This window comes from Agarivorans sp. QJM3NY_25 (assembly GCF_050870875.2).
Taxonomy (GTDB): domain Bacteria; phylum Pseudomonadota; class Gammaproteobacteria; order Enterobacterales; family Celerinatantimonadaceae; genus Agarivorans.
This window is the reverse complement of the sequence record NZ_CP194041.2, coordinates 3,284,022-3,745,394: the sequence shown is the minus strand read 5'-3', so window position 1 is coordinate 3,745,394 and position 461,373 is coordinate 3,284,022. Positions and strand designations below refer to the sequence as shown.

405 protein-coding genes, 14 tRNA genes, 1 other RNA gene, 11 pseudogenes and 2 riboswitches (2 of these 433 running past the window's edge) are annotated in these 461,373 nt (G+C 45.0%); of the genes and pseudogenes, 250 read left to right on the top strand and 181 right to left on the bottom strand.

Annotation, left to right across the window (positions count from 1 at the left end; all coding sequences use genetic code 11):
* Both ACRRSW_RS17175 and ACRRSW_RS17170 read left to right on the top strand, forming a co-directional pair.
* Window positions 1-2,989 carry the 3' portion of a DUF748 domain-containing protein gene (locus ACRRSW_RS17175; protein ID WP_432459949.1) on the top strand. The gene continues 719 nt to the left of window position 1, outside the view, so 2,989 of the gene's 3,708 nt are visible here — the last part of the coding sequence; its start codon lies off the left edge, out of view; it ends in the stop codon at window positions 2,987-2,989.
* A 68-nt stretch (window positions 2,990-3,057) separates the two neighbouring features.
* Window positions 3,058-3,744 (top strand): TIGR01621 family pseudouridine synthase, encoded by a 687-nt coding sequence (locus ACRRSW_RS17170; protein WP_432459948.1) that lies wholly within the window; start codon window positions 3,058-3,060, stop codon window positions 3,742-3,744.
* A gap of 244 nt (window positions 3,745-3,988) precedes the next feature.
* Here ACRRSW_RS17170 and ACRRSW_RS17165 read toward each other — a convergent pair whose 3' ends face one another.
* On the bottom strand, window positions 3,989-5,473 hold the full coding sequence (locus tag ACRRSW_RS17165; RefSeq protein ID WP_432452038.1) for a carbon starvation CstA family protein: 1,485 nt from the start codon (window positions 5,471-5,473) through the stop codon (window positions 3,989-3,991).
* Window positions 5,474-5,938: 465 nt separating this feature from the next.
* Between ACRRSW_RS17165 and ACRRSW_RS17160 the strand changes: the two genes are divergently transcribed.
* The gene (locus ACRRSW_RS17160; protein ID WP_432452039.1) at window positions 5,939-6,535 is read left to right on the top strand and encodes a DJ-1/PfpI family protein; all 597 of its coding nucleotides are present in this window, start codon (window positions 5,939-5,941) and stop codon (window positions 6,533-6,535) included.
* Between the two features lie 109 nt (window positions 6,536-6,644).
* Here ACRRSW_RS17160 and btsR read toward each other — a convergent pair whose 3' ends face one another.
* Together btsR and ACRRSW_RS17150 are read right to left on the bottom strand one after the other, a co-directional pair.
* Window positions 6,645-7,391: a two-component system response regulator BtsR gene (btsR, locus tag ACRRSW_RS17155; protein WP_432459946.1), complete on the bottom strand. Its 747-nt coding sequence runs from the start codon at window positions 7,389-7,391 to the stop codon at window positions 6,645-6,647.
* Window positions 7,388-9,043, bottom strand: a complete 1,656-nt coding sequence (locus ACRRSW_RS17150; protein ID WP_432452041.1) for a LytS/YhcK type 5TM receptor domain-containing protein — start codon at window positions 9,041-9,043, stop codon at window positions 7,388-7,390. The genes btsR and ACRRSW_RS17150 overlap by 4 nt, the downstream gene beginning before the upstream one ends.
* A gap of 293 nt (window positions 9,044-9,336) precedes the next feature.
* On the opposite strand from ACRRSW_RS17150, the gene ACRRSW_RS17145 reads away from it, so the two are divergent.
* Entirely contained in the window at window positions 9,337-10,410 is a 1,074-nt protein-coding gene (locus ACRRSW_RS17145; RefSeq protein WP_432452042.1) for a 3-deoxy-7-phosphoheptulonate synthase, read from the top strand.
* Window positions 10,411-10,424: 14 nt separating this feature from the next.
* Window positions 10,425-11,549: a bifunctional chorismate mutase/prephenate dehydrogenase gene (gene tyrA / locus ACRRSW_RS17140; protein WP_432452043.1), complete on the top strand. Its 1,125-nt coding sequence runs from the start codon at window positions 10,425-10,427 to the stop codon at window positions 11,547-11,549.
* 102 nt (window positions 11,550-11,651) lie between these two features.
* On the opposite strand, the gene ACRRSW_RS17135 is transcribed toward tyrA, so the two are convergent.
* The 3 genes from ACRRSW_RS17135 to ACRRSW_RS17125 form a co-directional block, all read right to left on the bottom strand.
* Window positions 11,652-11,978 carry a hypothetical protein gene (locus ACRRSW_RS17135; RefSeq protein WP_432459944.1) on the bottom strand — a complete coding sequence of 109 codons (327 nt, stop codon included), beginning with the start codon at window positions 11,976-11,978 and terminating at the stop codon, window positions 11,652-11,654.
* A 283-nt stretch (window positions 11,979-12,261) separates the two neighbouring features.
* Complete coding sequence (locus ACRRSW_RS17130; RefSeq protein ID WP_432452045.1) at window positions 12,262-13,179, bottom strand: LysR family transcriptional regulator; 918 nt, start codon at window positions 13,177-13,179, stop codon at window positions 12,262-12,264.
* A 114-nt stretch (window positions 13,180-13,293) separates the two neighbouring features.
* Window positions 13,294-13,635: a DUF3316 domain-containing protein gene (locus ACRRSW_RS17125; protein ID WP_432459943.1), complete on the bottom strand. Its 342-nt coding sequence runs from the start codon at window positions 13,633-13,635 to the stop codon at window positions 13,294-13,296.
* 275 nt (window positions 13,636-13,910) lie between these two features.
* Between ACRRSW_RS17125 and ACRRSW_RS17120 the strand changes: the two genes are divergently transcribed.
* The 7 genes from ACRRSW_RS17120 (at window position 13,911) to ACRRSW_RS17090 (ending at window position 22,173) form a co-directional block, all read left to right on the top strand.
* The gene (locus tag ACRRSW_RS17120; protein WP_432459942.1) at window positions 13,911-15,023 is read left to right on the top strand and encodes an adenosylhomocysteinase; all 1,113 of its coding nucleotides are present in this window, start codon (window positions 13,911-13,913) and stop codon (window positions 15,021-15,023) included.
* Window positions 15,024-15,353: 330 nt separating this feature from the next.
* Window positions 15,354-16,452 (top strand): peptide chain release factor 2 gene (prfB, locus tag ACRRSW_RS17115; RefSeq protein WP_432459941.1). Its coding sequence is split into 2 segments (ribosomal slippage): window positions 15,354-15,428 and window positions 15,430-16,452, totalling 1,098 coding nucleotides; the frame shifts between segments, so codons are not numbered across the junction.
* 40 nt (window positions 16,453-16,492) lie between these two features.
* Entirely contained in the window at window positions 16,493-17,974 is a 1,482-nt protein-coding gene (gene lysS / locus ACRRSW_RS17110; RefSeq protein WP_432456151.1) for a lysine--tRNA ligase, read from the top strand.
* Window positions 17,975-18,087: 113 nt separating this feature from the next.
* Window positions 18,088-18,543: a DUF1499 domain-containing protein gene (locus tag ACRRSW_RS17105; protein WP_432452049.1), complete on the top strand. Its 456-nt coding sequence runs from the start codon at window positions 18,088-18,090 to the stop codon at window positions 18,541-18,543.
* Window positions 18,544-18,756: 213 nt separating this feature from the next.
* Entirely contained in the window at window positions 18,757-19,740 is a 984-nt protein-coding gene (locus ACRRSW_RS17100; RefSeq protein WP_432452050.1) for a substrate-binding domain-containing protein, read from the top strand.
* 454 nt (window positions 19,741-20,194) lie between these two features.
* On the top strand, window positions 20,195-21,178 hold the full coding sequence (locus ACRRSW_RS17095) for a substrate-binding domain-containing protein (RefSeq protein ID WP_432452051.1): 984 nt from the start codon (window positions 20,195-20,197) through the stop codon (window positions 21,176-21,178).
* Window positions 21,179-21,426: 248 nt separating this feature from the next.
* Window positions 21,427-22,173, top strand: a complete 747-nt coding sequence (locus ACRRSW_RS17090; RefSeq protein WP_432459940.1) for a carbonic anhydrase — start codon at window positions 21,427-21,429, stop codon at window positions 22,171-22,173.
* A gap of 378 nt (window positions 22,174-22,551) precedes the next feature.
* On the opposite strand, the gene ACRRSW_RS17085 is transcribed toward ACRRSW_RS17090, so the two are convergent.
* Genes ACRRSW_RS17085 through ACRRSW_RS17075 form a run of 3 tightly spaced genes read right to left on the bottom strand, consistent with a single transcriptional unit; the run spans window position 22,552 to window position 24,354 of the window.
* A complete protein-coding gene (locus ACRRSW_RS17085) occupies window positions 22,552-23,115 on the bottom strand; it encodes a DJ-1 family glyoxalase III (RefSeq protein WP_432459939.1) in 564 nt (187 codons plus the stop codon).
* On the bottom strand, window positions 23,108-24,046 hold the full coding sequence (locus ACRRSW_RS17080) for a ketopantoate reductase family protein (protein WP_432459937.1): 939 nt from the start codon (window positions 24,044-24,046) through the stop codon (window positions 23,108-23,110). Before ACRRSW_RS17080 ends, ACRRSW_RS17085 begins: the two co-directional genes overlap by 8 nt.
* The gene (locus ACRRSW_RS17075) at window positions 23,989-24,354 is read right to left on the bottom strand and encodes a VanZ family protein (protein WP_432452055.1); all 366 of its coding nucleotides are present in this window, start codon (window positions 24,352-24,354) and stop codon (window positions 23,989-23,991) included. The genes ACRRSW_RS17080 and ACRRSW_RS17075 overlap by 58 nt, the downstream gene beginning before the upstream one ends.
* Before the next feature lie 74 nt (window positions 24,355-24,428).
* Here ACRRSW_RS17075 and ACRRSW_RS17070 point away from each other — a divergent pair, with 74 nt between their 5' ends.
* A complete protein-coding gene (locus ACRRSW_RS17070) occupies window positions 24,429-24,911 on the top strand; it encodes a YajQ family cyclic di-GMP-binding protein (RefSeq protein WP_432452056.1) in 483 nt (160 codons plus the stop codon).
* A 165-nt stretch (window positions 24,912-25,076) separates the two neighbouring features.
* Here the strand turns inward: ACRRSW_RS17070 and ACRRSW_RS17065 are convergent, their stop codons facing one another.
* Window positions 25,077-26,075, bottom strand: coding sequence for a substrate-binding domain-containing protein (locus tag ACRRSW_RS17065; RefSeq protein ID WP_432452057.1), 999 nt, complete (start codon window positions 26,073-26,075; stop codon window positions 25,077-25,079).
* A 344-nt stretch (window positions 26,076-26,419) separates the two neighbouring features.
* A complete protein-coding gene (locus ACRRSW_RS17060; protein ID WP_432452058.1) occupies window positions 26,420-27,538 on the bottom strand; it encodes an ABC transporter ATP-binding protein in 1,119 nt (372 codons plus the stop codon).
* A gap of 282 nt (window positions 27,539-27,820) precedes the next feature.
* On the opposite strand from ACRRSW_RS17060, the gene ACRRSW_RS17055 reads away from it, so the two are divergent.
* The 7 genes from ACRRSW_RS17055 to ACRRSW_RS17025 all read left to right on the top strand — a co-directional run bounded on the left by ACRRSW_RS17055 (window position 27,821) and on the right by ACRRSW_RS17025 (window position 37,990).
* Entirely contained in the window at window positions 27,821-29,059 is a 1,239-nt protein-coding gene (locus tag ACRRSW_RS17055) for an extracellular solute-binding protein (protein WP_432452059.1), read from the top strand.
* A 55-nt stretch (window positions 29,060-29,114) separates the two neighbouring features.
* The gene (locus ACRRSW_RS17050) at window positions 29,115-30,419 is read left to right on the top strand and encodes an ABC transporter permease subunit (RefSeq protein WP_432452060.1); all 1,305 of its coding nucleotides are present in this window, start codon (window positions 29,115-29,117) and stop codon (window positions 30,417-30,419) included.
* 10 nt (window positions 30,420-30,429) lie between these two features.
* Window positions 30,430-31,272: a sugar ABC transporter permease gene (locus tag ACRRSW_RS17045; RefSeq protein ID WP_432452061.1), complete on the top strand. Its 843-nt coding sequence runs from the start codon at window positions 30,430-30,432 to the stop codon at window positions 31,270-31,272.
* Between the two features lie 2 nt (window positions 31,273-31,274).
* Window positions 31,275-32,510 carry a glycoside hydrolase family 53 protein gene (locus tag ACRRSW_RS17040; protein WP_432452062.1) on the top strand — a complete coding sequence of 412 codons (1,236 nt, stop codon included), beginning with the start codon at window positions 31,275-31,277 and terminating at the stop codon, window positions 32,508-32,510.
* Window positions 32,511-32,531: 21 nt separating this feature from the next.
* Window positions 32,532-34,604, top strand: a complete 2,073-nt coding sequence (locus ACRRSW_RS17035; RefSeq protein ID WP_432459936.1) for a beta-galactosidase — start codon at window positions 32,532-32,534, stop codon at window positions 34,602-34,604.
* 246 nt (window positions 34,605-34,850) lie between these two features.
* Window positions 34,851-36,104, top strand: coding sequence for a maltoporin LamB (lamB, locus tag ACRRSW_RS17030; protein WP_432452064.1), 1,254 nt, complete (start codon window positions 34,851-34,853; stop codon window positions 36,102-36,104).
* A gap of 149 nt (window positions 36,105-36,253) precedes the next feature.
* Window positions 36,254-37,990 (top strand): methyl-accepting chemotaxis protein, encoded by a 1,737-nt coding sequence (locus ACRRSW_RS17025; protein WP_432459935.1) that lies wholly within the window; start codon window positions 36,254-36,256, stop codon window positions 37,988-37,990.
* Window positions 37,991-38,046: 56 nt separating this feature from the next.
* On the opposite strand, the gene ACRRSW_RS17020 is transcribed toward ACRRSW_RS17025, so the two are convergent.
* Complete coding sequence (locus tag ACRRSW_RS17020) at window positions 38,047-39,501, bottom strand: SLC13 family permease (protein WP_432456152.1); 1,455 nt, start codon at window positions 39,499-39,501, stop codon at window positions 38,047-38,049.
* Between the two features lie 578 nt (window positions 39,502-40,079).
* On the opposite strand from ACRRSW_RS17020, the gene ACRRSW_RS17015 reads away from it, so the two are divergent.
* From ACRRSW_RS17015 to ACRRSW_RS16995, 5 genes are all read left to right on the top strand, one after another.
* Entirely contained in the window at window positions 40,080-40,712 is a 633-nt protein-coding gene (locus ACRRSW_RS17015) for a YiiX/YebB-like N1pC/P60 family cysteine hydrolase (protein ID WP_432459934.1), read from the top strand.
* Window positions 40,713-41,300: 588 nt separating this feature from the next.
* Window positions 41,301-42,548: a serine/threonine transporter SstT gene (gene sstT, locus ACRRSW_RS17010; RefSeq protein WP_432452067.1), complete on the top strand. Its 1,248-nt coding sequence runs from the start codon at window positions 41,301-41,303 to the stop codon at window positions 42,546-42,548.
* 363 nt (window positions 42,549-42,911) lie between these two features.
* The gene (locus ACRRSW_RS17005) at window positions 42,912-44,399 is read left to right on the top strand and encodes a sodium-dependent transporter (RefSeq protein WP_432459932.1); all 1,488 of its coding nucleotides are present in this window, start codon (window positions 42,912-42,914) and stop codon (window positions 44,397-44,399) included.
* A 1-nt stretch (window position 44,400) separates the two neighbouring features.
* A complete protein-coding gene (locus tag ACRRSW_RS17000; RefSeq protein WP_432452069.1) occupies window positions 44,401-44,502 on the top strand; it encodes a MetS family NSS transporter small subunit in 102 nt (33 codons plus the stop codon).
* A gap of 355 nt (window positions 44,503-44,857) precedes the next feature.
* Window positions 44,858-45,268: a hypothetical protein gene (locus ACRRSW_RS16995; protein ID WP_432459931.1), complete on the top strand. Its 411-nt coding sequence runs from the start codon at window positions 44,858-44,860 to the stop codon at window positions 45,266-45,268.
* A 130-nt stretch (window positions 45,269-45,398) separates the two neighbouring features.
* Here the strand turns inward: ACRRSW_RS16995 and ACRRSW_RS16990 are convergent, their stop codons facing one another.
* Window positions 45,399-46,298: an HAD-IIA family hydrolase gene (locus ACRRSW_RS16990; protein WP_432459930.1), complete on the bottom strand. Its 900-nt coding sequence runs from the start codon at window positions 46,296-46,298 to the stop codon at window positions 45,399-45,401.
* A 313-nt stretch (window positions 46,299-46,611) separates the two neighbouring features.
* On the opposite strand from ACRRSW_RS16990, the gene ACRRSW_RS16985 reads away from it, so the two are divergent.
* Window positions 46,612-47,466 carry a carboxylate/amino acid/amine transporter gene (locus ACRRSW_RS16985; RefSeq protein WP_432459929.1) on the top strand — a complete coding sequence of 285 codons (855 nt, stop codon included), beginning with the start codon at window positions 46,612-46,614 and terminating at the stop codon, window positions 47,464-47,466.
* An 81-nt stretch (window positions 47,467-47,547) separates the two neighbouring features.
* Here ACRRSW_RS16985 and ACRRSW_RS16980 read toward each other — a convergent pair whose 3' ends face one another.
* Complete coding sequence (locus tag ACRRSW_RS16980; RefSeq protein WP_432459928.1) at window positions 47,548-48,033, bottom strand: DUF2937 family protein; 486 nt, start codon at window positions 48,031-48,033, stop codon at window positions 47,548-47,550.
* A gap of 436 nt (window positions 48,034-48,469) precedes the next feature.
* Here ACRRSW_RS16980 and ACRRSW_RS16975 point away from each other — a divergent pair, with 436 nt between their 5' ends.
* The 3 genes from ACRRSW_RS16975 to ACRRSW_RS16965 all read left to right on the top strand — a co-directional run bounded on the left by ACRRSW_RS16975 (window position 48,470) and on the right by ACRRSW_RS16965 (window position 51,374).
* Window positions 48,470-49,459, top strand: coding sequence for a Gfo/Idh/MocA family protein (locus tag ACRRSW_RS16975; RefSeq protein ID WP_432459927.1), 990 nt, complete (start codon window positions 48,470-48,472; stop codon window positions 49,457-49,459).
* An 815-nt stretch (window positions 49,460-50,274) separates the two neighbouring features.
* Window positions 50,275-50,742 (top strand): VF530 family DNA-binding protein, encoded by a 468-nt coding sequence (locus ACRRSW_RS16970; RefSeq protein WP_432459926.1) that lies wholly within the window; start codon window positions 50,275-50,277, stop codon window positions 50,740-50,742.
* A gap of 119 nt (window positions 50,743-50,861) precedes the next feature.
* Entirely contained in the window at window positions 50,862-51,374 is a 513-nt protein-coding gene (locus ACRRSW_RS16965) for an RNA methyltransferase (RefSeq protein ID WP_432452076.1), read from the top strand.
* 13 nt (window positions 51,375-51,387) lie between these two features.
* On the opposite strand, the gene trhO is transcribed toward ACRRSW_RS16965, so the two are convergent.
* Entirely contained in the window at window positions 51,388-52,374 is a 987-nt protein-coding gene (trhO, locus tag ACRRSW_RS16960; protein ID WP_432452077.1) for an oxygen-dependent tRNA uridine(34) hydroxylase TrhO, read from the bottom strand.
* Window positions 52,375-52,627: 253 nt separating this feature from the next.
* Here trhO and ACRRSW_RS16955 point away from each other — a divergent pair, with 253 nt between their 5' ends.
* Together ACRRSW_RS16955 and ACRRSW_RS16950 are read left to right on the top strand one after the other, a co-directional pair.
* On the top strand, window positions 52,628-53,566 hold the full coding sequence (locus ACRRSW_RS16955; protein ID WP_432459924.1) for a chemotaxis protein CheV: 939 nt from the start codon (window positions 52,628-52,630) through the stop codon (window positions 53,564-53,566).
* A gap of 297 nt (window positions 53,567-53,863) precedes the next feature.
* Entirely contained in the window at window positions 53,864-55,138 is a 1,275-nt protein-coding gene (locus ACRRSW_RS16950) for a hypothetical protein (protein WP_432452079.1), read from the top strand.
* Between the two features lie 66 nt (window positions 55,139-55,204).
* Here the strand turns inward: ACRRSW_RS16950 and ACRRSW_RS16945 are convergent, their stop codons facing one another.
* Genes ACRRSW_RS16945 through ACRRSW_RS16935 form a run of 3 tightly spaced genes read right to left on the bottom strand, consistent with a single transcriptional unit; the run spans window position 55,205 to window position 57,145 of the window.
* Window positions 55,205-55,879 (bottom strand): ChrR family anti-sigma-E factor, encoded by a 675-nt coding sequence (locus ACRRSW_RS16945; protein ID WP_432452080.1) that lies wholly within the window; start codon window positions 55,877-55,879, stop codon window positions 55,205-55,207.
* A complete protein-coding gene (locus ACRRSW_RS16940; protein ID WP_432452081.1) occupies window positions 55,872-56,498 on the bottom strand; it encodes a sigma-70 family RNA polymerase sigma factor in 627 nt (208 codons plus the stop codon). Before ACRRSW_RS16940 ends, ACRRSW_RS16945 begins: the two co-directional genes overlap by 8 nt.
* 32 nt (window positions 56,499-56,530) lie before the next feature.
* The gene (locus ACRRSW_RS16935) at window positions 56,531-57,145 is read right to left on the bottom strand and encodes a hypothetical protein (protein ID WP_432459923.1); all 615 of its coding nucleotides are present in this window, start codon (window positions 57,143-57,145) and stop codon (window positions 56,531-56,533) included.
* A gap of 143 nt (window positions 57,146-57,288) precedes the next feature.
* On the opposite strand from ACRRSW_RS16935, the gene ACRRSW_RS16930 reads away from it, so the two are divergent.
* Genes ACRRSW_RS16930 through ACRRSW_RS16900 form a run of 7 tightly spaced genes read left to right on the top strand, consistent with a single transcriptional unit; the run spans window position 57,289 to window position 62,632 of the window.
* Window positions 57,289-57,717, top strand: a complete 429-nt coding sequence (locus tag ACRRSW_RS16930; protein ID WP_432459922.1) for a nuclear transport factor 2 family protein — start codon at window positions 57,289-57,291, stop codon at window positions 57,715-57,717.
* Window positions 57,714-58,439, top strand: a complete 726-nt coding sequence (locus ACRRSW_RS16925) for an SDR family NAD(P)-dependent oxidoreductase (protein ID WP_432459921.1) — start codon at window positions 57,714-57,716, stop codon at window positions 58,437-58,439. Before ACRRSW_RS16930 ends, ACRRSW_RS16925 begins: the two co-directional genes overlap by 4 nt.
* A gap of 1 nt (window position 58,440) precedes the next feature.
* Window positions 58,441-59,694, top strand: a complete 1,254-nt coding sequence (locus tag ACRRSW_RS16920) for an NAD(P)/FAD-dependent oxidoreductase (RefSeq protein WP_432452085.1) — start codon at window positions 58,441-58,443, stop codon at window positions 59,692-59,694.
* Window positions 59,691-60,425: a DUF1365 domain-containing protein gene (locus tag ACRRSW_RS16915; protein WP_432452086.1), complete on the top strand. Its 735-nt coding sequence runs from the start codon at window positions 59,691-59,693 to the stop codon at window positions 60,423-60,425. The genes ACRRSW_RS16920 and ACRRSW_RS16915 overlap by 4 nt, the downstream gene beginning before the upstream one ends.
* A gap of 22 nt (window positions 60,426-60,447) precedes the next feature.
* Window positions 60,448-61,671 (top strand): class I SAM-dependent methyltransferase, encoded by a 1,224-nt coding sequence (locus ACRRSW_RS16910; protein WP_432452087.1) that lies wholly within the window; start codon window positions 60,448-60,450, stop codon window positions 61,669-61,671.
* A gap of 3 nt (window positions 61,672-61,674) precedes the next feature.
* Window positions 61,675-62,148 (top strand): DUF2878 family protein, encoded by a 474-nt coding sequence (locus tag ACRRSW_RS16905; RefSeq protein WP_432452088.1) that lies wholly within the window; start codon window positions 61,675-61,677, stop codon window positions 62,146-62,148.
* Window positions 62,149-62,182: 34 nt separating this feature from the next.
* Window positions 62,183-62,632: a chalcone isomerase family protein gene (locus ACRRSW_RS16900; RefSeq protein ID WP_432452089.1), complete on the top strand. Its 450-nt coding sequence runs from the start codon at window positions 62,183-62,185 to the stop codon at window positions 62,630-62,632.
* On the opposite strand, the gene ACRRSW_RS16895 is transcribed toward ACRRSW_RS16900, so the two are convergent.
* The 4 genes and pseudogenes from ACRRSW_RS16895 to ACRRSW_RS16880 all read right to left on the bottom strand — a co-directional run.
* The gene (locus ACRRSW_RS16895; protein ID WP_432452090.1) at window positions 62,629-63,279 is read right to left on the bottom strand and encodes a DsbA family oxidoreductase; all 651 of its coding nucleotides are present in this window, start codon (window positions 63,277-63,279) and stop codon (window positions 62,629-62,631) included. The genes ACRRSW_RS16900 and ACRRSW_RS16895 overlap by 4 nt on opposite strands.
* A 75-nt stretch (window positions 63,280-63,354) precedes the next feature.
* Entirely contained in the window at window positions 63,355-65,268 is a 1,914-nt protein-coding gene (locus tag ACRRSW_RS16890; RefSeq protein ID WP_432452091.1) for a monovalent cation:proton antiporter-2 (CPA2) family protein, read from the bottom strand.
* Window positions 65,265-65,888, bottom strand: coding sequence for an NAD(P)H-dependent oxidoreductase (locus ACRRSW_RS16885; RefSeq protein WP_432459920.1), 624 nt, complete (start codon window positions 65,886-65,888; stop codon window positions 65,265-65,267). The genes ACRRSW_RS16890 and ACRRSW_RS16885 overlap by 4 nt, the downstream gene beginning before the upstream one ends.
* A gap of 206 nt (window positions 65,889-66,094) precedes the next feature.
* Window positions 66,095-66,307, bottom strand: a pseudogene (locus ACRRSW_RS16880) (VF530 family DNA-binding protein); the annotation flags it as partial.
* A gap of 220 nt (window positions 66,308-66,527) precedes the next feature.
* On the opposite strand from ACRRSW_RS16880, the gene ACRRSW_RS16875 reads away from it, so the two are divergent.
* The gene (locus ACRRSW_RS16875; RefSeq protein ID WP_432452093.1) at window positions 66,528-66,707 is read left to right on the top strand and encodes a hypothetical protein; all 180 of its coding nucleotides are present in this window, start codon (window positions 66,528-66,530) and stop codon (window positions 66,705-66,707) included.
* A 121-nt stretch (window positions 66,708-66,828) separates the two neighbouring features.
* Here ACRRSW_RS16875 and ACRRSW_RS16870 read toward each other — a convergent pair whose 3' ends face one another.
* From ACRRSW_RS16870 to ACRRSW_RS16850, 5 genes are all read right to left on the bottom strand, one after another.
* A complete protein-coding gene (locus ACRRSW_RS16870; protein WP_432452094.1) occupies window positions 66,829-67,230 on the bottom strand; it encodes a thiol-disulfide oxidoreductase DCC family protein in 402 nt (133 codons plus the stop codon).
* Between the two features lie 557 nt (window positions 67,231-67,787).
* Window positions 67,788-68,117, bottom strand: a complete 330-nt coding sequence (locus ACRRSW_RS16865) for an RNA recognition motif domain-containing protein (RefSeq protein WP_432452095.1) — start codon at window positions 68,115-68,117, stop codon at window positions 67,788-67,790.
* 97 nt (window positions 68,118-68,214) lie between these two features.
* Window positions 68,215-68,850: a 3'-5' exonuclease gene (locus ACRRSW_RS16860; RefSeq protein WP_432452096.1), complete on the bottom strand. Its 636-nt coding sequence runs from the start codon at window positions 68,848-68,850 to the stop codon at window positions 68,215-68,217.
* 180 nt (window positions 68,851-69,030) lie between these two features.
* Entirely contained in the window at window positions 69,031-70,383 is a 1,353-nt protein-coding gene (locus ACRRSW_RS16855; RefSeq protein ID WP_432459919.1) for a sensor histidine kinase, read from the bottom strand.
* A 24-nt stretch (window positions 70,384-70,407) separates the two neighbouring features.
* On the bottom strand, window positions 70,408-71,130 hold the full coding sequence (locus ACRRSW_RS16850) for a response regulator (protein WP_432452098.1): 723 nt from the start codon (window positions 71,128-71,130) through the stop codon (window positions 70,408-70,410).
* A 379-nt stretch (window positions 71,131-71,509) separates the two neighbouring features.
* Between ACRRSW_RS16850 and ACRRSW_RS16845 the strand changes: the two genes are divergently transcribed.
* Genes ACRRSW_RS16845 through ACRRSW_RS16835 form a run of 3 tightly spaced genes read left to right on the top strand, consistent with a single transcriptional unit; the run spans window position 71,510 to window position 74,457 of the window.
* Window positions 71,510-72,709 carry a YjgN family protein gene (locus ACRRSW_RS16845; RefSeq protein WP_432459918.1) on the top strand — a complete coding sequence of 400 codons (1,200 nt, stop codon included), beginning with the start codon at window positions 71,510-71,512 and terminating at the stop codon, window positions 72,707-72,709.
* A gap of 7 nt (window positions 72,710-72,716) precedes the next feature.
* On the top strand, window positions 72,717-73,727 hold the full coding sequence (locus tag ACRRSW_RS16840; protein ID WP_432459917.1) for a M48 family metallopeptidase: 1,011 nt from the start codon (window positions 72,717-72,719) through the stop codon (window positions 73,725-73,727).
* A gap of 43 nt (window positions 73,728-73,770) precedes the next feature.
* Window positions 73,771-74,457 carry a VOC family protein gene (locus tag ACRRSW_RS16835; protein ID WP_432459915.1) on the top strand — a complete coding sequence of 229 codons (687 nt, stop codon included), beginning with the start codon at window positions 73,771-73,773 and terminating at the stop codon, window positions 74,455-74,457.
* Between the two features lie 956 nt (window positions 74,458-75,413).
* Here ACRRSW_RS16835 and ACRRSW_RS16830 read toward each other — a convergent pair.
* Together ACRRSW_RS16830 and ACRRSW_RS16825 are read right to left on the bottom strand one after the other, a co-directional pair.
* Window positions 75,414-76,394: an integron integrase gene (locus tag ACRRSW_RS16830; RefSeq protein WP_432459914.1), complete on the bottom strand. Its 981-nt coding sequence runs from the start codon at window positions 76,392-76,394 to the stop codon at window positions 75,414-75,416.
* 34 nt (window positions 76,395-76,428) lie between these two features.
* Complete coding sequence (locus tag ACRRSW_RS16825; RefSeq protein WP_432459913.1) at window positions 76,429-77,658, bottom strand: ISL3 family transposase; 1,230 nt, start codon at window positions 77,656-77,658, stop codon at window positions 76,429-76,431.
* 334 nt (window positions 77,659-77,992) lie between these two features.
* Between ACRRSW_RS16825 and ACRRSW_RS16820 the strand changes: the two genes are divergently transcribed.
* From ACRRSW_RS16820 to ACRRSW_RS16810, 3 genes are all read left to right on the top strand, one after another.
* Window positions 77,993-79,288 (top strand): hypothetical protein, encoded by a 1,296-nt coding sequence (locus tag ACRRSW_RS16820; RefSeq protein ID WP_432459912.1) that lies wholly within the window; start codon window positions 77,993-77,995, stop codon window positions 79,286-79,288.
* A 101-nt stretch (window positions 79,289-79,389) separates the two neighbouring features.
* Window positions 79,390-79,953, top strand: coding sequence for a mobilome CxxCx(11)CxxC protein (locus ACRRSW_RS16815; protein ID WP_432459911.1), 564 nt, complete (start codon window positions 79,390-79,392; stop codon window positions 79,951-79,953).
* Window positions 79,954-79,962: 9 nt separating this feature from the next.
* Window positions 79,963-80,190, top strand: coding sequence for a hypothetical protein (locus tag ACRRSW_RS16810; RefSeq protein ID WP_432459910.1), 228 nt, complete (start codon window positions 79,963-79,965; stop codon window positions 80,188-80,190).
* Window positions 80,191-80,264: 74 nt separating this feature from the next.
* Here the strand turns inward: ACRRSW_RS16810 and ltrA are convergent.
* From ltrA to ACRRSW_RS16780, 6 genes and pseudogenes are all read right to left on the bottom strand, one after another.
* Window positions 80,265-81,598, bottom strand: a pseudogene (gene ltrA / locus ACRRSW_RS16805) (group II intron reverse transcriptase/maturase).
* 1,232 nt (window positions 81,599-82,830) lie between these two features.
* Window positions 82,831-84,813: a Fe(3+)-hydroxamate ABC transporter permease FhuB gene (gene fhuB / locus ACRRSW_RS16800; RefSeq protein WP_432452104.1), complete on the bottom strand. Its 1,983-nt coding sequence runs from the start codon at window positions 84,811-84,813 to the stop codon at window positions 82,831-82,833.
* 11 nt (window positions 84,814-84,824) lie between these two features.
* Window positions 84,825-85,760 (bottom strand): iron-siderophore ABC transporter substrate-binding protein, encoded by a 936-nt coding sequence (locus ACRRSW_RS16795; RefSeq protein WP_432452105.1) that lies wholly within the window; start codon window positions 85,758-85,760, stop codon window positions 84,825-84,827.
* On the bottom strand, window positions 85,757-86,545 hold the full coding sequence (locus ACRRSW_RS16790; protein ID WP_432452106.1) for an ABC transporter ATP-binding protein: 789 nt from the start codon (window positions 86,543-86,545) through the stop codon (window positions 85,757-85,759). The genes ACRRSW_RS16795 and ACRRSW_RS16790 overlap by 4 nt, the downstream gene beginning before the upstream one ends.
* Before the next feature lie 46 nt (window positions 86,546-86,591).
* Window positions 86,592-87,461 (bottom strand): siderophore ferric iron reductase, encoded by an 870-nt coding sequence (locus ACRRSW_RS16785; RefSeq protein ID WP_432452107.1) that lies wholly within the window; start codon window positions 87,459-87,461, stop codon window positions 86,592-86,594.
* Between the two features lie 9 nt (window positions 87,462-87,470).
* Complete coding sequence (locus ACRRSW_RS16780; RefSeq protein WP_432459908.1) at window positions 87,471-89,558, bottom strand: TonB-dependent siderophore receptor; 2,088 nt, start codon at window positions 89,556-89,558, stop codon at window positions 87,471-87,473.
* Window positions 89,559-89,854: 296 nt separating this feature from the next.
* Between ACRRSW_RS16780 and ACRRSW_RS16775 the strand changes: the two genes are divergently transcribed.
* The 7 genes from ACRRSW_RS16775 to ACRRSW_RS16745 all read left to right on the top strand — a co-directional run bounded on the left by ACRRSW_RS16775 (window position 89,855) and on the right by ACRRSW_RS16745 (window position 96,252).
* On the top strand, window positions 89,855-90,664 hold the full coding sequence (locus ACRRSW_RS16775; RefSeq protein WP_432459907.1) for a DUF3450 domain-containing protein: 810 nt from the start codon (window positions 89,855-89,857) through the stop codon (window positions 90,662-90,664).
* Window positions 90,664-92,016, top strand: coding sequence for a MotA/TolQ/ExbB proton channel family protein (locus ACRRSW_RS16770; protein WP_432459906.1), 1,353 nt, complete (start codon window positions 90,664-90,666; stop codon window positions 92,014-92,016). The genes ACRRSW_RS16775 and ACRRSW_RS16770 overlap by 1 nt, the downstream gene beginning before the upstream one ends.
* Complete coding sequence (locus ACRRSW_RS16765) at window positions 92,006-92,530, top strand: MotA/TolQ/ExbB proton channel family protein (protein ID WP_432459905.1); 525 nt, start codon at window positions 92,006-92,008, stop codon at window positions 92,528-92,530. Before ACRRSW_RS16770 ends, ACRRSW_RS16765 begins: the two co-directional genes overlap by 11 nt.
* A gap of 26 nt (window positions 92,531-92,556) precedes the next feature.
* Window positions 92,557-92,964: an ExbD/TolR family protein gene (locus ACRRSW_RS16760; RefSeq protein WP_432459904.1), complete on the top strand. Its 408-nt coding sequence runs from the start codon at window positions 92,557-92,559 to the stop codon at window positions 92,962-92,964.
* 2 nt (window positions 92,965-92,966) lie between these two features.
* Entirely contained in the window at window positions 92,967-93,614 is a 648-nt protein-coding gene (locus ACRRSW_RS16755; protein ID WP_432459902.1) for a TonB family protein, read from the top strand.
* 9 nt (window positions 93,615-93,623) lie between these two features.
* Window positions 93,624-94,835 carry a hypothetical protein gene (locus ACRRSW_RS16750; protein ID WP_432459901.1) on the top strand — a complete coding sequence of 404 codons (1,212 nt, stop codon included), beginning with the start codon at window positions 93,624-93,626 and terminating at the stop codon, window positions 94,833-94,835.
* A 238-nt stretch (window positions 94,836-95,073) separates the two neighbouring features.
* Window positions 95,074-96,252 (top strand): dienelactone hydrolase family protein, encoded by a 1,179-nt coding sequence (locus tag ACRRSW_RS16745; protein ID WP_432459899.1) that lies wholly within the window; start codon window positions 95,074-95,076, stop codon window positions 96,250-96,252.
* Between the two features lie 566 nt (window positions 96,253-96,818).
* On the opposite strand, the gene ACRRSW_RS16740 is transcribed toward ACRRSW_RS16745, so the two are convergent.
* Window positions 96,819-97,094 carry a nitrogen fixation protein NifW gene (locus tag ACRRSW_RS16740; protein WP_432459898.1) on the bottom strand — a complete coding sequence of 92 codons (276 nt, stop codon included), beginning with the start codon at window positions 97,092-97,094 and terminating at the stop codon, window positions 96,819-96,821.
* A 203-nt stretch (window positions 97,095-97,297) separates the two neighbouring features.
* Here ACRRSW_RS16740 and ACRRSW_RS16735 point away from each other — a divergent pair, with 203 nt between their 5' ends.
* Window positions 97,298-99,025: a DEAD/DEAH box helicase family protein gene (locus ACRRSW_RS16735; protein WP_432459897.1), complete on the top strand. Its 1,728-nt coding sequence runs from the start codon at window positions 97,298-97,300 to the stop codon at window positions 99,023-99,025.
* 164 nt (window positions 99,026-99,189) lie between these two features.
* Here ACRRSW_RS16735 and ACRRSW_RS16730 read toward each other — a convergent pair whose 3' ends face one another.
* Window positions 99,190-99,795 carry a phosphoribosyltransferase gene (locus ACRRSW_RS16730; protein WP_432452118.1) on the bottom strand — a complete coding sequence of 202 codons (606 nt, stop codon included), beginning with the start codon at window positions 99,793-99,795 and terminating at the stop codon, window positions 99,190-99,192.
* A gap of 90 nt (window positions 99,796-99,885) precedes the next feature.
* Here ACRRSW_RS16730 and ACRRSW_RS16725 point away from each other — a divergent pair, with 90 nt between their 5' ends.
* From ACRRSW_RS16725 to cynS, 4 genes are all read left to right on the top strand, one after another.
* Window positions 99,886-100,458: a phosphoribosyltransferase gene (locus ACRRSW_RS16725; protein WP_432452119.1), complete on the top strand. Its 573-nt coding sequence runs from the start codon at window positions 99,886-99,888 to the stop codon at window positions 100,456-100,458.
* A 537-nt stretch (window positions 100,459-100,995) separates the two neighbouring features.
* Window positions 100,996-101,856, top strand: a complete 861-nt coding sequence (locus ACRRSW_RS16720; protein ID WP_432459896.1) for a formate/nitrite transporter family protein — start codon at window positions 100,996-100,998, stop codon at window positions 101,854-101,856.
* Window positions 101,857-101,873: 17 nt separating this feature from the next.
* On the top strand, window positions 101,874-103,607 hold the full coding sequence (locus tag ACRRSW_RS16715) for a protein kinase domain-containing protein (RefSeq protein ID WP_432459895.1): 1,734 nt from the start codon (window positions 101,874-101,876) through the stop codon (window positions 103,605-103,607).
* Between the two features lie 214 nt (window positions 103,608-103,821).
* Entirely contained in the window at window positions 103,822-104,271 is a 450-nt protein-coding gene (gene cynS, locus ACRRSW_RS16710) for a cyanase (RefSeq protein WP_432459894.1), read from the top strand.
* Between the two features lie 75 nt (window positions 104,272-104,346).
* Here cynS and ACRRSW_RS16705 read toward each other — a convergent pair whose 3' ends face one another.
* Window positions 104,347-105,066, bottom strand: a complete 720-nt coding sequence (locus tag ACRRSW_RS16705; RefSeq protein WP_432459893.1) for a DUF5020 family protein — start codon at window positions 105,064-105,066, stop codon at window positions 104,347-104,349.
* A 1,021-nt stretch (window positions 105,067-106,087) separates the two neighbouring features.
* Here ACRRSW_RS16705 and ACRRSW_RS16700 point away from each other — a divergent pair.
* Window positions 106,088-107,455 (top strand): Do family serine endopeptidase, encoded by a 1,368-nt coding sequence (locus tag ACRRSW_RS16700; RefSeq protein ID WP_432459892.1) that lies wholly within the window; start codon window positions 106,088-106,090, stop codon window positions 107,453-107,455.
* An 85-nt stretch (window positions 107,456-107,540) separates the two neighbouring features.
* Here the strand turns inward: ACRRSW_RS16700 and ACRRSW_RS16695 are convergent, their stop codons facing one another.
* Window positions 107,541-108,452, bottom strand: coding sequence for a LysR family transcriptional regulator (locus tag ACRRSW_RS16695; RefSeq protein WP_432459891.1), 912 nt, complete (start codon window positions 108,450-108,452; stop codon window positions 107,541-107,543).
* A 195-nt stretch (window positions 108,453-108,647) separates the two neighbouring features.
* Between ACRRSW_RS16695 and ACRRSW_RS16690 the strand changes: the two genes are divergently transcribed.
* Complete coding sequence (locus ACRRSW_RS16690; RefSeq protein WP_432459890.1) at window positions 108,648-109,343, top strand: pirin family protein; 696 nt, start codon at window positions 108,648-108,650, stop codon at window positions 109,341-109,343.
* Between the two features lie 141 nt (window positions 109,344-109,484).
* Here ACRRSW_RS16690 and ACRRSW_RS16685 read toward each other — a convergent pair whose 3' ends face one another.
* Window positions 109,485-110,033 (bottom strand): hypothetical protein, encoded by a 549-nt coding sequence (locus ACRRSW_RS16685; protein ID WP_432459889.1) that lies wholly within the window; start codon window positions 110,031-110,033, stop codon window positions 109,485-109,487.
* A 1,016-nt stretch (window positions 110,034-111,049) separates the two neighbouring features.
* Window positions 111,050-111,265 (bottom strand): annotated as a pseudogene (locus tag ACRRSW_RS16680) (acetyl-CoA C-acyltransferase); the annotation flags it as partial.
* Between the two features lie 189 nt (window positions 111,266-111,454).
* On the opposite strand from ACRRSW_RS16680, the gene ACRRSW_RS16675 reads away from it, so the two are divergent.
* The 5 genes from ACRRSW_RS16675 to ACRRSW_RS16655 all read left to right on the top strand — a co-directional run bounded on the left by ACRRSW_RS16675 (window position 111,455) and on the right by ACRRSW_RS16655 (window position 114,031).
* Window positions 111,455-111,688 (top strand): hypothetical protein, encoded by a 234-nt coding sequence (locus ACRRSW_RS16675; protein ID WP_432459888.1) that lies wholly within the window; start codon window positions 111,455-111,457, stop codon window positions 111,686-111,688.
* 101 nt (window positions 111,689-111,789) lie between these two features.
* Window positions 111,790-112,212 (top strand): MaoC family dehydratase, encoded by a 423-nt coding sequence (locus ACRRSW_RS16670; protein WP_432459887.1) that lies wholly within the window; start codon window positions 111,790-111,792, stop codon window positions 112,210-112,212.
* A gap of 14 nt (window positions 112,213-112,226) precedes the next feature.
* A complete protein-coding gene (fabV, locus tag ACRRSW_RS16665; RefSeq protein WP_432459886.1) occupies window positions 112,227-113,429 on the top strand; it encodes an enoyl-ACP reductase FabV in 1,203 nt (400 codons plus the stop codon).
* 206 nt (window positions 113,430-113,635) lie between these two features.
* Window positions 113,636-113,773, top strand: coding sequence for a hypothetical protein (locus ACRRSW_RS16660; protein ID WP_432459885.1), 138 nt, complete (start codon window positions 113,636-113,638; stop codon window positions 113,771-113,773).
* On the top strand, window positions 113,774-114,031 hold the full coding sequence (locus ACRRSW_RS16655; RefSeq protein ID WP_432459884.1) for a hypothetical protein: 258 nt from the start codon (window positions 113,774-113,776) through the stop codon (window positions 114,029-114,031).
* On the opposite strand, the pseudogene ACRRSW_RS16650 reads toward ACRRSW_RS16655, so the two are convergent.
* Window positions 113,994-115,144 (bottom strand): annotated as a pseudogene (locus ACRRSW_RS16650) (IS3 family transposase). The gene ACRRSW_RS16655 and the pseudogene ACRRSW_RS16650 overlap by 38 nt on opposite strands.
* A 582-nt stretch (window positions 115,145-115,726) precedes the next feature.
* Here ACRRSW_RS16650 and ACRRSW_RS16645 point away from each other — a divergent pair.
* From ACRRSW_RS16645 to ACRRSW_RS16605, 9 genes and pseudogenes are all read left to right on the top strand, one after another.
* A pseudogene (locus ACRRSW_RS16645) lies at window positions 115,727-116,050 on the top strand (ISAs1 family transposase); the annotation flags it as partial.
* Between the two features lie 185 nt (window positions 116,051-116,235).
* Window positions 116,236-117,228 (top strand): transposase, encoded by a 993-nt coding sequence (locus tag ACRRSW_RS16640; protein ID WP_432459883.1) that lies wholly within the window; start codon window positions 116,236-116,238, stop codon window positions 117,226-117,228.
* 318 nt (window positions 117,229-117,546) lie between these two features.
* A complete protein-coding gene (locus tag ACRRSW_RS16635) occupies window positions 117,547-120,060 on the top strand; it encodes an RHS repeat domain-containing protein (RefSeq protein WP_432459882.1) in 2,514 nt (837 codons plus the stop codon).
* Between the two features lie 8 nt (window positions 120,061-120,068).
* On the top strand, window positions 120,069-120,545 hold the full coding sequence (locus ACRRSW_RS16630) for a hypothetical protein (protein WP_432459881.1): 477 nt from the start codon (window positions 120,069-120,071) through the stop codon (window positions 120,543-120,545).
* A 60-nt stretch (window positions 120,546-120,605) separates the two neighbouring features.
* A complete protein-coding gene (locus tag ACRRSW_RS16625; RefSeq protein WP_432459880.1) occupies window positions 120,606-120,902 on the top strand; it encodes an EndoU domain-containing protein in 297 nt (98 codons plus the stop codon).
* Window positions 120,903-120,916: 14 nt separating this feature from the next.
* Window positions 120,917-121,171 carry a MafI family immunity protein gene (locus tag ACRRSW_RS16620; RefSeq protein WP_432459879.1) on the top strand — a complete coding sequence of 85 codons (255 nt, stop codon included), beginning with the start codon at window positions 120,917-120,919 and terminating at the stop codon, window positions 121,169-121,171.
* Complete coding sequence (locus ACRRSW_RS16615; protein ID WP_432459878.1) at window positions 121,161-121,343, top strand: hypothetical protein; 183 nt, start codon at window positions 121,161-121,163, stop codon at window positions 121,341-121,343. Before ACRRSW_RS16620 ends, ACRRSW_RS16615 begins: the two co-directional genes overlap by 11 nt.
* A 380-nt stretch (window positions 121,344-121,723) precedes the next feature.
* Window positions 121,724-122,716, top strand: a complete 993-nt coding sequence (locus ACRRSW_RS16610) for a transposase (RefSeq protein ID WP_432459877.1) — start codon at window positions 121,724-121,726, stop codon at window positions 122,714-122,716.
* Window positions 122,717-123,218: 502 nt separating this feature from the next.
* Complete coding sequence (locus ACRRSW_RS16605; protein WP_432459876.1) at window positions 123,219-124,211, top strand: transposase; 993 nt, start codon at window positions 123,219-123,221, stop codon at window positions 124,209-124,211.
* 405 nt (window positions 124,212-124,616) lie between these two features.
* Here ACRRSW_RS16605 and ssrA read toward each other — a convergent pair.
* Window positions 124,617-124,983: a transfer-messenger RNA gene (gene ssrA / locus ACRRSW_RS16600) on the bottom strand.
* 86 nt (window positions 124,984-125,069) lie between these two features.
* Complete coding sequence (gene smpB, locus ACRRSW_RS16595; protein WP_432452145.1) at window positions 125,070-125,555, bottom strand: SsrA-binding protein SmpB; 486 nt, start codon at window positions 125,553-125,555, stop codon at window positions 125,070-125,072.
* Between the two features lie 101 nt (window positions 125,556-125,656).
* On the opposite strand from smpB, the gene ACRRSW_RS16590 reads away from it, so the two are divergent.
* Window positions 125,657-126,085: an SRPBCC family protein gene (locus ACRRSW_RS16590; RefSeq protein WP_432452146.1), complete on the top strand. Its 429-nt coding sequence runs from the start codon at window positions 125,657-125,659 to the stop codon at window positions 126,083-126,085.
* 2 nt (window positions 126,086-126,087) lie between these two features.
* Window positions 126,088-126,429, top strand: a complete 342-nt coding sequence (locus tag ACRRSW_RS16585; RefSeq protein WP_432459874.1) for an RnfH family protein — start codon at window positions 126,088-126,090, stop codon at window positions 126,427-126,429.
* Between the two features lie 49 nt (window positions 126,430-126,478).
* On the opposite strand, the gene ACRRSW_RS16580 is transcribed toward ACRRSW_RS16585, so the two are convergent.
* Window positions 126,479-126,844 (bottom strand): outer membrane protein assembly factor BamE, encoded by a 366-nt coding sequence (locus ACRRSW_RS16580; protein ID WP_432452148.1) that lies wholly within the window; start codon window positions 126,842-126,844, stop codon window positions 126,479-126,481.
* Between the two features lie 77 nt (window positions 126,845-126,921).
* Complete coding sequence (recN, locus tag ACRRSW_RS16575; RefSeq protein WP_432459873.1) at window positions 126,922-128,589, bottom strand: DNA repair protein RecN; 1,668 nt, start codon at window positions 128,587-128,589, stop codon at window positions 126,922-126,924.
* Window positions 128,590-129,149: 560 nt separating this feature from the next.
* On the opposite strand from recN, the gene ACRRSW_RS16570 reads away from it, so the two are divergent.
* From ACRRSW_RS16570 to ACRRSW_RS16550, 5 genes are all read left to right on the top strand, one after another.
* A complete protein-coding gene (locus ACRRSW_RS16570) occupies window positions 129,150-130,220 on the top strand; it encodes an extracellular solute-binding protein (protein ID WP_432459872.1) in 1,071 nt (356 codons plus the stop codon).
* A gap of 57 nt (window positions 130,221-130,277) precedes the next feature.
* Window positions 130,278-131,393 (top strand): ABC transporter ATP-binding protein, encoded by a 1,116-nt coding sequence (locus ACRRSW_RS16565; RefSeq protein ID WP_432452151.1) that lies wholly within the window; start codon window positions 130,278-130,280, stop codon window positions 131,391-131,393.
* Window positions 131,383-132,240, top strand: a complete 858-nt coding sequence (locus tag ACRRSW_RS16560) for an ABC transporter permease (RefSeq protein WP_432452152.1) — start codon at window positions 131,383-131,385, stop codon at window positions 132,238-132,240. Before ACRRSW_RS16565 ends, ACRRSW_RS16560 begins: the two co-directional genes overlap by 11 nt.
* Before the next feature lie 11 nt (window positions 132,241-132,251).
* On the top strand, window positions 132,252-133,106 hold the full coding sequence (locus tag ACRRSW_RS16555) for an ABC transporter permease (RefSeq protein ID WP_432452153.1): 855 nt from the start codon (window positions 132,252-132,254) through the stop codon (window positions 133,104-133,106).
* A gap of 299 nt (window positions 133,107-133,405) precedes the next feature.
* The gene (locus ACRRSW_RS16550) at window positions 133,406-134,614 is read left to right on the top strand and encodes a multidrug effflux MFS transporter (protein ID WP_432452154.1); all 1,209 of its coding nucleotides are present in this window, start codon (window positions 133,406-133,408) and stop codon (window positions 134,612-134,614) included.
* A 57-nt stretch (window positions 134,615-134,671) separates the two neighbouring features.
* Here ACRRSW_RS16550 and ACRRSW_RS16545 read toward each other — a convergent pair whose 3' ends face one another.
* The gene (locus ACRRSW_RS16545) at window positions 134,672-135,376 is read right to left on the bottom strand and encodes a flagellar brake domain-containing protein (protein ID WP_432452155.1); all 705 of its coding nucleotides are present in this window, start codon (window positions 135,374-135,376) and stop codon (window positions 134,672-134,674) included.
* 34 nt (window positions 135,377-135,410) lie between these two features.
* Window positions 135,411-136,292 (bottom strand): NAD(+) kinase, encoded by an 882-nt coding sequence (nadK, locus tag ACRRSW_RS16540; RefSeq protein ID WP_432452156.1) that lies wholly within the window; start codon window positions 136,290-136,292, stop codon window positions 135,411-135,413.
* 153 nt (window positions 136,293-136,445) lie between these two features.
* On the opposite strand from nadK, the gene grpE reads away from it, so the two are divergent.
* The 3 genes from grpE (at window position 136,446) to can (ending at window position 138,405) form a co-directional block, all read left to right on the top strand.
* The gene (grpE, locus tag ACRRSW_RS16535; RefSeq protein WP_432459871.1) at window positions 136,446-137,075 is read left to right on the top strand and encodes a nucleotide exchange factor GrpE; all 630 of its coding nucleotides are present in this window, start codon (window positions 136,446-136,448) and stop codon (window positions 137,073-137,075) included.
* A 380-nt stretch (window positions 137,076-137,455) separates the two neighbouring features.
* A complete protein-coding gene (locus ACRRSW_RS16530; protein WP_432452158.1) occupies window positions 137,456-137,713 on the top strand; it encodes a DUF1289 domain-containing protein in 258 nt (85 codons plus the stop codon).
* An 83-nt stretch (window positions 137,714-137,796) separates the two neighbouring features.
* Window positions 137,797-138,405, top strand: coding sequence for a carbonate dehydratase (can, locus tag ACRRSW_RS16525; RefSeq protein ID WP_432452159.1), 609 nt, complete (start codon window positions 137,797-137,799; stop codon window positions 138,403-138,405).
* A gap of 54 nt (window positions 138,406-138,459) precedes the next feature.
* Here the strand turns inward: can and ACRRSW_RS16520 are convergent, their stop codons facing one another.
* Window positions 138,460-139,794 (bottom strand): dicarboxylate/amino acid:cation symporter, encoded by a 1,335-nt coding sequence (locus ACRRSW_RS16520; RefSeq protein ID WP_432452160.1) that lies wholly within the window; start codon window positions 139,792-139,794, stop codon window positions 138,460-138,462.
* 290 nt (window positions 139,795-140,084) lie between these two features.
* On the opposite strand from ACRRSW_RS16520, the gene dnaK reads away from it, so the two are divergent.
* From dnaK to ACRRSW_RS16465, 11 genes are all read left to right on the top strand, one after another.
* The gene (dnaK, locus tag ACRRSW_RS16515) at window positions 140,085-142,001 is read left to right on the top strand and encodes a molecular chaperone DnaK (protein ID WP_432452161.1); all 1,917 of its coding nucleotides are present in this window, start codon (window positions 140,085-140,087) and stop codon (window positions 141,999-142,001) included.
* A 114-nt stretch (window positions 142,002-142,115) separates the two neighbouring features.
* Window positions 142,116-143,258, top strand: a complete 1,143-nt coding sequence (gene dnaJ, locus ACRRSW_RS16510; protein WP_432452162.1) for a molecular chaperone DnaJ — start codon at window positions 142,116-142,118, stop codon at window positions 143,256-143,258.
* A 327-nt stretch (window positions 143,259-143,585) separates the two neighbouring features.
* Window positions 143,586-144,410 (top strand): M48 family metallopeptidase, encoded by an 825-nt coding sequence (locus ACRRSW_RS16505; RefSeq protein ID WP_432452163.1) that lies wholly within the window; start codon window positions 143,586-143,588, stop codon window positions 144,408-144,410.
* A gap of 4 nt (window positions 144,411-144,414) precedes the next feature.
* Complete coding sequence (locus ACRRSW_RS16500) at window positions 144,415-144,888, top strand: GNAT family N-acetyltransferase (protein WP_432452164.1); 474 nt, start codon at window positions 144,415-144,417, stop codon at window positions 144,886-144,888.
* Window positions 144,889-144,954: 66 nt separating this feature from the next.
* Window positions 144,955-145,575 (top strand): FKBP-type peptidyl-prolyl cis-trans isomerase, encoded by a 621-nt coding sequence (locus ACRRSW_RS16495; protein ID WP_432452165.1) that lies wholly within the window; start codon window positions 144,955-144,957, stop codon window positions 145,573-145,575.
* Window positions 145,576-146,019: 444 nt separating this feature from the next.
* The gene (dapB, locus tag ACRRSW_RS16490; protein WP_432459870.1) at window positions 146,020-146,832 is read left to right on the top strand and encodes a 4-hydroxy-tetrahydrodipicolinate reductase; all 813 of its coding nucleotides are present in this window, start codon (window positions 146,020-146,022) and stop codon (window positions 146,830-146,832) included.
* A gap of 333 nt (window positions 146,833-147,165) precedes the next feature.
* On the top strand, window positions 147,166-151,134 hold the full coding sequence (pulA, locus tag ACRRSW_RS16485) for a pullulanase-type alpha-1,6-glucosidase (protein ID WP_432459869.1): 3,969 nt from the start codon (window positions 147,166-147,168) through the stop codon (window positions 151,132-151,134).
* A gap of 460 nt (window positions 151,135-151,594) precedes the next feature.
* Window positions 151,595-152,737 carry a glutamine-hydrolyzing carbamoyl-phosphate synthase small subunit gene (carA, locus tag ACRRSW_RS16480; RefSeq protein WP_432459867.1) on the top strand — a complete coding sequence of 381 codons (1,143 nt, stop codon included), beginning with the start codon at window positions 151,595-151,597 and terminating at the stop codon, window positions 152,735-152,737.
* 19 nt (window positions 152,738-152,756) lie between these two features.
* Complete coding sequence (gene carB, locus ACRRSW_RS16475) at window positions 152,757-155,975, top strand: carbamoyl-phosphate synthase large subunit (protein ID WP_432459866.1); 3,219 nt, start codon at window positions 152,757-152,759, stop codon at window positions 155,973-155,975.
* 145 nt (window positions 155,976-156,120) lie between these two features.
* Window positions 156,121-156,597, top strand: a complete 477-nt coding sequence (gene greA, locus ACRRSW_RS16470; RefSeq protein ID WP_432452170.1) for a transcription elongation factor GreA — start codon at window positions 156,121-156,123, stop codon at window positions 156,595-156,597.
* A 60-nt stretch (window positions 156,598-156,657) separates the two neighbouring features.
* A complete protein-coding gene (locus ACRRSW_RS16465; RefSeq protein WP_432452171.1) occupies window positions 156,658-157,263 on the top strand; it encodes an HAD family hydrolase in 606 nt (201 codons plus the stop codon).
* A gap of 384 nt (window positions 157,264-157,647) precedes the next feature.
* On the opposite strand, the gene yhbY is transcribed toward ACRRSW_RS16465, so the two are convergent.
* Window positions 157,648-157,944 carry a ribosome assembly RNA-binding protein YhbY gene (yhbY, locus tag ACRRSW_RS16460; RefSeq protein ID WP_432452172.1) on the bottom strand — a complete coding sequence of 99 codons (297 nt, stop codon included), beginning with the start codon at window positions 157,942-157,944 and terminating at the stop codon, window positions 157,648-157,650.
* A 114-nt stretch (window positions 157,945-158,058) separates the two neighbouring features.
* Here yhbY and rlmE point away from each other — a divergent pair, with 114 nt between their 5' ends.
* From rlmE to tadA, 15 genes are all read left to right on the top strand, one after another.
* The gene (gene rlmE, locus ACRRSW_RS16455) at window positions 158,059-158,688 is read left to right on the top strand and encodes a 23S rRNA (uridine(2552)-2'-O)-methyltransferase RlmE (RefSeq protein ID WP_432452173.1); all 630 of its coding nucleotides are present in this window, start codon (window positions 158,059-158,061) and stop codon (window positions 158,686-158,688) included.
* A gap of 47 nt (window positions 158,689-158,735) precedes the next feature.
* Entirely contained in the window at window positions 158,736-160,658 is a 1,923-nt protein-coding gene (ftsH, locus tag ACRRSW_RS16450) for an ATP-dependent zinc metalloprotease FtsH (RefSeq protein WP_432452174.1), read from the top strand.
* Between the two features lie 61 nt (window positions 160,659-160,719).
* A complete protein-coding gene (gene folP, locus ACRRSW_RS16445; protein WP_432452175.1) occupies window positions 160,720-161,550 on the top strand; it encodes a dihydropteroate synthase in 831 nt (276 codons plus the stop codon).
* Complete coding sequence (gene glmM, locus ACRRSW_RS16440) at window positions 161,550-162,887, top strand: phosphoglucosamine mutase (RefSeq protein WP_432459865.1); 1,338 nt, start codon at window positions 161,550-161,552, stop codon at window positions 162,885-162,887. Before folP ends, glmM begins: the two co-directional genes overlap by 1 nt.
* A 171-nt stretch (window positions 162,888-163,058) precedes the next feature.
* Window positions 163,059-163,403: a preprotein translocase subunit SecG gene (gene secG, locus ACRRSW_RS16435; protein ID WP_432459864.1), complete on the top strand. Its 345-nt coding sequence runs from the start codon at window positions 163,059-163,061 to the stop codon at window positions 163,401-163,403.
* A gap of 8 nt (window positions 163,404-163,411) precedes the next feature.
* Window positions 163,412-163,497 (top strand) — tRNA-Leu (locus ACRRSW_RS16430).
* Between the two features lie 54 nt (window positions 163,498-163,551).
* A tRNA-Met gene (locus tag ACRRSW_RS16425) sits at window positions 163,552-163,628 on the top strand.
* Window positions 163,629-163,773: 145 nt separating this feature from the next.
* The gene (gene rimP / locus ACRRSW_RS16420) at window positions 163,774-164,232 is read left to right on the top strand and encodes a ribosome maturation factor RimP (protein ID WP_432452178.1); all 459 of its coding nucleotides are present in this window, start codon (window positions 163,774-163,776) and stop codon (window positions 164,230-164,232) included.
* 12 nt (window positions 164,233-164,244) lie between these two features.
* A complete protein-coding gene (nusA, locus tag ACRRSW_RS16415; protein ID WP_432452179.1) occupies window positions 164,245-165,741 on the top strand; it encodes a transcription termination factor NusA in 1,497 nt (498 codons plus the stop codon).
* Between the two features lie 23 nt (window positions 165,742-165,764).
* The gene (gene infB / locus ACRRSW_RS16410; RefSeq protein WP_432452180.1) at window positions 165,765-168,416 is read left to right on the top strand and encodes a translation initiation factor IF-2; all 2,652 of its coding nucleotides are present in this window, start codon (window positions 165,765-165,767) and stop codon (window positions 168,414-168,416) included.
* A 91-nt stretch (window positions 168,417-168,507) separates the two neighbouring features.
* Window positions 168,508-168,936: a 30S ribosome-binding factor RbfA gene (rbfA, locus tag ACRRSW_RS16405; RefSeq protein ID WP_432456153.1), complete on the top strand. Its 429-nt coding sequence runs from the start codon at window positions 168,508-168,510 to the stop codon at window positions 168,934-168,936.
* Window positions 168,936-169,883: a tRNA pseudouridine(55) synthase TruB gene (gene truB, locus ACRRSW_RS16400; RefSeq protein ID WP_432452181.1), complete on the top strand. Its 948-nt coding sequence runs from the start codon at window positions 168,936-168,938 to the stop codon at window positions 169,881-169,883. Before rbfA ends, truB begins: the two co-directional genes overlap by 1 nt.
* 101 nt (window positions 169,884-169,984) lie before the next feature.
* Window positions 169,985-170,254, top strand: a complete 270-nt coding sequence (rpsO, locus tag ACRRSW_RS16395) for a 30S ribosomal protein S15 (protein ID WP_432452182.1) — start codon at window positions 169,985-169,987, stop codon at window positions 170,252-170,254.
* Between the two features lie 186 nt (window positions 170,255-170,440).
* On the top strand, window positions 170,441-172,555 hold the full coding sequence (pnp, locus tag ACRRSW_RS16390; RefSeq protein ID WP_432452183.1) for a polyribonucleotide nucleotidyltransferase: 2,115 nt from the start codon (window positions 170,441-170,443) through the stop codon (window positions 172,553-172,555).
* Between the two features lie 380 nt (window positions 172,556-172,935).
* Complete coding sequence (gene tadA, locus ACRRSW_RS16385) at window positions 172,936-173,424, top strand: tRNA adenosine(34) deaminase TadA (RefSeq protein WP_432452184.1); 489 nt, start codon at window positions 172,936-172,938, stop codon at window positions 173,422-173,424.
* Between the two features lies 1 nt (window position 173,425).
* Here the strand turns inward: tadA and ACRRSW_RS16380 are convergent, their stop codons facing one another.
* Window positions 173,426-173,560, bottom strand: a complete 135-nt coding sequence (locus ACRRSW_RS16380; RefSeq protein WP_432452185.1) for a hypothetical protein — start codon at window positions 173,558-173,560, stop codon at window positions 173,426-173,428.
* A gap of 92 nt (window positions 173,561-173,652) precedes the next feature.
* A complete protein-coding gene (gene mltF / locus ACRRSW_RS16375; RefSeq protein ID WP_432459863.1) occupies window positions 173,653-175,122 on the bottom strand; it encodes a membrane-bound lytic murein transglycosylase MltF in 1,470 nt (489 codons plus the stop codon).
* Between the two features lie 180 nt (window positions 175,123-175,302).
* Here mltF and purL point away from each other — a divergent pair, with 180 nt between their 5' ends.
* The gene (gene purL, locus ACRRSW_RS16370; RefSeq protein ID WP_432459862.1) at window positions 175,303-179,196 is read left to right on the top strand and encodes a phosphoribosylformylglycinamidine synthase; all 3,894 of its coding nucleotides are present in this window, start codon (window positions 175,303-175,305) and stop codon (window positions 179,194-179,196) included.
* Window positions 179,197-179,269: 73 nt separating this feature from the next.
* On the opposite strand, the gene ACRRSW_RS16365 is transcribed toward purL, so the two are convergent.
* The 3 genes from ACRRSW_RS16365 to ACRRSW_RS16355 all read right to left on the bottom strand — a co-directional run bounded on the left by ACRRSW_RS16365 (window position 179,270) and on the right by ACRRSW_RS16355 (window position 183,939).
* Window positions 179,270-180,931 (bottom strand): methyl-accepting chemotaxis protein, encoded by a 1,662-nt coding sequence (locus ACRRSW_RS16365; RefSeq protein WP_432452188.1) that lies wholly within the window; start codon window positions 180,929-180,931, stop codon window positions 179,270-179,272.
* Between the two features lie 369 nt (window positions 180,932-181,300).
* On the bottom strand, window positions 181,301-182,962 hold the full coding sequence (locus ACRRSW_RS16360; protein ID WP_432452189.1) for a methyl-accepting chemotaxis protein: 1,662 nt from the start codon (window positions 182,960-182,962) through the stop codon (window positions 181,301-181,303).
* 107 nt (window positions 182,963-183,069) lie between these two features.
* On the bottom strand, window positions 183,070-183,939 hold the full coding sequence (locus tag ACRRSW_RS16355) for a patatin-like phospholipase family protein (RefSeq protein ID WP_432452190.1): 870 nt from the start codon (window positions 183,937-183,939) through the stop codon (window positions 183,070-183,072).
* A gap of 111 nt (window positions 183,940-184,050) precedes the next feature.
* On the opposite strand from ACRRSW_RS16355, the gene ACRRSW_RS16350 reads away from it, so the two are divergent.
* On the top strand, window positions 184,051-184,944 hold the full coding sequence (locus ACRRSW_RS16350; protein ID WP_432459861.1) for an endonuclease/exonuclease/phosphatase family protein: 894 nt from the start codon (window positions 184,051-184,053) through the stop codon (window positions 184,942-184,944).
* Here the strand turns inward: ACRRSW_RS16350 and ACRRSW_RS16345 are convergent.
* Both ACRRSW_RS16345 and gloB read right to left on the bottom strand, forming a co-directional pair.
* Window positions 184,919-186,517 (bottom strand): LysM peptidoglycan-binding domain-containing protein, encoded by a 1,599-nt coding sequence (locus ACRRSW_RS16345; RefSeq protein ID WP_432459860.1) that lies wholly within the window; start codon window positions 186,515-186,517, stop codon window positions 184,919-184,921. The genes ACRRSW_RS16350 and ACRRSW_RS16345 overlap by 26 nt on opposite strands.
* Window positions 186,518-186,577: 60 nt before the next feature.
* On the bottom strand, window positions 186,578-187,348 hold the full coding sequence (gene gloB, locus ACRRSW_RS16340) for a hydroxyacylglutathione hydrolase (protein WP_432459859.1): 771 nt from the start codon (window positions 187,346-187,348) through the stop codon (window positions 186,578-186,580).
* A 71-nt stretch (window positions 187,349-187,419) separates the two neighbouring features.
* Between gloB and ACRRSW_RS16335 the strand changes: the two genes are divergently transcribed.
* Window positions 187,420-188,136, top strand: coding sequence for a class I SAM-dependent methyltransferase (locus ACRRSW_RS16335; RefSeq protein WP_432459858.1), 717 nt, complete (start codon window positions 187,420-187,422; stop codon window positions 188,134-188,136).
* Here the strand turns inward: ACRRSW_RS16335 and rnhA are convergent.
* Window positions 188,096-188,605, bottom strand: coding sequence for a ribonuclease HI (gene rnhA, locus ACRRSW_RS16330; protein ID WP_432459857.1), 510 nt, complete (start codon window positions 188,603-188,605; stop codon window positions 188,096-188,098). The two genes, ACRRSW_RS16335 and rnhA, sit on opposite strands and share 41 nt — an antisense overlap.
* Window positions 188,606-188,710: 105 nt before the next feature.
* Here rnhA and dnaQ point away from each other — a divergent pair, with 105 nt between their 5' ends.
* The 6 genes from dnaQ to ACRRSW_RS16300 all read left to right on the top strand — a co-directional run bounded on the left by dnaQ (window position 188,711) and on the right by ACRRSW_RS16300 (window position 191,216).
* Window positions 188,711-189,442, top strand: coding sequence for a DNA polymerase III subunit epsilon (gene dnaQ / locus ACRRSW_RS16325; protein WP_432456154.1), 732 nt, complete (start codon window positions 188,711-188,713; stop codon window positions 189,440-189,442).
* Window positions 189,439-190,689 (top strand): TIGR03503 family protein, encoded by a 1,251-nt coding sequence (locus ACRRSW_RS16320; protein ID WP_432452196.1) that lies wholly within the window; start codon window positions 189,439-189,441, stop codon window positions 190,687-190,689. Before dnaQ ends, ACRRSW_RS16320 begins: the two co-directional genes overlap by 4 nt.
* Window positions 190,690-190,814: 125 nt before the next feature.
* Window positions 190,815-190,891, top strand: a tRNA-Asp gene (locus ACRRSW_RS16315).
* Between the two features lie 32 nt (window positions 190,892-190,923).
* Window positions 190,924-191,000 (top strand) — tRNA-Asp (locus ACRRSW_RS16310).
* 23 nt (window positions 191,001-191,023) lie between these two features.
* Window positions 191,024-191,100: transfer RNA gene (locus ACRRSW_RS16305), tRNA-Asp, on the top strand.
* Between the two features lie 39 nt (window positions 191,101-191,139).
* Window positions 191,140-191,216 (top strand) — tRNA-Asp (locus ACRRSW_RS16300).
* Window positions 191,217-191,400: 184 nt separating this feature from the next.
* On the opposite strand, the gene ACRRSW_RS16295 is transcribed toward ACRRSW_RS16300, so the two are convergent.
* Window positions 191,401-192,927, bottom strand: a complete 1,527-nt coding sequence (locus ACRRSW_RS16295; protein WP_432452197.1) for a DUF3369 domain-containing protein — start codon at window positions 192,925-192,927, stop codon at window positions 191,401-191,403.
* Window positions 192,928-193,048: 121 nt separating this feature from the next.
* Window positions 193,049-195,520 (bottom strand): acyl-CoA dehydrogenase FadE, encoded by a 2,472-nt coding sequence (gene fadE, locus ACRRSW_RS16290; protein ID WP_432452198.1) that lies wholly within the window; start codon window positions 195,518-195,520, stop codon window positions 193,049-193,051.
* Between the two features lie 212 nt (window positions 195,521-195,732).
* Between fadE and lpcA the strand changes: the two genes are divergently transcribed.
* Both lpcA and ACRRSW_RS16280 read left to right on the top strand, forming a co-directional pair.
* The gene (lpcA, locus tag ACRRSW_RS16285) at window positions 195,733-196,308 is read left to right on the top strand and encodes a D-sedoheptulose 7-phosphate isomerase (protein WP_432452199.1); all 576 of its coding nucleotides are present in this window, start codon (window positions 195,733-195,735) and stop codon (window positions 196,306-196,308) included.
* Between the two features lie 33 nt (window positions 196,309-196,341).
* On the top strand, window positions 196,342-197,106 hold the full coding sequence (locus ACRRSW_RS16280) for a class II glutamine amidotransferase (RefSeq protein ID WP_432459855.1): 765 nt from the start codon (window positions 196,342-196,344) through the stop codon (window positions 197,104-197,106).
* Between the two features lie 23 nt (window positions 197,107-197,129).
* Here ACRRSW_RS16280 and purN read toward each other — a convergent pair whose 3' ends face one another.
* A complete protein-coding gene (purN, locus tag ACRRSW_RS16275) occupies window positions 197,130-197,771 on the bottom strand; it encodes a phosphoribosylglycinamide formyltransferase (protein WP_432459854.1) in 642 nt (213 codons plus the stop codon).
* A gap of 8 nt (window positions 197,772-197,779) precedes the next feature.
* Window positions 197,780-198,820: a phosphoribosylformylglycinamidine cyclo-ligase gene (gene purM / locus ACRRSW_RS16270; protein ID WP_432459853.1), complete on the bottom strand. Its 1,041-nt coding sequence runs from the start codon at window positions 198,818-198,820 to the stop codon at window positions 197,780-197,782.
* A 171-nt stretch (window positions 198,821-198,991) separates the two neighbouring features.
* Between purM and upp the strand changes: the two genes are divergently transcribed.
* The 4 genes from upp to ACRRSW_RS16250 all read left to right on the top strand — a co-directional run bounded on the left by upp (window position 198,992) and on the right by ACRRSW_RS16250 (window position 202,106).
* A complete protein-coding gene (gene upp, locus ACRRSW_RS16265) occupies window positions 198,992-199,618 on the top strand; it encodes a uracil phosphoribosyltransferase (RefSeq protein WP_432459852.1) in 627 nt (208 codons plus the stop codon).
* Between the two features lie 46 nt (window positions 199,619-199,664).
* Window positions 199,665-200,660: a DUF2066 domain-containing protein gene (locus tag ACRRSW_RS16260; RefSeq protein ID WP_432459851.1), complete on the top strand. Its 996-nt coding sequence runs from the start codon at window positions 199,665-199,667 to the stop codon at window positions 200,658-200,660.
* Window positions 200,661-200,730: 70 nt separating this feature from the next.
* Window positions 200,731-201,435 carry a DnaA inactivator Hda gene (hda, locus tag ACRRSW_RS16255; protein ID WP_432452205.1) on the top strand — a complete coding sequence of 235 codons (705 nt, stop codon included), beginning with the start codon at window positions 200,731-200,733 and terminating at the stop codon, window positions 201,433-201,435.
* A 398-nt stretch (window positions 201,436-201,833) separates the two neighbouring features.
* Entirely contained in the window at window positions 201,834-202,106 is a 273-nt protein-coding gene (locus ACRRSW_RS16250) for a hypothetical protein (protein WP_432452206.1), read from the top strand.
* Window positions 202,107-202,381: 275 nt separating this feature from the next.
* Here the strand turns inward: ACRRSW_RS16250 and ACRRSW_RS16245 are convergent, their stop codons facing one another.
* Genes ACRRSW_RS16245 through ACRRSW_RS16235 form a run of 3 tightly spaced genes read right to left on the bottom strand, consistent with a single transcriptional unit; the run spans window position 202,382 to window position 204,581 of the window.
* The gene (locus ACRRSW_RS16245; RefSeq protein WP_432459850.1) at window positions 202,382-202,777 is read right to left on the bottom strand and encodes a DUF2069 domain-containing protein; all 396 of its coding nucleotides are present in this window, start codon (window positions 202,775-202,777) and stop codon (window positions 202,382-202,384) included.
* Complete coding sequence (gene arsC / locus ACRRSW_RS16240; protein WP_432459849.1) at window positions 202,770-203,120, bottom strand: arsenate reductase (glutaredoxin); 351 nt, start codon at window positions 203,118-203,120, stop codon at window positions 202,770-202,772. Before arsC ends, ACRRSW_RS16245 begins: the two co-directional genes overlap by 8 nt.
* Window positions 203,121-203,141: 21 nt before the next feature.
* Window positions 203,142-204,581, bottom strand: a complete 1,440-nt coding sequence (locus tag ACRRSW_RS16235; protein ID WP_432459848.1) for a M48 family metalloprotease — start codon at window positions 204,579-204,581, stop codon at window positions 203,142-203,144.
* 124 nt (window positions 204,582-204,705) lie between these two features.
* Between ACRRSW_RS16235 and ACRRSW_RS16230 the strand changes: the two genes are divergently transcribed.
* Together ACRRSW_RS16230 and ACRRSW_RS16225 are read left to right on the top strand one after the other, a co-directional pair.
* Entirely contained in the window at window positions 204,706-204,933 is a 228-nt protein-coding gene (locus ACRRSW_RS16230; protein WP_432452210.1) for a sulfurtransferase TusA family protein, read from the top strand.
* A gap of 10 nt (window positions 204,934-204,943) precedes the next feature.
* Complete coding sequence (locus ACRRSW_RS16225; protein ID WP_432459847.1) at window positions 204,944-206,020, top strand: AI-2E family transporter; 1,077 nt, start codon at window positions 204,944-204,946, stop codon at window positions 206,018-206,020.
* A 273-nt stretch (window positions 206,021-206,293) separates the two neighbouring features.
* Here ACRRSW_RS16225 and bcp read toward each other — a convergent pair whose 3' ends face one another.
* Window positions 206,294-206,758: a thioredoxin-dependent thiol peroxidase gene (bcp, locus tag ACRRSW_RS16220; protein WP_432456155.1), complete on the bottom strand. Its 465-nt coding sequence runs from the start codon at window positions 206,756-206,758 to the stop codon at window positions 206,294-206,296.
* Between the two features lie 387 nt (window positions 206,759-207,145).
* Window positions 207,146-207,307 (bottom strand): annotated as a pseudogene (locus ACRRSW_RS16215) (glycine cleavage system protein R); the annotation flags it as partial.
* Between the two features lie 234 nt (window positions 207,308-207,541).
* Here ACRRSW_RS16215 and bamC point away from each other — a divergent pair.
* Window positions 207,542-208,726 carry an outer membrane protein assembly factor BamC gene (bamC, locus tag ACRRSW_RS16210; RefSeq protein ID WP_432452212.1) on the top strand — a complete coding sequence of 395 codons (1,185 nt, stop codon included), beginning with the start codon at window positions 207,542-207,544 and terminating at the stop codon, window positions 208,724-208,726.
* Between the two features lie 281 nt (window positions 208,727-209,007).
* Here bamC and ACRRSW_RS16205 read toward each other — a convergent pair whose 3' ends face one another.
* The 9 genes and pseudogenes from ACRRSW_RS16205 to cysK all read right to left on the bottom strand — a co-directional run bounded on the left by ACRRSW_RS16205 (window position 209,008) and on the right by cysK (window position 216,258).
* Complete coding sequence (locus ACRRSW_RS16205; RefSeq protein ID WP_432459846.1) at window positions 209,008-209,178, bottom strand: DUF2897 family protein; 171 nt, start codon at window positions 209,176-209,178, stop codon at window positions 209,008-209,010.
* Between the two features lie 16 nt (window positions 209,179-209,194).
* On the bottom strand, window positions 209,195-209,896 hold the full coding sequence (locus ACRRSW_RS16200) for a hypothetical protein (RefSeq protein ID WP_432452214.1): 702 nt from the start codon (window positions 209,894-209,896) through the stop codon (window positions 209,195-209,197).
* The gene (locus tag ACRRSW_RS16195) at window positions 209,896-210,585 is read right to left on the bottom strand and encodes a M15 family metallopeptidase (RefSeq protein ID WP_432459845.1); all 690 of its coding nucleotides are present in this window, start codon (window positions 210,583-210,585) and stop codon (window positions 209,896-209,898) included. Before ACRRSW_RS16195 ends, ACRRSW_RS16200 begins: the two co-directional genes overlap by 1 nt.
* A complete protein-coding gene (gene dapE, locus ACRRSW_RS16190; RefSeq protein ID WP_432452216.1) occupies window positions 210,582-211,721 on the bottom strand; it encodes a succinyl-diaminopimelate desuccinylase in 1,140 nt (379 codons plus the stop codon). The genes ACRRSW_RS16195 and dapE overlap by 4 nt, the downstream gene beginning before the upstream one ends.
* A 5-nt stretch (window positions 211,722-211,726) precedes the next feature.
* A complete protein-coding gene (locus ACRRSW_RS16185; protein WP_432452217.1) occupies window positions 211,727-212,092 on the bottom strand; it encodes an ArsC family reductase in 366 nt (121 codons plus the stop codon).
* A gap of 187 nt (window positions 212,093-212,279) precedes the next feature.
* Entirely contained in the window at window positions 212,280-212,789 is a 510-nt protein-coding gene (gene crr, locus ACRRSW_RS16180) for a PTS glucose transporter subunit IIA (RefSeq protein ID WP_432452218.1), read from the bottom strand.
* A 38-nt stretch (window positions 212,790-212,827) separates the two neighbouring features.
* On the bottom strand, window positions 212,828-214,555 hold the full coding sequence (ptsI, locus tag ACRRSW_RS16175) for a phosphoenolpyruvate-protein phosphotransferase PtsI (RefSeq protein ID WP_432452219.1): 1,728 nt from the start codon (window positions 214,553-214,555) through the stop codon (window positions 212,828-212,830).
* A gap of 50 nt (window positions 214,556-214,605) precedes the next feature.
* A complete protein-coding gene (locus ACRRSW_RS16170; protein ID WP_432452220.1) occupies window positions 214,606-214,863 on the bottom strand; it encodes an HPr family phosphocarrier protein in 258 nt (85 codons plus the stop codon).
* Between the two features lie 427 nt (window positions 214,864-215,290).
* Window positions 215,291-216,258: pseudogene (gene cysK, locus ACRRSW_RS16165) on the bottom strand (cysteine synthase A).
* Between the two features lie 390 nt (window positions 216,259-216,648).
* Here cysK and ACRRSW_RS16160 point away from each other — a divergent pair.
* Window positions 216,649-218,127 carry an HD domain-containing phosphohydrolase gene (locus ACRRSW_RS16160; RefSeq protein WP_432452222.1) on the top strand — a complete coding sequence of 493 codons (1,479 nt, stop codon included), beginning with the start codon at window positions 216,649-216,651 and terminating at the stop codon, window positions 218,125-218,127.
* Window positions 218,128-218,142: 15 nt separating this feature from the next.
* Here the strand turns inward: ACRRSW_RS16160 and cysZ are convergent, their stop codons facing one another.
* Window positions 218,143-218,910, bottom strand: coding sequence for a sulfate transporter CysZ (gene cysZ, locus ACRRSW_RS16155; protein WP_432452223.1), 768 nt, complete (start codon window positions 218,908-218,910; stop codon window positions 218,143-218,145).
* A 101-nt stretch (window positions 218,911-219,011) separates the two neighbouring features.
* Here cysZ and smc point away from each other — a divergent pair, with 101 nt between their 5' ends.
* The 6 genes from smc (at window position 219,012) to ACRRSW_RS16125 (ending at window position 228,798) form a co-directional block, all read left to right on the top strand.
* Window positions 219,012-222,437: a chromosome segregation protein SMC gene (gene smc / locus ACRRSW_RS16150; protein WP_432459844.1), complete on the top strand. Its 3,426-nt coding sequence runs from the start codon at window positions 219,012-219,014 to the stop codon at window positions 222,435-222,437.
* Between the two features lie 18 nt (window positions 222,438-222,455).
* Window positions 222,456-223,421, top strand: coding sequence for a cell division protein ZipA (gene zipA, locus ACRRSW_RS16145; protein WP_432459843.1), 966 nt, complete (start codon window positions 222,456-222,458; stop codon window positions 223,419-223,421).
* A 71-nt stretch (window positions 223,422-223,492) separates the two neighbouring features.
* A complete protein-coding gene (gene ligA / locus ACRRSW_RS16140; protein ID WP_432459842.1) occupies window positions 223,493-225,502 on the top strand; it encodes an NAD-dependent DNA ligase LigA in 2,010 nt (669 codons plus the stop codon).
* Window positions 225,503-225,626: 124 nt separating this feature from the next.
* Window positions 225,627-226,466, top strand: coding sequence for a formate transporter FocA (focA, locus tag ACRRSW_RS16135; protein ID WP_432452227.1), 840 nt, complete (start codon window positions 225,627-225,629; stop codon window positions 226,464-226,466).
* A 261-nt stretch (window positions 226,467-226,727) separates the two neighbouring features.
* Entirely contained in the window at window positions 226,728-228,038 is a 1,311-nt protein-coding gene (locus ACRRSW_RS16130; RefSeq protein WP_432452228.1) for a hypothetical protein, read from the top strand.
* 268 nt (window positions 228,039-228,306) lie between these two features.
* Window positions 228,307-228,798 carry a DUF523 domain-containing protein gene (locus ACRRSW_RS16125; protein ID WP_432452229.1) on the top strand — a complete coding sequence of 164 codons (492 nt, stop codon included), beginning with the start codon at window positions 228,307-228,309 and terminating at the stop codon, window positions 228,796-228,798.
* A gap of 376 nt (window positions 228,799-229,174) precedes the next feature.
* Here the strand turns inward: ACRRSW_RS16125 and ACRRSW_RS16120 are convergent.
* The 5 genes from ACRRSW_RS16120 to ACRRSW_RS16100 all read right to left on the bottom strand — a co-directional run bounded on the left by ACRRSW_RS16120 (window position 229,175) and on the right by ACRRSW_RS16100 (window position 229,746).
* Window positions 229,175-229,250: transfer RNA gene (locus tag ACRRSW_RS16120), tRNA-Val, on the bottom strand.
* A gap of 48 nt (window positions 229,251-229,298) precedes the next feature.
* A tRNA-Val gene (locus ACRRSW_RS16115) sits at window positions 229,299-229,374 on the bottom strand.
* A gap of 48 nt (window positions 229,375-229,422) precedes the next feature.
* Window positions 229,423-229,498 (bottom strand) — tRNA-Val (locus tag ACRRSW_RS16110).
* A 48-nt stretch (window positions 229,499-229,546) separates the two neighbouring features.
* Window positions 229,547-229,622 (bottom strand) — tRNA-Val (locus ACRRSW_RS16105).
* Between the two features lie 48 nt (window positions 229,623-229,670).
* A tRNA-Val gene (locus ACRRSW_RS16100) sits at window positions 229,671-229,746 on the bottom strand.
* A gap of 228 nt (window positions 229,747-229,974) precedes the next feature.
* On the opposite strand from ACRRSW_RS16100, the gene gltX reads away from it, so the two are divergent.
* The 6 genes from gltX to ACRRSW_RS16070 all read left to right on the top strand — a co-directional run bounded on the left by gltX (window position 229,975) and on the right by ACRRSW_RS16070 (window position 236,107).
* Window positions 229,975-231,462, top strand: a complete 1,488-nt coding sequence (gltX, locus tag ACRRSW_RS16095) for a glutamate--tRNA ligase (RefSeq protein WP_432459840.1) — start codon at window positions 229,975-229,977, stop codon at window positions 231,460-231,462.
* A gap of 622 nt (window positions 231,463-232,084) precedes the next feature.
* A complete protein-coding gene (locus ACRRSW_RS16090) occupies window positions 232,085-232,396 on the top strand; it encodes an STAS domain-containing protein (protein ID WP_432452231.1) in 312 nt (103 codons plus the stop codon).
* Window positions 232,396-234,093, top strand: coding sequence for an ATP-binding SpoIIE family protein phosphatase (locus tag ACRRSW_RS16085; RefSeq protein WP_432452232.1), 1,698 nt, complete (start codon window positions 232,396-232,398; stop codon window positions 234,091-234,093). Before ACRRSW_RS16090 ends, ACRRSW_RS16085 begins: the two co-directional genes overlap by 1 nt.
* Before the next feature lie 145 nt (window positions 234,094-234,238).
* A tRNA-Ala gene (locus ACRRSW_RS16080) sits at window positions 234,239-234,314 on the top strand.
* A gap of 21 nt (window positions 234,315-234,335) precedes the next feature.
* Window positions 234,336-234,411, top strand: a tRNA-Ala gene (locus tag ACRRSW_RS16075).
* Window positions 234,412-234,652: 241 nt separating this feature from the next.
* A complete protein-coding gene (locus ACRRSW_RS16070) occupies window positions 234,653-236,107 on the top strand; it encodes an HDOD domain-containing protein (RefSeq protein WP_432452233.1) in 1,455 nt (484 codons plus the stop codon).
* Between the two features lie 95 nt (window positions 236,108-236,202).
* On the opposite strand, the gene ACRRSW_RS16065 is transcribed toward ACRRSW_RS16070, so the two are convergent.
* The 4 genes from ACRRSW_RS16065 to ACRRSW_RS16050 form a co-directional block, all read right to left on the bottom strand.
* The gene (locus tag ACRRSW_RS16065) at window positions 236,203-236,997 is read right to left on the bottom strand and encodes a transporter substrate-binding domain-containing protein (protein ID WP_432459839.1); all 795 of its coding nucleotides are present in this window, start codon (window positions 236,995-236,997) and stop codon (window positions 236,203-236,205) included.
* Window positions 236,998-237,372: 375 nt separating this feature from the next.
* Entirely contained in the window at window positions 237,373-238,098 is a 726-nt protein-coding gene (locus ACRRSW_RS16060) for an amino acid ABC transporter ATP-binding protein (RefSeq protein ID WP_432456156.1), read from the bottom strand.
* A gap of 19 nt (window positions 238,099-238,117) precedes the next feature.
* Window positions 238,118-239,065: an amino acid ABC transporter permease gene (locus ACRRSW_RS16055; RefSeq protein ID WP_432459837.1), complete on the bottom strand. Its 948-nt coding sequence runs from the start codon at window positions 239,063-239,065 to the stop codon at window positions 238,118-238,120.
* 108 nt (window positions 239,066-239,173) lie between these two features.
* Window positions 239,174-239,968 carry a transporter substrate-binding domain-containing protein gene (locus tag ACRRSW_RS16050; protein ID WP_432452236.1) on the bottom strand — a complete coding sequence of 265 codons (795 nt, stop codon included), beginning with the start codon at window positions 239,966-239,968 and terminating at the stop codon, window positions 239,174-239,176.
* A gap of 577 nt (window positions 239,969-240,545) precedes the next feature.
* Here ACRRSW_RS16050 and ACRRSW_RS16045 point away from each other — a divergent pair.
* The gene (locus ACRRSW_RS16045) at window positions 240,546-242,405 is read left to right on the top strand and encodes a TIGR00341 family protein (RefSeq protein ID WP_432459836.1); all 1,860 of its coding nucleotides are present in this window, start codon (window positions 240,546-240,548) and stop codon (window positions 242,403-242,405) included.
* 3 nt (window positions 242,406-242,408) lie between these two features.
* Here the strand turns inward: ACRRSW_RS16045 and ACRRSW_RS16040 are convergent, their stop codons facing one another.
* From ACRRSW_RS16040 to ACRRSW_RS16020, 5 genes are all read right to left on the bottom strand, one after another.
* Window positions 242,409-243,137, bottom strand: a complete 729-nt coding sequence (locus ACRRSW_RS16040) for an esterase family protein (RefSeq protein WP_432452238.1) — start codon at window positions 243,135-243,137, stop codon at window positions 242,409-242,411.
* On the bottom strand, window positions 243,127-244,107 hold the full coding sequence (locus tag ACRRSW_RS16035) for an acetylxylan esterase (RefSeq protein WP_432452239.1): 981 nt from the start codon (window positions 244,105-244,107) through the stop codon (window positions 243,127-243,129). Before ACRRSW_RS16035 ends, ACRRSW_RS16040 begins: the two co-directional genes overlap by 11 nt.
* Before the next feature lie 577 nt (window positions 244,108-244,684).
* Window positions 244,685-244,774, bottom strand: a complete 90-nt coding sequence (locus tag ACRRSW_RS16030; RefSeq protein ID WP_439022902.1) for a hypothetical protein — start codon at window positions 244,772-244,774, stop codon at window positions 244,685-244,687.
* 327 nt (window positions 244,775-245,101) lie between these two features.
* Window positions 245,102-246,190, bottom strand: a complete 1,089-nt coding sequence (locus tag ACRRSW_RS16025) for a DUF4405 domain-containing protein (protein ID WP_432459835.1) — start codon at window positions 246,188-246,190, stop codon at window positions 245,102-245,104.
* Between the two features lie 15 nt (window positions 246,191-246,205).
* On the bottom strand, window positions 246,206-246,649 hold the full coding sequence (locus ACRRSW_RS16020) for a MarR family winged helix-turn-helix transcriptional regulator (RefSeq protein ID WP_432452241.1): 444 nt from the start codon (window positions 246,647-246,649) through the stop codon (window positions 246,206-246,208).
* Window positions 246,650-247,256: 607 nt separating this feature from the next.
* Here ACRRSW_RS16020 and ACRRSW_RS16015 point away from each other — a divergent pair.
* Window positions 247,257-247,943: a DNA-3-methyladenine glycosylase I gene (locus tag ACRRSW_RS16015; RefSeq protein ID WP_432452242.1), complete on the top strand. Its 687-nt coding sequence runs from the start codon at window positions 247,257-247,259 to the stop codon at window positions 247,941-247,943.
* 58 nt (window positions 247,944-248,001) lie between these two features.
* Here ACRRSW_RS16015 and ACRRSW_RS16010 read toward each other — a convergent pair whose 3' ends face one another.
* Window positions 248,002-248,904: a TIGR01777 family oxidoreductase gene (locus ACRRSW_RS16010; RefSeq protein WP_432452243.1), complete on the bottom strand. Its 903-nt coding sequence runs from the start codon at window positions 248,902-248,904 to the stop codon at window positions 248,002-248,004.
* An 86-nt stretch (window positions 248,905-248,990) separates the two neighbouring features.
* Here ACRRSW_RS16010 and ACRRSW_RS16005 point away from each other — a divergent pair, with 86 nt between their 5' ends.
* Window positions 248,991-249,704, top strand: a complete 714-nt coding sequence (locus tag ACRRSW_RS16005) for an SDR family oxidoreductase (protein WP_432452244.1) — start codon at window positions 248,991-248,993, stop codon at window positions 249,702-249,704.
* Here ACRRSW_RS16005 and ACRRSW_RS16000 read toward each other — a convergent pair.
* Window positions 249,630-250,139 (bottom strand): 2-amino-4-hydroxy-6-hydroxymethyldihydropteridine diphosphokinase, encoded by a 510-nt coding sequence (locus ACRRSW_RS16000; protein WP_432452245.1) that lies wholly within the window; start codon window positions 250,137-250,139, stop codon window positions 249,630-249,632. The genes ACRRSW_RS16005 and ACRRSW_RS16000 overlap by 75 nt on opposite strands.
* Window positions 250,140-250,238: 99 nt before the next feature.
* Between ACRRSW_RS16000 and ACRRSW_RS15995 the strand changes: the two genes are divergently transcribed.
* The 5 genes from ACRRSW_RS15995 (at window position 250,239) to ACRRSW_RS15975 (ending at window position 254,141) form a co-directional block, all read left to right on the top strand.
* The gene (locus ACRRSW_RS15995; protein WP_432452246.1) at window positions 250,239-251,273 is read left to right on the top strand and encodes an AI-2E family transporter; all 1,035 of its coding nucleotides are present in this window, start codon (window positions 250,239-250,241) and stop codon (window positions 251,271-251,273) included.
* 7 nt (window positions 251,274-251,280) lie between these two features.
* Window positions 251,281-252,165 (top strand): class I SAM-dependent methyltransferase, encoded by an 885-nt coding sequence (locus ACRRSW_RS15990; RefSeq protein WP_432452247.1) that lies wholly within the window; start codon window positions 251,281-251,283, stop codon window positions 252,163-252,165.
* A 107-nt stretch (window positions 252,166-252,272) separates the two neighbouring features.
* Window positions 252,273-253,007: a DUF1538 family protein gene (locus tag ACRRSW_RS15985; RefSeq protein WP_432459834.1), complete on the top strand. Its 735-nt coding sequence runs from the start codon at window positions 252,273-252,275 to the stop codon at window positions 253,005-253,007.
* On the top strand, window positions 253,007-253,777 hold the full coding sequence (locus ACRRSW_RS15980; RefSeq protein WP_432459833.1) for a DUF1538 domain-containing protein: 771 nt from the start codon (window positions 253,007-253,009) through the stop codon (window positions 253,775-253,777). Before ACRRSW_RS15985 ends, ACRRSW_RS15980 begins: the two co-directional genes overlap by 1 nt.
* 1 nt (window position 253,778) lies before the next feature.
* Entirely contained in the window at window positions 253,779-254,141 is a 363-nt protein-coding gene (locus ACRRSW_RS15975) for a P-II family nitrogen regulator (RefSeq protein ID WP_432452250.1), read from the top strand.
* Between the two features lie 483 nt (window positions 254,142-254,624).
* Here the strand turns inward: ACRRSW_RS15975 and pta are convergent, their stop codons facing one another.
* A complete protein-coding gene (gene pta / locus ACRRSW_RS15970) occupies window positions 254,625-256,760 on the bottom strand; it encodes a phosphate acetyltransferase (RefSeq protein WP_432452251.1) in 2,136 nt (711 codons plus the stop codon).
* Window positions 256,761-256,833: 73 nt separating this feature from the next.
* Window positions 256,834-258,033 carry an acetate kinase gene (locus ACRRSW_RS15965; protein ID WP_432452252.1) on the bottom strand — a complete coding sequence of 400 codons (1,200 nt, stop codon included), beginning with the start codon at window positions 258,031-258,033 and terminating at the stop codon, window positions 256,834-256,836.
* A 304-nt stretch (window positions 258,034-258,337) separates the two neighbouring features.
* On the opposite strand from ACRRSW_RS15965, the gene yfbV reads away from it, so the two are divergent.
* Complete coding sequence (yfbV, locus tag ACRRSW_RS15960; RefSeq protein ID WP_432452253.1) at window positions 258,338-258,799, top strand: terminus macrodomain insulation protein YfbV; 462 nt, start codon at window positions 258,338-258,340, stop codon at window positions 258,797-258,799.
* Here yfbV and rlmA read toward each other — a convergent pair.
* The 4 genes from rlmA to ACRRSW_RS15940 form a co-directional block, all read right to left on the bottom strand.
* A complete protein-coding gene (rlmA, locus tag ACRRSW_RS15955) occupies window positions 258,787-259,584 on the bottom strand; it encodes a 23S rRNA (guanine(745)-N(1))-methyltransferase (RefSeq protein WP_432452254.1) in 798 nt (265 codons plus the stop codon). The two genes, yfbV and rlmA, sit on opposite strands and share 13 nt — an antisense overlap.
* A 27-nt stretch (window positions 259,585-259,611) precedes the next feature.
* On the bottom strand, window positions 259,612-260,352 hold the full coding sequence (gene pflA, locus ACRRSW_RS15950; RefSeq protein ID WP_432452255.1) for a pyruvate formate lyase 1-activating protein: 741 nt from the start codon (window positions 260,350-260,352) through the stop codon (window positions 259,612-259,614).
* A 92-nt stretch (window positions 260,353-260,444) separates the two neighbouring features.
* The gene (gene pflB, locus ACRRSW_RS15945) at window positions 260,445-262,727 is read right to left on the bottom strand and encodes a formate C-acetyltransferase (protein WP_432452256.1); all 2,283 of its coding nucleotides are present in this window, start codon (window positions 262,725-262,727) and stop codon (window positions 260,445-260,447) included.
* A 127-nt stretch (window positions 262,728-262,854) separates the two neighbouring features.
* The gene (locus tag ACRRSW_RS15940; RefSeq protein WP_432452257.1) at window positions 262,855-264,396 is read right to left on the bottom strand and encodes a DUF3360 family protein; all 1,542 of its coding nucleotides are present in this window, start codon (window positions 264,394-264,396) and stop codon (window positions 262,855-262,857) included.
* Window positions 264,397-265,247: 851 nt separating this feature from the next.
* Between ACRRSW_RS15940 and ACRRSW_RS15935 the strand changes: the two genes are divergently transcribed.
* The 5 genes from ACRRSW_RS15935 to ACRRSW_RS15915 all read left to right on the top strand — a co-directional run bounded on the left by ACRRSW_RS15935 (window position 265,248) and on the right by ACRRSW_RS15915 (window position 270,491).
* The gene (locus tag ACRRSW_RS15935; protein WP_432456158.1) at window positions 265,248-266,018 is read left to right on the top strand and encodes an ABC transporter ATP-binding protein; all 771 of its coding nucleotides are present in this window, start codon (window positions 265,248-265,250) and stop codon (window positions 266,016-266,018) included.
* A gap of 55 nt (window positions 266,019-266,073) precedes the next feature.
* Complete coding sequence (locus ACRRSW_RS15930) at window positions 266,074-266,838, top strand: transporter substrate-binding domain-containing protein (RefSeq protein ID WP_432452258.1); 765 nt, start codon at window positions 266,074-266,076, stop codon at window positions 266,836-266,838.
* A gap of 55 nt (window positions 266,839-266,893) precedes the next feature.
* Window positions 266,894-267,592 carry an ABC transporter permease gene (locus ACRRSW_RS15925; protein ID WP_432452259.1) on the top strand — a complete coding sequence of 233 codons (699 nt, stop codon included), beginning with the start codon at window positions 266,894-266,896 and terminating at the stop codon, window positions 267,590-267,592.
* Between the two features lie 10 nt (window positions 267,593-267,602).
* On the top strand, window positions 267,603-268,322 hold the full coding sequence (locus ACRRSW_RS15920; RefSeq protein ID WP_432452260.1) for an ABC transporter permease: 720 nt from the start codon (window positions 267,603-267,605) through the stop codon (window positions 268,320-268,322).
* Window positions 268,323-269,255: 933 nt separating this feature from the next.
* Window positions 269,256-270,491 (top strand): cystathionine gamma-synthase family protein, encoded by a 1,236-nt coding sequence (locus ACRRSW_RS15915; RefSeq protein ID WP_432452261.1) that lies wholly within the window; start codon window positions 269,256-269,258, stop codon window positions 270,489-270,491.
* A gap of 95 nt (window positions 270,492-270,586) precedes the next feature.
* Here the strand turns inward: ACRRSW_RS15915 and ACRRSW_RS15910 are convergent, their stop codons facing one another.
* From ACRRSW_RS15910 to ACRRSW_RS15895, 4 genes are all read right to left on the bottom strand, one after another.
* Window positions 270,587-271,063, bottom strand: coding sequence for an FKBP-type peptidyl-prolyl cis-trans isomerase (locus ACRRSW_RS15910; RefSeq protein WP_432452262.1), 477 nt, complete (start codon window positions 271,061-271,063; stop codon window positions 270,587-270,589).
* 156 nt (window positions 271,064-271,219) lie between these two features.
* Window positions 271,220-272,200 carry an ion channel gene (locus tag ACRRSW_RS15905; protein WP_432452263.1) on the bottom strand — a complete coding sequence of 327 codons (981 nt, stop codon included), beginning with the start codon at window positions 272,198-272,200 and terminating at the stop codon, window positions 271,220-271,222.
* 141 nt (window positions 272,201-272,341) lie between these two features.
* On the bottom strand, window positions 272,342-273,997 hold the full coding sequence (locus tag ACRRSW_RS15900) for a response regulator (protein WP_432452264.1): 1,656 nt from the start codon (window positions 273,995-273,997) through the stop codon (window positions 272,342-272,344).
* 168 nt (window positions 273,998-274,165) lie between these two features.
* Window positions 274,166-274,252, top strand: a riboswitch (cyclic di-GMP riboswitch).
* 409 nt (window positions 274,253-274,661) lie between these two features.
* A tRNA-Tyr gene (locus ACRRSW_RS15895) sits at window positions 274,662-274,745 on the bottom strand.
* Window positions 274,746-274,909: 164 nt separating this feature from the next.
* Between ACRRSW_RS15895 and ACRRSW_RS15890 the strand changes: the two genes are divergently transcribed.
* On the top strand, window positions 274,910-275,440 hold the full coding sequence (locus ACRRSW_RS15890) for a VC2046/SO_2500 family protein (RefSeq protein WP_432452265.1): 531 nt from the start codon (window positions 274,910-274,912) through the stop codon (window positions 275,438-275,440).
* Here ACRRSW_RS15890 and purU read toward each other — a convergent pair.
* Together purU and ACRRSW_RS15880 are read right to left on the bottom strand one after the other, a co-directional pair.
* A complete protein-coding gene (gene purU, locus ACRRSW_RS15885; protein WP_432452266.1) occupies window positions 275,437-276,273 on the bottom strand; it encodes a formyltetrahydrofolate deformylase in 837 nt (278 codons plus the stop codon). The genes ACRRSW_RS15890 and purU overlap by 4 nt on opposite strands.
* 28 nt (window positions 276,274-276,301) lie before the next feature.
* Window positions 276,302-276,763 (bottom strand): YchJ family protein, encoded by a 462-nt coding sequence (locus tag ACRRSW_RS15880; RefSeq protein ID WP_432452267.1) that lies wholly within the window; start codon window positions 276,761-276,763, stop codon window positions 276,302-276,304.
* Window positions 276,764-277,055: 292 nt separating this feature from the next.
* On the opposite strand from ACRRSW_RS15880, the gene cobT reads away from it, so the two are divergent.
* Window positions 277,056-278,096: a nicotinate-nucleotide--dimethylbenzimidazole phosphoribosyltransferase gene (gene cobT / locus ACRRSW_RS15875; protein WP_432452268.1), complete on the top strand. Its 1,041-nt coding sequence runs from the start codon at window positions 277,056-277,058 to the stop codon at window positions 278,094-278,096.
* Window positions 278,097-278,253: 157 nt separating this feature from the next.
* On the opposite strand, the gene ACRRSW_RS15870 is transcribed toward cobT, so the two are convergent.
* Window positions 278,254-279,351, bottom strand: a complete 1,098-nt coding sequence (locus tag ACRRSW_RS15870; RefSeq protein ID WP_432459832.1) for a ketoacyl-ACP synthase III — start codon at window positions 279,349-279,351, stop codon at window positions 278,254-278,256.
* Between the two features lie 223 nt (window positions 279,352-279,574).
* Between ACRRSW_RS15870 and ACRRSW_RS15865 the strand changes: the two genes are divergently transcribed.
* A complete protein-coding gene (locus tag ACRRSW_RS15865; protein ID WP_432452270.1) occupies window positions 279,575-279,904 on the top strand; it encodes a hypothetical protein in 330 nt (109 codons plus the stop codon).
* 188 nt (window positions 279,905-280,092) lie between these two features.
* On the opposite strand, the gene ACRRSW_RS15860 is transcribed toward ACRRSW_RS15865, so the two are convergent.
* The 6 genes from ACRRSW_RS15860 to ACRRSW_RS15835 form a co-directional block, all read right to left on the bottom strand.
* Window positions 280,093-281,580, bottom strand: a complete 1,488-nt coding sequence (locus tag ACRRSW_RS15860) for a carboxypeptidase M32 (protein ID WP_432452271.1) — start codon at window positions 281,578-281,580, stop codon at window positions 280,093-280,095.
* Between the two features lie 24 nt (window positions 281,581-281,604).
* Window positions 281,605-282,180: a DNA endonuclease SmrA gene (gene smrA / locus ACRRSW_RS15855; protein WP_432452272.1), complete on the bottom strand. Its 576-nt coding sequence runs from the start codon at window positions 282,178-282,180 to the stop codon at window positions 281,605-281,607.
* A 72-nt stretch (window positions 282,181-282,252) separates the two neighbouring features.
* Window positions 282,253-282,396: a DUF3149 domain-containing protein gene (locus tag ACRRSW_RS15850; protein WP_432452273.1), complete on the bottom strand. Its 144-nt coding sequence runs from the start codon at window positions 282,394-282,396 to the stop codon at window positions 282,253-282,255.
* 68 nt (window positions 282,397-282,464) lie between these two features.
* Complete coding sequence (locus ACRRSW_RS15845; protein ID WP_432452274.1) at window positions 282,465-283,340, bottom strand: TraB/GumN family protein; 876 nt, start codon at window positions 283,338-283,340, stop codon at window positions 282,465-282,467.
* A gap of 44 nt (window positions 283,341-283,384) precedes the next feature.
* Window positions 283,385-284,197: an SDR family oxidoreductase gene (locus ACRRSW_RS15840; RefSeq protein ID WP_432461128.1), complete on the bottom strand. Its 813-nt coding sequence runs from the start codon at window positions 284,195-284,197 to the stop codon at window positions 283,385-283,387.
* Between the two features lie 479 nt (window positions 284,198-284,676).
* On the bottom strand, window positions 284,677-284,916 hold the full coding sequence (locus ACRRSW_RS15835) for a DUF1127 domain-containing protein (RefSeq protein ID WP_432452276.1): 240 nt from the start codon (window positions 284,914-284,916) through the stop codon (window positions 284,677-284,679).
* Between the two features lie 96 nt (window positions 284,917-285,012).
* Between ACRRSW_RS15835 and ACRRSW_RS15830 the strand changes: the two genes are divergently transcribed.
* Entirely contained in the window at window positions 285,013-285,960 is a 948-nt protein-coding gene (locus tag ACRRSW_RS15830; RefSeq protein WP_432459831.1) for a LysR substrate-binding domain-containing protein, read from the top strand.
* A gap of 24 nt (window positions 285,961-285,984) precedes the next feature.
* Here the strand turns inward: ACRRSW_RS15830 and ACRRSW_RS15825 are convergent, their stop codons facing one another.
* Both ACRRSW_RS15825 and adhE read right to left on the bottom strand, forming a co-directional pair.
* Window positions 285,985-286,716 carry a DUF3108 domain-containing protein gene (locus ACRRSW_RS15825; protein ID WP_432459830.1) on the bottom strand — a complete coding sequence of 244 codons (732 nt, stop codon included), beginning with the start codon at window positions 286,714-286,716 and terminating at the stop codon, window positions 285,985-285,987.
* A gap of 293 nt (window positions 286,717-287,009) precedes the next feature.
* Window positions 287,010-289,670 carry a bifunctional acetaldehyde-CoA/alcohol dehydrogenase gene (gene adhE / locus ACRRSW_RS15820; protein WP_432459829.1) on the bottom strand — a complete coding sequence of 887 codons (2,661 nt, stop codon included), beginning with the start codon at window positions 289,668-289,670 and terminating at the stop codon, window positions 287,010-287,012.
* A 551-nt stretch (window positions 289,671-290,221) separates the two neighbouring features.
* On the opposite strand from adhE, the gene ACRRSW_RS15815 reads away from it, so the two are divergent.
* The 6 genes from ACRRSW_RS15815 (at window position 290,222) to ACRRSW_RS15790 (ending at window position 297,402) form a co-directional block, all read left to right on the top strand.
* Window positions 290,222-291,850 (top strand): ABC transporter substrate-binding protein, encoded by a 1,629-nt coding sequence (locus ACRRSW_RS15815; protein ID WP_432452280.1) that lies wholly within the window; start codon window positions 290,222-290,224, stop codon window positions 291,848-291,850.
* Between the two features lie 96 nt (window positions 291,851-291,946).
* Window positions 291,947-292,867, top strand: coding sequence for an oligopeptide ABC transporter permease OppB (gene oppB, locus ACRRSW_RS15810; RefSeq protein WP_432452281.1), 921 nt, complete (start codon window positions 291,947-291,949; stop codon window positions 292,865-292,867).
* A 9-nt stretch (window positions 292,868-292,876) separates the two neighbouring features.
* Window positions 292,877-293,785, top strand: a complete 909-nt coding sequence (gene oppC / locus ACRRSW_RS15805) for an oligopeptide ABC transporter permease OppC (RefSeq protein WP_432452282.1) — start codon at window positions 292,877-292,879, stop codon at window positions 293,783-293,785.
* Between the two features lie 15 nt (window positions 293,786-293,800).
* Window positions 293,801-294,784 carry an oligopeptide ABC transporter ATP-binding protein OppD gene (gene oppD / locus ACRRSW_RS15800; protein ID WP_432452283.1) on the top strand — a complete coding sequence of 328 codons (984 nt, stop codon included), beginning with the start codon at window positions 293,801-293,803 and terminating at the stop codon, window positions 294,782-294,784.
* On the top strand, window positions 294,777-295,766 hold the full coding sequence (oppF, locus tag ACRRSW_RS15795; protein WP_432452284.1) for a murein tripeptide/oligopeptide ABC transporter ATP binding protein OppF: 990 nt from the start codon (window positions 294,777-294,779) through the stop codon (window positions 295,764-295,766). Before oppD ends, oppF begins: the two co-directional genes overlap by 8 nt.
* Before the next feature lie 307 nt (window positions 295,767-296,073).
* Window positions 296,074-297,402 (top strand): anaerobic C4-dicarboxylate transporter, encoded by a 1,329-nt coding sequence (locus ACRRSW_RS15790; protein ID WP_432452285.1) that lies wholly within the window; start codon window positions 296,074-296,076, stop codon window positions 297,400-297,402.
* 119 nt (window positions 297,403-297,521) lie between these two features.
* Here ACRRSW_RS15790 and ACRRSW_RS15785 read toward each other — a convergent pair whose 3' ends face one another.
* Window positions 297,522-299,141 carry an alpha/beta hydrolase gene (locus ACRRSW_RS15785; protein WP_432459828.1) on the bottom strand — a complete coding sequence of 540 codons (1,620 nt, stop codon included), beginning with the start codon at window positions 299,139-299,141 and terminating at the stop codon, window positions 297,522-297,524.
* Window positions 299,142-299,230: 89 nt separating this feature from the next.
* A complete protein-coding gene (locus ACRRSW_RS15780; protein ID WP_432459827.1) occupies window positions 299,231-301,171 on the bottom strand; it encodes a TonB-dependent receptor domain-containing protein in 1,941 nt (646 codons plus the stop codon).
* A gap of 535 nt (window positions 301,172-301,706) precedes the next feature.
* Between ACRRSW_RS15780 and ACRRSW_RS15775 the strand changes: the two genes are divergently transcribed.
* The 3 genes from ACRRSW_RS15775 to ACRRSW_RS15765 all read left to right on the top strand — a co-directional run bounded on the left by ACRRSW_RS15775 (window position 301,707) and on the right by ACRRSW_RS15765 (window position 306,627).
* Window positions 301,707-304,886, top strand: coding sequence for a diguanylate cyclase (locus tag ACRRSW_RS15775; protein WP_432459826.1), 3,180 nt, complete (start codon window positions 301,707-301,709; stop codon window positions 304,884-304,886).
* Between the two features lie 348 nt (window positions 304,887-305,234).
* Window positions 305,235-306,191, top strand: coding sequence for an MBL fold metallo-hydrolase (locus ACRRSW_RS15770; protein ID WP_432452289.1), 957 nt, complete (start codon window positions 305,235-305,237; stop codon window positions 306,189-306,191).
* Between the two features lie 130 nt (window positions 306,192-306,321).
* Window positions 306,322-306,627, top strand: coding sequence for a YkgJ family cysteine cluster protein (locus tag ACRRSW_RS15765; protein ID WP_432459825.1), 306 nt, complete (start codon window positions 306,322-306,324; stop codon window positions 306,625-306,627).
* Between the two features lie 440 nt (window positions 306,628-307,067).
* Here the strand turns inward: ACRRSW_RS15765 and ACRRSW_RS15760 are convergent, their stop codons facing one another.
* Window positions 307,068-308,108, bottom strand: a complete 1,041-nt coding sequence (locus tag ACRRSW_RS15760; protein WP_432459037.1) for an IS481 family transposase — start codon at window positions 308,106-308,108, stop codon at window positions 307,068-307,070.
* A gap of 943 nt (window positions 308,109-309,051) precedes the next feature.
* Between ACRRSW_RS15760 and pelA the strand changes: the two genes are divergently transcribed.
* A complete protein-coding gene (gene pelA / locus ACRRSW_RS15755) occupies window positions 309,052-310,590 on the top strand; it encodes a pectate lyase (protein WP_432459824.1) in 1,539 nt (512 codons plus the stop codon).
* Between the two features lie 116 nt (window positions 310,591-310,706).
* On the opposite strand, the gene ACRRSW_RS15750 is transcribed toward pelA, so the two are convergent.
* From ACRRSW_RS15750 to lhgO, 5 genes are all read right to left on the bottom strand, one after another.
* A complete protein-coding gene (locus tag ACRRSW_RS15750; protein WP_432459823.1) occupies window positions 310,707-311,666 on the bottom strand; it encodes a YbgA family protein in 960 nt (319 codons plus the stop codon).
* Window positions 311,667-311,761: 95 nt separating this feature from the next.
* On the bottom strand, window positions 311,762-312,517 hold the full coding sequence (locus tag ACRRSW_RS15745) for a S1/P1 nuclease (protein ID WP_432459822.1): 756 nt from the start codon (window positions 312,515-312,517) through the stop codon (window positions 311,762-311,764).
* A gap of 60 nt (window positions 312,518-312,577) precedes the next feature.
* Window positions 312,578-313,051, bottom strand: a complete 474-nt coding sequence (locus ACRRSW_RS15740) for a peroxiredoxin (protein WP_432459821.1) — start codon at window positions 313,049-313,051, stop codon at window positions 312,578-312,580.
* Between the two features lie 47 nt (window positions 313,052-313,098).
* On the bottom strand, window positions 313,099-314,160 hold the full coding sequence (locus ACRRSW_RS15735; RefSeq protein ID WP_432459820.1) for a CobW family GTP-binding protein: 1,062 nt from the start codon (window positions 314,158-314,160) through the stop codon (window positions 313,099-313,101).
* Between the two features lie 65 nt (window positions 314,161-314,225).
* Window positions 314,226-315,422, bottom strand: a complete 1,197-nt coding sequence (lhgO, locus tag ACRRSW_RS15730) for an L-2-hydroxyglutarate oxidase (protein WP_432459819.1) — start codon at window positions 315,420-315,422, stop codon at window positions 314,226-314,228.
* A 156-nt stretch (window positions 315,423-315,578) separates the two neighbouring features.
* Here lhgO and ACRRSW_RS15725 point away from each other — a divergent pair, with 156 nt between their 5' ends.
* From ACRRSW_RS15725 to prsT, 5 genes are all read left to right on the top strand, one after another.
* Window positions 315,579-316,340: a sulfite exporter TauE/SafE family protein gene (locus ACRRSW_RS15725; RefSeq protein ID WP_432459818.1), complete on the top strand. Its 762-nt coding sequence runs from the start codon at window positions 315,579-315,581 to the stop codon at window positions 316,338-316,340.
* Between the two features lie 15 nt (window positions 316,341-316,355).
* Window positions 316,356-316,880 (top strand): lipocalin family protein, encoded by a 525-nt coding sequence (locus ACRRSW_RS15720; RefSeq protein ID WP_432459817.1) that lies wholly within the window; start codon window positions 316,356-316,358, stop codon window positions 316,878-316,880.
* 105 nt (window positions 316,881-316,985) lie between these two features.
* Window positions 316,986-317,723, top strand: a complete 738-nt coding sequence (locus ACRRSW_RS15715) for a ferredoxin--NADP reductase (RefSeq protein ID WP_432461127.1) — start codon at window positions 316,986-316,988, stop codon at window positions 317,721-317,723.
* A 245-nt stretch (window positions 317,724-317,968) separates the two neighbouring features.
* Window positions 317,969-318,724, top strand: a complete 756-nt coding sequence (xdp1, locus tag ACRRSW_RS15710) for an exosortase-dependent surface protein XDP1 (RefSeq protein WP_432459816.1) — start codon at window positions 317,969-317,971, stop codon at window positions 318,722-318,724.
* A 135-nt stretch (window positions 318,725-318,859) separates the two neighbouring features.
* Window positions 318,860-321,673: an XrtA/PEP-CTERM system TPR-repeat protein PrsT gene (prsT, locus tag ACRRSW_RS15705; RefSeq protein ID WP_439037761.1), complete on the top strand. Its 2,814-nt coding sequence runs from the start codon at window positions 318,860-318,862 to the stop codon at window positions 321,671-321,673.
* Between the two features lie 449 nt (window positions 321,674-322,122).
* Here prsT and ettA read toward each other — a convergent pair whose 3' ends face one another.
* The gene (ettA, locus tag ACRRSW_RS15700; RefSeq protein WP_432452302.1) at window positions 322,123-323,787 is read right to left on the bottom strand and encodes an energy-dependent translational throttle protein EttA; all 1,665 of its coding nucleotides are present in this window, start codon (window positions 323,785-323,787) and stop codon (window positions 322,123-322,125) included.
* 262 nt (window positions 323,788-324,049) lie between these two features.
* Here ettA and ACRRSW_RS15695 point away from each other — a divergent pair, with 262 nt between their 5' ends.
* Window positions 324,050-324,961: a L,D-transpeptidase family protein gene (locus tag ACRRSW_RS15695; protein WP_432459814.1), complete on the top strand. Its 912-nt coding sequence runs from the start codon at window positions 324,050-324,052 to the stop codon at window positions 324,959-324,961.
* A gap of 45 nt (window positions 324,962-325,006) precedes the next feature.
* Here the strand turns inward: ACRRSW_RS15695 and ACRRSW_RS15690 are convergent, their stop codons facing one another.
* Window positions 325,007-325,270 (bottom strand): Lpp/OprI family alanine-zipper lipoprotein, encoded by a 264-nt coding sequence (locus ACRRSW_RS15690; RefSeq protein WP_432452304.1) that lies wholly within the window; start codon window positions 325,268-325,270, stop codon window positions 325,007-325,009.
* 928 nt (window positions 325,271-326,198) lie between these two features.
* On the opposite strand from ACRRSW_RS15690, the gene glyA reads away from it, so the two are divergent.
* The 15 genes from glyA to ACRRSW_RS15615 all read left to right on the top strand — a co-directional run bounded on the left by glyA (window position 326,199) and on the right by ACRRSW_RS15615 (window position 342,267).
* Complete coding sequence (gene glyA / locus ACRRSW_RS15685; protein WP_432459813.1) at window positions 326,199-327,452, top strand: serine hydroxymethyltransferase; 1,254 nt, start codon at window positions 326,199-326,201, stop codon at window positions 327,450-327,452.
* Window positions 327,453-328,587: 1,135 nt separating this feature from the next.
* On the top strand, window positions 328,588-329,037 hold the full coding sequence (gene nrdR / locus ACRRSW_RS15680; RefSeq protein WP_432452306.1) for a transcriptional regulator NrdR: 450 nt from the start codon (window positions 328,588-328,590) through the stop codon (window positions 329,035-329,037).
* A 3-nt stretch (window positions 329,038-329,040) separates the two neighbouring features.
* The gene (gene ribD / locus ACRRSW_RS15675; RefSeq protein WP_432452307.1) at window positions 329,041-330,168 is read left to right on the top strand and encodes a bifunctional diaminohydroxyphosphoribosylaminopyrimidine deaminase/5-amino-6-(5-phosphoribosylamino)uracil reductase RibD; all 1,128 of its coding nucleotides are present in this window, start codon (window positions 329,041-329,043) and stop codon (window positions 330,166-330,168) included.
* Between the two features lie 5 nt (window positions 330,169-330,173).
* On the top strand, window positions 330,174-330,830 hold the full coding sequence (locus ACRRSW_RS15670; protein ID WP_432452308.1) for a riboflavin synthase: 657 nt from the start codon (window positions 330,174-330,176) through the stop codon (window positions 330,828-330,830).
* A gap of 68 nt (window positions 330,831-330,898) precedes the next feature.
* Window positions 330,899-332,011, top strand: coding sequence for a bifunctional 3,4-dihydroxy-2-butanone-4-phosphate synthase/GTP cyclohydrolase II (ribBA, locus tag ACRRSW_RS15665; protein ID WP_432452309.1), 1,113 nt, complete (start codon window positions 330,899-330,901; stop codon window positions 332,009-332,011).
* Between the two features lie 104 nt (window positions 332,012-332,115).
* Window positions 332,116-332,586: a 6,7-dimethyl-8-ribityllumazine synthase gene (gene ribH / locus ACRRSW_RS15660; protein ID WP_432452310.1), complete on the top strand. Its 471-nt coding sequence runs from the start codon at window positions 332,116-332,118 to the stop codon at window positions 332,584-332,586.
* A gap of 15 nt (window positions 332,587-332,601) precedes the next feature.
* Window positions 332,602-333,018, top strand: a complete 417-nt coding sequence (gene nusB, locus ACRRSW_RS15655; RefSeq protein WP_432452311.1) for a transcription antitermination factor NusB — start codon at window positions 332,602-332,604, stop codon at window positions 333,016-333,018.
* A 4-nt stretch (window positions 333,019-333,022) separates the two neighbouring features.
* On the top strand, window positions 333,023-334,012 hold the full coding sequence (gene thiL / locus ACRRSW_RS15650; protein WP_432452312.1) for a thiamine-phosphate kinase: 990 nt from the start codon (window positions 333,023-333,025) through the stop codon (window positions 334,010-334,012).
* Window positions 334,013-334,021: 9 nt separating this feature from the next.
* Entirely contained in the window at window positions 334,022-334,501 is a 480-nt protein-coding gene (locus ACRRSW_RS15645; protein ID WP_432459812.1) for a phosphatidylglycerophosphatase A family protein, read from the top strand.
* A gap of 532 nt (window positions 334,502-335,033) precedes the next feature.
* Entirely contained in the window at window positions 335,034-336,623 is a 1,590-nt protein-coding gene (locus ACRRSW_RS15640; RefSeq protein ID WP_432452314.1) for an ABC transporter substrate-binding protein, read from the top strand.
* A gap of 58 nt (window positions 336,624-336,681) precedes the next feature.
* Window positions 336,682-337,692 carry an ABC transporter permease subunit gene (locus ACRRSW_RS15635; protein WP_432452315.1) on the top strand — a complete coding sequence of 337 codons (1,011 nt, stop codon included), beginning with the start codon at window positions 336,682-336,684 and terminating at the stop codon, window positions 337,690-337,692.
* A gap of 13 nt (window positions 337,693-337,705) precedes the next feature.
* Window positions 337,706-338,608, top strand: coding sequence for a dipeptide ABC transporter permease DppC (dppC, locus tag ACRRSW_RS15630; protein ID WP_432459811.1), 903 nt, complete (start codon window positions 337,706-337,708; stop codon window positions 338,606-338,608).
* An 11-nt stretch (window positions 338,609-338,619) separates the two neighbouring features.
* Entirely contained in the window at window positions 338,620-339,600 is a 981-nt protein-coding gene (gene dppD, locus ACRRSW_RS15625; protein ID WP_432459810.1) for a dipeptide ABC transporter ATP-binding protein, read from the top strand.
* Complete coding sequence (locus ACRRSW_RS15620; RefSeq protein WP_432452318.1) at window positions 339,597-340,631, top strand: peptide ABC transporter ATP-binding protein; 1,035 nt, start codon at window positions 339,597-339,599, stop codon at window positions 340,629-340,631. Before dppD ends, ACRRSW_RS15620 begins: the two co-directional genes overlap by 4 nt.
* Before the next feature lie 100 nt (window positions 340,632-340,731).
* Entirely contained in the window at window positions 340,732-342,267 is a 1,536-nt protein-coding gene (locus tag ACRRSW_RS15615) for an ABC transporter substrate-binding protein (RefSeq protein ID WP_432459809.1), read from the top strand.
* 76 nt (window positions 342,268-342,343) lie between these two features.
* On the opposite strand, the gene dxs is transcribed toward ACRRSW_RS15615, so the two are convergent.
* From dxs to ACRRSW_RS15600, 3 genes are read right to left on the bottom strand one after another with little or no spacing between them, the layout of a single operon-like run.
* A complete protein-coding gene (dxs, locus tag ACRRSW_RS15610; protein WP_432459808.1) occupies window positions 342,344-344,227 on the bottom strand; it encodes a 1-deoxy-D-xylulose-5-phosphate synthase in 1,884 nt (627 codons plus the stop codon).
* A gap of 30 nt (window positions 344,228-344,257) precedes the next feature.
* Window positions 344,258-345,142 carry a (2E,6E)-farnesyl diphosphate synthase gene (ispA, locus tag ACRRSW_RS15605; RefSeq protein WP_432459807.1) on the bottom strand — a complete coding sequence of 295 codons (885 nt, stop codon included), beginning with the start codon at window positions 345,140-345,142 and terminating at the stop codon, window positions 344,258-344,260.
* Window positions 345,139-345,384 (bottom strand): exodeoxyribonuclease VII small subunit, encoded by a 246-nt coding sequence (locus tag ACRRSW_RS15600; RefSeq protein ID WP_432452322.1) that lies wholly within the window; start codon window positions 345,382-345,384, stop codon window positions 345,139-345,141. Before ACRRSW_RS15600 ends, ispA begins: the two co-directional genes overlap by 4 nt.
* Window positions 345,385-345,608: 224 nt before the next feature.
* On the opposite strand from ACRRSW_RS15600, the gene pomA reads away from it, so the two are divergent.
* The 4 genes from pomA to ACRRSW_RS15580 all read left to right on the top strand — a co-directional run bounded on the left by pomA (window position 345,609) and on the right by ACRRSW_RS15580 (window position 349,748).
* Window positions 345,609-346,373 (top strand): flagellar motor protein PomA, encoded by a 765-nt coding sequence (pomA, locus tag ACRRSW_RS15595; RefSeq protein WP_432452323.1) that lies wholly within the window; start codon window positions 345,609-345,611, stop codon window positions 346,371-346,373.
* 10 nt (window positions 346,374-346,383) lie between these two features.
* Window positions 346,384-347,295, top strand: a complete 912-nt coding sequence (locus ACRRSW_RS15590) for a flagellar motor protein MotB (RefSeq protein WP_432452324.1) — start codon at window positions 346,384-346,386, stop codon at window positions 347,293-347,295.
* 296 nt (window positions 347,296-347,591) lie between these two features.
* Window positions 347,592-349,049, top strand: a complete 1,458-nt coding sequence (gene thiI, locus ACRRSW_RS15585) for a tRNA uracil 4-sulfurtransferase ThiI (RefSeq protein WP_432459806.1) — start codon at window positions 347,592-347,594, stop codon at window positions 349,047-349,049.
* A 195-nt stretch (window positions 349,050-349,244) separates the two neighbouring features.
* Entirely contained in the window at window positions 349,245-349,748 is a 504-nt protein-coding gene (locus tag ACRRSW_RS15580; RefSeq protein WP_432459805.1) for a glycine cleavage system protein R, read from the top strand.
* Between the two features lie 70 nt (window positions 349,749-349,818).
* Here ACRRSW_RS15580 and ACRRSW_RS15575 read toward each other — a convergent pair whose 3' ends face one another.
* Complete coding sequence (locus ACRRSW_RS15575; protein WP_432452327.1) at window positions 349,819-350,223, bottom strand: CBS domain-containing protein; 405 nt, start codon at window positions 350,221-350,223, stop codon at window positions 349,819-349,821.
* Window positions 350,224-350,731: 508 nt separating this feature from the next.
* On the opposite strand from ACRRSW_RS15575, the gene ACRRSW_RS15570 reads away from it, so the two are divergent.
* Window positions 350,732-353,446 carry a bifunctional acetate--CoA ligase family protein/GNAT family N-acetyltransferase gene (locus ACRRSW_RS15570; protein WP_432459804.1) on the top strand — a complete coding sequence of 905 codons (2,715 nt, stop codon included), beginning with the start codon at window positions 350,732-350,734 and terminating at the stop codon, window positions 353,444-353,446.
* 225 nt (window positions 353,447-353,671) lie between these two features.
* On the opposite strand, the gene ACRRSW_RS15565 is transcribed toward ACRRSW_RS15570, so the two are convergent.
* The 4 genes from ACRRSW_RS15565 to ACRRSW_RS15550 all read right to left on the bottom strand — a co-directional run bounded on the left by ACRRSW_RS15565 (window position 353,672) and on the right by ACRRSW_RS15550 (window position 358,926).
* Window positions 353,672-354,505: an N-acetyl-ornithine deacetylase gene (locus ACRRSW_RS15565; RefSeq protein WP_432459803.1), complete on the bottom strand. Its 834-nt coding sequence runs from the start codon at window positions 354,503-354,505 to the stop codon at window positions 353,672-353,674.
* A 187-nt stretch (window positions 354,506-354,692) separates the two neighbouring features.
* Complete coding sequence (locus ACRRSW_RS15560; RefSeq protein ID WP_432459802.1) at window positions 354,693-355,394, bottom strand: hypothetical protein; 702 nt, start codon at window positions 355,392-355,394, stop codon at window positions 354,693-354,695.
* A gap of 230 nt (window positions 355,395-355,624) precedes the next feature.
* The gene (locus ACRRSW_RS15555) at window positions 355,625-358,078 is read right to left on the bottom strand and encodes an EAL domain-containing protein (RefSeq protein WP_432459801.1); all 2,454 of its coding nucleotides are present in this window, start codon (window positions 358,076-358,078) and stop codon (window positions 355,625-355,627) included.
* A gap of 263 nt (window positions 358,079-358,341) precedes the next feature.
* Window positions 358,342-358,926, bottom strand: coding sequence for a TetR/AcrR family transcriptional regulator (locus ACRRSW_RS15550; RefSeq protein ID WP_432459800.1), 585 nt, complete (start codon window positions 358,924-358,926; stop codon window positions 358,342-358,344).
* Between the two features lie 362 nt (window positions 358,927-359,288).
* Between ACRRSW_RS15550 and ACRRSW_RS15545 the strand changes: the two genes are divergently transcribed.
* On the top strand, window positions 359,289-359,762 hold the full coding sequence (locus ACRRSW_RS15545; protein ID WP_432459799.1) for a DUF1348 family protein: 474 nt from the start codon (window positions 359,289-359,291) through the stop codon (window positions 359,760-359,762).
* Between the two features lie 211 nt (window positions 359,763-359,973).
* Here ACRRSW_RS15545 and ACRRSW_RS15540 read toward each other — a convergent pair whose 3' ends face one another.
* Both ACRRSW_RS15540 and ACRRSW_RS15535 read right to left on the bottom strand, forming a co-directional pair.
* Window positions 359,974-360,519: a nidogen-like domain-containing protein gene (locus tag ACRRSW_RS15540; protein ID WP_439037760.1), complete on the bottom strand. Its 546-nt coding sequence runs from the start codon at window positions 360,517-360,519 to the stop codon at window positions 359,974-359,976.
* Window positions 360,506-360,640, bottom strand: a pseudogene (locus tag ACRRSW_RS15535) (hypothetical protein); the annotation flags it as partial. The gene ACRRSW_RS15540 and the pseudogene ACRRSW_RS15535, both read right to left, overlap by 14 nt.
* 827 nt (window positions 360,641-361,467) lie before the next feature.
* On the opposite strand from ACRRSW_RS15535, the gene ACRRSW_RS15530 reads away from it, so the two are divergent.
* From ACRRSW_RS15530 to ACRRSW_RS15520, 3 genes are all read left to right on the top strand, one after another.
* A complete protein-coding gene (locus ACRRSW_RS15530) occupies window positions 361,468-362,331 on the top strand; it encodes a hypothetical protein (RefSeq protein WP_432452335.1) in 864 nt (287 codons plus the stop codon).
* Between the two features lie 114 nt (window positions 362,332-362,445).
* Complete coding sequence (locus ACRRSW_RS15525; protein ID WP_432459797.1) at window positions 362,446-363,309, top strand: hypothetical protein; 864 nt, start codon at window positions 362,446-362,448, stop codon at window positions 363,307-363,309.
* A gap of 103 nt (window positions 363,310-363,412) precedes the next feature.
* Entirely contained in the window at window positions 363,413-363,949 is a 537-nt protein-coding gene (locus tag ACRRSW_RS15520) for an NUDIX hydrolase (protein ID WP_432461126.1), read from the top strand.
* Between the two features lie 57 nt (window positions 363,950-364,006).
* On the opposite strand, the gene ACRRSW_RS15515 is transcribed toward ACRRSW_RS15520, so the two are convergent.
* The 7 genes from ACRRSW_RS15515 to ACRRSW_RS15485 all read right to left on the bottom strand — a co-directional run bounded on the left by ACRRSW_RS15515 (window position 364,007) and on the right by ACRRSW_RS15485 (window position 369,411).
* Window positions 364,007-364,510 carry an ureidoglycolate lyase gene (locus ACRRSW_RS15515; protein ID WP_432452337.1) on the bottom strand — a complete coding sequence of 168 codons (504 nt, stop codon included), beginning with the start codon at window positions 364,508-364,510 and terminating at the stop codon, window positions 364,007-364,009.
* 8 nt (window positions 364,511-364,518) lie between these two features.
* Entirely contained in the window at window positions 364,519-365,523 is a 1,005-nt protein-coding gene (gene alc, locus ACRRSW_RS15510) for an allantoicase (RefSeq protein WP_432452338.1), read from the bottom strand.
* 176 nt (window positions 365,524-365,699) lie between these two features.
* Window positions 365,700-366,527 carry a MurR/RpiR family transcriptional regulator gene (locus ACRRSW_RS15505; RefSeq protein WP_432459796.1) on the bottom strand — a complete coding sequence of 276 codons (828 nt, stop codon included), beginning with the start codon at window positions 366,525-366,527 and terminating at the stop codon, window positions 365,700-365,702.
* A gap of 39 nt (window positions 366,528-366,566) precedes the next feature.
* A complete protein-coding gene (locus ACRRSW_RS15500) occupies window positions 366,567-367,289 on the bottom strand; it encodes an amino acid ABC transporter ATP-binding protein (protein ID WP_432461125.1) in 723 nt (240 codons plus the stop codon).
* Window positions 367,282-367,932 (bottom strand): amino acid ABC transporter permease, encoded by a 651-nt coding sequence (locus ACRRSW_RS15495; RefSeq protein ID WP_432452340.1) that lies wholly within the window; start codon window positions 367,930-367,932, stop codon window positions 367,282-367,284. The genes ACRRSW_RS15500 and ACRRSW_RS15495 overlap by 8 nt, the downstream gene beginning before the upstream one ends.
* An 11-nt stretch (window positions 367,933-367,943) precedes the next feature.
* Complete coding sequence (locus tag ACRRSW_RS15490; RefSeq protein ID WP_432452341.1) at window positions 367,944-368,612, bottom strand: amino acid ABC transporter permease; 669 nt, start codon at window positions 368,610-368,612, stop codon at window positions 367,944-367,946.
* Window positions 368,613-368,625: 13 nt separating this feature from the next.
* Window positions 368,626-369,411, bottom strand: a complete 786-nt coding sequence (locus tag ACRRSW_RS15485; protein WP_432452342.1) for a transporter substrate-binding domain-containing protein — start codon at window positions 369,409-369,411, stop codon at window positions 368,626-368,628.
* A gap of 469 nt (window positions 369,412-369,880) precedes the next feature.
* On the opposite strand from ACRRSW_RS15485, the gene ACRRSW_RS15480 reads away from it, so the two are divergent.
* The 4 genes from ACRRSW_RS15480 (at window position 369,881) to ACRRSW_RS15465 (ending at window position 373,533) form a co-directional block, all read left to right on the top strand.
* Window positions 369,881-370,579: a spondin domain-containing protein gene (locus ACRRSW_RS15480; protein ID WP_432459795.1), complete on the top strand. Its 699-nt coding sequence runs from the start codon at window positions 369,881-369,883 to the stop codon at window positions 370,577-370,579.
* A gap of 6 nt (window positions 370,580-370,585) precedes the next feature.
* Window positions 370,586-371,287: a spondin domain-containing protein gene (locus tag ACRRSW_RS15475; RefSeq protein ID WP_432459794.1), complete on the top strand. Its 702-nt coding sequence runs from the start codon at window positions 370,586-370,588 to the stop codon at window positions 371,285-371,287.
* Between the two features lie 61 nt (window positions 371,288-371,348).
* Complete coding sequence (locus tag ACRRSW_RS15470; RefSeq protein WP_432459792.1) at window positions 371,349-372,050, top strand: response regulator transcription factor; 702 nt, start codon at window positions 371,349-371,351, stop codon at window positions 372,048-372,050.
* Window positions 372,040-373,533 carry a sensor histidine kinase gene (locus ACRRSW_RS15465; RefSeq protein ID WP_432459791.1) on the top strand — a complete coding sequence of 498 codons (1,494 nt, stop codon included), beginning with the start codon at window positions 372,040-372,042 and terminating at the stop codon, window positions 373,531-373,533. Before ACRRSW_RS15470 ends, ACRRSW_RS15465 begins: the two co-directional genes overlap by 11 nt.
* Window positions 373,534-373,614: 81 nt before the next feature.
* On the opposite strand, the gene ACRRSW_RS15460 is transcribed toward ACRRSW_RS15465, so the two are convergent.
* Window positions 373,615-374,670, bottom strand: coding sequence for a helix-turn-helix domain-containing protein (locus ACRRSW_RS15460; protein ID WP_432459790.1), 1,056 nt, complete (start codon window positions 374,668-374,670; stop codon window positions 373,615-373,617).
* Window positions 374,671-374,888: 218 nt separating this feature from the next.
* Here ACRRSW_RS15460 and ACRRSW_RS15455 point away from each other — a divergent pair, with 218 nt between their 5' ends.
* Together ACRRSW_RS15455 and ACRRSW_RS15450 are read left to right on the top strand one after the other, a co-directional pair.
* Complete coding sequence (locus ACRRSW_RS15455; RefSeq protein ID WP_432459789.1) at window positions 374,889-375,245, top strand: DUF805 domain-containing protein; 357 nt, start codon at window positions 374,889-374,891, stop codon at window positions 375,243-375,245.
* Window positions 375,242-375,805: a hypothetical protein gene (locus tag ACRRSW_RS15450; protein WP_432459788.1), complete on the top strand. Its 564-nt coding sequence runs from the start codon at window positions 375,242-375,244 to the stop codon at window positions 375,803-375,805. Before ACRRSW_RS15455 ends, ACRRSW_RS15450 begins: the two co-directional genes overlap by 4 nt.
* 6 nt (window positions 375,806-375,811) lie before the next feature.
* Here the strand turns inward: ACRRSW_RS15450 and ACRRSW_RS15445 are convergent, their stop codons facing one another.
* The 4 genes and pseudogenes from ACRRSW_RS15445 to ACRRSW_RS15430 all read right to left on the bottom strand — a co-directional run bounded on the left by ACRRSW_RS15445 (window position 375,812) and on the right by ACRRSW_RS15430 (window position 379,127).
* On the bottom strand, window positions 375,812-376,069 hold the full coding sequence (locus tag ACRRSW_RS15445; RefSeq protein WP_432459787.1) for a tyrosine-type recombinase/integrase: 258 nt from the start codon (window positions 376,067-376,069) through the stop codon (window positions 375,812-375,814).
* A 14-nt stretch (window positions 376,070-376,083) separates the two neighbouring features.
* Complete coding sequence (locus ACRRSW_RS15440) at window positions 376,084-376,170, bottom strand: hypothetical protein (RefSeq protein ID WP_432461124.1); 87 nt, start codon at window positions 376,168-376,170, stop codon at window positions 376,084-376,086.
* A 166-nt stretch (window positions 376,171-376,336) separates the two neighbouring features.
* A pseudogene (locus tag ACRRSW_RS15435) lies at window positions 376,337-377,566 on the bottom strand (ISL3 family transposase).
* Window positions 377,567-378,002: 436 nt separating this feature from the next.
* Window positions 378,003-379,127: an ISAs1 family transposase gene (locus ACRRSW_RS15430; RefSeq protein ID WP_432459228.1), complete on the bottom strand. Its 1,125-nt coding sequence runs from the start codon at window positions 379,125-379,127 to the stop codon at window positions 378,003-378,005.
* 424 nt (window positions 379,128-379,551) lie between these two features.
* Here ACRRSW_RS15430 and ACRRSW_RS15425 point away from each other — a divergent pair, with 424 nt between their 5' ends.
* Together ACRRSW_RS15425 and ACRRSW_RS15420 are read left to right on the top strand one after the other, a co-directional pair.
* Window positions 379,552-379,872 (top strand): DUF6434 domain-containing protein, encoded by a 321-nt coding sequence (locus tag ACRRSW_RS15425; protein WP_432459786.1) that lies wholly within the window; start codon window positions 379,552-379,554, stop codon window positions 379,870-379,872.
* Between the two features lie 106 nt (window positions 379,873-379,978).
* Window positions 379,979-380,281: a hypothetical protein gene (locus tag ACRRSW_RS15420; RefSeq protein ID WP_432459785.1), complete on the top strand. Its 303-nt coding sequence runs from the start codon at window positions 379,979-379,981 to the stop codon at window positions 380,279-380,281.
* A gap of 5 nt (window positions 380,282-380,286) precedes the next feature.
* Here the strand turns inward: ACRRSW_RS15420 and ACRRSW_RS15415 are convergent.
* A pseudogene (locus ACRRSW_RS15415) lies at window positions 380,287-380,556 on the bottom strand (transposase); the annotation flags it as partial.
* Window positions 380,557-381,348: 792 nt separating this feature from the next.
* Between ACRRSW_RS15415 and ACRRSW_RS15410 the strand changes: the two are divergent.
* A pseudogene (locus ACRRSW_RS15410) lies at window positions 381,349-381,501 on the top strand (helix-turn-helix domain-containing protein); the annotation flags it as partial.
* A 404-nt stretch (window positions 381,502-381,905) separates the two neighbouring features.
* On the top strand, window positions 381,906-382,640 hold the full coding sequence (locus tag ACRRSW_RS15405) for a hypothetical protein (RefSeq protein WP_432459784.1): 735 nt from the start codon (window positions 381,906-381,908) through the stop codon (window positions 382,638-382,640).
* Between the two features lie 702 nt (window positions 382,641-383,342).
* Here ACRRSW_RS15405 and ACRRSW_RS15400 read toward each other — a convergent pair.
* A complete protein-coding gene (locus tag ACRRSW_RS15400; RefSeq protein WP_432459783.1) occupies window positions 383,343-384,602 on the bottom strand; it encodes an adenylosuccinate synthase in 1,260 nt (419 codons plus the stop codon).
* 141 nt (window positions 384,603-384,743) lie between these two features.
* Between ACRRSW_RS15400 and ACRRSW_RS15395 the strand changes: the two genes are divergently transcribed.
* From ACRRSW_RS15395 to ACRRSW_RS15370, 6 genes are all read left to right on the top strand, one after another.
* Window positions 384,744-385,625, top strand: a complete 882-nt coding sequence (locus ACRRSW_RS15395) for a LysR family transcriptional regulator (protein WP_432452357.1) — start codon at window positions 384,744-384,746, stop codon at window positions 385,623-385,625.
* Between the two features lie 93 nt (window positions 385,626-385,718).
* Window positions 385,719-386,711 carry a transposase gene (locus ACRRSW_RS15390; RefSeq protein ID WP_432452358.1) on the top strand — a complete coding sequence of 331 codons (993 nt, stop codon included), beginning with the start codon at window positions 385,719-385,721 and terminating at the stop codon, window positions 386,709-386,711.
* A gap of 1,038 nt (window positions 386,712-387,749) precedes the next feature.
* Window positions 387,750-388,724: an alpha/beta hydrolase family protein gene (locus ACRRSW_RS15385; protein ID WP_432459782.1), complete on the top strand. Its 975-nt coding sequence runs from the start codon at window positions 387,750-387,752 to the stop codon at window positions 388,722-388,724.
* A gap of 345 nt (window positions 388,725-389,069) precedes the next feature.
* The gene (locus ACRRSW_RS15380; protein ID WP_432452360.1) at window positions 389,070-389,696 is read left to right on the top strand and encodes a DJ-1/PfpI family protein; all 627 of its coding nucleotides are present in this window, start codon (window positions 389,070-389,072) and stop codon (window positions 389,694-389,696) included.
* A 281-nt stretch (window positions 389,697-389,977) separates the two neighbouring features.
* Window positions 389,978-390,385: a GFA family protein gene (locus tag ACRRSW_RS15375; protein ID WP_432459781.1), complete on the top strand. Its 408-nt coding sequence runs from the start codon at window positions 389,978-389,980 to the stop codon at window positions 390,383-390,385.
* A gap of 714 nt (window positions 390,386-391,099) precedes the next feature.
* A complete protein-coding gene (locus ACRRSW_RS15370) occupies window positions 391,100-391,624 on the top strand; it encodes a phosphoribosyltransferase (RefSeq protein ID WP_432459780.1) in 525 nt (174 codons plus the stop codon).
* 291 nt (window positions 391,625-391,915) lie between these two features.
* Here the strand turns inward: ACRRSW_RS15370 and ACRRSW_RS15365 are convergent, their stop codons facing one another.
* The 19 genes from ACRRSW_RS15365 to pduA are packed head-to-tail and all read right to left on the bottom strand — an operon-like array spanning window position 391,916 to window position 407,794.
* Window positions 391,916-393,097 (bottom strand): acetate/propionate family kinase, encoded by a 1,182-nt coding sequence (locus ACRRSW_RS15365; RefSeq protein ID WP_432459779.1) that lies wholly within the window; start codon window positions 393,095-393,097, stop codon window positions 391,916-391,918.
* An 11-nt stretch (window positions 393,098-393,108) separates the two neighbouring features.
* Entirely contained in the window at window positions 393,109-393,546 is a 438-nt protein-coding gene (locus ACRRSW_RS15360; protein WP_432452364.1) for a EutP/PduV family microcompartment system protein, read from the bottom strand.
* Between the two features lies 1 nt (window position 393,547).
* Complete coding sequence (gene eutS, locus ACRRSW_RS15355) at window positions 393,548-393,895, bottom strand: ethanolamine utilization microcompartment protein EutS (protein ID WP_432452365.1); 348 nt, start codon at window positions 393,893-393,895, stop codon at window positions 393,548-393,550.
* A gap of 19 nt (window positions 393,896-393,914) precedes the next feature.
* Entirely contained in the window at window positions 393,915-394,463 is a 549-nt protein-coding gene (locus ACRRSW_RS15350) for a BMC domain-containing protein (RefSeq protein WP_432459778.1), read from the bottom strand.
* Between the two features lie 3 nt (window positions 394,464-394,466).
* The gene (locus ACRRSW_RS15345) at window positions 394,467-395,864 is read right to left on the bottom strand and encodes a 4Fe-4S dicluster domain-containing protein (protein ID WP_432459777.1); all 1,398 of its coding nucleotides are present in this window, start codon (window positions 395,862-395,864) and stop codon (window positions 394,467-394,469) included.
* Window positions 395,861-396,976: a 1-propanol dehydrogenase PduQ gene (locus ACRRSW_RS15340; RefSeq protein WP_432459775.1), complete on the bottom strand. Its 1,116-nt coding sequence runs from the start codon at window positions 396,974-396,976 to the stop codon at window positions 395,861-395,863. The genes ACRRSW_RS15345 and ACRRSW_RS15340 overlap by 4 nt, the downstream gene beginning before the upstream one ends.
* A 21-nt stretch (window positions 396,977-396,997) precedes the next feature.
* Complete coding sequence (locus ACRRSW_RS15335; protein ID WP_432452369.1) at window positions 396,998-398,398, bottom strand: aldehyde dehydrogenase family protein; 1,401 nt, start codon at window positions 398,396-398,398, stop codon at window positions 396,998-397,000.
* Window positions 398,399-398,400: 2 nt separating this feature from the next.
* Window positions 398,401-399,438: a cob(I)yrinic acid a,c-diamide adenosyltransferase gene (locus tag ACRRSW_RS15330; RefSeq protein ID WP_432459774.1), complete on the bottom strand. Its 1,038-nt coding sequence runs from the start codon at window positions 399,436-399,438 to the stop codon at window positions 398,401-398,403.
* 6 nt (window positions 399,439-399,444) lie between these two features.
* On the bottom strand, window positions 399,445-399,732 hold the full coding sequence (locus tag ACRRSW_RS15325) for a EutN/CcmL family microcompartment protein (protein WP_432452371.1): 288 nt from the start codon (window positions 399,730-399,732) through the stop codon (window positions 399,445-399,447).
* Between the two features lie 3 nt (window positions 399,733-399,735).
* Window positions 399,736-400,242: a PduM family microcompartment protein gene (gene pduM / locus ACRRSW_RS15320; RefSeq protein WP_432452372.1), complete on the bottom strand. Its 507-nt coding sequence runs from the start codon at window positions 400,240-400,242 to the stop codon at window positions 399,736-399,738.
* Between the two features lie 14 nt (window positions 400,243-400,256).
* The gene (locus tag ACRRSW_RS15315; RefSeq protein WP_432452373.1) at window positions 400,257-400,886 is read right to left on the bottom strand and encodes a phosphate propanoyltransferase; all 630 of its coding nucleotides are present in this window, start codon (window positions 400,884-400,886) and stop codon (window positions 400,257-400,259) included.
* Window positions 400,883-401,581 carry a BMC domain-containing protein gene (locus tag ACRRSW_RS15310; RefSeq protein WP_432452374.1) on the bottom strand — a complete coding sequence of 233 codons (699 nt, stop codon included), beginning with the start codon at window positions 401,579-401,581 and terminating at the stop codon, window positions 400,883-400,885. Before ACRRSW_RS15310 ends, ACRRSW_RS15315 begins: the two co-directional genes overlap by 4 nt.
* A 3-nt stretch (window positions 401,582-401,584) precedes the next feature.
* Entirely contained in the window at window positions 401,585-401,953 is a 369-nt protein-coding gene (locus ACRRSW_RS15305; RefSeq protein WP_432459773.1) for a glycerol dehydratase reactivase beta/small subunit family protein, read from the bottom strand.
* Window positions 401,940-403,778, bottom strand: coding sequence for a diol dehydratase reactivase subunit alpha (locus ACRRSW_RS15300; RefSeq protein ID WP_432459772.1), 1,839 nt, complete (start codon window positions 403,776-403,778; stop codon window positions 401,940-401,942). Before ACRRSW_RS15300 ends, ACRRSW_RS15305 begins: the two co-directional genes overlap by 14 nt.
* A 47-nt stretch (window positions 403,779-403,825) precedes the next feature.
* Window positions 403,826-404,344, bottom strand: coding sequence for a propanediol dehydratase small subunit PduE (gene pduE, locus ACRRSW_RS15295; RefSeq protein WP_432452377.1), 519 nt, complete (start codon window positions 404,342-404,344; stop codon window positions 403,826-403,828).
* Window positions 404,345-404,357: 13 nt separating this feature from the next.
* Window positions 404,358-405,011, bottom strand: coding sequence for a propanediol/glycerol family dehydratase medium subunit (locus ACRRSW_RS15290; RefSeq protein WP_432452378.1), 654 nt, complete (start codon window positions 405,009-405,011; stop codon window positions 404,358-404,360).
* Window positions 405,012-405,022: 11 nt separating this feature from the next.
* Window positions 405,023-406,687: a propanediol dehydratase large subunit PduC gene (gene pduC / locus ACRRSW_RS15285; RefSeq protein ID WP_432452379.1), complete on the bottom strand. Its 1,665-nt coding sequence runs from the start codon at window positions 406,685-406,687 to the stop codon at window positions 405,023-405,025.
* A 19-nt stretch (window positions 406,688-406,706) separates the two neighbouring features.
* Window positions 406,707-407,513 (bottom strand): propanediol utilization microcompartment protein PduB, encoded by an 807-nt coding sequence (gene pduB / locus ACRRSW_RS15280; protein ID WP_432459771.1) that lies wholly within the window; start codon window positions 407,511-407,513, stop codon window positions 406,707-406,709.
* A complete protein-coding gene (gene pduA, locus ACRRSW_RS15275) occupies window positions 407,513-407,794 on the bottom strand; it encodes a propanediol utilization microcompartment protein PduA (protein WP_432452381.1) in 282 nt (93 codons plus the stop codon). Before pduA ends, pduB begins: the two co-directional genes overlap by 1 nt.
* Before the next feature lie 583 nt (window positions 407,795-408,377).
* Here pduA and ACRRSW_RS15270 point away from each other — a divergent pair.
* From ACRRSW_RS15270 to ACRRSW_RS15180, 19 genes are all read left to right on the top strand, one after another.
* Window positions 408,378-409,196 carry an MIP/aquaporin family protein gene (locus ACRRSW_RS15270; protein ID WP_432452382.1) on the top strand — a complete coding sequence of 273 codons (819 nt, stop codon included), beginning with the start codon at window positions 408,378-408,380 and terminating at the stop codon, window positions 409,194-409,196.
* Window positions 409,197-409,324: 128 nt separating this feature from the next.
* On the top strand, window positions 409,325-410,239 hold the full coding sequence (locus ACRRSW_RS15265) for a PocR ligand-binding domain-containing protein (protein WP_432452383.1): 915 nt from the start codon (window positions 409,325-409,327) through the stop codon (window positions 410,237-410,239).
* 27 nt (window positions 410,240-410,266) lie between these two features.
* Window positions 410,267-410,400, top strand: a riboswitch (cobalamin riboswitch).
* A 148-nt stretch (window positions 410,401-410,548) separates the two neighbouring features.
* Window positions 410,549-410,695 carry a hypothetical protein gene (locus ACRRSW_RS15260; protein ID WP_432459770.1) on the top strand — a complete coding sequence of 49 codons (147 nt, stop codon included), beginning with the start codon at window positions 410,549-410,551 and terminating at the stop codon, window positions 410,693-410,695.
* Entirely contained in the window at window positions 410,688-412,499 is a 1,812-nt protein-coding gene (locus tag ACRRSW_RS15255) for a cobalt-precorrin-5B (C(1))-methyltransferase (RefSeq protein WP_432459769.1), read from the top strand. Before ACRRSW_RS15260 ends, ACRRSW_RS15255 begins: the two co-directional genes overlap by 8 nt.
* Window positions 412,499-413,749: a precorrin-6y C5,15-methyltransferase (decarboxylating) subunit CbiE gene (gene cbiE / locus ACRRSW_RS15250; RefSeq protein WP_432459768.1), complete on the top strand. Its 1,251-nt coding sequence runs from the start codon at window positions 412,499-412,501 to the stop codon at window positions 413,747-413,749. The genes ACRRSW_RS15255 and cbiE overlap by 1 nt, the downstream gene beginning before the upstream one ends.
* Window positions 413,746-414,537: a precorrin-2 C(20)-methyltransferase gene (cobI, locus tag ACRRSW_RS15245; RefSeq protein ID WP_432452387.1), complete on the top strand. Its 792-nt coding sequence runs from the start codon at window positions 413,746-413,748 to the stop codon at window positions 414,535-414,537. The genes cbiE and cobI overlap by 4 nt, the downstream gene beginning before the upstream one ends.
* 6 nt (window positions 414,538-414,543) lie before the next feature.
* Window positions 414,544-416,169, top strand: coding sequence for a cobalamin biosynthesis protein (locus ACRRSW_RS15240; protein ID WP_432452388.1), 1,626 nt, complete (start codon window positions 414,544-414,546; stop codon window positions 416,167-416,169).
* Window positions 416,170-416,226: 57 nt separating this feature from the next.
* Window positions 416,227-417,036 (top strand): precorrin-3B C(17)-methyltransferase, encoded by an 810-nt coding sequence (cobJ, locus tag ACRRSW_RS15235; protein ID WP_432452389.1) that lies wholly within the window; start codon window positions 416,227-416,229, stop codon window positions 417,034-417,036.
* The gene (gene cobM, locus ACRRSW_RS15230; protein WP_432459767.1) at window positions 417,036-417,824 is read left to right on the top strand and encodes a precorrin-4 C(11)-methyltransferase; all 789 of its coding nucleotides are present in this window, start codon (window positions 417,036-417,038) and stop codon (window positions 417,822-417,824) included. Before cobJ ends, cobM begins: the two co-directional genes overlap by 1 nt.
* Window positions 417,817-419,184: a uroporphyrinogen-III C-methyltransferase gene (gene cobA / locus ACRRSW_RS15225; protein ID WP_432459766.1), complete on the top strand. Its 1,368-nt coding sequence runs from the start codon at window positions 417,817-417,819 to the stop codon at window positions 419,182-419,184. The genes cobM and cobA overlap by 8 nt, the downstream gene beginning before the upstream one ends.
* Entirely contained in the window at window positions 419,174-420,130 is a 957-nt protein-coding gene (gene cbiB, locus ACRRSW_RS15220; RefSeq protein WP_432452392.1) for an adenosylcobinamide-phosphate synthase CbiB, read from the top strand. The genes cobA and cbiB overlap by 11 nt, the downstream gene beginning before the upstream one ends.
* 89 nt (window positions 420,131-420,219) lie before the next feature.
* The gene (cobD, locus tag ACRRSW_RS15215) at window positions 420,220-421,275 is read left to right on the top strand and encodes a threonine-phosphate decarboxylase CobD (RefSeq protein ID WP_432452393.1); all 1,056 of its coding nucleotides are present in this window, start codon (window positions 420,220-420,222) and stop codon (window positions 421,273-421,275) included.
* A complete protein-coding gene (gene cobU / locus ACRRSW_RS15210; RefSeq protein WP_432452394.1) occupies window positions 421,259-421,780 on the top strand; it encodes a bifunctional adenosylcobinamide kinase/adenosylcobinamide-phosphate guanylyltransferase in 522 nt (173 codons plus the stop codon). The genes cobD and cobU overlap by 17 nt, the downstream gene beginning before the upstream one ends.
* 5 nt (window positions 421,781-421,785) lie before the next feature.
* Window positions 421,786-422,847, top strand: a complete 1,062-nt coding sequence (locus ACRRSW_RS15205) for a hypothetical protein (RefSeq protein ID WP_432459765.1) — start codon at window positions 421,786-421,788, stop codon at window positions 422,845-422,847.
* Window positions 422,831-424,348: a cobyric acid synthase gene (locus ACRRSW_RS15200; RefSeq protein WP_432459764.1), complete on the top strand. Its 1,518-nt coding sequence runs from the start codon at window positions 422,831-422,833 to the stop codon at window positions 424,346-424,348. The genes ACRRSW_RS15205 and ACRRSW_RS15200 overlap by 17 nt, the downstream gene beginning before the upstream one ends.
* Window positions 424,341-425,639, top strand: a complete 1,299-nt coding sequence (locus tag ACRRSW_RS15195; RefSeq protein ID WP_432459763.1) for a cobyrinate a,c-diamide synthase — start codon at window positions 424,341-424,343, stop codon at window positions 425,637-425,639. Before ACRRSW_RS15200 ends, ACRRSW_RS15195 begins: the two co-directional genes overlap by 8 nt.
* Window positions 425,636-426,217, top strand: coding sequence for a histidine phosphatase family protein (locus ACRRSW_RS15190; RefSeq protein WP_432459762.1), 582 nt, complete (start codon window positions 425,636-425,638; stop codon window positions 426,215-426,217). The genes ACRRSW_RS15195 and ACRRSW_RS15190 overlap by 4 nt, the downstream gene beginning before the upstream one ends.
* A 44-nt stretch (window positions 426,218-426,261) precedes the next feature.
* Window positions 426,262-426,861, top strand: coding sequence for a histidine phosphatase family protein (locus tag ACRRSW_RS15185; RefSeq protein WP_432459761.1), 600 nt, complete (start codon window positions 426,262-426,264; stop codon window positions 426,859-426,861).
* Window positions 426,858-427,628, top strand: coding sequence for an adenosylcobinamide-GDP ribazoletransferase (locus ACRRSW_RS15180; protein ID WP_432459759.1), 771 nt, complete (start codon window positions 426,858-426,860; stop codon window positions 427,626-427,628). The genes ACRRSW_RS15185 and ACRRSW_RS15180 overlap by 4 nt, the downstream gene beginning before the upstream one ends.
* Before the next feature lie 215 nt (window positions 427,629-427,843).
* Here the strand turns inward: ACRRSW_RS15180 and yqfB are convergent, their stop codons facing one another.
* From yqfB to ACRRSW_RS15160, 4 genes are all read right to left on the bottom strand, one after another.
* Window positions 427,844-428,173, bottom strand: coding sequence for a N(4)-acetylcytidine aminohydrolase (gene yqfB / locus ACRRSW_RS15175; RefSeq protein ID WP_432459758.1), 330 nt, complete (start codon window positions 428,171-428,173; stop codon window positions 427,844-427,846).
* A gap of 161 nt (window positions 428,174-428,334) precedes the next feature.
* Window positions 428,335-428,514, bottom strand: coding sequence for a hypothetical protein (locus ACRRSW_RS15170; RefSeq protein ID WP_432459757.1), 180 nt, complete (start codon window positions 428,512-428,514; stop codon window positions 428,335-428,337).
* A complete protein-coding gene (locus tag ACRRSW_RS15165; protein ID WP_432461123.1) occupies window positions 428,499-428,705 on the bottom strand; it encodes an NUDIX domain-containing protein in 207 nt (68 codons plus the stop codon). Before ACRRSW_RS15165 ends, ACRRSW_RS15170 begins: the two co-directional genes overlap by 16 nt.
* A gap of 202 nt (window positions 428,706-428,907) precedes the next feature.
* Window positions 428,908-429,393: a GNAT family N-acetyltransferase gene (locus tag ACRRSW_RS15160; RefSeq protein WP_432452403.1), complete on the bottom strand. Its 486-nt coding sequence runs from the start codon at window positions 429,391-429,393 to the stop codon at window positions 428,908-428,910.
* A gap of 495 nt (window positions 429,394-429,888) precedes the next feature.
* Between ACRRSW_RS15160 and ACRRSW_RS15155 the strand changes: the two genes are divergently transcribed.
* Window positions 429,889-430,662, top strand: coding sequence for a PEP-CTERM sorting domain-containing protein (locus tag ACRRSW_RS15155; protein WP_432452404.1), 774 nt, complete (start codon window positions 429,889-429,891; stop codon window positions 430,660-430,662).
* Between the two features lie 255 nt (window positions 430,663-430,917).
* On the opposite strand, the gene ACRRSW_RS15150 is transcribed toward ACRRSW_RS15155, so the two are convergent.
* Window positions 430,918-432,834, bottom strand: coding sequence for a methyl-accepting chemotaxis protein (locus tag ACRRSW_RS15150; protein ID WP_432452405.1), 1,917 nt, complete (start codon window positions 432,832-432,834; stop codon window positions 430,918-430,920).
* A gap of 842 nt (window positions 432,835-433,676) precedes the next feature.
* On the opposite strand from ACRRSW_RS15150, the gene ACRRSW_RS15145 reads away from it, so the two are divergent.
* Entirely contained in the window at window positions 433,677-434,723 is a 1,047-nt protein-coding gene (locus ACRRSW_RS15145) for an NAD(P)H-dependent flavin oxidoreductase (protein WP_432459756.1), read from the top strand.
* Between the two features lie 66 nt (window positions 434,724-434,789).
* Here ACRRSW_RS15145 and ACRRSW_RS15140 read toward each other — a convergent pair whose 3' ends face one another.
* The gene (locus ACRRSW_RS15140) at window positions 434,790-435,593 is read right to left on the bottom strand and encodes a substrate-binding periplasmic protein (RefSeq protein WP_432459755.1); all 804 of its coding nucleotides are present in this window, start codon (window positions 435,591-435,593) and stop codon (window positions 434,790-434,792) included.
* Window positions 435,594-435,987: 394 nt separating this feature from the next.
* A complete protein-coding gene (locus ACRRSW_RS15135; RefSeq protein ID WP_432459754.1) occupies window positions 435,988-438,471 on the bottom strand; it encodes a cation:proton antiporter domain-containing protein in 2,484 nt (827 codons plus the stop codon).
* Between the two features lie 328 nt (window positions 438,472-438,799).
* On the opposite strand from ACRRSW_RS15135, the gene fucO reads away from it, so the two are divergent.
* From fucO to ACRRSW_RS15100, 7 genes are all read left to right on the top strand, one after another.
* Entirely contained in the window at window positions 438,800-439,948 is a 1,149-nt protein-coding gene (gene fucO / locus ACRRSW_RS15130) for a lactaldehyde reductase (protein WP_432452409.1), read from the top strand.
* A 66-nt stretch (window positions 439,949-440,014) separates the two neighbouring features.
* Window positions 440,015-440,191, top strand: a complete 177-nt coding sequence (locus tag ACRRSW_RS15125) for a hypothetical protein (protein WP_432459753.1) — start codon at window positions 440,015-440,017, stop codon at window positions 440,189-440,191.
* Between the two features lie 15 nt (window positions 440,192-440,206).
* Window positions 440,207-440,368, top strand: coding sequence for a hypothetical protein (locus tag ACRRSW_RS15120; protein ID WP_432452410.1), 162 nt, complete (start codon window positions 440,207-440,209; stop codon window positions 440,366-440,368).
* Between the two features lie 107 nt (window positions 440,369-440,475).
* Window positions 440,476-442,296: a vWA domain-containing protein gene (locus ACRRSW_RS15115; RefSeq protein ID WP_432459752.1), complete on the top strand. Its 1,821-nt coding sequence runs from the start codon at window positions 440,476-440,478 to the stop codon at window positions 442,294-442,296.
* Window positions 442,280-442,864, top strand: a complete 585-nt coding sequence (locus ACRRSW_RS15110) for a sigma-70 family RNA polymerase sigma factor (RefSeq protein ID WP_432452412.1) — start codon at window positions 442,280-442,282, stop codon at window positions 442,862-442,864. The genes ACRRSW_RS15115 and ACRRSW_RS15110 overlap by 17 nt, the downstream gene beginning before the upstream one ends.
* Window positions 442,857-443,660 carry a hypothetical protein gene (locus ACRRSW_RS15105; RefSeq protein ID WP_432459751.1) on the top strand — a complete coding sequence of 268 codons (804 nt, stop codon included), beginning with the start codon at window positions 442,857-442,859 and terminating at the stop codon, window positions 443,658-443,660. Before ACRRSW_RS15110 ends, ACRRSW_RS15105 begins: the two co-directional genes overlap by 8 nt.
* Before the next feature lie 549 nt (window positions 443,661-444,209).
* On the top strand, window positions 444,210-446,261 hold the full coding sequence (locus ACRRSW_RS15100) for a methyl-accepting chemotaxis protein (protein ID WP_432459750.1): 2,052 nt from the start codon (window positions 444,210-444,212) through the stop codon (window positions 446,259-446,261).
* A 93-nt stretch (window positions 446,262-446,354) separates the two neighbouring features.
* Here the strand turns inward: ACRRSW_RS15100 and mmsB are convergent, their stop codons facing one another.
* The 3 genes from mmsB to chvE all read right to left on the bottom strand — a co-directional run bounded on the left by mmsB (window position 446,355) and on the right by chvE (window position 450,227).
* Window positions 446,355-447,560, bottom strand: a complete 1,206-nt coding sequence (gene mmsB / locus ACRRSW_RS15095) for a multiple monosaccharide ABC transporter permease (protein ID WP_432459749.1) — start codon at window positions 447,558-447,560, stop codon at window positions 446,355-446,357.
* 1 nt (window position 447,561) lies between these two features.
* Window positions 447,562-449,094: a multiple monosaccharide ABC transporter ATP-binding protein gene (mmsA, locus tag ACRRSW_RS15090; RefSeq protein WP_432452416.1), complete on the bottom strand. Its 1,533-nt coding sequence runs from the start codon at window positions 449,092-449,094 to the stop codon at window positions 447,562-447,564.
* Window positions 449,095-449,168: 74 nt separating this feature from the next.
* Window positions 449,169-450,227 carry a multiple monosaccharide ABC transporter substrate-binding protein gene (gene chvE, locus ACRRSW_RS15085; protein ID WP_432452417.1) on the bottom strand — a complete coding sequence of 353 codons (1,059 nt, stop codon included), beginning with the start codon at window positions 450,225-450,227 and terminating at the stop codon, window positions 449,169-449,171.
* 397 nt (window positions 450,228-450,624) lie between these two features.
* Between chvE and ACRRSW_RS15080 the strand changes: the two genes are divergently transcribed.
* From ACRRSW_RS15080 to ACRRSW_RS15045, 8 genes are all read left to right on the top strand, one after another.
* Window positions 450,625-452,298, top strand: coding sequence for a ribulokinase (locus tag ACRRSW_RS15080; protein ID WP_432459748.1), 1,674 nt, complete (start codon window positions 450,625-450,627; stop codon window positions 452,296-452,298).
* Window positions 452,298-453,023 (top strand): L-ribulose-5-phosphate 4-epimerase, encoded by a 726-nt coding sequence (locus ACRRSW_RS15075; RefSeq protein WP_432452419.1) that lies wholly within the window; start codon window positions 452,298-452,300, stop codon window positions 453,021-453,023. The genes ACRRSW_RS15080 and ACRRSW_RS15075 overlap by 1 nt, the downstream gene beginning before the upstream one ends.
* 16 nt (window positions 453,024-453,039) lie before the next feature.
* Window positions 453,040-454,539, top strand: coding sequence for an L-arabinose isomerase (araA, locus tag ACRRSW_RS15070; RefSeq protein WP_432459747.1), 1,500 nt, complete (start codon window positions 453,040-453,042; stop codon window positions 454,537-454,539).
* 81 nt (window positions 454,540-454,620) lie between these two features.
* The gene (gene araC, locus ACRRSW_RS15065) at window positions 454,621-455,508 is read left to right on the top strand and encodes an arabinose operon transcriptional regulator AraC (RefSeq protein WP_432452421.1); all 888 of its coding nucleotides are present in this window, start codon (window positions 454,621-454,623) and stop codon (window positions 455,506-455,508) included.
* Between the two features lie 350 nt (window positions 455,509-455,858).
* Entirely contained in the window at window positions 455,859-456,275 is a 417-nt protein-coding gene (locus ACRRSW_RS15060; RefSeq protein ID WP_432452422.1) for a lysozyme inhibitor LprI family protein, read from the top strand.
* A gap of 132 nt (window positions 456,276-456,407) precedes the next feature.
* Window positions 456,408-456,773 carry a cupin domain-containing protein gene (locus ACRRSW_RS15055; protein WP_432452423.1) on the top strand — a complete coding sequence of 122 codons (366 nt, stop codon included), beginning with the start codon at window positions 456,408-456,410 and terminating at the stop codon, window positions 456,771-456,773.
* 83 nt (window positions 456,774-456,856) lie between these two features.
* A complete protein-coding gene (locus tag ACRRSW_RS15050; RefSeq protein ID WP_432459746.1) occupies window positions 456,857-457,360 on the top strand; it encodes a YgjV family protein in 504 nt (167 codons plus the stop codon).
* 86 nt (window positions 457,361-457,446) lie between these two features.
* Window positions 457,447-457,905: an N-acetyltransferase gene (locus ACRRSW_RS15045; protein WP_432459745.1), complete on the top strand. Its 459-nt coding sequence runs from the start codon at window positions 457,447-457,449 to the stop codon at window positions 457,903-457,905.
* Window positions 457,906-457,989: 84 nt separating this feature from the next.
* Here ACRRSW_RS15045 and ACRRSW_RS15040 read toward each other — a convergent pair whose 3' ends face one another.
* The 4 genes from ACRRSW_RS15040 to ACRRSW_RS15025 form a co-directional block, all read right to left on the bottom strand.
* Window positions 457,990-458,238: a phage integrase N-terminal SAM-like domain-containing protein gene (locus ACRRSW_RS15040; protein WP_432452426.1), complete on the bottom strand. Its 249-nt coding sequence runs from the start codon at window positions 458,236-458,238 to the stop codon at window positions 457,990-457,992.
* 88 nt (window positions 458,239-458,326) lie between these two features.
* Complete coding sequence (locus tag ACRRSW_RS15035; protein ID WP_432459744.1) at window positions 458,327-458,830, bottom strand: hypothetical protein; 504 nt, start codon at window positions 458,828-458,830, stop codon at window positions 458,327-458,329.
* A gap of 109 nt (window positions 458,831-458,939) precedes the next feature.
* Window positions 458,940-459,890 carry an IS110 family transposase gene (locus ACRRSW_RS15030; protein ID WP_432459743.1) on the bottom strand — a complete coding sequence of 317 codons (951 nt, stop codon included), beginning with the start codon at window positions 459,888-459,890 and terminating at the stop codon, window positions 458,940-458,942.
* Between the two features lie 457 nt (window positions 459,891-460,347).
* Window positions 460,348-461,373, bottom strand: the 3' portion of a protein-coding gene (locus tag ACRRSW_RS15025; RefSeq protein ID WP_432459742.1) for an IS91 family transposase. It continues 15 nt past the right edge of the window; the window shows 1,026 of its 1,041 coding nt (coding positions 16-1,041); its start codon lies beyond the right edge, outside the window — the gene reads right to left on this strand; its stop codon occupies window positions 460,348-460,350.

Here is a 461,373-nt window from a genome sequence, read left to right as displayed (position 1 = left end):
TGTGAGTTTAGAGAACTTTCAGTTAGCCAATGCGTTCGCCTTTGCTCGTCCTTATACTGATTTGCGCATCACTCAGGGCAATTTACAACTTAGCACTCAGTATTTAATTGATTACCAAGATGATTTTCAATTGACTACGGAGCAGGGCCAGTTGCTTATTGATACGCTGAGTTTACAGGCGCTGCAGCAAACCCGTAGTCATTTAGCGCAGCTTAAATTAAAAGGTATCGCGCTCGATCTGCGTCAACGGCAGCTTGGCCTCGGTGACATCCAAATTAGTGATGGCATGTTTAAGGGGATGCTTGATCAACAAGCGCATTTAGACTGGTTGTCGTGGTTTCATTTCGATAGGTTATTGGCGGAAATGAGCGGGGCGGCTGAGGTCGAGCCAGCGAGGTCTATCAGTAATGCGCCAGAGGCAGCTGTTAAGCCTTGGGAAGTGAGCTTTTCCAGTGTGTCGTTGCAGCAGTTTGCCTTGAATATTGATGAACAGTGGCAGGCCGAAAGTAAAAATCATTTACTGTTGTTACAGCAATTACAGCTCGGTGCTTTTTCCAGTGCAATGAATCAAACCACAGATGTGCGTTTGGCGGCCCAACTTTATGGTGAGAGTCCAATTCGAGCCGAACTACAGTTTCAGGGGCCTAAACAGAAACTAAATGGCCAACTGAGCATCGCTAATTTGTCGATAGCCGAGCTGCAAAAGTGGTATTCCCCTTGGCTTCACTTACCTTCGGCCAAGGGCAAGCTGGCTTTTAGTAGCCGGTTATCCATTGATCTGAATGACTTCATGAGTTTTACCTCTCAGCAAGGTCGGTTGGAGCTCTCTGAGTTGAGGGTGCTAAATTCGCCGCATGATGGCGCTAAAGCTTGGATCATTTGGCCAACATTGCAGGTCGAAGATATAGGGGTCGACCTTGCCACACGCCAAGTTCAAATTGACAGGGTCAATAGCGAAGGTCTTAATTTGTCGATGAATGTCGATCAAGACGGCCATTTCGATGTGCTTGAGCAGTTGCTGGTGACTCAGACATCATCGCAGAGCTCTCCTCATTTAGAGCCTGCTGCGATTTTAAGGGATAAGGCCAGCGATGATGGCTCTCAACCTGACTGGCAAGTACGGATTAAACAGGTTCATGCGCAGAACTCCCAGTTGGCTTTGAGCGAAGTTTTTTCGGGGCAAGCATTGAGCCATCACTGGCAGATCAAAAGTCTTAATGTAGGCCCTCTGGATTCGAGTTTGGCACAGCCGGTGAATGTTTCGGCAGCGCTGAGTGCACAACAAGGTGGGAAAGTGCAGCTGCAAGGGCTGGTACAATTAGCTGAGCAACAGGCTCAACTTGACGTCACGCTTGATGCACTCGCGCTAAATCATTACCAACCCTATATCGCGCAATACTCCGAATTGGAACTTATTTCGGCCAAGCTAAGTTCACATTTACAGTTAAGTTTAAACTGGCAACAGGCTTTTGCGTTGGCGATGCAAGGTGAGCTTGGTGTAGATGACTTGCAGTTACAAGATGCGCGGACTCAATCTGAGCTGTTAAAATGGAATCAATTGAAGCTGAGTCACCTCGAGTTTAATAGCGCCGAGCGGCGCTTGGCCTTGGGTGAACTGAGTTTTATCAAGCCGTATTTCCTGGTGGATATCGATGAAGATTTTTCGACCAACCTGAATGGCCTTATTAAGCCGATTGAAGCGGCGGAGCCTGCTAAAGTGGCTCGTCATAGGTCAACGGAATCGAGTGTTTCCGAAGAACCAGACGATTGGCGGGTGAGTATCGAAAAAACCGAATTTAGCGACGGTTTGGTCAATTTCACTGACCGCTCATTAAAGCCTAATTTTTCAGCCGATATCGAACAGGTTTCTGGTCATATTGGTCAGTTAAGCCAAGCGCCTGGTATGGCTGCCGAAGTGGCGTTGAGCGGGCAGGTTGATGGTTATGCACCGGTAAATTTTGTGGGTAAAGTCGCCCCGTTAGCTACCGAGCCAACTTTTGATGCGGAGCTCGATTTTAAACATCTAGAATTAACCCGCCTAAGTGCTTACTCCGGGACTTATGCTGGCTATGTGATTGAGCGTGGGCAATTGTCTTTATCTCTCGCTTATCAGATGGAGAAGAATCGGCTACAGGGCAATAATCAGATTTATATCGAACAGTTACAGTTAGGTAAGCGCACTGACAGTGAGAAGGCCACTTCATTGCCGGTTTCTTTGGCTATTGCTTTACTGGAAGATGATCAAGGGGTGATCGATCTCGGATTAAAAGTTAGTGGCGATGTGAATGATCCTGAGTTTAATGTTGCTGGTTTAGTGTTTAAAGCCTTGGGGGGCGCGCTGACTAAAATTGTCACGTCACCCTTTGCCATCATCGGCTCTTTAGTTGGCTCTGACGAAACCTTAAATCATTTTAGCTTTGCGGCTGGTAGTAGCCAATTAAGTGAGAGCCAAACTCAGCAATTAGCGCAATTAGTGAAAGGTTTAAATAAACGACCGCACCTAAAAATTGCGTTAACAGGAACGGTTGAAAAAGCACAAGATGTGCCAGCCTTAAAACGTCAGCAACTTGCATCTTTGTTGATCGAAGCATCGGGTTTAACGCTGCCTATCGAGCAAGTTAATTTAAGCTCGGTATTAGAGGATACGCGCTTGCGCAGCGCATTAGTGAATTTGGCTCAGCAAAATATAGAAGAAAGTCGTCGAGAGCTCGATCGACAAACCTTGAGTCAGAGTTTAAAAGAACAGCAACAGTTAAGCCCTGAACATCTCAATCAACAGTTACATAGCCTTTGGTATCAGTATCTGGTGCAAAAGATGACGGTGAGCGAAGCGCAGTTAGAAACTTTGGCCGAACATCGAGCTATCACCGTGAAGGATGCCTTAACCAAACAATATCAGTTGCCCAATGAGCGCGCCTTTGTACAGCGCCAAACCTTAGATAAACAGCCTTCAGCGATGATAGTGACGCTGAGTGTGATTGCGGATTAACAGGGTCTTGGGCTTGCGTTAATTAAGGGGGGGCGGATAATAGCGCTCCGTTGTTAAGGAAGCCTGTCATGCAGACTCTAGTTTTAGTCGCCGAACATCCCGATTTTTTAGTGCTTAATAAACCTTGTGGACTGAATTTTCATACTGAAGATGGTGCGCTGGGCTTGGTTGAACTTGCCAAGCTGCAGTTTGCAATGCCGCTGTGGCCAGTGCATCGTTTAGATAAACTTACATCGGGCCTGTTATTGTTAGCGAAAACCAAGCAGGCTGCGAGTGAGTTTCAAGAATTGTTTAGCCAAGGTCAGGTCGATAAATATTATTTAGCGATTGCCAGTGCTAAGCCAAAAAAGAAACAAGGTCTGATTAAAGGCGACATGCTGAAGGCGCGTAACGGCAGCTGGAAGCTGGCAAAAACCACCAATAAACCCGCTATCACTCAGTTTTTTAGTTACGCGGTGCAGGCTAAGCGGCGTTTGTTTTTGCTTAAACCTCGCACCGGACGAACTCACCAATTGCGAGTCGCTCTAAAAAGCTTAGGTTCACCAATCTTAGGCGATCAGCGTTATGCTGGAGAGGCGGCAGCACGAGGTTATTTACACGCCTATGCTTTACATTTTATGTGGCATGGTGAACCACAAAGTTTTATTGCTGAAGAAAATCTCGATGGTGAATTTGCTGCTACGGCGATGGCAGAGCAAATTAGACTGTTGGCTAAACCTTGGGATATTCCATTTCCACGCCTTGGAGCGAATTGACGGTGATCCGTCAAGCTTAAGTTTTCATCAAAAGCGAAGACTTTAAATCTGGTTGTGGCTCAGCGATTCGCTGGGTCGATGTTGTTTCGTTGATCGATGGGGTCCTATCTAAACCGTTATTGGTTCGCGGCATGGGCAAAGCTTGATAGGGAAACGAGTGAGCATTGCTTGCTGTAGTTGAATGGTTGATGCCTAAGTGCAGAGCCTTTCATGTGGCTCTGCACCTAGCTTTAATACTTAAACTTTAAGCTTTCTCTCCTGAGCCGATTGAGGTCTCATCCTCGTCGATGTCACTTTCACCAATGCCTTTCATACGAGCAATCAGTAAACCGGTAATCACCAGCGTGGTCACACAGCCAGCAATGGTTGAGATGGTCATCGGTAAACCAAAGCCTAGCGTGCTTGAGTTTAAGATGAACGTGAGAACCACGGTGGTCATAAACATTGCGGGAACAGTGCTTACCCAATGGAATTTGTTATGGCGCAGTAAGTAAGCACTGGCGGTCCATAACATCATCACTGCGGTGGTTTGGTTAGCGAAACCGAAGTAGCGCCAAATAATCCCGAAGTCGACTTGGGTGAGAATGCCACCAATCACGAAAATCGGAAGGGCGATCAACAGACGATTTCTAATTGGTTTTTGCGATAAGTTGAAATATTCGGCCAGAATCAGACGGCTGGAACGGAATGCTGTGTCGCCAGAAGTAATCGGCAAGATCACCACGCCAAGGAAGGCTAAGATCCCACCAAACACGCCTAATAAGCCAAATGATGCATCATATACCACCTTACCTGGACCACCGCTAGATACTGCGGCTTGTAGCGCGTCAACTGAGTCGAAGAAAGACAGAGCAATGGCACACCAAATCAAGGCAATCACCCCTTCACCAATCATGGCACCATAAAACACAAAGCGGCCATTGGTTTCATTTTCAACACAACGCGCCATCAGCGGAGATTGAGTGGCATGAAAACCTGAAATTGCGCCACAGGCGATGGTAATAAATAGTGCGGGCCAAAGCGGCAAATCTCTAGGGTTCATGTTACTGAACATTTGCGATACTTTGTAGTCACTCATCAGCGTGTGTTCGCTGGAGAACGCTAAGGCAGTTACCAGACCAACCGACATAAAGATCAGTAGTGCGCCAAATAAGGGATAAAAGCGGCCGATGATTTTGTCGATGGGAACAATGGTTGCAACGATGTAGTAAATAAAAATTAACGAAACCATGGTACCAAGGCCGAGATTAAGGTCCGCTTGGTCGTTAATCAGATTGGTTAACATGCCAGCGGGGGCGGAAACAAACACTACGCCCACCAGTAGCAGCAATACAATGGCAAAGATATTCATGAAATGGCGAGCGGTTGATCCGAGGTAGCGACCCGATAACGCGGGGACAGAAGCCCCACCGTTGCGTACCGATAACATCCCTGAGAAATAGTCATGTACTGCGCCAGCAAAGATACAGCCAATGACGATCCACAGCATCGCTGCCGGGCCGTACAATGCGCCCATAATAGGACCGAAGATTGGGCCGACACCAGCGATGTTGAGCAGTTGAATTAAATACACTTTCTTCTGCGACATTGGCACGTAGTCAACGCCGTCTTGTTTGGTATAAGCGGGGGTTTTCCGTTGTTGTTTAACACCGAACACCTTCTCGATGAAAGCGCCATAAATGAAGTAACCGCCGAGCAGTGCAGCGACGCAGAATAAAAACCAAAGCATGTCATCCTCTCAATACTTAGTTGTAATTACGCCTAGTGTAAGCAAGTCATTAGATGGATGCCGTCGTGCTTTGAGTGAGTGGTCATATATAAGAGTGAGTGGTCGAGAGAAGCTCTGAGTGGCGGCAATAGTTATTCTTTGGACGTCGTCGCGATACTTCGTTTGAGAGCACTCAAGTGGGTTTATCCGATACGGTTTTCTATCAAATCATGGGGCTAGGATGGCGGTTTAAGTCGTCATTCTCTCGCATTCATGTCCTTGCCATTGGCTCGTTATTAGATTCTAATTATCAATCGCTTATGATCAATTGTGTTTTTTCTATAAAAGACTCCCCTTGATTAATATACGGCTACGCTATATGAACTTAGTTAGGTTAATCTAAGCTCATCTGCACATTTTACTTCCATTAAAATGGAATTCTGCCTCGGCAGGTTGCTCATGGGTTATATACATAGGAATGAAAATATGAATATTGCAGTACTCACTTTTGATGGATTTAATGAATTAGACTCATTCATTGTCGCGGGAATTTTGAATCGGATGAAAGAATCTGGTTGGAACGTACAAATCACCAGCCCTAGTGAATCCGTCACGTCGATGAATGGTGTCAGTATATGTTCTCAGCAGCCTTTAGAGTTTGCAAATACCGCAGACGCAGTGTTATTTGGTAGTGGGCTGCTGACTCGAGATATTGCGAAAGATAGCGGTTTGTTATCAAGGTTAAAGCTTAAGCCACAAAGTCAGCTAATTGCTGGCCAGTGTTCGGGAACATTGCTGATGTCGGTTCTCGGTTTGTTAGATAAAGTCCCAGCGTGTACCGATTTGACGACCAAGCCTTGGGTTATTGAGTCGGGTGTGGCTGTTTTAGATCAGCCGTTTTATGCACAAGGCAATCTGGCTACCGCTGGTGGTTGCTTATCATCGAAGTACCTCGCAACATGGGTTTTATGTAAGCTGGCAGGGCTGTCCCAAGCTGAATCCGCAATTCATTATGTTGCTCCGGTTGGTGAAAAAGAAAGCACCGTGAAACATTGTATGTCACTGGTTAGTGCGTATCTGTAGTCGGACGACAAAACTCACATTCAACTATGTGTTGTTGGGTATGAACGTTCAAATAACTCGCTGATTAGCGTTGTGCATCGCAATTTTAATTCAATTGCCGCTACATTGCTTATAAGCCGAAGTGTTCTTTAATGGCTTTAAAATAGCGACGGCTCACTGGTAGTTGATTGCCGCTCTTGGTGGTTAACAGGGCACCACCATGTTCTTCCAAGCTAAGTTCTGAAATTGCATCAAGGTTCACCAAGTGCTGGCGATGGCAGCGTAGTAACGGAGATTTTTCTTCCAGGACTTTGAGCGTGAGTTGGGTATGATTTAAGCCTTTAGCGGTTGCGACATGCACACCACTTAAGTCACAGGAAGCGTACTCGACATCTTCTAAACGGATCAATTTGACGCGCTGGTTGAAATAACAAGGGATCAGGCGTAGCGCCTGATCTTTGAGCAGCTTTTGATAAGCGTGAGGTTCTTTAGCGAGTGGCGGGGTATCATTGCCCTGTGTATTGAAGCGTTGTGTTAAGCGATCAATCGATTTTGCTAAGCGCTTGCTATCGATTGGCTTGAGCAGGTAGTCGACCGCATTTTGTTCGAAGGCATCAACGGCAAACTGATCGTAGGCGGTAACAAAAACAATTGCTGGCGGCTCCTTGTTATCGAGCATGTTGGCCAGTTCAAGACCACTAATTTGAGGCATCTCAATGTCCAAAAATAGCACTTCCGGTTTGAGTTTTTTAAGATTTTTTAAGCATTCAATGGCATTGCCAAATTGGCCAAGCAGTTCGATTTGTGGATGAGCTTGCAGCATTTCGGCAAGCTCTTCACGGGCCAAGGGCTCGTCATCAACAATAAGGGCTCTCATGAGCTTGGCTCCTGGGGCAGCGAAATAATGACTCGTGTATACTGATTCAGTTGGCATTCTACTTGTAAAGCGTAAGCGCTACCAAAGGCGTTACGTAAGCGGGTATCCACGATGTGCATACCTAAGCCATCACTGCTGGCCTGTTCCTGCTTTTGGTACAAGCCTGCATTATCTTCGATAACCAATTGTTTTAAGCCTGCCTTCACTCGACTGTAGATGGTGATTTTCCCTCTATCTAAGAGGTGAGCCGTACCGTGTTTAATTGCATTCTCGACTAAGGGTTGCAGGGTAAATGTGGGCAGCTCTAGTCTTAGAAAATCATCAGCGATGTGTTGTTCCACCACTAAGCGGTCGGCAAAGCGAACCTGTTCAATATGCAGGTAAGCATTCACATGTTCAAGTTCGACACTCACAATACTGGTCTGAGAATTACGCTTTAGGTTGATCCGTAAAAATAGCGCTAGATCGGCAATCAATTCGCGCGCGGCGCTAGCATCACGTTTCACCACCGCACTGATGGTATTTAATGCATTAAACAAGAAGTGTGGATTAATTTGGGCGCGTGCTAGTTTGAGTTCGGCTTCGGTGAGTAGCTGTTGTTGCTGTTGCACATGGCTATCACGTAGTTGTTCGGCAATCACTTTCGCAATTCCTTCCCCCAGCGTTCGGTTGATATGTAGGAATAGCCGCCGTTTGGATTCATACAGTTTTACGGTACCTATTACCTCGTTGTCACTCCCTCGGATTGGCACCACTAAGGCTGAACCTAATGGACATTTATCGTGACGACTGCAGCGGTAGGGCTCTTCTACGCCATCGGCAAATACCACTCTATTTTCACTAATGGCTCGATGAGTTTGCTCAGAGGAAATTGGACGCCCAGCTTGATGATGGTCTGAGGCTAAGCCAATGAAAGCTAATACTTTTTGAGTATCAGTTATTGCCACCGCCGATACGCCCGTTTCTTCGTGAATAATATTGGCAATACGCACCGCATCATCTTGTTTAAAACCGTGATGGAATATCCCGACCATGCGTTGTGCAATGATCAGTGCCTTGGCCGAAGAATGACTACTAAATTTATCATATAGGTGGCGACGGTCACGGATCATCATCATAAACAGCGCGGCGCCAACGGAGTTTGCTAAAACCATTGGAATGGCAATTTTTTCAACTAAGTCTAGTGCTTGATCAAACGGCTTAGCAATGGCTAGGATCAGCAGCATTTGCATCGTTTCGGCTAAAAATGTGGCAATAAAAGCAATGCTGGGGGAAAAAATATGCTCGTTGTGGTGACTTCTACGGCGGATCCATAGATGGAATAGTCCGCCAACCAGGCCTTCGAAGGTTGTTGATACGGCGCAAGCTAGGTCGGTGAATCCACCCATGGAATAACGATGGATACCGCCAGTTAAGCCCACCAGTAAACCTAAAATAGGCCCACCAAATAAACCGCCCAGTACGGCTCCAACTGCTCGAGTATTGGCAATTGCGTCATCAATACCTAAACCGAAGTAAGAGCCGAGGATGCAAAAAACCGAAAACAAACAGTAAATGGTAAAGGCATTGGGTAAGCGTGGCGACAGATTCGAAAGCGGTAAAAATGCGGGTGTTTTACTGAGTAAGTAGGCGATTACTAAAAAGACGCTCATTTGTTGAGCTAACGATAATAGGAGAGAAAAATCGCTGATTATCATTGATGATGAGCGCCTCGGTTGTTGGCGGAAGGATATATGTTTTTTTTCTAAGATTACAGGATATTAGCATACTGTTTGCAGCAAGCTATAGGACTAAGCACATTCTTGGTGAAAGCTTGTGGCAACAGAGTCATGTTTGTCTGCTTGCAAATGGTGTAAGCACTGGTATGGTGATGGGTTTTCATAATAATTAATCCCCTTAAGGGGAAGGAATGTGTGGACGCAACGCCACCGGAGTATAAGAGCAAATGCAAAACGATCCGATCAACGATATTAATATTTCGTCAGAACAAATCCTAATTACCCCAGAACAGCTTAGAACAAAGCTCCCTGCCTCGCCAGAAGCGCTCAAGTTTGTGCTCGAATCACGTAAAACCATTGCGGAGATCTGCCATCACCGCGATCCTCGGTTATTGGTGATTACTGGCCCTTGTTCTATTCATGATCTAGACCAAGCAAAAGAATACGCGACTCGCTTAAAAAAATTACATGATCAGTATCGGGATCGTTTGTTTATTGTGATGCGGGTGTATTTTGAAAAACCACGTACCACCGTGGGCTGGAAAGGATTTATTAATGACCCACATATGGATAATACTTTCGACGTGGAAACTGGCTTACATAACGCCCGTGAGTTGTTGACCTGGACAGCGGAGTTAGGCTTACCAGTCGCAACCGAAGCCTTAGACCCTATTAGTCCTCAGTATTTATCTGAGTTATTCTCTTGGGCTGCAATTGGTGCGCGTACCACGGAGTCACAAACTCACCGTGAAATGGCGAGTGGCTTATCGATGCCTGTTGGCTTCAAAAACGGCACCGATGGCAATCTTGGAACAGCGATTAACGCGATGCAATCGGCGGCACATTCACATCGCTTTATGGGGATAAACCAGCAGGGGCAAGTGGCTTTGTTGCAAACCCAGGGTAACCCTGATGGACACGTGATTTTACGCGGTGGTAAACAGCCAAATTATGATTCTGTGAACGTTGCCTTAGCCGAACAGGCGATGGTTAAAGCGGGTTTAAGTCCGAGCTTAGTGGTGGACTGTAGTCATGCAAACTCGAGTAAGAATCACGAACTACAGCCTTTAGTGGCAGAAAATGTGATTAATCAAATTGAAGAAGGCAACAAATCAATTATTGGTTTAATGTTAGAAAGCAACTTGGCTGCAGGTAACCAGCCAAGTGAAGCACCTAAATCAGATTTAAAATACGGTGTATCAGTAACCGATGCTTGTATTGATTGGGACTCTACCGCCACATTATTGGAAAAAATGTTTAATGAACTTGGCGATAGCTTAGCCAAGCGTTTGGCATCTTAGAAGACGGAAACGACATGGTTCAAGCTCTAAATCTGTTGCGTGACCAAATTGATGCGGTTGATCAGCAACTGCTTGATTTACTGCAGCAACGAATTCAATTGGTGCATAAGGTTGGTGAAGTTAAAACCCAACATGGTTTACCCATTTATGCCCCCGATCGTGAGGCTGCAATGTTGGCCAAGCGCCGTGAAGAAGCGGCGAATAAAGGCGTTCCTCCAGCCTTAATTGAAGATGTTTTACGCCGGGTCATGCGTGAATCTTATACCAGCGAAAAGGACAGCGGTTTTAAAACTGTGAAACCAGCGCTGGGCGGGATCGTGGTCATTGGTGGTCGAGGTCAATTAGGTAGCCTGTTTGTGCAGATGTTTCGCTTATCGGGTTATCAAGTGGATGTGATTGGTAAAGATGATTGGGAGCAAGCGCCCGCGCTGTTTGCCAACGCTGGCCTAGTGCTCGTGTCGGTACCAATTAATCTGACTGAGCAAGTGATTTCCCAGTTAAGTGAGTTGCCTGCCGATTGTGTATTAGCGGATATCACGAGTATTAAGGCGGCACCCTTAAATCAAATGCTCGCGGTGCATCGAGGGCCGGTGGTGGGTTTACATCCAATGTTTGGCCCGGATGTGCCGAGTTTGGCCAAACAGGTGGTTGTCTATGCCGATGGTCGTGGAAGTGACAGCTATCAATGGTTGTTGCAGCAGATGCAAATTTGGGGGGCTCGCTTACATGCGGTGGCTGCCGAAAGTCATGATAAAGCGATGACTTTGATCCAATCGTTGCGTCACTTTACCTCGTTTGCCTATGGTCAGCATTTGGCTGAAGAAAATGCCGATTTGCCGCTATTGCTGGACTTAAGCTCGCCTATCTATCGTTTAGAATTGGCGATGGTGGGACGTTTGTTTGCACAATCACCAGATCTTTACGCCGATATTATTATGGCCTCAGAGCAGAGTATCTCGATGATTAAACGTTATCATCAACATCTGGGACAGCTGGTGGATTTGGTTGAACGTAAAGATCGAGATGGTTTCATCGCGTCTTTTGAGCGTGTTAGTCAATGGTTTGGTGATTACTCTCAAGAATTCTTGCAAGAAAGTCGCAGCCTGCTACAACAAGCCAACGATAGTCGCCGTTTATAAGTTCGATTTATCTAGGTTTTATCCGAAGCCAGTCTATATGACTGGCTTTTTATTCGGTTTTATCCCAACCTGAATTTGCTTGTGATTGCGATTGCGACAGGCTTAAGCGGTTTGCGGTTTGGCAATTTTTTGCTCCAACCATTTTAATGCATCTGTTCTACGAGTGAAGAATTGCACTGTTTCATGGCCTTCTCGGTAGGTTTTTTTTAAATGCCAAACTGCCACATCACAAATGTCTATATCAGAAAGCACGAAGGCGGTGGCAATTCGGCCACGTTGTTTATCATCTTTTAACCATTCGATCAGCACATTGGCTGCCTCTTCCGTATAAAAAGTATCGCCATGAAAGGTCGCAAGTACCGCCCAAGGCGCACCGAGTAATTGTTGATGTATCGGTTTGGCTTTCATCGCGCCTTGTTGCAAGAGCATGAGGTTCCAGGGTCCGGTCCCTTCAATCTCCATAATTTTCCCATGAACGGAGAACGTCATGGAACCATGTGGTTTAAGCAAAGTGACTGACTCCAGCAAAATTATCCGTTGGAAATGGCGATAACTCTGTATGAACTTGAACTGGGGATAAAAGCATTGTGAACAATGCGGTTTATGCCATGTTCAAGTTAACTTATCTTGAGTTACTCGTTTCAGCAATAGCCGCGTGAAAAATCAACCCTGGGATGTGCATTCAATCTCAATATGATGGTTTGCTTAACGGTTATTGAACCAAATGAGTATTTATTTCGCAGTGTTTTAGTTGAGCACTCAATGACTTTTTAAGTTGATTAATACACCAGGATTTGGCCTGTCCCATGGGATCTCTTTTCCAAGCCATAACCACATCAATGGTTTTATTCGGACCAATCATGACCAGCTCTTTAGAATGCAGATAGGGCTCTATCATAAAGTAAGGCAGAGTTCCGATCCCCAAGCCTCGGATAATGGCTTTCACTTTACTATGGAAGTCTGAAACGCTAAGAAACTGTTGGCCATCTAAAATGTTGTGGTTCAGTGGTGGGAGTTCTCTAGCACTATCGGCCACACTAATGATGCGAAAGCTTTGGCGGGTTTCAGGCGTTAAAGGATCGAAGGCCTGGTGAATCGGATGTTGGGGAGCTGCAACCCACACCATGTCTATTTTACCCACCTGAGCGACTTTCGTTTCAACGGGCGCGCTTAACGAGGGTGTTGCGATAAGAATATCCGCATGCTCATAGCGAAGCGCTTCCCAACAGCCTGCGAGTACTTCTTCACGTAGAATTAATTGGGTATTGGCAATTGATGCGAGAGACTCAACTAATGGGAACAATGCTTCACAGCCAATAATGCCATCGTAAGCAATGGTTAACTTCGATTCCCAACCATTGTTTAAGGCATTGGCTTCTAACACCAAATCATCCGCTGCTAATAACAACTGACGGCCGCGTTCTAACAAGAGTTGTCCTGCCGCGGTAAACTTTGCTTTATGGCCAGAGCGATCAAAGATCATCAGGTCGAGTTCTTGTTCTAGTTTTTGAATTTGATAACTTAAACTGGATACAGAACGATTCAGTTGCTCTGCTGCAAGAGAGAAACTGCCATAGCGCTCGATAAGATCAAGCATCATAATGCTGCTTAATGAGAGGGGCTTTTTCACGACGGATCCTTTAAGTTTTTGTTCTTTTCTGCGTAAGCATGGCAAATGGCAGAGTCAATCCTCTTACTGGGATTGATTCTGCCATCATAATATAAGCTGTAATGATGTGCTCGCTTAACGATCGCTTCCCCATTGTTGATAGCTAACCGGAGTGGTCACGATGGCTTTATAGGAGACCGTACCCTGTTGAGTCGATAATTCTTCTACTTTTACGGTGCTTTTGCCTAACTCTACTTTGCTGTTGAATTGTTGTTGGCTCAAGTTTAGTTTTTGATTTAAATCTCTTGAGCTTAAGTCGTTGAGTTGTGCGACCAGTTGCCAACCTTGGTCAAAAGCTTCTGCTTTGCTGGAAAGGCTTTGAGTTTCTAGTGTGGCACTGCTGTGTTGTATATTGTTAACTGAAGCTTGCGTAAAAAAGCTGGCGAATAACATTGATAGTACGATAATTTTTTTCATAATTTAATCCTTAAGTGTTTGATTTATATTCCTGAAACTGTTTGTTCAGGCATGTATAAATAGTAAGACTAAGGCTGTGGAGATGATATCGGGAAAAACAAGACAAGTTGTTCGGAATATTCGAACAAGATTGAGCGCGACTATTGAAGCATGTTTGAGTTAGCTGAATTGGTCTGCGACCTTGCAGTTGCCTTACTATGAAACTTTGGCCTGCCCTTGTTCTAAAAATAGATAATCATACAATGGCAATACCTAAATGAAACGGATGAATATAGATGTCTCAACTATCGGATAAGTTTTTGCAGCAGCTCAACTGGGTTTGCGGTCAGATGCCTCGTACGGAACGGGTTTTAAATGAATTTTCTAGCCTACCACCAGTCAAAATCGCCATTTGCACCCACCTTGATATTAAGATGGTCCCGGTATTTGAAGGTTTGCTAAATGCGGGTTGCCAACTCTTTATCACCACCTGTGATCCGAATACAGTGCGTGATGAAGTGGTTGCTTACTTAGTGAGTAAAGGCGCAGAGGCCGAAGCTTGGAAGGGGATGTCACAGCAAGCGTGGTTGGCTTCCTTAGACAAAGCTGTGGCTTGGCAGCCACAATATATCTGTGAATTTGGTGGCGAGCTGACCGCCCTCTATCATCATCAGCAGGCTTCTGGTCTGGTGGCTGCGATGGAAGGCACAGGCTCTGGTGTTGCCAAATTAAGGCCCTTAGCTTTGTCGGTCCCTGTATTGAATTGGGATGATTTGGATGCCAAAGAGGGCTTACATAATCGTCATATGGTGGGACTCACCGCCTGGCAAGCGTTCTGTGAGCGTACTCATTTAACCCTGCATGAAAAACGAGTGACCTTATTAGGTTATGGTTTGGTCGGGCAGGGCGTTGCGGCGGCGGCGCGGGCCTATGGCGGTCAGGTCACAGTGATCGAACGAGATCCGGCACGCCAGCTTATGGCGGCTTACGATGGCTGGGCAACCGCAGCGCTTGACGATGTACTCGCCAGTACCGATGTATTGGTGACGGCCACTGGCGCTAAAGCGGTGGTTGGGCGTTCGCAATTAAGTCGACTCAAATCCGGTGCTTTTGTTATGAATGTGGGCCATGGCAGTGGTGAAATTAAAATGGCTGAGTTAAGTGATGACCCCGTCAGCGAAGTGATGCCACATATTCACCAATACCATATCGATGGTAGATCGGTGTATGTACTAGCGAATGGTGCGATGTTTAATTTAACCGCTGGGTTTGGCGATAGTATTAATGCCTTTGATGTGACGCTGGCGATTATGGCGGGAGGATTGAAATACATGTTACTTCAAGGGAAGGATTTACCCGTGAGCTTACATCTCTTGCCCGAACAGGCTTGGAAGTCGGCACTCTCATGAGTTTCATCTTAGTTTCAGTCGTGTGAGCAGTTTTGATGAACCGTCAGCGTTGACTCGATCTCTTGGCTTGAAAGGGCTCAGCATCGCCTTTTTATGCTTTTCCTGATGAAGTATGCAACACCCTCGAGAGAGACTGCGGTGCAAACCAACCTTGATTGTGGTGTAAACAGCGGATAAATTTTGATTGCTATCGTGCTCACAAGGCGCATTATTCCCAGTTCCACTTAAATAACTACTTTTTTAAGTGGATCCTGATTTCAGCTATGTTTATTCCCTGCATAATTGGTTAAAATTGCGCGTTTTTGGTACTCAGACGTAGGTCATTACAAGATGTTTGAAATTAATTCGGTGAATAATTCTCTGGCAGATATTAAAGAGCGTACAGAAGTACTCCGGGGGTATCTTTGACTACGATGCCAAGGCAGAGCAGTTAGAAGAAGTTAGTCGCGAATTAGAGCAACCTGAAATTTGGAATGATCCCGATCGCGCCCAAGCTTTAGGTAAAGAGCGCTCGGCTTTAGAGTTAGTGGTAAAAACCATTGATAATCTGACGCAAGGTATTGAAGACGTTGCTGGTTTGGTTGAACTAGCGGTGGAAGCGGAAGATGAGGAAACCTTTGAAGAAGCACAAGTAGAAGCGGCGGACTTGGTGACTCAGTTAGAAAAACTCGAGTTTCGCCGAATGTTTTCTGGTGAAATGGATGAAAGCGATTGTTATATCGATATTCAGTCCGGCTCCGGTGGCACCGAAGCACAAGATTGGGCCAACATGATGTTGCGCATGTACTTGCGTTGGTGTGAGGCCCATCAGTTTAAAACTGAAATTGTCGAAGTCTCTGATGGCGACGTCGCGGGGATTAAAGGTGCCACCATTAAAGTGAGTGGTGAATATGCCTATGGCTGGTTACGGACTGAAACTGGGGTACATCGTTTGGTTCGTAAGTCGCCTTTTGATTCGGGTGGTCGCCGCCATACTTCATTTGCATCGGCATTTATTTACCCTGAAATCGACGATAGTATCGAAGTTGATATTGATCCCGGCGATTTACGGATTGATGTTTATCGTGCCTCTGGCGCAGGTGGTCAGCACGTGAACCGAACTGAATCTGCAGTACGGATCACCCACTTGCCTACCAATACTGTGGTGCAGTGCCAAAATGACCGTTCTCAGCACAAGAATAAAGATCAAGCGATGAAGCAGTTAAAAGCCAAGTTGTTTGAACTGGAACTGCAAAAGCAAAACGCTGAAAAGCAAGCAGCAGAAGACACTAAATCGGATATTGGCTGGGGCAGTCAAATTCGTTCCTATGTCTTAGATGATTCACGTATTAAAGATCTACGTACTGGTATTGAGAACCGAAATACTCAAGCAGTATTAGATGGTGATTTAGATAAATTTATTGAAGCTAGCCTTAAATCAGGGCTGTAACGAGCAAGGTTTTCACATGTCGGAACAAACAGAACAAAGTCTGGAACAAGTAACACAAGAAGAAAATAAACTAATTGCAGAGCGTCGCGCTAAGTTAGACAAGATCCGCGAAAACTGTGCAGCCAATGGCCATCCAAATCATTTCAAACGTGAGCATTTAGCAGACAGTTTACTGCAAAGTTTTGGTGAACTGTCTAAAGATGAGCTTGAACAAGCCGGTAATGTGGTGAGCATTGCAGGTCGTATTATGGCGAAACGTGGTCCATTTTTGGTGTTACAAGATGTTTCTGGTCGTATTCAAGCTTATGCGCCAAAGCCGGTACAACAAGCGCTTAAAGAAATCGGTGGCTTAGACATCGGTGACATTATTGGTGTTAAAGGAGCGCTACACAAGTCGGGTAAGGGCGATCTCTATGTGAATATGGATGACTACGCTTTATTGACCAAAGCCCTACGTCCCTTGCCTGAGAAGTTCCACGGTTTAACCGACCAAGAGCAACGTTATCGCCAACGTTATGTTGATTTGATCATGAATGAAGATTCACGTACGACCTTCATGATCCGCTCTAAAATTATCTCAGCCATCCGTCAATTCATGATTAAACATCAGTTTATGGAAGTGGAAACACCGATGATGCAAGTGATTCCTGGTGGCGCGACTGCGCGTCCATTTGTGACTCACCATAACTCCCTCGACCAAGAGATGTTCCTGCGGATTGCGCCAGAGCTATATTTGAAGCGTTTAGTGGTGGGTGGCTTTGAGCGAGTGTTTGAGATTAACCGTAACTTCCGTAACGAAGGTTTATCACCTCGCCATAATCCAGAATTCACCATGATGGAATTCTATATGGCTTATGCAACCTTCGAAGATTTAATGGATCTCACCGAATCGATGTTGCGCAGCATTACCCAAGAAGTATTGGGTTCAAGCGTAGTGCGTTATGGTGACGAAGAATTTGATTTTGGGAGTACCTATCAGCGTATTCCAATGAAGCAATCGATTCTGGATTTCAACCCTGAACTGGGTGTTGAACAGTTGCAAAGTCTCGAGGCTGCCAGCGCAGTGGCGAAGCAACTTGGTATTGAAGTGCAAGCCAATTGGGGTCTTGGTAAAGTGATTACCGAAATCTTTGAAGAGACCGTTGAGCACCGTTTGATTCAACCGACTTTCATTACCGAATATCCAGCGGAGGTGTCTCCTTTAGCTCGTCGTAATGATAACGATCCGATGATTACCGATCGTTTTGAATTCTTTGTGGGTGGGCGTGAAATTGCCAACGGTTTCTCTGAGTTAAATGACGCACAAGATCAAGATCAACGCTTCAAAGACCAGGTTTCACAAAAAGATGCCGGTGATGATGAAGCGATGTTTTACGATGCAGATTATATTACTGCGCTAGAACATGGTTTAGCACCGACTGCTGGGCAGGGGATTGGCATTGATCGCTTGGTGATGTTGTTCACCAACAGCCATACTATTCGTGATGTTATCTTATTCCCAGCGATGCGCCCGCAAGCTTAACTATTTAAAAAGACTGAACAAGCCAAGCACTTTTAGCGAAGTGCTTGGCTTTTTTTTGCTTTACAGTGAGCTATAGTCGTGAATACAGGTTTGAGTGGTGAATAGGCGAGATAATGAAGATGGTGTTGCTTGGGACGGTTTTGGTACTACTGGTATTGCTTGGGGGGATGAGTTATCAAAACCTCAAAATGCCAAGCAACCTCGGCCTCAAGGATGGTCATTTAGCTGCGCTGGCGAGCACGCCTAATGGCGTGTCAACAGAAGCTCAAAACGAGAGTAAAAAAGTTGCGGCGTTACCCTTTAAAGGGGATTTAAAACAAACTCAATTGGCTGCTTTAGGCGCGTTGGCGAAAATGGGGAACAACCAAGTGATGCTCCGTAATGAAGTTTATGTTCACACGGTGTTTATTACCGCTAAGCTGCGCTTTCGCGACGATGTTGAGCTGTACTTTGACCCGCGACAACAGCAAGTTCATTTTCGTTCGCAGTCTCGAGTCGGTTACTCTGATCGAGGAGTAAATTTGGCGCGTTATCGGCAGTTTGCCAAGCTCTATACGGAGCAAGAGTGAGCAAATCATAGCGCCTCGCTTTTAACTTGAGACTTAGCGGTGTTGTCTAGGCATGCTTGTTTTACATTTACCGATAGGAAAAATTCAGCGCTTACTGGGTACTTTCTTTTTCAATAAAGCGTGACCGAGTGTCCAAATGCTAGATGTTCTCTTTACCAAGATCGATTTGTTGTCTTAGCTTATTAAAGGATTATCACTAGACGCGGTATCAGCATGAAGTCTTTACTGACTATTTTAACGGTTTTTATTCTGAGTCTTGGGACTATGGCGCAGGCGCAAAAACTCCGTTATTTGGTGATCCCCAAAAGTGTCGACTCTCCTTTTTTTGATGCCGTGGAAAAAGGCTGCAAGCAAGCTGCGATCGAGTTAAATGTTGAGTGTCTCTATCTCGGGCCCGAAGAAGCGGATGCTCGCTTTCAAGATACCATCATTCGTCAGCAAATAGACGCCGGGATTGATGGGATTGCGGTTTCGGTGATTAACTCTCGGGTGTTGGTTAACCGTAGTATGTTGTTGGCAGCCCAAAAAAACATCCCGGTCATTAGCTTTGATTCGGATTTTTCGGAGCAAGCCCTGCAAGATAATCCTCAATTACGTTATAGCTACATTGGCAGTGATAACTTTCAGTTTGGCTATCAATTAGGCCTACTAACCAAGCGCTTAAAACCGAAAGGAGGGGTCTTTTGTATTTTGTCTGGACATCGAGCTGCGGCGAATATGGAAGAGCGCATGGCTGGCGTGTATGCGGCTTTAAAACTCAATGATGAGCATAAGAATGAGCTTTGGGAAGAACATACTCGCTGCCCAATTTACTCTGATGATGATGCACATAGAGCACTCTCTAATTTAGAAAAAATGCTGCGCTTACATGCCTATGCTCCTGAGTTATTAGATGTGTTAATTAATCTAGGTACCGGCGCTCAAACATTAACATTAAAATACACCGACGTTGTTAGCCCCTACCTCAAGGAACTTAACTCACGACAATTGATCTTGCTGTTTGGCGATACCTTACCTAAGCAAAAACAGTTGTTAATCGAAGGCTTAGCTCATGGAAATGTAGGCCAAAGGCCCTATGATATGGGGTATCAGGCGATTTACGCACTCCATAGCATTAGGCAGGGCAAAACACTTGCGCCAATCATTTATACTGATTTAGAAGTTTGTGTGCAGGGGCAACAGCCACTTTGCCATTGATGTAGTGCGTGGCTTTCGCCGAGCCTCGGGCGTTTTAGCATTCCTTAATAACCGTTTTGTCGACTGGTTAATGCTTTTGGCTTTAGCCCTCAACAATGATTATAAGGTTTACAATCAGCATCGCAGAATACTGAACGCCCTCTACTAAGAGCCGAGAATCCACTACGGTTGATATTCATAGCGCTTACCTCTTATCTGTTTGTTTGTCTTTACCATACAAAAAACCAAGCCATCGGCTCTCCCTTTTCAATTTCCGAGCGATGCGTTCCGTTAATCAACAGACTCGTTGAACCTCAAATAGTTATTTTTAGCTGCGGATAGATTGTATTTAGTGCTTATTTTACGCCTCCCCTTCACAAAGCGTGATCAGGTATTCAAATGCTGGATATTCTCTTTACCAAGGCTGATTTATTGACTTAGCTTATAACAGTGCTTAATCAGACGCGGTGTCACCATGAAATCTCTATTGATCATTTTAGCGGTTTTTTTTCTGAGCTTTGAGGCGATGGCGCAGCAGCATAAACTCCGCTATTTAGTGATCCCAAAAAGTATCGATTCTCCCTTTTTTGATGCTGTGGAAAAAGGCTGCATGCAAGCAGCGGCAGAGCTAAATGTTGAGTGTCTCTATCTAGGCCCCGAAGAAGCCGATGCTCGCTTTCAAGATAAGATTATTAGTCAGCAAATAGAATCGGGAATTGATGGGATTGCGGTTTCGGTGATTAACTCTCGGGTGTTGACCAAGCGAAGTATGCTGTTAGCTGCCGAAAAAAATATCCCGGTGATTACCTTTGATTCGGATTTTTCTGAAGTCGCTTTGCTGAAAAATCCTCAGTTACGTTATAGTTATATCGGTAGCGATAACTTTCAGTTTGGCTATCAACTGGGCCTACTTGCTCAGCGTCTTAGGCCACAAGGCGGGGTATTTTGCGTGCTTTCCGGTCACCGTGCCGCGACCAATATGCAGGAACGCATCAGTGGCCTATATGCCGCGTTAGGGAATAATAATCAAGATGAAGCGCCGCTCTGGGAAGAGCATACCCGCTGTCCTATTTTTGCCGATGACGATGCCGATAGAGGGCTGACGACTTTAGATAAAATGATCCGTTTACATATGTATTCTCCAGACTTGCTAAATGTATTGATTACCTTGGGTATGGGGGCCCAAGCAACGCCCTTAAAATATACTGACTCGGTCAGTCCTTACCTTGACCGACTTAACTCACGCCAATTGATCTTGCTGTTTGGGGATACATTACCGAAGCAAAAGCAGTTGTTAGCGGAAGGTTTCGCCCATGGCAATGTCGGCCAAAGGCCCTTTGATATGGGGTATCAGGCCATCTATGCACTCCATTCAATTGGTCAGGGTAAAACACTTGCGCCGATCATCTATACCGCTTTGGAAATCTGCGAACAGGGGCAACAACCGCTTTGTCAGTGATAAGCTGAGCTTGCCTTGCCTTACTTGCCTCAGATGATACCGACCGGTACGTCGCGCTTGCAGCTGTTGTTAAAACTGATGATTTGTTCCAGATATTTTGAAGAGGCATTTGTGGGCGTAAATTTTACTTTGCTTAGCTGAACAAGTTTATCTCGACTTAATGGTTGGTGTTTTGCTTAGCAGGCCGTATAAAAGTCATCAGCATAATTTTATGACATATCGTGTAATCAATAAAAAGGAAATAATGAATGAATAAGGCTTCGATTAAACTGAGTGTATTGGCTTCAGCGCTGCTTATATCTAGTACCGTCATTGCTCAAGAAGGTAATCATTGGGGCTATACCGGACATCAAGGCCCGGAGCATTGGGCTGAATTGTCACCCGCTTTTGCGACTTGCGCGAGTGGTGTCAATCAGTCACCTATCGATATCAGTGACAGCGTCGAAGGCGAATTAGCGCCCTTGTCTTTTGACTATCAAGTGGCGGGTCAGCAAATTTTGAACAATGGCCATGCGGTGCAAGTCAATTATGCAGCTGGTAGCAAACTGAGTGTTGACGGTCACAGTTTTGAGCTGAAGCAATTTCATTTTCATGCTCCGAGTGAAAATACCATTGAAGGCCAGTCTTTCCCAATGGAAGCTCATTTTGTACATGCCGATGCTGAAGGCCATTTAGCGGTTGTGGCGGTGATGTTTGAAGAAGGTAAAACAAATCCAGAGCTTGCCAAAGCGTGGGCACAATTGCCGCATAAAACGGGTGAGAAATTCAAGCTTGAGCAGCAAGTGAGTGCCCTTAGTCTGCTTCCGGAAGATCATGATTACTATCGTTTTAATGGCTCGTTAACAACGCCGCCTTGTAGCGAAGGTGTGGTTTGGTTAGTGATGAAACAGCCGGTGAGTGCATCGAAACAGCAAATCGAGCAATTTGTTGAAGTATTACATCACCCTAATAATCGCCCAGTACAGGCGCGTAATGCCCGCGTTGTGATTAAATAATCCTCGCTTGTTAGTCAAACTTAGTGCCCATGGCGTTAAGTTTGACTCCCTTATAGAATCTTCTTTTTCATTTTTTTCCAAGTTTGATTTGATCATTGTTGCTTGAAAATACATGAGGTTAAACTAAGAAGGCTTTATTGTTCTTTGTTTGATTGCGTTGGCGCTCATAGACTTTTCGAATCAAGATGTTGTCGCTGAATTAGCCAAAAATCTGGGTCATTCACACTTGCAAGTGGCCGGAGACTATTGGCATATTTAAAATTTATTGAGTCTACAGTGGTTGCTATTAGAACATGTCGGCTCGTCATCGACATTGTTACTTGCAATCACGAGGCGAAGCATAAATTTTTGTTGGCTGGACTAAGAAAATTGTTGAGGCTATTTGGCCATGATCATCGGTATTGCAATCGAGTTAGCGAGTGCTTGCCCTTTAATTTGTGCCACTAGCGCCAGGCTAAATTCGATGGCTGTTCCCGGTCCTTGACTAGTAATGAGTTTATGGGGGTGATCCACCACCACTCGTTGCTTGGTTCGTTGCGTTTTGGGCAGTCTTTGTTGAAAAACCGGATGACCCGTTACCTGAGCTCGACCCAGCAGCTGATGGTGTGCCAGTACGATAGCGGGGGCTGCACAAATAGCCGCTAACCACTGCTGAGCATGGCGTTGTTGCAGCATGGTGATTAAGCCTTCACTATCTCGAAAACGTTCGCTTCCGGGGACCCCTCCCGGTAGTACAAACATACAATAGTCGTTAGCGGAAATCTGCGAGAGCAACTTGTCTGCGACCAGCTTCACACCCCGAGACGCTGTGATTTGTAGTTGTTCATCGGCATCGACGCTGACTACATCGACCTCTATTTCAGCGCGTCGTAATACGTCGATTATGGTCACCGCTTCTATTTCTTCACTGCCAGAAGCAAGTGCTACCATCACTTTATCCATGGTGACTCTCCAATAATTTAATTTGTTCCAACAATGCTTTATGGTGCTGACAAGGCAGCTGGTGGATTTCGGCTAAGCGAACTACATAACCATTAATGTAGTCGATTTCGCTGGGTCGGTGATGTTTTATGTCTTGCTGCATTGAGGAATAGTTGTGGGCGGTATTGCTAGCCACCATCAATACCGTGTCAGTTAAGGTTTGCGAAGATAAGTTTATCCCCTCGGCTTGGGCCACTTGGCTAAGTTCTTGGTTCAACGCGCCGATTTGTTGGCGGTAGCGCGTTTGTAGGAGCTCGCCATTGGTGCAATTGTGGATGGCTGTGAGCGGGTTGATGCAGCAGTTTACTGCCAATTTTAACCACAAGGCTTGATAGATATTGTCTTGCCACAGTAAAGGGGCGATGGCGTTTTGAATCGAGTTGAAATGCTCAGGTGCAGCCTGACTGCGGATCACCGAGCCGATGTCTATTCTACCTAAACCGGTATGTTTCACGCTTAATTGCCCGGCTGTTTTTTGTTGTAGCAAAACGCCATGGGTATTACTGGCCAAACAAAGATGACCCGTGTCAACGCGGCTTAATAGTGGCGTGTGGGCGCCTAAACCATTCACCATTAGTAATACTTGGCAATCTTTGGGGAACTTGAGGTGTTGGATGGCTGGGCGCACTTGATGGGCTTTCACGCAGATAATAAGCCAATGACAGCCGGGTATTTGAGTGAGTACCGGTACATCCAGCTGGATTGTACCTTTGATTAAACTGGTGACGCTCAGCGCTAACTGGCTGGGAACTGTTTGTCGACTATCGACAAAACAGACCGAATTTTGCAGCCCTATATGTCCGGCCAACCAGCCCCCAATGGCACCAGCGCCGATTATTGCGCAGTGATACATCGATTCACCTTTTTCAATAATGCCCAACGACTCAACCATAGATAACTACCAATGCCCAGCAAATCGGCCAGTAGATCTGCCACCGATGCTTGGCGATAGCTGGTAAAACTTTGGCATAACTCGATCAGCGCACCAAATGCTAGCAAGCAGAGTAGGTTTATTTTATTTGAAAATAGGGCTAATTGAGCTAACCAAGCCAAATAGAAGAAGCAGCCGTAGTGTAAAATTTTATCGGTGTTTTGTAATGGGCCTTGCAGTGCCATGGGGCGTAGCGCTAATACAAATACTGTAATTAGACTAATGAAAAATAGGCTACGGAAGATTAATCTGCGTTGGTTCGCCACCACACCATACTCTTTTGCTGACAAAGGGATATAATGCAATATTTTCGCATAAGGCCAGATCTAAAGGGAGAGAAAACATGCCTTCTTTTGACATCGTTTCAGAAATAGAAAGCGCAGAAGTTCGTAATGCGTGTGAGAATGCCGCTCGTGAATTAGAGATCCGTTTTGATTTTCGCGGGGTGGAAGCCAGCTTTGAATATAAAGACGACAGCGTCAAAATGACCGCCGAAGCTGAATTTCAGCTTAATCAAATGCTTGATATATTGCGGGGAACTTTAGTGAAACGCTCGGTTGATACCAAGGCTATCGATCTTGCGGATATTGTTCATACTGGCAAGACTTATTCGCAGATGGTTAATTTTAAAAATGGTATCGATCAAGCTATTGCTAAAAAGGTCGTCAAGCAAATTAAAGATGCAAAATTGAAAGTGCAGGCCTCTATTCAAGGTGACCAAGTTCGAGTAACGGGTAAGAAACGCGACGATCTTCAAGCGGTGATGAGCTTGATGCGCGCTGCTGATTTTGAACAGCCCTTTCAGTTTAATAACTTTCGCGATTAAAAGGTGTATTTAACTTTTTATTACACCCTTCGTTAGTTTTTTGATGATGCGGCTTGGCATTCACTGATCGTGGGTGATGGATCCGTGGCTTGTTGTGCTCGCTCGGGTCGAATCGCTTGCGTGGCTAGTGCGGGCCGTATTACAAGTACGATTCGTACCAGTGAATTATTTATTTGCGACCGATAAACGCTGTACTAAAGTGGGCACAAAAATCTGTATGTCATTATAACATGGCTCTTTGTTTGCCAGTTTTAAAGCTAAATTAGCCGCTTTTTCTGCCATCATTTGGATCGGATAGCGGATCGTGGTTAATTTGGGATGTAAGTACTTCGCAATCAGGCCATCATCGAAACCAATTAATGACATCTCTTCAGGGGCCTTGATGCCATTTTCCTCAATGATTGATAGTGCCCCTGCTGCCATATAATCGTTATAGGCTGCCACTGCCGTAATGGGTAAGTTTTTGGTCAGTAGATTGGTCATGGCTTGCTCTCCACCTTTTTCATCGGGAGAACCGTATTCGATATGGCTTGCACTGTGCTCAAGCTGGTAAGCCTTGAGGGCATCGATGTAGCCATTCTTCCGCTGTTCTACATCTTCAATATTGTGATTCGAACAAATATAGCCGATGGATGTGTGGCCTTTTTTTATCAGAAATTCGGTCGCGAGATAGGAGCCTTTGTGGTTATCCAAGGCAATACAGCGCTCAGCTATTTCGGGGATAAAGCGGTTGATCAGTACCATCGAAGGTATTTCATGGGCAAATTCTATCAGCTCTTCATTACTCAAGGCTTTACTATGAACAATCAGTGACTCGCAGCGACTATTAATTAACAGTTCAATGGCTTTGCGTTCGATCTCGGCATTGTGGTAGCCGTTACCGATGAGCAAGTGTTTTCCATGTTGTAGCGCGATGATATCGATTGCTTTGACGATGCCGCCAAAAAACGGATCGGAAACATCGCCAATTAATACCCCGATGGTATTGGTTGATTGGTTGACTAATGCTCTGGCGTTGGCGTTGGGTCGATAGCCAATGTCTTTCATTGCCGCTTTCACCGCAACCTTGGTTGCCTGGCTAGATTTCCCGGAGTTATTAATGACTCGAGATACAGTCGCAACGGAGACTCCCGCTTGCTTGGCGACATCCTTGATGGTTGCCATTATTACCTCTTTGTATTAATGGGCTGTTGTGACGCATTCCATGCGTACAATCATTGAAAATTAGTTTCTCATTAAACATGAAAATGAGCATATTTAACACTAGGGGCTTAGCAAAAATGATAAAAGCACAGCTATTTTGGGGCTCTTATCGATCGGTCGATATTTCGCGCTAAGAACCATGAAACAGAGTGAACAGCGCAAATATCGTTCAATCACCACTTAAACTGCCAGGCAGCATTTGTCGAGGGAAATATTGCCTGCTTTACAACTAAATAGCACAGGTTTCTCCTTATCGAAACAGTCGACAAACCGCTGCAGCAATCATCTTGAATACTCCGCTGACCTTAGGCGTTGGCTGCGTTTTCAAGGACTGGTTTAAATTGTTTAATATTTTGCCCTTGCGGATTAAATACATGAATAGAATCAGTATCGGTGTAAAGCGTCATTGATGTATAAGGCTTGAGTGGGCAATCTCCAGAATTAAGAAATTTAAAGTTTTCGATGCCATAGCTTTGACCAAATACATAGGTGCTGCTGCCTAAACGCTCGACCACTTCAGATTGAAATTCGATAGCAAACTCACCTGCATCTAGGTTGAGGTGTTCTGGTCGGATCCCTAAAGTTAACTCGTCACCTAGTGCGCATTTCTCGGTGCTAATATTTAAGCTGGTTTCTTGGGTTTGCCCTGCAATTTTTACTCGAAGCGTTTCTTCTGACCAATGGCAGACGGTTGCGGGTATAAAGTTCATTTTGGGTGAACCGATGAAACCAGCTACAAATTTATTCGCTGGATGGTAATAAAGATCCATTGGACTCCCAAATTGCTCAATGGCTCCTTCTTTAAGCACCACTATTTTATCTGCCAAAGTCATGGCTTCGACTTGGTCATGGGTAACATAGACCATGGTTGATTTTAGTTCTTGGTGCAGTTTGGCAATGTGTAGCCGCATATCGACTCGTAGTTCGGCATCTAAGTTGGATAAGGGTTCATCAAATAAGAATACATCTGGGTTACGAATAATTGCTCGACCAATGGCGACGCGTTGACGTTGACCGCCAGATAGTTGCGCTGGTTTTCGGTCTAACAAGGCTTCAAGTTGCAGGGCTTGCGCCACTTGGTGAACTTTCTTTGCAATTTGTTCTTTGGGGGTTTTACTCACTTTTAGGGCATAGCCCATGTTTTCGGCGACGGTCATATGTGGGTATAAGGCATAGGATTGGAAGACCATTGCCACGCCTCGTTGGGACGGTTGAACATCGTTAACGACCCGATCTTTAATTGATATAGTACCTTCGCTGATATCTTCTAGACCCGCAATCATACGTAGCAGGGTTGATTTACCACAACCTGATGGTCCAACAAAAACCACAAATTCCCCATTATTAATGGACAGATTTACATGATGGATTGTCTGTGTCGCGCCAAAACGCTTTACAACATTCTCTAGTTTAATTGAAGCCATAGGGGATTTCCTCGAGTTAGTTTTCGCTTTGCCATATGTTTCATCAGAGGACAAAGGCGTTTTCCCAAATTAGATAGATAAGGTTTTCATTGGATTATACGTAGAGAGTGTAAACGTTACCCCTTTTTTTCTTTTTTTTTGCGTATGTGCTCACGAATATAGTTATTTAGTGTGGAATTTGCGCATTGTGTAGGCGTATCTTTGCGGTGTAATCGTTTTCTCTGGAGCAGGGCTGACGACAATATAAGCGATAAATCCTACACAAATAATTCAGGAGACGTGATGAAAAAACTTACGATTTGCCAAGCAGTATCGGTCGCACTTATTGCGGGGAGTGCCTTGAGCTCTGCAACAGTGTTTGCTCAATCTAAGTTGTTGGTCTGGGAAGACATTCAAAAAGCAGTTGGTAATGAAGAAGCAACGAAGCAATTTGAACAAAAATTTGATGTGAAAGTGTCGGTTCAGGAACTGCCATATGGCGGCCAAGTTGAGTCATTACGGATGGATGGCCCAGCAGGGACTGGTCCTGATGTGATTAACTTACCTCACGATCAAATTGGTAGTGCGGTGGTTCAAGGTTTGTTGGTGCCGTTGAAGGTGGATGCTGCAGTTCTTGATACTTTTACCAAATCATCGATAGACGCCTTGAGTTACAAAGGTCAGTTGTATGGGATCCCTAAGGCTGTAGAAACCGTAGTTATGGTATATAACAAAGATTTGTTACCCGAACTGCCCGCCACCATGGAAGAGATTTATCAGTTGTCGTTAAAAGCCCGCGAGCAGGGTAATTATGGTCTGTTGGCTAAATGGGACGAGATTTATTATGCCTACGGAATTGTGAAAGCAATGGGCGGCGATATCTTCGCTAAAAACGCCGATGGTTCTTATGATGCGAAGCACTTGCTATTGAATACTGATGGTGCGGTTGCAGGTGGTCAATATATCGAGAAATTCTTTAAAAATGGTGCATTTCCAAGCGGTATCATAGGCGACTCTGGTGCGAATGCGATTGATTCACTATTTACTAGTAAAAAAGCTGCCATTGTACAGACCGGCCCTTGGTCTTTTAAACCTTATGAAGAAGCTGGCATTAACTTCGGTGTTGCGCCGCTGCCGACTTTACCTAACGGTAAACCGATGAGTTCGTTCATGGGGGTGAAGAGTTACAGTGTTTCGACCTACTCTAAAAATAAAGATCTAGCTCTTAAATATATCGAGTTCATTAATAACTATGACAACGCCAAACGTCGTTTCGAACTGACTGGTGAAGTTCCAGCAGTAAAAGCCTTGATTGATGATCCGATTGTTAAAAATAATCCTGGTGCGAGAGCGGTTGCGATGCAGTCAGCACATGCCACTCCAATGCCGTCGATTCCTGAGATGAATGAAGTGTGGGGGCCTGCTAATAGTGCCTTGCAACTGATTGCTACAGGTAAACAGACGCCAAAAGATGCATTAGATAGTGCAGTACAAGCGATTGAAATGCAGATTGAAGCCAATCAAGCGATGATGGGCCAATAGTCTGTGGTTGTCAGCCTGAGTGTTTCAGGCTGACATAGTTGTATAGGAAAAATTTATGCCTTCGATGTCTCAAGATATATCACCGAGCAATATTAATTCTAATACTCAGCACCGTATTTATGCGGCTTGCTTGTCTATTATTCCCGGGCTAGGTCAGTTATATAATAAGCAGCTGGCAAAATCGGTGATATTTTTTATTTTCGTACTAAGTTTTGTTGGGGTTTTTCATGATTTTTTAACATCAGGCTACTGGGGGTTATTCACTTTAGGTGAATCACTGCCAGAAGATAACTCTGTGTTTCTACTTGCCGAGGGTATTATTTCGGTGATCGTTTCTGTGTTTGGGATCGGGGTTTACGCCTTATCGATTTACGATGCCTATATTAATGGAAAACTGAGAGATCAAGGCAAAGAACTTAATTCTATTCGTCGCCAATATCGTACGGTGCTAGAGTCTGGTTTCCCCTATTTAATGATTTCGCCAGCTTTTATTTTGTTGGTATTTGTGGTGGTTTTTCCCATCGTTTTCGGTTTTGCTATTGGTTTCACTAATTACAATTTATACAATTCTCCGCCAGCGAAGTTAGTGGATTGGGTTGGCCTTAAAAATTTCATCAATATCTTTGAAATTAATCTATGGCGGAAGACCTTTATAGATGTGTTGCAGTGGACCGTGATCTGGACCTTGCTTGCGACCACTCTGCAGTGCACGGTGGGGGTTTTATTAGCGATTCTGGTGAATCAAAAAGATCTTAAGTTTAAACCGCTGATTCGAACTATTTTTATCCTACCTTGGGCGGTCCCCGGTTTTGTGACCATCCTTATTTTCACTGGGATGTTTAATGAAACCTTTGGGGTAATAAATAACGTCGTATTACATGCCTTTGGGATTGATCCTAAGTCTTGGTTAACTGACCCTTTCTGGACTAAAACAGCATTAATTTTAATTCAAACATGGCTTGGTTTCCCCTTTGTATTTGCGATGACTACTGGGGTACTACAGGCGATTCCGAATGACCTGTATGAAGCGGCGACTATTGATGGCGCGAGTAAATATCAGCAATTAAAAACCATTACCATACCTTTGGTTTTATATTCGATAGCACCCATTCTAATTACTCAATATACCTTCAACTTTAATAATTTTAATATTATTTACTTGTTTAATAATGGAGGTCCGGCGGTGATTGGCAGTAATGCAGGTGGAACTGATATTCTGGTGTCATGGATTTATAAATTAACCATGTCTTCTTCCCAATATTCTATCGCAGCGGCGATTACTCTGCTTCTTTCTATCTTTGTAGTGGGTATTGCTCTATGGCAATTCCGTATGACCAAGTCTTTCAAAGAAGTCGCTTAAGGGATTCACGATGAGCATTAAACGTAGTAAATATATTCGGTTATCTTTAAGTTATCTGCTAATTATCGCGATAAGTATCATCATTATTTATCCCTTGATGTGGACGGTGGGGGCATCTTTTTATCCTGGTAATAGCATCATGGGCGATTCAATATTCCCTGATCAACCGACTTTAAGTCATTATTTGACCCTATTTAAAAATGACAAAGTGTCTTATTTAACTTGGTATTGGAATAGTTTGAAAATTAGTGTCATGACTATGGTCTTAACGCTAATTAGTGTTTGCTGTACTTCTTACGCCTTTTCTAGGTTTAGGTTTAAAGGCAGAAAGAATGGCTTAGTGCTGTTTTTGCTGCTGCAAATGGTGCCGCAATTTTCAGCCCTTATCGCCATTTTTGTTCTGGCACAAATGTTGGGACTCATTAATAGCCATATCGCTTTGGTATTGGTTTATGTCGGCGGAATGATCCCAATGAATACCTACTTGATGAAAGGTTACTTGGATGCGATTCCTAAGGACTTGGACGAGTCTGCACGAATGGATGGTGCGGGAAGTTTTCGGATCTTCATCGAAATCATTATGCCTTTGTCCAAACCGATTATTGCGGTCGTCGCTTTGTTTTCCTTTACCGGACCATTAGGCGATTTTATCTTGGCGACCACTATTTTACGTACCCCCGACAATTACACCTTACCAATTGGTTTGTACAACTTGGTTGTCGAAAAAATGGGTGCCAGTTATACAACTTACGCAGCTGGAGCAGTATTGATATCTATTCCAGTCGCCATTTTATATTTGTCCCTACAAAAATACTTTGTATCAGGATTAACCGCAGGAAGCACAAAAGGGTAACCATGAAACATTTAACTCTACTTTCTTTGGCAGCCGTGTTGTCAAGCTCTGTTATCTTAGCGGGCTGTCAGTCAGTCACGTCTTCGTCAGCTCAGACCAATGCTGAACCTCAGCTACAGTCAATCGTTCCAGCTCAGGTACGCAGTGACTTTATTAAAGGGGTAGATATCTCGATGATCCCCGAAGTTGAGGCGCTTGGTGGAAAATACTATCAAGATCACCAGCAGATGGATCCCTTAAAAATTATGCAGCAACATGGGATTAACTATGTACGTATGCGGGTGTGGGTGAATCCACAAACGCTAGACGGTAAACCTTATGGTGGTGGTAATTCGACCCTAGCTCGGGCAATTGATATTGGCCAACGCGCTCATCAACTCGGCATGAAGTACTTGTTGGATATTCACTACAGTGATTTTTGGACCGATCCGGGAAAACAGTTTAAACCGAAGGGCTGGGAGACATTATCTTTTGAGCAATTGGTAGGCAAAGTGGGGAGTTATACAACCGAGGTGATGCAGGCCCACCGTGACGCTGGGGTAATGCCAGATATGGTGCAAGTGGGAAATGAGTTAAACAGTGGCATGTTATGGCCTGAAGGAAAAAGCTGGGGAGGCGATGGCAAAGAATTTGATCGTTTGGCTGCGTTACTTAAATCAGGTATCACCTCAGTAAAGGCCGCCTACAGGAGTGATCAGCAAGTAAAAATTATGCTTCACCTCGCGAAGGCGGGTGATAACGGTCTGTTTAGATGGTGGTTCGACGAGATAACCAAGCGTGATGTTGATTTTGACATTATTGGTATGTCTTATTACCCCTTCTGGCATGGGCCTGTGGCGGCGGTGAAAGCCAATATTGCGGATGTCGTGAAACGCTACCACAAACCGGTGATTATTGCCGAAACGTCTTACGCCTATACCGCTAAAAATGGTGACCAGTTGGCGAACGCTTATACCGGTGAAACGCCTGCTGAGGGCTATCCGGTATCGGTGCTTGGCCAAGCTAAGTTTCTCAAAGACATGATGGAATTACTAAATAATGTGCCTGATCAACAGGGCTTAGGACTCTTCTACTGGGAACCTGCATGGTTACCGGTGGCAAATGCAACTTGGGCAACTGAAGAGGGTATGACTTACACCGATGATCATTGGCAGGCGGGTAATTCTTGGGATAACCAAGCCTTATTTGATTTTGAAGGAAATGTTTTGCCTTCAATGCAAGTGTTTAACGGTCAGTAGTCATTGTTTTAAGGACATATTATGAGTCATTTTTCGCCAATTATTCCAAATGTAAAGGGTTTGCTCCATGGGGCGGATTATAATCCAGAGCAATGGTTAGATCGTCCCGATATTCTCGAACGAGATATTGAATTAATGAAGCAAGTTCGCTGCAACGTGATGTCGGTTGGCATCTTTAGTTGGGCGGCGATAGAGCCTCAAGAAGGCCAGTTCAATTTTGGCTGGTTGGATCAGGTGCTGGATCGTTTGGCCGAGAACAATATCTCGGTATTTTTAGCAACCCCTAGTGGCGCTCGTCCGGCGTGGTTATCGCAAAAATATCCCAGTGTGCTGCGCGTGAACAATGCACGGGTGAAGCAATTGCATGGCGAACGGCATAACCATTGTTATACCTCGGTCGATTATCGCGCCAAGGTGGCAATGATTAATCAGCAATTGGCTGAGCGTTATTCCTCCCACCCAGCGGTGATAGCATGGCATATTTCTAATGAATATGGTGGCGATTGCCATTGTGATGAGTGTCAAAGTGCATTTCGGCTTTGGTTACAAAATAAGTATCAGAGCCTGGATGAGCTGAATCAAAAATGGTGGAGCCAATTTTGGAGTCATAATTACTCGAGTTGGTCACAAATTGAGTCGCCTTCGTCAATCGGCGAAAATTCAGTGCATGGTTTGAAGTTGGACTGGAAACGTTTTGTGAGTGAACAAGTCACCGACTTTTGCGTGCAAGAAGTTAAGCCCTTGAAAAAAGTGAATGCCAAGCTGCCGGTGACTGCAAACCTAATGGAGTATTTCTACGATTATGATTACTGGAAGTTAAGTCAGGCCATTGATATTGCTTCTTGGGATAGTTATCCCTTGTGGCATCAGGGGCAGGATGATCTGGGTTTGGCCTGTTATACCGCAATGTATCACGACTTGATGCGCAGCTTGAAAGACCAACCCTTCCTATTAATGGAGTCAACGCCAAGCCAAACCAACTGGCAACCAGTGACAAAGTTGAAGAAACCAGGGATGCATTTGCTTGCCTCAATGCAGGCTGTTGCTCATGGTTCAGATTCGGTGCAGTATTTTCAGTGGCGTAAGAGCCGTGGTTCGGTAGAGAAGTTCCATGGTGCAGTGGTCGATCATGTCGGTCATGTTGATACTCGAGTCGGTAAAGAAGTGGCACAAGTCGGCCAACGACTACAACAGCTTTCGGGACTCGCCGGCAGTCGAACGGCAGCAGAAGTTGCCATTATTTTTGATTGGGAAAGTCGTTGGGCTATGGATGATGCGCAAGGCCCACGTAATGAAGGTTTGTTTTATGAACAAACGGTGAATGATAATTACCGTGGTTTTTGGGAGCAGGGGATTAACTGTGATGTCATCGAACAGTTATCTGACTTCTCTACATACAAAGTGATTGTCGCTCCTATGCTTTATTTGATTAAACCCGGTGTTGCAGAGCGTATCGAAGCCTTCGTTAATCAGGGTGGGGTATTTGTTGCCACCTATTGGAGTGGCATTGTTGATCAAAATGATTTGTGCTTTTTAGGTGGATTCCCAGGCGGAAGTGACAGTCCTTTACGTCATACCCTTGGCATTTGGGCCGAAGAGATAGATTCCCTTTACGATGAAGAGCGGATAGAAGTTGTGGCAGAGCCAATTAATCCATTGGGTCTGAGTGGATCATACCAAGCGCGCCATCTATGTGAATTAATCCATTGCGAAGGGGCTGAGGTTATCGCGCGATACAATAGTGACTTTTTTGCGGGGATGCCAGCTGTCACCTGTAATCGCCAAGGCGAAGGTTACGCCTATTATATTACGTCTAAGAACAGTCTCGATTTTAACCGTGACTTTTATCAAGGGATTATCCGCCGCCATCACTTAACGAGGGTGATCAATAGCGAATTACCTCAGGGGATATCGGTCACCAAGCGTCACAATCAAAGCACTGAGTATCTATTTGTCATGAATTTTTCAACTCAAGAGAAAGTATTATTATTAGATGATACAAACTATGTTGATGAAAGTACTCAGCATAGTTTAATAAATGCTCAAATTAAACTTTCTGGCTATGAAGTAAAAGTATTTAGCAGACCAATATAGTCTTATAAACCTTATTCCTTGTAATGTCTTAGCCAGCTTATTAAAAGCTGGCTTTTTTTTAGTTCCATCAATATATGTGACTCATATAGCAAAAGTTAATAAAATTAAGTAAAAAATGTAAACGTTTCCATTTGTTGGGTGAATGTCGCGAATTTTTGTTGTTTAATAATATTACAATGTGTTCTGGCTAAGGCTTGTTATAAAAGCAAAGCTAGATGCAATAATTACAAAAAGTATAAGGATGTTATGATGAAAAATAGTTTAAAACCGGTTGTTTCTGCGGTACTTCTTGCAATGGTGGCAGCGCCAGCGTCTGCGGTAGATTTTAGTGGTTATGTGCGTGCTGGAATAGGTATTGATACAGCCGGCGGCGGTGTGCAAGGCGGCGACGAATTTCAGAAGCAAAAGCTTGGTCGTCTAGGAAATGAATTTGATACTTATTCTGAAATTGGCCTAGGTCAGGAATTATTTAACGACGATGGCAAGAGTGTCTATTTTCAAAGCATGTTTGAAATGTCATCTGATGGTTTTTCTGAGACAGAAAAGACCACCGATGACAGTGCGAACTTCTCGATCAAGCAGTTAAATATGCAAGCCAAAGGGTATATTGCTGCTGCTCCAGAAGCGGTCGTTTGGGCGGGCAAACGTTTTTATCAGCGTCATGATTTGCACATTATCGATACCAAATACTGGAATGTATCGGGTTACGGTTTTGGTCTGGAGGGGGTTCAAATGGGCCCTGGTGCATTGTCGACGGCAATTATTCGTGGTGACCAGGATGGTTTAAACATCAACTATGTTGATGTTCGTTATGCGGGAATGAAACCTTGGCAGGGCGCTTGGGTAGAAGTTGGTATTGATTACGGTATGACCAATCCTACCGACCAGCAAGAAAAGGATAACGTAGATTTTGACAATGGCTTGATGCTTACTGCAGAACTAAGTCAAAGCTTCTCTATGGGTTACAACAAAACTGTATTGCAATACATGGACAAAGGCCTAGCGCAAAACGCGGTCTCGCAAGGCGGTGGTTGGTACGATGTATGGAGTGGTGATGTAAATAGCGCTAAAGGTTATCGCTTGATTAATACTGGTGATATTAACATTGGTGATAATATCATTATTGATCATGTGTTTACCTACGGTTATGCGCAAGACCACGGTGTTGTAAATGGTGTTAAAGTTGACGATGAAACGCTGCTTTCGTTAGTCGCTCGCCCGACCTATAACTGGTCTAAATACAATAAAACAGTATTAGAACTAGGCTACTTTACGCAAACTAAGAAATTGGTTAGCGGTTCTGAAAGCAAAACTGGTGGTAACAAAGTGACTATTTCACAAGTCTTAGCCACTGGTGAAGGCTTCTTTGCTCGCCCTGAAATTCGTTTCTACGCAAGTTACTTTAAAGATACCGAAGGAAAATCTTTTAATGTTGTTGATCAGGTTGCTCAAGATGAAGATTCAGTCAAACTAGGTGTTCAAATCGAAGCTTGGTGGTAGGCCGATTAGAACAGAGCGGTGCATGATTGCACCGCTTTTTTTCGTTTTTTATCAAACGGTAGCAGGCAAGCTTAGAGCTGAATGGACTTTAGATCGTAATCGAGTGCTGTTGCTTATGCTGAGTTGAGGTTATTTAGGATCGTAAATGAATGAAGTATCTCTCGTTTAAAAATAAGATCATCGCCTTGATGATAGCAACCATTATGGTCACTATCATTTCATCCTACTTTAGTGTTCGCCATGTGATTAGTGCCTATATTTATAAATCCTATGTGAGTGATGTAGAAAGTCAGGTCAACTTGATCCGTGGAGAGGTTGAAAGAAGTATTCAAGCGAAAGTTGATCTCATTCAAAGTGTCGACTTTGGAATTATGGCGATCCGTTCAACCAAGGATAAATTGGGTTTTTTAAGTGTCGTAAAGGTGATTAATAATTTAGCCCTTAGTGATAAGGGAAGCATGCCTAAAGCAGAAGCGAGCCTTTACATCAAGCAGGTTAAAAATCACCCCGATGGTATTCAGGTTAGCCAGGTATCGATATTAGATGGTGTACCTGTCGTTATTATTTCGAAGAAGAAAAATAATATTGTCGATTTTTTTACGCTTGATTTGACATACTTAGGATCTCTGGTTAAACGTTTTCATAAAATCAACACTTATTTGCAAATTACTTCTGATAATGACACCTTGATTTATTCAAATAAGCCAAGTGTTAATTTAGAAGTGAATGAAGGAACATTAAATTTTTATGGCCAGACTTGGCACTTAAATAGTTTTATCGACGTGGCGGATATACATAGAATCACCAAGTCTATTAATGAAAGCATCAACTTCTATTTGATAGTCTGTGCCTTGATTATGCTTTCTCTGAGTATTTTTATATTACATTTTACCTTTAAACCCTTAATCCGTTTGCGAACTCTGGTTTATGGTCTTTCCCAGGGAGAGGGGGATTTAACTCAGCGCTTGGAAGTTAAATCTAAGGATGAGTTGGGAGAGATTTGTCATTCAATTAATATGTTTACCGACCAATTGCAGAAGATTTTTGTACATATCTCAGAATCTAATGTGCATATTAACACGGTGATCCAACAGCTTAGTCAGCAATCTAAGCGTAATATTTCGGCGATTGAGGAACATAATGCTGAAAGCCGAGAAATTGTACGCTCTATCGAGCAGTTGAGTGCTTCTTCCGATAATATCGCAGAAGGGGCCAACGAAACCGCCGAATATACCCAAAATGTTCGTGTTAATGTTGAGCAGTCCAGTGAGTCTAGCAAGCAGGCTGTTCATAGTGTGCAAGTGTTAATTGAAGATATTAGTGTTGTGGCGAACTCGATATCTGAGATGGATGAAGGGGCCAAAAATATTGGCGATATTCTTTCTACCATTGGTTTTATTGCCGATCAAACAAACTTACTGGCTTTGAATGCGGCGATTGAAGCAGCCAGGGCAGGCGATAAAGGTCGAGGTTTTGCGGTTGTGGCGGATGAGGTGCGAGCCTTGGCGGCAAAAACAACGGCGTGTACCACCCAAATCAATGACATGTTGAATTTTTGGGGGAGAACCAGTCATCATATTAGCTCCAGAATGGATGATACTCATGCGAGCTGTGATTCTTCTCAAGCTATTACTCAAGTGATGATGGAAAAACTCGATTTGATGCGTGAATCTACTGAGCGAATTCATCAATTGAACGCTAATATGTCAGGCTCCGCTAATCAGCAAAATACTATTATGCAGGAAGTTCGAACTAACATGTCTCGGGTGGAAAGTTTTGTTGAAAAGATCCGTAGCAATGAGTTGACGAGTATTGAAATCAGCGATGAGCTGCAAGATGTATCTAATGAGCTGACTCACTTTATTGCGCGTTTCAAACTTGCCTAGCTGATGAGTGATTGATAGCGCGAGTCAGTACCTGACTCGCACATGCTGGGCTCGTATTAAGACAGCAGTATGATTTCGATTAAGTAGTAACTAAAAAGGCTGATCAATACGATACCGACGAGGTTAAGCATAAAGCCAGCTTTAACCATTTGTTTAATATGTAATTGACCAGAAGCAAATACGATGCTGTTGGGTGGCGTTGCAACGGGCATCATGAAAGCACAACTGGCAGCTAAGGCTGCCGGAACCACTAATATCATCGGGTTCGACCCCATCGACTCGGCAATTGGCCCGAGCAGTGGCAGAAAACCTGCCGCGGTGGCGGTATTACTGGTGATTTCGGTAAGGAAGATGATTGCTGTGGTGACGATAACGATCACCCAAATCAGTGAATAGGTAGAGGCTGCGCTTAAGCTGAGCCCGATGAAATCAGCCATCCCCGAACTTTTGATCTGGGCCGCTAAACTTAAGCCTCCTCCAAATAACATCAATACTCCCCATGGCAATTTTTTGGCTGTATCCCAGTCCATCACCATGACTTGTTTACGCCAATCCACTGGAATGACAAACAGGCTGACGGCAGCCATCATGGCGATCCCGGTATCGCTGATCGCCAAGCCGCTATAAGACGCCAACAAGGGGCGTAAGATCCATGCACAAGCGGCTAGGGTAAATACAACGGCGACAACTTTCTCCGGTGGCTTCATTGGGCCTAATTGATGGAGTTGCTGACGTAACATTTCAGCTGAGTTTCCCTGGCTTCGATTGGGTAAGCGATAGTTGATTCGAGTTAGCCATATCCAAGTAATGAATAACATCGAAATTGAGAGTGGCAAACCGATGAGCATCCATTCGCCAAAGCCGATGTGGATATCGTAGGAGTCGGCTAAATACGCTGCGAGTAAAGCGTTGGGGGGGGTACCAATCAGGGTGGCTACCCCCCCAATACTTGCTGAATAGGCAATGCCTAACAGTAGCGCGGCACTGAAGTCTGGTTGCTGCTCTTGTTTGGACATCATCCCAATGATCGACAGCCCTATGGGGAGCATCATCACTGCGGTGGCGGTATTGCTCATCCACATGCTTAAAAAAGCGGTGATCAGCATAAATCCGCCTACTTGTTGCGCTGGTTTGTCCCCGACGGTGAGCATTGCGACTAGTGCTATTCGTTTATGCAGATCCCAGCGTTCCATCGCCAGACTCAGCATAAATCCGCCCATGAATAGGAAGATTAAGGGATGAGCAAAGGATGCGGTGGCAGCTTTTAAACTGGCGATGCCGAGTAGTGGGGACAAGACCATTGGTAAAAATGAGGTGACGGGGATCGGAACTGCCTCGCTGACCCACCAAATTGCCATCATGGTGGCCAATCCCATGGTCACCCATGCTTGTTGGGGCAGCCCTTCAAAGGGAGGTGGAATAAAGAGAGTCGCAATTAAGCTTAATGGGCCAAGTAGTAAGCCGCATAGTTTGGCGAGGTGTTGATGTTGATAATTGGGATGGCTGACCATCGAGTTCATAATAATACCTTAAGATTTAAGGGGTTTTCTGCTATTAGCTATAGCAGAAATTTATCGACTACGCCGAACAAAAAGGCGTGTTTGCGTTACTTATTGATGGCTTCTGTGGAAAGCAATAGCAAGTCCTTGTTCAAATCTACTTTTTTAAGTGATTGTTTATCGTCCAATCTAGAAAAGTAATTCTATTTAGAGGTCGTTTATTGTTGGTTTAACCAGGGATTATTGGGGTTTTTATAGTAAAAATATACAAAGTCTGCTTTTATGACAATTTTAAAATTAGTTAATTGATTTTAAACGGTATTTAATAGATATATAATTATTTTTATTTCATGGTTTCTGGTTGCTTTGAATGGGAGGCAAGATATTTAAGGGTAAAAAATATGCATTTTTAGTCACAAATACAGATGTGTATATAGTTGATATAGGTTTGACAAAATTTCACCGGGGTAACATTTGTTAGCATCAATTGTTATAAATGGCATTTTCAGTGAATATTTACAATAAACTCGCATAATGGTAGGTTTTGTTTGAATGGGTAAAATGTAATTGATCATATATAGCGTTAATGGATGATGCAGCAACAGTTATTGAATCAGCTTAAAACTGGCGATTTAGTCTTTTTTTCGAGTAAGGGGCTTGGCAGTAGTCTCATTCGTGTGGGGACTTTTAGTCCTTGGTCACATGTCGGCATGGTATTGCAGTTAGCAAATTATGATTTTGTAACCTTGTGGGAGGCAGTACCGAGTCGAGATGGGTTTTGCCTTTATGCTCAGCGCGCGAGTAAGGGCGTGCAGGTGGTTGCCCTGGAAGAGCGGGTTGCACAGCATCAAGGTGATGTTGCGGTACGCCAATTGATGGGCGAAGAACTTAATCAAGCCGCGTTAGACAATTTGATGCAATTACTGGAACAGCTACAGGGGCGCCGTTATGAGCAAGACTTCTGGCAATTGACTCGTGCTGGTTGGGATGGGCCATGGGGTGAAAATAGCCAAGACTTGTCTTCATTATTTTGCAGTGAGTTAGTGGCAGCGGCTTACCAGCGCTTAGGTCTTCTAGATGAGACTAAGCCTGCAAATGAGTATACCCCAGCTGATTTTTCTGAAGATGCGCTGCGAGAGTTAAATTCCGGATTCTACTTATCCGAAGAAGTTGAGCTGCTTAAGCAAGAACCGTCCATTGGTGAATTTAGCTTTAGTGTCTAACTAAATTAAAGCAGTTGTGAACGCCATCGGTGAACTCCTGCATCGATGGCTTCGCAGCGTGAGTATTCAGATCTGTGAAGTTTATGTTTTGTCCTCTCTCTTCTACATCAAGCTAACTACCGTTATCGTGCGCCGTGATGTTGTTTCATTGTATCTGAATGATGGTGCTTGGTTTTAGTCCGCGCGATCATATGCAGTGCCGGTATCTGGATCCATCTTGGCTTCGGCTGCAGCATATCCTCAAACTCAAACTCAAACTCAAACTCAAACTCAAACTCAAGCCAAACCAAGCCAAGCCAAGCCAAGCCAAGCCAAGCCAAGCCAAAGAGGACGGTTAACAGCGTTTTATGTGTCATTTTCTTTGGTAAAAAAGGCTTGGGTGCTTGCTTGTTACTTAAGCGTGATAAAGGGGAGTTCGCTTAATTATTTGTGACGAGGATCGGTCGTTTATGACTCGGCATCGCTTGGCTAAAAAAAGTTTTTGTGATGTGTCAATTTAATATCGATCTTTTGTTTAAAATTAGTGCTTCATACTATATGGTTGCGCCTTAACCAACAATATAGCTTCCATCAAGGATAATAAGAAGCATGAATCAACATTCAAACAACAACATATTTAGCTTTATAACTAAAGGTAGCCTCGTGCTACAAATCCTGATCGGTATTATCGCCGGTAGTATCTTGGCCGTTGTCGCGCCAGAGTTTGCCATCTCTTTAGGTTTATTCGGTAGCCTATTTGTTGGTGCACTAAAAGCGGTTGCACCAGTGTTAGTCTTTGTATTGGTGGCGGCGTCTGTTGCGAGCCATAAACGAGGTCAAGATACTCAACTAAAACCAATTATTTATTTGTATTTATTTGGCACCTTTGCCGCCTCGCTGACTGCAGTTGTCATGAGCTTTGTTTTCCCCACCGAACTGGTTTTGGTGAGTACCGATACCGTGGCCAATCCACCACAGGGGATCGGTGAAGTATTACATACCTTATTGTTTAAAATTGTGGATAACCCAGTGAGTGCCATTATGAATGGTAACTACATTGGTATTTTGGCATGGGCAATTGGCTTAGGCGTGGCGCTACATAGTGCTTCTGCAACGACTAAAGCTTTGTTTAATGATGTTGCGGATGGCGTATCTAGCATCGTGCGTTTTGTGATCCGCCTAGCGCCACTTGGGATCTTTGGCCTGGTGGCAAATACTATCGCGCAAACTGGTTTTTCGGCGCTATGGGGCTACAGTCAACTGTTATTAGTGTTGATAGGTTCTATGCTGTTGATTGCTTTGGTGATGAATCCATTGTTGGTTTTCTACAAAATTCGTCGCAATCCCTACCCTCTTGTCTTTAAGTGTCTTCGTGAAAGTGGTGTGACTGCTTTCTTTACCCGTAGTTCAGCGGCCAACATTCCGGTGAATATGGATCTTGCTGAGCGGCTTAATCTGGATGAAGACACATATTCAGTCTCTATTCCGCTAGGCGCAACCATTAATATGGCAGGTGCCGCAATTACCATCACGGTGCTATCACTTGCAGCAGTACATACCTTGGGGATTCACGTCGATTTTGCGACCGCATTATTGTTGAGTGTGGTTGCTGCGGTATCTGCATGTGGTGCTTCGGGTGTAGCTGGTGGTTCATTGTTATTGATCCCGCTGGCTTGTAGTCTATTTGGAGTCTCGAATGATATCGCGATGCAAGTGGTTGCTGTCGGTTTTATTATTGGTGTATTACAAGATTCGGCTGAGACTGCATTAAATAGCTCTACCGATGTTTTGTTTACCGCCGCCTGTTGTATGGCAGCGGAAGAACCATATGCTCAGGTCGCAGAAGACCAACGCTAGGTTTATTTACTTGCAAGTAAGAACAGCGCCGTAAAGCGCTGTTTTTTTATTACTGCTGTCAGAGGTTGGCGTAGCCACCGGCCTATCGAGGTTCACTTCGATGGCGAACTGGTAAACCAAGGCGATTATTTCGATGATTTGAGTCCAGTGGGCTGAAGATGCGCGTCATCGTCATTAACTCAATAGATTGTGAGTTTTCTCTGTTTTCACAGATGATTATTTTATAGAATCGCCGGCTTCTGGCGGTAGATACTTATAAATATAATTTTCTCCAGTAGCACAACATTATTCATATATGGAAGTCAAAGTGCATTTTAAACCATTCTCTTTGACTTTCCGTTTAAGCAGTTTGAGGTAACAAATATGAAACGAGAACAATGGGGCTCTCGGGCAGGCTTTATCATGGCGGCAGTTGGCTCCGCTATTGGTTTAGGTAACATTTGGCGTTTTCCCTATATGGCATACGAAAATGGAGGGGGGGCATTTTTTATTCCCTATCTGTTTGCGATGTTGTCTGCGGGGATCCCATTTATGATCATGGAATTTAGCCTTGGTCATAAAATGCGTGGTGCCGCCCCTCGGGTATTTGCCAAATTGGGTCGACGACTAGAGTGGCTGGGCTGGTTTCAAGTCTTAGTGGCCTTTGTGATCGCGGTGTATTACGTAGCGGTGATCGGCTGGGCTATTTCCTACCTTGGTTTTTCTTTCTCACAAAGTTGGGGGGCAGATCCCAATACCTTTTTCTTCACCGAGTACTTAAAGCTTGGCGATAATAGCCCAAGCCGCTTAGGCGGCATACAGCTACATATTGTTGTACCTGTGATCTTGGCATGGCTGATCACTTACTCTGCAGTGTTTACTGGGGTAAAAGGAGGCATTGAAAGAGCAAGTAAAATCATGATGCCGCTATTATTTGTCATGGTTTTGGGTCTCATTATTCGTATGGTGTTTTTGCCTGGCGCACTGGAAGGCCTAAATTACCTATTTAAGCCGGACTTTAGCAAAATTCTTGATGTTTCCGTTTGGTCGGCGGCCTATGGGCAGATCTTCTTTACCTTGAGTGTTGGTTTTTCAATTATGCTGGCTTATTCCAGTTATTTGCCAAAAGATTCCGATATTAGTAACAATGCCTTTATGACGGTGTTGATTAACTGTGGTTTTTCTATCATGGCTGGCATCATGATTTTTGGCATTCTTGGTTACATGGCTAATCAGCAAGGGGTTGCCATTACCGAAGTGGTGAAAGCGGGAGTCGGTTTAGCTTTTGTGACGATCCCTACAGCAATTAACCTGCTACCTGCGCCTTATATTTTGGGGCCTCTGTTTTTCTTCGCGCTCACCGTTGCAGGCTTAAGCTCGATGATCTCCATTATCGAAGCAGTCACTTCAGCTGTGATTGATAAGTTTGGTTGCGACCGTCGTAAAGCGGCCACTTTGGTGTGTGGTGTGGCTTTAATCGTATCCTTGGCCTTTACCTGTAACGGTGGTTTGTTGCTGTTAGATGTGGTGGATTACTTCATGAATAATGTAGGGATCTTAGGTAGCTGTTTATTGGAATTGCTGATTGTTGGTTGGATGCTCAAAGGCTTGCCTGAGCTTCAAGAATATGCCAATCGACGCTCTGAATTGAGAGTTGGTGACTGGTTTATTTGGTGCTTACGTTTTATTAGCCCTGCAATTTTGCTGATTATCTTAGCAACCAACTTTGTGTCGCTATTATCAGAAGGTTACGGTGGTTATAGCCAATTTGACTTAATGAGTTTTGGTTGGGGCCTCGTGGCAATTATGGCGGTGCTCGCAATTATTATACGTAAATTACCGACAGCTGAACTTACAGCGGAGGAAAACTAAGATGGAATTAAGTGCCATTGTGATGATGATCATCGGTTTGGGTTGTACTTGGGGCGGCGCGATATTTTGTATTCGCCGTGCCATGCAGGCAGATAAAGGCTAGTGGTTTAAACCTGCTATGAGTTAAAAGGCCAAGCACTTTGCTTGGCTTTTTTATATCGATATTATACCAATCTAACTCATTATCTGTTCATTCTTAGCTCCGCTAAATCATCGCTAACTAGGTGATGTATCTGGCCATGAGAGCCACCCCTTACTGCGCTTCATGCCTCGTTATCGACAGATTTATTCTGCGCAATTAGTTGTTCATATAATGAATCAGGTTGGTATTAAAGCGGTGTTTTCGGCGGAGCACCAGCACACGTTGCTATCGAAATAAACAGAGTTAAGCTATTTTATTGATTTTATAGTTAATTTTTGCTTAAAATTGAGTCTCTATTGATATCTAAGGATGATGTGTGAAAGGAATTATTAGTGGTGTTTTATTGGCGCTGGCCTTAAGTGGTTGTGCGATGACAAGACCGAGTGTTGAAGAGGTCGCAGACAGTTATCATTCTGAGCTCAATACTCCACAAAAAGAAACTATACGTGAAACTTTATCTGAGCATTGTTCATCTTTGGTATACAAAGATAATGTAGTCAAAGTGAACTGTTACCTTTCTGGTGATGTATTGGTTTACAATGCTAATTTAATCAATCGACGCTGGGAGTGGACTCCTCAAGCAGCGGCTGCAAACACTAAGAATATTCTTAAGAATATTTGTGAACAAGATGTTCTTCAGTATGGCTTTGCTGTATTGGTGAATCTTGAAGGTGAAAATGGTTTTGTAGGTAAGTTAAAAACCTACGACGATTGCTTAAATTTATAGTTTGCTGTTCGGTTGATTGAATAAAGGCTTCCGCTTTATGTGGAAGCCTTTATTAGTGGTGAATTGCTTGGTATAAGAAACATGGTCATGGATCTTCTTGTCCTCATTTATCGCACGATGTCTCGCGTATTTAGATGCTTTTGAGTTGAAAGTGCGGGCGAATATTACTGCGCTGAATATGCGCATCAACATCTAAATCGCGTAGAAAACCATGCTGGGTCACCAATACGCTTTTAAATCCCATGGCGTTCCCACCTAAGATATCGGTATGCAGTGTATCGCCAATCATTGCAATACGCTGTCGGTTGATGTTTGCCAGACGCGGTTTAATTTTTGCTAAAACGGTGTCGAAGATTGGTGCAAAGGGTTTGCCAAAGCAGCGTACCTGTTCAAATAAATGAGCAGGTAGGGTTAATGTATAACTGCCGGGTTCTTGGGAAACTCCATTTTCTAAGGGGGCAATTAAGTCTGAGTTTCCAACCCAGACTGGACGTGGTCGGTCATTCAAGGCTTCAATAAAGCGTGCCTGACGCTGAGCATTCCAGGCTTGGCCACTTAAAAATAGAAACTCGTCGGCTTGCCAAAAAGCTTCATCTTCTGGGTAGTAGCAGGGGCGGGCTAAATCTAAGCGAAACTCGGATAAAGTGATAATCCCTAGTGGGCTGTCTGCTGGCTGCGGCATATGCTGCAGTAATACTTCACGACTATTGATGATTTCTTGGTCGCTAAAGTCGAAGCCGAGACGAATGAATTTTTGAAGTAGTTGGGGTTTACTTTGAGTCGCCGCATTGGTCACCACATACACCAGTTTTCCGGCGGCTCGTAGCTTAGCGATTTGGGCTGCAGCCCCCGCAATGGCTGTTCCTCCAACGTTTAACACGCCGTAGGCATCAAATAAAAAAACATCTATATCATCGACCAAATCGGTGATTTGTTGGATGGTTTGGCTTGAGGGGACGGGAACAATGGCGGGTAATCGTTGCGCCATATTCAAATAAGCGGAAAAGGCCTCAGTGGGACTAAAAAACATTGCTTTCACCTGTCTAAAATCAAGACCAGATTCTAACAAGAAGTAACAGCCGACGCGTAACTAAATCATTTCGTAACCGTCTTTGGGAGCGGGCATCGAGTGGTAAGGGAGTATACATTGGTTGTTTGCATCAAGTCGTGGACAACCGTGCTTGGCATCCTAACTTAAGATAAATTGTCTGTGGATGCTTGCGAGGTATTTGCCGAAAGTGCTAAGCTGCCGCGCTTAAATTAAAGATTAACATCTTGTAATTTAAGTAAAATTAAAACATTCGTTCAATGGCCTATCTGGCCTATATCAAATTAGAGTGACTATGGCGTATTTAATTGCGATTACCTTGTTGTGGGCTTTTTCTTTTAGCTTGATTGGTGTTTATCTTGCTGGCCAAGTAGATGCGTGGTTTTCAGTGTTGATGCGAATTGCCCTTGCGACCTTGGTGTTCTTACCTTTTTTAAAATTTAGAGAGTTAGCTGCCAGTACCGCCTTGAAGTTGATGGCGATAGGAGCGGTGCAGCTTGGTTGTATGTATGGTTTTTATTATCAGTCCTTCTTATATTTGTCGGTGCCAGAAGTGTTGTTATTTACGGTGATGACACCGATCTATGTGACTCTCGTCAATGATGCCTTCGAGCGACGTTTTAATCAGCGTTTCATGTTAACTGCACTGCTCGCAACTATGGGGGCGGTGGCTATCCGTTATCAAGGCATCGATCAGGGCTTCATTACTGGCTTTTTATTGGTCCAAGGGGCTAATTTGTGTTTTGCCAGTGGGCAAGTTGCCTATAAACGTTTGATGGCTCGCTTACCGGTAAAGTTGGCCCAGCAAACGGTATTTGCCTGGTTTTTTATCGGCGCTTTACTGGTGGCCAGTATGGCTTTTGCACTGCTAGGTAATACCCAAAACCTACCCAGCACAAACTTGCAGTGGGGGGTATTGGTTTATCTTGGGGTCATCGCCTCAGGGCTTGGCTATTTTGCTTGGAACAAGGGCGCAACCATGGTTAATGTTGGCGCCTTAGCTGTGGCGAATAACTTGCTTATTCCAGCGGGTATTGCGGTCAACTTGCTGATTTGGAATCGTGATGCCGATATTTTGCGTTTAAGCATTGGGGCGGCGATTATCCTCGGAGCCTTGGCATTGAATCAGCGTTGGGCGAGGCGGGTTTAGCCCAAGGTGCTTGAGCATATAGCGCTGGCGCAAGTTTGATGGCTGTATCACGCTGCTGGTAATGGCGGTTGTTTACGATTGCTAACGGGCTTTACTCAAGCGGCGGATTGGCCACATAAACAAGCCGCCAATTATCAGTGCCACTAATACACTGTAGCCCACAACCATCGGTTCAAGGGGGATGCCCGGTTTAAAGTTTTTTAAAACCTCGTTCAATCTTGGCCAACGTGCTGGCGCAAAAATATAGATGGTTTTTTCTAGTAAGTTACCATGTTGGAGAACCTCAAGGGCTTGGGCTAAGTCAGCGAATTGGTGAAGCGTTTGTTGTTTTTGTTCAGCATCGGCTCTAACGGCGGGATTAGAGTTATGCTTAAAATCTTCGATCATGGCATCGACGTCGGCATAGTGATAAGCCGTCGCATTGCGTTGGTAACCTTCGACCTGAATTTTAGCCGCGCTATAGTAACCACTGACAAACTGTAAGTAGTGATTGCTCAATATCGGTAGTTGAAAAAAGACCAGTAATAGCACAGTGAATATGACTTTATCTAGGGTGTTGAGTATCAAAGTCGATCCTCGCATCAAAGCCGAAACCAGTTTAGCTGGCTGGTTTAGTGATATTTTGAGTGTTTGATCCTACGCTGTTGCGATAATAAGAGTAAATGATTTTATCGTCTTGCATTTGGATATTTAAGTTGTGTCCGATAGGTAAACCGTAAATCGCGCTTTAGTCTTGTTTTTTGCGGTTTATTATTTTGAACAGAGGGAGCAAGATCCTGAAATAGTTTTATATTTTGTCACAATTTGCTCATTCGAATGCTCGACTGATTCGAGCTTTGAGTAGATAGATAGCAATTATTCAGGAATGTGGCGGATGTAACACCTGCGTAATGATTCTAGCAAATCTGCGCATGCTCGGTAGTTTGCTTCGTATATTTAAACCTAAATATTGCTCGGCTTTTATCGTTAGTATTCATTATTCTTGAAATAAAAGGTAAATCAGATGCAACAATCAAAACTAATCCGTTGGGGCATTATTGGTGTCGGTGATGTTTGCGAAGTCAAAAGTGGTCCTGCATTTTATAAAGCAAAAGACTCGCAATTGCTTGCGGTGATGCGGCGTAACGGCACAAAGGCCAAAGATTTTGCTTCGCGCCATCAAGTGCCACATTGGTATGACAATGCCGAGGCTCTGCTCGCCAATCCAGATATCGACGCGGTATATATTGCTACACCACCAGCACAACACAAAGATTACGCTTTAGCTGCGCTAAAAGCAGGTAAACATGTGTATATTGAAAAGCCGGTAACACTGAATGCGAAGCAGTGTGATGAGCTTATCGAGGCTCAAAAAACGGCTGCGACTAAAGTGGTTGTGGCACACTATCGTCGCCATGTACCTTGTTTTTTAAAAGTGGCTGAGTTGCTTAAGAATGGCGCCATTGGCCGGCCCTTAATGGTTCAAATCGATACACTTCAGCCAGCGGCATCAGATATTATTTCTAGTAGCGAAGACAATTGGCGGGTCAATCCTGAGATTTCTGGCGGTGGCTTATTTTATGATCTTGCTCCCCACCAATTAGACTTAATTCTGCAGTGGTTTGGCCCCGTCGTTTCAGCCCAAGGGCTTAGTGTTAATCAACAGCAACATTCAGCGGCTGATGACTGTACACATGGTTGGGCGTGTCTGCAGAATTCACTGATCCTACAAGGACGTTGGCATTTTGCGGTGCAAGCGCAACAAACTCGCGATGTTTGTGAAGTGATTGGTAGTGATGGCAAGCTCAGCGTTAATTTTTTTGGTGAGCAAGTGATTCGTTTAGAGAACGCACAAGGCACGCAAGAGTTTATGATTAACAACCCAGAGCACATTCAGCAACCCTTTATTGAGCAAGTGAATGCTTATTTTCGCGATGAGCGAGACAATCCTTGTCGTGTGAGCGAGGCGAGAGCAGTGATGGCCTTAATGGATTGCTTCGCTCAAAGGCAGTGAGTTATCGCCTGGTGAACTATATCCCCTGAACGTGTCGTCGCAAGGTCTTAGATCATGAGTCATACAGTCGGTAATGCCGATATTCAAGTGAACTACAAAACCAGATGTTATTGCGAGGCCGTTGGGTTGGTAGTCCGCCTTGTGATTGTTCAATTTGTGGTAGTAAAGGGGTCATGGTTGCCGCAGTGTAATTTGATGGCGCGGTGTGGTAACAGGTTACAATGTGCTGAAGCTTTAGCAATTTAATATCCATACTGCGCAGCATTACTTTATGTTCATACGCAGCTATCTACGCCGATCATCAAATTCTACAGGATATGGGATTTGTGTGGGCAGCTTAGGCGTGTGAATCGCTACGATTTAAGTGCTATGGTTGCGCTTGATGAGGGAATACCAATCTAACTAATTATTGTTCATTCATGCTGGACTAAATCAGTGCTAACTGCGTTATGTATCTTGTCATTGGAGCCACTCCTTACTGCACTTCATGCCTGGTTATCGGCAGATTTTTTCTGCCCAATAAGTTGTTCATACAATTAGTCATCGGCTTGACCGAAGCGTGTTATAAGCCTCGAAGCATCGCCAGATTGTATTGTGGTTTATGGCTGACGAATGCAACATGGGGAAGAACAAAGCGCAGATAACAGTGATGTATAAAAGCTGGCCGTAAAGTGCGGATTGCTTGCCTGATACCCACCAAAGATGGGTACGGCGCAGAATATAGTTTGGACTTCTTTGGCTTTGGCCTTACTCTTAGCGCTGAGTTGACTTGAGCTTATTGTTTTCAAGTCGTTATATTGAGCCCAGGACTTTCTATGAGCAATCCATACCACAACAATCCCTTACATGGCCTTAAGTTAGAAGTGCTTCTAGATGAAATTGTCGCCCATTATGGTTGGGAAACCTTAGCCTTTGCGATGAATATGAATTGCTTTAGAAACAAGCCTGATCTTGATTCTTGCCTAAAGTTTTTGCATAAAACCAAGTGGGCGCGTGAGAAAGTTGAGGCCTTCTATTTATATCGTTTTAAACATTTACCGCGGCCCGACGATCGTCAATATGCTTTGCCGCCGCGGGAGCGAATCATCCCCTCAGAGCAAAAACCAAGAGCGCCAGTGGTGATAGATATGAGTGCTCCTGCACAGCCGCAAAATAAGCCAAAGTCCAAGCGTAGCGCTAAGGCAAAAGTAAGCGCTCAGGGAAATACACCCTACAAATCGCGCGATGTTAATCCCCGCGTCGATGATGACAAGCCTTTTGATCCTTGGGCTGCGTCTCGCTAAGTAGTCACAGTTTCGCTGCGTCTTTGTCGGTCTTCAGGTACAATTGACGACTTAATACTTGACTAAGTCTTGAGTGCTGTTAGTTAAGTCGGTTTAGTTAATTTTGTGCGGTACGATTTATGTCTCAAACTCTGGTCCATATTGGCCTAGTTAACCCTAAAAGTCCCAGTAATGTGGGCTCGGTGATGCGCGCTGCAGGCTGTTTTCAAGCGGATGCGGTCTTTTATACGGGGCAGCGTTATGCTCGCGCAGCTCGGTTCAATACGGATACGAAGAATCAGAGTTTGAATATCCCACTCTCGGGGGTGGATTCATTGGTGGCACAGGTAACACCAGACATGCAAATTGTTTGCGTGGAGCTGGTAGAAGGGGCCATTGCTTTGCCAGAGTTTACTCACCCAGAAAAGGCTCTTTATATTTTTGGTCCGGAAGATGGTTCGCTGAGTCAAACTGTGGTGGATCAAGCAGATTCGGTGGTGTATATCCCGAGCCAAGCTTGTTTGAATTTAGCGGCAACGGTGAATGTACTGCTCTACGATCGGCAGACCAAATTAGCTCAAGGCCTCGCAGGCGATCCACTGATCCGCAAGAGTCGCGATGTGAATAATCGCCTGAAGGCAAAGTCGCAGTGATGAGCAATAGTGGTTATTCAGCTGATTTTTCCCGTTGAGTTCGACGTAGGCGCAGTTTTTGTTTGCGCCGTTGCTCGCTGTGTTTGCTAGCTTCCATACCCACATGTTGTTCGCCGCGTTGCTTAGCCAAATTCACTTGTTTTTCACGTTCCATAAAGCGTTGCTTTTGCTGTTGGCTTTGTTGAGCATGACAATGTGGGCAACTGAGGCCGGGCACAAATAGTGGGCTTTGCTGTTGTGCAACGGAAACGGGCATTCTACAGGCTTTACAGAGCTGGTAATCACCTGGTTGAAGTTGGTGATCGACACTCACTCTTTCATCAAACACAAAGCAGTCGCCTTGCCATAGAGAGTCTTGCTCGGGGACCTCTTCTAGATATTTTAGGATCCCCCCTTCTAGATGATAAACTTCTTCAAAACCTTGCTGTTTTAAATAGGCGGTTGATTTCTCGCAGCGGATCCCGCCAGTACAAAACATCGCAACTTTTTTATGCTGCTTTGGATCTAGGTGTTCAGCAACATAAGCTGGAAATTCACGAAAGCTCTCCGTATTGGGATTTAGTGCGTTTTTAAAACTACCGAGTTCCACTTCATAGTCATTACGGGTATCAACCAGTAGCACTTCAGGGTCACTGACTAAGGTATTCCAATCTTTTGGTTTAACATAGCTGCCCACAACTTTATTGGGATCGATACCTTCAATGCCCATGGTTACGATTTCTTTCTTCAGTTTGACTCGGGAGCGTTTAAAGGGTTGCTGTTCACTATAGGAGCGTTTTTCCGACAAATTGACCAAACGAGGATCTGCTGTTAGCCAATCGAGTACTTCTGCTATAGCGCTCTCTTGACCAGCAATGGTGCCGTTAAGGCCTTCTTCAGCAAGTAATAAACTACCGCGTACCTGATTATCTAGCATTATTTGTAGAAGGGGGGCTTGTAAGTCGCGAAAATTGTCTAAACGAACAAATTTATAGAGGGCGCAAATTGTGATTTGACTCATGCAGTTTCCTTGTTGCCAAGCGGGGCGTAAACCCGAAGCAATGGTTAAAAGCGGCTATTGTAATTAAATTGCTAATAATTGCAGCTATAATGTGAATCTATGTTACGTTTTTGTGGTTGCTGTTTCGAGGGGACAAGTGGTAAAAATGTGTGCTAGGCCGCTAAATTAAGGTACCGTTGGTGCTAGAGATTTTATTGCTTAGCCTAAGACCGCTATACTCTATGGACTAAATATATTGAATAGGTTGGGTAGTATGTCAGGTGTTTTAGCCTCTGTGGATCAACGCACCCAGTTGGTGGGCGAAAATCGCTTAGAATTATTGATATTTAAACTCAACTCAATGCAGTTGTTTGCGATCAATGTATTTAAAGTGAAAGAGGTCGTGAAATTGCCTCGAATGAACAAACTACCCGGCTCACATTCCAATATTTCTGGCGTGGTTAGTAGTCGTGGTCATTCGATTCCGGTGATTGATTTACGTGCGGCCATCAAGATGCCTCCGTCTAAGACTCAGGAAGATTGTAATCTCATCATTACCGAGTACAACCGCACCGTGCAAGGCTTTATGGTGGGCGAAGTAATGCATATTGTGAACACTTCATGGAAGGATATTCTACCGCCACCTTCTACGGTAGGCCGGAGCAATTACCTTACTGCGATCACTCGTATTGAGCATGAAGATACCAATCGCATCGTCGAAATTATCGATGTTGAAAAGGTATTAGCCGAAATTGTTAGTTATAACGTGACTATCTCGGAAGAAGCCTTAGATTCTCAGGTTACAGAGTATTTGAGCGGTAAACGTGTATTAGTGGTTGATGATTCATCAACTGCGCGGGGCCAAGTTAAGGCTACCCTTAGTCAACTCGGCATGGAGATCATTGAAGCTGAAAACGGTTTACAAGCCTTGAATATGTTGAAAGGCTGGGCCGATCAAGGCAAGTCGGTTTACGACGAAATATTGTTGATGATCACCGATGCAGAAATGCCGGAGATGGACGGATATCGTTTAACTGCAGAAGTCCGTGGAGATAAACGGATGAACGAGTTGTTCATTGCTTTAAACACTTCATTAAGTGGCAGCTTTAATGATGCCATGGTAGAAAAGGTGGGATGTGACCGATTTATTTCTAAATTTCAACCCGACCTTTTGGTCGATGTTGTACAGGAGCGGATGCGCCAATTGCTCTAACTGAGCGAGTACTTTTGGGCGCCTCTGTTGAGCTTTAAAGTTGCATTCGTTTCTTTGTAAATTGAAGATAAGCATCACGTTTCGTGGTGTTTTTTTTATTGTTACTTGTCGAAAATCTATCAAAAATGACTAGTTCAAACTAAAGTCTACCTATCTAGTTTATCATTTGTGACCCGCGCTTATTAACTGCAGGGCGATAATCACTGGAGGTTAACGAAGGCTGGCGGTATGAAGATAAATAGTCGATGGCTCATATTTTTGGTGAGCTTAAGTGTTATCACTTTATTGCAGTGTAAAATGACTGACAATATTCAGTGCTTGTACTTGATATTGATGGTGTTCCTAGTGATTTTGGGGTGGCATGGCTTGCTGCTAATCCCCATCGCTCAATCATCGCAAATCAGTGGGGCGATTCTTGTTTCTGAAGTAAATATTGCCAACAAGGGTATTGTCTTTAGCGTTGAGCACTCCGGTGGACGTGGTTCGAACCCGTCTAAGCAAAATGATGTAATGCAGAGTGGTCGCAAACAGTCCGCAGCGGATTGCTGTCGTGGAAAGCAGTCGGTGCAAGGTGGGATACAGGCGATTCAAGATTTACGCTCCGCTGTTAGCCATGTTGCCAGTGATCTCACAAGGCTTAAAAATAAGGCCTTTCAAGTTCAAAATTTTGTAGCGTTGACAAATGCGCTAGCGCAGCAGGCAGAGCAATTAGCCGATGATGCCCAGCAGACTGTTTTTAAAGCGGGTGAGCAGTCTGGTGAGCGGGCGGCGATGGCCGATCAGTTGAAGCTGTTCGCTAAGCATACTGCTCAGATCAGCGAAGATATTGCGGGTGCATTAACCAATTTTGGCGATGATACGGCGAATAGTCGCCAGTTGATGGCACACATGATCGATAAAATGGACACCGTAGAAGACTGTATTACACATTTCGAACGAGTATTGAGTCGCACAGAGAAAGCCGTAGAGGCGTTTGCGCAGATGCAGATAGAGCAATCGTTGCGGCAGCAAAGTGGTACTGGTGAGCTTATTTTTATGTCGCTTGATACCGATCAAAGGGATATGTTTGATCAACGGATCTTAAATCATGCTCGGGCTGCGGCAATGGCTTGTGGCGGTTTGCTCGAGCAGGCCTTAGTTGAAGAGAAATTTACTGAGTCGCAGTTATTTGAGCCTGATTACCAGCCCATCGAAAATACCGAACCAACCAAGTATAGCACTGCGTTTGACAGCTATACCGATCAACACTTCCCCGATGTACAAGATCCTATTTTGCAAGCCTTGCCCAATATCGTGTATGCCGGTGCTGTGGATAAGCGGGGGTATTTTCCAACTCATAATCGCTGTTATTCTCAAGCCCTGACGGGCGATTACGAACGTGATATAAAGAATAATAGAACCAAGCGAGTGTTTGATGATCCTATCGGGATCCGCAGTGCGACCCATTGCAAAAGTATGTTATTACAAACTTACAAGCGTGATACAGGTGAGGTAATGCATGATTTATCGGTACCAATTTGGGTTGAGGGAAAACATTGGGGCGCTTTTCGGATTGGATTCAAGCCGAGTTGAGCGATTTCATTTGCATAAAAAAACCAGCGACGTCGCTGGTTTTTTTATTGGTTTTAGTGAGCAACTTTATCGGAAAAACAACTGACTAAAGGGGTTGAGTAAAGATGCTAAACCCGAGGTAAAGTGTAAGGGAGCATCTAATAGAGTTAAGCACAGACAGTCTTGATCCGCTTCGGTTCTTGGCGTGTGGGTATGCTGAGTATCTCGGATCACAAAGTCTCCCGGGCCATAGCTGCCGCCATTGTCAATAAAGCGGCCTGCTAATACCAGTGTGACTTCTTGTCCCTGATGGGTATGTTCAGGGAGTGCACTGTTTTGATCCATATAAATAAAGTTCATTTTACTGTCACCGACAGAATCAACTCTGGCTCGCTGCAGTTTACCTGGCAGGCGTGCCCACGGGCCAATTTTTTTAGCATGGGCCTGTAATACACGGGGCAGTGCAAAGCTTTTATCATCGAGTTTGATTTTGGCTTGAAGCTGTTGAGGCTCCGTGGGTTGCGACGGTATAGTTTGCTGCATAATCATTTGCATCATGCTATCCAGCTGAGGATTGATTGCCACTGGTTCAGCCTGTTGTAGTTGGCTGGCTAAGCTGTTTTCCAGCTGCGCAACTCGTTGGCGACATGCACCACAAAACTCCAAATGGGCACTTACCATAATGCTCATGGACGGATCGAGTAAACCTGCTGCGTAAAGCTCAAGGCTGTTATCCGAGGGATGAAATTGAACATTAGTCATTCAAGGTCTCCTTCATTTTTTGAAGCGCTAATCGTAGGCGACTTTTTACCGTTCCTAGAGGTAGGTTAAGCATTTCGGAAACCTGTTGTTGGGATTCACCGTGTAAGTAAACTCGCCTCACAATATCGGCTTGTTCTTTGGGTAATTGTGAGAGGACCTGTTGTAACTCTTCGCGTACCAACGAATGATCCTCCGATGCAACTTTGTCGTGGTCCTGTTCTTCCGCTAAAGTCGGCCATAGATCATCGCCTTGTACCCAACTTTGCTGATGTTTGCCTTTGCGCATCAGGTCAAATTTAACGTTTCTTGAGACTGAAAATATCCAAGTCATTGCGAGTCCCTTGGAGGCATCATACAAACCGGCTTTTAGCCAAAGTTTAAGCATGGTTTCTTGCACCATTTCTAGTGCCAAGGATTCTTCAACAAATTGCTTTCTTGCTAGGTTTAATAAACGAGGCGCAACCTCTCGAAACAACCGTTCATAACTAGCACGACATTGTTGCTTGGCAATGTTGTCAAGTAACAAGGCTATCTCATCATCTACATGGGGCTTAAAACTGTTAGAAGCCATGGCTGTTTGATTACCGCCGATCGTCGTTTGGGGTTTAGATAATTCCATATTGCCAAATTCGTTGTCGGATTAATAACTGATTAACGTCGTAAATGAAGAAAACGATCGTTTTGTCGCAAAATAAAATTTAAATAGCGGATACATAGGGCTGGTGTCGCAGCTTTGAGTAGGCGTTGTTTGGTATCAATCGAGAGAGGGAGTAACTCTAACCAACGCCAACATAGCAGACGGACATCATTTAGGTCTTGCGCTTGATTGGGACCGTAAGAGTGTAGCTCGGGGTAGAGACGTTTTACCTGTAATAAGGCTTGTTGCAAATGAGGCTGTGGCGGATAAGTCTCGGGCGTTGGCCAAAGAATCAGTTGCTGGGCAGTGATAGTATCGGTGAACCATTCCTTAGAAAATTCCGGATGGTTAGTACTAATCAACCCCCAGCCTGTGACATTGAATTCAACGATAATTTGTTTTCGACTAAGCCAGTCCACCTGCTTGATCTCGCCTCGGCTTACCAAATCGTGTTTGCTAATGGCACAATGACCGTTACTGTCCTGAAACGCTAACCACATCCCCCCAGCCTTTTCGGCTGCACGAATGCTCGCGATAAATTCACCTCCTTGACCACTTAAGCGACCTTGGCGTTCCGGCATGAAGTGTTCGCTGTTAATGATGAGTGGTAAAACCTGATGGCTGTTCAAGGCAAAGTCCTGCGCTAAAGAGTGTCTTTGTTACTACGCAGTAAAGCGATAAAAAGATGACTGATCTTTATTCGTACTCTTCACGTACTATGATTAACGATAATGGAAACAAATGCTTATATTTTTTAATGGTGGAAAAACTGATGTCAACTCAGGCCATAGTACAGCAACTCGAAGCGTTTTACTTACAGTTAGATTTAGCCCAGATGAAGCATTTGGATGACATCTACACTGCGGATATTGAGTTTATTGATCCGCTGCATCATCTATTCGGTTTGGCGGATTTAGGTCACTACTTTGAGAATTTGCTACAAAATACTCAGCAATGTCATTTTATTTTTGACTCTCGTTTGGTCACTGAAGGAGAGTTCACTCTGACATGGCAGATGCAATTTACTCATCCCAAGTTAGGCAACGGTCGAACCATTGAACTGGACGGTATCAGTCACCTTAAATGTCGCGACAAAATCTACTACCACCGAGATTATTATGATGTGAGTGCAATGTTACATGACCATATACCGGTGCTTGGTTGGGTATCCAAGAAGCTAAAAAATGGACTTGGTCAATGAATATTTTAATTACAGGTGCCAGTTCTGGGATTGGTCGACAGCTAGCCTTGGATTTTTGCACCCAAGGGCATCAGGTATGGGGACTAGGCCGAGATAGCTCTCGCTTGCAAGCAATTGCTAAGCAGGGTGTGAAGCCGTTGCAAGTTGAACTGGGTGACTTGCAAGCCCTGCGTGAGCTGGTACTCGATCTGCCCGCGATGGATATTGTGGTGTTGGGGGCTGGAAGTTGTGAATATCTCGATCCGCAGCGTTTTGACGCCAGCCTATTTGAGCGAGTTTGGCAAAATAATGTGCAAAGCATGGCCAATTGTTTGGATGCCTTGTGGAGCCAATTGAAGCCGGGGTCGCAGTTGGCTTTGGTGGGAAGCCTGGCGCATTTATTACCTTTTAGTCAGGCTGGTGCTTATGGCAGTAGCAAGGCTGCCATACACTACCTCGCTCATGCCCTACGCACCGACCTAGCCGCCAAGCAAGTCAGCGTGCACTGTATACAACCCGGTTTTGTTAAAACGCCTTTAACTGATAAAAATCATTTTTCTATGCCTTATTTAATTAGCGTAGAACAGGCTAGTCAAGCTATTATTAAAGGGCTCAGTAATGGTCGTTTAGTGATTAATTTTCCTACGGCTTTTAGTTGCTTATTACGGCTATTACATGCTTTACCCTTAACTTGGCAGAACAAAATTTGCTGTCGCTTAGCTCGCAAGGAAGGAACCCCATAAAATGAAAATAGCGATTATTGGTGCTGGTATTTCCGGGATGACCTGTGCCTATCTGTTGAAGCAACAACATCAAGTCACTTTGTTCGAAAAAAATGATTATCTCGGCGGTCATACTGCCACCAATGAGCTAACCGTGAATGGTCAAAGTTATGCTGTAGATAGTGGTTTCATCGTTTTTAACGATCGTACCTACCCCTTATTTAATAAGCTTTTAACGAAATTAGGTATTCAGGCTCAAGCCACCGAAATGAGCTTTAGTGTGGTTAACCCTGAGTTGAACTTGCAATACAACGGGCACGACTTAAATACTTTATTCGCCCAGCGGCGTAATTTGTTGCGGCCTTGGTTTTATCAATTTATTCGTGAAATATTACGTTTTAATACTCTTGCCAAACAGGCTGTGGATTTAGATACCTCGGTTAGTCTAGGACAATTTTTAACGCAACATGGCTTTTCCAAACGCTTTCAAGAAAACTATTTGCTGCCGATGGGCGCGGCCATTTGGTCTTCTTCATTGAACGGGATTCACCAATTTCCAATGCAGTTTTTTGCCCGTTTTTTTGTCAATCATGGTTTATTAGATGTGAGTAATCGTCCGCAGTGGTATGTGATCCCTGGGGGCTCTAAACAGTATATTGCGCCTTTGCTCGCGGGATTAGAGCAGCAAATCCGCTTGAACAGTGATGTGGTTGCAATTCACCGAGACTCGAAAGGGGTCAGTATTGATTGCGCTGACGGTTCGCAATGGCAAGGGGATGCGGTGATTTTTGCTTGTCATAGTGATCAAGCGATGTCGATTTTGGATTCTGCTGCCAGTGAAGACGAACGACAAATCCTCTCTAAGTTGAAGTATCAGGCCAACCAAGTGATTTTGCATACCGATGATACGGTATTGCCAAGCATTCATAGGGCGAGAGCAAGCTGGAATTACTTGTTGCCGCCGAGTGACCAACGCGGCGACCGTTTAGCCTGTGTTAGCTACGATATGAACCGTTTACAGGGGTTAAAAGATGCACCGCAATTTTGTGTCACCCTCAATCCCTTGCAGCCCATCGCCGAAGACAAAGTGCTGAAACGCTTTAATTATATGCATCCGGTCTTCTCGGTCGATGGTTTTAAGGCACAACAGCAGCGTAGCAAGATCAATGGTCAACACCGAAGCTATTTTTGCGGCGCTTATTGGCACAATGGATTTCATGAAGATGGGGTTCGTTCTGCGGTGGAAGTTTGCCAGCAATTTGGGGTTGAACTATGAGTCTAAAACACTCCGCGATCGCATTTGGGGATACCTTTCATCAGCGCTTTGTGCCGCAAAAACATGGTTTTTCTTATCGTCTTTATTATGCATGGGTTGATTTGGCAGAAGAACAGGCGGTGCAGCAAGAGCTTAAAGCATTTGGTCGTTGGCTACCGTGGTTTCGGTTGCGAGCGAGTGATTACTTAGGCCATCAGGCGGGCAGTATTTTAGACAAAGCGATCGCTGCCCAACAGCATTTTCAGAGCGATTATCAAGCCAAACAAGTTGTGTTATTAGGGCAACTGCGTTGCTTGGGCTGGTATTTTAGTCCGGTTAATTTCTACTTGTATGGTGATGGGACATCTTTTGATTACATGTTAGCCGAAGTGACCAATACACCTTGGAAAGAGAAACACCAGTATTGGCTAGATTTAAATCAGCTGGCTGCACACGATAAGGCCTTTCATGTTTCGCCCTTTAACCCGATGGATATGGTTTATCACTGGCAAGTAGAATTGCTGGAATCACAACTTAGAGTGGTCATTGACTGCTGGCGTCAACAGAAAGAATTCAGTGCTGGTATTCGTTTATTTAAGCAACCATTGAACTCTTCTAGTCTTCGTCGCGTAATTCAATCATATCCTTTACTCACCTTAAAAGTGGTGGGCGGTATTTACTGGCAAGCGATGAAGTTGTGGTGGAAGAAAGTTCCTTTTTATGGCCATCCGATCAGCGCCAAAAACAAATAAGACATGTCTTTAAGGAAAAGCTATGACGACTGCAAAATCGCTCTCTTCGACAACTTTTAGCAATAGTTTAGATTGGACTCGGCATCTGGTACTTAAAACTTTTGATGGTTTAAAAGGCGGCGCAATTTTAATGAGTCAATCGGGCTACCCCTCGGTGCATTTAGGAGAGAAGGACCATCCGCATGCGGTTGAAGTTCATATACTAGACAGCCAAGTGTTTTCGAAGATCCTTAAAGGAGGCAGCATCGCGGCTGGTGAAACCTATATGGAGGGTTTATGGCGATGTTCCGATCTGCATCGTTTGTTGCAGCTGTTGGCGAATAATCAAGCTCATCTGGATAATCTAGATCGCCGTTTACACTGGCTCACTAACGCATGGTTTAAGTTACAACATTTTTTTCGGCGTAACCATAAACGCCAGGCCAAGAAAAATATCTTGGCGCATTACGACTTAGGGAATGACTTTTATCAGTCTTTTCTCGATCCGCAGATGCAATATTCATCGGCTATTTTTGGCGGTAAGCCCTTAAGCCTCGCTGCGGCCCAACATAATAAATTAAGCCGGATCTGTGAGCAGTTACAGCTCAAGCCAAGTGATCACTTATTGGAGATTGGTACTGGTTGGGGAGGTTTGGCGATATTTGCGGCTCAGCATTATGGCTGTCAGGTAACCACCACCACCATTTCCGATGAACAATACCATTATGCCTGTCAGCAGGTAGAGCAAGCAGGCTGCGGTGACTTAATTACCGTCCTGAATCGAGATTATCGAGAGTTGAGCGGTACCTTTGATAAACTGGTGTCAATTGAAATGATCGAAGCCGTCGGAGAGCAATATTTACCCGGATTTGCTCAGCTTTGTGCCGAGCGCTTAAAAAGTGGCGGCTTAATGTTGTTACAAGCGATTACGATTGAGGAGAGTCGTTTTGCCGTTTATCGTAATAGTGTGGACTTTATCCAGCAATATATTTTCCCCGGAGGATTTCTACCTTCTCCATCCTTGTTAAAGCGTCTTTTTAGCCAACAGGGCTTGCAGCCAGTGCAACGTTTGGAAATCGGTCTTGATTATGCACAAACTCTGCAATATTGGCATCAGCGTCTGCAGCAGCACCAACAGCAGTCGCTCGACTTTGGTTTTGATGAACAGTTTTATCGGCTTTGGCACTTTTATTTCGCTTATTGTGAAGCGGGTTTCCGTAGTCATAATATTGGCACCGAGCAATTGACTTTACATAAGGCTTGGTGAGGCATGCAATGGCCAGTTCTCATCGCTTTTAAGCTAAATTGGTTGAGTGCCTTTTTCTGGGGGGACCATGCTCAGCCGATCCTAGTGGCGGGTTTGTTGCTGTTGATTATCTTGCAAGTGAGGAACTATCGCTGGCGGATCTTAATCCCTTGTAGCATGTTGGCGATGCTTGGCATATTGCTGGATTGGAGTTTGGTCACCTTAGGCGTCCTTGATTTTGCACAACCGGGTCTACCGCTTTATATGCTGCTATTGTGGGGCAGCTTTGCCTTGTTGTTACCCAGCTTACGGATTTTCCCGCAACCTTTTTTGGCTTTGTTGGTGAGTATTTTGGGACCGCTTAGTTATTATTTGGCAAGTACAGCACAATTATTTTCCTTTCATTCGGGGGTTTGGCAAGGACTCGCTATTTTATTCCCGCTATGGGCGGTATTTGCTTATCTCGCCCACCGTTTGCTGGAGAACAGCGATGTTTAATTTGGCTTTGTTTGCATTGATGCTTGGCACGTCCATGAGCAATTCGATTGAGCATTTAAAGCTAGTCGGTAATGCTCAATTAAAAGTTCTATTTTGGCCGATTTATAATGTCAGCCTGTATAGCGCTGATGGGCGCTATCAAGCGGACCGCTATCCCTTGCTTTTGAGTATTGAGTATTTGCGTGATATTGAACGACAAGCCCTATTAGACGCTACTGAAGAGCAGTGGCAAAAGCTCGGGGTTTGTCAGCAAGCGCCTTGCCAGCAGTGGTTAAGCAAACTGGCAAATATTTGGCCAAATTTAAGGCAAGGAGATCAATTACGTTTGGTGGCCGATTCTGCTGACAGTGGGCGTTTCTACTTGAATGGTCAGCTCATCGGTCATTTAGAAGCGCTGCGTTTTAGTCAATATTTTTTAGATATTTGGTTATCTGAGCAGAGTCACTTTCCTAAGCAACAACGACAGTTAGTGGGGGCAAATTAATCCTGCAAGCTTTGCTCAATCACTTGTATCAGTGTGTCACTGTTCTGCGCCCCAGACAGTAAGAAGCGTTGATTAAAGATAAACGCGGGGACCGCCTTAATCCCTTGGTTTTGCCAGCTATATTCTTTCTCTCTTACTTCTTCGGCATATAGTTTTTCATTGAGTACTTGCTCCGCTAGGCTGCTATCGAGTCCCACTTTGGCGACGACCGCGAGTAAGTTTTCTCGATCGGAGGGGGCCAGTTGTTGGCTAAAATATGCTTCGAATAGGGCTAGTTTTAATTCAGTTTGTTTTTGATAAGTCGCCGCCCAGTGCAGCAGTTGGTGAGCTTCGAAGGTATTGTAAATACGCGAGTCGCTATTAAAGTTAAAATCAAAGCCCAAGTCAGAACCAATCTGTTTCAGTTGCTGACGAGCCGTCTCACTTTGTTCCACGCTACTGCCATATTTTTGTTGAATGTGTTCTCTTAAGTTTTGCCCTTCGGCGGGGAGGTGTGGATTTAGCTCAAAGGGTTGCCAATGTAGCTGAACATTCAGCTTGGAATCTAATTTTGCCAAAGCTTGCTGTAGCCGTAAGTAACCGACAATACACCAAGGGCAGACGACATCAGAAACAATATCAATTCTTAAATCTGTTATAGCGGGCATAGTGCCTCCGTTGGTTACGACAGCCTTGAGTTAGCTCAAGGCAAGATCTCGGACAGAGCGATGGATTGCTGCGCTCTATTTTAATTCGTCTGTATAGCCTTTGGGGGGCGGCGTCCAACCCCGTTCGCTGCGAGAGTGAGTATCACTTCTATCACGATTCATCGCTTCACCGAGTAATTCTTCTAGTTTTAAAAATAATTCACGGTAGTCTGTGCTGATGTGCTTATCATCGCTGCTGGCCAACCATGCTTGGTACAATTTATCTTTATTGTCTTTTTCGATTTGATCAAAAGTACTCTTAAGCTGTTCTGCTTTAAAAGGGTGAAAGCCAAGTTCGGTTAGCGCTCTGCCTCCCATTTCCAGTGCCGAGTAGTAAGCTTCGGTGATGATGTGGTCAGCTCCTAGGCTGCGTAGCTCATAAGCGTGGCCACGGTCAAAGGCCCTCACCATTAAACGGATATGTGGAAAGGCATGTTTTACATATTTAACGATGTCTCTGACTCGTTCCTTATCGTCGATGGTTACCACCATTAACTTCGCTTGTTCGATGCCTGCACGATGTAATAGTTCGGGTTGGGTTGCGTCGCCAAAGTAGCTCTTAATGTTAATTTTTCTCATTAGTTCAACTTGGCCCGCTTGATGATCGAGAACCACAGTATTGATCCCATTGGCCACCAAGAAGCGGTTTACAATTTGCCCAAAACGACCGATACCAGCAATGATGACGGTGCCTTTCTCGTCGATCTCATCGGGCTCTCGCTGGTTTTCGACCCGTGCATAACGTGGCAGAATCACCTTCTCGTAGAAGATAAATAAGCCGGGTGTTAAGAACATCGAGAAAGCGACCACCAATGACAGAATTTTTGCCAAGTCTTCCGGAATCACGTGGTTTTGCTGGGTATAGTTGAGCAATACAAAACCAAACTCTCCCGCTTGTGCCAAGCTTAAGGCAAATAACCAGCGGTCACTATTTTTGATTTTAAAGGTGATGGCTAAGCCAAAGAGTACCAACGATTTGATGAGGATCACTGCCAACGTAATCGCGAGCACTACTGGTAAATGATTACTGAGGACTTCAAAATCGATGCCTGCGCCTACGGTAATAAAGAACAGTCCTAATAATAAACCTTTAAATGGTTCTATATTGGATTCCATTTCGTGTCTAAATTCACTGTTGGCGAGGACGACGCCCGCTAAAAATGTGCCGAGAGCGGGGGATAAACCCACTAAACTCATGAGTGTCGCAATGCCTATCACCAACATTAAGGTTGCGGCGGTAAATATTTCTCGTTGCCCTGAGTTTGCAACAAACCGAAATATCGGGCGACTGAGGTAGTGCCCGCCAATCACCACCGCCACAATCGCGCCAACTACCACTAAGGCATAAGCCCAGCTGGGCAGGTGGGCTGCAAAATTAAGCTCGGAACTGTGGGCTGCGGCTTGGTTTCCTAAGTGCTGGGCCTTTTCAATTAGTTCCGGCAGTGCGAGTAGGGGAATTAAGGCCAGCATCGGAATCACCGCAATGTCTTGAAACAGCAACACTGAAAATGAAGAACGGCCACCGTCGGTACGGTTGAGTCCTTTTTCATTAAAGGTTTGTAACACGATGGCTGTAGATGAGAGTGAAAATATCAGGCCGATAGCCAAGGCAATGGTCCATGGAAACTTGAATAATAGGCATATCAACATCACAACCACAGTGCTTAAACTCACTTGTAGCCCACCCAACCCCAGTAGTTTGTGGCGCATGCCCCAGAGCATTTTGGGTTCTAACTCCAAACCCACAACAAACAGCATCATCACGACGCCAAATTCGGCAAAGTGCTGAATGGTGGCGGTTTCGGTTCCCACTAAACCAATCACTGGTCCAATAATCACGCCCGCAATCAGATAGCCTAAGACTGAGCCTAAACCAAATTTTTTGGCCAAAGGCACACTGATGACAGCGGCACATAAATAGACAAAGGTTTGTAATAAATAACCTGTCATAGTCGCTCCTTGAACAGTGCTAGGTGCTGCTGGTTCAATTGAGGAAGGTGGGCCGCCATCTCAAGATCGATTTGTCCATGCTGTAGGGCGCTTAACAAATGATGCCAATTATCGAGATGTTGCTGCAGTCGATTTTCTTCAACCGCTGTCCGTGAGCCGAATAATACAAAGGGGGGTAAGTAATGCATGCCAGTTAATGAAGCGGTTTGTTCAATCGGACTAAGTAATTGCCTGATGGTAAAATGGTTATAACCATCGGCTGTATAGGCCGATTCGGCTCCTCCCGCCGTGATTGCGCACAGTAGTGTTTTTCCCTGTAGCTTGTTCCCTTGATGACCATAGGCAAAACCGTACTCGAGGACTAAGTCTTGCCATTCTTTTAATAAGGCAGGAACGGAGTACCAATAGAGGGGAAACATCATAATAACAATATCGTGTTCGATTAAGCGCTGCTGTTCTTTATCAATATCAATTTTAAAGCTGGGATATTCCCGATAGAGGTCAACTGCGGTCACTTGTGGCAGGGTTTGTGCGAGTTCAAACATCGGTGCATTGACTTCAGAACGCTCGAGTGAAGGATGGGCAAATAATAAAAGAATGCTGTTGAGCGCGTTCGGCATAGTGACTTCCTTTAAGCTATGCGGTAATGCAGATAAGTCAATATAGGTAAATTAGGACCTTAGATACAAGCGAAAGTCATTAAGTTTTTTGTGAGCTGCTGTGGCGTAAAGCTGATGGCTCATTGAATAAGCGCTTATCATCAAGCGCTTATTCAGGGGGGATGTGATTAATCCGCTCGAAAGCGCATCGATGTGTAGGCTCAAGAAAGACCTTTCATGCGTAAATATAGATTTTCTACCTTGTCGCGAGCCCACGGAGTTTTTCGCAGAAACTTGAGACTAGACTTGATGCTGGGATCAAGCGTAAAGCAGCGAATATTAATTCGAGCGCCGAGTTCTTCCCAGCCATAAAAATCGACTAGTTCGTTGACAATGGTTTCTAGCGTTTTACCGTGAAGAGGATTATTTGCTTGCTGCATATGACAGAGACCTTAAAAAATAGCGTTCTATTGTACCACTGCTTTGGTGGGGGTAAAGTACAGTGTCAGCCGCTATTTATGGACTAATTGAGTGAGATTAAGTTAGCGTAAATTGGGGCGAAGTCCCTCGGGTTAGATATCTTTAGTTTATATAAAATAGTTCTAAAGTTTTTATTCTAGCGGCCGATGAGTAGCTGATGTCCATGAAATAGGAGGTAGAATGGAAATCAATAGTACAAATGCTTCGCAGTCTATGGAAGTTATTTCAGCGCAGCTGGCTAAAGGTCAGCAGCAGCAAGATGGTAAGGCGGTGCAAGAATTAGTGGCCGCAACCGATATTTCTGACGCCGCACCAGCGAGCAGACCGGGACTCGGTGAAACTATAAATATTAAAGTGTAAATAGACTAAGCCGCTGTTGCGGCTTATTTTTTGGCGACCAGTAAGCGTCCATTCTTGACAGCTTCGCTCATTTTATCGCTTGTTTCCATGTAAGCGTTAACGAAGACCTGTTGGCTAAGCTTTAATTAAGGTTTTTACCCGTGCCACAATGTTGGCTGTCGCATTTTGTATGACGACCCACTAGTGCGGAGATACGGTAACGGTGCTTGGCAAATAATAAGTAGCCTCGATCGGCAACGCAGCGAATGATTGGTTTGCGTAGCCATTGGATCCAGGGTTTTTGCTGGACTAGGCCCCAAGCCTTGGCGGTCACATCTAAACCCAATAGAAGCTCGCCTTGAGCATTTTCTGCGTGCAAAATGTTTGCGGCTTTACGTCTATTAATATGAGGAAAGCGCTGCTTAAAGTTGGTTTGATTGATGTCTTGTAATTCGATCAATTGGTGGGTATCAAAGGACTTCAGCTGGCGCATTTCCGCCGCGCAGAGTGGACATTGAGCATCATAGAAAATTCTTAACTGCATTTCTGTATCCTGTCATTCAAAAGGTGAATATGCCAAATCTTTACTCGGATCGATCCCAAACAAATCCGTTTCGAGGATTGTTGTTGGTTTTAATCAATGATTGGCGGTGGTGATTCAGCCAGCATGTGACTGACTGATACCGATCTAAGTCATTATCTGTTTATTCTTGCTGGCCTAAATCACCGCTAACGGCGTGATGAATCTTGTGATAAGAGCCACTAGTTATTGCACTCATAGCTGATTATCGACAGATTTATTCTACACAATTAAGTTGATCACATAATTAATCAGATTGGTATTAGAACTACGAATAGACTTGACCAAGCGATCATTAGTTTAAAGGGAAATGATCGCTCGATGGGCTTCTGTGTGATTGGCTCAATTTAGCTTTCGTCAAGATGTATATTGGATGATTGAAGTCATGTTGGAAATGCGCAGTTCGTTGCGGTCCGCGCAGTGAGGGCTCACCTTAACTGAGTCGTCTATGTCACTTTGCCTCGAGATCATCAGCGTGGTGAATCATGCTGCTTCTCTCGAGTGGCGGTAAAATAACAGTTCTAGTCTTGCTCTGAAGGTTTGTTTGGTTGCTCGCTGACTTCAGGCCAAATAGAAGCACTTGCTGCTGTAGGGGCACGGCTGGCGAGGGGATTTTCTGCTGCTTGTTTCACTCGGATCTTATTGCCTGCTATCTTTTTGCCGTTTAAAGCTTTTATAGCGATTTCAGCTTCCGTTGGATCCGCCATTTCTACGAAGCCAAAGCCTTTCGACTTACCGGTTTCATTATCGAGAACTAAGGTGCACTCTTGCACATTGCCCTGCTCTGAAAATAGAGCGAGTAACTCAGCTTCACTCGTGGTGCGGGCAAGGTTGCGAATTAATAACTTCATCGATGATCCATTGTTTGGCGATTGTAAATAATTGCCAATTGTCCCATATCATGTCGCGCGAAGCTATCAAACCTTCGGTTCGTTTTTATGCCGCCAATTAAAACTGTTTTTGTGCGACGCGGCGAAGAAAATTAGGCACCGCGGTTTTACTTTTAGCACTAATTTGCTGCATCAGCTTAAAGCTTGGTGAAGTGATTTGGTGACCTGTTTGTAACTCTTCGAGGAGGCTTAACCATAACTTTGCGGTCATCTCTGAATCGGCTAAAGCGCGGTGAAATATGCCGTCGTTGGCGATATTTCGATAGGTCACTAAACTAGCTAATTTATGATTGGGCGCCGCTGGAAATATACGTCGCGAAAGTAACATGGAGCAGCTAAATTGCCCCGTATAGTGACGATTAATTTGCTTGAGTTCTGCATCGAGAAAACGTTGATCAAAAGACGCATTGTGAGCGACTAAGTTGTGCCCGCCAATAAAATCACAGAAACGTTCCATCACTTCTTCGCATGGTGCGGCATTGCTGATCATTCGATTGCTAATGCCGGTGTAATTTTCAATAAAGGAACTAATTCGAAACCCGGGATTCATTAGTTCTTGAAAGCGTTGGGTGGCTTGTCCATTTTCTAGCAATACGGCGCCAATTTCGATGGCTCGGTCACCTTGATTTGGCGATAGTCCAGTGGTTTCGAAATCGAGAATAATAACCGTGTTAGCAGGGGTAGATGTACTCAAAAGGCGGATTCACAGATTTGAAAAGAAGGGGGGATTTTACCCAAGCTCGATTTATATTTCGAGGTTATTTTTAGCGTTGTGTATTGCGGGTTGATAGCTGGTTCTACAAATGGTTGCGGCCAATCGCTTGTCACCTCGGCTCGGCCTTGCCTAAATCAACCACAAACGGCGGTAAAATAATCACGAACAGGGCTCATGGCCATTGTTTTGTGATTTTGGTTTGTGAGCCCTAGAGGCTTGTTTTCCATGAGTTGGTAGTTCTATGGTAAATAGTGCACCGCCTAAGGGGCTATCGCCGACACTGACATTGCCGCCGTGATTAATCACAATTCTTTCGACTATCGATAGGCCTAAACCGTGGCCGCCACTTTGCCTGCTACGACTATCATCGACTCGGGCAAAGGGCATAAAAATTGACGAGCGGTGCTGTTCAGGTACCCCGATGCCATCGTCGTGAACCTCAAAAAATACCGATGTTCCACGCTGATAGGCTCGAACTAACAGTTGCGATTTTGCATACTTTTGCGCATTTACAATTAAATTGTTAAGGGCTCGGCGTAGCAACTTGGGATCCACCATTAATGATAAATCTTCAGTACATTCAATTTGAATATTGAGAGCTGGATTTAATTTTGCGAAGCGTTCACAGTCACTCTCGAGCAAAGGATTAGGCTTAACGAATTCAAGTTTACTGGTGGTTGCTTTCGACAGCTGGGAAAAGCTGATTAATTCATGAGTCAGCTCTTCAAGGCTATCTAGATCTTCGTCCATATCTTGAATATGTTGGTGCATGGTATGCATATCATGAATCGATCGGGTCATATCTAAAGCAAAACGCAGATTATTAATCGGGTTCTTTAGTTCATGAGATACCGCCATGGTCATGGCGTCTTGCTCTTGGATGAGAGTTTTCAATTGGTAAGCCATGGCGTTTAGGCTACGCGCCATATGGTTGATTGGTGCAGGGGTTTTCTCATTGGCGGTGACGTCGAAATTACCTTCGCCTAATAACTTGGTTATTTTCGCTAAGTGATAGGTATGGCGGGTCATTGAAAAAGAAAACCACATCACCGTTGCCGCTAGGCTCCCAGTAATAAATACCACCATATACCAAAATAGCCACCCGCCGCGATCGACAAATTTTTCATCTAAAGTCAGTTCCAAAACTTGTTGATTTGGCCATAGATAATACAAGGTGATTTCGTCTTCATTAAAAATATGCGTCACAACCTGTATGTATTCTCGGTGGCGTAGCAGCTGCAAACGCTTATCTTGATCAATTTGACTCAGTGGCATCAGTCGAATGAAAAAAGGAAACTCTTGTTGGTACTTTTCTAGGATCGCGTTGATATCGGGTTGCTTGGCTTGAAGAATATCTCGTTCTAATAAATAGTAGATGGGGAGTACGACTTTGCGGATTTGTTGGCGTTCAATTTGTTGGATATGCTCTTGTATCAAAGAGGCATAGAGGATGGTGGCGGCAAAGATCGCAAAGATCGATGATAAGAATAAACGAAGAAATAGGGTTAGCATGCTAAGAACCTTAGCTGAAGATCATTAAGTTTCTTTAACAAACAGATAGCCTCTTCCTCGAACTGATTTTATGTAGCGATAAGGTGGTGCATTGTCATTTATTTTTTTGCGTAGGGTGGATATTCGCATGTCTAGAGAACGGTCTAAACCATCATAGTCGATACCTCTTATTTCTTTAAACAAAAGGTCTCGGGGAAGCACGTGTCCAGCATTATCCATGAGGAAATAGAGTAAGTCGAATTCGGCATCAGTCAAGTCGAGCAATTGGTCCGCTAACCAAATTCGTCGCTGAGTTTTGTCGGCCAGCAGCTCTTGATAAACTATACGGTTGGGGTTGGGGCGAAATTCTGTGTAGTTGTCAGTTTCTGCTAAGCATTGACTGCGGCGTAACATCGAGCGTAAACGCGCTAATAATACATGTGGCCGCAGCGGTTTTTTTAAGAAATCATCAACCCCTAGATTGAGCGCCGATACTTCGGTGACCTCATCACCTTGAGCTGTCACCATTAAAATCGGCCCCGTATAAAACTCTCGAACCTTTTGGCAGACTTGGATACCATCCATACCGGGTAGCATCAGATCGAGTAGCACTGCATCGGGTAAATGTTTCGCTATTAATACTGGCGCATCATCTCCTCGTTCCGAGGAGATCACATCAAAACCTTCACTGCGTAAAAATGTAGCTACCAATTGCTGTTGTCGAGAGTCATCTTCAATTAATACGATCCGTTTTCTGTCTTGATTCAAATTTTATCCTCCCATGCACAAATGTTAGCCAAACCAGTCATTCTAGAGAGCCGCTTGCTTGATGCAATGAGTGCTGACAAAAAAACGACAAATATCATGACTTGATGAATTATAGATAAAAAGGCAGCATAAATGCTTGCAATATTCGTATATCCAGTATCTTTATCTGAAAGCTGGATTTTATAAAGCATTTTTATTTTTTATTAAAGTATGGCTCTCGCTTTTTTATTGAATAATGGTTTGCTAGTGCGAGCGATTGGAACGGCAAAAATTGATGCTAAAGTTGGTTTTTGTTAAGCAAATCAAATACTATAAAAAATTTATTTGTCAGTAGCTTAAACCTAACCTTTACTTTTTATTCCCAATAGGAATCGATTACATGGAAAGTCAGCAACAGCCGCGTCACCAATTTACATTCTTAGGGCGTGCCGGTGAATATTTTGGCATTTGGATCGTGAATATCTTACTCACCGTTATTACTTTGGGGATTTATTCCGCTTGGGCTAAAGTGCGCAATAAGCAGTATTTTTACGGCAATACCGAACTTGCCGGTGAGTCTTTTGAGTATTTGGCAAGACCTATACAAATTCTTATTGGCCGAATTATTGCGGTAATTTTGGTGCTTGGGTGGCTTACGCTACCTTCATTTCACCCCACTATTGGTGGCTTAATGGTGCTTCTGTTTGTGCTTGCTACGCCTGTGTTAGTGGTGCGTAATTTACGTTTTGATGCTCGGATGACGCGCTATCGGAATGTTCGATTCGATTTTGTAGGCAGTTATGGCCGTGCTTATATGGTGTTATTGGTACTGCCTTTGTTATATTTTGTTGGCTTCGCTATCGCTGCCGGGGGATTGACATTTCTCGCCCAAATGAGCTCACCGTGGATCCTCGGTATCATTAGTATTGTGGCCTGTGGACTAGGTTTAACCTTTATCTATGCTTTAATTACCAGCCAAATGAGTCAGTTTATTTTAAATGGCTATCGCTGGGGGCAGCAACAATTTGGCGCAGAGATTGGTACCGGACGCATATTTAAAATCTATTTAAAGACAGCGGCTATCGGCTTAAGCGGTTTATTAGTCATTGTTGCAATCGGAGTCGCTATTTTTGTGGGTTCGATTGGTATTGATTTCTCTCAGTTGGGGGGATTAATACAGCAGCTTAACCCGGAAAACTTAGAGAGTGATCTTGGTGTTCACTATGGTTTGTTTGGGGCTATCTTGGCAATTTATATCAGTATGTTTTTGCTTGGCTGGTTTGTGAGTGCCTATCTAAAAGCCTGCTTACGTAACTATCAATTTGGTGAAACTGTTTTAGCTGATAAATTGCAGCTAAATTCAACAGTGAAACCTTGGGCGTTTTTAGCTTTGCTACTTAGCAATTTGTTGCTTACTGTGTTCTCTTTAGGTTTGGCCTTACCCTTGGTAAAGGTTAGGTACGCTCGGTTTATGGCAAATGCCACCGCAATTGACGGCGATATCGATCAACTGACTACTCATAATCAAGTGGATGACGGTAATGTCGCGATTGCCGATGAAGTAGCCGATGCATTTAGTATTGAAATTGGCGTGATTTAGGACTGACATGCTTATTTCTGGAAAAGTGTTTGTGGCGAATAGCTCGCTAATTCGAGCCGCCTGTTTAAGTTGTTCCGATGAAGGGAAGCTGGAGCTTCGTGATGAGGAAGGCTGTATTCGAGCATCTTTGGCCGAAGTCGAAGTGTCGATGGCGATTGGCCGTCAGCCACGTAGTCTGATATTTGCCAATGGTCACCGCTTTGTCGCGGAACAGCCCGAGCAGTTAGCGGCCTGGCTAGAGCGCCATGGCAAAGGTTCTCTGGCGAAGCGCATCGAGAGTAACCTTTTAGCGATAGTGTTTGGCGTGCTGCTGAGTGCCCTATTGATGTTTTGGAGTATCGATAAGGGACTGCCGCGTTTGGCACACTATCTGGCCGGTTTTGTGCCGTATTCAGTTTCGCAAGAATTGGGTCAACAAACCTTGAGTCAATTGCAAGCTTTCGGCTTTCAAGACAGCCAGTTGGATGCGTCCCTACAACAACAAATTAGCGCAAACTTTGCGCGCTTAGTTGAAGGAACTGGGGAGCTACCAGGCGAGCCAAAATTGTTCTTCTACAACATGGGTGAACAAGCCAATGCTTTTGCCTTAGCCGACGGCAGTATTATTGTGACCGACCGTTTAGTTTCACTGATGCAACAGCCAGAGCAACTGAACGGCATTTTACTGCATGAGCTGGGCCACTTTGTCCACCACGACGGGATGACAGCCTTGGTTCGTTCGACTCTGGTCACTAGCGCGGTGATGCTACTGGTGGGTGATGCGAGCGCCTTGGTTGATGGTTTAATGGGGGCCGCAGTCTTGGGCTTAAATATGGGGTATTCGCGTGAGGTTGAGAGCCGAGCCGATTTATTTGCTTGCCATAGCGCGGCCCATTTAGGTTTATCTGGCGGGCAAATACTGGCGGGTTATCAGCAGCTGTTTAACCAGCAACAGACCGCAATACCACAATGGATAAGTAGCCATCCAGAAGACCAGCAGCGGATCTTACAATTGAAGTCTTGCTTGCAAATGGAATAAGTGGAACAGACTGCTCTACAACGTTTTTATTGATTGTAAATTAGTGGCCTTCGAGCAAGACCCTCGTGACACCGAAAAAGGTCAGAATAAAGACGATTCAATTTGCTCTGAACTGGTCAATCGTAGGCGTCGGGTACGTTACTGCACCGCCATTGCGCCACAGAGTAAACCGATTTTACTGGCGCGGGTTAAGGCTCATGATATGCAGCATTTTATTTTGGGAATGTTACATATCAATATCATTGTGGATGATATCGCGAAGGCCTGCGATTTTTATTATCGAAGCTTGGGTTTTGAAATCGCCAAAGATCCTCAGGGCCAATTGATGGATTATAAAAATGTAAGCATGCGTTCTTTTGCTCTGGATGCAGGTTTAAGTAATGGTAAAGTCGATGTTGATGTGCGTTTCTTAAAGCATCCACAAGCGGGGATGTATCTGGAGCTGATGCGGTATCGCGAGCCGCAAGGTAGTCAGCAATTACCACCTCAGGCAAAAATCTATGATTTAGGCGGGCCACGCCATGTTGCGATGGAAGTGAGTAACTGTAATGAGGTGTTTAACTACTTAAAACAGCAAGCAGGGATCACGATGATTAATCCCTCCGACGACTATCATCCAGATAAATTGGATGGATTTCCTATTAGTTTCTTTTATTGGATAGACCCTTATGGCGTGCAATGGGAAATGGAAGAGGGCCGCCAGATGAGCCTATCGCGGACCATCATTTAAGCGCTATTGGCGTTGCAAGCCCTTAAAAAGTAAATCTGAATTCGCCATATTCAAGCTCACTATCGCAGCGCCAGAGAGGCCGTTTACTGGACGGTGGGTTTGGCTGGTTGGTCTCAGGTTTGCTCGGTAGTTGGCTGGCTAAGCTTGTTGTGGTTCGCCCATTTATTGTTAAGCAGCGTTTGGTGATGCTGGTTGGTCATCAGATAATCTGGATTAGTCTGGACTCAATCTGCCACTTTGCTTCGCAAGGGGCGATCTGTTCTGACTGGTTACTCTAACCCATTTATGCCCGGTTCTGTGTTAGCAACGGGGTAAAAGCTTTCGCCTACGGCGACGTCATTAAGCTTCAACGAGCAAAGCTTAGCTAAGCAAAAAGAAAGCTCGCCCAGCATCTTCCTAAACCCTGCGTTGCGCATTCACAAGGGCGTTGAAGTAACTCGCTGCGCTCAAACAGACTTCAACTTTGCTCCCTTGTTCATTTGCGCTACTCGGCGAAGATGATGGGATTTAAAGCGTAATCTTGGCTATCGAGAGTATGAAAGATTTTTGTTTTTAGAATGGGTGTCTAGTTTATTTTTACATTTTTAGAATGGGTGTCTAGTTTATTTTTCTTAAAAAGTAAATCTGAATTCGCCATATTCAAGCTCACTATTACAGCGCCAGAGCAGCCGTTTACTGGCTAATGAGGCTGGCAGATGGTTCTGGCTGCTTGGTCATCAGATAATCTGGATTAGTCTGGACTCAACCTGCCACTTTGCTTCGCAAGGGGCGATCTGTTCTGACTGGTTACTCTAACCCATTTATGCCCCAAAACGCGTTAGGCCTTCTTGCGAACAGCAAAATTTCCCACTGCTCTTTCCATACCAAAACTAATGGTTTTGAATCAGATTTTACAAGCCAAGTTTAATCACCAGCTAGAATGCAAAAACCTGTTCGATGGTCTTGTCAAAAATCATCTATTTTGCAACTTGAACCAAGCACTCTAAAGGGCTTTTGACGCCCGTGGTATGACGACCGATAACATGCGTGTAAATCTCAGTCGTTGTTACATCCTGATGGCCAAGTAATTCTTGTATAGTTCTTAAATCAGTCCCTTGTTCTAATAAGTGGGTGGCAAAACTGTGCCTAAAGGTATGGCAACTTGCAGGCTTATTTATACCGGCATTACGCACGGCTTTGGTGACTGCTTTTTGGAGCACACTATGATGAATATGATGGCGTTTGAGCTCACCTGTTCTAGCGTCGATACACAGGCGAGTTGAAGGAAACAAAAACTGCCAAGAAAACGACCGTTGAGAATGTGGGTACTTACGGGCTAACGCGTAAGGCATCGTCGTTCCAGCATAATGTAGACTCATATCGTGAGCAAAAACACTTTTGCTCAGGAGAATGTTATCGCGAAGCTTTGGGATCAAGTTAGGGGGTAACAAAGTCACGCGATCTTTATTTCCTTTGCCTTGCCGTACGGTGATTGTATTTTGATCAAAATCTAAGTCTTTAATCCGTAATCTCAAGCATTCACTGAGTCTTAGTCCCGAACCGTAAAGCAGTGAAGCCATGATCTGATAATCCGCGGGTAAATTCGCAATCACTTGGCTCACTTCAGCTCGAGTAAAAACTACGGGAATGTTGACTCGTTTTTTCGCGCGTTTCGCCTGAATTCCAATCATTTCGATACGTAGTACTTTGTTATAGAGAAACATTAAGGCATTAAATGCGATGTTTTGAGTCGCCGGAGCGACTTGCCTATCGACCGCTAGATGAGTTAGAAATCGTTCAATATCAGCAGCTCCGAGCTTTGCTGGGTGCTGCTTGTGATTAAAATACAAAAAACGTTTTATCCAATGCCAATAGGTTTGCTCGGTGCGAATACTGTAATGGTGCTGATAAATCGTATTTCTAAATCGCTGCTGGAGCCGCAATGGTGTGTTTGACATGTTGCGCACTTTTTATCTGTATATGCATGGCTCTTCACCGTTCTTGGTGGAAAGTCATATCAAGCCCTCCAAAGTGAAATAAAATAGCTCGCTTAAAGCGTTCTTTATTTCTAAAACCCATCGAACGTATTTTTAGGCGCTGAATGTTTCCATTTATCGCTTCTGCCAAGCCATTTGATACCTTATAACGCATCGCATTGATGATGCCCTTTAAGTGCGTTTTCACGGTTTCTGCTGCTGTCATCATCGGCCTGATTTGACTGACCTTTATGAGTGCCAACCAATCATTCCAAGCCGCTTTGGCGTTAGCTGCATCGCCATACCAAATGGCTCTTGCTTGCTCTTTGAATATCCAGCTCAAGCCAGTATTTTGCATCATTTTGGCCAGCGCATTCACTCTTTCTCTCAATGTCCCATGTAGGTGGCTGTTTCGTTTTAACCATCCATACCGTGTTTGGTGGCACTCTCTTTTTAAATGCTGGGGCAACGCCATGAGTTCGCTTTTTCTCACTTCATTCACCGCTTTAGTGAGCACCTTTGCGATATGAAAATGGTCTATGGCTATCATTTGCTTAGCCCGCTCACCGAAGTAGTCATATGCTGCGTTTATATATGCTCTGCTCATGTCCATCGATATGGAACGTGTAACCATTGTTGACTCAGGGGGCAATGCCTTAAAGCAAGCTGATAGGCTCATGCCTGTTCGACCGTCTTCAACCGATATCACCTGACCATCACGATTGGATAATACCGTGACATAGTCATGGCCTTTCTTAAATGCCGTTTCATCGACCAACAGGTCTTGGTAGTTGATGGTGGTTCTGGCTGTCAGACCGCGTTGAACGGCCCGCGTCATCATCCGGTCGATGGCTCCCCAGCTAAGCCGATAGGTTTTACTCACCGCGTATAAGGAACTGACTTTAAGCATCTCTATAACGCGAGCCTCAAACAGCTCTGTGTAGCGACTGTTACTTGTCGCCCAAGGCACTTGAAGTGTTTGCACTCCATGCTCTGGGCAATCAGCTCGAGGGACTTCAGCCTCAATACGTGTTTCAAACTGACAGGTATCTAAATGTCGCCAAACCCGCCGCCGAGTATCGTGTCGACGAACAGCCTTACCGCAAGAGGGGCAAGCCGTTAATGAAGCTCGGTCATAGTCAACGCGTACGGTGATGGTTTGGGTTGACTCATTGAGTTCAACAGATGAAACAGCCCAAGGATGAGTTAATCCAAGAATGGATTGATAAAGCGTCGTGTCTTGCATGGTCGCGAGGTATTCATGAACGTTTACTTATTATCTCGCTCATTAATGTTTGTTGAAAGTGTTTCCACTACATTCGGTGAAGAGCCATATGCATACAGTGTTTTTAGTTTCGTTTGCGTCATTTGTCAAAGTAATCAATGATAGAAATGGATCGACGATTGATTGATTCCGAGTAAAAAACTAAGGTAGACAATGGGTTAATATCAAATCATAAATTGATGGGCGAACGTGATGAAGATCATGTTTTTTGTGATAGGACGCGCGCTCATTGAATGGGATAGACCGCACGTGCGGCCTACTTAGCGTTATATTCAGTAATCGATAGGATGAGTTAGTGGTAAGAGTAAATAAGACATTCTGTGGTTCAGATCCGTCATGGGCTAACGCTTGCGTTGGTACCAACGGTAATCCCGGTTACAAAGAATATTCTAAAGGTTTTTCACGAGCAGCAAGAGTACTTATAGATAAGGTGCTTGAAGAAGATAGCATAGAATATCACATAGACGACTTTATCTATCCTATTTGCTTTAATATGCGACACTCAGTGGAGTTAAGGCTAAAACATGCTATTCAAATGCTTGAAAGCTTAGCACCATATAAAGGACAGACATCTCAGTTTAATTTCTCCGGTTCGCATGATATTAAAAATATATGGTGCTATTTCAAAAGAAAATCTGAAATTTTTGATATCCGATATTCTGAAATCAATAATCGAATTGAGCCAGTAATTATGGATATCGCTGATATTGACCCTACGGGGCAGACTTTTAGATATCCGAAAGATAACAATAACATTAAACATTTAACTAACACTCAATTGATCAACTTTTTTACCCTCAAGTCTTCTTTCACTACGTTGGAGAAAGATTTGGATTTACTAGTTGAAATGAATGAGTTTCTTATAAGGGAGTATTCCTTAGGTTCTTTTACAAAGAAACTATCACGCGCAGAACTTTTTGATATTTCAAAGAAATTACCTAACAGAGATTTATGGAAAAACGATGATTTTAAAGATGTTAGAGATAATATTAAGAAAGACTACTCTCTTTCAGGTAAGGACTTCGAGAAAGCTGTCAACATAATATCTCATAACTATGAAATGTCTCCAATGATAAACATTTCCATTGATTTACTAGGGGTAAGTGTCAATGATATAAAAACGTTTATCAAAATATGGTTTGATCGTCACGAGAGGTCTATCAGTAAAATGCAGGGCAAAAAACCTGCTAATGATCTTATGGAAGAGGTCTCTCATAGTATTAACGCTAGCCACGAATCATGGTCTAGTGCAAAAGAATTTGTCACGCCTGAGATTATGGCTGGCTTAGTATCTTTATTCTATTTCTCATATGATTTGGAGTTTTCTGAGTTATATGTCGAAAGATATTCTAATGAGTTAAAACTTTCTGAGGCATACTTTTTAAACGATCGGGAAATTAAAACCAACTTCCATGATTTGGTTAGTAAAACTAATGCATTGGAAAATATAGTAGCATCATTGTACTTCCTAGGCTTTTTAGATGACGCAGAGTCGATTGTTACTGATTATGATTTTTTGAACCAATCACCATTGGTCAAAAAAGCACGTTCTAGACAGTTGTTTGTTAAAAATCCGGCCTTTGGGTACTGAATATAACAAGAGCGTCATGTGGGAATTTTATTCGCTGGCGGTTCCCGCCAAAACGCTCATAAAATCCCCATACGCAAGCGTTAGGGCTATAGGATTATTTGATGACAGATGAAGTTAAATTTAAACAAGAGTGTTTTGAAAAGAGATTTTACAGCTTTGGCACTGCAAAAATATTTGAAAAGAGAGTTGAGAAGTATGATTTTAGACTTAAAGCTATAACCTTTTTAGGCCTATTAACTCCCATAATTTTAGGTGGGTTTGTAGCTGCATTCTCGACCGATAGTGAAGCATTAAAATATCTATTATTACCAGTTTGTGGTGTTTTAACAATTATTCAATCTGTGCTTTCTTTATTATCGCTAGTTTATAAATGGGATGATGTTTATTCTTATGCAATTAGTTCAGTCAAAAATAACACGAGACTAACTAATGACTTTGATCAGCTTTCTAAGGAAAGTCCAGCTAAAATAAAACGCGACATGTCGAGATTGAGAGATGAGTTCAATAGACAAGAAATCGAAGATACAGCGCAATCAATCTCAATAAAAGAAAAAAGATTTGCTATGCGACATACTCTTTTTCAATATAAGAATAAGTGTGAAACTTGTAAAATAAAACCAATATCTCTAACTCCCTCCACATGCGATACGTGTGGAAACTTTTAAGGAAAAATTATGAACGCTAATACTAAGCATGTTCTTTTGGGTTTTAAAAAACTTAATGCTCAGGAACGTAAAGAATTCTATGAAATAATCAAAGGCTTTGAGGATTACCCGTATTCAACAGAAAGTAAGATTGAAGAATCAATCGGACTAGAATGCCTGTCGGAATCACGGATTAATAAATCGTCTGTTAACTTCGGCCCGTCACCTAATGGTTGCCCTTGTTGTGGCAATGGCTAGCCCTAATCGGGTAGCCGAAGGTATCTAGCCTCCAGCCCCCACAACACCCTGCATGCGGCTCCGCACAGGGCGTTTCACTTAGAATGGTGAAGCTTAATCCATCCATCTCGAAGCGCAAATAGACCTTGGGATGCTAAATAAGCATTCGATAATGCTTGTTTAGCATCCCCGGTGTTTTCGAGCTTCTCCATGGGCCTTTACTGGTTATGCCACAGGCTACCGCGGCTTGAACATGTACTCCTCTACGCATCAGATTTCTTACTTTGGTTCTCGGTTTTCGCCACTGTCGCCAGTAGGCCATTCGCACTCTGCGCCTTATCCAGTGATCTAGATCTACGCACAGTTGATAGCAATTCGCGATCCCAAAGTAGTTTATCCATCCTCGCAAGTATTGGCTTACTTTAAATAGCTGATAGCCCATCGACACGCCCCAGTTACGGTTTGTTAGACGCCTAATTTGTTGTTTAAAACGGTGTAACGTTTTGGCGTGAATTTGCAGCCGTCCCGCTTTAAAGGTAAACCCTAAGAACTTACTCTTCGCCGTTTTAACCACCTGACTTTTGGCTGTATTAACCACAAGTTTTAAGCGCCGTTGCAAGAAGCTACTAATGCTCGTAAGCACTCGTTCACCCGCACGCTGACTTCTCAGCAAAATGGTAAAATCATCGGCGTAACGAGCAAACTTGTGCCCTCGCTTTTCCAGCTCTTTGTCCAATGGATCGAGCATGATATTGGCCAGCAAGGGCGATAATGGTCCCCCTTGCGGTACACCTTCTCGACTTTCCTGATAGCACTGGTTATGGATAAAACCCGCTCTCAGGTATTTTCCAATCAGTGTAAGTAGCCGTTTATCTTGAACTCGATTTCCCAGCTGACTCATGAGCAGATCATGGTTAACTCGGTCAAAGAATTTAGATAAGTCCACATCAACCGCAAAACGTCGGCCTTGCTTGATGATGCCTTGAACTTGCTTCACTGCTTGCTGCCCATTCTTATTTGGCCTAAATCCAAAGCTATTAGCTGAGAAACTAGGGTCAAAAATGGGCGTAAGCACTTGAGCTATGGCCTGTTGAATAACACGGTCTAGCACCGTTGGGATCCCCAGTTGGCGTTTACCGCCATCGGGTTTGTCAATCTCCACACGGCGAACCGGTTTAGGCTGATACTGGCCATTACGCAGCGCAGCAGCAACCTGCTTCCAGTGTAGTTTTGCCCAAGAAGGAAATGCATCAATGGACATGTTATCCACTCCAGCAGCCCCTTTATTGGCTCGAACACCTTGCCACGCGAGCTGAATATTCTGCCGCGTTAGCATATGTTCGAATAGATGTTGGCTAAAGGTTGGCTGCGAGTTATTACGCTGAATCGCATCTACGCTGGACGGCGAATGGGTGTTCAAGTTTAACAAGGCTCCTCCTTTATTCTAAGTGTTCAGGCCTTCACCGTGTCCCAACCATTACGATGGGCGTTGGGCTACTATGCCGTCTGCTGACTTCTGCTTAATCACCGTTTGAGTTACCCCAAATAGCGCTATCGTTGTTCATCGTATTTGCTCACTTAAGTTGATGAGAATTAAGTGCCGGGCCTGTTGAACTAGCGGCCAAGCTAGTCAGTTTAACGATCGCCTGTTAAGCAGATCTCCCCAGATAAGAACATGCACTGTCTCTGCACTGCTGCATCATTTACGGTGGCCGTTAGATCACATGGCTTCGTTGTCTTGTGCCAACTCGCCTCCAGCCTACGCCTCATATGATGTTTTTGTTCATCAGCTCGCAGATTTGCGTCCGGCTTCCTTCAGACATTCCCTCACGGTAACGCCCTTGCCATTCGCTAGTAGTTAGCGTTTAATAATCAAAGTGTTATTAAACGGTGACCTTCCTACAGAGGACTTTCACCTCATTAGTTCATGCCCATGCTGGGCGTACACAAAGCCAGTAACGTCGAGCTACTTTTCCGTCGCTTGAATTATGGCGAAAAAGACTGCCATAATTCAATCAACTACAAAGCAGCCGCGTTCTGGCGGCGTTAATACTGAGTATGCCTAGCTTGGGTTTACCCAAAGCATCACCGCATTAATTACCTTCCTAACACGTTTTTGTCCAAAAGTGAGTTGGTAATTTAGTGTGTAGCTTGTACGGTTAGGTCACGCTCGGTAATCCGCAGTGTCAGATTGTGTAAGAGCTAGTAAAGATAATCACACTAGTACAGATAATCACTCATCAACTCATCAACTCATCAACTCATCAACTCATCAATTCATCCACTGCTCACCGAGAGAGCGGCGCTTGTGGGATGAAGGTTTATTACAGATGAGGCTTTTGCGCTCCAAATCGTCAGGCTGGCGGTACTTAATTGCGGCAGAATCATGCCCTCAATTCGGGCTTCAAAAAAACCAAACAAGACGGTAAGCTTTTGAATGATAGCAGACTTGATAAGTCGCTCAATTTAACTGCGCTAATTGCCTCGCAGTTGCCGTGCAACGATCACGAACTGGGGGGCTCAATCCTTTGAGCGCTCTGCCAGCACGGGCTTGTTGCTGGCGAAAGCAATTTACTGCGCCCTTTCGGCTGGCCAGATGGCGCAGCCTTTGGTGTTTGGGATCGCCAGCGCGTGGGCGCGAAGCGGTTTAAGATGTATCTTCTACTGGCTTTGGTTTGGCGGGTGACCGCTTCTGCTCAGTAACAGGATCAAGTAACTGCCACCTAATATAGAGGCAATGGTGCCCGCTGGCATCTGTACCGGATAGAGCAAGACTCGACCTAACCAATCGGATACCAACATTAATAATGCGCCAATGATGCATGCCAGTAGTAACTGCGGCGCAGCTTTCTTGGCGCCAAGCATCACCGCCATATGCGGAGCTAATAAACCCACAAAGGCTAAGGGGCCAATCACGGCGGTTACTAGTGCGCATAATAGCGCCACGATGATGAGTAATATCAGCCGAGCCTGGCTTATATTCAGGCCTCTCGCCTTAGCGATGTCATCTCCCGCCGAAATCAGAGTTAACCAGCGACTCAGTGACAGGCTGAGCAGCCCTAACAGCGTCACCGAGACGAGCAGCAAGATGACCTGTGAGGGAGCCACGCGATAGGTGGTTCCGGATAACCAGCCCAGGATGCTATAAACCTCATCACTGCCTTTGGCCAAAACAAAGGCGATGAGGGCGTCGATGAGCGCCGCTAAAGCAATGCCAATTAATACCATCATTGCGGGTGAGAACTGATGTTTTCTACCCAGTAGCAGCAGTAGGGCGAGGACCGCACTACTGCCAATAAATGCGACTAAACTTCCCACCTCAAAAATTGACGCACCGGTGAAGATAGTGGTGATGACCAAGGCAAATGTAGCACCAGCCGACATCCCTAAAATGTCGGGGCTGGCCAAGGGGTTGCGGATCAGTCGCTGTAAGATTACCCCGGCCATGGCCATCGCTGCACCGCCCGCCACGGCGGCAAATACTCGTGGCCAGCGTAGCTGCCAGGTGTGTAAATTACTGATGGATAACTGCCAGCCATGCAATGAAGGTGCAACAAATAAGGCGACAAATAATATGCTTAACAATAGGCAGATTAAAGCTAGGGGCAGATGCTTGTGTAAGCTGACGGCGCCTTTTGGCAGGCTTAGACTTTGCTGGTCTTTCGCGCCTAGTTTGCCACGGCTAAACCAAATCAGTGCTGGGGCCCCAATTAAAGCCGCCGCGGTGCCACTTGGGATCATATTGGTTGTGTAGCCGCTGGCAATCAGGGCAATCATATCGGTTATTAGCAGCAATAAAGCGCCAATTAAGACACTAAAGCATAATTGGTCACGGGCTGTTCTGGCACCTAAACTACGCACGATATTGGGTGCCAGCAGACCAATAAAAGCGATTAATCCCACAGCGGTAATCGCGCAGGAGAGCATCCAAATGGCGAAGCCAATCAGCGTGACCATGGTGGGAATGAGGCTTAAACCACGAGCCCCGGCCGCCTGTTCACCTAAACGTAATAGGCTGAGTGGGCGAGGGGCAAAATATAACAACAGGGGCATGGGCCACAACTTTGGTAGTAACCAAGTCACCCAACTCCAGTCGCTTTGAGTGAGATCACCAGCACCCCAAATAAACAGGTTTTTAGCATATTGATCATGTGTCATCACGATAGCCGTCGCGATGGCACCTAACAGTAGATTGATGGCCAAACCCGATAAAATCACCGGTAAGCCCCCCAAACCCTGACGACCCGCAATAAAAATGACCAGTGCAGTGCTGAGTATGGCGCCTCCCATGGCAAACCAGTGCCCATAAAGGGGGACTAGACTGGGTAAAAAGACACTTAAACAGACCAAGCCTAACCACGCGCCAGAAGACGCGCCTAAGGTCATCGGCGATAATAAATAGTTTTGTGTTAACTGCTGCAAAAGGCTACCGACCAAACCCAATACGCCGCCCACAATAATCGCTAAGCTGAGTCTTGGCAGGCTGGCATACAAAAACATCACCTCGGAAAATTGCTGGCTCTGCCAGTGGTGAATCAGGCTCAGCTGACGGAAGAGGCTGGGTGCCTCGCCTATTTGTAAATAGCCGAGGGTAGCGACGATGAATATGCCGCCACTAAGGCTGTATCTGGATAATATGCTCATCGGTGTTGGGTTTACTCGGGACTGTTGATGTTTAATAAACTGTCGGTAAGGGCCTGAGCGAAGTAGCCAACCGAGTTTACGCCACCATAACTCCAGATAGCTTCCATGGTGGTGTAGTGGCCTTTGCGGACAAACGGCAGAGCTTGCCATAGCGGTGAGGCTTGCAACTGTTTTTCTTGATCAAAGGGTTTAATGTTGACCACGATGCCCTCTTCAATTTGAGCTAAATCGCTTAGTTTCTTCTGGGCGATCCCCCATTTAGAGGGGCCTAAAGGGAGCGCGGGGGCGATCCCTAATTGCTCGGCTGCGGCTTGGGAAAGTGAATTATCTCCATAGACGATAATCGTTGAGGCATTGTTGAATCGAATGGTGGTTACTTTGGGGATATGCCCCGAAAAATGTTGGGATATTTGTTGTTTTAAATCTACAAATTGCTTCTCTAAGGCGGTGAGCTTTTGTGCGGCGACCGTTTGTTTATCAAATAACTCGGCCAATTGCATAAAGATTTTTTTGGACTTTTGATAGTTATCCTGGCTGGCGTTAAACGAATCAAAAAACAGCGTTGGTGCAATTTTTTCTAAACGCGGCAGTAGATCGGCCTGTGAGCTACTCAGTAAGATGACATCTGGTTTGAGTTCTTCGATTAACTCGAGATTCGGCTCCATGCGAGTCCCCACATCGGTGACGCCTGCCGGAATGGCTGGTTTGACGACCCAGGTTTGGTAACCGGCAATATCGGCAATACCCACCGGGACAAGACCTAATTCCAACACGTTTTCTGCCATGGACCAGTTGAGTGCAACAATGCGTTGCGGCACCTTAGCAAAGTGATGCGACTTGATGTCATCGTTGATGGTTAAAGCCAGTGCCAGGCTTGATTGAAGCACTAGCATCAATAAAACGGTTTTTATGATGAATGGAGTTCGGCGACAATGAGTTTGAATCATAATTGTTCCTCTTCGGGATAAGCGACCGCGGCCACGGGGAGGTTTTGCTGGGCTTGTTTGATTAAATCAAAATCCAAGCCATAAATTTTTCGCAGGTTCGCAGGTGTCAGTAATTGTTGAGGTGAGCCATCAAAACAGATTTGCCCCTGTTTTAAAGCCAGAATGCGATCGGCAAAGCGACAGGCCAGATTGACATCGTGCAAGATCACAACAATACCGCGCTGCTGCTGTTGGTTGAGCTGACGCAGTAATTGCATTAAGTCGTATTGATGACTAAGGTCTAAGGCGGATGTCGGTTCATCAAGCAGCAGCATCGGGGCCTGCTGGGCAAGTAACATGGCAATCCAGGCGCGCTGACGTTCCCCCCCTGAAAGTTGATCGGCTAGCTGCTCACCGTAGTGGCTGACATTGGTTTGCCGTAGGGCTTGCTGGACTGCTAAATGGTCACTGGATTTCCAGCGGCCTAAAGTTCCACGCCAGGGGAAACGGCCTAAACGGACTAATTCGGTCACCGTTAATCCCGCAACATCTGGAAGTCGTTGTGGCAGATAGGCCAGCTGCTGAGCCAATTGGCGCTGGGAAAGCCTCTCCAAGGAATGTTGATTTAAACAAATACGTCCTTGAGTTGGGTTTTGTTGGCGCGCTAATAGCTTCATTAAGGTCGACTTTCCGGAACCATTGTGGCCCAGAATGACGGTGATTTGCTGCGCAGCAATGCGCAACTCTGGAATATTTAACACGGTGTTTTGTTGATGACGTACGATGACGTGGTGTAGCTCTAACATCGGAGGTTTACTTTTTTATGGCTTACTGAACATGCCGCGCTGGGGTTTAACATGTTTGCAAGGATTGTTTATGTGCCGCTAAGCGCTGTGCTAACTCGGCGCGTTGCAGCTTCGGACAGTTGAGGCAGTAATCACCATCGGCTCGCCGATAGTGCTGGCAACAGGCTGAAGGTTTGGCCAGAACGGTACTGCGTTCTGGGTTTAACTCAAAATCAAAAAATGGTGATTTGGGCCCGAGTTGAAGTTGTTCACTCCAGGGACTTAATAAATGGCTGAGTGCCACACTGTTGAGTTGCGGGAATGCTGCAGCTAACTTGAGCATCAGATTAGCGATTTGATCTTTGACGAGACGCATGGCGACGGCTTCGCTCAGTCTACCCTGTTGTCCTAAGGCTGAGCGGTAGTCTTGTAATAATTGGCTTAATTGGCGACAGCTTTGATTTAATACCCATTGCTGATCATCAGCCGCTGTGGGGGAGCTAAGTTGCAGATCCAGATAGCCACTCACAATGCCACTCTCTAAGTTAAGTCTTTGCTTGAATTGGCTCAGGTCTAAACTGGTTTGGCGGGCATATACCGCAATCAATGTTAGTGTAATGGGTTGCCAAATGAGCATCCTCCAACTTTGGATGAGCCAATACACTTCGCCAGCTTCGGGATGTTGATGTTGCCAGCTGCGATACAATTGGCAAACTACCTCACTTATTTGTGGGGATTGGGCATCAATCAACGGCTGCGAGTTAAGCTGGTGAGTGTGTAATTCAATTAAGCTGGGGCTTAAATGTCGCGCCAGTTCAGCCAAAGGCTTGCTGCTTTGAAAAGCGGCGAGCAGGTATTGGCTGATGCTATCCAAGTTAGACGATGTCATGAGCAATATTGGCTCAATTGGCCTGCGGCGAAAATGCACGGAGGCCATGGTTGAGTCCTAAAAATTGTATCGAACATCGGCGGTGACGTATAAACCTTCACCATAACCAGTGGTTCCAGAGGTAGACGCATATGCCACGTAAGTCTTATTGAATAAGTTTTTCGCGTTTAAGCTCAGATCCCAGTGACCGGTTTGGTAAGCGGCCATGGCGTCAAATAGAGTCACTGATGGTACAGTGTACAGATCAGTGCCATCGGTGGTATCTCCTACATAACGGCTTCCTAAACCGACTCGTAAACCTTCAAGCGAGCTTTTGAATTGATAATTCGCCCATACCGAAGCGAGTCTATCGGGCACATAGGCGATCCGGTAACCGGTTTCTTCATCTTCAGTTCTTTGTTCGGTATAGGTGGCAATTAAATCAACTTGTAACCATTTTTTATGAACTTCGAACTCAGCGCCTTGAATACTGACATCAGCCAGTGGCCGAACACCACCATTGGGATTGGTTTGAACTCGATTTTTCTGGGTAATGTCATACAAAGAAACGGTTGCAAGTAGGTCTGAACCAGTGGGTTGATATTTTATGCCCGTTTCATATTGCTCGCCACGTAGCGGATCGAGGTAGATCAGTTTACCGTTATTCATATCCGAGACAGCTTGCTGAGGCTCGAATGATTGCGAGTAGCTTAGGTAAGGAGAGAGTCCGTTATCAAAGTGGTACATTCCACCGAAGCGTCCGGTCACCGCATCTTCGCTAGTATTGGCGATACTACCTTCGGTTTTGGTTTTGGTGGTGTCGTAGCGTAAACCAGCATTCACCGACACTTGAGCAATATTGACTTGGTCATTCAGATAAATACCAAGTTGCGAGGCAGTCACTTCTGCCCCAGGTGTAATGGTATAGCCGCTGGGAATGTTGCCATAAACCGGATTATAAGGGTCGATGGTACCACCGCTACCAAACCAGACATCGTCACGTGTTTTTGCCTGTTGGCCGTCTACGCCGATTAATAGTGCATGTTCTGTCGCACCCAAAGAAAAATTAGCCAAGGCGCGCACATCGCTGGTGAGCACTTTGCTATTTCCTTGCTTATGGTACGCCGCACGGTTGATCGTGCCATCGGGGTTATACATAATCGGAGCGCCATCACTACTGGTACTCGGCGCATAAGACCACATGGAGCGGTAATCGGATTCACTATCGGTGTAGCGCATATTGGCTTGCAATGACCAGATCTGATTAAAACGATGGTCAAATAAGGCAGTTAGCGATAGTTGTTCGGTGTCATAACTATCCCAGCCGGGCTCACTTAAGAAGGTGCTTTTGTCGATATACTGGCCATTCGGTCCCGCGAACAGTGTGCCTTCGGTAGGTAAAAATTGAAGTACTGTGCCCGATTCGTCGCGTTGATAGTTGGCCAATAGGGTTAAATTGGTTGCGTCACCCATCATCCAGGTTAAGGAAGGATTAATCAGGTAGCGATTGTCTTCAGTATGATTAACTTGGGTATCACCTTCGCGCGCTAAAGCGACCATTCGGTAGAGTAGGTTGCTGTTAGCAATTGGTCCGGTCGAGTCAATTGCAATTTGGCGTCGATTATGAGAACCGCCTTGGGCCAATAGTTGATGACTGGCCTGCTGTTGTGGCAGTTTTGACACCAGATTCACAATGCCCCCAGTAGAGCCTTGACCAAATAATACCGATGAGGGACCTTTGAGAACTTCAATTCGTTCCATAGAGAAGGTGTCGGGGCGAATGTTGTTATAGTAGCCAAACAGTGATTTCATGCCGTCCACATACTGGGTGGGGGCGACACCACGGACCAGACTCCAGTCACCACGTGAATCTAAACCAAAGGCACTACTATAGACACCGGAAGTATAAAGTAATGCGTCCTGTAGGTTTTTAACGCCGGTATCTCGCATAAATTGTTGGTCAATCACTGCAACGGAAAATGGTAGTTCTTTGATCGGAATATCCATTTTGCTGCCAGTTGTGGTTGAGTTAGCAACCCCTTTTTCAGCGACGACGGTGAGCTTATCACCAACCTCTAATTGCTCGTGATTGACAGTGGTTTGTTCTGCGTTGACATTTTGGCTAAGTACGGCTGCTAGCAATACCGATATGTAACTACGGTTCATCCTTAATTTTCCTGCATTAAGTTAATTCAGTGAGTTTCACTTCCTTTCAATAAACGGTATGATATTATCAAATACAAATAAGAACAATTCTTATTTGTGTTGATAGCTATAGTTGCTTGTTGGTGAAATGTTGCGACAGGCTGAACTTGTAAACTTTTTGTTGGTGGCGAATTTTGATGATAAATGTCGCTGCCAGCACTAAGCATTCGTGTTGTTATTTCATCGACATGCAATCTCTGGGTTGTTGGGATCCTCATTATTCATCTTGTGAAAGAATGTTTATCAGTGGTAAAAAAATGAAGATATTAAAGGGCCGGTTGAGCTGGTCATGTTTACTCGCCGGAATGTGCTTGGCTCATGTGGTACAGGCGAGTGAAATTGATGCCAGTCTTAAAACAACTGAGCAAAGTCATCGGAAAAATCAGCAGACTCAGTTGAAGCTTGATGGTTTAGATGAGCGGGCACAACAAGCCTTTTTAGATTATCAGCAAAATCAGCAACAAGCCGATTTAGTAGAGGCTTATAACAAACAGTTGAGCTTGATGGTGGCTTCTCAACAGCAAGAGCTGGATGATTTACAAAGTCAGCTTGGCTCTTTAGAGGCGACTCAGCAATCGGCCTTACCCTTGTTGGCTGATATGCTTGAGGGCTTAGCCCATTTTGTGGCGCAAGATTTGCCCTTTTTGCCGCAGGAACGTCAGCAACGTTTAGCTAAACTGCAAAATAATTTAGTGCGAGCTGATGTGAGTTTGGCCGAGAAATACCGTCAAGTATTAGAAGCCTACCAAATTGAAATAGAATATGGACGTACCATTGAGGCTTACCAAGGTAAGTTAACCAGCGCTGAATTAAAGTCTTTTAAAACATTGCCTACCCACGACGGTGACGAACTGCAAGTCGACTTTTTCCGCTTGGGTCGCACCGCCTTGTATTTTCAAAGTTTAGATAGCCAGATTAGCGGTTTATGGGATCCTCAGCAACAAGCTTGGGTGAGTTTACCGAAACAACACAATTTGGACTTACGCTCGGCGATTCAAATCGCTTGGCAACAGAGTATTCCCGAGCTATTAACGCTGCCACTTAATCCGATCGAGCGGGGGCTGTAATGCGCATTTTGTCGATCTTATTATTTACCTTATTCAGTTTTTCAACACCGCTATCAGCCGCCGAGCCTAGTCATCGTTTAGCATCGCTCGCGACAGACATTCTTCAGCATGATGGTCAAGTTAATCAGCAGCGTTTAGCCGAATTTAAACAACACCTAGATAGTCAAAAGGCGCTATTGGCACAAAGCCAGCAACGTTTGGCCGCGGCGAATGCTCGGCAACTAGAATTAAAGCAAGCCTTTGACCAAAACGAACAGCATTTAACTGAGATACAGCAATTGTTGACTCAGCGAAGTGGTCAGCTCGGCGAAGTGTTTGGTGTGGTGAAGCAACAAGCCAGTGAGGCGCAAGGGCAGTTGCAGGACTCTTTGGTCAGTGCACAGTTTCCGGGACGTAGCAAACAGCTAGATTTTGCTTCGGCACAACGAATTCCGAGTATCGATGAATTTAAGACTTTGTGGGTTAGCTTATACGATGAGTTGAATGAGTCTGGAAAAATCGTTTTATTTGAGCGGGATGTGGTGGAGCCTTCCGGACAAACTCGCAGTAGCCAAGTGTTGCGCATTGGTAATTTTCAGTTGCTTGACCAACAAGGGCATTATTTGAGCTGGCAAAACAAGCTGGATCAATTATTGGTGTTGAGTCGTCAGCCTGACGGCGCGGCGGTGAATCAGGCGAAAGCCTATATAGAGGGCAAGCAGGCCAGCTTAGTGATCGATCCGACCCGTGGCCAATTATTGGCCTTACTCGGCCAAGTGCCCAGTTTAGAGCAGCGAATTAAACAAGGTGGCTATGTGGGCTATATTATTTTGGCCTTGGGACTGATTGGTTTGGTGATGGCCCTGTGGCGGATGTTGCTGTTAAGCATCACCGAGATGAAGGTGAAGCGCCAGTTAAAAAACAGTTCAGGCCAACTATTCGATAATAACCCTTTAGGGCGAGTATTGAATAAAGCCCAGCAAAGTGAATTAGCAGTGGACGATTTAGCCTTAAGAGTTGAAGAGTCTATTTTGGAGGAAGTTCCTGGCTTAGAGCGAGGTCAAAGTCTGATTAAGTTGTTTGCGGCAGTTGCGCCTTTATTGGGGCTGCTGGGCACCGTGACCGGAATGATCGGCACTTTCCAGAGTATTACGCTGTTTGGTACCAGCGATCCGAAATTAATGGCGGGAGGGATTTCTCAGGCTCTGATTACCACGGTACTGGGCTTGATTGTGGCCATTCCACTGTTGTTTAGCCATAACTTGTTGAGTAGCCGTTCTCGCCGAGTGATTCAGATCTTACAGCAAAAAAGTACCGCTTTATTGGCTGATAGGCGCGAAGCTCAGCAAGTAAGGAGCAAACATGCTACTTGATTGGAGCCGCATCAGTGGATTGTTGCTGCAGTTTCTTCATTCCGGTGGTTGGGTGCTCAGTCTTATTTTGGCTTTAGCCGCTTTGTTGATGACGTTGATTTTGGAGCGCTACTGGTTTCGTTGGTTTAGTTTTCCAGCTTTGCGGCAACAATTTAATCAGAATAGTTTCTCACATCGGCAGTGGTATCGCTGGCAAAGTGAGTACTGTGATTTAGATCTCCAGCTTAAACAGCATCTATCATTTATTAAGTTATTGATTTCACTGTGCCCTTTAGTAGGCTTGCTGGGCACGGTCACCGGTATGGTACAGGTTTTTGATAGTTTAGCGCTTAACGGAACAGGCAATGCTCGTTTAATGGCAGCAGGCATTGCCAAAGCTACCTTACCCACTATGGCAGGTATGGCGATCGCGGTTTTTGGGTTAATTTTCCATACGCACTTGGCACGTTGGACCATTCGTCAACGGGCCCGCATTCAGGCGAGCGCGGCCTCACTAGGGGCTCAACATGGATAATCAAAGATTAAATAGTAGAGTAGACAATGAGACAAACTAAGTTTTTATTCCAGCAAGAGGATGAAGCGCAGATCGATATGACGCCGATGCTGGATATCGTGTTCATCATGTTGATATTTTTCATCGTCTCCACTTCATTTGTGCGTGAAGCCGGTATTGAAGTGAACCGACCCCAGTCGCAAACCAGTACCGAGCAAAGCCAAGGGGCGGTGATGGTTGCCTTAAGTGCTGAGGCCGAAATTTGGTTGGATGGTCAGGCGATAGACATTCGTATGTTACGTCCAACTTTGGAGCGTTTAAAGTCTGAGCAAGCCGATTTAGCGGTCGTGGTGCAAGCTGACGAGAAGGCCAGCACTGGTGATTTAGTGAAACTGCTGGATCAATTGCGCTTAGCAAACTTGCCGTACTCGGTGGCAACCCGGATGGGTGGTTAGTGATGTTGCGCTTGCTGGCATTTTCGCCTCTGGGCATTTTGTTTGCCTCGAGTTTTTTCTGGGCCTTAGCGCATCTTGCTGGCATCGGTCAAACGGCGAAGTTTGAACGCAGCGAAGCGCCGCACTTAAGTTTTTTGGCTGTAAAACAAGATAGCGATGTAGAACATCGCTTACGAGAGCGACAAAAACCACCAGAGCCAGAGCTCGAGGCTGTCCCAGAACTACCTCCAATGCCCTCGCAAACTTTAAGCCAAGCGCCACAGCCTAAAATCGATTTAAATTTACCGAGCATCAGTAGTACGCAAGTCGCGATTAGTTCGGTGAGTAATCTAATTCATATAGGCCCACCGGCTCCGGTTGCGGTGACGATTGACCGTCATCCTATCGCCTTGTCTCGAGTATCTCCGGTTTATCCTCGTTCGGCGGAGCGACGCAAGATTGAAGGTAAAGTCACGGTGCACTTCACGGTAAAAGAAAATGGTGAGGTCGCGATTGGTAGTATTAAGGTGGTGAAATCGGATCCCAAAGGGGTGTTTGAAGCGTCGGTTAAGCAGGCTTTAATGCGTTGGCGTTTTCAGGTTAAAACCGAGAATGGTAAGGCGGTTTCTTTTAGAGCCTTACAAACTTTCGAATTTACTCGCGGTGATTAAGGAATGTTTATGTTAAAGCATATGATACTGCTGGCTTTACTTTGCGTGAGTGCTGCGGGATTTGCCAAGACTAATCAGCTCAATCAATATGAGTATAAGCAAGTCAATAGCGCCTTGAGTTTGATTGAGCAACAGCAGCCGCAGCAGGCGAAGCGGGTGTTAGTGAAGCTTGAGCAGACACTCAAACCACTTGCAGCGCGGGCCTATGCTCTGGCAATTACTCGACTTAATTTGGCGCAGTTAGCCTTGAGCGGTGATCACTACCAACAGGCTCTTCATTATTATCAGCTCGCGGTGGACTCTAATACGCTCGAGCCAGCACAGCTGTTGCAACTGATGCTAGTCAGAGCACAATTAAATCTAGCCTTACAACATTGGGCGATCGGCGCTGAGCTATTGGAGACTTGGTTAAGCCAAGCCGAGCCAAGCTCAATTGCGGCTAGCCATTATCAGCTGTTGGCTCAGGCAAAATTGCAGCAGCAGCAATGGCGCGCTGGGGCGGAGGCGATTGAACGGGCCATCAGTATGCAAAAATCAGCAACGGTGCCGATAAATTGGTATCAGATGGCGATGGTCAGTCGCTCTCAGCTGTCGCAATGGCGCTTGGCGATCAAATGGCAAAAGCAGCTGCTGTCAGCCGAGCCGAAAAAAATGTCGCACTGGTATCAACTTGCGGCGTTGTTGATGCAAAATAAAGATGAGCCTGCTGCTTTGGCCAGTTTACGCTTGGCCTATCAGCAAGGATTATTTGAGAAGCCAAGCCAGTACACTTTGTTGAGCCAATTATTGATACGTCAAGGCAATGCCTATTTGGCGGCGCAGATCTTAGAGCAAGCGATGCAGCGTGGGCAGTTAAAGCGAAATAAGCGTTATCAGTCTTTGCTTAGTCAAGCTTGGTTGCTGGCCAAGCAGCAAAAGCAGGCGAGTGCTGCCTTAGCACAACTTTTGAAAATTGACGATAGTGAAGCGAATTTACGTCAGTATGCGCAATTGTTATTGCAGCAGCAACAGTGGAATAAAGCACTTGATGTGTTACAGCATTTGGCGGATAAACAAGCTAAAGTTGAACCACGCTTGTGGTTAATGATGGGGATCGCCAATATTCATCTGGGGCAGTTAAGTAGAGCGCAACAGCTGATTGCTAAAGCAGAAACCGATGATAAGTTACGCAACGAGAGTCAAGTGTGGCTGAATTACATTAGTCAGGTACAGGCGGGCTAGCAGCCTGTTTGAGGGGCTCCGCTTGATACTCTCTAGTTGTTGCCTCCTTCGCTGGCGCTGCCGCTCAAGAATCTAAAAACGACGGTAGACACGATTTTTTATATTCTATGCAGTTAAACGTATGTTTTATCTGCTTTTACTTAATTTAACAATTGTGATTCCGCTAACGATAATCCTTGATTAAAGATCGTATTTTAAACCGATGTTTCATTTTGGTTTTAATCAATTAAGGATGCTTATGAAGCCACTCGTTGTTGCCAGTTTACTGAGTGCTGTAATGGCACTAACACCTCAGTTACTGCATGCCAAAGCCGCCGAAGGCGCGACGTATCAAATGCAAGCATTTGACCAAGCCCAGCGTAGTTTTCCGGTTTTTTATCAGAAGCTTAAACAGCGGATGCCATTTACCATGAGCTGGGCAAATAACCAACTGAGTCCCCAACAGTGGCGGGAGCAAGGTTTAGCCAAAGCGCGTGAGTTGATCCTCCCTTATCAAGATGACACCCCCTTTAAACCGATGGTGATCGACCAAGTTGATCGCGGCTCTTATATTGCGCAAAAGGTGGTGTTTAATATCAGTAACGAGAGTCGGGTGATGGCGTTTTTGCTGACGCCGAAGGGCGAAGGGCCATTCCCCGCCGCGTTATTTCTGCACGATCATGGCAGTAAATTTGATATTGGCAAAGAAAAGTTTGTGCAAACCTGGGATGACGAGGCTCGTTTAGCCTCTTCACAAAAATGGGCCGATAAGTTTTTCACCGGGCGCTTTCCGGGGGATGAACTGGCAAAACGCGGCTATGTGGTATTGTCCATCGATGCCTTAGGCTGGGGCGATCGTTCGGTGCCTGGCTTTGTCACCGGTTCACAACAAGCGCTGGCCTCCAACTTGTTTAACTTAGGTGCTTCCTTCGCCGGTATTATCGCGCTGGAAGATGTACGCGCTTCAGAATTTTTAGCCAGCCAGCCGCAGGTGGATAAACAGCGGGTTGCGGCCATAGGCTTTTCCATGGGGGCATTTCGCTCGTGGCAGGTGGCTGCCTTATCGGATGCGATTACCGCCAGCATTGTTGATTGCTGGATGGGGACGATGAAGGGCTTGATGGTACCGGGTAACAATCAGCTGAAGGGGCAATCGGCTTTTGCGATGTTGCATCCCTATATCGCGCGTTATCTCGATTACCCCGATATTGCGGGATTGAGCGCGCCGAAACCGATGTTGGTTTATGCGGGCGCTAAAGATAAGCTGTTTCCGGTGGATTCGGTGAAGTCGGCCTTCTATACCCTGCATTCGGTCTGGGACGCCAATGGCGCTGGCGATAAGCTAGAAACTAAGCTGTGGGCCGATAAAAGTCATACCTTTACCGAAGATATGCAGCAGGCGGCCTTTGATTGGCTAGATAAGCAGTTTGCTCGCTAGTTGTGGTGAAGGTAGTTGTTAAGGTAGCGGTTAAGGTAGTGGTGAAGGGGGCTTTCGCTTGCTTGAAGCACCCTTGAGTCAATGCTGCTTTCATTCGCGTCGCACGCAGGAAGTACCACCACGGCAGGCAGAGCACGTTGTTTCGATTGGCTAAATAAGCAGTTTGCTCGCTAGTTGTGGTGAAGGTAGTTGTTAAGGTAGCGGTTAAGGTAGTGGTGAAGGGGGCTTTCGCTTGCTTGAAGCACCCTTGAGTCAATGCTACTTTCATTCGCGTCGTTCGCAGGAAGTACCACTACGACAGGCTGAGCGCGTTGTTTCGATTAGCTAGATAAGCCGTTTGCTTGCTAGTTGTGGTTAAGCTAGTGGTGAAGGGGGCTTTCGCTTGCTCGAAGCCCCCTTGATTCAATTCTACTTTCATTAGCGTCGCTCGCAGGAAGTACCACCACGGCAGGCAGAGCGCGTTGTTTCGATTGGCTAGATAAGCAGTTTGCTTGCTAGTTGTGGTTAAGCTAGTGGTGAAGGGGGCTTAGCTTGCTTGAAGCACCCTTGAGTCAATTCCACTTTCATTAGCGTCGCTCGCAGGAAGAGCAACCACGGCAGGCAGAGCGGGTGTGTTGATCGAGCCTGCTGCGTTGTACCTTGCAATAGGCATTTTTCAGTGCGCGGCGTGCGGCAAACCAATCCTCGGGTTTGCTTAGTAATAAGTTCCCCATGAAATTTTTCATCAGGGCTTGCCGATATTGCTCGATAAAACTTTGATCGTAGTCGATCTCAAAATAGCTTAGCGCTTGCTCTATACAGCTAAAACTGGCGATGGTTTGTTGGATCTGTGCTTGGCTCATGGTGATTGATCATACAAAACTTTGAGTCCCAGTGTAGCCAAGTTTCAAGGGACTTTTTTTGATATCGCCCCGCTCACCGGCATCATCCACTGAAAGTTCTGGTAAGAGCTTCACTTTTCCCGAGGAAGCAAACGCCTGCGAGGCCTATTGAAACATGGCATAATCGAGCTCATCTTTATCAATCGCAGGAACCCGGGCCTTTCATGTTACAACTGCGTGATTATCAACAAGCGGCGGTAGATGCTGTATTGAGTCACTTTCGTCAAAGTGATGAGGCTGCCGTTGTGGTATTGCCCACCGGTGCAGGCAAGAGCATTGTGATCGCCGAGCTGGCGCGCTTGGCACGACACCCCATCCTAGTATTGGCGCATGTTAAAGAGTTGGTAGAGCAAAACCAGAGTAAGTTTAGCGCCTATGGTTTCGAGTCGGGCATTTTTGCGGCAGGCCTTGGCCAGAAGCAAGCGCAGTTTCCGGTCACCTTTGCCAGCGTGCAATCGCTGAGTCGCAATCTGGGGCAGTTTAGCGGCTACTATTCGCTGTTGGTGATTGATGAATGTCATCGGGTGAGTGATGATAGCGACAGCCAATATCAAGTGATTATTGAGCATTTAAAACAGCAAAACCCCCAGCTCAAAGTACTCGGCCTGACCGCCACTCCTTATCGCTTAGACAAGGGCTGGATTTACCAACAGCATTATCACGGCTATGTACGCAGCGAGCAGGCGCGCCCCTTTCACAAGTGTATCTATGAACTACCGCTGCGGCATTTGATAAACAAAGGTTACCTAACGCAACCCTTGTTGGTTGACGCTCCCGCGGCCCGCTATCAGTTCGACGAGTTGCCCAGCCAATACAGTGAAGCCCAGCTGGATCAATTTTTGTCTGGCTGTCCTCGAGTGACTCAAGCCATCTGCAAGCAATTACTCAAGCTGGCCGAATCGCGGCGCGGGGTGATGGTATTTGCTGCAACGGTTAATCACGCCAGGGAAATCGCTCACTATTTGCCCGACGAACAAACTGCGGTGGTGACGGCGGAAACGCCGCATCAGCAGCGCGATCAGTTGATCGAACAATTTAAACAGCAGCAACTTAAGTTCTTGGTGAATGTATCGGTGCTCACCACCGGCTTTGATGCGCCGCATGTCGATTTAATTGCGATTCTGCGGCGCACCGCCTCGGTAAGCCTGTATCAGCAAATTGCCGGGCGGGGCTTACGTTTATATCCGGATAAAAGCGATTGCCTAATCGTTGATTATGCGGGCAATAATTACGATCTCTACCAGCCGGAAATTGGCGAAACCAAGCCCAACCCGAATAGCACTTTGGTGCAGGTTGAGTGTCCGCAATGCCAGTTTGCTAATATTTTCTGGGGTCTCACCGACAAAGATGGCGACATCATCGAGCATTATGGAAGGCGCTGTCAGGGCTTAGTTGAGGATCCAAATTATCCCGAAAAATTAGTGCAATGTAACTATCGTTATAAGTACAAACAGTGTTCGCAATGCAATGCCGAAAACGACATCGCCGCGCGTCAGTGCCACGCCTGTGGTTTTCAGATGATTGACCCAGATAAGCAGCTCAAAGATGCGCTGCAACTAAAAGATCGTAAGGTCTTGCGTTGCAGCGGGATCTCGGCAAGTTGTGCTGGCGACAAGTTGCGCATTACCTATCATGATGAAGATGGCGCAGAGCTCAGCGAAAGCTTCAATTTTAGTTACGCTAAGGCCAAGCAGCAGTTTAATCAGCTATTTTGTCGTCGTGTCGATGGTGAAAAGCAGACGCTTGATAGCGCCAAACAAGCCGAACAAGCGATCCAGCACTTGGTGGCCCCCGATTTTGTGATCGCCAAACAACAAAAACACTATTGGCGAATTGAGCATCGCATCTTCGACTATCAAGGTCATTTTAGAAAAGCCAATCAGCAGTACTAGCGGCTGTCGCAGAGGACCTCGATGGCAATCCACGGCCGAGTGGGGCCGCTTTTAACACCGGAGCTTATGAATATCAGCACTAAGCGGTGAGTCTTAATAAAGATAAAGCGGCCGATGAGCCGCTTTTTTGTGTCTGGGAGTGGGGCTGAGGAGCAGTAGTTCGCTTATTTTGTTTGTTCGGTTTTGATTAGCGGGGCGACAAAGGGTTTGTGTTCGGCGATTTCTGCGGGGCTTAGTCCGGTGAGTTCGTAGGGAAATACCAGCCACTGCTCGGTTTGATGCAGACAAAAGTCGGGTTTTAGTTGGGTTTGGTTAAACTTAGGACGCTCCCAAAGGGTGGCAACTTTCACTTGCGTTGGCATGTTGCGTTTTAGTTTACTTTGCAGCCGATTAATCACCGCCACAACGTTATGACCACTGCTAAACACATCGTCGACAATAAGCAGACTATCATCAACATTGAGGTTTTCCAGGAGGTATTGAATACCGTGCACCCGAATCGAGTCTGGTTGCTCTAAGATTTGCTGATAATTGGCTTGGCCCTGATAAGAGGTACGTACCGAGATGTGATCGGTGACTAAACCAAGGGTTTGCAAACACTCTTGCACGTAAATCCCCACTGCGCTGCCGCCACGCCAAAGCCCGACAATAAAGCTTGGACGGAATCCGCTTTCAAATATTTTAACGCCGAGTCGGAAAGAGTCTTGGATCAGCGTATCTTCATCTAAATAATGTTTTTGCAGCTGGTCTGTGGGCTGGTTCAATGGCATCTTAGTATCCTTGAATAAGCGGGCTGATTAATGCTAGTTTTATACTACAACTTTGACCCTGAGGTCAGCTTTTTAATAGGATACATGGAAATGAGTGAAAAACTCTATATTAGCGGCCAAGATCTTTTAGAAGACTCATTCCGTTTGGCTGAGCAAGTGCTGAGCAGTGGCTTTCGTCCCAGCTTTATTATTGCGGTATGGCGCGGCGGGGCACCGATTGGTATTGCGGTACAGGAGTTTTTGGCTTATCACGGTATCACTAGCGACAATATTGCCATCCGCACCGCTTCTTATGCTGCGGCGATTGATAATCAGGCCAAAGAGGTCAAGGTGTTTGGCCTAAACTATCTGGTGAAACATGTGCAGCAGCATGACCGCTTATTGATTGTTGATGATGTGTTTGATACCGGACGTTCCATCGATGCAATTATCAGCGAATTAACGCGTTTGGCGCGGCTGAACACGCCCAGCGATATTCGCGTGGCCGTGCCTTATTTTAAACCGGAACGCAATAAAACCGAGCGGGTGCCCGATTACTTCTTACATGAAACCAGCCAGTGGTTGAAGTATCCGCATTCCTTGGAAGGCTTAAGTCCGGATGAGATCGCAGAGTATCGTCCCGAGCTTTATCAAATTATCAAAGCCCACCTCCCCAAAGCTTAACTGCTGTTTAGCTCTCAGGTATTTGCTTTCCTGACCAAGCAGATACCTGATAGTGATGAAACTGCTTTTATTTCGTCTCGAAGCTATCTTCAAAATCGGTGTTCCTTGCGCATCCCTGCAGATGGATGTTGCTGAGGACTGCCGTAACACTTCCGCAATACTAAGAGGTCTTTAAACCGCAGTTCTGCCTTGAACGAGCCTGTTGGTGAGAAAGGTACACGCCGCACTGAAAACTACCTATAAAGTAGTATTTTTCATTAAATTGAATAACTTAGGCTATATATTGGTGCGTTTTATCTTGGCTGTTGCTGGTGATTCCTGGACTTAAACGTTGCTCGATAGCTTACTGTTACTGATTTGTTATCAATTTGCTGGAGATTGGTTCTGCTTGGCTCAGCAATTGCTATAGAGATTATGTTGCGCAAGCAAAGATCGCATCAACCCGTTGCAGTGATCCTTGATACTGCTTTGTAAAGGTGGGTCGTTGGTCTTATGAGCCATCAGAAATTTTATTCAATTAGTCATAAAGGGAAAGTTATGTCTTATTTAATTCCTTCAGAATTTGTTAGCAAAATGGTCGACGCGGGTGAATCTAAAGTATTTATGTCCACTCGCGATACTGTGATTCGTGCATTTATGGCGGGGGCTATTTTAGCGCTGGCTGCTATTTTTGCGATTACCATCGCGGTGAATACCGGACACTTCTTACTGGGGGCCATTTTGTTCCCCGTGGGTTTTTGTATGCTCTACCTCATGGGCTTTGATTTGCTCACCGGGGTGTTTGTACTGGTACCGCTGGCCTTGCTCGACAAACGCCCCGGGGTTGATGTGCAGGGTTTACTCCGCAACTGGGGTTTAGTGTTTTTGGGTAATTTTGGCGGCGCGTTGAGCGTGGCGGTGATGATGGCCTTTATTTTTACTTACGGCTTTAATGTTGAAGCTGGTGCGGTGGGGGCAAAGGCGGCCAGCATTGGTGAAGCACGTACCCTGGGGTATGCAGAGCATGGGGTTGCGGGCTGGTTTACTATTTTTGTACGCGGCATGCTATGTAACTGGATGGTCTCAATGGGGGTTGTTGGCGCGATGATCTCTACCTCGGTGAGCGGGAAGGTGATAGCAATGTGGATGCCTATCTTTTTATTCTTCTATATGGGCTTTGAGCACTCGGTGGTGAACATGTTTTTATTCCCCTTTGGCTTAATTATGGGGGGAGACTTCTCGATCATGGACTATTTCCTTTGGAATGAAATTCCAACGGCGTTGGGTAACCTGGTCGGCGGCTTGGCCTTTACCGGCTTAACCCTGTATACCACCCACGTGAGAACCGCACCTAAACGCCAGCTGGCGAAGGCACCTCGTGTCACCGCGGAAAAAGCCAGCGCTTCAGTGAATGCTTAAGCAAGGTTGACGCGACGATGACCAGCGTATTGCAAGTGAGCATTGGCAGCTATTCTGATAAGGGGCGCAAGCCGCTGAATCAGGACTGCCATGGCAGCTTGATCCCGCGCGACTCGTTGCTTGCCTCCAAAGGCGTGGCGGTGGTGATGGCCGATGGGATCAGCTCCAGCCTGCTTAGTCATATTGCCAGCGAGACCACGGTGAATAGTTTTTTAGATGACTATTATTGCACCTCAGAACTCTGGTCGGTTCAACATTCGGTAGAGCGGGTACTCGCTGCCAGCAACGCCTGGTTGTTTAGTCAAACGCAACACAGCCCTTACCGTTACGACAAAGACAAGGGCTACGTATGCACTTGCAGTGCCTTGGTTGTGAAAGGTGATGTTGCCCATGTGTTTCATGTGGGGGATACCCGGGTATATCGTTTGAATCAGCATGGCTTGGAACAGCTCACCCACGACCATCGCTTGTGGGTTTCTGAGCAGCAGAGTCACTTAAGTCGTGCCCTGGGCATTGAGGCTCACTGCCCGTTCGACTACCAGTCGCTGCGGGTACAGGCCGCTGACGTGTTTATTCTGGCCACCGATGGTGTCTATGAATTTATTACCGCCGCGGTGCTTGAACAGGCGCTTACCCAGCATGCAACCGACTTACAGGCCGCCGCAACACAGATTGTCGAGCAGGCCTATCAAGCGGGGAGTGATGACAACCTGAGCCTGCAAATTGTTCGGGTTGAACAGCTGCCAAAGCCCTTGGCGCATCCCTTACTGGAAACCCTGGGTTCACGCCCTTTTCCACCCGACTTAAGTGCTGGCTGCTCATTTGACGGATATCGTATTGTTCGTCAATTACACGCGAGTCCCCGCAGCCATGTGTATTTGGCCATAGATGAGCAAACGCTCAGCCAAGTTATCTTAAAAACGCCGTCGATTGAGATGCGTGCCGACCCCGCTTATTTGGAGCGTTTTGTGAGCGAAGAATGGATCGCTCGCCGGATCAACAGTGCCTATGTTGTGAAGGCGGCGTCGCAAACGCGTCCGCGCCAATATTTTTATAGTGTATTTGAATACATCGAAGGACAAAGCTTAGCGCAATGGATCACCGATCATCCCAAGGCCGAGCTCGGCACGGTAAGGGGCATGGTGGAGCAAATTGCCAGGGGTTTACGCGCCTTTCATCGTATGGATATGTTGCATCAGGATCTAAAGCCCGACAACATCATGATTGATGCCACCGGTACCTTAAAGATCATTGATTTTGGCTCGGTGTGGGCGGCGGGTTTAGCCGAAACGAGCAGTGAGGGGGAATCCTCCTGTTTGCTTGGGACCGCATTATACGCTGCGCCGGAGTATTTTTTAGGTGAGCCGGGGAGCATCCGTTCCGAGCAGTTTTCTCTGGCGGTGATTGCCTACCATATGTTGTCGGGGCGTTACCCCTACGCAGCCAAGGTGGCGAGAGCGAAAAGCTCTGCCGCGCAGCAGCGTTTGCATTACCAATCGGTGTTAGACAAAGACCGCGAGATCCCCGCATGGATCGACGATGCCCTAGCCAAGGCCCTGCAGCTGAATCCAGATAAACGTTACTCAGAAATTAGCGAATTTCTGGCCGATCTACGCCGGCCAAACCGCCAGTTTTTAAACCAGAGCCGAGCGCCGCTGGCCGAGCGTAATCCGCTGGCGCTATGGCAGGGGATCGCCGCAATGTTGGCGATGCTGGTAATTTTTTTACTCACGCAACTGGACACTAGTTAAAGCCCTCGGCTTGTTTTGCCGGGGGGAGGGCGCGTTTGGCTGTGATTTCAGCAAGGCGGCAGCCCATGTTGCTGGTTCGGGAGCAAATACCAGCTAAAGGGGGATTTGTCTCGTTCAGGCGCAAATAAGGGGCTGGATCCAAAAACGTCTGGTTTGTCCACCCGTGAGTCCGCCTTAAATCGACCCTTATCATTTAATCAGAAAGGATGCTGCAATGATTACCAATAGAGAACAAGTAAGCCAACTTATTATGGCGGCGAAAGTTGCCAAGGGACTCAAGTGGGCCGAGCTGGCACAGGCCATTGGCTTGTCTAAGGAGTGGACCACCGCCGCCTGTCTGGGGCAAATGACCTTAAATAAACGTCAGGCCGAGCTTATCGGTGAGCGCTGTGACTTGCCCGACGAAGCGGTGGCCTGGTTGCAAATTGCCCCCTATAAAGGCTCGTTGCCAACGGCGATCCCCAGCGATCCACTGATTTACCGCTGGTATGAAGTGGTGAACGTGTATGGAACGACCATTAAGGAGCTGATCCATGAAGAATTTGGTGATGGCATCATGAGTGCTATCGATTTTTCAATGGATATCAGTAGGGAGTCAGATGAGAAGGGGGATCGGGTAAAAGTGATCCTGTCGGGAAAATTCTTACCCTATAAATCTTACTAAAATATGCGTGAGCGTTGCCAGGCAGGGATTTAGTTGAAGTAAGGGTGAGCAAACACTCACCCTCTTTCCAGCCGACTAGAAGTGCCATTTCACCAATAGGGAAGCCACTCGTTCGTCAACATCGGTTCCGTATTTATTGTTCCAATAAGCATATTCGATACCGACATAAAGTGGTGAGCTGAAGCCTAAGTTCTTGCCTGCATTCCATTTAATTTGGGGGGTTAAGTTCATTTCTGACTTGTTGGTTTCGCTGGCCGAAGACCAATCCATAAAACCATCAATCAGGAAGTCTTGTGAACCAATACTAAATGGTGCCCCCCAAGTGATGGTGAGCTGTTCATCGTTGGCGCTGATGTCGTTGTTCACCTGATAAACATTCACATTAAAGTATTGGAAACCAGGCACGGCGATATCCACTCCCACACCATATAAATAGTTATTAAAGCCGTCGCCCATTTCCCAGGTGCTGGCGAAGAGTACATCTTTAATTGGTCCGAGCGAAAATGTGCTGTCGGTGAGTTTGTTGAAACTTAGGCGAGGGGAGAGCTCACCGTAAAAGCTGGCATCGCCGTCCTTTGGCATGCTTCTGTCAACGAAGAAGAAATTATCTCCCCAACTATGGCCACTGGCATGCTCAACCGTCATCACCTGCATTTTACCGTTGGGGGTAAACTCATATTCAGTACCATACAGGTAACTCAAACTAAAGGTACTCCATTGCATTTCTGCTGAGGCCTGAGTCGCTGAGAATAATCCAGACAAGGCAATGCTTGCCAAGGCTATTTGTTTTTTCATTGTGTATTCCTTTACTTAAATAACGAACCAAAATTAAAACTGACTGTGTGGTCAAGTCTGTAGAGTTAGCAATAAATTGGCCAAGTGGTCAGGTTATTACAGGGAGAAACTGAGATGTCTTTAACTTTTTCTTTAACATTAAGCGTTTGCGTGAAACAAAAAATTAAAGTTAGGCTAGGTTTTGTTGAATTTAGTGATATAAATTTGCACGAAAACTATGCGTAGATCACATTTTCTCCCCAATTTAAGGCGCTCTCTGTGCTGCGAATTGGTCGCTAAAAATGTACTTCTGAGTCGATAAATGATGTTGAATGGGCGCGTTGTGAGCCTCGAAAATCTTCTCCTGCGGTGCTTTTTAGGGGAATTTAGGCGCATTTAAATAAACTTTTTAAATGTATTTAATCAACAAGCTATTGAAAAATAATTTGTTGACCTCATCTTCAAAAATCGGGTAGCTTGTTCTTCGGGTTGGTTTTTCTTTGGTGGTTAGCGCTTATTGCTTGGCGACTGGAGAGAGATAAATGGACTTCAAGTTTGCAAATATTATTGATGTTTCAGACTTAAACGATCAAGCGAAGCCGTGCATGCGATGAGTTTGCTGGCGATGCCTGAATCGATAATCTAAGATCGCCCAAGGCGATGCTTTGGTTCATCAGCTGGGACTGGTTAGTCTCATCTTGGACCTGATTATCGAGTTAGTCATTGTTTGCCGATGAGTGCTGTGCAGTCGTGTTCAGCGAATCCCTTGGGTAGTTGCGTTCTGCTCATTGGCGATAAGGAAGGAGTAAACGAAGGAAGTTAAAGCAGCAGTATCATCAAGCTGACAATTGTTTGGTTTTTCCAACACACTTTGTCTTTAGCGGATGATGCCGAAATGGAAGTCATTGTTGCAGCATGAAAATGGTGTTTTGTAAGACCCCCTATGCGCATAAAAGCTAAGGGTGGAATTACTTCAATGTCGTCCTGAAAAGGCACAACCGTTAATTTTAAGTTAGTCAAAGTAAAAGGTGTGGAGGAAAAGATGTATCGTAAAATTTCTATACTCGTTTTATTGTTGTTCACGCTAGGCGGCACCCAAGCCTACGCGGCAATTCCCAATGTAACCACTGAAGGTAAGCCATTCCCTTCATTGGCGCCGATGATTAAGAAAGTTCATCCTGCAGTGGTTAATATCGCCACTTTTTCAACTCAGCAATACCGTAATAACCCACTACTTAACGACCCGTTTTTTAGGCATTTCTTTAATATTCCAGAGCAACAACAGCAACCGCAGCAACAACCACAAAAGCGCCAACAAAGTGCTGGCTCGGGGGTGATTATTAACGCCGATGAAGGCTTGGTGATGACCAACTACCATGTGATTAAGGGCTCCGATGAAGTACAGGTCTCCTTGGCCGATGGTAGAAGCTTTCAAGCGAAGGTTCTGGGACAGGATGCTGAGTTAGATATTGCAATTTTAAAAATCGAAGCCGATGATTTGGTCGAAGTCAAATTAGCCGATTCCAGTGAATTGGAAGTAGGTGACTTTGTGGTGGCCATTGGTAATCCTTTTGGTTTAGGCCAAACGGTGACCACTGGGGTGGTGAGCGCCTTGGGTCGCAGTGGTTTGGGCATTGAAGGTTACGAAAACTTTATTCAGACCGACGCTTCGATTAACCCCGGTAACTCAGGGGGAGCCTTAGTTAACTTAGCCGGCGAGCTGGTGGGCATTAATACCGCAATTATTGCGCCTTCGGGCGGTAACGTGGGGATTGGCTTTGCGATCCCGATTAACATGGCCAAGGCGAGCATGGAGCAAATCATTGACCATGGTGAAGTGAAGCGAGGTCAAATTGGGGTCGGCATTCAAGATATTAATGCTGATTTAAGAAAGGCCTTTGAGCTAGAAAATGGTCAAAAAGGAGTGCTGGTTACCAGTGTATTAGAAGATTCTCCAGCGAAGAAGGCCGGGATTAAAGCGGGAGATGTGATTATTGCCGTTGATGGCAAAACCACTGGTTCCACCGGACAACTTCGCAGTCAAATTGGTTCGAAAGCCATTGGTGATAAAACTAAGTTAACTATTTTGCGCGATGGCGAGAAACTACAACTTAAGGTGAACATTGCCAAACCGCAGTCAGCCGTGAGCGCAGAAGGCAAGTTGCATGATTTGCTCGACGGCGTGCAGTTTGTGAAAGATCCAGAGGGTAACGGCGTATTGGTGGCAAATGTAGCCCCGGGATCGATTGCAGCCTATGGTGGTTTGCGTCCGAACGATGTGGTTGTGGCCGCCAACAAACGGCCGGTAAAAGACATTGCCAGCTTGCAAAAAGCTTTGTCGCTGAATAAAAAAGCGGTGCTATTGCAAGTGAATCGACGTGGCGGTTCGTTGTTTATTGTACTTCGTTAAGCCAGTAGGCCAGCTTCGGCTGGCCTTTTCTGCAAGGCTTGTCTCAGGCCCAACGCGCTGAGCTAACCTGCCATATGCTTAAACATTATTGTTTAAGCGGGCACTCAATCTTCCAATCAAGCTTACATAGTTGTTGAACAAACCAATCAAAGGCTTTACCCGTTTGCTGTTTGTGCCAGGCAATATAAATATCTTGTGCGGGCCGAGGCAAGTGACAGTTTTTTTCTATCAACGATCCATCGTCTAAGTAAGATTTAATTAGATGTTTCGGTAAAAAGCCAGTCCCTAAACCTTGTTGCTGGGCAACAATTTTAGCATGCATGGTATTTACCCGTATGACCTGTTTACTGATAAACAAACCGCTATCGCGTACCGGTAATTGCTGTGAGGTATCTGTCACCACAATTGCGGGGTATTGCGCCAGTTGTTCGGCGCTGATCGGCGTTTCTACAAGCGCTAGCGGATGTTCAGGCGCGACGCAAAACACGAACATTAAGCTGCCAATTTTATGCATATTAAACAGGCCTTTGGGGAGTTCTCCATTGGCACCAATCACGATGTCGGCACGGCGACTGTGCAGCGCGTCCCAGCCGCCGCCGAGGGCTTCCACGCCAAGAGTGATATTGACATGCTGCTCCAGTTGATTAAATTTTTGTAACAGCTGAAACAGGGGGGCACTTGGGATCACGGTATCGCGAGCAATGCGGAGCTCACTTTCCCAGCCGGAATCTAGTTGTTGGATCGAATCCAGCATCCGTTGACTCGCGAGTAACAGTTCTCGACCGTGTTGTAAGGCGAGTTTCCCTGCCGGGGTTAGCGTGGCGCGTTGCTTGCTTCGATCAAACAGAGCAACGCCGATGTCTTGTTCAAGTTTCTTTATGGTGTAACTTAAGGCTGAGGGCACCTTGTATAAAGATGCGGCTGCAGCAGCAAAGCTCCCCTGTTTATCAATGGCATCCAGTGCTTTTAAGGCTTCGAGAGTAATGACATCATTCATGATTGGCTCCATATTCAAATTTTTTGAACTTAAAGCTCAAAAAGTTCCGTTTTTTAAATCAGTTTAACCCGCTTACACTTAAAGTCGTTAATCGGTAGCGACCTGTTTGCTAAGTTAGCGATTAAAAAATATTGATCTGATTTTGGCAGATTAAGTCATTATCACCCTTCAGACTGGAATAGAAGAGACTATCTTATGTTCACAAAAAGAGCCGCAAATCAGCGTGGCCGAGCTAACTTTGGCTGGTTAGATAGTCAACATAGCTTTTCATTTGGTCAGTATTACGATCCGCAACAGATGGGGTTTTCTGCATTAAGAGTGATCAATGATGACGTCGTTTCAGCTGGCGCAGGGTTTGATACCCACCCGCATCGTGATATGGAAATTATTAGCTATGTGCTTGAGGGTTGTATTCAGCATAAAGATAGCGAAGGCAATATGCAGAATTTACCAGCTGGAGAGTTTCAACTGATGTCGGCGGGGCGGGGGATCTACCATAGTGAATTTAATGCCTCGGCCACCGAACCATTACATTTCTTACAAATTTGGATTGAACCGGATATTTTTGGCAAGCAACCGGGCTATCAACAGAAAAATTTTGGTCAAGAGCCTGGCTTAACCACCGTGTTAACACCGACCGGTGAGCGGGGCAGCTTGCAAATTAAGCAAGATGCGCGTTTGCATCAGTTGATCCTGGAGCCGCAACACAAGCTCAGCTTTTCCATTCAAGCCGGACGGCGACTTTATGTCCATCAAATTGCAGGCCATTTAATGGTGGACCAATTATCGCTGCAGGCTGGGGATGGGCTAAAAGTTGAAAACTTGGAGCATCTAGAGTTCATCAATAATGGGGAGCAGCGAGTGCTAGCGCTATTGTTTGATTTGCCTTAGGCAGACCGACAAGGGCTTTGGGGATGTTGAATCGTGATATTTTTGAAGAAAAAGCAGAGAGGTATTCGCTAGCTTTACTGAGCTGAATACCTCTGGTTACGCTAAACGCTTTTAGCTTGAAATATGTCGCATTTTAACGCATTAATTAAAATTAGGTTGGGCAAGATTAACCCCACGTTGTTCAACGCTATCGGCAAGTGCTTTGTTATATTTCGCTAAACGTTCTAAGGTTTTTTGTTTTTTTAGCTTCTCAGTTTCACGCTTCACCACAGTCATCACCTTGCTTGGCGATTGCATTCCAGTATCGTAATATTGCTTAATCGCATTACCGATAGAAAAGTAATAAATTGATATTTCAGATAGCAGCTTGGGTTCAAGTTCAAAGGTTGAATCAGAGTATTTTGCTGCCTGAAACACATAATCATTGAGTTTAATGCCAGCAATATGCTCTTTATAGACATACTCCTTGGTTTTTACGCGCTCAATGTATTTATCCATATTTTCTACATTAAAATTTAATTCTTGATACATGGATTCGGCAACATAATAGGTACCTCTATCCGCTTTCACCAACTCCAGCTTTAAAGCAACGTCAAAGCCAACAATCGCAGCGTAGTAGACGCCGATAATGGTTGCTGCGATGGTAAAAAAGTGGCCGATCCAATAAGCTGGTGAACGTAAATCACTCATGTGTACTTCCTTTTCGTTCATTGAAATAATGGTATTATTTACTGCGTGCCAATCATTTGCTCTAAGAGATATAAATCGGCTGATTGTGTTATATATAATTTAGATGTTTTAGTAAACGATTCTCGCTTAAAAATTAAATGCGACTGTGAGCGTGAATCGTTAGATGTCCACAATTCTTAAAATGAATCATTTGCTAGCAGGAGCTTTGGGTACGGCTCTACCATGATACTGGTAATCTCCTTGGTTATCTAAAGCTTAAGGTGGGAGTGATGAGGCCACTTTGGAGTATGAAGCCGACACTTATCGATCAAAGATCATGATGCTTGAAAGTACAGGCTGGTGAATAATCCAAAGCTAAGTTTTTAAATGATAGTCATTGGTTTTTACTTTAAATGTAATGGGGTGGCGTTTAGTTTTTTAGGTGAGTGTTTTTATTTCGGTTTTCTATTCTTCCTTATGGCGTGGGTGCCAGTATTAGCACCCGTGTTATTTAATATCGGGGTGTTATATTAATCATATTTAATATTAATGATAAACATCGCCGCTAAATCATCAATACCTTCATTTGCCCAACTTATTTGGCAGCCTAAGTCGGTATATTTACTCCATTGGTAATGACTTTTAGCATCTAAGAAGCTTGATCTTAAATTTTCCGATGTCCCAAGGTAGTTATCTATATTCATATGCCCGGCAGCAAATTGTAACTGCCACGCTTTGGAAACTTGCCAATTTAGGCGGCTGGCGATGATTTGACCGTCGTTATCTTCATGACCGAGGCCACCAAAAAACTGTTGATAAATGGGGCTGGCATCATTGCGGTTGCTATTGTTGATTAATCCAGAGTAGGTGTCGAAGCCGCGTCCTATTAGTCCACCATCAATAAAGCCTAGCGGGCTTGTAGTTGAAATGCGGGGCTGATTTGATAGCTGGTTTCGAGGAAGCCAGCATAACCATTATTTCCCCAAGTGGTGTAATAGCCGTTTTTTCATTTCATAGAGAAGAGAGCTTAGAATTCACCCTCCAGATGCGCCAAGTGGGTGACCTAAGGCTATTGCGCCACCATTCACATTCGTTTTATCTTCAAACCAATCCATGTTGACCTGATGTTCATCGCATAGACCATGCATCCCCCCTACTGCCTGAGCGGCAAAAGCTTCATTAAGCTCAAGTAATTGTATTGCTTGCAGCGACATATTCGCGCGAGTGAGTGCTTGTTTTATCGCGGGCTGCGGAGGCTTTATCAATATTACCCAAAATGCCAAGCAAGTGTTGTTTGTGGAACATTTACCGCCGGTAGATCACGCATTGAAACAGGTAACGGAAAGCTAACGATTATCCAAGATGGACCGATTAGGAAGTTTACTAAGCAGGTTCAGCAGATCACCTTTGCGTCGGATATCGCCCGTAAAAATAATAAATCGGTGTTATATATTACCGAGCGAGCGGTATTTCGCTTAGCGGCGGAAAGTTTAGAATTGATTGAAATTGCACCGGGAGTTGATTTGGAAAAAGACATTCTGTCGCAGATGGACTTTAAGCCGCAGATTAGTGTTAACTTGAAGCGAATGGATGCGCGAATTTTTTATGAGCAAGCAATGGATTTAAAGATTGAGGTTCTCTACCCTGTATGCGGTAAAGCGAAAATTGTGGCTTAGTTTTTCCAGGCCCACTTGGTGCCTTGTAGTGGGTCTTTTTTGCATAATATTTTGTTATACATCAATGTAATAACAAAGTTTTTTATAGAAGAAAATTAGCGATGACTTATACCATTCATCAGCTTGAACTTGGCCAACAAGCAAGCTTTGAAAAAACTATCAGTGAGTCTGATATTCAACTATTTAGTGGCATTAGTGGCGACATTAATCCGGTTCATGTGAGCGCTATTGCGGGTAAGTCGAGTGTATTTGGCGACCGCGTTGCGCATGGCATTTTGGTTGCTGGATTAACCTCTACGGTATTAGGCATGCAATTGCCTGGGCCTGGCACCATTTACCTTGGTCAGGAATTACGCTTTACTGCACCAGTGTACATTGGGGATACGATCCGCGCCGAAGTAGAAGTGATCGAGATTAATCTTAAAAAGAATATCGTGAAACTAGCCACTCGCAGTATTAATCAGCATGGCAAGCTAGTGATCTCAGGTGTCGCAACGGTAATGCCACCTAAATTGAATTCGTAACCTTCGGAGTATCCATGATTATTAAACCTATCGTGAAAGGGGTGGTTGCCCGTTCAGCACATCCCTACGGCTGCCAACAGTCGATCAAGAATCAAATTGACTATGTACGAGCAACCAGCAAAGTGCTTAATGGCCCTAAGAAAGTCCTTATTTTGGGTGCCTCATCTGGTTTTGGTTTAGCGTCTCGTATTGCGTTGGCCTTTGGTGGCGCAAACGCCGACACCATTGGTGTTTCTTTTGAGCGAGGCCCAAGTGAAAAGGGTGTGGGAACCGCTGGATGGTACAACAATATCTATTTCCGCCAACAAGCAGAAGCAAAGGGCCTCATTGCGAAAAATTTTGTGGGCGACGCTTTCTCAGCGCAAATGCGCGAGCAAGTGATTGACTATATTAAGCATAATTTTGGTGGCAAGGTCGATTTAGTGGTTTACAGCTTAGCGACCGGGGTTCGGCCTAACCCAGAAACGGGAGAATTATGGCGCTCTGCAATTAAAACCACTGGCGAAGCCGTGACCGGGCCAACTATTAATATTGAAACTGAAAGCATGCAGCAAATGACGGTTGAGACCGCCACCGAACAAGAGATCTATGCGACAGAGAAGGTGATGGGCGGTGAAGATTGGATCAGTTGGATTAATATTTTAGAAGATGCCAAGGTACTTGCCTATGGATGTAAAACCGTGGCTTATTCTTACATTGGGCCAAAGGCGACTTATCCTATCTACCATAAAGGAACGTTAGGCAGGGCCAAAGCTCATTTACAAGCTAGCGCGGATCAACTTCACCAGCAGTTAGCGACTATGGGCGGAGCGGCATATGTCTCGGTGTGCAAAGCCTTAGTCACCAAAGCCAGTGTTTTTATTCCGACTTTTTCACCTTACATGCTGGCTCTATTTAAAGTGATGAAGGCCCGTGGAACCCACGAAGGTTGCATAGAGCAGATGCAGCGATTGTTTAGCCAACGTTTATATAACGATGAGAATACGGTTGTTGTGGATCCGCAGCGTTTAATTCGAATCGACGATTGGGAACTCGATCCACAAACCCAGCAAGAAGTCGCGGCATTGATGGCTCAGATCACCCCCGAAAACTTTAAAGAAGTGGGCGATTATCAAGGTTATATCAACGACTTTATGCAGCTGAACGGCTTTGCCTTGGCGGGCGTGGATTATCAAGCGGATATTAGCTTAGGCGAGTTACTTGCATTAAAGCCATAACTGCAATTTAGTGTTCCTAAAAAGGCCTCGCATTCTAGCGGGGTTTTTTGTTGGATCTTAAAAAATATTTATAAACAGTTGCTTATAGGTTTTTCGATGAGTTTCACACAATACATTAATGCGAATTCAGGATAATGAGGAGGCTTATTTTTAGTAAGATAAAAGCTGGATTTATTACTTGAATACAGCCTAAAAAGGTAGCGAAGATGAAGAAAAAATATCTTATCGAATTTACCATATTCATGACCTATGCATTATTTGCCATGTCGTGGGTTGCAGGCTCGATGATGACAAAAGATATCATGAGTTATTACAATATCGAGGGAATGGCCGCCGCCACCTAGATGACTAACGCAATCACTATCGCCAAGGTTATTGGTAACTTATCGGCCGCTTGGTTGCTGGTTAAAATGGGCCCTAAAAAAGCGTTTTCGCTTGCTTTGTTACTGATTGTAGCAGGGGTGGCAGGGGCCTATGAATCAAGCTATCCCTGGTACGTATTTACCCGTTTAGTGATGGGCTTTGGCGGCGCATTGATCCCTAGTACTAAAACTAGACACTGCACTAAGCAATGCTCTTTAGTTCAAATGCTTCAGGGCTGAGATAGCCATTCGCACTATGCCTTCTCGTTTTGTTGTAATCAACTTCAATGTATTCAAATACCGCTTGGCGCATTGTTTTCCGATCCATAACGGGTTCGCCATGAATAGCTTCTACTTTCAGTGAGTGAAAGAAACTCTCGGCGCAAGCATTATCCCAGCAATTACCCTTTCGGCTCATACTTTGCTGTAATTCATCCTTGTTCAGCAGGTCACGGAAATCCCCTGAGCAATACTGGCTACCGCGATCACTATGCACGATGACGCCTTTTGGACGCCCTCTACGGAAGATGGCCATCGTTAAGGCATCACACACCAGCTCTGCTTTCATATTTGGACTCATAGACCAACCAATCACCGCTCTCGAAAACAAATCGATAATAACAGCTAAGTAGAGCCAGCCTTGACTGGTCCATAAATAGGTTATGTCTGTTACCCATTTCTGATTGGGTGTGGTGGCCGTAAAATCGCGCTCAAGCAAGTTCGGCGCAACTGCCTATGTATGATTGCTGTCAGTCGTCACCTTGAACCTACGAGCCGCTTTGGCCACTAAGCCCTGGCGCTTCATACTCTCACTAATCGTCTTAATACACAGTGTTTGCTGTTTATCTTCTAGCTCAACTTTGATGCGAGTGGCACCATAACGCTGTTTCGAATCGACAAAAATTTGTTGTATTTGTTCATCTCGCCGCTGTTGTTGCAATGCTCGTTGGCTTGACCGTTCACCGAATTTAAGCCAATGATAAAACCCACTTCGCGATACTTTAAGCACCGAAGCCATGCGTGACACCGAGAACTCGATTTGGTGCACTTGCATGAACTTGAATCGCTTTATTTTTGATTCTTCGCGAAGTAGGTAGCCGCCTTTTTTAATATGGCTAAGTCCTCTGCTTGTTCAGCTAATTGACGCTTTAACTTGGCTACTTCCGCTGCGAGTTCGGCTTCACGTTGACTTGAGCTTTTCTTTTGCTGGAACTTGGTGCGCCAGTCGTAGATTTGCGATTCATATATGCCTAAGTCTCTAGCGGCAGCTGCAACGCCGACTTTCACAGCTAACTGAACAGCTTCTTTTTTAAATTCAGTGGTATGAGTTTTACGTGGTTTCTTTATTGTCATAAGTACCTCTATGGTGATTGTACTTACTTAGTGGGGTGTCTAGAAGTAGTGGTAGGGATCAGTGGAGGTCTTGGGCTAGGTTTTGCTACAGGTGTGACAACTGGTTACACTTGGAAATAAATTAGATAAGGTTAGCGAAAAATAAATGATATCAGTTCTATTGCTTTTAGCTTTTTATATTCTTCTTATTATTTCTATTTTTAATTTTTTCAAAATGATGGTCGTGTCAAGGGGTTTTTATAAAAAGATTATAAATGGTGATTCTAAATTTGAAATTAGGGAGCCTGGCTTGTTTGGTAATACTAATTTTCAGTTCAGTTTATATGTACTTAAAAGGAAGTATTGCCTAGCTGGTGACAAATTGTTAATTGAAGAAGGTGATAGGTTTAGACAGTTTATGATTAGATCTATGTTGCTTTCTTTCTGTATGATTTTATTAGGTTTGTTTATTGCACTAGGACGAGGGGTCGGCTTCTTGGTATAAGCTTCTTAATAATAAATGCAGGGCAAGATCATGAATGTTTTTTGCCCAACTTGAGGTTAAAATTGACCTGACGAGTCGAGTGTGATCTTATGTCCCCTATTTTGTTCGGTTCAATCTGTGCCGTGATAGCGGGAGGTCAAGGCTGGACTGATATCCGTGAATATGTTCTTGGTCACCATGAGTGGTTCCTTAAACAGGGCTTGTTTGAAAACGGTGTGCCCGTTGATGATACCTTTGCCCGTCTAATAGCAAATATTGACCCCGCTGAATTCCGCGATTGCTTTCTCGCCTGGATGAAGGCCGTTCACAAGCTCACCTGTGGTGAGGTTGTCGCCATTGATGGCAAGACCTTACGCGGCTCTTATGATAGAGGCGACAGGCAAAGTACCATCCATATGGTGAGCGCATATGCCAGTGCCAACTCCGAATTCAAGATCTAAGTGCACCACCCCAGTTCATCCAAATAGTTCTGCTGGTGTTTGGTAATTAAGTATCTTTCTGGGTCTGTCGAAAGATAACGAAAGATAATAGGACACCCATTCTAACTGGCGGTAAATCAATTAGTGCTCTATGCTTAGTTTGTCCTCATAGTGCGTAGAGTTGCTATATGCCTAAGCCTAGAAAATCACAAGTGAGCTTATCGGATACACCCTACTATCATTGTGTTTCCCGTTGTGTTCGACGGGCGTTTCTGTGTGGCGAAGACAAGGTAAGTGGTAAAAGCTATGAGCACCGCCGCCAGTGGGTCGAGGATTATCTACTCAAATTGGCGTCGGTGTTCGCCATTGATGTTTGTGCTTATGCTGTCATGAGTAATCATACCCACCTCGTGCTACATGTTAATCCGCAACAAGCAGAAGCCTGGTCAATGGATGAAGTGTTAGAACGCTGGCATAGCTTGCATCAGGGCACCTTACTGACTCAGATGTATCTCAACCTTGAATTACGTCCGCAGTTGAGTGAGGTGCAACTACAAGCCATTCGCGCCACCGCCGAAGTGTATCGGACTCGCCTGTATGACTTAAGCTGGTTTATGCGCCATTTAAACGAACACATTGCGCGAGCCGCCAATCAAGAAGACCAATGTACCGGTCGTTTTTGGGAAGGACGCTTTAAATCCCAAGCGCTTTTGGATGAAGCCGCCCTCATGGCGTGTATGGCTTACGTAGACCTAAACCCCATCAGAGCCAAGATAGCGAGCACACCAGAGGACTCGGCCCATACCAGCGTACAGCGACGAGCAAAAGCCGCTCAGCTAAAACAAGCCCAGGCAACAAACCTGTTTCCCTTTGTGGGTAACCCAAGAGAGCCGATGCCCCAAGGCTTACCCTTTGAGCTGAAAGACTACCTTGAGTTAGTCGATATGACCGGACGCATGGTAAGAGAAGATAAACGGGGTTACATCGACAGTGGAGAAAGTTCCATCATCCAACGCTTAGGGATAAATGAAGCGCAGTGGCTGACTTTAAGCGGTGAGTTTGAACGGCACTTTTCTGGGGCTGTTGGTCAAGAGCGCTTGCTCAGACAATATCATCGGCATATGGGGCATCAACGAACGGCCGGTTTAAGTTGCTGCAAACGTTTGCTAAACCGCGCTTAAGCGCGAGCTTACTTTCGAACCACCCTCAATCATCAGCTTTGCTGAGGCGTGCATTGGCTCAGAAATCATCAAGATGAGTCATTAATGATGAATTCAGCCACCAATCCGCATGACAACAGCCTCAGAACTAAATAACTGTAGTGGAATTACTTTCACAAACGGTGTTGCTGTCTCCATGGTTATTATTATGGGTGTCCGCTTTGTGTTCCCACCACATATAATAAAGAAGGGCTAAAGTCATCCATCACCAACGCAGATGGTGAAGTGATACGATTTGAGTATGACAAAGCGAATCGAGTCACTCGTGGTTATGACGAAATGGGACGTACAGCTCTAATAGAGTTTGATGTATTAGGCCGAATTCTAAAAGTTACCTCTCCTGGTGGAATCACCGAAACACGCAGTTATTATGGCGCGAGTCAAAATGGTCAATTAAAATCCATTAAATATATTGATGACGAAGGTAAGACCCACGAACAAAAATATAGTTACGACAATATAGGACGCGTAAAACAACAACAGAATCTGTTAGATGCTCACGTATTAGCCACAACTTGGTACCATTATCATAATTCAGCCTCTTTATCGGGGGTTAGTGATGTAGACAGTGTTCTATATTATAACGAACGCGGGCAGGTACGATATAAAGTGTCTCCAACGGCATTAAATATTCGAACCAAACAAGAAGAAAGAGCCGTAGAGTATTATGAATACGATACGGTAGGTAACATGAAAAAAGTGTTTGCCGGCTTAACTACATCGGTAACATCACTACCTAGTTCGAATTTACTTACCAAACTTGCTGAGTATGGTTATGATGATCTAGGCCGAATAGCTACGGTAAAAGATGGAAATGGTCATTTAATACAACAAAATACCTACGATAAACACGGTAACTTAACTGCGACTAAAGATGCTAAAAACCAGGTCACGAACTACGAATATAACGCCACAAACGGTCAGTTAGATTCGATCCACCCCAGTGGAAGTAACAATAGCATTTATTACCAATACAATGCGCTAGGGGCAGTATCGCAAGTGTCCTCTCCTGCAACGACCACCACCTATGGTTTTGATGCTCTAAACCGAGTAGCCAAAGTTGTCGATTCGCGAGCCAATAAAACCTTAAGTTATTTGTATTCGCCAGCCGGTAAGCTGTTAACCATGAATGGTCCAGAAGGAGATAATACTCAGTATAAGTATGATCCTAGCGGGCGCTTAGTTTCGGTGGTGACACCGAGCCAAGAACAAATCACCTATTTTTGGAATGCCGACGACCAAATAGGCCAAATTAGTTACTCCAATGGCGTTTCTCAATATTATGAATATCGTAAAGACGGCAATATAAGCAGTATTGTGGTTGATAATGGCAATGGCCAGTTAGCCGAAATGAAATATGAATATAATGAGAGAAGCTTGCTGAGCGCCGCCTCAGAGACCATCACCGGGGTCGGTAGTCAATCTTTCGAATACAGTTACGATAACTTAGATAGGTTGAGCACAGTAAAAAGTAATAACGGCTCTATAGAAACGTTTAATTACGATGAATTTAATAATCGGTCTAAGCGTTCTTACGGTGGGGTGGATTACTATTATAACTATGACATGCTTAATTTTGGTCGCTTAACCAATATCCGCACTGGAAGCTCAAGCGGGGCTTATTACCGTTGTTATCAGTACGATGCTAACCATGCTGTGGTTAAAAAATATAACGGTTCGTGCACTGGAACCGCCACCACTCAGTTGCAATACAACAGCCTTAAGCAAGTGTTTAAGTATAGCTATGCGGGGGAAACCAGATTTTATCAATATGATGATCAAGGCCGCCGTATTAGCGAAAACGATACACAATGGCTTTACAGTGGCGATAATCTGGTTGCTGCCCATAACGTTAAGGGTGAGCTCAAAAGCTTATTTACTTATGGCCCGGGTATCGATAATCCAATTCATTATATGGGGCCTGGCGGTAACCAGTTTTTAACGGCTAACCGCTTAAATAGTGTAGTGTTAGCGACCAATGCAGCTGGCAATCGCACGGCTAGCCAGCTTTATAATGCCTTTGGCACGAAAAGCATTGGCAATGGAAGCTTACCTCAATTTGGCTATACAGGTCGTGAACCTAATATAGGCGGGGTTATTTATAGTCGAGCGCGTTGGTATGACCCAGAAATGGGGCGCTTTTTACAGCCAGACCCCTTAGGATATGTAGACGGTATTAACCGCTTTGCCTATGTACGTAATAATCCACTGATGTTCACCGATCCCTACGGAACGGAGAGCTTTAATGTTGAAAATATAATAAATGCTGTTGAAGATGGTTTGTCTGAGTATGCCGCTAATTCTTGGGCATCAGCAACGAGTGAAAGCCCTTCCGATGCAGCATTTAGAATGCTTCAAGGTATGGGGCCGGAAGTCTCCGTTCTTGCGGAAGGGGCTCTCGCAACTGAAGCGGCGTTGACGATAAGAAACAGCAAATATGTTGATGAAGTTATAACTTTATTGAACAGGCCAAAAGTTACAAAGTATGGACTCACAAAAGCTCAAACAAAGATAGCTTTAACTACGGCGCAAGAAGCATACAAGGGAAGCACTCGTGTAGGCCATGCATTATCTAAGCATGCTGGAAGGAAGCCTGAAATTTGGGGCAAAACTACTGGCTCAATGAAAACCTGGAATGAACAGGCGATGAAGCATATCAGGGAGATTACCCGTGGCTCTGGTGAGTTTAAGCAAGTAACTGATAAGGGAAACACGTTTCTTGAAAAAAGATTGAGTGATGGAAGAGGTATTAGATTGAATATGGATTCCACCTTTAAAGGGTTCGTTGATTGAGGCTGAATATGTCTAGTTTACTCGAAGTAGTATTTGAAAATGTTCATAAGAACAACGTGATTAGGCTTTTAATGTTGCAGATTGCGGCTTCTAGCAAAGTTATCGATGTCCAATGTAGCGAAGATATTGAGTTGATGAATGGAGATGAACTCGATGTGAATGCATTGAGTTATCTCTTGAGCTTTGATGGTGATGTTAGTGCACTAATCAATCTGAATGATATGAAGCTTAATGGCATTACCCTGCCAAATGTATTATTACGACTGGTTAAGTATAGTGAACAGTACGACATTGATTTCAACTTCGATTCTGATGAGGTTGATAATATAGATATGACGATACTTGTAGCAGAACTGCATCATCATGCTAAAGACGTTGCTAGAGATCATAATATAGCTAACTTCTTCTGTGGTATGGAACCTGCGTCAGATGAGGATACTAAGTATTTTACAAATGAAAGTTTAGGGCCTTTAACGAATCGGTAATAATTACTTGTTACAAAGGGAACAACTGATTTAGCTAGTCCTCAAAGGAGGAAGCATATCTTGACTGGTGACGCCACCACTGGCGGTGGTCATAAGTTTGGTTTTTCTCGACTCTTTAATGGTAAAACTAAATTCCCAGCATCTTGGTCTAGCGATAAGATCATGAATGCTGTTTCGGATATCGCGACTGCCCCTAGTTTGAAGTGGGTGCAGCAAACAGGTAAAGCAGGAAATTGGTTTACTAAAGCAGGTAAACCCGCTCGCTTTACTGTTGAAGGCACTCGGAATGGAACAAACATCAAGGTAGTTTTAGAGCCTGCCGGAGAAGGTATTATTACCGCTTTTCCAATTAAATAGAGGCTGGGTTTGAAGTGAAAAATATTGACGAACAAATTAGAAATTTGTTGGCTAGTGCTGCTTGTGGTTTATCTGATTCGGATGTGAAAAATGCATCCGAATTTATTGAGCATAATGAGTTTGGTGTAGCGTTCGAGTTGATTTGTGATCAGCTATATGAAAATGAGTCGCAAATTTCTTCTGAGCTAATTGGCGATATAAGTCGTATAGCAAAGTTAATGCAGCTTGATGATAATTCTTGGAGTTTTTTGAAAGAAAATGTCGGATGATTTGCTTAGCTTAGACTTTTATATGTCATTGAAAAATGACGGTGTATCTGCTCAAGATGCTTTGAATATCGCCATTGATCGTGGTTTGGGGGAGCTTTTATTAATACGGATGTTAAGAGGTGTTTATGAACTCTCTTTTGCAGATGCGACCAATTTAGTTCGCCAAGTTTAAACAGATAATTAGCCCCGCACTCGCGGGGCTAATCAAAGATAATAGGACACCATTCTAACTGGCGATAAATCAATTAGTGTTCTACGCTTAGTTTGTCCTCATTGTGCAAGATAAAATAAATAGCATGGACATCCATCCTAACTTTCATTTAAGCCGCTTAACCGAGCGGCTTTTCTTTAACTGCTAAGCTGACTGCTGCTGTTTAATCAGAGGAAATAATCAGAGAAGGAAGATAATAGGACACCAAGGGCTTCCGAATAGCACAGATTACTGCTTGCTCAAAAGGAACTAACGAAGATAATAGGACACCCATTCTAACTGGCGATAAATCAATTAGTGCTCTATGCTTAGTTTGTCCTCATTGTGCGTAGAGTTGCTATATGCCTAAGCCTAGAAAATCACAAGTGAGCTTATCGGATACACCCTACTATCATTGTGTTTCCCGTTGTGTTCGGCGGGCTTTTTTATGTGGCGAAGACAAGGTAAGTGGTAAAAGCTATGAGCATCGCCGCCAGTGGGTCGAGGATTATCTGCTCAAATTGGCGTCGGTGTTCGCGATTGATGTTTGTGCTTATGCTGTCATGAGTAATCATACCCACCTCGTGCTACATGTTAATCAGCCGCAAGCAGAAGCTTGGTTAATGGATGAAGTCTTAGAACGCTGGCATAGCTTGCATCAGGGCACCTTACTGACTCAGATGTATCTCAACCTTGAGTTACGTCCGCAGTTGAGTGAGGTGCAACTACAAGCCATCAGCGCCACCGCCGAAGTGTATCGGACTCGCCTGTATGACTTAAGCTGGTTTATGCGCCATTTAAACGAACACATTGCGCGAGCCGCCAATCAAGAAGACCAATGTACCGGTCGATTTTGGGAAGGGCGCTTTAAATCCCAAGCGCTTTTGGATGAAGCCGCACTCATGGCGTGTATGGCTTACGTAGACCTAAACCCCATCAGAGCCAAGATGGCAAGTACACCAGAGGGCTCTGCTCATACCAGCGTACAACGACGAGCAAAAGCCGCTCAGCTAAAACAAGCCCAGGCAACAAACCTGTTTCCCTTTGTGGGCAATCCAAGAGAGCCGATGCCCCAAGGCTTACCCTTTGAGCTGAAAGACTATCTTGAGTTGGTTGATATGACTGGGCGCATGGTAAGAGAGGATAAACGGGGTGACATCGACAGTGGCGAAAGTTCCATCATCCAACGCTTAGGGATAAATGAAGCGCAGTGGCTGATTTTAAGTAGCGAGTTTGAACGGCACTTTTCTGGCGCAGTCGGTAAAGAGCGCTTGCTCAGGGAATACCATCAGCATATGGGGCATAAACGAACGGCCGGTTTAAGTTGCTGCAAACGTTTGCTAAACCGCGCTTAGGCGCGAGCTTACTTTCGAACTATGTCTGAACCATCAGCTTTGCTGAGGCGTGTATTTCCTCAGAAATCATCAAGATGAGTTATTAATGATGAATTCAGCCACCAATCCGCATGACAACAGCCTCAGAACTAAATAACTGTAGTGGAATTACTTTTACAAACGGTGTTGCTGTCTCCATGGTTATTATTATGGGTGTCCGCTTTGTGTTAGCGCATTGAATAATAAAAAAGATAATAGGACACCCATTCTAACTGGCGATAAATCAATTAGTGCTCTACGCTTAGTTTGTCCTCATTGTGCGTAGAGTTGCTATATGCCTAAGCCTAGAAAATCACAAGTGAGCTTATCGGATACACCCTACTATCATTGTGTTTCCCGTTGTGTTCGGCGGGCTTTTTTATGTGGCGAAGACAAGGAAGATAATAGGACACCCATTCTAACTGGCGATGAATCAATTAGTGCTCTACGCTTAGTTTGTCCTCATTGTGCGTAGAGTTGCTATATGCCTAAGCCTAGAAAATCACAAGTGAGCTTATCGGATACACCCTACTATCATTGTGTTTCCCGTTGTGTTCGGCGGGCTTTTTTATGTGGCGAAGACAAGGTAAGTGGTAAAAGCTATGAGCATCGCCGCCAGTGGGTCGAGGATTATCTGCTCAAATTGGCCTCGGTGTTCGCGATTGATGTTTGTGCTTATGCTGTCATGAGTAATCATACCCACCTCGTGCTACATGTTAATCAGCCGCAAGCAGAAGCTTGGTCAATGGATGAAGTGTTAGCGCGTTGGCATAGCTTGCATCAGGGCACCTTACTGACTCAGATGTATCTCAACCTTGAGTTACGACCGCAGTTAAGTGAGGTGCAACTACAAGCCATTCGCGCCACCGCCGAAGTGTATCGGACTCGCCTGTATGACTTAAGCTGGTTTATGCGCCATTTAAACGAACACATTGCGCGAGCCGCCAATCAAGAAGACCAATGTACCGGTCGATTTTGGGAAGGGCGCTTTAAATCCCAAGCGCTTTTGGATGAAGCCGCCCTCATGGCGTGTATGGCTTACGTAGACCTAAACCCCATCAGAGCCAAGATGGCAAGTACACCAGAGGACTCCGCTCATACCAGCGTACAGCGACGAGCAAAAGCCGCTCAGCTAAAACAAGCCCAGGCAACAAACCTGTTTCCCTTTGTGGGCAATCCAAGAGAGCCGATGCCCCAAGGCTTACCCTTTGAGTTGAAAGACTATCTTGAGTTGGTTGATATGACCGGGCGCATGGTAAGAGAGGATAAACGGGGTGACATCGACAGTGGCGAAAGTTCCATCATCCAACGCTTAGGGATAAATGAAGCGCAGTGGCTGATTTTAAGTCGCGAGTTTGAACGGCACTTTTCTGGCGCAGTCGGTCAAGAAAGCTTGCTCAGACAATACCATCAGCATATGGGGCATAAACGAACGGCCGGTTTAAGTTGCAGCAAACGTTTGCTAAATCGCGCTTAGGCGCGAGCTTACTTTCGAACCACCCTCAATCATCAGCCTTGTTGAGGCGTGCATTGGCTCAGAAATCATCAAAATGAGTCATTAATGATGAATTCAGCCACCAATCCGCATGACAACAGCCTCAGAACTAAATAACTGTAGTGGAATTACTTTTACAAACGGTGTTGCTGTCTCCATGGTTATTATTATGGGTGTCCGCTTTCTGTTCTTTCTCGTAATCCTTATTAGATGGTGATTTGTCGCCCCTCACGCAGGGGCGTGGATTGAAACTGACAATTAAGTACCTTTATATTTCGCCACTTGCAGTCGCCCCTCACGCAGGGGCGTGGATTTACATACTTTGTATTGCTAAGGCGAATTACAGGTACAAAAAAAGACGCCCTAAGACGTCTTTCTTTGTGGTATTGGTGGAGCTGGCGGGTTTCGAACCCGCGTCCAAAACCATTCTAACCAATGGCGCTACATGCTTAGTTTGTCTTTATTCTCGTTAGCAAGCTGCGAACAAACACGCCACTTACTCACATACCAGAATTCTATTTCGCGGTTCGGCTCTCTAGTCAAAGCGTCCCTCGCTATCTTGTTTGGGTTTGAACTTCTATGATTCCCCGTCTTACAAGCGGAAGCTAGGGTAGAAGTGCTCTAGCAGGTTATTAAGCTGCTAGTGCGTAGTTTTCGTCGTTTGCGACTATTTTTTTGCGGCTTTTTACGTGGCAAACCGCCCCACGACATGCTCCACAAGCCTTCCTGATCCTGTCGAATCCAATTCAGCCCCGGAATTTCTAGAACATTCTAACACAAGCCTGATACAAACCGATAGCGGCTTGGGTTTAAATGCTGTTTATTTGTCCAGTTGAGTGTTTATCTAAAGCTGTGTTTCATCACTCGGTCTTTGGTGCGTTGCCATTCGCGATCTTTCTCGTCCTCGCGTTTGTCTTGATCTTTCTTCCCTTTGGCTAAGCCTATCTCTAGTTTGGCCCAAGAGGCTTTCCAGTAGAGCGCCGTGGCAACAATGGTATAACCTTGGCGTTCAACCGCGCCAATCAGTTTATCTAACTCGCGTCGGTTTAGCAGCAGTTTGCGGATCCGGGTTGGGTCGGCAACCACGTGAGTGGAAGCCGATAATAAGGGTTGAACATTTAAACCGGAAACAAAGGCTTCACCGTCGCGAACATATACGTAGCTCTCGGCGATGTTAACCTTACCGGTTCTCATTGATTTAACTTCCCAGCCTTGAAGTTCAATACCCGCTTCGAATTTATCTTCGATACGGTATTCATGGCGCGCTCTTTTATTCAGCGCGATGGTATTTGAACCGGCTTTTGATTTTGATTTATTCTTACTCATAGACCGCTATTATACGCATGCAGCGAGGGTTTAAAACTGATATTGTGCGGTTTAGCCGTGCGAATGCTAAAATGTTGCCAGATTTGAAGAAAGAGTGGGTTATGCCGCAAGTAAACCGTAGTGCCTTGGTGATGTTTAGTGCCAAGCAAATGTACCAATTAGTGAATGATGTTGACGCTTATCCCGAGTTTTTACCGGGGTGCGTGAGTAGTGAAATTATTGAGCAGGGCCCGCTGAGCATGGTGGCTCAGGTTGGGGTGGCCAAGGCTGGTATTAAAAACAGCTTTGTGACGGAAAATACTTTAACTGAAGATCAATCGATTCAGATGAATTTGGTGAATGGACCGTTTAAGTCCTTAACTGGAGTATGGCATTTTGTCGCTTTAGATGAGCAAGCCTGTAAGGTGATGCTGGATTTGAACTTTGAATTTAGCAACAAGTTGATTGCAGCGGCCTTTGGCCGAGTCTTTCAAGAATTGGCCGGCTCGATGGTGCAGGCTTTTGTCGACCGAGCAAAACAGGTGTATTAGTGGTGAGCGAAAAAATTAATATTGAAGTGGTATATGGCTTACCAGCGCGTCAAGTATTACTGGCTCTGAGTGTTGCACAAGGCTGCGATATTTTGGCCGCCATTAAGCAGTCGGGTATTGTGGATCATTTTCCAGAGATTGAGCCCGAGTCGGCTTCGGTTGGTATTTTTAGTCGAGCGGCTAAATTGAATCAAACTTTACGTGATGGCGATAGAATTGAAATCTATCGCCCCTTAATTGCCGATCCTAAAGAGCTTCGTAAAATTAGAGCAGAACGCGCAAAGGCGGCGGGGAGGGCAGATAAAACCACCGGTGGCAGGCCCAAGCTACGCGCTGAAGCTTAAACTAAAAAGCCAGATCGATGATCTGGCTTTTTTATGTGCTTGGGGGCAGTTAGCTGGTTTCGTCTTCGAGAGGCACCATAAAGTCTTTACTAATTTGGTAGTCACCTTCAACCAGCGCTAGGTGGTTATTCACAAACTCAACCACCAAATTTCTTCGTTCGAGTGAGCCATTGCCACTTTTGTAACTGTATAGGTAGTACCAACGTTCTTGGTCGAAAGCATCGACTAACATCGGTGAACCCAATACAAATTGAACCTGCTCCTTGGTCATGTTGACGCGGAGCTGCTCTACTTTGGCGTCGTCGATGTAGTTACCCTGTGGGATATCAACCTTATATACCATCCAATCGAAGGCTGAACAGGCGCTAAGCCCGAGGCTGGCAAGTAGAATAAAAATTTTAGCTGTGAAACGCATTGTTAATCGAAGCTCCTTGTTAAGGAAGGCATCATAACCAAGCCCCGCCCGAAAAAGAAGCGTCTACTACGAAGAATTTAGTCTTCAACCAACAATTCTTGCGCATTTGCCAGTGCAGAAGGGGTAATTGCATCGCCGGCAAGCAGGCGAGCCAATTCTTCGAGACGTTGTTGGCCGTTTAAAGTGAGCATGTTGGTGATGGTTTCATTTTTCTTCTGTTGTTTGCTCACTAACATCTGCTGATGACCATGTCCCGCTACCTGTGGTAAGTGGGTCACACACAATACTTGGCACTGTTGCCCAAGTTTTCGTAGCATGCCGCCCACCACTGCGGCGGTTGGTCCACTAATGCCTACGTCAACTTCATCGAAGATCAGGGTTGGGGTTAAAATACTAGCTGAGCAAATCACTTGAATGGCCAAACCAATACGGGAGAGCTCTCCGCCAGAGGCCACTTTATCAATACTTTGCATCGGCTGACCAGGGTTGGTGGTTACCCGCAACTCGACGCGATCTACGCCATTTGAATTGGTGAACTGGCTGGCATCACTTTGTAGTGCAAATTCACATTGGGCTTTCGCCATACTGAGTTTATGGATTTCTTTGGTGATTAATTTACTGAGACTGCTGGCGGCACGTTCGCGACTTTTCGATAGCTTATTGGCCTTACTTAGATAAATTTGCCATGCCTGCTCAATGTCTTCCGTAAGATGCTCGAAGCGCTGGCTTTGTTGGCTCAGCTGTTCTAACTGTTGCTGTAAATTCAAATGTAGTGCTGGCAGTTGTTCGGCGTTGGTATGGTGTTTTCTGGCCAGCTCCAGGGCTTGGCTGAGTCGCAGTTCTAACTCGGCAAATAACTCTGGGTCGTAGTCTAGCTGTTCGCTGTAATGGCCTAACTGTTGGCTGGCTTCTTCAATCTGAATCTGTGCATCGTGTAACAGGTTGTTGATGTTTTCGAGTTTGGGATCGAGCGCGAGAAGCTGGCTGGTGGTTCTACAGGCTTGGCCTAGCATGTCTAGTACATTAACTTGCTCATCTAAGGCTAGCAGCTGGCTAAGCTGAAAACTACTTTGTTGCAGCTCGGTGCTGTGAGAAAGACGCTGATGTTGTTGTTCTATCGTTTGGTATTCCCCTTCAGCCAGAGAAAACTCGTCTAATTCTTTAACCTGATATTCAAGCAGTTGTTGTTGGGCCAGCAGTTCTTTTTGTTGCTGTTGGGCAAGTTCTTGCTCGTTACAGAGGCCTTTCCAATGCTGGTAAGCTTGTTTCACTTCACTCAGCAATTGCGGATGAGCGGCATACTGATCGACAATCGCCAGTTGTTGGCTGGGTTTAAGCAATAGCTGATGCGCATGTTGCCCATGAATGCTAACGAGGTATTGCCCTAGTTGTTTGAGTTGTGCCAAGGGTACCGCAGTACCATTGATATAGGCTTTAGAGCGACCTTCTTTGGTGACTACTCGGCGTAATATGCAATCATCGTCGCTTAACAGCTCATTTTGCTGCAGCCATAGCCGCGCGGCTTGGTTCTGGCTGATCTCAAATTGCGCACTGACTTCTGCCTTACTGGCACCCTGGCGCACCATGCTCGCTTCCGCTCGGTTACCTAAACACAAGCCTAAGGCATCGATTGCAATTGATTTACCGGCACCAGTTTCACCAGTGATGGTGGTCATGCCTCGGCTTAAATCGAGCTCTAAGAACCGAACAATTGCAAAGTTTTGTACGCTGAGTTGAGTGAGCATTCCTATACCTGTTTATCCATACAGTTGCTGTATAAATATATAGCGGTATTTTTGTGCATGCAAGTGCAAATCGTAAAAAGCTGGTTTACTGGTGCTAAGGATGAGGCAAGGGATATTTTTATACGCTTATGTCGCCGCCCATAAGAGAGAGGATTATTCTGGAGCTAGGTCACTCATTCAATTGATTTAATTATATAAAGTAGCAAATGGCCGATGATTTGGTGGTTACTGGAGGTATTGTATGCAGGTAGCATTGTTAGCTGCTTATTGCCGATATAAGTAGCACAATTCACTACTGGTTAACTTCTGGTCATTGGTTATTCTGTTATCTAGAATTCATATTTTTGTCACAATGGGTGGTTTTTTTGGCCGTTGTTTTGTCAGGTAAGCGCTTGTTTTAAGGCGGCCTGGCTGGCTTTAGCTTGATTTTTATTCATTTTTTAGTTGCTTGCAGCTTCACATTTGTGTCATAAAAGTAGTGCATGTTTATCAAATAGTTGTTGTATCGCTGCTGTATTAGTCGGCAGCCCAATTAACCTTAGAAATACATGGAAGATATTATGTTGAATAAACGTTTTGCAATAAGCAGCTTGTTACTTGGTATGGGAGCCATGGCAAGTGTGCAAGCCAGTGCCGAAACACTTCGTCTACTAACTTGGGGCGGTTATGCGCCTCAAGAGGTGATCGATTTGTTTCAAAAAGAAACTGGTATTGAAGTAAAAGTTACCAAATCAAACAACGAAGATATGATTTCTAAGTTACGCGCAACAGGCGGCTCTGGTTTCGATTTGGCGCAACCTAGTCAAGACCGTATCACTGGTGTGCAACTACAGTTTGGTATTTATCAGCCCATCGATTTAGCCCGAATTGACCAGAAACAAATTATTAGTTCAATGCTCGATGCGACCAAGAAAAATACTGCCGTGGGCGATAAAGTATTTGGTGTTCCGCATGTTTGGGGAACCAGCGGTTTGGTGGTGAACGGTAACATGGCCAAAGATGTAGCTGACTATACCGATTTATGTCAAAGCAAGTATCAGGGCAAAATTTCTTACCGTTTGAAACGTCCTACTTTAATTGCTTTTGCTTTTGCTCTTGGCGAAGATCCTTTTGCGGCTTACGCCGATCCTGCCAAATACCAACAGATCTTGGATAAGGTTGAAGCGAAGCTTGTGGAATGTAAGCCCATCGTGAAAACTTACTGGTCTGGTGGTGATGAGTTGATGAACCTGATGCGTGCCAACGAAGTGGTTGCCGCGATGGCTTGGGATGCAGGCGGTTGGAAGTTAAACCGAGATCAAGCCAATATTCAGTTTGTTGCACCAAAGTCTGGCGCGCTAGGTTGGATTGATACTTTTGCGATTCCACGCAAGTCAAAAGCCGTCGACGCCGCTTATCAATGGATCAATTTTGTGATGCGTCCAGAAATCGCAGCAAAAATTACCGAGTCTGCGGGTAACTTCACCGCCTCGAAAGGCTCCGATGCCTATGTGAACGAAGTGGCTAAAGCACAGTTTAATGCCAGTTTTAGTAGCGATGATATTGATAATATTAAATGGTATCCCGCAGTACCTGCTGGCTTAGAAGCCATGGAAGGCAAGGTGCTGGATCGCGTGCAAGCGGCACAATAAGCACTTATCAATGGGCCGTAAGGCCCTTCTTTTTTTACCTTTGGATGTACTTGTACTATGGCGGGAAACGCTAAATTTGATCTTGAATGTGAACACCTCTCTAAACACTTTTCTGATTTTACCGCAGTAGACGGTTTAAATTTTAATGTTGAAGCTGGGTCTTTCTTTTCTATTTTAGGGCCTTCGGGCTGTGGTAAAACCACCTTGCTAAGGATGCTCGCTGGTTTTGAATTCCCCAGTGAGGGCGAGATCCGTATCCATCAAAAGCGAGTCAATGAGCTGGCGCCCAATAAGCGTCCGGTGAATATGGTGTTTCAGCACTTGGCCTTATTTCCCAACATGAATGTGGCTGAGAACATCGCTTATGGTTTAAAGCGTCGTGGTGTGAAAGCGGCTGAGCGAAGCGAAAAAATTAAAGATGTACTCAGCCGAGTGGGTTTAGACGGTAGCCAACAGAAGCAAATTGCCCAGTTGTCGGGTGGCCAAAAACAACGGATTGCGATCGCCCGTAGTCTGGTCTTAGAGCCGCGTTTATTATTACTTGATGAGCCGCTAGGTGCTTTAGATCTAAAACTTAGAGAGAAGATGAAGGTTGAGCTTAAACACTTACAACGTGAGTTTGGTACCACCTTTATTTACATTACGCATGATCAGTCTGAAGCCTTGGTGATGTCGGATAAAGTAGCGGTGATGAACCGTGGCCGCTTCGAGCAGGTGGCAAGTCCGCAGCAACTTTATTATCAACCGCAGTCAGCCTTTGTGGCTAAGTTTGTTGGACAAACCAATCAACTATCGGCGGTGGTGGTCGAGCAACGGCAAGCGGTGGCGCTATTGAAGACCGCCCGAGGGCGACACTTGATCGTTGAAACCGATGTGCAGCAGCGTCCGCAAACCACCGTAAATGTATTTGTTCGGCCAGAGGCGATTGGTATCGCCAAGGTGGGTGAAGATGTGAAAGCGGATAATCAGTTTGATGTGAAGGTTGAGGAGTGTCTGTTTGATGGCGCCAGCTCGACCTTAATGGTGAGAGACCAGCATCATGATGAGCTTTATCGGGTTTCCCCTGGCGCTGACTTTGCTTTGCAAAATATTGTGGTCGGTAGCCCATTACGTATTTATTGGAATGCATCTCAAGCGCGCTGTATCACGAAAGAGGTGAACGGTGAAAGCTAAAACTCTGGGCTTTTATTTATTAATCTTGCCTTTTCTGCTGTGGTTTGTGCTGTTGATTGTATTGCCACATTTGCAAATGTTAGAGCTATCTTTAATCAAGCGTGATTATAGTGTGGGTGACAGTGTTGGCCTTTATCAGTATCAGCAGTTCTTTTCTGAACCCTTGTATTGGCACACCTTGTTACGCACCGTGTGGATGTCGTTATTGGCCACCTTTATTACCTTAGTGATTAGTTTTCCAGTTGCATTTTTTATCGCAAAAGTGGCTAAGGGACGTAGCAAGCGCTTGTTATTGCTGAGTTGTTTATTGCCATTTTGGGTGAGTGAGTTAGTGCGAACTTATGGCTGGATGATCCTGTTGCGCGAATCTGGAGTGATTAGCCAAGGCTTAATGGCTCTGGGTTTAACCGAGCAGCCAATCGAGTTTTTATACAATGATGTGAGCATGTTGATTGGTTTGGTTTATACCTCCATGCTGTTTATGGTGGTGCCTTTGGTGAGTACGCTGGAAGGCTTAGATCAAAGCTTGATTGAAGCCGGTTATGATTTAGGTGGGAACGGCTGGAACGTGACTCAATCGATTGTGATCCCTTATGCCATGCCTGGCATCGTCTCTGGATGCATTATGGTGTTTATGCTGTGTTTAGGGAATTACTTAACGCCGCGCTTATTGGGCGGAAAAGATAGCCTATGGTTTACCGAGCAAATTTTCACCCAGTTTATTACTCGTTTTAACTGGGAGTTAGGGGCTGCTTTTGGGGTGGTGTTATTGGTGGTTTCTTCTGCGGTGGTCGCCTTGGGGCTGAAACTGAGTGGCCAATCATTCAGTAAGACGCTGGGGCGTTAAAGGACTTTAGTATGTTGCATCAGTTACGCGGGCCAGCCAACACGGTTTACCGTTTCTATATGGTTGGATTTTTGGTTTTTTTGGCTTTGCCTTTGAGCATTGTTGGTTTATTTGCTTTTAACGATAGCTTGTATGCGTCTTTGCCTTGGCAGGGATTCACCCTCGATTGGTTTATCGGTCAGCAGCAACCCAAACTGGGGATATTTTACGATCAGCCTTTGCTGTCTAGTATTGGCGTAAGCGCCATGATCGCCTGTTTGGTTACGGTTTTTTCGTTATTGCTATCTACGGCCAATGCTTGGCTATTTGTACGTTTCGATTTTCCGGGTAAAAACTGGTTATATATTGGTTTGTTATTGCCCTTGGTCATCCCTGGAGTCATTTTGGGGGTTGCAATATTGGTGGCCAGTAGCCGGCTGGCCAATGGTTTGGAAGAGTATTTTTTATGGGAATGGGAGTGGTTGCGACCGGGATTTAGTTTAGTGGTTATTGGCCAGGTGGCTTTTATTACGACGATTTCAACGCTGATTATTTTGGCGCGTTTACGTAAGTTTGATTTTAGTTTTGAGGAAGCTGCACTCAATTTGGGCGCCAGTCGTTGGGTTGCTTTTTTTACTGTGGTACTGCCTTTTTTAAGCCCTGCATTAGTGGGTGCCGCAGTGGTTAGTTTTTTGATGTCATTTGAAAACTTTAATACCACTTTGATGTTAGTGGGATCGGATGCGCCACTGACCATTGCGATGTACGACCGTTTAAGAGAAGGCTCAACACCGGTACTGAATGCAGTGTCGTTGTTACTGATGCTTAGCTCAGCGGTAGTGGCTTTGCTCTCGATGTTATTGAGTCATGGCAAGTCTGAAGATTAGTACTCAGGCTGAACTATAATACACAGAGTCTGGACTATTTCTCGCCTTGGGTTTTAACGGGTTTATTTTGATGATTGCTCTGCCGAGGCTTTGCTTTTGCTTGAGGCTTTGCTGTTGAGTTTACTCGTTAGCTGTTGGCTTAATTGTCAGCGTTCAGGCTGAGCTTTTCATGCACAGCTAAGAGCTGCTTGATTGGCTTATTTTTCGCGCAACTAAGCGGATTATTGTTATTGCTTATCGCAATTGTTGTTCAGCTCATGTTATAAGTTGAGTTGGATCACATTTTTAAAGGGGCTATTGTGGGCACGACTCCGGCACACTCAAAAGGGTTTATTGTTCTGTTGGCATTAATGATGTCGTTGGTTGCCTTGGCTGTCGATGCCATGTTGCCAGCCTTAGTGACAATTGCCGAAGACTTCAATCTCAGCCCTGCAACTCAAGTGCAGTGGACCATTACCGGGTTATTTGTTGGCTTGTCTATTGGCCAATTAATTTATGGCCCTTGGTCGGATGCGGTGGGCCGTAAGCGCCCTATTTATTTAGGCTTTGGTTTGTTTATCTTGGGGAGTATTTTGTGCATTGTGGCCGATTCATTTGTTTGGTTCATCGCTGGACGGGTGCTACAAGGCATGGGGGCTGCGGCACCAAGGGTGATCACCATGGCTTTGGTGAGGGATCAGCTTAAAGGCGCGGCGATGGCGCGCGTGATGTCGGTGGTATTTTCGGTATTTATTGTGGTTCCTATTATTGCGCCGGCACTTGGTCAGTTAGTGATGAGCATTGCTCATTGGCGTTGGATTTTTGGCGTCTTGCTACTGATGGCGGTTGTGACGGCTCTATGGTTCGGCTTTTTTCAAGAAGAAACTTTAGTGCCAGAAAAGCGTCGACCGCTGACGATTAATAGTTTTGTGGATAGTTTAAAAGTACTGATGAATGAGCGAGCTGCTTTGGCCTATACCTTTGTCTCTGGCTTGATATTTGGGGCATTTATGGGGTACTTGAACAGTGCGCCACTGCTATTTATTCAACTCTACCATCAGGGTAGTAATTTTGCTTTACTGTTTGCGTTGGCCGCTGGCTCGATTGGGGTCGCATCGCTGGTGAATGGTCGTTGGGTGATCCGTATTGGGATGCGTAAAATGATCCACATTGCGTTGTGGTGCCTACTGAGTTTAAGTGTTTTGTTTGTTGGTGTACTCATCAGTACCAATGGCGTCCCGTCGCTCTTTTTATTGATGGTTTATATGATGCCGGCATTCTTTTGTATTGGTATTTTATTTGGTAATTTGAATTCTTTGGCGATGGAGCCTTTAGGGGCTATCGCGGGGATGGGCTCAGCTTTTGTTGCTTTTATATCGACTCTGGTGGGGATCCCAATCGGCAGTTTAATCGGTTTTAGCTTTAATTTTACCTGTTACCCGATTGTACTTGGTTTTTTATTGGTGGCCTTGGTTAGCTTAATTGTAATTCGGTTGTTTGATCATCCGCAGAAAGCCGAAGTCGCTTAGTTTTATTGCGATAGTTTTATTACCATTAGCACTTAAGGATAAAGCCTTGCTTTGCCTTTATATGTCGAGCGCTAGATGCTTGAAAATGTTATCTAGCGCGACTTTCCCTTCGAACTTGATGCCAACGGCGAGATGATTTAAACCATCTCGGCTTTGGCTTTTTACGCTCCCTTCGATCACCACATTATTGTCCATTTGAGTGGGGAAGCGGATATAAACAAAGATGTTTTCTAATAAAAATGGACCGTAACTTTCTGGCCATTCCAGTTTGAAGCGGCAGCCTCCAGCGGACAGATCCAAAATAATCCCTTCAAAATTTAAATCATGTTCTACTTGTTGGTCGCTCACCGAGGAGCGGTGGCTAATTGTGGCTGGGAGGCGAATCGCTACCCGCTGTTGCTTACGTAGGCTGAAATGTTCTATTTCGTTGGGGTATTTTACAAAAATTAGGTGCTTGGGGGATTTGATGATGTCGGTAATTACACTGCGAAAGGCAATACATTGGCCCGCTTCTCCTTCTATAATGGAGCGTACAATGCAGTCCATGCCTTCGACGAGTACATCATTGTGACCCTGTTGCGCATAGCGAGGAATGGCAAACATTAGAAAGTTAGTATCATCGAGACCAAGCAATTTACACTTGATACGCACATTCCCTTGTTTGACAAACTGTACGTCTAAAATGTCGCTAAACTTGAGGTGGCGCATTATCTCAACCACTTGTTGGCGATTCTTCACAATTGGCGTGGCGGTATTTGTCAAATTCTCAAATCCTTTGTAGCTGCTGCTGTTGTTATTAGAAAAGTCGGCTTCCCCAGCCCAATTTAGTTTGCAAAATCTTAAAATAGTCGTAGTTGGTTGGGTGAACTAAGCGCAGCGGATTAGCTTGTTTGCGAATAATGACTTCATCGCCTGGCAACACTGGCAGAGAGATATGGCTGTCACAGCTGATATGCATGTGTTCACTGTTGTCATGTGACAATTTTAATTTTACTTCACTTTCACTGTTCACCACGATGGGGCGTGAACTTAAGGTGTGAGGAAACATCGGAACTAAAGCAATGGCATCTAAATTTGGGGTTAAAATTGGTCCGCCAGCGGAGAGTGAATAGGCGGTTGACCCAGTGGGAGTGGTCACAATAATTCCGTCAGCACGTTGACTTAAGATAAAGTGTTGGTCGATGTAAACTTCAAACTCAAGCATGGTGGCAACTTTGTCGAGGTGTAATACCACTTCATTGACCGCGCTATTACTGCTTTTTACCGTGTTATGTCTAAGCACTTGTGCTTCTAATAGGAAACGTTTCTCGGTAACAAATTGACCATTCAGTACCTGTTGTAAGGGTTGTTCGAAGTTATCTGGATCTAAATCGGTTAGAAAACCAAGGTTGCCACGATTCACGCCAATCACCGCAATGTCGTAGTCGGCCAATACTCGAGCTGCGCCTAACATATTGCCGTCGCCGCCTACCACGATTGCTAGGTCGGCCTGTTCTCCCAAATTGGTAATACTGACTAAAGGTAAGTCACTAATTGCCAGTTGGGCACCGGTAATTTCTTCTACCAGTACTGTAAAAGATTGCTTTTTTAACCACTGATAGAGTGCGGTTAGGGTGTTATTGGCTCCCTCGTGGTGAGGTTTTCCGATCAAACCAATAGTGTTGAAAGATTGAGTCATAACTTGTTGATTTAACGTTGTGTTACTGACGATTATAACGCGGGTAAATCAAACTCAGCTAGTTTTATCGTGACTATCACTTGAAACAACGGCTTTGATCCCCATAATATGCATCAGATTAGTGTTATTTGTGAAGAATTACGGAGACCCTGCATGAGCAGTGAGCAAAACAAACCACAGACTGAAGACGTGCCGCTAGAAAATGACAACGAACAAGTCGTTGATGCCGTTGAGGCAGAACTTGTCGAGCCAGAAAGCGCAGAAGAAAATGAGTCGGCGGCTGAAGAAATTAGTATTGCAGAGTTATTGGAGCGTTTAGCGACAGCAGAGCAGACCGTTGCCGATCAAAAAGACAGCGTTGTGCGAGCCAAAGCCGAAGTAGATAATATTCGTCGTCGTTCCGCTCAGGAAGTGGATAAGGCGCGTAAATTTGCTTTGGAAAAGTTTGCCAATGAATTACTGCCAGTTATCGATAATATGGAGATGGCCCTGCAACATGCCAATCATGAGGATGATGCGCTTGCTGCAATGATTGAGGGGGTTGAATTAACCCTGAAAGCTTTATTGGATGCAGTGAAGAAATTCGGAATCGAAGTAATTTCTCCACAGGATCATACCTTTGATCCTGCGAAACATCAGGCAATGGGCATGCAAGAGGTTGAAGGTGTCGCAGCCAATACTGTGGTTGCGGTATTGCAAAAAGGCTATGAGCTAAATGGTCGCTTGTTACGCCCCGCGATGGTGATGATCTCCAAAGCTGCATCGGTCGATACCAACGCCTAAGCTGGATTTGTTGATGATTGATGAAAGGGACCGAGTATGGTCCCTTTTTTGTGGGCCTTATTGGGTCAGAAAGTTATCTTCATTTTGTACCAATCTAACTCATTATCCGTTGATTCTTGCTGGCCTAAATCAGCGCTAACTGCCTGATGCATCTTGTAATTGGAGCCAATGCTTACTGCACTTTATGGCTGGTTGTCGATAGATTTATTCTGCGCAATAAGTTGAGTATATAATTAATCAGATTGGTATTACCTGCTGCCACGACTTATCTTGAGCCGCATTTTCGATGTTTTTTTGACCTGATCGGGTAAGCTATGCCATGGTTAATAACTAAATAGAAATTGTTCGTATTGTTGGTCGTAGGCGTAGGGCTTCGCTAGATGGAACAGCTTGAGATTTTTGATATCCCCAATCCTTGTCGTGGTATTTGCCAGACCAATAGTCGTGGTTTGTGTTTGGGGTGCTTTCGTAGTCGTCAAGAGCGATTTGCTTGGCAAACTTTGGATAGTTCCCAGCAACAAAACATTTTGCGGTTAAGTAAACAACGTCGGCAGCGTTATATTCGAAAACAACGTCAATTACTTGCTGAGCAGGCAAAACAACAAAGTGGCACCGGTCAAACTGAGTTTCCTTTTTAATTGTGCTTAAACAGTAGCGGTGAACTGCTGCATCGGGCAATATAATGGCCAATATTAACGAGGTAAGTGTAATTGAGGTGTTAATGAATAGTTTAGATCTGCTAATAAACAATAATCGTAGTTGGGCAAAAGATATAAAAGAGCAGAATCCCTCCTTTTTTACCGACCTATCCGAACAACAATCACCTGAATTTTTATGGATTGGCTGCAGCGATAGTCGGGTTCCGGCCAATCAGTTAGCGCGATTACCGCCAGGGGAAGTTTTTGTTCATCGTAATATTGCCAACGTGGTTGTGCACACCGATTTAAACTGTCTCTCGGTGATTCAATATGCGGTTGATGTATTGAAGGTGAAGCATATTATTGTCACCGGCCATTATGGTTGTGGGGGCGTATTGGCTTCGATGGAAGATGAACAGAAAGGCTTGATCGATAATTGGTTACGTCACATCAAAGATGTTTACCGTTTTCACCAAGCAGAATTGGATGCAATTGAAGATAAAACCAAACGTGGCGATCGACTATGTGAACTAAACGTGATTGAGCAAGTAAAGAATGTTTGCCAAACCACCATCGTGCAAAATGCTTGGGAGAAGGGCCAACTCTTGGCGGTACACGGCTGTATTTATTCGATTCAAAATGGCATTTTAAATAATTTAAATATCACTCAAAGTGGCTTGGAGCAAAGCTAAGTTTTGCGGCATAAAAAATGCGGTCATTGGACCGCATTTTTTATTGGTTCGGCTTTAGGCTTTTTCTATGTCGCGCGGCATATCATTTGCTAATTCGTGAGGCAGGCGCACCTCTTCTTCTGATAAACCCGCGAGAGGGTTGTTGTAGGTCTCTAAGTTTAAGTCCCCCTCAGACTTAGCAACTGCAACGGTTACCATGCTATCTCCGGTAATATTCACTGCGGTTCTAACCATGTCTAATAAGCGGTCAACGCCAATAATTAAGGCGATCCCTTCTACCGGCAGTCCCACTTGCTGTAACACCATGGCGAGAGTAATCAGGCCGACGCCGGGGACTCCTGCAGTACCTACCGAAGCTAAGGTTGCGGTCACAATCACCAGCATGAAATCACCAGCACTTAAATCGATACTGTAAACTGTTGCGATAAAGATGGTTGCCACGCCCTGCATAATAGAGGTGCCATCCATGTTAATCGTTGCACCTAAAGGAATGGTGAAGGAAGCGGTTGAGTTACGTACCCCCAACTTATGGGTTGCGGTTTCCATGGTGACTGGAATAGTCGCATTTGAAGATGCGGTACTAAACGCAAATACAATGGCTTCCCGCATTTTTTTGATAAACAAAAACGGATTTAGACCCGTTAGCACTTTAAGGAGTACTGGATAGATCACCAATGAGTGAAGCAGTAGCACAACTAATACCACCATAAAGTAACTCATGAGGCTAGCAATTGCGCTAAAGCCTATCTCGAAGAACAATTTGGCTAGTAGGGCAAATACGCCATAGGGCGCTAAGTTCATCAGGATCGTGACTAATTTCATAATCACGACATTTAAATCTTCAAAATGGCTCGCAATACGCTTACCTGATTCGCCGGAAATCGCGATAGCGACCCCAAATAACAATGCAAACACAATGATTTGCAACATGTTGCCCTTTGCCATAGAGGCAATTGGATTATTCGGAAACATGTCGATGATCACCTGGCTTAGGCTCGGCGCTTGTTTGGCATGAAAAGCGGCATCGCTTACCATTTCTAGACCTGAACCAGGGCGTACTAATAGAGCCACGCCCATCGCTAAAGAAATGGCGATGGCGGTAGTGGCTAGATAAAGCAGCACCGTTTTGCCACCTAATCGTCCAAGACGCGCGGTGTCTTTCATGGAGGCAACACCACACACCAACGAGACAAAGACCAAGGGAACCACTAACATTTTTAAGCTGGCAACAAATATAGAGCCCGTAATGTTGAGGATCCCATCCACGATATAGCTTTTTACAAAGGTCGATTCAGCAAAAAAAGTTTGCAAGAACACACCAAGCGCGATGCCGGTAATCATCCCAATTAATATCTTATGAGTCAGACTTAATTTAGAGGTATTCATCATTTCTTTTCTCTATTTTTATGCAGGATTTTGGCCTGCATATAGCTTTAAGTTTGGCACATAGTACCACAGGTTATAAGAAAATCCATTTTAGCTGCTTAATCCTATAGGTTGGTTGGTTTATTTAACTGCCAATGATGTTTGTTGGTGAGTGGAAGTGTGCTGAAAGAAAATAACGAGATAGTAAATTTTGCTTATTTTTTTTGATTTTTCCCTTGAAAAGAAAAATGACGCCCCCAACTTATGATCCAACAAAGAATATTAGTAATAAACAGAATTTGGAGAACACCACCATGGGTCGAATTATTGGTATCGATTTGGGAACCACTAACTCTTGTGTTGCAATTTTAGATGGCGATACCCCTAAAGTTATTGAAAATGCCGAAGGCGATCGTACTACGCCGTCGATTATTGCTTATACAGATGATGGCGAAACCCTTGTTGGTCAGCCAGCCAAACGTCAGGCAGTCACTAACCCTAAAAATACCTTGTTTGCGATTAAACGCTTAATTGGTCGTCGTTTTACTGATGATGAAGTGCAACGTGATATTCAAATTATGCCTTTTAACATTGTTGCCGCTGATAATGGTGACGCGTGGGTAGAAGCGAAAGGTGAGAAGAAAGCGCCGCCACAAATTTCTGCAGAAGTTTTGAAAAAAATGAAAAAAACTGCAGAAGATTACCTAGGTGAAGCGGTAACCGAAGCGGTTATTACGGTTCCTGCATACTTCAACGATTCACAGCGCCAAGCGACTAAAGATGCTGGCCGAATCGCTGGTCTAGACGTTAAACGCATTATTAATGAACCAACGGCTGCTGCATTTGCTTACGGTGTGAATAACTCTAAAGGCGACAATGTTGTTGCGGTATACGATTTAGGTGGTGGTACTTTCGATATCTCTATCATCGAAATTGATGAAGTAGATGGCGAAAAAACCTTCGAAGTATTAGCGACTAATGGTGATACTCACCTTGGTGGTGAAGATTTTGATAACCGTTTGATCAACTACTTAGTTGATGAGTTTAAGAAAGATCAAGGTTTTGACTTGAAGCAAGACCCACTAGCGATGCAACGCTTAAAAGAAGCGGCAGAGAAAGCTAAATGTGAATTGTCTTCAGCACAACAAACTGATGTTAATTTACCATACATCACTGCTGACGCTTCGGGTCCTAAACACCTGAACATCAAAGTGACTCGTTCTAAGTTAGAATCTTTGGTTGAAGAATTAGTACAACGTTCACTAGAGCCACTACGAATTGCTTTGAAAGATGCGGATCTTTCAGTTGGCGATATTAACGATGTTATCTTGGTTGGCGGTCAAACTCGCATGCCAATGGTACAAAAAGCGGTCACTGAGTTCTTTGGTCAAGAACCGCGTAAAGACGTTAACCCTGATGAAGCGGTAGCTATGGGCGCAGCGATTCAAGGTGCGGTATTGTCTGGTGATAAAACCGACGTATTGCTACTTGATGTAACGCCTCTATCTTTGGGTATCGAAACTATGGGCGGCGTGATGACTCGTGTTGTTGAGAAAAACACCACTATCCCAACCAAAGGGTCACAGGTGTTCTCAACTGCAGATGATAATCAAAGCGCAGTAACTGTACACGTGATTCAAGGTGAGCGTAAGCGCGCCGCAGATAACAAATCTCTAGGCCAATTCAACTTAGAAGGTATTCGCCCTGCACAACGTGGTGTACCACAAATTGAAGTGACTTTTGATTTGGATGCCGATGGTATCTTACACGTATCAGCGAAAGATAAAGATACGGCTAAAGAGCAAAAAATCACCATTCAAGCCTCTTCTGGTTTATCCGATGACGAAATCAGTAAAATGGTGAATGATGCAGAAGCTAACGCTGAAGAAGATAAAAAATTCGAAGAGTTAGTTCAGGCTCGTAACCAAGCCGATGCTTTAGTTCACGGTACTCGTAAACAAGTGGAAGAAGCGGGTGAAGCGCTTCCGACTGACGAGAAAGAGAAAATCGAAGCAGCTATTGAAGAGTTAGAGACCGCGCGTAAAGGTGAAGATAAAGCTGCAATTGAGGCGAAAACTCAAGCGCTGATCGAAGCCTCTCAAAAACTTATGGAAGTTGCTCAGCAACAAGCACAAGCGAATGCGGGTGATGCAGATGCTGAACCAACAGCTGAGACTCAAGATGATGTTGTGGACGCCGAATTTGAAGAAGTAAAAGACGATAAGAAGTAATTCTTAAATCTGGATTCAAATGAACTAAATAACGGGCGTTGTGTGAGCAACGCCCGTATCTCTATCATCTATCACAGCCAATACTTGCGGTAGCGAGAAAGTAGAACACCAACTATGTCAAAACGCGATTATTACGAAGTTCTTGGTCTAGGCAAAGATGCCACTGAACGAGACATTAAAAAAGCCTACAAACGTTTGGCGATGAAATTCCACCCTGACCGCACTAAGGGGGATAAAGCTTCTGAAGAAAAATTTAAGGAAGTGAAAGAAGCCTATGAAGTGCTTAGCAATGCCAATAAAAAAGAGGCCTATGATCATTATGGTCATGCGGGGGTTGATCCGAACCGTGGTGCGGGTGGCTTTGGCGGCGGACAAGGTGATTTTGGCGACGCATTTGGTGATATCTTTGGTGATATCTTTGGTGGTGGCCGTGCCGGTGGTGGTGGACGTCGCCAACCGCAACGTGGCTCAGATTTACGTTACAACTTAGAGTTAACCTTAGAACAAGCCGTTAAAGGTATTAAGAAAGAGATTAAGGTGCCAACCTTAGTTCACTGTGAACAGTGTAACGGAAGTGGTGCGAAGAAAGGTTCTCAGCCAAAAACCTGTGGTACTTGTCATGGTCAAGGCCAGGTGCAAATGCGCCAAGGTTTTTTTGCGGTGCAACAAGCCTGTCCAACCTGTAAAGGTAAAGGTTCGATTATTTCTGACCCATGCCATAAGTGTCATGGCGAAGGTCGTTATGAGCGCTCTAAAACTTTGTCGGTTAGTATTCCTGCAGGCGTTGATACAGGTGACCGAGTTCGTTTATCCGGTGAAGGTGAAGCGGGCGAAAATGGTGCCCCAGCGGGTGACTTGTATGTTCAAGTTCATGTGAAAGAACACCCTATTTTCCAACGTGAGCAAAATAACCTCTATTGTGAAGTCCCTATTAGCTTTACCCTAGCGGCTCTCGGTGGAGAAATAGAGGTTCCAACTTTAGACGGTCGTGTGAGCTTAAAAGTGCCGAACGAAACGCAAAGCGGACGGATGTTCAGAATGCGTGGTAAAGGTGTGAAGTCGGTTCGTGGTGGTCCAATTGGAGACTTGATCTGTAAGGTGATAGTTGAGACGCCAGTGAAGCTTAATGAGACTCAAAAACAATTGCTTCGAGATCTTGAAGATAGCTGTGGAGGCTCTGCCAGCAGTAAACATAAGCCTAAGGCTGAAGGCTTTTTTGATGGGGTAAAAAAGTTCTTTGATGACCTCACTAGCTAACGAGTTATAGATGAATAAGCGGCGATAGCCGCTTTTTTTATGTCTTCATTTTAGGGCTCGGAATTCTTAAATCGAATACTCAGGCGATATTGGTCTATGTTATGATTTTGGCAAAGGGTGCTTTGTGTGGCGAGGGCGGCGACCAGAGAATACTTATTATAGCGAGTCGAGGACACGACTTGTGGTTGATGGCAGAGTCCCTCCTTTTGTTCGTGACCAGAGCAATGGCTTTAGTGCCTTGGTCTTATCGTTGGCTCAAATGGTGGACTAGACTGAGGATATTGATATCTGGGTGGCTTGCTGCACTGTCAAATATGGAATTATTTCATGAATAAATCGCTTAAATTGGGGCTGTTAACCAGCTCATTGTTAGTTTTACTTAGCTGCTCTTCCTCGCCAACAGGGCGAAAGCGGGTATTACTTTATGATGACTCGGAAATGAGTTCATTGGGAGCCCAATCTTTTGATGAGATCAAAAAACAAGAGAAAATCTTTCACGATCCTGCGACCAATGCCTATGTGAGTTGCGTGGCGAATGCCGTGACCGCTGAGATCCCAGGTGACTATGGTCAACAACAATGGGAAGTTGTGGTTTTCGATTCAGAACAAGTGAACGCTTTCGCTTTACCTGGAGGGCATATTGGTGTTTACACGGGCTTAATTGAGCTTGCTGAAACACCGGATCAATTGGCGACAGTGATCGGCCATGAAATTTCTCACGTTTTAGCTGAACATAGTAATGAGCGCTTATCTCGCGGACAAATTGTTGGTGTTGGAACTGCGGTGGCTGCGGTGGCTATTGGGGTGAGTGACAGCATCGATAATAAAGGCTTGGCGATGGCGGCTCTTGGCTTAGGCGTACAATATGGGGTGATGTTGCCCTATGGCCGAACTCAAGAGAGCGAAGCCGATTTGATGGGTTTAGATTTAATGGCGAGCGCTGGTTTTGACCCAAAGGCTAGCGTGACTTTGTGGCAGAATATGGCAAAAGCTGGCGGAGCTTCGGTTCCTGAATTTCTTTCTACTCATCCCTCAAATACGACCCGAATTGGTGATTTAGAAACTCGGCTCCCGCGGGCGGAACAATTGACTAAGCAAGCTCTTGCGCAAGGGAAAAATCCGCAGTGCGTTCGGCCTGCTAAGCCTAGCTGAACGAATGAAAATCCAGTTAGCACAGGCTGCCGATGCTGCCGCTATTTGTTTGGTGCAGCGACGAAGTTGGCAACACGTTTATGACCATCAGTTGATAGAAAATATGTTGCAGGCTTTACCGGTCTCATTACATCAACGGTTGTGGATGCAGCGTATAGCCTCAACAGATTGTAGTACATGGACAGTGAATACCCCGCTTGTTTCAGGTTTGTTGATGTTAGAGCAAGTGGATCAGGAGCTCGAACTTGCTGCCCTGTATCTGGACCCCGATGCGATTGGTCAGGGTTGGGGAAGGCTGTTGTTCGAGCATGCCTGCCGTGAAGTAAAATCTAAAGCACTATATTGTTGGGTGATGGAAGACAACCACCATGCGCAAGGGTTTTACCAACACCTTGGTTTTGAATTTAGTGATGAGCGACGAGAATTTAATTTTTGTGGTAGTCATTTTATTCAAAAAAAGGCGCAATTAGTCCGCTAATCGCGGTTTTTATAGTAACTTTATGTTAACCTTTGTGGTTTTTAGCAAGTAGATTTAAGAGAGCAAATGAGCGATAAATATCAAGGCGCTGCTGCGCAAGCAAGTTATGGCTACGGCCTACAAATTGGTGAGCAAATTGGGCGTGCCGCATTCGATGGTTTAGAAGTAAACGCAATGCTAGATGGGATCCGTGACGTCATGCAAGGTGCGGAGCCGCAAGTTGAAGAGGCTTTAATTGCCGCAGCATTCCAAGAAATAACCAAAGAAATCGAAGCCAAGAAAGCCGAGCAACATAAAGATGCAATGGCAGAAGGCGAAAATTTCTTAATGGAAAATGGCCAACGCCCAGAAATCAATAAAACCGAAACAGGCCTTCAATATGAAGTCTTGGTTGAAGGTGATGGTGAAACGCCGAGCGCAAGCAGTAAAGTACAGGTTCATTATGAAGGTACTTTAATTTCTGGTGAAGTGTTCGACAGCTCGGTAAAACGAGGCCAGCCTGCAGAGTTTCCTGTGAATGGTGTTATTAAAGGTTGGACTGAAGCCCTACAGCGCATGAAAGTGGGTGATAAGTGGAAGCTATATATCCCGCAAGAACTTGCTTATGGCTCTCAAGGTGCTGGCGCAGCCATCCCTCCGTTTGCAGCTTTGGTATTTGAAGTTGAGTTATTAGCCATTCTTGGTTAATCGCCCCTTCTGTTGATAAACCGGCTTTATAGCCGGTTTTTTTGTGCCTGCGATCCCGGCGCAATAGGAATGGCTTGCGTGGCATCCTGCGATGTTTGGTATTTGCTTGACCCACTGTTTATATCAATCTAACTCATTATCAGTTGATTCTTATTGGACTACATCATCGCTCACTGCGTTATGCATCTTGTAATTTTAGCCGCTAGTTACGGCACTTACTGCCTCGTTAACGGCAGATTTATTCTGCGCAATAAGTTGATTATATAGCGAATCAGATTGGTATTAGATTTGCTGTTACTGCTAATTTGGGGGGAGAAGATTACTCTTCGTGGCTTTAGCTGAGGTGGTTTCAAATCATTGCGAAGCCTCGTTTTATCTTATCTGCTTTGCTATAGTCGACTCCAAATTGCGGTCGCAGAGTCTGATTCGAAAAGGAGAGTTAAAATGTCGCAAGTGAGAGTAGCGATTGTTGGATGCAATGGACGAATGGGGAAAAATTTACTGGAGGCTGTGAATCATAGTGATGCTGCGATCTTGGGGGCCGCAACAGAACGACCCGGTTCCAGTTTAATTGGGATTGATGTGGGTGACTTAGCGGGTTTTGGCAAGCTGAATATAGCGATTGTCGAGAACTTGGAACGAGTGAAAGATGACATCGATGTGATTATTGATTTTACCGCCCCAGCCGTTACCTTATCTCATGTTGAATGGGCTCGGGCTAACCACAAAAAGATGGTGATTGGCACCACTGGTTTTAGCGATGAACAAAAACAACAGCTAGAAGAAGCGGCTGACGATATTGCCATTATGTTTGCGCCGAATATGAGTGTTGGTGTGAACTTAGTCTTTAAGTTGTTGGAAATCGCAGCCCAAGTGATGGGAGATTACACCGACATTGAAATCATCGAAGGTCACCATCGACATAAAGTAGATGCGCCTTCGGGAACGGCTTTAGGGATGGGTGAGGTGATCGCTGACACCTTGGGCAGAGACCTGAAAAAAGTAGCCGTTTACGGTCGAGAAGGGATCACTGGCGAGCGTGATCGAGAGACGATTGGTTTTGCAACCATTCGTGCTGGAGATTTAGTGGGAGAACATACCGTGATGTTTGCCGATATTGGTGAGCGAGTTGAAATAACTCATAAAGCATCTAGTCGAATGACCTTCGCCAATGGCGCTGTAAGGGCTGCTGTGTGGTTACAAGATAAACCGTCGGGATTGTTTAATATGCGTGATGTATTAAATTTAAACGATTAAGGTTTTCTTATTGGATTTTAGAACGCCGCTTTGCGGCGTTTTTTTTTGGAGCTGAATTTAACTATCGATATAATATACTAAAATGACATTTGAAAGCGTTATCAACGAATGTTTTGAAATCGCTTTCAAGAATTATGTGCTTGATCGGCCTCACAAAGGTTATAAAAAATACAGGTAACTTACGCTGTGTTACATAAAGTTACGCTGAAGTCACAGTCCTTTTTTTGTTGAAATTCTACCTTATTGTCATCTCGTCCAATGGAAGGCGAGAACCAAAAAAATCTAAACAGAGTTGTTGAAGATTGGATTAGCAATGAGGAAAGGAAGGTTAACATGGACATAAAAATAACGAAGCTAGCAAAGCTCACCATGCCATTTATTGCGGCAGTAGCAATGATGGGTTGTGGGAGTAGTGATGAATCGAGTGGTTCAGGTAATAGTGGAGTGATTGATGGGCTGTACTCTGCCGCTGAAAATGAAGTCGTTATCTATTATAAGCGCGATGATGCACAGGCAAAGGTTAATGAATCAGCCTATGCAGGTTGGGGGCTGCATTTGTGGAATGGTGAGGGCTGTACCAGTACTGATTTGGAAGCGATGGGTGTCGCCGAAGCGGGAACGGATTGGTCTTCACCTTATCTTGCTACGGGTATTAGTGAAACTTACGGTGCCTATTATGTATTAAAAGTTGATCCCGATGCTAATGACCCATATCAGTGTATGAATTTTATTCTGCATAATGGAGATGACAAGGCATTTGGAAGTGCAAATTCAAAAGTAGAATTAACAAAATTGGGTGAGTCTCAAGGTTTATTCGGTTTTCATGGCAGTAGCGAGATTTTCTATGCGCCGATTGCTGAACGTCCGGTGGCAATTGATGGTGCTAAAGCGCACTGGGTGGATGCAAAAACCATCGCCTGGGAATCTGTTGGTAGCGCGAGTTCTTTAGAGCTACGCTATGATCTTGAAAATAAAATCGCAATGGATCCAGAAACCAAAGAAGTTAGCGGTGGTACCGCAGTTACTTTGAGTGAAGGAACCTTGAGTGATGCAGTTAAAAAGCGTTTTCCACATTTAGCGAGTTTAGCCGCGGCCAGTATTGACGTTGATGATGCAACGCTTAAAACTATTTTGAAGAGCCAAATTGTGGTGGTGGCAAAAAATGCCGAAGGGAAAGCGACCGCAGCCACTCAAGTGCAAAAAGCGGGGGTGATTGACGCTGTGTTTGTACAGGGTGACAAAGGTGCTCTGTCGGAAGAGCTCGGTGCTATTGTGAGCGATGATGGTGTGACCTTTAAGGTGTGGGCACCTACGGCGCAAAATCTAAAACTGTATCTGTATGACGACCAACTCAAGGCTTTTGGTCAGCCTGTTGTGATGACTCAAGCTGCAAACGGCGTGTGGTCGGCTCAGCAATCGGACGTCGTTGGTAAATACTATCGCTATGAAGTGACGGTTTATCATCCTACAACCAGTAACATTGAAACGCGTATGGTGACCGACCCTTACTCCTTAAGTTTGTCGGCTAATTCCGCTTATTCTCAAGTGGTTGATTTAGAGTCTAAGGATTTAAAACCTACGGGTTGGGACAGTGATGAAGTACCCAAGCTAGCCAAAGATATTGACCATGTACTCTATGAATCTCATCTGCGTGATTTTAGCGCCAGTGATAGTCTTGGTACCAAGGCATACAATGGTAAGTACTTAGCTTTGACGGAAGCTGAACGGGATTCGGTAGTTCATCTTAAAGAGTTGCAACAAGCTGGATTAACCACCTTACATATTATGCCTGCCTTTGATATTGCAACAGTAGATGAAGACCCCGATAAGGTGGTGAACATCACCGATACTGTGGCTAAGCTATGTGACTTAAAACCCAGTGCTCAAGTTTGTGAGACTGCCGATAAAGGCAAAGTTATTGAAGATCTATTAGATTCTTACGACCCAACCACGGGTGACGCACAAGCACTGATGGGGGATTTACGTGCTTTAGATAGTTTTAACTGGGGTTATGACCCTTATCATTACACCGTGCCTGAAGGTAGTTACGCAACAGATGCAGAAGGCACGACTCGGATCAAAGAGTTCCGAGAAATGGTGAAGGCAACTCACGATATGGGACTGCAGGTTGTTATGGATGTAGTGTATAACCATACCAATGCTTCGGGAGTAGAGGATAAGTCGGTACTCGATAAAATTGTCCCCGGATACTATCATCGTCGAAACCCTAATACTGGCGATGTGGAAACCTCAACCTGTTGTGACAACACTGCTACCGAAAATCTGATGATGGGTAAACTAATGACCGACTCATTAGTGACTTGGGCTAAAGAGTATAAAATTGATGGTTTCCGTTTTGATTTGATGGGGCATCAGCCGAAAGATTTAATGGTTGATTCTTTGGCTGCAGTTAGAAAAGTGGATGATGATACTTATTTCTATGGGGAAGGCTGGGACTTCGGTGAAGTCTCTAATAACGCTCGTTTCGAGCAATCAACCCAATGGAATATGGCCGGCACTGGTATTGGTACCTTCTCCGATCGTTTACGCGACGCGGTACGTGGAGGGAGTCCATTTGATAGTGGTGATGGCATTCGTAAAACTCAAGGCTTTGGTAATGCGGACACGCTGAACGATCTCAATTCCGATGCGGATAGCTTCCGTGCTGATGCACTCCACAATCAAGACTTAATTCGTTTGGGAATGGCTGGCAACTTACAGAAATTTGTGTTGTTGGATGCAGAGGGGAATACCAAGCGCGGTGAAGATGTCGATTATAACGGCGCAAAAGCGGGTTATACACTGAGTCCTTCGGAAAATATCTCCTATGTTTCTAAGCACGATAACCAAACGCTTTGGGATAACAATGCCTATAAAGCGACCACTGGAACTTCCCCCGCGGATCGTGCCCGGATGCAAACGGTGAGTTTATCGACGGTGATGTTAGGTCAAGGGATCCCATTTATTCACATGGGATCTGAATTACTGCGTTCTAAGTCGATGCAACGAGATAGTTATGATTCGGGTGATTGGTTTAACCGAGTCGACTTCTCAGGTCAAAGCAATAACTGGAATGTAGGCCTACCGAGAGCCGATAAAGATGAGGCAAACTGGGACTTAATCAAGAAGATTATCGCCGACCAGACGACGCAAGTTAAGCCTGCTGATATCGCATTAACTAAAGAGCAGTTCCTTGAGTTATTAAAAATACGCTCAGGGAGTGAACTATTTAGATTGAAAGATGCGGATGCGGTTAAAGCGAGGGTTGATTTCCGCAACGTTGGTAAAGAACAGGTGCAAGGCCTGATCGTGATGTCGATTGATGATGGCACGAGTGCTGGCTCAGACTTGGATGCAAACAATGATGCGATTGTTGTGGTACTGAATGCTACAGATGAGGAGCAAAGCTTTGAAATAGCGGGTGCTAGCGGTTTTGAGTTACACCCCGTTCAGAAAAATTCTGCTGATGATGTTGTGCAAGGCGCAAGTTTCGCTAACGCAAGCTTTACTGTGCCAGCACGCACCACCGCGGTATTTGTACAACCGCAAGATGGCGCGCAAGGTGCCGGTTTACCAGTGAATACCAGTAATAAAGACTTAACCACAATACCGCCATTTAACCAGACCGTTTATGTGAAAGGTAGTATGAATGACTGGGCCGATAACGATGACTATGCCATGACCTTTAAAGGGGATGGCATCTATGAGTTGACGGTTAGTTTGAATGCCAATGATGGTTATGAGTTTAAGTTTGCTGATTCATCTTGGTCGAGCCCAAATATTGGCTGTGATTGGGCGACTCAGGCCGAAACTTCAATTAGTTTAGGTGATGCGGAAAACTGTAAATTGCCAGTAAGCGAAGACGGTCTGTATAAGTTCACTTTAGATGCGAAATATGTACAAACTGACAGTGAGGATGATAAAGCGATTGTTTCAGTAACAAAATCTGAGCAAAGCTTAACTCCAACTTATAGCTCCGATATTTTCTTGCGCGGAACCATTACCACTTGGGATACGCCTGCAGAGGATTCAAGTGCCAAATTTGCTTACACTGCTACTAATACTTATCGTTTGACCTTGGACCTTACGGTTGGAGATTACGAGATGAAGATTGCAGATGCAGCGTGGACCGCAGCTGTTAATTTTGGGGCAGATACTAGCGTCGCTCTAGACTCACCAGTGACTTTAGATGGCGGTAGCGCAAGTGCCAATATGAAGTTCTCGGTTACGGAAGCGGGGAGTTATACTTTCACACTTAATACCGCTAATGCGGATGCACCAGTGTTAACTGTGAGCCAATAACAAAATTTCTTAAACTGATTAATTGCCGACCCTTAAGGTCGGCTTTTTTATGCGCAATAAATTTCAGTTGGTTTACATAGTTATTACATTTATTGTTATTTGATGAATGAAGTACAGGCCCAAGACTGAATTGATAAGCTTGTGTCAGAACGTTGTAGGTGAAAATCCGCTTTTTGTTTAGTAAAAGTTGTTAGAATATTTATGTGGATAATTAGCATTCTTATATTATTGTTTTTATCATTTTAAGTTTTCAATTGGAGTGGGAAAATTGTATTTATCGCTATTAAAGTCGTATTTTCAGCTAAATAACTTATTTTCATAAGTTTGTATAAAAAACAATAGATCTCTTGCCTTATCTCTTCTATAATCCGCGGAATTTGCCAAATTTTTATTGTGTTGGGCTAAAGTTAGGCTTTAGTTCAACTTTGTCGTATCGACAATTCTTTGTTAGGAGGTTGCCTTGAGCAAATCAGCGCTGCTGGTATTAGAAGACGGTACCGTGTTCCGTGGTACTGCAATCGGAGCCAATGGAAGTGCCGTTGGAGAAGTTGTTTTTAATACTTCGATGACCGGATATCAAGAAATTTTAACTGACCCTTCATACGCTCGCCAAATAGTCACCCTCACTTACCCCCATATTGGAAACTACGGAACAACACCTGAAGATGAAGAGTCTTCGAGTATTCATGCCTGTGGTTTAGTGATTCGTGATTTACCTTTGTTAGCGAGCAATTTCCGCAGCCAGCAAAGTTTGAGTGAATATTTAGAGTCTCGTAATGTGGTGGGGATCGCTGACATTGATACCCGTAAGTTAACCCGTATTTTACGAGAGAAAGGTGCTCAGGCGGGTTGTATTGTGGCTGGGGAAGATCTGGACGAAGCAAAAGCTCTAGCGGACGCGAAAGCTTTTCCGGGTCTAAAGGGCATGGATTTGGCCAAAGAAGTGACAACTTTGGAGTCTTATCCCTGGGCGCAAGGCAGTTGGGACTTAGCCAATGGCTTACCGGCAGACAGTGAAGAGAATAAATTTCATGTGGTTGCTTACGACTTTGGCGTGAAGCGTAATATTTTACGTATGTTGGTTGACCGAGCTTGTAAGTTGACCGTGGTTCCAGCACAAACGCCCGCCGAAGATGTTTTGGCACTTAAGCCGGATGGTATCTTCTTATCAAACGGCCCCGGTGATCCAGAGCCATGTGATTATGCCATTGCGGCGGTTCAACGCTTCCTCGAAACAGATATCCCCGTATTTGGGATCTGTTTAGGCCATCAAATTCTTGCTTTAGCCAGTGGCGCTAAAACCGTGAAGATGAAATTTGGTCATCATGGTGGGAACCATCCGGTGAAAGACATTAAGCAGAATCGAGTCATGATTACCGCACAAAACCACGGTTTTGCCGTTGACGAAAAAACCTTGCCAGATACGCTAACAATGACCCACTTCTCACTGTTTGACCAAAGCTTACAGGGTATTCATCGCACCGATAAGCCTGCGTTTAGTTTTCAGGGTCATCCTGAAGCGAGCCCTGGTCCGCATGATGCAGCGCCATTGTTTGACCATTTCATTGAATTAATTGAGCAGCGCCTTAACGGCCAAGCGTAGGTAGAGAGCAGCAGAACTTATGCCAAAACGTAATGATATAAAAAGCATTTTGATATTGGGCGCAGGCCCGATTGTTATCGGCCAGGCCTGTGAGTTTGACTACTCTGGTGCCCAGGCTTGTAAGGCCTTGCGTGAAGAGGGTTACCGAGTCATTTTGGTTAACTCTAACCCCGCGACCATTATGACTGACCCGGAGATGGCTGATGCCACCTACATCGAACCGATTCATTGGGAAGTTGTAGAACGAATTATCGCCAAAGAACGTCCGGATGCAGTTCTGCCGACGATGGGTGGTCAAACCGCATTGAACTGTGCGCTAGAGCTTGAGAGCAAGGGCGTACTCGAAAAATACAATGTTGAAATGATTGGTGCTACGGCGGACGCGATTGATAAAGCAGAAGATCGCAGCCGTTTCGACAAGGCTATGAAAAGTATTGGTTTAGCTTGTCCAAATGCCGGTATTGCCCATTCTATGGAAGAGGCTTACAAGGTCTTAGACGAAGTCGGCTTCCCTTGTATTATTCGACCCTCTTTCACCATGGGGGGTACTGGTGGCGGTATCGCTTATAACAAAGAAGAGTTCGATGAAATTTGTACTCGAGGCTTAGACCTTTCTCCAACCAGTGAGTTATTGATTGACGAAAGTTTAATTGGTTGGAAAGAGTACGAGATGGAAGTGGTTCGTGATAAAAACGACAACTGTATCATTGTCTGTGCTATTGAAAACTTCGACCCAATGGGCGTACACACCGGTGACTCAATCACGGTTGCTCCTGCACAAACGCTTTCTGACAAAGAATACCAATTGATGCGTAATGCCTCGTTAGCGGTTTTACGCGAAATTGGCGTAGAAACAGGTGGCTCTAACGTTCAGTTTGGGATTTGTCCAAACACTGGCCGTATGGTGATTATTGAGATGAACCCGCGGGTATCGCGCTCATCTGCACTCGCGTCTAAAGCAACTGGTTTCCCCATCGCAAAAATTGCAGCTAAGTTAGCCGTAGGCTTTACCCTTGATGAGCTGCAAAACGATATTACCGGTGGTCAGACACCTGCGTCGTTTGAGCCTTCCATTGACTATGTAGTCACTAAAATCCCTCGCTTTAACTTTGAGAAGTTTGCTGGTGCTAACGACCGCTTAACCACCCAAATGAAGTCGGTGGGTGAGGTGATGGCGATTGGTCGTAACCAACAAGAGTCACTGCAAAAAGCGCTACGCGGTCTAGAAGTTGGGGTGGATGGTTTTGACCCGATTGTTGATTTAAATGCGCCTGATGCCATGGAAACTATTCGTCACGAATTGCAAAACGTAGGCTGTGACCGTATCTGGTATATCGCAGACGCATTCCGTGCGGGAATGAGCGTTGAAGATATCTTTGGCCTGACCAATATTGACCGCTGGTTTTTGGTGCAAATTGAAGACATCGTGCTACTAGAAAATCAAGTTGCCAAAGCAGGCGTTGCTAGCCTAGATGAGGCGACGATGCGCAAACTCAAACGCAAGGGCTTTGCCGATGCGCGTTTGGCAAAGCTTACTGGGGTGTCTGAGAAAGAAATTCGTAAACTACGTCACCGTTTAGAAGTGCTACCGGTTTACAAACGGGTTGATACTTGTGCCGCAGAATTTGCTACTGATACTGCGTACATGTATTCAACTTATGATGAAGAATGTGAAGCCAATCCTACGAACAATAAAAAAATCATGGTTTTAGGTGGCGGTCCTAACCGTATTGGTCAAGGTATTGAATTCGACTACTGTTGTGTTCATGCAGCGCTTGCGATGCGAGAAGATGGTTACGAAACCATTATGGTGAACTGTAACCCAGAAACGGTATCGACCGATTATGATACTTCTGACCGCTTGTACTTTGAGCCGGTAACCTTAGAAGACGTACTGGAAATTGTTCGTGTTGAGCAGCCAACTGGGGTGATTGTGCAGTATGGTGGCCAAACGCCGCTTAAGCTCGCACGTGAGCTAGAAGCGGCTGGCGTGCCGATTATTGGTACTTCGCCTGACGCGATTGACCGCGCCGAAGATCGTGAGCGTTTCCAACTAGCTGTCGATCGTTTGAAGCTGAAACAGCCTGAGAATGATACGGTAACCACGACGGAAGATGCCCTTATTTCTGCAGAGCGTATTGGTTACCCCTTAGTGGTACGTCCTTCTTATGTGTTAGGCGGACGAGCCATGGAAATTGTTTATGACGAAATCGATTTACGTCGCTACTTCAAAGAAGCGGTTAGTGTATCGAATGACTCGCCGGTACTGCTTGATAGCTTCCTAAATGATGCCATTGAAATCGATATTGATGCCATTTGTGACGGTAAAGATGTGGTGATTGGCGGCATTATGGAGCACATTGAGCAAGCGGGAGTTCACTCGGGTGATTCTGCCTGTTCATTGCCTGCTTATACCTTAAGCCCACAAATTCAAGACCGAATGCGTGAACAGGTGAAGGCCTTAGCTTTAGAGCTGGGTGTGATTGGCTTAATGAATACCCAGTTTGCAGTGAAAGATGACGAAATTTACTTAATCGAAGTCAACCCTCGTGCTGCGCGCACCGTGCCATTTGTTTCTAAGGCAACTGGGGTTCCAATTGCTAAAGTGGCTGCTCGGGTTATGGCTGGTAAATCCTTAGCTGAGCAGGGCATTACTAGAGAAGTGATCCCACCTTTTTATTCTGTTAAAGAAGTGGTATTGCCGTTTAACAAATTCCACGGTGTTGACCCTATCTTAGGCCCTGAAATGCGTTCTACGGGTGAAGTGATGGGGGTAGGTGATACTTTCGCTGAAGCCTACGCTAAAGCTGAGCTAGGGATTGGCAATGACGGACCGAAGAGTGGTCGTGTGTTGTTGTCGGTGCGTAATTCCGATAAGAAGCGGGTGGCAGAGCTTGCGGCTAAGCTGGTCGAGTTGGGTTATCAACTCGATGCTACTCACGGTACAGCTGTGGCGCTTGGCGAAGCGGGTATTAATCCTCGTTTGGTGAATAAGGTACACGAAGGTCGGCCACACATTTTGGACCGTTTAAAAAATGGTGAGTACAGTTATGTCATCAATACCACTGAAGGGCGTCAATCTATCGAAGATTCTCGTCAATTGCGGCGGGCTGCTTTGGTGCAAAAAATAAACTATACCACTACCTTAAACGGGGCCTTTGCAACTTGTTTAGCACATAATGCCGATGACCGTGGTACTGTGACTTCCCTCCAAGATTTGCATAAACGTATAGTGTAATCATTAGTAATCGCGATGACTTTGGCGGTGAATCACTTCACCGCAGCTTAAAATCGCGTTACACTGCACCTATAAATAAAAGTAAATTGGCTGTCATCGACAGCCAATTTTTTTCTGTTTTTCTTGTTTGATTGAGTTAGTGAATATGAAACCTGTTCCAATGACGGTGCGCGGAGCGACGCAATTACGTGAAGAGTTAGAACATCTGAAAACGGTTGTTCGCCCTAGAATTATTGAAGATATTGCCACTGCTCGTGAGCATGGTGATTTAAAAGAAAATGCTGAATATCATGCGGCTCGCGAGCAGCAAGGTTTTTGTGAAGGCCGAATTCAAGATATTGAAGGCAAGTTGAGTAATGTTCAGGTGATTGACGTTACGAAGATAGTGAATGCTGGTAAAGTGATTTTTGGTGCCACGGTCACCTTGTTAAATGTTGAGACCGATAAAGAAGTTACCTATGGTATTGTGGGTGATGATGAGGCTGATTTTAAAAAGAATCTTATTTCAGTTAATTCACCAATTGCCAGAGCGTTGATCGGTAAAGAAATGGATGACTGTGTCAATGTGATTACCCCTGGCGGTGAAGTTGAATACGAAATTGTTAATGTTGAATATAAATAACCTAGTTATTTGATTCACTTAAACGCAGCAATTTGCTGCGTTTTTTGTTGGAGATGCGCAGTGTTAGATATTGATTACTCGAAATACGATGCTTTAATTTTTGATATGGATGGGACTTTAGTTGATTCGATGCCTGCGCATTTAGCGGCTTGGGAACAGGCCTTGGCAAAGCAAAATTTACCCGCATATATCGACTTTATCGGCCAACGAGGCGGTATGCCGACCTTAAAAATTGCCCAACAATATCAGCAGCATTTTCAGCTCACACTCGATGCTCAGCAGTTATTGATGGATAAGCGAGCCTGCTTTGAAGGCCACTGGGAACAGGTAAATAAGATAGAAGTGACTTGCCAACTCTTGGATCGCTTTAAAGGGCATAAGCGCTTTGCATTGGGAACAGGAGCCGAGCGAGTTAATATGCAGCGTATTATGGATAATTTAAATTTAACTGGACATTTTTCGGCTTTGGTCAGTGCCGATGATGTGAATGCGCATAAGCCCGAACCTGATACCTTTCTTGAAGCCGCAAGGCGGTTGAATGTGCCTGCCAAACGCTGTTTGGTGTTTGAAGATACTCCTTTTGGCTTACAGGCCGCACAAAATGCGAAAATGGATTGTGTGCTAGTGAAAGATTTTAGTTTGGCTGAGTTTGTTGCCGCAGGTTAAATAAATGCGAGCGTTTGTTGTATCAGGTGGTGATACTCGTTGACGATTTCGCTTCGTTGGCTAAGGCATATAGAGATAGTTACTCAGCGCCATGAGCCTTTATATACTCGGTAATCGCTCGAAATTTATCGGTAAAACGGCTGCTCGTCGAGTCGGGGCAAAGAGGTGTTTTAGTTGGCAATCGATGGGAGCATACCCGCGAAAAAAGCTGGGTGTTGCTCTTAAACTAACGCGTTGTTTCTCGCATCATTGATGACTTGCTGCAGTAACCGCCATCAGAGTTGGTTAATTTCATGCAAAATAGGGTGCTAGCCAGCATCCAAGCTCAGCGTTTTCTCAAGTACTGAAATTTGCAGTATAAAAAAGCGGCTATTGCCGCTTTTTTTATTTCTTAGGTAATTCTATTTTTTGCGCTTCACTCGGGCGGTAAAGAATTAAAATGTGACCAATCACTTGGACCTTGACCGCTTCCGCCTTGCTGACGATGGTATCGGCAATTAATTGTTTCATTTCTCTGTCGTCGGTTGCAATTTTCACCTTAATCAGCTCGTGATGCGCCAAGGCGATATCAATTTCTGCTAGAATTCCTTCGGTGAGTCCATTCGACCCAAGCATCACAACTGGCTTAAGGTTATGAGCCAAGGATTTTAGGTGCTGTTTTTGTTTGTTAGTCAGTCGCATGAAACTTTCTGCTTACTCGGGGTTGAAAAAGGCACATTCTAGCGCCATCTATGGATGAATACTATTTTATAATCACTATACGGTGTGGTTTTGTAACTATAGTGGAAACTATCTGTGACCAATAAAAAACATACGGCGAGCTCCAAACGCTGGTTAACCGAACATTTTGATGATCATTATGTTCAAAAAGCTCAGAAACTTGGGCTGCGTTCTCGCGCAGTGTTTAAGATAGAAGAGATCCAAAATAAAGATAAGTTATTAAAACCTGGTATGACGGTGGTTGATTTAGGTGCCGCTCCTGGCGGTTGGTCGCAATATTGTGTTGAGCAACTGGGCTTGAATGGGCATGTAATTGCTTGCGATATCTTACCAATGGACCCGATTGCTGGCGTTGATTTCTTATGCGGAGATTTTCGTGAAGAAGACGTGTTAAATGCTCTGCTCGAACGAGTCGGTGAGAAGAAAGTAGATGTGGTGCTTTCTGATATGGCACCGAATATGAGTGGTAATAGTAATGTTGACCAATCACGAGCGATGTATCTGGTTGAGTTAGCTTTAGAGATGTGCCGGGAAGTATTAGCCCCCAAAGGCTGCTTTGTGGTGAAGGTGTTTCAAGGTGAAGGCTTTGATCGATATCTGCAAGATGTGCGTTCTATGTTCAGTAGTGTAAAAACGCGCAAACCAGATTCCTCTAGGGCTCGCTCTAGAGAGGTCTATATAGTAGCTAGTGGCTTTAAACTATAGTACGCTAGGTAATAATTCGTATTTAAATAACCGATGAGGTTTTCGTCTTGAGTGACATGGCAAAAAATCTGATTCTGTGGCTAGTGATTGCGGTTGTATTGATGTCCGTATTTCAAAGCTTTAGTCCTGATTCAAACAATGGTCGGCAAATGGATTACTCAACCTTTGTTAAGGATGTGAATCAAGAGCAGATCCGTGAAGTGAGAATTAGTGGGCAAGATATTAAAGGTACTAAGCGTACTGGCGAGCAGTTTACCACCATTATTCCTTTACACGACAAAGACTTACTAAATGATTTGATTAATCATAATGTGAAAGTGTTGGGCGAGCAGCCAGAAGAGCAAGGCATGTTGGCGCAGATCTTCATCTCGTGGTTCCCTATGTTACTGCTGATTGGGGTATGGATATTCTTCATGCGTCAAATGCAAGGCGGCGGTGGTAAAGGGGCAATGTCTTTTGGTAAAAGCAAAGCACGCTTGATGAGCGAAGATCAAATTAAGACTAATTTTGCTGACGTAGCTGGTTGTGATGAAGCAAAAGAAGAAGTTGCTGAGTTAGTCGATTACTTGCGTGACCCAACTAAATTCCAAAAACTGGGCGGAAAAATTCCCACTGGTATTTTGATGGTAGGTCCTCCTGGTACAGGTAAAACGCTACTCGCCAAAGCGATTGCTGGTGAAGCAAAAGTACCTTTCTTTACCATTTCTGGTTCAGACTTCGTTGAAATGTTTGTTGGTGTGGGTGCCTCACGGGTACGAGACATGTTTGAACAAGCTAAAAAGTCAGCGCCCTGTATTATTTTCATCGATGAAATCGATGCAGTTGGTCGCCAGCGTGGAGCTGGTCTCGGCGGCGGACATGATGAGCGTGAACAGACTTTAAACCAAATGTTAGTCGAAATGGATGGTTTTGAAGGTAACGAAGGGATTATTGTGATTGCGGCAACCAACCGCCCCGATGTACTTGACCCCGCTTTGTTACGTCCTGGTCGATTTGACCGTCAGGTCACTGTTGGTTTACCAGATATTCGCGGTCGTGAGCAGATCCTTAAAGTCCATATGCGTAAAGTGCCTTTAGGCGATGGCGTCGATCCAAGTGTCATTGCTCGTGGAACGCCTGGTTTTTCTGGTGCCGATTTGGCTAACCTGGTCAATGAAGCCGCATTATTCGCTGCTCGTGGTAGTAAGCGAGTGGTCGCCATGGAAGAGTTTGAAAAAGCCAAAGACAAAATCATGATGGGTGCTGAGCGCAAGTCAATGGTGATGACTGAAAGCGAAAAAGAAATGACAGCCTATCACGAAGCGGGTCATGCGATTGTTGGCCGCTTGGTGCCAGAGCATGATCCAGTTTATAAGGTGAGTATTATACCACGTGGCCGCGCACTGGGGGTAACCATGTACCTGCCTGAGCAGGATCGGGTGAGCCATAGTAAACAGCATCTTGAGAGCATGATCTCGAGTTTGTATGGCGGACGCCTCGCGGAGCGGATTATTTATGGTGATGAGAAAGTTTCCACAGGTGCCAGTAATGATATCGAACGCGCCACTGAAATTGCTCGTAAAATGGTGACTCAGTGGGGCCTGTCGGAATCGATGGGGCCATTGTTGTACGCTGATGAAGAAGGTGAAGTGTTCTTAGGGCGTACTGCAGCGAAAACCAAGCATATGTCCGACGATACTGCGAAAGCCATTGATCTTGAAATTCGCTCGGTCATTGATCGTAATTATCACCGTGCTGAATCCTTGCTTGCAGAAAATATAGATATTTTGCATGCCATGAAAGACACTTTGATGAAATACGAGACGATTGATGCGAAACAGATTGATGATTTGATGATGCGTAAAACGCCTCGTCCACCAGCGGATTGGGATGATGGAGACACTCCTTCTAAAGCGGATATTAAGCCAGATGACAACTCGTCTGATTCGGTAGATCAGCCTAAGTCTATGGGCGAAGATCCAGCACAGTAATTGCTCATTGAGCTATTAGCCCTGTAAGTTACTTACAGGGCTTTTTTATAAGTAAAATGATATGACACAATCCTTTCAAATTGGCCCTCACCAATTCACTCGTCCAGTTATCATGGGCATTCTTAATGTTACCCCTGATTCATTTTCAGATGGTGGTCAGTACCTCTCTAAGCAGCGGGCATTGCAGCGAGTTGAACAAATGTTGGCTGAGGGTGCCGACATTATCGATATTGGCGGGGAATCAACTCGCCCTGGCGCGCCAGCGGTGAGCCTAGAAGACGAATTAGCCCGCACCGTAGACTTAGTTGCGGCGATTAAACAGCGCTTTTCATGCCTGGTATCTATCGATACCAGCAAGGCTGAAGTGATGCGTCAAACGGTATTAAATGGCGCTGACATGATTAATGACATTTGTGCACTGAGTCAGCCTCAAGCATTGGAAGTCGCGGCAGAGCTAGCGGTACCCGTTTGCTTAATGCATATGCAAGGGCAACCAAGAACCATGCAGGCGAATCCAGAATATAAGGATGTTGTTACAGAGGTGATTGATTATCTAAAAATGCGAGTTGAGAACTGTGTAGCAGTAGGAATCGTTCGTTCTAATATAATTGTTGATCCTGGCTTTGGTTTTGGTAAGAGCGTACAGCATAATTATCAACTGTTAGCGCGCTTAGCCGAGTGTCAACAGTTGCAACTGCCAGTGTTGGCCGGTATGTCTCGTAAAAGCATGTTTGGTAAGTTGCTGGATCGGCCGACGGAACAGTTGTTGGCTGCGAGTATTGCCGGCGTTATGCTGGCTGCTGAACAAGGGGCGCAGATCTTTCGTGTGCATGATGTGCAAGCCACGGCTGACGCTTTAAAGGTTTTTTCTATGGTACAGATGAGTAAATAATGACAAGAAAATATTTTGGCACGGATGGTGTCCGCGGTAAGGTGGGTGATTACCCAATTACCCCAGAATTTGCATTAAAATTGGGTTGGGCTGCAGGGAAGGTATTGTCGAGTACTGGTACTCGAAAAGTATTAATTGGCAAAGACACGCGGATTTCTGGTTATATGTTGGAATCGGCCCTAGAAGCAGGTTTATCCGCAGCCGGTGTTCAAGCCAGTTTTGTGGGGCCTATGCCCACTCCTGCGGTGGCTTATCTAACACGCACCTTTAGAGCCGAAGCTGGCATTGTGATTAGCGCTTCACATAATCCTTATTACGATAACGGCATTAAATTTTTCTCTGCGGGTGGAACCAAGTTACCTGACGATGTTGAACTGGCGATTGAGGCAGAGCTGGACAATCCCATGACTTGTGTCGATTCAGCCAACTTGGGGAAAGCCAGACGTATTGAAGATGCGGCTGGTCGTTATATCGAATTTTGCAAGAGTACTTTTCCTAACAAATTTAGTCTCGCGGGCTTAAAAATTGTGGTTGATTGTGCGCATGGTGCGACTTACCACATTGCGCCGAAGGTCTTCAGTGAACTGGGTGCCGAGGTTGTCGCTATTGGTAACCAACCCAATGGGTTAAACATCAATGACAAGTGTGGTGCGACCGATACCCGTTTATTGGCGGAGCAAGTATTAGAGCATCAAGCAGATTTAGGCATTGCCCTCGATGGTGACGGTGACCGCGTCATGATGATTGACCAATATGGTGTCGAAGTTGATGGTGATGAGATCCTTTATATTTTAGCCAAAGATGCCCAATTAGGTCAGCGCCTAAGCGGTGGTGTTGTGGGGACTCTGATGAGTAATTTGGCGCTTGAGCAAGCCTTTTTGGGCATGGATATTCCGTTTAGTCGTGCCAAAGTTGGTGACCGCTATGTCATGGAGCAGCTGTCTGAGAAAGGTTGGTTTTTCGGTGGAGAAAACTCAGGCCATATCATATGTTTAGGACATACCACCACTGGTGATGGTATTGTTGCCGCTTTACAAGTATTAGCGGCGATGTTGGCTCAAAAACAAAGCCTACGTGGTTTGTTGGCTGAGCTCACTCTTTATCCTCAGTTATTGGTGAATGTTCGTTTTAAAGGTGAGTCGGATCCCTTAAATAGTGAGCTGGTTAAATTAGCGCAGGCGAAAGCTGAACAACAATTGGCCGATAGTGGCCGAGTTTTATTGCGCAAGTCTGGAACCGAGCCGTTATTAAGAGTGATGGTCGAAGGGGCTGATTCAGCTCTGGTTGAGCAATGTGCCAATGATATTGCCGAAGCCGTGCGCGCCGCATGTGCTTAATATTTGTTTGAAGTGCACGATATTTAAACGGTTGAACGAAGAATGTGACTTTTTTTAAGTTGTCGCTTGTATTAAACGCATAGGTTCGCTAATATCTCGCCCGCTTTGGTGACTTGTGTTTCACTAATTGACGGTCGGAATAATGACCGACCCACACTTAGGTGAAAGAGAATGTACGAAATTTTATTAGTAGTTTATTTGTTAGTGGCATTGTCGTTGATTGGTCTCGTATTGATCCAACAAGGCAAAGGCGCTGATATGGGTGCATCTTTTGGTTCCGGTGCATCTAACACAGTATTCGGTTCTTCTGGTTCTGGTAACTTCTTAACTCGTTCAACCGCTATTTGTGCAATGTTATTTATTTTTATCAGCTTGGCGTTAGGCAACCTTTCAGCCAAACAAAGTAAACAAGTTGATGAGTGGAGCGATTTGTCTCAGCCAATTGCTGAGCAAGTAGTACCTGAAGGTGATGTACCAGCATTGCCGGCTACACCAGGTAGTGACGTTCCAAACTAGTTTAAACTGCCGAGGTGGTGGAATTGGTAGACACGCTACCTTGAGGGGGTAGTGTCCTATGGACGTGCGGGTTCAAGTCCCGCTCTCGGCACCAATAGTTATTTTTGCATCCTTGACGAGTGATTGATATAATCTTCGGCAATTCGGACGCGGGATGGAGCAGTCTGGTAGCTCGTCGGGCTCATAACCCGAAGGTCGTCGGTTCAAATCCGGCTCCCGCAACCAACTATTCAACACCTAGTGTGAATAGTTTTTAAAGGCTCAGAAATTTAAAAGCCCCGCTTCATCGGGGCTTTTTGTTATTTTTTCGCCGCACCTTAGGTGCTAGAACTGGGCTATTACGCCCTTTTTTTGTTTCTGGAGGGAAACCTTGGCAACTGTAGAACAAAGACTCACTGACATGCTTACACCAGCGGTTGAAGCGCTAGGGTTTGAGTTGTTAGGCATCGAATACGTAAGTGCTGGCAAGCATTCTATTGTTCGTCTTTTCATCGACCATGAAGATGGGATTAATGTAGACAATTGCGCGGATGTTAGTCGACAAGCTAGCGCCATATTGGATGTAGAAGATCCAATTAGTACAGAATATAACCTTGAGGTGTCATCTCCTGGTTTAGAACGTCCTCTGTTTAAAGCAGAGCATTATCAACGTTTTATTGGCGAAATTGTATTTATTCAATTACGTATGCCAGTGAGTAACCGTCGAAAATGGCAGGGCGAAATCATTGCTGTTGAAGACGACACCGTCGTGCTCGCAGTTGCATCAGAACAACATCGGATAGCGCTAGGCAACGTGCAAAAAGCGCATCTAGTTCCCCAATTTGATTGAAGAGGGTGAGGAATGAACAAAGAAGTCTTGTTGGTTGTTGACGCGGTATCGAATGAAAAAGCATTGCCGCGTGAGAAGATTTTTGAAGCTATGGAAGTGGCTTTAGCTACAGCAACCAAGAAAAAATACGAAGGTGATATCGAAGTTCGTGTCGATATTGACCGAAAAGACGGTAGTTTTGAAACGTTCCGTCGCTGGCGAGTGGTAGAAAATCAAGAAGCCATTGAAAATCCATATCGTGAAATCACCCTAGATGCGGCTCAATATGAAGAGCCTAGTATCGAACTTGGTGATTACGTTGAGGAACAAATTGAGTCGGTTGTATTTGACCGGATTACCACGCAAACAGCTAAGCAAGTTATTGTTCAAAAAGTACGTGAAGCAGAACGTGCTCAAGTGGTCGAACAGTACTTTGATCAAGTGAATGAATTAGTAACCGGTATTGTTAAAAAAGTAAGCCGCGAAAATATCATTGTTGATTTAGGCAATAATGCAGAAGCGGTTATTCATCGCGAAGAATCGCTACCGCGTGAAGCGTTTCGTCCCGGTGACCGAGTGCGCGGTTTGCTTTACGAAGTGAAGCCGGAAGCTCGCGGTGCTCAGTTATTTATGAGCCGTACTCGCCCGGAAATGTTGATTGAGTTATTCCGCATTGAAGTTCCAGAAATCGCTGAAGAGATGATCGATCTCGTCGCGGCTGCTCGTGATCCTGGTTCTCGTGCAAAAATTGCGGTGAAGAGTAATGATCGACGCATTGATCCTGTGGGTGCTTGTGTTGGTATGCGTGGTGCACGTGTTCAAGCCGTCTCGGGTGAGTTGGATAATGAGCGTGTTGATATTGTATTATGGGATGACAACGCCGCACAGTTTGCGATTAACGCGATGGCTCCAGCGGAAGTTGCTTCTATCATTGTCGACGAAGATAGCCATTCTATGGATATCGCCGTTGAACAAGATAATTTAGCTCAAGCAATTGGCCGTAACGGTCAGAATGTTCGTTTGGCTTCACAGCTTACTGGCTGGGAACTGAACGTAATGACAGTTGAAGAGGCAAATAACAAGCATCAAGCGGAAGCACAAAAAGCTATCGATACTTTTATTCAATACCTTGATATTGATGAAGAGTTTTCAACGGTACTGGCTGATGAAGGTTTTACCACTTTAGAAGAGATCGCTTACGTACCAGTGAATGAGCTGTTAAGTATTGATGGTCTTGATGAAGACACGGTTAATGCCTTGCGTGAACGAGCCAAAGCGGCATTGGTGACCGAAGCTTTAGCGAAAGAAGAGTCTTTGGATAATGCTGAGCCTAGCGAAGAATTACTCGCTCTCGAGGGAATGGAGCGCCACTTGGCATTTGTTATGGCAAGTAAGGGGATTGTGACCCTTGAAGATCTCGCAGAACAAGGGATTGATGAGCTAGAAGATATTGAAGAATTGTCGGACGAAAAAGCCGGCGAACTAATTATGGCTGCCAGACAGATTTGCTGGTTTGGCGACGAAGAATAAGGTCGACGGAGGATAATAGCCCGATGACAGAAGTTTCAATTAAACAACTCGCGACCGACGTGGGAACAAACGAAGATAAGCTAATTCAGCAATTTGCAGATGCAGGCATTCAGAAATCTTTAACGGACTCGGTGACTCAAGAAGAGAAAGCTAAGCTTCTTGAGCATCTAAAACAACAGCACGGCGAAGAGAGCTCTCCAAGCCGTATGACACTTAAACGCACCACCAAGAGCACCTTGAGTGTCGCGGGTAGCGGCGGTAAGCGCGCAGTGCAAGTTGAAGTGCGTAAAAAACGCACTTATGTCAAACGTAGCACCGTAGAAGAGCAAGCGAAACAAGAAGCCGAAGAAAAAGCGCGTCTTGAAGCGGAAGAACAAGCACGTTTAGTTGCAGCTGAAGCGGCTAAGAAAGCGGCTGAAGAAAATGCTAAGCGCGAAGCTGAAGAAAAAGTGAAACGCGAAGAAAAAGCTGCCGCTGCAGCGAAAGCCGCTAAAGCGAAGGAAGCTGAGAAGCAACAGGCCGATGCAGCAAAATCACCAGAGCAATTAGCTGCAGAGAAAGAAGCGGCTGATATTTTACGCAAGCAAGAAGAAGCTGCAGTGGCTAAAGCTGAAGCTGAAGCTGAGAAAAAAGCAGAAGAAGCTAAAAAGCTAGCGATTGAAAACGCTGCGCGCTGGGCTGAAGAAGAAAAACTACGTAAGAAGCGAGAAGAGTCAGCTGATTACCATGTAACAACGTCTACTTATGCGCGTGCTGCTGAAGATGAGCAAGAGCAAAAAGCCGAAGCTCCTCGTCGTAAGAAGCGTAAAGCGAAGCAAAACGACGATAACAACTCTCGTCGTGGTGGCCGCAAAGGAAACAAACGTCAAGTGGCTACGCCTACAGCAATGCAGCATGGTTTTAACAAACCAGCTCAACCAGTAGAACGTGAAGTGCGCATTGGTGAAACCATTTCTGTCGGCGAGCTAGCCTCTAAAATGGCGGTAAAAGCGACCGAAGTCATTAAAGCGATGATGAAGATGGGTGCAATGGCAACCATTAACCAAGTCATCGATCAAGAAACTGCAACTTTGGTTGCTGAAGAGCTTGGTCATAAAGTGGTGCTGGTTAAAGAAAACGCGCTTGAAGAACAAGTGATGCAAGAAGCTGAATCGACGGGTGAGAAAACAACCCGTGCGCCAGTTGTGACCATCATGGGCCACGTTGACCACGGTAAAACATCCTTACTTGACTATATTCGTCGCGCTAAAGTTGCCGATGGTGAAGCTGGCGGTATCACCCAGCACATTGGTGCTTACCATGTAGAAACTAATGGTAACATGATCACCTTCTTAGATACTCCTGGACACGCGGCGTTTACCTCTATGCGTGCTCGTGGTGCTAAGTCGACTGATATCGTGGTATTAGTCGTTGCTGCTGATGACGGTGTGATGCCACAGACTGTAGAGGCCGTCCAGCACGCTCGCGCAGCTGGCGTTCCGTTAGTGGTTGCTGTGAACAAGATGGATAAAGAAGGCGCTGATCCGGATCGGGTCAAAAATGAGCTTTCTCAACACGAAGTTATCCCAGAAGACTGGGGCGGTGATGTTCAGTTTGTTCACGTCTCGGCGAAAAGTGGTGAAGGGATCGATGAGCTTTTAGAAGCCATTGTATTGCAGTCTGATGTATTAGAGCTTACAGCGAGTCATGTCGGTGCTGCATCGGGTGTGGTCATCGAATCTCGTCTTGATAAAGGCCGCGGCCCGATAGCTTCAATCTTGGTTCAACATGGCCAATTGAAACGTGGTGACATTATACTTTGTGGTTTAGAGTACGGACGTATTCGCGCCATGAAAGATGAAAATGGTAAAGACATCGAAGGTGCCGGACCATCTATTCCTGTAGAGATTCTTGGTCTCTCTGGTGTTCCGCAAGCGGGTGATGAAGCAACGGTTGTTCGTGATGAGAAAAAAGCGCGTGAAGTTGCCTTGTATCGCCAAGGTAAATTCCGTGATGTGAAACTAGCGCGTCAGCAAAAATCTAAACTTGAAAACATGTTTGCCAACATGGAAGAAGGTGAAGTTCAAGAATTAAATATTGTCTTGAAGTCTGATGTACAAGGTTCACTAGAAGCGATTTCGGATTCATTGCAAAAATTGTCTACTGATGAAGTCAAAGTTAGTATCATTGGCCGTGGTGTTGGTGGTATTACCGAAACTGATGCGACTTTAGCTGCCGCTTCAAATGCGATTGTGCTTGGCTTTAACGTTCGTGCCGATGCGACCGCTCGCCGTATTATCGAATCAGAAAATGTTGACTTACATTACTACAGTGTAATTTACGATCTGATCGATGAAGTGAAGAGCGCAATGACCGGCCTATTAGCGCCAGAATTCAAACAACAAATTATGGGCTTAGCTGAAGTTCGTGACGTATTTAAGTCACCAAAACTGGGTGCGATTGCTGGTTGTATGGTTCTGGAAGGTAGCGTGAAGCGCTCAAATCCTATTCGTGTATTACGTGATAATATTGTTATCTATGAAGGCGAGCTTGAATCATTACGTCGCTTTAAAGATGATGTGAACGAAGTTCGTAACGGTATGGAATGTGGTATCGGCGTGAAGAACTATAATGATGTTCGTGCTGGCGACCAAATTGAAGTATTTGAGATTGTTGAAGTTCAACGTACACTTTAGGTGTAAGGTTTAACGATATCTCTTAAATGGGGGCTTGCGCCCCCATTGTTGTTTCTACGCTCCCTATGGGAGTGGTATCAGGAGAATAATGATGCCTAGAGAATTTAGCCGTCCAGACCGGGTGGCCCAACAAATTCAGAAAGAAGTCGCGGTGATATTACAACGCGAAGTACGTGATTCCCGTTTAAGTCTGGTCACGGTGTCTGCCGTTGATGTGACCCGTGATTTATCCTATGCCAAAGTGTTTGTCACTTTCTTAGATGACAGCGAAGAAGCGGTTAAAGCTAGCTTGGAAGCGTTAAGTGAACATCAACCCTATGTTCGCCACTTGTTAGCCAAAGCAATGCGTCTACGTGCAGTGCCGGAACTACGTTTCCAATACGATGGTTCTTTACGTGAAGGTTTGAGGATGACTGAGCTGGCGAGTAGCGCAGTGAAAAATGATCAGCAGAAAGCCGCTGCATCGGGTCGTACTCTTGAACAAGAACAATCAGATGAGCAAGCGAAAGAGGACGAGTAATGGTGCAAGGGCGCAGAAAAAAGGGCCGTGCGATTGACGGCATCTTACTGCTAAACAAACCGACGGGGGTGTCCTCAAACGGTATCCTTCAGCGAGTGAAGCGTATTTATTTCGCCCAGAAGGCTGGACACACTGGCGCACTTGATCCACTGGCTACCGGTATGTTACCGATTTGCTTAGGTGAAGCGACTAAATTTTCTCAGTTTTTACTCGATTCGGATAAGCGTTATCAGGTGACGGCTCAGTTAGGTGTTCGAACCAATACTTCAGACTCGGATGGTGAAGTGGTCGACACGCGCCCGGTTCAGGTGACTAAAACTCAAATTGAGCAGACTTTAGATTCATTTCGTGGGCCAGTCAATCAAGTTCCATCGATGTTTTCGGCACTAAAACATAATGGTCGTCCTTTATATAGCTATGCTCGTGAAGGCATCACGATTGAGCGCGAGGCTCGACCGATTACCGTTTACGAGAATAACTTTATTTCTCTTGATGGCGATATGCTGACACTGGATGTTCATTGCAGTAAAGGTACCTATATTCGCACCATTATTGATGATTTAGGTGAGATGCTTGGCTGTGGTGCGCATGTGGTGAAATTACATCGCTCACAGGTGGCTGATTACCCAAGTGAGCGGATGGTGACTCCCGAGCAGCTTGATGCGCTGTTAGAGCAAGCGAATCAAAGCGAGATTGCACCTAAAGAGTTGTTAGACCCGCTATTGTTGCCGATGGATTCGGCGGTTGCGCATTTAGCTGAGGTAAACATTCCTGAAGACTTAGGCGGCTACTTAATGCAGGGACAAGCACTACAAGTTGCCGGTGCGCCGCTGAATGATGTATTTAGAATCACCATTGGTGAGCCTGCTCGTTTTGTGGGAATAGGCCAGCTGAATGATGATGGTTTGGTTGCACCGAAGCGCTTAATTCAGAGCGTCGATAGTTAAGTGTTTCGCTTGCAACTACGAATTTAGCGCTATATAATGCGCGTCCTTCATCGCTGAGTTAGTGATTGGCGATGAGTAAATTTAAATTTTTAGGAGTTAGTATGTCACTAAGTAGCACAGAAAAAGCAGCAATCGTTGCAGAATACGCGCGTGAAGCAGGAGACACTGGTTCTTCTGAAGTTCAAGTTGCTTTGTTAACTGCACAAATCAACCATTTGCAAGGTCACTTCAAGAAGCACATTCACGATCACCACAGTCGTCGTGGTCTACTACGTATGGTTAGCCAACGTCGTAAATTGCTTGACTATTTGAAGCGTAAAAATCAAGCAAGCTATGTTGAATTGATCGCTAAATTAGGTCTACGTCGCTAATCATAGACCTTAGCAAAACAGAATATCTAAAGGGAGCCTAATGGCTCCCTTTTTCGTTCGCTTAATAAAATTCATAAAACCAGCCCGATAACGACGGTTTTAGTAAGGATAAAGTTATCTTTTGGCATAGCATTGTTTTATACTTTAGCGCGAATTAAAAGAGCACATAAATTAAAGGAAATTCACGTGAATCCTATCGTAAAAACGTTTAAATACGGTGAGAATACAGTCACCATCGAAACTGGCGCAATCGCTCGCCAAGCAACCGCTGCTGTAATGGTAACTATGGATGATACAACAGTATTTGTATCGGTAGTGGGTAAGAAAACCGCTACGCCTGGCCAAGATTTCTTCCCGTTGACTGTGAACTACCAAGAACGTACTTACGCAGCAGGTAAAATTCCTGGCGGTTTCTTCAAACGCGAAGGTCGCCCTTCAGAAGATGAAACCTTAATCGCACGTTTGATTGACCGTCCAATCCGTCCACTGTTCCCTGAAGGCTTCGTCAACGAAGTTCAAGTTGTTGCGACTGTGGTGTCTGTCAACCCACAAGTGCAGCCTGATATTGTGGCTTTGATTGGTACTTCTGCAGCGTTAAGCCTTTCTGGTATTCCATTCAATGGCCCGATTGGCGCGGCTCGAGTGGGTTACATTGATGGTAATTACATTCTTAACCCAACCACCGAAGAACTACCAGAAAGCAAACTAGATTTAGTTGTTGCGGGTACTGAAAGTGCAGTATTGATGGTTGAGTCTGAAGCTGAGCTATTATCTGAAGAAGTGATGTTAGGCGCGGTAGTCTACGGTCATGAGCAATCGAATGCAGTCATTACTGCGATTAAAGAACTATGTGAAGAAGCAGCTAAACCCGCATGGGATTGGCAAGCGCCGGCAGTTAACGTTGAACTTAAAGATAAAGTCGCGGTACTTGCTGAAGCAAAATTAACTGCCGCTTATCAAATTACCGATAAAGCTGAGCGTTATGCGAAAGTTGGCGAAATCAAGAAAGAAGTAATCGAAGCCATTAGTGCCGAAGATGTTGAACTTGACTCACAAGATATTGGCGATGAACTCGGTAAATTAGAGAAAAATGTAGTGCGTTCACGCATTATTGCTGGCGAGCCTCGTATCGATGGTCGCGAACCTGATATGATCCGCGCGCTGGACGTGATGACTGGTGTATTACCGCGGACTCACGGTAGTGCGGTCTTTACTCGTGGTGAAACTCAGGCCTTAGTGACTTGTACTTTAGGTACCGAACGTGATGCTCAGATGATTGATTCATTGGCTGGCTTGCAAACCTCTCGCTTTATGTTGCACTACAACTTCCCTCCTTACTGTGTTGGTGAAACTGGCTTTATTGGCTCACCTAAACGTCGTGAAATTGGTCATGGTCGCCTGGCAAAACGTGGTGTTGCTGCGGTAATGCCAAGTTCTGAGGAGTTTCCGTATACAGTACGTGTAGTTTCAGAAATTACTGAATCAAACGGTTCAAGCTCAATGGCTTCGGTTTGTGGTAGCTCATTGGCATTGATGGATGCTGGTGTTCCAATTAAAGCTTCGGTTGCGGGTATCGCAATGGGTCTGGTGAAAGAAGGCGATAACTTTGTTGTGCTTTCTGACATTTTAGGTGATGAAGATCACCTAGGCGACATGGACTTTAAAGTAGCGGGTTCTTCTGAAGGTATCTCTGCATTGCAGATGGATATCAAAATTGAAGGTATCACCAAAGAAATTATGGAAATCGCCCTACGTCAAGCACAAGGCGCGCGTTTACATATTTTGGGTGTGATGGACCAAGCGATTGGTACTTCTCGTGAAGAGATCTCAGAATTTGCACCACGTATCCACACCATTAAGATCAGCCCAGAGAAGATCAAAGATGTGATCGGTAAAGGCGGTGCAACTATTCGTGCATTGACCGATGAAACCGGCACCACTATTGAAATTGAAGATGACGGTACCGTGAAAGTTGCCGCAACTGACAACGCGCAAGCGCAAGAAGCGATTAAGCGTATTCAGCAGCTCACCGCAGAAGTTGAAGCGGGTCAATTCTACGAAGGTAAAGTGGTTCGTCTTGCAGACTTCGGTGCATTCGTTGAAATTCTTCCAGGTAAAGATGGTTTAGTTCACATCTCGCAAATTTCTCAAGAGCGAGTTGCTAACGTTTCTGACCACTTGACTGTTGGCGATATCGTTAAAGTTAAGGTGTTGGAAGTAGACCGCCAAGGTCGCGTTCGCTTGAGCATTAAAGAAGCTGCGGCACCAGCTGAAGCCGCCGTGGAAACCCCTGCTGAATAAGCGGGTTTACTGAACGAAAAAAGCCGACCTTGGTCGGCTTTTTTATTGCCAAAAAATCAAGTGACAGAGTAAGTGTACCTGTTTGGCATGAGGATGCGGCTGTTCGTTGAGCTTTAATGGCTTTCGGTATGACGAATTATCTGTTCATTTTTACGGGCCTAAATCGCCGTAGTAGCGTTATACGCCTTGTAATTAGAGCGACCAATGACTGCACTTCATACCTCGTGACTGGCCGATTTATTCTGTGCAATAATTTGATCATATTATTCATCAAATTGATATTAATCTCCTGCTATAAAAACAAAGGGCAGAGTGTCTTTCAACTTATAGTGGTTCAGGTTTACAATAGCGACCCGATTTTGTTGAAGCTGAGAAAGCCTTTGGATACGACAGATATAGACTGGATGAAGCATGCCTTGGCTTTAGCCGATAGAGCTGAACAGCAAGGTGAAGTGCCAGTGGGGGCTGTGGTCGTGCATCAAGGGAAAGTGGTTGGTGAGGGTTGGAATCAAACCATTACTTTGAATGATGCCACGGCTCACGCTGAAATATTGGCGCTACGTGAAGCGGGAAAAAAAATTGGGAATTACCGGCTGCTTGATACTACTCTGTACGTCACTCTAGAGCCTTGTACGATGTGCGCTGGTGCAATGGTTCATGCCCGAATAAAACGCTTGGTATTTGGAGCTCAGGATTTAAAAACGGGGGCTGCAGGTAGTGTGTTTAATATTGTCGACACAGAACAGTTAAATCATCGTGTTGAGATTGAAAGAGGGATATTGGCGGAGTGTTGTAGTGAGAAACTTAGTCGTTTTTTTCGCGGTCGTCGTGAACAACATAAGTTGCGAAAAAAACAACAGTTAAAGTGAGTTATTCAGCGTAACTGACGAACTCCATCTCTGACAAGGCATAAGAGCGTTGTCTTAATAAAACCTTACGATGCTGACGAGCCAATTGAATACGGCGACGTGGCGAATGAAGGGTAACTCGTTTTCTTCTTATCATACTATCCTCTCTAGGACGCTTTTACATTTTAATCTTAAGCAAGATTAAGTGTAAAACATGACAAAATTATGACATTTCGTCAAGATGATTCTCTAATCTTTGGTGCTTACCTCTATTTTGTTCGGAATATTATGTTCATCTTCGAAGTTATCGTCTAAGGGGGGCTGCATATTTTGTATTAATTGCTGTTGGCGCTGTTCTTCTTTTTTCTGCGCTTCTAGCCATAACAAGCTTTGGTAATATTGCCGAATATTATTCACGTAGTTATAGGCTTCCTGTCCTCGTGCATAGCCGTAGCGGGTTTGTTGGTACCACTTCTTGCGCATTAACAAGGGTAGACTTTCTTTGACATCTACCCACGCATTTGGGTCGCCCCCTTGGATGCGAGTGATTCTGCGGGCATCCAGCATATGACCAAAACCAATATTATAGGACACTAAAGCAAACCAGATCCGATCTTCGCGATGAACACTATCGGGAACTTTTTCAATCAGCTTTTCTAAGTATTGCGCACCTCCGCGAATACTTTGTTCGGGGTCGAGTCGATTGGTCACACCCACCGATTTTGCCGTGGGGAGGGTGAGCATCATCATGCCACGCACGCCGGTAAATGATTTAGCCTGAGGTCGCCAATGAGACTCTTGATAGGAGACTGAGGCTAACAAACGCCAATCTAGCTGTCCCGCATATTGTTTAAACCAATTATTATATTTAGGTAGGCGAGATGCTGTTGCTCGTAAAAAGGCCCGGGTATCGACATAGTCAAATCGCTGAATATGGCCTAAATAGCGTTCATAGAGTTGAGTAATATCGCCATTTGCGTGCTTTTGACCGATGTATTCGATTAACGCGCTATAGAGGCTGTCATCACTGAAGCGTTTCACCATCCATACCACGGGAGCGCCCTGATGAAGGGTAAAGGCTTCGGCTAAATCCGGATAAAAGCGTTGATGTAGGGAGAGGGTCGTATTGTCGACCAAGGCAAAACGGATCTCTTCATCGACGATGCTTTTTAGTAATTCGCTGCTATCCAGACGATCAGTGACTTCAATTTCTAGTTCGGGATTGTCCTTTTTATAAGCGTTTAACAAGGGTTGATGGTAACTTCCCGCGGTGATCCATATGGGCGCATCCACCTGGCTAATATCTCGTGGTCTAAAGGTGTTCTTTTTATAAACCACCTTGGCATCTACTTGGTAAATTTCTGGTGAGAAGCGAAAGTTTTCGGCGAGTGCCGGTGTTGGGGAAAGCGCAGCGCCCAGTAAGTCGACCTGTTGATGCTGTAATCCACGATACAGTTCGGTTTGATTATAGAGTGGCACCATCTGTAACTCGACACCTAAGTAGGTAGCAAAACCTTCCAGCAGCTCATATTCCATACCAGCAGGTTGTTCATGCTGGTCGTAATAAAATACCTGCTGATTATATAAGGTGCCGACTCGCAGTTTACCACGTTGACGGATCTGCTCCAGCTCAGAACTAAAGGGTTTTGGGTCACAGCCTTGTAAAAACAATAAGGCAAGCAACGCTAATAAGATTGCTGAGCGCTGCTGTTTCATCATCTAATGTGCTTCCTATTTCTATAATTAGCTTTGATTTTATGGATATCTGGCTAGCTGTCTAGCATTAAGCTTGCTTTTCCTCGTTAAGCTAACGTTTTGTTTACCATTGTGGCGGTTTTTATCTATAATACGCGCAATTTTCCCCCTCCCACCTCCATCTGGAAAAGCGAGCACATTAATATGTTGGTACTACGTGGTGCACCTGCACTGTCTGAGTTTCGAGTTGCGCAATTGCTAAAACGTTGCGCAGAGCAAGATCTGAACATTAGTTCTATTTATGCTGAGTTTATGCATTTTGCTGATATTGCTAATGATTTAAGCGATGTCGAGCAGCAAATATTGGATAAGCTATTGACCTATGGTCCGACTATTGCGGAACATCAACCTGCAGGGCAATTACTATTAGTCACTCCTCGCCCAGGCACTATTTCTCCTTGGTCCTCAAAAGCGAGCGATATTGCGCACAATTGTGGTTTAAGCAATGTGCAACGTTTAGAACGCGGGATAGCTTATTATATTGAGTCAACTGAGACTTTAAACGAAGCTCAGTTGAGCCAAGTGAAGGCTTTAATTCATGATCGCATGATGGAAGTTGTATTTGCTGAAATGGAGTCGGTGGCGGCTTTATTTGAACATGCTAGCCCAGCGCCTTTTGCATCGGTCGATATTCTTGGTGGCGGTAAGGCTGCTTTAGAGCAAGCCAACCAAGCCTTGGGCTTGGCGCTTGCGGATGACGAGATTGACTACTTAGTGGAAAATTTCGAGAAGATGAAGCGTAATCCGAATGACGTCGAGTTGATGATGTTTGCGCAAGCAAACTCGGAACACTGTCGCCATAAGATCTTTAATGCAGATTGGACGATTGACGGGGTGAAACAGCCTAAGTCTTTGTTCAAAATGATCAAAAATACCTATGAGTTGAATAGTGATTATGTGTTATCTGCCTACAAAGATAACGCCGCGGTAATGACTGGTTCGGTGGCTGGGCGTTTTTTCCCGAATAGTGAAACTAAACAATATAACTACCATCAAGAAGCAATCCATATTTTGATGAAGGTTGAAACTCATAACCATCCCACGGCGATTTCTCCCTATCCTGGTGCCGCAACCGGTTCTGGTGGTGAAATTCGTGATGAAGGGGCAACAGGCAGAGGGTCAAAACCTAAATCTGGTATGGTTGGTTTTACCGTCAGTAATCTGCGTATTCCTGGTTTTGAACAAGCCTGGGAAAGTGATTTTGGTAAGCCAAGCCGCATCGTTGACGCCTTAGAAATTATGATTGAAGGGCCATTAGGTGGCGCGGCCTTTAACAATGAGTTCGGTCGACCGAATATTTTAGGTTACTTCCGTACTTACGAAGAACAAGTGGAAAGTTTTAACGGCCAAGAAGTTCGCGGTTATCACAAGCCCATTATGTTGGCTGGTGGTTTGGGGAATATTCGCGAAGATCACGTAGAAAAAGGCGAAATTCCAGTCGGAGCCAAAATCATCGTGCTGGGTGGCCCAGCTATGAATATTGGACTTGGCGGCGGTGCAGCCTCTTCGATGGCCTCTGGCCAATCCAGCGAAGATCTCGATTTTGCTTCGGTGCAACGAGAAAATCCAGAAATGGAACGCCGTTGTCAGGAAGTGATCGATCGTTGTTGGCAAATGGGGGACGATAATCCCATTGCCTTCATTCACGATATTGGTGCTGGTGGCCTATCCAATGCTTGTCCTGAGCTGGTCGATGACGGTGGCCGTGGCGGTGTGTTTGATCTGCGCGCGGTTCCGAATGATGAGCCTGGCATGTCACCTTTAGAGATATGGTGTAACGAATCACAAGAGCGCTATATGTTAGCGGTTGCTCCGGAACATCTCGAGGTATTTGACGCGATTTGTAAGCGTGAGCGGGCACTTTACGCAGTGATTGGCGTGGCGACCGAAGAGCGTGACCTTGTTTTGCATGATTCGCACTTTGCTAATGATCCGATCCGTATGCCCTTGGAAGTTTTACTGGGTAAAGCGCCGAAGATGCATCGCGATGTGCAAAGCGCTCGCTTTAACGGTCCCGCTTTTGATACCGCAAAAATTGAGCTAGGTGAAGCGGCTGAACGCTTATTGCGTTTGCCAACGATTGCTGAGAAAACCTTTCTGATTACCATTGGTGATCGCAGTGTAACTGGACTGGTGGCGCGAGATCAAATGGTTGGCCCTTGGCAGGTGCCGGTTGCCAACTGCGCCGTAACGGCCGCCAGTTACGATAGCTATCATGGTGAAGCGATGTCTGTGGGCGAGCGTACCCCTGCGGCCTTGATTGATCATGCCGCCTCGGCGCGTTTAGCGGTCGCCGAAGCCTTAACCAATATTGCAGCTACAAACATTGGTTCACTGAATCATATCAAGTTATCGGCTAACTGGATGTCGGCTGCTGGCCACCCCGGCGAAGACGCGGGACTTTATGCAGCAGTCAAAGCGGTGGGCGAAGAGTTATGTCCAGCGCTAGGGCTTACTATTCCGGTGGGCAAAGACTCGATGTCGATGAAGACTGCTTGGCAAGACGATGGCCAAGAGAAGTCGGTTACGGCACCACTTTCACTGATTATTAGTGCTTTTGCTAAAGTTGACGATATTCGTTTAACGGTCACGCCGCAGTTGCGTAATGACCAAGGCGATAGCGACTTGATCTTGATTGATTTAGGTCAGGGTAAAAACCGCATGGGCGCATCCTGTTTGGCTCAGGTTTATAAGCAGCTGGGTAATCAAGTTCCTGATGTGGATTCGCCAGAGTTATTAAAAGGTTTCTTTAATGCGATTCAGGTATTAACCGCAGAACAGAAATTGCTAGCCTATCATGACCGGAGTGATGGTGGCTTGTTTACCACGGTTGCAGAGATGGCTTTTGCTGGTCACTGTGGCGTGGATATCGCGCTTGATTTGTTAGCTGGTGAAGTGGTTGATGTATTATTTAGTGAAGAGTTAGGCGCTTTGATTCAGGTGAAAACTGAACACAAAGAAGCGGTACTTAATATCTTGGCTGGTCATGGTTTAGCCAGCTGTAGTCATGTGATTGGCTCACTCAATAGCGATGATGCGATCCGCTTTACTCGCAATGGGGAAGTGGTGCTTGCCAATACTCGCACTCATTATCGGAGCATTTGGGCGGAAACCACCCATCAGATGCAAGCCTTACGTGACAACCCTGAGTGTGCCAAGCAAGAATTTGATGCCAAGCTAGATGCTGCCGACCCTGGTTTAAATGTGGGCTTAAGCTTCGACATCCATGAAGACGTTGCTGCGCCTTATATCCTTAAAGGTTTAAAACCAGAAATGGCTATCTTGCGTGAGCAAGGAGTGAACTCGCATCACGAAATGGCCGCCGCCTTTGACCGGGCGGGCTTCGCTGCGGTGGATGTGCACATGAGTGACATACTGGCAGGGCGCGTCAGCTTAGATAAATTTGCAGGTTTAGTGGCCTGTGGCGGTTTTTCTTATGGTGATGTTTTGGGAGCGGGTGAAGGTTGGGCGAAGTCCATCCTGTTTAATTCGCGGGCTCGTGAGCAATTTAGTCAATTCTTCCAACGCAATGATTCCTTCGCGTTGGGGGTTTGTAACGGCTGTCAAATGCTGTCTAATCTAAGTGAATTAATTCCAGGCGCTGATTTGTGGCCACGTTTCGTGCGCAACGAATCAGAGCGTTTTGAGGCTCGCTTTAGTCTAGTGGAAGTTCAGCAATCGCCATCAATCTTTTTGAATGGGATGGCGGGTTCACAAATGCCCATCGCTGTATCGCATGGTGAAGGGCGGATGGAAGTGCGTGACCAAGCTCACCTCGACGCACTGGCGCAAAGTGGTACGGTTGCACTGCGTTATGTGGACAACTATGGTGATGCGACCATGCAATACCCAGCCAACCCGAATGGTTCGCCTTTAGGTATTACCGGGCTGTCTACTGCCGATGGTCGAGTGACGATTATGATGCCTCACCCAGAGCGGGTGTTCCGGACGGTTGCCAACTCCTGGCACCCGGATGATTGGCGTGAAGATAGTCCTTGGATGCGGATCTTCCGCAACGCACGGGTTAACGTAGGTTAAAGCGCTCGTTGATAAAATAGCCACCGTAAGGTGGCTTTTTTATGTCGCAATTGGCTTGCCTTAAGCGAGTGGCTTATAAAGTAAAGCGTTTCACGAGTGCTTCGAGTTCTTCGGCGCGTTGTTTCAGGTTGAGACCGCTGCTGCGATTTTCTTGGGCCAAAGTAGCAGACTCGCTGGATTGGTCGGCAATTTGCACGACCCGTTGTGATATTTCGTGTCCGACATGACTCTGTTGATCGGTGGCGGTTGCGATAAGTGCATTCATATCCATGATGTGCTGGATCGATTGTTTAATTAATTGCAGTGCATCGCTGGCAGCATTGGCACCACTCACCGCTTCAGTACTGCGTTGTTGGCTACTGTCCATGGCAGAAACTGCGGCATCGGAGCCATTTTTTAAACGTTCGATCATGGTGTGGATCTCGCCAGTGCTTTGTTGAGTGCGGCTGGCAAGCTGGCGGACTTCATCGGCAACCACCGCAAATCCTCGGCCTTGCTCACCGGCTCGCGCGGCTTCAATCGCTGCATTTAAGGCGAGTAAGTTGGTTTGTTCGGCGATCCCTTGAATTACGCTTAAGGCCGAAGAAATATTTTGTACATCACCTTCGAGTTTACTAATCACCTCACTGGCTTGGGCGATTTCATCGGCGAGTGACTGTACGGTGGTGACGGCACTACCAACGGTGTTCATCGCCTGTTCGGCATTGCTGTCGACTTCTTGAGCTGAGTGTGCCGCTTGGTTTGCGTTATCGGAGACATCATGGGCTGAGGCTGTCATTTCGGTCATCGCGGTAGCGACTTGTTCGGTTTCTTCACGCTGTTCAACTAGTAGTTGGTCAACTGAGCTGGCTCGTTGAGACATTGAGGCGGTCTCTGTGGCGACATCATGCGCGACCTTTCCAACCATGCCGATAATCTCATGCAATAACGCGATAAAGGAATTGAAGTTCGTTGCCAATTGACCAAATTCGTGGACGTAATCGGTTTCTAGGCGAGCACTTAGGTCGGCGTCACCACTGGCTAACTTAGCGAAGGACTGATTTAAGGCTTGTAAAGGTGCCATGATACTTTGGTTGATTACATACCCAATTACTGTCGCAACGATCAGCAAGGCCAGGCCGATTAAGCTGATAAATAACATCGATGATTGTAGGCTTTGTTCGGAGTGTTCTTTTAAGCTTGAGATGAGCGTATCCACATCATCCGTATAAAAACCAGTTCCGATGGTTAGATCCCAGCGCTCAAGGTAGATGGCATAGCTAAGCTTCGGTTGAGCAACATCACTACCAGGCTTTGGAAAGTAATAGGTATAGAACTCGCCACGTCTGGCAGCTTTTATTAGACCTTGGATGAAGTATTGGCCCTTTTTATCTTGCAAGTTCCAAAAGTTATCACCGAGTCCTTTATCACTCTGTCCGAGTACCCAGCGCTTGCCTTTTGAATCGTAGGCAAATAAGTAGCCGTTTTTGCCAAATTTTATATTTCTTAGGATAGGCGCGGCTTGCTCCAAGCTCCCCCCCTGTTCGTAGATGTGAACGATTGCTGAGTAGCTGAGATCGAGGTAGGCTTTGAGCTCTTCCTTTTTCATCTCAATTAAGCTGGCCTCGGTTTCAATGCTTTGAGATTGGTTTAGTTTCTGGGTTTCGTGATAAGTGAGTAACAACATACTCGCAGCTAAGAGTAACACCGGCGCTAGAGCTAACACCGATAAACGTTGGCGGATAGTTAGAGACATACGTGGATCCTTCCTGATTCTCAATTTGATGTTTTAATGATGAGTTATTTAGATTATGGATTGATGCCAGCATAATCCATTTATCGGCAGCTATGTTAGGCTTTTGTAGTATAAATAACGGATATATTTACTGTTTTTTTTATAATTAACTGTTGCTAGATGATGGCATGACTCTGAGTTTTCTTGGGGGGATCGATAACTTGTGTTTATTTTCATCTCATGGATAGCCAGATGGAGTTCATAGCTCTATTTGGCTATTCATGAGATGAGTTTTCCAAGGTCGATATATCGGCCTTGGAAAGTCTTTAGTTCTGTTGTGCTTAGCTTCGTTCCTCAATCTTTAGGGTTAAACATATGGGTTTGTAGTTTTTATAAGGTGAAGCGGTTTACTAAGGTTTCTAATTGTTCCGCTCGTTGTTTTAATTTGCTGCTGCCACTGCGGTTTTCTTGAGCGAGTGCTGTCGACTGGCTGGATTTATCGGCGATATGTACGATGCGTTGTGATATTTCTTGCCCTACGTGGCTTTGTTCATCGGTGGCAGTTGCGATCAATGCATTCATATCCATGATGTGTTGAATGGATTGTTTAATCAAGAGTAATGCATTATTGGCAGCATCGGCACCAGTGACGGCTTCAGTACTACGTTGTTGGCTCGTATCCATGGCCGTAACCGCGGCATCAGAGCCATTTTTTAAACGTTCGATCATGGTGTGGATCTCGCCGGTGCTTTGTTGGGTGCGACTGGCAAGCTGGCGGACTTCATCGGCAACAACGGCAAACCCTCGGCCTTGTTCGCCAGCTCGCGCGGCTTCAATCGCTGCATTGAGAGCGAGTAGGTTGGTTTGTTCGGCAATCGCTTGAATTACGCTTAAGGCTGAAGAAATATTTTGTACATCACCTTCGAGTTTACTGATGACCTCACTGGCTTGGGCAATTTCTTCTGCCAGGTCTTTTACCGTTACTACCGCACTACCAACCGTGTTCATTGCTTGCTCTGCGTTAACATCCGCTTGATGGGCTGAGCTTGCCGCCTGGGTGGCATTGTCTGAGACATCGTGTGCAGAAGCGGTCATTTCGGTCATTGCAGTGGCCACTTGTTCAGTTTCTTCACGCTGCTCTGTTAACAATTGGTCAACGGAATTTGCACGCTTGGACATAGAGGTTGTTTCTCCTGCGACATCACGGGCGACTTTGCCAACCATGTTAATAATTTCATGTAATAAAGACATGAAAGCGTTGAAGTTGGTTGCTAATTGACCAAACTCATGCACGTAGTGTGTTTCCAGGCGAGCACTTAAGTCGGCATCGCCACTGGCGAGTTTTTTAAAGGAGTGATTGAGGTCTTGTAGTGGGGTCATGATGCTCCGATTGACAAGATAGCCAATCAGTAGCGCTAGACCTAATAAGATCAATGCAGTAATTGTTATAAAAGTAATGGAAGATTTTAGGCTTTGTTCTGCTTGTTGTTGTAATTGGGAAACAACCGCATCAACATCATCGGTATAAAAACCGGTACCAAGCATTAATTGCCAACGCTCAAGATAAATGGCGTAGCTTAGTTTGGGCTGGGCGATATCACTTCCCGGTTTGGGAAAATAGTAAGTATAAAACTCGCCTTTTTTTGATGCTTTAATCAGGCCTTGAATTAAGTATTGTCCTTGTTTGTCTTGCAGATCCCAAAAGTTATCCCCGATCCCTTTATCCACCCCGCCCATGAACACGCGAACACCTTGGTTGGTATAGCCGAAAATATAACCACTGTTACTATATTCAAGGCGTTTCAGGATTGGTAAAGCCTGTTCGAGCGTTCCTCCATTTTCGTATATTTCGGCGATGGCAGAATAACTCATATCCATATAGGACTTGAGCTCAGCTTTTTTCATTTGCAGCATACTTTGTTTAGTAGCAACCGATTGAGCGAGGCTGAGTTTTTGCGTTTCAGAAATGGTCAACGCGAGCATGCTGGTGGCCAAGATAAGCACTGGCGCGAGGGCTAAGAATATTAACCGATGTTTGATGGTGAGTGACATAATGCTGCTCTCTTTTGTTGATACAACTTTGTATTCTAGTGTAGCTTTTAGATTACAGCCAAAGTTAAGTGAATGTTAATAAAGTGTATTTTTTTGGAAAGTTTGAGCTAGTCGTGGTTATGTTGGGTTTGGGGGAGTGGGCATTGTTGATGCCAAATCTTGGTAGGTACGATTTGAATTGCAGTTTGATAGCCACTATCAAATAGCTTGAGTTTGGCTTCATCGGTAAGGTGAAAGTCTACTGGTGAGGTATTTCCGGTATTGACTACGATAGTTCGATGCCAAAATTTCTCATTGACATATTCGCGGGAAATGGTGGTCATGAAGGTTCGAATAAGCAGTGAAATATAAGCCGCTAGAGGAAATATACCGTTGGTTTGCAGGGGTTTGATGTCATTGTCTCCACGTAAGCGAAAACAGATCACTGGCGTCCCGTCGGTCGCCCAGTCTTGATGTAAAGCGTCTTCGGATAGGATACTTCCATCGACCATTAGGTGTTCTCGATAGGGCTTAAAAGAGAAGATAAGGGGGATCGACATAGAAAATCGCACCGCTCGAGATACTTTTTCTTTGGGAGTTTGAATCGCGTCGAACACGACCGGTGAACCGGAACGAACATCGGTGGCTACCACGTGTAGTTTCACGGGGAGCTCCTCAAAGGTGACTCCGCCGAGTAAATCATCTATCCAAGCTTCAAATTTGTCTCCTGAGCACAATCCACCGTTACGTAATAAGCTCAGTAGTGAGAATCCCTTAAATTGTTCAAAATCGGTGTCTAGTGCGATAGCCTTAATCTGTTCAATTGTCATGCCGCTGGCAAATAAGGCGCTGATGATACTGCCGCCTGATACTCCGACAATATGCGAAAACTGGACATTCAGTTCTTTTAGGGCCGCCAGAATGCCAATATGGGCGGGTAAGCGAGTCCCACCTCCGGCAAATATTGGGACTAAGATCTTCGGTTTTGCTGATTGCATTCGGATCTTCCTTGGCAGATGATAGCTAAAGTATGTCGCATATTTCTGATATCGCTAGACTTTCTTTTTAGCGTAAAGGCCCACAAGTTTGATGGAATTCAAGGGCATTATATGACCACCAATGATGAACTCAACAAAGAAGTTATGCTGCACAAATCGCCGAACAAATTGAAGACTTTCTGGTTTGCTACCATGATTCGGTGTTTTACTGTGATTTTGCTGTTCTGCTCTATCGAAGCTCAAGCCTTATGGACTGGCTGTGAAAATCAAAGCTTAGAATATACAGCTGCTTCCGCTGAATTTGCGCCAAGGCCTCCCAATAAAACGTCATTTTCTTTATTGGTTTGGAATAGTTATAAAGGGCAGCAGCACTCCTGGTTGGCTACGCTGAGTCAGCTGAGTCAGCAAGCGGATTTCATCTTATTACAGGAAGCGAGCCGTAAACAAATGAGGCTTTGGCCCGATCGGCAACACTGGTATCGTTATCAGGCAATCGCCTTTGAGTGGCTCGGCGATGGGTTTGGTGTCATGAACCTAGCCAAGCAGGCGAGCTTAGATAGTTGTGTTGTACTGAGAGCTGAGCCATGGATAAGAGTACCGAAATCTGCTTTGATTCAGCATTATCATTGGCAGGGCAAAGATTTGCTGTTAGTGAATATCCATAGCATTAATTTTACTTGGGGCGAACAGGATTACCGTGAACAATTACAACAACTTAATATTTGGTTAGCCAGCTATGAGGGGCCAATGATTTTAGCCGGAGACTTTAATACTTGGAGTTCTGAACGTTTAACCCTGCTGAAGCAACTCGCGCATCAATATCAGTTGAATGAAGTAATCTTTAGGCCCGATCAGCGGAGTCGCTTTTATGGTCAGGCCTTAGATCATATCTTTTACCGAGGGCTTAAGCTTGATCAGAGTAAAAGTATCGTGAGCGATGCTTCTGATCACAACGCATTATGGGCAAAGTTTAGTTTTACTAAGCACTCACTTCAGCTACGTTAATATATAACTTTAGTTTTTGCCCTGGCTTTAAATAATTATTTTTGTTGAGTTTATTCCACTTGAGCAAGTCTGATACCGAGACCTTAAATTTTTGGGCGATCCGTGATAAGGAATCACCGTTTCGCACTTGATAGGTGATGGTTTGGATCCGCTGGTCATTTAGTTTAGTTTTTTGCCAAATTATCAGTTTTTGACCTGGTTTTAGCATATCGCTAGGGGCCATACCATTCCAGCTCGCGATGTCACGATGGTTGACTTGGTGGGCTTTGGCAATACTCCAAAAACTGTCACCTGATTTTACGCGATAGCTTAGTTTGATATCGCCATGCGGTGTTTTTTGTTTACTGGCTAAGCGTTGCGTTTGACTGAGTGTATAAGCGCTTTGTTTACGTGATGATACCGGGACTAATAGGTGCTGACCCGTTTTGATCTTATTGCTGCTGAGTTTGTTTAATTCTTTGATCTGTTTGCTCGTCGTATTATAACGTTTAGCGATGACACTCAAACTGTCGCCAGATTTAACCTTGTAGCGAGCCCATTGCATGCGGTCTTGTTTGGTTAAAGAGGCAAGCGCGAATTCAAAATTAGCCGCTTTCTTTTTTGGTATTAATAAATAGTGTGGCCCATTAGGTGCTGTGGCCCAGCGGTTAAATGCTGGATTGAGTTGGTGAAGTTGTTGCAGTTTGATATCTGCTAACTCGGCGGCGAGTGCGAGATCAATTTGACTGTGGGTATCGACTTGGCTGAAGTAGGGTTTATTGCTGATGGCGGGCACGTCTATCTTATACTCGATACGATGTTGTAATAGTTGACTCAGTGCTAATAATTTTGGAACGTAAGCACGGGTTTCTCTGGGTAAGTCTAAAGACCAAAAGTCGGTTGGTTTGCCTTTCTTTTTATTGGCTCTAATCGCCCGCTGTACTCGACCTTCACCGGAGTTATATGCCGCTAAAGCATGTAGCCAATCACCATCAAAAAACTTGTTTAAATACTCGAGATAATCAAGCGCGGCACGGGTTGAGGCATAAATATCTCGCCGTCCGTCATACCACCAATTTTGCTCAAGGCCAAAGCGAGTCCCGGTGCCGGGAATAATTTGCCAAATACCTGAAGCGCGGCCATGCGAGTATGCGAAGGGCTGAAATGCGCTCTCGACAATGGGTAATAGCGCCAATTCTAGCGGCATGTCTCGGCGTTCGATTTCTTCTACAATGAAGTACAGGTAAGGGGCTGCACGTTTGGATACCCGAGCCATGTAATCTGGGTGTTTTAAAAACCAATTGAGCTGGGCTTGTAGGCGCTTATTTTTTTGTGGTAGTGGAAGCTCGAATTGTTGTTCAATTCGTTGCCATAAATCATCATATACTATCGGTACCACTGGCTCAGCCGCTGCTGCGATTTGTGGTGCGATTAAGCTTTCACTCGAAGGCCTATCAATTTCTGACGCTTGCGAAGTTGATTCGGACCGAGTATCAGCGCCTGGTTGCTGTGCTATACCGTTGTCGGAACTAGGTGTAATAAGTTGGCAAGCGCCCAATAATAAAGAAAAAAGGCTAATGATGAGCGCTTTCATGAGTGATCCGTTCGTTTCAAATAGCTGACAATGGTATTTAGGTCTAGATGAATTAGCAAGTCAGAAGCGATCTTTCCATGATCTTAAACTGGTAAATACCGCCACTTCATTGGTGAGTGCTTGCATCTGCGCTAAGCTTACGGCGCTGCTAATGCTAGTTTGCTCACAGCGTAGAAAAGGGTTGATCGCTAGTTGTTGTTCAAGCGTTGTGGGCAGGGTTGGTAAGCCCATTTGTCGCTGTTTACTAACTTCTTGTTGGTATGTGATTAATCGCTTATTATCGGGTTCAACCTTTAAAGCAAACTGCAAATTGGCTTGGGTGTATTCATGGGCGGCATACAATAAGGTTTGCGGATCTAAAGCTTTCAATTTATTTAGTGAGTGATGCATTTGTTCGGCGCTGCCTTCAAACAATCGACCGCAACCGGCTGAAAATAAAGTGTCTCCAACAAAAATATGCTGATTACATTGGTAGGCTACGTGGTCTAAAGTATGGCCTGGTAATGCAACAACCGTGAATGACTGCGACAAGCCTGTGGGGTGGATTGTCATGGCATCTGTGACGATGGTGTGAGCAAATTGATATTTGGCGTTATTCGGTGCAAATACTTGTGCTTCTGGGTAATGCTTGAGAAGTTGATTGACGCCGCCAATATGATCATGATGATGATGGGTAATGAGGATGTTACTCAGGCGGCCATTTATTTCCGCTAAACGTTGCAGTACTGGTTCCGCATCGCCTGGGTCGACAACCGTACAGGCATCACTATTGGGTTCTTTGATTAACCAAATATAATTATCGCTGAATGCTGGAATATGGATGATTTGCATTATGCTATCTCTGTCGTTAAAGTCGATGACGCATTATTGCCTTAACTGCAGTAGATTGGTATGAGGAATTGATGAAGCCCGCGAAAATTCGTGACGTAATTGACAGCCCCGACTTTTGGCAGGAACTGCCCTTAGGTGATTGGTTGATGGATCAACAGCAAAGTTTGCTTGATCAATATTTACCTGCGGTATTTGGCTATCATCTACTAAAATTAGGAAATCTGAGCGCGCAACTTAACTGTCATGCTTCGATGATCCGTCATCAACTGAATGTGGCAAAACGCGGTCATTTAATTGGTTTGAGGGCAGAGCCTGAACAGTTGCCTTTTCAAGAAAGCAGTTTAGATCTTTGCTTGTTGGCCCACAGCCTCGATTTTTCGAAAGATCCCCACCAAGTATTACGTGAAGTTGAGCGAGTCTTAACTGCCGATGGCTATCTGATTATTAGTGGATTTAATCCTTTTAGCTTATTGGGGCTAAGGCGTTACTTTCCGTTTAGGCGGCGAGGACTCCCTTGGTCGTGCCGTATGTTTACACCAGCAAGGGTAAAAGATTGGCTTAATTTACTGGGTTTTGAAGTGCTTAATGATGAGCGTTTTGGGTATACTTCTTTTGTGAATAGCAGACCTGCACCGCAATGGTTTGAGCGCTGGGGAAAACGCTATTTTCGTGCCACAGCATCGGCCTATTTCATTGTCGCTCGAAAACGTCGGGCCCCCTTAACACCGATTAAAAAAGCTTGGCGAGTTAAACGACGGATCCCGGTGACTTCGTCGGTGGGGGGATAGGCTGTAATTGTTCGTAGTCGCAATCTATTTGTAGCGTTTGTGCAGTGGCAGCACTGCGCGCGAGTTGGTCGACTCGTTCATTTTCAAAATGCCCTGCATGCCCTTTCACCCAGCGCCACTCTATCTGGTGGATTTGGCTGACTTTATCTAAGCGTTGCCATAGGTCGACATTTTTGACCGCTTGTTGGCTTGCCGTCTTCCAGCCGCGCTTTTTCCAATGATGGATCCATTGTGTAATGCCTTGGCGCAGATATTGGCTATCGGTGGTTAGTATCACCTTGCAACTCTGCCGTAGACTTTCTAAACCGACAATGGCTGCGAGCATTTCCATGCGATTATTGGTGGTAAGCCGATAACCTTGGCTTAATTCTTTTTGATGCTGTTGATAAATCAATAGCGCGGCATAGCCGCCAGGGCCTGGATTACCTAAGCAGGAGCCATCGGTAAACAAGTGAACTTCTTTTACCATATCTTTGTTAAACTAGAATATATATCTGCTTAGTGTCGCATAGGAGCTGTTGTGAACCAATCGAAGAACCATCGCTTAGTTATATTTGATACAGAAACCACTGGGATGAATGATAGTGGCGGTCCTATTTATCAGGGCCATCGAGTGATTGAAATTGGTTGTGTGGAAGTGATTGACCGAAAATTTACCGGAAATACATTCCATGTTTATATCAATCCTGAGCAGCTGATCGATCCTGAAGCGATTCAGGTTCACGGCATCACTGATGAGTTTGTTGCCGATAAGCCTTTGTTTCGCGAGATCGCTGCAGATTTTATTGAATTTATTCGCGGTGCTGAGTTGGTGGCGCACAACGCAAACTTCGATATAAGCTTCCTTGATCATGAGTTTTCCATGATGTCTCGAGGCTTGATTAAAGCGCTGCCAAATTGTGCCGATATTTGTACTATCACCGATTCATTGTTGGTGGCTCGTCGTGGAGAATACAATAAACGTGAGATCCAGTTAGCTGGCAATAAGCCACTTCCATCACGAAAGAACTTGGATTCCTTGAGTGATTACTATGGGGTCGATCGCTCGTCACGAACTTATCACGGCGCTTTACTGGATGCGGAATTGTTAGCCGATGTCTTCTTAAAGATGACCGGTGGGCAAAATAAGCTGAACTTGAAACAAAAGGGGAGCGGTGATGGTTTGGGCGTGAGGCCCATTAGCGCAGAGCGCACGCCCTTAAAAGTTGTATTCGCGACTGAACAAGAGCTGCAGAGTCACCAACAACGATTAGACTTAGTCGAAAAGAAAGGAGGTCAGTGCCGCTGGCGCGACTCATCTCAATGATAAAAAAATTTTTGTGGTTATTGCTTTGGCTAGTTTTACCCTTACAGGCGAGTACGATTTTTGAGAATCGAGATATTCCGTTAATCGATAATCGTTTTCGGCTCGATGAAAGCATCGATAAGGTGACCTTTTTGCTTTATCGCTCACCAGGCTCACCTGCGGCGATCTTGGTCCGGCCCGATGGTAGTAAAATTTACGCTTGGCAATTACCGAGCAATGTGAGCTGGTTAGAAACCGATGAGTTAGACATTGTCACCATCGAAAAGCCAATGCGTGGGCCATGGCAGGCTGTAGCTGAAAATAAAGGCCGTAACCGAGTTCGTATTCTCAGTGATGTAGAGATGGTGACCGATCCCATTCCTCATCAGCTTTATCGCGGTGAACGTTTACGGATCCGTTCTCGCTTAATGAATAAAGGAGAGCGGATCGATTTGGGAGTGATGCTTAAAGATGCGATCCTTGATGTGGCTTTAAGCCATGAACAGCTATTGGATGATCAAACCCTACAGGTTAGGCAGGAAAGTTTGGGTAAGTTTGCCGATGATGGTAAGAACTATGATGAGGTTGCCAATGATGGCGTATTTACGACTTATGTGAGTTTAGATACCCAGCCTGGCAAATACCAAATGATCGTCAGTACTTTAAACCAAATTTTTACTCGAGCCCAATCCACATCAGTGTTGATTTATCCAAACCCGGTAGCGATTCGAGTCCTTTCACCTAAAGATGAGCAGCGTCAGGCTCGTATGGCCTTAGTGATAGATGCCGATGAACTGAGACCAGAAACTGTGGTGATTACAGGAAAGGTATTTAATAACGTTGGTTGGCAGCAAGACTTTCAGGCTTATGCCGATACTCACGAATTCACCATCGATTTACCGACCCCTGCGTCGCAGGGCCGTTATCGAGTCAGTGGAACTTTGTTGGCAACGACTTTACAAAACCGGGAACTGGTGATTGAGTTACCGGAAGAAGATTTTGTAATTTTGCCACCGCCGCCACCGCCGCCACCGCCAGTGGTTGAAAAAGTAGTGATTCCTGAACCACCAACGCCTTTGTGGTTGATTATCTTGTTAGGCATATTAGGTTTTGCACTTTTCGCAGGGGTCATCTTCCTGGTAATTTGGTGGCGTAAACGTAAGGCATTTGCTGCAGCCTTAAAACAAGCGCGAGATGCGCCGCCAGCAACACCCGAAGTAGAGCCTAAAATGGAAGACTCGAGTGATTTAAAGATACCTTCTGAGTGATTTTTGAGTGCATTGGCTAAAACATCGGCGCTTAAGTGGGTTTTTAAAGAAATAAGACAATTCTTTGTTGACTCACCATAGCCATAACCGTATTATCTGCGCCGCACCAGACGAGATGGTTCTGCGGAGTGGTAGTTCAGTTGGTTAGAATACCGGCCTGTCACGCCGGGGGTCGCGGGTTCGAGTCCCGTCCACTCCGCCAAGTCTGTTTCTGTGTGCATGTTTCGATGTTGCGGAGTGGTAGTTCAGTTGGTTAGAATACCGGCCTGTCACGCCGGGGGTCGCGGGTTCGAGTCCCGTCCACTCCGCCAACGACGAAACAATTTAATGCGTAGGAGTGGTAGTTCAGTTGGTTAGAATACCGGCCTGTCACGCCGGGGGTCGCGGGTTCGAGTCCCGTCCACTCCGCCAGCATTGAATGAGTAATACCATGTGACTTTTAGTATATGCGGAGTGGTAGTTCAGTTGGTTAGAATACCGGCCTGTCACGCCGGGGGTCGCGGGTTCGAGTCCCGTCCACTCCGCCACTACTAAACAAGAGCCTCATCTAGATGAGGTTTTTTTGTGTCTGTTATTTCAGTGCATGCTCAGATTGTGGATCGTGCTGTCATCACAATCATCGATGAGCGCCATCAATCCTGTAGCTTGATTTATTAGCCTTGGTTTAAACGAATTATTTGATCGTGAAACAAGGCTTACAAAACTTGAGCACTAGTCTTGATATTTGTCGCGGATCGCTTGAAATTTTTCGAAATTATCGAGTAATACACCGATTAGCCGTGGTTCAAATTGCCGCCCGCTTTGTTGTTGTAGATAGTCAATGATTTCTTCATCTTCCCAGCGCTGCTTGTAACAGCGAACGCTTCCCAGTGCATCAAATACATCTGCCAATGCTGTTAAACGGCCACAGAGAGGTATTTGTTCTCCTTTTAAACCCTCTGGGTAGCCACTACCATCCCAGTACTCATGATGGGCGCCAGCAATCTCTGCGGCTAGTCGCATAATTTCAATACTAGAGCCACTGAGCATCTTCTTACCAATAAGCGCATGAGTCTTCATCTGTTCCCATTCTTCTGAGTTCAGCTTTCCAGGTTTGTGTAAGATAGCATCGGGAATGGCGACTTTTCCTACATCGTGTAGTGGCGAGGCCAATTTAAGTTGATCGACTTTCTCTGGTGGTAAGCCAATTTGTTGGGCCAATAAAGCTGTATATAGAGCGACTCGACGCACATGCTTACCTGACTCCCTCGAGCGTGTTTCGACAATCTCACCGAGCCGATAAAGAACTTCTTTTTGATTGCTGCTAATGAGTTCATTGAGTCGAATGTTTTCTAACGCTGCGATGATATTGTCACTTAGCAAGTTAATGAAATGCTGTTCATCCTCATTGAAGGCCTGATTACGGGTGATTAAGAACAATAAGCTATTGGCTGAGTTTTCACAGTAAATGACCAACGCTTGATCTTCAAAAACGTTGAGTTTGCTTTCAATGGCTTGTTTTAGGAGTCGTTGTGGGGGATCCGAAAAATCATTAATTGACAAGTTCTCAACTTGAGGGCGGTGCTTGCCTTGATAAGCTAGGAGTTGTAGCTGGGTTGAATGTACTTGATAAGCAAACTGTTCCACTTGGTAGATACAGCTATCTTCAATATTTAGGATGGCGGATAATTGTTCGAGAGCACCTTCAACAAAGGCGAAAAGCGCGTGTTTTTCAAATATGCCGCGGGAGGCCTTAACGACTTTTTCTAGGCCTAACTTATGTCTTTCTAAGGCGCATATATCTCGATATGAGCGTAAGCTGGCGCGGATCAGGGTGCGCAGCTTTTGTGAGGTTAACTCGGTTTTATCTTTATAGTCATTGATGTCATAGTTTTCTACCACTTCATCTTCTGGCGCTTGCCCTGGCTGCCCGGTTCGTAACACAATACGGACGCTCTTATTGTTTAACTGTTGGCGAATGTAGTGGACTAAGCGTAAGCCTGCATCGTCGGTTTCCATGACCACATCGAGTAGAACTAAAGCGATATCGGAATGAGCATTGAAAACTTCTTTGGCTTCTTTTGCTGAGTTGGCATGTAAGAAGTGAAGGGTTTTATTATCGAAAATAAACTGAGACAAGGCCATCGTGGTAATGTGATGAACTTCGGGCTCATCATCTACCACCAATAGCTTCCATTGGGCCCGTGGAATAATATCATCAGGAGCACTGTCAGCTAAAACAAAGAAGTCATCTTCCATTACAATCCAAACTTATACTTTTGATTAAGTAAAGGATATTCTCGGCGTAAATTCAATTTAATGATTGATTTTATCGATATAAAAAAAGCGAGCTAGGCTCGCTTTGGTTTGAGTTTGCCATTTAAGCGACCGACCCTAATCTAGACCTTTGGTCTTGTGCAGGCTGGGTGCTGTTCTCTAATTGTTGATGCGCAAAATCATCGACGTTAATTGCGTTTAAACGGCCTTGCTCGGTGCGCCGCATTAATTCGGCTTCAGCTTGAGTGATGACTTCTAGCGTGAGGCCTTCAAGGGCAAGTTTGTCGAGCTGGGTGAACGGACGCTTTTCACCGATCGCCTTGCAAATTTTGTCATGCAGGCCTTCACAGGCGAGCACGTCTTCTAAGGTTTGCTCTAATTCGCCATAAACATTACCAGCGACTCGACTGGCAAAACGACCTTGACCAAGTCGCTCTCGGGTTTCACTTGGTTGTTGTAACATCTGGGCTAGTTGATGATCCAACTGGTCGCTAGGCGCATGTAATGGCTTGCCTAGCGGGAACACCACGAGTCGCATGAATTTGCCTACCCATTTGTTTGGGAAGTTGCGAAGGAGTTCATCTAGAGCGGTTTGTAACTGGAATAAAGCTTCTTGCATGCTCCAGTGTAGCAGGGGGAGATCTTCTTGTTTTCGGCCATCGTCAGCATAGCGCTTCAGTGTTGCTGAACAAAGATAAAGCTGACTAAGAATGTCGCCTAAGCGTGCAGAAACACGTTCTTTTCGTTTCAGACTTCCGCCGAGGGTGCCCATGGCCACATCAGAGAGCAAGGCTAAGTTGCTACTAAAGCGAGTCAGTTGTTTATAGTAGATTGCTGTTTGATCGGAATAGGGCGCTTTTAGCAGCGTATTTCCACTCAGGCCAAACCAAAAACTACGAATAAAGTTACTCACCGCAAAACCTAAATGACTGAATAAGGCGCTATCGAACTGTTGAAGGCCTTGATGAAAGTCTGGATGCTGCGCTGCTTCCATTTCAGCGAGCACATAGGGGTGGCAACGAATGGCCCCTTGTCCATAGATAATCATACTGCGGGTGAGGATATTCGCACCTTCAACGGTAATGGCAATCGGTGCACCTTGATAAGCTCGGGCGAGGAAGTTTTTTGGCCCAAGGCAAATCCCCTTGCCGCCGACGATATCCATGGCATCGATGCTGGCGCGTTGTCCTCGATGGGTTAAATGGTATTTAACGATAGCTGATACCACCGAGGGTTTTTCACCTAAATCGATGGCAGTCACGGTTAGATCCGATGCCGCGCCCATCATATAAGCGTTACCGGCGAGACGAGCCAATGGCTCTTCAATCCCTTCCATCTTACCAATGGGCAGTTTAAATTGGCGACGTATACGGGCATAGGCGCCAGTCGCTAAAGCTGCATTTTTAATACTGCCAGTTGCACTTGAGGGCAGGGTGATGCCGCGACCGACCGATAGGCACTCGACCAGCATTCGCCAACCTTGGCCAGCCATGGCTTGGCCGCCGATAATGTAATCGATAGGAACAAATAGTTGGTTAGCGGTTGTAGGGCCATTCATAAAAGGGATATTCAGCGGGAAATGGCGACGACCGACCTCAACGCCTTCAATATCGGTGGGGATTAGTGCGCAGGTAATCCCAAGCTCTTTTTGATCGCCCAGTAATCCCTCGGGATCCGAGAGTTTGAAAGCCAGCCCAAGAATGGTTGCTACAGGCGCGAGGGTGATATAGCGTTTATTCCAGGTAAGTTGCATCCCCAGTACTTGTTCACCTTGCCAGTCACCCATGCATACAATGCCTGAGTCGGGGATTGAGCCCGCGTCGGACCCAGCTTCTGGACTGGTGAGTGCAAAACAAGGAATTTCTTTCCCTTCGGCTAAGCGTGGCAAGTAATAGTCTTGCTGTTGTTTGGTGCCATAGTGTTGTAGCAATTCACCGGGACCTAAGGAGTTGGGGACTCCGACGGTACTTGATAGTACGGCAGAGATACTGGCTAGTTTTTGTAATACACAGGACTGTGCGTAGGCTGAAAATTCGAGGCCACCATATTGTTTCTTGATGATCATCGCGAAGAATTTATGGGTTTTAAGAAAGTCCCAAATTTCCGGAGGTAAGTCAGCGAGTTCGTGAGTGATTTGCCAATCATTGGTCATGGCGCAGACCTGCTCTACAGGACCATCGATAAAAGCCTGTTCTTCCGGGCTGAGACGCGGTGCGGGGTAACTGTGTAGCACTTTCCAATTCGGATCCCCACGAAATAATTCACCTTCCCACCAGGTGCTGCCCGCATCAATTGCTTCTTTCTCTGTTCGTGACATCTCTGGCATGATCTTTTTAAAGATTTTAAATATCGGTTTGGAAATGAGCTGTTGCCTTAAAGGTTTAAAATTAATCCCTCCGACCACAACTAAAAAGCCGAGCCAAAAGATTTCACTTAATGGTGTGATGGCGCTGTAAGCCACTAAAGCGGCAGTAACGGCGAGGCTAAAGGCTAATAACGAAGCCCTAAAGTAGGCTAGCCCACAGATGAGTAGGCCAATACCAACAATGGCAAATAGCGGTGAATAACTTAGCATGAATATCTCCTTGGTCTCGTTAAGAGGTCTGACCTCTTGCTATTTGTAACTCAAAGGTTAAAAGATCGCAAGTAATTTACAATTGCTCAACATATTGGTGGCGTAATATCTGTTTAACAAAATGAGCATTAGGCTCGTTTTGAGCGCTGAATATCCTATTAAAAAACGTTATAGTGTCAGCCTGATAGCTTGCATAAAATGAGATAGTTTTAATGAAAAGTCTGATAGTTGAAGAGTTACAAGAAGCCGCAAACGTGTTGAATGCTTTTATCACGGATCAAAATAATATTGACGCCATCGATAATGCGGCTCAGCTACTTGCGGATAGCTTTAAGCAGCAAGGTAAGGTGCTTGCCTGTGGCAATGGTGGTTCGCATTGCGATGCCATGCACTTTGCTGAAGAACTCACGGGTCGTTACCGTGAAAATCGTCCTGCGTTGCCTGCGATCGCGATTTCTGATCCCAGTCACCTCTCTTGTGTGAGTAACGATTATGGCTATGAATTTGTTTTCTCGCGTTATATCGAGGGCTTGGGCCAGAAGGGCGATGTGTTGTTTGGGATTAGTACCAGTGGTAATTCAGGTAATATTATTAAAGCAATTGAAGCGGCCAAAGCGAAAGGAATGAAGGTGATTATTCTATCGGGTAAAGATGGCGGGAAAATGGCTGGTCAAGCGGATATTGAAATTCGGGTACCACATTTTGGTTTTGCTGATCGTATCCAAGAAATTCATATTAAAGTGATCCACATTTTGATCCAATTAATTGAAAAGCATATGGCTCAATAAGCCATTCAAATAGCGTATTGAGCGAGCGGTAATATGTGTGAGTTATTGGGAATGAGTGCAAATGTACCCACCGACATTTGTTTTTCTTTTACTGGATTAGTGCAGCGTGGTGGGGTGACTGGCCCGCATGTGGATGGCTGGGGGATTACCTTCTACGAAGGCAAGGGCTGTCGTAGTTTTAAAGACCCAGCCCCAAGCAGTGAGTCTAAAATAGCTGAGTTAGTGCAGGCTTTTCCGATTAAGAGTAAGGCGGTGATTGGCCATATTCGCCAAGCCAACCGGGGGTGTGTTTCTTTGGAGAATACCCACCCTTTTACCCGAGAATTGTGGGGACAAAATTGGACCTACGCGCATAACGGCCAGTTAAAAGGCTATAAACAGCTCGACACCGGTTTTTTTCGCCCGGTAGGGGCCACCGATAGCGAACATGCTTTTTGTTGGTTATTAGAGCAATTACGCCTGAAATACCCGCGTAAACCCAACAATATGCAAGCCATGTTTAAGTTTGTGGCAAGCTTGGCGGAGCAACTCAGGTCGCGGGGCGTGTTTAACATGTTACTGAGCAATGGTGAATATGTGATGGCTTATTGTTCCACGAACTTACACTGGATTACTCGTCGAGCCCCCTTTGGTGAAGCACAATTAGCCGATGCCGATGTCACCATCGATTTTTGTAAAGAAACCACACCCAATGATGTGGTCACGATGATTGCGACTCAACCTTTAACCAATAATGAGCAGTGGCAAAAAATCGCCATTGGTGAGTATGTGTTGTTTAAGGAAGGCGAAGTGCAATAAAAAAGCGCCTAGTTGGCGCTTTTTTAATTATTGGCGTAACCACCACTTGGTAGGATATGACCGTCGAGTACCGCTTTACCTTGTTGCATCAGCAGTCGTTGTTCCACAAACCAGTTCACCACCACCGGATAGATGGCATGCTCCTGAACTTGCACTCTGGCAGCAAGTTGATTGGCATTGTCTTCGCTAAATACTGGCACCTTGGCTTGTAAGATCACCGGTCCGCCATCTAATTCCGGCGTCACAAAGTGGACGCTGCAACCGTGTTCTTGATCGCCAGCATCGATAGCGCGTTGATGAGTATGTAAACCTTGATATTTTGGCAATAACGAAGGGTGAATATTCAGCATTTTTCCGCTAAAACGCTGTACAAATGGTTCACTTAAGATCCGCATAAAGCCAGCCATTACGATCAGATCAGCTTGCTGCTGTTCAATGATATCGCCTAAGGCTTGATCATAAGTTTCGCGATCAGTATACGGTTTGGGGTCGAGTACCACCGTATGAATGCCTGCTTGCGCTGCTCGTTCTAAGCCATAAGCTTCCGCTTTATTGCTTATTACTGTGCAAATGGAGGCGTTGACACGCCCCTCATAACAGGCATCGATAATGGCTTGCAGGTTAGTCCCTGAACCTGAAATTAATACAACAATGTTGCCAGCCATTATGTGTCCTATTTGAACTCGACTTGATTCTCGTCAGTGGCTACATCTTCAATGTGACCAATTTTCCAAGCGCTCTCGCCGTGTTCTGCTAACAGAGCTAAGGCTGCCTCTACTTCTGCTTCAGGAAGCGCAATCACCATGCCTACCCCACAGTTAAAGGTGCGGTACATTTCTTCACGAGCAACGTTACCGTGTTCTTGTAGCCAGTTGAATACTTCAGGCCACTGCCAGCTATTCTCATCTACCACAGCTTTTGCACCTGCAGGTAATACCCGAGGAATATTTTCCCAGAAGCCACCACCAGTGATATGCGATAGGGCATGTACTTCACATTGCTTGAGCAAGGCAAGTACCGACTTCACGTAGATTTTGGTTGGGGTTAACAGTGCTTCACCTAACGTTTTCTCACCTAACATTTGCTTCGGATCGGCATTCGAGACTTCAAGAATTTTACGAATCAATGAATAGCCGTTTGAGTGAGGGCCGCTTGAGGCGAGTGCAATCAGCGCATCCCCGGCAGCCACTTTAGTCCCATCAATGATTTCGGATTTTTCTACAACACCAACACAGAAGCCTGCGATGTCGTAGTCGTCACCGTGATACATGCCAGGCATTTCCGCGGTTTCACCACCGATTAGAGCGCAACCGGATAACTCACAACCATGACCTATCCCTTTCACTACGTCGGCAGCGGTATCGACATCGAGCTTGCCGGTGGCATAGTAATCTAAGAAGAATAGTGGCTCAGCCCCTTGAACAATTAGGTCGTTGACACACATGGCGACTAAATCAATCCCGACGGTATCGTGTTTTTCTAAGTCTAAAGCAAGACGAAGTTTAGTACCTACACCATCGGTGCCTGCAACCAATACCGGTTCATTGTAACCGGAAGGTAATTGACATAAGGCACCGAAGCCTCCGAGTCCGCCCATCACTTCCGGACGTTGGGTGCGTTTACTCACGCTCTTGATTCGTTCAACTAATGCATTACCAGCTTCGATATCAACGCCAGCATCTTTATAGCTCAGAGGGGTGTTTTGTTTGGTCACAGGATTACCTTGCAGCGAACAGAGAAAAATTTCGCGACATTTTAGCAGTGTTAGCTGCGCTGGAACAGTAGTAAACGAGAACTAAAACATTTTGTTGATATTTGCTAACATATCTTGATTGAGCTTGGTTTACACTGGCGGCTCACAATTCGCTAAATTATAGGAATAAACATGAAAGTTGTTGAAGTAAAGCACCCACTGGTTCGTCATAAAATTGGCTTAATGCGCGAAGCCGATATTAGTACTAAGCGTTTTCGTGAGTTAGCGCGTGAAGTCTCTACTTTGCTCACTTATGAAGCAACGGCTAATTTGGAGTTGGAAGAGGTTACAATTAATGGTTGGAATGGTCCGGTGGCCATTGAGCAAATTAAAGGTAAAAAAGCCACAGTGGTCCCCATTTTGCGCGCTGGACTTGGCATGATGGATGGTGTGTTAGAGCATATGCCTTCAGCAAAAACCAGTGTGGTAGGGATTTATCGGAACGAAGAAACTTTAGAGCCAGTGCCGTATTTCCATAAATTGGTGGGTCAAATAGAAGAGCGTTTAGCCATTGTTGTTGATCCGATGCTAGCGACTGGTGGATCGATGATCGCGACCATCGATCTGCTCAAAGAACAAGGCTGTAAGAATATTGTGGTATTAGTATTGGTCGCTGCACCAGAAGGTTTAAAAGCCTTGGAAGCTGCACATCCTGATTTGGTCTTGTATACTGCATCGATTGATGAAAAATTAAATGAGCATGGTTATATCCTTCCGGGATTAGGCGATGCGGGTGATAAGATCTTCGGTACTAAATAAACGGTAGCGGGTAAGGATCGTTAATGAGTTTCTCTGGGAGAACGTAGTGATAAAACAGTGCTGGTTGGTATTGAGTTTGGCCTTGGTATTTTTGCCGGTTGAAGCGTCCCAACAAAACGACTTATACCGGGTTGAAGCTGTCGCCAGTGGCGATAATAAGCAAGATCAACAGCAAGCTTTTGAATTATTATTACGGCGTTTAACGGGGGATTCGGCGAGTTATTCCAATCCCTTGGTGGTGAAGGCCAAGAAGAATATAACTCCATATATTCAGCAGTTTAGTTTTGCTGAACAGCACATATCTGTGCTATTTAACGAAGCCAAAGTGAATCAATTATTGACCCAAGCCCAGCTACGTCTTTGGGGGAAGCAACGGCCTGATATTCTATTGTGGTATGCGTCTGAGCAAAATTTCAATCGCCAATTGATGGCCGATAGTGCTGAGCAAAGTTGGTTCGTGCATGGGCGACAGCAGGCGCAGTTATTAGCCTTACCGATCCGCCTACCAGTGATGGATTTAAGCGATAGTATGGCTCTTAGCGTCAATGATGTTTGGGGGGGCTTCGATGGCCCTCTATACACCGCTAGTGCTCGATATAATACGCCTCTCATCTTGAGCTTTCGCCAATATCCACAAGGACAGAATTGGCAGATACAGTGGCGTTTACTCGATAGTGCTAACCAAGTTCAGTTAGCCAGCGGTCAGGTGCAAGCACCTCTTGAGGAAGTCGCTGCCGCGGCCATGGATGCGGTAAGCGCTAGCTTGGCGGAGCGTTTTGGGGTGGCGTTGGGTGAAAGCACCGATGAAGCTATCGTACTCAGCTTTGCTAATATTACCGGCATGAATAAATATGTGGATTTAGAACGTTTTTTGAATCAGCAGCCTAGTGTGGCAAGTGTCACTCTGGAACAAGTTAACCATGATACCTTTACTTTTCGGGTTCAGTTATTAAGTCCTTGGCAGGATTTAAAATCGTCCCTAGATATCTCCCCGCGCCTACAAGCCGATGATATTCGCGATAAGCTATACTATTTCCAATAGCAAAAATTTCTAATCTTAAGGCCTAGCTGATACAATGACGCAAGTTTTGTATCGGCTTTGATTTGTTACTTTGAGTTTTTCCCCACAATTATCACTTCCTGTGCATTTACCTGATGATGAAACCTTGGTGAGTTTTTACCCGGGAGATAATCAGCAGTTGTTGAGTGCCTTACGTAATCTTGCCTTAGATAAGGGGGAGAGAATGTTGTATTTGTGGGGCGCGGAAGGCTCTGGTCGAACCCACCTGCTGCATGCCAGTTGTACTGAGATGGCTGATATGGGGGCCGCAAGCGCTTATTTGCCGCTAGATTTACATGCAGCGATGTCACCGCAAATGCTTGAAGGTTTGGAAACCATGGCTTTGGTGTGTTTAGATAATATCGATGCCATTGTCGGTATTCAGGCATGGGAAGAAGCAATTTTCGATTTTTACAATCGTCGTAAAGAGTTAGCCTCAACGACTCGGCTAATTGTGACCGCTAACGCACCTGCGCCACAACTCTCTTTTGCTTTAGCTGATCTGCAATCCCGTTTAAATTGGGGGGTCACTTATAAACTGCATGAGCTTGATGATGAGCAGAAACTGAGCGCCTTGCAGTTACGTGCTGAATTACGCGGTTTGAAAATGCCCTTAGAGGTAGCTCGTTTTTTACTTAAACGTTTGTCGAGAGACATGCCGACCTTATTGAAGAAACTTGATGTATTAGATCAAGCTTCGATCACCGCACAACGCAAACTTACAGTTCCTTTTGTGAAGGAAATTCTCGACATTTAGCAGATAGAGGGCTTCTGTGTGGCTTAATTCGCTTAAGCTTTGAGGAAACTTTTATTTCAAATCGCGTGAATCAAGCGTCTTCGAGAGCAATCGTTTCTTAGAGCCATGGGACGGGCGTTCAAGTCACTACATTGAACAAATCCCAATTTCTCTAGCTTTTGCTACCCATTGATTTCCATTTTTTCGGTAATACGCAGTTCTGTAGCAAATGCTGCCAGATAATTTACACCATATGACCGAATGCTAACAGTGAATGAGCCATGTCTGGTTTGCTCTTCTGGTCGTGTGTCTGTCAGCAGCTGATTTGTAGTGTCTTTTGTTTGAATATTTGCACAATCCATAAAATTGACTATAGTTAATTCACTCAATAATGAGTGCTTAAGAAAAAGGAAACTGATATGGCTAATCAACTCGCGGGTGGTTGGAGTCCTTTTCATGAACTATCAGACGAAGATAACCAAGTATTTGTGCATGGGATGGAAGGGTTTGTTGGTGTGAGTTATAAACCTCTGGTGGTTGCGACTCAGGTGGTTGCAGGTTGTAATTATGCATTTTTCTGTAATGCTGAAGTTGTTTATCCTGGTGCACAACCTTACCCTGCCATGGTTCATATGTTTAGTGACTTACAAGGTCATGTAGGGATCACGCATATTCAACGTCTTGATTTCTGAGTCGTAAAAGCCAAGCACAATCAAGATTGCTTGGCTTTCCAATCTATTAAAACTTATGTGTTACTTGCGATACACGCTCCCTAACAGGCGAATAATGCTTAAATCGGGGGGAGTTGCTATTCGTGGTTTGTGAATTATGGTTTTGCTTGCTCAAGATAGACTAGATTTTATCTAGCTACTCCTCCTTTCGACCTACATTTGCTACCATTATTCCCGAACTTTTTATCGAGTATAGGTAAGCCACCTATCACATCACTTGCCATGGGCCTCATTGATCAATCGGGTGATTTATCTTTGAGTTTCTTTAAACCGATACCAAGTTCTTTGCCGCGTTGTTTGGCGTAGCTAAGGCTAGAAATAAAGGCGGTGAGTACCAATAGCAACTCGACAGCAGCCATGCCGCGTTCGTTGTTTGAGGTGGCTAAAAGTGTGGTGCTGTGCAACACATATAACAGCAATACAAAGCAGCTCCAAGCATAGGTGTAGGGGTTGCCAGCCAAAATCCCTCTTAAGGGGAAAAGTAGGGGAAGTACCCAGAATAGCAGCATTAAACCGATACTGATGTCTACTGGCGGTGACAACCATAGGTGCCATAAACAGACCCAAGCGAGTAGACCAAGGTAACTGGTTTTGGCCAGTAATAGCAGTTGTGGACTGGTGAATCTAGACAATCTCTAATACCTGTTGAGGAGGTCGACCGATCCGTGCCTGCTGTTGATTGATGACGATGGGGCGTTCAATCAATTTAGGGTTGGCGTGCATTGCGGCAATCAATTGTGCTCTATTGAGAGACTCGTCTGCTAAGTTAAGTTGTTTATATAGCTCGTCTTTAGTACGCATCAATTGGCGAGGCTCAATGCTCAGCATGTTTAAAATACGGTCTAGTGCCTGTTCGCTGGGAGGCGTCTCTAAGTACAAGATAATTTCTGGCTCAATGCCTTGGTCGCGAAGCAGTTGTAGTGTTTGGCGGCTCTTCGAGCAACGCGGGTTATGCAGTATTTTTATTTCAGACATGGTATTTCCTTAAACCTCAGATTAGTTCAGTTCTTCTAATTGTTTTTCAGCAGCTTCAAACTGTTTGATTCTCGCCTCAATTCGTGCCAGCTCGAGCTGATTTTTAGTTAAGTTATAGGCACTATGCAATTCATCAATGGCACGTCGATAATCTGAATGTAATGATAAATACTCGGCTTGAGCGATATGGCTTTCCAGTAAATTATTTAGCCGCCCTTGTGCTCGGCTAAGCTCCCCCCAGGCCAAACTATCATCTGGGTGATGACGTAAATAACGGTCGAGCAGCTTAGCGGCCTTGGTAAATTCGCCTTTTTCACTATAGGCGTGAGATAAATTTAATATGATGACTTGATTATCGGGGTAACGAGATTGAGCACTCTGTAGACGAGCAATCGCTGATTCGAAGTGTTGTTGAGCGAGGTCAATATCACTCAGGGTATCGATCATAAATAAGTTATCGGGATGACGTTTGGCGAGCTCATCAATGATAGTTTTAGACTCCGGATATTGGCCTAAGCCAAATAGGGCAAGTGCTTTACCATATAAGGCCGCGTCTTTGATACGATATTCTTTACGTTGCAGTTGTTGTTGATAATAGTCTAAGGCGGCTTTAGCGTCTAAAGTACCATGACGGACGATGATCCGGGCTTTGGCAAACTGGAATGCTAATGAGGGCGCAATAAAGTGCTGTGGGTATTGATTCGCTCTGGCACGCGCCTCACTCACCCTAGTTTCTGGTAAGGGGTGGGTAATGAGCATTTGTGGTGGTTTGCTAGCATAACGATATTTTTCGGCAAGTTTACCGAAAAAACTACCCATGCCAGCGGGATCGTAACCCGCTCTGACGAGGGTTTGTAAACCGATACGGTCGGCTTCAAATTCGTTTGCCCGAGTATAGTTAATCGAATTTTGGATGTTGGCTGCCATCGACGCCTGCAGCGCTGCTATACCTGCAACTGGATTCGCGATCCCTAATAGCACTGAACCTAACATACCTGCGAGGGTTAGGTTTTGCGAAGCGGCTTGGTTTTCGATACTACGCGCAATATGTCGTTGGGTAACGTGGGCGATCTCGTGGGCAATCACCGAGGCAAATTCACTCTCGGTATTGGCATATAGAAATAAGCCGGTGTGGATCTTCACATAACCGCCGAGAAAGGCAGCCGCGTTGATTTCATTGTCGGTCACTAAGAAAAAATGAAATGGTGTGCGAACTTGCTCCGCTTTGGCGACTAAGTGATTTCCGAGTTCGCTGACATATTCTGAGAGTACAGGATCATTGGTCATGCGGTGACTTGCTCGAATCAGTCGCATGTAGGCTTTGCCGTAAATAACCTCTTTGTCGATGGATAATGCCGACGCCCCAGCCGTACCTATTTCAGGCAATTGGTTATTGGCAGATATGAAGGGCGTATATACAAACAATATACCGACAAAAATAAGCTGCAAAAGACGGATCATTAGTTTCCACTATCTATTTTTCTTATCGGCGAGAATACTCTGATTTTGTTTGTTATTCAAAAGCTATAAATGCCATTCTTGATGATAAACTATGATCATTTCATTGTTGCTATGGGTAAGATGCATGCGTTGTCTTAACTTTGAAGATCAAATTTGTCCAATTCCTCTGCTGCAAAGTAAATTGTGGTTAAAGCAAGCGCAGCAGGGGGAGCAGTTAAAGTTATGGCTGGCCGATCCGGGGTCATGTCGGGATATTCCTAAGTATTTTCAAGGTTTAGGCCATGAGGTTAAAATCGAGCAAAATTCCCAGCAGTTTTGTGTCACAATCACCGTTCATATGCTTAAGGATTAACGCAGTAACTATGTTTAAAGTCATATCTCTTTGGTATAACCGGATGTTTTCAGATCCGGAAGCTGTGGCAATGGCCTTGGTGTTTGTCATCGGTTTTGTCATGCTTTACTTTTTTGGTAATTTACTCGCCCCTTTATTAATCGCCTTGGTATTGGCTTACTTATTGGATTGGCCGGTGAGTTTTTTAGCAAGTCATGGTTTTCGCCGTGGGATCGCAACGTCGCTGGTTCTACTGGTATTTTTTCTGATTGCGACCTTTATTGTATTACGTGTGCTTCCGACGGTCTGGGGACAAGGGATGAATCTGTTGACCGAGTATCCGGTGATGCTGAATAGCAGTCAACGTTGGTTGGAGTCGCTTCCTGAGCGTTATCCAGAGTTTATTGATGGGGCATTAGTGCAGACTGTCGTGGATAATGTCAGAACCCGTCTGATGGGGGTCGGTGAGCAGTTACTTCAATCTTCCGTCTCATCGATCATCAACCTGGCCACTGTGATGGTGTACAGCGTATTAGTGCCTTTGATGGTATTTTTTATGTTGAGTGATAAACAAGTGTTAATGCGAAGCGTGACTCGTTTTCTCCCGAATGACCGTCGTTTGCTCGCACAAGTTTGGATGGAAATGAATGGTCAGGTGATTAATTATATTCGTGGTAAAGCCATTGAAATATTGGTGGTTGGCGGTGTGAGTTATATTGTATTTGCGCTAATGGATTTACGGTATTCAGCTTTGCTCAGTGTCTTAGTTGGTTTGTCGGTGTTAATTCCATTTATCGGAGCTTTTGCGGTTACCTTACCAGTGGCGATGGTCGGTTTATTTCAATGGGGAGTGAGTCCTCAGTTTGGCTACTTGATTCTGGGTTATGGCATCATTCAACTATTAGATGGCAATGTGTTAGTGCCGGTTTTATTCTCAGAGGCCGTTAACTTGCATCCCTTAGCGATAATTGTTGCGGTATTAGTGTTTGGCGGTCTGTGGGGATTTTGGGGAGTATTTTTTGCTATTCCGTTAGCAACTCTCGTCAAAGCAGTGATGAATGCTTGGCCACATGCCGAAAAAGCTGAAGTTGATCAGCCTTCATCCTAGCGGCGGTCGTTCTCTCCTGGTGCTGCTGTGATCGTTTATGCTTGATTTAGGGATTGCTGAATATATCAAATGTAGTCGCTATGAATCATGAGCAACGCTGCATTGATAAACAACTTTGACTGAAAGCTTTAATTACAAGATACATCAGGCTGAAGGCGGTGATTTAAGCCAGCAAGATCAACAGATAATGAGTTAGCTGGGTATTAATATGACTCGCGGTGACGAAAGCCTAAATGGGTCGGCAAAAAATCCATAGACGCGAGTCTTATCTGACTAGCCTGCTAAATAGTCGAGTACAACTTGGTGGTGCTCTTTGGTTTTAAATTTGTCAAATACATGTTCGATGATACCTTGCTCGTCGATCAAGAAGCTAATGCGGTGGATGCCGTCGTATTCTTTTCCCATGAATTTCTTCAGTCCCCAGACACCAAACTGTTCGGCAACTTGATGATCTTCATCAGACAAGAGATCAAAATTCAATTGGTGTTTTTCAATAAACTTCGGTAAACGTTTCACTGGGTCAGGGCTTATGCCAAAAACCACGGTATTGGCATCGGATAATTGCTGAATACTGTCTCTTAAGCCACAAGCTTGAGTGGTACAACCGGGTGTTAAGGCTTTAGGGTAAAAATACACCAACACCTTTTTTCCTGCGTAATCACTGAGCTTGATCCGCTTTTCATCTTGGTTGGCTAAATCGAATTGTGGTGCGGCATTGCCGGCGGTAAGCGTATTCATTGCTGATTCCTTTTGTCTCGCTTCATTAGATAAAAACTGTAGGCTAAAATCGTGACTACCGAGTGTTTGGCAAAGTTTGGCAAATTGCTGTTCAATGATTTCGGTTTGGTGTTGCTGATTCAGCTTGACCTCGAAAGAAGCGTGTAACATTTCTACTTCTGCCTGGCTAAATAGATTGGACTTCAAGCTCACCATATTCATATCATGATCGCTAATAAACTGAGTTACTTGACTAATTACCCCAGTGGCATCGGGCAACGTTAGCTGCAGTATGGCCGCATGTGAATAGTTGATCCGTTCATGTCGTGAAGTTTTTTTTAAGACACTTAATAGCTGTAATTCTTGTGCGGTGACCGGCAGTCGAGTTTCGATTTGAATGATCGCATTATGTGTGCCCGAGACTAACATAATAAGGGTAAATTCAGAGCCAAATAGTGCCATTCGGCTATCCACGATGTTGCAACCGCAACTTGATACCAGTTGAGTAAGTTGATTTACGATGCCGGGGCGGTTGGTACCCACCGCGGTGACTACAAGGTATTGGCTCATATTCTATTTTGTTTGTATCGCTAGATAGATGAGTTCAGGATACTTGCTTAAACAAGGGATTTCTAGCGGATAAAAAAATAGCGGGCTGTAAATGCACCGTTTCTATCAAACACTGATAGTTTTCATCTTGTGTTTATGAAAGTGGCTAAGTAGTATAGCGCCCTTACTCTGGATTGTTTTCGCCTGTCGAAGACAAATACCAGTCAAATTATTAGTTTGTTGATGTAGTGGAATATGCAACTAGTTTCTTTTTCAGCGATAAAAATCGTGTTATCAGCGACTCTCGTGACTAGCTTGGTGGCGTGTTCAAGCGGTGGTGAGCAGTTACGTCAAGCTGAGCGTAATTTTGATTATTTGAAGGCGACTCAGATCGAGCCTTTGTTTATTCCTGAAGGTGTCTCTCCACCACAGCAAAGCAAAGATTTTGTGATCCTCAATGCCCAGCCTAAAGGTGAGCCGATACTCGGATCACGAGTTGATGTGCGGTCACCGATGCAGGTGATTCCGTTGATCGCGGGAAGCCGAACAGAGAGTAGCGATGCAGGTTTAATTTTTTGGTTTGATATCTTGCTCGCGCAATCTGCCGAAGAAACCAGCCAAACGGTACTAAACCTGATTCGAGACTATATTGGTTTTCGTCAGTCATCGATTGCACGTTTAGACGAACAGCAGCGGATTGTTGAGTCAAATTGGTTAGTGGACCGAGAAATGGTCGACAGTGGCTGGTTTTTCATCAGCGATAAGGCTGTGGAGCAACGGCAGAAATTTAGTTATCAGCTACAGGTTAAGCCTCATGGAAGAACCGTTGGTTTAACAGTTAAATTAGTGGATGCAGAGCTATACCGAAATGATAATGATGTGGTCGTTGATCTGGATAGTTTTGATCGACGACGTTTAGAGATTATTGAGCTAAACCGATTAATTGGCTATGTGAATGATCGTCGAGAAGAGTTGGAAGCGCAGTTGGCAGAGAAACGTGAACAAGCGCGTTTGGCGAGCATGAGTGCGGCAGAAAAAGCACGCTTAAACGATCCTTCGGTTAGTTTGTTATTGGTTAATGATGGTGGAACGGCTTACTACAAAGCACGGGCTAATATGGATAAAACCATGAAGCGTTTGCGTATGGTTCTGCCGATCGCTGGTTTTACGATTACCGATTATATCGAGACTTCGGGTAGCTTGTATCTTACCTATAAGCGTCCAGATAGTGAGCTCTTGGAAAAACATGGTTTATCCGGGATGCAGTTTGAAGAGAAAGATTATATTTTCACTGTTGGCTCTAATGATAATATTACTCAAATCACCTTAGCAGATGATGAGGGTAAGGTGCTTAAACCTAGGGAAGTGAGCAAGTTGTATCCTTATTTGGCGATTTTGATGAAAATGGGACTGGATACGACGAATAGCTTATCGCACTAGTTCTTGTGAATGTTTCAAATAAAAGGCCCCAAATGGGGCCTTTTTAGTCTTAGCGCCTTGAGACGAATGGTATTTAAAGATTCAGTTAACAGAGCTTTAGGCTTGAATTTAGGCTGATGAGAAAGCGATTATTGCCAATCGAAATTACTGATGGCAGCAATCGGGGAAGCGGCCTGCGAAATAGGCGACATGAGAACCTTGAAGGGCTTCAAGGCATGTACAGGGAATCGTTATTTTCATCCAGTTTGATATGAGCAAATACTTGATCGAGGAGCGGCTAACTATTGTTTTTCATCCTGCGCTTGCTGGTCGGCCCTAAGATTGTTTTGCTCAATAGTTTTACGCAACTCAGCGCTAATATTAAATCTTCCTATATGCCTTAACATCATTAAATTTCCGACAATAAAACCTAATACTAAGACAATGATAAGGATCACGTATCCGCTACTCATGGCATCTCCTTAGCCGCTAGGTCGCGAGGCCTTGCATTGCAAGACTTGAAGTAAAGCTTAGTACAACCACAACGAGTAGTAAGCTGGCGGGGGGAGATTGTTTTTTAAATTGAGGGGCTAACCAAAGCAGAACCGCTAAGGTTAATAGTATGGCGACAATAACGAATTGTTTTATTTGTTGAGGATCTTGGCTCAGTTGGGGCATCGCCAGCAAATAGACGCATAAACAGAGTATGCTTAACATGGCACTGACGATACCTAAGCAAGGTAGTACTTTGTCAAACTGACTTAAGCGATGCTTGGCTTTCACCATTAACCAGTGCGCCAAAGCAGTTGCACAGACTAGGTATGTAAATAAAAATAGCGGCTGTTGATTTAATACGACGAGCCCTGCTGCCAGCATTGGAATCCCCATGAACCACCATAACTTGAGTTTGAGGCTGCGTTTATGCTTCAGTTTATTTAGTTGAAATAGCAAGGCCCAGCCCGCAAATGCAGCGACTAGGATCAGAGCGCTTAGCCAGCTACTTTGTTGGCTTTCTATGCTGGACAAAGCCGCTAGGGTGATGAGACTGACAAGGGTGCCTAATTGACGCTGAATACGGCCTGTTTGACCGGGGCACAGTTGGCCTTTGTAAAGTACGAGCATGAGTAGTAGAAAGGCTAGACTAGCGCAACTAATTAAACTGAAGAATAGGGTTGAATAGACGCTTGGCATTAGCTCTCCGGTAAACATATATTACGAACATATTGCTCAAATATTTGCTCAATATGTTGCTCGATGGTGGTGAACCCTGCCACTTGTGCTTGACGTAAGTGGCTTAGGAGTGTGTCGGTTTCGAGTCCACTTAGCTTGATTTGGCTGCAGGCTAAGTGGCTCAGATGCCAAGGTTCAAATTCGACCCCGCCCTGAAAGCGCTGATAAGGAAAAAAGAAGCCATAAGATTTTGCATGTTGTTCTAACCAGCAAGCAAAGGAATGTTGGCAGCCCCCTGCTTCATATTCTTGAGGAATCAGTGCTAGCGAACTGCCGGCGGGGAGTAACTGGGGATCATAGAGATCGAAGTCGGTTCCCCAGTGGTGGCGACTGGTGCCTGGCAGGGCCGACCAGCGTAAAATGGCATGCATTTTTTGTTCATCACTTAGCTCAGCTAGGCTGATGGGATGGCTGTGTTGATCTAATATGGGGCGTAAGCCCTGCCATTTATGGTTCCAGATGAGGCTTTGGCGATGGAAGTCGCGATAGCCACTATATACAGCAAGCTGGAAACCAGCTTGCGTGGCCGCGCTTGCTAAGCCGCGTAAATCCTCTAACACACCCGGATGTATCCAAGCAAAATCAGCACTGTTAACTAAACCTTGTTGGTTTAGTCCATATAGGCCTGCCTGGTGATTGGATGTGTTCATTTGGGTCCTAATACGTTCACTAATAGTTCAAAGTACATGTCAGCGAGCTGCTCTAAGTCAGCAACTTTAACAGATTCGTTCACTTTATGAATCGTTGCATTTATGGGACCTAATTCAACTACTTGGGTGCCCATTTTGGCAATAAAACGTCCATCTGACGTGCCGCCAGTGGTCAGTAGCTCAGGGGCTTTTTTGGTGACCTTGGTGACCGCTTGGCTCACCGAATTTAAAAAATCACCTTCTTCGGTTAAGAAAGGTTGGCCATTGTAGGTCCAGTCGAGTTGGTAATCTAAGCCATGACTGTCAAATATATTATGCACCCGCTGAACCAGCTGTTGATCGGTGACTTCGGTGGAGTAGCGGAAGTTAAATTGAACCTGTAATTCGCCAGGAATGACATTCGACGCGCCAGTGCCGCCGTGGATATTCGCGATTTGAAAGCTGGTTGGTGGGAAAAACTGATTTCCATTGTCCCAGTGCATGGCGGCTAGCTCGGCCAGAGCTGGTGCAACTTCATGGATAGGGTTTTTCGCTAAATGAGGGTAGGCGACATGGCCTTGCATTCCGTGTACATGAAGATCGCCAGTGAGTGAGCCTCGTCGACCATTTTTAACGACATCACCTACATGATGCGTCGAAGAGGGTTCGCCTACCAGACACATATCAATTAGCTCATTGCGGGCAATGAGGGTATCAACGACACGAGTGGTACCATTAATGAATGGGCCTTCTTCGTCTGAGGTGATAAGGAAGGCAATCGATCCTTGATGATTAGGGTGCGCTGCGACAAAGCGTTCGGTTGCAATAACCATTGCGGCCAATGAACCTTTCATATCTGCGGCGCCACGGCCGTGTAGTACTCCGTCGATCACTGTCGGCTCAAAAGGGGGCGTATGCCACTGTTCTGCTGGGCCCGGTGGGACCACATCGGTATGACCGGCAAAACAAAATAAGGGGGCTTGTTGCCCCTTACGGGCCCACATGTTAGTGGTATCCTCAAATATCATCTCTTCGATAGCAAAACCGACGTCGCTGAGGTGTTGGGCCATGAGTTTTTGGCAATCACAGTCTTCTGGTGTAACCGAAGGGCGGCTGATGAGATCTTTTGCGAGTTTTAAAACTGGGCTGTCTGACATTGAATTTAGCTTTCCGGAAAAAAGAGTTGTTGGTAAAGCTCGGCTTTAAAGCCAAGTGTAAATTGCTGATCGATTTGTAACAATGGCCGTTTGATCATCGCAGGATACTGTTCTAACAGTGCAAGTGCGGTATCTTCATCTAAATTCGCTTTTTGTTGATCACTGAGTTGACGAAAGGTGGTGCCACGTTTATTGAGTAAAGCTTGCCAACCGAGTTGTTGAGCCCATGCCTGCAGTTGCTGACTATCCAAACCATCTTTACGATAATCATGGAAAGTAAATTCTAAGTTGTGTTCATTGAGCCAACGACGGGCTTTTTTAATGGTGTCGCAGTTGGGTATGCCAAACATGACAATCTTGCTTATAGACATGTAAGTTTCCTGTTATATTTTTGCTAAGAATACCAGAGCTGGGCTGAAAGCTCATTGGGGATTTACGCTTTATCGTATTGATTTATTCTTAAACAGAGTGACAACTTAGAGCAATGGTATTGCTCATGGGTAAATTGGGGACAAAAAAAACCACGCATATAGCGTGGTTTTAGAGAGTCATTCAGTATTATTTGATGATGCGTAATACTGGTGTTTCGCTAATGGTGACAGGGCCAGACATCTTAACTAGCTCTTTAATTTCATCCATATTTGAAATGACGACAGGAGTTAGGGTTGATTTAGCTTTTTCTTCCAATACCGCCAGATCGAATTCGATGATCACATCACCTTGTTTTACTTCTTGGCCTTCGGAAGCGATGCGGGTAAAGCCTTCGCCTTTTAACTCAACAGTATCAATACCAAAGTGAACAAATAACTCGATGCCGTCGGTTGATTCTAGAGAAAACGCATGGTTAGTCTCAAAGATCTTACCAATGGTGCCGTCGCAAGGGGCAACCATTTTGTTACCGCTCGGTTTAATGGCAATTCCGTCACCTACGATTTTCTCGGCAAACACCACATCTGGCACTTCTTCAATTGGAACAATTTCGCCAGATAGTGGGGCGATAATATCAATACCGCTTTTAGTTGCACTGTCATCTGAAACCATTTTTTTGAATTTGTCGAATAGACCCATTATAGAGCTCCTGAATTCTTATGTTTATTACTGCTATCTTAACAGATGGTATTTTGTTTAACAAAAGTATCAACTAACGTTTCAATTTCTGCCGCTGTTGGTAACGAAAGAGCTTGATCGGCTAATTTCTTCACTTCAGCATAATTCGAATTACGGATTAGTTTTTTGATCCGAGGTATAGAAATGGAACTCATTGAGAATTCATCAAGGCCCATACCCATTAGTAATAAGGTTGCTGACTCATCACCGGCTAATTCACCACACATACCCGTCCACTTACCTTCCGCATGTGAGGCATCTATCACTTGCTTAATGAGGGTTAATACCGCAGGTGACATTGGGTTATATAATGCTGAAATCAATTCGTTACCACGATCAACTGCTAAAGTGTACTGGGTTAAATCATTAGTTCCAATACTAAAGAAGTCAACTTCTTTAATTAAATGATGTGCAATTGCAGCGGCGGCAGGTGTTTCCACCATTACGCCAATTTCAACGTCTTCATCAAAGGCGATATCGTTCGCTCGTAGATCCGCTTTTAGGCTCTCTAATACTGATTTTAACTTGCGGATTTCTTCGACCGCAATAATCATCGGGAACATGATGCGAACTTTACCGAAGGCTGACGCTCGGAGCAAAGCGCGCAGCTGAGCATGCATGATTTCTTCACGATCAAAGAAAATACGGATTGCACGCCAACCCAAGAAAGGATTCATTTCTTTAGGAAGGTCTAAATAAGGCAAATCTTTATCACCGCCGATATCCATGGTACGGATAATCACTGGGTGACCTTGCATCGATTCAACGACTGCTTTATACGCTTCAAACTGCTCATCTTCTGTTGGCAGTTGATCGCGGTCCATAAATAGGAATTCAGTACGGTAAAGACCCACACCCTCTGCACCATTGCGGTGAGCGCCATCAACATCTTTAATCGTACCAATGTTGGCGCAGACTTCGACTTGATGACCATCTAGAGACACAGCAGGTAAGTCTTTCAGTTTGGCTAGTTCTAGTTTTTCGTCTAAGTAAGTTTGTTGACGTTGGCGATAAACGGCTAACTGTTCTGCACTTGGGTTGATTATCACTTCATTGTTAATTGCGTCTAGAGCGATGATATCGCCATTGCTTACGCGTTGAGTGATGTCATTGGTGCCAACGATCGCCGGGAGCTCTAAAGAACGCGCCATAATTGAAGTATGTGAAGTTCTACCGCCGATATCGGTTACAAAACCGAGCACTTTATCTAAGTTGATTTGTGCAGTTTCTGAGGGGGTAAGATCATTCGCAACTAACACGACTTCTTCAGTAATAGTGCTAAGTGAAATGATCTCAATGCCTAGAATATTTTTAACTAAGCGCGAGCCGATATCGCGAAAATCGGTGGCTCGCTCTTTTAAATAGGGGTCATCTAACTCAGCTAGCATTTGGGCATTTTGCTCAATAATAGTATGAGCCGCTTTGTCTGCAGTCACTAAGTTGTCTTTGATGCAGGCTAGAATTTCTTCTTCAAGCTCTTCATCTTCTAATAGCATGATGTGACCTTCGAAGATGGCTTCTTTTTCTTCGCCGAAAGTCTTGCCTGCCATTATTTTAATTTCTTCGAGTTGAGCAGACGTTGCATTACGTGCATCGAAAAAACGTTGAATTTCGTTTTCTACTTGCGCTGCTTCGATATGAGCTTGGTTAATCACTACTTCTTGCTCTGCAAGTAGCAGTACTTTACCAAATGAAATTCCTGGAGACGCCAGAATACCTGAAATCATAACCTACACCTATTTAGTTGAAACTCGTTAATGGATAAAAAGCGACCGTATTATTCTAGTTCATCCATTAGCGCGACTAATTTTGTAACTGCTGCGGTTTCATCTGCGCCTTCAGCGCGGATAACGACACTAGTGCCTTTGGTTAAGCCTAAGGTTTGTAACTTAAATAGGCTTTTGGCACTGGCCGATTTGCCGTTACTTTCAACAGTGATATCACTTGCGAATGCTTTGGCTTCTTTAACAAATTGAGCGGCGGGACGAGTATGAAGGCCATTCTCTGCGGTAATTACAACACTTTTCTCAAACATACATACATTCCTTAATTTTGTTTTGTTGTCTAAATATTCAGTTAAGCTTAGACGTTTATAAGTAAAATATTTCCGCCAAAAAATAACGTAAAAAATGACGTCGAAGTTTAATCTATGTCAAGTTTTTAGGCTTAGTTGTACACTGTTACTTAATATTACATCGTTAAATTCAATTTAAGCTATTGATTTTTAATTGCTTATATTAATTTATCGACGTAAACAATGTATCCGTTTTGATACCTCTGTTACAAAACGATACATTGAAAACGCTAACATTTGGCGCGGGGGAGTATAGTTTTTGCAAAATTATAGCACAAGACCAGAGAGTTAATTTTCTTTGAGAATAAAGCTGTTTGACCAAAAAAAAGACGACTGAAAATTCGTCGTCTTAATATAGAGCTATTGAGCTATTGAGCTATTGATTTATTTATTGAACGTTTTCTTGTTCAGTAAATGTATCTGCAAATAATGCACTTGATAAGTAGCGTTCGCCAGAGCTAGGTAATATCACGACGATGGTTTTATCCGCGTACTCTGCTTTTTCAGCAATCCGGTTCGCTGCGACCACTGCTGCACCAGAAGAGATCCCTGCAAGAATACCTTCTTCCTCCATTAAGCGCTGAGCCATCGCAATCGCATCTTCATTGCTCACTTGTTCGACCAGATCGACTAAATCTAAGTCAAGGTTACCAGGGATAAAGCCTGCGCCAATCCCTTGGATCTTGTGTGGTCCAGGGTGAGTTCTTCACCCGCTTTGGCTTGAGTAATCACTGGAGAATCTACGGGTTCAACCGCAACGGAAGTAATACTTTTTCCTTGTTGTTGCTTGATGTAGCGGCTCACACCGGTGATGGTTCCGCCAGTACCAACGCCTGCGACAATGACATCAACTTCGCCGTCGGTATCTTCCCAAATCTCAGGCCCCGTGGTTTTTTCATGAATTTCTGGGTTGGCAGGATTGTCAAACTGGCCAAGTAAAATGTATTTTTCTGGGCTACTATCGCGGATTTCTTCCGCCTTGGTAATTGCCCCTTTCATGCCTTTAGCACCTTCGGTTAAGACTAGATTTGCTCCTAAAGCTTTGAGCAATTTACGACGTTCTAGGCTCATGGTATTAGGCATCGTTAGTGTAATTGGATAGCCACGAGAGGCTGCCACAAAGGCTAAAGCAATGCCGGTATTACCACTGGTGGGTTCAATGATTTCTTTTCCAGGACCAAGCAAACCTTTTTTCTCTGCATCCCAAACTAAGTTGGCACCAATACGACACTTCACACTGAAGCTTGGGTTGCGGCTTTCCACCTTCGCAAGAATGTTGCCTTTGTTGACTCGATTAAGACGAACTAATGGCGTACGGCCAATGGTTAGCGAGTTATCTTCATAAATTTTACTCATTGAAACTTCCTTATGGGCTAATGACGGTTGCTACAATCAGTGGTCAATGGCACTCAGCAACATAAATCGTAGTACTAGCATAGCGTGCTTATTTGTAAGGTGAAGTAACGTTTATTTATAACGTTATGTAATTAAGAGATAAATTGATATGAGTTTTAGTGTCTGAAGGGCAAAGTTTTCTCTACGATAGTCGGTCTATAGATTTAACCCCAACAGCAGCCTATCAATATTGTAAGTGCGAGGTTTAACTGGCGGGACGTGATGCATCCATTTACTGAAGATATTAAAGTGCCTATTTTGAGTTTAGCTTTTTTAGCTAGTCATACTGAAGCAGGCTATAGTGGAGGCGGGACTAAAGCGTTAATTGCGCTAAGTTAAGGAACAATTGGTATGAATAGAGTGAGTGGCTTAGCGATTAAACATTGGCTGTTGGCGATGCTGTTATTTGCCGTTTATGGGATTCAAGTATGCCCTTTTTTAGAAGCTCAAACGGTATTTCAGTTGTTACTTCCGATTGTCATTAGTTTTATTGTTACCTCTAGCGTTCGAATTATTGCGATGCAATTTATCGAAAACTCAGAGTTGGCGCGGCAAGTGCGGCTTCAATTTAAGTTGGACTTTATACTCTTTATTTTGGCTGCGTTGATGATTGTTGGCTATAACAGTTATTTTTTTGATCCGCCCTGGGAGTCTCACCTAAAAGTTATACTTGGCCTGACGGCGCTTGGTTTTTATGTCGCTAGTGATTTAGCGCTGGCGAAAGAATGGGATATTGCGAAGCAATTAAGTCGTCATCAGCTACATCTACCTTTAAATAAAAAAGCGTTATCGGTGAGTCAGAAGTTTTCTGCATTTGCGGCGATTAGCACCCTTATATTGGCGGGGGTGATTTTTTTAGTGATTAACAAGGATCTTGATTGGTTAGTGAATGTAGGAAGTGAACGTTACCCATTGGCTACGGCCCAAAGATACATTGTTATTGAGGTCTCCTTTGTGTTGTTGGTGGTGATGTCCTATGTGTTGCGGGTGATCATGAGTTATTCGAAAAATTTACAACTGTTATTGGAAAATGAGAATCAAACCTTAGCGAAGGTACAGCTGGGACAATTCGATACCCAAGTTACGATTAGTAGTAATGATGAGTTTGGACTGATGGCCCAGCGAACCAATGCCATGATTAGTAGTTTGCAACACAGCACCCGGGCCTTGCAACAAACCCGAGATATCACCATCCATAGTCTCGCGAGCCTTGCTGAGACTCGGGATAACGAGACCGGAGCACACATCCTACGGACAAAATATTATGTGAAAGCCTTGGCTGAGGCTTTACGTGAACAGCCTGATTTTGCCGAGCAACTCAGCGATCAAACCATCGATTTGATGTATAAATCCGCGCCACTGCACGATATCGGTAAGGTTGGGATCCCGGATGCTATTTTATTGAAACCAGGTCAGTTGGATACAGAACAGTGGGATACGATGCGTCAGCACCCACAAATTGGAGCAAATGCTTTAGCTGCGGCTGAGCTGCAATTCCCTAGTGAAGACACCGCATTTTTACAATATGCAAAACAAATCGCTTTATCTCACCATGAAAAATGGGATGGCTCGGGTTACCCGCAAGGTTTATCTGGGGCGGCGATCCCCTTGAGTGCGCGCTTAATGGCCCTGGCTGATGTTTATGATGCCTTGATTAGTAAACGAGTCTATAAGCCTGCGTTCACTCACGAAAAAGCTAAGCAAATCATTCTTGAGGGGAAGGGAAAACATTTTGATCCAGCGGTGGTTGAAGCGTTTTGTCAAAGCGAGTCGCAATTTTTAAATATTGCTGCTCGCTATCAAGATAAAGAACCACAAGCTGTTGCTTAGTTCAGTCGCGGCTGATTATTGTTGCTGTTTTTGTTTAAGCAATGGTTTGCGGTAGATGTCGACCCAAATTGCGGTCGCACCGCACACGGCGACTGGCATAATAATAAGATTTAATAGCGGTAGCGTGCTACAAAATAACACGATTGCACCAAAGCCACTGTTTCTTAAGCGATGTTGTTTTAATTGGTCGCGCATCGTGGAGAAGGGAATTCGATGATTATCAAAGGGGTAATCGATATATTGAATGCTCATCATCCAAGCGGTAAATAGAAACCACAGTACGGGGGCGATGGTTTGGCCGATTGCCGGAATTAAAAACAATAGTAGCAGGCCCAGCGCTTTAGGTAACCAATACCATAATTTTTGCCATTCTCGCGAAAAAATTCGCGGTAAGTCTTTTACTAATTCGAGCAGTGAAGTGTCGGCAATTTTTTCACCACAGAGGTGTTGCTCAACTTTCTCTGCCAGTAAGCCGTTAAATGGTGCCGCTATCCAATTGCCGATGATGCTAAAGGTAAAGCCAAAGACCAGCATAATTGCAACGATGGCACTGGGCCAAATGAACCAGCTTAGCCAATCCAGCCAGCTGGGGAGGTAGTCGAGGATTTGCTGAACCCAGCCCCCGAGTTGTTGGTATAAAACAATAAAGGCCGCGCTAAATAAAATGATATTAGCGAGTAGTGGGATCATCACAAACAGTCTTAGTCCAGGTTGACTGATAAGCTGAAAACCCTGGGCAATATAAGAAATACCGCTACGAGAAGCTAGCGAGGTGTGCGCCATTATTGTGATCCTTGAATAGTTTATAGGCCGTCATATTACAAAGCGTTGGCCGCTCTGGTAAAGTCTCGGCTAATAATATAAATCGATAAGCAAACTAGTGTATGCGTTTGAAACAAATTCGCCTAGCCGGATTTAAGTCTTTTGTTGACCGAACAACAATTCCCTTCCCGACCGACATGACCGCGATTGTCGGGCCGAATGGTTGTGGTAAATCTAACGTGATCGATGCGGTGCGTTGGGTACTGGGTGAAAGTAACGCTCGCCACCTGCGTGGTGGCGCGATGACCGATGTGATCTTTAATGGTTCTACCAAACGGGCGGCGGTGTCGAAGGCGATGGTAGAGTTGATCTTTGATAATAGCCAAGGGCGGATCGGTGGAGAGTTTGCTAGTTATGCTGAAATTGCGGTTCGCCGGGAGGTGAGTCGAGATGGGCAGAATCACTACCTGTTAAATGGTAGCAAGTGCCGTAAGCGCGATATTACCGATTTGTTTTTGGGGACGGGCTTAGGGCCGCGTAGTTATGCGATTATCGAACAAGGCATGATTAGTCGGCTCATTGAATCCAAACCGCAGGAATTACGGGTATTTATCGAAGAAGCGGCGGGTGTCTCTAAATATAAAGAACGTCGTCGTGAAACCGAGCTGCGGATTAAACATACTGACGAAAATATTTTGCGTTTACGCGATATTGAGTCGGAATTGGCCCAGCAGGTGAATAAGCTTAAAACGCAAGCACAGGCAGCAAAACGTTATCGCCAATACCGGGCTCGTCATCGAGAGCTTAAGGCCTTGTTATGTTTACAGGAGTTACGGAAGTTAGACAATAGTATTGATGGTGGCGAGCAATACCATGCTGATGCCGAGCAAAAACAGCGTGCCGAAGAGCATCTGCTTAGCCAATGTGAAAACCAATCAACCTTGCTAGCGAATCAAATCCTTGAACAACAACAATTACAACAAAATTTGCAACAGCAGCATTTCGAACTGAGAACACAGTTGGCGAAGTTGGAGCAGCAGCAACTGCATACCAAGCAACAGCAAAGCCTGAGTCAGCAAGCTCAGCAGCAGAATATTGAACAGCAGCAAGCGCTCGAACAAAACTTAGCTTTACTTGAAACTCAGCGGGTACAGGAGCAGCTGAACCTGCAACAGCTTGAAGCTGAAATGGACTTACAACAACAGCTGATGCTGGAAATGATGCCGCAACTGGAAGCCGCTGAGCAGCGGCATCGTCAGTTAGAGGCTGAACAAGGCTCAGCGAGTGCTCAGCAGCAGCAAGTTCAACAGCAGCTTCGGCAAACCGAGTCTCAGTTGGGGCATTGCCAGCAGATGCAGCAACGTCATCAGCAGCAAATTTCGCAACTACAACATCAATTATCAACTTTAGTTGCTGTTGATGTTGAGCAAATCGCTTTACTGCAACAACAATTACAACAGGGGGAAGCGCAGCAGGAGCAATTGCAGCAGCAGTTCACTCAAGTGAGCAACGATTTACAACAGCAGCGAGCTGAACTTGAGCTACTCAAGTTGCAACAGCAACAACTTCAATTAACTTATACTGCGGAGCAGACCCGTTTGCAGGGAGTGAACAAATTGTTGGCGCAGGTTGATAGCAAGGCCAAGCGTCCGCTAATGGATGTTCTTGGGGTGAGTGAAGGTTGGCAGCGGGCAGCGGATGTGGTTTTAGCTGGATGGTTGCAAGCTGAATGGTGTGAACAGCTTGACTCAGATTATCCTTTGGCCTTAAGTGCGGTTGCAGCGCCTTTAAAATTGCCTCGGGCGCCTCAATTACAAGGTTTAGCTAGCTTGGCCGAACATTTAGAAAATGTCGAGCTGAGTTATTTGTGTGAATCGGTGTTGCTGGTGGAGTCGTTGACCCAGGCGTTTGAGCTTCGAGAGTATTTAAGCCCTCATCAGTCTTTGATTACGCCACAAGGAGAGTGGTTAGGTAAATATTGGCAGCGCCTTAAGGTTTCTCATCAGCAGCTCTCGGTGCTTAGCTGGCAGCAGGAACGGCAGCATCTGCAACAGCGTTTAGCGGAAATTAAACAACAAGATGAGCGCTTAGAACAACAACTTAAGCAACAAAGCCAAAATATTGAGCGCTTACAACAGCAGCAACAACATGAGCAGTTCGCCTTAGATACTTTAATCACCGAGCAAGCCGATTGTCGCAGTCGTTTTGCTTTATTAGAGCAGCAACAGTTGTTTTCGCAGCAACAACAGCAACAGTTGAGCCAACAAGTTGATGAATTAAATGTTCAATTAGAACAAGATCAAGAAAGCCAACTGCTGTTAGAAGAGCAATTAGAGTTGCAGCAAGCTGAGCTAGATGAAGCGCAGTTTAAGCTGACACAACTGCAACAGCAAAATGATACTGCCGCAGACTCGGTCAAGCAGCTTGGTCATCATGCTCAGCAGCAACAAACTCGGCTGCATGAGTTGCAACTGGCTATCCAGAAGCAGCAGGCGCAATATGCGAATCAGCAACAGCAGCAGCACTATCAGCAGCAACGGTTGCAGGAGTTGGCTGAGCAACTGTTGACGCAACCGGAAGTATCTAGTGAGCAACTCGAAATTTTGGCGGAGCAAATCGAACAATTGCTAGAGCAAAGCTTAGTTATCGAAGACCAGCAGAGCGTTGCCGCCAGCGCGTATCAACAAAGTATTGCAGAGCAACAACAGTTACAACAAAGTATCAAGCAGGCTCAGCTTACCTTGAAACAGCTCGTCGAAGCCGGCACCGAGCGACGTATTCAGCAGCAGAATTTATTGGCAAGGCGAAGCTTACTATTGGAGCAGTTAGCGGAACAGGGTGAGAACCTTAAGCACCTAGAGTTGTCTTTACCCGAGGCGAGTCTGGAAGACGACTACGCCACTGAATTAGCACAGCTTGATCAACGTTTGAAACGTTTGGGTGCGGTAAACTTAGCTGCCGAAGAAGAATATGATCAACAGAATAGCCGTTATCAAGAGTTGTCGGCCCAATTATTAGATTTAGAATCTGCGATTGAGGTCTTGAGAGCTGCGATTATGAAAATTGATCGACAAACCCGTTCTAAATTTAGTGAAACATTTGCTAAAGTAGATGCGGACTTACAGCTATTGTTCCCGAAAGTGTTTGGTGGCGGTAAAGCCTGGTTAGAACTTTCGTCTGACGATTTACTGGAGACCGGCGTGACGATTATGGCTCGTCCTCCGGGGAAAAAAAATGCTAGCATTAGCTTATTATCGGGAGGGGAAAAGGCCCTTACCGCATTAGCCTTAGTATTTGCGATATTTCGCTTAAATCCGGCACCGTTTTGTATGCTTGATGAAGTGGATGCACCCTTAGATGAAGTAAATGTGGGACGTTTTGCTGATTTAGTGCATAGTATGTCCGATTCGGTTCAGTTTATATTTATAAGTCACAATAAAGTGACCATGGAGAAGGCCTCGCAACTTGCTGGGGTTACAATGCAGGAGCCAGGCGTATCGCGTCTGGTGGCGGTGGACATCGCAGAAGCGATAGCCATGGTGGAATAATAGGTAGAGAATAGTTAAATGCAGGAATTACGCATCGTACTTATCGTTGTTGGTGTTATTTTGATTGTCGCGTTATTAGCGCACGGTTTTTGGAGCAGCCGCAAACAACGACCAGAAAAATTGCTTAGTCCTAAAGTGTCAGCGAGTAAGGCACCTATATCGACCAGAGATGATTCGGGTTTCGACGATTTGGGTGTGGGCCAAGCTCGGGTGATTGGTGATCCGATTGACGACGCTATTTCTAACCTTGATGCGGCAGAGAAACCGGTGCTCAATCCTTCAAGTGTTGAGCCAGAACTAGAGCCAGAGGCAGAGCGAGAGCAACGCAAAGAGCCTGCATTTCATTTTTCTGCCGTTGATAGTGCGCCAGAGGTAAGTGATGTTCAGGGTTTAGATGGCTTAGTCGAAACCGTTAAAACAGAGGCCGAGGCAAGCTTATCGACTGTGGATGTAGAGTCAGCTCCGGAAGTTGAGCCCACGTTTGTTTATGATATGGATGAAGATAATGAGCCTGAGCCGCAGTCTAAAACTGAGCCGACTCAAGATCCAAATGCACCTGATGATGTATTCATTCTGAATATAATGGCTCAATCTGGCCGTTATCTTAAGGGCCCTGCGTTACTCGCCAGTCTTGATAAAATTGGGTTGCGCTATGGGGATATGGATATTTTTCATCGCCATTTAGATAATCGTGGCAGTGGCCCGGTTATTTTTAGTCTGGCGAATATGCTCAATCCTGGCACCTTCGATTTAGATAAAATTGAGCAGTTGGAAACTCGTGGCGTCACTTTGTTTATGACGGTGCCTTGTAAAGGTGAACCCACTAAAAATTTTGCATTGATGCATAACGCGGCGACAAGCTTAGCCAAAGATTTGGATGCGATTATTTTGGACGATCAACGCAACCCTTTGACTCGGCAAACGGTGAACCATTACGAGCAGCGAGTACGTGAATATGAGCGTAAGCAACTTCTCGTAAACTAAAGTTATTATGTTTTTAGAAGCCTTTCCAATCGGTTATTTTGGAAAGGCTTTTTATTTTTTTAAGGTCGACGATGGACAAGCCAGAACAACAAATTAAGCAACTGATCTCCCTGCTTGAGCAATATAATTACCATTACTACGTGCTTGACCAGCCTTTGGTTCCCGATGCCGAGTATGACCGAATATTTCGTCAGCTACAGGGTTTAGAAAAAACCCATCCTGAGCTGCTAAGCAAGGATTCTCCGACTCAACGAGTCAGCGGAGTGCCTTTGTCGGTATTTGAGCAGGTTCAGCATGAAATGCCGATGTTGTCTCTCGATAATGTGTTTAGCGAAGCTGAATTAAGCGCATTTAACAAGCGAATCTCAGAGCGTTTACAGCGCACTGAAGCCATTGAATATTGTGTAGAACCCAAGCTCGATGGCTTAGCGATAAGTTTATTGTATGTGGATGGTATGTTGGTGCAAGCGGCAACGCGTGGTGATGGGAGTACTGGCGAAAATGTGACCGAGAACGTCAAAACCATTCGTTCGATCCCTTTGCGGTTGCGTGGAGAGCAATGGCCGGCTCGTTTAGAGGTTCGGGGTGAAGTGTTCATGCTGAAACAAGGTTTTGAGCGGCTCAATTTACTCGCTAAAGAAAAGGGTGAAAAAGGTTTCGCTAACCCACGTAATGCTGCCGCTGGAAGTTTACGCCAGCTCGATTCGAAAATTACCGCCACCCGTCCATTAGCCTTTTATGCTTATTCGCTTGGTGTGGTGAGTGAGCCTTTGAGTCAGAGTCATTACCAGAATTTGCAGAAATTAAAAGATTTTGGGCTGCCAGTTTGTCCTGAGGTTCGAACGGTGAGTGGCCATCAAGCTTGCTTTGATTATTATCAGGAAATCGGCGAACGTCGTAATGCTTTAGCTTATGAAATCGACGGTGTGGTGTATAAAGTTGACGCCCTCGCTTTACAGCAACAATTGGGTTTTGTTGCGCGAGCGCCGCGTTGGGCGACGGCTCATAAATATCCTGCACAAGAAGAGATCACGGTGCTGCGAGATGTCGAGTTTCAGGTTGGGCGTACTGGTGCGATTACTCCCGTAGCTCGGCTTGAGCCAGTATTTGTGGGGGGGGTGACGGTAAGTAATGCAACCTTACACAATGCGGATGAAATCGAGCGATTGGCGGTAAAAATTGGTGATAGTGTGGTGGTACGCCGCGCTGGTGATGTGATCCCTCAAATTGCAGGGGTATTGTTAGAGCGCCGTCCAGAAGATGCTAAAGAGATCGTCTTCCCGATGACTTGTCCAGTATGCGATAGCGAAATTGAACGTATCGAAGGGGAAGCAGTGGCTCGTTGTGTTGCAGGCTTACGTTGCGGCGCACAACGTAAAGAAGCTTTAAAGCACTTTGTCTCACGTAAGGCCTTAGATATTGATGGTATTGGCGATAAGTTGGTGGAACAGCTGGTCGATGCGCAATTGCTAGAAACACCACTCGATTTGTTCCATCTCGCGGATAAGCGAGACGCGCTCATGGGATTGGAGCGAATGGGTGAAAAGTCGGTGAATAAACTGCTGGAGGGGATCGATGCTGCGAGAAATACCAGTTTGCCACGTTTTATCTATTCTTTGGGGATCCGCGAAGTGGGTGAAGCGACCGCTAATAATCTAGCTTTACATTTTAAGCAACTGGATGCGATTATTGCCGCCAGCCTAGAGCAGCTACAAGACGTGCCAGATGTCGGTGAGATTGTTGCAAAACATCTTCGATTCTTTTTCACCCAGCAGCAAAATGCTTTATTAGTTGAAGCTTTAGCCAATGAATTGACTTGGCCTGCAATTGAGTCTGTTGTTGTCGAAGATCTGGTCTTAGGCGGTAAGGTGGTGGTACTGACTGGTACCCTTAGTCAGTTGGGGCGCAGTGAAGCGAAACAGGCCTTACAAGGTTTGGGAGCTAAGGTTACGGGGAGTGTTTCCAAGAAAACCGATATCGTGATTGCCGGGGAAGCCGCAGGGTCTAAGCTGATGAAGGCTCAAGACTTAGGCATCGAAATTTGGGATGAACAGCAGTTAGTGGATTTACTGCAAAGTTGAAGCTTGCATACGGTTGTCCTGCTTAAGGGCTGCTAGCCCTTAAACCTAGTTACTTTAGAACACCTTCCCGTGAGTTGATGTGCTAAAGGATGTTAACTAAATTTAATTAAATAAAGTGAATAATATGAGCCAGTTTGATTCCTTACTGCCCCCACAAATGGCTGAGAAAGCCGCTGAAGTGGGTGAGAGCAAAGCCACCAAAGATCCTTTTAAAGCCTTTATGTTGGCGCTGACCGCAGGCGTGCATATTGGGATCGCCTTTGTGTTTTACACCACGGTTACCACCGGGGCGGGTGATATGCCTTGGGGGTTTACTCACCTGATTGGTGGTTTGGCGTTTAGCCTCGGTTTGATCTTAGTGATTATTACCGGTGGTGAACTGTTTACCAGTTCGGTATTAACTTTGGTCGCCAAAGCCAGTGGTAAGATTTCATGGCCTCGGTTGGCAATGAATTGGTCCTTGGTTTATTTAGGCAATTTGGTTGGGGCTAGCCTATTGGTGATCCTGATGTTGGTCAGCAAACAATACACTTTTGCTGCTGGTGAGGTTGGAATTAATACCATGCGGATCGCCCAACACAAGCTGCACCATGACTTTAGTCAAGCTGTTGCACTCGGGATTATGTGTAATGTATTAGTGTGTGTCGCCGTGTGGATGACCTTCAGTGCCCGCAGTCTTACCGATAAGGTGCTGGTTACTATACTCCCAGTGGCGATGTTTGTGGCAGCAGGTTTTGAGCACTGTATCGCGAATATGTTTCAGGTACCGATGGCGATTGGTATTAGATATTTAGCCAGTCCGGAGTTTTGGGCAGCGACGGGACTCAGCCCTGCTGATTTTGCTGACTTGACCTTCTCCAATTTTATTTTTCATAATTTGATCCCGGTGACCTTAGGCAACATCCTTGGTGGTGGGGTGTTTGTTGGTCTAGGATATTGGCTGATTTACTTGCGTAAACCTTAGTATTCGTAGGGGCGTATAAACCTTCGAATAAGCCTGAGGGATATCACTCGTTGTTTAAGCAAGGACGTTTATTTGCGCGCTAATTTGGTGCGTTATTGCTTCATTCGCTTTCTGCAGCGGTTTATTGGTGCTCTTATTTAAGAAGTCTCAAGCCAAGAGAGGACTATTTGTAGGCTGGACCGAGGAATTGTCTGCTTTGGTGTATATTTTGCTTCGAGTAGTCTAGCAAGTATTTGCTGTTGTTGGATTTTTAGGTGGTTTATGTCGGTTTTATCTCCAAATAGTGTGTTTACGTCTTTACAACAAGAGGGACCATTTGCACTGACTCGTGATGCGGTGGTCGCTCATCGTTTTTCTCCTTCGGTGCGGCAGTGGGTAAAACGATTGCAACAAGATGGCAATAACGTTTCTAAGTATCGCGCCTTGCGTAGTCAAATATTCGAGTTCCTTGAAATTGATGACTTTTCTCAAATTCAAAGTTTGATTGATAGTTCTAAACTACGCAAAGAGCGCAGCGAACGCGCACTCAAATTACTCGGTAATATGTTTGGCTTAAATGGTAACCTTAACGAAATCTCTAATCGGGTTGATGAGTATGCGCGTACCGCTGATGCGGTGATTCATTCTATCAAAGGCAAAATTCTCGCCCCTTATGCCTCACACATTGAAAATACCAATGAAATAGAAGTTACCAATAACCCCGTCGAACTATTATTGATTATGTTCAATAATCAATATCACAAGAAAGCTCGCTTTGAGGCTCGTCGTAAACTGATTTTAATGACTCTCGCTGGTAGCATTGAGCAGCGAGAAAGAGAGACCGAAATAGAGGATAAATTTTCTACTTTTTTAGCTTTTTTGAATGGCTATGTTTGGAGTTCGGAGCTGAAAATTGGTGAGTTAGAGCCAGTGTACCTGCACTCTAAACATCAGGCGGAAGACTATGCTTGTAGCGAAGTGAGTGTGTTAACCCCCCAGCAGGCAAAGCTTATCCAAGATCAGCCTCGAGAGAAGTTAACCTTACTTAAGCGACGCAGTTTTACGGTTGGTGAGCGGCGGGTTCCCATCTATGTGTCTATCCGTAAGAAGCCACCTGAAGCCAAGGTTCTTAAGCTATTGCGTAAGAATCAAAAAAATCCGGCGGTGGCGGTGGACGACGAACTTGGGCTCATGGCGGTATTGGATTCAGTCAGTGATATCAAGGCCTTTCAAAAACATCTCACTCGCAGTGCTTCGAGGGCCAATTCCTTGATGGTATTAGAAGATATTTCTGATTCACTCACAGATAAGTCGGTGTATCGAAGTCGTGCGGTTGGTTCTAGCGATAAAACTCCGATGATGAAATTTTTTGCTCGTTTAGGAGGGATGCGAGTGGAGTTTATCATTCATACCAACCGCACTTGGCTGAACTATCGTTATCAGCAGGATGTGGCACATAATGAGTATGAGGTAAAACGAATGTTTGATACAGGGGTGATTGAACTGTTGTTCCCGATGGATATTTTTCATCTGAATCACCGTAAAACCCGTGATGAGATGATCCAGTTTTTTAGAAAGCAGATCGAGTCTTAACTCTTTTAGGGCGTAACAAAAATAAGGCCTGCCATAATGCAGGCCTTTTGTTGTTGTATTGCAAGCAGTCGCAATTAAGATAGTTTTATCACGAATATCAATGAACCATTCAGATCCTTTTGAATGGAATGGAATAAGCGAAAAACGTTTATTGGTCAATATCGAGGATGGAATTTGCCACGATTGGTACTGCTGATATGATGGATTACTTGGCGTGTTTAATTATTTCGTCATAGTGTGGGATGAGTTTAAATAGAGGACGATATTTGTGGCTAAGATTTTATTTAGTGCTTGTTTACTTGGGTGCAAAGTACGTTATAACGGTCAAGATTTAAAGTCAGAAAATCAAGATGTAGATTGGCTGATTGCACATCATCAAATCATTTCGTTTTGTCCGGAGGTCGCTGCTGGTTTACCGACGCCAAGAACACCCGCGGAGATCCAGTTGGGGGGTGGGGAAGATGTGTTACGCGGAGATGCTAAAGTGGTGGGCCAAGATGGAACAGATCTGAGTGATGAATTTGTGTTAGCAGCGGAATTAGCTCTGAAGCAGTGTCAAAAGCACCAGATAAAATTTGCGGTACTTAGCGAGTCGAGCCCATCCTGTGGTAGTCAAACCATCTACGATGGACGTTTTCAAGGTTATAAGAAGCCAGGTAAAGGCGTCACTGCTGCGTTACTGAATGAACACGGCATCATGGTTTATAATCAGCATCAGGCGAGTGCGCTCAAATCTAAGTTGCTTGCTTTAGCTGAATAGACCTTTGAATGGAGGGCTTGAATCATAGAGCTCGCCATATCATACCAATCTCACTCATTATCTGTTGATTCTTGCTGGCCTAAATTAGCGCTAACTGCATTATGTATTTTGTAGTTAGATCCACTAATTACTGCTCTTCATACCTGGTGTCGGCAGATTTATTCTGCACTATAAGTTGATCATATCATTCATCAGATTGGTATGATGCGCTTTGATATTCAGTCCATTTATCCCCAAAACATTACGTGACAGCAAGCCAAGGGGCCGCATTGCTCAGCGAATAATGCAGGCCTTTGAAGGCGTACTTGCTCGTGTGGGGGCTTGAAGCCGTGATTCTCGGGTAAAAAAAAGCCTGCAATGATGCAGGCTTTAGAAGTGGTGGTCGCTACTGGGCTTGAACCAGTGACCCTCGCCTTGTAAGGGCGATGCTCTCCCAACTGAGCTAAGCGACCGAATTACTTGTTACTGGCAAATCGTTTGTTCAACCATTTGCTTAAATATGGTGGTCGCTACTGGGCTTGAACCAGTGACCCTCGCCTTGTAAGGGCGATGCTCTCCCAACTGAGCTAAGCGACCGAATTACTTGTTACTGGCAAATCGTTTGTTCAACCATTTGCTTAAATATGGTGGTCGCTACTGGGCTTGAACCAGTGACCCTCGCCTTGTAAGGGCGATGCTCTCCCAACTGAGCTAAGCGACCGAATTACTTGTTACTGGCAAATCGTTTGTTCAACCATTTGCTTAAATATGGTGGTCGCTACTGGGCTTGAACCAGTGACCCTCGCCTTGTAAGGGCGATGCTCTCCCAACTGAGCTAAGCGACCGAATTACTTGTTACTGGCAAATCGTTTGTTCAACCATTTGCTTGAATATGGTGGTCGCTACTGGGCTTGAACCAGTGACCCTCGCCTTGTAAGGGCGATGCTCTCCCAACTGAGCTAAGCGACCATCTTGTGGAGGCGTATTATAGGGTGGTCTACGAGTGTGTCAACGCAAATTTTAAGGAAACTGACTGCTTGTGCAAAATCTCATCAAATTGATTGCTTTCACGGCAAGCAGATACAAAGTTTCCACTGGATTTAGTCTCGCAGAGGCTGCTCTTATCTAGCGAATTCTTGCTAGTGTGTTAAAATTCGCGCCATTCATATTGCTTAATTATTGACTTAGAGAATACTCATGACAGTTCGCACTCGTGTTGCGCCTTCACCAACTGGTGACCCACATGTAGGGACCGCCTACATTGCCTTATTTAATTACTGTTTTGCTAAGAAGCACGGTGGTGAATTTATTTTACGTATTGAAGATACAGATCAAGCTCGTAGCTCTACAGAATCGGAACAAGCGATATATGATAGTTTAAGCTGGCTTGGCTTAAGTTGGGATGAAGGTCCTGACTGCGGCGGTGCCGTTGGTCCTTATCGTCAAAGTGAACGCAGTGATATCTATAAGCAATATGCACAGCAATTAGTTGATGAAGGTAAAGCATTTTATTGCTTTGCAACTGCAGACGAGCTTAATGAAATGCGTCAGCAACAAATGGCTGAAGGCTTACAGCCTAAGTACGACGGTCGTGGTTTACATTTAAGCGCTGAACAGGTTGCTGCTTATTTGGCCGAAGGGAAACCCTACGTGGTGCGCATGAAAATCCCTGAGTCAGGTAGCTTCAGTTTTAATGATTATCTTCGAGGTGAAGTCGAGATCCCATGGGAGCAAGTGGATATGCAAGTGCTGCTTAAGGCAGATGGCTTACCCACATACTTTTTAGCCAACGTGGTTGATGATCATTTAATGGGGATCACACATGTTTTTCGGGGTGAAGAATGGCTGAACTCAGCGCCTAAGTTACTCAAGTTATATCAAGATTTAGCTTGGGAAGCGCCGATTCTAGGGCATATGCCGTTATTACGTAATCCTGATAAGAGTAAATTAAGTAAGCGTAAGAACCCAACCAGCATTAACTATTACCGTAAAATGGGCTTTTTACCTGAGGCCTTACTCAATTATTTAGGGCGTATGGGCTGGTCGATGCCTGATGAGCGTGAAAAGTTCACTTTGGCAGAGATGATTGAACATTTTGATATGAAACGTGTTTCATTAGGTGGGCCGGTATTTGATGTTGATAAGTTGAAGTGGCTTAATGGCTTGTGGATCCGCGAAGAGTTAAGCGATCAACAATTGGCAGAACGATTGATTGAGTGGGCCTACAATCAAAACACCTTAATGGAAATTATTCCACAAGCTAAAGCGCGCCTAGAGGTGATGAGTGATTTAGCACCATTAGCGGGTCACTTTGTTGCCGGCATGCCTGAATATGCGCCAGAACTGTTAACTGCGGGTAAACTTGAAGAAGAACAAGTTCGTCGTCTTTTACAAATGTTCATTTGGCAATTAGAAGAACAGCGACAGTGGAATAAAGACATTGTATTTGCGGTGGCGAAACAGTTGTCTGCTTATCTTGATGTGAAAATTCGTGATTTCCTAGAGCCTGTATTTGTCGCGATTACCGGTAAAACCAGTTCAAGCTCGGTGGTTGACGCGATGGCGATACTGGGCTCGGATATGAGTCGCGCACGCTTACGTTTTGCGCTCAGTCATATTGGTGTGAGTAAGAAGCAAGCTAAGTCGCTAGACAAAGCCTATCGTGCCTATAAAGCAAGTTGTTAGATCTGCAAAATAAGTCTCGAATTGGTTTTAGAGACCGTTGTGACAAAATATTTATTCAAATCGCTATAAAAAAGCCAACTCGATGAGTTGGCTTTCCTTTCTAAAATCTTCTTATACCAATAATACACTGCCGCAGGCTGTAACCAATAAACCTAGCGCTAGCAGAAACTGCAATTGAAGTTTGATACTCATCGTGTTCCTTTAAAATGCATCAGTAGATGGTTCATCTTGCAACAAGCGGACTAGTTAAAACCATGAAACACTTCACAGTTTGTTTCTTGAGTGTGTTTTGAGTTAACAAAATCACATCTAGGTCTCATCAATTTTGCACCTTGTTGTTGATTTGTTGGGGAATGGTGTCAAAAGTAACACTGTTGCTTGAACCGTTTGTGTTGAACCTAGGTCGAACGAAGAGTTAAATATCCTTTTTGTTAATAATGTGCGTGGTTCAAAGTTTTTAATTGAATATTTGCTATGGTGGGTAATACTAAATCGTAGTTACGCTTTGTTTTATGAAATAAAACAGCGAGTTGTACGAATAAGAGAACGGTGCCTGACAAGTTTTATCGGTTTATCGAGTAAGGTGCCATTTACTTAAAATAATGACCTCAAAGGAGTGGGTATGTCTATTACGAGCCAATTAAGTCAAGAGCTTGACCTATTAATTATTTGTGTATCTGGTCGCTTCGATTATTCTCTACATCGAGAATTCCGCGCTTGTTATGAGCATGTTTCGGTTGAAGGCCTTCGGTTAGTTCTGGATTTAAGTCAGGCTGAATATATGGATAGTTCGGCACTTGGGATGATGTTATTACTGAAAGAACATGCGGAGAAAAGTAACGCTCAAGCCTTTACGATTCGCAAACCTTCCGCTGCTATCTTAAAAATTTTAGAGGTCGCAAACTTTGATAAATTACTCAAGATTGAAAACTAGTGGCAGATAGTCATCACTTGAGTTTTCTTCAGCGTGAAGTGAAAGGTAATGCGCTGGTTGTGGATAGTGCTCGTATCGATCGCCTATTGTTAGGAAAAGCGCTCAGTGAAATCGGCTATCAAGTGGTTTATGCAGAAGACGGTGTTCAGGCGGTGGCTGCGTTTGAACAACAACACATCGACATCGTGTTTATCGATGTGTTTATGCCACAGTTGGATGGTTACTTGGCAACTGAGCAAATAAAGCTGCTTAGTGGCCAGCGCTATACTCCGGTGCTATTTGTAACCGCTCAAACAGAAGTTGATGTTTTGGTAAAGTGCATCGCTTGTGGCGGAGACGACGTGTTACTTAAGCCTGTACATCAATCTATTTTGAAAGCAAAAGCGTTAGGGTTTGAGCGCAGTAAAGCTATCTACAACGAAATAAATCAATTAAATAGACAATTTCATGAGGAAGAAGAATTTGCTGAGCGAATATTTAGCAATGCGGTGTCTAGTTCTAGTTGTGCAGATCATGAACTATTAATTTTTTTGAGTAGTGCGTCAAGGTTTTCTGGGGATGTGATTTTTGCAGAGTATCGTCCAAATGGTGATATTCATGTATTACTTGGTGACTTTACCGGACATGGCTTACGGGCTGCGATTGGCGCGATGCCAGTGGCTGACATCTTTTATAGCATGACTCGTAAAGGATATTCAGCAGAGGTTATTCTAAAACAAATCAATCAACGGCTCTATCGGTTGCTGCCTACCGGGATGTTTATGGCTGCCACCTTCGTTGAAACTTCGGTGCAGCAGCAGTCGCTGATAATATGGAATGCTGGAATGCCTGACTTATTAATTTTTAATTCACAGCAACAGCAGATCCGTGAACAGATCAGTTCTAATAATATTCCCTTAGGAATTGATAAAAATGTTGAGTTTAATTTAAACGTTATTCAATGGCTAAAGGGGGATCATGTGTTGCTGTTTAGTGATGGTGTGACCGAGGCGCTTAACTCTAAGCAACAAATGTTTGGTCTGCAAGGCGTTGAACAGGCGATTATGGACCCGCAGCAACAACCCTCGTTTATTGCCAGTATTCAGCAACATTTAGACCAGTTTTGTGGTGGAGAGAGTCAATTGGATGATATTAGTATGGTGGAGATCCCTGATTTATTGAGCCGTGCTGGTCTGTACGCTGAAAATGCCTACCCTGCAACTCCTCGAGCGGAAGGTCGATGGCGTTGGCAACTTAGTTTAGATGCGCAGCGTTTACAAAGAATAACTCCTATTCCGTTGTTGATGACGACATTACAAGAATTGTCGGTGAATGAAACTGATCGAAATATACTTTTTTGTATTGTTAGCGAGTTATATAACAATGCCTTTGAACATGGAGTATTAGCGTTAGACTCGTCTCTAAAAAACTCCACGGATGGTTTCGCTGAGTATTATCAAATGCGAAAACAACGGGCGGTTCAGCTTGAACAGGGGTGGGTTAATATCTCGATTGAGTACCAAGCTGATGAAAGTCGTGAGTTTATCATCGAGGTTGAGGACAGTGGACTTGGTTTTGATGAGACACAGGTGTCGCAACTTTGCGAGCAATGGCCTTATTCTGGTCGTGGTTTGGCGCTGGTCGCATCGCTATGCGAATCACTTGAATTTTCTAAACAGGGATCTTTTGCTAGAGCTGTGTATCGTTGTCAATATTGAACGAGATGAAAGTAATTACGTGTAAATCGTTGACTAAATGAGCAACTGGCATGATTCCACTAAAAAGCGGTTGACACTCAAACCTCTGCTGCTTAGAATTCTGCTCGCTTTCAGGTTTAAACGCCTTAAGAAAGTGATGTGACTTGGGGCTATAGCTCAGCTGGGAGAGCGCTTGCATGGCATGCAAGAGGTCCGCGGTTCGATCCCGCGTAGCTCCACCAATTCACACCCTACCGTTTTTCGGGGCTATAGCTCAGCTGGGAGAGCGCTTGCATGGCATGCAAGAGGTCCGCGGTTCGATCCCGCGTAGCTCTACCAATTCTATTACTGTTCGGCTCGTTATTTTGCTTGGCTTCAATTAAACCTTGAATCAGTGACGTAACGATTTCAGCCGTTTTGTGGTTTGTTCTGAGCGATGGTCTTTTCCTTGAGTATTCCCTGCAATTAATATCTATTTTGTTATTAATAGATTGACTTATATAACAAAAATGACCAAGTAACTGGCTAATTTTGGGGTTTGCCAGCCATACTCTAGGTTCTATAAATAAGAATTCAGAGTATGCATAAACACACCTTCGGTACTCAACAATGGGTAGAAAGGATCAGCGAGCATGAGTTACCCGCACTTGCGGCTACAGTGCGCCTATTGGAAAAACTCGCAAAAGATGACACTTCCTCTCTGGCTGTATTGGGACAATCGGTATTACATGATCATGGGCTAACTTCACGTATTCTGCGGGTTGTGAATAGCATCAGTTATAATCGAGGGAGAACTCAAATCACCACCGTAAGTCGCGCGGCGGTGATCCTAGGCTATGATCGGCTGAAGCATATTTGCATTACTGCTCGGATGATTGATGGGTTATTGTCTAGTCGAGGTATTAGCGAGGCGGTATACCAGCGAGTGTTAAAGCTAATGGCCTGCTCTTTTCATGCGGCGATGCTGGCGAAGATGATGTTGGCGGATTATGCCGAAGATACGCAGGAAGAGGTGTATATTGCGGCATTGCTGCATAACCTAGGTGAGGTCGCATTCTGGAGTATGGGGGGCAGCATTACCGAACAGCTGGAACAGCAGTTACAGCAAAATGAAGAACCAGAACAGCAGTTAGTCTCAAAGCTACTAGGGACTAATTTTACTCAACTGAGTATTGGTTTGGCGAGTCATTGGAATATGGGGCCGATGTTAGTGAAGTCATTGGCCGAGCCGGAGCGTCGCTCGCCTGAGTTTCGTTGTATTCATTTGGCTCACCAGTTTAGTAAAGCGATGATTGAGCAAGATCTAGCTGCTCGCCAGCAAGTTTTTAAGTTGATCTCAGAACAAATGAAGTTGCCGATGCCTAAGTTGATTGAAATGGTCAATCATTGTTCTGAGGAAACCAGACAATTGGCCGTCTCGTATGGTGCAATTGTACTTAAACCCTACTTAAACTTTGGTGACTCGCCACCTCTGGAATTGGATGACCTTTCAGATGCAACGGCAAGTGATGTCTTATCTAAACAACATTTACAATTGCAGTTATTGCGTGAACTTACGCTAGTCACCACTGAAAATCCTGATTTAAACTTAGTGATCCATACTGCGATGGAAGGGATCCAGCGGGGGATTGAGATGAACCGAGTGATGGTTCTGATGGTGAATCCGGCACATGACGCGCTAAAGCTTCGTTTCGTGGCAAGCCCACAGCCAGAGCAAGACAAAATTGATTTTCAATTGAGCTTAAAAGGGGCTGATACGGTATTTATTCAAGCCTATCGAGATAAACGTAATATCTGGATGAATAATGCGACTGGTTCGCGTTTTGAAGGCTTGCTAAATAATCAGATTCGTCGAATCACTCAAGCGGGCCCATTCTTTCTAGCACCGTTAATTATTGAAGGACGCTGTATCGCGATGATTTATGCCGATAGGCTTGTGGGATCGGGTGCTGAGCCGCTCAATAAGGAGGACTTCGACAGTTTTGTACACTTTGCCAAGCAAACTAATTTATGTTTGTCAGTCATTTTAAAATAGGATGCTTACTGTCGCGATATGGTTTTGATATTAAAATCATAAATCAAGGCGGCTGAGTATGTTCAGCCTCCTTGGTGTCATTAACAACGGCGTGATTATTGAACTCGTTTCAACCAGGTATCGTCTTTAAACCACTTGTTATAGATTCGATCATAGGTTCCGTCCCCTTTAATTTGGCGTAAGTAGCCATTTAAAAAGTTTAGAAAATCAGGATCGCCCTGGCGTATGGCCCAACCGAGAGGCTCATAGGTGAAGGGTTGGTCAAGATGAATGACTTGAGTTTGGTGTTGCGAACTATAAATTGCATTGTAGGGTAAGTCGTAAATAAAGGCATCTGCTTTGCCATTGGCTATTTCCAATACAGCGTCAGCTTGAGACTCAAATAAGTTAACTTTAGCTTTTGGCAGGTAACGTTTAATGGCGCTTTCACCGGTGGTACCGAGCATGGTCACAACGGTGTATTGGTCGCTATTTAGGTCTCGGTAACTGCTTACTTTGCCTTTCAGTTTTGGATTTAACAATACCGACTGACCAACGACTACGTAAGGGTCTGAGAAGTTTACTTGCATGTTACGTTGTGGCGTAATGGTCATTCCGCCAGTAATAATGTGGCATTTACCCGTGAGTAGTGTTGGAATAATACCATCCCAAGCAGTATTAACTGGCACATATTTAACGCCCATAGCGCGAGCCATTTGTTTGCCTAAATCGATATCAAAACCGATAAATTGACCATTTTTAGCTTTGATTTCAAAAGGCATATAACCGGCCTCAAAACAGACCCGTAGTTCACCTGCTTCAGTTATCTCTTGTAATAGGGTTTGTTGCGCAAATACAGAGCTGGATAGTAAGGTGATGGCGGCAAGCGCCGAGTGAATAACGCGTTTCATAGTCGTCCTTGTTGTGTGGTTATGTTTGGCTTATTTTGGATTTTATATGCTGTTTTATTTGTCAATGTAGAGATAAATCCAATTTATCCTACATCTTTATAGCAGAATAAACTGATTAGTGATAGTCATCGCCTGTTCATTTAAACCCTAGATATTTTTAATTTATCAAGGCTTTTATCGTTATTACTAGATGAAATTGCCAGGGTAGGTGCATTGAACTGAGAAATTGTTTGATTTATGTCTTTATGAGGGCTGATTGCTAGTTGGATATATTTTTTAGTACTTATTGGTTTTTGTTGGTTTTAAGAGTATTTCTAGGTGAGGCATCGGGCATCGGCGGCCCAGCAAAGCCAAGTTTGCTGGGCCGCTGTGGGTCTATAACACCATTGACAAAAATTGTCGTAGTCGTGGGTGAGCGGGTTGGTCGAAGAACTTTTCAGGTGAATCTTCAACGAGCAATTCACCGTCCTCCATAAACAGTACTCGGTCTGCCACTTCACGGGCAAAGCCCATTTCGTGGGTGACCACCACCATAGTCATGCCATCAGCGGCCAGGCCTTTCATTACATCCAGAACTTCCCCCACCATCTCTGGATCAAGCGCTGAGGTTGGTTCGTCAAATAACATAATGTTGGGCTGCATCGCTAAAGCACGAGCGATAGCGACTCGTTGCTGTTGCCCGCCAGACAAGTGCGATGGATAGTTATTCATACGTTCCGAGAGACCGACTTTAAGCATTAAGGCTTTAGCTTCATCTTCTACTTGTTTTTTAGGTCGTTTAGCGACCTTGAGCGGCGCTAACATCACATTGCCTAAAGCAGATTTATGCGGGAACAAGTTGAAGTTTTGAAAAACCATGCCAACTTCTTCGCGTAAGCTATTAATATTGGTTCCCTTGGCGTACATGTCGGTTCCATCAATGCTGATGCTTCCGCTGCTAATTGTTTCCAGTTGGTTGAGGGTACGTAAGAAGGTTGATTTACCCGAACCTGAAGGACCCACGATTACCACCACCTCACCGCGAGACACGGTTGCTGAAACGTCTTTTAGAGCGTGACAGCCATTGGGGTAAATTTTATTGATTTTTTTTGCGACGATCATTTTATCGCCTTGATAATCTTTAGTCACTGGCTGCTAACCTCTTTTCTAAGCGTTGAATTGCCCAAGATAAACTGCTGGTGAGTACTAAGTAGAGCAAGGCAACAGTAAACCAAACTTCGAAAGGGGCGAAACTACCACTGACCACTTCTCGGCCTGCTTTGGTTAAGTCGGTAATTGAGATCACCGAGACTAAGGAAGAATCTTTAATTAGGTTAATGAATTGGCCTGCCATTGGGGGCAGGGTACGTTTAAAGGCCTGTGGCAAAATGACATTAATCATCGCTTGGGCATAATTCATACCTAGAGAACGAGCCGCTTCCATTTGTCCTTTGGGAATCGATTGGATCCCCGAACGGATTATTTCCGCTACGTAGGCGGCGGTAAACACCGACAGAGCAATGACTCCAGCAGTAAAGCGTTCAATATCAAACACGGTGCCGATAAAGAAGTAGACGATAAAAATTTGTACCAATAACGGTGTGCCGCGAATGATCTCAATATAGGTAACCGCTAGTTTCGCCAACGTTGGATTGGCAGCGATACGCATTAAACCCACCATTAGCCCGATGATAATTGCGAAGAATAGCGACCAGATGGAGATCTTGATCGTCACAATTAGACCTTCCGCTAACGGACCCATTCGCCAGGATTCTGAGGATGCGAGCTGATCACCTTCGAATACTAGGTCGCCTTCATATACGGTTACATTTTGGTAATCGCTGAGTTTTACCAGGATATCACCGCTATCTGATACTAGTGCTAGTTTTCCCGAGGCATCGCTGTGAATACTTCCATCTTGCGGTGCGGTAATACTAGATGCTTCGGTATTGATTATGTAGGGAACAACCCGTTGCCAATTCCAGTTGTAGTCAATTTTTTTACCGGAAAGATAAATCAGTACACACAGGCTGATGAGAATGGCAGCAAATAGACCATTCCAGAGAATATTTTTTGTTAGAGTTTTCATCTGAAGCTCTTATTTTTCTTTATATATGGCATAACTTTGCGTAACTTTGAGGTTTATCCCCTCGTTACATAAAGAAAGTGGCTGGATAAGCCAGCCACCGAGATCTATCTATTGTACTTGTTTTAACCAAGCGTCATCTTTAAACCACTTGTCGTAGATCCGTTGGTAAGTGCCATCACCTTTGATTTGGCGTAGGTAGCCGTTCAAAAAGTTTAGAAAATCTGGATCGCCTTGGCGGATTGCCCAACCGAGGGGTTCGTAGGTGAAGGGTTGGTCTAGGTGCTCCAATTGACCTTGATGCTGGGCGGCATAGATGGCGTTAAAAGGTAAGTCGTAGACGAAAGCATCCGCCTTGCCGTTGGTGACTTCGAGTACAGCATCCGATTGATTTTCAAATAAGTTGCTTTTGGCTTTTGGGAGGTAGCGTTTCACTGCGCCTTCGCCTGTGGTACCAAGTTTGGTTACGACGGTGTATTTGGCATCATTTAGATCCCGATAGCTGCTTACCTTTCCTTTTAAGCTAGGGCTAAGCAGAATAGATTGACCTATCACCACATAAGGGTCGGCAAAGTTAACTTGCATGTTACGTTGTGGCGTAATTGTCATACCGCCCATAATGAGATGACATTTACCTGTCAACAAGGTGGGAATAATACCATCCCAAGCAGTGTTGACTGGCACATATTTTACGCCCATCGCTCGTGCCATTTGCTTACCTAAGTCGACATCAAAACCAATGAATTGACCATTTTTGGCTTTCATTTCGAAAGGCATATAACCAGCATCAAAACAGGTGCGAAGTTCTCCTGACTGAGAAATTTCTTGTAATAAGCTTGGTTGCGCAAATGCGGCACTAGAGAGTAGTGTGAGAGTGGCAATAGCCGATTGAATGACACGTTTCATAGTTGTCCTTGTTGTGTTTTCGTAGTTATTTTTATTGTGGCCATGTTCTGTCTAATCCGTTCAAAACAGTGATACGCCATCGTCTTTTAGGGATGTTATAGCAGAATATACTAACAAAAGGTAGTATCGGCTTTGGGGTAAAAAAGCATAAAAGTAGAATAATTATTAAGTAAACAGCCATTTAGTTGGTTAAATAGGCTTATTTTTAGATTTATGATAAATGCTTGTCATCGGCTGAACTAGTTGGAAAATCTTAGATATGATTAAATCACAGCGAATTGATGGTTAAATGTTATTCGGCAATGTTTTTTTTGGAGTAAATAACCGCGTGCGCTTGAAGATACCGAAGTTGTCTAGGCTCTCCAATAACGCCTTATGCAAAGTGATATAAATTGGTGCTAAGCTCGCCTTTATTCGGTTTACATTACTATTTTTGACGATTTCCATTGAGTTTTTTAATCATGCAATAGCTTATTAGTCGTGTTGCAATGACTGGGTGATTGGCTTAGTTTGTTGTAGGTTAATGGAGTCGCCTCAACAGATCCTGGGAGGCTGTATGCTAGATATGGATAGGCGAATGGCTGATAGTTTCTTATTATTTGATCCGCTTGAGCATGACTTGGTCAGCAATAAAATTTTACCACTATTTACTCAGGTGGTACTACCCAAGGGATGGGATCCACAACAGCCGCCAATATTTGAAGCGGATAGCCTCGTGTATTGCTATTTAAGTGACGCGCAATTGTCATTGGCAATTGCTTTAGCGCTTGAACAAGGATGGACTCTTGCCATCTTGCCACACCCTCTTGCGAGTCATGCGAAACGGGGTTTTGCTTTAAGCTCTGATCTTGAAAAGTCGATAAATCATTTACAGACGGCACCCTCTATCAACGTAGACGTATTACGTTGTAATGGGCTGGTTGTGTTGAATCATCTGGTGGTTGGGCATAGTTTTAATTTGCGTCCTGGTGGTCATAACGCGCCATGGCGTCAACGGGTGCTGCAAACTTGGCGTAACCTTCTTAAAGTCTCAAAGATCATGCCTCAACGACTGCGTTTAACGACCGCCAGTGAGACAATTTTAGACACCACCGTAGTCGGCGTAGTGATACTTGAACATGCTCATGGCTCGATGTTATCGAAGCAAATTTTACAGGACACCCACGCTAATGACGGTATGTTGCAAAGTATGTTGATAGCGCCACGTAGCATCATGGAAATGTTACGTTTTTTATTGTTAGCCATGTTTGGTCGGGTGGTAAAAAAACCGAGCTTTCTTAGTTTGATCAAATCTAAATCGATTGAAATTGAAGCGAATCATCAGTTTGACTATTGGCTCGATGGTGTCAAAGCATCCAGTCAACGGCTGCATGTTGAATGCTGTCATCGGCAATTACGGCTGCTTCCTTCTGCCGATTTTGTTTATCTAGATAATGTCACGGCAGTCAAAGAGAATCGTAAGATTGGCAAACTTCCTCGGGGAGAGGCTATTGCCGCAATGGCCGCACATCCACTGCCTTTAATCGCGCATGCTGCAACTGAAGAGTTTAAAGAGCTTTACCAATTGCTACGTGACAATGCTACCACCTCGTCAGCCTTTTTGATGTTAATGATTTTGTCTACTTTATTGGCGAGTATTGGTTTGTTTGCAAATTCTGCACCGGTGATTATTGGGGCAATGATATTGGCACCGATGATGGCGCCTATTATTTCTTTATCAATGGCCTTAACTCGACAAGACTCTAGCTTGATGACTAAAAGCATCGCAAGCTTAACGACTGGTTTGTTTGTTGCTTTGGGGTTTGCTGCCTTGGCCAGCTTCATTATGCCTATGGAAGTTGTCACTTCTGAAATTGCTGCTCGATTGAGTCCCAATTTACTGGATCTGGCGGTCGCTATTATCTCCGGCATTGCTGGTGCCTATGCGCATGCACGTGTTGATGCGGCCAAAAGCTTGGCGGGGGTTGCTATTGCGGTGGCTTTGGTTCCACCACTGGCGGTCACCGGGATCGGTCTTGGCTGGTTTGATCTGAATGTTGCGGGCGGTGCATTTTTATTATTTCTAACTAACTTTGCGGGAATTGTCTTTTCTGCGGCTTTAACTTTTTTAGCACTGGGTTTTGCTCCTTTTACGCGAGCGAAGAAAGGTTTAGCAATTGCCTTGCTTGCGGTGACGGTGGTTAGTATTCCTTTGGCTTTTAGTTTTATGCGTTGGTCTGAAGAAGCGCATATCGTGCAGCGCTTGCAAGGGCAAAGCTTTGAGTTTTTATTGGTTCGTTCGGTGCGTGTGCAAAGTGTTGAGCCGCTGGTCTTAAGTTTGCAACTTGTGTCATCTCATGCGGTGAACGATGCTCAGTTAGATCAACTAAAAGATCAAATCATCCAACAATTAGGCAAGCCTTTGCAGCTGGAAGCGACAGTGATCGTGAGGCGCTAGAATTTACAAATATAGCGGGGTCATTTGTCGCCAGTAACGGCCACGGTGAGCTCGCCCCTCCCATTCAACCAGATGATGCTTAATCCCTTTGTGATGTAGGATGTGACTGAGCATATGATTGTTTTGCAGGAAGGGATCTTGGTTGCCAATGGTAAAGACCAGTTCGGTATTGGCCAGCTCTGAGAGCCGTTCTGGGCAATTCATGTTTACCAAATAATGGGTCGGTGTATGAAAATAAATATTTTCATCGTAGAAACCATCAAATAAATCAGTAAACGACTCTACTTGCCAAGTCAGGTCAAAGCGCCCGGAAAAGGCTGCCAATTTATTAAATAGATGAGGATGGCGAAACACGATATTCGCGGCATGAAAAGCGCCCAGTGAACAGCCATGAGAAATTGTGCAGGGATGTTCATTTTTTGCGGCCATCAGCGGAAGCACCTCACGTAATATGTAATTTTCGTATTGCTGGTGGCGGGTAATTCGCCCCGAGGGGTGCGCCCAAAAACAATACATGCTTTCGGCGTCGATGCTATCTACGCAATACAGTTGTAATTGGCCTTGGTTTATTTTGGGGGCAATAGCATTCACTAAGCCCAGGTTTTCATATTCATAAAAGCGGCCGCCACGGGTTGGGAAAACTAATACTTTTGCGCCTGCGTGGCCAAATATAAGCAGTTCCATGTCTCGGTTGAGGTTGGGACTCCACCATCGATGATATTCACGATTCATAAGGTTCACTCAAAGGTTCAAAAAAAAGTTCCAGCTCTTGCTCTAACTGTTGGCGTTGCTGTTGTTTTGTGGGGTAATCAAAATGACCAGCCCTAAGCAAAAAGCGTTGCTTTGGCTGCGGCGCTTGGTTGTAGGCAGAGAATTGACCGGGGGGGGCAACACAGGGATCGAATAAGGCTAAGGCCCAATGGCTGGGAATGCTGAGATAACGGGCGGCGGTTGCTGAATCAAAGTAACGTAGGGTCGACAGCGCCAACTGAGGCTCAGCGTTATAAAATTGCTGCAAGGCTGCGCCGCTGCCGAGGGTGGGTAATTTTAAGCGGAGTGGTACATTACCAAAAGTGGGGACATGGAAATGCGCCCGCTGAATTCGCTTATCAAAGGCGCAGGCAAAAATGCCAAGCCCCCCACCAAAGCTACTCCCCATAAATCCCAGGTTGTTAGTCACTTGTGGAAATAAACGGATTAGAGCAGTCGCTGCGCACCACAAATCTTGTACACATCCGCCGATGATATAACGTTGTTTGTCTTGGATATTATGTAATACGTGCCACATTGGGTTATCAGATATCGGCGCTTTGGCACTGCGGCCAATGCCGCGAACACAAGGCATTAAGATCGCAGTATGTTTGAGCGAGAGCCTTGAGTTAAGCTCACGAATGCCACCATAACCATGCGCACTAATTATGGCTGCGTTAATGTGGCCAGACTTTGGCAGTAGTAACCAGCCACCGCAACGGACTTGCTTGGTAGAGTTGTAATAACAATCGAAAATGCGCCAGGAACCACGAACCTGCTGAGTATCTTGTAGCGAAAGATAGGGCGCAACCGCTAAGGCTTGTCGATACTTTTGTTGCCAAAACGACTGAAAATCTTCAGGTGCGTCATTTGGCTGAAGTGCATCTAGTTCGGGCAAACTAAAGCCATAATCGGGCTCAAACTCAAAAGGATGCTTTAGTTTGCTTGGCATGATAGGCAGGTCTCGGCAATCAACTCATGAAAACTATAAACCGTTTATATGACGTTTTTCCAGACAATGCTTGTATTTAATATTAAAAAAATCAACAACTGGTCCTCGCGATTCATTGCGGTAGTGAGGCTGGCGTTTGATAGTTGCAGTGAGCGGGTTGCAGCAGTAAGACAAGCCAAGGGCCGGTTTTGAATGCCAGACTCCAGTCGTCACCGTCTCGGAAGGTGGCTTTGGTCGCGTTGTAATATTACCGATCCATCTGGAGCGGGGATAATGCAAAAAATATTACGCAGTTAGTGTCAAGTGTGGACGGTAAATATTTAACTCGACATTTTTGCTGGTCGCAGTGGAAAACGAAGCTGGATAACGGAGCGAAGCTAACAAGCATGTTTAGTATATAAAAAGCCTCAGTAAGATCCCTGAGGCTTTTACTTTTTGCGACATTATTTGCCCGGATGACTAGCATCATAGGAAGTTTGAGCCAGTTTTACCTGATAAGTGTTTTGCTCAGTCCAACGCGCAAAGTTTTTTATCGTTTTGGAAAAGGACTCTCCAAGGGAGGGCTGATACTCAACAGTCACCAGAACCGTATTTTCTGGGAAATGCCTTTCACCTCACTTTTTATCCTATTGAAGCGGCGTGAACCTTTTGCGAGTAGCTCTAAGATAAGTTGTATCCAACTGTCTGCGAAGCTATCGAAAAAGCCCTTGCGGGACAGCTTTTGGAGTCAATATTATAGGCGCCGTAATTGTGCTCGGTGTTTGAGGACATGAAGTTGATCCCTTGTTAATTTGGTCATTGTGTTTATGCACCAATTTTAAACTTGTTTCGCCTGAACTTCAGAATATCAAGGATGATGCCGATAAAGGCCGCTCCCAAGCATTGACCAAAGGTTTGTATAAAGGCCAAAACTCTCGATGCATTGCGGCTGTTTTCACGAGAGATATTGGCCATTATTCCAGGGCTATAGGACTTTTAAACGAAGATTCGCATCTTAGATATCGATAATGACACGTTGAACCAATTGCAAGGCGGTGTCGATACCTGTCATGTTTGTATATAGAATACCGTTAGCCCCAGAATAATGCCCATGACCTATCGGTTTCATTAGATAAGTGCTTTGTGGATCATCTAAATCGATTGATGCTGCATAGATCACCGAGGGTTGTCCAGATGAACCAGAACCACTATAAATAGGGTCTTGAGGATATTTGTCTTTGGTGTAATAAGAATTGAAATCATAAGAGCGATTTATTTCCATCATCACTCTAAACTGTCGCAAAGCGCTGTTCACTTTACTGTTAATATCGTAGTTTCCGAGGGGAGTTGCACCAGTCACGCCATCTAAATCAGTATTATTAGCATCCGGCACCATGAGGTTGTTTTTATACTTTACTCCACGTTGATGTGCCCAATAGGGGAGGGCTTCAGGGCGACTCACCAAGCCAAATAGATCCTCGTTAGGAATAAAACCGCCATTACTGGTTTTTTGAGTAACGTATAAAGTATCAATATAGTGACCGGCCAAATCTTCAATCCAAAAAGCGACCTGGGGCACAGTGGTGTAAGTCATGCCTAAAAACAGTGCTTGTGGTTCCGACTCATAGTGCTCCCCTTTACGCAATTCAATTGAAATTGGAAGACCATTGCTGCCAATGTGGGTGGTTAATGTTTGATAACTTCCTTCACTAAGAGTCACTGATTTACGAAGTTCTTGACCAAAGCTTAATACGCTACTAAATGGTGGGACTGCTAATATGACTCCGAGCGTAAGGCTTAATATACTCACCACACTGGTGGTTAACCAAAGCTTAGCTTTATCCTGAGTTAAATAAGTGAGGATAACTCTAAAGTTGTTCCGTAAATGGAATGCCATTAACAGGATGAATGCAATACCGAACCAAGTATGTATACCTGCTATTATTTCGTTATAAGCCATTCCATAAGAAAGTACACCAGTAACGGCCATGCCCATTAATGCGCCAACAAGGTTAATACTCACCCAAGATCGACTATTACCATTTCGTTTTTTGGTTTTTGACCTAGAAGCCGAAGGTAGCGCATGTGTTGAATGTTCACGCATAATATTTCTCCATAACTAAGTGTGTTGTTCAAACTCGCGGCGAAACTGATTGATTAATTTGAACAGTTGTTGAATGTCGACCAGGCTAAAATTAGGGGCAAATGATTTAAGGACAATATCAATCTGCGTTAAGGCGTTTTGGTGAGCGATACGTCCTTGTTCGGTTATTAAAATTGTTTTTTTTCTCGCATCGTGGTCGCGGATCTGTAAGGAAACATAACCTTTATTGCTTAATTGCTTAATTATTTGACTCATCGCAGACAGGCTCACATGTGAATTTTTCGCTAGCTGGCTGGCGGTCTCTTGGCTGTTGGTTGTGTAAATAAGGTGATTGAGTAATTTGAACTGGGAGGTTGGCAGTTCAGATGGCAGGTTTTCCTTTAAGATAATTTCCATGCGCTCATGAATAATGGCTATTTCTCGAAATGTTGCTGTAATCAGTTGGGGTAGATGGTCCATATTCGTTAAGCGCCTTTAAGTGTTAAAAATAGAGCATTGGCATTGATTGCTAACAGTGGGTAATAAGAATGCTTAAGTATCTTAATGGTTAAGGTGCTTAAGTGTATTTAGAAAGGAGAGTAAAAGCAAGTATTTTAAAATGCATCAACATCGTTTAGCGAATGAGTGACGCCGCCTAGTGTATTTCTGCACCCACCAAATGGATAAGCTTGCGGCAAGGACACAAGGCTAATTTTAATTGGGCAATCAAGTTGGTTCATTTTTTAGAGCCTGCAGGTTCATTGTTTGCTCTATATGAATGCGTCATTAGCTCTTGGTAGCCAGTGGTGAATAAAATTCACTGAAAACATCAGCGACAAAGCGAAGCAGTCTTCATGCTAGGTGCCTTCGGCGACGGCGGCATATACCCTTGCCCATAGAATCTCGACCAGCAGGTCGGGTACTTTACGCTTTGGCTCGGTAAAATTGGTTTGATAAAGCTTTAAATACAGCATTGAATATAAGTGCCTGATAGAATTTACTTATCTAAGTACTCACAAGATTTACTATCTTGGTTTTAAGTAAATCGTAGTGAGCGCTTAACTGACAATGAATTAAGGATTGTAGTTTGGTAGAAGATTTTTCATCAATTTGGCAGAGAGCCGCCGAGCGTAAAGGTGGTGATGCAGCACTTCAACATCTCTTAACTGCGCCATTCAGTTCTGAGTATTTATCCACCGTGAGTGATGACCGTTGGTTGTCGATGTTTACTAAAGTGATTTTTCAGTCGGGCTTTGTATGGCGAGTTGTCGAAAACAAGTGGCCCGATTTCGAACGAGCGTTTTTTGATTTTGAGCCTGAAAAAATGTTGTTGCTGGATGATTCTCATATTGAGCGTTTATCTAATGATGCCAGCATTATCCGTAATCGTCAGAAAATAATCACAGTACCAGTCAACGCGCAGATGATTTTAAAACTTGCGGCTGAGCATGGCAGTTTTGCTAAATTTATAGCGGATTGGCCCAACGATGATATTGTTGGTTTGTGGCTATATTTAAAAAAGCAGGGCGCTCGCTTGGGGGGGAATTCAGCGGCCTATGCCTTGCGAAGAATGGGCAAAGATACCTTTATTTTGTCTAAGGACGTGGTGGCTTATTTGGTGAATCGTGGTGTTGTGGATAAGCAGCCGACTAGTGTGAAGGGTTTAAATACGGTGCAACAGGTGTTTAACCGTTGGCAGTTGCAAAGTGGTCTACCTTTGGCCACCATTAGTCAGACGCTCGCATACTCGGTGGGTGAGAATAACCTTGATTGAGCACTATATAAGAGTGCTTGTTCGAGTTGCTCTTGGCGGCGTCTTAGTGAACTTGCCGTTAATTCTTCGCCAGGATTTCTTTAAGTGCATGATTTATTTCTTTATAGCGGAAGCTAAAGCCATCCTCTCTTAGGCGAGCAGGCAGCACTTTTTGCCCTTCAGTGATGAGACTGGCCATATCGCCTAAAGCCGTGTTGAGTAACCAAGCCGGAGTTCGCACGAAACAGGGCCGCTTTAGTTGTTTGGCTAAGGTTTGACTAAACAGCTGGTTGCTCACTGGGGTGGGGGCTGTAAGGTTGTATGGGCCGTGACAGTGTTGATTTTTTAACAAAAAAATCACGGCATCGACCAAGTCACTAATATGGATCCATGACATCATCTGTTGACCATTGGCAATCGGGCCACCTAAGCCGAGTTTAAATGCTGGCAACATTTTGGCTAATGCGCCACCTTCGATGCCCATCACTACGCCGGTGCGTAATAAACACACCCGGGTATGACTTGACTGGGCTTGTAGCGCAATTGCTTCCCATTGTTTACATACTTGATGAGGAAATGAGTCATCCTTAATCATGCTCGATTCATCAAGATCCTGTTCTCCTTGAGTGCCATAATAGCCAATGGCGCTACCGCTAATAAAGGTATGGGGCGGCTGTTGGCTTTGTTGAAATAAAAGCAGAAGTTGTTCCGTGATTTGCCACCGACTGTTGCAGATCTGCTGTTTTTGATGTTTGGTCCAGCGTCGATTAGCAATCGGCTCTCCGGCTAGGTTAATTACCGCATCAAACTCATTTAAGTCGGTTAAATCCTTGAGCGAAGGGATTGCCAATAGATTGTGCCCTAGCTTCTGGTAGGCTTTAATGGGCGCACGTGATAGAACGGTTAGTTCATGACTAAACTGTAGATGTTTTACCAGTCGGCTACCGATAAAACCAGTTCCGCCTGTGAGTAAAATTTTCATCGTTAACCACAACTCCTTATATAGAGCTTGTAATATTACGCCTTAATTTAGTCAACAATAGCAGAGTTTTATAGGAAGGGTAGAGCATGACGACTGTTTTAATCACCGGGGTTGGCCGCCGTTTGGGTTTTTTTCTTGCACATCAATTTCTTGACTTGGGTTATCAGGTTATAGGCCAATATCGCAGTGAGCGAAGCGGGTTAGATGAGTTACGCGCACGTGGCGTGAGTCTATTCCAAGCCGATTTCAGTCAACGTTCGTCCTTGTTGGCCTTTATTCAAGCGGTGACTCAGCAATGTACTCGTTTAGATGTGCTGGTCCATAATGCTTCATTGTTTCTCCAAGATGAGCAACAACATAGCCTTGAACAACAAGCCGATTTTTTTGACGCGATGTATGCCGTGCATATGTTGGCTCCTAAATTGTTGAATGAAGCCTTGCATCCGGCTTTAGTTAGGGCAAAGGGCAGTGTAGTGATGTTAACCGATATTTATGCTGAACAACCCCACTCGGCATTTCGTAGTTACTGTGCGTCGAAAGCAGGTTTAGCGAATTTAATGCGGTCTTATGCGACCCATTGGGCGCCTGCGGTTCGAGTGAATGCGATTGAACCGGGGCCGATGCAATTCCTAACTGAACATACTAAGGTGCATCGCCAGCAGGTATTGGCACAGACGCCTTTGGCGAAAGAGGGGGGCTTCGCACCCATCTGGCAAACCATGATTTTATTGATTGAAAACGACTATTTGACCGGTTGTTCTATCAAAGTTGATGGTGGTCGGTCCTTGGCCCAATGGTAAACCTGGCTGATGATCAATGCATAACTCAAACTCTACGACTTGCTGTAGCTCGACGTTTTGACCAAATAACTGTTGATGTAGTGGGATTAAAAATTCATCTGGATGTAACAGGCTTAACAATTGAGGCTGCTTAGCTGCACCGATTAAATCAATATCTAAGGGGCGGTCTTTGTCACTGGAGAGGGGATCTTTGCGATTGCGGCCATGAAAATCTTCTAGTTGATTGAAAAAACGTTTTAGCGTGGGGGCTGATTGATGGGAATGAAACCAGGCCAAGCCATTGATGAAATCATGTTTTGATTGCAGTTGTGAGGGTGCGGTTTGTATAAAGGCACTAAAGGTGATGGGGTGCAAACGAATACAAAGCTGCTTTACTGCCTGCGGTATGTGTTGCAGCGGTTGAATATTGCTCCCCAGACTACAAAGGTAATACATTGGTGACCCCAGATGATTGATAGGTTTTTATTTAGCCTTTTCGCCAGCGCTGATGCAAGCTAAACTGCTGAGCATCAAATAATATTTTAGGAGTGTTCGGTGAATCAACCAACTTCGATACGCCATGGTTTGGTGACCGCAGCTGCCCTGATTGTGGTATTGGCTGGATTAAAAGCTGCAACCCCAGTGCTGATCCCTTTTTTGTTATCTCTATTCATCGCCATTATTGCCAGTCCGGTGGTGAGTTTTTTGACGCGTATTCGTATCCCGCGGGTACTTGCTGTGATGGCAGTGTTACTGTTGATCGTGAGCGTTATTTTGTTATTGGCTGGTGTAGTGGGGAGCTCTATTAGTGATTTTAGATCGTCTATTCCAGCCTACCGAGAGCAGCTACTGGTTCATCTCGCGAAGTTGATTACCTTCGCCGCAAGGTTTGATATTGATCTATCGATGAGTGTGGTCACTGATTATTTCGATCCTGGGGTGATATTGGGGGTATTCGCCAATACCTTAACTGGTTTAAGTGGTGCAGCTGCTAATATTTTTATCATTTTATTGGTGACGATATTCATGTTGTTAGAGGCCGATACGATGCCGCAGCGGGTACATGATGCGATTCATAATCCCGATGTTCGCATGTCGCAGGTGAACAAATTTCTCAAGTCGGTCAATAGTTATATTGCGGTTAAGACCATGATTAGCCTTGGCACGGCCATCCCCATCACCATTGTCTTGAGTTTGCTCGATCTGGATTATGCCGTGTTATGGGGCATTTTGGCTTTTTTACTCAATTATATTCCTAACGTTGGCTCGCTGATTGCTGCCGTACCCGCTGTGCTATTAGCGCTACTTCAGTTAGGGCCGAGTCAGGCTTTGGCGGTGGCTGGGCTATATGTAACGGTTAATCTGGTGATGGGTAATATCGTGGAGCCACGTATCATGGGTAAAGGTTTAGGTCTGTCCTCCTTGGTCGTAGTGTTATCATTGATTTTTTGGGGATGGTTATTTGGTAGTGTTGGAATGTTACTATCGGTGCCGCTAACCATGATCGTAAAAATTGGCCTTGAGTCGAGTAATAGCGGCCATTGGTTTTCACGGATCTTAAGCCACCCAGACGACCTAAAAGAGAGTTAAGTAGTAGATGAGAGTAGAATTACCCACACTCGATGGGCAAGCCTTGCGAGTGCTGCATGGTAGAGGGCATTGTATCGCTGGTGCCGAGGCATTTAATATTGAATGGCTTCCGCCAGTGATGCTGATCGTTGCTTACGCGCCATTGGCTGATGAGCCGTTAGCCGAATTGGTTGCTCAACTCAGTGAACCGTCCTTAGTAGAAGGCGTTTTTTTACAACAGCGAGATCAGCCGATGGCTCCGGTTCGCCATTTGTGGGGCTGTGAACAGACACCTGTTGAGGTGATGGAGCAGGGTTTACGTTATAAGGTTGAACTGGGACGACATCAAAACTTTGGGTTATTTCTTGATATGGCCAGTGGCCGACGCTGGGTCAGAGAGCAGGCCAATAATAAGCGAGTTCTTAACCTGTTTTCTTACACCTGTGGGTTTGCCGTTGCTGCGTTGGCTGGTGGTGCGCAAGCGGTGGTGAATATTGATATGAGTAAGGCTGCGCTAAGTGTTGGCCGGGATAACCTAAGACTCAATCAACTTGATGATAAGAAAGCCCGTTTCTTTGGTCATGATTTGTTTAAATCTTGGGGCAAGTTGCGTAAACATGGTCCCTATGATTTGGTGATCGCTGATCCACCATCAATGCAAAAAGGTAGTTTTTTAGTCGAAAAAGATTACCCTCGGATAATTCGTCAACTCCCGAGTTTATTAGCGGAGGAGGGCTTGGCGATGCTTTGCTTGAACGCCCCCTGGCTTGGTTGTCAGTTTCTCATTGATGTTGTTGAAAGTGAGTGCCCCCAACTGTCGTTGCTGACGACGCTTGAACGTCCCGAAAGGGTATTGGAGAAGTCAGAGGATGACGGCCTAAAAGTACTCATTTTTAAAAATAATCCAGTTTAAACGACCACCGCCCTCACAGTTCGAGTGATAGCTTATGGTCATTGTCTCGAGCTGGATTTTGCTCTGCTACGCTTGATATAGGGCTTATTTCAGCTCAAAGGCGTGGTATGGGTTTTCGGTTCTCACATTTTTTTTCATCTCTGCTTAAAAGTATTCGGGACATTTCGCCGATTGTATTCGTGATCCTGTTTTTTCAATGGTTTGTATTAGACAGTTCATTTCCAAATGTTCTACAGATCCTCGGCGGTACGGTGATGGTCGTGGTGGGTTTAAGTTGTTTTGTGATGGGCTTGGAGCTTGGTTTATTCCCGATTGGCGAACAACTGGCGCATGCTTTTGCCAATAAGGGAAGCTTGGTTGCGCTATTGGCTTTTGCATTCTGTTTGGGATTTGGGACAACCATTGCTGAACCTGCCCTGATCGCTGTTACCAGGGAAGCGGCTGAGGTTGCAGCCCAAGCGCAGCATATTGCATCGGATAAGGGGAGCATGGATGAATATGCCGCAGGCTTGCGTTTAAGTGTTGCCTTTGCGGTTGGCTTAGCCATTGTGATTGGGGTGATCCGTATTATTCAAGGGTGGCCGCTTTATCTGATGATCATCGCGGGTTATGGCTTGATTGTGATACTTACCATATTTGCTCCCGAAGAAATTATCGGTATCGCCTATGATTCTGGAGGTGTCACCACCTCGACAATCACCGTCCCCTTAGTTACTGCACTTGGGATCGGTTTAGCGGCTTCAATTGAAGGAAGAAATCCCTTATTAGATGGGTTTGGTTTGATTGCTTTAGCCTCGTTAACGCCGATGATTTTTGTGATGCTTTACGGGATTATTTATTGATGCGCTGGTGGCTAGAGTTTTTCGAGACCTTGTTTTCCACGCTAGGCGATATTTTTCCGATTGTACTCACAATTCTAGTCTTTCAATATCTGGTTATTAAAAAGCCGCTTCATCAGCCTCGTCAGTTATTAATGGGGACATTTTTTGTGGTGCTGGGGATGGTATTGTTCTTATTGGGTCTTGAGCAGGCTTTATTCCCTTTGGGGCAAACTATGGCGATCCAATTAACCCATCTAGGTTTTGTGTCGCTGAGTGATGCCCCAGGGAGTCATTGGCAGGCCTACCTATGGGTTTACATATTCTCTGCTGCGATTGGTTTTAGTACCACGATTGCAGAACCGTCGTTATTGGCCGTGGCGATTAAAGCGAATGCCGTTTCTGGGGGAGTGGTTTCGATTGGTGGTTTACGTGTTTCGGTTGCTTTAGGTGTCGCTTTCGGTCTCGCCCTAGGTTCTTACCGCATTGTGGTAGGTGACCCGCTACAGTATTACATTATTTTTGGTTACGTATTGGTTGGAATACAAACCTTGTTTGCTCCGAAAGCGATCATTCCCTTGGCCTATGATAGTGGTGGAGTGACCACTTCGACAGTGACCGTGCCTTTAGTGACTGCATTGGGATTAGGTTTGGCTGATGCTGTGCCTGGGCGTAGTCCACTCTTGGACGGTTTTGGTCTGATTGCTTTTGCTAGTTTGTTTCCAATTATCTCGGTATTAGCTTATGCACAAATTACTCATTATTTAGCCCATTCTGATTTATCTGGAGAATAAGATGAAATTTAAGTTGATTCTAGCTTTTGTTGACGATCAAAAAACCAGTTTGGTATTAGACTCGGCTCGCGCTGCTGGCGCGACAGGTGCGACTGTGATTAACAATGCGCGGGGGGAGGGAGTGCATCGTAAAAAAACGTTCTTTGGTTTGAATCTCGAGTCGCAGCGCGACGTCTTATTGTTTGTGGTAGAAAGTCATTTGGCGAAACCTATCTTAAATACGATTAGTGCTGTGGCTGATTTTGATCAAGAAGAAGGTCAAGGCATTGCGGTGCTGCTGGATGTGGAAGACGTGGTTGGCGTTGCACATCAAATTCACGCGCTCACGCATCGTGGTCCTGATGATGATTTAAGTGGGTTGTGAATAAATATAGTGAATTATGTCAAATAAATACCGGGAGCTGTGTGTAACTCTCACTTTATATAATTCTTATCCACATAATCTGTGGATTAATATGTGAATGAAGTGGTTTTTTGATTCTATATTTATGTTTTTTAAGGTTTTTTGGGTTTGATTAAAAATGATTCGTTCACTTATGATTGTTAAGATACGAGCTGGGGCTGTGGGTTTATCAGCCAAACAGAGATGACTTTTAAACTTAAGTTGACGTAGAACAAGAGCTTTAAAACCCTTGAAGTTAGCAAGTGCTGCTTTAAGAGATCGATTTTAAAGGTATTTGCTGTTTTTCCTTGGCCACTCATTGGTTAAACAGTATTCGTTAGTGAAGGTAGGTGCACAAGATTGAAGCGTTTTATTGTTAGCGCTTATGCTTATTTGGCGATCGGTATAAATAAAAATACCGCTCAATTTAATTGAGCGGTATTTTTGCAAAGCAAAACGCTTAGCTTACTTTCTTTGGCTCGCTTGGATCGCTGTTAAAGCGATCGTGTAGACGATGTCGTCAACTAAAGCACCACGTGACAAATCATTCACTGGTTTAGCCATACCTTGTAGCATTGGCCCGATACTGATTAGGTCGGCACTACGTTGTACTGCTTTGTAAGTGGTATTACCAGTATTCAAATCAGGGAAGATGAATACCGTTGCTTTACCTGCCACAGGGCTATTCGGTGCTTTACTCTTGGCAACGTTTTCCATGATAGCCGCATCATATTGCAATGGACCGTCGATGATCAGATCGGGACGACGTTCCTTGGCAATTTTTGTGGCTTCACGTACTTTCTCAACGTCAGAGCCTGAGCCTGAACTACCCGTTGAGTAACTGATCATTGCGACCCGAGGTTCAATTCCGAAGGCAACCGCTGATTCTGCAGATTGAATTGCAATATCTGCAAGTTGTTCAGCGCTTGGATCTGGATTGATCGCACAGTCACCATAAACCAATACTTGATCCGGTAACAGCATGAAGAAGATCGAGCTAACTAGGTTGTAACCTGGTGCCGTTTTAATCAACTGAAGCGGTGGGCGAATAGTGTTCGCTGTGGTATTGACCGCACCAGAAACCAAGCCGTCAACTTCGTCGTTGGCTAGCATCATGGTTCCCAGAACCACGTTGTCTTCAAGTTGCTCTTTGGCAACGACTTCGGTGAGGCCTTTACCCTTGCGTAACTCTACCATTGGCGCAACATATTTATTTTGAATTTCAACTGGGTTGAAAATTTCAATATTGTCACCCAGAGTGACACCTTGTTGACCAGCGATACGATGAATTACTTCAGGATTGCCAAGTAATACCGGTTTAGCGATGCCACGTTCAGCACAAATAGCAGCTGCTGCAATAGTACGCGGTTCTTCACCTTCTGGTAATACAATACGTTTATTGGCACTGCGAGCCATTTCGGTGAGCTGGTAACGGAAAGCGGGTGGCGACAAGCGACGCGCACGGGCAGAAATAGCCGTTAATGACTCTATCCAATGTTTGTCGATGTGGCCAGCAACGTAGTCCTGTACCAATTCGATCCGTGAGGCATCGTCAACGGGGATTTCAGCATTGAAGCTTTGTAAGGCTAACGAAGTTTGCCAAGTGTTTGACTCAATCAACATCACTGGTAAACCAGTGGCAAATGCACCTTCACATAGTTTTAAAACTTGAGGTTCTGGTTGATAACCACCAGTCAGCAATAAGGCTCCAATTCTAACACCGTTCATGGCTGCTAAGCAGGCTGAAACAATCACATCGGAGCGATCGCCAGAGGTCACTAACAGGCTACCCGCATTAAAATGTTCGACCATGTTATGGATGCTGCGAGCACAGAAAGTCACTCGTCCTAAACGAGTATCCATGTCACCTTCGTTAATCACTCGAGCATTGAGGTGATTCGCCAGATCTCGCGCACGTGGTGAAACCAGCGGCGCATTCCAAGGAATACAGCCTAAAATACGCAGTGGGCTTTTGCCAAACATCTGCAGCACTTCAAGATTAGTCGAATGGTCTGATTTATTATCAAACATTTCGGTGAGGTCTGGACGAGTAATTTCATGCTCGTCGATAGGCGCACCAACTTTATTGATAATACAACCAATAATACGTTTGTTTTTTAGACCGCCAAAGTTATTACACGCAATTTCCATGCGCTCTTTTAACTGTTGCGAAGTATCGTTACCTGGGTTGGTAACAAATACCATATCGGCATCTAAAGCTTTGGCAATACCATAGTTAACATTGGTTGCGTAAGGAGATTCAGAGGTCGGGACTAGGCCTTCTACCACAACAATCTCTGCGCCAGATGTTCCAGAATTAAAACGAGCCACAATGCCTTCAAGCAAATCATCAATTTGATTGGCGCTGATAAGGTTTTCTGCATAGGCTTGGGTAAAAGGTTCTGGGGGAATAATATTTGATGCTTGGCGAATGATCGCTGTAGAACGTTCAGCGCCTTTTTCGCGACTTTTCGGTTGGGCAATGGGTTTAAAGAAATTAACGTTGACGCCATTGCGCTCCATCGCGCGAACCATTCCCAAACTGACGGATGTTACACCAACACCAACGCCAACAGGGATTAACATAATTGTACGAGCCACGGCTGTACCTCTTAAGTTAGGTGAAAGAATAAGGCTAGACTAAAATCTAACCTTAGATACAAAGTATGTTTTATTACTGAGTTAATGCGACAGCATCTTGAGCAATAACCATTTCTTCATTTGTTGGAATCACTAAAATTGGGCGGCTAGTACTAGTGGCGATATTGCCTGAGTTACCAAAACGTGCAGCTAAGTTTGCTTGCTCATCTAGACTAAAACCAAGTAGCGCTAGTTTTTCAACGGTTAATTGACGAACTAAAGCTGAATTTTCACCAATGCCACCAGTAAAGACGAGAGCATCTAGCTTACCGTCCATTGCTGCAGCGTAAGACATAATGGCTTTGGCTAAACGGTAAGTGAATACGTTCATCGCACGAAGCCCGGCGTCGCTGCCTTTTTGGTAGCCTTCTTCGACAAAACGACAGTCACTGCTTTCTTCCGTGAGGCCCATCAAACCAGACTCTTTGGTAAGCATGTTGTTGACTTGCTCTAATGTATAGCCTTCATTGTCGACTAAATGGAAAATAATCGCAGGGTCGATATCACCAGAACGAGTGCCCATTACCAAACCTTCGAGCGGCGTGAGCCCCATGCTGGTATCAACACTTTTACCGTTCTTCACGGCACAGAGTGAGGCGCCATTACCTAGGTGAGCGGTGATCACATTGGTCTCTTCTACAGGCAAACCCAAGGTTGCCGATGCTTCACGAGATACAAATAGGTGACTCGTGCCATGCATACCATAACGGCGAATGCCTTTTTCGCTATATAGCTTATAAGGTAAGGCATAAAGAAACGCGCTTTCTGGCATGGTTTGGTGGAAGGCGGTATCAAATACTGCAACGTGTGGTTGCTGAGGAAAACAATCTTGAGCCGCTCGAATGCCGATTAATGCAGCTGGATTATGCAGTGGCGCTAAGCTAGCGCAGTCTTCGATACCAGCCAAGACAGCTTCGTCAATAATCGCTGATTGAGTGAACTTTTCTCCGCCATGAACGACGCGGTGACCAACGGCCACAATATCGTTCAAAATTTCAGGATTTTTTTCTAAGAGGTTGCTTACAATAAATTCGATAGCTTCATGGTGTGCGGCATTGGCACCTAGCTTTGAATCCCCTTTTTCGCCATTTAACTTCCATTTGATACGTGCATCTTCTAAGTTAAAGCATTCTGCCAAACCAGAAAGAATCTCGTCACCGCTAACAGCGTTTAGCACTGCAAATTTTAATGAAGAGCTACCGCAATTAAGAACGAGTACCAGCTTATTGCTCATTTATAGACACCTGTTGTTGAATTTGTTCAATTATAGACAGTGGCTCAAAAACGTAGAGTATTAGAAGACCCGTTGTTTGAACCGGAAAACCAATCTTAAGCGCCGCCAAAAATTGATTTGACCTAGTGCCAAGGTCCCATTCAAGCTACACTTAATATATTAAGGTGATTTATATGAAACCGGCTGTCTGCCAATGATACCTGAAACGGATTTTTAATCATATATGTCATACTAATAACTAAGTGAATTTGTAAAAAAATTACTAATTTATTGGTTTAGGTCAATTTTTGGTCGCGAGGTGTCCATGGGTAAATTCTCTGAAATGTTAAATGATGGACATAACTATATGAAACGCTGGCCAAATCAGCGTGTGCTGTCACCCATTTTTCCTGAGAATCGAGTTATTTTTGCGACTTCTTTAGCGATGAAAACGATGCCAGCGATAGCGGTTGTCACAGTTATGCTTCCGTATATGGCTAATTTGACTGAAATATTACCACAATCAGTGATGATGGCGACGGTGATATTTTTAATGCCTTTACATGGTTTATATTGGTTGGGACGTCGAGCAAATCAGTTATTACCGCCCAGCTTAGCTAACTGGTATCGTGATCTACATCAAAAATTGGCCGAGGCTGGTGAGCGTATTTCACCTCTGGCGGTGAAACCTCGTTATAAAGAATTAGCAGATTTGTTGCGGAAAGCCTTCAAGCGTTTTGATAAAAGCTTTGTGTTAGCTGAAGACTTTACTGATTACCCTCGTTGATATAATTGTAATACAAATTCAAAGTCAATTTCGAATTGTGATTGCGCTAATTGCTGTTGTTCTAGCAGTTTGGTATTTTTCCAAGCAAATGGCGTCATTTTAGTTAAGGCAGACATATCTTCTTGATTTAATATGGCTAACTGACTTATTTTTTGTTGCTCAGTGAGTCGCCAGCCAGCTAATTCTTCAGCTTGTTCTTGATGCGCTTGCAACTCCTTGTAAATCAAACGTCGTAATTGCTGTAAATGCCTGGCTCCTGGGACGACTTTGAGTAAAAAGCTATGGTTATGTGAGATACGCAGTAACTCCTGATTATCGCTGGGGGCAAATACACGAACGATAAAATCAATGCTGTTATCGGCAATTGGTAATCGGTGGTTACTAGCCACAAAAAATTGGCAACTTTTGTGACGTTTAGCTGCCATTCTGATCCCATCTTTTGCTATATCTACACCTATCACTGCGTCTGCTTGTGCCTGCTCCTGACGGATGGCTGCCGTGTAGTAACCTTCTCCACAGCCTAAATCAAGAATGCATTTTGCTTGGTGAAGCGAAAGTAGTTGATTGATAGCATCCGCTAAGAAATTAAAATGACCTTGATTGAGAAAATGTTGGCGTGCTTGCAGCATCGCTTTGCTATCTCCTGGCTGCTTCGAATTCTTATGTTGCACGGCCAGTAGGTTGGTGTAGCCTTCTTTTGCTTGGTCGAAACAATGGCCTTTAGCACAAGACCACTGTTTGTTTACTTTGCTTAGCCGAAGCTGGCAAATGGGGCATATCATCATCAAAAAATAAGCCTTAATCGCGTGAAACTAGTAGATAACCTTGCTGTGGTATTGTTGCAAGATCCCTTTAATGGTTTCCATCGTTTCTTTGCTCGGCGGTTTTACGCCAGCGAGTGGGTAATCTTCTCCCATGGCGGTCCATTTGTGTTTTCCGAGCTCGTGGTAGGGGAGTAATTCAATTTTTTCTACGTTGTCGAAAGGTGCGAGAAACTGACCTAAGTCATGAGCCGATTGTTCATCATCGGTGAAACCAGGAACCACAACATAGCGGATCCAAGTGGTTTGGCCTACTTTGTGTAGATAACGAGCAAAATCCAGCGTTCGTTTATTACTGACGCCAACCAATTCTTGGTGTACTTCATCGTGGATTTGTTTAATGTCGAGCATCACCAGATCGGAAGCATCAAGTAGTTCGTCAATCACTTCCGTATGTTTACGAACGTAACCATTAGTATCGAGGCAGGTATGGATCCCTTGAGCCTGACAGGCTCGAAATAAGTCTCGAACAAACTCTGCTTGTAGGATGGCTTCGCCACCACTGGCGGTTACACCACCACCACTAGCATTCATGAAACGGCGATAGGGAGTTAAGTCATTCATTAAATCGTCTACAGAAATTTCTTTACCGTCATGTAAGTCCCAAGTATCGCGATTATGACAATATTGGCAGCGCATTAAACAGCCTTGCATAAATACGATAAACCTGATCCCTGGTCCATCGACGGTACCGCACGATTCTGTTGAATGAATTCGCCCAATTCTAGACATTTGTTTCTCCCAAAAAAAAACCTTGCCCAACAATGAGGGCAAGGTCAATTATAACCGGAGTTTCTGCTAAGCAGAAACTACTAAAGCTAAGATTAGATGCTTTGCGTAAAAGTACGAGTGATTACGTCTTGTTGCTGCTCAGCTGTTAGTGAGTTAAAACGCACTGCGTAACCCGATACACGGATGGTTAACTGAGGGTATTTCTCAGGATTTTCCATCGCGTCAACTAACATTTCACGGTTCATCACGTTCACGTTGAGGTGTTGGCCACCTTCCACATCAGTGTTGTGGTAGAAGTAACCGTCCATCAAACCAGCCAGGTTGGTTTTTTGAGTATCGTCATCTTTACCTAGAGCGTTTGGCACGATAGAGAAAGTATAAGAAATACCGTCTTGTGCGTTAGCAAATGGTAGTTTAGCGACCGAAGTTAATGATGCTACAGCACCTTTTTCGTCACGACCATGCATTGGGTTTGCTCCCGGTGCAAATGGAGCGCCGGCTTTACGCCCATCTGGTGTGGTACCTGTTTTCTTACCATAGACCACGTTAGAAGTGATGGTAAGTACAGATTGAGTCGGAACAGCATCACGGTAAGTTTTAAGCTTACGGATTTTGTTCATGAAGCGCTCAACCAAGTCAACTGCGATGCTATCTACACGATCATCGTTGTTACCAAATTTAGGGTAATCACCGTTGATTTCAAAATCTACAGCAATGCCATCTTCGTCACGAATTGGCTTCACTTCAGCATATTTAATCGCTGATAGTGAGTCTGCAGCAACTGATAATCCAGCAATACCACAAGCCATGGTACGGTATACGTCACGATCATGAAGTGCCATCAACGATGCTTCGTAGCTGTACTTGTCATGCATATAGTGAATGCAGTTTAGAGCGGTGACATATTGCTCTGCTAACCAATCCATGAAGGTGTCTAAGCGAGCCATGATGTCGTCGTAATTTAATACTTCATCGGTTACTTTTTCGCCAACAGGACCTACTTGGATTTTTAGTTTCTCATCCATACCGCCATTCATGGAGTACAGCAGGGTTTTTGCTAAGTTCGCGCGAGCACCAAAGAACTGCATTTGTTTACCAACAACCATTGGTGATACACAACATGCGATGGCGTAATCGTCGTTATCAAAATCAGTGCGCATTAAATCATCATTTTCGTATTGAATTGATGAAGTATCGATAGATACTTTGGCACAGTATTTTTTGAAGTTAAGCGGTAATTTCTCTGACCATAATACGGTAATGTTTGGCTCTGGAGAAGGACCCATAGTGTATAGGGTGTTCAAGAAACGGAACGCAGTACGGCTTACTAGGGTTCGACCATCAACACCCATACCACCCATTGACTCAGTTGCCCAAATTGGGTCACCAGAGAACAAGTCATCATACTCAGGAGTACGTAGGAAACGAACCATACGTAACTTCATGACCAAGTGGTCAACCAGTTCTTGCGCTTCACTTTCAGTGATCAGGCCAGCAGCCATGTCGCGCTCGATGTAAACGTCTAAGAAAGTTGTGGTACGGCCAAATGACATTGCCGCGCCATTTTGTGACTTAACGGCGGCCAAGTAACCAAAGTAAGTCCACTGAACGGCTTCTTTTGCAGTTTTAGCTGGCACTGAAATATCACAACCGTATTTGGCTGCCATTTCTTTAATTTGAGCTAAAGCACGATACTGTTCGTTGATTTCTTCACGAAGGCGAATCGTTGCTTCTAAGGTGTCACCTTTAATGAGATCTTTTTCTAACGAACGATGCTGTTTTACTTTATCGGCCATTAAGAAATCAATGCCGTATAAGGCAACGCGACGGTAGTCACCAATGATACGTCCACGGCCATAAGCATCAGGTAAACCAGTTAATACGCCTGATTTACGACATTTCATGATCGCGCCAGTGTATACGTCGAATACACCTTGGTTATGGGTTTTACGGTACTCTGAGTAGATCTTGCTAACCGCAGGGTCTAATTCACGATCGTAAGCTTTACAAGAACCCTCGATCATCCGAATGCCGCCATTTGGGATGATCGCACGTTTCAACGGTGCTTCAGTTTGCAAGCCAACAATAGTTTCTAAATCTTGATTGATGTAACCAGCATCATGTGAGGTGATGGTTGAGATAACTGAAGTATCGAAGTCTACCGGCGAGTGAGTGCGGTTTTCCTCTTTAATGCCTTCCATAACTTTTGCCCAAAGCTTATCCGTTGCTTCGGTTGACCCTGCTAAAAAGCTTTCATCGCCTTCATATGGGGTATAGTTAGTTTGAATAAAGTCACGAACGTTAACTTCATTTTGCCATTCGCCAGTTTTAAAACCTGCCCATGATTCAGCAAAAACTTCGTTCTTCTCTGTCATTTCTTGTTCCACCTATAAGTTGGTATACAAATGAATAAATTACGTTGTATAAAGTAGCGCGCAAAGCGCTACTCCTTTTAGCCTAGAACTAGTATAGCGTTTGTTCTAAGCGATAAAGTCTTTCTCACTATAATAATGCTGGAATGCCATATTTCCCTTCCAACATCCCTACTGCCAGCATTGCAGCGGCGCAGACAATTAGGACGACAGTTGGAATAATGATACGGTCCAATTTACTTAGTTTTTTCGGACGTTCTTTATCGCCAATGAGGCCATTATTGTCTAACAGCATAGTTAATGCCCATGCTAATACCGGGTTGGTTACCATCGCAGCAAACACACAAATACCTGCAGACTGAGAGTCTTTAGAATCTTTAATCATTTGCATGCCAGCTTCTAACAACGGCAATGAAACACCAACCAATAACGCGATACGCATTACCGGTGGCCATACAGCGGCATCCATTGGGTAGCCAACAATAGCAATGATCATCACTAAAGAACCGAGGAGGATTGCGCCGCCGGGGATTGGACGCTTGGCAATTGCTGCAGGGATCATATAAGTCCCCCAGCTGGAAGTGATGTTACCACCACCGACCGCGGTACCAACCATTTGACGAATCGAACACATGGTCATGGTGTCATCAACGTCCATCAATACTTTGTCAGTTTTTTTCGGGTAGTTCAGTTCTTGGAAAATGCGATGACCTAAGAAGTCGGGTGACCACATCGCGACCGCTAAGATGGCAAAAGGTAATGAAGCAATAAAGTGCTCAATGTTTGGTAAGCCTAACATCCATCCTTCTTCAGTGGAGCCCCACCAGTATGCAGGATTTAAGTTTGGTAAACCTGGCTCGGTCGTAAAGGTTAAATCAAACCCTGCACCAGCGAGCATGGCCACCACAAATCCGGTGACAGCACATAAAGGGATCGCTAACCAGCGTTTACCAAGCTTGGCTAATACGGCGTAAACAACAACAGTAATTGCTAGTACAATCAAGGCAATATAGCCCATGTCGCCTGCTGCTACGCCTTCGGTTTGACTGCTAAGTCCATTGGCCCAGCCAATTAAAGAGTTGATTTGGCTTATTGAACCGGTAAAGCCCAAAAACACCAATAGTCCACCTGCAACGCCTTCACTGGTTAAGTTAACCAGACGGGAACCGCCTTTAACTGCGCTCAATATCAAGCCAAAGACGCCAATTAAAATAGCCAACGCTAATGGATGAGCCCCAGCCATGGCAATCATGAAAATCATAGGAATCATTGGCCCGTGGTTACCGGCCAAGTTAGCTCTTGGGTTTACAAAACCAGAGGCTAAAATACAGAATAGAAATGCGGGAATGATCATTTCTACACGTGAAACTTCAATAGCGAACTCTACGCCTAAATTGACATGCTCCCATTTATCAGAGAGACCTGCTGCCCAAGCCATCATCACTGCAGAGTACATTGCGATAATACCGATGGTGCCAGCAATTGCTGGGACTAAATCTTCCAGTTCAAAGCGAAAGTCACGACCGGGTAAATTTAAACTATAACGACGTGGCTTCATGATCTGAAGTTCATGGTCTAAATAGTCAGAACGAGTTTCAAATTCAGATGCAGGGCGGTGTGCTTCTGAGTAGCTCAGCTCTTCGTCTTGAGACTGATGGTTGTTACTGGACATAGTTTCCTCAAATAACAAAATGTAAATCGGTTAATCGCAGGTGCTCATAAAAGCGTATTTCGCTTGAGTTCCCTCTCACTCGCGATAATCGTCTCATCTAGACGAACAACATAAAGGACTGTGAGTGTAGCTATTGAAATAACTCCAAGCTTTGTGTTTAAGAAATTTAGAGGATATTCGTATTGGATAATTGCGTATATTTAACAAAAATCAGGCGGTTAAAGATAAATATTTATCTGGGTAAAAACCGACAGTTTTGTTGTTAACTCTCACAACATATTACCTCATATTTTTCTTAGCAAAATTGTAGCAAAGCAAGCTGGATTTAGAACTTGATCCAAGTCAATAAAGGCCATAATTTCTGTAATTTTATTACCTTTTTAGGGGCTCGCTCTGCTAATTAATAGATTGTCAATGGGGTATTCTGTAATTTACTTACTAAAAGTATGGGCTTTAGACTGAGATCTAGCTCACCTTATTTGAATCTTAATAGACTAAGGATTTTACACTGATTTAACATTTAAAGTGGGCTGTTTTTGCGATGGAATATATTAGCTAGTGTTTACAAAAAACTGAGTTATCATTCTAGGTATTGAGAAATAATTCGGGTTATTTATTTCTATCAGCTTAGACATGCAGTTTTCGTGAATATAAACATGCTGTGAAAATATAGCTTTAGGGTGTTTTGTAATCACATTAATAGATATCGCCCCATAAAATGTTGAGTTTTGTCTTTTGGGGTGATACTTTTTGTTGAGTTGAACGTGTAACAATTTATTTAACAATAATGCGTGCCTCGGGATAAGGGCTTGGTTGTTTTGACAGCCATTAACAAGGTAAATAACAATAATATGAATGATGCGGCTGCATTAGATGTCTCTAATATCCATAAAGTATTTGGGGATAATGAGGTTCTTAAAGGGATCGATTTAACGGCTAGAAAAGGCGATGTTATTTCTATCATCGGCTCTTCGGGCTCAGGTAAAAGTACCTTTTTACGTTGCATGAACTTGTTAGAAACCCCTACTCAAGGGGAGATTTTGGTTCATGGCGAGCAAATTGCGTTTAAGCATTTGCGTAATGGGGAACGAATCCCTGCAAACAGTAAGCAAGTTGAGCTTGTTCGCTCCCGCCTATCGATGGTATTCCAAGGGTTTAACTTATGGTCACATATGACCGTATTGGAAAATATTGTGGAAGCACCTATTCACGTCTTAGGGGTACCAAGAAAAGAAGCGACTGAGCAGGCGGAAGCATTGCTGGAGCGAGTCGGCTTACATGATCGTAAAGATTATTATCCTGCTCATATGTCTGGTGGTCAGCAACAGCGCGCTGCGATTGCTCGAGCATTAGCGATGAATCCTGCAGTCATGTTGTTTGACGAACCCACTTCTGCGCTTGACCCTGAATTAGTGGGTGAAGTACTTAAGGTGATGCGCAGTTTGGCGGAAGAAGGCCGCACTATGCTGGTGGTTACTCACGAAATGGCTTTTGCTCGTGACGTTTCAAACCAAGTCCTATTTTTACATCAAGGCGTGGTTGAAGAGAAAGGCTCTCCGCAAAAAGTTTTCGAAAATCCCGATTCTGAGCGGATGCGTCAATTCCTCGCGCCCAACTATTAGTTTATGGAAGACAGGCGTTAATTCGCTGATAATGCAAACATTATGGAGTATTAAAATGAAAAAAACAGTAATCGCGATGATGGGTGTTTTGGCGCTCGCAAGCACGCCATTAATGGCCAAAGATTGGAAAGTAGTGCGTTTGGCGGTAGATGTGCCTTACGAACCTTTTGAGTACAAAGCGCCAGACGGCTCGCTAACTGGTTTTGAAGTTGATTTAGGGAATGCGGTTTGTGCTGAAATGAAGGTGAAGTGCGAGTGGGTTGTGCAGGCTTGGGATGGCATTATTCCTGGTTTACTTGCGCGTAAGTACGATGCGATTTTTTCTTCAATGTCTATCAATGAAGAGCGTGCGAAGAAAGTACTATTCTCTGAACCTTACTATATCACCCCAACTGGTTTTTTTGGTCCTAAAGCAAGTACCGTTGATCCTGCTAAGCCTGAAACATTGAAAGGTCTTAGAGTAGGGGTACAGCGAGGAACGATTCAAGATACCTACGCAACTGAGCATTACTCGAAGGTTGCGGATATTAAACGTTATACCACTGGTGATGATTTAGTGGTTGATCTTCAAGGCGGACGTATTGACCTTGTGGTGATTGATTATCCGGTAGGCGTAAGCTCGATTTTAGATGTCGATGCAGACAAAAAATTTATGTCAGTGGGTGAGCCTATTCCGCTTGGTAATGGCGTTGGTGTTGCTGCTCGTAAACGCGATAAAGCGCTTATCGAGATGTTTAACAAGGCGCTTGCTACGGTCAAGAGCAATGGAACCTACGATAAAATCAACGATAAGTACTTTGATTACAGTATTAAAATGTAGCTTTGCCTGACCATTAACCCGAGTATGACTCGGGTTAATTTTTAAGAGATTGATTATGCTTGACCTATATGGTTACGGCCCCTCTATTTTTATGGGCGCAATTGTCACCATCGAAGTGGCTTTCTTGTCTTTGGCGGTTGCCTTAGTGCTTGGTTTGTTGGCGGCAGTAGCCCGTCTATCTAAACATTGGCTGGCCAATGCTGTTGCTACTATTTATACCACGGTGATCCGCGGGGTACCCGATTTAGTATTGATGTTGTTAATATTTTTCGGGGCACAGATCATGGTTAATTCTGTTTCTGACTGGGTATACGATCGCTTTGATATTGAATATTACATCAACATTAATGAATTTGTAGCTGGTGTGACCACCATTGGATTTATTTTTGGTGCTTACATGGCTGAAACTTTTCGTGGCGCATTTTTGGCGGTCGATAATGGTCAAATTGAAGCGGGTAAGGCTTATGGTATGACTGCGTTACAAATATTTCGTAGAATTACGGTGCCACAAATGATGCGTCATGCGATCCCTGGGATCGGTAATAATTGGTTAGTCATGGTGAAAACGACCGCTTTAGTTTCGGTTATTGGTTTGGCCGATATGGTTCGTCTTGCCAAGGAAGCTGCGGGTGCGGTGCATGAACCATTTATATTCTTTATTCCTGTGGCTTTCGTTTATTTAGCCTTAACCAGTGTTTCTGAAATATTCTTAAAGCGTTTAGAAATTCGTTTTAGTGTGGGTACCGACAGGTAAGGTCTTAACTATGTATGAAATGATCGAGAACTTACTGGCGAGTAATGAGATCTTCACCTTAAGCACCGTTCTCACTTATTGGGATGGTCTGGTGATGACTGTTCAATTAACCTTTATGTCTCTAATTATCGGCCTTTTGTTGGCTATACCACTCGCGGTACTGCGGGCTTCTGATAATTTTTTTGTAAGCCGTAGTGTATGGATATTTACATATTTTTTCCGCGGAACACCTTTACTGATTCAGTTATATATTATTTATTATGGCGTCACCTACATCGAGGGCATTCAAGACTCAATGTTCTGGCCGATTGTGCGTGAAGCATTTTATCCTTGTTTATTAGCTTTTGTATTGAATACAGCTGCTTATACTACCGAAATATTTCGTGGTGCCATCGTGGCAACCCCTCGAGGCGAAATAGAAGCCGCTAAGGCCTACGGGATGTCTAATTTAGGCGCGATGCGTCGTATTATTTTACCAAGTGCTTTGCGCAGAGCATTACCAGCGTACAGTAATGAAGTGATCTTCATGTTGCATGCCAGCTCTATTGCGAGTGTGGTCACTATTATCGACCTCACTGGCGCTGCGCGGGACGTTTATGCAAAGTACTATGCACCATTTGAAGCATTTACTTTTGTAGCTGCGATATATCTTTCGCTTACTTTTATGTTGGTCTATGGTTTTAAGCAGTGGGAAAAGCGTTGGCACAGACACTTGCGCCCATTGAGTTAAGCCCTGTTTTAATCATACGATAGCAAGGGGCTTTGCCCCTTTTTTCATTGTTAATCTTTAACCTTCTACTGTTGGCCACTTTATAGGATGGACAGTGAATGATTACATTGCTAAAAAATGCTCAGATTTACACGTCACAGCTCTTTGGCAGGCGTTGTTACTTGTTCCATGGGCTGGATGCAGTTATCCCGAGTTCTTCGCTTACTTTATCTAGTGACCTGACGAATAGGCATACCTATCAGTCTAGTTATTCGGGTGAACGCTCCTAGACTGGCCATCATTTGTCCCCCTTACGTGTTGTAATGACGCAAGCTCAATTTTCCACTCAGTCGCTGCTTATAAAGGTACATTGCCGTTTCCGACAAGGAGCATTTAGATCTAGCGATTATTCAGCTTTCTCTTCCCCATTGCCATTAAGCTTTGTCCGAATATGTATTTCTTAATGAGGGCGGTACCATCGATCTCGTGGCGAGTATCAGCCCGCGATTTATCGCGCAGGGAGAAGTCTGCAGCGCTAAGGTTCTAGGGATTATTTTGAATAGCGGTTTAGATTGGCAACAAGTCAGTTTTGGAACGGAACCAATGTAAGCTTACTCTGAGTTTAATGCATAAGGAGAGTTGATTAAGATATCGTGTGGTGAATTGATTCGTTTTTATTAGCCAAGTGTGGTGTGGAACTCAAGGAGGATGAGCCTTTGGTGGAGATAGCGCTTTTGCTGATGAGTGAACATATCGCAAGATACAGGTTTTATTAGATAAAGGGCGATGGGTGGAGCGATGTTGCCGATTTAGTTGTGTTCGCTCGCGATCGTTCAGACATCTGCAGGTCGTCGGGGAAGGGAAATCTATTTGTCGCCGATGATTTTGCTGGCTCGTTTTTCATTGAGGCCTAGTGCATAATAGTGTCACTTGGTTTTTAGTAGAAGTAGCCCTATGACGTTTAAAGGATTTACGACTCAGCTGGTTCATTGTGACCGCCTAGCTGGGATCGAGGAGGGAGCGGTGCACGCGCCGATCCACAACTCGGTGCCTTATGGATATGCAGCCACTCAAGATCTACTTGATGTATTTCAAGGGAAGCAAGTCGGCCACGCTTATGCCCGCCAATCCACTCCTACCTTAGATTATTTGCAAGGCCGAATTGCGATGCTTGACCAAAGCATCGCCAGTTTGGTGTTTGCCAGTGGCATGGCTGCAATTGGTACGGTATTTCTAAGCTTGCTTAAGGCTGGTGATCATATCGTCGCGAGCCGTTTTCTATTTGGTAATACCAGTAGCATTTTTGGTACGCTCAAGGGTTATGGTATTGAGGTAAGCTTGGTTGATGCCACGGATCGAGAAGCGGTCGCCGCGGCTTGTCAAGTCAATACCAAGATGGTGTTTGTTGAAACGATTGCTAATCCGGCCACCCAAATTGTCGATTTACAAGGGATTGGTGAGTTATGTCAGCAGCGCGGATTAGTTTATGTTGTCGATAATACCTTAACTTCTTCCTATTTGTTTCAGCCAGCTTCCGTGGGCGCAAGTCTTATTGTCACTTCCTTGTCTAAGTATGTGGGCGGTCATGGCAATGCGCTTGGTGGCTCGGTGAGTGACACGGGGTTATTTGATTGGTCGAAGTTTCCTAATATTTTTGAGGCCTACCGTAGTGGCGATCCTAAAATGTGGGGGATTAATCAGATTAAGAAAAAAGGACTTCGTGATTTTGGTGGTGCCTTAAGTTCACAGGCTGCTCATCTATTATCGGTGGGCTCAGAAACGATGGCCTTACGGATGGAGCGCCAGTGTGCCAATGCAATGGCTTTAGCACGTTTATTAACCAAACACCCTAAAGTGGCTAAAGTGTATTATCCCGGCTTGGAGAGCCATCCTCAGCATCAACGCGCGAAAAGTTTGTTTAAACACTTTGGTGCATTAGTTAGTTTCGACTTGATTGAAGGGATTGATTGCGTTGCCTTTTTAGATAGGCTTCAGATCGTGATTAATGCGACTCATTTGGGCGACAATCGAACTTTAGCGCTGCCAGTCGCTCAAACTATTTATTACGAAATGGGTTTAGCAGCACGTCAAGCTTCAGGGATTAGCGAGACGATGATCCGTTGTTCGATTGGCATCGAAGATACGCTCGACCTAGTGACTGATTTTGAGCAGGCCTTATTGCAGTTTTAGATGGTGCTAGCACCGTGTTTAAAAAGCCTTGGCAACTGTTGCTCGGGCTTTTTATGAGTTATTTCTAGATCTATTTGGCTTGAGATGCCGAATGCTTAAGGGGTATCAATAGAAAGTAACTCCACTTCAAAAATAAGGGTCGATCCCGCTGGAATTGAGGCGATGCTGCGTTCTCCATAGGCTAAGTGGCTAGGGATAAAAAAGCGATATTTGTCACCCTCATGCATCAGTTGTAAGCCTTCGGTCCAGCCTCTAATGACTTGCCCTAAAGGAAATTGCGCCGGTTGCGCTCGCTCAACAGAGCTATCAAATACTAGGCCATTGAGTAGGCTCCCGTGGTAATGCACGGTCACGGTGCTGCTTGCTGAAGGTTTCGCTGACTTGCCTCTGTTTTCAAGAATTAGATATTGTAAGCCGGAGCTGGTACTTACAACGCCTTGTTGTTGAGCATTATTAGCCAAAAAATATTGACCAAGTAATTGATTACTTTTAATTATTTTTGCATGATTCTGCTGGCGAATATAAAACACAACAATCAAAATAGCGAGTATTGCTAATACAATAAATTTCAAAAAACTATCCTTTTCTATCAAGGGGGGCGGTTCGCAATAGCGACCAGTTTAAAGATACTGCCTACGGCTATAGCGCTGAGGTGAATCTTCAACTTTAACTGAAGTGTTGATTAAAATACATCACGAGTCACCGAAAATAATGCTGCTCATGGCGAGCTAGCGAGTCATTTTCTTCACAAATACTACAACAAATAAGGCGATGATAAAGCTACCGCTAAAGGCTTCTATTGCTGCAAAAACACGAGATAATCCTACAGGGGTAAAATCCCCATAACCTAGAGTCGTGAAGGTCACGACGCTGTAATACAAACATTCAAAGAAGGCGACCATGTTTTGAGTTGCTGTTTGATTAAGATCAAAGGTAACAATATTGCCGTTGAAATGGATGCCGGTAAACAGATAGACCAGAGCACTACTAAAAATAATCGCCAGAGAAGTAAAAATAACTCGCATCGGTAATTCACCATAGCCGCAGACTAAGTCGACTAGCTTTGAAATGGCTCTTGGATAGGAATACTTAGGCATTTGATAACGGCGCATGGTGAGTTCTTTACGTAAGAAATGTCCTGCGGTGGTAAACAGCCCTTCAGCCTCAGCACTTTTACGTAAACTTCGATAGACTTCTTCTGCTTGCTGGTAATAGTCATTCATTAACTCGATATCTTGCTTTTGTTCCGCTGTTAGGGCCAACTTTTCTTGCATGACACGCGCTCCAACCTTAAGGCTATCACACTTACAACCTTCCATTTTTGCACCCAGCAGGTTGGTTTGAGTTAGGTTTGCGTGATTAAGGTTAGCGTCGCGAAGGTCTGCCTTCATTAAACTGCCACCCTGAAGGTTAATATTAAACAAGTGGGCGGCTTTGAGGTTACAGCGATAAAGATCGGCACCAGTCATATCATAGCCTTGTTTACTGTTGTATTTGACTAGATTGATATCGCATAGTTGGGCTTTTTTAAGGCATATTCCACGCATTAATCCGCCATTTTGGGCGTAGCGTTCTAGTTGTTCTTTAATTTCGGGGCCAGTTTTATTTTCATTGGGATCGTGCCAAAAACACAATCCATTGCTCAAGGCCTTTTCATGGCAAGGGAGCCCTGAGTCATCTTGATACGAACATTGGTTATTTCGAACCATCTGATTCGCCTTCTTTGATATGTTTGCTCTGAGGTCGTGAGCAAGCCAGTGTTGGTTGCTTATTTAAGTGTAAGCCAAAAATTAGAGCTGTGAGATCTACCTTGATAGAAAATGCTAAAGTTGTTCAATAAAAACAATATATTAACTTTTGTTTTTACTACCAAACTGCTGAAATTCGTTCTTTAGCGTTGAGTAACGCTCGGCGTGATTTTCGTTGAGCTTCAAGCCATCGAGTAATTTGATGGTAACTTTACAATCGTTTAGCAATTGCCCACTGACGCCCTTATCTGAGAGATTGATTTGTTTCAAAATCGCTTGGATTTTATTGAGAATAGCCCCGGTGTTTCCCGGTGCGACCTGCAGGGCCTTGTCAAAGTGGCTTGTCGCTTCGTCATAACGTTGTTCTTCGTAGGCATCAATGCCCATTTTGTTGTATTCGCGAAACAGCCCAAGTTTCTGTTCAAAGTCCTCATCTTTTAAAACTTTATGTGCTGAGGATAGCGATATTGGATCAATATTATCGCGTTTTTCTAACTCTTCAGCAAAGGGCATTGCATATTCAAACTCTCCCACTGAATTTAAGGTGAGGAAGGTATCGGGTAGTAACTCAACCGCAACTTTTTCCGGAGAGTCGAGTAGGCCATCATTGCTGCTAAACAAGAGTCTTTTAGCTTTGTTTAATTCGCCTTTGGTCGCGTGTACTCTTGCTTGACTGATCCCTTCGAAAGCATCGAAATTAAAGTCTTCGTCTTTGCCTTCTTCTCGTCTGGCATGAAACAGCACTGAATTTACTTCTTGTAGTAAGCGGTTTTTACGGTATAGGTCTTCTTCGCCTTGGGCTTCATCAATTAAACTTCGTACATAGTTACATAAATGATGTGGCCCCCGATGAATAGAGCGGCGTGCCAATTGCAAAATAGTTGAGAATGTTTCTTTCGCTAAACTCAGTTCTCCAGCATCAATCGCTAGCGAGGCCAATAGTTGTTGGCGTTCAAGGCTGTTTACGGCTAATTTAGAAGCTTTTAGCACGGTTTCCAGGGCTTTTTCGATATTTCCCTCAGCGCGGTAGGCTCGAGCTAACCAGTCATATGCGGTGAGTAACAGTGGGCTTTCTGCGATGGAGCGGCTGAGCGTATCAATTGCTTTTTTATTTTCATCGAGTAGCAGATATACCCGGCCTAAGGTCGCTTTGGCCCAAGTTTGTTTTCGCTCTTTTAGGATCGCCTCTAACGCTAGTTTGGCGTTTTCATATTCCCCTAAAGCAATTTGTGCTTCTACCTTTAAGTTTTTACAGTAGTTGCTGTAACGACTCTCTTTCTCGATTTGTTGGTCACATAGCTCAATTACTTTGCTATAGTTTTTATCGGCCAGTGCGTGATAAATATCACGTAAGGACTGTCTTTTCAGGTGGGCTCTGGCTAAGCGATTGTGTAATTGAAACTGTGAAAATGGTTTGGTAATAAATTCGTCAGGTTCCATTTCAAGTGCGCTGAGCACCATACTCTTATTATTATCACCACTAATAATAAAAAATAATGCATCCACTTCGAGTAGTTTGCTGACGCGTAACTCTTCTAGTAATTGTCCGCCGTTTTTACCTGTACCTAGATTATAATCCACCAATAGAATGTCGAACTTTCGTTTTCGGCAAGCTTTAACGGCCGCTTCTCCAGTTGTCGCAAAATAGACATCGCTTGCTCCAAAGTTTTGTAGCATGGCTTTAAGCATCACTTGAAAAGCGCGCTGGTCATCAACGATGAGTATTTTTTTTCCGCTATAGTTGTATTGCGTTGCCATTACCGTGTTATCTAATCCTTTTTCGATATCCTAGCACAACTTTGCCAAGGTTGAAGCTGTGTAAGTATAGCGGCCTAGCTGCTTAAGCTTATCATTTATAAAACCTTGCCAAACTAGCAGTGCTTGATTTACTATTAAGGCGTTGATGAGTTTTTTAGCTTGTCAACACTGAGTCAAAGCCAAACTTGGAGTGATCCAAGGTCGGAAAGTTACAGATCTTGAGAATTATATTCTTAAGATGGCTGGACCGCCTTAGTTGAGTGGTTTTATTTACAACATTGTTGTTTAACCTCTCAGTGAGTTAGTCTATTTACCGTTTATTACTTTCCGTATTTGGTTGGAACGCCAAGCTAAGTTAGCTTGGCGTATTTGTTTGGCGCTTAGTCCTAAATATTTTCTCGTTCTATCTTCTATCTTCTATCTTCTATCTTCTATCTTCTATCTTCTGTTGCAAATCTAACTACTGATTTTCTGTCTTATTTTAAAATCTATTCATGAGCGGTTTACTTGGGTTCGGTTAAAATGAAGGTTAACCTGATTGTTGTGCAGCATCGCCATAACTTAGTGAGCATATTACTTGCTCGGCATTACTGAGAGGTTATCAAGCATGATGCTAAATTTAAGACATAAAAAAAGACACCTAAAGTGTCTTTTTTTATCAAGATGGTGGAGGGAGGTGGATTCGAACCACCGAAGCTTTCGCGACAGATTTACAATCTGTTCCCTTTGGCCACTCGGGAACCCCTCCTGCTTGTGGAGCGGCATATTACCAGAACTTGTTAAGCTGTAAAGTAAAAAAGGCGATAAATTTTATAGCTTAAGACTGTTTGCTTAATATCTGTTCATTTCGTGAATGTGAACTAAAGTTTTGTGTCTTTCTACCGATATAGGTAATCAGTAGAAGGGGGCGCAATGTTAGTTGAGCAGATAAGAAATCATAGTTTGTGTGATGAGTTGCAGTTAGGCGATACGCTTAATCGTTGCTCTCAGCAGGGTGATCTTGCTCATTTTCATCTGCTATTGAGTATGTTGAGCCAAAACGTTTGCGATCAGGCTCAATTTTCCATGCAAAAACCTGCGGCCGAACAAGTACAGCAAGATCTGCGAGCTCAATTGCAGCTTCGTGAAGCTCGCCCTCTAATTGCTCAGGCTGATGAGTTCGAAGTGCAGGCGAATTGGAGTCAGCATTTACAAAAGGGCTCAATTGATACGATTCGTTTGGAGCAAGCCTTAAATGGTTATGCCGCCTGCGCGGACGATACGCTCGATGGAGTTCGTGAAGAGGTCATGAATAACGTGAGTCTACTGACGCGGTTAAAACATGGCGCGGCTAGTAAACCACTGCAAGTCATACCCGATGTAGAAGTAAAAGGTAGTGAAATTTATCAAGTACTAAGCAACTTCGATTATTCGAAGCCGCTTAAAGTTAAATATTATAATTAGCGAAAAACTACAGTTCGATTCCCGTAAACAAATACTTTCTCATCGAGCACTTGTTGCATGGCGCGACTTAATACCGACTTTTCTACATCTCGCCCAGCTTTTGCCATTTCTTGCGCGCTGTAGGTATGGTCAATATGAATCACGTGTTGCTCTACGATAGGACCTTCATCTAGATCGTTATTCACGAAGTGAGCGGTAGCGCCAATGATTTTAACCCCTCTATCGTAGGCTTGTTTATAAGGTTTAGCACCAATGAAAGCTGGCAAGAACGAGTGATGAATGTTTAAGATCTTATTGCTGAACGCCTCGACAAATGTTGGTGTGAGGATCCGCATGTATTTAGCGAGTACCACATAGTCGGGTTGATATTGTTGGACAGTTTCAATGATCAGCTGTTCATGTTGCTCACGTTTTAATCCTTCATGACTAATGTAATGGAAGGGGATGTCAAATTTCTCAGTGAGCGCTTGTAGGATATCGTAGTTGCCTACAACTGCGGCAATTTCAACATTCATATCACCGTATACGGCTTTCATGAGTAAATCGCCTAAGCAATGTGCTTCTTTGGTGACCATGATCACGATGCGCTTGCGTCCGGCCCCGACTAAACGACGGGCGCTGCCAATAGGTAGTGCATTGTCTAAATCAGCGAGCAAAGTTTGGTCGTTAAAATAGCCTTCTAACTCGGTACGCATGAAGAAACGTCCCACTTCATTATCGACAAATTCGTTATTTTTAATAATGTTGAGTTGATGCTTGGCACAGATGTTGGTAATGGTTGAGATTAAACCTTTGGCATCTGGGCATTCGGTTAAAAGAATTTTTCTTTCCATGGTGTTTTCGATTTATTCAGCTTTAAAGTTAAGATTTTTTACAGCACTGTTTCAGTTTCTTCCCGCTCCCGCAGGGGCACGCAGCATTGCGAGCCAAGGGTGAAGGAGAAAATACACCATCGGTATAAAACCAATGTTCAGCAATTTTTGTGAAATTAGAGCGTTCATGCAAAATATTAAGTTGGCCTTGCTCGCGAAAATGAGCTTTAAACTCCACAATTCCGCTGTTGCCATCGAGTCGGTCGCAACTAAATAAAATTTCGAGTTTCTCCCATTGTGTCGCTTCCTCGGCGTTGAGTGCTAAGGGCTGCTCACTTGGACGAAAGTCCGGATGATGGCTTTGCCATAAGTAGTTCGCATCACCCAGAGTATAGGCACTATAGCGGGAACGCATTAGTTGCTCACAATGAGTCGGGCTTGATAAGCCGCTGATATAGGGTTGACAACATTGAACAAAGTTCAAGCCGCTACCGCAAGGGCAAACTAACACTCTGGAACCTCTAATTTGACTGAGGGCGAAGTGTAGCAAGAAGTTGGCAATAACACAGCTGAAAATTGCTTAGAGTTCGTTCGTTAGCGGCTTTCTTTTAGGCGGTGACTTTGAGATGTCGAGCAATAGAAAGTGAAAACTTGTATTGTAAATCGTTTTTTTTAAGCCTTCATCTGCGATCTATGGCTTGCTTAGGGACAAGTTAATCTTTGATAAATACATGTTTTGGTTAAAGCTAAGGCTTAAACGAGTTAAGCTTAAACGAGGTATTATGATTGCTAGGGAATTGAATTTGCGTACTAAATTTGTAATTGAGCCTTTGCAGCTTGGTTTGGCAGAGGCACTGCAAAATAAGATTGATTTGAAGACCAAGCCACAAGGTTCTTTGGGCCAATTGGAGTCATTAGCTTGTCAGTTAGGCCTGATACAGTCGACCCTTGAACCTGTGATCCAGCGCGCAAAAATGATTGTATTTGCCGCCGACCATGGGATTGCTTTAGCTGGGGTGAGTGCTTATCCACAAGCTGTGACGGCGCAAATGGTGCAAAACTTTGTGGAAGGGGGTGCGGCGGTTAATGTATTTTGTCGCCAGCACGGTTTTGCTTTTGAGATTGTTGATGTTGGTGTTAGCCAATTACTTTCAGAAGAGGGGGTTGCGTGTTGTAAAGTGGCAGCTGGAACAAAAAGTTTTTTAAGTTCAGACGCGATGACCCAAGCGCAATCGGAGCAGGCGATGGAGGTTGGAGTGGCTAGAGTTCGTCAAGCGGCCTTAGAGGGATCTAATTTATTGGCTTTCGGTGAAATGGGGATCGCCAACACAGCCAGTGCAGCCGCGTTGATGGCTGGTTGTTTGGGACTCCCGGTTAGCGATTGTGTTGGACGAGGCACTGGTTTAGATGACCAAGGTTTGGCACATAAAGTTGCGGTATTAGAGCAAGCAATGAACCATCATCGCGGAGATTATACGGCCGAACAATGGTTGGCGAAGGTTGGCGGTTTAGAAATAGCGGCCATTGTGGGGGCGATGCTTGAAGCCGCGAGTCGGCGGATGGTGATTTTGGTGGATGGTTTTATCTGTTCAGCTGCAGCGTTGGTTGCTTATCAAATCAATCCTCTGGTGAAACAATATATGGTGTTTTGCCACCAAAGCGCGGAACAGGCACATCAGCGTTTATTGAAGGCGATGGATGCTCATGCCTTGTTAGAATTGTCCTTACGTTTAGGTGAAGGGAGCGGCGCAGTATTAGCTTATCCCTTGGTTTGTTCCGCTGTCGCCTTTCTCAATCAAATGGCCTCATTTGAATCGGCAGGGGTGAGCCAACAGCAGGGCTAGCTAAGGTCCAAGGCTATTCTTGATTTTGCATGCAGAGAACATCTAGGCCATCGGTTTAAATCAATCGATGGCCATTGCTGCAAGTCGTTAATATTGAAAAGCAATCCTCGGTCGACTTGATATGGCTTGGCTCGACCGCAACACTGGAAGCGCTGAGTTAAGTGAGTTGTGCTTTCCTTGCCTGTTGGCAACCTTCGATGGCAGGGGCCAGCAGTTCTAAGGCGCTTTGATTACAAGCGGGCAGGCTGGCGGTGGATTGTTTGATTGGCGTCACTCGTTTTCCCCAGCGAATAACGGCCGCTCCCCAGGTGAGTCCTGCGCCAAAAGCTGCTAATAAGACATTGTCACCGGGCTTAATTCGACCTTGCTCTAAGGCTTCACATAAGGCGACAGGAACCGTTGCTGCTGAGGTGTTTCCGTATTTTTCAATGTTGATCATGATGTTTTCATCGGGGGCGCCAATTCGTTTGGCGAGAGCGTCGATGATCCGTAGATTGGCTTGATGAGGCACGATGAAGTTAAGTTCATGATTAGCAACTTGTGCCTGAGCCAAGACATTGCTGGCAGCTTCTCCCATACCTTTTACGGCACGTTTAAAGATTTCGGGCCCTTCAAACTGGAAGTTGTACAGGGTATCTACACCGCTAAAACGTTTGCGGTTGGTACCAAAATCCGCAATTGATAAAATTTCCCGTTTTTCACTGTCACAACCTAACTTAGCGGCTAAAAATCCAACTTTTTCTGGATCATCATTGGCTTCGATGATCACCGCTCCGGCACCATCACCGAATAACACAGCAGTATCGCGCTTGGTCCAATCGAGCAATTGACTGAGGCGCTCGGCACCAATTAACAATATTCTTTGCATTGCTCCTGTTTGAATTAAGGCCGCCGCAGTTTGTAGGCCGTAAACAAAACCGCTACAAGCAGCATTCATGTCAAACACGGCCGCTTGATCGGCATGTAGTAGCTGTTGCACGCGACTGGCACTGTTTGGCACTGTTGTTCCAGCTGTGCAGGTACACAAGATAATTGCATCGAGTTGTGCTGCATCTAAGTTTGCCGCAGCGAGAGCTTGCAAACCTGCATTGGCAGCTAGTTCGGCGATATCCACATGCGATATACAACGCTCTTTAATACCTGTTCGGCTACTTATCCACTCATCGGATGTGTCGATAAAAGTACTTAAATCGTGGTTAGATAGACGTGCAGGAGGCATACATTTGCCCCATCCGGTAATTTCGGCGTGATACATAAAGGCTAGAAACTCTCATACTATAATGTGCCAAGGATTATGCCTGATGCATGCTAAATAGCCAAATTGTCTGATTCTTGAGCTTGACTGGTTGGTTTTATGACTTAAGCTAGATATCCCAGTTTGAGTCTATTTTTTCAGACTTAAGTGTAGGCAAATTGACTGCTTGGTTTGGGCTCATGGATAGCTTATAAGCTCTGGTATAACTAGATTGAGGTCTTATATGACGGTGACAGGTCAACAATTCGCGTCAGCATTCCCAAACGACGATAAAATTGAATGCTCGCGCTTTAATCACCTTACTCGCTATTTTGAACTAAGCATTGATATCTGCGCCGATCCCTTGACTCGGCTCGCTTTTGCTTCTGAACAGATAGCGGCCTTGCCGCTACTTAAAAAAGTCGCGGTAAATGGTGAGCTGGATGATATAGCCGTGTTTTTCGCTGAGATGTTTATTTGGCCATTGAGTGACATTTGCGAAGTGAGAGCCCCAGTTCCCTTAAGGAGCGAGGAATGGTTATTACTCGATGCGGATGAGGTAGGACACTCATGAGTGTTCAGCCCTAGTTTGGGGGAACGCTCACGATAAATATGCTTGATGTGACTTATGGTGAGCGACTAGTCGTCTTGTTAATGCTCGCAAGCTTTTGTTTTATTAATAATTTCATTCACGTAAACAATCGCTTGCTTGCATTTATTAAGCTTGCAGTGAACCGTATTGTCGAGCTGCCGTCACAACTATTATAAATAACGAGCTTGAAGGTGTTGTTTAAAATACTGGCTATTTAAGTTTTCGCCAGTGGCGCGGCTGACTAGTTCATCGCTTGGGTAGAAACTGGCTTGTGACCAGATGTTTTTTTGTAACCAGGCAAAGACCGTATCGTAATTACCGGTTTGAACTTGAGCGGGTACCTCCGGATGTTGTTTCACCAGCGCTGTGTGAAATTGTGCAGCATACATTGCACCGAGTGAGTAGGACGGAAAATAGCCGATTAAACCAGCAGGCCAATGCACGTCTTGCATGCAGCCATCTTGGTAATTGCCTTGTGTAGATAGTCCTAAATACTGTTGCATTTTGAGATCCCATAACTCCGGGATATCAGCCACGGTAATTTTTTGGGTAATCAGGTCTCGTTCTAATTCGTAGCGCAACATGATGTGTGCAGGATAGGTCACTTCATCGGCGTCAACTCGAATATAACCGGGCTGTACCTTAAGGTAGTGTTGTTTGAGCTCGCTTAAGCGCATTGGCTGCTGATGGCACAAATGCTGATTGACTAAGGGGAGTAGTTGTTCAATAAATGCCTGACTGCGACCCAATTGCATTTCAAAGAATAGGCTTTGGCTTTCATGAATGCCCATTGAGCGGGCCTGACCCACTGGTAGATCGAGGAAATCTAAAGGTAGATTTTGCTCATAGCGAGCATGACCCGTCTCATGCACTATTCCCATCAGCGAGCGAGTAAAGTCTTGTTCTTCGTAACGGGTGGTAATTCGAACATCCTGAGGGACTCCACCACAGAAGGGGTGAGTACTCACATCGAGGCGACCATGATTAAAATCGAATTGCAGCTTCTTCATCACTGCTAAGCCGAGTTGCTTTTGTTTATCACTGGCAAAGGGCGCATTGAGCTGAAGCGCGGGCCAACTTTTTTGTTGTTCGACGACCTGTTGGATCAGTTGGGGGAGCCAGGCGTGTAACTCACCAAATATTTTATCCAAACGCTGCATTTGCATGCCGGGTTCGTAGAGATCAAGCATCGCATCATAAGGGCTTAACCCAGTTTTATCGGCTCTGATCTGCGCTTCTTCAATGGCTAATTGCATCACCGCTTGTAGGTTAATCTGAAAGGCCTTCCAGTCGTTGTTGCCACGCTGTTCACGCCAAGCGTGTTCGCAATGTGCGGTTGCCAAAGATTTTGCTTTGACGAGATCGCTGGGGAGGGCAGTTTGCTGTTGCCAATGACGTTTCATTTCTCGTAACGAGGCCTGTTGTTGCGGATTTAGGTTTAGTTGTTTGGCTTGTTCTAGCCATTCTGGCATTGCTGAATGGGTGGACTTTTGATGGATTAATACGGCGAGTTCTGCCAGTGCTTCGGCACGGGCTTGATTTCCACCATTAGGCATCATTGTCGCTTGATCCCAGCTACAGATAGCATTTAAATGCGCGAGCTTAGATAGATGTTGAAAGTGCTGGCAGAGTTGTTGGTAAGCGTTGGGCTTTGTCATAATTATTCCTTGGTCGATGTGAATTTAACGGATTCGGCGAGCATGACGTTCGCGGTTATCGAGTTTTTGTAATTCACTTTTTTTCAGCAGTACGTAGATGGCACCGCTGCCACCATGTATGGCCTGAGCACTATGTATCGCTAATACCGATTCAATTTGCGGTAGCCAGCCACTCACGTAGCTTTTTAGTAATGCTGGTGGTTGGCTATTTGCGCCTTTGCCGGTAATGATTAATGCGCTACGAATGTTTAATTGCTGGCACTGTTTGATGAAACTTATAATTTCGTTACGCGCTTGCTCAAGGCGAAGTTTGTGTAAATCTAACTTGGCTTGGATTTCATATTTGCCCAAACGGAGCTTCTTGAATACACCTTGCTGTAGTCCAGATTTTTTGTAACTGACGGGATCGTCGGGGCGTAATAGTTTAACCTGTTCCAGTGAAAGGTAATCTTGATGACTCGCTGCCTGTTGTTGGGCTGCTAATTGACGAGCCTGCTTTGCGGCGGAATCTAAAGTTGCACTACTGCCGATGATGGCGTCTTGCTTTAAGGGCTTGATTCCAGCAACTTCTTGCTGAAATAGATCAAATTCTTCAGACATAAAAGAACTCCTGAACAACGAAGTCCCTTCTTTATAGATGAGAGCATGCAGCGGCGCAACCGCTGCGTTCGCTTATTTTTGTGGTGGTTCGCTTTGGCTGATTTTTTTTAGGAAATAATAAGTATAAAAAATCATCAAACCAATTGTAATCGCGATCACCGAAATAGACATTAAACCAATGCTATTACCAAACAGTAAGTCTAACCAAAGATCCATGCTAAAGATTCCTTCTTATGAGGTCACCTGAGCATAACTTGGTTGAATATTAGCCAAATTGATAGTGATCAATCTGTGTTTGGATCAACTTCACGAATTACATAACCTTGTTGTTCTAAATTACTGAGTAAGCCTTGTTCGCCATATAGATGCATGGCACCAACGACGACAAAACTGGTGTTATTGAGTTCGGTGAGTTGTTGCAGCCATTGCTGGTTTCGCTGGTAGAGTAATTTATTGATCACCATTTCGGCTTCTTGTTGGAACATTGGATCTTCACCAAGCAGCGCAAATAGTTGTTGGTTATCCCCTTTGTTCCAGTATTCCACGAGTTGATTGAACATCTGAGGAACCTGTTCGAATTCATCGAGAGTTTGCTGTAAGAGAGGAATTTGAATACTCTCAAGGCTGCTTAAAGCTTCCAATTGTTGTTCAAAAGTCTCAAGTGCGATAATTGGCTTGTATCGTTGTTTTGCTTGTTCGATGAAGTGAAGATCAAGTCCAAGCTCAGGTTTAAAACCTAAGGCTTGCATTTGCAATTGGCTGAGTACAATGGCGGCATACCAAGCTCGCATATTGCTAAATAGTGTTTCGGAAATACCTAGTTGTTGGCTACGTTGCTTTAACAGTTGCTGATAATGAGGGCTTAAATCATCGTTGAGGCTGCGATTAGCCGGTTGCAGTGTTCTGGTGTTCAGCATTTGCTGATCACTCGCGCTTAGCTTTGTGATATCAGTTTCGATGATCAGTTGTTGGCTGTGCTTAAAGGCATCGATAAATGCTGCAGGTAGTGGATAAAACTGCTCGCTACCTAAATGGATCGAGCCGAACAAATAGAGGCGTTGTTGTGCTTTACTGGCCACCCAGAGTGAAGGCTCAGCAGCCAGCTGAGTACTCGAAAGGATTAGTAACAGCGAACCTAAACGCTTTATCCAAGTTGACATAATAAATCCGTTATTGAAAAGGTAAGCCATTTTATCATGCGTACTTAACTTTTTCTGAGTATTGCATCGAGCCAAGTGACTGGTAAACAACGACGCAATAAAGCAAACAGATGAGTGGGGGAGGTCACATAGTAGCGAACTTTCGGGCTTGGCGCTTCTAGGGCATGCAGTAGTGCGTTAAATACAGCGCTAGCAGGTAAGGTAAAGCGAGAGCTAGCTCCTTCTTGGCCGAGACGTTTTAAGGTATGTTGGTAAGCTGCTTGGTGGCGACTTTGCTCTAGTTTGATTGATTGCTCGAAGGCAATTTTGGCATTTTTTCTAAATGAACTGATAATCGGTCCTGGTTCGATCAGGCTTATCTTAATTGGCGTATCGGCTAATTCTAGGCGCAGGGTATCTGTGTACCCTTCTAGGGCGAATTTACTGGCGTTGTAAGCGCCACGATACTTCATTGCTACGAGCCCTAGCACCGAGCTATTCTGGATAATTCGTCCTTGTTGTCGCTCAAGCATATGAGCAATCACTAAGCGGCTCAGATGATGCCAACCAAACAAATTGATTTCAAACTGCTGGCGCAGTGCTTCAGTGGGCAGATCTTCTAGCGCTCCGGGTTGTCCGTAGGCACCATTGTTAAACAGGTAGCTTATCTTTCCGTTAGCCATTTTTAAGGCTTGTTGCCAGCCTTGTTCGATGGATTGCTGACAGGCTAAATCTAATTGTATACAGTTTAAGCCCATCTCTTGGAGTCGTATAACATCGGATAAATAGCGACAAGATGCGATGACGTGATAGTTATGCTTTGGTAGTTGTTGAGCGCAATATAAACCAATGCCACTACTACAGCCGGTAATCAAAATGCTTGCTCTGGTTTCATGTCTTGCCTGCTTATTGTTGAAAGATTTACGCTTGGATAGATATACAATTGGCAGATCCTTGGCAGCTTGGCTTTGGAGCAATTGGTCGCCTACTAAAGATGAAATGTCTTTCGGTCGACTTTTAAATCATGTTTGGAGTCAAACCGAAGCTTACTCATATGTACATATAAGTAAGCTTATCTTGGTGTAAAGGCAGATTCAGTAAGGTTTGTGTATTTCCAAGAGGCCATGATAATGCTTAAATCAATCCAATAGGGATTGCCTTCGAGGATACGTTTGACTTGATGGGGGCAATCTTTTGCTCAAATTTATCGCGCTAGAGATAATGTCAAATTTACCCATAGAAATGCTCACTTACAGTCGGAGTTTAACCGAATATGTAGGTGAAAAACACTTTGTTCAGTGGACAAGGCCTGAACTTTACAAATCAAACCTTGTCCTTATAGCGTTTTGACGCAAAATTATTTTTTCCAAAAGGATTTACTCGCTTCAATGTTGGCTTGCCTACGACTGACACCAATGTCTCTGAGTAGGTAATCGGGCAGGCTAGCTAGCTGTCTACGCAGCTTGGCGCGCTCAATACACTGTTCGTAGTGTGCCGCAAAATACTTGATGCTAAACCAGAGTCGCTGGATTAAAAGTAAGTCTGGTTTAACTCTAAACTGACTCATTTGCTGATGTGTTCCACTGTGTCTATTCATTTTTGATGCTCCTATGCTGTTTGCACTTAAACATTATTTGATTTTAGGTTAGGCTGACAAACGACTTAAACAGACAGTGAGTTAAGGAGAGCTTAAGTGAGTGAGCGTTTGCCCCCTTTGCAAGGGCTATATTGCTTCTATATGGCGGCTGAATTAGGCAGCTTTAAGCAAGCTGCGGCTAGGCTATATGTAACGGCTGCGGCGATGAGTCAACAGATCCGCCAGTTGGAAGAGCGACTTGAGGTTAAGTTATTCGAGCGGCAGCATCGCAAGGTCGTGTTAACCGCTGAAGGGGTCACTTTATATCACTATGCGAAACAAGCCTTTGTGAGTTTACAGGATGGAGTTAGGCAGCTGAGTCAAGATCCTAACCCAAATACTTTATCGATTTCGGTACTACCTTCATTTGCTCAACACTGGTTAGTGCCACGCTTGGGTGATTTTAGTCAGCAACATCCCGACTTGTCGGTGATGTTGATGCCGAAAGATACCTTGATTGATTTTCGCCAAGAGCCTGTGGACCTATGTGTGCGTTACGGGTTGGGGGAATACCCTGGTTTAGCATCCGAAAAGCTAATGGATGACCATATTTATCCAGTTTGTCATCCGCTTTACTTTGAGCAACACCCGGGTTTATCCCTTGATGACTTAAGTGGACATACGGTGATAGATGATGCTCGCCCAGATATGAACTGGCAGTATTGGTTACAATTGGCGGGTTATAAACAAAGTCCTACCAAAGCCAACTTAATCTATCAAGGCGCCCACGTGGTGTTAGAAGGAGCTTTATCTGTGCAAGGGATAGCTTTAGTGAGACATAGTCTGGCTTGGAAATACATTCAGCAGGGGACTTTAGTTCAATTAGGGAATATTGCGGTGCGTTCCAGTTATAGCTATTTCTTAGTCGCTCCAGAGCCCTATTTAAAGCGAGAAAAGGTGCGCCAATTCAGCCATTGGATCAGTGCTGAAGTGGAAAGTTTTTGGTTTGACAGCCAAGCTAAATCTACTGATATAAAGCTGGTACAAGCCAAAGAGTGCTGTTAGTTCGTCGTTGAGGAGCTCGATTGTTTACAGCGATTTTTCCGTTTGCTGCTCTGGTGGTGAACTTTGTTCAATCGTAATTCGAGTGGCTTCTAAGGTTGCCCAGCTTTTGTCATTACGAATAATCTCTGCTTTCACCAGTTGATAATCAAGCGCTGGTGCAAGCCATAACCAAGTTTTGCGGCCTTCCCGCTTTTTTTGTTCAAGCTTAAGCGTTTTGAATTCACCTAGTTCGGTGTTGATCGTTTCTTTTCCGATGACATTGAAGCGGTAGTTTTCAATTTCATCAATGGCGTTGTAATGATAATTCATATCGGTGAGGCCATTTTTTAGGTCATTTTGTAGTTGCACCGAAAAGCCAGCGGTATCCATTAATTGTTTTACGTCTTCCGGCGCTTCAAAGTGATGACTCTTGCCATTAATTTCAACGATTAATCCACCTTTACGGTCTGGGTGACCAATTGCTTGTAAGTGACTAAATAAACTTTTTTGCTTATGAACAAAACCTAAGGTTTGCACCTGCTCCTGTTGATAGGAAAAGCGCGAGGTATCATCGTAGGAAAATCCCCCGCCTAAAGCACTGGCACGGCTTTTTATTTGAAACACATTGTGATTGAGTTTTATGAGCTGCCGGTAGCCAGTAGCGATTGGGATCCCTTTAAAGCTTGCTGCATATTCAGCTTCAAAGGGAAGGATCTGTGCCACGGTGGTGGTACTCAATAACAAACTTGCAAAGCTTACGGTTTTTAATAACGACATAACAATTCATCCAAAGGGTGACATGCTTATTATACCTATCTAACTCATTATCTGTTGATTCTTGCTGGGCTAAATCTGCGCTAATTGCGTTATGTATCGTGTCATCAGAGTCATTCGTTACTGCACTTCATGCCTAGTTATCGGCAGATTTATTCTGCGCAATAGGTTGATCATATAATGAATCAAATTGGTATTATACTGAGCTAAGTATGACAAAGCTTCGAGTGAAACCAAAAATAAAAAGCCCCGCATCAGCGGGGCTTTATGATCACTTTGAAATTAACTTAATAAAATTAAGCTTTTGCTTTGCTTGCTTTTTTAGCGGGCGCTTTTTTTTCAGCTGCTTCACGTTCTTCGGTTTCTACGTAAGGACGACCGTAGTACGAATCAAGTAGCACTTGTTTTAATTCAGCGATTAATGGGTAACGTGGGTTTGCACCAGTACATTGGTCATCAAACGCGTCAACCGCTAACTCGTCAACTTTAGCAAGGAACTCTGCTTCAGGAACACCCGCAGCTTGAATTGATAATGGGATATTGATTTCAACTTTAAGTTCGTCTAACCAAGTTAACAATGCATTAAGCTTGTCTTCAGTATTCCCTTCGCGGAAGCCCAAGTGCTCAGCAACTTCAGCATAACGAGCCCGTGCTTTCGGACGGTCGTATTGTGAAAATGCGGTTTGTTTGGTTGGTGTATTGGTTGCATTGTAACGAATGGTATTGGTAAGCAACAAAGCATTTGCCAAACCGTGCGGTACGTGGAATTCTGCACCCAATTTGTGAGCCATTGAGTGACACACACCTAGGAAAGAGTTCGCAAACGCGATACCAGCGATGGTTGCAGCATTGTGTACTTTTTCACGAGCGATAGGGTCAGACTTACCATTTTTGTAAGAGCTTGGTAGGTATTCTTTCAGCATCTTAAGTGCTTGCAGAGCTTGACCGTCTGAGTATTCGTTCGCTAAAACAGAAACATAAGCTTCCATGGCGTGCGTTACCGCATCGTAACCACCAAAGGCACAGAGTGACTTAGGCATATCCATCACTAAGTTAGCATCGATTACAGCCATGTTCGGTGTTAACTCGTAATCAGCTAATGGATATTTTTGACCCGTTGCATCGTCGGTTACCACTGCGAAAGGTGTGACTTCTGAACCAGTACCTGAAGTTGTAGTGATACAGACAAGTTCAGCTTTTGCCCCCATTTTAGGGAACTTATAAATACGTTTACGGATGTCCATAAAGCGCATTGATAGATCTTCGAAATCAGTTTCTGGGTGCTCGTACATTACCCACATGATTTTCGCAGCATCCATTGGTGAACCACCACCAACCGCTAAGATTACATCTGGTTGATAGCTGTGACAGGCTTGAGCACCTTTTTTCACGATGGTTAATGTTGGATCTGCTTCTACGTCATGGAATATTTCTACTTCCATACCTTTTTCTTTAAGGATTGAGCGTAGATCGTCGATGTAACCGTGGTTGAACAAGAATTTGTCAGTCACGATCATTGCGCGTTTCTTGCCATCTAAATCGTCCATGGCAACAGGTAATGAACCGCGGCGGAAGTAGATTGATTTAGGAAGTTTATGCCACAACATATTCTCAGCTCGCTTAGCAACAATTTTCTTATTAATTAGGTGTTTTGGACCCACGTTTTCAGAAATCGCGTTACCACCCCATGAACCACAACCAAGAGTCAATGAAGGTGCAAGTTCAAAGTTGTAAAGGTCACCAATACCACCGTGTGAAGAAGGGGTATTAATTAAAATACGTGCCGTCTTCATTTTGTCGCCAAAGTAAGCAATACGCTCGGCATTTGCATCTTGGTCGGTATAAAGAACAGAAGTATGGCCTACACCGCCAATATCTAACACGATACCCGCTTGGCGAACCGCATCTTCAAAGTCTTTCGCTTTGAACACACCTAAAGTCGGAGATAGTTTCTCGTGAGCGAACTCATCATCGAAAGAAGCTTCTAAGCCTTCGCCGATTAGAATTTTAGTTGACTTAGGTACGGTTACACCGGCTAATTCAGCAATTTTATAAGCAGGTTGACCAACAATTTTTGCGTTAAGAGCGCCGTTAATCATTAGTACTTTACGGACTTTGTCTGCGTCTGACTTGCTCAGTACTGCTGCGCCATATTTAGCGAACCGCGCCAATACTTCGTCGTACTTTGATTCAACGATGATTGCTGCTTGCTCAGAGGCACAGATTACGCCGTTATCAAAGGTTTTAGACATCAGAATTGAAGAAACAGCACGCTTCACGTCAGCTGTTTCATCGATCACTACCGGTGTATTACCCGCGCCAACACCGATTGCTGGCTTACCTGAAGAGTAAGCTGCTTTAACCATGCCTGGACCACCAGTAGCAAGAATTAAAGAGATGTCATCGTGCTTCATTAGTGCGTTAGACAATTCAACAGAAGGTTGATCAATCCAGCCAATGATATCCTTAGGTGCACCAGCTTTAATTGCTGCATCTAGTACCAGCTGTGCGGCAAAGTTGGTTGAGTTTTTAGCGCGAGGGTGTGGAGAGAAAATACAACCGTTGCGGGTTTTCAAGCTGATTAAAGCTTTGAAGATTGCCGTAGAGGTTGGGTTGGTAGTCGGTACGATAGCACAAACGATCCCTACTGGTTCAGCGATGGTAATGGTACCACCTTCTTCATTACGTTCAATGACACCACAAGTTAAAGTATCTTTATATTTGTTGTAGATGAACTCAGAAGCGAAGTGGTTTTTAATCACTTTGTCTTCCATAATGCCCATGCCAGACTCTTCAGCGGCCATGCGAGCGAGTTCAATTCGGGCTGTAGAAGCTGCGAGTGACGCGGCGCGGAAAATTTTATCCACTTGCTCTTGGCTGTATGTTGCGAAAATAGCTTGCGCTGCCTTCACTCGAGCAACCATTGCGTTTAACTCATCTATATTACCTACAGGCATCCTGTTCTCCTCATTTAAACTAAAATTAATTAGTAAACCGAAATGGTCAAATAAACTGCCACATTATAGACCCTAAATAGACGCTTGAGTGGTTTAGTAATTAACTTTCACCAGCGATTATAATAGCCATTCGTTGCTTTAGCTTGATCCAGATCATGTGTTACTAAGTTACAAATGTAAATAAATAACGTTTTATTTACCTATATAGTGGCCTATTTGTATTATTTAATACAAATAATGTAATTTATTTACTGTTTTCATCTCATTTGTTCTGTTTGTCTTTCAGTTATGCTTTCATGTTGAATTGATTCGGTACCACCTTAATTCTTAGGCTTGGAGCGATAAACTAATTCATACATATTATGTAAATAGTTAGTTTGAGCCAATCACAAAAATCAACTTATTATTTGTTGTTTTGTTTCTTCGGGTGTAGCATCTTGCGTGATTGTACGTTTTTTCAGAACATTATACTGATTTAATATTCATGAAAAGTGAATGGAAATTACATGGTTAGGCTCATTGTAGCTCACCGTGTGGAGATGGAGATTAAAATGAAAACTGCTAAAACCCTTATTGGTAGCTTAATTGGCGCGGCCATATTCGGCTCATTCGCCATGACTACTTATGCTGCCAATGTTCCTGCTGGTGTAAAATTGGCACCTGTACAAGAGTTAGTACGTGGCAATGGTTCAGAACCAGCGTCTCTTGACCCCCACAAAACCGAAGGCGTCCCTGAATCGAATGTGATCCGTGAGCTTTTAGAAGGTTTAGTTAACCAAGATGGTCAGGGTAATCTGGTGCCAGGTGCAGCGGAGTCATGGGAAACAAAAGACAACAAAACATTTGTGTTTCATTTGCGTCACAATGCTAAGTGGTCAAATGGTGACCCAGTGACAGCTCACGATTTTGAATATAGCTTCAAACGTGCAGTTGATCCTAAAACAGCTGCACCTTATTCGTGGTTTTTAGAAATGACCACTATGGTTAACGCTGCAGACATCATTGACGGTAAAAAACCGGCTTCTGAGTTAGGAGTAAAAGCACTTGATGATTACACTTTACAGATCCAGCTGACGGAAGCATTGCCTTATTTTGTGGCAATGACCTCACACACCACCATGAAGCCAGTCCATCAAGCGACTGTTGAAAAATACGGGGATAAATGGACACTACCTGCGAATTTCGTTGGTAATGGGGCTTACAAAGTATCTGAGTGGGTGGTGAACGAAAAAATCGTGATGGTCCGTAATGAAAATTACTGGGACAACGCGCATACCGTGATTAACAAAGTGACTTATTTACCTATCGAAAGCCAAGTAACCGATATGAACCGTTTCTTAGCGGGTGAAATCGACATGACTTACGAGATGGCTAACGAACACTTTAAACGGATGCAAAAAGAACAACCTGAATCTTTGAAGGTGACGCCTTACCTCTGTTCTTACTACTATGGTTTTAATAACAAGAAAGCACCATTTGACGATGTTCGTGTTCGTAAAGCGTTGTCTTACGCCATTGACCGGGACGCGGTTGCAAAATATATCGTCGGTAAGGGTGAACTGCCCGCTTACAACTTCGCCCACCAGAAAGTCGCTGGCCTACATTTCGACAAACCAGAATATGCAACCTGGACTCAAAAAGAGCGCAATGCGAAAGCTAAAGCTTTGTTGGAAGAAGTGGGTTACACCAAAGACAAACCTCTAGAGTTTAGCTTGTTATATAACACCAGTGATAACCATAAGAAGATTGCAATTGCAGTCGCGTCGATGTGGAAGAAAACCCTCGGAGTAAAAGTTAACTTAGAAAACCAAGAGTGGAAAACTTTCTTGGATAACCGTCGCAACGGTAATTACGACGTGACTCGTGCGGGTTGGTGTGGTGATTACAATGAAGCGTCTACTTTCTTGTCGTTGATGCAAAGTAACAATGGTAATAACGACCAGTTTTATAATAGTCCTGCCTATGATGGTTTCATGAATGCGGCAATGGTAGCGGTTGATCCTGCCGTACGGAGTGACAACTACCGTCAAGCTGAAGCGCAATTGGCAAAAGATATGCCTTTAGCTCCTATCTATCACTACGTGAATGCGCGTTTGGTTAAACCGACTGTTGGTGGTTACCCGATGAACAACGCAGAAGACAAAGTGTACAGCAAAGACCTATACATCATTGCTCAGTAATTGATGATTAATAATAAGGCACCTTTTCTTAAGGTGCCTTATTTTGTTGTGGCTAGAACTTAGTCGCGACAACAGAGTTTAATAGTTGGAAATAGTATGATTAAGTTCATCTTTAAAAGAATATTAGAATCAATACCAACTTTGTTGGTATTGATCACCGTTACCTTTTTCATGATGCGTTTTGCTCCAGGAAGTCCTTTCTCTGGTGAGCGCTCACTCCCGCCTGAAGTCTTAGCCAATATTGAGGCGAAGTACGGTTTAGATAAACCGGTGTTAGAGCAATATTTGACTTACCTCGGTAATTTAGTTCAAGGCGATCTTGGCCCATCATTCAAATACAAAGATTACTCAGTGAATGAGCTGGTTGCACAAGCTTTGCCTGTCTCTGCCAAGATTGGTTCCATCGCCTTTGTTTTTACGGTGTTGATGGGCGTGTCGGTTGGCACACTGGCTGCTCTCAAACAGAATACCTGGATGGATTTTAGTATCATGTCCACCGCAATGGCGGGGGTGGTGATGCCTTCATTTGTGCTTGCGCCAACCCTAGTTTATATCTTTGCAATTAAATTACAGTGGTTACCTGCAGGGGGCTGGAATGGAGGGGCGATCCAGTACATCATTTTACCAATGTTGGGGATGTCGTTGTTGTATGTGGCATCTTTTGCCCGAATTATGCGCGGTAGCATGATTGAAGTCTTGAGCTCTAACTTTATTCGTACGGCCAAAGCGAAGGGTTTACCATTTCGTTATATCGTATTACGGCATGCGCTGCGCCCCGCTTTGCTGCCTGTGGTCTCTTTCATGGGGCCCGCTTTTGTGGGAATTATCACCGGATCGGTGGTGATTGAGACCATTTTTGGTTTGCCTGGTTTTGGCAAGTTGTTTGTAAATGGTGCACTGAATCGTGATTACTCTTTGGTATTAGGCTTAACCATTATGATTGGTACTTTTACCATTTTATTTAATGCGATCGTAGACATCCTGTATGCCTTTATCGATCCTAAAATTCGCTACTAAGAGGCTGTTATGTTAGACAATAAACAAAATAGCGACGCAATTAGCGAGTTTGCTCAAAATTTGGAAATTGAAGGTCGTAGCCTATGGCAAGATGCCCGGATACGCTTTATGCGCAACCGCGCTGCGATGGTTAGTTTAACCATATTAGTTGTAATTACCTTATTGGTTATTTTTGGCTCTCACCTCAGTGACTTTGTGTTTGATGACACCGACTGGGGGGCGATGCACCAAGGACCTTCGATTGAAAGCGGCCATTACTTTGGCACCGATGCCTTGGGTCGAGACATGTTTGTTCGGACTTTACTTGGGGGGCAAATATCGCTGTTAGTCGGGGTGATGGGCGCTTTTGTTGCGGTGTTAATTGGCACTTTATATGGTGCAACCTCCGGCTTTTTGGGCGGCACGGTTGACCGAGTCATGATGCGGTTGCTGGAAATTCTTTATGGCATCCCCTTCATGTTTTTTGTGATTTTACTGGTGACCTTTTTTGGCCGCAATATTTTCTTAGTATTTGTGGCGATCGGTGCGGTGTCATGGTTAGACATGGCGCGGATTGTTCGAGGTCAGACGCTGAGTTTAAAAAATAAAGAGTTTATCGAAGCTGCTGAAGTTTGCGGTGTCTCTAAGTGGAAAATTATTACTCGCCACATTGTTCCTAATGTATTGGGTATCGTTGCGGTTTACGCCACTTTATTGGTACCACAGATGATTTTAACCGAGTCATTTTTAAGCTTCCTTGGTTTAGGGGTACAAGAGCCGATGACTTCTTGGGGCGCCTTATTACAAGATGGTTCACAAACCATGGAAATCGCTATTTGGCAGCTGCTTTATCCAGCTGGATTCATGGTAGTGACTTTATTTAGTTTTAACTATGTAGGCGACGGTTTACGTGATGCCTTAGATCCTAAAGATCGTTAAGGCAAGGGTAGAACAATGAGTTTATTAGATGTGAAAGACCTTCGGGTGGAGTTCTCAACTCCAGAAGGCAGTGTAACCGCGGTGAACGATTTAACCTTTTCACTGGAAGCAGGGCAGACCTTAGGGATTGTCGGTGAGTCAGGCTCGGGTAAAAGCCAAACCGCTTTTGCTTTAATGGGGTTGTTGGCGAAAAATGGCATCATTACTGGTGAAGCGCTATTTAATGGCCAGCAAATTTTGAACTTGCCAGAGAAAAAGCTGAATGCCATCCGGGCAGAGAAAATCGCGATGATTTTCCAAGATCCGATGACTTCTCTTAATCCTTACATGAAGGTGGGGGAGCAGCTTAAAGAAGTATTACGCCTGCATAAAGGGATGAATAATAAAGAAGCGCATGTTGAAGCGCTGAGAATGTTAGATGCGGTTAAAATGCCCGAGGCTGAAAAGCGTATGGCGATGTATCCCCATGAGTTTTCTGGTGGGATGCGTCAACGGGTGATGATTGCAATGGCACTACTTTGTCGACCACAGTTATTGATTGCCGATGAACCTACCACCGCCTTAGATGTGACAGTGCAGGCGCAAATCATGACCTTACTGAATGAGCTGAAAAGTGAATTTAATACCGCCATTATTATGATTACCCATGATTTAGGGGTTGTGGCTGGCCTATGCGAGAAAGTACTGGTGATGTATGCCGGTCGTACCATGGAATATGGCACTGCAGAAGAAGTATTTTATCGCCCAAGCCACCCTTATACCGAAGGTCTGCTAAAAGCGATCCCTCGTTTAGATACAGAGGGCGAAATTTTACCGACCATTCCTGGGAATCCGCCTAACTTACTTCGCTTACCGCAAGGTTGTCCTTTCCAAGAGCGTTGTCATCGTGTTAGTCAACGCTGTTTAGATGAAAGTCCGATCCTGACTCATTTTGGTGGACAACGTCAGCGTGCTTGTCATAACGATTTTCATTTATCGGGAGGACAATCGCATGAGTGAAAAAAACTTGTTGCTTGATGTCGTAGACTTGAAAGTATACTTCCGCATTAAAGATGCAAAAGCATTGCCTTGGACTCCCGCAGCTGCCTTGAAAGCGGTTGATGGTGTGTCATTAAAACTCTATCAGGGTGAAACCTTAGGGGTGGTTGGAGAATCGGGCTGTGGTAAATCGACTTTTGCTCGAGCGGTGATTGGTTTGGTTCCGGCCGAAGCAGGCAAAGTGGTGTGGTTAGGCCAGGATTTAACTCGCTTGCCACATAAAGAGCTGCGTGAGAAACGCAAAGAAATTCAGATGATCTTCCAAGATCCATTGGCCTCGCTTAACCCGCGGATGACGATTGGCGACATCATCGCCGAGCCATTAGAAACCTTTTATCCCAAATTGAACAAGCAAGAAGTCAAGCAGCGGGTTCAAAAAATGATGATGAAGGTCGGCTTGTTGCCTAACGTGATTAACCGTTATCCACATGAATTTTCTGGCGGACAATGTCAACGAATTGGAATTGCGCGCGCGCTGATCCTCGAACCAAAGATGATTATTTGTGATGAGCCAGTGTCGGCGCTGGACGTTTCTATTCAAGCGCAAGTGGTTAACTTGCTGAAAGAGTTACAAGCGGAAATGGGCTTGAGCCTTATTTTTATTGCCCATGACTTATCAGTGGTTAAACATATTTCTGACCGCGTTTTGGTAATGTATTTAGGTAATTCGGTTGAACTAGGCACCTCCGATGCCTTGTTTAATAAGCCAAGTCATCCTTATACCAAAGCCCTGATGTCAGCAGTACCAATCCCGGATCCGAAGTTGGAGCGTAGTAAAACAATTCAACTATTGGAAGGCGATCTACCTTCGCCAATTCATCCTCCTTCGGGCTGTGTTTTCCGCACTCGCTGTCCTATTGCGACGGAACAGTGTGCGAAAACTAAACCGCAGTTGCTTGGCAATGACCAGCACTCGGTCAGTTGTCTTCATACCAGCGTGTAAAACGCCTTGGTTGGTATCAAAAGCTAGGCTAATAAGCCTAGCTTTTTTATTGGATAAGGTCCCTCATAAGCTGTCTCTTCAATAGGGGAGTGGCGCAAGCTATTAATTTAACTTAGCTGTTCAACTTAGCTAACTTGCTACTTACATTTTAGGTTTAGTTTATTTACTTTTTAGGCGTGTGGCGTGAGCTGACTCTGACTATTTGTCACTGCTTATTTTGTGTTAGTAGAGTGTGAAGTATTTGGCATAACCACATCGACACTCAGTGGAAAATAGCGCTAACGCTATCATTTTAAGGGATCTATTGATGCTGTATTTTGAGTTTCTATTTCTGTTGCTCATGCTCTATACCGGCTCTCGTTACGGTGGGATTGGATTAGGGGTTGTCTCGGGGATTGGTTTGGCGATTGAAGTCTTCTTCTTCAAGATGCCACCAACCTCACCGCCAGTCACCGTGATGTTAATCATCTTGGCGGTGGTGACCTGCGCTTCAATTTTGGAAGCTGCCGGCGGCTTAAAGTATATGTTGCAGGTGGCCGAGAAATTGTTAAGAAAGAACCCTAAACGGGTGACTCTTATTGCCCCTTTTGTGACTTATACGATGACTTTTCTTTTAGGCACGGGTCACGCAGTGTATTCCATCATGCCGATTATTGGTGATGTGGCTTTAAAAAATGGGATCCGGCCTGAACGACCTATGGCGGCTTCATCGGTGGCTTCGCAAATCGCGATTACCGCATCGCCGATTTCTGCTGCAGTGGTTTATTATTTGGCTCAGCTAGCTGATCTTCGGGCCGATATTACGTTGCTATCTATCTTGATGGTGACCGTACCGGCAACCTTGTTTGGCACACTATTGATGTCTTTATATAGCTTAAAACGCGGTAAAGAATTAGATCAGGATGAAGAATACCAAGCGCGCTTAAAGGATCCGGTATGGCGTGAAAAAATACTCAATACCACAGCGACTTCTTTAGATGAGGTCTTACCGAGCAAAGCCAGAAATGCCGTTCTGTTATTTCTAGCTGCGATTGTAACGATTGTGATTATCGCCATGGTGCCAGAGATCCGCACCATCGTTGATGGTGATAAGCCGATTAAAATGTCGGTGATTATTCAAATGATGATGTTGGCTTTTGGTGGGGTGATTCTACTCGCAACCAAGACTGACCCACGTGATGTTCCCAATGGTGTGGTATTTAAATCGGGCATGGTTGCAGCCATTGCTATTTTTGGGATTGCCTGGATGTCGGATACCTATTTCCAATATGCCATGCCCCAATTTAGAAGTGGTATTGTGGAGATGGTGACTAATTATCCATGGACCTTTGCATTGGCGCTCTTTATTGTGTCAGTGGTGGTGAATTCTCAAGCTGCTACCGCGCGGATGATGTTACCAGTTGGCTTGGGTCTGGGCTTAGAACCGGCATTACTGATTGGTTTAATGCCTGCGGTATATGGTTATTTCTTTATTCCAAATTATCCATCCGATATTGCAACGGTTAATTTTGATACGTCTGGAACCACTAAGATTGGCAAGTGGTATTTCAATCACTCGTTTATGTCGGTTGGCTTAATTGGCGTGATTGGTGCGAGCTGCTTGGGATACGTACTGGGACAAATTATTATTGGTTAGCGGTTTGATTGGGGGGCTCATCTTGAGTGACCCTTGTTCAAGCCAAAAATAATAGGGAGGCTTTAAGCCTCCCTATTATTTGGGGGATGAGTCGCCCGATAAAGCAAACGATACCGCTTTTAGCGTTGTGGCTGTTGCGGGTCGAGTAAATATATAAGTCCTTCCGGTAATTGGGTTCGCCAAGCCAACATGTCATGACCGCCAGCTATTTCACTGAGCTGACTTTGATACCCTTTGGCATCTAACAGGCTTTTTAAACGTCGGTTTGGGGGCAATATCCATGTTTCTTCAAACAAGCCAGCACTAAGATACCAGCGTACTGTGCTGGTTGGTTTGAGCGCAAGCTGTTGAGTGAGCCATTCAGGTTGATGCTGGCGACTCGGGTCCATCTTTGGCCCCCACCAAAATGAACCGGACAAGCTTAGAACGCCGCCAAATAACTCGGGATATAGGGTTGCTGTGCATGCTGCTGTTAAACCTCCATAGCTAGAACCTGCTAAAATGGTTTGTTTTGCAGGTGCCGTAATGTTTCGCTGCGCGAGCCATGGCAGTAATTCTTTTGCTAAAAAAGATGAAAACTGAGGGTTGCAGGCTAATTCTGTTGCGCGGCTTTGGGCGCTGGGGTTACTGATAAATACTGCGTTCAGCGCCGGTATTTTTTTAGCATTGACTAAGTTATCCAGCAGTCGTGGCGTTTGCGCTTGCTGAAGATAACTCTCGGCATCGAAAAAGATAACTAAGGGCAGGCTAGAATCAGCAGTGGGATTGGCACTGCGATATAGATAAACATCGCGGCTATTGTTTAATATTTTGCTGCTTATTTGGCTTTGGCTTAGCGTTCCCTGATGTGTTGCTACGGGTGTTAGCCAAGGCTCTGCGGGGGCCGCAGCCAGGCGTAATATCGATTTACTGGTATATTTATCTTGTCGTTCAGAAAAATGCCAAGTGTTCGGATTGAAGGGGTCCCGTTGCGCAGTACTTAAAATCGCAACGCGTTGTGCTCGGCCACTTTCAGCAAGGGTTGGGACATCGGGGGCAATTTGATAGGAAAATAGACTGTTGTTGGGCAAGCTTAGACTTAAATACCAAATGTCGCTATCCTCAATTTGCTTGAAGGTGTGATGTTCGTGACCGGGTCCGCCGAGCAGTTTGACATTGTGTTTGGCACCTCGCCAGAGGAAGGTGACTAAGGAACTGCCCTTTGGCTCATCGATGCGATGGGGCGCAATGGCTTCGATGAGTGGGCTGCCGATATGTGATATCTGTTGCCAAAATAATTCGGTATTGCCCGCTTTGACATATTGATCGATCAGCTCTTGCAGGGTTTGGCTGGCGAGTGTGGTTTGAGCAGTTTTCATCGCTAAAGCAGGTTTACGTAATTTTAGGGTCAGCTGATTCGGGACTGCCGCATTGGTGAGTGTTAACTGATAATTGCCACTTTGCTGGGCGACTAAGTGAAGACTTTGTCCTTGACTCGGGCTGAGTAATAATTGCTTTATCCGCTTGCCATTTGGGTCATCTAGGGTGGCTTGTTCGAGTTTATTGGTGGCCGAAAACTTACCGCTGAGATAATCCCCAGACTGAAGTGCGATGGACCAAGAATGGGATTGATGTGCATCTAAGGAAATCGTTTGCTCGATGGGAAGAGTGGCCGCGGCGAGTTTTAAGCTTAATAAGCAACATAAGCTGGGCAATTGTTTCACGAGTTTTCGGGATGTTTTTTTTCGAGAAAGAGGCATAAAGGCTCCAAATTGACAAGGAATACCAAAGCCAGCAAGGCTTTCAGGAAGCCTTTGACTGACTTTGGTATGGCTAAAAGTGCGTTAATTTAGAAGTCGTAATTAGCACTTAAGTAGACATTTCGCCCTAACTCATGACCGCTAAAGTCTTGCGATTTTTCGTCTAAACGAAGATCAAACAGATTTTTAACACCAGCTTTAAGGTTTAGCGCAGTGGTTGCCTGGAAGGCAAGGCCTAAATCCACGGTGGTGTAAGCGGGCAGCTCGGAGCCCGAATTATATTGTTTGCCGGTGTATACCGCTGAAACGATGCTATTGAGTCGTTCGCTCACCCACCAGTTTAGATTGGCATTGGCCACATGTTCAGGGCGATTACTTAATGGGTTGCCTGCGTTGTCTTCAGCATCTAGATAAGTGTAGTTACCCAATAAACTAATATCTTGGGTGATATCTACCGCACCCGACAGTTCGACACCTTGTAGTGTTGCTTCGCCAACGTTGTCCCACCATCTGCTTGGCGTACCATTGATGACCGCATATTGTGCTTCAATTAAGTTTTCAACTTCGCTGCGATAAAGTGCCACGCTGACATCCCAAGACGCTTGAAGATACTCAAAACCTAATTCATAGTTGACACTGGTTTCGGCTGCTAAGTCAGGATCTCCTGAGATTGAACAACCACCACCACAGCTAATAATCTGATATTCAGGATTGGTTTGATAGGTTTGTGGTGCTTTGTAGGCCTTGCTTACCCCACCTTTTAGAGTTAAGGCATTGCTTGCTTGATAAACTAGGTAGGAACGAGGTGTAAAATGACCACCAAATACCTCATGATCATCGTAGCGTCCGCCCAAAGTTAGGGTTAATTTATCGCCTAAGCTCAGCTCATCTTGCAGGTAGACTGCATACATGGTGGTATTGGCTTCTCCGCTGGGTTGGTAACCAACTGGATCTTTGATTTGCTGCTGTTGAAACTCTCCACCCGTGGTGATGCTGTTGAATCCAAGCTCGGTATTTATAGAGCCGTTAATGAGCAAGTTATTTTCTTTGACTTGGCGTTGTTGCGGGGCGTCGTAGCGATTGTTGTAATCATCGATGGTACTGGTTTCATAATTTGCGTAGAGCGTTGAACTCCCCCAGGCCCATTGGCCGCGGTGTGTTGCGCCAAAGGTCATGCGATCAATCGCTTGAGCACGAAGCGAGCTAATATCGCCATAGCTTGAATAGGGACGCTCATCATGGTTATAGTTGAAATCAAATTCTGCTTGTTGTTGGCTATTGATATCCCAATACAAAGTGGTGTAAATATTTTGGCTGTTTTTGGCTTCTAGGGCGGGCGCTTCCGTCCCCATATTTTCATCTAAGTACCAAGCATCTCGGTCGTAAATTTCACCAGCAATTGATAAGCTGAGTTGCTCATTGAGTTGTCCTGAAGCGTACAGGTTAGTGCGGCTCTGAGCACCCTCGTCACCGGATGTCATCACAACATTATCTTGACGAATGCTTCCTCCCCAAATTTTACCCGGTGTCTTGGTGATGATGTTGATTACGCCACCAATGGCATCAGAGCCGTACAAAGCTGACATAGGACCACGAACAATTTCCACTTGCGCAATCGCATCTAAGGGAATTGAGCTGTAATCAAAATCGCCGCCCCGCCACAGTGAAGCAGAAGAGGATACCCGCTTACCATTGACCAAAATAAGGGTGTAACCTTGATCCATTCCCCGAATGTAAATGGCATTGCGGCCACTGCTATCGCTGTTATTGATAATGCCTGCGTATTTTTCCAAGATATCGGGTAAACCGTTAACCGGTGAAGCTTTAATATCTTCAGCGGTAATTACGGTGGTGAACGCGGGGGCTGTTTGTACTGTATGTTCGGTTGACGAAGCGGTCACCACCATCACCGGGTTATCTTGCGGGGCGTCAGCCGCGATGCTGCTGTGAGAATTGAGTAAGATAGCAGCGACCAGCAATGCCAGTTTACTTTGAGTGAGGGAGAGGATCGGGGGAAGTGAGTTATTCATAACGCTCCTTGTAGCATAAAGCTTAGTTTTAAAATTTGTTGCTGATTTTGGGAAGGTCATCCAATTGGAAAATTCATTCATGAAATCAGACTATTATTCAGTGTTTGTAATAGTATCAATATTGAATGCAAATAAGAATGATTTTTATTTGATATTTATAGTGGATCTTGAAAAGGACGTTTTTAGATCATTTTCGCCAGATTTATTTAATCGTACCGTTTAAATAAATCGGCTGAACGAGTTTATGTGACGCTGACAATATAGTTATTTTAGTGATTACTTTACAATTCGCATGAGGATGAAATGTGAAGAAGACTAGGGTCGCTTCATGTTTCGTGGTTCATTTTGTTCGAAAGAATATAGAAGTTGAGCTTAACCTCAGCGGTATTGCTTAAGCCGTTTTGAGTGTAAAGTTTGGTTGAATTGCTTGTTCTTGAGATATCACGCTCTGCACCGAAACTTCCGTGGATAAACATGCAAGCAGAAGGGATCATCATCTTCAACCTTGAATAGCCTGAGGAGGCGATTAAACAACATGCCCCGAGTCGATCATTTTTCACAACGTATCGAGACCGAATGGAAGAGAGCCCAGTGCCGTCAAGCGAGTTTTAGTTTTTATCAAAGTAGCGACGCAGAGAGTCTTGCTCGTTGGGCTTCTGCATTTGCCGAGCAACAACAATTATCGTTGAAACTGATTAGCTTGAATCAGCAAAGTATTTACTCTCCTTACCGAGCCTTGTTTGCCTTGTTTATGCATCAGTTGCCACAATCTAATTATTCAGTGGCAGACTTAGTGAAGCTTGCAACTGATTTTGTTCCCTTACAGCAGTGCTTAAGTGGGCTATTAACCGGAAAGATTCATCCTCGAACTGAATTATTGTTAATGGATGATTTGTATTTTGAGCAGCGAGCTTTACAGCAGGCTATTTTACGTTTAGTCGAATTGCTGTTGGATGAACCTTGTATTTTGGTGATTACGGGTTGGCATTTCGCTTCTGCTTCCGCGATTCAAACTTTAATCGGCTTAGTCAATCATCAACTGAAAAATCCAATTATGGTGATGATAGAGGTGGATACCCAGTATGCACTTAGTCATCGCCAAGATGACGAAGCGTGGGAAGGTTTTCTTGATTGGGTGGATGATATGACTTTGTTGTATCGGGTCCCTCCGAGTCAAGCCTTATTAAAGCCGATTTGGCACTATCGGGAACAGGGTGAAGTCTCGATGCAATTAGTGGCAGAGAATATCCAGAGTATGGCGTGGCCAGAAGCTGAAGCTGCTGCAAGGGTGTTGCTCGATGCGGGGGACGTAGTAAGCCCGGCTGTTGAACAGTTACAGTTACAACTTGCTGAAGCCTTACTTTATCAGGGAGAATTGAATGAGGCGGTGACGGAATTAGAGTTAGTATCGGTTTCTGAAGCGTCTCCCTGTCGCACGGATGATAGGGTAAAGCAGCTTAATTTACTGAGCCTAAGTTTAGTCCAACAGCAGCGTTTTGAAGAGGCAATGCAGTATTCAGAAGCCGCTATCGAAGTCGCAGAGCAGGCGGGTCATGGGCGGCTATTGGCCCAATCTTGGTTTGTGAATTATTACGCCCATGATAAGTCTTCGACACCTGTACAGCTAAAGCAGTTTGAGCTGCTTGATAAAACATTGCATCGTTATCAGATGAACTGCTCCCGATTATATGCTCTACGTAATTACTATACCTATTTACGTTTTTATGAGGAGCTGGAGGCAGCGCTGGCACTGGAGTTTACTCAGAAAGCGGTTAATTTAGCGCGTAAAATTGGCCATCATCAAGGTATCGCCGCCAGTTATCATAGTAAGGGGATCATCTATTCCTATGTGGGCCGTTATCATGCGACTTTTCGATGTTTTGCGATTAGCTCTCGGATCCGGGAAGCATTGGGGGAGGCCAGTGAACGGGTGCGAATGTATAATGGGACTGGTTATTTTAACACCTTGCTTGAGAAGTATCCCGAAGCGCAACAACAGTATTTGGCCGCCTATAATATTATTCGCCATAGTGGCGATTATTCAGAGCTGGTGGCAACTCTTTACAATTTTGCTTGGTTGTATTTTTGTACTCGAGATTATCAGCAAGCCAGTGACGTGCTTGAGCAGTTGGTTCGGGTGTGTCGGATTAGGCAAATGACTCACTTCCCATTTCGTAACCTCTATGATGTATTTAGTCTGAAAGGTTTTTGTCATGCGAAGTTAGGTGAGTTAGCAAGAGCTCAGCAATGTCTAGAGCGGATGCAGGGGCTACCGTTTAAACCCTCTAGCACGGGTGAGTTTTTAATGAGCTTGCTACAAGGCGCTTTATATGTGGCAGATGAGCGCTTAGATGAAGCTCGGCAAGTATTTGAAGCTGCCCCCGCCATTTTGGGGGACGTAGTGGATATGGATACTCGTTTATTGCCGCAATGTAGCTGTGAATTGCTAGAAGTGTATAGTCGTCAGGGGGATTGGCTAGGCTGTGAACGACTATTAAGCCAAAGCTTAGCGATGTGTGAGTTATTAGACTTACCTCATTTTTCCCAAATTTTTATCGATATTCAGCAAGTTATCAGTCAGCGAAACGTCTTTTATTCTCGACAGATTAAAGCGGTCCGTTTATTACCGGTACAGCTTTATCTCGAAGACTTGGTGCGAAATGCGAAGCAAGGGATGCAGTTACGCCAAGTGCAACAGCGTTTGCGAGAGATGCAATTGATTAGTCGAATGCAATCTCTTCCAGAGCGCTTTGACAATAGTCAGGATCTAGCCAATGAAAGCTTGAAATTAGTTTGTGGTAATTTCACGGTACAGCGAGGCATGATCCATTACCTAAACGTTGACCAGTGGCAGGCGTGGACCGAGGTCGGTCATAGTTTGCCAGACTCTCAGGTACAGCAATATCTTCATAAAATTAAAGAACACCAGAACATTTGGGTCGAAAATAGCTTCTTCTCTAAGGGAGAAGATGGCAAGCGTGCCACCTATAACTCGCTGGCATGTTTACCTATTTTTGTGGATGGGCACCTTTATGCGGCAATGACTTTGTGTAACGTCAATAGTAATCGCTACTTCGATCGTCAGGATCAAGATACCCTGCAATTGGTGAGCCGACAGCTTGGCAGTCAATTACAGCAGCTAAGGCATCGAGAAAATCTGTTAAAAATGTCGACCACCGATCCTTTAACGGGCTTGTTTAATCGTCAAGCCCTATTGGCTCGCCTTGAACAAGAGTTAGTCATTTGTGCGCAGCAATCTGGCAGTTACTATTGCTCTTTAGCCTATATAGATTTAGACAATTTTAAACTTGTGAATGATTTGCTTGGTCACGATGTGGGGGATCGCGTACTTTGTGCGTTTGCGGAGATACTGATTCAAACGATGCGAGCCAGTGATATTGTTGCGCGTTGGGGCGGGGATGAGTTTGTTGTGGTATTCCCAAATGTGAGTCACAGCCAAGCGAAGATAAGCGCAGAGCGTTTATTAGATAACTTACAATTACACCATTATTTAAAACCACAATTAATTGAGTGGGCCGACAGCGTTGAGTTAGTGGAGAATCTACCTGATTTAACCTGCTCCATCGGGATTACCGATTGCGGTGGTATGGTGCATACGGACTTAAATGAAGCGTGGTTGTTAAAACAAGCAGATAAAGCTTTGTATAAAGCCAAGGCCGAAGGAAAAGGCCGGGTGAAAGTGATCAGTCGATGAAGTCGGCTAGGCGATAAGCAACGCTTTCATTGCTGACTAACACCACTCAAAGTTTGGCAATATATTGGTCGCTTATCGCTCGCTTCATTTACCATAAATGAAACATAAGCTTAGTTTGTTCAAACAGCGTGGTGCTGCCAACCTTGTATTTGCCTAAGCCCATCTTTAAACTGTTGATTATCTCATTATTTTTATGAAGGTTTGTGATAGTCATTACTCATCTTTTGGGGGATAGTGAGTTATCAACCATTCATGTGTTTGAACATAGGGAATCTTGTGGCAGTGACAGTTGTACAAACTTTGCTTGTTGGAATTGGTGCAGTAGCGCTCATTGCGTGTAGTGTTAGCATGAGTAAGCAATTCAAAAATAATCATATTCCAGCGATAGAAAAAAACCCATTAAAGTTCTTCTATGTTCGCTATTTTGGTGAACCCAAGTGGGCTGACCAAGCGGCCCAGGCAGCAGATATACCGCGCCAGTCTGTCGATAGCCAATTAATTAATCGTGTTGATGAGGCGACCAAAATTACTTGGTTAGGCCACTCTAGTTTTTTGATTCAAGTTGCTGGAGTGAATTTTTTGACCGACCCGGTGTTTAGTGAACGAGTTTCACCGATGTCTTTTGCTGGACCGAAGCGCCTTGTCCCACTTACCTTCGATTTAGAAGATCTACCCAATATTGATTTTGTGTTGATATCGCATAATCACTATGACCACTTAGATGAAAATACCATTAAACATTTGGGGAATCGGACTAATTACTTTGTGCCTGAAGGCCTAAAACCCTGGTTTGAAAAACAAGGAATCGATGCTCAGCGAGTCAATGAACTTGCTTGGTGGGACCATCAAACCTTTGGTGCGGCGAGTATTACCGCAACCCCGAGCCAGCATTGGTCTGGAAGGGGGGTATTTGATCGAAATAAAACCCATTGGGCAAGTTGGCTAATTGAACTGGGCGGCAAACGTTTGTGGTTTGCTGGTGACACCGGTTATAACCCTTATGATTTTAAAGAGATTGGCCAATGGGCAGGCGAAATTGACGTAGCCTTGATTCCTATTGGGGCCTATTCCCCTAGGGGTTTTATGAAAGATCAACATGTTGATGTGGCAGAGGCGATAAAAGTGCATCAAGATGTGCGTTCAAAATTATCCATTGGCATGCATTGGGGGACTTATCCATTGACTGCCGAACCAGTGATGGAGCCTGCTGAACTGCTGGATAAACTGACTCAAACGCAGTTGGATGATAATAGCCAGTTTATCCATATGGCGATTGGTGAAACCCGAGTCTTTGAGCGAGAGTGATTTGCTTGCCGAGATTTGTTGCCTTGATTTTAGGTGTGCTGCTGGTGGCCCTATAGATGGGCGAAGTAAATCATCCAAATTGATTTCGAGTTTCCGTCTCTTAGGGTAAAATCCTCTGCTGTTCCAATAGATGAGATATCTGGCGATTAATATTAAAATATTATCCGAAACTGAAGTCAGCTGTTCTAATTGCCATGCTTGCTGTTGTCGATTAGAAGTTATGATTATTAGCGACACAGGGGTTCCCGACCATCATATTGTTGTTGATGAATGGGGCGGTGAAAGCATGCTACGTTTAGATGATGGCTGGTGCTCAGCGTTGGATCGTGAGACTTTACTGTGTTCTATTTATGAAAACCGGCCTTGGATCTGTCGCGAATTTGAAATGGGATCCTATCAGTGTCGAAATGAGAGAGCGGTATCGATGCTCACTTGATTTCCCATCGAGCTAGAACACAAAGTTCATTTATTTTATCAAGCATTTCACGACAGAAGCCTTGCTGGATAGTCCATTCGAAGTTTATGTCGGCATTTCAGTTACAAAGGATGATGTTAAAACATTCCGCAGGATGCACCATTTCGCTTCGAGTGATGGAGCGTGAATGTGGTATGGAGATGAAATGAAAGAAAGCTGTTTGTGTAGTGAAGTCTCATTTATCTTGTCTGCAGAGTTACCTTCGATTTATCAATGCTCCTGTTTTTGCGCCTGAAGGTATCCGGTTCCGCATCTAATTCAGCGGTCGTGGTCGCATTTAACAATTTTGAGTGGACCTTGGCTCAAAATCAAATGAGTTCATATGCTACCTGTTCAGGATTTAGATGTAGTAGCTCAGACCTGATCTGACAGTTACCCGATTTTTAGGGTGCCTTGTCAGCTTAGATTTGAGCTAAATTCTTCTCAGCCCAAACCGTTTTCCCATCGACTAATGTTTCAAGTGGTGTTCTGCCACAGCATATCTTTCCTTGATGGGTTCGTTCATTGTTGTAGTAATCCATCCACTCGTCCAGATCTTTTTGCAGCTCCTCTAGTGTTGAGTACAGTTTCTTCCTAAATGTGATTTGATAAAACTCGTTCAAGATCGTCTTATGAAATCGCTCGCAGATGCCGTTAGTTTGAGGCGACATTGCTTTAGTTTTGGTGTGGTCTATATCATTGATGGCTAGATAGAGCTGATAGTCATGCTGTTCTACTCGGCCGCAGTATTCTGTACCTCGGTCAGTCAATATACGAAGCATGGGCAAGCCCTTTGACTCAAAGTACGGCAGAACTTTGTCATTCAGCACATCAGCTGCTGTTATTGGCGTTTTGGTGGTATACAACTTAGCAAAAGCGACTTTGCTATAGGTATCAACAAAGGTTTGCTGATAGATGCGTCCAACGCCCTTCAGGTTGCCTACGTAAAACGTATCTTGTGAGCCTAGGTAGCCAGGGTGAGCGGTTTCAATTTCCCCACAAGCCTCATCATCGTATTTCTTTTTTTCAAGCGCAGCAACTTGCGCATCACTAAGTACAATGCCTTCGCTAGCCACTTTAGCTTCTAAGGCTTTTAAACGCTTTTTAAAGTTTTCGAGACTATGGCGTAACCAAATTGAGCGAACACCACTGCCAGAGACAAACACACCTTGTTTGCGTAGCTCGTTACTGGTTCTATGCTGGCCATGAGCGGGCTGCTCAATAGCATATTTAATGACGGTCTGTTCGGTTGCTTCATCGACTCTATTTTTAAGGTTAGGCGTTCGCCGAGTCCTGTTGATGAGGGCATCTAAGCCACCTTCCTCTGCAAGCTCTTGGTAGCGATAAAACGTATCCCTAGATACGCCCATGACTTTACAAGCTTTAGACACATTGCCAAGTTCTTCGGCAAGATTGAGTAAACCAGCTTTGTGTTTGATGATCGGGTTGTTAGTATGCAACATAGAGAGTTACCTTCCTTTTTGGATATTTTGATTAAAGATTCAACACCTTTATCAAAACGGGTAACTCTCTACTTTTCAAGAAGTAGTGTCAGATCTAGTCGGAACTAATACAATTTAGAGCCGATTTTTGTCGTTGTTGTGGAAGCTCGGTTCCAAATACTTCATCGGATTTAAAGTTCGTTTGGGTGCTGCTTGGTTTATTTTTCACCCTGATAAAGGCAGACGTTGCAGCTTATGTTTATGTTGACTCAAGAGCTGATTGCAATTCTGATTTTTTGGGGATTCTGTACCCAAATTTAAGAGATGCGAAGTGAGTAAGCGTGGTTAGCGCTGCGCAATAAAAAATATCTCGAACAAATAGCCCGTAATGTCGCACCAACAAGGGCTAATTTTTGCTTAATCTAGCGTATGTGGTCCCTATAAACAGGCGATAGCCAAAGTGTTTGCTCTTAGGCGTGGCATTCGGTGAGTTAAAACGCTGTTTCCATACCTTTGCCCATCATATGAATTAAGCCTTTATCTCAGTAAGAGCTTATCTAATTAAAGTGACCGGTTCTCGATGACGACCGCCCTATGCCAGTTTGTGGTTCCTGGAGTGAGTCACTTTTTTTTGGGGGAGGGAGTAACGATGGGTAAGTTTATTAAAATAAAGGATATTTTTTGCTACGGAAGTTTATTTTTGTGAATCAATTCAAATCATATATAGAAAAACCAGACTTCGATCCTCTTTTTTAAAACCGCTTTTTAATAATATACAACCATCGTTTCTTAAAGCTGTGCCGATATATTTAGTTGAACTGGGTCGTCATTGGTCATTCAATGGCCAACCGTAAAAGTGCTAGCGATGTTTTATTTTGTACAGAGCATTTGTCGATTATTTCATTGGCTGTGGTAAAGCAGAGAAGCTTGTCGACGACTAAACATAAGTATTTGGAGAAGCAGAATGAAGTTGGTTAAAAAAACTTATTTAGCCCTGATGCTGGCAGCCGCTTGCACTGCAAGTTCGGCTTATGCAGAACAAGCCGTGACTTGGGAAAATAGTGACTTACATACGGTTTCATTGATCATGAGTGAGCCGATGATGAAAGTCGACGGGAGTTATCATGAGCTACTGGATGCTTATTATCTAAAACCACTGATGACTAAAGAGAAGGTGGTGATAGCGCCGTTAGACGATATTTTTGATGAATTAAACGGTGAAATGTCTTTCGATGGTAAGACGGTTGAGTATCGTTTAAATAAAAACGTTGTGTCGATGGTGCTTGATTCTGCTGATGCTGTAGTGAATGGTAAAACGGTCAAGGCTCCAGCCGCACCCCAGATCATAGAGGGGGCCTTGTATGTGCCATTTCGCTTTGTATTTGAAGGACTCGGCGCTAAATATACTTGGAATTCATCTAGACACATTGCCGAAGTCACGCTACTACGCCCTAGCGGTACCATCTTTAAAGCGCATAAGGGCAAAATTTCGGCCAAGACTATTCTCAAACAAAAACCAGAGTGGTTTGCCTCTAAAGAAGCGAAGAATGTGGCAGAGGCTATGCTAGCTAACCAAAATGGAGATGGCGGCTGGTTTAAGATTGGTAGCTCTAATGATTTATCGGTTGCTTATGATCGTGATACTTTTCCCACTTATCGTCAGAAATCTACGATTGATAACGATGCCACGAACTTGCAAATTGAAGTGTTGGCGAAGATTAACCAACAGCATTCAGATCAACGTTTACAAGAAAGCATCATTCGTGGGGTTGAGTATTTAATTAATGGGCAATATGACAACGGGGGTTGGCCACAATTCTTCCCACAAACTCGAGGCTATCATCGTCATGTGACGTTCAATGATAATGCTATTTCTAATACGCTCAATATTTTAGAAGAAGTGGCGAATAAAACTAAAGATTTTGCTTTTGTTTCTGATGACCTAGCGACCCGCGCGAAAGCCTCAATGAATAAAGGGATCCGCTTTATTCTCGATAACCAAGTGGTCGTGAATGGCGTTAAGACCGGATGGTGTGCCCAATATAATGTGGATACGCTTGCCTGTGAACGCGGTCGCTCATACGAGCTTGCATCAATTAGTGGTGATGAGAGCGTGAAAGTGATCAAATTTTTGATGAGCATTGATAAACCATCATCAGAAGTTGTTGATGCGATTAATAGTTCTGTGGCTTTCTTGAAGTCTCAGAGCATTAAAGATAAAAAATTAGTGAAGACCAAAGACGACACTCTTGAATTTGGTCGCAACCGAATTGTGATTGATAAACAAGGTAGCACCGTATGGCCACGTTTTATCAATACCGAAACTCTGCAACCGCTATTCTCTAATCGCCAAGGCGATCACTTGGATGCTTACGAAAAAGTAAGCTACGAGCGTCGGGTGAAATATAGTTGGTTGGTAACGTCACCGGGTAAATTAATTAAAAATAATTATCCTAAATGGCAAGCGAAATACTCGCCTAAGGTGAACGTTTTAGCTGAGTAAATAGAAAGACCTTAATCCTGTTCTTTAATCCTTGTTCCTGTGTTAAGTAAAAGCTTTAAGCCGAAAGGCTTAAAGCTTTTTTTTTGTGAAATAAAGCGCTGTTATGGGCCTTATTTTTAAAGGCTATAGCGTAACTTCAGCTGATTTGGATGCGGATTTAGGTAAGCCTGCATCGCAACATAGTGATTAGGGTGCTCGCGCAAGTAGTGTTGAATTAAACTAATCGGAACCAGTAAGGGAAGTAAGCCTTCACGGTACTGGTGGATCCGTTCACTCAGCTCTTGTCTTTGTTCGGGATTTAATTCGCGTTTGAAATAACCTTGCAAGTGCAGCAATACATTACAGTGATTTTTACGGCTGCAATTGTGTTTAAGAATTGCCATAAACTGAGCGATGTAGGCGTTAAAACCGCGCTGGTCATGATTACCGTTTAGATTCGCGACTAAGGGACCCAAATGACGATATTTTTCTGGGTGGTGGGCCATCAATAGGTACTTGAATTTTGCATGAAAGCGCTGTACTTTCGCGACACTCAGGCCCTCGTCGGCCAAGCTTTTCCACTCATGGTAAGCAAACACTCGGTTAATAAAGTTTTCCCGAAGTAAGGGGTCATTCAGCCGGCCATCTTCTTCTACAGGAAGCAAGGGATAGGCCTGCATTAATTTAGCGGTGAATAGGCCGCTGCCATCTTTAGTTGCGTTGTTCTTCTGCGGATGATAAACACTGACTCGTTCCATGCCACAGCTTGGTGATTTAGCGCAGACGATATAACCGCTAAGATGACCGAGTTGCGGCAAGCGACGCTCGGTATAATCATGCATTTTTTCAGTGACATCGAAGCTGCCATCACTGGCCTGCAGACTGATCCGCTGGTCATCCTGAACTAAGCGAATTGCTTTGCGAGGGCTATCCATGCCAATTGCCATCTCTGGGCAGGTGGGCTCGAAGCTAAAAAACTCAGCCAACTCGACACGACAGAAGCGTGATTGCTTATGTCCGCCGTCGTAACGAACTTCTTGGCCTAATAAGCAGCTACTGATGCCGACGGAAATTTTGTCGCTAGAGAATCGGTTCATGATGCTTTCCCCTGGTTGTCTTCATTCTTAATACGCAAGTGAGCGTGGGGCGATCACTTTACGCTGAAAAAAATTCAATCTTTCGTCGTGTCTGTCTATCCTAGTTGTTGATTTAGTTTGGCTGCGAGCCGGAGGCCAGCTTTGACGATTTGTAATTCTAGGCTTGCCCGGTGACGATTAACATATGACCGGCCAAGTCGAGGACTAGAAAATTGATAGGCCTGTGGCACCAGCTGACGAGTCTCTGCTATCCACTGAGGATAACTTAAATGAATCTCGAAAGTTTGTTTGGAATAGTGTTTGATGAGCCACTTGGCATAGTTCTCAGGGGAGTCGTCGCGGGTATTTAATAGCTGACTATCCCAGACTCGATGGAGGTTTGAGGGCTTACCGTACCAGCTAATTTTGCGGGTATTTCCGCCGCGATCTTGGGCATAACCAAGGTGTAAGGGTTGGTGAAGATCGGCGAGTAGGTGTACATAAAACTTTAAGGCTTGCTGTTGTTTGTTGTGGCTCGCTGCTTGAGCGAGTTGTCGCTCGAAATACTCGAGCTGGCTGAGCACATCACCTTTTGCTGAGCGCCGTTGTTGAGCAAGAGTTTTCCCCTTGTCTATATTCAGGTAATGCCAAGGTCCGGTATGTTGCCATTGTTTTTGGTCACGAATTTTATCGGCCCAGCTTGCGACGTCGACCAGTGACTTTCCATCGAGAATATCGCTCACCCGTTGAGTGACGGTAGGCGTTAAATTCTGTTGGGCAATATAAGCCACTAACTGATGGCCCAAATGACCAAAAGCAAAACAGGGAAAAGAAATCAAGCAACAGCACAATAGCAGATGAAAACGTTTCAAGTTGCGACCTCAATGTCGCTAACAGTTCACTCGAAAGCTGTTAGCGAGCGTGATTGGGATTTACAGCAAGTCTAAAATGGTTTCTGCTTTACTTCGCTCAAAGCTTTTTGCTTGTTCAACATTCACCGTTGTGACCGTTAAGTCGTCGATAATCAAGGCATAGCGTTGTGAACGAATACCGCCAAAACTAGCGGTGTCCATTTCTAGACCTAGCGCCTTGGTAAAGCTCGCATCTCCGTCGGCTAGCATCATTATTTGCTCAGCATTTTGCGCTGTTCCCCAGGCTTGCATTACAAAAGCGTCATTCACTGCGACACAGGCGATAATATCCACACCTTTAGCCTTGATTTGATCGGCTAAGACCACAAAACCTGGTAGATGGGCTTCGGAGCAGGTGGGCGTAAAAGCACCGGGTACCGCGAATAAAACCACTTTTTTGCCAGCAAACAATTGATTCAGCTTATGGGTTTTCATACCGTCGGCGGTTAATTCACTTAAGCTAGCTTCGGGTAACTTTTGTCCAACTTCGATCATGCTGACTTCCTTTTAGATTGAATCAGGTGAATACTCGATTGCTAAGACTAGAGCCTATTCTTGAGTTGGGCAAGCAAGTCTTGGCTGGGATTGAGACAGCAGGCCAGTAACTGATGATTAAGTTGTTCGAGTTGGGGCAGGTCTTGACCAATCAGTTCTAGTTTGTTGATGGTATTGGCGGGTAAGTATTCGATGTGAGTGTGTTGTCCAAGGCGATTCAGTAACAAGCTTCCTTGGTCACATTGGCATAGGACTTTGGCTCGAAGTAACTCTAATGTGTTAATAAATGCAGCTAGTTGTTGCGCTTCAAAACGATATTGTGCAGGCAAATGCCAGCCGATACTGGTATATCCTTCAAGGTGCTGAACCTTGCAGATAGCTTTAGTTAGCGGGGCTTGTTGATCGTTTACGGCTGTGAGCGCTTGCTCTTGTAGAGACTCATCGAGTGAATTTGAGCCTAGATTGAATGGCTCTGGTTCCTTTGCTTTAGGCCCGTTTACATCTAAATAGTTTAGAGCTAACTCTCCTCTACGGATTGCGAGTAAGGGGGTGGCAGATAGCCCGAGCTGCCGAAGAAAAGCTTGCAGTTCTTCTAGGTCCTTCGATTGATAGCTTTCGCTTTTGCTGGCAAGGATCAGATCTGCAATTGCCAACTGTGCTGCAAAATTGGGGTGTGAGGTATAGCGAGGGTCGGTAATTATTCGAGCATCTACTAAGGTGAGTGTCGCCGCGAGCTGTAAGTGTGCTTGAGCACTTAAGCTTTGCAGGCGTTGCCGAATTTGTTTGGGATGGCCGAGGCCGGTCGGTTCGATTAATAAACGGTCTGGTTTTGCCGTTCGTAATAGTTGTGTCAGCGCCACCTGAAACGGCACCCCTGCAGCGCAACATAGGCATCCTCCGGGGACTTCTTTGATGAATACCTTTGAGTCGGGGTCTGCGGCGGAAATGAAGTCGGCATCGAGACCTATTTCGCCAAATTCATTGCTTAAAACGGCCCAACGTTGCTCTGGAGGCTTGTTGGCCAGCAGATGTTTAATTAAGGTAGTTTTGCCTGCACCTAAAAATCCAGAGATAAGATTGGTTGGCACCGCTTTAGTGATGATTTGCATATAACTTTTACCTAGAGATCGACAGCGTCAATTTATAATGCAGCGTTTAGTCGATTATTCTTTCATTAGGGCTGACTCAATGCCGCTAATTTATCACAGATGTGCGCGCCAATTGGAAATGCTGAGGTTGCCGCAGGTGAGGGTGCATTACAAACATGTAAGCTACGTGCGCTTTGGGCAAATAAAAAGTCATGTACTAAGGTGCCATCACGAAGTACAGCTTGGGCGCGGATCCCGGCTGGGTAGGGGCCAAGATCATGGCGCTGTAGGCTCGGGCAGTATTTACGTACACGCTGCAAATATCCAGATTTAAAGAATGAGTCTTTGGTTTCACTCAAGCCACTGCGAAAGTGTTGTTTGGCGACCTTCCAAAACCCACTGAAAGCTAGCATTTGCTTGATATCACAAAGATTAAATGCGCCTTTTTGATAGCCTTCGCGAGACCAACCCTGAACTGCATTAGGCCCCACCGTAATGGAACCGTTGATCATCTTGGTGAGATGTACGCCCAAAAATGGAAGTTCTGGATCGGGGATCGGGTAGATCAGGTGTTTAATGAGTTGATTATGGCGCGCAGTCAATTGATAGTACTCACCGCGATAGGGAATGATTTGAAAATCGATGTCTATGTCTAACATTTGGCATAAGCGGTCGGCCATTAAACCACCACATACGACTAGATACTGGGTATCAATGCTCGTTTGTTGGGTCGTAACGCGGATCCTGTGGGGATCTTCGTTTAGTTTTATTACTTGCTGAGCGAGCTTTATTTCACCGCCTAGGTCTTGAAATAGTTGCGCTATTTTAAGGCAAATTTGTTGGTAATCGACAATCCCTGTGGCGGCTACTTTGAGAGCGGCTAAGCCGCAAATGTTCGGTTCCAATTCCCTGAGCTGCTGGCCATCGAGTCGTTCAACTTGAATGCCATTCGCTTGGCAGCGTTGTTCGAGTGCCTGCATTCTACTGAGTTCTAGGGGATTACTGGCAACTAACAGTTTTCCACATTGTTCTACCGGAATATGATGCTGCTTACAAAACGCGAGCGTTTGCTGGTGGCCTTGTTTACAAAAGTTGGCTTTCAGGCTGCCCGGTTGGTAATACACACCCGCATGGATCACGCCGCTGTTATGGCCCGTTTGATGCTGCGCCAATTGAGTTTCTTTTTCGATTAGCAGGATCTTGGCTTGCGGGTGGTGTTGCTGAAGCTGCCAAGCGGTAGAAAGTCCAATAATACCGCCGCCGATAATGATGTAATTGTACATTTTAGTTACTTTCCGTTTCGAGCATCATGCTGTCATTGTGCCCGAGCACTGCTGTTGATACAAAATTAGTGTGAGCAAGATTAAAGGATACAAGATGTTAATGATTATTGTTTAAGGCAATGCTAAGGTGAATTTATCGATGAGGAGTTTCGTTTAATGATCGACTTTACGATTTGGCATGGTTTGTTGCTGTTGGGAGTTGGCTTGGTAGCAGGGGTCATCAATACTTTAGCGGGGGGCGGCTCAAATTTAACGCTACCAGCCTTAATGGTCATGGGAATGCCCGCCGAAATCGCCAATGCCACTAACCGTGTTGGTATTTTTTTACAATGCCTCACGGGAGCATTAGGTTTCAAGAAACATGGTCAATTAGATATCGAAGATGTGGTTCCTATCTTGTGGCCAACCATGGTGGGGGGATTATTTGGGGCCGTTGCTGCTTCTTATGCTCCCAGCTGGATCATTAAATATTTGTTGCTGGGTGCGATGTTGACGATGGCTGGACTGATACTGATTAAACCCAGTGTCGTTGCTGCGGAACCGGGAACCCAAGCTAAAAAAGTAAGGCAGACGCCCGCCGCCAAATGGAGTCTGGCCTTGTCTGGTTTTTACGGGGGCTTTGTTCAAGCGGGAGTCGGTTTCATATTGGTCGCGGCCTTAGCTGGCAGTCTACGCTACGATTTAGTGAGAGCAAATGCACTTAAGTTAGTTTGCACTTTGGCATTTACTAGCATTGCCTTGGTGATCTTTATTGTTCGTGACCAAGTGTTGTGGTTACCAGGGAGCGTATTAGCGGTGGGTTATATCATTGGCGCGCATTATGCGGTTAAATTTGCCATTAAGGCTGCCCCCACAACTTTGAAGTGGTTTTTATTTGTGATGACCTTAGTGGGCTGTGTTGCGGCGCTTTGGTTTTAATTTGGAAGCATGCTCATGAATCGTTTGTTACTGGTTTGCTTTAGTCTGCTGTTGATGTCTGCTTGCACTGCTAAGCCTGAGGGTATAGAGCCTGTAGACAACTTTGATTTGTCTCGTTATCTGGGGACTTGGTACGAAATTGCGCGCCTCGATCATTCCTTTGAGCGAGGCTTAAGCCAAGTGACTGCGACTTACAGTTTAGCTAGGGATGGCCGAGTGAGAGTGCTCAACAAAGGCTTCTCTGAGCAAAAACAAACTTGGTCTGAGGCGAAGGGCATCGCCAAGTTTGTCGATTCACCAAAGGTTGCGCATTTAAAAGTCTCTTTCTTTGGTCCTTTCTACGGAGCCTATGTGGTTTTTGTATTAGATAAAAACTATCAATATGCGTTGGTTGCTGGACCCAATCGAGATTATTTATGGATTTTGGCGCGTAATCCCGAGATCTCCCCTCAGCTTCGAATTGATTTATTAAAGAAAGCCAAAAGCTATGGTTTTGATACCAGTCAATTGATTTTTGTCGAACAACGCCGGCGACGATAAATCATTGTTGAATCAAATTTGGTGCTATTCCTGAGCTGAGAGTTATGCGCTTTATGAGCAATATAACAGTGTTGCATATTTTGATTTAGTCACGAGGGAACCATGATGTGGACTAAAGGTTTGGTTATACAACGTATTGATTGGAATGAACAATTATTTAGCTTACGGATAAAAGCCGATATTGAACCATTCACTGCCGGCCAGTTCATTAAGTTATCGGAAATGCGAGATGGAAAACGTATCGCTCGAGCTTATTCTTTGGTGAATCCTCCTGACAGTGATTATTTAGAGGTTTTAGCCATTAAAGTTGAGCAAGGTTTATTGTCGCCCAATCTACATTCCCTGCAGCTTGGCGATTGTATCGAAGTATCCAGCAGAGCCTCAGGCTTTATGGTTTTAGATGAAGTCCCTGAGGGGAAGCATCTATGGCTGCTCGGCAGTGGGACGGGGATTGGTCCATATTTTTCAATGTTAGAAACTGCTGCGGTATGGCAGCGCTTTGAAAAAATTGTATTAGTTTATGCCGTCAGTTACGCTCAAGATATCGCCTATCAACCGTTGATTGATAAATATAAAGCTCAATATGCAGAGCAATTTATTTTTCAAGCAATGGTGACTCGCGAAGTTTATCCTGATGCACTCAAGAGTCGTATTCCTTTGGCGATCGCCAATGGGGTTCTGGAGCGCGCCGTTGGTTTAGAGTTTAAGGTAGACAATTCGCAAGTGATCATCTGTGGAAATCCTGAGATGATCGCGGATGCACAGCGAGAGCTAGAGCATAAAGCTTTGATTAAAAACCTGCGCAGGAAGCCCGGACAGATCACCGTAGAGCGCTATTGGTAGTGTAGATTGACTTTATTGTGATAGAATCGCTTGAAAATTACACTGCGTTTACAGCTGCATTCAGTTTTGCGGCATGTAAAGCAAAGGAATCATTTGTCAGCTTTTTTTACACTTAGCGTTTAAAATATCAGGTTTGGTTTGTAAGTTATTGTTTAAATAGATTAATTATAGTTGGCTTGAAATTTGCTTTGTATGAAGCAGTGAAAGATTAAATTTTAATAGCAGGATGCTAGTTGGGAGGCGTTGTGTTTAAACATATTTTGTTAGTAGCAAGTTGTGCTTTATCTTTGTCGGCTGTTGCTGCAGAGCAAGTGTGGGATTTCGATGATGGAACTCTGTCCGGAACAAATTATGGCAATACGCTAGATTTAGATGGTTTGAGTGTTCAAGGTTGGTCCGATACCGGGACTCGTCGCGAAGATGAAACCTTAGCGAATACTCGATTGAGTTATAGCGATTATTGGGGCCTGATGTCTAAAAATCAGGACGAACGCTCTGGGTCACCGAGCCATGCTATCGACAGCTTTGGTAATGACCATGACATGGTGCTATTAAGCTTTGATCAGTCAGTTAACCTGTCTGGTTTTACGCTTGGTTGGGCCTATGAAGACTACGGTTATAGTTCATCAAGTAGTGCCGATGTTAGCGTTCTCGCCTATTCCGGTAGTGATACGCCAGTTTTATATGGCCAAACTTGGGACGATTTGGCTGGCTTGGGTTGGACCACCGAAGCGGAAGTTGCGGATGCAGATGAATTTGCCTATCAGGCCATTGATTCCAGTGCTAGCTCTAAATACTGGTTGATTGGGGCATACAATCCGATATTTGGAAGCTTCGGTTGGTCTGATAACAACGATGCCTTTAAATTAGCGGGGGCTAAGGCGACTCCAGGTGAAGATCCTTTACAACCAGCAACCAGTGTTCCTGAACCTGGCACGGTGATGTTGTTAGCCATGGGTCTATTTGGACTTGCTTTACGTAAGAACAAGCGCCAAGCATAATTTAACAGAACTCCTTTTTAGTTTAAAAATACGAAATACGCTGTATTTCGTATTTTTTTGTCTTTTTTTTGCTGCTTGTTCATTAGATACTGCTTGTTGAATCAATTGATTGTTCACGCGAAGTAAAGGAAATGCATGTTAAGAATGAATAAAACGATTATTGCTCTCACGCTGCTGTTAATGGGAAACGTTACCTTTGCCGACGAACAAACCAATAACTATGAACTGGCAGTTAAGGCTTATCAATTAGGTGACGAGAATGAAGCCTTCATTCATTTGAAAAATGCCTTAAAAGCAAATCCACAACATCTCTCTTCTAAATTGTTATTAGCTAAAGTGTATTTTAATGCAAATAACTTAGCTGCAGCAGAGGAGCAGTTAGAAGAAGCTTTATCTCTAGGTGCGGATATTAATCTGGTTCTCCCCTTGCTCGGTAACGTGCTATTGCTGCAAGGGAAAATTGACGCTGTGTTGGCGCTAGAGCAACGTTCTGCTGAGTTTTCAAAAAATAGTCAATTTGAATGGAAGCTATTACGTGGACGCATCTATTTACGCAAATCACAAGTTGAGCTCGCGAAGTTAGAATTTGAACAAGCACTGCAGTTAGCGCCGAATCAATCGAGTGCAATCAATACGCTGGCAACCCTTTATTTAGCTCAAAAGGAATACCTTTTAGCGGATAAATTAGTCACTCACTCCTTAGCAATTAACAATAATAATGAACGAACCTGGAAGTTGAAGGGTGATCTGGTCGCGGCTCAAGGCATGCTCGAGCAAGCTTTGGTGAGTTATGAACATGCTATTTCCATTGATCCAGAGGATCCTAAGATATTGCGTAGTTTGGTGATGACCAATCTTAAGTTGAATCGTCTTGAGCAAGCTAAGCATTACCTACAGCGTATTCAAAAACAAACCCCCAATGATCCGACTGCCATTCTGATCAATGCGACCTTACTCGCGAAGCAAGACGAATTTGAGCTTGCAGAGCAAAGCCTGGCCGAGTTATCCCAGAAAATTTCTGCAGCGGAAGGGAGTGAGTTAACTGACCCCAGTATGCTGCTGTTTATTCAAGGCGCATCGGAGTTTATTCGCCAGAATGATGAAAAAGCGCAACAGTATTTGAGTCAGTATTTGAAGGCAAAACCGAGTGACTTAGGGGCGACTCGAATGTTGGCCAAGGTTTACCTTCGCTCAGATCAGGCTTATAAATTGCAATTATTGCTACAAGATAATTTCGAATACATTCTTCCCGATCTGGGTTTATCAGCACAGTTGGTCTATTTGTATATTGAATCCGGACGAATTCGGGCGGCGCAACAAGCTTTTGAACAGATGCGGGCGTACCATAGTAAATCTAATTATATTGGTATTTTAGAAGCTGAGTTATTACGCGCGAGTGGGGAGCCTCAACAAGCATTTTTGCAGCTCACGTCTTTGCCTTATAGTGATGATCAATCGCCTTTAAAATGGTTGCAACTCAAAGGAGAGTTGGCTTTAGAAATTGATGATATAGATGCGGCGAAACTAAGCATCGATAGCCTGATTAAACGTAAGGTGAATACGACTCAGGCCCAAAATTTGATTGCCGCCTATTATATTAAGATGAATCAAGCTGATTTAGCTCTTCAATATCTAAATAAAGTATTAGCGAAAAGTCCAGAAAATATCAGTGCAATGTTTAATAAGGCGCTGATTTTTCAAACGAATAATGATCTTGACCAAGCCTTGACCATCTTTCAACAAATTCTAAAAATTGAACCTCAGCATTCACCGAGTCACTTAGTTGTCGCCCGTATTTACTTCCAACAACAAGCCTATGCTGATGCGACAGCTCAGCTAGATAAAGTATTGATATATGAGCCGGATAATCGTGTAGCGAAAGAGTTGAAATTAGATATTTATATGCAAACTCAACAATGGCCCTTAGCCTTAACTTTAGTGGAAAAGTTGAATAGAGAATATATTCTAAATGAGGCTTACCTGACTCGTTATGCCGAGATCTTGATACAATTAGAGCGCTATCAAGATACAGCCTACCCTTTAGGTTTGTTAGATAGTTTATGGAAGGAACAAGCCCCTAAACTGAAGTTGCTTGCAAGCTTGCAAGTAAGAGCGAAGGATCTTGATGGGGCGAAAGCGAGCTTGGCAAAAGCCCGCGCTTTAGCCCCAGAAGATATGTCAACCTTGCTCATGCAAGGGCAAATCGACTTGGCTCAAGCAAACATCGCCAGTGCTGAAGTTGTGGTGAGCCAATTGACAGAACAATTTGGTGAAAGCAGCGAATTATATGCTTTGCAAGGTGGCATATTTCTCGCTAAAGATGATCCCTTGGCTGCCCAGAAAGCTTATAGCCAAGCCTTGACTCTAAATAAATTTAATCGAGGTGCTGCAATTCATCTATATCAACTGGCGCAACAAAATATAGCAGTTGATGAGTTCACTGAACAGTTGGAAGGTTTACTTGATAACAGTTCGCAAATGGCTTGGCATCGCCGCTTGTTAGCCGATACTTATATGCGGCAAAAAAATTATGCCAAGGCCCAATCACACTATGAAGCCTTGCGTAAATTCCCAAGCCTAAAAGATGAGCCTAGTTTAATTAATAACTTGGCTAATATTTATGCGAAGAGTGATTTAGATAAGGCTTTTGCTTTGATCGAAATTAGCCTTCAACAAGGTAGTAAAAGTTCAGCGACGCTGGATACAATTGGTTGGATAGAAGCCCAGCGAAGTCACTTCGACCAAGCCTTGTTGTATTTGCGGGAAGCTTATACCACCGATTCCTCGGATCCAACGATTCGTTATCACCTTGCCTATGTTTTAGCCAAGCTAGGTCGTGTCACAGAGGCCAAAATTGAATTGAAATCGGCTTTGGCTATTGCGCAAAATTTTGCGGAATATGAAGACGCAAAACAATTGCTCAGCGATTTAGAAAAGAATAAAGCCTAATAAACAAAAGTCATCTGGGAGCGTCTTATACTCATAATCCGAGAGATGATACCCTCTCGGATTTTTTATTGCTGCTCCTTTGCCGTAACAGTGAATATTCGCCATGCGAGTGGGGCCATTAATCGCACTATTTAGTACATTCTTGGCGCTGTCGAATATGCAGCCTGTTGCGCGGGATCTGTCTGTTGAAGACGCTGTAAGTTTTTCAGCTTTACTTCGCAAAAGTAGATTTTTCGCTTGTCTACGGGTTTTTGATAACAAGAAAAACCGTTGTGCTATGCCATTTACTCTTTGAAATTAAATGGGGAAAAGGCTTAGCAAGTCCCAATAAGCACAGCCCAAGGAGCGGCTGGCGTAAATCGACTATTTGATTCGGCCAAACGAAGCAGGCCTAGAAATAAAAATGCCGTTCAAGAGCTATGAACGGCATGACTTGCTTGGTGAGCTTGCTAGTTGATCCGTTTGTACTTGATACGGTGCGGTTGAGCCGCAGCTTCACCAATGGTTTCTTTGAGCCACGCTTCATACTCGGTAAAGTTACCTGCATGGAAGTTCACCTGTCCCTCATCTCGGTAGTCGAGAATATGGGTAGCAATGCGGTCTAGGAACCAACGGTCATGTGAAATGACCATGGCACAGCCGGCAAACTCTAACAGTGCATTCTCCAGCGCACGTAGGGTTTCAATGTCTAAATCGTTGGTCGGTTCATCGAGCAGCAATACATTGCCACCCGCTTGTAATAACTTGGCTAAATGTAAACGCCCGCGCTCACCACCAGAGAGTTCTCCAACCCGTTTTTGCTGGTCGGAGCCTTTGAAGTTAAAACGTCCCACATAGGCTCGGCTTGGGATTTCGATATTACCGATCTTGAGAATATCGGAGCCTCCAGAGACCTCTTGCCAAACGCTTGCTTTATTGTCCATGTCATCACGAAACTGATCAACACTGGCAATTTGTACGGTATCTCCCACCTCGATATTCCCAGAATCTGCTTGTTCAACACCGGTAATCATTTTAAACAGAGTCGACTTACCTGCACCATTCGGTCCAATGATCCCAACAATAGCTCCCTTTGGAATGCTAAACGATAAGTCGTTAATCAGGACTCGACCATCGAAGGACTTACTGAGATTGGTAACATCAATCACCTTGTCGCCGAGTCGCTGGGCGGCAGGGATGAATAGCTCATTGGTTTCATTACGACTTTGGAAGCTTTGGTTATTTAGTTCTTCAAAACGAGCCATACGAGACTTACTCTTGCTTTGGCGACCTTTAGCATTAGAGCGAACCCATTCCAACTCTTTCTGAATCGATTTCATACGTGCTTTTTCTTGAGATGCTTCTTGGCTTAAGCGGTTTTCTTTTTGTTCTAGCCAAGAAGAGTAATTTCCTTCCCAAGGAATACCTTCACCGCGATCGAGTTCAAGGATCCAGCCAGCGACATTGTCGAGGAAGTACCGATCGTGGGTTACGGCAACAACGGTGCCTTCATAGTCATGTAAGAAACGCTCCAACCATGCGACGGACTCAGCATCCAAGTGGTTGGTTGGTTCATCGAGTAACAGCATGTCTGGTTTTTCTAGTAATAGTCGACATAAGGCGACGCGACGTCGCTCACCACCGGAAAGTTGTGCTATTTTTGCGTCCCAATCAGGGAGGCGTAATGCGTCGGCGGCACGCTCTAATTGGTTGTCGAGGCTATGCGCATCATGAGTGGCTAAGATAGCCTCCAATTCTCCTTGCTCTTGGGCGAGCGCATCAAAATCAGCGTCGGGTTCGGCGTAAGCTGCGTACACTTCATCGAGTCTAACTTGGGCGTTTTTAACCACCGCAACCGCTTCTTCTACAACTTCGCGAACCGTTTTGCTTAAATCCATTTGCGGTTCTTGAGGAAGGTAGCCAATTTTGGTCCCAGGGTTAGCACGGGCTTCACCTTCAATTTCAGTGTCGACCCCAGCCATAATGCGTAACAAGGTAGATTTACCTGCGCCATTTAAACCTAATACGCCAATTTTTGCGCCTGGGAAAAAGCTTAAGGAAATATTTTTTAGGATATGCTTTTTAGGGGGAACGATTTTACCAACACGGTTCATCGTATAAATAAATTGGGCCATTCGCCTTTCCTTTAAGATGTCTTAATAATTTGCTGTGTTTTGTAAAGATATAAACAGCTTCAATACCATAGGACGCTATGATACTGGCTTCGTTAAGGGATACTAGGGGAAGAATAATTTATTGTTTAAGTTTTTGAAGTGACATGATGGATCCTTCACGATGTTCTGAGCTTTATCATTTTCTTTATTCATTTAAAGCGTGTTCCAATTTATCGGTATTTAGTGTTATGTTTGTCATACATTTATCAGACTAAAGTTACTCATGAAACGAATGCTGTTTGCTTGCTTGGCTCTATGCTTAGCATTTTCTGCTGCTGCTCTCACCTATGACTTACCAAACGAAGGAAGCCGATTGATTGGCGGAAATCAGTGGCATACGGTACAAAAAGGTGAAACTGTTGCGATGATTGCCGAACATTATCAAGTCGGTTTTTTAGCGATGATGGCTGCCAATAAAAAGGTGGATCCCTTTCTCCCCAAACCGGGTACCAAGTTGTTGATCCCCACCCAAATTCTGTTACCGAATGCAGAATATCAAGGGGTGGTGGTTAACTTGGCTGAATTACGTTTGTACTATTTTCATCCTGATTCGCGCAAAGTAGATGTTTTTCCTATTGGCATCGGTCGGATCGGCAGAGAAACGCCGGAGATGAAAACCGTGGTTAGCCAAAAACGTGAAAAACCAACCTGGACTCCAACCCAAAATATCCGTAATGAATATGCAGCCAAAGGGGTGATTTTGCCAAAAGTGGTGCCAGCTGGGCCCGAAAATCCTCTCGGTGAATATGCATTAAGGCTTGCCTATGGAAGCGGCGAGTATTTAATCCATGGAACTAACAAAGAGTTTGGTGTGGGCTTAAGAGTGAGCTCTGGTTGTATTCGTTTATTTCCTAAGGATATCGAGTATTTATTTAAGCAGGTCGCGCTAAACACACCAGTCAGGATTATAGATCAATCTATCAAACATTCTGCTGAGCCCAATGGCGAATATTTACTTGAAGTACACCAACCTTTAAATCGTTCGATAGAAGAAGTACATCAAGCTACTTCTTTGAAGCTGACTCGCGAAGATATAAAGTTTGTGACGCAAACTGGCGTGGATAGTGCCATTGTGAATCAAGCGCTGAAAAATCAGCAAGGGATTGCCCTGTTGGTCGGCGAAAAACGCGGATAAAAAAAGGTGATGCTAAGCATCACCTTTGACTACATCAGCAGTTACTTACTTAGTGTAAGAAGATGCGATGTTGTTAATACGTTCGTTGGCACGCATCGCTTCAGCTTTTGCTTGATCAGCACTCATTTGAGCTGATTTGATGTCGCCACTTAAAGAGCTTTGCTCAGTACGAAGAGCTGCAACTTCGTTAGACAAGGCGTCTACTTTGTCGCTTAAAGATTGTACGTTGTTTTCTAGAGCTGTGGTGTTAGTACAACCCGCTAGTAAAATAGTAGAAGCAATAGCGCCTGCAACTAAAAACTTATTCATGGTAAGTCCGTCCTTTTTTATCAATTCTAGCGATCGATATTAGATCGTCGATTTGTTTATGCAAAGCCATTCACTGCGAGCAGTGAGCCGCTGCTATGATTATGGCTCAATAATATCAAGCTGCAAGCCTTTGTTGATAAAAGCAAAAGAAAATTGTGTGTAATACAGGTATTTAAGTCTCCCGGTAACAACTTATTAACATATTGATGGAGCCTTTCAAAAAATATGTTAATACAAACGCATTGTTCAGATTTTGTGAATATTGGCAACTTTATTTAAGCCGCTTTATCAACTCTCTAAGCATAGACATCAAGTATTCGCTAAGCCACGCACTGCGTTGTGCTTAGCAAGATGAAAAATGTTTATTGGCGTAAAAGTTAAGTCGCAAGCGTTCTGCTACTGAGTTGCAGGCACTGAAATGCCCGCTTGTTCCCCTTGCTGGTTGAGCTAAGTGGATTTTTATTGAGCTAGGAGATATGTAGCTTGCTTCATCTGCGTTAACCTTGGTCGCTGTTCTTTGTAAAAAGGTTGCTACTGCAGTTTACTCGTGTTTCGGCTGATTGCCGTTGTGCGTAGATTGATCGACAATGCCGATGATTTGCATCATCTGCTTTGTTTAAATGCCATCATGACAGATGCTTAATCGTCCTTAAATAGTCTGAGCGGGTATAGCTAATTAGCTTTTGTTAGAAGTTTTTTAAAGGTGAATAAATTTCATAAACTTTAAAGCAAGTGAGTAAAAAATTGCTTATTCTCGCTAGAAATCTCATCATACTTCGGTGAAGATGAGTGAAGTATTGGCTTGAATGCTCCTTTGTGGTGACCGTTTATAAGCTAAAATTTTACTGTGATCTGTAAGGGACTCAGGTTAGAATGCGCCTTCGCAAAATCACCCACCAACATGTTATATAAGAGTCAGGAGATACTGATGTTAAAGCGTGATATGAATATCGCCGATTACGATGCCGAACTATGGCAAGCCATTACGAAAGAAGAAGTTCGCCAAGAAGAGCATATCGAATTGATTGCTTCTGAGAACTATGCCAGCCCACGTGTAATGGAAGCACAAGGCTCTTACCTCACTAACAAGTACGCTGAAGGTTACCCTGGTAAGCGTTACTATGGTGGTTGTGAGTATGTTGACCAAGCAGAAATGCTCGCGATTGAGCGTGCAAAAAAATTGTTTGGTGCCGATTATGCTAACGTTCAACCTCACGCTGGTTCACAAGCAAACTCAGCTGTTTTTATGGCTTTACTGAATGCGGGTGATACGGTTTTAGGAATGAGCTTAGCGCACGGTGGTCATTTAACTCACGGTGCGAGCGTTAGCTTCTCTGGTAAAATCTATAATGCTGTTCAGTATGGCATTAATCCAGAAACTGGTGAGTTAGATTATGAAGAAGTTGAGCGCTTAGCAAAACAACATAAACCTAAAATGATTATAGCTGGTTTCTCTGCATATTCAGGGGTCGTTGATTGGCAACGCTTCCGTGATATCGCGGATCAAGTCGGAGCTTACCTATTTGTAGATATGGCCCACATTGCTGGTTTGGTCGCTGCAGGTTTATATCCAAACCCAGTGCCAATTGCTGATGTGGTGACAACCACAACGCATAAAACTTTAGCGGGTCCGCGCGGTGGTTTGATTTTGGCTCGTGCTAACGAAGCCATTGAGAAAAAGCTAAATTCATCGGTATTTCCCGGTGGTCAAGGTGGTCCTTTGATGCATGTGATCGCTGCTAAAGCGGTCGCTTTTAAAGAAGCGATGGAGCCAGAGTTCAAGCAATACCAACAGCGCGTCTTAGATAACGCTAAAGCGATGGTTGCGGTGATGCAAGAGCGTGGTTATAAAATCGTGTCAAATGGTACTGAAAACCATTTGTTCTTGGTCGATTTAATCGACAAAGATATTACGGGCAAAGATGCTGACGCAGCTCTGGGTCGCGCCAATATTACGGTGAACAAAAACTCGGTGCCAAATGATCCTCGTTCACCTTTTGTGACCAGTGGTTTACGTATTGGTACTCCAGCAATTACTCGTCGCGGTATTGATGTCGCAGCTGCAAAAGAGCTTGCGGGCTGGATGTGTGATGTACTGGATAATTTACAAGATGATACTGTTATTGAGCGTGTCAAAGGCCAAGTGTTAGAACTTTGCCAACGTTTCCCTGTCTATGGTTAAGTAGCCAGTGAAATAGTTAGGGACTAACAGTGTTAAAAAAGGAGGCTTTGAGCCTCCTTTTTTTATTGGTGTGAAAAATAGACTTTGTTGTCAACAACTACTATTGTTTAATTTATTACTAGTGGGTTGAGTTCAGTAATGATACTACTTTATTATTGGTGCTATTTTTGCTTGTTATCTCAAATAGTAAGGAACAGTCAAATTACTACCGTGGTTGGTCAATTCTAAGAGAGAGAAATGTAATGGATATGAGCACTTTAAAAAATGCAAAGCGTTTGGTGATCCTACAGTTGTTTATTTGGGGGGCTTTTATGTTGTTAGTGCTTGCTAATTAGCGAAGGTAAACCGCTATCGTGCATTTTTATATGTGCAGTCTAGCTATTTTCGTCGAGCTGCTTGCATACGGCGGCGTTCGCTATCCTACTCTTTAACTTTCAGTCTTCGGGTTCGAGCCTTACAGGTTTATGTCTCGTAGGTTAAACTATGCATCTTCATTGTATCAATGCCTCGTATTTAGAATTAATCATGCGGTGATATTTTTAGCTGGCTAATTATTTTGCCGTGATCAAAGCTACGCTATCCCAATGGCCTTACTACCAGAGCTTGTTGCTCTTTATAAACATGTAATTCTTATCCTTCTCAGGGTGGGCGAGAGCGTGAATGCCGATTCATTGAGCAAGGTGATTGTGTTGCCATCAATATTTGAAACCGACTGTGTAAATTATCCATTTAGTGTGCAACTACTGTTTGAGCATCGATCAGAGTCAGCTCCAATAAAGTTGGCTTCCTCCTTGGTGATTCTTTTAATAAGAGGATTACTTTTGGTCGAACTGGAGTGAGTAAAGCTTATAGTCAAATATACTCGTAATAGTGGTAAGCATATTCTAAATATATCTAGTTAGTTGATGCTGTGCTTGGAATCGTTGAGTTGTGAGCATTATTATTTGGCTAAATATAGGTATTTACTGTTGTAGATGAGCGCTATTTTGGAACGAGCTGATAAACTATGTATGGTGTGATTCATCAGTGCGAATGATTTTAAGCTGCAAAATATTCCTCACTTAGCTTATAGCGAGCCTGTACCTTCGTTGCCTAACCGGATAAAATCACGGCAGGTTTTTTAAAGGTTATGCGCATGTACTGTCCATTTTGTTCCGCTCATGAAACTAAAGTTATTGATTCTCGTTTGGTTGCTGATGGCCACCAAGTGCGCAGACGTCGAGAATGTTTAGAGTGTCATGAGCGTTTTACCTCATTTGAAGTCGCGGAACTGGTGATGCCCCGAGTTATCAAAGGCAACGGTATTCGCGAACCTTTTAATGAAGAGAAAATGCGCTCAGGTATGATGCGCGCGCTAGAAAAGCGTCCTGTGAGTGTTGATCAGGTTGAACAAGCGGTGAACAAAATAAAGTCTCACCTTCGAGCCACTGGTGAGCGAGAAGTCGAGACCAAACTGATTGGTAAGGTGGTGATGGAGCAGTTGATCATGTTGGATAAAGTCGCTTATGTGCGGTTTGCATCGGTTTATCATTCTTTTGAAGACATTAAAGAGTTTAGCGAAGAGATTGCTAAGTTGGAAAAGTAGCGAATGTTTTCTGCACTTGATTGTCAATTTATGGCTCGGGCGATAGCCTTAGCGAAGCTGGGCCGATATACCACGGCACCAAATCCTAACGTTGGTTGTGTCATTGTTAAAGATGGTCGTATCATCGGTGAAGGTTACCATCGACAAGCGGGTCAAGGACACGCTGAGGTAAACGCAGTTACGGATGCAAAACAAGCCGGTTTCAGCCTTGATGGCGCGTGTTGTTATGTCACCTTAGAACCTTGTAGCCATGTAGGTCGAACTGGTTCTTGTGCTGCCATGATCGTCGAGCTAGGGATCACGGAAGTGGTAATTGCTATGATTGATCCCAACCCACAAGTGGCGGGCAAGGGAATTGCCATGCTCGAACAGGCAGGCGTTAAGGTTCGTCTTGGCTTAATGGAATCGGCGGCTCGTGCGTTAAATCCTGGCTTCTTGAGCCGAGTTGAGCGAAAGCGACCCTTTGTACGCTTAAAGCTAGCGGGTTCTATCGATGCTAAAACGGCATTAGCCAATGGTGAAAGTCAGTGGATTACCTCGACTCATGCCCGCAGTGATGTGCAACGAGAGCGGGCTGCTAGTCACGCTATATTATCCACTGCAACAACTGTCATTCGGGATAACGCAAGTTTAAATGTACGTCATCATCAACTGGGCAGCTTGGCTGAACAGCTCGATCGATCGACCTTACGCCAGCCGCTTAGGGTGATTATCGATCGTCAGCAACGCTTGAACTCTGCGCCAAAAACACTGGATATTTTTAAGGACCCATCATCGCTATGCTTGGCTGGGTTTGCTGAGCAAAACCAACTTGATGTGGCGAAACAATTCACAATTGCTAAGGGTGAGCATTGGTTAGAGCGCCTTATGGCAGCTTTAGCTTCCGCGGAGATTAATGACTTGTGGGTCGAAGCTGGGGCCAGTTTGGCGGCAGCTTTACTCAAAGCAAATTTGGTTGACCAGTTGATTGTTTATCAGGCGGGGCTACTGATGGGCGCGGATGCTCAAAGTTTGGTGGCTCTTAACGGATACCAACAGATGAAGCAGCTTCAATCTTGGCGTTGCCTAGATATTCGTCGTATTGGTCCAGACACAAAAACCATCTGGGTTCCCCAGAATGAGGAAGCGTAATAATAATGTTTACTGGTATCATTGAAGCTCTCGGTGAAATAAAGAGCTTGGAGCATCGTCAGGGTGATGTACGTTTGAGAATTGCCTGCGCCAAGCTAAATATGGAAGATGTTTGTTTAGGGGATAGTATTGCAGTTAACGGGATTTGTTTAACTGTGGTTGAGTATGGCGGACAATATTTTTGTGCAGATGTCTCAACTGAAACCTTGAGTCTAACTTCTTTAGCTGGTTGTAAGCAGGGTGATAAAGTGAACTTGGAAAAGGCGATGTTAGCCACAAGTCGCTTTGGGGGACATATTGTTAGTGGACATGTGGATGGTTTAGCCGAAGTACTTAGTATTAGTCCTAGTGCCCGTGCGGTGAACATTTGGCTACAAGTCCCCAAGGATCTCGCGCGTTATATTGCCCATAAGGGTTCGGTCACTGTCGATGGCATTAGTCTCACGGTGAATGAGGTCAATCAGCAACAGTTGCGCCTGACTATCATTCCGCATACAGCTGAACAAACAACCATTGCAAATTGGTCTGTAGGTCAAAAAATTAACTTGGAAGTCGATGTCATCGCTCGCTATGTGGAGCGATTATTTGGTTACGCAGAAGAGAATAAATCATCATCGAAGATCGATGCTGCATTTCTAGCGCAACATGGTTTTGTGAAATAAAGCGGTGCCTAGTGCTCCAAAGGCTAGCACGCTAAATAGGCCCCCTTATTAAGTTTAGAAGGTTTGTTATGTCATTAAGCAGTATTGAAGAAATTATTGAAGATTTACGCCATGGAAAAATGGTGGTGCTCATGGATGATGAAGATCGTGAGAACGAAGGCGATATTATTATGGCCGCAGACATGGTGACCCCAGAAGCGATCAATTTTATGGCTACCCATGGTCGCGGTCTAATTTGTTTACCCATGACGAGACAGCGTTGTCAGCAATTAAAATTGCCACTGATGGTGGATGTAAACACCGAACAATTTTCAACTAATTTTACCGTTTCTATTGAAGCGGCAGAAGGTGTAACTACCGGCATTTCAGCCGCCGATCGTGCTCGCACTGTGCAAGCCGCCGTGGCTGCGAATGCTGGGCCTGCGGACATCGTGATGCCTGGGCATATCTTTCCTTTAATGGCCCAAGAAGGTGGGGTGCTAACCCGTGCCGGGCATACTGAAGCGGGGGTCGATCTCGCGCGTTTAGCCGGGCGAGAACCAGCAGCGGTGATTGTTGAAGTTTTGAATCAAGATGGCAGCATGGCTCGTCGCCCAGATCTAGAAGTGTTTTGCCAGCAACATGGTTTAAAAATAGGCACAATCGCTGACTTAATCGAATATCGTAACAATCATGAAACCACCATTGAGCGAGTAGCTGAGTGTGAAATGCCAACCCGTTACGGTAATTTCAAATTGATTAGCTACCGAGATACCATCGATAACAAAGTTCATTTTGTGATGCAAGCGGGTGAAGTACAAGCCGAGCAAGCAAGCCTAGTGAGAGTTCATTTACATAATCCTTTCAGCGACTTACTGGCAAGTGATCGGGCCGGGAAAATGAGTTGGCCACTTGATAAAGCCTTAGCCAAAATCGCCGATGAGAAAGGGATATTAGTATTACTGAGTACCGACGATAATGGTGATAATTTGCTTGAACAGGTGAAAGCTTTTGCTTTGCAAGATATCGGTGAAACACCAGCCCCAAAAGAAGCTCAAAGTGCTTCGCGAATGGTGGGCGTTGGTTCGCAGATTTTAGCTGATCTTGGGGTAAGTAAAATGCGCTTGTTGAGTTCACCTAAGCGTTATCACGCCCTCTCTGGGTTTGGCCTTGAGGTGGTTGAATATATCGACCAAGAATAGCTCGCACAAATTTGAGCAAATGAATTAAATTACCAGTCTATCCTTATTGTTGTGCTAGAATAGCGCGATTTTTTTGATGGACTCAAAGAAAAGGCAAAAGATTTATGAAAGTAATAGAGGCAAATTTAGCGGCTCCGAATGCTAAAGTCGCGATTGTTATTGCTCGTTTTAACAGCTTCATTAATGAGAATTTGTTATCAGGGGCTGTGGACACATTGACCCGCCAAGGTGGTTTGAATGACGATAATATTACCGTTGTTCGCGTCCCGGGCGCTGTAGAAATTCCTTTAGCAGCCAAGCGTATCGCCGCATCTAAAAAGTACGATGCAATTATTGCTTTAGGTACCGTGATTCGTGGCGGTACTTACCACTTTGAACTGGTGTCTAATGAATGTCATAAGGGCTTGGCTCAAGTGATGTTGGAGTTTGATATTCCGGTATCGTTTGGAGTGTTAACTACCGAGTCTATTGAACAGGCGATTGAACGCGCTGGTACTAAAATGGGTAATAAAGGTACTGAAGCCGCCCTAAGCGCTTTAGAAATGATTAACTTAGTTAATCAGATAGAAGTTTAAATTGAGGATCTCTCTGTGAAACCAGCTGCACGTCGTAAAGCTAGGCAATTTGCTACTCAGGCAATTTATCAATGGCAAGTGACCAAGGACAGCGTTGCTACTATCGAACATCAGTTCTTAACCGAACAGGATATGAGTAAAGCCGATGTTCCTTATTTTTCTACTTTAATTGCTGGTGTTGTTGGCAATAGTGATAAGCTGGATGCAGCGATGAGTTCATCGTTATCGCGTAAGTTAGAAGAGTTAGATTTAGTTGAACACGCAATTTTATTGATTGGTGTTTATGAGTTGTTGATGGTAACCGATGTTCCACCCAAAGTGGTCATCAATGAAGCGATTGAACTCGCAAAGTCTTTTGCTGCCGAAGATAGCCATAAATTTGTGAATGGCGTATTAGATAAAGTACTTCGTTTACAACAATTTAAGTCATAGTTTTATGCGTTCTTCGTCACCTCTTGGTGAATTTGATATTATCGAAAAGTATTTCCAGCAAAGTAAGTTGCGCCAAGATGTATTGCTTGGTGTTGGCGACGATGCGGCGCTGGTGATACCCGCAGAAAACAGTCAGATTGCAATCTCAACCGATACCTTGGTTGAAGGCGTACATTTTTTCTCTGATATTCCTCCGCATGCTCTCGGCCATAAAGCTCTCGCTGTGAATTTGAGTGATATGGCAGCGATGGGAGCGGAACCGCGTTGGGTGACTCTGGCTATCACTTTACCGGGTGTAGATGAAGCTTGGTTAGAGCAGTTTTGCAGCGGATTCTTTGACTTGGCCGAATACTTTAATGTCAGTTTAATTGGTGGTGATACGACCAAGGGGCCATTAAGTATTACGGTGACTGTTCATGGTATTGTTCCTGCAGGAAAAGCCTTATATCGCAGTGGTGCTAAGCCCGGAGACCGAGTTTATGTTACCGGGAGTCTGGGTGACTCGGGCCTTGCATTAGCGCATTTACAGCAGCAATTGTCTTTGACGCCTCAACAATTAGAGTTGAGTTTAAAACGACATTATTATCCTCTTCCTCGGGTATTAGCAGGTTATGGTTTACGTGATGTAGCTAGCGCAGCGATCGATATTTCTGATGGTTTATATAATGACTTGCAACATATTCTTAGACAGAGTCACTGTTCAGCGACTTTGAATTTGGAGCATATCCCTATGTCAGAAACGCTTAGCGAAGCGGTTGGGGTCGATCGGGGTTTACAATTTGCTTTAACTGGCGGAGAAGACTACGAGTTATGCTTTACCGTGCCAGAATCTAACAAGGGCTCCTTAGAAACCGCTTTAGCCTATAGTGGTGTTCCCTACACGGTGATTGGCCAATTAGCTCCCGGTACCGGTGAAATTAGACTGCACTACCAAGAGCAACCCTATCATCTGGAAGGGCTGGGTTGGGATCATTTTAGTCATGAAAACAAATAAGTCGTACTAATGGATAATCCTGTCGCTAAATTAAATTTACGTCACCCCTTACATTTGTGTGCGGTGGGTTTAGGCAGTGGTCTTGCCCCTAAAGCACCCGGTACTTTTGGTACCTTGGCGGCGATTCCTTTCTACCTATTGCTCGCCCAATTACCGTTATGGCTATATTTGGCTGTATTGTTATTGTCGTTTATTTTCGGTATTTGGTGTTGCAATAAGGCGAGTCAAGCAATGGGCGTGCATGATCATGGCGCCATTGTTTGGGATGAGTTTGTCGGCTACTGGATTACCATGATTGCAGTACCACTTTCTCCGCTGGCGGTGGGTTTAGGTTTTGTGCTGTTTCGAGTCTTCGATATATGGAAACCTTGGCCGATTAAACTACTTGATAAAAAGGTACACGGTGGCTTTGGGATCATGATTGATGATGTGTTAGCGGGTATTTTTGCGGCCATTTGTTTACAACTCATACTCCCTGTATTCGCTTAATACGCCTTCAGTCATACTTCTTGTGCCAGCTATCGCTATTGTTGAACCGAAGCAGACAAGCAAAGTAGCATGCGCATAAAATCTACCTTCTTCCTAAGGTTTGAGTATATACTCTATTTTGGACGTCAGTTGTTCAATAACTATGGCGCTACGTCACTCGTAAAATCTCATATTTATTTCAATTTTTCCAAACCAGTATTCAGTTTATTTTTATATCAAAACCTCATAACTATATTCCGCATTGCATAAATATGATGATATATCGAATCTATAATCACTTTATCTGTTTGTTTTAGCTTTTACTATATAAAATCCTGTATATGCTATTTACAGCGGCAGATAAAAATACTAGTTTAATATGGCAAAAAAGCGGAACGGGCTTGTTTAAGCCTAGCCTTACCATAAAATGAGTTTTTTTTGTGAGCTAAGGAGTAGGCTTAACAAAAACTAAAATTATTGGTCTATTCGCAAACACACTGAAATGTGACCATAAAGGTCACAGCTATGACATGATGTCACATGGAGAATCATAATGAAGAAAGGATTAGCGAAGCTGTCTTTAGCATTAGTTGCTGGCGCAGTAGCTATGAGCGTACAAGCTCAAACATTTGTCTTCTGTTCTGAAGGCAGTCCAGAAGGGTTTAACCCCAGTTTATATACTGCAGGAACTACGTTTGATGCGTCGTCTAAGACCATTTTCAACCGTTTGGTTGAGTTTGAGAACGGTACAACCAATGTAATCCCTGCTTTGGCTGAATCATGGGATGTGTCGGAAGATGGTTTGGAATACACCTTTCATTTACGCAAAGGGGTGAAATTCCATACCCAGAAGAAAGGTTTTAAGCCGACTCGCGATTTTAACGCTGATGATGTGGTCTTTAGCTTCGAGCGTCAGGATGATCCAAATCATCCTTACCATAAAGTCTCCGGTGGCTCTTATGAGTATTACAGCGGTATGGGCATGGAAGAATTGGTGAAAGAAATCGTCAAAGTAGATGATTACACCGTGAAGTTTGTACTAAGCAAACCAGAAGCACCATTCATCGCTAACCTTGCGATGGATTTCGCGTCAATTTTCTCAGCTGAGCAAGCCGATGCGCTGATGAAGGCGGGAACGCCAGAAAAACTGGATCTTGACCCAGTAGGCACTGGTCCTTTCCAAAAAGTACAGTATCAAAAAGACTCGTTAATTCGTTACGTTGGCAATAAAGAATACTGGAACGGCGCACCGGCTATCGACCGTTTAGTCTTCTCCATTACGCCTGATGCCTCAGTGCGTTACGCTAAGCTAAAAGCGGGTGAGTGTCATGTGATGCCTTATCCTAACCCTGCCGATGTTGAGCAGATGAAGAAAGATCCGGATATTAATCTATTAAGTCAGGAAGGTTTGAACATTGGTTTCTTGGCCTTTAATACTCAAAAAGCACCGTTTGATAATGTGAAAGTTCGTAAGGCTCTAAGTCTTGCAGTGAACAAACAAGCGATTATCGATGCGGTCTTCCAGGGTAGCGGTAAAATCGCGAAGAACCCAATTCCACCAACAATGTGGTCTTATGACGAAGACACCGTTGATTATCCATATGATCCAGTGAAGGCGAAAGCGTTGTTGGCGGAAGCCGGTGTTACTAATCTAAAAACTAATATTTGGGCGATGCCTGTTCAGCGTCCATATAACCCTAATGCACGTCGTATGGCCGAGATTATCCAAGCCGACTGGGCGAAAATTGGTGTTAAGGCTGACATTGTTAGTTACGAGTGGGGGGAATACCTCAAGCGTACCAAGCAAGGTGAGCATGATACTGCCTTACTAGGCTGGACTGGCGATAATGGTGACCCAGATAACTTCCTAGGTGTGTTGTTAAGCTGTGATGCGGTTGGCGGTAGTAACCGTGCCATGTGGTGTTACAAACCCTTTGACGATATAATCAACAAAGCGAAGCAACTATCGGTTCAAGCGGATCGCGCTAAACTTTACAAACAAGCACAGAAAATCTTCAAAGAGCAGGCGCCGTGGTTAACCATCGCCCACTCGGTGGCTTACAAGCCAATTCGTAAAGAAGTTCAAGGCTTTAAAGTTGACCCTCTTGGCGGTCATTACTTCTATGGCGTGTCACTAAAATAGCCATATCGAAGGGGCTGGATTCAGCCCCTTTCCTTCCTTCAGACACAGAGCTGTAGTTATGTTCCAATTTATTATAAAAAAAATGATGTTGGTGGTTCCCACTTTCATCGGCATTACTCTTCTTACTTTCACGCTGATCCGGATGATACCTGGTGATCCTATCGAAGTGATGGCAGGGGAAAGAGGCGTGTCACCTGAGCGTCACGCAGCCTTGCGTGCCGAATTAGGCTTAGACCAACCCTTGTTGGTCCAATACTTTGATTATGTAAAAAACATTGCGAGTGGTGACCTTGGCCGTTCATTAATTACCAAGACACCCGTTACCGAAGAATTTCTTACGCTGTTTCCAGCGACTGTGGAATTAGCTTCTTGTGCAGCCTTGTTCGCTATTTTTGTGGGGCTGCCCTGCGGAATTATTGCGGCGGTCAAACGAGGGTCGATATTTGACCACTCGGTGATGACCTTTTCCTTAACCGGTTATTCGATGCCGATTTTTTGGTGGGCCTTACTATTAATGCTGGTTTTTTCGGTTAACCTCGGCATTACCCCTGTCTCCGGCAGGCTTGACGTGACCTATTGGATTGATGAAGTCACCGGTTTCATGTTAATTGATACCCTGTTGTCGGGTGAAGAGGGGGCTTTTGCTTCTGCTGTGCATCATTTAATTTTACCTAGTATTGTACTTGGCACCATCCCGATGGCGGTGATTGCCCGGATGACTCGCTCGTCAATGCTTGAAGTATTAGGTGAAGACTATATTCGAACCGCCCGTTCCAAGGGAATGGCACCGATGCGGGTGATCGTGGTTCATGCCTTACGTAATGCACTGATTCCGGTGATTACCGTGATTGGCTTGCAGGTGGGGATCTTACTCTCAGGAGCGATTTTAACCGAAACTATTTTCGCTTGGCCGGGGATTGGAAAATGGCTCATCGAATCGATCGGTCGACGTGATTACCCTGTCGTTCAAGGGGGCATTCTAATCGTGGCGACGATCATTATTCTGGTCAACTTGTTGGTCGACATTCTTTACGGCGTGGTAAACCCACGGATCCGTCACGGCAAATAGCGGAGTACTGTTAATGTCTGAACAAACTGTTCGCCCTGAAGTGACAGGGCCAAAAGTACAAACCCCCTTACAGGAATTTTGGAGCTATTTTAGCCAGAATACCGGTGCGGTGATTGGTTTGATTTTCATTGTCTCGATGATCTTGCTTGCGATATTCGCGCCGCTGATTGCTCCCCATTCGCCTTTCGAGCAATATCGGGATGCCTTATTAATACCCCCATCTTGGGCAGAAGGTGGCAATAGCACTTATCTACTGGGGACCGATGCGGTGGGACGAGATATTTTATCGCGTTTAATTCACGGTGCTCAGTTGTCGTTATTTATTGGCTTCCTGGTGGTGACGCTCTCCTTAGGTTTTGGCGTACTATTCGGTTTAATTGCTGGTTTCTATCGCGGGGTGGTAGAAACGATCATCATGCGGGCGGTGGACATTATGCTGGCCATGCCCAGTTTATTGTTAGCGATTGCGATTGTGGCTATCTTAGGCCCCAGTATCTTTAACGCGGCGATGGCGATTGCGATTGTTTCGATGCCTCACTATGTTCGCTTGGCTCGCGCCTCGACCATTGCTGAGCTCAATAAAGATTATGTGATCTCTTCGCGGGTTGCTGGCGCAGGTTCTTTTCGTTTGATGTTTATTACCATTTTACCTAATTGTTTGGCTCCGCTGATTGTGCAAGCAACGTTGGGCTTTTCAAATGCCATTTTAGATATGGCTGCTTTAGGCTTCCTTGGTTTGGGTGCTCAGCCACCGACGCCAGAATGGGGAAGTATGTTGGCGGATGCATTACAGTTTGTGCAAAGTGCTTGGTGGGTGGTGACCTTCCCTGGACTGGTGATCTTACTGACGGTGTTAGCCTTTAATTTAATGGGTGATGGCTTACGTGATGCCCTCGATCCGAAACTGAAGCAGTAGGAGATGAATCCGTGTCTTTATTAGAAGTGAACAACCTCACTGTTGAATTCGGTGATGGCCCCAATCCTTTTCGTGCAGTAGACCAAGTGGCTTACAGTGTTGAAAAAGGTGAAATTGTTGGGATTGTAGGGGAATCAGGTTCCGGTAAAAGTGTTAGTTCCTTGTCGATCATGGGGCTGATTGATTACCCAGGAAAAGTGAGTGCTGATACCTTGAAGTTTGAAGACCAAGACTTATTAGCGATGTCGGAAAATAAACGCCGCGCGATTACCGGGGCTGAGATCGCGATGATCTTTCAAGAGCCAATGTCGAGTCTCAACCCTTGTTATACGGTTGAATTCCAGATTAGCGAAGCGCTGAAAATTCACCAAAGTGGTAATAAGAAGTGGCGTCGCCAGCGGGTGATTGAACTGTTGGATCAGGTGGGGATCCCCGATCCTGAGTCACGTTTAAAAACTTACCCTCACCAACTCTCTGGTGGGATGAGCCAACGAGTGATGATTGCGATGGCGATTGCCTGTGATCCCAAATTGTTAATCGCCGATGAACCCACTACCGCATTAGATGTGACAATTCAGGCGCAAATTGTTGATCTGTTATTAGATCTACAAAAACAAAAAAATATGGGCCTAGTGTTGATTACTCACGATCTTGCTTTAGTCGCCGAATCAGCCCATCGGGTGATTGTGATGTATGCAGGGCAAGTGGTCGAAACTGGTCCTGCCGATGCTATTTTTTCGAATCCTAAACACCCATACACGCAGGCCTTGCTTCGCTCGTTGCCGGAGTCCTCTGCTGGTAAGGCGCGTTTAGATGCCTTACCCGGAGTGGTTCCCGGTGCCTTTGATCGTCCGGTTGGCTGTTTGCTCAATCCTCGCTGCGCCTATGCGAGCGATCGTTGCCGCAATGAACGACCGACGATGCTGCACGATGGCGAGCGTCAGGTGCGTTGTTTCACCCCCCTAGATGATGCTGGGAGACCAAGTGCATGAGTGACAGTATTATGAAAGCCGCAGCACTGAGTACTGTGAACACTAAGCTTGAAGTATTGGAGCCTGTGTTGTCAGTGAATGCTGTGAAAAAACATTATCACGTGAAAGCAGGGATGTTTAAGCCCGATGCGACGGTGAAAGCCCTCGATGGTGTAAGCTTTGAATTGGCGAAAGGGAAAACCTTGGCGGTGGTGGGAGAGTCGGGCTGTGGTAAGTCGACCTTAGCCCGAGTATTGACCATGATCGAAACCCCCACTGCTGGTGAGTTGTGTTTTGATGGTAAAGACATCTTAAGCTTAGGTAAAGATGCAGCGAAGGCGCTACGGCAGAAGATCCAAATCATCTTTCAGAATCCCTATGGTTCGCTCAATCCGCGTAAGAAGGTTGGAACGATCTTAGAAGAACCGTTATTGATTAATAGCAGTATGAGCAAGTCTGAACGTAAACAAAAAGCACAAGCAATGCTTGCTAAAGTTGGTTTACGTCCCGAGCATTACGATCGTTACCCGCACATGTTCTCGGGTGGACAACGGCAACGTATCGCGATTGCTCGTGGTTTAATGCTCGATCCAAAGGTGGTGGTTGCCGATGAGCCAGTTTCTGCCTTAGATGTGTCGGTACAGGCACAGGTACTTAATCTGATGATGGATCTGCAAGAGGAGATGGGCTTAAGTTATATCTTTATTTCTCATGACTTATCGGTAGTGGAACACATCGCTGATGAAGTGATGGTGATGTACCTTGGGAAAGCGGTTGAATATGCTAGTTGTGAAGAGTTGTTTGCCAATCCCAAACATCCCTATACTCAGGCTTTGTTGTCGAGTACACCGCGGCTAAACCCGGCGCATCGTCGAGAGAAGATAAAGCTGGAAGGGGAATTACCCTCACCGCTAAATCCGCCTGTGGGCTGCGCTTTCCATGCGCGTTGTCGTTATGCTAAGGAACGTTGTTACGCCGAGCAACCGTCGTTGGTTGTTGATGGTCTAGCTCAGGTAGCTTGTTTTGCTCGAGAAGAGGGGCGAATAGCCTAAGTTATTTGAAAACCATGAAAAGCGGGCGAGTCCCGCTTTTTTTATTGCTTAATCCGGTGTAACTTAGCCAGAAAGCTAAGAAAGCCATTAGGATCTCCGATTGCGTAGTCGTTACAAAGCAAGATTAAAGCATTTAGGCTTGATGCTAGTGTTAAGCTGTATTGGGCTGACTCAGGTAGAAGCCAAATTATTAGTTTGGGGGACCGCGTTTCAGACAAGGCCAAGCGCTATCGTGGACGAAGTTGACGCCAATAGTAACTTCATGAATCATCTATTATTTGATCCACTTTTTTTACTCGATCAACAGGGCCGAGTAACCCCGCGTTTGGTGACTAAATGGAAAGTTATTTCGCCAACCCAGATCCAATTTCAGTTACGGGAAAATGTGGATTTTCATTCTGGAAACCGCTTAAGCGCAGAGGATGTAGCATGGACCTTTGAACAATTACGTTATCTGCCCCACCTACAAGCACTATTTGCCCCCATTAAGAGCATCACTGCGCTTAACCAATTACAGTTTGAAGTTCGCACCTATCGACCATTTTCAGAACTTATACAAAGGCTTAGTTTTATTTTTCCGGCGGATAAGCAGTTCTATTTATCCCATTTAGAGGAAGGTTCTGAATCATCAGAGCAGTTACCAATTGTATCGGGCACTGGACCATTTAAGTTAAGTCGCTATGTGCCAGGAATTGTGACGGAGTTTAGTCTTAACTCTGACTATTGGCGGGCGAATCGAGGCAACATTACTCAAGTTAAAGTGGTGCCGATCAAGCAGGCAACAATGCGTATGGCGAGTCTATTCTCTCGTGATGTTGATATAGTTGATCATGTGCCAGATAGTTATGTCGATATGCTAAATAAAGATAAGCAATTACGGGTGATCCAAACCGAAGGATTGAAATGGCTGGCTATTGAACTGAATCAAAGGCATCCCGCTTTGGCCAATCGGGTGGTGCGCCAAGCGCTTAATCTAGCCATTGATAATGTTCATCTAGCGGAGGTACTTGGGCCTTATACTGTGGCTTCCACTCAACTCAGTATTCCTGGGCAACTGGGTTATAACTCGAATTTAGTGCCACGTTATAACTTGCAGCTGGCGCATCAATTATTGCAGCAAGCTGGCTATGCAAAAGGTTTTCAATTGAGTATGGCAGTACCAAAATGGATCTTTGAAGATAACGCCAAGGTGGTTCAGCAGTTAGTGACGATGCTGGATAGAGTCAATATTAATTTGCAGCCGGAATGGCTGGATGAGCAGCAATATCAGCAAAGTATTGAGCACTGCAGTAGTGATGTAATTTTAACGCGTCGTCAGAGTGATGCAGGAAATGTTTTAAGCATCGCTCGCTCGATGTTTTTGCAAGATCCTGAAAGCTATGCAGAGCCCAGTCGATGTGCCAGCTATCAAAGTGATAAAGTTGAACAGCTTATCTTAGCTGGCGAACAAGAGTTGGATGAAGTGAAACGGGCGAAGATTGTTCAAGTTCTAGAGCGGCAACTTTATCAAGAAGCGGTGTTTGTGCCACTTTATTGGCAACGCACTATTTGGGCAATAAATCAGCAGGTTAACTTTGAAAGTATTAATCCTGCGAGTCCAGTTCCATTATTTGAACATCTAGAACAATTTAATTAATCGTCAATCATCAAGTGACTAAGCAACACGCGCTGGGGCGAGTGACTCAATCACTGATGTCGACTTTGTAAGGCGCTTAGTTAAGGCCTTGAGATTTTAGGCTAAAAGCTTCAATTTGTTGACGGATCCCGTCACTGTCTAGTTTTAACAGCTGATAGATTTCTGCTTGGCTGCCTTGTTCGATGAAATGATCGGGTAAACCGATATTTAACACCTGCACTTGGTTGAGCTGCTCAGCGAACAAAAACTCGTTGACCGCTGAACCGGCACCGCCCTGAATCGCATTTTCTTCCAAGGTGACCAGTAGTTGGTGTTGACCCACGAGGCTACGAATACAATCTTGGTCGAGAGGTTTGATAAAACGCATATCGATTAAACTGGCGTCTAAGGCTTCCGCAACGGGCAGGGCTTTGGCTAATAAACTGCCAAAGTTCAGTATCGCAATCGAGCGACCTTTTCGGATGCTACGCGCCTTGCCAATTTCTAGCGCCTGCATCTCTGGGTTGATGGGGCTGTTATCTGCCCCTCCTCGAGGATAGCGCACCGCTGCCGGGCCTTGATGTTGATAGCCAGTATAAAGCATTTGTCGGCATTCATTTTCATTGGCTGGAGCCATAATCACTAAATTTGGAATGGCTCTGAGATAACTCAGATCGAAGGCTCCTTGATGGGTTGGGCCATCAGCACCAACAATTCCGGCGCGGTCGATAGCAAATAATACCGGTAAGTTTTGAATGGCTACATCATGAATGACTTGGTCATAGGCACGTTGTAAAAAGGTACTATAAATGGCGACCACAGGCTGGTAGCCAGCAATTGCCAAACCTGCTGCAAAGGTTACCGCGTGTTGTTCTGCAATCGCAACATCGAAGTATTGTTCGGGAAATTGTTTGGAGAAGCGCACCATACCTGAGCCTTCTCGCATGGCAGGAGTGATGCCCATCAGCTTATCGTCTATTGCCGCCATGTCGCATAACCAGTCGCCAAATACCTTTGAAAAAGTGGGGGCAGAGCCCTTGCTTTTAGGTAGGTTATCTTGGCTCGGGTCAAATTTGGGAACCCCGTGATAACCAATCGGATCCTGCTCTGCGGGTAAGTAGCCTTTGCCTTTTTTGGTCATAATATGTAGCAACTGCGGACCTTTAAGGTCGCGCATATTGCTTAAGGTTCTCACCAAGCCTTTGACGTCGTGTCCATCGATAGGGCCGATGTAGTTAAAGCCAAATTCTTCGAATAAGGTGCCTGGGACAACCATTCCTTTCAGGTGTTCTTCGGCGCGGCGGGCGAGCTCTTTAATGGGTGGCATGCCGCTGAGTACTTTTTTCCCTCCTTCTCGAAGTGAAGAATACAGCGATCCGGATAAAATATTTGCTAAGGAATTGTTTAATGCGCCGACATTTTCAGAAATCGACATCTCGTTGTCGTTTAAGATCACCAGCATGTCATTGTGAGCGGCTCCCGCGTGGTTGAGGGCTTCAAAGGCCATGCCGGCGGTAATTGCGCCGTCGCCAATGACCGCGACTACTTTACGGTCTAATTGTTCTTTCTCGGCCGCTATGGCGATGCCTAGGGCTGCACCAATCGAAGTGCTGGAATGCCCCACGCTGAGCACATCATATTCGCTTTCTTCGCGCCAAGGGAAAGGGTGTAGTCCCTTGAATTGGCGAATGGTCGACATTTGCTCACGGCGACCAGTGAGGATCTTATGCGGGTAAGCCTGATGGCCGACATCCCATACCAGTTTATCGAAGGGAGTATTGTAGACATAATGTAGCGCAACGGTGAGTTCTACTGCACCGAGTCCTGAGGCCAAATGGCCACTCGATTGGCTGACACTGTTAAGCAAATATTGGCGAAGTTCATCACACAGCTGAGGAAGCTGTTGTAGCTCTAGTTGACGTAATTGTTCTGGCAAATCGGCTAAGGCTAAAGTTGGGTAATTTTTTATATTCAGTGTCATAAAATGCTTATCGTTTTTTATCGTCTGCGACTAGTTGTCTCGATGCACGACATAATCCGCCAAAAGGGCGAGCTGTTCGCCATTGTAAGGCAAAGTCTCTAAGGCTTGAAGTGCTTCTTTACCAAGAGTTTCGGCTTTTGCGATAGCGCCCTCGATACCCAATAAACTGGGGTAGGTACTTTTATTTAAAGCTTGGTCTGAGCCCTGTGGTTTACCTAGGGTATCGGTATCGCTAATAATATCTAAAATGTCATCTCGGACTTGAAATGCCAAGCCTAACGCGTCGGCGTACCGAAGCAAGGCTTGCTGTTCAGCATGGCTGATATTGGCACAAATTGCGCCCATCATGACCGCTGCCTGAATCAATGCACCAGTCTTATGTTTATGCACGGTTTCTAACTGTGCCAGCGTAACCGTTTGGTCGGTCGCCGCAATATCTAAGGCTTGTCCGCCACACATGCCATTGTAACCTGCCGCTTGGCTCAATACTTTTAACATCGCCACTTTTTGCGCATCATTCACGGGGGCTTCGGCGAGTAAGTTGAACGCGAGGCTTTGTAAGGCGTCTCCAGCTAAGATGGCGGTTGCTTCATCGAAGCTGATATGACAGGTCGGCTGGCCGCGACGTAATGCATCATCATCCATGGCTGGCAAGTCGTCATGAATTAAGGAATAGGCATGAATACATTCAACTGCGGCCGCCGCGGCATTCAATGCCGCCATTGGGGCTTGATTGAGTTGGCCCACTAAATAGACCAATAGAGGACGGATCCTTTTTCCACCTAATAATAGACCATGCTGCATCGCCGCTAATAAACGGGGATCACTGACGGGCTGCTGCTGTAATACCTGTTCTAAATAGGTATTGATTTGTGTTTGATAGTGGCCGAGAACATGAGCCAATTTGTGATTCACTCAGTGGGCTCCTGTGTTAAGGGCTCTAAGCTATCTCCATGGTGTTGTTGGCGGAGAATCTCGACCTGTTGTTGAGCCTGCTGCAACTTACTTTGTCCTGCATTGGCTAGACTAATGCCGCGTTCAAATTGCTTGAGAGAATCTTCAAGGCTCAGTTCACCTTGTTCTAGTTGTTGAACAATATCTTCGAGTTCGTCTAAGGTCTCTTCAAACTTCATTTTTTCGGGTTTTTTGGCAACCATTGCTAAGGCCTCCATGATGCTTCTGCTGGCGCAAACTTACCCTAGGCGTTTAGGTAGGTCAAACTTGTGATTCAAGTATTTTAATTTCGGTCGATAAATAAAGAACGATAGACTTTTTCAAGATATTGATAAACGAACACAAAAATACCTTCGATTCTGTTTTGAGAGTAGACTAGTATTAGTTTAATTAGAGTTTCCAGGCTACCGGTTAAAAGGAATAAGTAGTGGATTTAGCAACGCTGATCGGGATTATTGGTGCATTCGCGTTCGTTGTAATGGCGATGGTGATGGGGGGCGGGATTGGGATTTTTGTCGATGTCCCCTCGATATTAATTGTTTTTTGTGGCTCTTTGTTTGTTGTATTGATGAAATACAATTTAGGACAGTTTCTGGGGGCTGTGAAAATAGCTGTAAAGGCTTTTATGTTTAAGACCGATAAGCCTGATGACTTAATTGAGCGCTCGGTGGAGATGGCTGATGCAGCTCGTAAAGGTGGTTTTCTAGCTTTAGAAGAAGCAGAAATTACCAATCCCTTCATGCAAAAAGGCATCGATATGTTAGTTGATGGGCATGATGCGGACGTGGTGCGCGCTACCATGGAAAAAGACATTGCGCTAACCACCGAACGGCATGAGTTTGGTGCTGGGATTTTTACGGCCATTGGCGATGTAGGGCCAGCGATGGGGATGATTGGTACTCTGATTGGTTTGGTGGCGATGCTATCCAATATGGATGATCCAAAATCGATTGGACCTTCGATGGCGGTCGCGCTGTTAACCACGCTTTATGGTGCGGTTTTAGCTAACATGGTCGCGATACCGATTGCCGATAAGTTGCGCTTACGAGCGGGTGAAGAAAAGCTCAATCGTAGTTTAATTTTGGATGCGGTTTTGGGAATTCAAGATGGCCAAAACCCGCGGGTCATTGAAGGTGTTCTGAAAAATTACCTTCCTGAAGGCAAGCGTTCTTTGGGTACCACTGACGAATAGGTGATTGAGTATGGAAGAACCTTGCAAATGTCCTCCTCCTGGTCTGCCTGCATGGATGGGTACCTTCGCTGATCTAATGTCTTTATTAATGTGTTTCTTTGTATTGCTTTTGGCATTCTCTGAAATGGACGTAATGAAGTTCAAGCAGATTGCAGGCTCGATGAAATATGCCTTTGGGGTACAAAACTTACTTGAAGTGAAGGATATTCCCAAAGGGACTTCGGTGATCGCTCAGGAGTTTCGCCCTGGTCGGCCAGAGCCAACTCCGATTGAGACCATTATGCAACAAACCATTGATATGACTCAGGCAAAGCTTGAATTTCATGATGGTGAAGAAGCCGATGCCGGGGGCCAAAATAAGACTGGGGAACAAAGCGGTGGACGGGCCACGGCCACTCAAGCGCAGTCTGCACAAAGTCAGGCTCAGCAGCAGAGTCAGCAGAATCAAACGGCTAAGCGGATTGCTCAACAACTGCGCGATCAAATTGAAGACGGGGCGATTGAAGTTGAGTCTCTGGGCCAACAGATTATCATTCGGGTCCGAGAAAAAGGAGCCTTTCCTTCGGGTTCGGCATTCTTACAACCTAAGTTCCGTCCAGTGATCCAGCGGGTTGGGGAAGTGATTAAAGATATCCCCGGGGTTGTCACAGTCTCTGGGCATACGGATAATCAACAAACTGAGTCGGAATTGTATCGTTCTAACTGGGATCTCTCTAGCCAGCGAGCGGTTTCGGTGGCTCATGAATTGATTAAAGTGAAAGGGTTTGACGAAAATCGTCTGATTGTTAGCGGTATGGCCGATACCAAACCTTTGGTTAAAAATAACACCGAAGAGAATCGTCGACGTAATCGTCGAGTGGAAATAGGTATTATGCAGGGGAAAGCGGCGCAATCGGGTGAGATTGCGGTCTCCGAGCAATAATCTTTTTATAGCGTATTTGGTAAATAGCCGTGATTAATTTCGTCTTGAAACGAATCGCGGCAATCGTGTTTTGTTTGCCGCTTGGCGTGAGTCTGTTTTCAATTCCAAGCATATTTTCTGTCGTTCTTGGTGAACGAAGTCTTCCCTGTTAAGGGGGCTTTTTCTTGTCATCTCTTGTTTGCATGTTATCTCCCTGTTTGGCTGCGCGTTTAAGTTTGGGTCTACATTAAACAAAATTGGCTCGTTGGCTGAACTCGCGTTATAATTCGCGGCCAAATTTGTCGAGGCCCTGAGTTATGAAGTTTATCGTTAAACTATTCCCTGAAATTGCTATGAAGAGTAAGCCGGTGCGCAAGCGCTTTAGTAAGATCCTTCAAAGTAATATTCGTAACGTACTCAGTCCTATTGATGAAACGATTCGGGTGCGCTTAGATTGGGATCGGATGGTTGTTACTTCTCGTAACGATAGCGAACAAAACCGAGAGGCCTTGATTGAAGCTCTGTCGTCGACCCCCGGTATTGTCCATTTCTTAGAAGTGTCTCAGCAAAGTTATACCGATTTACATAGTTTGTATGAACTCACTTACGACGTGTGGAAAGATCGGCTCAAAGATAAAACCTTTTGCGTGCGAGTAAAGCGCAGTGGCAAACAAGACTTCTCATCGATTGAAGTGGAGCGTTATGTTGGTGGTGGTTTAAATCAACATTGTGAGAGTAATGGGGTTCGGCTTAAAAACCCAGACGTGACCGTGAAATTGGAAGTAACCGATGATTGTGTTTACCTAGTACAGGCAAAACATCAAGGTTTGGGTGGGTTTCCAATTGCCACTCAAGAAAGCGTATTATCTTTAATTTCTGGTGGTTTTGATTCTGGTGTGTCCAGCTACCAGCTGATTAAGCGAGGGGCGAAGGTTCATTATTGTTTCTTTAATTTGGGAGGCCGGGCCCACGAATTAGGCGTGAAGCAAGTTGCCCATCATCTTTGGAAACGCTTTGGCTCTTCACATCGGGTTAAATTTGTTGCCGTTGATTTTGATCCGGTGGTGAATGAGATCTTGGAAAAAGTTGAAAACGGCCAAATGGGGGTGGTACTGAAACGGATGATGGTACGCGCAGCCTCCAAGGTGGCTCAACAACTCGATATCCCTGCCTTGGTGACAGGTGAAGCTGTGGGCCAAGTTTCCAGCCAAACCTTAGTGAATTTAGGCATGATTGACCGAGTTTCCGAAACGTTGATCCTGCGGCCACTGATTGCAACCGATAAACAAGATATTATCGATATTGCCAAGCGTATTGGCACCGGTGATTTTGCTGAAACAATGCCAGAGTATTGTGGGGTGATTTCGAATAAACCGACCGTGAAGGCGGTTGAGTCAAAATTATTGGCAGAAGAAGAAAAGTTCGATTTTGGCATTTTGGATCAGGTTGTCGAAGCATGCCGGATCACCGATATTCGAGACATTGTGAAAGAATCCGATGCGCAAATTCACCAAGTTGATATTGTTGAGCTTGAAAATGACAAAGAAGCGGTTGTATTAGATATTCGCTCACCAGAGGAGCAAGAGCTCAAACCTTTTACCATGGATAGGGTGGCGGTGATTCATCTTCCCTTCTTTAGACTGGCCACTCAATTTGGCGACTTAGATCAGAGCAAACATTACCTGCTGTATTGCGATCGTGGCGTCATGAGTAAACTGCAAGCTTTGTACTTACAAGATGCTGGTTTTAGCAATGTAGGCGTCTACCAACAATAGTCGCTTTGTGCTCGAGCAGCACAAACTATTTCTGTGAGTGAAATATAAAAGTAATTAAAAAATAAAGTATTTTGTCCTTATTTGGCATTTTTTAAGGCTTTTACTAGATACACCATCAAAAAATGGCTTTGGTCACACTGTTCGCCCCTATTTGGTATAGACTTAAATTAGGTTTATAGCAAAAGGGGTAGGCGTATGAGCGCGCTATTTTTAGTTTCTGTTATTGGTGAAGATAAACCAGGCACACTCAATAACTTGGCTGATTTGACCCACTCCTACCAAGGAACTTGGTTGAGTAGTCGAGTGGTGAACCTTGATGGCCAGCTTGCGTGCATCTTTAAAGTGCAAGTACCGCAAAAGAATAATCAAGCCTTGCAACAAGCCCTTCAAGATCTGTCCGATGTACAATTAAGTATTCGTGAGTGTAAGGCTGCCCACCTTAGTCGTGCTGATGCGGTGAGCTTAGTGATCGATGCGGAGGACCGCCCTGGTTTGATTAATGATATTACCCGTTTATTGATGGGGCATGGGGTGAGCGTCAATAAGTTGGAGTGTCATCGTATGAGTGTGCCAGATGCTGGAGAAAACGTATTTACCGCTGAGCTTGACTTGATGATCCCTGATAGTGAAAACACTCTAAACATCATTGCTGAGATTGAAGGTTTACAAGAGCAAATGGTGGTGAACCAAACTGCTTAGAAGCTTGTTTAAAACGTCATACCAATAGGCTGCGGTTTGCTGCCTATTGGTATATAAGTGCGAATTGCTGCTAGCTTATATTAAAGTCTTTTACTGCATTCAGAATACTGCGGATACTATACTGACCAATAAATTTGCCGTCTTTTACGACTGGTAATCTGCGGCGCTTATCGTTGATGAGTTTTTCGGCAACGGCGAGGATATCCATATCTGGGCTCACGCTATCCACTTCTTCGGTCATAAATTCTTTTACCATGCCACCGATCTCTCCATGATAGGTGCCTTTTAGGATGGCTTGTAAACAGTCTATCTCAGAAATTACCCCTACGACTTCACGCTGTTCGTTGAGCACAGTTGCACCCGATACCTTAGCCGCTAACATGATATCAATAGCTTCAAAAAGTGAGGTTGCCGGTTTTACTGTTACCGGATTTTTGGTCATGTGGTCGATTGCTCTCATAGAACTTAAGGCCATGCTTTTTTTCCTTAAAATTGCAGGGTTTGTTTTGTATCAACATGCCCTAGGTATGAATAAAAAACACTTTTTTGTCTAGTTATTTGTTTGAAAAAGTGGCTCAACTTAAAAAAACTTAAGTTGTTTTGTGTTTATTGTAGTTGCTATGTTGCAAAGTAGCTTCGATTTTCATCAGGCAGTATCTATTGAGTCAGTGGCAAATTTAAGTTTTTTCTTGATTTTTCAGCTATAAATGTTGGATGGCTTGAGTTTGGCAAACGACAAAGAGAGTTCTAATTACGCCAATGGGAGAGGTGATTTCCGGATGATTCCGGGGTATTGATTCTTCGCTAATAGCGCTCAACGGTTTTTTAGAATTGTCTCTTTTAAAGGAAGTTTGCAAGGGAATCGCTTATTAGACCAAGTTTTATATCTTTCTACACGATTAACGTAGTTTTATTTTGAGCTAATATTGACCGTATTAGTTCAACAGGCCCTAGTTAAATTTATTTAATGTGAGAATTAAAGAATGAGTCAGCGAAAGCTCCACGATCTGTTTTCTCCTCAATCGATAGCGGTTATTGGCGCCTCGAATCGAAGTTTACGCTCGGGTAATGTGGTTATGAAAAATTTAATGAGCGCAGGCTTTAATGGACCCGTGATGCCAGTGACGCCAAAGTATAAGGCGGTGCTCGGGGTGCTTGCTTATCCCAGTATTGAGAAATTACCTATACGCCCCGATTTAGCCATCCTATGTGTGAATGCCGCGCGACTTCCAGAGCAGATTGAAAAGTTAGGCCAATTTGGCTGCAAAACCGCAATTATTACGGCAGGAGTTTTGGACAGTGCTGAAGACGAAAATGAGCTAAAAGTTCTTGAGCAGTTACGAATGTTTGCCCAGCGCTATGGGATGCGAATATTAGGACCAAATAGCCTTGGTATTATGTTACCAAATATCGGGCTAAATGCTTCTTTTGCTCACACTTACTGCCGATCTGGAAAAATTGCGTTTGTTTCACAGTCTGCAGCGGTATGTACCACGGTCTTAGACTGGGCGAATAACAAAGGGATCGGCTTTTCATCGTTTATCTCTCTGGGAGATGCCTTAGATATCGATTTTGGCGAATTACTGGATTATCTTTCACGAGATCCGAAAACCCAAGTGATCATGCTATATATTGATTCGGTCAAGGATACCCAGCGTTTTATGTCGGCGGCACGTGCTGCGTCGCGTAACAAGGCCATATTGGTGATTAAGTCTGGTCGTAGTCGATTAGGGGCACAGGCTGCGGCGTTGCACACTGGCGGGCCCGTGGGGAATGATGCGGTTTATGATGCGGCGTTTAAGCGCGCGGGGATGTTACGAGTCAATGACTTACATGAATTGTTCGCCGCTGTTGAAACATTAACTTATGCCAATCCTTTAAAGGGTGAACGTTTAGCGATCATTAGTAATGGTGGTGGACCTGCAGTGTTAGCGGTTGATGCGCTATTGGAGCGGGGGGGAAAGCTAGCTCAGTTTTCTAGCGCTACTCTGGCTCACTTGGCCAAGGTGTTACCTGTTGGTTGGTCCGGGCAAAATCCCTTAGATATTATTGGTGATGCAGATCCGAGTCGTTACGCGAAGGCCTTAGATATAGTTGCTAGTAGTGGCGAAGCGGATGCTTTGTTATTGATGTATGCGCCCTCGGCCTTGGCGGGAGCGGAAGCCACCGCTACGGCTTTAATCGAGGTAATTAAACAAGATAGCCGCGCTCGACGGCTTAATATTTTGACCAATTGGATGGGGGAGAAAACGGCTTATCCTGGTCGTTTAGCGTTTAGCGAAGCTGGGATCCCAAGTTATCGAACGCCTGAGGGTGCCGTGGGGGCGTTCATGCATATGGTCGAATTTAGGCGCAATCAAAAGCTGCTATCGGAAACTCCAAGTACGATGGACGAACCCATTTTCGATCCCGATGGTTCTGCCAAAGCGGTACTGCATCAAGCCTTAGAGCAACAGAAAATGGTCTTGGAAACTCATGATGCGAAGCAATTACTACAAGCTTATGGCTTGCAAACCATTGATACCTGGTTGGTGCCTAACGTTGAAGAAGCGGTGCGGTGTGCTGATGATATCGGTTACCCTGTCGCCTTAAAAATACAATCACCGGACATTCTACATAAGTCGGATGTGCATGGTGTGAGCCTAAATATCAATAATCGACAGGAGTTGGCAATTGCAGCCGAATCGATGTTGGCGCGAGTGAAGCAGGCTTTTCCTAGCGCCAGAATGGAAGGTATGATTTTGCAACGAATGGCGCTGACCGCAGGCGCTCAAGAACTGAGAGTTGCGGTGATTACCGATCCGGTGTTTGGCCCTGCGATTTTCTTAGGCGAAGGCGGCTCGGAATGGGACGAAACCAAAGATGCTGCCGTAGCACTGCCACCATTAAATATGAGCTTGGCGCGTTACTTAGTCATTAGTGCCTTAAAGACTCAAAAGATCCGAGACCGAAAATTGCCCAATGGCCTGAAAATGGAGGCTTTATGTACCATGCTGACTCGGCTCTCTAATTTGATCATCGATTGTCCAGAAATTGCTCGTTTAGATTTAAATCCGGTTCTTGCTGCTGGAGATAGCATTATTTTACTCGATGTTAATATGCGCTTACAGAATGCTGAGCAACCGAGCGTACAACGTTTAGCGATTCGTCCTTATCCTAAGGAGCTGGAAGAATACTGCCAAATAAAGAGTGGCACTCGGGTATTGCTGCGGCCCATTTTGCCTGAGGATGAGCCGAATCATTTAGCGTTCGACTCTTCTTTAAGTGAAGAGGATCGTTATAAACGCTATTTTGGCGCTCGTGGACAAATGACCCACGAAGAAATGGCCTTGCTCACTCAAATTGATTATGCCAGAGAAATGGCTTTTATTGCTGTCGATGAACAAGCCTGTGATAACCGAGCCATTTTAGGGGTGGTTCGAGCCTCGATTGATCCCGATAACCTAGAAGCAGAATTTGCCATGGCGGTTAGGAGTGATTTACAGGGGCAGGGAATTGGTAAGCAACTGCTACAAAAATTAATTCGTTATTATCAAAGTACGGGAACTCAGACCTTAAGTGGTATTACGATGATGCAAAACCGAGGCATGGCTGGATTGGCTAAACATCTAGGGTTTCGAGTTAAATTTGAATTAGAAGAAGGGGTCATCGAAATGCATCTTGATTTGCAGTCAGAGTCTGATAATAAGCCTGAATAAGCGTGGCGGTTATTGCGTTTTCGTGGTTTATTTTAGTTCGAGAGAAACGTGTACTTATCATCGAAGTGCCGACGCAATCGTGTTGTTACTGGCAGTTTTACAGTCGGGTTCGCCCCATGAACTATGTCGATGACGAACTTTCATGGGGCTGGTTGGCAGACATCCACCATCAGTATATTGTCCACACTTATCCTCGACGATTCATCCCCCTCAGTCTGGCAATATTCAGACTTGTTTGGTGTGATATTCGATTGATGCTCTAACAAATTGTTGCATCACGGCGCAATTCGCATTGATGCGCTGATCAAAATCTTCTAAGGCTGGTGTCTCACTACAAGCACCGCGTTTGGCTCCTAGCTTAACTAAACAGGATTCGAACGAGCTGTCGTAATGATTATGGATCAAACCATCTTCAAGCTTGCAACCATCGATGCTTTCATCGGCGGCAACTGGGAAATATTCAGCTAAGCTATCGCGTAAGGTATAGCTGAATGGACCTGCTGCGGCCTCCGGCTCAAAAGAGTAAACATAACAATTATGTTGTAATACATCTTCGTGACAAGTGAGGATCCCATCTTGGCTTAAGTTTTTGAGCAGGGCTTGTTGCGCGATTAATAGCTGTCCTTCCCGCGAGCAATCTTCTGCTGGTTTAGCACGGCCTTTGTCGACAAGAAAACCTCGGTTAGGGTTCTCGCCAAATTGATTAAAACGATGACCGGCTTTAAATCCGGTGGGATTCACCAAGGGCAACAGGCTCAGGTTGAGTTGCTCAGTGATACTGGGGTCAAGCGTGGATAAAAACTTGAGCATTCCCCAAGGGCCGGCTGCTTCTTCGCCATGAAAACCAGCGCTAATTAAAACATTTGCCAGTTTAGGTTGAGGATTAGCTGATTGATATAATTCCAGCGGATAGCCTTCAATATGACCCAGGGTCTTTTTGGTCAAGGCTAAACCTTGCATCTGTTCGGCGAGTAAGTGGTAAAAAGCATGAATGTCATTACTGGCTAAGGCAAATTGTTTCGAATGCCAGTGAAATTGTTGGAAAGAAGAGCGACTCAAACCTATCCTCCTGCTGTGGTTTTGCATCATTGAGGCATAACAGTAGCAGCAGTTGAATTGCGGCACTACTAACTTTAGAAAATTAGTTAACTAGGCTAGGCGGCTACTCGTGTCTCATGATTAAGTTTTTTCTATCTCAATGCTCGTTTAGTTCGCTTAAATCAAGTTGACTTCTTGGTCGGAGGCGTTATTTCAACGTGTCATCATCGGTATGTTGCTGAATGGCTTTTCGTAGTTGCTGCTCAAATGGTTCAATGAGATGTTGGTATTGTTTATTTAAATAGAAGTAGCTTTGAATTTCTATATAGGGATGTTCAAAACAAGCTTTAAGATCGGTGCGTTGAACTTGGTTAAACAAGTAAGCGACTGCTTTTTTCGATGCTGGAAAGTAGTCAGCTCGTTGACGGTTCAACATTTCTAGCATTGACTCTGCATGTTGTACTTTTGCATGACCAACATTGGAAAGCTGATAAAATAGTTCAAAGTAGGGGATCCCATTGACTCCAACGGGTTTCAGTTGGTTGAGTCGACGATGATCGCTAAGGCATGAGTTACTTTTGTGAACCCATACCCAAAGCTCTGTTTTTTCGATGGGCACATTTACTTTCATCATGCTGCTCGCTTGGCGGTTCGGCAGGTCGTAGGGAAATGCTTCTCCTCCTAATTGACCTTCTTCTGCCAGATGATGCGAGCGCGCATCGGGGAGTTGTATTAGTTCTAGTTGTACGTTTAAGGTCTTAGCGGCTTGCTTAAGATTAAGTAGATGAGGCTCTTCTTTATTATTATCGAGGTCGAGGTCGACCACCCCTACTTGAATTATTGTCTCTGCGTAGGCCTGCCCGATAGGGAGTAAAAGACTTACCAGCAAAATGGTTAGAGGTATTTTCAATCCTGTTTTCATTACATGAGTATAGAATACAGGTTCGGGTTTCTAGCACTTATTTATCAAGAAGAACTATTGTTTGGTGAGTTGCTTGTTTGAAGGTCTGAACTCTATGTTGAATGATATGGTTTTGCGCAGGGGATGCTTTGTCGGCAAAATAACCATTCAATTGAATCGATGATTGATCCGTTAATTTGTATGAAAGTGGACGCCAATACTTGAATAAGGTCTGAAGTCTAGATGCATGTAAGTATTTCACTTTGTTGGCTTAATATATCTTTAAGTGCAATTACGCCAACGCAAACACCGCTAGAGCCGACCACCACCACCACCATATCAGGATCCTCGATGAGTTTAGGATAGAAATGTTTAACTGGGGTATCCATCGAAACTTCTAAAAAGTTTTTACTCATCACTTGATGAACTCTTTTATTGAGCGTGACTAAGTCTCTATGTTGCTCTCCTTTGGTATTGAGGTAAGGGCTAATTGCAGCATTCACATCACAGATATGTAATATCCCTCGACACTGACTATGTTCGATAACGATGAGCTGCTTTGCCTTGTGTTTGGTAAATGACTCGAGTGCTTTTTTTAGTTTGTCATCGGTGGATATTTTGGGAAAGTCACGCCGCATGATTGCCTGTGCATTCTCAGCATTAGCGCGAGACAGTAGCGTCTGAAATTGTAGGAAAGTTCCATGAGTTGGGGTACTGAGTATGTCCTGTAAGCTCTTTGGTTTATCAAATATATAACCTTGGATCATATCAACCCCTAAGCTGGATAATAGGTGAAGCTCTTGTTCGGTTTCAGCGCCTTCAGCAATAATTTTTCCGCCAATTTTATGTGTTAGCCTACACAACATATTAATCATTTCATATTCATTGGATTGCTTGGTAAGGCCAGACACAAAGGAGCGGTCTATTTTTACAATGCTTACTGGAAGCTGACGTAAATAAGAGAGAGAAGAAAAGCCGGTACCAAAATCATCGAGAGCGATAGAAACGCCATGAGCTTTTAGTTTATTAATCCATTTAGCATGATAGTTTGAATCTTCGAAATATGCGGATTCAGTGAGTTCGAGGGTGACTAGGTTTAAATCAACTTTACTTTGTTCTAAGATCTTAAGCGTATCTTCTAAGCAGCAGTGAGCAATGCGATCATTGTTGACCGAACGGTTGATCGACAAGCCTATTTGGTCGTTCGCGTAGTGTTTTTGTAGCAAGGGCAAAACTTTTAAGGCTTGTGTTGTGACTAAGTCATCAATTTTGTCTATCCAATTAAATTCTTCGGCAATTTCGATAAGTTCTTGGGTGGAATAGTTTATGTCTGTTTCTAATTGTGCCCGGAATAAAGCTTCAAACTTGACTATTCTAAGCTCAGATATATCGACAATGGGTTGATAGTAAACCGCAATATTTTTTTTTGCTAAGGCCTGCTTTAACAAGGTGGCTAAAGTATTTTTCCGATCAAAACGTTTGGTTAGGCGTCGGTCAAAATAATACAGTGAGGACTTTGCCAGACGGCTGTTGGCGATTAAGGCTTGGACCGAGTGACTGAGTAACTGAGTTGGACTTTTGGCATCGATATAGAGTACTGATACTCCAGCGGTAATGTTGGCTGATAAACCCATGTTATTGCTTTCATCATTGCCTTCTAAGACGAATATGACTTTTTTTAGGGTTTGGTCAATCGGCTCGACTTGCTTGCTTACAACAAAATAGGCTGCATACATACTTTCGTTGACTAAGCCTAAGTGACCAGTAAAGGTTAAGCGAGCAAAGCGTTGAGATATCAACCAGTGTTGTGTGAGTTTACTGAGTGTTTGTAGCATTTGAAGGTCGAAAGTAATGCAAATTATGGTCATGTCATGACTCAGCTGTTTAAAGCTTTCGTCTAGTAGGCTAATAAAGGATTGTTTATCGGGAATATGAACCTTAGAGACTTCTTCGAGATTATCGTGTTGCCACATATGTGTTGATACATCGAGTTTGTGGCTCGCCGAAACATATACATGGGAAGAGTCTTCTAAGTCGATGCGTTGTATTCTGCCTTCATGAGCAAAAATTTCTCCTTGTTTGGTTTTAGCTAATCGTTCACCAAACCATATTTTATGTTCATCGACGTATTGCCATAACTTTTCATAAAAGGAGAATGTGTAGCGACCACTTTTGAGTATCGATGCTGGCTTGCCAAGCAGTTCATGTTCGGCGTAGCCAGTAACATCACAAAACGCTTGGTTCACAATCAAGATACTATGGTTTGCATCGGCAATCATGAATGCTTCGCTAGACTTAGAAAATAGTTTTTTAAGAAACTCAAGTTCTTGCTGTTTGGTTAGAAAATATTGCGTAAATTGAATGCTTCCTTTCACCATATTTCCGTTTTTGGGCATGTCGCAAATCATTATTTCGGCGATATAACGATGTTTATATGTATTGATGACGGTGGTTTGGTTCAGTCCAATCCCGGTTTCTCGAACTTCAGCGATATGTTGTTTTAATAGCTGTAACTGTTGAGTTTCAAAGGCGGCATAAAGTTGGGATAAAGTGAGCATGTTTTGCTTTGGGTAACCCAGAGCGCTCATGAGTTGACGAGAGCAGTTTAATCGTTGGTTATCGAGGTCAATTGACCAAGGCTGTGGGCTAAAGTCTTTAACTTTTTGAAATAAAACATCATCGACAACCATCATATTCCTTTGAATTTAGCTCAAATTAGTATTAATGAAGTAAATTATAGCTAGTTTTAACAATGTTTGAATGGAAGTAAGTAACATTTTTATCAGTTAGTCGTAATAAAAATGATTAAACTTGTTGAAATAAGTATTTTTAACCAATTTATCAAATGGTTAATAGAATAAATAAGCGATTTGTTATTATTTTATCCGCTGCGCTATCGAGTGCTATGGTTGTTGTTTTAAATGGCTTGCAGGTCGGTGTTGTGATAGGTGCATTTTTATGCCAACTGGAGGTGAGCAGTGAGTATCACTTGAGCAATGGCTTTGGCATCGAGTGGCGAATGATAATCACCAGTAGTGTGCGCGCCAACAATCGCCCCATCCACAAGGATTGAGAGCTGGCGAGCGATGGCTGCTGAGTGATTGAGTTGTAAATCGCTGAGTAGATCTTCAATGAAGTTTATAACTTGTTCTTTGTGAGTGGCGCAGGTGATGTGGACCGGGTCATTGTGACGTGGATATTCAGCTGAGGCATTAATAAACATGCAGCCAAAAAAACTATCAGAATTAATCCAGTGATTTAAACCATCAAAAAAGGCCATGATAGGGGCCAACTGTGGAGCACAATCTTGCTTGCTCGTTAAGCGTTTCACTTCTGCTTGTAGTAAATCCATAAATTGCTGGTCACGCCTTGTTAAGGTGGCAATGATTAGCTCTTCTTTAGATTTAAAATGATTGTATAGCGTTTTTTTTGCGACCCCCGACTCAGCTAATACCGCATCGATACCAGTGGCACGAAAGCCATGTTGGTAAAATAGTCGTTGTGCGGTATCGATAAGCTGGTCTCGTTTGCTGCTCGCCATCGTAAGTCCTGTTTTTCTTTAGTATACCGTTCTGTCTCTCATTTCGACAAGTTGATTTTGGGCACCTCTTTTCATTTAGGTGGCGTGAAAATTTAGTTGACGTAGACAGATTTGTCTCCTAGACTAGTTTCGAAGTAGACAGATCTGTATACTTTGGCTGGCGCTTAAAGGTGCAGCAAGGGAAATAAGCATGTTGAAATTGTACGACTTTGAATTGCCAGAGAAGGTCCATCGAGTTCGCTTGATGTTGTTATTCTTGATCTTGTCTTATCAAAGCGTGGCCTTAAATTTTGCTAAGGGAAAAATCACCAACAGGCTATTTATTTTTTACTCTAATGAATCTCTAATATTGAAGGATGACAATGAGCACTGAACAACGTTTACCACTACCACCATTTGACGCGCAGAGCGCAGCACAAAAGGTTCGGATGGCTGAAGATGGCTGGAATTCTCAAGATCCGGTGAAGGTGGCCTCGGCTTATACTAAAGATTGTCAATGGCGTAATCGCGCTGAGTTTGTGACGGGCCGAGAACAGATAGAAGCATTTTTGCAGCGCAAGTGGGAGAAAGAACAGCAATATCGTTTGATTAAAGAACTATGGGCGTATAGCGATCATCGAATTGCGGTGCGTTTTGCTTATGAATGGTGTGCAGCCGATGGCCAATGGTACCGGGCTTACGGGAATGAGAACTGGGAGTTTGATGAGCATGGTTTGATGCAACTTCGTATTGCCAGTATTAATGATTTGGCCATTGATGAAACGGAACGAAAGTTTCACTGGCCCTTAGGGCGTCGACCAGACGAGCATCTCGGGCTAAGTGAGCTTGGTTTGTAGGTTTATGGTATCGACAATTGAGGCGTGATCATTCAGTAAGGAACAGCAGGATGCACAATCCCGAGCCGAGTTGGTCAGCCGACAAGTGTTACCTGCAAAGTGAATTTTGGCGGGTTTGTCTGTGGAACTCCGCTGAAACCTCTGAGGTCGGCGGAGGGGGTCACTTCTAAAATATGATTTAGTGCAAGATGAATCTCTCGGCACTAGGTATTTAGATGACAGCGCTAAAATCGAAGACTTCTGGCCTCGCTAAACTTTTAAGAAGGCCAGAGCGTTGCATCATATTAGGGCCTTGGTCAACAATATAGTCATGACCGACCGCCACATCTGGATCGATAAAAATCGGTTCATTGACGCCAACATTAAAGTCAAATGACCAACCACCGTTAACCACCACTGGCATAATTGGGTTCTCGGGAGTGGCTCCGGGTAGCGCGCCCTCGCGAATCGCAAAGCGCCACACTCTGTCTTCATCGGTATTGGAAGTGGTGGCCAAATTACCAATTTCGGCACTGAATGAGCTCGATAAGGCAAAGTAGTTTTTGCCATCTCCTGCATCGTCGCCTGCTTGCGCTGGTGCTCCACCAAAATCACCGCTACCATCAGAGGCATCACCAGTGGTCCAGTCTAGGTGATCGTAGCGAAATTCAACATTAAAGTTGCCTGTACCCTTATCAGATCGGTCGATCAGCACTGCTTGGAAGCTATTGGTTTTATTGTCATGATTTTCATCGTAGCCAACATTATCCCTGGTCACGGCCACAACCCATCGGATGGGCTACCAACATAGACCGAGCCGCAATCGCCACAACGTTGTCTATGTCGGCCCAAAATGGCCTAATCATCGCTTGGTTCGCAAGCGGAAGGGGTTGCGGCGTACAACCTTCGAGTGAGCTTTCGAAGGTGAGCTTACCATTATGATTAACGAAGAAGCTTTGGTCATGAGTTCCAAAATAGTTAACCTCGAAGGGAAGGTCGAGCCGATTAGACGAGCTATCATCGCTGCAGGCATGGCAAGCTCGCCATAACCAGCGTCTCCGCCAAAACTGGTCAACATACTCGCTTGGATAACAATCGTTGTAATAGCGGTCAAGGCCAGAATTTTCTTATTCACTTGTTAATTTCTTTTAATATGCTCAAAGAAGAGTTCCGTTACTGTCTTATTATTTTCAAGTTCTTAAGTAAAAACGCTCTAAGTAGTAATGCATTTAATATCATTCGCTTAGGTATTTCTGTTGATAATAGAGTTACTTTTTGTAAACTTTACTGATACATTCGTTTGTAATGTGGTGTGATGAATTGATGAGTTTGTAAGGTTTTATTTCAGCGACAGCTTTGCGGTTTGATAGCTGCTGAGGCCTTCTTGATATCATTCAGTAGCATTTTGCTACCCATCTAGTGAAGAGGGTTGCGAAGCGTTCCAATGTGTCAGTTACCGACTAAGCCTGGCTAAGCTTAAAGGAACGAGCGGCGAGGCGGCTAAAAACTCTTTTTCTTCGGTAAGAAAGGCGCGCCATATTTGCTTCTCACTTTGATTGGCAAGGTGCGGGTCGAGATTAAAAATGGACCGTCAAAGCGCACTAGAGCTTAGCGCTGGCGCGATTTTGTTTGAACCGCGATCAGGCGAGAATATGGCAAAAATAATATCTGTATTTTTGACTTATACTCAAATAAGCGAATGGCTTCACTGGCACTAGGAGGCGCTGTGAAATCTTTACTTATGTATGTGGTGCTTACGCTGTACTTTGTTGGCTTATCATTTTCTAGCTTAGCGACCACCATTTACACCTGCCGTGGGAAGGAAAGCCCCAATGATATTCGCGCAGAGTACGATATTGCACTGTTTCGTCTGGCATTAGATAAAACCGTCTCGACACATGGTGAATATCAGTTAAATATTATTCCTAACATGAATACATCCCGAGGATTAAAAGCTGCATTAGCGAATACTTGGCCTAATTTTTTTACCAAGCAGTCGGTCTCAAAGAAGCGTTTAGAGCAACTTAGTTATGTCGACTTTCCTGTGGACTTAGGAGTTGTTGGCTATCGGATATTTTTTGTTTCGCCGCAAGCAAAAGATAAATTGGATGAAGTCGAAAATATAGAGCAGCTTAAATCTTTTACGATTGGGCAAGGTATTGGTTGGCTGGATAGCGAAATTCTTAAACACAATGGTTTTCGCGTGATTCTGGGCAGTCCCTATGAGAGTTTATTTAAAATGGTTGCTAAAGGTCGTTTCGATCTATTTTCTCGCGGTAGTAATGAGATCTATGCAGAGTATCAGGTACACCAGTCGATAGGCGATTTATTGATTGATAAACGGCTTGCCCTATATTACCCCTTGCCAAGGTTTTTCTTTAGCCATCATTCGAATGTTGAAGCGACTCAAAGAATCAAACAAGGATTATTAATGGCTTATGATGATGGCTCTTTGATGAAGCTTTGGAACCAGTATTATGCAGACAGTATTCGCTTGGTCGAATTGAAGAATAGAAAGATTTTTCAGATTGAAAATCCATTTTTACAAGGGATTGATAACAGTTATCAACAGTATATTTATCAACCCTAATTGATTTATACAATTTATTGCTCCCAGAAATTTTATAACTTGCGATAGAGATAAAAGATAACGCTGAGTGAAACATTACACTTAAGCATAGTTAATATGTATTGAGGAGTATGCGTGGGCTATTTTTTGCGCAATGGCCTAGTTGGCCTTTGTTTACTGATATTATCATTACCTTCTTTTGCGCTCACAACCTTTACTTATCGGGGGAAAGAGCATGTGAATGATACGCGTAGTGAATATAGTATCGTCTTGTTTCGACTTGCTTTAGAGAAAACGGTGAGTTCTCATGGCAGCTATAAACTAGATCTCGTGCCTCGAATGAATTCTAGTCGAGCCTTGAAGTCCGTTGAGGGGAATTTGTTTAGTAATTTTTTTACTAAGTTGTCGGTCTCAACTGAAAATCTTAAGCAATATAGTTATGCAGATTTCCCCGTTGATTTGGGCATCGTAGGTTATCGTGTATTTTTTGTTTCTGCTCAATCTCAGCAAGCGCTTCAGGCTGTGGATAATATTGAGCAATTAAAAGAGTTTACGATTGGGCAGGGGGCTGGGTGGCTTGATAGTGAAATCTTAAAATATCATAATTTTAAGGTAGTGCTTGGTGGTACTTATCAAGCGCTATTTAAAATGGTCGCCAAAGGGCGCTTTGATTTATTTTCTCGGGGTAGTAACGAGCTCTTAGCTGAGTATCAAGCACACCAAAACATTGAAGGGCTGCTATACGATAAACATATTGCGCTTTATTATCCTTTGCCTCGATTTTTTTTCACCAATAAAGCAAATGCTGATGCGGCTAATCGAATTAAACAAGGCTTGCTTAAGGCCTATTACGATGGCTCTCTAATGGCGTTATGGAAAAAATACTATGGCGAAAGTCTCGATTTTGTGGATCTTCGACATCGTAAAATATTCCGACTAGATAATCCCTATATCGAGGGCATCGACCCTAGCTATCAGCAGTATATTTACCAGCCTTAATGCACATGGTCTCTGCGAGTTGAGCAGCGCTTGCCGCTTGCGGACAGCGATTTTGTTTGGTAATTTTGCCGCCTCATTTTTAGTTTGCTGGTTTGCTGTTTCGATGCGTCTTCTTCAATCTACCGTTCATCCTCAAATTGCCAGTCTTGAAGGTCGTAGCCTCGAGCGTTTGGCGGCGCGTGCGATTGTATTAAACGGCGATGATATTTTGCTAATGTATACCGAGCGTTATCATGACTACAGCTTACCTGGCGGAGGCGTCGACGCTAATGAAACATTAGTTGCGGCCTTGCGGCGGGAGTTGAGAGAGGAAACTGGTGCGCAAAACATTCGTGACATTGTGCCCTTTGGTTGCTACGAAGAGTACCGCCCCTGGTATAAAGAAGACGCCGACTACTTGCATATGCGGTCTTATTGCTATACCTGCAACATTGATCCAAAGCTTGGCAAAACATCATTAGAAGATTATGAAGTGAACAACGGGATGCAGCCGCGTTGGGTGAACATCGAACAAGCGATTGCCCATAATCTGGATACGCTGGCTAATAACCCCAAAGCAGGCATGTCGATTGAGCGCGAAAGCTACTTATTACAGCGAATACGTGATGAGTTAGTCTGTGCTTGCAGCCTTAGCGCTTAAGTGGTTGGCTTGCACTCGGGCGCAGCCGTGATACGCTGCCGCCCGAATTCAAAGCGCTTACTCAGAAAACAATAGCCTGATGGATTGGCTTAAGTTTTGTTCGACACAATTAGCTTCTTCACCACTGCGGTCAATCACTAAAAAGTCACTAACTTGTTCAAGGCTAATCAGCGGATGGTGCCATACACCGCTGTGATAATTCACCCCTTGATTACCCTGTGCCAAAAAGGCTTTGATTTGCCCTTCTTTTAGCTCGCCTGCGGGGGCAACTACCACCACATAGGGGCGTTGTTGCAGGGGCATAAATAACTGACTCCCGTAAGGATGGTGCTCCATCATCTTGATACTTAAAGGCAAGCCAAAGGCTTGCCCTCGAAAGATTGAGGCGATCATTTTACTGTGGCGACCACTGCATTGTAGGTCGGCTAAGTTGTGATAGCGCTCGGTGCTGCCAGCATTGATGCTGAAATGCTCGCTGCCATCGGTTTGTATCACCTCGCCAAAGGTGCTAAATGCGCTTTGGCTGAGAGGCTCCAGATATAAATCTATGTGATTTACCATATGACTTCCTATGCCTTACCCCACAATCTGACGCGACTGATCCCACCATCGGGATAGATGTTAACTCGAATATGGGTGATCGGACCCAGTGGATTTACTTGGCTGAAGTGGTGATCATGATCAGCGCTGAGTGGCTGAGCTGCCAATAGTTCCGGCCAAAACATACTCTGGCTAATGAGGCTTAAATCGTTCGGGTCACTAATGTGCGCCGCTTGAATCGATAACTTATCGGGGAAGTTACCTTTAAAGTGGGTGGTGGCGATTTCAATTTCTTCAACGCTGCCTGCTTGACCCAAGGCGATAATACACCAGTCGTTACCGGGTTCACGGCGACGGCGGGTTTCCCAGCCATCTCCCATGTTGACGCCTTTGCCTGGTGCCAGCAAATTACTGGGGGTACCGTAGTGGGCATCGTTAAAGCCAACCACCCGGCCACCATTGACTAAGGCGACCAAATCGATTTTCTCGTCACTTTGAATATCGGCTTGTGGCAGGCCAAATACTCTTAAGCGAGCAATCCCGCCATCGGGAAAAATATTTACTCGTATATGGGTCACCGCCTGAGCTGTGCTCACTTCAAAAAACTGGCTACTGTCGCCTGCGAGAGCGCTGGCAGGGAGCAGGGCTTGCCATTGGGTTTCGCTGTCGGGCTGTTCCTGATCGCTATGACAAACTTCCAAACTTACGGCGGGGGCAAAGTTGCCGGTGAAAAAATGGGTATCTACTTGTACACCTTTCACGATACCTTTTACGCCCAGTTTTACAATGCTCCAATCATGGCCCGCATCGCGGCGACGACGGCTTTCCCAACCATCCATCCATTTACCGTTATCGTCATACTTATCAGGATAAAAAACCGCTGGTAGGTGATTCAGCATGCGGTCGGCTTTGGCAAAAAAGTCATCACTGACTGCAACCACAGTGCTGCCGAGGCGGTGATCGGCTAAGTTGATAAATTGACGGCTAAACTCTGGCGCATCGGTGTTAGCGCTGGCGGTGATTACTTGGCTCATGATTGTCCTTATCGTTCTCGTATGTTGTGTTCACAGACTCAAGATTTGAGTCAAATGCATCTAATTTAGCATAACTAGAGGCAATCGTTTCATGGTCGATGTTAAGCAGTTGCAAGTTTGATTACTAATATGACATCGGCGCATAGGCCCGATGTCTAGATTGAGTAAAACTTGCCTTAGTTATAATGCTCTAGTTCATCCAGCAACTGATATTGCTTGCTGATTGCGGCACTACGTTGCTGCGCAGCAGTGCCCAAATAGTCGTAAATTTTATTACTTAAGTGTGCCAATAAACTCATCGGTGCCGCATAACTGTCGAGTGCTGTATGGTTGCTCATCGGACAAACTAATAGGTGTTTTACGTCTTTGGCATAGCGTTGTCCCGATTGGTCAGTGATCAGCACACTATTACAGTGACTAATTTGCTCAATTAGCGCGGAGAACAATTTGGGGCGACGGCGGATCCCAATCACGATGACTAAGTCATCAGCCCTAAGCTGGCTGAGATCTTCACCAATACTTTGCCCTGGCAGCGGTAGCAAATTCACGTTTGGCCGACATTGGGTGAGTTGTTCGCGCAGGTGCATCGCTAAAGGGTAGCTATTGCGGTAGCCAATAATGGTGACCGCTTTGGCGTGACTAATTTGTTCGACTAGTAAATGGAAATCGAGAGGCTCTAGTTGTTGATAGAGCTGATTGATGCTCTGAATATCCTCTTTATCGCCATGGCTGCCCGGCTGATTGGTGAGCAGCGGTTGGCCCCATTCGCGCTGCTGGCGCAGTTCATCGCAAACTTGCTGATGGTCTTGATAACCGAGCTGGCGAAAAAATCGACTAACGCTGGCTTTTGAAACTTTACAGGCCTGAGCAATTTCTGCAGTGGATAAAATTAAAACCTTGTCCGGGTGGTGCTGTAAGTAATCGGCCACCACTCGGGCGGTGCCAGATAGCTGTTGGTAATGCTCTACAATCCGTTGGTTAAACGGACAAACCGATTTACTCATTGGCCACTCACTCCTTGGTTTCGCTATGGCTTGATGCGATTACAGCACCGCCGAAATAAAGCTTTGTAATTCGCTGGTCTGAGGATTGGTAAAAACGGCCTTACTCTCGCCTGTTTCCCATACTTTGCCTTGGTGCATAAATACCACTCTATCACCCACATCACGGGCAAAGTTCATTTCGTGGGTCACCAAAATAAGGGTCATGCCCTCGGCGGCGAGCTGCTCCAGCACTTTGAGAACTTCTCCGACCAGCTCCGGGTCAAGCGCTGAGGTGATCTCATCACACAACAGCACCTTGGGCGACATTGCCAGCGAGCGGGCAATTGCCACACGTTGTTGCTGACCACCCGACATGCTGGTGGGGTATTGGTCAAACTTATCGGCCAGGCCAACTTTGGCTAATACCGACTCGGCCAGGGCGCGGCATTCGGCCTCACTTTTCTTTAATACCAATTTCGGCGCTAACATGATGTTTTCCCCGGTAGTCATATGGGGGAATAAATTAAAGTTTTGGAACACCATGCCCACACTACGACTCAGTAAACGCAGCTGTCTTTCATCATCGCTCACGGCTTGTTTGTCGACAATAATAGCGCCACCTTGAAAAGGCTCCAAGCCATTAATACAGCGCAATAGTGTGCTTTTACCAGAGCCACTACGACCGATGATCGAAATGACCTCTCCGGCCTTCACTTTTAAGTCGACGCCTTTTAAAACGTGGTGTTGACCGTAATATTTATGAATTTTTTCAATACTAACCAGCGACATTGAGTTTTTTCTCCAGATACTTGCTGTACAGCGACAGTGGAAAACACAGTAGGAAATATAGGGCGGCGACTAAGGCAAATACCTTAAAGGGTTGAAAGGTGGCATTGTTCAGCATGGTGCCTGCTTTGGTCAGTTCAACAAAGCCGATAATGGAAGTGAGGGCGGTGCCCTTAACCACTTGTACCGAGAAGCCAACGGTTGGCGCCACGGCCACCTTGAGCGCTTGCGGTAGAATAATATAGCGCATGGTTTGTAAGAAGCTTAAACCCAGGGTGCGAGCCGCTTCCCACTGACCTTTGTTGAGCGACTCAATACAACCACGCCATATTTCGCATAAAAAGGCGCTGGTAAACAGGGTTAAGCCAATAATGGCCGCCGTCCAAGCGTTCACATCGACCCCGACTAGGGACAAACCAAAAAAGATCAGGAATAACTGCATCAGCAGAGGCGTCCCTTGAAAGAGTTCTACGTAGCCTCTTACAATTGCCCCCAATACTGGGTTACGGCTGACCCGCATAAAGGTAAGCAGCAGGGCCACTAAACCACCGCTGGCAAAGGCGATTAGCGATAATAAAAGGGTCCAGCGTGCTGCCAATAATAAGTTACGTAAAATGTCCCAATCGGTAAATTGCGTCATTATTGGGCTTCCTATAAGCTTGGGTTTTTGAACATGCGTCGAGCACCGAGTTCGAATAACTGACGCATTGCAATAGCTAGCAGCAAATAGATCAGTGCGGTGACCAAATACGATTCGAAGCTTAAAAAGTTTCGAGACTGAATAAAGTTGGCAGAAAAGGTTAGTTCTTCAACCGAGATTTGCGACACCACAGCCGATCCCAACATCACAATGATGCATTGGCTGACCAGCGCCGGATAAATCCGTTGAAAAGCCGTTGGTAAGACTACCCGGCTAAAAATTTGCCAATGGCTTAGCCCGAGCGTTTTACCAGCTTCCCACTGACCTTTGGGAGTGGCTTCTATGCCTGCTCGAATAATTTCGGTCAGGTAGGCACCCAGGTTGATCACCATCGCTAAACAACCCGCTTGCCAAGCACTCAGCTTAAAACCCAGTGCGGGCAAACCAAAGAAAATAAAAAACAACTGCACAATAAATGGAGTATTACGAATTACTTCAACGTAGCTGCTAATGAGCCACCGCAGCCAAGGTTTCTGACTCACACGGCCAGCAGCCCCAGCGGTGCCAAGTAAAATACCGGCAACAGTGGAATATAAGGTGAGCTCGGCGGTGGTGAGTAAACCTTTGCTTAACTCCGGTAAATAGGGCACTAGGCCCGCAAAATCCAGCTGGTAGCTCATTAGTCTCTCCGATTTAAAGGCCTGCAGGAAGGGAGGTTTTAAACCAAGTTAGTGATAGTTTTTCTAGTTCACCTTGGCTTTTAGCTTTGGCTATCAGGCTGTTCACCTTGGCAACTAAGGCGTCTTCACCCTTCATTACACCCACATAACAAGGCGAATTCTTCAGCATGAATTTGGTCATCGGTTTACGATCTGGGACGCGTTTGGCAATTTCGGTAGCCACTAGGTTACCGGTAGCGATTAGCTCCACTTGACCGGATAAGTAGGCCGATAAGGTGGTGTTATTATCTTCAAAGCGCTTAATGGTGGTCGAGCTATCGACTAACTTGCTTAGTTCAATATCCTCTACTGCACCTCGGGTTACCCCAATGGTTTTTCCAGCGAGATCAGCGGCGCTGGTCACTTTCACGTCTTCGCTACCAAATACACCCAAGAAAAATGGCGCATAAGCATCACTAAAGTCGATGGCTTTTTGGCGTTCTGGGTTTTTACCCAGACTCGAAATAACCAAATCAACTTTACGCGTTTGTAAGTAAGGAATGCGGTTCGCGCTGGTGACGGGCACAAGCTCTAATTTCACCCCCAGTTCTTTCGCAAGATAACTGGCCATATCGATATCATAGCCCTGAGGTTGCAGGTCACTACCTACCGAGCCAAATGGCGGAAAATCTTGTGGAACCGCCACTTTTAGTACGCCGCGCTGGGTTAAAGTGTCAAGCTGATTGGCTTGAACCAAAGTTGAGCTGAACATGCTAAGCGCAATTGCGGCGCCAGCGAGTAGAGATTTAATTTTAAACATAGTGCTTCCTTTGCGAGTGTATTGAAATAAAGTTGAAACGATTGAATCTTGTGGGTTTGGTTTTGCAACAACTGAGCCAGTCACCAAAATATCCATTTAAAATTTTAATTCGTAATAGATTACAAGGGCTTAATTCGGTGTTGATGAGACGGAAACGGTCGCTCGCGGAGATTTTTAGCTTGGTTTGTATGACGAATTGCACATTTTGAGGGCAAATGTTGCACTTCGGTGCAGCTCTGTTAGCGCATCAAGCGATTAACGAAACGCCTAATGAAGCGTTGAGCGTGACTAATATTGGGCAGAGGGTAGGTTTTAAGTGAGGTGAGTCAATTACTTTTATCTTTAATTGATTGTTAAATAAGGATTTTATGGCCTGTGATAAAAACGTGATAAGTTCGTGAGCTGCTTGGGATAGCTGCTGTTTAAGCTGAGTGCGACTGTTAATTTAGGACCACAAAAGGAGCGAATCATGGATCTCAAGTCATCTTTATTGGCACTGCCACTGCTTGCGGTAAGCAGCTTAAGCCACGCCGCAATGCTCGATGTAAAAATTACTAACCTAACACAAGGCATTTACTTCACCCCATTACTCGTGACCGCACACGCTGCCGATAGCCATCTGTTTGAGGTGGGTCAAGCGGCTTCAAGTGCACTGCAAGCGATGGCCGAAGGCGGAGATATTTCCGGCTTAGTTAGCATTGCCGATGGTATTGCTGCGGTATCGGTGCAAAATCCGGCCAGCGGTTTATTAGCGCCAACTAGCCAAGCCATGCTGAGCGATATGGATACAGGTGCCAATACTCAGTTGAGCATTGTGGCGATGATGTTGCCGACCAATGATGGTTTTGTTGGCATCGACAGCTGGCAAATTCCCAGCGAAGCGGGAACCTATACCTTTTATATGAACGCTTATGATGCGGGAACCGAAGCTAACGATGAAATCATTAATGGCGGCGGCGCACCGGGGACTCCGGGAATTCCGGCCGATCCGGGAATGCATGGCGGAACGGGGGCTAGCGGCGTGACGACTGTTTCTAGCAACAGCAATATTCATATTCACCCCGGTAATGTGGGCGATAGTGATGCCAGCGGCGGCATCAGTGATGTAGATAGCCGTATTCATCGCTGGTTAAACCCAGTAGCTAAAGTACAGGTTACCGTGAAGTAAGGAGCAATGATGGCTATCTTAAAATTTACTCAGCGAGCCTTGACCATCGGGCTGCTGGCAGCAGGCTTAAGCGCCTGCGGCACTGACGATGTAAGCAGCAGCGCTGCGATGCAAAGTTATCAAGTTACCATATACAACGATACCGCAGCGCAGGCTTTATCGCCAGTTATGTTAGCGATCCACGATAGCGCGATACAGCTGTGGAGCATTGGTGCACCGGCAAGTTTGGCTTTAGAAACCTTGGCTGAAGGAGGCGATGCAAGTGCTTTAGTAGCGATGTTTAATGGCAAGGATGTGGCCATGCTTGGCGCTGGGGCGGTTGGCCCCGGCGACACAGATAGTTTGATGATTACTGCAGCGGCGCGCCACGATATGCGCTTGTCATTGGCAAGTATGTTGGTGAACAGCAATGATGCCTTTAGCGGATTGAATGCTTTGGATATCTCCAAGGTGATGGTGGGTGAAACCCTGACTTATCCTTTGCCCGCCTATGATGCTGGCACCGAAGCCAATAGCGAAGCGGCTGGCACCATTCCCGGTCCAGCCGACGGCGGTGAGGGATTTTCGGCAATTCGTGACGATGTGATGAATAAAGTTTCCCGTCATCCCGGTCTAGTGACTCAAGCAGACGATGCAGCATCGGTATTAATGCCCCAACATCGTTTATCGAATCAGGTCGGGCGGGTGGTGATCACTCGCATCGATTAAGCCCCCATGGGTACGTCCGCAACTTTGCGGACGTACCTATTTAAGCTGCTATGGAGCATTTATGTCAGCACGGATCTTGGTGATTGAAGATGACCACGATATCAATAATTTAATCGTTATGAACCTCGGTGACCTGCTGTATCAGGTGGAAAGTTGTGATCATGGGGGCCAAGGTTTTATCCAGGCCAGCCAACAAGCCTTCGATTTAATTGTATTAGATCTGATGTTGCCGGGGATGAATGGCCTGGATATTTGCCAGCAATTGCGGGCTCGACAGATTAATACCCCGATATTAATGCTGACCGCACGGGATTCTGAAGCCGATCGGGTGGTGGGTTTAGAGATGGGAGCCGATGACTATCTTACCAAACCTTTTAGTGTGCGTGAGTTACAGGCGCGGGTGAAGGCGATGCTGCGCCGAGTTGACCTGTTGCAGCAATCGCAGAATCACCCCGAACCGCCGTTAATGCAGCACCAAGACTTAAGCATCGATGTGGCGCGGCGTCAGGTATCGGTGGCTCAGCAAGTGGTGGAGCTTACTTCCACCGAGTTTGACTTGCTTTATTATCTGGCTAAATCGCCGGGTTTAGTGTTTAGCCGCACTCAATTATTAGATGAAGTGTGGGGTTATCAACACAGCGGCTATGAGCACACGGTGAATTCGCACATCAATCGCTTGCGCACGAAGTTGGAAAGCGATCCCTCTCATCCTCAGTATGTTCTCACCGTATGGGGCGTGGGGTATAAATTTAATGATGTTTAGCTTGCTCAGCTCTTTCTATAGCAAATTAGTGTTGGCGGTTGTGGCTTGTTTTATCTTGGCGGGGATCTTGCTGCTTGGCTTGGCCCATCAAAGCTCACAACAGTATCAAAATGAAATCGAGCAGAAGTTACACCTAAAGTTGGCTGAATACCTGGTGAACGATCAACAGTTGTTTCAAGATGGTCAGCTCGATCCCAAGGCGATTGAGGCAGCTTTTCATTCGATGATGATCCTGGGGCCAAGTTTTGAATTTTATATTCTGGATCCGCAAGGTAAGGTGCTGACTTATTCAGCCGACCCGCAAAAAATTAAACGCACCCAAATTGACTTAAGCCCGATCCGGGCTTTCATTCAGGGGGGGCATGTGGTGCCAATTGTTGGTCAAGATCCTCGTTCTAACAGCCGGAGTAAAATATTTTCGGCGGCAGAAATACGCGATGCAAGCGGGCTAAAAGCTTACCTATATATCATTATTGGTGGCGAGATCTACGACAGTGTGGCTGAGCTTTTACAAAGTAGTCATATTATGAAGCTCAGCCTGATTGGTTTGTTTTTCATTTTGGGCTTTAGTTTGTTGGTGGTGGTGTTGGTATTTGGGCTGCTCACCAAGCCATTGCGTCGCCTCGCTAAAGATATCGATCAATTCCAACAAGAGGGTTTAGAGAAAAACGCCAACATTGCCGAGCATTGGCAAAATAACTCCCACGACGAGGTGCAAAAGCTGGGTGCGGCCTTTAGTCATATGGCCACCACCATTCAAGGTCAATATCAAAAGGTGAAGGATACCGACCAATTGCGCCGTGAGTTAGTCTCTTATGTATCGCATGATTTAAGAACGCCGCTGGCATCCTTGCAGGGTTACCTAGAAACCTGGCAATTGAAACATCGCGATTTAAGCATCGACGAAGGCGAAAAGTTGATTCAGGTAGCACTGAGTAGTGCCCGTAAAACCAGTGCCTTGGTGGAGCAGCTGTTTGAACTTGCCCATCTGGACAGCGAATCGGCGACGCTCAATCAAGAGCCGGTGGCGATTGCCGAATTGGCGCAAGATGTGATGCAAAAATTACATTTAGCTGCGCAAGCCAAGCAGCTGCTGATGCAGGTAGAGCCTCAAGATCCATCGTTAATGGTAAACGCCGATATTCAACGGATCGAGCGGGTATTTACTAACCTGCTGGAAAACGCCATTCGTCATTGCAGTATCGGCGATCGAATTAGCGTGCGCATTCAGCAACACCAAGATCCACACAAACTCAATATTGTGGTGAGTGACACCGGCTCAGGCATTCCCGCCGATGATCTACCGTATATTTTTGATGCCCATTATCGGGCGGAAAACCGAACTCAGGATCGCAGCGCTCACGGTGGCCTGGGTCTGGCCATTGCGAAGCGGATTGTGCAATTGCATCACGCCAGCATTACCGTTGATTCTTGTTTAGGTGAGGGAACCCAATTTAGTTTTGCGCTGGATAAACCGGCTTAACTGGGGCTCGGCCAGATGGCGAAGCACTGTTAAGCACGGTGCCCAAAGTTAAGCTTGGCGGGGGACTTGGAAACTAGCGGTTTAAGGCTTGGCGTGATTGAGTGAGTCTCGAAACTGACTGGGGCTTTGGCCAGTCACCCGTTTAAATTCACGATTAAAGTTAGATTTAGTTTGAAAACCGGCATTCAGGTAAATTTGAGTGAGGGTGTCATGGCTATTCGCCATTAAGTTTTTGGCTTGGGTGATACGGTATTCGTTAACCACCTTGGACACGTTGCGGCCGTATATTTTATTTACTGCAATCGATATTTTTCGCGCCGGGATCCCCAGTTTACGAGATAAGCGATCAAGGGTTAAATCGGGGTCGAGAAAGGCTTGTTTATTTAGCATCAGTTGATCGAGCTGTTGCACTATTTGCTGGGCTTGTTGCTGGCTTAAGGGAGGCGCGTTTTGGTCTTTAGCCGCGCTTTGCAAATCGCTGGGCTTAAGCACTGCTGCACCAGTTTGCTGGTCACTGGCGCGGGTACTCAGGCTCACAAAAACCACTGCCAACGACAGCATCGGTAACAAAAATGCGTGCCCAAGGCTCAGAATATAGCGAGCATGTTGTCCTTGGTACCAGACAAAATCTAAGGAAATACTGGTATCGATCATCGCCGAAAATAACAACATCAGCCCGGCGATGCGCTCCGACTTTCTTGCCCATTCAATCGCCGATAATTGTACTTGTTCCGGCAGTTCATCCTTGGCCAGGGAACTTCGCAGCAATGCAAGCCCATAAGCCAGGTAAAGTGTGGTTAAGGCGATATCTAATAGGGGGAGCCAGCTATGAATAAACCAGGCGAGGGTCACCAGTATTGGGCCCAAGGCATGTAATCGTGATAAACCTTTGGCGTGATGGGCTTTGCTAAAGTAATACCAGGCGGCAACCGGGATCAAAGACGCCAAAATGGGGGCCAGGAAATGCAAAATCGTCGCATCAACTGTCCAACGTAAGCCAACCACCGCGGTGGTTAAAGCACACAGCAGTAAAAATAAGCCACCATTTTTTGCTTGCTCGGGGTTTTGCACCATCAGGCTCAGCGCCAGCATCACCAATAACAGAGATACCACCATGGGTAAGGGGATAGCCAACATAACAATTCCATTTTCCTTTCAAGGCTAAGTTGTCATTTTCATTAGGCAAGCATACCTAGCTTCAGCGGTGGGGAGAAGCACCCCGCGTCCTTAAACCCGTTTTAGGGCGTCCTCGAACCTGTTCTAGGACGCTTCATTCCCCCAATTACCGCATTCTAGGGTGGTTTAGCAGCACATTTGCTGCGTATCGCTTAGCGTTTAATTGTGGAGAATGAATCATGAAATGGTATTGGCAAGCATGGAAATATGCGTTGGTGTTTAGTGGGCGAAGTTCCAGAGAAGCATTTTGGATGTTTTTTGCGGTAAATCTGTTGCTGGGGCTAAGCGTACTGATTTTAGAGCTCACTGGAGTGACGCCCGCCTGGGTCGATATTGTGTATAGTTTGAGCTGTTTTCTCCCGATGCTTGCGCTAACTGTTCGACGTTTACATGATACTGGGCGTTCGGGATGGTACTTGTTATTGATGGTGATTCCGCTGGTTGGGCCCTTGTTGCTATTGTTTCTTTTGGCCCAGCCCGGATTACCGGGTCGCCATGCATTTGATCAATTTCCGTTACAAGGGAGCCATTTATGAATCACAAATTGATGAATGTTGGAGTGAACTTATCGTTGCTATTCAGCTTGATTTATTTATTAACGCATATTCCCTTTATTGTGGCGAAAGAAGTCGACTTGCCAAGCATTCCTGCTGGCGCACAGGGTGTGGTTTATGTTGAAAATGCCAGCGAAGGACAGTTGTTGTACTTGCATGGGATCAGTGGCAAAGGGATCTATGTGGCCAAAGGCGAGCCCGGCGAAGTGTGCGTGATCCCATCATTTCCAGTGATTGCGGGTGGCTTTGATGGTCAGGGGATCGAGATTGCCAAAGCCAAGCCGATCCGCTTGGTGGTTTACAGTAAAGCGGTATCTGAGCGCTTGAAAGCTGGCGAGCAAGTGGTTAGTGAAGATTGGGTACTGAGCCTGCCCAATAGTGCTGTGCGAGGCGATATTGGGATCGAGTCAGGGCTAAGTTTGCAACAGGGTTTTATCTTACATCCGCGAAAGTTTTGGAGCTCGTGGTTTAGCAGCCGTTGGCGTCAAGCGAGCTGTAAGGCGGCAGCGCATTTTACCGCGGCAGTGGCGACTGGCAAATAAACCGGCTTAGTTTGTTGGCAACGCATCGGCGCAGTCATACGGGACTGCGCTCGTTTTCATTTGAGCTAAAGCTGATTTAAATCGAGTCTCAGGGGCTGGCGAGGTCATCGACCCGGTATTTAATAGATGAGTATAGATTTGGGTGGTTCGGATATCGCTACGCCCCAGTTGCGCTTGAATGGTTCTAATGTCGGAGCCTCGTTGTAATAGGTGGGCGCTGCAATAGCTGGCTGGCAAAAGGTGGTTGGCAAATGACTGGCTCAAAAATACCAGTGCATTTAAGAGGCAAGGGCCTGACTTTGTGGTGCGAGCTCCCTTTGGTTAGCCAGCTCGCTCAAAAAATGCTCAGCTTCTCGGTTGTGTATGTCTTTGGGATTGCGTTTTGGGTTGAATAAAATAAAGCGCTATATCCATGCTAAGTCCCTTCGAATTGTTGTTTCTCTAAAGCGTATTAAACGTATTTTTATCCTCGATAAACGCGAGATATGATGGGCTCATATGTCGACCTTTGTACTGTGATTATATGGCTCTTCACCGTTCTTGGTGGAAAGTCATATCAAGCCCTCCAAAGTGAAATAAAATAGCTCGCTTAAAGCGTTCTTTATTTCTAAAACCCATCGAACGTATTTTTAGGCGCTGAATGTTTCCATTTATCGCTTCTGCCAAGCCATTTGATACCTTATAACGCATCGCATTGATGATGCCCTTTAAGTGCGTTTTCACGGTTTCTGCTGCTGTCATCATCGGCCTGATTTGACTGACCTTTATGAGTGCCAACCAATCATTCCAAGCCGCTTTGGCGTTAGCTGCATCGCCATACCAAATGGCTCTTGCTTGCTCTTTGAATATCCAGCTCAAGCCAGTATTTTGCATCATTTTGGCCAGCGCATTCACTCTTTCTCTCAATGTCCCATGTAGGTGGCTGTTTCGTTTTAACCATCCATACCGTGTTTGGTGGCACTCTCTTTTTAAATGCTGGGGCAACGCCATGAGTTCGCTTTTTCTCACTTCATTCACCGCTTTAGTGAGGACCTTTGCGATATGAAAATGGTCTATGGCTATCATCTGCTTAGCCCGCTCACCGAAGTAATCATATGCTGCGTTTATATACGCTCTGCTCATGTCCATCAATATGGAACGTGTAACCATTATTGACTCAGGGGGCAATGCCTTAAAGCAAGCAGATAGGCTCAGGCCTGTTCGACCGTCTTCAACCGATATCACCTGACCATCACGATTGGATAATACCGTGACATAGTCATGGCCTTTCTTAAATGCCGTTTCATCGACCAACAGGTCTTGGTAGTTGATGGTGGTTCTGGCTGTCAGACCGCGTTGAACGGCTCGTGCCATAATACGGTCGATGGCTCCCCAGCTAAGCCGATAGGTTTTACTCACCGCGTATAAGGAACTGACTTTAAGCATCTCTATAACGCGAGCCTCAAACAGCTCTGTGTAGCGACTGTTACTTGTCGCCCAAGGCACTTGAAGTGTTTGCACTCCATGCTCTGGGCAATCAGCTCGAGGGACTTCAGCCTCAATACGCGTTTCAAACTGACAGGTATCTAAATGTCGCCAAACCCGCCGCCGAGTATCGTGTCGACGAACAGCCTTACCGCAAGAGGGGCAAGCCGTTAATGAGCCTCGGTCATAGTCAACGCGTACGGTGATGGTTTGGGTTGACTCATTGAGTTCAACAGATGAAACAGCTCAAGGATGAGTTAATCCAAGAATGGATTGATAAAGCGTCGTGTCTTGCATAGTCGCGAGGTATTAATGAACGTTTACTTATTATCTCGCTCATTAATGTTTGTTGAAAGTGTTTCCACTACATTCGGTGAAGAGCCGATTATATACAGTTAAGTGGGTTCCCATCTTTCTGCAAATGCATGACCATCTTTCACGCATGGTCAAAATGGTGATTCACTGATATGCTGTTGATAAAATTGAATATTAAAGGGTGTGTGAGTTTCTGTGGTGCGTGATAGGTGGTAACTTCGCATGCGTGAAAGATGGGAATTTGCATATTAATATACTGTTAGCAGTCTAAACTATGAAAAAATGGCGTATCGAATATAGAGTGGAATATACACCAAGCCCTTTGAGCTTTTGGGTGCATAAACACCTAGATAGTGAAGTGTGGTCAAATGCTACTAAGTTTGATCCTCCTCTTCCTACAGGGTGAGAGCGTGAATGGTTACTTTTTGCTCTCATCCCGCGAGAACCCTGCCGATAGCACCTGTTCAAGGTAAGTCGTATTCATTGCCGCGATATTTTGCTTACGTCTGATACTGGCCTTTTTACCCTTTTCCTGTCGCAGCAGGTTCAGTGCTATATGGCGGATAATCGCCAAAAGCTCAGCAGCGTTCTCTCGGTAGATTTGGCAGTCATCTTCGTTGAACGATGTATCAAGCACCCAGTGAAGGCTGTTTTCGATACCCCAATGGCCTCGCACTGCATCAGCGAATTGTTCTTTGTTCAACTCTGCCGAGCTGATGTAGTAGCGGTACTCTAGCGACTCTTTGCCGTTAGCTGCCATGCGATAACCCATTGCAACACCGAGCGTTTTCAGCCCGGGCCAATGCGCGAACTCTTTCGCCAGCTCGTTGGCAGGCAGCACCGCATAGGCTCTCGCCTCCTTGCGGCCTCGGCCTTTCTCTATACATACAATGGGGTCATCAATTACGGGGTTCAGTTGAGCTTGCACAGCGTTATAGAGTGACTCTTGATTACCTTTTACTGCCAGCAAGTAATCCGCTTTTCTGTCTGTTATGGTTTTTGCGATATTGGTTTGGCAACCCATGGCATCTATCGATACAAGCGCCCCCTTGAGCTCTAGTGCATTGAGCAGCTCTGGGATAGCGGTAATTTCGTTGGATTTAGCATCGGTTTTTACTTGCCCCATTACGACACCATTGGCGGTGGCAAACGCGCTGACCATGTGTATCGTAGACTTGCGGTCATCCCGACTGTAGGAGCTGCGGAGCACCTTGCCGTCTACTGCGATTAGCTGCCCACCGGTTTGCTCACTCACCGCTAACATCCACTTGCTGAAGCACTGCTGAAACTGCGATGGGTCAAGCCGTGAAATCAACCGAGCAATGGTATCGTGTACTGGTAGGCCTGAAGCAAACAGGCCCTTTTCACGTAACCAGTTGAAGTGGGCTTCACCAAAATCTTCGATATCCTCCCAACCTTTGGCTCCGCCAATAGTTGCACATACGGTAAGGAACATCACATCGAACAGCGGATAGCTTACTTTAGCGCTTTGGCGAGGATCTTTAATGCTGGCGAAATGCTCAAAAAATACGTCGATGGTCATGGAGGGCTCCCGAAAAAGGGAGTATAAGATCACAGCGCGAACGTCAGGTCAAATAGCTTGTGCTTGCTCAAAAAACGTTCGCGATCTCACCCTGCCTCTTCCTAGAAGTATTCCGTGCAAGGGTTTTCCTGTTTTAGTTATTAATGCCCTCGGTGTTGAACTCGAATTTTCTTCTATTGAGGAGGCTGAGCATTTCTTGGATATTATCAGCAAGAAAAATATGCCAACTTCTTCACAACTTTCAAATTTGAGGGGGGTAAGTTATGGGCCTAATGGACATTGGCTAAGTCGGCTCCCTGCACGCTTAAAGCCTTGGGTAAAGCGAGAGAAAATAATCCCAATTATTAAAGGTGGTATACGAGAGTTTAAGTTAAGTCCCGTATAATCAACTGCTAACAAGGCAATTAATCGGGTCAAGATCACATTGCAAACTCGCCCGCTTTTTGCTGTAAGGGCAAAAGCGCAAAAAATCGGTCAAGCTCGCAATGCGCCTGAGCTTGGCGTTATGTGGCATGAGAGTGAATACCTAGCGATGAATAAATTCGATTGGCATAGCGATAGAATCACAGCAGAAACGCCAGTAACGAACACATATAGAAACACCCAAAACGTACGCCGTTTTTTAAAGGGCATTTGCGGTTCTGAATTCACATTTAATCGAGAATTCATGGCCTGGATAAAGGATGGAAATCCTAAAACAATGGGTGAGGTGGCATTAGAATGGCAGCGGCGAGAGCAAAAGTAATGGACAGAATGACGACGTCCGAAATGCCACATAACCAGTGGCTCAAATTGACTCGGCGCGCAAGCGCGCCTCACAATTTAGCCTGGCGTTATGTGTAAGGAGCTATATGGCTTTTGATATGTACCTAGATGGTAAAAATGAAAAGATTCATTATAGCGAAGAAGATTTTTTCATGATTATCACAAAAGAAGATGGTTTCCCAAACTTAGAGTGGCTTTGGAACGAGTTTTACAATGGCCCAAAAATTGATGGTCAAAGAGCTAAACTGATAGCAGAAGAGCTTGAGACGGCAAAAATTAATAAACGAATTAAGTCTCGCCATTCTCTCGTCAAGTTTATCGATCGGGTGCATCCATTTTTTGGTAAGGCAGGTACCCTTAACAAGGGTATAAAGTGCATAAGTGATTAGGCTATTGATTTAAGGCCGACATCCATCAGTTGAAATACTGAGTTGATAAAACCTTCCAAGGCACGAAGAGGAAGCTTAAATACACTTTTTATCATCAAAGCTGTACTAATGGCTTTATCGCTGTAGGTATTGCTGCGACCGCGGCGTCCTGTCGGGGTGTGGTTGTGCCATTGTGTTATCGCAGCCTCATCCAGCCAAAAAGTTATTGAGCCTCGCTGGGTTAAGGCCTTGTTGTATTGCTTCCAGTTGACGATGTTGCCTTTTGCTTTACCCATGATACGACCTGACTATAGTGGTTTAACGATCAGATCGCCGAGAGGCTGAAAGGTTCAATCCTATTTAAGCAACAAAGCCCCCTTAATTTAGACGTTAGCTGCAAATCGAAGGAGTAGTTTTGGACTCATATATTTCTGTAATCAATTCAATTGTGGCTCTTCTGGTATCAGTTACTGCCTTAATATACACAGTGAAAACTTATCTTTTAAAATCGGGATCGCAAATAAGGGGGAGGCACTCAGTAACTTCCACAGTGTATTGTGATGATAAGTATGTCATCAGTATATATCTAGAAAATATGAAAGATAGAGCAACAGTGATTTTTAAAATATATCTGCTAGTTGGACGTAATAACTACGTCGAAATTGAAGATTTTGAAGATACTCCTTTAATATTTCAGCCATTTGAAGTGTATTCTAAGACTTACGATCCCATTTATTTTTATGCATTCAACATTAACAGGATTAAGCTTAATGATTTATGGAGTTCAAAAAAGTAACCACTAGAATTGTTTTGTCTACTTCTGATGGAAAATATAAAGTTAACGACTGGATAAAAAGTTGGGATCCTGTTTTTGAATACTTCAAAAATAGTATGATTTCTGTAATCCATCCAATGAGATCAACATATAAAGATAAATGCTATGGCTCTAATGTTAAATATATCCTTGATCTAAAATTTAAAGACCCGATTTCAGATAATAACTGCGACATTCATGGAAAGGTGTAGAAGAGGAAGCCAACTGCCGAAAGTGGTACGCTCTTCTCGCCAAAGAAACAAGCAGTACTACCATGAATTATCAGCAGTTGACCGAGGGGAGAAGATATCAGATTTCAGCCCTTTTGGAACAGGGGATTTCAGTACCAGAAATTGCCAATACAGTTAAATGCCACCGCTCAACTATTTATCGAGAGTTGAAGCGATGTGGTAAGAAGGAGCAGTATCTGCATCAAAAGACAGATGAAGGTGTTTTAAGTTGCATAGATATTACAGTACATGATGTAGAAATTTGGCGAGAACAAGCTTATGAAGATCATGATACTGTCATTGAAGCTGAAAATTACAATTGGTTTTTATTCAATGTAGTTGCTCCTATTTTTACTCAAATTAGTAGATACAGAGTGAAAATTAAAAATTGGAGATCTAAAGTAGCTGATAACAAGCTAATCAACTAGGACAAAATACGGCTGGCTATCTCGCTTCGCTCGTATTTTAGCCAACCATATTTTGCCTGTTATTAGGGCGTTACAACGGGCAAGAATCGAAATCGGAAATAAGTTAATATAAACCTGAATCAACAATTAGTAACACTTTTAACTTATTGAATAATTAACAGAGGGGAATTCCATTGAATAAGCTAGCCAATATAAGAATAGGAATCGCAACGGGAGTCATTATGTTTCTCGGAAGTAGTACAGCCTCCGCCGGACTCATCTATCAAAACAATTTCGACAACCCTGTTAACTGGGTTGAAAGCCGCTCCTATCAAGATATGAGTCAGCAATCTGTCAACGCTCTCTTCGGGTCTACTTTTGCTCAGACCAACACGGTCGAGACTATTAAAACCCATGGCGGTTCCTATTATTCAGACCCATCAGGTACCGGAGGGGATTACGCCATCAGCATGCTGTCCCACCTTCAGGACGATAAACTATTCTTAACGTTTGACCCAACATCCAATAACTTTGTGAATGTTCAACTAGATCTATCAAATATCGGTGCCCGCTATCAAAATGGTGGATACCAAGCTGGGCTCAATTCAAGCACCGCTCCAACAATGCAACTAAGCCTATACAGTGGGGGCAGCTTATTATCGTCGTCACAAATTACAGGTAGTAGCACAAGTGACCAATCGGTATTTGATTGGACAAACTTTATTGTTGCACTAGATACAACTGGTAACAATGGTAGCGTAACACTTGAGTTTGATCTGTTGTCAGGTAACTATGCCGCTTTTGATAATCTAACGATATACACCGCCGATGTTGAGGGTGATGTAGGCCAGCCTGTTCCTGCGCCAGCTGGTTTACCATTATTGGCAATGGGCCTCGCAAGTCTCATCGCAGCTCGACGTAAAGTGTAAATAAACACTGGCATTTCTCTGAGGCTCCTTTTTTGGGGCCACTTTTACAATAGCGTGATTGAGAAATTTAATTAACCCACACTTGGGTTAATCGTTTTTGGTTGTTTTATCGCTCTGAAGCATAGCGCGGTCATCAGAGTCGAAAAGAATTATATAATGGGAATTATATAAGACACCCATGATTGTGGTGTTCCCGCCTTTGGCATCCAGTGCTATATCCAAATTATATAAGACACCCATGATTGTGGTGTTCCCGCCTTTGGCATCCCGCACATGGATTTGCATGGCCTGACTATTGTATATCTAATGTATATCTAATGCCTATCCAGGACACCCATCGTTAACTAGCGGTATTTGTTCCTGCCCAGGGCAAGATCATGAATGTTTTTTGCCCAACTTGAGGTCAAAATTGACCTGACGAGTCGAGTGTGATCTTATGTCCCCTATTTTGAGGAGGGGCCATGAATTTAGATACCGTCAAAGCACATTTCACCATCATCCGTGACGAACGACAAAGCGCAAAAGTAGACCAATGCCTATCCAAGACACCCATCGTTAACTAGCGATATTTGTTCCAGTCCAAACTCATTTATATTCAGAAGTGTGTTTTAAAGTCGTCGTAATACGAAGAAGATAAAAATCTAAGCTACTATAGCTAGTTCTAGCTTAGATTTTTATTGAACGGCTTAGCTAAATAAACCGTTATCTACGAACGATCATTTGCTCTCGTTCTGGTCCAACCGAAACCATGACGATCGGAACTCCCATTAACGCCTCGATGCGAGTTATATAATCCTGCGCGCTTTGAGGAAGGCTCTCGAAAGTACGACAAGCGGTGATATCTTCATCCCACCCCTGCATTTTTTCATAAACAGGTTGCAGCTCTGCAGTTTGAGGCCAAATTGGATTTTCACTGTGTTCGCCATTGTAAGCAATACAGATTCTAAGGTCCTTCATACCGCTTAAGCAGTCTATTTTAGTTAATGCAATCTCAGTTGCGGCTTGCAGTTCAACCCCATTTCGAGTCGCCACCGCATCAAAGTACCCCATATCTCGTGGGCGGCCTGTAACCGCGCCGTACTCATTCGAACTTTCTCGGAAGTTATCTTGTTCGTCCATCGCTGTAACTAAGGTTCCTGTACCCACTGATGAACTAAACGACTTAGCGACAGCGATAATACGCTCTGGCCTCAATGCTGGTAAACCACTGCCAATACCGGCATAGGCAGCGGTCACATTTGATGACGTTGTCCAAGGGTACTCCCCATAAACGAGATCACGGCCAGCGCCCAATTGAGCTTCAAATAATAGCTGTGCTTTGGTCGCTTGCAGCGCTTTAAGAGGCTCGGTGACGTTACAAATAAATGGACGCCAAGATTTCGTTATGTCTAATAACCATGCCGTAAGTTCTGCTGCACTTTGCGAGTAATCGCAATCTGGGTATAAGGCTTTTAACTGAGGAATTTTCCAATCTAGCATAAATTGAATTCGCTGCTCTAGTACGTCGGGCTGATTCAACCAACCTACTAAAATGCCTTTCTTCATGACACGATCGCCGTAAGCTGGTGCAATACCCTGACGAGTAGAGCCGTAGGCTGCATCACCGAGTCTTTGTTCTTCTAATGTATCTTCAAGTGCATGTAGAGGTAGACACAAGGTAGCACGATCTGAGATACACAAATTCACATCCACTCCCGTTGCCTTAACTTCTTCAATCTCTTCAGTTAGTGCCGCTGGGCTAATCACCATGCCTGGGCCAAGAACAGCAATACAGTTTGGATTGAAAATTCCGCTTGGCAGCTGGTGCAGTTTGAACGTGCCGAAGTCATTAACAACGGTATGTCCGGCATTATTGCCACCTTGAAAACGAATACTGGCAGAAGCATCTGATGCTAAAAAGTCAACAATACGGCCTTTACCTTCATCTCCCCAATTGGCACCCACAACGACAATAGACGACATAATATATCTCCGATTTGATTGTGAAATCATCTTAAACTTGTCGATCTAATAAGAGAAATTAATTATAGTGATTAACTTGATAATAATTTCATATGATTAATATTCATATCGCTTAGCTTAGCCCACATAAAAGGTGAAACGATGCTGGATATCCATTGGCTTAAAACTTTTGTTACGTTGGCGGAATGCAAGCATTTTGGCAACGCTGCAATTGCATTGCATATGACTCAACCAAATGTCAGTTTACACCTTAAACAATTAGAGCAAGCTACTAGCGTTAAGCTCATTGAACGTAGCCCATTCCACTTAACTCAAGCGGGTGAACGCTTACTTGAAAGTAGCCAACGAACGCTACAAGAATTACAGGTTTGCCAAGCTGATCTTAATGCTCTCAATGATCTGAATAAAGGTACGATTACTATCGCGGCCAGCGACATTATCTCTCGTATGTTACTCATTGAAGCGTTTAAGTTGTTTAAAGGTGAGTACCCAGGAATCGATATCGTGTTATTAAATACCACGTCATCGCAAGCTTCTGAACTTGTTAGAAATGCTGAGGCTGACCTAGGGTTTGTTATCTCCCAAAAACAGACGCAACCATTGCATTTTGTTGAATTACAGCAGGTAAAGTGGGTTGCATTAGGCTTTGGGTTTGAACGAGGTACAGAGCAAGACAAAGAGTTAACCTTGATCTTGCTCGGTCATGATACCCGTACCAGAGATCTCATTGATAACGCATTACCTACGCTCAATTTAACTAATTATAGAGTGATGGAGGTTGGCAGCGTAGATGCGCAAATTGATTGGGCAGAAGCGGGGTTCGGAGTGGCTATTGTTCCAGAGTTTGCACTATCAACGCCGCGTTATCTCAAGTCATTAGTCACACCTTTAGCTGATTTTCCTACGACAGAGTTGGGTTACATTGTTCGGCAAAACCAGATTTTATCCAAAGCCATCAAGCAACTTCTTCATTGGGTGAATCAAGGAATTACCTTGTTGCAAGAGAATCGAAACGAATATTAATCACTATGGAATAATCATGACACCCACCTCAACTAACGAAACGCTTTTAATAGTCTAAACTATCAATAGTGGTTTATTTGGGGAGTTATTATTATGCCTCGGTCAAGACGCTCGCAGGTGAGCTTATCGGATACACTCTACTATCATTGTGTTTCCCGTTGTGTTCGACGGGCGTTTCTGTGTGGCGAAGACAAGGTAAGTGGTAAAAGCTATGAGCACCGCCGCCAGTGGGTCGAGGATTATCTACTCAAATTGGCGTCGGTGTTCGCCATTGATGTTTGTGCTTATGCTGTCATGAGTAATCATACCCACCTCGTGCTACATGTTAATCCGCAACAAGCAGAAGCCTGGTCAATGGATGAAGTCTTAGAACGCTGGCATAGCTTGCATCAGGGCACCTTACTGACTCAGATGTATCTCAACCTTGAATTACGTCCGCAGTTGAGTGAGGTGCAACTACAAGCCATTCGCGCCACCGCCGAAGTGTATCGGACTCGCCTGTATGACTTAAGCTGGTTTATGCGCCATTTAAACGAACACATTGCGCGAGCCGCCAATCAAGAAGACCAATGTACCGGTCGATTTTGGGAAGGACGCTTTAAATCCCAAGCGCTTTTGGATGAAGCCGCCCTCATGGCGTGTATGGCTTACGTAGACCTAAACCCCATCAGAGCCAAGATGGCGAGCACACCAGAGGACTCTGCCCATACCAGCGTACAGCGACGAGCAAAAGCAGCTCAGCTAAAACAAGCCCAGGCAACAAACCTGTTTCCCTTTGTGGGTAACCCAAGAGAGCCGATGCCCCAAGGCTTACCCTTTGAGCTGAAAGACTACCTTGAGTTAGTCGATATGACTGGACACATGGTAAGAGAAGATAAACGGGGTGACATCGACAGTGGCGAAAGTTCCATCATCCAACGCTTAGGGATAAATGAAGCACAGTGGCTGACTTTAAGCGGTGAGTTTGAACGGCACTTTTCTGGCGCAGTCGGTCAAGAGCGCTTGCTCAGACAATATCATCGGCATATGGGGCATCAACGAACGGCCGGTTTAAGTTGCAGCAAACGTTTGCTAAACCGCGCTTAAGCGCGAGCTTACTTTCGAACCACCCTCAATCATCAGCCTTGTATGGGGGGATACCTTGCCTTGCTGAGGCGCACATTGGCCCAGAAATCACCAAACTGAGTCACCTACTGTGAATTTACCCATTGATCGGCATGACAATAGCCTGAGGACTAAATGATTGCAGTGGTGTTCACTTCACTAACGCTGTTACTGTCCCTGTAGTTTTTATCATGGATGTCCATACTTCGTACTATTTTTATTATGGATGTCCATACTTCGTACTATTTTTATTATGGATGTCCATACTTCGTACTTCACTTCACTAACGTTGTTACTGTCTTTGTGTTTTTATCATGGATGTCCATACTTCGCTTGTCAACGAACGGCCGGTTTAAGTTGCAGTAAACGTTTGCTAAATCGCGCTTAGGCGCGAGCTTACTTGCGAACTATGTCTTAATCATCAGTATTGTATCGGTGGTGATACCTTGCTGAGGCGCACATTGGCCCAGAAATCACCAAACTGAGTCACCTACTGTGAATTTAGCCGTTAATCGGCATGACAATCGCCTCAGAACTAAATGATTGTAGTGGTGTTCACTTCACTAACGTTGTTACTGTCCCTGTAGTTTTTATCATGGATGTCCATACTTCGTAAAATGATTGCAGTTGTGTTCACTTCACTAATACTGTTACTGTCCTATAGTTTTTATCATGGATGTCCATACTTCGTGTCCTTTTTATCATGGATGTCCATACTTCGTATTTATCATGGATGTCCATACTTCGCGTAATACTTCGCTTATTATTTTTATCATGGATGTCCATACTTCGTACATTGGCCCAGAAATCACGAAACTGAGCCACCTAGTGTGAATTCAGCCACCAATCAGCATGATTAACGCCTGAGGACTAAATGATTGCAGTTGTGTTCACTTCACTAATACTGTTACTGTCCTATAGTTTTTATCATGGATGTCCATACTTCGCTTCTCTGTCCTATAGTTTTTATCATGGATGTCCATACTTCGCTTGGTTGGATATCGTCTTTAGGAAAGAGCAATGCAATTTACAATGATGCTCCTCGCTGTTGTACTCTGTTTTACAGCATCCATCGCGCATTCCGTTGGTATAAAAAAAATAGTAGTTCCTGCTGATAACAAAGGCCCTGCAATAAACGCCGTGCAATGGTCACCATGCTCTAGCGCCTCAGGTGAAATACTGGCCGGACCGTTTGTTCTTCTTGGGGTTCGTGATTGTCCCGTTGCTGGAGAACACTTGCCTCTCATTATTATTTCACATGGGTTTGGCGGGTCGAGCCTCAGCCATCATGACACAGCAACAGCTCTCGCTAATGCAGGCTTTATAGTGGTGTCACTCAACCATCCTGATGATACATCTACAAATAAAACAAGATTTCATAATCTTAAAGCTTTGATTACTCGCCCGATGGATGTCAAACGGCTCATTAACTTCATGCTAACCTCATCACCAGACGTGGCATCAATAAACCCAAATTCTATTGGTTTTTTTGGCTTTTCACGTGGTGGTTATACCGGTCTTGTCCTAGCAGGGGCGGCTCCTGATTTTGAGAAACTGCTCATTCCATGTTCCGACAGGACCGGCGCAACGTGTGACCATGCAAACATAAAGCAATTGCCTATGTTACCCCCCAGCAGCGATCCTCGGATCATGGCTTATGTGATTGCCGATCCTTTGAGCAATGTCTTTGCAACATCAGACAGTTTGAAACATATCACTAAGCCAATCGAGCTCTGGGCATCTCAAGAAGGGGGGCATGGTGTGTCCCCAAAAGATGTTCCCGCTATCGCGCATAATCTGCCCATGAAGCCAACTTTCCATCTTGTTCCCAATGCAGGCCATTTCTCTTTTTTGACCACATGTCCCCCCAAGTTAGCTAAAACATTACCAGAGCTTTGTATAGACAAACCAAATTTTGACCGAGCCGCTTTTCACAAAAAATTTAACACCGATATGATTTATTTTTTTCGTAAAAATCTAATTAAAGTCCCGTAACTCATGTTTGGAAAAACGACCAAGCCCTCTAAGTGCATATATAACTAAATAATACCCAGCTTCTAACTGGTGAACGTCACTTTCGTAGTGACTAAAACCCTGCCTTGTTGGATTTAATACGGTCGAAGATCTGAGCTTGTGAACTGCTATGCTTCAGTCATTCGGCAACTTGAATAAATCTCTTGCGCGTATCTAAGCCTATGAAAATCATGGTATCGTTGTTCAGATTGCCTACATGATTAGTCGTTTGCACACGAATCATGGCTCTGGCTTCAAACTAAACCCCCCGAATATGGAGGCTAGCACCTCGAGCGGGCATTATGTCTAGATGTATAGGAGATAATTATGAATTTTGGCATTCTTGTATTTGATCAGGTAGAAGAACTCGATTTTGTCGGGCCGTGGGAAATGCTCACGATGTGGCGAAAAAATGCCAACGGTCCAGAAAATTGCATCATTGTGAATGAAACGCTTGACCCCGTTACTTGTGCAAAGGGTTTGTCGATCAACCCACATGCTTCATTTTCATCTTGCCCGCCGCTTGATTATTTACTTATTCCTGGAGGTGAAGGTACACGAACTGAAGTTGATAACCCGGTGCTAATCGATTTCGTTGCCAATCAAGCAAAGAACTGCAAGGCGGTTTTATCGGTTTGCACAGGATCTTTTGTGCTGCATGCCGCGGGGCTTTTGTCTGGCAAAAAGGCAACCACTCATTGGCAATCATTGGAACGTTTACGGGCACTTGGTGATGTTACCGTGGTTGAACAGCGCTACGTGCAAGACGGTAATGTCTGGTCTTCTGCGGGGGTTTCCGCTGGCACAGATTTAATGCTGGCTTTCATCGCAAATGTCGCTGGTGAAACCACCGCGGGACAAATACAGTTTGCCGCAGAATATTACCCCTCTTCGGTCAAGTACGGGGGGTTTGAGAACCACGAAAAAGCGCCCGGATATCTAAGAAAAACCTAACAAATGGCTAATTCGGACTTGGTCGTAGCTCCGGTTGAGTAGACACCTCATTCAAATAAGATGAGGTGTTTATGCTCGCTTATAAAACAGATCAAAAGTTTGAGCGATATTTTTAGGGTGGCATTTTTGTCTACATAACACGTTGAGGTGTCCTACATCTCGCAGCAGAGCGATTGGTTTTAAAGTGAGCCACGGCTGCGTATATAGTCATCGTAAATGGTGGGTTATTTATATTACTGCTAATATTACTGCCTTTTCTTTGGTTGATTAGAGATATCAAAATGTCGCATTCAGAAACTAGCTGTCTTTGTGGTGCTGTAAAAATTACCGCGGAGGACATCAATCCTAAATTCACGGTGTGTCATTGCCAATCATGCCGAACTTGGGGCGGGGCTCCGTTCTTTGCTGTTAAGTGCGGTACGAAAGTTAAAATTGAAGGGGAAGATAAAGTAAAAATGTATGCGTCGTCCTCTTGGGCATCTCGGGGTTTTTGTACTGAGTGTGGTACTCACTTGTTCTACAAATTTAAAGAAACTGGTGAATACAATATGTCACTAGGTTTGTTCTCTGAATTGGAAGGGCTGGAAATGGATATGCAGTACTTTAGTGATATGCGGCCGAGTTACTACTGTTTTTCAAATGAAACTAAAGAAATGACAACCGCTGAAATAATGGCTTATTTCTCATAAAAATGTAGCTAAAAGATTAACGATACCTAGCATAAGACAATCTTAAGTGAGCGGTTTGGATACAGCTTACCAAGGCTGCTTTTTCTTTGTTCCTTTGTGATGACCTGATGTTGAGCGTTAATTTTATAGGAGTACCATGTTTGATCGAGTTGCACTTCAAAGTCTGTAAAAGACTTCTATGATAATAAAGACAGTATGCATGGATTGGCGCATATTACTCGACGGTTTACCGAGGCTAGCAAACTTGCATCTAACAGAGACTATTGCCAGCACGTTTTACTATTAGGCGTATTTTTCCATAACATATTTAACGAGCATCAAGCTATTCTAGCTGAGTTGATTGACTCAAAAGGATTGAGCTGTGAGCATATTCCATTGATTACCTGCGAAGTTCTCGAATCAATAGCTCACTCAATTCCAAAATCAATGGGAGGGCTACTTCTGTATGATGCTGATTTGAATTTACCCAGCAATTTACTCAGGTAATAGCAATCTGATTCATTATATGATCAACTTGCTGCGCAGAATAAATCTGTAGATAACGAGGCATGAAGTGCTGTAACTAGTGGCTCTAATGACAAGATACATCACCCAGTTAGCGCTGATTTAGGTCAGTAATAATCAACAGATAATGAGTTAGACCGGTATAACATAGGGTTAAACCCTAACGCTATTGTTGCAGTTCTGTCTAACAAAACAGAGAGCGTACTTCAGATGAAAAGCGAACATATTGGAGAGTTAGTATTAAACGAGGCTCAGATCCAAGACGGCGTTAAAATTGTGGCGAGTAAACTCAATGCTCAATTTCAAGATGCGGTGATCATCAGCGTTGTTCCGGGCGGCATTTTATTTACGGCTGATTTAGTGCGGCAGTTAATGTTTGAGCTGAGTATGGATTATATTTCTTGCCCGCATATACCCGGTGATCGCAGTAATGCCTCAAAAATTGTTTATCATCAGAATATTTGTATTGAAGGCAAGCATGTAATTGTTATCGATGATGCGATTGAATCTGGCGGTACCATGAAACGCTTGATCCAGCATTTATCGGATCACTATAAAGCGAAGTCCTTATCCATCGCTACGCTGTTTGTTAAACCGGGTCGAGAAATTATCGCGGTGCCGCAATATTTTGCTTATGAAATGCCAAATGATGACTTGCTGGTTGGATACGGCTTGCCTTGGCAAGATAAATTAAGAAATGTGCCTTATTTGTCCAAGTTGGTGAAAGGATACTAAAGCTATCTGCTAGGGCTGGGATTAGCAAACGGTGCTGGTAATGTCTGGGAGCTGAATCGGCGGTTGGGTCGTCAGTGCCATGCTTTATCAAAACAGGCTAAAACCCCATGCTTATTTTTGCGATTCATCGCTATGCCAAGACCAAGGTGCTGGAAGGTATGCCTGTGTACCTAAACGCTGTTGTTGAAGCTTTGTGAGCAAAAAAGTCAGAGCGCCAAACTTACTCTCAAGCGATGTGTGAAGGTTGGTAGCCAGCCCCAAAAGGCTGGCTGGTATTAAGATCTTAGGTTCTTATAAGGCCATGGTTTGTCGCGCCATCATCAGTTCTTCATTGGTATTGATCACCGCTAAGGCAATCTTTGAATCAGCCTGATGGATAAAGCGTTGGCTACTGGCATTTTTTTCTGGGTCTAGCTTTATTCCGAGGGCTTGCAGGTTTTGACACACGGCTTGGCGTATTGATGCCGAGTTTTCGCCGATGCCACCAGTAAATAAGATCACATCCACGCCCCCCATCTGAATCATGTAAGCACCAATAAAATCACGGATCCGCTGTACAAAAATATCGATGGCTAGCTGGGCGCGTTGATTGCCCTGCGCGCCAGCTTGTTGAACGCTGCGACAGTCATTGGACACCCCAGAGATCCCTAATAAGCCGGACTCACTATTCATGATGTGATTCACCTCATCCAGACTAAGTTGATGCTTTTTAGCAATATAAAGCAGAATGGACGGGTCTATGTCACCGCAGCGCGTCCCCATGGCAAGCCCCGCCAGTGGTGTAAAGCCCATTGAAGTATTTACCGATTGACCATTTTCGATGGCGCAAATGCTAGCGCCGCTACCTAAATGACAGCTGATAATTTTAAGTTGCTCAACTGGGCGTTGCAGTTGTTTGGCACACTCTTGGCTCACGTAGTGATGGCTGGTGCCATGAAAACCATAGCGGCGGATTTGGTCTTCTTGGTAGAAGCGATAAGGCAGCGCATACAAGTATTGCGGTTTTGCCATGGTTTGATGAAAGGAAGTATCAAATACTGCCACTTGTTTACAATTGGGCAAACGCAGGCGCATCGCTTTAATAAAAGCAAGGTTTACTGGATTATGTAGCGGCGCTAGCTCACATAAGTCAGTGAGTTTTGCGATTACTTCTTGATCGATACGTACCGATTGCTTGAAATGGTCTCCGCCATGCGCAACTCGATGGCCAACCCCATCAATGTCATCTAAACCGGTCAATATTTTGAGACTTAATAGTTGTTCCAGTAAATAGTCGATGGCTTGTTGAGCATCGTCGAGTTGGATATTGTTCGCTTCAAGTTTTTGTTGATGGTATTCCATGACAAATAGCGCATCTTCTTTGCCTATTTTATCAATCATGCCTTTGGCGATGATCCGCTCTTCTGGCATTGAATAAAGTTGAAACTTTAGGGTTGAGCTACCCGCATTAATCGCGATTATGTTGTGCTTCATGGTTCTTTCCGTTAACTCCAGTTGAGGTATTGGCGAAGTTGGTGAATACCAACATGCTGGTAAGAGGATGTTTTAAATAGGCAGCTAACACCGGCATTTTCCAGTTGTTGTTGGGCTGCTTCAGTGGCAGAGGTCGCTAAGGTGTCAACTTTAGTCACCACGCCTATCACCGGCTTATTAAAAGCGGAGGCAAATTGGGGCGCAAAAATACTGTAGGGGTTGCTGGCGCTTTGGACAAAGGCAATCACATCAGCATCGTAAGAAGCATTGATTAAGGCGCTATAGAGGCGTGGGTTCTCCAAGTATTCACCGGGCGTATCGATGGCACTCGACACAAAGTCTAAGGTTTGAGTCTTTTGATAGTGCAGTGGTTGTTGCTGTAAGCTTTGGATCAACGTGGTTTTGCCACATTCACTTTGGCCGATTAACATCAATCGTTTCGGCATCATTTTAAGTCCGCGTGAGTTGGCAAGCACTGAATTTCATCATGTCACCAAGGGTGTATATGACTTGTTTTAAGGCATACTCTACTGATGAGACATCACCAGTGATCACCACCGAACCGGTGAATCGGTCGACAAAGCCGAGCTCGATGGCCCCAGATTTTGTGGCGATGTCTCCTGCGATAATGGCGGCCTCACTGGGCGTGATGGTCATAATACCAATGGCATTAGACTGATTGTTTAAGCCCAATTTTTTATAAAGCATTTTATTGGGGTTCGCGATGAGGTGCACCAGGGTGATTTGTTTACCCGGTACATACTCTTGAATGACGCGCTCTTTGCTATCGTTTTGCATGATGGAAATCCTTTTGCGTTTACAGCAAGCTTTGCCATAGGGCTTTATCGGGCTTAGGTATAACGCAGTTTTGTACCAGTAAACCCTGACTGCCGGCATCTTGGGAAGCCGAGGTCACTGCGGTTTTTACATCGGCAATTTCGCCGTTGAGCACCATGTAGCACTTTCCGCCAATACCAAAGGCCATATGGATCCTTACCAGTTGTACATTGGCCGATTTCACCGCACTGTCGGCGGCGGTGATACAGGCTGCAACACTGTAGGTTTCAACCACTCCCACGGCTTTTTTATGATTCACTTCACTCACCCCACTCAGGGCGGGCAAGACCGAAGCGTGTACGTTAGCGATCACAAAGCTATCGACACAAAGATGGCCACTGGCATGTTTGCCGTTTTCTACCGCTTGTTTGACTGCGCCAATTTCCCCGCCCACCAATACGATGTATTTGCCGGGGCAGATGGTTTTGGCCAACAATAATTCAACATTGGCACTTTTTAGCATAAGGTCGCTGGCTTCTATGCCTTTGGCGATACTACTGAGTTCAACTAAGCCAATTGCGTGATACATGTGTTACTCCCCTACGATGTGAATGCTGCTGGTCGAAACCTGACGAACGGTACCCGCTAGGCTGGCATGAATGGCGACGCCTAAGGCTTGCTCATCGGGCATGGCGATGCATTGGCCCTGGCTGACACTATCGCCAACCTGAACAATGGGGGTTGAAGGTTGCCCAATATGTTGTTGCACCGGGATGATGACTTGCTTAGGCTGCCAGTTTAAAGGCTGCAGCGGCGCGTCGTGATTGTAGGCCTCTAAGTTTAATCGTGAGACCAAACGTTTAATCGGCACAAAACGATAGTCAATCATTGGGTCTGCTGGGTGAAGTTCGCCCTCATATTTCATCCCCTGTTGTCTAAATTGCTGCTTGAGCATCCGATTGACTCGCATTGGTGAAATCTCAACCGGGCAGGCATAGGCTTCGCAAATACCACATTCAGAACAGGTCAATGCAGATAATAAGACCGAAGGTTGCGCCACTTTTTCATAACACACGGCTTTAACGATTTCGCTAGGTGATAATTCATGGCCCACCAAGTGTCTTGGGCAAAGCTCGGTACACATCCGGCATTGCTCACATACATTTCGAGCCATATTCATAATGGCGTCTAAAGACCGGGTTTGGCGTTGGATGAGAATATGATCTTGCGGTAGTACTAGCAGGCCACCAGTGGTTTTAGTGACTGGTTGATTGAGATCTTCAATCATTTTGCCCATCATTGGGCCGCCAACAATGTAAGCCGGATTGGCGATGCTCGCGCCTCCAGCCAAATTGAGCACTTCGGCCAAACTAATCCCAATCGGTACGGTCACCGTGAGTGCTTTGTTTACGGCGCCATTCACGGTTAAAGTACGTTGAGTCACGGTTTTATCTTGTTCCAAGGCATCCGCGACTTGCATCAGGGTTTGCACATTATTCACCAATACCCCAACGCTAATTGGCAATGCCGCAGGTGGCACTCGCCGTCCGGTAGCAAACCAGATGGTAATCACTTCATCCCCTGCGGGATAAACATCGGGCAAGATGTGGATCCGAATGTTGTCCGGCAGTTGCGGTGTGAGTGCATTAATGGCAGCTTGATACTTCTGTTTGAGAGCGATAATGCCCTGTTTGGCGCCAGTCAGAAACATCCCGTAGAGCAGGCCTCGGATCAGCTTGTCTGGGTGTTGTGCCATTAATTGTTGATCTACTTTTAACATCGGCTCACATTCTGCCGCATTCACTAAGAAGATCTCTGCCTTGGCTTGTAGCTTCACGTAAGTTGGAAAGCCCGCGCCGCCGGCGCCCACGATACCTGCTTGACGAACTTGTTTTAGCATCTGCTCTGAATTAGTTTGAGCAAGCGTTTTTTCGACGATCTGCTGATTGGTGTCGGTCATTTCAGCAATCGTAGTGGAAGCATTACTCATAAGATCGCCTCTACAATATGTCGAATGTCTTTATCGCTCACCGCACAAGGATTAGTACTGAGTGTACTATCGGCATGGGTGGCACTAATGATGGTGGCTAGTTTTTCCTTCACTTTGCTTTCATAGATCCCCAACTTGCGCAGCGACGATTTTATTTTAAGCTGTTGAAGAAGTTGATTTATATGAAAAATCAACTGATTGACGGCTGCCATATCGTTCAGTGATTTGGGGCTGAGTTGGCAATGTTTCGCCAGTCTGGCGTAGCGCTTACGGGCACGAATGTCCTTGGCGTTATGCCGGATCACATGCGGCAGTAAAATTGCGTTGGCTAAACCATGCGCCAGCTTAAACTGACCTCCCAATTGGTGAGCAATAGCATGGTTCAGTCCCAGTCCGGCCTGACTAAATGCCATACCAGCCATGCTAGAGGCGTTATGCACCTTGTTCCGAGTGGCGATGCATTGGCCGTTCACATAGGCCGTTGGTAAGTATTGAAAGATGGTTTGTACTGCTTTCTCAGCCAAGGCATCGGCAAAATCGTTGGCATCTTTAGATACATAGGCTTCAATGGCGTGAGTGAGTACATCCATGCCGGTATTGGCGGTGATCTCAGCGGGGACGGTTAGCACCAATTCGGGATCGAGGATCGCAATGGTTGGGAAAATACTGGGATGAAATAGTGGATATTTTATCCCTTTTTGCTTGTCGCTAATCACGGTTGCCGAAGTCACCTCCGAGCCCGTGCCACTAGTCGTTGGGATCGCGATGCAAGCTTCCAAAGGCAGGCTCTGGCTTTGTTCCACAAAAAAGCGGATCGCTTTGGCGGCGTCAATCGCCGAGCCGCCACCAAAGCCAATAATGATTTGAGGTTGTATTTTCTGTAGTTCAGCGATCCCCTTGACGATGGTCGAGATATCCGGATCGGCAGTGATCTCTGAAAATAGAAAGAGCTGATTATGCTGCTCCAACAACCCGGCTAAACGTGTATACAAAGGGCTGGTGGCTAAAAAGCCATCACAGACAATCCAGATCTTTTTATCTTTGAAACGCTTTAGATATTCGAGGCTGCCAATGCCACTGTATACCCGAGTTTTAACCGAAAACTTTTTCATGAGCCTATCTCTTAACATCAATTAGCGAATGGAAAATCCGTTATGCAACACACAACGACGACTGCGAGCAAAGCTTCTTGCCGAAGTGGTTCCTTCACCCGTTGGAGTGGCAATCGTAAAGGTGGTGAAACCCTCTGCGCCAACTCCAATCCCGCCGTAAGAAGGACCATTTTTAACGAAAATAGAGGTTTGCATCATCTGGGCAACTTTGTTTAAGCGAGAGACATTTTGTGAATGCATGATCGCGGTATGATGTAAGTTGTTTTCAATGCGCAGAGAAAGCGCTAAGCCCGCTTCAAAGTCTTTCACACGAACTACTGGCATCACTGGCATTAACTGTTCTTCCAGCACAAATAAGTCATTTGCTTCGGCTTCAAAAATTACCAGTTCTGGTTCTTTTTCGGGGCAATGAATACCGGCAGCCTGCAAAATAGCTGCAGGGCTTTTACCAACAAACGCTTTATTCACGGTGGTCCCTTTAAAACAGGTATCGTGCAAACGCTGAATATCTTCAGGCTTGCTCACCAAGTAAGCGCCAAAGGCCTGCATTTGTTGGATCAATTGGTCGGCAACACTGTCGACCACCACCACCGATTTTTCTGCAATACAAGGCAGGTTGTAGTCCAGAGAAGCGCCCGCTACGATACTTTGAGCCGCATTAATAATTTCTGCGGTTTCGTCTACCAAACAAGGAGGGTTACCGGCACCTGCACCAATCACTTTTTTACCAGTTTTCATGGCTGAGGCGACAATCGCTGGGCCACCAGTGACTGCTAATAAGGCGATATCGGGGTGGGCCATCATGGCTTGAGTCGCTTCAATGCTCGGCTGTTTGGTGGTCACCACCAGATTGCGAATACCACAAGCTTTAAAGGCAATCGCTTCCATTTTTTGAATTAACCACAGTGATACTTGTTTGGCTCCGGGGTGAGGCGAGAAGTACACGGTATTGCCCGCTGCCAGCATGCTAATACAGTTATTGATAATGGTTTCGGTAGGGTTGGTACTGGGAGAAATAGAGCCAATGACACCGAAAGGTGAGTATTCAAATAGCACCATACCGCCGTCACCAGTGAGCGCTTGAGTTGTTAAATCTTCCACCCCAGGGGTATTATCTAAGGCTGCTTGATTCTTTAGGATCTTGTGTTCGCTGCAACCCATGCCGGTTTCGGCCGCCGCATCAGCAGATAGTTTAGGGATCAGCGGTGCAAGCTCTTTGCGAAAGGCATCGATGATCGCACTACGGGTTTTTAGCGGGCATTGTTGGTAGCGCTTGTAAGCTTGACTTGTTGCTTGAATGGCACAGTCAACATCATCAAATAGCGCGATGCTTCCGCTGTCGTTCGATTCTGGGCTTGGCGCTTGCGCAAATTTTTCGCTGATAATACTGCGAACGATGTTTTCTAATTCCATTGTGTCCATTGTTATTTATCCTCTAAATCTAAACCACGGATCGCTGCGAGAGCGATATCTATGTCTTGTGTGACGCTGCCACCGCTAATGCCGATGGCACCGATTAATTGGTGTGCTTGATACAAAGGGAAACCACCGCCAAAGGTGACGATTTTGCCATCGCAAATGGTTTCCAATTGATACAAATCTTGGCCCGGTTGAACTAGGGCGGAAAGCTGATGGGTTGGGCTTTTTAGGGCGATCGCACTATAGGCTTTCTTTGGTGCCAATTCGCTGCTCACCAATAGGGCGTCAGGCATCCGGTAGCTCATGATCATATTGCCGTGTTGATCCACAACGGCAATCACGATCGGTACTTGATGTTTCAAGGCTGCAGCAACGGCTTGTTGCATGATGCGATGCACGGTAACAAACCCTAGAGAATGTTCAGCCAGCTTAACCGATGCATTTTCTGGCAGAGTGTCGGGGGTTGATGTGTTGGTACTGGCCTTGAGGTATTCAGCAATCACTCGTTCAACCACTTCACTATATAAAACTTGCTGATCTTCGAAGCGAGCGATGGCATACAACAGATCAGACAAGCGATTGATGTATTTCAGCAACAGTGGTCGTAGCTCGGTGAATTGGGCAAGCTCAACCAAACGTCGTTCGGCGCGGCGTGCAATGGTTCGGCTAACATGAAGTCGACTACCTGCTTCAGAGCTACCGGGCAATACGAAACTGTTGACTGGGGGGAGGGCAGACATACAGCGGTCAATGGCTTGTTCCATGGCCGTGATATGTTCGGCCTCCAGCAAGCGTTGATTGGCTTTTATTGGACTGTTATCGGCACTAGCAACTTCGGCACCTAAGTAAAATAGTTGGTGTTCAATCGCTTCTATCAGCTGGATGTTACTGGCATCTCGCATCGCTTTGCTGGCCAGGCTCAGGCTCGCATTCAGTTCGTCTACGGTGCCGTAGGCATCGACTCTGATGTCTGATTTATGCACTCGCACGCCGCCCACTAATGAAGTTGAACCAGCATCGCCTTTTTTGGTGTAAATACTCATCGCAGGCTAGGCTCCTTGTTGATAACTGAGGGAGTCGACGATGCCGCAAACGGCTAAATCAACCGCTTCGTTGGCACCATCCACAATCATTCTGGCGGATGAACTGCGGGTGACAAATACCAATTCACCTTCGCCTGCACCAACACAATCCACGGCGATTTCATCTGACCATTCGGGATTCGCTCGCTGTTGTTGGTCACCATTCACTCGGCGTACGATTAGCAACTTCTTACCCACTAAAGACGGTGATTTTTGAGTCGAAACAACGGAACCGACGACTTTTGCTAATTGCATGATTTACTCCGTTTTAATCAGTTGAATATGACGTTGAACCAAGTAGTCCTTGGCTAACTGCGTGACTAAACTCAGCTTGGGCGTGACCAGCCATTTTCCGTTGAGTTGCGCGACATGCTGGTAACTAATTAGTGCCCGAGTGTCTAGATGAATGGTTGCGCCGTGCTGATCACTCAGCGCAACTGGCAATACACTTAAGCCTTGGATCGGCAGTGCTGGGAGCAGCTGTTGATGCACGCTAATGTTGAGTTTGATGCCATAGGCAAAGGCATCTAACAGAGTCATCACGGCTGCTGGCGTCACTTGGCGTTTGCCCGCGGATGCCAGTTGTTGCAAAAACTGTAAATCGGCTAAGCACAAGGCTAAATGGCTGTGACAAGCATAAGTAGACGCCGATAGGCCCTTGGCTAAGATATCGAGGTCGACTTGATAGATTGAGCCTTCCCTTTGCTGAAGTTGTTGCAGCACGGCATCGACCAAGTAGCTTATGTTTAAGGCTTGAGTACTCACACTAGACTCCATGCTTACTTGAGCAAAATCGCGAAGGCGGAACCACTGCCAACATCGGCGGCATTGGCCTCATCGGTATCGATATGCATTTCAAGCTTCATATCGGGAGAAACGCGAATGGCTACATCATCAAAGATGGCTTTGCGCTGGGTGCCTTCAATGGCAATTTTCACAGAATCGCCGTCTTCTACTTGATAGAGCAGGGCATCGACTGGCGACATATGGATGTGGCGTAGGGCCACAATGACACCTTGTTCCAGCATTACTTCGCCGAATTCACTGACCAGTTTGACGCCAGGCGTGTCTTTGAGCTGCCCAGATAAACGCAAGGGCGCTTTTACCCCAATGCTACGGGCATCGGTGGCCGATAATTCCACTTGAGTTTTACTGCGCAATGGGCCGAGTACTCGTACCCTTTCAATGCAGCCTTTAGGACCGCAAAGGGTGACGATTTCTTCGGCGGCATACTGACCGGGTTGCAGTAACATCTTTTTGACCGTTAAATCACGGCCAGGAAATAGTTGTTGAAAATCGGCTGCTGCAAGATGAATATGACGGTTAGAAATACCGACCGGAATTGGCCGATTGCGCATTTCAAGCATCACATTTTCAATGGTTTTTCTGACGAGTATTTCGTCAATCATTTCACTTTTCCTCCATTAATACAGTCTCGTCTTGGCTCGCCTTTTTTTCTTGGACAAGCGATGTCGTGACATAAGTTACAGCTGGCGACTTGTGCCGACTCGGCTTGTTGATTTTGTTCGGTATCGAGTTCCGTTGCTGCTAATTCTGGCGCTTGTTCAGGCTGTTCAGTGTTTGTAGCGGCTGGCTCTGCTGTTGGCTCAAGCGGCTCTGTGCTTGCAGTGACTGGCTCCGTTGTTTGCTCAGGCAGCTCTGTGCTTGCAGTGACCGGCTCCGCATGTTGCTCCGGCAATTCTGTGACGACAGCGGTTGGTTCCACTGTTGGTTCTGGCTGGTCAATGATTGCAGCGGTAGGGCTTGCGGCTTTGGTCACACGACTCGCTTTCACTTTATTGGCAGCTGGCGCGGCTTTTGGCTTAGCGGGAGTGGGTAATGTCATCGCCAGCAGCTTCACGTCTGGGCGAGACAAAACTTTTTTCGAGACTAAACCACCACATTTTTCAGCGAGGGCTGCGCCAGTGCTAATGGCTGCTTGTACTGCTGCAACATCACCGGTAATTTTGATCAATGTCCAGCCAGAGCCCTTGCTGCTTTCTACATCAGCGATGCGAATAGCTGCCGATTTGGCCATGGCATCGGCGGTATTGATGGCGAGCGCTAATCCTTTCACTTCTAATAAACCGAGAGAGACTTTCACCTGTTATTCTCCTTGCTGGTAAAGCGTGTTCTTAAACGGAATACCTTTGACTAAGCGTGCCGCATTGCTCCCCAAATCTCTGAGTTGACTTGGTGGCGGTGTGGGCGTTAATTGCGCTCGAAACAAAGGTTGCTGTTCGGGTAAGTTACGATGATGTACGATCAATTCCTGTGATGAGCAGGCAATGCCCACCGCCAGCGCTGATGCTTGTGCAGCACGATAGGCTCGATGGTTTATTTGCGGTTCATCATCTTGGCGAATTTGGTAGGGGATCCCTTCTTCTTCAATCCCTAAAAGTACTTGTTGCCATGTTTCTGGAAAGTCAATTTCCGAACTACATATCAAGATGCTGGGCTTGTTATTCAATGTCATTGGTGGGGTCTCTTTTAGCTAAAGACAAAATTAAACCCGTGGCAACCGCGTTGCGTGGCCCTTCACAGCCACGAACATTGCCTTGGCCTGCAACCAGTTGGTAATGGGCAAGGGCGTCGGTCACCAATTGTGGCACTTCGAAGTCGAGTGAAGAGCCGCCGACCAAAACCACGAAAGGTATATCGCGAATGTTGCCCGTAGGGCTCACGGACTTGAGAGCGCGCAGAGAATTAGTGACAAAAACCCGAGATTTAGCGCTTTGCCGGATGGCCTTCACTTTTTCTAAGGTGAGTTCACCATCAAGCGGGATAAAGTTGTCTTCTTTGACCACCACCACTCGGGCAAAAACTTCCGAAGGCAGCGCTTTATCGAAGAATTGAACTGAGCCATCTTCGTGACGAATATGGAATAGGCTTTCGACTTTCGCGAGCGGATAACGTTTGATGTCTTCGGCTAAGTAGCGGTCTTGTAAATCCAATTCAGCGGCAATGATCATGGTGACCATTTCACCAGCACCCGCTAAGTGGATGGCAATGATGTCGCCTTTGCCATTTATGATGGAGGCATCGGTAGAACCCGCGCCTAAGTCGAGGATCGCCATCGGTTTATCGGTACCAGGGGTAGTGAGTGCACCTAAAATAGCTGCTTCGGCTTCGGCCCCTCCAATTTGTACCTCGATGTTTAGGGTGTGATGGATCTCTTCAGCGATGCGGGCCATCTGTAGATGATCTGATTTCACCATGGAGGCGATACCCACGGCATGCTCTAAGGAAAATTCACCAGCCAGACCGCCTTGTACATTCATGGGGACAAAGGTATCAACCGCCAGTAAGTCTTGAATAAATACTTCGTTGCTGGGTTTATTGGTGAGTTCGGCCATGGTTTGGCGAACATTCTCTAACATGCCACCAATGTTGGTGCCAGCTTCACCGGAAGCATTATCTAAGTGTTCAAATGAGGTAACAGCGTCCATGATCGCTTCGCTACCTTGGGTAATATCAATATTGAGACTACGACCGCGACTAAATAAGGAAAGTTGTCCAGCGGGAATGGTCCGCGCTTTCACATCGCCTTTGGGCGTTTTAACCACCACCGCCGAACGCGTACCAATTAAGGCGCGCGCTACCGGCACCACGCTTTTGGTCTCTTCGGCACTGAGTGAAAATAGGGTGGCAATTCCATAAGGATTGGCCAGAGTTTTAATCACTTGGCCTTGCTGGGCAACTTCAATTGCGGCGCGCATCCCCATCGGGATTTTCTCAATGAAGCTGACCTCGTCAACGATTGGAATCACTTTGTCGAGGCGGTTATTGACCAACACGCCATCGTCATTTTGTAGAATTGCACCGACAATCTGGTAACCCGCTTGACTGGCGGCATTGATCATCTGGGCGGCATCGGCAAAGTCGATATTTTTTGGCACTACCAGCAGATAAGGTTCTGAACTGTCGCGCTTTAATAATTCATCAAAGGTAATCGTGATGCCTACGCCAACCCCTAAACCGCCAGGCGTTTTAGGGTTGTGGCCGATCATGGTTGACTCGGTGATGATGGTTTCGGTAATCATCTCCATGGCAACATCACCGATCACCGGCGTGGCTTCGTTAATACGGATAAGATTAAGATCCTCGAGGGCGATCCCAGCTTTGGCGACTAATTGATTTAGCGCTTTATAAATCCCCATGAGGTTTTGTTTAGTGCCTTTGATCCCAGTCGTTTCGGTAATCGAAGCACAGATGAACTGCACCTCATTACCCTCACTTTGTTTTGCTAAAGTGACTTCTGTGGATGAGTTGCCAATATCAACACCAACAATGTAGCTCATAATCTTTCCGTTTTTATTTTCAAATAATCTGTCGAATGAAAAAGAAATTAGTTGTCGCCTTTCAGTTTCTTTCTCGGTACGTAGAGTTCTGCTGCTTCTCTAACAAAATCGGCACAGATTTTTGCTTGGTACTTGCTCTCTAACTCTTGAGCAATGTCCATTAGCTCTTGCTTGCTTGAGCGGTAAGGACGCAGGGCATTGTAAATATCTAATACCTTGTCATCGGGTACCGCGGTGAGTTCAGCGGCACGCTCGAAGTTGAGCGCGAGTCGATCACGCCCAGCATCTCTTGCGACCTCAGCCTGAATTCTTAAAATTTCAGGGGTGATCCGCATGTCCTGATTGGTTACCGAGCCGTTTAACACGTTGGCAAGCGTGATGTCTTCGGCGGTTTTACCAGTTGGGGTTTTGATCCAGTCAGGATGTTTGGTGACTAAAGGGTAATCATCCACTGTGACACCGCCGGAACTCTTCGGTGTTGCACTGGCACTCGGTATCGAGGCTTGCTGGTTGGTCATTTTTTCCAGCACGTCTCGAACCATTGATTCAATCGCTTCTGAATTCATTTCATCATCCTTATTAAACGGCAACTTTCAGTTCGACGGCTTTTTTACCAGTCACCACATGTTTGGTTTCTTTGATATGTAAGACCGCAGATTTGGCTTGATACTTAGGTCGCGCCATCTGATCGTTCATGGTAGGCACCGGTTGTGGTGTTTCACCTTTTGCATATTTGGCGGCGTTTTTACCTATGTGGCGATAGGTTTCCTGGGTGAGCAAAGGTGCCTGTGGAAATAGCTCTAAGTTAGAAAGTGGTGGCAAGCCTTTTTGGTGAATCACGGTGGTGCCCTTAGATTGGATCCCCACGCAAATACCAGAACCACATAACTCTTCACCTTCCACGGCAACAAAGGCCACATCCGATGATTTAAAGCAACGTACCACGCGCGCACTGAGACCTTCTTCTTCAATACCTGCAATCATTTCGCGTAAAATCGCTTGGTGCGGCACGCCAACAATGCTTTCGGTTTGTGATAAGCCAAAGGCTGGACCAACCGCAATGACAACTTCATCACGTTTGGTACTGATTTTTGCTTCGCCCATGTCTTGTAAAAAGCCTGAGCTTGCACGCTGATTCGGCGTGCTATCAAACGACACCGCTTGCGGCTGCGTTTGCATGTTGCCGATTACGTCTTCAATAATCTGACGCAATAGTTTTTCATTGATTTCCATAGTCAGCTTCCTTAATTAAACTCATTCGGGTCTAAGGCATTTGGAATGTTCTTCAACAGTTCCCAACGCTCACCTTCAAGTTGATAACCGGTACCGGGTCCGGCATAGTCATTGAGATGATTGACTGCAGAAAGGACTTGGTTGTCGCCAACGATGATGGCTGAGGTATGCAAGTAATCGCCGCTTAGTTTAGCTTTTTGGATATCCAACATATTTTGCGCGATATCTTCGAAACCACCTTTTGCCAAGGCTTGCACTACTTCTAAACCCGTCCGGTTTTGATCAATGATTTCTTGTGCTGCTTTAATGTCTTCAACCATGTTGCGTTCTGGCATATCTTTAGAGCCGTGAGCGTAAGTAGCTGCCGTCACTTCTTCATCGGTGATGGCTGGTAGACCCATGCCTTTGAAGATGGCTTGTAAGGCGCGGGCAGCTTTGTTACGAGTCGCCACCACATCTTCTTCACGCACTGGGTTTAATCCGCCGTCAACTTTTAAGTCGCGTTGAATTACGTTGTAATCATCGAAATCTTCGGCATCTTCGTTAGAACCGGCAAACATGTTGTCGTAGTTTGGCGTTGCTGAATAACCAGAAGAAATAAAGTCAGTTCCAGGCAGAAACTGCATCAATAAGCGAGCGGTACGGCGCATATCTGAGTGGGTAAAGGTTTGGTCATTACTAGACGCACACTCTAAATCTAGCGCTGAACAAATTAAGTTTTCGGCCAATACCGCACGAATACCTGAAGGGACCGCTGAAGGAACTCCAATACAGCTCACAGAGCCATTTTGTAAGCCTTGAACCCCGGCTGCTTTGGTGATGTAGATACACCGCGCTTCCAGATATAGCATCGATTTGCCTTCGGCATACCCCATTTGAACTTCTGAGCCACTGCCAGAGGTAAAACGCATTTTTAGGCCACGAGAGGCATAAGAAGAGGCAAGAAAACCCTTCGACCAAGGTGTATCATCGCCGTCAGTAAATACCGGTTCTGTACCATAAACTGAAATAGTTTCGGCGTAACAGGTATGGCCTAACATGCCGAGCTTCAATTCGGTGGCTTCTTCCAATGAACATTGAGTCAATACCCCTGGACGGCCAACTTGTGAACCGACGAGTAAGGCAATGGCGTTAAACGGCGCGTAACGGGCAACCGCCACGGTGGTTTCTTGTTCATCAAAGCCACGTAATGCACCTTCGGCAGCATCCGCAGCAATTTGTACTGGGTTGTCTTTGATGTTGGTGACGTGAGCTTGTTGAGAAGGTGATTTTCTGGCGCGCATTTTCTGCATCGACATCATCATCTCAACTACATTCATATGTGACATTACCTGGACAATCTTGGCGGGTGTCATCGCGGTAGTCAGTGGCACAATTTCTTTGCGTGGCACATTTGGATCGCACAGCATATTGGCGAGTTTCACCGAATCCATTGCCATCACTTTTTCAGCGTTGGCCAAGTTAATGCCGTAGCGGGCGATAAAATGGTCGATTAAATCGAAGTCGGCTTTGGTTTTGCCATCGAGCTCAACCACGTCACCATTGACTATTTTAATCGATGGTTTTGGATCATTCGGGCTATCCATTGCGATAAACCCTTCTTCGATCCACTCTTTCACAAAACCATCCTGGTTGACCGGGCGTTTTGCTAATGCTTCAAATCGTTTTGATTTCATGGAACAACCTCTGCGTGGCTTAGATGTAAGACGGACGATCGTTGCTTGGCTCGTCACCCATTGTTGCAAGTAGGGTTTTGCCAACTTCACGAGCTGAAATCACCGCTTGACGAACTGCGCCTGAGTCACCAGAAACCACTAAGATGGCTTCATTACTAAAGCTGGTTCCGTTGGCTGGGGAGCTATAAGCGACAGTTTCAACATTGGCTGATTTCACCGCTGTATCGGCCATCAATACGCCAACAGCCGCAGGGGCGCCAACAATGATGCCGCAGGCTTTTCCGAGTGGGGCTCCAAAAGCTTTTTCTAAGGCGTAACTGGCGCGAGCGCTGTATTGCAACTCAATATGACCGGCCTCATTGGCATATACATCGCCAAAGGTGCGGTCGAGTTCTTTAAGTGCGACTTCGATTGCGCGTCTTACGTCAGATACATCTTCGCCGCCAAATACGATTAAAGAACCATGACCTGCGCCACCTTTGGTATCGCGCGGTAGTTCAATGCTGACGACTTCAGTGTTGGTACTTTTTACCGCTTCATCGGCAGCCATAATGTGCGGGCCTGCACCGGTGCGGGCACCTAAAATACCGATAGAGCGATAACGTTTCTCTAGCTTCATCGCGTCGAGTACTTCGTTATCGACATTCGCAATGACTAAGCCAATGGTGTCGCCAATTGCCGTACCGACAAATTCTGTTAAACCACAGGTTTTCTCGACCATTTTTTCGCCTCGTTGCTGGTTGGGTTGTGGAGGAGCTACATCCGTTTGATCATTTACTTTCGCCATCACCTGAGCCATGACGGTATCGACCAGGTTGCTGTTCATTATTCAAGTCCTTTTGGTAGAATTTTTTCTACGTCAGTATGGGGACGAGGAATCACATGAGTGGCGACGATTTCACCAACATTGGCCGCTGCAGATGAGCCTGCGTCAACGGCAGCTTTCACAGCACCCACATCGCCACGAACAATCACAGTGACTAAGCCTGAGCCAATTTTTTCGTAACCGACTAAATCGACGTTAGCTGATTTAACCATGGTGTCAGCGGCTTCAATTGCGGCGGTTAGCCCTTTGGTTTCAACCATTCCTAATGCTTCTTGTTGCATAATAAACCTCTATTTATATTTGCTATGTGTGAACAGACAGTAAAACTCTCGGCATTAATCTAGCCTTTGTTTAAGCAAAAAAATTGTCCATTTGAAGGTGTGGAATGGAAATAATCTGCGGTGCCGACAATAAAAATTTGTCATCAACTTACAGGCTTAGGCGGAATATAAAGGCTTTGCTCGTCATTCGGATAGGCGAATAAATCACTCAGGCCGACTTGTTGAAATCGAGACATTGGTTAAATAAATAGCGAAAACATGAGCTATACGACAATTAAAGAATTTGTTTATGACAAAAAATTAGCATTGATGGTTTTGCATTATCTCCATGAATATAAAAGATAAAAGTTAGAATGAGGTGTATTTAAACCAATTTTTTAGCATTCCTAAGGCGCAGAGTTACATTTACTTAGTGTATAGATGACAATTTATTAGCATGACATAAAATTATTCAGGATTAACATTAGCAGCGTGATTATTGGGTACCATCCATTTGTTGCTGAAACAATATAAATAACCAAAGCGATTAATTTATGGTGGTGCAAATTAAAGTTTACTGAGAATACGAAGTGAAGGAATAGCTATGAAGGATTCATTGAAAGGCCAATGTATCGCGGAGTTTTTAGGCACTGGCTTATTTTTGTTCTTTGGCGCGGCTTGTTTATGCGCAGTCAAATTGGCAGGCGCGCAATTTGGTTTATGGGAAATTTGTATTGTATGGGGCTTGGGGATTGCACTTGCGGTTTACTTAACTGCGGGAATTTCTGGGGCGCATCTTAATCCTGCGGTGACCGTGGGTTTATGGTTGTTTGCCAACTTTGATAAACAAAAAGTTGTACCTTACATTCTCGCCCAGGTCGCTGGTGCATTTTTTGGGGTTGCCGTGTGCTATTTCATCTATGCGGACCTGTTTACGGTGTTTGAACAAAGCCATAATATGCTACGCGGTAGTGATGAAAGCCTGTATCTTGCGAGTATTTTTAGTACTTATCCACATCCCGATCTTCCGACTTGGCGTGCAGCCGCTGTAGAAGTGATTATTTCTGCGACTTTAATGGGTTTAATTTTGGCCTTAACTGATGATGGCAATGGTGTTCCCAAAGGGCCGCTAGCGCCGTTATTGATTGGGATCTTGGTGGCGGTGATTGGCGCTGCAACAGGCCCTTTAACTGGCTTTGCGATGAATCCTGCGCGTGATTTTGGTCCTAAAGTATTTGCCTTTGTGGCGGGTTGGGGAAAAGTGAGCTTTACCGGAGCGCGTGAGCTTCCCTATTTTATTATTCCAATTGTGGCTCCGCTGATTGGTGCTTGTCTGGGTGGTGCTGGATATCGCTACTTTATTACCCGTCATTTGGCCGATGATACCGAGACTGAAAAAGAGAGTGTCGTAGAAAGCGTTTAGCGTGATAAATATTTGAGCATCCGATGACTTAAATCAGCGCTAAATCAAAGTTATAAATGTTTAATATTGTAAAGTTTGTGATGTTGTAATGGATGATCATTCTAAATAAACAGGGAGTTGCTTAGACAATGAAACCGGACAGTTTTTTAGAATCTCAAGGTATTAATAAAATACTGCAAGATTTTGCCAATGCAACGGGCTTGGCGGTGGTATTGGTGGATATTGATGGACGTGAAGTGTCTGCCAGTTTTAACTTTACTGATTTTTGTCAACGGATCCGCCAAGATCCCGATTTATATGCTCGTTGTAAGAATAGTGACCGCTGCGGTGGGTTGGAAGCTTCTAAGGTGAATAAACCTTGTGTTTACCGTTGTCATGCGGGTTTGACTGATTTTTCAATCCCACTGGAGGTGAATGGGCACTTGGTTGGCTTTGTGCTTTGTGGTCAGGTTCGGGTGAATAACTTTGTATCTTTGGGTGATATTCAACCAGTGGATAAAAAATGGATGCAAAATGCCGAGTTAGTTGAAGATTATGAAAAAATCATCACGGTAGATTATCCCAAGTTATTTTCTGCAGCAGATTTATTAAAAACTTTGGTCGATGATTCAATTAAGAAACATTTGGATTTTGTGGTCATTAATGACAAGTATGATATAAAAAATATATTTAAATCGCATGATTCAAATCATTCTTACGATAGTAAAATAAAGAAAGCGGTTCGTTATATTGAAGCTCATTATTTTGAAGATATATCTTTAGAGGATATTGCTGATTATGTTTATTTAAGTCCACATTACTTTAGTAAGTTATTTAAGAAAGAAATGGGTGTGGGGTTTAATTCATACGTGAATCAGCAGCGTCTAATTGGTGCTAAAAAAATGCTACAGTATAGCGATTGGTCTATTTCTAGGATTGCTCACAATTTGGGTTACTCCTGCTCTAGCTATTTCTGTAAGGTTTTTAGAAATGCTTACAATATAACCCCTCAAGAATTTAGAAATAGTTTAAATCATGAGGGTGAAACGCTTGTTAATGTTTAGTTTTGTTGAGGGTTATATGTCTTAACGGATGTTTTAAAAATACTTAGTGCCAGTGTCCTTATTTGGTTAAAAGTGAATTAGGTTCAATTCCTAAGCTGTTCCCGCAACTGTAAGTGATCTCGTGATCACAAGCCAGAACCTGCTAAGTATTCAATGATAAAAGTTGGTGTAAATGTATTTCAAAGATTCTGGGCGGGATTTCTCAGTGAACGATTATTCTCATGAGTTCCTTCCGTGCTGTTTGTTTTTTAAGTGTCCGTCATTTATCGATGACGATTTACTTGGTTGTTAAACGAGGAAGGAATACTTGTGTCTATGCTAAACGCGGTGTTCGCCGTTGTATCGGCTAGTCTTGTCCTAAAAAGCCATCAATATCACACCGACCATTACTTTTGCGGTCGAGACGACCACTATTTGGCGCTTATTGTTGATCCTGCGGGGGGCTCCCGTGGCTAGATTAAAGCGTTCTGCCAGTAATAAAGAACTGAGAGGTGGATATACCACCGGTGCCTGTGCGGCAGCCGCCGCACGCGCTGCGGTGAGGTGTTTACTCAGTCAACAGCCGGTTTCAGAAATCGAAATCCAGCTCCCGAATCGTGAATTTGTCAGTTTTGCCATCGCCAGTCTCAGTGGTTCTAGTCATGTTACCGCTGGAGTGATTAAGGATGCGGGGGATGATCCCGACTGTACTCATGGTTTAGAAATTCAGTGTACCGCGAGTTTATCGGGTCAACCGGGGATCCAAGTCCGGGGCGGCAGTGGCGTTGCAACAGTCACTCTGGAAGGCTTGGAGCTTGCTGTGGGTGAACCGGCAATTAATCCGGTACCCCGGCAAAATATTATCGATATGGCGATGCTGGAATGGCAACCCTCAGCTGCGGCGCAGCAGGGTTCCTTGGGTTTAGAGTTGACGATATCGGTACCGGGCGGTGAACAAGCTGCCAAACAAACCATTAATCAACGTCTCGGTTTGATAGGTGGTATTTCTATTTTAGGCACCCGTGGCACGGTTAAACCCTTTTCAACCTCTGCTTTTGCGGCCTCAGTTCGACAAGCCATTCAGTTAGCGAAAACTCATCAGGCGGCACATGTAATTTTGACCACAGGCAGTCGCTCTGAACAGGCAGCGATGCAGCAATTTCCTGATTTAGCTAGCCTGGCTTTTATCCAAGCGGGGGATTTCATTGGGGTTGGTTTACGGGCGGCAAAACGCTATCGGGTCAAAAAAGTCACCATTGTTGCGATGATTGGCAAAATGGCCAAGTTGGTCTCGGGTCGGATGATGACCCATGTCTCTGGCCATGCGATCGATTTTGAGAGCTTGAGTGAATTGGCCAAGCAATCGGGCTTGAAATTGGCACTGTCTGAGCAGATAGCCAAAGCTAATACTGCAAGGCAAATGCTCGAGTTGATCCGCGACGAGTACCCACAACAATTTCTCAAGCTGCCCTTTTTTCTAAGAATGTGTCAGCAGGCGCAGCAGCATGCCCAACGATATACCGCTCAACAATTGCGCATCGAGCTGATGCTGATTGATTTTGATGGTCGCCCACTGGGTCATACCGAACCGTTTAAAAAATTTAAAGTAGTAAAGGAATCTCGGCCGATGGATAGAATGCAACAGATGACCGCTCGTGGTCATGAAATAGAGAATGACTCGTTCGCGATTATCGATCGCGAAATCGCCCAAATTCATGGCGGACATTCCTTCAGCGACAGCCAGTGGCCAGTGGTGCGGCGTGCCATCCATACCACTGGAGATTTTGAGTTTGCTCAATTGTTTAAGTTTAGCGCTGATGCCATTGTCTCGGGGGTGAATGCGCTCAAACAAGGTTGCCCAATTGTTAGTGATGTATCGATGATTAGCTCGGGAATTAGTGAGCAACGTTTATCGGTTTATCAAAATCAAATGTATTGCTTTATTAGCGACAAAGGGGTGATTACCAGCGCCAAACAACATGGCGATACCCGTGCCGTCTGGGCGATGCGTAAGGCTCGGGATTTGGGTTTATTGGATGGTGCCATTATCGCCATTGGGAATGCGCCAACGGCACTGTTTGAAGTGCTTGATTTGGTGGAGAAAGGCGAAATAAAGCCTGCGCTGGTGATTGGGATCCCGGTGGGATTTGTGAAGGCGGCGGAATCTAAGCAGGCACTGATCGAGCAAGACCAAGTGCCTTATATTGCCAGTGTGGGCCGTAAAGGCGGCAGCCCGATTGTGGTGTCTGCGGTTCACGCCTTGTTATATCAGTCGGTGTAATGATGATGAATAACATTACGGTAGTCGGGGTGAACGAAGACGGTTGCATTAGCCTTTCCAGTCGCGCAGTGAATGCGATAGCACAGGCCCGGGTGGTGGCGGGGCATCCGCGTCATATGGCATGGTTTCCGCAATTTGACGGGCTATTTCTCGATATGAGCCAGGGTTTTAGTGAATGGTTGAACGAGTTAATTGATGAGAGCGAAGAGGGCGCAGTGGTGATTCTAGCTTCTGGCGACCCCTTATTTTACGGGATTGGTCATGCGCTACTCAAACGAGTGAAGCGCGAAGAATTGGCATTTATTCCGGCCTTAAGCTCGGTCCAATTGGCCTTTGCCAAGTTGGCACTGCCTTGGTCGCAGGCTCAGTTCATTTCCTGCCATGGCCGAGCTCTGGCAGGCTTGGTGAGTCAAATGCAGCAAGCCAGTTTGTTTGCGATTTTGACCGATGATAAAAATACCCCTCAGGTGATTGCTCAGCACTTAGCCAAGTTTAATCAAGCGGACTGGCGCTTAAGCGTGTGTGAGCAGTTAGCGGATGTAAATGAACAGATCAGTGAGTTTAGTGTGGCGCAATTAGCCGCCCACCCCGAGCCGTTTTCCCCCTTAAACCTGATTATCGCGCAGCGGCAAAGTGAACTGGTCTGGGGCGGCTATGGCCAGTTTTCTGAAGATAGTTGTTTTAGCAAACGGAGCCCACAACACGGTTTGATTAGTAAACAGCCAGTGCGTCATTTGGCGCTGGCCGCAATGAGAATTCGTCCCGCAGATACGGTCTGGGATATCGGTGCAGGCTCCGGTTCTATCGCTATCGAAGCGGCAAAATTTTGCTGGCAGGGCCAGGTATTTGCGATTGAATCTAATCCCGAATGTTATGCCGGCATTGAACACAATATACACGCTCATAGCACCGATAATGTTTGTTTGGTGCAAGCCAAAGCACCGCAAGCGCTGCAAGAGTTAGCCCCACCCGATGCGATTTTTATTGGTGGCAGTCGTGGTCAAATGCAGTTGATCCTCGACCATTGTTGGCAGGTGCTGAAGCCACAGGGTCGACTACTGATTTCGGCGGTTACCTTGGACACCGTGGCAGAACTTTACCAGTGGGGAAAACAGCAAAATCTGAGGTTTCAGGTGCAGTTAGTGAACGTGGCGCAAACGCAGCCGCTGGCTAACTATCAGCGCTATCAGGCGGAAAATCCTATTCATTTATTTTCGATTAGCAAACCAGTGTCAGGAGACCTATTGTGAATCAAGCAAAACATCATCATTACGGCCAACTCTACGCCGTTGGCGTGGGTACAGGCGACAGTGAGTTACTCACCTTGAAGGCGGTTCGTTTAATTAAACAGGCGGATATCATTGCCATCCCAGAAAAAACCAAGGGTAAGGCTGACTCCTTCGCCTGGCAAATTGTCGGTGGCGCGGTCAGTGAAGACGAACTCCATGGTGAAGCCTGCTTTTTACATTTTCCGATGACCCGTGACCCCTTGCAAAATGTGCCCGCCTGGCAAGCGGCGGCCGAGCAAATTCTTGGGTACTTGCAGCAGGGCAAGTCGGTGGTTTTTGTCACCGAAGGTGACCCATCGGTGTATAGCACCTGGGCCTACATTCAGGAAGAGCTGGCGGAGCTTGCCCCGAGCTTGGAACCGGTGATTGTGCCCGGGATTACCTCGATTACTGCGGTGCCCGCAGCCACCAAAATTCCTTTGGCCGATGGTCAAGAGCGTTTTTGTGTGGTTCCCGCCACCTATGGCATCGAGTGTTTAGCCAGCTTAGTAGAAGAATTCGACACGATTATTCTGATTAAAGCGGGACGAATGATTAGCCAGTTATCAGCCAAGTTAAAACTGCTGGGTTTGGAGGATGCGGCCACCTATGTGTCTCATGCCAGTAGTGAGCAACAAGAAATTTATCATCGACTCGATGAGGTCCCCACCGAGCATCGCTACTTCTCGATGGTACAGATTTCTATTCGTTCGCGCCGTGGCGTATTGCGCCACGCGGATGGCGCTTCGAAACATATTGCGGTGGCCTAAATCCCGATGAAACTAGCCATTTACGCCATTACCTTAAACGGCGCCAAGCAAGCCCGTCGGCTTGCCAAGCACTTACCCTTTGCCGAGCTATTTATCTCCGCGGTGGGTTTAGAGCTGTTTGACGCCACGCCAGAGCGGGTGAACCCCTTGTCGTTTCCCTTGAGCCAAGCGCTCAGTGAACGTTTTGCAGACTATGATGGACATATTTTCATTTGTGCGACCGGCATTGTAAGCCGAGTGATTGCACCCTTGATCCAGGATAAACGCCACGATCCTGCGGTGCTGTGTATTGATGAGCAGGCTAATTTTGTGATCCCGCTGTTATCGGGGCATCGAGGAGGGGCCAATCAACTGGCCGAACGTATCGCTTATGTACTGAAGGCGCAGCCAGTATTAACCACCGCCTCCGATGTGTCTGAAACCCTTGCGGTGGATATGTTGGGTGCGCCCTTTGCTTGGCAGCTCGACCCGACATGCGAGGCGTCAATTACTCGTGTTTCTGCGGCGGTGGTGAATCAGCAGCCAGTGGCAATCGTGCAACAAGCGGGTGATAAACGCTGGTGGACCTTCGAGAAACGGATGCCTGCTCATTTGATTTGTCACAGCAAACTTGACGATTTGTCGGCAGCGGACTTTCACGGGGCAGTGTTAATCAGTGATGACTTAAGCCCTATCGCTGCGGGTTGGCAAGATAAGCTGGTGTTATGGCGGCCAAAGTCGCTGGTCTTGGGCATTGGTTGTGACCGAAACACGCCATTGGCGGTCATTGAGGCCGGGCTTGCGCAGTTTAGCCAACAGTTTCATCTGAGTCTGGATTCGGTGGTGGGATTTGCCAGCATCGACCTCAAAGCCGATGAGTCGGCCTTGCTCGCCTTATCGGCTAAGCGACAGTGGCCGTTTGTGACTTATCCGGCTCCCCAGCTTGATGGTTTAGCTGGGGTGGAAAATCCTTCAACCTATGTGAAAAAAATCACCGGGAGTGATTCGGTCGCCGAAGCTGCGGCATTACGCCAGGCCCACAGTGAGCAGCTACTTGTAAGTAAGTGGGTGTTCACTCAGCAGGGATATAATCTTACCTTAGCCTGTTGCCGCTTGCGCTTTAGTGAACCGCTTAAGCAACAACAACGGAAAAATTGGTTTGGCCAAGCGCGCCATGGCGCAGAGCCTAAACTGAACGCGCATGGTAATCCGGTTGTTGAAGGCTGCCGCTGCAAGCCTGAGCATGTCGACTTAAATCGTCCAATGTTGCATCACCGTCAACATATCTTTTTATGTGAAGGTAGTCGTTGCGCCAAGGCTGGCAGTCAATCTTTAGCCCACGACTTGCGCGCTATTCTGAAGACGATGGGTTTGGCCAGTGGTGAACAGCGGATCAAAATCAGTCGTAGCCATTGCGTTGGTGCTTGTCGACAGCGTGCCACTATGGTGATTTATCAACGCCATGTGGATCCGGCCAGTCAGGCCAATCACGCTTTATGGTTAAAAAATATTGAACAGTTTTCTGAGGCGCAATGGAAAACGCTATTTCAAGCGCTGGCCGAGGATCGGCCTTTGCGGGCGTTATTTTCCGTGGAACATTTTGCCGCCGTTGAAGATATCCTTGAGCGACAATCGGGAGTCGCTGCATGTTAATCAAATATGGGTTCAAAAGACCACTTCAAATGAAGTTGGCAAAGCAGGAGCAAGCTTTTGGCTAAGTTATATTTAGTGGGTTTAGGCCCTGGCAGCTTAGATTTGATGTCGGTGAAGGCCCAGCAGGTGATTCGGTCGGTTGACGTGGTGGTGGGTTACGGCTTGTACATCAAATTGATTCAGCCCTTATTGGGTCAGCAAACCATTGTACGCAGTGGTATGACTAAAGAGTGGCAACGTGCCGATGCCGCGATATCGCAAGTGCAGTTAGGTCACAATGTGGCGATGGTTTGTTCGGGTGACGCGGGGATGTACGCCATGGCGCCGCTGATCCTCGAGTTAGTGAGCACCAACGATCTTAATATTGAGCTGGAAATTGTGCCCGGAATTACCGCCGCCAATGCCTGCGCTTCTTTAGTCGGAGCCCCATTGGGCCACGATAGTTGCACTATTTCCTTATCGGACTTACTCACCCCCTGGCCAGTCATTGTGAAGCGCATTGAAGCGGCGGCACTTGCCGACTTTGCGATTACTTTTTATAACCCACGTTCACGTAAGCGCCAGCAACAGATTGTTGAAGCACAGCAAATTTTGCTGCAACACCGTCACCCCAAAACCCCGGTGGCGATTGTGAATGCGGCTTATCGCCCAGAGCAGTCGGTGCAATTATCGACTTTGGACAAATTTACTGACTTAGAGTTTGCCATGAACGCTGCGGTGATTGTTGGCAATAATAGCAGTTTTCGTTTTAAAGATTGGATCGTAACCCCGCGTGGTTACGACAACAAATATACCTTGCAAGATGGTGAAACCCGAGACGGACAAACGCCCGGGCGGGCACTACAGCAGCGACAAGAGGAACAGTGATGACGGTATTTTTTATTGGTGCGGGGCCCGGTGACCCGGATCTGATTACGGTGAAAGGCGCGAAGTTGGTCGAGACTTGTCCAGTGGTGCTGTATACCGGCAGTTTAGTGCCCAAAGCGGTGATTGAGCGTGCGCGCGTCGACGCTTTAGTTTTGAATTCTGCAGATATGGATCTGGATGCTATCACTCAGGTTTACCTTGAGGCGAAGCAGCAAGGCAAGGATGTGGCCAGAGTGCAAACTGGCGACCTATCGATTTATTCTTCGCTGGCCGAGCAGGTTCGCCGTTTGGATGCGCTGGAGATTGATTGGCAGGTGGTGCCGGGAGTGTCTTCGTTTCAAGCATCCGCCGCTGCGCTCGGTCAGGAACTGACCCTGCCTGAGCAGTGCCAAACCATTATTCTAAGCCGCATGTCGGGGCGCACTCCGGTGCCGGAGAAGGAAAACCTTAAATCTTTGGCGCAGCACGAAGCCACCCTGTGTTTGTTTCTCAGCGCAACTTTGATCCGTAAGGTGGTCCGTGAATTGAGTGAAGTTTATCCCTTGAGCTGGCCAGTGGTGGTGGTTGAAAAGGCCTCACATCCAGAGCAACGGATCATTCGGGGTACGCTGGCCGATATTGCCGACAAGATGCATCAGGCGAAGATCCGTTCCACAGCGATGATCATCGTGAGCAAGGTTTTGGCCATCGATGATTTTGTCGATTCAAAGTTATATGACCCCAGTTTTTCCCACGCCTGCCGTCAGGCAAGCATTGCGCCGTTAAGCGAGGAGGCTTTCGATGAGTAAGGGTAAAGTTTATCTAATTGGTGCGGGTCCCGGCGATCCCGGCCTACTCACCTGTCGCGCCAAACAACTACTCAGTGATTGTGATGTGGTGTGCTACGACAAACTGGTGAGTGCCGCCATATTATCGGTGGTACCTGCGCATGTGCAGCTCTATCAGGTGGGCTATCGTGGCTATCAGGGCTGTCATATTGATTACGGGATGCATCCCGATGTATTGGCTTTCGCCCATTCAGGTAAACGAGTGGCGCGTTTAAAAGCGGGCGACCCTTGTATTTTTGGTCGAATGACCGAAGAATGCCGCGATTTGGAAGCTCATCAGATTGACTACGAGTTAGTGCCCGGCATCACCGCTGCCTTAGGTGCTGCTGCCTATTCTGGCTTTCCTTTAACCAGTGGCGGGATCGCTTCGAGTGTGACCTTTGTGAGTGGTCATAAATCTAGTGATAGCATTGCTTCTTGGGGTGCGCTTGGACAAGACGGCGGCACTCTGGTGTTGTATATGGGGGCTAAACAATTGGCCAAACATGTGCAGAATTTTATTCGTCAGGGACGCTCGCCAGAGACGCCGATCGCGCTGATATTTTCGGCGACTAGTGCCGACCATCACTGTGTTGTGGCGACGCTGGCGAGTATCGCCGATAAAGTCGCAGGCTTACAACAGGCTGGCCCTGCTTTAGTGATTGTTGGAGAAGTGGTTGCCCAAGCCAAGGAATTTGACTGGTGTGCTCGTTTGCCCTTGTTTGGCTCAAGAGTGCTGCTGTGTGGTGACTACCCACAACAGCAGGCGATTTCCGAGCTTGGGGCAGAGGTGATTCAGGTGGATAGTTTACCTTGCGAGTCGAGCATTCATGCTGAAGATTGGCGATTTTTTGCCAATCAAGTGGAGCTGGGATTTGCCGACCTAAGTAGTTTTAAACTGTGGTGGCAGAGCTTAAAACAGCAGCAGCGGGATATTCGTCAATTTAGGATGCCAATGGGGAGTGATGATCCGGCGGTTTGTCGGGCTTTAGAAGCATTGGGGATTGCCCCTGCAGTACTGTCGGAACATGCATTGATCTTAACGCTGGATGCCTTGGAGCGAGATCCTAACAGTCGTTACCACAATATTGGTCAGCGATTGAGTCAAGCCTTGGCTTATCCATTGCCGTCGGTTGACTGGTTATTGGTGGAAGATAGTGCGATTGCCGCCTCGCTCTATAAACATCATGCCGAGGCCCTGCAAGGAGCCAAGTTGATCGCCTTGAATGAGCGGGTCCGGGATTGGGCTGCTCAGCAAGGTCATGTACTTGGTGAAGCCGAAGCGCTGAGCCTGTTTGATTTACCCGAGGCCTTGGTATACGAGGCCGCCGATGTGGCTTGAAGCGCTCCTCGCCGATCGAAGTTTAGCCAGCGCATTGGCCTTACTGCTGGCGCTGGGTTTAGATAAAGCCCTAGGCGAGCCAAGCCGTTGTCATCCTTTGGTCGTGTTTGGCAATTTGGCGCAATACATTGAGCGGCGCTGTCGCGCGATGGTTTGCTTGAGTGAAAAACAACAAGGTGCTTTGGCTTGGAGCTTCGCGGTGCTGCCGCCGGTATTGCTATGCTTTGGCGCTTGTCATTGGCTGTTGGTGCGCTCGCCTTTGGCGTGGTTTGTCGCCAGCAGCCTGATCCTCTATCTAAGTATGGGTGGCCGTAGCTTAAGTGAACATGCCCAACAGATTTATCGGCCTTTACAGCAGGGCGATATGGCGCAGGCGCGGTATCAGTTGGCGCAAATCGTGAGTCGTGATACCGAGCGTATGGATGCCACTGCGATTAGCTCATCGACCATCGAATCGGTGCTGGAAAATGGGAATGATGCGGTGATCGCACCGATGCTTTGGTTTGTGCTCTTGGGCGCACCTGGTGCGTTGTTATTTCGCTTAGCCAATACCTTGGATGCGATGTGGGGCTATAAAACCTCTCAGTATTTAGAGTTTGGTTATGTTAGTGCCAGACTCGATGATCTACTGGCATGGCTGCCCGCACGGCTCACTGCGCTGAGCTATGCGGTTCAGGGCGATTTCAAATTGGCGCTACAGTGCTGGCAACAGCAGGCTCGGCATTGTGCCAGCCCCAATGGAGGCGTCACCATGACCAGCGGAGCTGGCGCTTTGGGGATCAGTATTGGTGGGCCCACCTATTATCATGGCGTGCTGCACCAAAAGCCGCCGATGGGGCATGGGCCTTTATCACCGCCACAGGCAATTCCAAGGGCGATTGCCTTGGTTGAAAGGGGCTGCATTGGCTTAGCGCTGGTGTGGTTGATTTGGCTATTGGCCTGCTGAGCTTTGGGCTTGGCATTGGTTAATTGATGAGTTGATTGAGTTTTTGGTGAACGGAAGTTTGAGGGGATGACTTGATTGAGGAGCAGAGAATGAAGGCAGTCGCGCCACAGCATGGTGGGAATTTGCGTGAGCAGGTGGCTCGTTACGGCGGAGCATTGACCGACTGGCTGGATCTTTCCACTGGGGTGAGCCCTTTTGCCTATCCGGTGGGCAGCCTGCCTGCCGAGGTTTGGCAGCATTTGCCGCAAATCGATGACGGTTTAGAACAGGCCGCTCTTCGTTATTATAATGCGCCGTTTAAACCGCTGGCGGTGGCTGGCTCTCAGGCGGCGATTATGGCCTTACCTAGTATTATTTTGGCGCGTCTCGAGTGTTCCAAGGCCGTGGTGGCGCTGCCTAGAGTTGGCTATAAAGAGCACCAACATGCTTGGCAACAGTGCGGCGGGTGCGAGTTGCTGTTTTATGATGATTTCCCTAGCCCGCAGCTGGTGGCTCGCAGCGATGTACTGGTGGTGATCCATCCCAATAACCCAAGCGGGGAGCGCTATTCGGTGCAGCAACTGCTTGAGTTGCGCCAGCATCTGGCTGCCAGAGGCGGGTATTTACTGGTGGACGAAGCCTTTATGGATTGCACACCGCAGTGCTCGTTATTGCACCCTGAGCTGGATTTATCGCATCTGGTGGTGCTGCGCTCGGTAGGTAAATTTTTTGGTTTAGCAGGGGCACGGGTTGGTTTTGTATTTGCCGAGCTGGCCATGCAGGTAGCGTTGGCGCATCGGCTGGGTCCTTGGACGGTGGCTGGTCCTTGTCGCTGGGTGGTACAACAGGCACTGCTCGATAAACCCTGGCAGCAGCAAACCAAGCGTGCGTTAGGCGTAGCCTCGCAGCGCCTTAATCAATTATTAGCGAAATATTTAAACTGTCGGCTGGCGGGCAGCCAGCTATTTACCAGCGCTTATCTGGTGCAAGCAAGTGACTGGCATAGGCAACTCTGTGAAGCCCAAATTTACACCCGTTTATGTGACGAAGGGGATGCGCTGCGCTTTGGTTTACCCGCCAGTGAGGCTGATTGGACAAAATTAACCAAGGCGTTGCAACAGCTAAGCCACGCCATCAAGGAGACCAGCGATGGCGAATCGGATTGAACTAGTTTTGGGTGGTGCCCGTTCCGGGAAAAGTGCTTACGCCGAGCAACAGGCGCAGCTATCGGGCAAAAGCGTGATTTATCTTGCCACCTCTCAGGTGCGTGATCCCGAGATGGCGCAGCGGGTGGCAATGCATCAACAGCAGCGTCCAGCCCACTGGCAAGTGATTGAAGAGCCAGTTGCATTGTCCGAGGCATTACTCGCCCATAGCCGCGCCGATAATTGCATTTTGGTGGATTGTTTAACCCTGTGGTTGAGCAATTGCCTGTTTGAGTTTGACCAGGTGCAATGGCCCGAGCGTAAGCAAAGTTTACTGACCAGCTTGGCCCAACTTCCCGGACAAGTGATTTTAGTTAGCAACGAAGTGGGTTGTGGCATTGTGCCGATGGGTGAGTCATCGCGTCGTTTTGTAGATCAAGCTGGCTGGCTACATCAAGCGATTGCAGCCCAAGTAAACAAGGTGACGTTGGTCACCGCTGGCCTTCCCATGCATCTCAAAGGATGAATATTATGTGGTTGAATTTTATAACTTTAAACTCGGTTGCTCCGATCCCAAACCTACATCAGATTAGTGACGCGGGCGCAGGTGACGGGCTGATGCAATTGCACCCCTCGCGCGATACCGAGTTGATTGCCTGTGGTCAGGCGAATACCTTACTGGATGGCCAATTTTTGCCTTCTCCGGAATTGGCCAACGGCTCGGTGACTCCGGCGATTTTGGTTCATGGAATATTTCGCGCGCTGCAGGCCAAAGGTTATAAAATTCGACTGCATTGTTATCAATTAGGCCTGGAGCATGAACCTGATTTTAATGGCAGCATGGTTGATCACCTGGTGGTGCATCACTGTGCGCTGGGTGCAGAGCAACAGCTGATGCAACAACAGTTGATTCCTGAGTTGAAACGTCAGGCGGCAGCGGGCGAGCGGCATCTGATCGCCGAGTCGGGAATAGGAGGCACTAGCTTTGCCAGCCTTTGGTTACGACGTTGGTTGGGTCAAGTCTTGAGTTTTGCTGGGAGTACCAAAGATCCGGAAAAGTTGCGAGTAAAAGAACAATTGATTGAATCTCTGCTGAGTCAGACCGCACAACTGCCGCTGGCGGTGGAGCCTTATGTGGCTAGTTTACAATGGTCGGATCCCATTCAGCGAGCCTGTTGTGCACTACTCGACTCGGAGTTAGTTCGTCTCGACTTTGCCGGAGGCGTGATGATGTTTGCACCAGTGATTGCCATGCAACATCAACTTCGTGATAAACAATTGAGCATTGCCACTACGCGCTGGGTGATGGCCTCCGGTGATTCGCAAATTATCGCCGCGGCACTGCCTGCGAATTGTCGTGTATTGACTCCCGAACTACGTTTTGATGGCTCGAAGTTTAAGGCATTGCAAATGTATGAAAGAGGCTACGTGATTGAAGGCTGTGGTTTAGGCGCTTGTTTGGTATTTGCCGAGCAGCAGGCAATTAAGCCACAACAGCTACTCGCCAGCCTCGATAGTGCGGTGACGCCATGGTTGAAACCGCAACAACAGCAACAACAGCAACAAGGATCCGCTCATGCAAGCATGCACTAAAGCCCTGATGGTTCAAGGCACGACTTCAGATGCGGGTAAATCGGTGCTGGTGGCCGGTTTGTGTCGCGTACTGGCACGCAGGGGCGTTCAGGTTGCGCCTTTTAAGCCACAGAATATGGCTTTGAATAGTGCGGTTACCATCGACCATGGCGAAATAGGCCGCGCCCAAGCGGTACAGGCTTATGCTTGCGGTATTGAGCCAAGCACCGATATGAATCCGATTTTACTGAAGCCCAATACTGATGTGGGGGCGCAGGTGATTATTCATGGTAAGGCGCATGCGGAGATGGATGCAGTGTCTTATCATGCCTATAAACCTAAGGCGATGAAGTATGTGTTGGAGTCTTTTGCTCGTTTACAGGCGAAATATCAAAGCGTACTCATTGAAGGCGCGGGAAGCCCAGCCGAGATCAACTTGCGTGAGCATGACATTGCCAATATGGGCTTTGCTCAAGCCGCCAATGTGCCGGTGATTATTGTGGCTGATATCGATCGCGGCGGGGTATTTGCGCATTTGTACGGTACTCTTGCATTACTCACCGAGGCGGAACAGGCGCAGGTGGTGGGCTTTGTGATTAATCGCTTTCGCGGTGATAAAGCCTTATTGGAGAGCGGTTTACAATGGCTGGAGCAGACAACGGGCAAGCCAGTATTAGGCGTATTGCCTTATTTACATGGTTTGATGCTGGAAGCTGAAGATGCAATTAATGTGAATCAGCTGAAACAGGCGGAACATCCCTTGAAGGTAGTGGTGCCGATTTTACCGCGCATTAGCAATCACACTGACTTTGATCCATTGCGCTTACACCCCAATGTGGATCTGGTGTTTGTCGCTAAACATCAACCATTGCCAGCTGCGGATTTAATTATCTTGCCCGGTTCGAAGAGTGTTCGCAGTGATTTGGCATTTTTACGCGACCAAGGCTGGGATAAGCAAATCGAGCGGCATTTGCGGTTTGGCGGTAAGTTGATGGGAATTTGTGGTGGTTTGCAGATGTTGGGGGAAGTGATTGCGGATCCTCTCGGTATCGAGGGCGTTGCGGGTGAAAGCGAAGGTTTGGGATATTTGCCTTTACAAACTGAATTGCAGAACAACAAGCAGCTGCGGCGTAGCAAGGGTATTCTGACGATGCCAGGGGCCGAATCCGTAGCAGTATTTGGATATGAAATCCATGCTGGCCGCACCTCGGGGATTGGTCCTCAGGCACCGCTGAGTTTAGACTCTGGCCCCGACGGTGCATTTGGAATGGAGCAACAGGTGTTTGCAACTTATTTACATGGCATCTTTGAATCCAGCGAAGCCTGTGCCGCCATTTTACGCTGGGCTGGTTTAAGCGATGCCAAGGGGCTGGATTTTGAGGCGCTGCGCGAGCAGGGCATTAACCGGGTGGCTGATGCCATAGAACAGCATCTCGATTTACAAAAGTTGTGGCCAGAGTTTGATTTTTCATCTCCAGCCGCTCCCAGCGTTCCACAAGCCACTGGAGTTAACATTGCCTAAGCAACAACACCTATGTCCGGCCTTAGTGGTCGCCGCGCCTAGTTCGGGCAGTGGTAAAACCACGGTGGTTGCGGCCATCGCCCGGTATTTTACTAACTTGGGTAAAACTGTACGAGTATTTAAAACTGGCCCCGATTTTATTGATCCTAACTTTTTGGCCTTTGCCAGCGGGCAGCCAGTGTATCAGTTGGATTTTTGGATGTGCGGTGAAGCCCACTGTAAAGCTCTGGTGGCCGAGGCTGCGCAACAGGCAGATTTGATCCTGATTGAAGGGGTGATGGGCATGTTTGATGGCCAATGTTCCAGCGCCGATATTGCAGCGGTGTTGGGGATCCCGGTACTGGCGGTAATCGACGCCGCCGCCATGGCACAAACCTTTGCGGCGATCGCCTTTGGTCTGAGTCATTATCGTCAGGATGTTGCAATGTATGGCGTGTTTGCCAATCGGGTTGGTTCTGCGGCTCATGCACAAATGCTTAAAGATGCCTTGGCCGATTCATTGACATTTTGTGGTTATCTGCAAAAAAATTCAGGGCTTACCTTGCCAGAGCGTCATTTAGGTTTAGTGCAAGCCGAAGAGTTGGCCGATCTCGATCAACGATTGGATTTAGCGGCTGCGATGCTCGCCGAAACCGCCAAGCTCAAGTTGCCTCCCCCAGTCGCCTTACTGGCCCCCCAGGCAGAACCTCTGCCCCTCTTGTTGGCCAACTGCACCATCGCGATTGCTCGCGATAAGGCTTTTAGTTTCATCTATCAGGCGAATTTAGATGTATTGCAGAAACTGGGCGCTCACTTAGTATTTTTCTCGCCCATTGCAGGTGATGAACTCCCACTCTGCGATGCGCTGTATTTGCCCGGCGGTTATCCTGAGTTACATCTGCAAGCCTTACAGGCCAACCAAGTATTGATGCAGCAGATCAGACTGCATGCCCAGAGCAAGCCGATTTTGGCAGAATGCGGCGGTATGCTTTATCTCAATCGAAGTCTAAGTGATGTCGATGGGGTGAGCGCCGAGCTCTGTGGGGTGCTGGATGCCACGGCGCAAATGCAGGATAGGCTATGCGCCTTGGGTCTGGTGGAAGCTGATTTTTCCGGTCAAAAACTGCGCGGTCACAGTTTTCATTATTCTAAAACCCAGTCGCAGCAGTGGGTATTATGCACGCCGATTGCCCAATCGGGCCGCGAGATGGATCCGGTGTGGCAGCAAGAAAAGTTGATAGCCTCTTATATTCATTGGTACTTTCCCTATAATCCTCAGTTAGTTGCCAGTATCTTTAAGGGGGAGTTGTGAGCCTTATATTGATCCGCCACGGTCAAACGCAGTGGAATGCGCAGCGGCGCATCCAAGGCTGGCTGGATAGCCCCTTAACCGAGCAAGCGCTGCAGCAATTGCTTACGCTGCCTTTGCCCGCTTGTCATCTGCCGTTGTTGTTTTGCAGCGATTTAGCTCGCGCTTATCACAGCGCTCAGCTATTGGGAAAGCGTTTAGGCTTGAAACCAAGCGTTGATGTGCGGCTTCGCGAACGCTGTTTTGGTGAACTACAGGGTGAGGTGATCGATCAAAATCAGCACTTAAGTGAGCAGTGGCGAGTCTACCAGCAACGTTATCAACGACAAATGCAGGGTGTGGCCGGGCTCGAGTCGGAAGCTGATTTTGCGGCGAGAATTCATTCTTTCTTAATCTCTCTGGCCCCTTTCGCTGAGCAACACGACATTATCATCGTCGGTCACGGCGAATGGTTACGTGCCTTGAGCAATATTCTGCGTGGGCAATGCTCCTGGGCAGAAGGTCAAGGCATTGGTAGCAATGGGATCGTCCAAAGGCTGGACTTTCCAATACAGCACTCGGGACTGCAATGCAGTGCTTGAATGGAGCGATTGGCGCATTTACCTATAACATAAGAATGATTTAGATGAGCACTACCAGCATTGATTTACTGCGCCATGGTTTACCCAAAGGGGCAGACTGCTTTCGCGGCCATAGCGATTTTGCCTTAACCGAAGAGGGGATGGCGCAAATGTTTGCCGCCATGCAACATGCCCCCGTGGCTGAGCGATTGGTGAGTTCGCCGCTCCGTCGTTGCCGTGATTTTGCCGAGCAATACGCGCAGCAGCATCAATTAGAACTGCTGCAGGCCAAACAATTCATGGAAATTGATTTTGGCGACTGGGACGGTCTGCCCAAGCAGCAGGTTTGGGAGCGAGAGCAGCAAGTCTTGAGTGCCTTTTGGGCCGATCCCTGGCATGTGACACCGCCCGGCGGCGAGAGTTTATTGGCCTATGAACAGCGGATTGTGAGTGCCTGGAAGGCGCTACTCAAACAACATCGAGGTAAGCGCGTGTTGTTAGTCACCCATGGCGGGGTGATTAAACAAATTTTGCGTTACGTCTTGCAGCTGCCAAGAACCGCCAGTTACTTGCAACGCTTGGAGATTGGCTATGCAGCAAGGATCTCCATTTCGGTTTTTCACGATTCAGATGGCCAACTTTGGCCTCAGGTAAGTTTTACATGACAATTGCTTCTAAAATCACCTATCAATGGCAGGTTCTGCTACTGGCGATTTCTATTTTTACCCGTTTGCCAGTTCCTGCGGATCTGCCTTATAGCGAAGATCGCAAGAACGAGTCTTATAAATTCAGCCCCCTAGTGGGCTTGCTGGTGGGTTGTTTAAGCGCTTTGGTGTATTCGCTCAGCGCCCAGCTGTGGCCGCAAAGTGTGGCGGTGGTGTTATCGATGATTGCCAGTATTTATATGACCGGTGCTTTTCATGAAGACGGCTTTGCCGATACTTGCGATGGCTTTGGCGGTGGTTTTACTCCGCTCCGCAAGCTGGAAATTATGAAGGATTCGCGGGTGGGCGCTTACGCGCTGATAGGCATGGTGTTGGTACTATTGCTCAAATATGTCAGTCTCAGTGAGTTGCATCAAGTGCCCTTAGCCTTGATGATTGCTCATACCTTAAGCCGCTGTGTTGCGGTGAGTTTTATCTACAGCCATGGTTATGTGCGCCAAAGTGAACAGTCGAAGTTAAACATTGCTCACAGCCCAAGTCGTAACAATGATCGCCTGGTATTGTTGTTGATTAGTCTGCTGTCGTTAAGCTTGTTGCCAAGCTTGGGCCTAGCGGTGGCTTTAGTTGGTGTATTGTTACTGGCGCGGTTTGGTTTCGGCCGTTGGTTGCATGTACAGATCGGGGGCTATACCGGTGATGCGCTGGGTGCGATTCAGCAGTTATCAGAACTGCTCTGTTATCTGTTTTTATTATATTGGTTGAGTTAAAGGCGATGCGGTGGGGGTGGGGTGGCTTTTATGCCCCTTCATCAGCAGCACTTCGCTCCCTGGCGAATACTTGTTTCAATATTGTTTCGTTTGGCGAATGCTGTTGATTGCTGTTTTGCTTTGACGGTACCGCTATTTTTATTTGCTCAGCCAAAGTTTAGTTGCTGAAAAGAAGGCCGCCCCGGGGCATTTTTTTCCCTGCGTGGCGCAAGTTGTTATGCGTTGTTTGGCCGTAACTGATATGTAATCACAAACAATTCATTGGTATCTGGGTAGATTTCTTTGATGAGCTCTTTAAGTCTTGGTAATTCCAAAAACTCTTGTTGAGCATGGAATTCATTGATCTCATCAAACTTTATTGGTGCTACAGATTCAATTTCTATATCGCAAACTTTTTGATCGGTTTCCAAGGTGAAAACTTCGACTTGAGAGCCGACAATATAATGGCTTTCAGATTTGTCTCGGATCGTGATTGTCTTTTTACCTGATGTAATCAATGGCGTAAGAAATTCATAAAACGTAATTTTATCTGGAACATCAGTCATTGTTTATTTTCACTTTGCAATATATAAACAGATAAGGGTTGTTATGAAGAAAATTTCCTTGTGATAACAAGGAGATGTTCCATCTTTCCCGCATTTTTGTTAAAGACAGCGATTTTAAAGCATCAATTAAACGAGTTGCAGTAACTGTCTTTATAATTTTGTTATGGGTATTTTTGACTAGGATACCAATTTTTTTCAACAAGCATTGGAAATACCTTGGTTTCGAATATTGAACTAACCTGAACTTGCTTGATATTGGAGGTATTGATCCACTTTAGCTCAGCAATTTCAGCTGCTTCTTTCAGCTTACCTTGATATGAATGGACTACATAAACATCCATCTCGAGCTCAATTTTTTCAATAGCTGAAGCTGGCGCTTTATATGAGTTAAAAATGAAAAGTCGCCCTTTTTTATGGTGATTCCAACTTCTTCTTTTAACTCTCTCACTAAGGCGTCTTCTGGAGACTCTCCCATATCAGGCTTTCCTCCTGGGGCAAAAAAGTATCGTTCCCTTTGGAGCGCAAAACCAATAAAGACTTATTTTCAATGATGATTCCAGCTGACTTTTTCATTCATATTTCCTGATTTATAGCTATTATTAGACATAACACGCTCGCAACTAATAGACATAACGCTGGCAGCCGCTACGCATATTTGGTCAGGTTAACCAAACGCGCTGCTTTGTGGTGAAAGCGAAGTCGCAACAAAGCAGCTTTGGTTGTGCTTGGCATTGTTATGTCGAAAGTTCATGAAGCATAAGCTGAGCACCTACACCGTAACTGGGGTCTACCGCTTGGCTTCCTAAAGATGAAAAGCCTTGCTTTTTCCAGAACTCAGAAGAGTCTTGCACTGCAACCAAGCGAATCTGCTGAAAACCGGAATTTTTCGCAATGTTTAGCAAATTCCCCACCATCTTTTTGCCTAGGCCGTGACCTGCAGCAGTACTCGAAATAGCCAAATCATGTAAAAAAAGAATTGTTCCCTCTGAGCCAACTGGCAGAGCTTGAAAGAGCTTTGGTGGGGTATCCTTATTCCATGAATGAGCCAACAAGTATCCAATTACGTTGCCTGCTTTTTCATACACGAAGCAACATTCTGGAGAACACAACCACTTACTTTTCAGAACTTCCAAACTTTCCGGATCGACCAGAGCATAAGCTTCGGCTTGAAGCTTTAAAATTTCTGACCAAGTGGCTTCATTTATTGGCTTTATAGACATCTTCGAACTCTAAATATTGCTGTATAACAGGAAATAGAAAATTCAGCTTCCTACCACGGAAAGAGTAGTCGTATTAGCACAAAGTTGTTCATGTACTGATGCTCTTGCTTTAACTGATTGTCTACTTTGATATTTTTTCACTTTTTTCACTTTTTTCAATGTCAGCGTTTATTTTTTTGATTGGAATGACCCTCATTCAGCCTTATAAATAACGAACTTACATTATTCTTTGTTAAGGAATATATATAAATGTTCTCATTTTGTTGGTTTGATTGCTAGTGGGAATGTTGTGGTTTTTATATTTCTATTCTTCGGGATGATTAAATCAATATTTCAGTTTTATTTCATTTCAGCCTAGCATGTTAGCGTTGAATTAATCAATATATAACCACTTGTTTTTGTTGATTTTTTTTGCGGTTCGTGTATAGAGATCTTGGGAGAGCGATCTATTTAAATCGCTCTTATGGAAAATCAAAACTATTATATGGAGTAGAAATGAAAATAATTATGCTATCAATTTTATCTTTATTATTAAGCATCATTTCAGTTAGCGCATTTTCAAATGTTGTTTTATACGAACAAGATTTCGAAAATCCGACGGGTTATATTAATGGGAATGGCGATGCGAGTCTGCAGTCTGTTAATGCCTTGTATGGTGATCAACCCACAGGTTTTTCTTTCGCTCAAAAAAAGACGGTCGAAACGCTATATATATCGGGGAACGAAGCCTATGGTACAGGGTATTTAGACTCGTCTCGCCAAGGTGGGAATTATGCCTTGGGGATGCAGAATAGCCCGCAAAACGATTTAATTGGTTTGTCATTTAATGTTGGTCATTACGATTTTCTAAATTTTATGGCTGATATATCAAGCATTGAGCTTAGCTCTTGGGGGCCTCATGGTGTTATAGGTACTCCTATATTTGAGTTCACTCTGTTTGACAATCCGACGGGTGTGAATGGCACTGGTTCAGGGAAGGTTCTCGATAGTGGTGTTGCATCAGGAACGGCTTCTGACGTCGATACTTTTGACTGGAGTAGCGTTTTGCTTCCTCTTGAAACGGATGGTAATACCAACGGCAATGTTACATTGAGAATTGATTTGTTAGGGGGCGGTTATGCAGCGATAGACAACCTTCTAATTGTAGCTTCAGATATTCCTAACGATGTTCAGGTCCCTGAACCAAGCTCAATATTTCTATTATCACTTGGACTCATCGGATTGATGATGAACCGACGGAAGACCCTAACTAATCCCCATATATTCTAGTGTCACTGCCGTTATACATGTCTAGAGATCTTCTCAACGGGCGAACAAGCATTGGTGGTTAATGACCTAAATATTCCATCAATGCTTACTCTGTAGGAACGAAGAACATAGAGTACTTGTTTGTAAAAGCGGAAAGCCGGAGGCGTAGCTCTTTGTAGCCTCTAATTATTGCTGAACTGTGGGGTGTCATTCCGTATGTTTTTCGAAATGACACTCGATCCTATTTATGGGCATTATCGTATCAGGCCCAACAGTTTATAATTTAAAAAATGAGACCAAATTGACCAAATCATCTGATTGCTGATGCTGTTTGATTATTTGTGTTTCGATCTCGGTGAGCGTCTGCACATTATCTTCTAAAAGTGTTTTGATCTGTTCTACATTCATACTGATTTCTTTAGCGACGGATGTTTGCTCTTCTGTTGCAACAGATACTTGGGTATTCATCTGCGATACTTCATCAATTGCATTTACAATCGAATCATAGGCTGAACCAGATAGCTCCATTAAGCCGACCACTTCTTTGGTACTCTCTGATGATGAAGAAATGGCTTGCACGACATTTTTTGCACCGACTTGAATAGTATTAATAATGTTTGTTATTTCTGCGATAGAATTTTGAGTTTTCTGAGCTAAGCTACGCACTTCATCGGCTACGACGGAAAAACCTCTTCCTTGCTCTCCTGCTCTGGCGGCTTCAATAGCAGCATTCAGCGCTAACAAGTTGGTTTGATCGGCAATACTGCGGATAACATTGAGTATGCTGGCAATGTTATGACTGTCGTCACTTAGCTTGCTTACTAAGGTCGTTGATGATGTCATTTCCTGAGATAGATGATTGATCGCACCTAATGTTTGTTTGACTTTATCAATACCACTTTTGGCCTCGTTTTCTGCAGTTTGGCTTTGATCTGAAGCATTTTGTGCATTCTCAGAGATATCGTTTGTCGACATTGCCATTTCATGTATAGCGGAGGCGAGCATATCTGTTTGAGATAACTGAATTTGGACTGATTCGGTTGATTTTTTGGCTGAGCCGCTGATGATGGTACTGGATTCCGAAATAATATTTGTTAAGTCGGACAAGCGTGAAATAATTTTACGTAATGCCAAAGCCGATTCATTTAGGGCTGTATTTAATGAACCAAACTCATCATTTACGGCAATTTCGATATCTTTTGTTAAATCCCCTGATGATATTCTTTGAGCAAAATATATAGATTGATTTAATGGGCTCATAATTGAACGAATTAACCAATATCCCATACTAATAGCAGCCACAATAGATATTCCAATCGCCAAGACAATTAAGGTGATTGCTTGTTGGCGTTTTTGTTCAGCGATTCCAAGTTCTATCGATACTAGTTGAGTCATTTTTTTTGACGCCATCATGGCTGAACTTAACATAGAATCCGTGGCTTGGTTTAAGTTGCTATTTTCCGTTTTGATCCTTTTAAATAATGCTAAATAGTTTTGTAAGTTTCTTTCTAAGAGAGAAATAGTGTTTTTTGTATCATCAGATAACATGACATTTTTTATTTCTGATGCTTGAGTGTTTAGGTTTTCAATTTCATTGATGATTTTACCTTCTGATTCTTGATTATATTTTGCATTGTAAGTCCAAATGTTCACTCTAAGATCGTTGAATTTGTCTTTTAATTCTTTGGCTCGCTTGTATCGTCCAAATTCATCAAAAAGATGCTGATTCTTCGAGTAAAAATCATCAATGGAGAGCAGTGTGTTATCGATGTTCGAAGAGATACTGGCCGCTGCTTGGCTAAATTCTCCGCGAGCTTTGATTGCATTTTGTTTTGATGTTGAAAAATGACTAAATGCGTCAATGAAATCTTCAACGCTGTTGGTTATATTTTCAACTTCTTTTTTACTGGAAACTACTTCCATCATCGATTTAACTTGGTTGAGAATTGACCGTGTTTTCTCGGTTTGTATATAAGCATTCTCTTTAAATTTAGATTTTTCTGAAATCATGTAGTCGGCTTGTGCTAGGCGAGCAAGATAAAGTGAAGTATCTGCTTGGTTTAATTCTCGTACGATCTTAGTTTGATATGCTTGTTGTTGGATTTGAACGGTTGTTAATGTTCCTAATACGATAATAATTAGAACGAATATACTTAGTATAAATAAAAGTTTTCTCTTTATGGTAAATATCATTTGCTACCTCTTGAACTTCTTAAAAAAACAAACAATAGGTTGTTTATTTGGTAAGCCGCCAGATTAGTAGTCAAATTAATGCAAAGCAATTATCTTATAAAAGTGAATGAATTCATTATTGTTTATAATGTAAATATATCTGAACACCAAGAATATATTACGAAGCGACTTGTCTTGATAAGGGTTTAGATCGGTGGCTTGAATTTCTTGCGCCTTTTACCGCTGGATAGTTTTCGACGATTACACAGCTGCTCAACCTGCTCCAAGTGGAGGTGAGTGCCCAGCTCACTGGCATTCAGTTTATGGCTGATGGGGCTTTATCCCGGCTTTTTAGCGTTTCAATTTGACCAGTGCTTTTGTCAAGCGGGGCGCCGCGGTGTGGGGGAAAGGCGGTCTGCTGGGCTGCGGTTCACTTGCTCTGTTTACCCCTCACTGCTAATAAGTCATCAGCCACCTTACGGGTGATTGCCTTGGCAATTTGGGTCTGACAGGTGATGGCAGCAATTGTCGCGATGGAGTCATGCAAGTCGAGCGTTTGAATCAGCGCCTATATCGTGTTGATTTTATTGCTTTTATTATCGGTTTTTAGTTGGCCGTAGACCAACTGTTTGGCGCTGACGTGGATATTCACCATATGGATAGTGCTTTGTTTGTCGTCTCTGTTATAAGAGTCGCGCAAGGTCTTGCCATCAAGGGCAACTGTTCCATTGAATACACAGAGCTCTTGAAACGCTGAAGGTGACGAATATTTGGGGTGATGGTTTCAAAAGCGAGCGCTTTAAATATGCGTGACGCTGGTGATAAAGTGGCTGATAAAAGGGGCGACGTTATGGAGAGCGAATATGTATAAAGCAAATATGAGAGCACTACTGGGGACTCAATTACCAATTATTCAGTCGCCGATGGCAGGCGTTCAAGATAGCGCGTTAACTATCGCGGTAAGTGAGGCAGGGGGTTTAGGTTCTTTGCCCTGTGGCATGTTAAGCATAGAACAAATCGTTAGCGAAATAGGTTTCATTAAACAGGCCACCGATAAACCTTATAATCTTAATTTTTTCTGCCATAAGATGCAGGCATATGCTGAATATCAGCATATGTTGTGGCGAGAAAAGTTAAAGCCATATTTTGAAGAATTGGCGATCCACAGCGAAAGTTTGCCTCATTATGTTAATAGAACTCCATTTAATCATGATATTGCTGATGCGATAGAGCCATTTAAGCCGGAATTTATAAGTTTTCATTTTGGTCTGCCCGAGCAGTCATTGCTGGCTCGGATAAAAGGATGGGGAACCAAGATTGTATCTTCAGCGACCACTATCAAAGAGGCATTGTGGCTGGAATCTAAAGGTGTTGATGGGATTATTGCTCAAGGCTTGGAAGCGGGGGGACATCGAGGGATGTTCCTGTCAGACGATATTTCGACCCAAATGGGGATGTCTGCGCTGGTCCCTCAAATTGTAAATAAAGTTAGCGTGCCAGTAATTGCCGCGGGTGGCATCGCTGATAGCCAAGGTGTTCAAGCCGCTTTGCAGCTGGGGGCGGGAGCAGTATTGATTGGCACCACTTATTTACTTTGCTCTGAAGCTAAAACGTCTCGCTTACATCGTGCTGCGATAAAGAGTCGTAAATCACAGCATACGGCGTTAACCAATGTGTTCTCTGGCAGGCCTGCTCGTGGCATCGTGAATCGAGTGATGAAAGAGCTCGGTTATATGCATCCGCTGGCACCAAGCTTTCCTTATGCTTCAATTGAAATGACCCAACTCCGTGGCGAAGCTGAAAAGTTAAATTCTGATGCTTTTTCTCCACTGTGGTGTGGGCAAAATACCACTGGATGTAAAAATATTTCTGCCAGAGCCTTAACGTTGCAACTTGCTGCTCAAGACTAGGGGCCTTGATTTTTGGAATGGATGTGTAACCGCTAATGAATGCTTGGGGCTCGTTTGCCGAGGTGCTTATTCGACTTGTAACATGCCATCTTTTACCTCCCAGTTAGGTGCTTGGTAATAAGCGGCCCATTTGTCGACGAGCTTTTGAAAAGAGCCATCGTTTTTCATGTCATCTAAGGCCGCTTGCCAGCGAGCAATCAGCCTATCTGAGGTGAGTTGAGAAAAGCCGATATAAATATTGTAACCATACATGGTAAACACTGCTTTCATGAGATGAGGATTGATTTGAGCTTCTCGTGAAATGGCTTGGATATCGAGATCGGTGGCTGCAAATAAGGTGGTTCGCCCTAATAATAATTTCCCTAATCCCTGTTCCCAATGGGTGGTGCTTTGCAGATTAGTAAAGCCTTGTTGTTTCAAGTATTGTTCTTTTGAGTCTTCGCGCATGGTCCCTATGCTCGCAACCTTTTTGGCGTCGGCTAAACTATTTATCGAAATTAGACTATCGCTTTTAGCAAACAGGCGTGCTTTTTTACGTGCGATAGGGCCTACCCATTTAAATTGCGCTTCACGTTTAGCGGTTCGGGCAATACTAAAAATGAAATTATTGTTGATGGTTTTCGCGTTACGATAAGCGCGTGCCCAGGGGATGATTTCAATGTTTACTATATCTCTGGTTCGATGGAAGATTTCCTTAATCACGTCGGTGGTGAAACCTGTTATTTCAGGCTCGCCTGGCTCTCCTTGTTTTGGGGTAAGCACAAAGTTTAGTGGGGGAGCATGGATGGTGTAGCCAAGCATCTCTTGGGCCGTTAACTGGCTTGAAAAGAGAGTGATTGCTACAGTTATCCATGAGATGGTTTTTATCATGTTTCACCTTCAATAATCCGAGCAAGGCTTTATGTGATCACTAGCGATTACAGTTGGTTTTAAGCTCATCAAATAATTTACCGAGTGTATTTAGCTTAGCAAGCCTCGATATTGATAGCCATTTTATGATGCGTGTCGATAATAACAGACTGGCGCTCATTATGAGTTAAGTTGTATCTGGGAGTATGCTTGTGATGACTCGAATTCCAAGCAAGTCGTTTACTCGGCGCAATATGTCCCCTCTTCAGCACCGTTAGTTTACAAAGTTATCGAGAAGAATGGTAAGCAAACTTAAGGAAGTGAAAGCCTTTAAGGTCAACATGAGTCATGCGCTTTGTCCTCAATCCACTTAATTTCTGCGGGCTTTGGGGCACTACTGGCTGGTGAGCGTTTTTTACTGGTTTGGATTTATAGGCTCAGGTGAGGTGACAGCTTGCTGCTGCGATAGTTGTTGTTGTAGCTCTACACTTAATCGTTCCGCCAGTTTGGGGTCTTCACTAGATACGCTTCTTAATACGTTTAAATCTATCCAGATAAGATCACAGGGACCTTCGCTGTAGATATCCTGTTGAAAATGGCCTGTCAGTAGTGCTTCCAGTCCTAAACAGCTGCCTAAAGTGTCGATTTTTTGCTGGTGTTGCTGGATTTTTCCACGACATAAAATGGCGATTGCATCGGCTTGCTCGCCCCTTCTCTGGAGTAACTCGCCTTGCGGGTAGATCCGTCGCCAGGCGTGACGACTTAAGCTTAATAGAGAGCGCTCCTTGGCCTGCGCAAGCCAAGTCACCTGTTTGAGTATGCTACAAAAATCACTGGGAGTGGTGAATCTGGGCATATTACGCAGTGCCATTAAACGCCGTTCTACGTCATCTAACATTTTCTGGGCTTCGGCCTGCTCCAGCTGTGCTTCTTCGACCAGCTGAGTGATTAAAAAGCGCTCTTTATTATGCAGTTGGCGGCTGGCCGTTTGGGTTTCTAAGCTGTAGGCTACTTCCGGAAAGCTTTCTTGTAATTGCCAGATCATCTCTAAGACTTTGGTTTTATTATGGGCAATTTGCTGGGTGAATACGTCTGCTATTTGCGGGGTGGGTGCTAACTCGGTGGCGATCTGTAGGATATGATCTTGGGCCAAAATATACCCGCGAGCCACTTCATAACCTAAGGCCATTTGGTTGAAAGACAGACTAAGCGAGAGTCGGCTAAGCCAGGAGATACGCCCAAGTAATTTCACCAATAGTGGTGTTTTCCAGTAGTGGAACAAGACTTCTCTTGGACCGATGGAAGGCGCGCCATCGAGGGCGCGATCTACGCCATCGACCAGCTTACTTACCGCGAGTCTTTCAAGACCGCCGCTGCGATAGAGTTTCCAGTAAAATTGACGTTCGGTTTCCAGTAAGCGCCGTTGATAAGCAATGCTGAGTTCACCCGACTCGGCATCGCCGCCTAAGCTGTCATCGAGGTCGTTTTCACTGAGCTGGAGCCCTTTGGCTATTTTTGTCCAGTCAGCACGAATGGTGAGAGGGTCTTGTTTTAATACTTTGATTTCCTGATTCAGCTCGCGGTAGATAAGGTGTTGGGCCTTATTTACGGTGACCTGCTTTGAGTGGGGTAAGCCACTTAGCTGCAACTTATTTAGCAGCCAGCCCATGCTGCTGCCGTTGATCACAATTGTCAGTACCACGATTCCTGCGGTCATGAATAGGATCTGTTGACCAACAAGTGGCTCGATTTGTGGGTGGTTGACTAAAGTCAGTGCCAGTGCCAGAGAAACCGCACCGCGTAGTCCCCCCCAAGTTAATACGCAGGCCTTTTGCCAAGAGAGTCCAATACTAATTCGACCTAATATCGGCATTAAAATGGCGATTGAGAGGGCTCGTATGAGCATTACCCCGAGGTATAATGCGGCTAAGATCCACCACCACTCAAGTAAATCCAAACGCACCTTAAGAGCAACGATTAATCCGACCAGTAAAAAAATTAGCGTATTGGCGATATAAGCCATCATTTGCCAAAATGAGTGCAGAAAATCGGCGCTTTGAACGGATATTCGAGTGCGACCGGGGCCTGCAAATAGGATTGCCATGGTGACTACAGCCACCACACCGGAAACATGCAACACATTTTCAGCTATAAAGTAAACCAAATAGGCACTGGCAATGCTGATACTGATTTCGACCATTGGATTATTAAATAGTCGGTCCATCCATAACAGCGCGAGATAACCAATGGTTAAGCCAAGCAGTAAGCCCGCCAGTACCACTCGAAAAAATTCATTCACGCCTTCGAAAAAGGTAAGTGATTCAGTATGACTCAGTAAACCAAGAAACAGCGAGAACAGTACAATGGCAGTTCCGTCGTTGAGTAGTGATTCACCTTCGATTAGGGTTTCCAAGCGTTTTCTAGAGCTGACTTCTTTAAGCAGGGCCACCACCGCTACCGGGTCGGTGGCGCTGATTAAAGCGCCAAACAGTAAACACAGCGCCCAACTCCAATCCAGAGGTAATACAGCGTGGACCAGCCCAGCGGTTGCGAGCATCGCGAGCATTAATCCGGGAACTGCGAGTAGTGCAATTTGGCTGAAGATCCGTCGAAACAAATGGGTTTCCATGGCGAAGGCGGACTCAAAGATCAAGGTGGGTAAAAACATAAATAGGATCAGATGTGGGTCGATAGAGGTCACGGTAATTAAGGCCTCTGATAAACCTTCAAGCTTGAAGTTGAAAGAACGCAGTACCAGACCCGCCGCCAAACCAAGCAGCAGCAGGGCAACGCTGTAGGGCAGAATACTTTTCTTTAATACAGAACGCAGTAGGGCCCCCAGCAAGAGAGCCACAATTGCGAATAAAATAAAGAAGATACCTGTATCGCTGCTAACCATGGCTAGCGCTCCTTGTCGATATCAACTTGCAGTAACAACAGTTTGCTGCGGGTAGTCACTTGACCGACCACTCAAAGAATAGTTTGTAAAGCGTGTCTGTGTTGGATTTTTGGACTTATTTTTTAAGTCGTGAAAGCTTTGATTGACGCGAGACTTGCCGCCTGAAGAGATGCGAGTTGAATAGTACAAAATTGTCGACTTGTAACAATATATTGGCTAGTCGGTAGTTTTGAAAAACCGAGCACAAACTCCCCCTCGCTCGCTACATACAATGTGCCTAGCGTAACTATTGGTGTTACTTAATTGTAAATTATGAGAGGGAATAGCCATGGCATTTGCATTGAATCTTCCAAAGTTAAGTTTAGCGGGTAGCGGGGCCGTTGAAGATGCGGTGACGGTACTGAGTCAGCAATTTGTAAAAAAAGCCTTGATTGTCACGGATACTAATTTAGTTAAATTAGGTTTGTTAGATACTTTGTTGAGTGCCCTAGATAGCTATTCGATTGCTTATGAGATGTTCGATGAAGTCTTACCAAATCCTACTGCATCTCTGGTGCGGCGGGGTCTTGCTGTATATCAAAAAGCCGAGTGTGATTGTTTTATCGCAGTGGGTGGGGGCAGCCCAGTCGATTGTGCTAAAGCCATTCGTATTATGGCCTCTAACGACGGTGATATTTGTGATTTTAATGGCGTCGGCAAGGTGACTCACTCAGGGGCATATTTTGTTGCCATTAATACCACCGCAGGTACGGCTGCAGAGATGACTTCTAATTCGGTGATTACCGATGAAGAAAACCAAGTCAAAATGGTGATTATCGATGCCAAACAAATCCCGGATATTGCGGTGAATGATCCCAGCTTGATGCTTGGTTTACCAGCGGCAACCACGGCTGCTACTGGTATGGACGCTCTCACTCATGCGATTGAAGCCTACGTGACGCCGGGGGCGCATATTTTAACCCGGCCGACAGCCTTAGAGGCGATCCGCTTAATTAGCAAATGGTTGCCAGTGGCTGTTGCAGAGGGCCAAAACTTTGAGGCACGTGATAACTTAGCATGTGCTCAGTTTTTGGCGGGGATGGCGTTTAATAGCGCAGGTCTTGGTTTAGTGCATGCGATGGCTCACCAACCCGGTGCGACGCATAATCTACCGCATGGTGTATGCAACGCAATTTTGCTGCCGGAAGTGTGTGAATTTAACGCTGAAACCTGCCCTGAGCCGTTTCGCGCGGTTGCCGAGGCAATGGGCGGTAGAACCTTTGATCTCAATGATAAAGACGCGGCAGCCCTCGCGGTCGCTTTGGTTCGTCAGTTGTCGGCGACAGTTGAAATTCCGTCAGGCTTTGCTGAGTTAGGGATCCGCGAGACTGATTTTGGTCAATGGATTGATAAAGCGATGCAGGACCCTTGTTTACCGGGGAACCCTCGCCAACCCAGCCCTGATCAAGTGATGCAGCTTTATAAACAAGCCTTATAAATAGACCTTAGTGCCCTCGAAATCTCTGGTTTTGGGGGCAACTTTTAGATGAATAATTGATAGCAAATGAAAACTGTTGTGTTGGTAAAGTTGATTGTGTTGATGGTTTTTGTCGTGTTGATTTATGTTGATTGTCAATCAAGCAATGATCTCAAAGCGTTGTTTAAACCGCTAAATCTCAGCTTCACTGATGCTGCAGAGTTGACCGACGCTGATTATTACATGGCCGAACATGGATCATAACACTTGGGAGTTAACATGGATCTTTCATCTATTTATGCACTGATTATGGCAGCAATAGAGGGCAGTGAAACGAGCGAGCCCGTGTTGCTTCATGTACTGATTCGTTTAACCTTAGTATTTATTCTACTTACTATCGAGGTGAAATTTTTTGTGTTCTTAAACCGCAAACTGCCTTAGCCAAATGCCACGAGAAATTGGCCCTGATTAATATTTTTCATTTTTTTAGCCTCGTTTTTGGACTTGCAACGATTACTAAGTTGAGACTTTCTTAAATAAGGTAATCGATGATGCAATTTTCTTCTGTTTCTACTTTTTCTCCGGTGGCGCGCGCTGTGGGTTTGGTGCTAGCTGTATCAGCTTTGGTCGCCTGTGGTCAATACAGCGATACGCAAGCAGAGCAGTCTAAAGCGCCAGTAGCTCCAACCGCCGAGCCGCTGATTTTAGCCGAAGACGCTGCTATTCCCCGGCAAAGGTTAGAGCAAGCCGCGGCGGTTCAGCAATTGACTCGCCACGCCAAACTTTCGTCACAAGCAGACCTTCGTTATGTTTCACAGATACAATCATTGCCTAAAGTAAGCAATCAGGAAAACTATCAAGTGCTTGAAGACTCAACTGTGCACTTGGTGAGTGAGCAGCCGGTGTCTACTTTTAGCGCTGATGTAGATACGGCTAGTTATGCCAATGTTCGACGTTTCATTAATCAGGGGCAAATGCCACCTAAAGCCGCTGTGCGGGTTGAAGAGCTGCTTAACTACTTTTCCTATGATTATCTGATGCCGCATTCTCTGACTGAAGCGCAGCCAATTGCTGCGAATACATTGCTTACCGCGTCACCTTGGAACCCCAATAATCATTTACTGCGGATTGGTATTAATAGTTACCAACCGGACATACAGCAACGTCCTGCAGCTAACTTAGTATTTTTAGTGGATGTCTCGGGTTCGATGCAATCCAGTGATAAGCTCACGCTAGCCAAGCAGTCGATGTCGTTGATGCTGAGCCAACTTAAAGCCGATGATAGTGTGGCAATTGTCACCTATGCCAGTGGCACCAGTGTGGCACTGCCCGCAACCAAAGCGAGTAGCCGACTGACGATCGAAAGAGCGATTGATAGTTTAAGGGCTGGTGGAGCCACCAATGGTGAAGCGGGTATTGCTTTAGCCTACCAGCAAGCACAGCAAGGCTTTATCTCCGGCGGTATCAATCAAGTTTACTTGATCTCGGATGGCGATTTAAATGTTGGGGTGAGTGATGTGGATGCGCTCAAACATTTGATTGGCGAGCGGCGTAAGGCGGGGGTTCAATTTTCGACACTTGGTTTTGGTCAGGGAAATTATAACGATTACTTAATGGAACAACTGGCCGATACTGGCAACGGCGTCTCCGCATATATTGATACCCTTCATGAAGCGCAGAAGGTGTTGGTGGATCAGTTGGGGAGTAGCCTGTACACCGTCGCTCATGATGTAAAATTTCAAGTGGAATTTAATCCAGCGCAGGTCTTAGAATATCGTTTACTTGGTTATCAGAATCGCCAACTCGAGCGTGCCGATTTTAATAACGATCAAAAGGATGCTGGCGATATCGGTGCCGGCCATAGTGTGACCGCCATATATGAACTCACCTTAGTCGGTGATCAAGGTTTAATCGACCCGCTGGTATTTCAGTCTGCGTCGCAAGCGAAGCAAGCCTCGGCAGAAACTAGTCCTGCGATTGCTGAACTGAGGCTACGTTATAAAACTGCTCACTCTAAAGTTTCTGCGAAGCGGCTTCAAAGAGTCCACAAAGCTGACTTTATTGCACTTTCAAAAATATCAGATGACGATAGGTTTGCGTTAGCGGTGGCTGCTTTTGGCCAAAAATTAACTGCCGCTCCCTACCTTGGTGATGTTAGCTATCAGCAAATTATTGATTGGGCAAATCAGGCTAAAGGTAAGGATAACTTTGGATATCGTGCAGAGTTTGTTAAATTGGTCAGATTAACGTTTAGCTTAGCGCAGCAGAATGCGGCCTTGCTTGATTCCCACTCAAGCCTCATTTCTCAGCCGCCAGGTCGTATTTTACCAGCAAGGAATCAAGCCCAAACTTATGAGCTTAGCCAGTGATGAGCAACTGATGCTCGACTATGGACAGCGTGGCGATCTCGCGGCCTTTGAGTGCTTGTATCAACGTTATCGTAAAGCGTTATTTGCCTTTGTTCGACAAAAAATGCCTGAAACAGCTGCTAATGAAGTGTTTCAGGATATTTGGGAGTCGCTGATAAGCCAAGCGAGTAGTTTCCACCTGATGGTTACCAGTGAGGCAGGGGTTTCTGTCTATGCGGGCTGTGAAGGTAAGTTTCGAGCCTTCCTTTATACTATTGCTCGTCGCCGTATTGCCGATCATTGGCGTCGCCAAGGTGGTCAAGGTGAGCAAGATGAACAGGCCCTAGCGGGGCTTTTGGCGACCACAAATCCAGAGTTAAGTCATCAACAGGCACAAGCCAAGCAGGTGATTCTGCTCTGTGTATCGCGCTTGCCGAGAAAGCAGCAGGATGTTTTTATGTTGAAACAAAATGGCTTGGCAGTTGCCGAAATTAGTGTGGTATTGGATGCCTCCTTCGATGCGGTGAAAAGCCGAATACGCACTGCTTATCAGCAATTACGTGAATGTTGGGAGAAACACCATGGCTGAGCATACTGATAATCCCCCGAGTGACGCGCAAATCGATCAAGCATTTCAGCGAGCCATCGACCCACTGCAACCTTCGCCCGAGTTGGATCAGCAGATCTTAAATTTGGCCGAGCAGCAGACTAAACAAGCCAAAGTAGTGCCTTTGGTTCGTCGCAAAAGTTGGGCGGGGGCTCCGTTATGGGCCAGCGCCGCTTCGATTGGCTGTGTTGGCGTATTGGGCTGGTGGTTGTGGCAGAGCGTGATGCACGATCCAAGTCTGGCAACACCCAGCGAATTGAGCTATCAAAACGAAGCCCTTCGTTCCGTTGCAAGTCCGTCTTCTGTAGGAGGAGTGGAGCGGCGAGACCACGAGCTGCAACGGGCGGAAGCTCAACAGTCGACAAGCCAAGCTCGAATATTACAAGAATCAGCGCGAGCAGTCGCTAAGCAAAGTATCGCCAGTGATATGGGGGGGGAGCCTGCGATAAAAACACCTTCTCTTTCGGTATTTGAAGCGGCAAGCGCCTTGTCAGATGAGCAGCGTCATTGCATTCGCGATGCTTTAGCTGATTTGCGTCCGGAGCAGCTGGCGCGCATTGCGATTCAAGATCTAAGCTTGTCGCAGCAGCAAGCTATCACTCTCGCGGCAACTAAAATTAAGCCCAATTTAGCGTTGCACTGGCAACAACAAGCTTGGTATTTACTCCCCTTCGATCCATCTTGGTGGTTAGTTCCGCAGAGTGTCAATCTTGAGTCTACATTTGTCTATATCTTCCCTGACAAGCTGCGTCATCATTGTCAAAATATCGCTCAATAGAGAATCGTTAACAGGAGCTCTCTATTGCTGTATTTCCTCAGGAATTTGGAGGCCTTAAGAACAATTCATGACACGTTTTGGTGATTGTGAGTATTCCATATTGGTATTCGAAACACTCACTGGTACTTCGGATTAAAAGCAATCGCTCAGTTTTTTTTCATACGGGTCTACGTCGCCAGTCTATTGCAAATATAACGAAGTTGAATAAATGCTTACTGCTGGTGCGAGCAAGGGATGTTTCACTGTGGCCGCCGACCGAAACTTAAGTGTGTTTTGAGATGAAGCCAGCGCTTTCCTTAGATGTTTAGTTTAATGACTGTCTGTTTTATTTACATTAAACCTTTAATTTTAAATACTTTGTATAATTCAGTTTAAATCATTGCCTTCTATTCTTTTTTAAAAATATAAATTCACAAGTGCGGTATCTTATGCTTTTTTTGGCTGATATTGATCGATAGCAAAAGAAACGCAATTTGTTGGTGACTCGTGTTTACTTAAATTTTCCATTTTTGTAGCATCCGCATTCACATTTTTTTAGGTTACAAATTTATGCAAGCATTTTGCATTTTAAACGGTTTTGGCCATCGCCGAATTGGCTTACAACTACAATTATTTGTGGGTTTATTGATCGTGATTGCGTTTGGTGCGATTAGCTCTCTGGTTTATGAAAAAGCCGCTGCAGCTTTGTTTGAACAAACCATGTACGATCATCGATCTAAAGTAGAAGCTTTAGCTGAGAATATCGCTGGTGAGTTTGACGATTATTTAAAACAAGCAAAAGTGTTGGAGCGAACCTTTCGAAATGGTTATCTCGACGGCTTTCAAGTATTGGCTCAGTCGGTTAATTACCAACAGTTTAAGGTCTATGAGATTGTTCTTAACGGCCAGTCGTTGTTAGGGGATTTTAGTCAAATAGATCGCTTTACTCAGGATACTGGTGCGGTCGCCACTTTGTTTTCTGCCAGTGGTGATGATTTTATTCGGGTGAGCACCTCATTAACCAACCAAGATGGTCAACGGGTACTTGGGAGTCGCTTGGGCAAGCAACATCCGGGTTATCAACGTCTGATGAACGGTCAAGATTATTACGCCAAGGTCAAATTGTTTGGTCATGACTATTTGACCTATTACTATCCCTTGAAAACACCTCAAGGAAAAGTCATGGGTTTAAGCTTTATTGGGATCCCCATTGAAGAACCGACCCAGCGTATTTTCGCTAATTTGTCGCAAATTAATTGGGGTAAAACCGGACACAGTATTGTCGTGGATAATAGCCCAAGTGAGGCCTTAGGGAACTATCTTTATCATCCCTATATTAAGGATGGAGCTTCGATCATCGACCGGGTCGATGCGCAAGGACATAAACTATTTAAACAGATTTTTGAGCAAGCTTCGGGGGTGATTAGCTTTACTGCTGAGCATCAAGGTAAGGTTGCTGAACAGTATTTGGTTTATGCCGAAGTCCCTGGGTGGAATTGGAAGCTATTAGGCGGAACCTTGGTGGAGGAAGTCACCGAAGCCAGTCGCGATTTACTGCATATTGTGATCATGATTGCTGTATTCGCTGCAATTTTGAGTTTTGTGTCGCTCAGTTTATTTGTGCGTCGCTTTACTAAACCCTTGCTCAGGTTAACCGGAAATATTGAACGCATGGGTGCTGGCGAAATGAGCCTACAGATGGGCGAGGGTAACGCCGAAGCCGATAACGAGATTGAGCGCTTAAATGCAGGCGTGCACCAAATGGCGAGAGAGCTCAATCAATTGATTACTCATATTCGAGACACTAGTAATCGTGTGCAACAGCAGGCGAGCAGTGTATTTACCGATTCTGAAAATAGTTTGCAACAGCTCGATGGCCAGCAGCTTCAGGTGGATCAGGTCGCTGCGGCGATAGAAGAACTGGCTGCATCGGCAAATTCGGTGGCGCATCAAGTCGAAGATATCGCCGGCAGTGTGCGTTTAGCCGATAGCAGTAGCCAACATGGCTCTCATTTAGTTGAGCAGATGATTTCAGAGATTGGCTTGCTGAATCAACAGCTGAAGCAGTCTTCTGAAGCGATAGCTTTGGCGGGAGAAGAGAGCCGTAATATTCAAGATGTAACACGAATGATCAACGAAATTGCAGACCAAACCAATTTACTTGCCTTGAACGCGGCAATTGAGGCTGCGAGGGCGGGTGAACAAGGTCGTGGTTTTGCGGTGGTCGCCGATGAAGTTCGAACCTTAGCCAAACGAACCCAAGATTCGGTGAAAGAAGTGGAAGCCATTGTTGGGAAACTGCAAGCCAGTACTGGCAATGCGGTGAGCATGATGAGTGAGAGCCAACAACGGGGTGAGTTGTTTACCGAGCATGCCGCTAATACCGGTGAGGCTCTGAGCAAGATTACTGAGCAAGTCAGTTTAATTGCCAGTCAATCGGAGACTATCGCCGCCACGACTGAACAGCAGGCGCAGGTGTCTCAAGAGATTGCCGCCAATGCCGCCAAACTCAGTGAGGCAAATGCCGATGGCCGCAATACCGCGGCGAAAAGCGCCGACAGTGCCACGCAATTACAATCCATGGCTGATGCACTGCAGCAGCAAGTATCGGTGTTTCACTAAGGGGCGAGCTGTATCGGTCATAAAAAAAAGAGATTAAGTCGGGACTTAATCTCTTTTTTATAGGCTTAAGTCCTTCGGCTTAAGCATTCAAATTTATGCACTACGTTTTTTGCTGTAAACATCGAAAATAACCGCAGCCAGTAATACCAAACCTTTAATGACTTGTTGCCAGTCGATGCCAACGCCCATGATTGACATACCGTTATTCATCACGCCCATGATGAATGCACCAATCACCGCACCCATGATTTTACCAACGCCGCCATGTACCGAGGCGCCACCAATAAATACCGCCGCAATCACATCCAGTTCGAAAGATAAACCCGCTTTTGGTGTAGCCGTATTAAGTCGAGCCGCAAATACCAAACCTGCCAGCGCAGCTAACATTCCCATATTGGCAAAAGTTAAGAAGGTGATTTTTTTGGTATTAATTCCTGACATCAAGGCCGCTTTTTCGTTACCACCAATGGCATAGATGCGTCGTCCGATAGTGGTGTTATTGGTAATAAATACATACAGTGAAATGAGCAGGGCCATTACCATTAAAATATTGGGAATACCTTTATAGGTAGACAATAAATAGACCAAGTAGAGTAGCGCCGCGGAGATGAAACCAATTCTGAGTAAAAATACATTGGTGGGTTCTTCGCTGGGCATCAACTGCTGTTGTTTGAGGCGACTGCGTAAGTTAAAGCCGATAAAAGCTGAGACTAAAATAATTCCTAAGATGAAAGAAGTGAGGTTAAATTTGTGCATATCAAAGATATCGCCAATGAACCCCGAACTTAAAGCCTGAAATTCACTAGGGAATGGCCCTACCGATTGCCCTTGTAGCAGCGCAATGGTTAAACCTTTAAAGACTAACATGCCCGCTAGAGTCACAATAAACGCTGGGATCTTATGATAAGCGATCCAGTAGCCCTGCATTGCTCCAATCACGAAACCTGCGGCTAAACAAATGATCACCGTAACAAACCAGTTAAAGTCAAAGTTAACCATTAACACCGCAGCCAGCGCGCCGACAAAGCCACAGACAGAACCGACCGATAAGTCGATATGACCTGCAACAATCACCAGTAACATGCCTAAGGCCATAATAATGATATAGGAGTTTTGTAAAAATAAGTTGGTAAGGTTAACCGGTTTGAGTAGGGTGCCTTCGGTAATAATCTGAAAGAATCCCATAATCACAATCAGGGCTAATAAAATGCCATATTCTCTCAGATGACGAGTGACAGCGCCAAATCCACTCACCGAGTTGTCGCTATCTTTAGCATTGTTTACAACTTTGGTACTCATTTCATTCTCTCCCCGATTGAATGATCAATTGCATAATTTTTTCCTGAGATGCCTGTTCGGCAGTGAGTTCACCCACGAACTCCCCTTCATTCATCACGTAGATGTGGTCACACATGCCTAATAGCTCTGGCATTTCAGAAGAGATGATGACGATGCCTTTTCCTTGCTCTGCGAGGTGATTAATCAGTGTGTATATTTCATATTTTGCGCCCACATCGATGCCCCGAGTGGGTTCATCGAGGATTAGGACTTCTGGATCGGCAAACAACCATTTGGCAAGCACTACTTTTTGCTGATTACCACCCGATAAGTTATCGGTATGCTGGCTGAGTGATGAGCAGCGAATGTTCATCTTATTCTTGTAGTCATTGCCAAGCATGGTTTCTTGCGCGTTATTAATGACCGTATGATTTGAGATAGCCGACAAATTTGCCAAAGGAATATTGTGCAAAATGCTGTCGATTAACACCAGACCATAGTCCTTCCGGTCTTCGGTCACGTAGGCTAAACCTGCTTCAATGGCTTTTTCTATGGTATTGAGCTTGACTGGTTTGCCATGTAATTTTAATTCGCCCGATATTTTTTGCCCATAAGAGTGACCAAAAATACTGCGGGCTAATTCGGTTCGACCAGCTCCCATTAGTCCAGCGATACCAACCACCTGTCCACGTTTTACCGCAAAATCAATGTTATGAATGATTCGCCGTTCACTGTGTAGTGGGTGATAAACTTCCCAGTTATTCACGCTGAGAATTTCTTCACTAATGGTGGCTTTACGGTGTGGATAACGGTCTTGTAATTCGCGGCCAACCATATCGCGAATAATGTCATCTTCACTGATCTGCTGGGTGCGACAATCCATGGTGCTCACCGCTCCGCCATCGCGGATCACCGTAATTTTGTCGGCGACTTTGGCCACTTCATTCAATTTGTGGGAAATCAGGATTGAAGCAATGCCTTGGCGTTTAAACTCTAACAGTAATTCGAGCAGGGCATCACTATCGGTTTCGTTTAAGCTGGCGGTTGGCTCGTCTAAGATAAGTACTTCCACGTCTTTGGAAAGTGCCTTGGCAATTTCAACCAATTGTTGTTTGCCCACGCCTAAATTCTGAATTTTTGTCTGCGGATTTTCATTGCCTAAGCCAACTTTGGCCAAGACTTTTTGGGTTTTAAGGAAGGTTTGTGGCCAATCGATGACACCTTTGTCTTCGATTTCGTTCCCTAAAAATACATTTTCGGCAATCGATAACATCGGAACCAAGGCGAGCTCTTGGTGAATGATGATGATGCCTTTGTGTTCACTATCTGAAATGGTATTAAATTGTTGTTTTTGGCCCCGATAAACAATCTCACCATCAAAACTACTATGTGGATATACGCCACTGAGAACTTTCATCAGCGTGGATTTACCCGCGCCATTTTCGCCCACTAGTGCGTGAATTTCAGCATTGTCTAAACTGAGGCTGACGTTGTTTAGCGCTTTTACACCAGGGAAGGTTTTGGTGATATTGCGCATTTCTAAAATGGTATTCATAGTTCCCTCAGGAAAATCAAGGATCGAATAAGCGAGACCTTTTGACACATGGATCAAAAGGTCTCAAATCGACACTACAGCTGGTCTTTACTGTAGTAGCCACTACCAATAAGTATTTCTTCCCAGTTTGATTTATCTACTGGAACTGGTTTGAGTAGGAAGGAAGGGACAACTTTATAGCCATTGTCATAGGTTTTAGTGTCGTTGATTTGTGGCTCGGAGCCACTTAACAACGCTTCAACCATGCCAACTGTAACCTTGGCAAGTTCACGGGTATCTTTGAAAATAGTAGAGCCCTGCTCGTTGGCAATAATTGATTTAATTGACTGCAGTTCAGCGTCTTGTCCGGTGACATAAGGCATTTTTAAGTCGCCACTACCGTAACCAACCCCTTTCAATGAAGATAAGATCCCAATACTGATGCCATCGTAGGGAGACAAGACAGCATCAATAGGTTCGTCGGTGTAGTAGGCACTGAGTAGGTTATCCATCCGTGCTTGTGCGGTTGCACCATCCCAACGTAAGGTTGACACTTTTTCCATGCCAGTTTGACCACTACGGATCACTAACTTACCGCTATCAAGGTAAGGCTGTAGTACAGAGATTGCGCCGTTATAGAAGAAGTAGGCATTGTTATCATCGGGGGAACCGCCAAATAACTCAATATTAAAAGGTCCAGCGCCGTTCGCGAGATCGAGCGCTTTTTCGATGGTTTGTGCTTGTAATACGCCGACTTGGAAGTTATCAAAGGTGGCGTAGTAACTCACGTGAGGTGAGCCTTTAATGAGGCGATCGTAAGCTACCACTGGAATATCACTTTCTGCGGCTTGTTCTAGTACCTTCGATAGGGTTGTCCCATCGATAGAGGCAATCACCAGCGCGTCGACACCACGTACTACCATGTTTTCTATTTGCGCCAATTGATTAGGAATATCATCACCGGCATATTGCAATACAACTCTATATCCACTTTTTTCAAATAATGCTTTCATATTATTACCATCACCGATCCAACGGGCCGATGATTTGGTTGGCATCGCAATACCAACGGTTTTCTTTGCGCTAGCGATTGATGGCGCAAGCGCCAACAGGCTCACCATTGCTGCACTTATGAGGGTTTTATAAAGCTTCATTTTTTCGCTCCGTGTAAAATATTTAGCTAATCTTTCACCAAGTTAAGGGTCGAGCTAATTGCGTCTCTCGTTTAACTGGGACAAGTATTCATCATCTTTTAAAAATAAGTCGCTAACAAAACGACAAGTTTGGCATGACAGCGTTCTTATCCATATATTTAGCTGTTATTGACATGTTGCCAGTATGTGAATTGACAAATTTGTACATATTTGCCGTGAAAAAACGTGATTTTTGCTATAAGAAAGGCTTTTCATAGCGATTCTCAATATTTTGACCCATGATTGATAATTTTCTAAGTAACGATAATATCCATGACAATAGCGTTATCGTTTATGGCAGGTTTACCAAGCAACGACCACTATATTGATAATGTAGCAATTATCAGGAGAGTGGCGGGTGGATAAGCAGCGTTATGTGATCGGGCTCGATTTTGGATCAGATTCAGTACGGGCTCTAATTATTGGAACCGACGATGGTCAAGAAGTCGGTACCAGTGTTAGTGAATACCCTCGATGGATGAAAGGTTTATATTCCAAGGCCGAAGTTTCTCAATTTAGACATCATCCTCAGGACTATATCGATGCGATGAGCGCCGCCATTATGCAGGCGCTGGACGGCTGTAGTGCAGACGTTCGAGGTAATATTGTTGGGATTGGTGTTGATAGCACCGGCTCAACTCCCGCACCGATTGATGCGCAGGGGAGAGTATTAGCATTACTCGATGAACATAAAGATAACCCCAATGCAATGTTCATTCTATGGAAAGACCATACCAGTGTAACGAAAGCTGAGTTAATTAATCAGCTTGCTCATGGTGGAGAATTTGAAGATTACACCCGTTATGTGGGAGGTGTTTATTCCAGCGAATGGTTTTGGGCGAAGGCCGCTTGGGTTGCAGAGCAGGATCCCGAACTGGCGAAATCAATTTACGCATGGGTGGAACTTGCCGATTGGGTTCCCGCGCTACTGGCCGATAATTTGGCGCCAGATAGTATCAAAAGGGGGATCTGTGCTGGAGGGCACAAAGCCCTTTGGCATGAGTCTTGGGGCGGCTTGCCTGATCAACAGTTTTTAAGTGCTATTTCTCCGAGCTTAGATGGGATGCGTGAACGCATGTATCAACAGGTGTTCACCGCCGATCAAGTGGCGGGTTATTTGAGCGAACAGTGGGCCGATAAACTCGGTTTACCGGCAGGTATTGCGGTAGCCGTTGGTGAATTTGACTGTCACATGGGCGCGGTCGGGGCTGGCGCGGGCGCTCATGACTTAGTGAAAGTGATGGGGACTTCAACCTGCGATATTTTGATGGTCGATCCGGCCGAGCTGGGCGAGCGTACTATTGAAGGGATCTGTGGTCAGGTATTAGGCAGCGCGATGCCAGAGTTGGTGGCCTTAGAAGCCGGTCAATCGGCTTTTGGTGATTTATATGCCTGGTATAAGCGAGTGCTATTGTGGCCGCTGCAGCAAATTGCCGGCCAAAGTCCCGAAGCGGCGGCAGCCCTCAAACAGCTTGAACAAAGTTTAATTCCGTTGCTTAGCGACCATTGTCAGGCACAAAGCTTAGCCGATCCGGTCGCAATGGATTGGCATAACGGTCGTCGGACCCCCTTCGCTAATCAGCGCCTCACGGGCACAGTGGCTGGGCTGAACTTGGGCTCTAGTGCGCCAATGATCTTTAATAGCTTGGTCGAAGCGACGGCGCACGGTGCCAAGGCGATCATGGACTGTTTTGTGAATCAACAAGTGGAAGTGAAGCGGGTGATTGCGATTGGTGGTATTGCCAAAAAATCGCCTTTAGTCATGCAAACTTGTGCGGATGTGATGAATTGCGAGCTGTTGGTCATGGACAGCGAACAATGTTGCGCCCTTGGCGCTGGTATTTTTGCGGCGGTGGCTGCTGGAGTATATGCCAATACCGCGAGTGCTCAGCAAGCAATGGCTAGTGCGGTTCATTTAACCTATCAACCTAATCCTGAGCGGGTAGCTTTCTATCAACAGCGACATCTGCAATATCGTCAGCTTGGTGAGAGTGTCGAAAGCTTGGTCGCTCAGCAAGGGGAGAAAAATTGATGGCTGATCGAGATAATACCGCGGTGACGCTGGCCCAGCTTCGGGAGCAGGTGTATTTAGCCAATATGGCGCTGCAAACGCACAAGTTGGTGACTTTTACTTGGGGAAATGTTTCCGGTATCGACCGTCAGCGCGGTTTAGTGGTGATTAAGCCCAGTGGCGTGGCCTATGAACAGCTGAGCCCCGAGAATATGGCGGTGGTCAATTTGGCTGGTGAAGTCGTAGAAGGAGAGCTTCGACCTTCCTCTGATACCGCCACTCATCTGGCTCTGTATCAGCAATACCCAGAGATCGCAGGCATCGTACATACCCATTCCCCCTTTGCTTGTGCCTGGGCACAAGCGGGTTTAGCTATCCCTGCACTTGGAACCACTCATGCTGACTATTTCTATGGCGATATCCCATGTACTCGGCCACTCACTCAGTCTGAGATTGACGTCGATTATGAAGCCAATACCGGTTTAGTGATTATCGAAACGCTGGCCGATACTCCGCCACTTGCTATGCCAGGTATCGTGGTGAGCGAACATGGTCCGTTTAGTTGGGGAACCAGTCCCGAGAATGCTGTACATAACGCAGTGGTTTTAGAAGAAGTGGCAAAAATGGCGCTGTATACCCGTCAACTGAATCCGCAGGTCGGCTCACTTAATCAGGGGCTGCTTGATAAACACTATTTACGTAAGCACGGTAAAAATGCCTATTACGGTCAAAAAGGTTCGCGTTAATTAAGGAAATTTTTATATGACTAATTCAACTCTATCACTGTGGTTTGTAACTGGTTCGCAACACTTGTATGGGCCTAAAGTGCTCGAAGAAGTGGCCAATGACAGCAATCAGCTTGTTCAGGGTTTAAATGACAGCGGAGAGATTTCGCTGAATATTGTAGACCAAGGGGTGGTCACCGATGCCGCAGAAATCAGTCGACTGATGCGTCGCGCGAATAGCGATGAAAGCTGTGCTGGGATCATGTTATGGATGCATACTTTTTCTCCCGCCAAGATGTGGATAGCTGGTTTAGGTCAGCTCAATAAGCCGATGCTGCATTTACATACCCAATTTAATGCGAATCTGCCTTGGCAAAGTATTGATATGAACTTTATGAATACTAACCAAAGCGCTCACGGCGGCCGAGAGTTTGGCTTTGTTGTGACCAGAATGAATGTTCCACGTAAAGTGGTGGTTGGGCATTGGCAAGAACCTCGGGTATTGGAAGAAGTCGATCAATGGGCCCGTGCAACTCGTGGTGTGTATGAATCCGAAAGCCTAAAAGTGGCGCGCTTTGGTGACAATATGCGTCAGGTGGCGGTGACGGATGGAAATAAGGTGTCGGCACAAATTAAATTTGGCTACGAAGTCAATGCCTATGGGGTCGGTGACCTTAAAGTTTATGTCGACAAGGTGTCAGACGATGATTGTGCCAGCCTCATCGATGAATATTGTGCTTCATACGTAGTGGATCAAGCTTTATTGAGTGATCCAGAAAGTTACCAGTTACTGGTGAACGAAGCCCGTTTAGAAATTGGTATGGAGCGTTTCCTAAGCGACCATGGTTGTATGGCCTTCACCAACTGCTTTGAAGATCTGCATGGTTTGACTAACTTGCCAGGCCTCGCTACCCAACGTTTGATGGCCAAAGGTTATGGTTATGGCGGTGAAGGTGATTGGAAAACCGCAGCTTTGGTTCGCATTGTGAAGGCAATGACTGAAGGTGAAGCGGGTGGTACCTCCTTTATGGAAGATTATACCTACGACTTCGGTGCGGTTGATCAGGTGCTCGGGGCGCATATGTTAGAGGTTTGTCCAAGTATTAGTGAAAATAAACCCGAACTAATTATTGCTCGCCATACCATTGGCTGTAAGTGTGATATTCCGCGGCTTAAATTCTCGGCGAAGGCTGGACCAGCAATTAACTTGTCGTTAATTGATTTAGGGGATCGCTTCCGTTTAATCGCTAATGCGGTGGATACCGTTGATTTGCCCGAAGACATGCCCAACTTACCCGTTGCGCATGCGCTATGGCAGCCACAACCAAATTTACCGGTTGCCGCTGCGAGTTGGATCCATGCGGGTGGGGCTCACCACTCGGTATATACTCAAGCCCTGAGCATGGAAACAGTGATCGATTATGCACAAATGCATGATATTGAACTGATTATTATTGACAACTCGACCGATGTCCGTTCTTTACAAATGGAGTTACGCCATAACAATCTGCATTATCGTTTGAACTCTTTGGGTTAATCACCCGCGAACAAGGGTTGCTAAGCAACCCTTGTTCATATCTGCGATCCAACAAACACAAACTACTGAGAATCTAATGCTATGATTTCGACAATTGTTTCAAATAAAACCTATTTAAAGCATATGCAAAACGATCCTCTTAAGCCGGGTTATAATTTTGATGCGCATTTAGTCGCTGGTTTAACCCCAATTACAAAAGGTGAAGATTTAGATTTTTGTATCGATCGTCCTCAAGGGATGAAGGGATTTATCATCAACTATACCTGCGAAGGGCAAGGTTCAGTTTTTCAAGGGGATAAGCAATTTGATGTAAGTGCTGGCGATCTGTTGTTATTCCCACCGGGAGTACCCCATTATTATCGTCGACAGGCTGACAGTGATACTTGGAAACATCGCTGGGTCTATTTTCGTCCGCGTGCTTTTTGGCAAGACTGGCTACAGTGGGCACAAATCAAAAATGGTGTTTATTTCTCACCCAAGCCGGGAGTGGAACAGCAAGTTGAACTAGAACATCTATTTCAAGATGTGGAACGTCATTCGAAAACTGGCGATCCCTTCGATGTAGAGTTGTCCTTGAATTTATTAGAGCAGTTGTTACTGCGCTGTAAACAGATGCAACCGGATGTACGTAGCAAGGCTTTAGATCCACGTATCGAAACCGCCATTAATTTTATGACTCGCAATTTAACGCGAGACTTTCAATACCAAGAGATCGCTGAAACAGTCTGTTTATCGAGCTCTCGTCTGGGTCACTTATTCCGTGATGAACTGGGCATGACCATTACTCAATGGCGAGACGATCAACGAATTAGCCGTGCCAAGCAGTTGTTGATCACCAATAACGTGAGTATTAGCCGGATTAGCTTACAGGTGGGTTATAACGATCCTCTGTATTTTTCTCGAGTGTTTAAAAAACTAAATGGGATCAGCCCCAAAGGTTATCGTAAGCAATTTAGCTTGATTTATTAAAGGCTGAGCTCAGTGATGTATGCGAGAGAATGATGAATCATGATGCATCAACGCGCGACTTGCCTTGTATGACCGGGCGTATTATTTACCTCTTTATCCCGACCATTTAAATTAGAAGTGTTTCAATCTCTCGTGCCTGAATTGCCGAAGGTTTCTGATGAATTCGGCATCTTCAGCATCCCTCGCGCTATCGGGTTCAGTGACGTAGCGCTGCCTTAAAGGGCGCTGCGAAAATAAACGCTTGATGGCCCATCAATAACTGATTAAAGCTTCAGCCATCCATCAAAGGTGAGTGTTTAAATCGACTTACTGTTAAACTAATTTTTAATTCGAAATTGGTGAAAAGGAAGATGATGAATCGCTATTGGTGTTTGCTTGGCTTATGTTTTGTGTTTTTAGTTTCCGCAACAGAACAAACCATAGATTGTGAAAAAGCCTATTCGACGCTCGACATTAATTACTGTGCTGGAATCGAATTAGATTTGGCCGAACAGCAAATGCAACGCTATCTTGCGACCAGTTTAAAGCACAATGAGGATGATCCTGAATTGCTTGACGCGATTAAATTGGCGCAGCAAGATTGGCGGAAATACTATAAATCGCACTGTGATTCTGTGTATACCCAGTGGCGGGAGGGATCGATTCGAGGCGTGATGGCACTGTCTTGTAAAACCAAGCTGACCAAACTGCGGACGCATCAGCTATGGGAAAATTTCTTAACTTATATGGATAGCACGCCTCCGGTTTTGCCCGAACCCAAACGGTAATGATTGAAGGTGCTTTCTAGCCAAGCTTTCCATGACATTTTAATGATTTAAGCGATGATGTATTTTGGCCATGTTTGCTCAGATATGCTGCTTATTATCTGTTTTTATTTCCAATAAAACTGAAGGAATGAAATGAGTAAGATTACGATTAGTCATAAATTTGAATTGTTTAGCGAAGAGTGGACGCCTAAGGTGATTGCTCAATCTAACGGACAACTCGTTAAAATTGCGAAAGGTAGTGGCGAACTGGTGTGGCATCAACATCAACACGAGGATGAGCTATTTATGGTTTTTAAAGGCCATCTCACGATTCAGTTGAGAGATAAGGATATTGAGCTCGGTGTAGGGGAGATGTTTGTTGTACCAAAAGGTGTGGAGCATTGCCCTCGTGCAGAGCCAGACACTCATTTCATGATGATAGAGCCTGCCAGTACCGCGCATACCGGGGCCTTAGAAAGCGATATGACAGTGGCATATGCAGATCAAGAATGGATCTAGTCGCAAAGCTTTAATCCGGTCGGTTTCGCCTGAATAAGCTCCCAGTTATTTACACTATAATGATCAATATGTAATAGGCCCTTATGTCGTTATTTCTAATCTCTCAATTATTCGTTGCCGTCGCTATTTGCTTCGACTTTATGTCGTTTCAGTTTCGGGAGAGAGCAAAAATAGTGACATGCTTGTTTTGTGCTGGGATTTTAATCTCTTTGCATTTTGCGCTGCTGGGTCAGTGGACGGCCACCAGTCTCATGGGGATAGCTACGCTCCGATACTTCGTGAGTATTTTTTCAAGCTCGGCTAAGCTTAAATATCTATTTTGTTTCACTTCTGTATTGGCGACGGTGCTGACTTATGCTGGTGTCGCTAGTATGCTGAGTTGCTTAGGCTCGGTCTTTCAAACGGTCGCCGCATTTAACAGCAATGACCAAAGATTAAGGCAGCTGATGATCGTTGGCACCTGTTTTTGGCTGGTCCATAATTATCTGGTCGGTTCACCAACTGCAGTATTAATGGAAGTGCTATTCATCACCAGCAACTTAATCGGCTATTACCGCCATTACTATAGAAAAACTAGTGTGGCATAACAATTACAGAACATTGCGTGGGAAACTGTTGTTTAGTTTTAAGTTTGCTAAAAGCCATCTCTCGTTTTGACCGATTGGAGTAGTTTATGATCCGACCTTTCCAAGTTGATGATATGGACTCAATTCTCAATATTTGGCTTGATGCTTCGCGCATCGCCCATGATTTTGTTGAATCTTCCTTTTGGCACGCTCAACTTGCAACTATGCGGGATGTTTATTTACCGAATTCGGAAGTTTATGTTTACCAGCAGCAATCAAGCGTTGGTGGTTTTTACGCATTGCATGGCAATACGCTGGCAGCTCTCTTTGTAAAGCCATCGTTGCAAGGTCAAGGGATTGGTAAGGCGCTGATCGGTGATGCGAAACGCAAGCGTCATGAGTTGATGTTGACTGTTTATAAAAATAATCATCCCGCTTGTCAGTTTTATTTGCAGCAAGGATTTTCGTTTGTTCAAGAGCAGACGGATATACATACTGGCCACAGCGAATGGTTAATGAATTGCTCGCCGCTTAAAACCGTCTCGGAAATGATTCCCAAGCGATAACCAAACGAACGGAGAGGCGTTTTTAAGTACCAATGAATATTCATCGGAGATAACAACAGTCTTGCGCTGTATAACATTGAATGTTTATCGGCGCATCATGAATGCATTAAACGTGATGTTTCGAGCCGCCGGAGCGACTTGCCTATCGACCGCTAGATGAGTTAGAAATCGTTCAATATCAGCAGCTCCGAGCTTTGCTGGGTGCTGCTTGTGATAAAAATACAAAAAACGTTTTATCCAATGCCAATAGGTTTGCTCGGTGCGAATACTGTAATGGTGCTGATAAATTGTATTTCTAAATCGCAGCTGGAGTCGCAATGGTGTGTTTGACATGATGCGCGAACGTGATGAAGATCATATTTTTTGTGATAGGACGCGCGCTCATTGAATGGGATAGACCGCACGTGCGGCCTACTTAGCGTTAGTTTCCTTCATCAAACAGCTCCCACAAGTCATAGTATTGTTGGCGATCTACGATCTTTTCGCAGTCTTTCTTTAAGTTTTTAATAATTTTGTTTGGTTTGCACTCTTGTGCTTTGTGATCAAAAACTGAAATATTTACTTCTTTTGCTAAACATCGGCGAATAATTTTATCTGTAAAGTCTTTGAGCGTGTATTTGCTCATGCACTTTGGCCATGGACTTAGATCAACTCCAATGTTTTCATCTTGCTCAGCGTGTATATATATCATTATTTTATATTTATCGAAGACGATATCTTCTATTTCAGCAACTGTTAAATTCCAATGCTTATTACTTACATCTATCTCTGCATATTCAACGAATTCCTTATCTTCTGTAAATAAGTTCGTTAGGGCTTTTTCTATTATTTTAGATTGAGTCATGTCATTTAATTCTTGGTACTTTTTTAGTAATTTGTTTGTTTCGTACTTTAAGCGGATTTTTGTTTGGACATAAACTGCCATGATGTTTCTCGCACAAGTGGTTCAAAAGTGGTTGTGGTTCAATTGTGGTTCAGTTGATGCGCAGTGTCAACAGAAAACTAACAAACGACTATGGTGTCAATAAGTTAGATTAAATTATTTTTGCATCCCATAAGGCGCCATCTCGTAGCATTGAGTTTAGGATGGTTACCATCTTTCTTACGCATGCAATGATGGCTACTTTTTTAGGTTTCCCTTCAGCTAAAAGCCTCTGATATGTGCTCTTAAAAATGGGGTTACATTGGATGGCTGACATCATGGCCATGTATAAAACGGTTCTTACTTGAGCTCGTCCCCCTTGAATTTTTATGAGCCCTTTATAGCGGCCACTTTCTCGGTTCATTGGGGCCACTCCGACGAGAGATGAGGCTTGTTTATTGGTTATTAACCCTAACTCTGGAAGGTTACTAATGATAGACGCCGCTGCAATTTTCCCTATTCCTGGCATGCTTTGTAATATCTCATTCTTGGCTTGATACTCAGGGTTACTTTCAATTAGCTTGATAATCTTGCTTTCAATTTTCTCTATCTGATTTTTAAACGCAGTTAAAATAGGTTTAATCGTCAGAATGAGTTGCGAGGGCATAATTTTCATGCGATTTTTTTCCATTGTTTGCATCGAAAGAAGCTGGTTTCTTCGGATGACTAAATCTGCCATGAGTCGCATAGAATCTGGCTTTAGTGTCGTTAAATTGGGCTTTATAGCTTCGGCGTAGTGCGCGATAAGTTTTGCGTCAAGTTTGTCTGTTTTAGCCCTCTGCCCGATAGCGCCTGCAAAACGTCTTACATGAACAGGGTTGGCTATTACATACGGTAGTTTGGCATTGTGACAAGCTATAATAAAAGGCATTTCTAATCGACCTGTAGCTTCAATCACGACTCGTAATGGCGTGTGTTTTTGAATGATTTTTATGGCTTGCTTGATACCTTTATCATCGTTGGAGACAGTGAAGAAAATGTCGAGGGGTCTAATATAAACATCAAGTTGTTCTTTACCTGTATCGACACCGACGTTAATACATTTATTTGTTACTGTATTCATAATAAGCTGACTCTATATTGCGTAATACGGGTTCTAGACCCTGTAGACTATTCGAGTGTGGTGCTTGGAGTTCCACTTAATGCTCACGTTTGTTATCGGCCTTTGAAAGGAGCCTTAAGAATATCGAGCTATTAAATAGAAGCTTAAGTTGCTGCTTAAGCCTGAGTCTCACTTTACTCATATTTCTTAATAATTATCCATACAATAAGAATAGGTGTCGCGTAGCCGCCACCTTATTCGGGTGTTGAACAAGCCCGATGCTCCCTTCTATAGTAAATAACGGTATTGATGTTGGCGGGGCCAAGGCCTTGTTACTTTTTACAAGGCGAGTTTGGCTAAGACTGGGTGAATGGCGTTAAGCCTTTACCTGTCATACATGGTGCTAAGCTGTTAATTTTTGTATGTATTCATCCTCATGTTAAGCCCTGCCATTCTCCTTATATTGTTCGCCTTTCGGCTAGCTCGTTCGACTCACGCCTGTGCAGTGCATAGGGTGTTGGCAGCAAGGGCATGGCCGGGTCGCGCTGTGCTTGTCGGTTTGGAGCGCGGCGAGGTTCACGCGTTGCGGCACTCGCAGGAGTAACTGAATGCGCCGCAATATGTGTTTGGCGTTGCCTCGTAAAAAACCATAATCTCTCACCCGCTGTAATCCCTTGGGCAATACATGCGCCAAGATAAGCCTTAAGAACCTTAAGGTAGGCAAGGTGCGGATTTTGGTGGTGTGGCTTTGGCTATCTAGATACCTAAAACTCACTTGGTCATTATCGGTACTGATGATGTCGTTATCGGATAAGATCCCACGATACAAGTAGCGAGATAAGTACTGTAGCGCGGGCAGCCCAAAACCTACGTTGCGACAATCGACCACCCATTTGGTGGGGATATGCGGGGGCAACTTGATGTTTGGGTGTTGATTGAGCGCATCTAGCATTCTCCCTCGCCATACCTTGGCCAGCGCAAAGGCGTTAAACAAGTACTTCTTGTTGCAGTGATGCCACTGCTGCTTCGCACGGTGATAGCGCCCACCGGCCACCAATACATGTAAGTGGGGATGCAGATTACGCTGGCGGCTATGGGTATGCAGTACGGCGGTAAACCCTAATTCCCCCTGGTTCTGGCGTTTGGCAAAGTCCTTTAACAGGCTTGATACCACCTTGAACATGATTTGGTATAAGGCTTTAGGCTGCACGCGGGCTAAAGCCCTTAGCTCATGAGGCAGGGTGAAGGTCACCATAAAGTAAGTCGTGGGTAGCAGCTTGTGTTGTTGGCGAGTTAACCAGCCAGTGGTGCAATGGTGTTGGCACTGCGGGCAATGCCTATGGCCGCAAGACAGCGTCAATTGGTCTTGATGCGGGCAATGTTCACACTGCCAAAGGCTGTGACCTTGTTGCTCAGTTTTACAACGCAGCATGGCATACATTGCCCGTTTAGCATCCGCCCTTAAAAGCGGTGCAAGCTCGGCCTCATGTTGGTGAAGTAAATC

What these genes read in the sequence shown, in the direction of transcription:
- ACRRSW_RS16900 (WP_432452089.1), top strand. Translation starts at nt 62,183, where the DNA reads ATGAGCAATTCGATTGAGCATTTAAAGCTAGTCGGTAATGCTCAATTA.
- ACRRSW_RS15465 (WP_432459791.1), top strand. Translation starts at nt 372,040, where the DNA reads ATGATGTTTAGCTTGCTCAGCTCTTTCTATAGCAAATTAGTGTTGGCG.
- ACRRSW_RS15750 (WP_432459823.1), bottom strand. Translation starts at nt 311,666, where the DNA reads ATGAACCGATTCTCTAGCGACAAAATTTCCGTCGGCATCAGTAGCTGC.
- ACRRSW_RS17000 (WP_432452069.1), top strand. Translation starts at nt 44,401, where the DNA reads ATGGAATTAAGTGCCATTGTGATGATGATCATCGGTTTGGGTTGTACT.
- bamC (WP_432452212.1), top strand. Translation starts at nt 207,542, where the DNA reads ATGCAACTAGTTTCTTTTTCAGCGATAAAAATCGTGTTATCAGCGACT.
- ACRRSW_RS16735 (WP_432459897.1), top strand. Translation starts at nt 97,298, where the DNA reads ATGTTACAACTGCGTGATTATCAACAAGCGGCGGTAGATGCTGTATTG.
- ribBA (WP_432452309.1), top strand. Translation starts at nt 330,899, where the DNA reads ATGTCATTAAGCAGTATTGAAGAAATTATTGAAGATTTACGCCATGGA.
- ACRRSW_RS15265 (WP_432452383.1), top strand. Translation starts at nt 409,325, where the DNA reads ATGAAACCGGACAGTTTTTTAGAATCTCAAGGTATTAATAAAATACTG.
- ACRRSW_RS16840 (WP_432459917.1), top strand. Translation starts at nt 72,717, where the DNA reads ATGCTTATTTCTGGAAAAGTGTTTGTGGCGAATAGCTCGCTAATTCGA.
- ACRRSW_RS17090 (WP_432459940.1), top strand. Translation starts at nt 21,427, where the DNA reads ATGAATAAGGCTTCGATTAAACTGAGTGTATTGGCTTCAGCGCTGCTT.
- ACRRSW_RS15105 (WP_432459751.1), top strand. Translation starts at nt 442,857, where the DNA reads ATGGCTGAGCATACTGATAATCCCCCGAGTGACGCGCAAATCGATCAA.
- ACRRSW_RS15385 (WP_432459782.1), top strand. Translation starts at nt 387,750, where the DNA reads ATGCAATTTACAATGATGCTCCTCGCTGTTGTACTCTGTTTTACAGCA.
- ACRRSW_RS15715 (WP_432461127.1), top strand. Translation starts at nt 316,986, where the DNA reads ATGTGGACTAAAGGTTTGGTTATACAACGTATTGATTGGAATGAACAA.
- ACRRSW_RS16020 (WP_432452241.1), bottom strand. Translation starts at nt 246,649, where the DNA reads ATGGACCATCTACCCCAACTGATTACAGCAACATTTCGAGAAATAGCC.
- sstT (WP_432452067.1), top strand. Translation starts at nt 41,301, where the DNA reads ATGAATCAACATTCAAACAACAACATATTTAGCTTTATAACTAAAGGT.
- gltX (WP_432459840.1), top strand. Translation starts at nt 229,975, where the DNA reads ATGACAGTTCGCACTCGTGTTGCGCCTTCACCAACTGGTGACCCACAT.
- ACRRSW_RS16945 (WP_432452080.1), bottom strand. Translation starts at nt 55,879, where the DNA reads ATGACTAATGTTCAATTTCATCCCTCGGATAACAGCCTTGAGCTTTAC.
- ACRRSW_RS16760 (WP_432459904.1), top strand. Translation starts at nt 92,557, where the DNA reads ATGAGACAAACTAAGTTTTTATTCCAGCAAGAGGATGAAGCGCAGATC.
- ACRRSW_RS15340 (WP_432459775.1), bottom strand. Translation starts at nt 396,976, where the DNA reads ATGAAAAAGTTTTCGGTTAAAACTCGGGTATACAGTGGCATTGGCAGC.
- ACRRSW_RS17105 (WP_432452049.1), top strand. Translation starts at nt 18,088, where the DNA reads ATGAAGATGGTGTTGCTTGGGACGGTTTTGGTACTACTGGTATTGCTT.
- ACRRSW_RS15145 (WP_432459756.1), top strand. Translation starts at nt 433,677, where the DNA reads ATGTATAAAGCAAATATGAGAGCACTACTGGGGACTCAATTACCAATT.
- ACRRSW_RS16010 (WP_432452243.1), bottom strand. Translation starts at nt 248,904, where the DNA reads ATGAAAATTTTACTCACAGGCGGAACTGGTTTTATCGGTAGCCGACTG.
- ACRRSW_RS15330 (WP_432459774.1), bottom strand. Translation starts at nt 399,438, where the DNA reads ATGAGTATTTACACCAAAAAAGGCGATGCTGGTTCAACTTCATTAGTG.
- oppC (WP_432452282.1), top strand. Translation starts at nt 292,877, where the DNA reads ATGTTAGACAATAAACAAAATAGCGACGCAATTAGCGAGTTTGCTCAA.
- ACRRSW_RS15450 (WP_432459788.1), top strand. Translation starts at nt 375,242, where the DNA reads ATGAATCACAAATTGATGAATGTTGGAGTGAACTTATCGTTGCTATTC.
- ACRRSW_RS16025 (WP_432459835.1), bottom strand. Translation starts at nt 246,190, where the DNA reads ATGCGTGAACATTCAACACATGCGCTACCTTCGGCTTCTAGGTCAAAA.
- ACRRSW_RS16695 (WP_432459891.1), bottom strand. Translation starts at nt 108,452, where the DNA reads ATGAATGATGTCATTACTCTCGAAGCCTTAAAAGCACTGGATGCCATT.
- ACRRSW_RS15380 (WP_432452360.1), top strand. Translation starts at nt 389,070, where the DNA reads ATGAATTTTGGCATTCTTGTATTTGATCAGGTAGAAGAACTCGATTTT.
- ACRRSW_RS15925 (WP_432452259.1), top strand. Translation starts at nt 266,894, where the DNA reads ATGCTTGACCTATATGGTTACGGCCCCTCTATTTTTATGGGCGCAATT.
- rnhA (WP_432459857.1), bottom strand. Translation starts at nt 188,605, where the DNA reads ATGGTAAAAGAAGTTCACTTGTTTACCGATGGCTCCTGCTTAGGTAAT.
- ACRRSW_RS16170 (WP_432452220.1), bottom strand. Translation starts at nt 214,863, where the DNA reads ATGTTTGAGAAAAGTGTTGTAATTACCGCAGAGAATGGCCTTCATACT.
- fabV (WP_432459886.1), top strand. Translation starts at nt 112,227, where the DNA reads ATGATTATTAAACCTATCGTGAAAGGGGTGGTTGCCCGTTCAGCACAT.
- ACRRSW_RS15940 (WP_432452257.1), bottom strand. Translation starts at nt 264,396, where the DNA reads ATGTCCAGTAACAACCATCAGTCTCAAGACGAAGAGCTGAGCTACTCA.
- ACRRSW_RS16655 (WP_432459884.1), top strand. Translation starts at nt 113,774, where the DNA reads ATGACTAACGCAATCACTATCGCCAAGGTTATTGGTAACTTATCGGCC.
- dnaK (WP_432452161.1), top strand. Translation starts at nt 140,085, where the DNA reads ATGGGTCGAATTATTGGTATCGATTTGGGAACCACTAACTCTTGTGTT.
- ACRRSW_RS15785 (WP_432459828.1), bottom strand. Translation starts at nt 299,141, where the DNA reads ATGCCTCTTTCTCGAAAAAAAACATCCCGAAAACTCGTGAAACAATTG.
- carB (WP_432459866.1), top strand. Translation starts at nt 152,757, where the DNA reads ATGCCAAAACGTAATGATATAAAAAGCATTTTGATATTGGGCGCAGGC.
- recN (WP_432459873.1), bottom strand. Translation starts at nt 128,589, where the DNA reads ATGCTCACTCAACTCAGCGTACAAAACTTTGCAATTGTTCGGTTCTTA.
- ACRRSW_RS15670 (WP_432452308.1), top strand. Translation starts at nt 330,174, where the DNA reads ATGTTTACTGGTATCATTGAAGCTCTCGGTGAAATAAAGAGCTTGGAG.
- lhgO (WP_432459819.1), bottom strand. Translation starts at nt 315,422, where the DNA reads ATGTACAATTACATCATTATCGGCGGCGGTATTATTGGACTTTCTACC.
- ACRRSW_RS15965 (WP_432452252.1), bottom strand. Translation starts at nt 258,033, where the DNA reads ATGAGCAATAAGCTGGTACTCGTTCTTAATTGCGGTAGCTCTTCATTA.
- ACRRSW_RS16785 (WP_432452107.1), bottom strand. Translation starts at nt 87,461, where the DNA reads ATGGCCTCCGTGCATTTTCGCCGCAGGCCAATTGAGCCAATATTGCTC.
- ACRRSW_RS17035 (WP_432459936.1), top strand. Translation starts at nt 32,532, where the DNA reads ATGAGTCATTTTTCGCCAATTATTCCAAATGTAAAGGGTTTGCTCCAT.
- ACRRSW_RS16350 (WP_432459861.1), top strand. Translation starts at nt 184,051, where the DNA reads ATGACCACCAATGATGAACTCAACAAAGAAGTTATGCTGCACAAATCG.
- smc (WP_432459844.1), top strand. Translation starts at nt 219,012, where the DNA reads ATGCGTTTGAAACAAATTCGCCTAGCCGGATTTAAGTCTTTTGTTGAC.
- ACRRSW_RS15505 (WP_432459796.1), bottom strand. Translation starts at nt 366,527, where the DNA reads ATGAGTAAATCGGTTTGTCCGTTTAACCAACGGATTGTAGAGCATTAC.
- ACRRSW_RS16890 (WP_432452091.1), bottom strand. Translation starts at nt 65,268, where the DNA reads ATGACAGGTTATTTATTACAAACCTTTGTCTATTTATGTGCCGCTGTC.
- ACRRSW_RS15035 (WP_432459744.1), bottom strand. Translation starts at nt 458,830, where the DNA reads ATGGCAGTTTATGTCCAAACAAAAATCCGCTTAAAGTACGAAACAAAC.
- ACRRSW_RS15475 (WP_432459794.1), top strand. Translation starts at nt 370,586, where the DNA reads ATGATGGCTATCTTAAAATTTACTCAGCGAGCCTTGACCATCGGGCTG.
- ACRRSW_RS17170 (WP_432459948.1), top strand. Translation starts at nt 3,058, where the DNA reads ATGCAGACTCTAGTTTTAGTCGCCGAACATCCCGATTTTTTAGTGCTT.
- ACRRSW_RS16380 (WP_432452185.1), bottom strand. Translation starts at nt 173,560, where the DNA reads ATGATAAGAAGAAAACGAGTTACCCTTCATTCGCCACGTCGCCGTATT.
- glmM (WP_432459865.1), top strand. Translation starts at nt 161,550, where the DNA reads ATGACAAGAAAATATTTTGGCACGGATGGTGTCCGCGGTAAGGTGGGT.
- ACRRSW_RS16040 (WP_432452238.1), bottom strand. Translation starts at nt 243,137, where the DNA reads ATGAATCGTGAATATCATCGATGGTGGAGTCCCAACCTCAACCGAGAC.
- ligA (WP_432459842.1), top strand. Translation starts at nt 223,493, where the DNA reads ATGGACAAGCCAGAACAACAAATTAAGCAACTGATCTCCCTGCTTGAG.
- crr (WP_432452218.1), bottom strand. Translation starts at nt 212,789, where the DNA reads ATGGGTCTATTCGACAAATTCAAAAAAATGGTTTCAGATGACAGTGCA.
- ACRRSW_RS16795 (WP_432452105.1), bottom strand. Translation starts at nt 85,760, where the DNA reads ATGATTCAAACTCATTGTCGCCGAACTCCATTCATCATAAAAACCGTT.
- ACRRSW_RS15040 (WP_432452426.1), bottom strand. Translation starts at nt 458,238, where the DNA reads ATGTCAAACACACCATTGCGACTCCAGCTGCGATTTAGAAATACAATT.
- ACRRSW_RS16810 (WP_432459910.1), top strand. Translation starts at nt 79,963, where the DNA reads ATGAACGCTAATACTAAGCATGTTCTTTTGGGTTTTAAAAAACTTAAT.
- ACRRSW_RS17060 (WP_432452058.1), bottom strand. Translation starts at nt 27,538, where the DNA reads ATGGCTTCAATTAAACTAGAGAATGTTGTAAAGCGTTTTGGCGCGACA.
- ACRRSW_RS16830 (WP_432459914.1), bottom strand. Translation starts at nt 76,394, where the DNA reads ATGTCAAACACACCATTGCGGCTCCAGCAGCGATTTAGAAATACGATT.
- ACRRSW_RS16365 (WP_432452188.1), bottom strand. Translation starts at nt 180,931, where the DNA reads ATGTCTCTAACTATCCGCCAACGTTTATCGGTGTTAGCTCTAGCGCCG.
- dxs (WP_432459808.1), bottom strand. Translation starts at nt 344,227, where the DNA reads ATGACACTGAATATAAAAAATTACCCAACTTTAGCCTTAGCCGATTTG.
- ACRRSW_RS15160 (WP_432452403.1), bottom strand. Translation starts at nt 429,393, where the DNA reads ATGTCTATAAAGCCAATAAATGAAGCCACTTGGTCAGAAATTTTAAAG.
- greA (WP_432452170.1), top strand. Translation starts at nt 156,121, where the DNA reads ATGAAACCTGTTCCAATGACGGTGCGCGGAGCGACGCAATTACGTGAA.
- ACRRSW_RS16765 (WP_432459905.1), top strand. Translation starts at nt 92,006, where the DNA reads ATGCTACTTGATTGGAGCCGCATCAGTGGATTGTTGCTGCAGTTTCTT.
- ACRRSW_RS15205 (WP_432459765.1), top strand. Translation starts at nt 421,786, where the DNA reads ATGTGGTTGAATTTTATAACTTTAAACTCGGTTGCTCCGATCCCAAAC.
- ACRRSW_RS16895 (WP_432452090.1), bottom strand. Translation starts at nt 63,279, where the DNA reads ATGCCCGCTATAACAGATTTAAGAATTGATATTGTTTCTGATGTCGTC.
- ACRRSW_RS15775 (WP_432459826.1), top strand. Translation starts at nt 301,707, where the DNA reads ATGCCCCGAGTCGATCATTTTTCACAACGTATCGAGACCGAATGGAAG.
- ACRRSW_RS16060 (WP_432456156.1), bottom strand. Translation starts at nt 238,098, where the DNA reads ATGATCGTCGCAAAAAAAATCAATAAAATTTACCCCAATGGCTGTCAC.
- truB (WP_432452181.1), top strand. Translation starts at nt 168,936, where the DNA reads ATGGTGCAAGGGCGCAGAAAAAAGGGCCGTGCGATTGACGGCATCTTA.
- ACRRSW_RS16065 (WP_432459839.1), bottom strand. Translation starts at nt 236,997, where the DNA reads ATGAAACGCGTTATTCACTCGGCGCTTGCCGCCATCACCTTACTATCC.
- ACRRSW_RS15725 (WP_432459818.1), top strand. Translation starts at nt 315,579, where the DNA reads ATGATCGACTTTACGATTTGGCATGGTTTGTTGCTGTTGGGAGTTGGC.
- ACRRSW_RS15555 (WP_432459801.1), bottom strand. Translation starts at nt 358,078, where the DNA reads ATGATGGTTGTCGATGATGTTTTATTTCAAAAAGTTAAAGACTTTAGC.
- grpE (WP_432459871.1), top strand. Translation starts at nt 136,446, where the DNA reads ATGAGCAGTGAGCAAAACAAACCACAGACTGAAGACGTGCCGCTAGAA.
- ACRRSW_RS17160 (WP_432452039.1), top strand. Translation starts at nt 5,939, where the DNA reads ATGAATATTGCAGTACTCACTTTTGATGGATTTAATGAATTAGACTCA.
- nusA (WP_432452179.1), top strand. Translation starts at nt 164,245, where the DNA reads ATGAACAAAGAAGTCTTGTTGGTTGTTGACGCGGTATCGAATGAAAAA.
- pduC (WP_432452379.1), bottom strand. Translation starts at nt 406,687, where the DNA reads ATGAAATCAAAACGATTTGAAGCATTAGCAAAACGCCCGGTCAACCAG.
- ACRRSW_RS15570 (WP_432459804.1), top strand. Translation starts at nt 350,732, where the DNA reads ATGAGTCAGCGAAAGCTCCACGATCTGTTTTCTCCTCAATCGATAGCG.
- ACRRSW_RS15375 (WP_432459781.1), top strand. Translation starts at nt 389,978, where the DNA reads ATGTCGCATTCAGAAACTAGCTGTCTTTGTGGTGCTGTAAAAATTACC.
- ACRRSW_RS16500 (WP_432452164.1), top strand. Translation starts at nt 144,415, where the DNA reads ATGAAAATCCAGTTAGCACAGGCTGCCGATGCTGCCGCTATTTGTTTG.
- ACRRSW_RS17005 (WP_432459932.1), top strand. Translation starts at nt 42,912, where the DNA reads ATGAAACGAGAACAATGGGGCTCTCGGGCAGGCTTTATCATGGCGGCA.
- ACRRSW_RS15980 (WP_432459833.1), top strand. Translation starts at nt 253,007, where the DNA reads ATGCGCTGGTGGCTAGAGTTTTTCGAGACCTTGTTTTCCACGCTAGGC.
- ACRRSW_RS16730 (WP_432452118.1), bottom strand. Translation starts at nt 99,795, where the DNA reads ATGCCATTGAACCAGCCCACAGACCAGCTGCAAAAACATTATTTAGAT.
- ACRRSW_RS15155 (WP_432452404.1), top strand. Translation starts at nt 429,889, where the DNA reads ATGAAAATAATTATGCTATCAATTTTATCTTTATTATTAAGCATCATT.
- ACRRSW_RS15890 (WP_432452265.1), top strand. Translation starts at nt 274,910, where the DNA reads ATGTTAGTTGAGCAGATAAGAAATCATAGTTTGTGTGATGAGTTGCAG.
- ACRRSW_RS16855 (WP_432459919.1), bottom strand. Translation starts at nt 70,383, where the DNA reads ATGCTAACCCTATTTCTTCGTTTATTCTTATCATCGATCTTTGCGATC.
- ACRRSW_RS15490 (WP_432452341.1), bottom strand. Translation starts at nt 368,612, where the DNA reads ATGAGCTACCAGCTGGATTTTGCGGGCCTAGTGCCCTATTTACCGGAG.
- ACRRSW_RS17040 (WP_432452062.1), top strand. Translation starts at nt 31,275, where the DNA reads ATGAAACATTTAACTCTACTTTCTTTGGCAGCCGTGTTGTCAAGCTCT.
- ACRRSW_RS16955 (WP_432459924.1), top strand. Translation starts at nt 52,628, where the DNA reads ATGTCAGGTGTTTTAGCCTCTGTGGATCAACGCACCCAGTTGGTGGGC.
- ACRRSW_RS15860 (WP_432452271.1), bottom strand. Translation starts at nt 281,580, where the DNA reads ATGACAAAGCCCAACGCTTACCAACAACTCTGCCAGCACTTTCAACAT.
- ACRRSW_RS16825 (WP_432459913.1), bottom strand. Translation starts at nt 77,658, where the DNA reads ATGCAAGACACGACGCTTTATCAATCCATTCTTGGATTAACTCATCCT.
- dnaJ (WP_432452162.1), top strand. Translation starts at nt 142,116, where the DNA reads ATGTCAAAACGCGATTATTACGAAGTTCTTGGTCTAGGCAAAGATGCC.
- ACRRSW_RS16790 (WP_432452106.1), bottom strand. Translation starts at nt 86,545, where the DNA reads ATGTTAGAGCTACACCACGTCATCGTACGTCATCAACAAAACACCGTG.
- mmsA (WP_432452416.1), bottom strand. Translation starts at nt 449,094, where the DNA reads ATGAATACCATTTTAGAAATGCGCAATATCACCAAAACCTTCCCTGGT.
- ACRRSW_RS16565 (WP_432452151.1), top strand. Translation starts at nt 130,278, where the DNA reads ATGGCGGGAAACGCTAAATTTGATCTTGAATGTGAACACCTCTCTAAA.
- ACRRSW_RS15135 (WP_432459754.1), bottom strand. Translation starts at nt 438,471, where the DNA reads ATGGTTAGCAGCGATACAGGTATCTTCTTTATTTTATTCGCAATTGTG.
- ACRRSW_RS15315 (WP_432452373.1), bottom strand. Translation starts at nt 400,886, where the DNA reads ATGATTGACGAAATACTCGTCAGAAAAACCATTGAAAATGTGATGCTT.
- ACRRSW_RS15985 (WP_432459834.1), top strand. Translation starts at nt 252,273, where the DNA reads ATGGGTTTTCGGTTCTCACATTTTTTTTCATCTCTGCTTAAAAGTATT.
- ACRRSW_RS17080 (WP_432459937.1), bottom strand. Translation starts at nt 24,046, where the DNA reads ATGGTTGAGTCGTTGGGCATTATTGAAAAAGGTGAATCGATGTATCAC.
- ACRRSW_RS15870 (WP_432459832.1), bottom strand. Translation starts at nt 279,351, where the DNA reads ATGTATCACGCCGAAATTACCGGATGGGGCAAATGTATGCCTCCTGCA.
- rbfA (WP_432456153.1), top strand. Translation starts at nt 168,508, where the DNA reads ATGCCTAGAGAATTTAGCCGTCCAGACCGGGTGGCCCAACAAATTCAG.
- infB (WP_432452180.1), top strand. Translation starts at nt 165,765, where the DNA reads ATGACAGAAGTTTCAATTAAACAACTCGCGACCGACGTGGGAACAAAC.
- ACRRSW_RS17145 (WP_432452042.1), top strand. Translation starts at nt 9,337, where the DNA reads ATGCAAAACGATCCGATCAACGATATTAATATTTCGTCAGAACAAATC.
- purL (WP_432459862.1), top strand. Translation starts at nt 175,303, where the DNA reads ATGTTGGTACTACGTGGTGCACCTGCACTGTCTGAGTTTCGAGTTGCG.
- dnaQ (WP_432456154.1), top strand. Translation starts at nt 188,711, where the DNA reads ATGAATGATAGTGGCGGTCCTATTTATCAGGGCCATCGAGTGATTGAA.
- ACRRSW_RS15460 (WP_432459790.1), bottom strand. Translation starts at nt 374,670, where the DNA reads ATGTTGGCTATCCCCTTACCCATGGTGGTATCTCTGTTATTGGTGATG.
- ACRRSW_RS15575 (WP_432452327.1), bottom strand. Translation starts at nt 350,223, where the DNA reads ATGGCCTTAAGTTCTATGAGAGCAATCGACCACATGACCAAAAATCCG.
- ACRRSW_RS16320 (WP_432452196.1), top strand. Translation starts at nt 189,439, where the DNA reads ATGATAAAAAAATTTTTGTGGTTATTGCTTTGGCTAGTTTTACCCTTA.
- ACRRSW_RS15045 (WP_432459745.1), top strand. Translation starts at nt 457,447, where the DNA reads ATGATCCGACCTTTCCAAGTTGATGATATGGACTCAATTCTCAATATT.
- ACRRSW_RS16520 (WP_432452160.1), bottom strand. Translation starts at nt 139,794, where the DNA reads ATGATGAATACCTCTAAATTAAGTCTGACTCATAAGATATTAATTGGG.
- cysZ (WP_432452223.1), bottom strand. Translation starts at nt 218,910, where the DNA reads ATGGCGCACACCTCGCTAGCTTCTCGTAGCGGTATTTCTTATATTGCC.
- ACRRSW_RS16965 (WP_432452076.1), top strand. Translation starts at nt 50,862, where the DNA reads ATGTCTCAAACTCTGGTCCATATTGGCCTAGTTAACCCTAAAAGTCCC.
- pulA (WP_432459869.1), top strand. Translation starts at nt 147,166, where the DNA reads ATGGACATAAAAATAACGAAGCTAGCAAAGCTCACCATGCCATTTATT.
- ACRRSW_RS16885 (WP_432459920.1), bottom strand. Translation starts at nt 65,888, where the DNA reads ATGCCGAACGCGCTCAACAGCATTCTTTTATTATTTGCCCATCCTTCA.
- pflB (WP_432452256.1), bottom strand. Translation starts at nt 262,727, where the DNA reads ATGACAGAGAAGAACGAAGTTTTTGCTGAATCATGGGCAGGTTTTAAA.
- ACRRSW_RS15480 (WP_432459795.1), top strand. Translation starts at nt 369,881, where the DNA reads ATGGATCTCAAGTCATCTTTATTGGCACTGCCACTGCTTGCGGTAAGC.
- ACRRSW_RS15420 (WP_432459785.1), top strand. Translation starts at nt 379,979, where the DNA reads ATGGCTTTTGATATGTACCTAGATGGTAAAAATGAAAAGATTCATTAT.
- ACRRSW_RS16685 (WP_432459889.1), bottom strand. Translation starts at nt 110,033, where the DNA reads ATGAGTGATTTACGTTCACCAGCTTATTGGATCGGCCACTTTTTTACC.
- ACRRSW_RS16635 (WP_432459882.1), top strand. Translation starts at nt 117,547, where the DNA reads ATGGGACGTACAGCTCTAATAGAGTTTGATGTATTAGGCCGAATTCTA.
- ACRRSW_RS15635 (WP_432452315.1), top strand. Translation starts at nt 336,682, where the DNA reads ATGTTCCAATTTATTATAAAAAAAATGATGTTGGTGGTTCCCACTTTC.
- secG (WP_432459864.1), top strand. Translation starts at nt 163,059, where the DNA reads ATGTACGAAATTTTATTAGTAGTTTATTTGTTAGTGGCATTGTCGTTG.
- ACRRSW_RS16580 (WP_432452148.1), bottom strand. Translation starts at nt 126,844, where the DNA reads ATGCGTTTCACAGCTAAAATTTTTATTCTACTTGCCAGCCTCGGGCTT.
- ACRRSW_RS16925 (WP_432459921.1), top strand. Translation starts at nt 57,714, where the DNA reads ATGAATATTTTAATTACAGGTGCCAGTTCTGGGATTGGTCGACAGCTA.
- ACRRSW_RS15905 (WP_432452263.1), bottom strand. Translation starts at nt 272,200, where the DNA reads ATGGTTCGAAATAACCAATGTTCGTATCAAGATGACTCAGGGCTCCCT.
- ACRRSW_RS16640 (WP_432459883.1), top strand. Translation starts at nt 116,236, where the DNA reads ATGCCTAAGCCTAGAAAATCACAAGTGAGCTTATCGGATACACCCTAC.
- ACRRSW_RS15735 (WP_432459820.1), bottom strand. Translation starts at nt 314,160, where the DNA reads ATGCAAATCATCACTAAAGCGGTGCCAACCAATCTTATCTCTGGATTT.
- cobU (WP_432452394.1), top strand. Translation starts at nt 421,259, where the DNA reads ATGGCGAATCGGATTGAACTAGTTTTGGGTGGTGCCCGTTCCGGGAAA.
- ACRRSW_RS16910 (WP_432452087.1), top strand. Translation starts at nt 60,448, where the DNA reads ATGACGACTGCAAAATCGCTCTCTTCGACAACTTTTAGCAATAGTTTA.
- ACRRSW_RS15900 (WP_432452264.1), bottom strand. Translation starts at nt 273,997, where the DNA reads ATGGCAACGCAATACAACTATAGCGGAAAAAAAATACTCATCGTTGAT.
- ACRRSW_RS15170 (WP_432459757.1), bottom strand. Translation starts at nt 428,514, where the DNA reads ATGGATGTTTATGTAGTCCATTCATATCAAGGTAAGCTGAAAGAAGCA.
- purU (WP_432452266.1), bottom strand. Translation starts at nt 276,273, where the DNA reads ATGGAAAGAAAAATTCTTTTAACCGAATGCCCAGATGCCAAAGGTTTA.
- ACRRSW_RS15915 (WP_432452261.1), top strand. Translation starts at nt 269,256, where the DNA reads ATGACGTTTAAAGGATTTACGACTCAGCTGGTTCATTGTGACCGCCTA.
- ACRRSW_RS16775 (WP_432459907.1), top strand. Translation starts at nt 89,855, where the DNA reads ATGAAGATATTAAAGGGCCGGTTGAGCTGGTCATGTTTACTCGCCGGA.
- ACRRSW_RS15825 (WP_432459830.1), bottom strand. Translation starts at nt 286,716, where the DNA reads ATGTCGTTATTAAAAACCGTAAGCTTTGCAAGTTTGTTATTGAGTACC.
- rlmA (WP_432452254.1), bottom strand. Translation starts at nt 259,584, where the DNA reads ATGATGATATGCCCCATTTGCCAGCTTCGGCTAAGCAAAGTAAACAAA.
- glyA (WP_432459813.1), top strand. Translation starts at nt 326,199, where the DNA reads ATGTTAAAGCGTGATATGAATATCGCCGATTACGATGCCGAACTATGG.
- ACRRSW_RS17125 (WP_432459943.1), bottom strand. Translation starts at nt 13,635, where the DNA reads ATGAAAAAAATTATCGTACTATCAATGTTATTCGCCAGCTTTTTTACG.
- upp (WP_432459852.1), top strand. Translation starts at nt 198,992, where the DNA reads ATGAAAGTTGTTGAAGTAAAGCACCCACTGGTTCGTCATAAAATTGGC.
- ACRRSW_RS15740 (WP_432459821.1), bottom strand. Translation starts at nt 313,051, where the DNA reads ATGATCGAAGTTGGACAAAAGTTACCCGAAGCTAGCTTAAGTGAATTA.
- ACRRSW_RS17055 (WP_432452059.1), top strand. Translation starts at nt 27,821, where the DNA reads ATGAAAAAACTTACGATTTGCCAAGCAGTATCGGTCGCACTTATTGCG.
- ptsI (WP_432452219.1), bottom strand. Translation starts at nt 214,555, where the DNA reads ATGATTTCAGGTATTCTGGCGTCTCCAGGAATTTCATTTGGTAAAGTA.
- dppC (WP_432459811.1), top strand. Translation starts at nt 337,706, where the DNA reads ATGTCTGAACAAACTGTTCGCCCTGAAGTGACAGGGCCAAAAGTACAA.
- ACRRSW_RS16230 (WP_432452210.1), top strand. Translation starts at nt 204,706, where the DNA reads ATGCGTTGTCTTAACTTTGAAGATCAAATTTGTCCAATTCCTCTGCTG.
- ACRRSW_RS15370 (WP_432459780.1), top strand. Translation starts at nt 391,100, where the DNA reads ATGAAAAGCGAACATATTGGAGAGTTAGTATTAAACGAGGCTCAGATC.
- ACRRSW_RS16970 (WP_432459926.1), top strand. Translation starts at nt 50,275, where the DNA reads ATGAGCAATCCATACCACAACAATCCCTTACATGGCCTTAAGTTAGAA.
- nrdR (WP_432452306.1), top strand. Translation starts at nt 328,588, where the DNA reads ATGTACTGTCCATTTTGTTCCGCTCATGAAACTAAAGTTATTGATTCT.
- ACRRSW_RS16755 (WP_432459902.1), top strand. Translation starts at nt 92,967, where the DNA reads ATGTTGCGCTTGCTGGCATTTTCGCCTCTGGGCATTTTGTTTGCCTCG.
- arsC (WP_432459849.1), bottom strand. Translation starts at nt 203,120, where the DNA reads ATGTCTGAAATAAAAATACTGCATAACCCGCGTTGCTCGAAGAGCCGC.
- fhuB (WP_432452104.1), bottom strand. Translation starts at nt 84,813, where the DNA reads ATGAGCATATTATCCAGATACAGCCTTAGTGGCGGCATATTCATCGTC.
- ACRRSW_RS15835 (WP_432452276.1), bottom strand. Translation starts at nt 284,916, where the DNA reads ATGAATAGACACAGTGGAACACATCAGCAAATGAGTCAGTTTAGAGTT.
- ACRRSW_RS16845 (WP_432459918.1), top strand. Translation starts at nt 71,510, where the DNA reads ATGGAAAGTCAGCAACAGCCGCGTCACCAATTTACATTCTTAGGGCGT.
- ACRRSW_RS16700 (WP_432459892.1), top strand. Translation starts at nt 106,088, where the DNA reads ATGTATCGTAAAATTTCTATACTCGTTTTATTGTTGTTCACGCTAGGC.
- purN (WP_432459854.1), bottom strand. Translation starts at nt 197,771, where the DNA reads ATGGCTGGCAACATTGTTGTATTAATTTCAGGTTCAGGGACTAACCTG.
- ACRRSW_RS16940 (WP_432452081.1), bottom strand. Translation starts at nt 56,498, where the DNA reads ATGGAATTATCTAAACCCCAAACGACGATCGGCGGTAATCAAACAGCC.
- ACRRSW_RS15495 (WP_432452340.1), bottom strand. Translation starts at nt 367,932, where the DNA reads ATGACGCAATTTACCGATTGGGACATTTTACGTAACTTATTATTGGCA.
- ACRRSW_RS15240 (WP_432452388.1), top strand. Translation starts at nt 414,544, where the DNA reads ATGAAACTAGCCATTTACGCCATTACCTTAAACGGCGCCAAGCAAGCC.
- ACRRSW_RS15790 (WP_432452285.1), top strand. Translation starts at nt 296,074, where the DNA reads ATGCTGTATTTTGAGTTTCTATTTCTGTTGCTCATGCTCTATACCGGC.
- pflA (WP_432452255.1), bottom strand. Translation starts at nt 260,352, where the DNA reads ATGTCTAGAATTGGGCGAATTCATTCAACAGAATCGTGCGGTACCGTC.
- ACRRSW_RS15360 (WP_432452364.1), bottom strand. Translation starts at nt 393,546, where the DNA reads ATGATGCCGAAACGATTGATGTTAATCGGCCAAAGTGAATGTGGCAAA.
- ACRRSW_RS15640 (WP_432452314.1), top strand. Translation starts at nt 335,034, where the DNA reads ATGAAGAAAGGATTAGCGAAGCTGTCTTTAGCATTAGTTGCTGGCGCA.
- ACRRSW_RS16250 (WP_432452206.1), top strand. Translation starts at nt 201,834, where the DNA reads ATGGCTAATCAACTCGCGGGTGGTTGGAGTCCTTTTCATGAACTATCA.
- ACRRSW_RS15110 (WP_432452412.1), top strand. Translation starts at nt 442,280, where the DNA reads ATGAGCTTAGCCAGTGATGAGCAACTGATGCTCGACTATGGACAGCGT.
- ACRRSW_RS16865 (WP_432452095.1), bottom strand. Translation starts at nt 68,117, where the DNA reads ATGAAGTTATTAATTCGCAACCTTGCCCGCACCACGAGTGAAGCTGAG.
- ACRRSW_RS16915 (WP_432452086.1), top strand. Translation starts at nt 59,691, where the DNA reads ATGAGTCTAAAACACTCCGCGATCGCATTTGGGGATACCTTTCATCAG.
- ACRRSW_RS16035 (WP_432452239.1), bottom strand. Translation starts at nt 244,107, where the DNA reads ATGCCAAGCAAACTAAAGCATCCTTTTGAGTTTGAGCCCGATTATGGC.
- ACRRSW_RS16605 (WP_432459876.1), top strand. Translation starts at nt 123,219, where the DNA reads ATGCCTAAGCCTAGAAAATCACAAGTGAGCTTATCGGATACACCCTAC.
- pduA (WP_432452381.1), bottom strand. Translation starts at nt 407,794, where the DNA reads ATGCAACAAGAAGCATTAGGAATGGTTGAAACCAAAGGGCTAACCGCC.
- ACRRSW_RS15150 (WP_432452405.1), bottom strand. Translation starts at nt 432,834, where the DNA reads ATGATATTTACCATAAAGAGAAAACTTTTATTTATACTAAGTATATTC.
- cobD (WP_432452393.1), top strand. Translation starts at nt 420,220, where the DNA reads ATGAAGGCAGTCGCGCCACAGCATGGTGGGAATTTGCGTGAGCAGGTG.
- ACRRSW_RS16000 (WP_432452245.1), bottom strand. Translation starts at nt 250,139, where the DNA reads ATGTATTACCTTTGTAGTCTGGGGAGCAATATTCAACCGCTGCAACAC.
- ACRRSW_RS16090 (WP_432452231.1), top strand. Translation starts at nt 232,085, where the DNA reads ATGTCTATTACGAGCCAATTAAGTCAAGAGCTTGACCTATTAATTATT.
- ACRRSW_RS16780 (WP_432459908.1), bottom strand. Translation starts at nt 89,558, where the DNA reads ATGAACCGTAGTTACATATCGGTATTGCTAGCAGCCGTACTTAGCCAA.
- ACRRSW_RS15290 (WP_432452378.1), bottom strand. Translation starts at nt 405,011, where the DNA reads ATGGAAATCAATGAAAAACTATTGCGTCAGATTATTGAAGACGTAATC.
- ACRRSW_RS15185 (WP_432459761.1), top strand. Translation starts at nt 426,262, where the DNA reads ATGAGCACTACCAGCATTGATTTACTGCGCCATGGTTTACCCAAAGGG.
- ACRRSW_RS15720 (WP_432459817.1), top strand. Translation starts at nt 316,356, where the DNA reads ATGAATCGTTTGTTACTGGTTTGCTTTAGTCTGCTGTTGATGTCTGCT.
- ACRRSW_RS15060 (WP_432452422.1), top strand. Translation starts at nt 455,859, where the DNA reads ATGATGAATCGCTATTGGTGTTTGCTTGGCTTATGTTTTGTGTTTTTA.
- ACRRSW_RS15335 (WP_432452369.1), bottom strand. Translation starts at nt 398,398, where the DNA reads ATGGACACAATGGAATTAGAAAACATCGTTCGCAGTATTATCAGCGAA.
- ACRRSW_RS17135 (WP_432459944.1), bottom strand. Translation starts at nt 11,978, where the DNA reads ATGCTCTTGCAACAAGGCGCGATGAAAGCCAAACCGATACATCAACAA.
- yqfB (WP_432459758.1), bottom strand. Translation starts at nt 428,173, where the DNA reads ATGACTGATGTTCCAGATAAAATTACGTTTTATGAATTTCTTACGCCA.
- ACRRSW_RS15550 (WP_432459800.1), bottom strand. Translation starts at nt 358,926, where the DNA reads ATGGCGAGCAGCAAACGAGACCAGCTTATCGATACCGCACAACGACTA.
- btsR (WP_432459946.1), bottom strand. Translation starts at nt 7,391, where the DNA reads ATGAGAGCCCTTATTGTTGATGACGAGCCCTTGGCCCGTGAAGAGCTT.
- ACRRSW_RS15100 (WP_432459750.1), top strand. Translation starts at nt 444,210, where the DNA reads ATGCAAGCATTTTGCATTTTAAACGGTTTTGGCCATCGCCGAATTGGC.
- ACRRSW_RS16720 (WP_432459896.1), top strand. Translation starts at nt 100,996, where the DNA reads ATGTCTTATTTAATTCCTTCAGAATTTGTTAGCAAAATGGTCGACGCG.
- ACRRSW_RS16295 (WP_432452197.1), bottom strand. Translation starts at nt 192,927, where the DNA reads ATGGAAGATGACTTCTTTGTTTTAGCTGACAGTGCTCCTGATGATATT.
- pduE (WP_432452377.1), bottom strand. Translation starts at nt 404,344, where the DNA reads ATGAATTCAGAAGCGATTGAATCAATGGTTCGAGACGTGCTGGAAAAA.
- ACRRSW_RS16725 (WP_432452119.1), top strand. Translation starts at nt 99,886, where the DNA reads ATGAGTGAAAAACTCTATATTAGCGGCCAAGATCTTTTAGAAGACTCA.
- ACRRSW_RS16590 (WP_432452146.1), top strand. Translation starts at nt 125,657, where the DNA reads ATGCCGCAAGTAAACCGTAGTGCCTTGGTGATGTTTAGTGCCAAGCAA.
- ACRRSW_RS15350 (WP_432459778.1), bottom strand. Translation starts at nt 394,463, where the DNA reads ATGTATCACGCAATTGGCTTAGTTGAACTCAGTAGTATCGCCAAAGGC.
- ACRRSW_RS15520 (WP_432461126.1), top strand. Translation starts at nt 363,413, where the DNA reads ATGCGTCTTCTTCAATCTACCGTTCATCCTCAAATTGCCAGTCTTGAA.
- cynS (WP_432459894.1), top strand. Translation starts at nt 103,822, where the DNA reads ATGATTACCAATAGAGAACAAGTAAGCCAACTTATTATGGCGGCGAAA.
- ACRRSW_RS15180 (WP_432459759.1), top strand. Translation starts at nt 426,858, where the DNA reads ATGACAATTGCTTCTAAAATCACCTATCAATGGCAGGTTCTGCTACTG.
- ACRRSW_RS16660 (WP_432459885.1), top strand. Translation starts at nt 113,636, where the DNA reads ATGAAGAAAAAATATCTTATCGAATTTACCATATTCATGACCTATGCA.
- ACRRSW_RS16360 (WP_432452189.1), bottom strand. Translation starts at nt 182,962, where the DNA reads ATGTCACTCACCATCAAACATCGGTTAATATTCTTAGCCCTCGCGCCA.
- ACRRSW_RS16690 (WP_432459890.1), top strand. Translation starts at nt 108,648, where the DNA reads ATGTTCACAAAAAGAGCCGCAAATCAGCGTGGCCGAGCTAACTTTGGC.
- ACRRSW_RS15125 (WP_432459753.1), top strand. Translation starts at nt 440,015, where the DNA reads ATGAAAACTGTTGTGTTGGTAAAGTTGATTGTGTTGATGGTTTTTGTC.
- cbiB (WP_432452392.1), top strand. Translation starts at nt 419,174, where the DNA reads ATGTGGCTTGAAGCGCTCCTCGCCGATCGAAGTTTAGCCAGCGCATTG.
- pduB (WP_432459771.1), bottom strand. Translation starts at nt 407,513, where the DNA reads ATGAACAGCAACCTGGTCGATACCGTCATGGCTCAGGTGATGGCGAAA.
- ACRRSW_RS16975 (WP_432459927.1), top strand. Translation starts at nt 48,470, where the DNA reads ATGCAACAATCAAAACTAATCCGTTGGGGCATTATTGGTGTCGGTGAT.
- yhbY (WP_432452172.1), bottom strand. Translation starts at nt 157,944, where the DNA reads ATGCGACTGACTAACAAACAAAAACAGCACCTAAAATCCTTGGCTCAT.
- ACRRSW_RS15545 (WP_432459799.1), top strand. Translation starts at nt 359,289, where the DNA reads ATGAGCACTGAACAACGTTTACCACTACCACCATTTGACGCGCAGAGC.
- ACRRSW_RS17020 (WP_432456152.1), bottom strand. Translation starts at nt 39,501, where the DNA reads ATGGTCAGCCATCCCAATTATCAACATCAACACCTCGCCAAACTATGC.
- ACRRSW_RS16615 (WP_432459878.1), top strand. Translation starts at nt 121,161, where the DNA reads ATGTCGGATGATTTGCTTAGCTTAGACTTTTATATGTCATTGAAAAAT.
- oppF (WP_432452284.1), top strand. Translation starts at nt 294,777, where the DNA reads ATGAGTGAAAAAAACTTGTTGCTTGATGTCGTAGACTTGAAAGTATAC.
- dapE (WP_432452216.1), bottom strand. Translation starts at nt 211,721, where the DNA reads ATGTCAGACAGCCCAGTTTTAAAACTCGCAAAAGATCTCATCAGCCGC.
- ACRRSW_RS16905 (WP_432452088.1), top strand. Translation starts at nt 61,675, where the DNA reads ATGCAATGGCCAGTTCTCATCGCTTTTAAGCTAAATTGGTTGAGTGCC.
- mmsB (WP_432459749.1), bottom strand. Translation starts at nt 447,560, where the DNA reads ATGAGTACCAAAGTTGTAAACAATGCTAAAGATAGCGACAACTCGGTG.
- ACRRSW_RS16705 (WP_432459893.1), bottom strand. Translation starts at nt 105,066, where the DNA reads ATGAAAAAACAAATAGCCTTGGCAAGCATTGCCTTGTCTGGATTATTC.
- ACRRSW_RS15600 (WP_432452322.1), bottom strand. Translation starts at nt 345,384, where the DNA reads ATGGTTGCCAAAAAACCCGAAAAAATGAAGTTTGAAGAGACCTTAGAC.
- ACRRSW_RS15485 (WP_432452342.1), bottom strand. Translation starts at nt 369,411, where the DNA reads ATGTTTAAAATTAAATCTCTACTCGCTGGCGCCGCAATTGCGCTTAGC.
- ACRRSW_RS16200 (WP_432452214.1), bottom strand. Translation starts at nt 209,896, where the DNA reads ATGCCAAGCGTCTATTCAACCCTATTCTTCAGTTTAATTAGTTGCGCT.
- ACRRSW_RS15920 (WP_432452260.1), top strand. Translation starts at nt 267,603, where the DNA reads ATGTATGAAATGATCGAGAACTTACTGGCGAGTAATGAGATCTTCACC.
- smrA (WP_432452272.1), bottom strand. Translation starts at nt 282,180, where the DNA reads ATGTCTGAAGAATTTGATCTATTTCAGCAAGAAGTTGCTGGAATCAAG.
- ACRRSW_RS15620 (WP_432452318.1), top strand. Translation starts at nt 339,597, where the DNA reads ATGAGTGACAGTATTATGAAAGCCGCAGCACTGAGTACTGTGAACACT.
- araC (WP_432452421.1), top strand. Translation starts at nt 454,621, where the DNA reads ATGATTTCGACAATTGTTTCAAATAAAACCTATTTAAAGCATATGCAA.
- ACRRSW_RS15055 (WP_432452423.1), top strand. Translation starts at nt 456,408, where the DNA reads ATGAGTAAGATTACGATTAGTCATAAATTTGAATTGTTTAGCGAAGAG.
- ACRRSW_RS16345 (WP_432459860.1), bottom strand. Translation starts at nt 186,517, where the DNA reads ATGAAAGCGCTCATCATTAGCCTTTTTTCTTTATTATTGGGCGCTTGC.
- ACRRSW_RS16495 (WP_432452165.1), top strand. Translation starts at nt 144,955, where the DNA reads ATGAGCGATAAATATCAAGGCGCTGCTGCGCAAGCAAGTTATGGCTAC.
- fadE (WP_432452198.1), bottom strand. Translation starts at nt 195,520, where the DNA reads ATGCTAAGTTATTCACCGCTATTTGCCATTGTTGGTATTGGCCTACTC.
- focA (WP_432452227.1), top strand. Translation starts at nt 225,627, where the DNA reads ATGAGCCAGTTTGATTCCTTACTGCCCCCACAAATGGCTGAGAAAGCC.
- ACRRSW_RS16335 (WP_432459858.1), top strand. Translation starts at nt 187,420, where the DNA reads ATGAAGCCCGCGAAAATTCGTGACGTAATTGACAGCCCCGACTTTTGG.
- zipA (WP_432459843.1), top strand. Translation starts at nt 222,456, where the DNA reads ATGCAGGAATTACGCATCGTACTTATCGTTGTTGGTGTTATTTTGATT.
- ACRRSW_RS16610 (WP_432459877.1), top strand. Translation starts at nt 121,724, where the DNA reads ATGCCTAAGCCTAGAAAATCACAAGTGAGCTTATCGGATACACCCTAC.
- ACRRSW_RS15780 (WP_432459827.1), bottom strand. Translation starts at nt 301,171, where the DNA reads ATGAATAACTCACTTCCCCCGATCCTCTCCCTCACTCAAAGTAAACTG.
- ACRRSW_RS16770 (WP_432459906.1), top strand. Translation starts at nt 90,664, where the DNA reads ATGCGCATTTTGTCGATCTTATTATTTACCTTATTCAGTTTTTCAACA.
- rpsO (WP_432452182.1), top strand. Translation starts at nt 169,985, where the DNA reads ATGTCACTAAGTAGCACAGAAAAAGCAGCAATCGTTGCAGAATACGCG.
- cobM (WP_432459767.1), top strand. Translation starts at nt 417,036, where the DNA reads ATGACGGTATTTTTTATTGGTGCGGGGCCCGGTGACCCGGATCTGATT.
- ACRRSW_RS16005 (WP_432452244.1), top strand. Translation starts at nt 248,991, where the DNA reads ATGACGACTGTTTTAATCACCGGGGTTGGCCGCCGTTTGGGTTTTTTT.
- ACRRSW_RS16555 (WP_432452153.1), top strand. Translation starts at nt 132,252, where the DNA reads ATGTTGCATCAGTTACGCGGGCCAGCCAACACGGTTTACCGTTTCTAT.
- ACRRSW_RS15990 (WP_432452247.1), top strand. Translation starts at nt 251,281, where the DNA reads ATGAGAGTAGAATTACCCACACTCGATGGGCAAGCCTTGCGAGTGCTG.
- ACRRSW_RS17085 (WP_432459939.1), bottom strand. Translation starts at nt 23,115, where the DNA reads ATGGATAAAGTGATGGTAGCACTTGCTTCTGGCAGTGAAGAAATAGAA.
- ACRRSW_RS16875 (WP_432452093.1), top strand. Translation starts at nt 66,528, where the DNA reads ATGGAAATCAATAGTACAAATGCTTCGCAGTCTATGGAAGTTATTTCA.
- ACRRSW_RS17025 (WP_432459935.1), top strand. Translation starts at nt 36,254, where the DNA reads ATGAAGTATCTCTCGTTTAAAAATAAGATCATCGCCTTGATGATAGCA.
- ACRRSW_RS15200 (WP_432459764.1), top strand. Translation starts at nt 422,831, where the DNA reads ATGCAAGCATGCACTAAAGCCCTGATGGTTCAAGGCACGACTTCAGAT.
- ACRRSW_RS17120 (WP_432459942.1), top strand. Translation starts at nt 13,911, where the DNA reads ATGTCTCAACTATCGGATAAGTTTTTGCAGCAGCTCAACTGGGTTTGC.
- tyrA (WP_432452043.1), top strand. Translation starts at nt 10,425, where the DNA reads ATGGTTCAAGCTCTAAATCTGTTGCGTGACCAAATTGATGCGGTTGAT.
- ACRRSW_RS16160 (WP_432452222.1), top strand. Translation starts at nt 216,649, where the DNA reads ATGAATAGAGTGAGTGGCTTAGCGATTAAACATTGGCTGTTGGCGATG.
- thiL (WP_432452312.1), top strand. Translation starts at nt 333,023, where the DNA reads ATGCGTTCTTCGTCACCTCTTGGTGAATTTGATATTATCGAAAAGTAT.
- prsT (WP_439037761.1), top strand. Translation starts at nt 318,860, where the DNA reads ATGTTAAGAATGAATAAAACGATTATTGCTCTCACGCTGCTGTTAATG.
- smpB (WP_432452145.1), bottom strand. Translation starts at nt 125,555, where the DNA reads ATGAGTAAGAATAAATCAAAATCAAAAGCCGGTTCAAATACCATCGCG.
- ACRRSW_RS16930 (WP_432459922.1), top strand. Translation starts at nt 57,289, where the DNA reads ATGTCAACTCAGGCCATAGTACAGCAACTCGAAGCGTTTTACTTACAG.
- folP (WP_432452175.1), top strand. Translation starts at nt 160,720, where the DNA reads ATGACACAATCCTTTCAAATTGGCCCTCACCAATTCACTCGTCCAGTT.
- ACRRSW_RS16985 (WP_432459929.1), top strand. Translation starts at nt 46,612, where the DNA reads ATGGCGTATTTAATTGCGATTACCTTGTTGTGGGCTTTTTCTTTTAGC.
- ACRRSW_RS15430 (WP_432459228.1), bottom strand. Translation starts at nt 379,127, where the DNA reads ATGACCATCGACGTATTTTTTGAGCATTTCGCCAGCATTAAAGATCCT.
- can (WP_432452159.1), top strand. Translation starts at nt 137,797, where the DNA reads ATGAATAGTTTAGATCTGCTAATAAACAATAATCGTAGTTGGGCAAAA.
- ACRRSW_RS16870 (WP_432452094.1), bottom strand. Translation starts at nt 67,230, where the DNA reads ATGCAGTTAAGAATTTTCTATGATGCTCAATGTCCACTCTGCGCGGCG.
- ACRRSW_RS15120 (WP_432452410.1), top strand. Translation starts at nt 440,207, where the DNA reads ATGGATCTTTCATCTATTTATGCACTGATTATGGCAGCAATAGAGGGC.
- mltF (WP_432459863.1), bottom strand. Translation starts at nt 175,122, where the DNA reads ATGATGAAACAGCAGCGCTCAGCAATCTTATTAGCGTTGCTTGCCTTA.
- ACRRSW_RS15030 (WP_432459743.1), bottom strand. Translation starts at nt 459,890, where the DNA reads ATGAATACAGTAACAAATAAATGTATTAACGTCGGTGTCGATACAGGT.
- ACRRSW_RS16225 (WP_432459847.1), top strand. Translation starts at nt 204,944, where the DNA reads ATGTTTAAAGTCATATCTCTTTGGTATAACCGGATGTTTTCAGATCCG.
- ACRRSW_RS17100 (WP_432452050.1), top strand. Translation starts at nt 18,757, where the DNA reads ATGAAGTCTTTACTGACTATTTTAACGGTTTTTATTCTGAGTCTTGGG.
- ACRRSW_RS17065 (WP_432452057.1), bottom strand. Translation starts at nt 26,075, where the DNA reads ATGGCAACCATCAAGGATGTCGCCAAGCAAGCGGGAGTCTCCGTTGCG.
- ACRRSW_RS16670 (WP_432459887.1), top strand. Translation starts at nt 111,790, where the DNA reads ATGACTTATACCATTCATCAGCTTGAACTTGGCCAACAAGCAAGCTTT.
- ACRRSW_RS15050 (WP_432459746.1), top strand. Translation starts at nt 456,857, where the DNA reads ATGTCGTTATTTCTAATCTCTCAATTATTCGTTGCCGTCGCTATTTGC.
- ACRRSW_RS16750 (WP_432459901.1), top strand. Translation starts at nt 93,624, where the DNA reads ATGTTAAAGCATATGATACTGCTGGCTTTACTTTGCGTGAGTGCTGCG.
- ACRRSW_RS16205 (WP_432459846.1), bottom strand. Translation starts at nt 209,178, where the DNA reads ATGAGTAGCGGATACGTGATCCTTATCATTGTCTTAGTATTAGGTTTT.
- lpcA (WP_432452199.1), top strand. Translation starts at nt 195,733, where the DNA reads ATGAAAAGTCTGATAGTTGAAGAGTTACAAGAAGCCGCAAACGTGTTG.
- ACRRSW_RS15345 (WP_432459777.1), bottom strand. Translation starts at nt 395,864, where the DNA reads ATGAGTAATGCTTCCACTACGATTGCTGAAATGACCGACACCAATCAG.
- ACRRSW_RS16130 (WP_432452228.1), top strand. Translation starts at nt 226,728, where the DNA reads ATGTCGGTTTTATCTCCAAATAGTGTGTTTACGTCTTTACAACAAGAG.
- ACRRSW_RS15935 (WP_432456158.1), top strand. Translation starts at nt 265,248, where the DNA reads ATGAATGATGCGGCTGCATTAGATGTCTCTAATATCCATAAAGTATTT.
- ACRRSW_RS16715 (WP_432459895.1), top strand. Translation starts at nt 101,874, where the DNA reads ATGACCAGCGTATTGCAAGTGAGCATTGGCAGCTATTCTGATAAGGGG.
- ACRRSW_RS15690 (WP_432452304.1), bottom strand. Translation starts at nt 325,270, where the DNA reads ATGAATAAGTTTTTAGTTGCAGGCGCTATTGCTTCTACTATTTTACTA.
- ACRRSW_RS17050 (WP_432452060.1), top strand. Translation starts at nt 29,115, where the DNA reads ATGCCTTCGATGTCTCAAGATATATCACCGAGCAATATTAATTCTAAT.
- cbiE (WP_432459768.1), top strand. Translation starts at nt 412,499, where the DNA reads ATGATGATGAATAACATTACGGTAGTCGGGGTGAACGAAGACGGTTGC.
- ACRRSW_RS17150 (WP_432452041.1), bottom strand. Translation starts at nt 9,043, where the DNA reads ATGAGCGTCTTTTTAGTAATCGCCTACTTACTCAGTAAAACACCCGCA.
- thiI (WP_432459806.1), top strand. Translation starts at nt 347,592, where the DNA reads ATGAAGTTTATCGTTAAACTATTCCCTGAAATTGCTATGAAGAGTAAG.
- oppB (WP_432452281.1), top strand. Translation starts at nt 291,947, where the DNA reads ATGATTAAGTTCATCTTTAAAAGAATATTAGAATCAATACCAACTTTG.
- ACRRSW_RS15390 (WP_432452358.1), top strand. Translation starts at nt 385,719, where the DNA reads ATGCCTCGGTCAAGACGCTCGCAGGTGAGCTTATCGGATACACTCTAC.
- ACRRSW_RS17070 (WP_432452056.1), top strand. Translation starts at nt 24,429, where the DNA reads ATGCCTTCTTTTGACATCGTTTCAGAAATAGAAAGCGCAGAAGTTCGT.
- gloB (WP_432459859.1), bottom strand. Translation starts at nt 187,348, where the DNA reads ATGCAAATCATCCATATTCCAGCATTCAGCGATAATTATATTTGGTTA.
- ACRRSW_RS16235 (WP_432459848.1), bottom strand. Translation starts at nt 204,581, where the DNA reads ATGATCCGTCTTTTGCAGCTTATTTTTGTCGGTATATTGTTTGTATAT.
- ACRRSW_RS15470 (WP_432459792.1), top strand. Translation starts at nt 371,349, where the DNA reads ATGTCAGCACGGATCTTGGTGATTGAAGATGACCACGATATCAATAAT.
- ACRRSW_RS15975 (WP_432452250.1), top strand. Translation starts at nt 253,779, where the DNA reads ATGAAATTTAAGTTGATTCTAGCTTTTGTTGACGATCAAAAAACCAGT.
- adhE (WP_432459829.1), bottom strand. Translation starts at nt 289,670, where the DNA reads ATGCCTGTAGGTAATATAGATGAGTTAAACGCAATGGTTGCTCGAGTG.
- ACRRSW_RS15515 (WP_432452337.1), bottom strand. Translation starts at nt 364,510, where the DNA reads ATGGTAAATCACATAGATTTATATCTGGAGCCTCTCAGCCAAAGCGCA.
- ACRRSW_RS15865 (WP_432452270.1), top strand. Translation starts at nt 279,575, where the DNA reads ATGACGGTGACAGGTCAACAATTCGCGTCAGCATTCCCAAACGACGAT.
- ribD (WP_432452307.1), top strand. Translation starts at nt 329,041, where the DNA reads ATGTTTTCTGCACTTGATTGTCAATTTATGGCTCGGGCGATAGCCTTA.
- ACRRSW_RS15765 (WP_432459825.1), top strand. Translation starts at nt 306,322, where the DNA reads ATGAGATATCTGGCGATTAATATTAAAATATTATCCGAAACTGAAGTC.
- ACRRSW_RS16815 (WP_432459911.1), top strand. Translation starts at nt 79,390, where the DNA reads ATGACAGATGAAGTTAAATTTAAACAAGAGTGTTTTGAAAAGAGATTT.
- ACRRSW_RS16045 (WP_432459836.1), top strand. Translation starts at nt 240,546, where the DNA reads ATGGCTGATAGTTTCTTATTATTTGATCCGCTTGAGCATGACTTGGTC.
- ACRRSW_RS15300 (WP_432459772.1), bottom strand. Translation starts at nt 403,778, where the DNA reads ATGAGCTACATTGTTGGTGTTGATATTGGCAACTCATCCACAGAAGTC.
- ACRRSW_RS15115 (WP_432459752.1), top strand. Translation starts at nt 440,476, where the DNA reads ATGATGCAATTTTCTTCTGTTTCTACTTTTTCTCCGGTGGCGCGCGCT.
- ACRRSW_RS15305 (WP_432459773.1), bottom strand. Translation starts at nt 401,953, where the DNA reads ATGACATTGAATAACAAGCCCAGCATCTTGATATGTAGTTCGGAAATT.
- oppD (WP_432452283.1), top strand. Translation starts at nt 293,801, where the DNA reads ATGAGTTTATTAGATGTGAAAGACCTTCGGGTGGAGTTCTCAACTCCA.
- eutS (WP_432452365.1), bottom strand. Translation starts at nt 393,895, where the DNA reads ATGCAAAACGATAGCAAAGAGCGCGTCATTCAAGAGTATGTACCGGGT.
- ACRRSW_RS15815 (WP_432452280.1), top strand. Translation starts at nt 290,222, where the DNA reads ATGAAAACTGCTAAAACCCTTATTGGTAGCTTAATTGGCGCGGCCATA.
- ACRRSW_RS16950 (WP_432452079.1), top strand. Translation starts at nt 53,864, where the DNA reads ATGACTGACAATATTCAGTGCTTGTACTTGATATTGATGGTGTTCCTA.
- ACRRSW_RS17015 (WP_432459934.1), top strand. Translation starts at nt 40,080, where the DNA reads ATGATGCAGCAACAGTTATTGAATCAGCTTAAAACTGGCGATTTAGTC.
- ACRRSW_RS16740 (WP_432459898.1), bottom strand. Translation starts at nt 97,094, where the DNA reads ATGAGCCAAGCACAGATCCAACAAACCATCGCCAGTTTTAGCTGTATA.
- ACRRSW_RS17095 (WP_432452051.1), top strand. Translation starts at nt 20,195, where the DNA reads ATGAAATCTCTATTGATCATTTTAGCGGTTTTTTTTCTGAGCTTTGAG.
- ACRRSW_RS15365 (WP_432459779.1), bottom strand. Translation starts at nt 393,097, where the DNA reads ATGAAGCACAACATAATCGCGATTAATGCGGGTAGCTCAACCCTAAAG.
- ACRRSW_RS16070 (WP_432452233.1), top strand. Translation starts at nt 234,653, where the DNA reads ATGCATAAACACACCTTCGGTACTCAACAATGGGTAGAAAGGATCAGC.
- nadK (WP_432452156.1), bottom strand. Translation starts at nt 136,292, where the DNA reads ATGACTCAATCTTTCAACACTATTGGTTTGATCGGAAAACCTCACCAC.
- pelA (WP_432459824.1), top strand. Translation starts at nt 309,052, where the DNA reads ATGAAGTTGGTTAAAAAAACTTATTTAGCCCTGATGCTGGCAGCCGCT.
- ACRRSW_RS16055 (WP_432459837.1), bottom strand. Translation starts at nt 239,065, where the DNA reads ATGAAAACTCTAACAAAAAATATTCTCTGGAATGGTCTATTTGCTGCC.
- ACRRSW_RS16920 (WP_432452085.1), top strand. Translation starts at nt 58,441, where the DNA reads ATGAAAATAGCGATTATTGGTGCTGGTATTTCCGGGATGACCTGTGCC.
- ACRRSW_RS16990 (WP_432459930.1), bottom strand. Translation starts at nt 46,298, where the DNA reads ATGTTTTTTAGTCCCACTGAGGCCTTTTCCGCTTATTTGAATATGGCG.
- ACRRSW_RS15325 (WP_432452371.1), bottom strand. Translation starts at nt 399,732, where the DNA reads ATGCAATTAGCAAAAGTCGTCGGTTCCGTTGTTTCGACTCAAAAATCA.
- ACRRSW_RS16505 (WP_432452163.1), top strand. Translation starts at nt 143,586, where the DNA reads ATGAATAAATCGCTTAAATTGGGGCTGTTAACCAGCTCATTGTTAGTT.
- ACRRSW_RS15930 (WP_432452258.1), top strand. Translation starts at nt 266,074, where the DNA reads ATGAAAAAAACAGTAATCGCGATGATGGGTGTTTTGGCGCTCGCAAGC.
- ACRRSW_RS15400 (WP_432459783.1), bottom strand. Translation starts at nt 384,602, where the DNA reads ATGTCGTCTATTGTCGTTGTGGGTGCCAATTGGGGAGATGAAGGTAAA.
- ACRRSW_RS16185 (WP_432452217.1), bottom strand. Translation starts at nt 212,092, where the DNA reads ATGTCTATAAGCAAGATTGTCATGTTTGGCATACCCAACTGCGACACC.
- ACRRSW_RS15645 (WP_432459812.1), top strand. Translation starts at nt 334,022, where the DNA reads ATGGATAATCCTGTCGCTAAATTAAATTTACGTCACCCCTTACATTTG.
- araA (WP_432459747.1), top strand. Translation starts at nt 453,040, where the DNA reads ATGACTAATTCAACTCTATCACTGTGGTTTGTAACTGGTTCGCAACAC.
- ACRRSW_RS15845 (WP_432452274.1), bottom strand. Translation starts at nt 283,340, where the DNA reads ATGTCAACTTGGATAAAGCGTTTAGGTTCGCTGTTACTAATCCTTTCG.
- ACRRSW_RS15455 (WP_432459789.1), top strand. Translation starts at nt 374,889, where the DNA reads ATGAAATGGTATTGGCAAGCATGGAAATATGCGTTGGTGTTTAGTGGG.
- alc (WP_432452338.1), bottom strand. Translation starts at nt 365,523, where the DNA reads ATGAGCCAAGTAATCACCGCCAGCGCTAACACCGATGCGCCAGAGTTT.
- dapB (WP_432459870.1), top strand. Translation starts at nt 146,020, where the DNA reads ATGTCGCAAGTGAGAGTAGCGATTGTTGGATGCAATGGACGAATGGGG.
- ACRRSW_RS15075 (WP_432452419.1), top strand. Translation starts at nt 452,298, where the DNA reads ATGGCTGATCGAGATAATACCGCGGTGACGCTGGCCCAGCTTCGGGAG.
- chvE (WP_432452417.1), bottom strand. Translation starts at nt 450,227, where the DNA reads ATGAAGCTTTATAAAACCCTCATAAGTGCAGCAATGGTGAGCCTGTTG.
- bcp (WP_432456155.1), bottom strand. Translation starts at nt 206,758, where the DNA reads ATGAATACGCTTACCGCCGGCAATGCCGCACCACAATTCGATTTAGCC.
- ACRRSW_RS16745 (WP_432459899.1), top strand. Translation starts at nt 95,074, where the DNA reads ATGAAGCCACTCGTTGTTGCCAGTTTACTGAGTGCTGTAATGGCACTA.
- ACRRSW_RS15270 (WP_432452382.1), top strand. Translation starts at nt 408,378, where the DNA reads ATGAAGGATTCATTGAAAGGCCAATGTATCGCGGAGTTTTTAGGCACT.
- ACRRSW_RS15695 (WP_432459814.1), top strand. Translation starts at nt 324,050, where the DNA reads ATGAAACGAATGCTGTTTGCTTGCTTGGCTCTATGCTTAGCATTTTCT.
- ACRRSW_RS16570 (WP_432459872.1), top strand. Translation starts at nt 129,150, where the DNA reads ATGTTGAATAAACGTTTTGCAATAAGCAGCTTGTTACTTGGTATGGGA.
- ribH (WP_432452310.1), top strand. Translation starts at nt 332,116, where the DNA reads ATGAAAGTAATAGAGGCAAATTTAGCGGCTCCGAATGCTAAAGTCGCG.
- ACRRSW_RS15580 (WP_432459805.1), top strand. Translation starts at nt 349,245, where the DNA reads ATGAGCGCGCTATTTTTAGTTTCTGTTATTGGTGAAGATAAACCAGGC.
- trhO (WP_432452077.1), bottom strand. Translation starts at nt 52,374, where the DNA reads ATGAGTCAAATCACAATTTGCGCCCTCTATAAATTTGTTCGTTTAGAC.
- ACRRSW_RS16355 (WP_432452190.1), bottom strand. Translation starts at nt 183,939, where the DNA reads ATGCAATCAGCAAAACCGAAGATCTTAGTCCCAATATTTGCCGGAGGT.
- ettA (WP_432452302.1), bottom strand. Translation starts at nt 323,787, where the DNA reads ATGGCCCAATTTATTTATACGATGAACCGTGTTGGTAAAATCGTTCCC.
- cobA (WP_432459766.1), top strand. Translation starts at nt 417,817, where the DNA reads ATGAGTAAGGGTAAAGTTTATCTAATTGGTGCGGGTCCCGGCGATCCC.
- ACRRSW_RS15770 (WP_432452289.1), top strand. Translation starts at nt 305,235, where the DNA reads ATGAGTAAGCAATTCAAAAATAATCATATTCCAGCGATAGAAAAAAAC.
- ACRRSW_RS17045 (WP_432452061.1), top strand. Translation starts at nt 30,430, where the DNA reads ATGAGCATTAAACGTAGTAAATATATTCGGTTATCTTTAAGTTATCTG.
- ACRRSW_RS15850 (WP_432452273.1), bottom strand. Translation starts at nt 282,396, where the DNA reads ATGGATCTTTGGTTAGACTTACTGTTTGGTAATAGCATTGGTTTAATG.
- ACRRSW_RS15760 (WP_432459037.1), bottom strand. Translation starts at nt 308,108, where the DNA reads ATGTTGCATACTAACAACCCGATCATCAAACACAAAGCTGGTTTACTC.
- lamB (WP_432452064.1), top strand. Translation starts at nt 34,851, where the DNA reads ATGATGAAAAATAGTTTAAAACCGGTTGTTTCTGCGGTACTTCTTGCA.
- ACRRSW_RS16280 (WP_432459855.1), top strand. Translation starts at nt 196,342, where the DNA reads ATGTGTGAGTTATTGGGAATGAGTGCAAATGTACCCACCGACATTTGT.
- ACRRSW_RS16530 (WP_432452158.1), top strand. Translation starts at nt 137,456, where the DNA reads ATGGAACAGCTTGAGATTTTTGATATCCCCAATCCTTGTCGTGGTATT.
- ACRRSW_RS15395 (WP_432452357.1), top strand. Translation starts at nt 384,744, where the DNA reads ATGCTGGATATCCATTGGCTTAAAACTTTTGTTACGTTGGCGGAATGC.
- ACRRSW_RS15140 (WP_432459755.1), bottom strand. Translation starts at nt 435,593, where the DNA reads ATGATAAAAACCATCTCATGGATAACTGTAGCAATCACTCTCTTTTCA.
- ACRRSW_RS15590 (WP_432452324.1), top strand. Translation starts at nt 346,384, where the DNA reads ATGGAAGAACCTTGCAAATGTCCTCCTCCTGGTCTGCCTGCATGGATG.
- ACRRSW_RS16050 (WP_432452236.1), bottom strand. Translation starts at nt 239,968, where the DNA reads ATGAAACGTGTCATTCAATCGGCTATTGCCACTCTCACACTACTCTCT.
- yfbV (WP_432452253.1), top strand. Translation starts at nt 258,338, where the DNA reads ATGGGTAAATTCTCTGAAATGTTAAATGATGGACATAACTATATGAAA.
- ACRRSW_RS16195 (WP_432459845.1), bottom strand. Translation starts at nt 210,585, where the DNA reads ATGAACACATCCAATCACCAGGCAGGCCTATATGGACTAAACCAACAA.
- ACRRSW_RS17165 (WP_432452038.1), bottom strand. Translation starts at nt 5,473, where the DNA reads ATGCTTTGGTTTTTATTCTGCGTCGCTGCACTGCTCGGCGGTTACTTC.
- fucO (WP_432452409.1), top strand. Translation starts at nt 438,800, where the DNA reads ATGGCATTTGCATTGAATCTTCCAAAGTTAAGTTTAGCGGGTAGCGGG.
- ACRRSW_RS16630 (WP_432459881.1), top strand. Translation starts at nt 120,069, where the DNA reads ATGTCTAGTTTACTCGAAGTAGTATTTGAAAATGTTCATAAGAACAAC.